Origin of the sequence: Pseudomonas sp. IzPS59 (assembly GCF_014863505.1) — a bacterium.
In the GTDB taxonomy this organism is placed as follows: domain Bacteria; phylum Pseudomonadota; class Gammaproteobacteria; order Pseudomonadales; family Pseudomonadaceae; genus Aquipseudomonas; species Aquipseudomonas kribbensis.
On sequence record NZ_CP062251.1, the window covers coordinates 2,464,178 to 2,925,550 of the forward strand.

Sequence of the window (461,373 nt, forward strand, 5' to 3'; positions counted from 1 at the left end):
CCAGTAGCGTGCAGTTGCTGTTCCTGGCGCCGCTCGACCGTCTGCGCGCCACGTTGCCGGCGCCGCTTGAGCCGCTGCGGGCGTTTCCCGGCTACGGGCTGGTGGCGCTGACGTTTTTCTCCTACTCGGTCTGCGACAACGACCCGTACGACGAAGTCTCCGTGGCGATTGTCGTGCGTCGCCCCGGCGCCCGTGGCTCCCACGTGCTGGAACTGATGGACGCCATGCGCCGTCGCAGCTTCACCGCCCATGTGCTGGCGCTGCCGGTGAACACCGAAATCGCCCGGGTGCGCGGCGTGCACGGCTATCAACTGCCCAAGTGGCGCGCCGACATCAACGTGAACATCGGCACCAGCGTCAGCGCTCGCATCGACGGGCCCAAGGGCCTGCCGGACCTGGTCCTGAAAGCGCCGCTGCCAACCCTGAAAAACGTTACGCCGCAATCGCGCATGAGCACCGCCACCATGATTCATCAGGTTGATGGTCTGTGGCATCAGAGCGTGGTGCAGAGCAACACACTATCCTTTGCCCAACGCCTGTTTCCGCGCGATGTGCAGCTGGATCGCAACGGCGGCCCGCTGAGCCAGTTGCTCGACGGCCTCGGGGCTTCGCGGATGCTGCGCCTGGACGTGATCAAGGACGCCCAGATCATGCTCAACCTGCCGGTGCCGCTGACGGCACAGCCATGACCGGTGGTCGCGGCGGCTGGTCGTCGGGGCAAAATGCGCTTAGCTGAAAGGGATAAGCCGAGGCGTGCACGGCATCGAATGCTGTCGCAACGCCCCTTCAGAACACCGTGAGTCTGAGGAAATCCCCGATGCTGACCTTGAACATCAATGGCAAGGATCAGGAGCTCGATGTCCCCGCGGACATGCCGTTGCTCTGGGTTCTGCGCGATGTCGCGCACCTGACCGGCACCAAGTTCGGTTGTGGCATGGCCCAGTGCGGGGCCTGCACCGTGCACGTCGATGGCGCGCCGCTGCGATCCTGCATCACGCCGGCCACCGCCGTCGCCCACGGCCAGAAAATCCTCACCATCGAAGGTCTTTCGACTGATGGTTCGCACCCGGTGCAACAGGCCTGGGCCGAGCTGGACGTGGTGCAGTGCGGCTACTGCCAGTCCGGGCAGATCATGTCCGCCGCCGCGTTGCTGGCGAAAATCCCCAAACCCACGGACAGCGACATCGATCAGGCGCTCTCCGGCAATATCTGCCGCTGCGGCACCTATCCAAGAATCCGCGCCGCGGTCAAACGTGCTGCCGACATCGGTTGAGCCAAGGGAGGTGAGCGATGAACAGTCCTGTATCCCGTCGCGGATTTCTCAAGGGCAGTGCGGTACTTGGCGGTGGTCTGGTGGTGGCGTTCGTGGTGCCCGGTGGCAACCGGTTTGCCACGGCGGCGGAAAATGAAGGCAAGGCCTTTGCGCCGAACGCGTTCCTGCGGATTGCGCCGGACAACAGCGTCACCGTGCTGCTCGGCCATTCGGAAATGGGCCAGGGCATCTGGACCGGCCTGACGATGTTGATCGCCGAAGAGCTGGACGCCGACTGGTCGAAAATCCGCGTCGAGCACTCGCCGGCCTCGGCTGCCGATTACGGCATGCCGGCGTTTGGCGGGATGCAGATCACCGGCGGTTCGACCTCTACCTGGATGGAGTTCGACCGTTACCGGCTCGCGGGCGCCACCGCGCGGCAGATGTTGATTGAGGCAGCAGCCAAGCGTTTCAACGTGGCACCCTCGACGATCCGCACCGAATCCGGCGTGGTGATTGCCGGTGACAATCGCGCCACCTACGGCGAACTGGCGGATGTCGCCGGACAGCTGCCGGTGCCGGATCCGAAGTCGATCACCTTCAAGGAAGCCAAGGACTGGAAAGTCATCGGCAAACCCACCAGGCGCCTCGATACCCCGGAGAAAATCACCGGCCGCGCGAAGTTCGGCATGGACGTGCAGTTCGACGGACTGATGACGGCGATGGTCGCGCGCGCCCCGGTGTTCGGCGCCACGGTGAAATCCTTCGAAGGCGCGCAGGCGCTGGCCGTTCCCGGCGTGCGCAAAGTGGTGCAGGTGCCCACAGGCGTGGCGGTGATTGCCGATCATTACTGGGCGGCGAAGCTCGGTCGTGATGCATTGAAAGTCGATTGGGATCTTGGCCCGCACGCGGATTTGAGTAGCGAAAAGCTGCTGGAGAGTTTTCGCAAACTCGCTGCTACACCGGGCATTTCCGCCAGTCAGGCCGGGGATGCCAAGGGCGGCTTTGGCAAGGCTGCGAAGAAAATCGATGTCGAGTACAGCGTGCCGTATCTGGCCCATGCGCCGATGGAGCCGCTCAATTGCACGGTGAAAATCAGCGCCGAGAAATGCGAGATCTGGACCGGCACCCAGTTTCAGACGCTGGACCAAATGATCGCCGGCAAGATCACCGGACTCAAACCCGAGCAGGTGGAAATCCACACCGAATTCCTCGGTGGCGGTTTCGGTCGCCGGGCCAACCCGACGTCGGACTTTGTCGCCGAAGCGGTGCAGGTGGCGAAGGCTGCTGCGATGCCGGTGAAAACCGTGTGGTCGCGGGAGGATGACATTCGCGGCGGGTATTACCGCTCGATGTTCCTGCATCAGGCGCGGATCGGCCTCGGCGCCGACGGCATGCCGCAAGCGTGGCAGCATGTGCTGGTCGGCCAGTCGATCATGGCCGGCACCATGCTGGAAAAAACCATGGTCAAGAACGGCGTCGACCAGACCTCGGTCGAGGGCGTGGCGGACAGTCCGTACATCCAGGGGCTGGCGGATCATCAGGTCGATCTGCATTCGCCGGCCACGGGGATCAACGTGCTGTGGCTGCGCTCGGTGGGCCACAGCCACACCGCGTTTGTCATGGAGTCGCTGATCGATGAAATGGCCACGGCGGCGGGCAAGGACCCGGTGGAGTACCGGCGAACGCTGCTCAAGGATCACGCCCGTCACCTTGGTGTGCTGAATCTGGCGGTGGAGAAGGCCAACTGGAAAGCGCCGCTGCCCGACGGTCATGCGCTGGGTGTGGCGGTGCACGAGTCATTCGGCAGCTATGTGGCGCAAGTTGCCGAGGTGTCTCAGGACAACCTGAAGATCCGCGTGCACCGGGTGGTCTGTGCGGTGGATTGCGGAATTGCGGTCAACCCGCAGAGCATCGCGGCGCAGATGGAGTCGTGCATCACGTTCGGCCTGGGCATGGCGCTGCACAGCAAGCTGACGCTCAAGGACGGTCAGGTCGTGCAGTCCAACTATCACGACTATCAAGTGCTGCGGCTGAACGAGATGCCGGTGGTCGAGGTGCATATCGTGCCGAGCACCGACAAGCCCGGCGGCATCGGCGAGGCCGGTGTGCCGCCAACGGCGCCGGCGGTGGCCAACGCGGTGTTCGCCCTGACCGGGCAGCGTCTGCGGGAACTGCCGCTGCAACTGTCGGGGGTGTGAGATGAAACGACATCTGTTGTTGGGCACGGTGATTCTGGTCGGTCTGGGCGGTTACGCATCGGATCTGTTCGCTGACGATCAGGAAGCCCTGAAGGCCTTTGGCACGGTGCAGAAAGTGTTCCAGAGTCCGCGTTGCCAGAACTGCCACATTCCCGGCGATTCGCCGTTGCAGTTCGACGCCGGCACGCCCCACGCAATGAATGTGGTGCGCGGCATGGATGGCAAGGGCGCCGCCGGTTTGCCTTGCGCCACCTGCCACGCCGAGAGCAATCCGCCGGCCAGTTACGGCCCCCACGCGCCACCGGGTGCGCCGCACTGGAGCCTGCCACCGGCCTCGCACAAGATGGCCTGGATCGGCCTGCCACCGGATCGTCTGTGCGCGATGATCAAGGACCGTAGCAGCAACGGCGACCGGGATTTCGCTGCGCTGATCAAGCACGTCAGCGATGACAAACTGGTGCTCTGGGGCTGGAATCCCGGAGCAGGGCGGCAACCGGTGCCGGTGCCCCACGACATCTTCGTCAGTCAGTTCAAGCTGTGGGCGGATGCGGGTGGGCCGTGCCCGGTGGCCGGTGGCTGAGAAGTTGAGTCATCGCCGAATCGGTCTACGCTAAAGACCACTGATGACAATGGAGTGTACTGATGCTGGTTCCAGGCAAACCCGCCAATGAGGCGGCTCGGGTTCAGGCGCTGTATGGATTGAACCTCCTCGATTCCGCCCCCGAAGAACGCTTCGACCGCCTGACCCGTCTGGCCAGGCGCCTGTTCAATGTACCGATTGCCCTGGTCACGCTGGTGGACAAGGAGCGGCAATGGTTCAAGTCCTGCGTGGGGCTGGACACTACCGAAACGCCACGTTCTGTTTCGTTTTGCGGCCACGCGATCCTCAAGGATGAACTGCTGCTGGTGCCCGATGCCCGCGAGGACGAGCGTTTTCACGACAATCCGTTGGTGACCGGCGATCCGAACATCCGCTTCTACGCCGGGTACCCGCTGACCGTGCCCAATGGCAACAAGATGGGCACTTTGTGCCTGATCGACACCAAACCCCGGGAACTCGACGACGAAGAACGCGAGTTGCTGCGCGATCTCGCCGGCATGGCCGAGCAGGAACTGATGGCCGTGCAGATGGCGAGCATGGACGAGCTGACGCTGCTGTCCAACCGCCGGGGCTTCAAGATGCTGGCCCAACATGCGCTGGACGCCTGCGCACGGATGGACAAACCGGCGACGCTGCTGTTTTTCGACCTCAACGATTTCAAGCAGATCAACGACCTTTACGGGCATGCCGAGGGTGACAGTGCGCTCAAGACCTTCGCCGATGTGTTGCGCATTGCCTTTCGCGAAAGCGACGTGGTCGGGCGCTTGGGCGGCGATGAATTCGTGGCGCTGCTGACCGGCTCCAGCCACATCGAAACCACGGCGATCATGGCGCGGCTCAAGGAGATCCTCGAGGAGCGCAATGCCACGTTGCATCGGGGTTATGCGATTCGCTTCAGTGTCGGTCAGATCGAATACGACCCGCGACGGCATGAGACCGTGGACAAGCTGCTGGCCGATGCGGATGGGGCGATGTATGCCCATAAGCAGGCCTTGAAGCGAATCTGACGCTTATTTGGCAAACAACTGCCCAATATCCTTGAACGCCTTGAACTCCAGCGCATTGCCGCACGGGTCGAACAGAAACATCGTCGCCTGTTCGCCCACCTGACCCTGAAAACGAATCCCCGGCTCGATCACAAATCGCGTGCCCAGCGATTTCAGACGCTCGGCCAAGGCGTGCCATTCCTCCATTCCGAGCACCACACCGAAATGCGGCACCGGCACGTCATGGCCGTCCACCGCGTTAGTGTGCGCCGCTTCCTGCGAAGCGTTCTTCGGCGCCAAGTGAATCACCAGTTGATGGCCGAAGAAGTTGAAATCGACCCAGTGCTCGCTTGAACGACCTTCTTCGAGACCGAACACTTCACGGTAAAAATGCCGGGCAGCGGCGAGGTCGTATACGGGAATGGCCAGATGGAAAGGGCTGAGCTGCATGGGAAGGCCTCGATCGACGGTTGGGTGACCTGAGTCTAGCGCTGTGTTTTTCATTTGTGGGAGCGAGCCTGCTCGCGATGACGGTATCAGGCGCACCGGGGGCGTGGATTGATACAACACTATCCATCAGCAGGCTGACTTCCACAGAAAAACTCGTTGTTAACGAAATCTCGGGCATAAAAAAGCCCGCCAATTGGCGGGCTTTTTATCGGCAGCGCGAAGATTACTCTTCGATGTTGCCCATGGCGGTGGTGTTGAAGCCGCCGTCCACGTAGGTGATTTCACCGCTGATGCCGGACGCCAGGTCCGAGCACAGGAAGGCGCCGACGTTGCCGACTTCTTCGATGGTGACGTTGCGACGCAGCGGGGTTTGCGCTTCGTTGGCGGCCAGCATCTTGCGGAAGCTCTTGATGCCGGAAGCGGCCAGAGTGCGGATCGGGCCGGCCGATACGCAGTTGACACGAGTGCCTTCCGGGCCCAGAGAACCGGCCAGGTAACGTACGCCGGCTTCCAGCGAAGCCTTGGCCATGCCCATGACGTTGTAGTTCGGCATGGTGCGCTCGGCGCCCAGGTAGGACAGGGTCAGCAGGCTGCCGTTGCGGCCTTTCATCATTTCGCGACCGGCCTTGGCCAGGGCGACGAAGCTGTAGGCGCTGATGTCGTGAGAGATGCGGTAGCCTTCACGGGTGGTGACTTCGGTGAAGTCGCCGTCCAGCTGGTCGCCTGGTGCGAAGCCTACGGAGTGCACGATGCAGTCCAGGCCGTCCCACTTCTTGCTCAGTTCTTCGAAGACCTTGGCGATTTCTTCATCGCTGGCCACGTCGCACGGGAAGCACAGCTCAGGGCTCGAACCCCAGCCCTGTGCGAACTCTTCGACGCGACCTTTCAGTTTTTCGTTCTGATAAGTGAAGGCAAGCTCAGCGCCCTCGCGATGCATGGCGGCAGCGATGCCGGATGCGATGGACAGCTTGCTGGCGACACCGACGATCAGTACGCGCTTACCGGCGAGAAAACCCATGTGTTGCTCCTCTTTCAGGTTATTGCGCAGTGGCTGGTGCCAGAAAAGCGGCTTCCAGCAACTGCTGTGTATACGGATGTTGGGGGGCGGCAAAAATACTTTGCGCGTCTCCCTGTTCGACCACTTGGCCATGCTTGACCACCATCAACTGGTGGCTCAGCGCTTTCACAACAGCCAGATCATGGCTGATGAACAAATACGTCAGGTTGTACTTGGCTTGCAGTGAACGCAACAGCTCCACCACTTGCCGCTGCACCGTCCGGTCGAGGGCCGAAGTCGGCTCGTCCAGCAGGATCAGCGCCGGTTTGAGCACCAAAGCCCGGGCAATGGCGATACGCTGCCGCTGCCCACCGGAAAATTCGTGGGGGTAGCGGTGCCGGGTTTCCGGATCCAGACCTACCTCCTTCAATGCCGCAATGATCGCCGCTTCCTGCTCGGCGGCGGTGCCCATCTTGTGAATCCGCAGGCCTTCGCCAACGATGTCGCTCACGCACATCCGCGGGCTCAGGCTGCCGAACGGGTCCTGGAACACCACCTGCATCTCCCGACGCAACGGGCGAACCTCGTTCTGCGTCAGGCAGTCTAGCTGCTTGCCCTCAAAACGGATCGCGCCTTTGCTGCCGATCAACCGCAAAATCGCCAGGCCCAGGGTGGATTTGCCGGAACCGCTTTCCCCCACGATCCCCAGAGTCTGACCCTGAGGCAGGCTGAAATTGATGCCGTCCACTGCCTTGACGTGATCCACCGTGCGCTTGAGCAGGCCTTTCTTGATCGGGAACCAGACTTTCAAGTCCTCGACCTGCAACAGCGGCGCGCCGATTTTATTGCTCGCCGGGCCTCCGCTGGGCTCCGCCGCCAGCAGCTCCCGAGTGTACGGATGCTGCGGAGAACGGAACAGCTCTGCGCACGATGCCTGTTCGACGATGCAACCGCGCTGCATGACACATACGCGATGCGCAATTCTTCGCACCAGGTTCAAATCGTGACTGATCAGTAGCAGCGCCATGCCCAATCGAGCCTGCAATTCCTTGAGCAGGTCGAGGATTTTCAGCTGAACGGTCACGTCCAGTGCGGTGGTCGGCTCGTCGGCAATCAGCAGTTCCGGCTCGTTGGCCAAGGCCATGGCGATCATCACCCGCTGGCGCTGGCCGCCGGACAACTCGTGGGGCAGGGCCTTGAGGCGCTTGTGCGGCTCGGGAATGCCGACCATTTCCAGCAGCTCCAGCGTGCGCTTGGTCGCGACCTTGCCGGTCAGGCCTTTGTGGATGCCGAGGATCTCGTTGATCTGTTTTTCGATGGAGTGCAGCGGGTTAAGCGAGGTCATCGGCTCCTGGAAGATCATCGCGATCCGGTTGCCACGGATGTGACGGATGGTCTTTTCGCTCAGTTCCAGCAGGTTCTGCCCGGAATAGGTGATGCTGCCGGCCGGATGCCGGGCCAGCGGGTAGGGCAGCAGGCGCAGGATCGAGTGCGCCGTCACCGACTTGCCCGAGCCGGATTCGCCCACCAGCGCCAGGGTCTCGCCACGCTTGATGTCGAAACTCACACCTTCGACCACCCGATGGGCGCGATCGCCCGTGCCAAACTCGACGGCGAGGTCGCGGATTTCGATCAGATTGTCCTGATTCATTTCACTTCCTCGGGTCGAAGGCATCGCGAGCGGACTCGCCGATAAACACCAGCAGGCTCAACATCAGCGCCAGCACCGCAAACGCGCTCATGCCCAGCCACGGCGCCTGCAGGTTGGATTTGCCCTGGGCCACCAGTTCACCCAGCGACGGACTGCCGGCCGGCAAGCCGAAGCCGAGGAAGTCCAGTGCGGTGAGGGTGCCGATGGCGCCAGTCAGGATGAACGGCATGAAGGTCATGGTCGAGACCATGGCGTTGGGCAGGATGTGGCGGAACATGATCGCGCCGTTCTGCATCCCCAGCGCCCGGGCCGCACGCACGTATTCGAGGTTGCGCCCGCGCAGGAACTCGGCGCGCACCACGTCCACCAGGCTCATCCACGAGAACAGCAGCATGATCCCCAGCAGCCACCAGAAATTCGGCTGGACGAAACTGGCGAGGATGATCAGCAGGTACAGCACCGGCAAACCCGACCAGATCTCCAGAAAGCGTTGGCCGGCCAGGTCGACCCAGCCGCCATAGAAGCCCTGCAACGCGCCGGCGATCACGCCGATGATCGAGCTGAGCACGGTCAACGTCAGGGCGAACAGCACGGAAATCCGGAAGCCGTAGATCACCCGCGCCAGCACATCGCGGCCCTGATCGTCAGTGCCCAGCAGGTTGACCGTCGACGGTGGGGCAGGGGCCGGGACTTTCAGGTCGTAGTTGATGCTCTGGTAACTGAACGGGATCGGCGCCCACAGCACCCACGCGTCCTTGGCCTTGAGCAGTTCCTGGATGTACGGGCTCTTGTAGTTGGCCTCCAGCGGGAATTCGCCGCCGAAGGTGGTTTCCGGATAGCGCTTGATCGCCGGGAAGTACCAGTTGTTGTCGTAGTGCACCACCAGCGGCTTGTCGTTGGCGATCAGTTCGGCGCCGAGGCTCAGGCCGAACAGGATCAGGAACAGCCACAACGACCACCAGCCACGCTTGTTGGCCTTGAACAGTTCGAAGCGCCGGCGGTTGAGCGGGGACAGGTTCATCTCAATGCTCCCGGCTGGCGAAGTCGATGCGCGGATCGACCAGGGTGTAGGTGAGGTCGCCGATCAGTTTCACCACCAGCCCCAGCAGGGTGAAGATGAACAGGGTGCCGAACACCACCGGGTAATCGCGGTTGATCGCCGCTTCGAAACTCATCAGGCCGAGGCCGTCGAGGGAGAAGATCACTTCCACCAGTAACGAGCCGGTGAAGAAGATCCCGATGAACGCCGACGGGAATCCGGCGATCACCAGCAGCATGGCGTTGCGGAATACGTGACCGTAAAGCACGCGATGGCGGGTCAGGCCCTTGGCTTTGGCCGTGACCACGTACTGCTTGTTGATCTCGTCGAGAAAGCTGTTCTTGGTCAGCAGGGTCATGGTCGCAAAGTTGCCTATCACCAGTGCCGTCACCGGCAGCGCCAGGTGCCAGAAGTAGTCGAGGACCTTGCCGCCCAGGCTCAACTCGTCAAAGTTGTTCGAGGTCAGGCCGCGTAGCGGAAACCAGTCCAGATAACTGCCGCCGGCAAACACAACGATCAGCAGAATCGCAAAGAGGAACGCCGGGATCGCATAACCGACGATGATCGCCGAACTGGTCCAGACGTCGAAGTGACTGCCATGCCGCGTGGCCTTGGCGATCCCCAGCGGGATCGACACCAGGTACATGATCAGCGTGCTCCACAGCCCCAGCGAGATCGACACCGGCATCTTTTCCTTGATCAGGTCGATGACCTTGGCGTCGCGGAAGAAGCTGTCGCCGAAGTCCAGCCGCGCATAGTTCTTGACCATGATCCACAGCCGTTCCGGCGCCGACTTGTCGAAACCGTACATATGCTCGATTTCCTTGATCAGCGCCGGGTCCAGACCTTGCGCGCCGCGATAGGCGGAGCCGGCCACCGACACTTCGGCGCCGCCGCCGGCGATGCGGCTGGTGGCGCCTTCGAAGCCCTCGAGCTTGGCGATCATCTGCTCCACCGGCCCGCCGGGCGCGGCCTGGATGATCACGAAGTTGATCAGCAGAATGCCGAACAGGGTCGGGATGATCAGCAACAGTCGCCGAAAAATATACGCCAGCATCTGATTACTCCGTGCCCACAGGGTCGGCTTGCAGTTGGGTTTGCACTTCTACCGCAGGTTTCGTGTCGGGCTTGACCCACCAGGTATTAATGCCGATGTCGTACTTGGGGGAGACTTTCGGATGGCCGATGTGGTTCCAGTAAGCCACGCGCCAGGTCTTGATGTGCCAGTTGGGGATCACGTAGTAACCCCATTGCAGCACGCGGTCCAGTGCCCGGGCGTGGGCCACCAGGCTTTTGCGCGAGTCGGCGTTGATCAGGCTCTCGACCAGATGATCGACGATCGGGTCTTTCAGGCCCATGGAGTTGCGGCTGCTCGGTTTGTCGGCGGCGGCACTCATCCAGAACTCCCGTTGTTCGTTGCCCGGTGAGTTGGATTGCGGGAAGCTGCCGACGATCATGTCGAAATCCCGCGAACGCACGCGGTTGACGTATTGCGAGACGTCGACGCGGCGGATCACCAGATCGATGCCAAGGTCGGCGAGGTTGCGCTTGAACGGCAGCAGCACCCGCTCGAATTCGGTCTGGGCCAGCAGGAACTCGATGACCACCGGTTTGCCGGTGGTGTCGACCATTTTGTCGTCGACGATCTTCCAGCCGGCCTCTTGCAGCAGTTGATAGGCTTCGCGTTGCTGCAGGCGGATCATGCCGCTGGCATCGGTTTTCGGGTTTTCGAAGGCTTCGCTGAACACCTGCGCCGGGAGCTGGCGGCGGAACGGGTCGAGAATCGCCAGTTGATCGGCGTCCGGCAGGCCGGTGGCGGCCATTTCCGAGTTTTCGAAGTAGCTGCGCGTACGCACGTAGGCGCTGTTGAACAGCTGCTTGTTGGTCCATTCGAAGTCGAGCAGCAGACCCAGCGCCTGACGCACACGAACGTCCTGGAACACCGGGCGGCGCAGGTTGAAGACGAAACCCTGCATGCCGGTCGGGTTGCCGTTGGGGATCAGTTCCTTGACCAGTCGGCCTTCGGTGACCGCGGGGATGTTGTAGGCGTTGGCCCAGTTCTTCGCGGTCATTTCCAGCCAGTAGTCGAACTGGCCGGCCTTCAGCGCTTCCAGGGCGACGGTGTTGTCGCGGTAGTAGTCGGTGGTCATCACATCGAAATTGTAGAAGCCGCGATTGACCGGCAGGTCCTTGCCCCAGTAATCCTTGACCCGCTCGTAACGTACCGAGCGCCCGGCCTTCACTTCGGCGACCTTGTACGGGCCGCTGCCCAGCGGGATTTCCAGATTGCCCTTGTTGAAATCGCGAGTGGCCCACCAGTGTTTCGGCAGCACCGGCAACTGGCCGAGGATCAGCGGCAGCTCGCGATTGTTGTTGTGCTTGAACTTGAACAGCACCGTCAGCGGGTCTTCGGCGACGGCCTCTTCGACGTCGCTGTAGTAACCGCGAAACATCGGCGAGCCTTCCTTCGTCAGGGTCTCGAAGCTGAACACCACGTCTTCGGCGCGCACCGGGTGACCGTCATGGAAGCGTGCTTCGGGGCGCAGGTAGAAACGCACCCAGCTGTTGTCCGGGGCCTTTTCGATCTTGCCGGCGATCAGGCCGTACTCGGTGAACGGCTCGTCGAGGCTGTGCCGGGTCAGGGTGTCGTAGATCTGCCCGACATCGTCCGCCGGCACGCCTTTGCTGATGAACGGGTTCAGGCTGTCGAAGCCGCCGAAACCGGCCTGACGGAAAACCCCGCCCTTGGGCGCATTGGGGTCGACGTAATCGAAATGCTTGAAATCGGCGGGGTATTTCGGCGGCTCGTTGTACAGGGTCACGGCGTGTTGCGGGGCGGCGCAGGCCAGCCCGGCGAACAACAGGCCGCAAGCCTGCACGAGCAGGGTGCGAACGGCGTTCATTGACCTTTCTCCGAAGATTTCAGCCACCACGCGCTCAGGCCCAGGGTGTAGGGCGGCGTGGTGACGAAGGCGAACCGGTTGCGGTACGCCAGACGGTGATAATTGAGGTACCAGTTGGGAATGCTGTAGTGCTGCCAGAGCAACACACGGTCCAGCGCCTTGCCGGCGGCGACCTGTTCATCGCGGGTGCGGGCGGCGAGCAATTGCTCGAGCAGATGGTCGACCACCGGGTTGGCGATGCCCGCGTAATTCTTGCTGCCTTTGACCCCGACCTGGCTGGAGTGGAAGTACTGCCACTGTTCCAGCCCCGGGCTGAGGGTCTGGTTGAGGGTCATGAGGATCATGTCGAAGTCGAACTGATCCAGGCGCTGCTTGTATTGCGCGCGATCCACCGTGCGCAGGCGCGCGTCGATGCCGATGCTGTTGAGGTTTTCAATGTACGGCTGGAGGATCCGCTCAAGGTTCGGGTTGACCAGCAGCAGTTCGAAGCTCAGCGGTTGGCCGGAAGTGTTCTGCAAGCGCTGGCCATTGAGCTTCCAGCCGGCCTCGGCCAGCAGTGCCAGGGCCTTGCGCATGGTTTCCCGGGGAATGCCGCGCCCGTCAGTCTTTGGTAGCGTGAACGGCTCGGTGAACAGCCGGGCGGGCAGTTGATCCTTGTAGGGCTTGAGCATCAGCCATTCGTGACCGACGGGCAGACCGCTGGCGCTGAATTCGCTGTTCGGGTAGTAGCTGGTGGTGCGTTGGTAGGCGTCGCTGAACAGCGCGCGGTTGGTCCACTCGAAGTCGAACATCAGGCCCAGGGCTTCGCGGGTCTTGACGTCCGCGAAGGTGGCTCGCCGGGTGTTCATGAACAGGCCCTGGCTCTGGGTCGGGATCTGGTGCGGGATCTGCGCCTTGATCACGTCGCCACGACGCACGGCCGGGAAGTTGTAGCCATTGGCCCAGTTCTTCGCCTGATGCTCGATATAGATGTCGAACTCGCCGGCCTTGAACGCTTCGAAGGCCACGTCGCTGTCGCGATAGAACTCGACTTCCATGCGATCGAAGTTGTATTTGCCGCGATTGACCGGCAAGTCCTTGCCCCAGTAATCCTTGACCCGTTCGAAAATCAGCTGTCGCCCCGGCGTCACCGAGGTGATGCGATAAGGCCCGCTGCCCAATGGCGGCTCGAAGGTGGTGGCCTTGAAGTCACGGCCCTTCCAGTAATGCTGGGGCAGCACCGGCAACTCGCCCAGGCGCAGGATCAGCAGCGGATTGCCCGAGCGCTTCATGATGAAGCGAATGCGCTGCGGGTTGAGGATGTCGACCCGCGACACTTCCTGAAGCGCCGTGCGGTACAGCGGATGACCTTCCTTGAGCAGCGTCCGATAGGAGAACGCCACGTCGTAGGCGGTGATCGGTGTGCCATCGTGGAAGCGCGCTTCCGGGCGCAGGTTGAACACCACCCAGCTGCGGTCCTCGCTGTACTCCACCGACTGGGCGATCAGGCCATAGCTGGAGGCCGGCTCGTCGCCGGACGGCGAATACTGGCCGGTGCCGACCATCAGCGGCTCGTTCAGCTCGTTGATGCCGTACTGCAGGAAATTCGGAGTGGTGACCGGGCTGGTGCCCTTGAAGGTGTAAGGATTGAGCGTATCGAAGGTGCCAAACGCCATCACCCGCAAGGTGCCGCCCTTGGGCGCTTGCGGGTTGACCCAGTCGAAGTGGGTAAATCTGGCCGGGTACTTGAGCGTGCCGAACTGCGCATAACCGTGACTTTCGGTGATCGTCGCGCTGACGGGGGAGCTCAAGGCCAGGCTGATCAGGAGCAGGAGGAGGGGACGCTTCAAGTCAGATCCGATCCAGGCGGCTTGGGCTTTGTGGGCCGTACAGTAACAGCTTGTATGGACAGGAAAAAGACAGGGGCTTAATGCGCGGTTAATTGCGGCAGTGGTCTGCATTGCCAGCAAAAAATGACAGGCAAAAAAAAGCCCCTGAAATTCAGGGGCTCTTTGTCAGTGCGGCTGGTAGACCGTGAGCATCTGCCCAGGCTTGAGCGCCTTGCCGGCGCCCGGGTTCCAGCGCTTGAGATGCTGCATCTCGACGTTGAAACGCTTGGCAACAACATACAGCGTGTCGCCGCGCTGGACCTTGTACTGGGTCTGCTGCTTGCTGTCGTCCTTGGCTTTGCTCTTGGTGTTGGCCGCGATCACGGTGTTGATGCGCCCGCCGGACTTGCCGGCCGGGGTGCGTTTGGTGGTGTCCTGCATGACCAGGGTCTGGCCGACCTTGAGGTTCTTGCCGGTCAGCTTGTTCCAGCGTTGCAGGTCCTTGACGTCGACCTTGTTGGCCTTGGCGATGGAGCCGAGGTTGTCGCCGCGCTTGACCCGGTACGCACGCTTGAGCTTCGCGACTTCGGTCGGGTCGGCGCCTTCGAAGACCGGCTTCAGCGAACGAGGGCTGATCAGTTCTTCAGGACGCATGGTCTGCAGGCTGGCGGTCAGCAATTGCGCCTTCGAGGTCGGCACCAGCAGGTGCTGCGGGCCGTCGATGGTGGTGCGCTGCTTGAACGCCGGGTTGAGCTGGAACAGCTCGTCTTCGTCGATGTTGGCCACGGCGGCGACCTTGGACAGGTCCATGCGCTGGTTGATTTCGACGACCTGGAAGTAAGGTTCGTTGGCGATCGGGTTGAGGTTGACCCCGTAGGCTTCCGGCGACAGTACCACTTGCGACAGTGCCAGCAGTTTCGGCACGTAGGCCTGGGTTTCTGCCGGCAGTGGCAGGTTCCAGTAGTCGGTCGGCAGGCCGAGCTTTTCGTTGCGTTCGATGGCACGGCTGACCGTGCCTTCGCCGGCATTGTAGGCCGCCAGGGCCAGCAGCCAGTCGCCGTTGAACATGTCGTGCAGGCGGGTCAGGTAGTCCATCGCTGCCGTGGTCGAGGCGGTGATGTCGCGACGGCCATCGTAGAAACGGGTCTGGCGCAGGTTGTAGTAACGCCCGGTGGAAGGGATGAATTGCCAGAGCCCCACCGCGTCGGCCCGGGAATAGGCCATCGGGTTGTAGGCGCTTTCAATCACTGGCAGCAGGGCCAGTTCCAGCGGCATGTTGCGTTCTTCGAGGCGCTCGACGATGTAATGAATGTAGAGGCTGCCGCGTTCGCCGGCGTTCTCGAGAAAGGAAGGGTTACTGGCGAACCACAGGCGCTGTTGCTCGATGCGCGGGTTCACGCCCAGGCCTTCCTGAAGCTGAAAACCACCGCGCATGCGTTCCCAGATGTCCTGGGGCACCTGCGGGCTGGGCTTCTCGGACAACCAGATCGGCTTCTGCTTGGCTCGCGCAGCAATGTTCGGCGTATGGGTCGCTTCAGTCTGCGGAGCATGGCTGGAACAGCCCGCCAGTGTGGCGGACACAGCCACCGCGATGGCTTGCGCCAGGCGGGTCAATGCGTCTGAATTGACGGACTTACGTATGGATGACGACATTGGCTGGAAGTAAGTTCCGGGCAAAAATGTCGGGCGATTCTAGAAAGCGCACCCCCTGCGGTCAACCATTCAGCGTTTTTGTACCAAGTGGTGAACGGCTTAGAACTTATCTTTCCAAGCCCGCAGAGCCGCAAAAACCTCACTCGGCGCCCGGTTTTGAGCGCCATTCCGTTCGTCCACTTTTTGTGTAACTAATGTTTCACTGGTACGCAGAAACGGGTTTGTGAGCTTTTCCAGTGCGATGGTCGAGGGCAGGGTCATGACCCCGTTTTGCCGTTGCTGGCTGACTTTTTCCAGACGGGTGGCAATGTCCGGGTTGCCCGGCTCCACCGCAGCGGCGAATTTCAGGTTGCTCAGGGTGTATTCGTGGGTGCAGTAGACCAGCGTGTCTTCCGGCAGGGCCGCCAGACGACCGAGCGAGTGGTGCATCTGCTCCGGCGTGCCTTCGAACAACCGGCCGCAACCGGCGGCGAACAGGGTGTCGCCGCAGAACAGCAGGCCGTGGTGGTAATAGGCGATATGCCCCAGGGTGTGGCCGGGAACGGCGTAGACATCGAAATCCCAGCCGAGCACGCGAACCTTGTCGTTGTCCTTGAGCGCGACGTCCCGCCCCGGAATGCTTTCGCTGGCCGGACCGTAGACAGTAGCGCCCGTAGCCTTTTTAAGCGTCTCGACACCGCCGACATGATCATGGTGATGATGAGTGATCAGAATGTCGCCCAGCACCCAGCCCGGATGCGCGGCAAGCCACGCCTGCACGGGGGCGGCATCGCCCGGGTCGACCACCGCGCAACGCTGGGTGGCATGATCCTGTAACAACCAGATGTAGTTGTCGGTGAAGGCGGGCAGGGCACTGATCTGTATCATCTTCGGATTCGCCAAGCGGGTAACATTGGCGCATCTTAGAGGTTCCTGGCGTGTTGGAGAATGCAATGATCGATAAAGCGTTCGCTCAGGCCGATCCTGACTGGCTTGCCCTGATCGGGGCGGCCCGTGAATGGCTGTCCGGTCCCCTCGGACAATTTCTGCTGGACGAAGAGCGGCGCATGCTCGAAGACGAGCTTGGCCGGTTCTTCGGCGGCTATCTGGTGCATTACGGCCCTTCTGCGGAAACACCGCCGTCGGCACCGCAGGTTCAGCGCAACGTGCGGCTCGGTGCGCCGTTGCCCGGTGTCGAGATCGTCTGCGAAGAGCAGGCCTGGCCGTTGAGCGAGCACGCCGCCGACGTGGTGGTGTTGCAGCACGGTCTGGATTTCTGCCTGTCGCCCCATGGCCTGCTGCGTGAAGCGGCCAGCAGCGTGCGCCCCGGCGGGCACCTGCTGATCGTCGGCATCAATCCCTGGAGCACCTGGGGCCTGCGCCATGTGTTCGCCCATGACGCATTGCACCAGGCCCGCTGCATCTCGCCGTCGCGGGTCGCCGACTGGCTCAACCTGCTGGGCTTCGCGCTGGAGAAACGCCGCTTCGGGTGCTATCGTCCGCCGCTCGCGTCACCCAAGTGGCAGGCCCGTCTGGCCGGCTGGGAACGCAAGGCCGGCGACTGGCAACTGGCGGGCGGCGGTTTCTATCTGTTGGTCGCGCGCAAGATCGTGGTCGGCCTGCGTCCGGTGCGCCAGGAGCGCCGCGAGCCGATGGGCAAGCTGATTCCGCTGCCGATGGCCAAGGTCAACCGGCGCCGCATCGAACCGTAAACCTTCTTTTATTGTGGCCGGGTCTGTCCCGGCCCGGGCCGTTGTCGATCCGTGATCGGCGGGGCCAGGCATTTTTCTGGATAGATTGGCATGAGCGAAAGCGTCGATAGCGTAGAACTGTTCACTGACGGCGCCTGCAAGGGCAACCCCGGCCCGGGCGGCTGGGGCGCCTTGCTGGTGTGCAAGGGCGTCGAAAAGGAACTGTGGGGCGGCGAAGCCAACACCACCAACAACCGCATGGAGCTGCTCGGCGCGATTCGCGGCCTCGAAGCCCTCAAGCGTCCTTGCGAAGTGCTGCTGGTGACCGACTCGCAATACGTGATGAAAGGCATCAACGAGTGGATGGCCAACTGGAAGAAGCGCGGCTGGAAAACTGCGGCCAAAGAGCCGGTCAAGAACGCCGATCTATGGAAGGAACTGGACGAGCAGGTCAACCGCCACAAGGTCACCTGGAAATGGGTTCGCGGCCACATCGGCCACCACGGCAACGAACGGGCCGACCAGTTGGCCAACCGTGGGGTGGATGAAGTGCGCGGCTACAAGCAGGACTGATCAGAGCATCAGAATGGCGCTTGCCAGTTGCAGATCCGTGGCGTGCAGCTCTGGCACCAGGCTGCGAATCCGCTGGAATGCCGCCTCCATCTGCGCGCCACGAATGTCTCCATCGCTGGCCACGAAGGCCGCCGCATCGTCCTTGGCAGCCAGCACGATCTTGTCGTCCTTGAACGACCCGCTGGTGCCTTTGCTGGAGCTGAGCGTCAGGCTCAGGGTGATGTCGGTGCTGATGACAAAACTGGTGGCGTGCGCTTCAGCCGTTAGAAGGCAGGCGCCGAGCAATAGAAACCGTGCGGTCTTCATGAGGTGTTCGAGTCCGTGAGAAACAGGCCGCGCACGCTAACAAGCCGGTTTGCCCCAGACTTTATGAACATTGCTAATGATTGTTAAAAACTGCATGAGCGCCGATCACCCGGCGGTGCGCGACTCGCGCCACCAGCGTGTTAACATCGCCGCTTTTGCACGATTGACCCGTTGAGAGCTGAACACTGATGGCCACCAGATCCGTTGTACTCGATACCGAAACCACCGGCATGCCGGTGACCGATGGTCACCGGATCATTGAAATCGGTTGCGTTGAGCTGATCGGTCGGCGCCTGACGGGGCGGCACTTTCACGTCTACCTGCAGCCGGATCGCGAAAGCGACGAAGGCGCGATCGGCGTCCACGGCATCACCAACGAATTCCTGGTCGGCAAGCCGCGTTTCGCCGAAGTGGCCGATGAGTTCTTCGAGTTCATCAACGGCGCGCAGCTGATCATCCATAACGCGGCGTTCGACGTTGGCTTCATCAACAACGAATTCGCCCTGATGGGTCAGCAGGATCGCGCGGACATCACGCAGCACTGCACGATCCTCGACACCCTGATGATGGCCCGGGAGCGTCACCCGGGTCAGCGCAACAGCCTCGATGCCTTGTGCAAACGCTACGGCGTCGACAACTCCGGCCGTGAGCTGCACGGCGCATTGCTCGACTCGGAGATTCTCGCCGACGTCTACCTGACCATGACCGGTGGCCAGACCAGCCTGTCCCTGGCCGGTAACGCCTCCGACGGTAACGGCACGGGCGAGGGCGCTGACAACTCCGCCACCGAAATCCGCCGTCTGCCGGCGGATCGCAAGCCGGGGCGGATCATTCGTGCCACCGAAGCCGAACTGGCCGAGCACCAGGTACGACTGGAGATCATCGCCAAATCCGCTGGCGCACCGGCGCTGTGGACGCAGTTGCTGGAAGCCGAAGCCCAGGCGTAAAACGCAAAGGATCGTCCGAAGGCGCTGGCCGCGTCCGGACGATCCTTTGTTTTTGGCAGTACTGACAACTGGCCACCCTCGCCACATCCGCTCCGACCCTCTACCCTGAGGACATTGGCAGATCACTCTCCGCCGCCTCAGGACACTGAGTCTCATGTACAAAGATCTGAAGTTCCCGGTGTTGATCGTCCACCGCGACATCAAGGCCGACACGGTTGCCGGCGAGCGCATTCGCGGCATTGCCCATGAGCTTGAGCAGGAAGGTTTCAGCATCGTTTCGGCCACGGACTACACCGAGGGCCGGCTGGTGGCGTCGACCCACCATGGTCTGGCGTGCATGTTGATTGCCGCCGAAGACGCCAGCACCAATTCCCATTTGTTACAGAACATGGCCGAACTGATCGGTCTGGCCCGGGTTCGGGCGCCGGATCTGCCGATTTTCGCCCTCGGCGAGCAGGTCACCCTGGAAAACGCCCCGGCCGATGCCATGGCCGAACTGAATCAGTTGCGCGGCATTCTCTACCTGTTCGAAGACACCGTACCGTTTCTGGCCCGACAGGTTGCACGGGCGGCGCGCAAGTATCTGGACGGGTTGTTGCCGCCGTTCTTCAAGGCCTTGGTGCAGCACACCGCTGACTCCAATTATTCCTGGCACACCCCGGGGCATGGCGGCGGGGTGGCGTATCACAAGAGCCCGGTGGGGCAGGCGTTTCACCAGTTTTTCGGCGAAAACACCCTGCGTTCGGACTTGTCGGTGTCGGTGCCGGAGCTGGGCTCGCTGCTCGATCACACCGGGCCGCTGGCCGAAGCGGAAGCGCGGGCAGCGCGCAATTTCGGCGCCGATCACACCTTTTTCGTGATCAATGGCACTTCGACCGCCAACAAGATCGTCTGGCATTCGATGGTCGGGCGCGATGATCTGGTGCTGGTGGATCGCAACTGCCACAAGTCGGTGTTGCACGCGATCATCATGACCGGCGCGATTCCGCTGTACCTGTGCCCGGAGCGCAACGAGCTGGGGATCATCGGCCCGATTCCGTTGAGTGAGTTCAGCCGCGAATCGATCCAGGCCAAGATCGATGCGAGTCCGCTGACCAAGGGTCGGGAGCCGAAAGTCAAACTCGCCGTGGTCACCAACTCCACTTACGACGGCCTCTGCTACAACGCCGAACTGATCAAGCAGAGCCTGGGCAACAGCGTCGAGGTCCTGCATTTCGACGAAGCCTGGTACGCCTACGCGGCGTTTCACGAATTCTTTGCCGGACGCTACGGCATGGCCACCTCGCGCAGTGCCGACAGCCCGCTGGTGTTCACCACCCATTCCACCCATAAATTATTGGCGGCATTCAGTCAGGCTTCGATGATTCATGTGCAGGACGGCGGCGCACGGCAACTGGATCGCGACCGTTTTAACGAAGCGTTCATGATGCATATCTCGACGTCGCCGCAGTACAGCATCATCGCTTCGCTGGACGTGGCCTCGGCCATGATGGAAGGCCCGGCCGGGCGTTCGCTGTTGCAGGAAACCTTCGATGAAGCCCTGAGCTTTCGCCGGGCGCTGGCCAATCTGCGGCAACACATCGACGCCAATGACTGGTGGTTTTCGATCTGGCAGCCGCCGGGTGTCGAGGGCATTGACCGGGTGCAGACCGAAGACTGGCTGCTGAAGCCCGAGGCGGACTGGCATGGCTTCGGCGAGGTCAGCGACGACTACGTGCTGCTCGATCCGATCAAGGTCACCCTGGTGATGCCCGGCCTGACCGCTGGCGGCGCGCTGAGCGACAAGGGCATTCCGGCGGCGGTGGTCAGTCGGTTTCTCTGGGAGCGCGGACTGGTGGTGGAGAAAACCGGGCTCTATTCGTTTCTGGTGCTGTTCTCCATGGGCATCACCAAGGGCAAGTGGAGCACGCTGCTGACCGAGCTTTTGGAGTTCAAGCGCAGCTACGACGCCAACGTCAGCCTCGACACCTGCCTGAAGTGTGTCGCCCAGGAAGACCCGGCGCGTTATCGCGGCATGGGCCTGCGCGATCTGTGCGACCAGCTCCATGCCTGTTACCGCAGCAACGCCACCGCAAGACACCTCAAACGCATGTACACCGTGCTGCCGGAAATCGCCATGAAACCGGCCCACGCCTACGATCAACTGGTGCGCGGCGAAGTCGAGGCGGTACCGATCGATGAGCTGGAGGGGCGGGTCGCCGCGGTGATGCTGGTGCCTTACCCGCCGGGAATTCCGTTAATCATGCCCGGCGAGCGTTTTACCGAATCCACTCGATCGATCATCGATTACCTGAAGTTTGCCCGCACGTTCGATGCGAGTTTTCCGGGTTTCGTGGTCGATGTGCACGGACTGCAACACGAAGACGAGGGCAATGGACGGCACTACACCGTCGATTGCGTCAAGGAATGAGGGCGTTTCCCAGTATGCAACCGGTCATGAATCCAAAATACCCCGGGCTGTCGGTGCGCGTTGCCGACGACGGCTTTGCCGCCTATATCTGGGGCAGCGATTTCAGTTTTGAGGTCGCCGCCTATGGCGCGGCCGAAATCGGCAAACCCGTCGCGCAGTGGGGCGTGACGCCGATCGTGCCGTACCGCAAGTGCTACGGCATCGACCCGGAAGAGTTCAGCAGTTTTCGCGATGCCGCCGACAGTGCGATTTTCATGGCGTATCTGGAGGACCAGCCGGTAGGGCATCTGGTGATCAGTACCAACTGGAATGGTTTTGCCCATATCGATGAGCTGGCGGTGCATGCGCCGGCGCGGCGCCATGGTGTGGCCAAGGCTTTGCTCGATGTTGCGCAGTTCTGGAGCCGCAAGAAAAAGCTGCCGGGGATCATGCTCGAGACCCAGAACAACAACCTCGGTGCCTGTCGCCTGTATGAGCGTTGCGGTTATGTGATCGGTGGCATCGACCATCTGCGTTATCGCGGTATCGACCCGAACACCGCCGAGGTGGCGTTGTTCTGGTATCGATTGTTCGATAATCCGCTGGAAAATCCGATCAGCTCGCCAGCATCGCCTCGGCTTGTTCCGTGACGATACCCAGCAATGTCTGGACTGCCGATGTCGGCGGCGCGTGCTTGAAGGTCAGTGCATAGAGGCTGACCGGCACTGCCGGTGACAACGGACAAGTATCGATCCCACTGGCCCGGGCACCCAGAGCAGTGAACGGGTCGACGATGGCTAGGCCTTCACCGGCCTCGACCATGCTGCGCATCATCTGATGGGTCTGCACCCGGGTGTGGATGCTCGGTGCCGGGCGCAAGGCCTGGAGTTTGTGCTCCAGCGCCGGACTCAACGGGTCCTGGCCTTCGAGGCCGACCATTGCCTGACCGGCCAGGTCCTGCAGCGAAATGTACTTCTGCTTCGGTTGCAGCCAGCCGTGAGGCGCGAGCAATTGCAGCTTGCCTTGGGCCAGCGGCTGGCAATGGATATCGGGATGTTCGGGATCGTGCAGGCTCAGTCCCAGATCGCTCTCGCGCAGCAACAGACTGCGAACGATGTGGCGGGTGGGTTCACTGAGCAGCGTGCAGGGCACGTCCGGCAGGCGTCGGCGCAATGCGGCGAGGCTTTGCGGCAGCAGCTGCTGGGCCAGCGGCGGGGTGCCGATGATTCGAAGGGGTGGGGCGAGGTATTGCTTGAGACTGCTGGCCAACCGTTGCACCGGTTCCAGCGCGTCATAGATGTGGGCGATTTCAACTTGCAGCGCACGGGCTTCGGCCGTGGCCTGAAGCCGCCCGCGCACGCTGGCGAACAGCATGAAACCCAACTGACTCTCGGCTTCGCGCAGTCGCTCCTCGACATCGTCCGCCGGCAATTGCAGCCATTCGGCGGCGGTGCCCACGTGACCCGTCTGTAAAAGCGCCTGTATCACCTCGATATGACGTAAACGCATGCGTGAAGTCCATGTCCGGCCGTTGGGGTCAGTGGCTGAATCCTACCCCAACTCGGCGCGGATGACTTCTGCTCATAACGATCGGTTATGAAGCGACAGTCGGCTCGGGTTCGCGAATCAACGTGATGCCCGACTGAACCAGCAGGAATTCGTTGTCGTCGATTTTATTGACCCGATCGCCAATCGCCAGTTTGTAGGTTGTAACAGGCTCCATGCCGGTGAAACCGTCTGCCGACGGGTTGGATTCCTGGAACTCATGCACGGAATAAACGCGGCCTTCCGCATCTCTTGCATGGAACTGACCGACGAGTACTGCTGCCATCTGCTTAGAACCTCTGGAGATAAAACGCTTGATTTGCGGCTTGGTAGACCGCTATCGAGCTTGGTAAGTTTTCCTACAGGAAAAAAATAATCCGGACGCGGGAAATATCCCTCGTCGTCTGGTGGAATCGTCGTTGGATCATCTATAACTACAGGCTCCTCCCACGGACAGTCGAGAGTCTTCCCATGAGCAATGTCTATAACGTCGCGGTAGTGGTCGGCAGCCTGCGTAAAGCATCGATCAATCGCAAGGTCGCACTGGCGCTGGCGGAACTGGCACCGGCCAACCTCAAGCTGAACATTGTGGAAATTGGCGATCTGCCACTCTATAACGAAGACATCGACGGCGATTCACCGCCGGCAGCCTACAGCACTTTTCGGCAAAAAGTGGCGTCATCCGACGCGGTGCTGTTTGTCACCCCGGAGTACAACCGCTCGGTACCGGCACCCTTGAAGAATGCGATTGACGTCGGCTCGCGGCCTTATGGCAAGAGTGTCTGGGGTGGCAAACCGGGCGCAGTGATCAGCGTTTCACCGGGTGCCATCGGCGGTTTCGGCGCCAACCAGCATTTGCGCCAGTCCTTCGTTTTCCTCAACGTGCCGTGCATGCAGCAGCCGGAGGCCTATCTTGGCGGCGCCGGTACGGCGTTCGATGAGTCGGGCAAGCTGAACGAGTCGGTCAAGCCGTTCCTGCAGAGCTTTATCAATGCCTATGGCGAGTGGGTAGCGCAGCACAAGAAGTGATCCACTGATTTTTCTGACAACATAACGAACCTGTGGGAGCTGACTCCCACAGGTTTTTTTGTGGTCTGATTCTTTCCCCTTTTATTGAAGGCTGTCGCGAATGCTCGCTGCGTCACTGATTTTCCTGCTGACCATTACCCTGGTGATCTGGCAACCCAAAGGCCTCGGGGTCGGCTGGAGTGCAACGCTCGGCGCCATTGTCGCGCTGCTTTTTGGCGTGGTGCACCTGAGTGATATTCCGCTGGTGTGGCAGATTATCTGGAACGCCACCGGCACTTTTGTGGCGCTGATCATCATCAGTCTGTTGCTCGACGAGGCCGGTTTCTTTGCCTGGGCCGCATTGCATGTGGCGCGGTGGGGGCGTGGCAGCGGGCGCAAGCTGTTCGCCTTCATGGTGTTGCTCGGTGCGCTGGTGTCGGCGTTGTTCGCCAATGACGGCGCAGCGCTGATCCTCACGCCCATCGTGATTTCCATGCTGCTGGCCCTGCGTTTTTCGCCGGCGGCGACCCTGGCGTTCGTCATGGGCGCGGGGTTCATCGCCGATACCGCGAGCCTGCCGCTGGTGGTGTCGAACCTGGTCAACATCGTTTCGGCCGACTTCTTTCACATTGGTTTCAATCGTTATGCGGCGGTGATGGTGCCGGTCAACTTCGTCAGCGTCGCGGCCACGCTGGCGGTGTTGTTGTGGTTCTTTCGCCGCGACATTCCGAAAGACTACGACCCTGAACAGCTTGAACACCCGGAGACGGCGATCCACGACAAAGCCACGTTCTACGCCGGCTGGGCGGTGTTGGTGATCCTGCTGGTGGGCTGTTTCGCCCTGGAGCCGCTGGGCATTCCGATCAGTGCGATCTCGGCCGTTTGCGCGGCGTTGTTGCTGGGCATCGCCGCCCGTGGGCACAAAATCTCCACGCGCAAAGTGATGAAAGAGGCGCCGTGGCAGATCGTGATTTTCTCCCTGGGCATGTATCTGGTGGTCTACGGACTGCGCAATGCCGGGCTCACGGATCATCTGGCCGGCTGGCTGGATGCCTTTGCCGGGTATGGCGTTTGGGGCGCGGCCATGGGCACCGGCGTGTTGACGGCGTTGTTGTCGTCGATCATGAACAATCTGCCGACGGTGCTGATCGGGCTGCTGTCGATCGATGCCAGTCAGGCGACCGGTGTGGTGAAAGAGGCGATGATCTACGCCAACGTGATCGGCAGCGACCTGGGGCCGAAGATCACCCCGATCGGCAGTCTGGCGACTCTGCTCTGGCTGCATGTGCTGGAGCGCAAGGACATCCGGATCGGCTGGGGGTATTACTTCAAGGTCGGGATTGTGCTGACGGTGCCGGTGTTGCTGGTGACATTGGCGGCTCTGGCGCTGCGATTGAGCGTCTAACTCTGCCCGGGCACGTTCGGCCACAGATCCGAAACCAGAAACAGCCGCTCGGCTTCTTCCCATTCGCCCCGGGCATTTTCGGTCAGGCGCACCATCAACTGCGCCGGGGCCAGCGGTTCGAGTTCATCGAGCCAGGCCCGCAACTGCTCGTGGCTCCAGGCCTGATCTGCCGGGTAGTGCGCCGGGGCCAGCCATGCGTGGCGGGGCAGGGGTTGCCAGCGTCCGGCCGGGCGCTGGGCGATAAACGCCGGCCAGTCCTTTTGATGCAGCCAGCTGCCGCGCAAATGCTGTGGATGGGCACCGCTCGGTGATTCCGATTGCCCGGGCCATGGATACAGCAGATAACCGCCCAGCCACAACTGTGCACTGAACGACTCGATATCCAGCGCCGCCAGGGCCTCGCGGCTTTCCGGGCGGGCGGAAATCGGTAACTGGTGTTCGCTCAGATGGGCCAGTTTGCGGTCCAGTCGATCATGACAACCGGGGCCGAGCCACGACGCCGGATCATGGCCGTCACCGTTCTGCGGGCCGAGGTAAAGCTTGATCGCCAGTTCCAGGTGATGCACGCCGTCACGGTCGCGCAGCAGCATGTCGAGTTCGCCAAGGGTGTGGCCTTCGCGGCGGATCGGCAGGTTGGCGGCGATCAGTTCGATCCCCGGCGCATGCTCCACGGCAAACTGCCACAGCCGCTCGTAATACAGGCCCAGGCGCCGGGTGCGAGCCTGGGACAGCCATTGCAGCAGACCGTAACTGTCCCGGTCGAGCCGGTGCAGCCAGTGCGCCAGCCGCTCAGGGTCATGCACCCAGTCGCTGCCGGCCAGCGGATGACGTTGCGGCCACGGCGTGGCGGCGAGCATCGGCGGGGCGAGGATCACCCACGCCAGATCGCGCACTTCCGGGTGGCGCAACTGATGGGGCAACTGGAGCAAATCGGGAAATAGGATCATCTTGCGAGCATAGCCTTAAACGCAGGCGCACTCTCGGGCTGAAAGGGTTTTGTCTATCCGGCGCTTTCGCCCATAATCGTCGTTTTCGCCGTCGCAGCCCCAGCAGGAGTCCCATGGAGCAATTTCGTAATATCGGCATCATCGGTCGCCTGGGCAGTTCCCAGGTGCTGGATACCGTCCGCCGACTGAAACGCTTTCTGCTCGATCGTCACCTGCATGTGATCCTCGAAGACACCATCGCCGAAGTCCTGCCCGGCCATGGCCTGCAAACCTCGTCGCGCAAGATGCTCGGCGAAGTCTGCGACATGGTCATCGTCGTCGGCGGTGACGGCAGCCTGCTCGGTGCGGCCCGGGCGCTGGCCAAGCACAACATTCCGGTGCTCGGGATCAACCGTGGCAGCCTCGGCTTTCTCACCGACATCCGCCCGGACGAGCTGGAAATCAAGGTCGCCGAAGTGCTCGACGGCCACTATCTAGTGGAAAACCGCTTCCTGCTGCAGGCCGAAGTCCGCCGCCACGCCGAGGCCATCGGCCAGGGCGATGCGCTGAACGATGTGGTGCTGCACCCGGGCAAATCGACGCGGATGATCGAGTTCGAGCTGTACATCGACGGCCAGTTCGTCTGCAGCCAGAAGGCCGACGGCCTGATCGTCGCCACGCCGACCGGCTCCACCGCGTACGCACTGTCCGCCGGCGGCCCGATCATGCATCCCAAGCTCGACGCTATTGTGATTGTGCCGATGTACCCCCATACCTTGTCGGGCAGACCGATCGTGGTCGATGGCAACAGTGAGCTGAAAATCGTCGTGTCCAAAGATATGCAGATCTACCCGCAGGTCTCCTGCGACGGGCAGAACCACTTTACCTGCGCGCCGGGCGACACCATCACCGTCAGCAAGAAAGCGCAGAAACTGCGGTTGATCCATCCGCTCGACCACAACTACTACGAGGTCTGCCGCACCAAACTCGGCTGGGGCAGCAAGCTGGGTGGTGGAGGCGACTGATGCTCGATCCCGCGCGCAGTTATGACCTGATCGGTGACGTGCACGGATGCGCCCTGACCCTGGAACACCTGCTGGACCGTCTCGGTTATCACAAGCAGGGCGGGGTCTGGCGGCATCCTTCGCGCATGGCCGTGTTCGTCGGCGACATCATCGACCGTGGCCCGCGGATCCGCGAGGCGCTGCACATCGTCCACGACATGGTCGAGGCCGGCCAGGCCTTGTGCATCATGGGCAACCACGAATTCAACGCACTGGGCTGGAGCACGCCGGCGCCACCTGGCAGCGGCAAGCAGTTCGTGCGCGAGCACACGCCGCGTCATGCCCGTTTGCTGCATGAAACCCTGACCCAGTTCGAAGACCATCCCGGTGACTGGCACGACTTCCAGCGCTGGTTCTATGAACTGCCGCTGTTTGTCGACGCCGGACGCTTCCGGGTCGTGCATGCCTGCTGGGATGCCGGACTGATCGAACCGTTGCGCGCGCTGTTCCCCGATGGCTGCATCGATGAGCACTTCCTTCAGGCGTCTGCCGTACCGGGCAGCTTCGCCTGCACCGTCTTCGATCGCCTGCTGCGCGGCACCGACATGCGCCTGCCGGATGGCCTGACCATGACCAGCGGCGACGGTCTGGTGCGTTCGTTCTTCCGCACCAAGTTCTGGGAAGACGACCCGCAGACCTACGGCGACATCGTGTTCCAGCCCGATGCACTGCCGGAGCCGGTGGCGCAGAAGCCGCTGACCTCCAGCGAAAAGAATTCCCTGCTGCGCTACGGCGTCGATGAGCCGTTGCTGTTCGTTGGCCACTACTGGCGCAGCGGCAAACCGGCGCCGATCCGCCCGAACCTCGCGTGCCTGGATTACAGCGCCGTGCTCTACGGCAAACTGGTGGCTTATCGTCTGGATCAGGAAACCCGCCTGGATCCGCATAAATTTGTCTGGGTCGATGTCGAGCGGCCGGAGGTGCTGCGATGACCTCGGCCCGCACACTTTGCTTTTTCAACCCGCAACTGGCTGTCACAAGGATTCACCATGGATGACACGACGCTGGATCAACTGGAGGCCGCGTTAAGCGCCTCACCGGGAAACGTCGCGCTGATCACGTTGTTGCTCAAGGCGTGCCTGGAGCGCGGTGAAGTCGAGCGCGGGCTCAAGCTGATTCCCGAAGAACTCGAACAACGGGCCGACTTCGAGTCGCTCAAGCCGGTGGCCGCGCAACTGTATCTGGCGGCCGGGCAGGCGCAGAAAGCCCTGTCCCTGGTCACGGGCGATGATCCTGCAGCGCAATTGTTGCGGGCGCGGGCCCTGGCGGATCTGGATCGTCCCAAGGAAGCCCAGGTCGAATACCGGGCGGCCATCAACGCCAATCCGTCGCTGGAAGACATGGCGTTGTGGCGCCGCTTGAACGTCTCCGTCACCGATTTCAGGGCCGGGGAAGGGCGCCCGAAACTTCGGGTGATTTCCAACGACGACACTGACCAGACAGAAGTCCGGCGCCTGCTGGTTCCCGAGGACAAGACCGTCACGTTCAACGATATCGGCGGTCTTGATGATCTGAAAAAGACCATCCACAAGAAAATCATCCTGCCGTACCAGAAACCCGGGCTGTTCGAGCGTTTTCGCAAGCGTGTCGGCGGTGGTGTGCTGTTGTACGGGCCACCAGGCTGCGGCAAGACCTTGCTGGCCCGGGCCACGGCCGGAGAGTGCAAGGCCAAGTTTTTCAACGTGGCGATTTCCGATGTGCTGGACATGTACATCGGCGAGTCCGAGCGCAAGCTCCACGCCCTGTTCGAGCAGGCGCGGGCCCAGGCGCCGGCGGTAATGTTCTTCGATGAAGTCGAGGCGCTGGGTGGCAAACGTTCCAATACCCGCGAATCGACCTCGTCGAAACTGGTCAGCACGTTCCTCTCGGAAATGGACGGCTTCGCCAAAAACAACCATGGCGTGCTGATCCTGGCCGCGACCAACGTGCCGTGGTCGGTGGATTCGGCGTTCCGCCGGCCCGGCCGGTTTGACCGGGTGCTGTTTGTGCCGCCACCGGATCGCGCGGCCCGGGAAAACATGCTGCAACTGATGGTCAAGGGCCGTCCGCTTGCAGCGGATATTGACTTCGCATTCCTGGCCAAACACACCTCGGGGTTCTCCGGGGCCGATCTCGGCGAACTGGTGGATACCGCCGCCGATGAAGCCATCGAAGAGTCGATCAGTGAAGGCGCTGAACAGCCGATCTGTGACCGCCATTTCAAGCAGGCCTTGAAAGATGTGCGCGCGACAACGCTGGAATGGCTGACCACGGCGCGCAATTACGCGCGCTACGCCAACGAAGGCAATCAGTACGACGAAGTGCTGGCCTTTCTCGACAAGCACGGCAAGGGGCGCTGATGGGAACCAAGAGTGTGTACCGGATCGAGGACGAACCCCGTCCGGGTGGCCTCGCCAGGTTTGCCGTGGCGCCGTTCTGGCCGCTGCTGGCCCTGATGATGGGCGGCCTGTGGCTGGGACTGCCGTGGTTTGTGCTGAATTCGATTGCGGTGGGCAGCCCGACGCGAATCCGTGAATGGACCTGGGTCGGCGTCGGCACGGCCGGCAGCGTGATCATCGGCCTGCTGTTGATCAGCCTGCTGAACAATGGCTACCTGACGACCCAGGCCGAGATTCAATACGCGCTACTGGTCCTGGTGGTGTGGAAACTCACCATCGGTTACGTGCTGTACACCCTGCAGAACTCCACGATTGAGCTGTATCAGTACTACGGTGGCGAGCTCAACCGCTTTGCACCCCTGGTCGCCCTCGGTGGCGCCTTTGTGCTCAAGGGCGTGGTGGTCAAACTGGTGCCTGCAACCCTTTGGTATCTGGTGGTGAGCTGATGAATACGTCCCAACTGTTGGAACTGGCTTACCAGCGTCTGCATGCCCATCACTATGACGGCGCCGTCGACAGCCTGCGCCAATTGCTCGCCGACGACCCCGAATGTGCGGAAGCGCACGCGTTGCTGGCGCTGTGCCTGATCAGCCTGCGGCGACTGCATGCGGCGCGGCATGAAGCCTCGATGGCGCTGGCACTGGATGCGTTGCTGCCGCTGGCGCATTACGCTGCCGCAATGGCCGACATGGGTGCCCGGCGGTTCAAGAGCGCCGAACAGCACCTGTTGCAACTGCTCGAACTGGAGCCGGACGAGCCGAGTTATTACCGCAGCCTCGCTGATCTGTTCCAGATCACCGGGCGCTTGAGCCAGAGCCAGGCGCTGCTGGAAAAGGCTCTCGAACTCGACCCGGATGGTGCAGCCAACCTGGTGGCCATGGCCGAATACCACAAGGCCTGCGGTCACTGGGAACAGGCCGAAGGTTTTGCCCGACAGGCGTTGCAGGCCGATCCCGGGCATACAGCAGCCGTGGTGGTGCTGGGCCATTTGCTGTTGCGCCAGGGCAATATCAACGGTGCGCGCGAACACGCGATCTGGGCCTTGCAGGAAAACGCCAACAACGTCGCGGCGCTGGGCCTGTTGACTGCCGTAAAAGCGCGCAGCAACCCGTTCATGGGGCTGTGGTGGCGCTTCAACAGCTGGATGACCGAGCGCAGCAACACCCGAGCCATTGTTCTGTTACTGGCCATGTTCGTGGTCTACCGGGTCACGGTCATCACCGTCACGGCACAGGGTTATCCCGCTGCCGCCGAGGTCATCGACTGGGTCTGGCTGGGCTTTGCCCTCTATACCTTCACTGCGCCGCAGATCTTCCGGCGGGCGCTGGAGAAGGAACTGACTCAGGTAAAACTTTCAAGGGAGTTCTAGGACGACGGGCGTGACGCCCGTCGATCCGCTCGCCCATCTGATGCCCGGCAGTGTGCCGGGGCATCGGCACCGTTAAACTAGCGACATTTTTTGGAGAGTGTTCAACATGTCGTCTTTTTCCGAACTGATCAAAAACATTACCCCCGACATTTACCAGAGCCTGAAACTGGCCGTGGAAATCGGCAAATGGTCCGACGGTGGCAAGCTCACCGCCGAACAGCGCGAGCTGTCGCTGCAGGCGATGATCGCCTGGGAAATCCAGAACCTGCCCGAAGAAGAGCGCACCGGTTACATGGGCCCGCAGGAGTGTGCGTCGAAGTCGATCGAAGTGCCGAACATCCTGTTCAAGTCGGACGCCATCCATTGATCGAGATTGGCCGCGGTGCAATCAGCAAAATGTCGGCGCGCCTGGACGGGCCGAACGTGCAATACGCGTTTCGTCTGGATGACGTCGAGGTGCCTGTCAACCCGTTGATCGGCACGACGGTGCGTCTGGAATACCTGGGGGCGATTCATTGCACCCATTGCGGACGCAAGACCAAGACCAGTTTCAGTCAGGGTTACTGCTACCCGTGCATGACCAAACTGGCCCAGTGCGACGTGTGCATCATGAGTCCGGAGCGCTGCCACTTCGACGCCGGCACCTGCCGGGAACCGGAGTGGGGCGAGAAGTTCTGCATGACCGACCACGTCGTGTACCTGGCCAATTCGTCGGGGATCAAGGTCGGCATCACCCGTGCGACTCAACTGCCGACCCGCTGGCTCGACCAGGGCGCCAGTCAGGCGTTGCCGATCATGCGCGTTTCCACGCGGCAGCAGTCCGGTTTCGTCGAAGACCTGTTCCGCAGTCAGGTGGCGGACAAGACCAACTGGCGCGCACTGCTCAAGGGCGATGCGGCGGCGGTGGATCTGGCCCAGGTGCGCGATCAGTTGTTCGACAGCTGCGCCGAAGGTTTGCAGGGCTTGCAGGAACGCTTCGGTCTGCAGGCGATTCAGCCGGTCACCGACGTCGAGCCGCTGGAAATCCGTTACCCGGTCGAGCAGTACCCGGCCAAGATCGTCAGCTTCAACCTGGACAAAAACCCGATTGCCGAAGGCACGCTGCTGGGGATCAAGGGCCAGTACCTGATCTTCGACACCGGCGTGATCAACATTCGCAAGTACACGGCCTATCAGCTCGCCGTGCATCAATAAGGACTTCAGCATGCGCACCGAACAACCGAAGATGATTTACCTGAAGGACTATCAGGCGCCCGAGTACCTGATCGATGAAACACACCTGACCTTCGAGTTGTTCGAGGACCACAGTCTGGTCCACGCGCAACTGGTGATGCGCCGCAACCCGGCCCGTGGCCCCGGCCTGCCGCCGCTGGTGCTCGATGGCCAGCAGCTGGAACTGCTCTCGGTGACCCTGGCCGACCAGGAACTGAGCGCCGCCGACTACCAGTTGACCGAGAATCACCTGACCCTGCAGCCGAAGAGCGAAACCTTCACGGTCGACACCAGCGTCAGGATCCACCCGGAAACCAACACCGCACTGGAAGGCCTGTACAAGTCCGGCACGATGTTCTGCACCCAGTGCGAGGCCGAAGGTTTCCGCAAGATCACCTATTACCTCGACCGCCCGGACGTGATGAGCAAGTTCACCACCACCGTGGTCGCCGAGCAGCACAGATATCCGGTGCTGTTGTCCAACGGCAACCCGATCGCCAGCGGTCCCGGCGAAGACGGCCGGCACTGGGCGACCTGGGAAGACCCGTTCATGAAACCGGCGTACCTGTTTGCGCTGGTGGCCGGTGACTTGTGGTGCGTTGAAGACTCTTTCACCACCATGACCAACCGCAACGTGGCGCTGCGCATTTATGTCGAGCCGGAAAACATCGACAAGTGCCAGCACGCCATGAACAGCCTGAAGAAGTCGATGCGCTGGGACGAAGAGGTCTACGGTCGCGAGTACGATCTGGACATCTTCATGATCGTCGCCGTGAACGACTTCAACATGGGTGCGATGGAGAACAAGGGCCTCAACATCTTCAACTCCAGCGCCGTGCTGGCCCGCGCCGAAACCGCCACCGACGCCGCGCACCAGCGGGTCGAGGCGATTGTCGCCCACGAATACTTCCACAACTGGTCGGGCAACCGCGTGACCTGCCGCGACTGGTTCCAGCTGTCGCTCAAGGAAGGCTTTACCGTGTTCCGCGACGCCGGGTTCTCTTCCGACATGAACTCGGCCACGGTCAAGCGCATTCAGGACGTGGCGTACCTGCGTACCCACCAGTTCGCCGAAGATGCCGGCCCGATGGCCCACGCCGTGCGCCCGGACAGCTTCATCGAGATTTCCAACTTCTACACTCTGACCGTGTACGAAAAGGGCTCGGAAGTGGTCGGCATGATCCACACCCTGCTGGGCGCCGAAGGCTTCCGCAAGGGCAGCGACCTGTACTTCGAACGCCACGACGGCCAGGCCGTGACCTGCGATGACTTCATCAAGGCCATGGAAGATGCCAACGGCGTCGATCTGACCCAGTTCAAACGCTGGTACAGCCAGGCAGGCACACCGCGTCTGGCGGTGAGTGAGTCTTACGATTCCGCCGCAAAAACCTACAGCCTGACCTTCCGCCAGAGCTGCCCGGAAACCCCGGACAAGGTTGAAAAGCTGCCGTTCGTGATCCCGGTGGAGCTGGGCCTGCTCGACAGCCAAGGCAACGAGATCGCCCTGCGTCTGGCCGGCGAAGCCGCTGCGCAAGGCACTACCCGAGTGATCTCGGTGACCGAAGCCGAACAGACCTTCACCTTCGTCGACATCGCCGAACAACCGCTGCCGTCCCTTCTGCGTGGCTTCTCGGCGCCGGTGAAACTGAGCTTCCCGTACAACCGCGATCAGTTGATGTTCCTGATGCAGCACGACAGCGACGGTTTCAACCGCTGGGATGCCGGCCAGCAACTGTCGGTGCAGGTGCTGCAAGAGTTGATCGGCCAACAGCAGAAGGGCGAAAGCCTGGTGCTCGATCCACGTCTGATTTCCGCTCTGCGCACTGTGCTGGCTGACCAGACGCTGGATCAGGCGATGGTCGCGGAAATGCTCTCGCTGCCGAGCGAAGCCTACCTGACCGAAATCAGCGAAACCGCCGACGTGGACGCGATCCACTCCGCTCGCGAATTCGCCCGTCAGCAACTGGCGGACAACCTGTTCGAGGCCCTGTGGCAGCGTTATCAGGCCAACCGCGAGCTGTCGAAAAAGACCCCGTACGTGGCCGAAGCCGAGCATTTCGCCCGTCGCGCGTTGCAGAACATCGCGCTGTCGTACCTGATGCTCAGCGGCAAGCCTGAAGTGCTGGCGGCAACGCTGGAGCAGTTCGACGCCTGCGACAACATGACCGAGCGCCTCACCGCGCTGGCGGTGCTGGTCAACTCGCCGTTCGAAGACGAGAAGGCCAAGGCCCTGGCCAGTTTCGCCGAGCACTTCAAGGACAATCCGCTGGTCATGGATCAGTGGTTCAGCGTGCAGGCCGGCAGCACTTTGCCGGGCGGTCTGGCACGGGTCAAAGCCCTGATGCAGCATCCGGCGTTCAACATCAAGAACCCGAACAAGGTGCGTGCGCTGGTCGGCGCATTTGCCGGGCAGAACCTGATCAACTTCCACGCGGCGGACGGTTCGGGCTATCGCTTCCTCGCGGACCTGGTGATCGAACTGAACGGCTTCAACCCGCAGATCGCTTCGCGCCAACTGGCACCGCTGACTCGCTGGCGCAAGTATGACGGTGCTCGTCAGGCGCTGATGAAGGCGGAGCTGGAGCGGATCCTCGCGTCCGGTCAGTTGTCCAGTGATGTGTATGAAGTGGTCAGCAAAAGCCTTGCCTGAAGCTGTTTCAGGGCAATAAAAAACGCCGCTCGATGAGCGGCGTTTTTGTGGGTGGATGAAAAACTATTGGCGCAAATCAAACCGGTCCAGATCCATCACCTTCGCCCACGCAGCAACGAAGTCGTTGACGAACTGCTCCTTGGCATCAGAACTGGCATACACCTCCGCCAGCGCCCGCAGTATCGCGTTGGAACCGAACACCAGATCGACCCGCGTTCCTGTCCATTTCACATTGCCGGTCTTGCGGTCGTGACCTTCGAACTCGTCCGCCGCCTTGGACGTCGGTTTCCATTCCACGCCCATGTCCAGCAGGTTGCGGAAGAAGTCGTTGGTCAGGGTGCCGGGCTTGTCGGTGAACACCCCGTGCTTCGTTTTACCGACGTTGGTGTCCAGTACACGCAGACCACCGACCAGCACGGTGAGCTCGGGTGCCGAAAGCGTCAGCAGTTGCGCCTTGTCGATCAGCAACGCTTCGGCCGGCACGCGATAGGTGCTGGCAGCGTAGTTGCGGAAGCCATCGGTGTGCGGTTCAAGGAAACCGAACGATTCGACGTCGGTCTGCTCCTGAGTCGCATCGGTACGGCCAGGCGAGAAGGGCACCGTGACCGAATGTCCGGCATTTTTCGCAGCCTGTTCGACCCCGGCATTACCGGCCAGCACGATCAGATCCGCCAGCGAGACTTTCTTGCCCGACGCCCCGGCGTTGAACTCGCTCTGAATGCTTTCGAGGGCTTTGAGCACCTTGTCCAGTTGTTCCGGCTGGTTGGCCTGCCAGAACCGTTGCGGTGCCAGGCGCAGGCGTCCGCCGTTGGCGCCGCCGCGTTTGTCTGAGCCACGGAAAGTCGAAGCGGCCGCCCAGGCGGTGGAGACCAGCTCCGAAACGGACAGCCCCGACGCCAGCACTTTGCCTTTCAACGCCCTGATATCGCTGTCGTCGATCAGCGGATGGCTGGCCTCGGGAATCGGGTCTTGCCACAGCAGTTCTTCCTGGGGCATTTCCGGACCGAGATAGCGCGATAGCGGGCCCATGTCCCGATGGATCAGTTTGTACCAGGCCCGGGCGAAGGCATCGGCCAGTTGATCGGGATTGGCCAGGAAGCGCCGCGAGATCTTCTCGTAGGCCGGGTCGAAACGCAGGGCCAGGTCAGAGGTGAGCATCGTCGGGTCGATGCGTTTGTTCGGGTCGTGAGCATGGGGAATGGTGCCGGCTCCGGCGCCGTTTTTCGGTTTCCACTGGTGGGCGCCGGCCGGGCTCTTGGTCAGTTCCCACTCGAAGCCGAACAGGTTTTCCAGGTAATTGTTGCTCCATTTGGTCGGGGTGGTGGTCCAGGTCACTTCCAGACCGCTGGTGATGGTGTCCGCACCTTTGCCACTACCGAAGCTGTTTTTCCAGCCCAGGCCCTGAAGCTCGAGGCCGGCAGCTTCCGGTTCCGGGCCGACGTTATCGGCCGGGCCGGCACCGTGGGTCTTGCCGAAGGCGTGGCCGCCAGCGATCAGGGCGACGGTTTCTTCGTCGTTCATGGCCATGCGGCCGAAGGTTTCACGAATGTCCCGGGCCGAGGCCACCGGGTCGGGATTGCCCTCGGGGCCTTCCGGGTTCACGTAGATCAGGCCCATCTGCACGGCGGCGAGCGGGTTTTCCAGATTGCGTTCACCCTGATTGGTGCGGCTCTGTTCATGGCCGTGCTCGGCAGGTTCGGCGACCAGGGTGCCGTCGCCCGGTTCCTGCATGGCTTCGGGGTGTTTACCGTAACGGGTGTCGCCACCCAGCCAGGTGTTTTCCGAACCCCAGTAGACGTCTTCGTCCGGCTCCCACACGTCGGGCCGTCCGCCGGAGAATCCGAAAGTCTTGAAGCCCATGGATTCCAGCGCGACGTTGCCGGTGAGGACGATCAGGTCGGCCCAGGAAATGTTGCGGCCATATTTCTGTTTGATCGGCCACAGCAGGCGCCGGGCCTTGTCGAGGCTGACGTTGTCCGGCCAGCTGTTGAGCGGGGCGAAGCGTTGCTGGCCGGAACCGGCGCCGCCACGGCCGTCAGCGGTGCGATAGGTGCCGGCGCTGTGCCAGGCCATGCGGATGAAGAGCGGGCCGTAGTGGCCGAAGTCGGCGGGCCACCAGTCCTGGGAGTCGGTCATCAGCGCCGTCAGATCGCGTTTCAGGGCCTGGAAATCCAGGCTCTTGAAGGCCTTGGCGTAGTCGAAGTCCTTGCCCAGCGGATCGGAGGCGGGCGAGTGCTGGCTCAGGATTTTCAGGTTCAGTTGATTCGGCCACCAATCGCGGTTCGTCGTGCCACCGCCGGCGGCGTGATTGAACGGGCATTTCGATTCATTTGCCATGTTCGGGTCCTTATCAGGTCTTCTGCGGCCGGCTCGTGCCGACTTCGGATTAGTAAGGCTAGACCCGACTGGGCAGGTCAGCTAATAGGCCGACTATTGGTGGCTGATAGGCAAAGTCTTTTACCGCTGTCTGTTCAGGATTTTTTCGAAGAAACGCAGGACGTGCTTGCGCAAGCGGCGATGCCGCGTGCTGAAAGACCCGTCCTTGAGCGGTTGTTGTAAACATCGGGCAAGAATCATGATGGCCATTGGAAATGTTATTGTATAACATAAAAATGATTTCATCTGATCGATATCACTGACATGTCCGTGTGGCAGTGGCATCGATCCCTTCCTTTCTGCCTTACGGAATACTAGAAATGTCAGCCCGTTTTCCCTCCTTCCCGCCAAGTCTGCTGGCCTCTGCGCTGCTGATCGCATCCCCCGCGTTCGCTGCCGAACCTCTCGAGCTGCAACCTCAAGTCATCACTGCCAATCCACTGGGCAGCCAGACCCTGGCTTCGCCCTCGACCGTATTGAGCGGCGATGACTTGACGCTGCAGCAAAAGGGCAGCCTCGGCGAAACCCTGAACAAGCAGCCGGGCGTGTCGTCGTCCTACTTCGGGCCGGGTGCCAGTCGCCCGATCATTCGCGGACAGGACGGCGATCGCATCCGCATCCTGCGCAACGGCGTCGGTGCGCTCGATGCCTCGTCGCTGTCCTACGACCACGCGGTGCCGCTGGACCCGATCAACGTTGACCGCATCGAAATCGTCCGTGGCCCGGCCGCGTTGCTGTATGGCGGCAGTGCTATCGGCGGAGTCGTGAATACCTTCGACAACCGCATCCCGACCGAAGCCATCGACGGCATCCACGGCGCCGGCGAGTTGCGCTATGGCGGCGCCGACACCACCCGCAGCAGCGCGGGCAAGCTCGAAGCCGGCAACGGTCAGTTCGCCTTGCACCTGGACGCCAGCGCTCGCGAGTTCAACGACCTGAAAATCCCCGGCTATGCCAAAAGCAGCCGCGAACGGGCGGGGGATGATGGCGATTCCAGCAAGCATCGACTGGCCAACAGCGACGGTCGTCAGGACGGCGGCGCGGTGGGCGGGTCGTACACCTGGGATGACGGTTACGCGGGGCTGTCGTACAGCAACTACGACTCCAACTACGGCTCACCAGCCGAAGACGACGTGCGGATTCGCATGCAGCAGGAGCACTACGCGTTCGCCTCGGAAATCCGCAACCTCCAAGGGCCGTTCAGCTCGGTCAAGTTCGACGCCGGTTACACCGATTACCAGCACCGTGAAATCGAGGATGGCGAGGTCGGCACCACGTTCAAGAACAAAGGCTATGAAGCGCGGATCGAGGCTCGACACCAGCCGTTGGGGCCGTTCAACGGGGTGATCGGCGCGCAGGTCAGTCGCAATGAATTTTCGGCGCTGGGCGAAGAAGCCTTCGTGCCGCACACCGATACCAATGCTGGAGCACTGTTCATTCTGGAAGAGCTGCAAGCCACGGATCGCCTGCTGTTCACCCTCGGCGGTCGCCTGGAACACACCACGGTCGACCCGGATGCCAAAGGCAACGAGCGCTTCGCCAATGCCGACCGCTCCAGCAGTTTCACCGCCGGCAGTCTGTCGTCCGGTGCGGTGTATACGCTGACGCCGGTCTGGTCGGTCGCCGCCACGCTGGGCTACACCGAGCGGGCACCGACGTTCTACGAGCTGTACGCCAACGGCGCCCACGTCGCCACCGGCACTTTCGAAGTCGGGGATGCGGGTCTGTCGAAAGAGAAAGCCGTCTCCAGCGATCTGGCATTGCGTTTCGACAATGGCACGCACAAGGGCAGCGTCGGCGTGTTCTACAGCCACTTCTCCAATTACATCGGTCTGCTCGGCACTGGTCGCACGCTTAATGATGAAGGTGAAGAGGACGCAGGCGGCATTCCCGAATACGCCTATTCCGGTGTTCGCGCACGCTTCAGCGGCATCGAAGCCCAGGATCGCTGGCAGCTCGGCGAGAGCGCCTACGGCAAGTTCGCGCTGGAATTGTCGGGCGATTACACCCGTGCCAAGAACCTCGACAACGGCCAGGATCTGCCGCGCATCGCGCCGCTGCGCTTGAATACCGGTTTGTTGTGGGAGCTGGATCGCTGGCAGGCGCGGATCGATGTGGAGCACGCCAGTTCCCAGCATCGGGTGCCGGACAATGAAAGCAGCACCGATGGCTACACCACGCTGGGTGCGAATGTGGGGTATCACTTCGACGTCGGCCAGAGCAAATGGCTGGCCTTCGTCAATGCCGAGAACCTGACCAACCAGACCGTGCGCTACGCCAGCTCGATCCTGCGCGACATTGCGCCGGCAGAAGGGCGAAGCATTCAGGTCGGCCTGCGCACTACCTTCTGATCGTCCCCGCGCCAGCGTCCCGCGAACCGCGTGACGCTGGCGTCGGCATCAGCTCGATTGAGCGGTGTCGTCTTCCGGGAGTTCTTCCCGCAGATCCTGTTGCCCCGGCAGTTCAGTGATCACGCTGAAATCCGTGACCTCAACCGCACCCAGTCCATATCCCAGCAAGTGGAACGAGAAGGCCTTGCGCGGTTGCGGGTTGTCGAAGCTGAAATCCATTTCCAGCGGCTGCTCCGCCGTGGCGACCATTTCCGATGGCAGGCCCAGTTGCACGTCCTGTTCGAACTCCTTGGCCTTGAGCTGGATGTACGCCGCCTGTTGTGGGTCCATCGAGCGCACGGTCAGGCGCACGCGAGTGTGTGAGCCCTTGGGCATTTCCAGGTATTGCGCGCCGATCAGGTTGTCGGCCCAGTCATCCTTGATCTGCGCTTGCAGCGGGATGACGTTGTCGCTGCCGAACTGATAGCGCTGGTTCAGCGGAGTGCGCAGCAGCGACAGGTCCAGTGCGTCGGCGCGGGCCGCAATCTGCCGGGCATTCTGGCCGCTGGCATTGCCCTTGAACGTGGCGCTTTCGGCGATGAAGCCTTCACTGGCGTAGGCGCGGCAGCGTCGCGGCATGTCGCATTCGGTGAGGATGCCGTGGCCGTCGTGGTAGCGCAGTTTGCCGTTGGTGAACGACATGATTTCGCGCCCGGTGTCGTAGTCACGAAACAGCGAGCGGCCGCTGAGTGCGGCGGGCACCGGCAGGTCAAAGTAGTCGAGGATCGATGCGCTCAAATCGACATGTCCGTAGACCCCGGCGTTCAGGTGCGGCAACTGGGCCTGCTCCGGTGCGAGGGTCAGGTTGAAACCCCAGGACGAGGCGAGCCGCACGCCATCGATGCCATGGGATTCGTCCGAGGTGATCACCACCAGCGTGTCTTTCAGCACGCCCTGACGCTCGAGGCCGCTGAGGAACTGGTCCAAAGCGTCGTCCAGATAACCGACGGCGGCCTGTTTCGGTGTGTCGTAGCGTTGCAGGTAGTCTTCCGGCGCGGAGTAGGGCTGATGGGTGCCGACGGTCAGCAGGGTCAGCATCCACGGTTTTTTCTGTTTTTTCAGTTGGCCGACGTAACCCAGTGCGCCTTCGAAGAAGGCCTTGTCGTCCTTGCCCCACGGGAATTCCAGGTAGTTGGCGTTGGTGAACCACTCCAGGCCATGGGTCGCATCGAAGCCGATGTGCGGCATGATCTTGTCTTTGGCCATGAAGCGCAGGCCGGCGCCTTGCAGGTAATGCGTGGTGAAACCGTGCTGGCGCAATTGGGCCGGCAGGCAGGCCTGGTTGCGTTCGTTCTGGGTCAGCATTTCCACGCCTTTGGGCGTGCCGTTGTTCAACTTGTCGTAATCGCCGCAAAGCATGGCGTACAGGCCGCGAATGGTCTGGTGCGTGTGCAATACGTAATCCGGCGTGTTCATGCCGCGCTCGGCCCAACGGCTGAGCTTGGGCATCAGGTCTTCCTGATAATGACTGCCGATGGCCTCGCGATTGGCGCGGATGTAGGCGCCGGGAATGCCTTCTACGGCAACGATCAGTACGTTGCGTGCCTGGCCTTTTGCTGCCAGTAACGAGTGGCCGTTCAAGTCGAGGTCAGTGAGCCCGGCCATCGAGGGGGGAGGTATTTCGCTGCCGCCTTCCAGCCATTCTTCGGCCTGCATCTGCGCGTCGGCGACCTGGGCGGCGAGCAATTGGTGAGGCAGGTTGTACAGGCGCCATGGGTCGGCGTCGCTCGGCGAAAGATTCTGTGCGCCCCAATGGGCGGCAAACAGCAACACCGGTGCCGACCACACGGCGCGGGGCAGGGCCGGCGCCAGCGTTCCTCGGTTTGCCCACTGCGTCGCCAGCCACAGCAACAGGCCCAGCAGCAATGCACCGGCCACTCCCGGATGGGCGAAACCGCCGCCGGTGGAGTTCTCGACGAATTGCGGGTCGATCAGGTAATGCAGATCCTGGGGATTGGGCAGGCGCCCGACCGCGCTGACCAGTTCCGCCGTCGCCACCGCCAGCAAACCCCAGAACACCAGCACCGGCAGGGCCAGCCACCACGGCCGACGATGCAACAGAACCACCAGCAGGCTGCCGATGGCCAGGTCCGACAAGTAGCCGAACAGGCTCGACCAGCCGAGTGCCGCACGCAGGCACACCGGCACGATCAGTACCAGAAAAACCAGAGAAAGAAGACGGGCGTCGGGGTGCCGAAGCCGTTGAAAAAGAGCGCTCACAAAAAAGACCTTCCAGCCATCAAACCGTCATAAAAGTGTGCGCGATGATACCAAGGGTGGGCTGTCTGATCGCCTTTTTAAACGCATGGCTGATCCGTTGTCGAACGCGTGTGCGATTTGGTCGAATTGCCTGAAGCCTTGACCTGCGTTCGTATCAGCGGGGAGGGAGGTGGTTTTCGGCCCCGGCGAAACAGGGGATTAATTGTTTCAGGCTGTTTATTGCGCCTTTGACACGTGTTACCTGACGCTATGAAGTCTGGTGGAAACGGCTAAGCGCTGGTCATCGAACGCCATGATGAAGGCCGCTCTTTATGGACAGGGTGATGGCCACTCAGTAGCATTCGCGCCTTCGGGATCTGCTTTATTCACGTGGTCCGGCGTGAATCCTCAAGGAATCGACATGCGTAAAAGTGCCAATGGTGACAATCCCACAGTGGTGACGCTGGTGAACGGTGAAATCCGCCGCGAAACCCACATCAGCTTCAGCTCGGCTTCGATCATCAATGGCGAGATTCGGGTCCAGTCTGTGGAAGGCAACCAGATCCAGGTGCAAATGCCGGGTATGGATGTCGCCTTGCGTTTTGATCTGGATGGCGTTCAGCAAGTGCCAAATATTGAACCTGAACCGATCGAAGACAAACAGACGCCTGCCGGCAAGTCCTTGTCGGTGTTCAACTGGAAGACGTTGCTGATCACCTTTTTCCTGTGGGTTTTTGTGGGTTTGTTTTCAGGCGCGCTGGGATTCTTCGTGGCCGCGGGTTATTTCGGTTACCAGTGGCGGCAGGTGGCCAAGCGCAAGAAGCTTCTGGCGAATGGGCCGTCAATGCAGTCAGCCTCCATTCATTCGCAAGATCGCGCTCAAGCCAATCCTTCAAAGCTATCCAGGCAGAACGTGCGGGATGCGTTGGCGCGCCATCGCTGAGTTCGATTGTCTGATGTACTGTCCATTACCGAAAATCCGGATGCCTTTCGCCACCATGTCGAATTGAAACTGGCCTGACACCCAGACGCAAACGGGGCGGCATGATCGTCGATCATGCCGCCCCGTTTGTTTTTTGAAGCCGTAACGCGGTCAGCCAGCGATCAATGCATCTTGCTGTGATCGTGGCCTTCCATGTTGGTCAGCGAGCGCACCGGCGCCTGGACTTCGATGGCCTGTTTTTCGCCCTTGGCGTTTTCCACGGTCAGGGTTAGCGGCACGGTGTCGCCTTCCTTCAGTTGACCGTTCAGGCCCATCAGCATCACGTGGTAGCCGTTCGGATCGAGCTTCACAGCCTTGCCGGCCGGCAGGTCGACCGAGTTGACCGGGCCCATGCTCATCACGTCGTTCTTCATGGTCATTTCATGAATCTGCACGTTCTTGGCCACCGGCGAGGCAACACTGAGCAGCTTGCTGTCGCTGTCGGCGGTGACGGTCATGAACGCGCCGCTGGCCGACTGGTTTGGCACGGTTGCACGGACCCAGGCGTCATCGACCCTGGTCTGCGCGGAAACCTGGAAGGCCAGGCCCAGCAGGGACAGGCCCAGTGCGGCACGTTTGATGTTGTTCAGGAAAGGGTTCATCAGCAGACCTCCATGACGGTTTGCAAATCTTCCGTACACTCTTGTGCAGAAAGCGATTGGGACAGACCCACGCGCAGGTTGCCGCGGGTGTCATAGACATAACTGGTAGACGTGTGCGACAGGGTGTAAGTGTCGCCGGCAGGGACTTTCTCGTAGAAAACGTCGAATTCCTTGGCGGTGGCCTTGGTTTCCTCGAGGGTGCCGTAGAGGGCGACGAAGCTCGGGTCGAAGGTCTTGACGTAGGCGTCGAGGATTTCGGGCGTGTCGCGTTCCGGGTCGAGGGTGATGAACACCACCTGCAGGATGTCGCCATCCTTGCCCATCAGCTTCTTGATTTTCGCCGCGCGGGCCAGGGTCGTCGGGCAGACGGCCGGGCACTGGGTGAAACCGAAGAAAATCATCGGCATCAAGCCACGAAAGCTCGACAGCGTCACGGTGTTGCCTTCGGTGTCCTTGAGCTTGAAGGTGCGTCCGAGGATCTTGTCGCTCAGATCCTTGCCGTACTTGTACGACAGTTGGCCACGGGTGTCGCAGCCGGCGAGCAGGCCCAGGCCGAGCACGCCCATTCCCGCAAGCACCTTGCGGCGAGTCAACAAAGCCGTCATCTAATACCGCCTTTTGCAGCCCGCCGGTCAGCAAGACAGGCGGGGGGTTAACCGTAAAAGCGGCGCATGATACCAAAATGAACCGGCAGGTCGGTTTTTGATCACCGACGGATGTCAGATCTGGCGACAAAAGGTGTAAGAAAACATGACCTGCGGTTATTGCGGCGACGGTTCGACCGGGCTCCAGCTACCGCCCAGTGCGGTGTACAGGTTCACTTGCGCCACCAGTTGCGCCAACCGGTCGGAGATCAGACCTTGCTGCGAACTGAACAGCGAACGCTGGGCATCGAGAAACGTCAGGCTGCTGTCGACACCGGTCCGGTAGCGGTGCTGCGCCATGTTGTAGTAGTCCTGAGTCGCCTGCACCAGATCGCGCTGGGCCTGTAGCTGTTGCTGATAGGTTTCCCGCGCGGCGAGACCGTCGGACACTTCCTGAAAGGCGGTCTGAATGGTCTTTTCGTATTCGGCGACCGTGATGTCCTTCTGCAGCTTCGCGTAATCGAGGCTGGCGCGCAGGCTGCCGGCGTTGAAGATCGGCAGGTTGATCTGCGGCTGGAAGGTCCAGGCGCCGGAGCCGCCCTTGAACAATCCCGACAGGTCCCGACTCGATGTGCCGGCATTGGCCGTCAGGCTGACACTGGGAAAAAACGCCGCCCGGGCTGCGCCGATATTGGCGTTGGCAGCTTTCAGCTTGTATTCGGCCTGGAGAATGTCCGGCCGGCGTTGCAGCAGATCCGACGGCAACCCGGCCGGTACTTGCGCCACCAGATCACTGGCCAGTGGTCGTGCCGGCAGAGTCTCCGGAACCGGCGCACCGACCAGCAAGGTCAGGCTGTTCAAGTCCTGGGCCACCTGGCGTTGATAGCGGGCAAGACTGGCACGGGTGCTGTCGACACTGGTCTGCGCCTGGATCTGGTCCAGCGCCGAAGATTTGCCGGCCTCGCGATTGCGGGTGGTCAGGCGCAGGCTTTGCTCGTCGGCGGCCAGGGTTTCCTGGGCCAGGGCCAGCAATTCCTGATCGGCGCGCCAGGTCAGGTAGGCATTGGCAACGTTGGCCACCAGGCTCAGTTGCGCGCTGCGGCGGGCTTCTTCGGTGGCCAGCCAGCTCATCAAGGCCTGCTCGCTGAGGCTGCGGACCCGGCCAAAGAAATCCAGTTCGTAGGCGCTGATGCCAAGGTTCGCCGAGTAGGTCGAGGTGATCGCCGCTTTGGTTTTGGTCACGCTGGCCGGCACCCGTTGCCGCAACTCATTGGCATTGGCTGAAACCGCCGGCAACAGATCGGCGCGTTGAATGCGGTATTGCGCCTGGAATGCTTCGACGTTCAGCGCGGCAACCCGCAAGTCACGGTTGTTGACCAGTGCGCTTTCAATCAATTGCTGCAACGCCGGGTCATTGAACAGCCCGCGCCAGTCCTCGACAGCGGTCGTGGTCTGGGTTGACGCAGGGTAGGCGGGGCCGTTTGGATACTGCGCCGCGTTGGGTGACGCCGGACGCTGGTAATCGGGAATCAGCGAGCAGCCGCCCATCAGCAACGCCATGGACAGCAGGGAGATCGGCAACCTGGACATCAAACAGCCTCGTTCACAAATAGGAGTGGGCGCGAAGGCCCGTGATGAGAAAACGCCGGATCAGGCCCCGGCCATCCATTTCGCCAGACCGTGACGCCCACTGACCCCGAGCTTGGCCGCCGCGCGCTTGAGGTAGGTCTCGATCGAGCTGTTCTTGACCCGCAACCGCTCGGCCATCTGCGGCACGGTGCCGCCGGTCAGCAGGCCCAGGCAGACTTCCTTCTCGCGCACGGACAGGGTGATGTCGCCCAGTGCCAGGCGCTCGTCGAACACCTGCTGCAACGGTGTCTGCTCCTGATCGGCCTGGAGTGGGCGCGGCTGTCTGGCGATGATTTGCCGACGGATCTGCGCGTGACGCTCGATCAACGGCAGCAGGGTATCGGACAGGCTTTTGAGAAACGACAGCTCCGGCAGGGAAAACACCCGGTGCGTGTGAGGGCGGCAGAACGAGATGACACAGCGGCGGTTGGAGGTGCGTGACACCAGATTGCACTGGTGGACGCTGTGGTGCGGGTGTCGTTGCTGCAGCGAGGCCTTGAGTTGAATCAGCAGCGAGTCATTCATCTCGATCATCTTCTGCAACAGCGGATGATCGTCCTGACATTGCAGCGGGTCCGGGGGCGGGAAGGTATCCGGCAAACCGGCGCTGCCCAGGGCCTTGATCTCGACCACGCTGGCCTCGCGCTCGTCGAGTGTCCATTCGCTGAGATCGACCCGGTTGACCGGCACCAGGGTGTCGACCAACTGAAACATGTTGGAGGCGAATCGTTCGTTCCCCGTACTGGCGATCAACTCGCCCAGTTGCCAGTAGAAGTGCGGGTTTTCCATGTTGCGAAGACTGCCGGTCAGATTCATATCCTTGTCATCCCTGATTTAAAGCCATTGCCGAATCATCTGCCGTGCATGCACCTGTGAAGCCGCCAACCCAGCGTTTCTCCTTGAAATCGATCTGGAGCGGGATTTAAGCCTATGCATTTGTCCTACGTCTGTAGGGGAAAACGGGGACACAAAGTGCCACTAATTCCGAAAAAATGGCGTCACGTTTCTGTCAGATCAATGTGTAAGGGCTCGTAGTTCGTGACTGTACGGTCTAGTGGGAACCCCGAAATCCGGGGCTCGGACCGCCGCGTCCCACATTTGCGAGGCGCTGGTCGGTAGCAGCGTGTGGCGATTGTCCTACAGGATTTTCAGCCATTTCTTTCCGAACTTTCGGGGGAATAACTGACTTGTCCGGGGCTGGCGCCCCTCGGGGCGGGGTAAAGAGGGGGGAGTTGTCCGGGTTTCACGTGTCATGCGGGTTTCGGGGCCGATGCTTGAATACGCGCCAAATCACATGAGACGGATCTTATGAACCAATTTGCTGCCGATGCGGCGGACGGTCTGTCCGCGATTTCCGAAGCCTTCCCGCTGACCGCTGCCCAGCGTGACATCTGGCTCGATCAACTGCGTCAGGGGGATTCGCCGGTGTACAACATCGGTGGTTATGTCGAGATGACCGGCGCCCTTGATCCTGAATTGATGCACGCGTCCCTTGAAGGCCTCGTGGCCCGGCATGACGCCCTGCGCACCAGTCTGCTGCTGGGTGCCGGTGAGCACGGTCTGCCGTTGCAGCGTTTTGCAACCTCGATGCCGGTGCCGATGCCGTTCCATGACTTCAGTGCCCATCCAGAGCCGGAGGCGGCGGCGCGCCGGTTGACTCAGGAGCGCATCGAACAGCCGTTCACGCTGGACGGCGGGCCGCTGTTCCGTTTCTGCCTGATCCGTCTCGATGATCGCTGCCATTGGTTTTCGCTCCAGGCCCATCACCTGATTGTCGATGGCTGGGGCTTTGGCGAAATGCTCAAGTCCCTCGACGAGATCTACAACGCCCTGGCGCTCGGGCAACAGCCGCCGGATTCGGCGCCGTCCTATATCGACTTCATTCATGACGACGCACGGTATTACGAGTCCGCCCGCTATGCGCGTGACCGTGCGTACTGGCTGGACAAATACCGGCATCTTCCCGAACCGCTGTTGTTGCCGCGCTATCAGGAACGCTTTGCCGGCGCGACGGCACCGACGCGGATTTTCTCGCAGGTCTTTCCGGCCCGCCTTCACGACCGCATGAAGCAGGTGGCCGCAGAGTACGGGGCTTCGGCGTTGCACTTTCTGCTGGCGGCGATGCATGCGTACTTCAGCCGCATTGGCCAGCGTGATGAATGGGTGGTGGGCTTGCCGTTGCTCAATCGTTCCGGGGCCCGTTTCAAGTCGACCCTGGGGCTGTTCACCCAGGTCAGCGCCGTGCGCATGGGGTTCGGGCGCGAGCTGGCGTTTGGTGCGCTGGTCAAGGCCGTTCGCGATGAGCTGAAACAGGATTTCCGCCATCAGCGTTTTCCCCTGAGTGAGATGAACCGTGCGCTGGGTCTGCTGCGCGAGGATCGATCACAGCTGTTCGAAGTGACCGTCTCCTACGAGCGGGACGCCCATGAATACCGGTACGGAGAAGCCCGGGGGCGGGTGGTCAAAGTGTCCAACCATGAAGAGGGCACGCCGCTGTCCGTGCACCTGTTGAGCAGCCGTGGCGACGAAGAGGACAGTTTGTACATGGTGTACAACGAGGCCTACTTTGACGCGGAAGAAATCGCGGCGCTGTGCGGCCGATTGCTGTGGGTGCTGGAGCAGGGGCTTGAAGATACTTCGCTGGCGGTGGGCGATTTCAGCCTGAACCTGCCGGCCGAGTCGGCGTTGCTGCAAGAGTGGAATGACACCCGCACTGATTACCCCGACGGGCTGACCATTCATCAGCGAATCGAAGCGCAAGCGGCGATGCGGCCGGATGCGGTGGCGGCAGAATCCCAGGGGCAACGGCTGACCTATGCCGAACTGAACCGAAAGGCCAACGCCCTGGCCCATCATTTGATCGGGCTCGGTGTGCGGCCCGATGACCGCGTGGCGCTGGTCGCCCGCCGAGGGCTGGACACCTTGGTCGCGTTGCTGGCAATCCTCAAGTCCGGCGCCGGTTATGTGCCGGTCGATCCGGCCCATCCTGCGGAACGTTTGAGCTATTTATTGAGCGACAGCGCGCCGGTCGTGGTCCTGACCCAGCGCAATCTGCGTGAACGTCTGCCGGTGCTGAACGTGCCGCTGATCGACATCGACTCGCGTTCCTGGCCGGTCAACGATCTCAACCCCGACGTCTCGGGCCTGACCACCGGGCATCTGGCCTACGTGATCTACACCTCCGGTTCTACCGGCCAGCCCAAAGGCGTGATGGTCGAACATCGGACCCTGTCGAATCTGGTGGACTGGCATTGCACGGCTTTCGACCTGGGCGCGGGTGGCCACACCTCGAGCCTGGCCGGCTTCGGCTTTGACGCCATGGCCTGGGAAGTCTGGCCCGCACTGTGTGCCGGCGCGACCCTGCACCTGGCGCCGTCCCGCGACGGTGGCGAAGACATCGACGCGCTGCTCGACTGGTGGCGCGCACAACCGCTGGACGTGAGTTTCCTGCCAACGCCGATTGCCGAGTACGCCTTCAGTCGCCACCTCGAACACCCGACCCTGCGCACGCTGCTGATCGGCGGTGATCGCCTGCGTCAGTTCAATCGCGAGCAGACCTTCGCGGTGATCAACAACTACGGCCCGACCGAAGCGACGGTGGTCGCCACCTCGGGTCGCATCGAACCGGGCCGGACGCTGCACATCGGCAAACCCGTCAGCAACGCCACGACCTATCTGCTGGATGACCGACAGCGACCGGTGCCGATTGGCGTGGCCGGTGAGCTCTACGTCGGTGGTGCCGGGGTGGCGCGGGGTTACTTCAACCGGCCGGAACTGACCGCCGAACGCTTTCTCGACGATCCGTTCAGCCGCCAGCCCAACGCGCGGATGTACCGCACCGGCGACCTCGCACGCTGGCGCCCTGACGGCACTATCGAATACCTGGGCCGCAACGACGATCAGGTGAAAATCCGTGGTGTGCGCATCGAGCCCGGCGAAATCGAAGCGGCGTTGAGCAGTCATGAGTCCGTGCGTGATGCGGTGGTGCAGGTGCGCGACGGGCAGTTGCTGGCCTGGTTCACCGAACACCAGCCGCTGGACATCACGCAATTGCATGCCCATCTGCAAACCCGTCTGCCCAGCGCGATGCTGCCATCGGCCTACGTGCGCTTGACGGCGTTGCCCCTGACCGCCAACGGCAAGCTGGATCGTCAGGCGTTGCCGGCTCCGGGGCCGGAGGCGTTGATCCGCCGCGAGTACGAGGCCCCGCAAGGCGACGTCGAAATCCTCCTGGCGCAGATCTGGGCCGAGGTGCTGCAAGTCGAAAAGGTCGGGCGTCACGATCACTTCTTCGAACTGGGCGGGCATTCGTTGCTGGCGGTCAACCTGATCGAACGCATGCGCCAGCTCGGCATGAGCAGCGACGTGCGCGTGCTGTTCGGCCAGCCGACCCTGGCGGCACTTGCCGCGTCGGTGGGCAGTGGTCGCGAAGTTGAAGTGCCGGCCAATCGCATTCCGCCGGGTTGCACGCAGATCACCCCGGAGCTGTTGCCGTTGGTCGAGCTGGATCAGGCCACCCTCGACAGAATCATCGCCACGGTGCCGGGCGGGGCGGCCAACGTGCAGGACATTTATCCGCTGGCGCCGTTGCAGGAAGGCATCCTCTATCACCACATCACCGCCGCCCAGGGTGATCCGTACCTGCTGCAATCGCAGCTGGCGTTCGACAGCGTCGAGCGGGTCGAGGCCTATGCGGCGGCGTTGCGTCAGGTCATGGCGCGGCACGATATCCTGCGCACTGCAGTGGTCTGGGAAGGGTTGACCACGCCAGTGCAGGTGGTCTGGCGCCAGGCTGAATTGCCGGTGCAGGAAATCATGCTCGACCCGGCCGAGGGCGATGTCCTCGCGCAATTGCACGAGCGCTTCGATGCCCGGCGTTATCGCATCGACGTCAGTCAGGCGCCGCTGATCCGGCTGATGTATGCCCGCGATCCGGCCCATGGGCGGATCGTGGCGATTCTGTTGTTCCATCACCTGGCGCTGGATCACATCGCCCTGGAAGTCTTGCGCCATGAAATGCGCGCCAACCTGCTGGGACAGGGCGAGCCGTTGCCGCCGGCGGTGCCGTATCGCAATTACGTGGCCCAGACCCGGCTCGGTGTCAGCGAGCAGGAACACGAAGCGTTTTTCCGCGAAATGCTCGCCGACATCGACGAGCCGACCCTGCCGTTCGGTTTGCAGGACGTGCAGGGCGATGGTCGCGGCATCGACGAAGCCGTGCGAACCCTTGCGCCTGAACTGGACCGCCGCTTGCGCCTGCAAGCGCGGCAGGCAGGCGTCAGCGTGGCCAGCCTGATTCACCTGGCCTGGGCGCAGGTGCTGGCAGCGACCTCGGGGCAGGAACGTGTGGTATTCGGCAGCGTGTTCATGGGCCGCATGCAGGGCGGCGAGGGCGCGGACCGGGCGCTCGGGGTGTTCATCAACACCCTGCCATTGCGGGTGGACATGGACCGGGGCGCGCGTGATGCCGTGTTGCTTACCCACGCCCGACTGACCGACCTGCTCGGGCACGAGCATGCATCGCTGGCGCTGGCCCAGCGTTGCAGCGGCGTCGCGTCGCCGGCACCGCTGTTCAGTGCGTTGCTCAACTATCGGCACACCGACCTTGAGGTGCAGGAATCGACGGCGGATCCGGCCTGGCAAGGCATCCAGACGCTGGAGAACGAAGAACGCACCAACTACCCACTGACCTTGAGCGTCGATGACCTGGGCAGCGCCTTGCAGATCACCACGCGAACCCTGGTCAGCATCGGCGCCCGGCGCATCGGCGACTACGTGCAAACCGCGTTGCAGGCGCTGGTCGATGCGCTGGAGCAGACACCGCAACAGCCGTTGAATCGCTTGTCGATCCTGCCGGCAGCGGAGCTTGAACAACTGCTGGTCGAGTTCAATGCCAGCGAAGTCGATTGCCCGGTCGATCAGCCGCTTCAGGTGTTGTTCGAGCAGCAAGCGCAACGCCGACCCGACGCCATCGCCTTGCAGGCTGGTGAACAACAGCTGACGTATCGCCAGTTGAATGAGCAGGCCAACCGCTTGGCGCATCATTTACGCGAGCACGGCGTGCAGCCCGATTCCCGGGTGGCGATCTGCGTCGAACGCAGCCTGGACCTGATAGTCGGCCTGCTCGGCATTCTCAAGGCGGGCGGCGCGTATGTGCCGCTGGATCCCGACTATCCGCTGGAACGCCTGCACTACATGTTGCAAGACAGCGCGCCAGTGGCGGTGCTGGTGCACGAAGCCACCCGCAATCTGCTGGCTGATCCGGGTGTGCCGGTCATCGATTTCGACCATTGCACCTGGCAGCACGCTTCCGCCGACAACCCGCACGTATCGGGTTTGAGTGCCGCGAATCTGGCCTACATGATCTACACCTCCGGCTCTACCGGCACGCCGAAGGGCGTGATGATCGAGCACCGAAGTGCCTGCAACATGGTGCACTGGGGTTCGCAGATCAGCCCGCCGACCGGGCACGGTGCGCTGTTGCAGAAGGCGCCGTTCAGCTTCGACAGTTCGGTGTGGGAGATCTTCTGGCCGCTGTGTTCAGGCCTGCGGCTGGTGCTGGCGCGTCCCGACGGCAACCGCGATTCGGCCTATGTGACCCAGGTGATTCGAGAACGGCAGATCACCGTGGTCAAGTTCGTACCGGCGCTGCTGCAACAGTTCATCGAGCAGGACGATGTCAGCCAGTGCACCAGCCTGACCGACGTGCTCAACGGTGGCGGTGAACTGACTGCCGCACTGGCCCGGCGCGTCCGCGAGCGCCTGCCATGGGTGCGTCTGCATAACGTCTACGGGCCGACCGAAACCACGGTCGACAGCACCGGCTGGACGCTTGAACCCGATCAATCGGTGCCAGAGGCCGTAGTGCCAATCGGCAAGGCCCTGAGCAACACCCGGCTCTATGTGCTGGATGCCCACGACCAACCGGTGCCATTCGGCGTCAGCGGTCACCTGCACATCGGCGGCGTCGGGGTCGCGCGGGGTTATCTGGGACTGCCGGACATGCAGGCCGAGCGCTTCATCGACAGCCCGTTCGTGGCCGGTGATCGCCTGTATCGCACCGGCGATCTGGTGTGCTACCGGGCGGACGGCAACCTCGAGTTCCTCGGGCGCAACGACTTCCAGGTCAAGCTGCGTGGCCTGCGTCTGGAGCCGGGGGAAATCGAGGCGCGGCTGATCGAGCATCCGGCCGTGCGTGAAGCCGTGGTGCTGGTGCGCGACGAGCGACTGGTGGCGTATTTCACCGTGCGCGATGGCTTCGACGCGCCACGTATCGAAAGCTTGCGTGCCCACGTGCTGGAGCGTTTGCCGGAGTACATGGCGCCGGGTGCCTACGTGAGGCTCGATGCGTTGCCCCTGACCCCCAACGACAAGGTCGACCGCAAGGCCTTGCCGGCACCGGGGGCGGAGGCAGTGCTCAGTCGTCGCTACGAGGCACCCGAAGGCGAAGTCGAAATCCGGCTGGCGCAGATCTGGGCCGAGGTGCTGCAACTGGAGCAGGTCGGGCGCAACGATCACTTCTTCGAACTCGGCGGGCATTCGTTGCTGGCGGTCAGTCTGGTGGCGCGCATGCGTCAGGCCGGGCTGCACGTCGATGCCCGCACGCTGTTCAGCCAGCCGACCCTGGCGGCGCTGGCGGCCCAGACTTCGGCGCAGGCCAGGCAGGTGGAAGTCCCGCAAACCACCATACCGACGCTCAACCGCAAACGCCGGCTCTGAGCCGACATCGGCGTCGATTCGCGGTTCCCGCGGATCGACGCCATGACTGGCCGGTCACGGGGCTTGTCCCCGCTTCCCATGTCAGACACCCAAGCCCCGATGTTTTAGCTTTTCCGGGCTGCGCGTGGCCGCACGGATTCGCCGCTGCGCGCTCCTTTTTTCCCGAATTTACAGCAGGTTACCCCCATGCAATTTCGCGAGCTGATGGCTGTTATTTCCACCCATGCGATCCGCCTTCAACAGGACGATGAAGACCTGGTCATTCTGGGCGACGACGATGCGCTGGACGACGCGCTTTGGGACAGCCTCGCCAAGCACAAGGCGCAGTTGCTGGAGCTGGTGGCGAGCCATGGCGGCGACTGGTCGAGTCCGGCGCTGCGCATCACCCCGGACATGCTGCCGCTGGTGCAACTGGATCAGCCGGCCATCGACCGTATCGTCGCCACCGTGCCGGGCGGCGTGGCGAATGTGCAGGACATCTATCCGCTGGCGCCGTTGCAGGAGGGCATGTTGTATCTGCACCTCGCCGCCGGCGAAGGCGATCTGTATGTGCAACAGGCGCAGTTCACGTTCGACAGTCACGAGCGCCTCGACGCGTTTGCCCAGGCCTTGCAATGGGTGATCGACCGTCACGACATTCTGCGCACCTCGTTTGTCTGGGAGCGCCTGGACGAACCGGTGCAAGTGGTCTGGCGCCAGGCGCCGCTGGCCTGCGAAGAGGTGCAGCTCGACACGTCCACCGATGTGTTCAGTCAGTTGCAGGCGCGTTACGACGCCCGTCACTTGCGCCTTGATCTGCAGCAGGCGCCGCTGCTGCGGCTGGTGTATGCGCGGGATCCGGCGCAGGGGCGGATCGTCGCGCTGCTGCTGTTCCATCACATGATCATCGACCACGTGGCGCTGGACGTGGTGCGCCGGGAAATCCAGGCCTGGCTGCAAGGGCAAAGCGAACACGTCGCGCCGGCGGTGCCGTTTCGCAATCACCTGGCTCGGGCGCGCATGGCGCTCGATGAGCAGGCCCACGAAACGTTCTTCCGCGAGATGCTCGGCGATATCGACGAGCCGACACTGCCGTGGGGGTTGCAGGATGTTCAGGGCGGCGGGCAGGATTTCGAAGACTCGCAACTGACGCTCAGCGACGCACTGAACCTGCGACTGCGCACGCAGGCGCGGCAACTCGGCGTGAGCGTGGCGAGCCTGATGCACCTGGCGCTGGCGCGGGTGTTGGGCCAGTTGTCCGGGCGCACCTCGGTGGTGTTCGGCACCGTGTTGCTGGGGCGCATGGAGGCGGGCGACGGCGGCGAGCAGGCACTGGGCATGTTCATCAACACCTTGCCGTTGCGGGTCGATGTCGGCGCGCAAAGCGTTCACGACGGCGTGCTCGCCACGCATCGTCGATTGAGCGCCTTGCTCGCCCATGAGCAGGCCTCGCTGGCACTGGCCCAGCGTTGCAGCGCGTTGAATGCGCAGACGCCGTTGTTCAGCGCCATGCTCAACTATCGCCACAGCGCTGTCGGTGATGTTGCCGCAGTGATCGAACTGGCCCCCGGCGTCCAGGTCCTGAGTGGCAAGGAACCGACCAACTATCCGCTGACCCTGAGCGTCGATGACCTGGGCAGTGGTTTCCGGCTGTCCGCCATCGCGCCGAGCGGCATCGGTGCCGAACGGGTCTGCGCCTATGTGCAAACTGCACTCGACGCCTTGCTCGATGCCCTGGAGCACTCGCCCGAGACGCTGATCAACCAGTTGCCGGTTTTGCCGGAGCAGGAGCGGCAGCAATTGCTGGTGGACTTCAATGACAGTCGCGTCGAGATCGATCTGCAACAGACAGTTCATGGCCTGTTCGAGGCTCAGGTTCAGCGCACGCCGCAAGCCATCGCGTTGCAGGCCGATGAGCTGTCACTGACGTACTTTGAGCTTAATGCCCGGGCCAATCGCCTGGCTCACCGCTTGCGTGAGCTGGGTGTCGGGCCGGATACGCCGGTGGCGATCTGCGTCGAACGCGGGCCTGAACTGGTGATCGGCCTGCTGGGCATCCTCAAGGCCGGCGGCGCTTATGTGCCGCTGGACCCGGCGTACCCGGCGGAACGTCTGAACTACATGCTCAAGGACAGCGCCCCGGTGGCGCTGCTGGCGCACGGCGCGACCCGGGCGCTGTTCGAGGCGGGCGGCGTGCCGTTGCTCGATTTCGATCAGGATCACTGGCAGGACTACCCCGATCAGAATCCTCAGGTGCCGGGCCTGAACGCTTCGAACCTGGCCTACGTGATCTACACCTCGGGCTCCACCGGCACGCCGAAAGGGGTGATGGTCGAGCATCGTGGCCTGGGCAATCTGCTGCACTGGGGCTCGCAGGTTTGCCCGCCCGTGTCGGACGGCGCCCTGTTGCAGAAAACCCCTTACAGTTTCGACGCTTCGGTCTGGGAGCTGTTCTGGCCGCTGACATCGGGTCTGCGTCTGGTACTGGCGCGCCCCGATGCGCACTTCGAACCGGCGTACTTGACGCACGTGGTGCGCGAGCAGCGCATCAGCGTGATCCAGTTCGTTCCGGCGCTGTTGCAACAGTTCCTCGACGTGGAAGACGTCAGCCAGTGCACCAGCCTCACGGATGTGTTCTGTGGCGGCGGCGAGCTGACGCCGGCGTTGGCCCGTCAGGTACGCGAGCGTCTGCCGCAGGTGCGCTTGCACAACGTCTACGGCCCGACCGAAACCACGGTCGACAGCACGGTGTGGACGCTGGATCCGTCGATGCCGGTGCCGGAGGCGCTGTTGCCCATCGGCCGGCCCGTCAGCAACACCCGTTTGTACATTCTCGATGAGCAGTTGCAACCGTTGCCGCTGGGCGTGGCCGGCGAGCTGTACATCGGTGGCGTGCAGGTGGCGCGTGGATACCTGAATCTTGCGTCGCTCACCGCCGAGCGTTTCCTCGATGATCCGTTCAGCGATCAGCCCAATGCGCGGCTGTACCGCACCGGTGACCTGTGCCGCTATCGGGTCGACGGCAACCTCGAATACCTCGGTCGCAACGACGATCAGGTGAAGATTCGCGGCTTGCGTATCGAGCTCGGGGAAATCCAGGCGCGGCTGATTCAACTCGACACCGTGCTCGCCGTCGAAGTGCTGGTGCGCGAAGACGTGGCCGGCGATCCACGGCTGGTGGCGTACTACAGCGGTGAGCCGCTGGACATTGGTGTACTGCGCAGCCATCTGCTGGAGCAGTTGCCGGATTACATGGTGCCGACGGCATTCGTCCATCTCGACGCCATGCCCCTGAGCCCCAACGGCAAACTTGATCGCAAGGCCTTGCCGGCCCCGGATCAAAGCGGCCAGTTGCTGCGTGGGTACGAGGCGCCGGTCGGCGAGGTGGAATGTCGTATCGCCGAAATCTGGCAGACCCTGCTGAACGTCGAGCAGGTCGGGCGCCATGACAATTTCTTCGAGCTGGGCGGCCATTCCTTGCTGGCGGTGAAACTGGTCGAGCGCATGCGCCAACAGGAAATGAGCTGCGATGTCCGGGTCCTGTTCGGTCGGCCTACCGTGGCAGGACTGGCGGCAACCCTGGGCGCGTCGTCCGGCGTTCAAGTACCGGTCAATCGCATCACCCCTGACTGCCAATACATCACGCCAGACATGTTGCCCCTGGCCTCACTTGATCAGGTCGGCATCGACCGGATCGTGGAAAGCGTCCCCGGTGGCGTCGCCAACGTGCAGGACATCTACGCCCTGGCGCCGTTGCAGGCGGGGATTCTGTATCACCACATGGCCGCGACTGCCGGTGATCCTTATGTGTTGCAGGCGCAGTTCGTGTTTGACGGGATCAAGTCGATCAAAGCGTTCGTCCGCGCCGTCAACGTGGTGATCGCGCGCCACGACATCCTGCGTTCCAGCGTGGTCTGGGAAGGCCTCGAAGAGCCGGTGCAAGTGGTCTGGCGGGCGGCGCCGCTGGCGCTTGAACGGGTGGATGACGAAGCACTGGAAGGCGACGTGCTGCAACAGATGCAGGCGCGTTTCGACCCGCGTCACTACCGTCTGAACCTGGGCCGCGCACCGATGATGCGCTTCGCCTACACCGAGGATTCGCAGCAACAACGTTGGGTCGGCATCCTGCTGATGCATCACCTGATGCTCGACCACACCGCGCTGGAAGTGCTGGTGAGCGAGATGAACAGCGTGCTGCACGGTCACGCCGCCGAGCTGGCGACCCCGGTGCAGTATCGCAACTACGTCGCGCAGGCACGGCTTGGCGCGGATGCCGAGGCGCATGAAGAATTTTTCCGCGACATGCTCGGCGACATCGACGAGCCGACCCTGGCGTTCGGTGTGCAGGACGTGCACGGCGACGGCAGCGCGGTGCTCGACAGCCAACTTACGCTGGACACCGCGCTGGCCTTGCGTCTGCGCGAGCAGGCACGGCGGCTCGGCATCAGCGTGGCGAGTCTGGCGCACCAGGCCTGGGCGCAGGTCCTGGCGCAGATCAGCGGCCGGGACGAAGTGGTGTTCGGCACGGTGCTGCTGGGCCGGATGCAGGGCGGCGAGGGCGCCGACCGGGCGCTGGGCCTGTTCATCAACACCTTGCCGCTGCGGGTCAGCGTGACCGCTACGGCGGTGCGCGACAGCGTGCTCGCCACCCATGAACGGCTGGCGCAATTGCTCTCCCATGAACAGGCGTCACTGGCGCTGGCCCAGCGTTGCAGCGGGGTTTCCGGCTCGTTGCCGCTGTTCGGCACGTTGCTCAACTATCGCCACAGCGCACCGCAGGCGGCGGGGCTGACGCTGGATGGCATTGAACTGCTCAGCTCCCGCGAGCGCAGCAACTATCCGCTGGTGGTCAGCGTCGATGACCTTGGCGAAGGTTTGCGTCTGAGTGTGCAAGCGGTACCGGGCATCGATGGGGCGCGGGTCTGCGAGTACATCAATATTGCCTTCGACAGTCTGGTGCAGGCGCTGGAGCAGACGCCGCTACGAGGCGTCGATCAGTTATCGATTTTGCCGCCGGAGGAACGGCGGGAATTGCTGGCCGGGTTCAATGCCACCCACCGGGATTACCCGTCGGGTTCGACGGTTCATGGCCTGTTCGAGCAGCAAGTGAAACGGCATCCGCAAGCCGTGGCGGCGGTGCATGGCAACACCGTGTTGACCTATGAAGAACTAGATCAACGGGCCAATCGCCTGGCCCATCACCTGATCGGGCAGGGCGTGCAACCGGGCGACCACGTGGCGATCCTGCTGCCGCGGTCGCTGGATCTGCTGGTCGCGCAACTGGGCATCGGCAAATGTGCGGCGGCTTATGTGCCGCTGGACATCAACGCGCCGGCCGAGCGTCAGGCGTTCATGGTTGAGGATTGTCGGGCGAAAGCGCTGCTGACCTTGAGCACCGAGTCAGTCGGCTACAGCGTGCGTCGGATCGACCTCGATGCGCTGAAACTCGACGCGCAACCGACGCACAATCCGGACCTGCCGCAGTCTTCGGAATCCGTGGCCTACATCATGTACACCTCCGGCTCCACCGGTACGCCGAAGGGTGTGATGGTGCCGCATCGGGCCATCGGGCGACTGGTGATCAACAACGGCTACGCCGATTTCAACCCACAGGATCGGGTGGCGTTCGCCTCCAACCCGGCATTCGACGCCAGCACCATGGATGTCTGGGGGCCGCTGCTCAACGGCGGGCGAGTGGTTGTGATCGATCACGACACCTTGCTTGATCCAAACGTGTTCGGGCAGGTCCTGGCGGCTTCAGGCGTCACGATCCTGTTCGTCACCACCGCGCTGTTCAACCAGTACGTGCAGCTGATTCCCGAAGCCCTCAAAGGCTTGCGCATCGTGCTGTGTGGCGGCGAACGCGCCGATCCTGCGGCTTTCCGCCGCTTGCTGGCCGAGGCGCCAAGCCTGCGCATCGTCCACTGCTACGGCCCGACCGAAACCACCACCTACGCCACAACCTTCGAAGTGCGCGAAGTGGCAGAAGATGCCGACAGCGTGCCGATTGGCGGCCCGATCTCCAACACCCAGGTCTACGTACTCGACGCCCGCCAGCAACCGGTGCCGATGGGCGTCACCGGCGAGCTGTACATCGGTGGCCAGGGCGTGGCGCTGGGTTATCTCAATCGCCCGGACCTGACCGCCGAAAAATTCCTGCAAGACCCGTTCGGCGATCAACCGGGTGCGTTGCTGTACCGCACCGGCGACCTCGCACGCTGGCTGGCACCGGGACAACTGGAGTGCATCGGTCGCAACGACGATCAGGTGAAAATCCGTGGTTTCCGTATCGAACTGGGAGAAATCGAAAACCGTCTGCTGAACTGCGAAGGGGTCAGGGAAGCCATCGTGCTGGCGCGTCAGGACGGCCAGGAGCCGCTGCGTCTGGTGGCGTATTTCACCGCCGAAGAGGGCGTGGACAGCGCCAGCCTGCGCGAACAATTGCAGGCGCGCCTGCCTGAATACATGGTGCCCTCGGCCTGGGTGCAGCTCGATGCGTTGCCGCTGAACAACAACGGCAAGGTCGACCGCAAAGCCTTGCCAATGCCGGATCCGGGCGCCTGGCTCAGCCAGGCATACGAAGCCCCGCAAGGCCCGGTGGAAACCGCGCTGGCGCAGATCTGGGCCGATGTTCTGAAGCTGGAAAAGGTCGGTCGTCACGACAACTTCTTCGAACTGGGCGGGCATTCATTGCTGGCCGTGAGCCTGATCGAACGCCTGCGCCGGATCGGCCTGAGCACCGACGTGCGGGTACTGTTCAGTCAACCAACCCTGGCTGCACTGGCTGCGGCGGTGGGTAGCGGACGCGAAATCGAAGTGCCGGTCAACCGCATTCCTGCTGATTGCACGCGCATCACCCCGGACCTGCTGAGCCTGACCGCACTGGACCAGGCCGGCATCGACCGGATCGTCGCCACGGTGCCGGGCGGCGCCGCCAACGTGCAGGACATCTATCCGCTGGCGCCGTTGCAGGAAGGCATCCTTTATCACCACTTGAGCGCGGAGCAGGGCGACCCGTACCTGCTGCAATCGAGGCTGGCCTTCGACAGTGTCGAGCGTCTGCGCACCTTCACCGATACCTTGCAGCAGGTCATCGCACGCCACGACATCCTGCGTACCAGCGTTGTCCACGAAGGCCTGGCGACGCCTCATCAAGTGGTGTGGCGCCACGCCGAACTGGTGGTACAGCATGTCGCGCTGGACGCGGCAAACGGCGACATCCTCGAGCAATTGCACGAGCGCTTCGACGCCCGTCACTACCGCCTCGACATCAGCCAGGGGCCGCTGCTGCGCATGGTATATGCCGAAGATCCGAAGCAGCAGCGTGTGGTGGCGATCCTGCTGTCTCATCACCTGATTCTCGATCACACCGCACTGGAAGTGATCGTCGATGAAATGCGCGGTGTGATGTTCGGTGAGATCGACCACCTTTCCGCGCCGATTCCCTATCGCAACTACGTGGCCCAGGCACGCCTGGGGCTCAGCGAGCAGGAACACGAAGCGTTTTTCCGCGAAATGCTTGGCGACATCGACGAGCCGACCCTGCCGTTGGGGCTGCGGGATGTGCAGGGCGACGGTCACGGCATCGAGGAAGCGCTGCAACCGGTAGCGGCCGAGCTCAATGTGCGTCTGCGTGAACAGGCGCGGCAACTGGGCGTGAGTGCCGCCAGCCTGATGCACCTGGCCTGGGCGCAAGTGCTGGGCGTGCTGTCGAACCGCCGCGATGTGGTGTTCGGCACGGTGATGATGGGACGGATGCAGGGCGGCGATGGTGCCGACCGGGCGCTGGGGGTGTTCATCAACACCTTGCCGCTGCGCATCGATGTCGGCGCCGGCGCGCGGGACGGGGTCAAGGCAACTCACGCACGACTGACCGCGTTGCTTGGACATGAACATGCCTCATTGGCGCTGGCCCAGCGTTGCAGTGGTGTTGCGGCGTCGTCGCCGCTGTTCAGTGCCTTGTTCAACTACCGTCACAGCGCACCCGCGCAACAGTCGCAGAACGGCCAGGGTATCTGGGAGGGCGTGCAGAAACTCGGTGGCGAAGAACGCACCAACTACCCGCTGACCCTGAGCGTGGACGATCTGGGTGAAGGGTTTGCCTTGTCGGTTCTGGCGGTGAGCCAGATCGGTGCGCAACGGATTTGCAGTTACATGCACACCGCGCTGGAACAACTGGTGCAGGCGCTGGAACAGACGCCGCAAAAACCGTTGAACCGCTTGCCGATCCTTTCGACCGCAGAACTGGAGCGTCTGGTCGAGGGCTTCAATCCCCCGGTCACGGCCTATCCCCGTGGCGCAACGATTCACGCAATGGTCGAGGCGCAGGCCGAGCGCAATCCGAATGCCCTCGCCGTGATTCAGGGCGCGCAACAGCTGACCTACGGGCAGCTCAATCAGCGCGCCAACCAACTGGCCCATCATTTGATCGGCCTCGGTGTGCAGCCGGACGACCGCGTCGCCATTTGCGTGCGTCGCGGCCCGCAGATGCTGGTGGGGCTGCTGGCGATTCTCAAGGCTGGCGCCGGTTATGTGCCGGTGGATCCGGCGCACCCGGCGGAGCGCATTGCCTACCTGTTGCAGGACAGCGATCCGGTGGCCGTGCTGGTCCAGGCCTCGACCCGGGATCTGCCGGGCATGATGCCGGTGATCGATCTGGACAGCGACGCCTGGCAACACCTGCCCGACAGCGACCCGCAACTGCCGTACCTGACCCCGGCAAATCTTGCGTACGTGATCTACACCTCGGGCTCCACCGGCCAGCCGAAAGGCGTGATGGTCGAACACGCGACTTTGGAAAACCTCGTGCACTGGCACGCTGAAGCCTTCGACCTGCACGCCGGCAGCCACACCGCCAGCGTTGCCGGGTTCGGTTTTGATGCGATGGCCTGGGAAGTCTGGCCGGCACTGTGCGTCGGCGCGACCCTGCATCTGCCGCCGGAATCGGTGAGCAATGAACACCTGGACGAATTGCTCGACTGGTGGCGGGCGCAGCCGTTGCAGGTGAGTTTCCTGCCGACGCCGGTGGCCGAATATGCCTTCAGCCGCGAGCTGCAACACCCGACCCTGCGCACCTTGCTGATCGGTGGCGACAAACTACGTCAGTTCAGCCGTGCGCAAAGCTTCGCGGTGATCAATAACTACGGCCCGACCGAAGCAACGGTGGTCGCGACGTCCGGCCCGGTGGAAGTCGGTCAGCCGCTGCACATTGGCCGGCCGATGGCCAACGCCCGCATCTATCTGCTCGACGATCAGCAGCGCCCTGTGCCGGTAGGTGTCACGGGCGAGTTGTACGTCGCAGGCACCGGCGTGGCCCGGGGTTACCTGAATCGTCCAGAAATGACCGCCGAACGCTTCCTCGCCGACCCGTTCAGCGACCAGCCGCAGGCGCGGATGTACCGCACCGGTGACCTCGCGCGCTGGCTGGCGGACGGCAACATCGAATACCTGGGCCGCAACGACGATCAGGTGAAACTGCGTGGCGTGCGGGTCGAACTGGGGGAAATCGAAGCCGCGCTGGCCAGCCATCCGACGGTGCAGGACGCCGTGGCGCTGGTGCGCGACGGGCAGTTGCTGGCGTGGTTCACCGAGCGTGCACCGGCCGATATCGAAGCCCTGCGCAATCATCTGCAAGGGCTTCTGCCGCAAGCCTTGATCCCGGCAGCTTACGTGCGACTCGACGCCTTGCCGCTGACCGCCAACGGCAAACTCGACCGCAAGGCCTTGCCGGAGCCGGATCAGAACGCCTGGCTCAGCCGCGAATACGAAGCCCCGCAAGGCCCGGTGGAAACCGCACTGGCGCAGATCTGGGCGGATGTCCTGAAGCTGGAAAAGGTCGGTCGTCACGACAACTTCTTCGAACTGGGCGGCCATTCGCTGCTGGCCGTCAGCCTGATCGAACGCCTGCGCCAGATCGGCCTGAACACCGACGTTCGCGTGCTGTTCAGCCAGCCAACCCTGGCTGCACTGGCCGCTGCGGTGGGCAGCGGTCGTGAGATCGAAGTACCGGCCAACCGCATTCCTGCTGATTGCACCCATATCACCCCGGACCTGCTGAGCCTGGCCGAACTGGATCAGCCGAGCATCGACCGCATCGTTGCCACGGTGCCCGGCGGCGCCGTGAATGTGCAGGACATTTATCCGCTGGCACCGTTGCAGGAAGGCATCCTTTATCACCACTTGAGCGCCGAACAGGGCGACCCGTACCTGCTGCAATCGCGGCTGGCCTTCGACAGCGTCGAACGTGTGGAAGCGTTCGCGGCGGCGCTGCGTCAGGTCATTGCCCGCCACGACATCCTGCGCACGGCGGTGATCTGGCAGGAACTGGCCGCGCCGATGCAGGTGGTGTGGCGTCATGCCGGACTGGCGGTGCAGGAAGTCGTGCTCGACCCTGCACAGGGCGACATTCTCGAGCAATTGCACGGGCGTTTCGATGCCCGTCACTACCGCCTCGACATCAGTCAGGCACCGTTGCTGCGGCTGGTGTATGCCCGTGATCCGGCTCACGATCGGGTGGTCGCGATGTTGCTGTTCCACCATGTCGTGATGGATCACACCGCGCTGGATGTGGTGCAGCACGAAATGCTCGCCTGCCTGCAAGGGCGCGAAGCCTCGCTGGGCGCGGCGGTGCCTTATCGTAATTACGTGGCGCAGGCGCGGCTGGGTGTCAGCGAGCAGGACCACGAAGCATTCTTCCGCGACATGCTCGGCGACATCGACGAGTCGACCTTGCCGTTCGGCTTGCAGGATGTGCAAGGCGACGGTCGCGACATCGAGGAAACGCAACAGGCCCTGACGGCTGCAACCGGCCAGCGTCTGCGCAGCCTGGCCCGGCAACTGGGCATCAGCGTGGCCAGCCTGTTCCACCTTGCGTGGGGTCAGGTGCTGGCAGCGACGTCCGGGCAGGATCGTGTGGTATTCGGCACGGTGCTGATGGGCCGGATGCAGGGCGGCGAGGGTGCCGACCGGGCGTTGGGGATGTTCATCAACACCTTGCCGCTGCGGGTCGATCTCGGTGGAACCCCCGTGCGCGAAGGGGCTCGGGCGACGCATGCACGTCTGAGCGCATTGCTCGGTCATGAGCACGCTTCGCTGGCGCTGGCCCAGCGTTGCAGTGGCGTGGCCGCGCCGTCGCCGCTGTTCAGTTCAATGCTCAACTACCGGCACAGCGCCGACGAGGCGCAACAACAAAGCGTCCGTCAGGCCTGGCAAGGCATCGAAACCCTGAGCAGCGAAGAACGCACCAACTATCCGCTGAGCCTGGGCGTCGATGATCTGGGCAACGGTTTTGTGCTCACCGCCATGACCCCGGCGAACATCGGTTCACAGCGCATCTGCGACTACATGCAGACCGCGCTGGAGAAACTGGCGGATGCCCTGGAACAGGCACCGGATCAGCCGCTGAATCGCTTGCCGATCCTCGACGGTGCAGAACGTCAGCAGGTGCTGTACGACCTTAACGCCACCGGCACCGCAGACAATCTGGAGCAAACCGTTCACGGGCTGTTCGAAGCGCGAGTACAACGCACGCCGCAAGCCATTGCGTTGCAGGCCGGTGAGCAGCGGCTGACCTACGCCGAACTCAACGCTCAAGCCAACCGTCTGGCCCATCACCTGCGCGAACTGGGAGTGGAGCCGGATTCGCGTGTAGCGATCTGCGTCGAGCGCGGGCTGGAACTGATGGTCGGTCTGCTCGGCATCCTCAAGGCGGGCGGTGCCTATGTGCCGCTGGACCCGGCGTACCCGGCGGAACGTCTGGATTACATGCTCAAGGACAGCGCCCCGGTGGCGGTGCTGGTGCATGGGGCGACTCGCGCATTGCTCGACGAGAGCTCCGCGCTGGTGATCGATCTGGATCAGGACCACTGGACATTCAACCCGCAGGACAATCCGCAAGTACCGAACCTGAGCGCTTCGAACCTGGCCTACGTGATCTACACCTCCGGCTCGACCGGTGCGCCGAAAGGCGTGATGGTCGAGCATCGTGGCGTCGGCAACCTGCTGCACTGGAGTTCGCTGCTGTGTCCTGTCGCGACGGACGGCGCGCTGTTGCAGAAGACTCCGTTCAGTTTCGATGCCTCGGTCTGGGAACTGTTCTGGCCTTTGAGCGCCGGGCTGCGGCTGGTGCTGGCGCGTCCTGACGGGCACCGCGAGCCGGCGTATCTGGCGCAGGTGATTCGCGAGCAGCGGATCAGCGTGATCCAGTTCGTGCCGGTGCTGTTGCAACAGTTCCTCGAGCAGGACGACGTCAGCCAGTGCAGCAGTCTCACCGATGTGTTCTGTGGCGGCGGCGACCTGACACCGGCGCTGGCGCGCCTTGTGCGTGAGCGTTTGCCGCAGGTGCGCTTGCACAACGTTTACGGCCCGACTGAAGCCACGGTCGACAGCACGGTGTGGACGTTGGAACCGTCGATGCCGGTGCCGGACAACGCCTTGCCGATCGGGCGGCCGATCAACAACACCCGTCTGTACGTACTCGATGCCGCCGAACAGCCGGTGCCGATGGGCGTCATCGGTCAGTTGTTCATTGGTGGTGCCGGGGTTGCGCGGGGCTATCTGGGCCTGCCGCAGTTGATGGCCGAACGGTTTATCCCGAGCCCGTTCGTGGCCGGCGATCGGCTGTACGCCACGGGCGACCTGGTGCGCTACCGCGCCGATGGTCAGCTCGAATTCATCGGGCGCAACGACTTCCAGGTCAAACTGCGTGGCCTGCGCCTTGAACCGGGTGAAATCGAAGCGCAACTGCTCAGCCATCCAGCCCTGCGTGAAACCGTGGTGCTGGTGCGTGAAGAACGTCTGGTGGCGTACTTCACCTGGCACGCCGAGGCCGGGCAGCCGGGGATCGAGGCGTTGCGCGAACACTTGCTCGCACGCCTGCCGGACTACATGGTGCCGTCGGCCTTCGTCGCGCTCGACAGCCTGCCACTGAGCCCCAACGGCAAGGTGGATCGCAAGGCGTTGCCGGCTCCCGGTGCCGAGTCGGTGCTGGTGCGCGAGTACGAGGCTCCGCTCGGCGAGACCGAAATCGCCCTGGCCCGATTGTGGGGTGAGGTGTTGAACGTCGAGCGGGTCGGGCGCCACGATCACTTCTTCGAACTGGGCGGACACTCGCTGCTGGCGGTGAGCCTGATCGAACGCATGCGCCAGATCGGCCTGAGCACCGATGTGCGGGTGCTGTTCAGTCAACCGACCCTGGCCGCGCTGGCTGCGGCCGTGGGCAGCGGTCGCGAAATCGAAGTGCCGGCCAATCGCATCGCCGCCGGTTGCACCCGCATCACTCCGCAGATGCTGACGCTGGTTTCGCTGGATCAAGCCGCCATCGACCGCGTGGTGTCCAGCGTGCCGGGTGGCGCCGCCAACGTGCAGGACATCTATCCGCTGGCACCGTTGCAGGAAGGCATTCTTTACCATCACTTGAGCGCGGGAGAGGGCGATCCCTACCTGCTGCAATCGCGTATCGCGTTCGACAGTCCTGAACGTGTGCAGCGTTTCAGCGCGGCGTTGCAACAGGTCATCGACCGCCATGACGTGCTGCGCACGGGCGTGGTGTGGGAAGGCTTGGGCGTGCCGGTGCAGGTCGTGTGGCGTCAGGCTGAACTGGTGGTGCAGGAGGTCATGCTCGATCCTGCGTCTGGCGACATTCTTGAGCAGCTGCATGCCCGATTCGATGCGCGGCATTACCGCCTCGACATCGCCCAGGCGCCGTTGCTGCGTCTGGTGTATGCCCGGGATCCGGCCCGTGGCCGGGTGGTGGCGATGCTGTTGTTCCATCACATTGTGCTCGACCACACCGCGCTGGAAGTGGTGCGCCACGAAATGCAGGCGTACCTGCGCGGGGCCGACGAACCGTTGCCGGCGGCGGTGCCGTATCGCAATTACGTGGCACAGGCGCGTCTGGGTGTCACGGAATCGGAGCACGAAGCGTTTTTCCGCGACATGCTCGGCGACATCGACGAGCCGACCCTGCCGTTCAGTCTGCGCGATGTGCGCGGCGACGGACGCGGCATCGAGGAAGTGCAGCAGGTACTCGACAGCGGCCTGAACCTGCGTCTGCGCAGTCAGGCGCGGCAGCTGGGCATCAGCGTGGCCAGCCTGTTCCACCTTGCCTGGGCCCAGGTACTGGCGGCGACCTCCGGGCAGGACAACGTGGTGTTCGGCACTGTACTGATGGGCCGGATGCAGGGGGGCCAGGGCGCCGACCGCGCACTGGGCATGTTCATCAACACCTTGCCGTTGCGGGTCGATCTGGGCGAGACCCCGGTGCGTGAAGCGGTCAAGGCGACGCATCAGCGTCTCACTGCGTTGCTGGGGCATGAGCATGCTTCGCTGGCACTGGCCCAGCGTTGCAGCGGGATCGCGGCGCCGTCGCCGTTGTTCAGCGCGATGCTTAACTATCGACACAGCCACGGCGCCGAGCATTCGGACAGCGTGATTCAGGCCTGGCAAGGCATCGAGACCCTGAGCAGTGAAGAACGCACCAACTACCCGCTGAGCCTGAACGTCGATGACCTGGGCAACGGTTTCTCGCTGATTGCCATGGTGCCGGCGGACATTGGCGCGCAGCGGATTTGCGGCTACATGCAGACGGCGTTGTTGGCGTTGGTGGAGGCGCTGGAACAGGCACCGACGCAGGCGATGAATCGCTTGCCGGTTCTTGAGGGGGCGGAGCGGCAGCGGCTGTTGTTCGACTTCAACGCGACCGATGTCGGTTATGACCTTCAGCAGAGCATCCATGGCTTGTTCGAGGCGCAGGTCTTGCGGTCGCCACAGGCTGTGGCGGTGCTTTCCGGTGAGCAGCGACTGAGTTATGCCGAGTTGAATCAGCGGGCCAACCGTTTGGCCCATCACTTGCGCAGCTTGGGCGTTGGTCCTGATGCGCGGGTAGCGATCTGCGTCGAGCGGGGGCTGGAGATGGTGGTCGGGCTGCTGGCGATTCTGAAGGCCGGCGGCGGTTATGTACCGCTGGATCCGGCCTATCCGTTGGAGCGTCTGGCTTACATGCTGGAAGACAGTGCGCCGTCGGCGGTGCTGGTGCAGGGTTCGACTCGCGGGTTGTTGGGTGAGGTGGCGGTGCCGGTGGTCGATCTGGATCACGACACCTGGCAATCGTTGTCGGCGGATAACCTTTCCGTCGATGGACTGACCCCGCAACATACGGCCTACGTGATCTACACCTCGGGCTCCACCGGTCAGCCAAAAGGCGTGATCAACGAGCATTCAGGTGTGGTCAACCGCTTGCTGTGGATGCAGGACGCTTATCGCCTGACGGCTGAAGATTCAGTGCTGCAAAAAACGCCATTCAGCTTCGACGTCTCGGTGTGGGAATTCTTCTGGCCACTGATGACTGGCGCCCGATTGGTCATGGCCCGTCCCGGCGGTCACAAGGATCCGCTGTACCTGAGCGAAGTGATCGAGCAAGAACGCATCACCACGCTGCACTTCGTACCGTCGATGCTCGACGTGTTCCTTGCCCATGGCGACACCGCGCGTTGCAACGGTTTGCGTCAGGTGATGTGCAGCGGCGAGGCCTTGCCGGGCAGTCTGGTGCGGCGCTTCAAGCAGCAATTGCCGGGCAGCGGATTGCACAACCTCTACGGCCCGACCGAAGCGGCGGTGGACGTCACGGCCTGGGATTGCTCTGGTCCGCTGGAGCAAACCCCGGACAACACGCCGATCGGCAAACCAATCGCCAACACCCGCATGTACATCCTCGATGCCCAGCAACAACCGGTGCCGCAAGGCGTGGTCGGCGAGTTGTACATCGGCGGCGTGCAGGTTGCTCGCGGTTACCTGAACCGTCCTGAACTCAGCGCCGAGCGTTTCCTTCAGGATCCATTCCAGCCAAACGGAAGGATGTACCGCACCGGCGACGTCGCCCGTTATCTGGCCGACGGCAACATCGAATACCTGGGCCGTAACGACGATCAGGTGAAGATCCGTGGCCTGCGTATCGAACTGGGTGAAATCCAGTCCCGCCTGACCGACATCGGCGGCGTGCAGGAGGCGGCGGTGCTGGCTCGCGAGGACGTGCCGGGGGACAAACGACTGGTGGCCTATTACACCGGCGCCCGGCTGGAAATCGACGTGCTGCGCGGTCACCTGCTGGAACACCTGCCGGATTACATGGTGCCGGCGGTGTTCGTGCACCTTGATGCATTGCCGCTGAGTCCGAACGGCAAGCTCGACCGCAAGGCCCTGCCGGTGCCGGATCAGGCTTCGGTCATCACTCGCGAATATGAAGCCCCGGTCGGCGAGGTGGAAATCCTGCTGGCCGGACTCTGGGCCGAACTGCTCAACGTGGAACGGGTAGGGCGCCACGACAACTTTTTTGAACTGGGCGGGCACTCATTGCTGGCGGTCAGTCTGATCGGCCGGTTACGTCAGGAAGGCATGGAAGCCGAGGTCAGGGCGTTGTTCGAACAACCGACCCTGGCCGGATACGCCGCAATTACGGAAAGAATGGAGATCGTCCTGTGAACGTGATCGAACTGTTGGCAACACTTAAAGCGAAAGACATCCAGTTGGCGGTCACCGACGACCAGTTGCGCGTTCAGGGCAACAAACAGGCGCTGAGCGATCCGGCGGTGCTGGCGCTGTTGCGCGAGCACAAACCGGCGCTGATCGAGCTGATCAAGGCCGGGCAATATTCAGCGACCAAGAGCGGTCAGGTCGACGTGCCGGCCAATGGCATTGCACCCGGCGCCACGCGCATCACACCGGCGATGCTGACCCTGGCCGAACTCGATCAGGCGACCATCGACCGTCTGGTGGACGACGTGCCGGGCGGCGCGGCCAACGTGCAAGACATCTACCCGCTGGCGCCGTTGCAGGAAGGCATTCTTTACCACCATGTCAGCGCAACGCAGGGTGATCCGTATGTGATGCAGGCGCATTTCGCCTTTGCCGATCGCGGGCGTTTGAACGCGTTCGTTGAGGCCTTGCAGGCCGTCATTGATCGCCACGACATCCTCCGTACGGCGGTGGTCTGGGAGGGGCTGGATACGCCGCAGCAAGTGGTCTGGCGGGAGGCCGGATTGCCGGTGGAAGAGATCGATGCCGAAGGCGATGCGCTGGCGTATTTACACGAACGTTTCGATGCCCGGGAATTCCGCATGGATGTAACCCGGGCGCCGATGATGCGCCTGGCCCATGCCTGGGATGAAGCCGGGCAGCGGGTGGTCGCGACTTTGCTGTTTCACCACATGGCGCTGGATCACTCGGCGCTCGACGTGGTGCGTCACGAGATGCGTGCGTTCCTCACGGGGCAGGGCAATCTGCTGGGGCGGCCGGTCGCGTTTCGGGATTACGTGGCGCAGGCACGGCTGGGTGTCAGCGAAACCGAGCACGAATCGTTCTTCCGCGACATGCTCGGTGACATCGACGAGCCGACCTTGCCGTTCGGTTTGCAGGATGTGCAGGGTGACGGCCACGGCATCACTGAACTGAGTGTGCCGGTTGAACCGGCCTTGGGCCAACGCCTGCGGGGGCAGGCGCGGCAGCTCGGGGTGAGTGCGGCCAGTCTGTTCCACCTGGCCTGGGCGCAGGTGCTGGCCACGCTTGCCGGCAAGCAACGCGTGGTGTTCGGCACGGTGCTGATGGGCCGTCTGCAAGGTGCCGAGGCTACCGACCGGGCGCTGGGCATTTTCATCAACACCTTGCCGGTGCGAGTAGACGTCAATGCTCAGAGCGTGCGCAGCGCCGTGCAGGCGACCCACGCACGCCTGACCACCTTGATGCGCCATGAACACGCGCCGCTGGCGCTGGCCCAGCGCTGCAGCAGCGTGGCCGCACCGACGCCGCTGTTCAGCGCCTTGCTCAATTATCGCCACAGCCATGGCGCCGCTTCGGCCAGCGCACAAACCCTGTCGGCATGGGAAGGCATCACTACCCTGCACTCGGAAGAACGCACCAACTATCCGCTGACCCTGAGTATCGACGACCTGGGCGACGCCTTCAGCCTGACCTTGCTCGCCACCACTGAAGTCGATCCGCAACGGGTATGCGATTACATGCTCGGCGCCCTGAACGGTCTGGTGTCTGCGCTGGAACAGGCGCCGGATTCACCGGTCAGCCAGGTGCCGATCCTCCCGGACACGGAGCGCGAGCAGATCCTGCGCGGCTTCAACGCCACCCGGGCCGATTATCCGCAAGGGCTGACGATTCATCAGCGTTTCGAGGCGCAAGTCATCGAACGACCGGAAGCGGTGGCGGCGGTGTTCCTCGGTGAGCAAGTGACCTACGCCGAGCTGAACCTGCACGCCAACGCACTGGCCCATCATCTGATCAGCCTGGGTGTTCGCCCTGATGATCGCGTGGCCATCGTCGCCCGCCGCGGGCTCGATACACTGGCGGGGCTGCTGGCGATTCTCAAGGCCGGGGCCGGTTATGTGCCGGTTGACCCGGCGCATCCGCCCGAACGCCTGAGCTACCTGCTCAGCGACAGTGCCCCTGCGGTGGTACTGACCCAGAGTGATCTGCGTGACCGGTTGCCGACGCTCGATGTCCCGGTGATCGACCTCGACCGCCGCACCTGGCCATTGAGCCTGGCCCTCGATCCGCAGGTGCCGGGCCTGACCACCGGGCATCTGGCCTACGTGATCTACACCTCGGGCTCCACCGGTCTGCCCAAGGGCGTGATGGTCGAACACCGCACCCTGTCCAACCTCGTCGACTGGCATTGCGGCGCGTTCGACCTGTGCGCCGGCCGCCACACCTCAAGCCTTGCCGGGTTCGGCTTCGACGCCATGGCCTGGGAAGTCTGGCCGGCCCTGTGTGCCGGCGCGACGCTGCACCTGGCCCCGACCCGCGACGGCAACGAAGACATCGACGCCTTGCTCGACTGGTGGCGCGCGCAACCGCTGGATGTGAGCTTCCTGCCGACCCCGGTGGCCGAATACGCCTTCAGTCAGAACCTCGAACACCCGACCTTGCGCACACTGCTGATCGGCGGGGATCGCCTGCGGCAGTTCAGCCGTCACCGGCATTTCGATGTGATCAACAATTACGGCCCGACCGAAACCACGGTGGTGGCGACCTCGGGCAAGGTCGAAGCCGGGCAGGCGTTGCACATCGGTCGGCCGGTGAGCAATGCCACGGTGTATCTGCTGGATGAGCAGCAACGTCCGGTGCCCATCGGCGTAGCGGGGGAGTTGTATGTCGGGGGCGCCGGGGTTGCCCGGGGTTATCTGAATCGTCCGGACCTGACGGCCGAGCGCTTTCTCGACGATCCGTTCAACGGCGGGCGCATGTACCGCACCGGTGACCTGGCGCGCTGGCAGGACGACGGCACCCTCGAATACCTGGGACGCAACGACGATCAGGTGAAGATTCGCGGCGTGCGCATCGAACTGGGCGAGATTGAAACCCGTCTCAACCAGCTCCCCGGCATTCAGGAAGCGGTGTTGCTGGCCCGTGAAGACGAACCCGGCCAGCCACGTCTGGTGGCCTATTACACCGAGCAGGCTCAGGTCGAACCGCAACCGGTGGCCGAGCTGCGTGCTTGCCTGCTGGCGCAGTTGCCAGAGTACATGGTGCCAGCGGCCTTCGTGCGACTGGACGCATTGCCGCTGACCGCCAACGGCAAGGTCGACCGCAAGGCCTTGCCGGCGCCGGATCGCGCGGCGTTGTTCACTCGCCAATACGAAGCACCGCACGGCGAGCTGGAAATCGCGCTGGCGCGGATCTGGGGCGAAGTGCTGCAGGTCGGGCAGGTCGGGCGCCGGGATCACTTCTTCGAGCTGGGTGGCCACTCGTTGCTGGCGATGCGCATGGTGTCCCAGGTGCGCCAACGTCTGGGCGTCGAGCTGGCGCTCAGTGAACTGTTTGCCAATGCCGAACTGGCCGCGGTCGCCGAAGTGCTGGCCCAGGCCGGACGCAGCTCGCAGCCGGCCATGTTGCCGGTGCCACGGGACGGCGCGCTGCCGCTGTCGTTCGCCCAGCAGCGGCTGTGGTTCCTGGCGCGGATGGAAGGGGTCAACACCGCCTACAACATCCCGCTGGGCCTGCGGTTGCGCGGTCATCTCGACGAGGCGGCGCTGCAACGGTCATTGGCGCGAATCATCGACCGCCACGAAACCCTGCGCAGCCGTTTTGTCCCGCACGACGAAGACGTGCAGGTGATGATTGCGCCGGTCGACAGCGGCGTGCTGCTGCGAGTCGAGGATCTGCGTCAGCATCCACACGCCGACGAAGCCATGCAGGCGTTGATCCGTGAACAGGCTTCGACCCCGTTCGACTTGCAGCACGATCCGTTGATTCGCGGATGTCTGCTGCGGCTGGCTGATGATCACCATGTGTTGCTGTTGACCCTGCACCACATCATTTCCGATGGCTGGTCGATGGGCGTGCTGACCCGTGAACTGATGGCGCTGTATCAAGCGTTCAGCCAGGGTGAGGCCGATCCGCTGCCGCCACTGGCGCTGCAATATGCCGACTACGCGATCTGGCAACGCCGCTGGTTGAGCGGCGAAGTGCTGCAGCGGCAGAGCGATTACTGGCAGCAGAATCTGGCTGGGGCCCCGACCTTGCTGGTGCTGCCGACCGACCGTCCGCGTCCGGCGCAGCAGGATTACACTGGCAACAGCGTCGAGTTCCGGTTGGACGAACCACTGAGCGCCGGCCTCAAGGCACTCAGCCAGCACCACGGCGTGACGATGTACATGACGATGGTGAGCGCCTGGGCGTTGTTGCTCAGTCGCTTGTCCGGCCAGTCGGACGTTGTGATCGGCTCGCCGGTTGCCAACCGTGGTCGCGCGGAAGTCGAAGGGCTGATCGGCCTGTTCATCAATACCCTAGCTTTGCGCATCGATACGTCCGGCGGGCTCAGCGTCGAGGCGCTGCTGGCCCGGGTGAAGTCGCTGACATTGCAGGCCCAGGCCCATCAGGACCTGCCGTTCGAGCAGGTGGTGGAAGTCACCCGGCCGGCGCGCAGCCTGTCCCACAGTCCGTTGTTCCAGACCACCCTGAGCTGGGAAAGCAGCTCAGGGCCGGCGCTGGAACTGGGGGAGATGGTGCTGGAAAGCGTGGGCGGTCCGGCGCGGTTTTCCAAGTTCGACCTGTCGCTGACGTTGGGCGAAACCCGCGACGGCATTCGCGGCGTGCTGGAATACGCCACGGCGTTGTTCGATGAATCGACGATCCAGCGTTATGTCGGCTACTTCAAGCAGTTGCTGCACGCGATGGTCGCCAACGATCAGGCGCAGCTGGAACAGCTCGAGATGGTTCAGGCCCACGAGCGTGAACAGTTGCTGGTTGCGTTCAACGACACGCACGCGGAGTTTGTAACTGGGCTGACCATTGCGCAGCGATTCGAAGCGCAAGTGATCGAGCGGCCCGCAGCGGTCGCGGCGGTCTGTCAGGGGCAGGCGTTGACCTTTGCCGAGCTGAACCGGCAGGCCAACACCTTGGCTCATCACCTGATCGGGCTGGGCGTTCGTCCTGATGATCGCGTGGCCATCGTCGCCCGACGCGGGCTGGATACGCTGGTGGGGCTGGTGGCCATTCTCAAGGCCGGGGCCGGTTATGTGCCGGTGGATCCGGCGCACCCGGCGGAGCGTCTGAACTATCTGCTGAGCGACAGTGCGCCGATGGCGGTGCTCTGTCTGAGTGATTTGCGTGAACGACTGCCGGCGCTGGACGTGCCGGTGATCGACCTCGATTTGCAGGCCTGGCCGGACACCGAGACAGACAATCCGCAGGTGCCGGGCCTGACCAGCGAACACCTGGCTTACGTCATCTATACCTCGGGCTCCACCGGTTTGCCCAAGGGCGTGATGGTCGAACACCACACCTTGAGCAACCTCGTCGACTGGCACTGCAAGGCATTCGATCTGTGCGCCGGTCGCCACACGTCGAGCCTCGCCGGATTCGGTTTCGACGCCATGGCCTGGGAAGTCTGGCCGGCCCTGTGCACCGGCGCGACCCTACATCTGGCGCCGGCCCGCGACGGTAGCGAAGACGTGGACGCCTTGCTCGACTGGTGGCGCGCGCAACCGCTGGACGTGAGCTTCCTGCCGACTCCGGTGGCCGAATACGCGTTCAGCCAGAACCTCGCACACCCGACCCTGCGCACACTGCTGATCGGCGGCGACCGTCTGCGTCAGTTCAATCGTCAGCAGTCGTTCGATGTGGTCAATAACTACGGCCCGACCGAGGCCACGGTGGTGGCCACCTCGGGCATCGTCGAGGCGGGGCAGGCGCTGCACATCGGTAAACCGATCGCCAACGCGACGGTGTACCTGCTCGATGAACAGCAGCGCCCGGTGCCGGTTGGCGTGGCCGGAGAGCTGTATGTGGGTGGCGCCGGTGTGGCTCGGGGTTACCTGAATCGTCCGGATTTGACTGAAGAGCGCTTCCTGCGCGACCCGTTCAACCACGGCCGGATGTATCGCACCGGCGATCTGGCGCGCTGGCGCGCCGACGGCTCCATCGAGTACCTGGGGCGCAACGACGATCAAGTGAAAATCCGTGGCGTGCGCGTCGAGCTGGGGGAAATCGAAACTCGCCTGAACCAGTTGCCGGGTATCCAGGAGGCTGTGCTGGTGGCCCGTGAAGACGAACCCGGGCAGGTGCGATTGGTGGCGTATTTCACTGAACAGATGCAGGGCGAAGCGCTGGCGGTGTCCGACCTGAGGGCGCATCTGCTCGGTCAACTGCCGGAATACATGGTGCCGGCGGCCTTCGTCAGACTCGACGCGCTGCCGCTGACCGCCAACGGCAAGGTCGACCGCAAGGCTTTGCCGGCGCCGGATCGCAGCGCCTTGTTCACCCGCGACTATCAGGCACCGCAAGGTGAACTGGAAACCACCCTGGCGCAGATCTGGGCCGAGGTGCTGCAGGTCGAGCAGGTCGGACGTCAGGATCATTTCTTTGAACTGGGCGGCCACTCGTTGCTGGCGATGCGCATGCTGTCTCAGGTTCGCCAGCGGCTGGGGGTGGAACTGACCCTCGCCGAGCTGTTCGCCAATGCCGAGCTCGCCGCTGTGGCCGAGGTGCTGGCCCAGGCCGGACGCTGCACGCAACCGGCGATCATGCCGGCGCCGCGTGACGGCACGCTGCCGTTGTCGTTTGCCCAGCAACGGTTGTGGTTCATGGCGCAACTGGAAGGCGCCAACACCGCCTACAACATTCCCCTCGGCCTGCGCCTGCGCGGTCGCCTCGACGAAGCGGCCCTGCAACGGGCATTGGCGCGGATCGTCGAACGTCACGAAACCCTGCGCAGCCGCTTCGCCCAGTTCAACGATGAAGCCCAGGTGCTGATCGCGCCGCCCGACAGCGCTGTGCTGCTGCGGGTCGAAGACTTGCGCCGGCACCCGCAGGCCGATGACGCCTTGCTCGCGCTGATTCAGGGTGAAGCCTCGGGGCCGTTCGATTTGCAGGATGATCCGCTGATTCGCGGGCGTCTGGTGCGACTGGCCGATGATCATCATGTGTTGTTGCTGACCCTGCACCACATCGTCTCCGATGGCTGGTCGATGGGCGTGTTGACCCGCGAGCTGATGGCGCTGTACCAGGCGTTCAGCCACGGCGAGGCCGATCCGCTGCCGCCACTGGCGTTGCAGTACAGCGACTACGCCGTGTGGCAGCGTCGCTGGTTGAGCGGCGAAGTCTTGCAGCGACAGAGCGACTACTGGCAGCAGACCCTGGCCGGTGCGCCGGCCTTGCTGATGCTGCCGACCGATCGTCCACGTCCGGTTTTGCAGGATTACGCTGGCAGCAGTGTCGACATCCGGTTGGATGAGCGTTTGAGCGCAGGCCTCAAGGCGCTGTGCCAACGCCACGGCGTGACGCCGTACATGGCGGTGATGAGCGCCTGGGCGATGTTGCTCGGTCGCTTGTCCGGGCAGTCGGATGTAGTGATCGGCTCGCCGGTCGCCAACCGTAACCGGGCGGAAATCGAAGGGTTGATCGGGTTGTTCGTCAACACGCTGGCCGTGCGCATCGACACTTCGGGCGCGCTCACCGTCGAGGCGTTGCTCGCCCGGGTCAAGGCCCGCACCCTTGAGGCGCAGGCCCATCAGGATCTGCCGTTCGAACAAGTGGTGGAAATCACCCGGCCGGTGCGCAGCCTGTCCCACAGCCCGTTGTTCCAGACACTGTTGAGCTGGGACAGCGGCAGCGGTGCGACCCTGGCTCTTGGTGACCTGACACTGGAAGGCGTGGCAGAGCCGAGTCACTTTGCCAAGTTCGACCTGTCGCTGACGTTGGGCGAGACCCAGGGCGTGATCCGGGGCTCACTGGAATACGCCACGGCGCTGTTCGATGAATCGACGATCCAGCGTTACGCCGGTTACTTGCAGCAGCTGTTGCAGGCCATGGTCGGCAATGATCAGGCGTTGCTGGAGCAGGTCGATGTGCTGGCGGAGGATGAGCGTCGGCATCTGCTGCACGGCTTCAATGCCACTGACGTTGATTACAATCTTCAGCAAAGCATTCACGGTCTGTTCGAGGCGCAGGTCTTGCGGTCGCCGCAGGCTGTGGCGGTGCTTTCCGGTGAGCAGCGACTGAGCTATGCCGAGCTGAATGCTCGGGCCAATCGCTTGGCCCATCACTTGCGCGATTTGGGTGTTGGCCCGGATGCACGAGTGGGGATCTGCGTCGAGCGCGGGCTGGAGATGGTGGTCGGGCTGCTGGCGATTCTGAAGGCCGGCGGCGGTTATGTGCCGCTGGATCCGGCGTATCCGCTGGAACGGCTGGCCTACATGCTGGAGGACAGCGCGCCGTCGGCGGTGCTGGTGCAGGGTTCGACCCGCTCGTTGCTGGGTGAAGTCGCGGTGCCGGTGGTCGATCTGGATCACGACACTTGGCAAGCGTTGTCGGCCGATAACTTGTCGGTCGATGGACTGACCCCACAACACACGGCTTACGTGATCTACACCTCCGGCTCCACCGGGCAGCCGAAAGGTGTGATCAACGAGCATTCCGGAGTGGTCAACCGACTGCTGTGGATGCAGGACGCCTATCGCCTGACGGCTGAAGATTCAGTGCTGCAGAAAACCCCGTTCAGCTTCGACGTGTCGGTGTGGGAATTCTTCTGGCCACTGATGACTGGCGCCCGCTTGGTCATGGCCCGTCCCGGCGGTCACAAGGATCCGCTGTACCTCAGCGAAGTAATCGAACGCGAACGCATCACCACATTGCACTTCGTGCCGTCGATGCTCGACGTGTTCCTGGCCCATGGCGACAGCGCACGTTGCCACGGTTTGCGCCAGGTGATGTGCAGCGGTGAAGCGTTGCCGGGCAGTCTGGTGCGGCGCTTCAAGCAGCAATTGCCGGGCAGCGGATTGCATAACCTCTACGGCCCGACCGAAGCGGCCGTGGACGTTACCGCGTGGGATTGCTCTGGTCCGCTGGAGCAAACGCCTGACAACACACCGATCGGCAAACCGATCGCCAACACCCGCATGTACATCCTCGACGCCCAGCAACAACCGGTGCCGCAAGGTGTGGTCGGCGAGTTGTACATCGGCGGCGTGCAGGTTGCTCGCGGTTACCTGAACCGCCCTGAACTCAGCGCCGAGCGTTTCCTCAAGGATCCATTCCAGCCAAGCGGACGCATGTACCGCACCGGCGACGTCGCCCGCTATCTCGCCGACGGCAACATCGAATACCTGGGCCGTAACGACGATCAGGTGAAGATCCGTGGCCTGCGCATCGAACTCGGGGAAATCCAGTCACGCCTGACCGACATCGGCGGCGTGCAGGAAGCGGCGGTGCTGGCTCGCGAGGATGTGCCGGGGGACAAACGTCTGGTGGCCTATTACACCGGCGTCCGACTGGAAATCGACGTGCTGCGCGGTCACCTGCTGGAGCACCTGCCGGATTACATGGTGCCGGCGGTGTTCGTGCACCTCGATGCGCTGCCGCTGAGTCCGAACGGCAAGCTCGACCGCAAGGCCTTGCCGGTGCCGGATCAGGCTTCGGTCATCACTCGCGAGTACGAAGCGCCGGTCGGCGAGGTGGAAATCCTGCTGGCCGGACTCTGGGCCGAACTGCTCAACGTGGAGCGGGTAGGGCGCCACGACAACTTCTTCGAGCTGGGCGGACATTCGCTGATGGCAGTCAATCTGGTGGCGCGGATGCGCCATGTCGGGCTGACGGCCGATGTGCGTGTGCTGTTCAGCCAGCCGACGCTCGCCGCTCTGGCCGCTACGGTCGGCGATGAGACGGAGGCCGAAATCCCGGCCAACCGGATTGCGCCGGACTGCAAACACATCACCCCTGACATGCTGCCACTGGTTGCACTGGATCAGCCCGCCATCGACCGCATCGTCGCCAGCATCCCCGGTGGCGCCGCGAACGTGCAGGACATTTACCCGCTGGCGCCGTTGCAGGCCGGCATCCTGTTCCATCACTTGTCGGCACCTCAGGGCGATCCGTATGTGTTGCAGGCGCAGTTCGCGTTTGCCGATGAATCCCGTCTGCGGGTGTTCGCCGAAGCCTTGCAGGCCGTGATCGAGCGCCACGACATCCTGCGCACGTCGCTGTTCTGGGACGGGCTGGAAGAACCGGTGCAAGTGGTCTGGCGTCAGGCGTCGCTGGTGTGTGAAACGGTGGAGCTGGACGAGAGTGAAACGGATGCATTGAGCCAGTTGCGCAGCCGGTTCGATACCCGGCACTACCGCATGGCCGTCACTCAGGCGCCGCTGATGCGCGTAGTGCACAGCTGGGACGCGGTCAATCGGCGCGTAGTGGCGCTGCTGCTGTTCCATCATCTGGTCATGGACCACATTGCGCTGGAGGTGCTGCGCCACGAGATGCAGTCGGTCCTGCTCGGCCAGGTGCGGCAGCTGGCCGAACCGGTGCCGTATCGCACCTATGTCGCCCGCACTCGCTCGGGGCTGAGCGAGGAGGAGCATGAGACGTTCTTCCGTGAAATGCTCGGCGATATCGACGAGCCGACCCTGCCGTATGGCCAGGGCAATGTCGCCGACGGTGGCAACGGGCATGCGCAGCGTCTGCTGAACACCGCGTTGAGTCAGCGGGTCAGGGCCAAGGCCAGGCGTCTGGGCATCAGCGCCGCCAGCCTGATGCACCTGGCCTGGGCCAGCGTGCTGGGGCAATTGTCGGGGCGTGAAAACGTGGTGTTCGGCACCGTGATGCTCGGCCGCTTGCACGGTGGTGAAGGTGCCGAACGGGCGCTGGGCGTGTTCATCAACACGCTGCCGCTGCGCATCGATCTGGACGGGCAAACGGTGAAAGAAGCCGCGTTGGCGACCCATCAGCGCTTGAACCGCTTGCTGCATCACGAACACGCGCCGCTGGCGCTGGTGCAACGCTGCAGCACCATGGCGCCGGGTGTGCCGCTGTTCAATGCCTTGTTCAATTACCGTCACAGTGGTGGCGGGGGCACGCCGTCCGACGAAGTCGTGGCGGCATGGCAGGGCATGCAGTTGCTCGATGCCGAAGAACACAGCAACTATCGCCTGAGCCTGAGCGTCGATGACCTGGGCGAAGACTTCAGCCTGACCGCGTTGACCATGGCCGGGATCGACGCCGGTCGGATCTGCGACTACATGGATCTTGCGGTCGAGAGCCTGTTGCAGGCGCTGGAGCGCACGCCGCAACTGGCCATCGACCAGTTGTCGATCCTGCCGCGGGATGAGCGGCGGCAATTGCTGGTCGAGTTCAACGCCACGCAGCGGGACTACCCGGCGACGTTGACGGTTCATCGTCTGTTCGAACAGCAGGTGACGAAGCATGCGCAAGCGGTGGCGGTGGTGCATGGCCGCGCGGCGTTGACTTATGAAGAGTTGAATCAACGGGCCAATCTCCTGGCCCATTACTTGATCGGACATGGCGTGCAACCGGGCGACCATGTGGCGATCCTGTTGCCGCGTTCGCTGGATCTGCTGGTCGCACAACTGGCCATCGGCAAATGTGCGGCGGCTTATGTGCCGCTGGACATCAATGCGCCGGCTGAACGTCAGGCGTTCATGGTTGAGGATTGCGGGGCGAAAGCGCTGCTGACCTTGAGCACTGAAACGACTGATTACGCTGTGCGCCGGATTGATCTGGATTTGCTGTCGTTGGACGCACAACCGGTTCACAACCCGGATTTGCCGCAGTCTTCCGAGTCCCTGGCCTACATCATGTACACCTCCGGTTCCACCGGCACACCGAAGGGTGTGATGGTGCCGCACCGGGCGATTGGCCGGTTGGTGATCAACAACGGCTATGCGGATTTCAACCCGCAGGATCGTGTGGCGTTCGCTTCCAACCCGGCGTTCGACGCCAGCACCATGGACGTCTGGGGGCCGCTGCTCAATGGCGGTCGAGTGGTAGTCATCGATCACGCGACCTTGCTTGATCCGCAAGCCTTCGGACGCGAACTGGCCAACACCGGTGCCACGATACTGTTTGTCACCACCGCGCTGTTCAACCAGTACGTGCAGTTGATCCCCGAAGCCCTCAAAGGCTTGCGCATCGTGCTGTGCGGTGGCGAACGTGCCGATCCGGCCGCGTTCCGCCGCTTGCTGGCCGAGGCGCCGGACCTGCGCATCGTCCACTGCTACGGCCCGACCGAAACCACCACTTACGCCACGACGTTCGAAGTGCGCGAAGTGGCAGAGGATGCCGACAGCGTGCCGATTGGCGGTCCGATTTCCAACACCCAGGTCTACGTGCTCGACGCCCGTCAGCAACCGGTGCCGATGGGTGTAACCGGCGAGCTGTACATCGGCGGCCAGGGCGTGGCGCTGGGCTATTTGAATCGCCCGGACCTGACCGCCGAAAAATTCCTGCAAGACCCGTTCGGCGATCAACCGGGCGCGTTGCTGTACCGCACCGGCGACCTCGCACGCTGGCTCGCACCGGGGCAACTGGAATGCATCGGCCGCAACGACGATCAGGTGAAAATCCGTGGTTTCCGTATCGAACTGGGGGAAATCGAAAACCGCCTGCTGAACTGCGAAGGGGTCAGGGAAGCCATCGTGCTGGCCCGTCAGGACGGCCAGGAACCGCTGCGTCTGGTGGCGTATTTCACAGCCGATGAGGGCGTCGACAGCACTGCTTTACGCAGCCAATTGCAGGCACGCCTGCCGGAATACATGGTGCCCTCGGCCTGGGTGCAGCTCGATGCGTTGCCGCTGAACAACAACGGCAAGGTGGATCGCAAGGCGTTGCCGGTCCCGGCGCAGGACGCGCTGCTCAGCCGCGCCTATGAGGCCCCGGCCAATCCGCTGGAAGAGACTTTGGCTCAGTTGTGGGCCGAGGTGTTGCAGGTCGAGCAGGTGGGTCGTCACGACAACTTCTTCGAACTGGGCGGGCACTCGTTGCTGGCGATTCGTCTGGTCAACCTGATGCAACAGAACGGCCTGGAGGTGACGCTGGCCGAGCTGTTCCAGCACGCCAGCATCGAGTCGCTCGGCACGTTGCTCAGCCAGCGTACTGGCGCAGAACAACAGGATGACGGGCTGGTCTTGGTGCGGGCCGGTGGGGCAGGCTCGCCGCTGTTCCTGATGCATGAGTTCAGCGGGATGGACGCGTACTTCCCGGCGCTGGGCTTGCACATCGAGGGAGATTTCCCGATCTACGGCCTGCCGGGCATCCCGTTCGGCCAGGCATCGCTGCGCACCATGGAATGCCTGGCGGCGCGCATGGTGGAGATCATCCGTACGGTGCAGCCGCACGGGCCTTATCGTCTGGCCGGCTGGTCGTTCGGCGGGGTGCTGGCTTATGAAGTGGCGATGCAGTTGCTCGGCATGGATGAGACGGTGGCGTTCGTCGGCCTGATCGATAGTTTCGTGCCGCGCCTGACCGATCAGGGCAAGGCGCGCTGGAGCGACGAGCATGCGCACAAGCGCCAGTTGCTGCAGCACTGCACGATGTACCGGGCCTCTCTTGGTGACGCGGGGCAAGCCGCACTGGCGCATCTGGCGCTGTTGCAGACCGAACTGGAACAGATCGACTTCCAGCCGCTGGTGCAACGCTGCCGGGACGAGCAATTGCTGCATCCGGAGATGGCCGCCGCCGCGCCGCAAGACCTCTGGCATTACCTCGACCGCGAGGTCGCCCACGGGCATGCGCTGGCGCATTACCGAATCAATCCATTGGGCTTGCCGCTTTACCTGTTCCGGGCGCAGGAGCATCCGACGGAGCTGTCTCGTCGTCACCCGACCCTGGGCTGGTCGGATGAAGTGCCGGCCACGCTGTTGCACTGCATCGATGTGCCGGGCGATCACCAGAGCATGATGCAGGCGCCGCATGTGCAGGTGCTTGGTCAGGCGCTCGGTCAGGCAGTTCAGGCCTCGGCAGTGATCGAATCCCGGGCGTATCAGCCGCTGTTGACGATCCAGACCGGTCACGCCGGGCACGCGCCGATTTTCTGTGTGCCGGGGGCCGGCGACAGTGTCACCGGGTTCATCCATCTGACCGAGGCGTTGGGGCCGGAGTGGCCGATTTACGGGCTGCAACCCCGGGGCCTCGACGGCGCCACCGTGCCGCACAGCCGGGTCGAGAGTGCCGCCACGTTTTACCTGCGGGCACTTGAGCAGTTGTATCCGCAAGGACCGGTGCATCTGATCGGGCACTCGTTCGGTGGCTGGGTGGCCTACGCCATGGCGGCGCAGTTGCAGGCGGCGGGGCGCGAGGTGGCGTCCCTGACCCTGATCGACAGCGAATCGCCGGGCGGCAACAGCGTCGTGGGCAAGCCTTACACCACGACGGCGGCGTTGTTGCGGCTGATCGAGTCGCTGCAACTGTCCAGCGGCAAGTCTTTGGGCATCGATGCACTGGCCTTCGCTGAGGCTGATGACGCTACGCAAATGCGCTTGCTGCATGACGGCATGGTGCATGCCGGCGTCCTGTCCGAACGCTCGTCAGCTGACGCGATGCAGGGCCCGGTGCGCACCTTCGCCACGGCGCTGCGCACGGTCTATCGACCGGCTCTGGCCTACACCGGGCCGGTGCGTCTGGCGCTGGTGGACGATCCGACACTGGACGCCTCGGGCAACCAGCGCGAACAGGCAGCGATGCTCGAAGGCTGGCAGCGCGAGGCCCGGGATCTGGCGGTGTGGTACGGCCCCGGCAACCACTTCACGATCCTCAAGGCGCCCAACGTCTTCAGTCTCGCGGCGTGGTGGCATGACGGGCTGACGGTGGCGGCGGGTCAAGTGTTGTCCTGATTGAAGTTTTTATCCTGGAACCCGGCCGCTGGCCGGGCTCAACCCTGAACGGAATTGTGGTCATTTATGGAACAGTCGAAGTTGCGCAAAGTCGGTCTGGGAATCGCGTTGACGCTGGTGGCCGGGTTGGTGCTCTACACGGTGCAGGCACCGGCCGAAGCACCGCAGTACCTGACCGCCACGGTTGAACGCGGTGACATTGAAAATGCGGTGCTGGCCACCGGATTGCTGGAAGGCATCAAGCAGGTGGACGTCGGTGCCCAGGTCTCGGGGCAGCTGAAGTCGCTGAAGGTCAAGGTCGGCGACAAGGTCAAGAAGGGCCAGTGGCTGGCGGAAATCGACCCGCTGGTGCTGCAGAACACCTTGCGTCAGGCGCAGGTCGACGAGGAAAACCTGCAGGCCCAGCGCCGGGCGACTCAGGCTCAGTTGCGCCAGACCAAGGCAATCTACGAGCGCTATCAGAATCTGCAGGAAGACGCCTCGATCTCGCGGCAGGATTTCGAAACCGCGCAATCCAACTACGAGGTGCAGCAGGCCAACCTGTTGTCGCTGGATGCGCAAATCAAGAGCGCGCATATCCAGATCGACACCGCCAAGGTCAATCTGGCCTACACGCGGATCGTCGCGCCCATCGACGGCGACGTGGTGGGTATCGTCACCCAGGAAGGCCAGACCGTGATCGCCAACCAACTGGCGCCGATCCTGCTGAAACTGGCGGACCTGGACACCATGACCGTCAAGGCTCAGGTGTCGGAGGCCGATGTCATTCATATCGCACCGGGGCAGGAGGTGTATTTCACCATTCTGGGTGAAGACAAGCGTTACTACGGCAAGCTGCGCGGCACTGACCCTGCGCCGCAGAACTTCCTTGAAGCGCCGCCTGCCGGCACGCCGAAACAGAACACGGCGGTGTTCTACAACGCGCTGTTCGAGGTGCCGAACCCGGATCATCGCCTGCGTATTTCCATGACGGCGCAGGTACGCGTGGTGCTCGACACCGCCAAGTCGGTGCTGACGATTCCGGTGGCGGCACTCGGTCCGCGCAACAACGACGGCAGCTTCCCGGTGCGGGTGCTGGACGCCAAGGGCCAGGCGCAGTCACGCAATGTGCAGACCGGGATCAACAACAACGTCAAGGTGCAGGTCAACGACGGTCTGGCCGAAGGCGACCGGGTGGTGATCGGTGATCCGGTGGCGAAAGTGGCAGGGGCATGAGCATGACCGAACCTCTGCTGCAACTGAGCGGCATCAGCCGCAGTTTCACCGCTGGCGACCGTGAATTTCTGGCGCTGAAGAATATCGACCTGACGATCCATGCCGGGGAAATGGTGGCGATCATCGGCGCTTCGGGCTCCGGCAAATCGACCCTGATGAACATCCTCGGCTGCCTCGACTACGCCACGGCCGGCAGCTACAAGATCAACGGCCGGGAAACCCGGGATCTGGACAATCAGGCGCTGGCGGAACTGCGTCGCGACTATTTCGGCTTCATCTTCCAGCGCTATCACTTGCTGCCGCATCTGAGCGCGATGCACAACGTCGAAATGCCGGCGATCTACGCCGGAACGCCAGAACCGCAGCGCCACGCCCGGGCCCGTGAGCTTTTGGCGCGCCTGGGGCTGGAAGGGCACCTGACGCACCGCCCCAGCCAGCTGTCGGGTGGCCAGCAGCAGCGGGTGAGTATCGCCCGGGCCTTGATGAACGGCGGTGAAGTGATCCTCGCCGACGAGCCCACCGGTGCCCTCGACACCACCAGCGGCAAGGAGGTGATGCGCATTCTGCTGGAGCTGCACGCCGCCGGGCACACGGTGATCCTGGTGACCCACGACCCCAAGGTCGCCGCCAACGCTGAACGCATCATCGAAGTCAGCGACGGCGAAATCCTCAGCGACCGCCGCAACGAGCGCGACACCACGGCACTGGCCAACGAAGACGCCGTGTCGCGTAAATCCAGTGCGGCACGACGTCTGGTGGCCAGCTTCGGCCTGTTCAAGGAAGCGTTCAACATGGCCTGGGTCGCGCTGATCTCCCATCGGATGCGCACCTTGCTGACCATGCTCGGGATCGTTATCGGTATCACCTCGGTGGTGTCGATCTCGGCCATCGGCGAGGGGGCCAAACGCTATGTACTCAAGGACATTCAGGCCATCGGCAGCAACACCATCGATATCTATTCCGGCACCAGTTTCGGCGACAGTCGCTCGGCGGCCATTGAAACCCTGGTGCCCGCCGACGTGACGGCACTCAATCAGCTCTACTACGTGGACAGCGCCACGCCGGTGGTCGGGCGCAATCTGTTGCTGCGTTACCGCAACATCGACCTCGATGCGCAGGTCAACGGCGTCAGCGATCTGTATTTCCAGGTGCGCGGTATCAAGATGGAGTCAGGCATCCCGTTCAGTGAAAGCGATGCCCGGCGTCAGGCGCAGGTGGTGGTGATCGATCACAACACCCGCCATCGTTTGTTCGGCGAGGGCGTCGATCCATTGGGGCAGGTGATCCTGATCGGCAATCTGCCGTGCACCGTGATCGGTGTGGCGGCGGAGAACAAGAACATCTTCTCGTCAAGCAAGTCGCTCAACGTCTGGGTGCCTTATGAAACCGCCGCCGGCCGGCTGTTGGGCCAGCGTTATCTGGACAGCATCAGTGTGCGGATCAAGGACGGTCAGCCGAGCAAGGTGGTGGAAGACAACGTCAACAAACTGATGCTGCAGCGCCACGGCACCAAGGACTTCTTCACCAACAACCTCGACAGTGTGATGCAGACCGTGCAGAAAACCAGCCGCTCACTGGCCTTGCTGCTGTCCCTGATTGCAGTGATTTCGCTGGTGGTGGGTGGTATCGGTGTGATGAACATCATGCTGGTGTCGGTCACTGAGCGTACCCGTGAGATCGGCATCCGCATGGCAGTCGGGGCGCGGCAGTCGGACATCCGCCAGCAGTTTCTGGTGGAGGCGGTGATGGTCTGCCTGCTCGGTGGCGCTATCGGTATTTCCCTGTCCTACGCCATCGGTCACCTGTTCTCGCTGTTCATCAAGGAATGGGAAATGGTGTTCTCGCTGACTTCAGTGCTGACTGCCGTGATTTGCTCGACCCTGATCGGCATCGTGTTCGGCTTTGTGCCGGCACGCAATGCGTCGCGGCTCGATCCGATCGAGGCGCTGGCCCGGGATTGATGAGGGCACGAAAAAACCGCCGTCCTTTGCAGGAGGGCGGTTTCATCAGAGGTGTGTGAGCCTTCAGGCGGCGTTCGAAGGGCCGCAGGCTGCCGAACAGTCCTTCGGCGAATACATCCAGCGCATCAGCGAGTGACGTCCGCTGATGCCCAGTTTGATGGCTGCGCGTTTGAGGTAGCTTTCCACGGTATTGACCTTAAGCTGCAACTGTTCGGCCAGTTCAGGCGCGGTGCGCCCGGCCAGCAGACCGACACACACTTCCATTTCGCGGTTCGACAGGCTCAGCCCCAATTGCTCCACCCGTTCGCAAAAGCGCAGGCGCAGGGTTTCCAGGCCCAGCAGGGTGGAATCCGATTGTTCCTGGGTTTGTCCTTGGGCGTCTGTGTTCGCCGGCTGCAAGGCGTTGATGTGTTTTTCCACCATCGGCAGCAGCACTGGGGAAATGTCCTGCAACAAGCTGCGCTCGTGAGCGGAGAAGCGTTTTGCCGGGCCGCAACGGTAGACCGAGATCACATAGCGATAGCCGTCCTTGCGCCGGGTCAGGTGCAATTGCGAGGCGTCGGTGACCGTCGAGGGTTCGGGAGTGGGCAAATCATTGGCACTCGGCAGGGTGCTCAGTTCGGAATACACCGTTTCAGCCGGCAGTGGCGCTTCCTTGATGCATTCGGGTTCGCCGCGCGGTTGCGTGCGTCCGACCGGTTCCACGCGCATCTGCCGGATATGCGTGGCGTCCACCGCCAGTTGGGTCAGGATCAAGTCATGCAGCATCCGTGGGAAATGTCGGCTGCCAGTGCTCGCGATGACCTTGCCAATGTGAGGAAACAGCTGTGAGTTCATGTCGTTCATCCATGAGTTGCAGTGTGGTACTCGTGTTCCTGAACCACCGGAAAACAGCTCCATGCCCGGCGACAGCGAATCAGGAAATTGGATCCTATCCTAGTACAACGTTTCAGCGACGGTTTAATGAAGGCGCTATTAGCTCATAACTGACGGTGAGGAGGATGTCGGGACGACAGATGTCAGAGAAATGCCTTACAGCTGAACAGGATCAATTTTATAAAAAATCCTACAAGTGACAGTTTTTAAGAACAAAAAAGCCCGTTTCAGCCGAAGCCAAAACGGGCTTTTCCCGCATCGACAACCGTTACTTCAGGTTGTCAAAGTGGTCTCGCAGGAACTCGTAAAAGCGAAACGCTTGAAACGATCTCCATACGAGGCTCAGCGTACGCAGCAAAAGCTTCATACGTTTTGGCCTCCAGGTCGGGGGCCAGACCTCCAGCGCACTTACCGGACCATGTTTGCCTTCGGACATGCACGTCAATGTTGTCCATGAGGCGGCCGGTTGAGATCCCTCCGAGCCATCTTCCGGCACGGGTGCAAAACCGTGTCGAAGGGCATGAAACCGTTATGGCTCCAGCCAAACCTCATGGACGCACTGACGAGTGAGCGTCGGCATATTAACCTGTCTTGTGACGTGATTCTGAGGGGCGTGGATAAAGCCTCAATGAGTTTTGTAATTCGTTGTTTCTGTCAGTATTCTCTCGGTCTGTTAAAACCTCGTCAGGGCTGACCTCGTCATGGCATGACGTCATTCAACACACTCAAAATAACGTTGCAACGAAAACCAAAGATTAATAGTATTCCCGCACGTCAGTGTTGTCCGTGAGACACCAGGCCCCAGCCGCAAACTGAGGCCTACCGAAAAACCGCCCCGCAAAGGTGGTTTTTTTTTCGCCCATCATTTGACTACCGCCAGCAATCCTATGCCTCGCTCACCAAGAGCAATGCAGCATCCACCAGCTCGATCCAGTGCCTGACCGGCGTGCGCCCCGCGCCGTCGAGGTGGGCCTGGCAGCCGATATTGGCGGTAGCGATGACATCCGGATGACCGCTTTCCAGTGCATTGAGTTTTTGGTCGCGCAATTGCCGGGCCAGCGCCGGTTGGGTTATCGAATAGGTGCCCGCCGAGCCGCAGCACAGATGGGCGTCCGGCACCGTCGTGAGGTTGAAGCCCAGTCGGGTCAGCACCGACTCCACCGCGCCGCCGAGTTTCTGTGCATGTTGCAAGGTGCAAGGGCAGTGGAAAGCCAGGCGCTGATCGGCATGAATTCCCAGGGACTCAAGCGGTTCTTCACGCAACACTTCCACCAGGTCCTTTGCCAGCGCACTCACTGTTTTCGCCTTCTCGGCATAGGCCGGGTCGGTGCACAGCAGGTGCCCATAATCCTTGATGAACGCACCACAGCCGCTGGCGGTCTGCACGATCGCTTCGGCGCCGTGCTCGATGGCCGGCCACCAGGCGTCGATGTTTTTGCGGGCCCGCTCAAGTCCTTTGGCCTGGGCATCGAGGTGATAGTCCACGGCGCCGCAGCAGCCGGCATTCAGCGCCGGAGTAATGCTGATCCCCAATCGATCCAGCACCCTTGCTGCCGCCGCGTTGGTGTTGGGCGACAGACCCGGTTGCACGCAGCCTTCGAGCATCAGCACCTTGCGGGCATGCCGCGCTACCGGACGGGGTGCGATTGCAGAGGTGCTGCGCGGCAGTTTTGCTTGCAAAGTCTCGGGCAACAGCGCGCGGAAGATCCGGCCAGCACCGAGCAGTCCCTTGAACAGAGAGGCATCGGGCGCCACTGCGCGCAAACCTCCGCGCAACAAGCGTTGGCCGATGGGGCGCGGTACGGCGGCATCCACCACGGCGCGGCCGATATCGAGCAGGTTGTGGTAATCCACCCCCGAGGGGCAGGTGGTTTCGCAATTGCGGCAGGACAGGCAACGATCCAGATGCAGTTGGGTTTTGCGGGTGACCTCGTTGCCTTCCAGCACTTGCTTGATCAGGTAGATGCGACCCCGTGGGCCGTCGAGTTCGTTGCCGAGCAACTGATAGGTCGGGCAGGTCGCGTTGCAGAAGCCGCAGTGCACGCAGGTGCGCAGGATGCTTTCGGCTTCTTCGGCGCGGGGCAGTTGTCGGGCCTTTTCGCTGAGAGTGGTTTGCATGGCTCAAAGCTCCGCGTACAGGCGACCGGGGTTGAAGATGCCCTGAGGGTCGAGTTGCTGCTTGAGGCGACGGTGATAGTGAAGGAGGGCAGATGGCAGCGGATGAAACGGCGCGTCGATCAAGCCATGGCTGTAGCAGGTAGCATGGCCGCCAACAGCCGAAACCACCTGGCGAATCAGTGCCGCCTCGGCCCCTGATTTGAGCCACCGCTGTGCGCCGCCCCAGTCAAGCATTTGTACACCGGCCAAGGCCAGCGGCGGGGTGTTGTTCGGCACCGACAGGCGCCACAGGGGCTGGTCCTCATCAAAAAAATCCAGGCGCTGTTCATTCAGATCTGCCCAATAAGTCCCATCGAGCATTTCGCCACCGAGACGATCACGGGCCGCCGCCACCGAGCCTTCGCCACCTTCCAGACGCAAGTGCAGACGCTGCCCATCGTGGCAGGCGGCGCTGATCGGCAACGGCTGCTGGCCCCATTCCGCCAGGCGCTGCAAGGCACGCTCGCTGTCCATTTCCAGGCTGATGCTCAGGCACTCACGGGGTTTGGGCAGGACTTTAAGCGAGACTTCGGTAATCACTCCCAGCGAACCGTAACTGCCGGTCATCAGCCGCGACAGGTCATAACCGGCGACGTTTTTCATGACTTCACCGCCAAAACGCAGGTGTTTGCCATGACCCGTGATGATCCGCGTACCCAGCACGAAATCCCGCACCGAGCCCGACCACGGGCGCCGCGGGCCGGACAGTCCGCTGGCGATCATCCCGCCCACCGTCGCGTCGTCGGCAAAGGCCGGTGGTTCGCACGGCAACATCTGTTGTGAAGCATCCAGCACCGCCAGCAGTTCGGCCAGTGGCGTACCGCAGCGTGCGGTGATCACCAGTTCCGTCGGATCGTAGCTGACGATGCCGCGATGAGTGCGAGTGTCGAGGATTTCCCCGGCAACGATCCGTCCCAGAAATGCCTTGCTGTTGGCGCCCTGAATCCGCAGGGGCGTGGCGTCCTGTAACGCCTGATTGACCTGATCGAGCAGCGCGACGCTGTCGTCGACATCCTTTTCTCGGACCATCAGAAACGCTCCAGCTCGGGGAAGGGCAATTGCCCGGCGTGAACATGCATGGCACCGAATTCGGCGCAGCGGTGCAACGTCGGGATGTTCTTGCCCGGATTGAGCAGGCCGCCGGGATCGAACGCCGCTTTGACGGCGTGAAACAGGGTCAGCTCATCGTTGTTGAACTGCGCGCACATCTGGTTGATTTTCTCCCGCCCCACGCCGTGCTCGCCGGTGATGCTGCCGCCGACCCTCACGCACAATTCGAGGATTTTTCCTCCCAGAGCTTCGGCGCGTTCCAGCTCGCCGGGCTGATTGGCGTCGAACAGGATCAACGGGTGCATGTTGCCGTCGCCGGCATGGAACACGTTCGCCACCCGCAGGCCATGTTCGGCGGACAACTGCGCAATGGCTTGCAGCACGCCGGGCAGTTCGCGGCGCGGGATGGTGCCGTCCATGCAGTAATAGTCCGGTGACAAGCGGCCTACGGCCGGAAAGGCATTCTTGCGACCGGCCCAGAAGCGCACGCGCTCGGCTTCGTCCCTGGCCTGGCGCACTTCGCTGGCGCCGGCGTTCTCAAGCACCTGGCGCACGCGGATGCAGTCATCGTGAACGTCGGCTTCGACGCCATCGAGCTCACAAAGCAAAATGGCTTCGGCGTCCACCGGGTAACCGGCGTGGATGAAATCCTCGGCGGCGCGTATCGCCAGGTTGTCCATCATTTCGAGGCCACCGGGAATGATGCCAGCGGCGATGATGTCGGCCACGGCGCGGCCGGCGTTTTCCACGGAATCGAATGCGGCCAGCAAGACTTTGGCGGTCTGCGGCTTGGGCAGCAGTTTGACCGTGACTTCGGTGATCACGCCCAGCAGGCCCTCGGAACCGGTGAACAGCGCCAGCAAGTCGAAGCCGGGTGAATCGAGCGCATCGGAGCCGAGCGTGAGGTGTTCGCCCTCGACGGTCAGGATCTCGACCTTGAGCAGGTTGTGCACGGTCAGGCCGTACTTGAGGCAATGCACGCCGCCGGCGTTTTCCGCGACATTGCCGCCGATGGAACAGGCGATCTGCGAGGAAGGATCCGGCGCGTAATACAGGCCGAACGGAGCGGCAGCCTGGGAAATCGCCAGATTGCGCACCCCGGGCTGAACCCGCGCGGTGCGGGCGGCCGGGTCGATGTGCAGAATATTGTTGAAGCGCGCCATCACCAGCAGCACGCCCTTTTCCAGCGGCAACGCGCCGCCGGACAACCCGGTGCCGGCACCCCGGGCCACCACCGGCACGTTCATCTCATGACAGGTGCGCAGGATGCCCTGCACCTCATCCAGATGCCGGGGCAGAACCACCAGTAGCGGCGTGGTGCGATAGGCGGACAAACCGTCGCATTCGTACGGGGCGAGATCCTCGTGCTGATGCAGGATTTCCAGTGCCGGCCACCGGGTTTGCAGCGCCTGCAACAGCGCGGCTTTATCGATGTCCGGCAGGGCGCCGTCGATCTGTTCGTCGTAGAGAATGTTCATGCGGGCGCCCCTTGGTTTTTGTTATCGGGTGCGAACTATCAGTCCAGATCGGCCGCCTCATGTCGTTCCGGCACCTGGCTCGCCTCATCGCCCCAGGTCCGGTTGACGCGCTGCCCACGAATGACCGCCGGCCGTTTGGCGATGTCCTCGGCCCAGCGTTGCACATGGGTGTATTCGTGCGCCGAGAGAAATTCGGCCGCGCCGTACACGTTGTTGCGCACCAGTTGCCCGTACCAAGGCCAGACCGCGATATCGGCAATGGTGTAGCGGTCGCCGGCAAGATAAGGGCTTTCGGCGAGGCGTCGGTCGAGCACATCCAGCTGACGCTTGGCCTCCATGGTGAAACGGTCGATCGGGTATTCGAGTTTCTCCGGCGCATAGGCATAAAAATGCCCGAAACCGCCGCCGAGGTAAGGCGCCGAGCCCATCTGCCAGAACAGCCAGTTCAGGGTTTCGGTGCGGCCGGCGAGGTCAGTGGGCAGGAAGGCGCCAAATTTTTCGGCAAGGTAAAGCAGGATCGAGCCCGACTCGAAAACCCGGATCGCCGGCTCCACGCTGCGGTCCAGCAGTGCCGGAATCTTGGAGTTCGGATTGATCTCGACAAAACCGCTGGAAAACTGATCCCCTTCGCCGATGCGGATCAGCCACGCGTCGTATTCGGCGCCGGCGTGACCCAGTGCCAGCAACTCTTCGAGCAGGATCGTGACCTTCACGCCGTTGGGCGTGGCCAGCGAGTACAGCTGCAACGGATGCTTGCCGACAGGCAGGGTCTTATCATGGGTCGGCCCGGCAATCGGGCGGTTGATGTTGGCGAACTGGCCGCCGGACGGAGCGCTGTGTTTCCAGACCTTGGGTGGTACGTAAGGCGTTTTGCTCATGAAACGAACCTCATCGTCAGCTGCTGAATGGGCGTGAGCCGGCGGAAAAAACCACCGGCTCCTGACGAACAGAACACCACAGAAGGGCGTTTGAATTCCACCCTGTTGTCCCATCAACTCTTTATATCGTTATTCGATTCGCGGGTGCTGCTGCACGAGGTGCTCGCGTTTGGCTTCCAGCTCGGCGATTTCGGCGTCGATGTCTTCGATCTTCTGTTCGATGTTGTCGTGATGTTCCTGCAGCAGCTCCTTGGCTTCCTCGATATCGGAAGCCGCAGGGGCTGCGCCGCGCAGCGGTTTGTTGGCGGTTTCTTTCATGGTCACACCGGTAATCAGCCCGATGACGGCGGTCACCATCAGGTAATAGGCCGGCATGTACAGGTTCTGGGTGCTTTCCACCAGCCAGGCGACGACGGTCGGCGTCACCCCGGCGATCAGCACCGAGACGTTGAAGGCACTGGCCAGTGCGCTGTAGCGGATGTGAGTCGGAAACATCGCCGGCAGCGTAGAGGCCATGACCCCAATGAAGAAGTTGAGCACCACGGCCAGTATCAGCAGGCCGGAAAAGATCAGGCCGATCTTGCCGCTGTTGATCAGCATGAACGCGGGAATGGCGAGGATGAACAGACCGATGCTGCCGAAGATGATGAAGGGACGACGGCCGATCTTGTCGCTGATGAAACCGATGGCAGGCTGCACGAACAACATGCCGACCATGATCGCGATGATGATCAGCACCCCGCGATTTTCGCTGTAGTGCAGGTTGTGCGACAGGTAACTCGGCATGTAGGTGAGCAGCATGTAGTAGGTGACGTTGGTGGCAGCCACCACGCCGATGCAGGTCATCAGGCTGCGCCAGTGTTTGGTCGCGACTTCCTTGAACGACACTTTCGGGCCGCCGGCCAGGCCTTCGCGGTCACCTTGTTCAAGCTTCTCGACATGCTGCTGGAACGCCGGGGTCTCTTCGAGCGCATGGCGCAGGTAAAGCCCGATCATGCCCAGCGGCAGGGCGAGGAAGAACGGCAGGCGCCAGCCCCATTCCTGGAACTTTTCTTCGCCGATGATCGCGGAAATCAGTACCACCACACCGGCGCCGAGAACGAAACCGGCGATGGAACCGAAGTCCAGCCAACTGCCAAGGAAACCGCGTTTGCGATCCGGCGCGTACTCAGCGACGAAGATCGAGGCGCCGGTGTATTCACCGCCCACCGAAAACCCTTGGGCCATTTTCGCCAGCAGCAGAAGGATCGGCGCCCAGATGCCGATCGAGGCATAGGACGGGATCAACCCGATGGCAAAGGTGCTGAGCGACATGATCACGATGGTCGCCGCGAGGACTTTCTGTCTTCCGTATTTGTCACCCAGCGCACCGAAGAACAGTCCGCCCAGCGGCCGGATCAGGAACGGCACCGAGAAGGTCGCCAGTGCCGCGATCATCTGTACGCCGGGATCGGCACCGGGGAAAAATACCTTGCCCAGCACATAGGCGACGAAGCCGTAGACGCCGAAGTCGAACCACTCCATCGCATTGCCCAGCGCGGCGGCCGTAATGGCTTTGCGCATCTTGGCGTCGTCGACAATGGTGATGTCTTTCAGTCCGATCGGGCTGACGCTTTCCTTTGATTCCATGGGATTCACTCTGCATCTGATCTGTCTTTGTGCAAACCGCGAGTCAGAGCGGTTTGCCGTGACCGATGCCATCTCTGTGATGGCACGGCTTCTTCCTGATCAGATACAAGTGGACACGAAAAAATTCACCACTGATTTGGTTTTTTGCCAATGGCCGGAATGTGACGCGATCCTGCGCGCAATTGCGCCGGACTCACGCCAAGTCGCTGCTTGAATGTACTGGTCATGTGCGCCTGGGAGTTGAAGCCGCAGGCGAGGGCGATTTCTGCCAGGCTGGCCTTCGAGTCACGCATCAGTGCCCGGGCCCGGGCCAGGCGGCGGTCGATCAGGTAACTGTGGGGGCTTTTGCCGGTCGCCTGCTTGAAGGCACGGATGAAATAGCCTTCGGACAGTTCCAGCAATTGCGCCATGGACTGGATACCGAGCGGACCGTTGAGGCCGGCGTCGATGAACTCATCGAGCAGGCGCAGGCGACGTCCGGTGATAGTGCCTTGAGGCAAGAGAATGTCTTTGCCTTCGGCGCGTTCCGCCAGTTCCAGGGCCCAGATTTCCCAGTCATCGTCCACCGAGGCCATCAGCATCGCGTTGCGCATTTGCGAGGCAAGACGAATGGCCTGTGGGTCGATGCGATTGTTGAACGCGTGCTCACCTGCCAGTGCGATGCCGTCGGTGCGGATCACGCGCAAATATTCACCGCCCATGGGCGATTCGGACATCACGTCACAGCCGGCAGGCACAAACGCCAGGCCATTGGGCATGGCATCGAAAGGGCGCACCCGGTCGCTGCCGATGGCGTGCACGCCGCGCTGGCTGTCGAAGGCGAAGCCGATCGCCGACTGGCTCGCCACATAACGGGTTGCGTAGGCGGCGCCGGGCAGCAATTCGATCGCCCACGGGCCGGCCTCGATACGACGGACCGGTTCCGGGTCGACGGCTGGCTGTTGGCGGTTTCGATGGCTCATGAACGCCATAGTAGTGAAGCGCGCAGACAAAAGTCAGGTCAGTTTTTTGAAAGCCGACGTGATGTGCCTGTGCCTAGACTGGGGCCAGGCACAAGGAGATTCCCATGCATTCACTCACTCGCGAAGACATCGAACAGGCTGCCCGCCAGGTTTACCAGGTCATGCCGGCCACCGCTCAATATCGCTGGCCGTTGCTGGCCGAGCGGCTGGGCTGCACGGTGTGGGTCAAGCACGAAAACCACACACCGACCGGTGCGTTCAAGGTACGCGGCGGCATTACCTTCATGCACTGGCTGCGCCGCGAACATCCCAACGTCAAAGGCATTGTCTCCGCGACGCGTGGCAATCACGGGCAGAGCCTGGCACTGGCAGCCAGTGCCGTCGGATTGAGGGCATTGATCGTGGTGCCGGAGGGCAATTCGCTGGAAAAGAACAACGCCATGCGCGGCTTTGGCGGCGAAGTGGTCGAGTACGGGCGTGATTTCGACGAGGCCCGTGAGGAAGCGGCACGTCTGGCGCTGGAACATGGGCTCTATCTGGTACCGCCATTCCACACCGAACTGGTCAAGGGCGTGGCGACCTATGCGCTGGAACTGTTCAGTGCGGCGCCGGATCTGCACACCGTCTATGTGCCGATCGGTTGCGGCTCGGGCATTTGTGGCGTGATCGCCGCCCGTGATGCGCTGGGTCTGGCTACTCAGGTGGTGGGAGTCGTCTCGACCGAAGCGGCCGCCGCAAAGCTGTCCTTCGAGGCGAAAACGATCTGCGAGACCGCTTCGGCCAATACCTTTGCCGACGGTCTGGCCGTGCGCAAACCGATTGCCGAAGCGTTCGATGTCTATGGGGTCGGCGCTGCACGAATCGTGTCCGTCAGCGAGGACGAAATCGCCGAAGCCATGCGCGTGTATTACACCGACACCCACAACCTCGCCGAAGGTGCCGGAGCAGCGGCACTCGCGGCGTTGATGCAGGAACGGGACAGGATGCAGGGCAAAAGGGTGGGGGTGATTCTGTCTGGAGGTAACATCGACCGGGCGGTGTATGCGCGGGTGATTGGCTGATAGACGACGGCTGGCGGCGGGGCGCCGCTTTTCCGCTTGTGATTCGTCCTGACTACCCCTTATAAGATCGGCTTTCACTTTCGATATAAAAAGGGTGTCACGCATGAGCAATGCCTGGAACGAAGGTTATTTCACGGACGAAGGCTACACCTACGGGTATAGCCGCGAGATCAATCCGGTTTTCCAGCGCTATTGTTTGTTGTTGCGGGGTTTCGCCACGCTGGAGAGCACCGACGGCCATCACTGCGAGCTGGGTTTTGGTCAGGGCGTTTCGATCAATATTCATGCGGCGGGTAATCCGGGCACCTACGTCGGTACGGATTTCCATCCGGGCCAGGCCGCGCATGCCATCGGGCTGGCGAACGATTGGGGCAGCGATGCGCGGCTGTATGACGACAGCTTCGAGCAACTGTTGGCCCGCCATGACCTGCCGCAGTTCGACAGCATCAGCCTGCACGGCATCTGGACCTGGGTCAGCCGTGACAATCACAAGCTGATCGTCGAGTTCGTCCGTCGTCATCTGAAGCCGGGCGGTCATGTGTACATCAGCTACAACTGCTTCCCGGGCTGGTCGCCCATGGCGCCGTTGCGCCAGTTGTTCAGCCTGCATGACCGCTTTGCCACACAGACTTCGGCACGCCCGGACCAGCGGATCGACGCCGCGCTGCAATTCTCCGAGGCGCTGCTGGCGGCCAATCCCAATTACGCCAATTCGGTGCCGGGGCTGGACGCCAAGCTCCAGAGCATCAAGGGTCAGAATCGTCAGTACGTCGCCCATGAATACTTCAACCGCGACTGGAACTGCATGTACTTCACCGACGTGGTCGATGCCCTGGCACCTGCCAAACTCGACTACGCCACCACCGCCGTGCCGCTGGACACGGTGGACCCGCTCAACCTGAGCGCCGAAGGCATGGACTTCCTGGAAGGCATCGAGCATCCGGTCATGCGCGAGCAGGCGCGCGATTACTTCGTCAACCAGAACTTCCGCCGGGACCTTTACGTGCGCGGCGCCAACCGGTTGTCCGCCAGTGAACACCGCGAGCGCATGCTCAGTACCCGATTCGTTTTGATGCAACTGGCAGACAGCGTAGCGGGCAGCGTCACCGGACCGGCAGGCTCCGCGACGTTGCAGGCGGATATTTATGGCCCGGTACTCGACGCGCTGGCGGATGATGCCTACGTACCGAAGACCTTGCGCCACTTGCTGGAAGCCTCGCCTGCATTGGGCTATGGCGATGTGGAGCAGGCCATCAACGTTCTGATCGGTATGGGCGCCGTTGCACCATGCCAGAGCGAAGCTGCCGAGAAACTGGCACAGGCGCGCTGTAACACCCTCAACCTGCAACTGTGCAGACGCTCGTTGTTCGACCACAAGATCCAGGTGCTGGCCAGCCCGGTCACCGGCGGGGGCGTAACGGTCAGCCGCTTCCAGCAGTTGTTCCTGATATCGATCAAACAAGGCAAGACCCGTCCGGCCGAGTGGGCATTGCTGGCGTGGGGCATCATTGGTGGTCAGGGTGAAGGTCTGCTGAAAAACGGCAAAGCGCTGACCACCGCCGAAGAAAACATTGCCGAGCTGACCGAACAGGCCGAGGCGTTTGCCGGGCAGTCGCTGGTCGTTCTCAAGGCCCTGAAAATCGCCTAGCGGCAAAAGTCTTTTGGGGTCCGGTTTTTTCATCGAACCGGCCGATCAGCGAACACTTCATCGAGGGCCAGACACGCCGTTGCTGCGCCTTCGATGGACTGCTTGTATCCTGCGCGGCCCGGGACATACGGTCGCTGTTGTGGCCCCGGTCCGACAACGGCCGTGACGGAAAACGGACTTTCCAAAAGGTACTGATGTGAAGCGTGATACCCACCTCGTGATGTTGTTGCTGTTGGTGATCGGCTGCTCCCTGGCGTCGCTGACCATCTGGAAGGTGCTGGGCTCTCGGGAGCGGGCGCTGGACGAGGTGAACGTCCACGGGTTGAACCTGACCCAGGCGCTCGCGACCTATTCTGAAGGCATCGTCCGGCAGAGCTCGCTGCTCTTGCTCGGGCTCGTCGAACGTCTGGAAACCGAGGGCAGCGGCCCCGCGCAGATCGAACGGTTGAATGCGCTGGTCAACCGTCAGCAGCCACTGATGCCGCAGCTCAGTGGCATCACCGTCTACGATAATCGCGGCCACTGGCTGATGTCCTCCAACCGACCGATTCCGGCCGGGGTCAACAGCAGTGACCGGGACTATTTCATCCATCACCGTGACGATCCATCCCGCGAGCCCTTCATCGGCCCGCCGATCCGTAGCCGCTCGAATCAGGAGTGGGTGATTACCGTCAGCCGCCGCTTCAATGACGCGCACGGTGAGTTCGCCGGTGTGGTGGCGGTCACCCTGGGGGTCGAGAACTTTCTGCGACTGTTCGGCAAGCTCGACGTGGGGCAGGAAGGCGCCATCGGTCTGTCCTATACCGACGGTACGCTGCTGGTGCGATATCCCTTTCGCGAACAGGACATGGGGCGCAATTTCTCCAAGTCGCCCATTTATGCGAAGTACCTGGTGGATCAGTCGGTGGGCACCGCGTCCTTCACGTCCAGTCTCGACGGGGTGGAACGGCTCTACGCGTTTCGCAAGAGTGAAAAGCTGCCGCTGATCACCACGGTCGCGCTCGGCAAGCGCGAAGCATTGGCGGCGTGGCGACTGGAGGCGCTGCTGTCGATCGTGGTGGTCGCATCGTTGCTGGGGCTCACTGGCGTGATCGGCTGGTTTCTCATTCGTGATATACGTCGGCGGACCCAGGTGGAAGGGGAGTTGCGGCTCACTCAACAGCAGTTGCTCGGATCAAACCGGCAGCTGGAATTGCTGGCGATGAAGGATGCGCTGACGGGCCTGGCCAATCGCCGCTGTTTCGATGAAACACTGGCCATGGAAGCGCGCCGGGCTCAGCGGGACGGGGCTTCGCTGGCCTTGCTGATGATCGATATCGACTACTTCAAGCTGTTCAACGATTCCCAGGGGCATGTTGCCGGCGACGCCTGCCTGCAACGGGTGGGGAAGGTGCTTGAGGCCTGTGTGCGGCGACCGTCGGATCTGGTGGCGCGCTATGGCGGGGAAGAGGTGGCGATCATCATGCCCGACACCGATGGCGAGGGGGCGGCAGTCGTGGCACAACTGATTCTGGAGCGGCTGACGCAGGAGCACATTGCTCATCCGGCGAGCCCGTTCGGTCGGGTGACGGTCAGTATCGGCGTCACCGCGGCGGCCGGGCCGCAACTGGCCGTGGTGCAAGCGCTGATCGAGACGGCAGATCAGGCGCTGTACCAGGCGAAGACCACAGGGCGAAACCGCATGGCAAGGAAAGCTCCCGGCGACAGCATTCCTTCAGCACAGCCAGTGTGAGCGGTGCTGAAGGAGCGGGTGTCGCGCCTTACCGAGAATCGGCAGTCATCACGCGTACTCGGGGTAGTCCACATACCCTTCGGCATTGCCACCGTAGACCGTGGCCGGATTCAGTGAATTCAGCGGCCAGTCATTGGCGATGCGCGCCGGCAAGTCCGGGTTGGCCATGAACGGACGACCGAAAGCCACGAAATCCGCCAGCCCCGAATCAAGCAACTGCGCACCGGATGCTGCGGTGTAACGCCCGGCGTAAATGATCGCGCCGCTGAAGGTGTCGCGCACTGCCTGACGGAACGTGAGCGGCATCGCCGGCGCATCGTCCCAGTCGGCTTCGGCGATGGACAGGTAGGCGATGCCCACGTCTTGCAGCACCTTGATTGCTTCGATGTAAGTGGTGTGCGGATCTTCCTCGACCATGCCCAGGTAGGTGCGCGCCTCGTCGGTGGTGGTGAACAGCGGGGCGAAACGCACACCGACTTTTTCACGCCCGATGCACTCGGCAACACCGGCCACCACTTCACGCAAAAAGCGCAGGCGATTGTGCAGCGAGCCGCCGTACTGATCGGTGCGCAGATTGCTGTGGGCCGAGATGAACTGGTTCACCAGATAACCATTGGCGCAGTGCAGTTCGATCCCGTCGAAACCTGCCTCCATGGCATTGCGTGCGGCCTGGATGTACAGCTGAACCAGTTCCTGCACTTCATCGGTAGTCAGTGCACGAGGGGCGGACGGCGGTACCAGGGCGCCGGCGCCGGGCGCGGTTTCGATGAACACGCTGACCCGGTCAGTGGCCACCGCAGAGGCCGAAACCGGTGCGGCACCGTCGGGTTGCAGGGCCGTGTGGGACACGCGCCCCACATGCCAGAGCTGGGCGAAGATCACGCCGTCCCGGGCATGGACAGCCTCGGTAACCTTGCGCCATCCGGCGATCTGCTCCGGGGTATGAATGCCCGGCGTCCACGCATAACCCTGGCCGCGCGGCTCGATCTGCGTGCCTTCCGTCACCAGCAGACCGGCGCCGGCGCGCTGCTGGTAATACTCGGCCATCAACGCGTTGGCGATGTTGCCCGGTTGTGTGCTGCGCTGGCGGGTGAGGGGCGGCAGCACGATGCGGTTTTTCAGGGTGTGACGACCCAAAGTGCCGGGTTTGAAGAAACTGCTGTGATTCATGGATGTGCCTTGAATTGGTGTTTATTAGACCAGTCGACTAGTAGTCGAGCCAAAAAAAGACGCCGTGCAATACGCGCACGGCGTCCGGGTGGATGACGGCTGAAAAGGTCAGCCGAGCAGGTTCAACAGTTTCTCGGCGACAGCGGCGGAACTGGCAGGGTTCTGGCCGGTGACCAGTTTCCCGTCAGTCACCACGTGCACCTGCCAGTCGGCGACTTTGGAATAACGGGCGCCGAGGCGCTGGAACTCGTCTTCGACCAGGAACGGCACCACATCCGTCAGACCGACCGCCGCTTCTTCGGAATTAGTGAAGCCGGTGACGTCACGATCCTTGACCAAGGCTTTGCCGTCGGCGCCGAGCACATGCCGCAGCACGCCGGGGGCGTGGCAGACGAAACCATGAGGCTTGTTGCTGCGGGCGAACGCTTCGATCAGGGCAATCGAATGCTTGTCCTCGGCCAGATCCCAGAGCGGACCGTGGCCACCTGGATAAAACACGGCATCGAAATCCTCGGCGCTGACATCGGCCAGGCGTCCGGTGTTCGCCAGCGCCTGTTGCGCTGCCGAATCCTTGCGGAAGCGGTCGGTTTCCGCGGTCTGGGCATCGGGTTCGTCGCTTTTCGGATCAAGCGGTGGCTGGCCGCCGGCGGGCGAGACCAGCGTGATGTCGGCGCCGGCGTCCTTGAAGGCGTAGTAGGGCGCGGCGAATTCTTCGAGCCAGAAACCGGTTTTCTTGCCGGTGTTGCCGAGCTGATCGTGGGAAGTCAGAACCATCAAGATTTTCATAGAGCACCTTGGTTGGGTCGGGTGTCGTGGCTGTGCGAGGGATTCGCACACGATCGACACCGGGGAAAGGGTTTGTCGGGGCGCAGCATAGATTCCAATTAGACCAGTCGTCTAGTAATTTTTTATCCGCATGTTTTTCATGGACCGGTGTGGCAAACTCCCGTTCCTTCGAGTTAAACGACTGGTCTATTGCCTGGTAATTTGCGCCCCGATGAAACCGACCTACGACGACACCCGCCAACACCTGCTCGACACCGGCCACCGGATGATGGCCGAGAAAGGCTTCACCAGTGTCGGCCTGAACGAGATCCTGCAAACCGCCGGTGTGCCCAAGGGCTCGTTCTATCACTACTTCAAATCCAAGGAACTGTACGGTCAGGCGCTGCTTGAGGATTACTTTGTCTGTTACCTGGCCGACATGGAGCGGCGCCTGACGCTGCCCGACCTGAATGCCCGCGAGCGGCTGATGGATTACTGGCAGGGCTGGCAGGATCGCTGCACGCTGGAAGGGCACGGCGACGAGTGTCTGGTGGTGAAGCTCAGTGCCGAGGTGGCCGATCTGTCCGAAGCCATGCGCCTGACCTTGCGTGATGGCGCTGAGCGCGTGGTGGCACGCATCACCACTTGCATCGAGCAGGGCCAGGCCGATCAATGCCTGCCCGATGGCGATGCCCGGCAACTGGCGGAAACCCTGTATCAGCTGTGGCTGGGGGCCAGTCTGTTGAACAAGTTGCAAAGGACGGGGCAGTCGCTGGACACGGCGATGGCGACCACCAAACGATTGTTGGACACCTGAGTTTCTGGCGCCTTCCTGCCCGTTAATGCGACGAAACATACTCCGAGGGCGTAGTCGGCGCAGGCAAGGCGTACGTCGCCTTCATCCACTCGATCTCCGCCTGCGGCGTTCTGCCAAAGAAGCGTTTGAACTCGCGACTGAATTGTGAGGCGCTTTCATAACCCACGTTGAACGCCGCTGCCGAAGCGGTCATGGCGTTGCGCAGCATCAACAGCCGCGCCTGATGCAAGCGTGTTGACTTCAGATATTGCATGGGTGAGGTGTCCGTCACGCCGCGAAAGTGCAGGTGAAAATTCGGCACGCTCATGCTGGCTTCGTGGGCGAGTTGCTCGACGTCCAGGCGCTCCTGATAGCAACTGTGGATCTTGCGGATCGCCCGGGTCACCTTGCCGAAATGCCCCTGTCGATTGAGCGCGGCACGCATCGATCCGCCTTGTTCGCCCGTCAGAATGCGGTAGTAGATTTCCCGCAGCAGCGATGGCCCCAGAATCTGCGCGTCCCCCGGAATGCTCATCGCTTCGAGAAAACGCAACGTCGAAGCACGGAGTTTGTCGTCCATCGGCGAAGCGTACATGCCCTTGGGTAACGCATCGCTCGGGCCGTGCAGGTCATCCACTTGCTGCATCAACTCGCTGGCCAACTGGAAGTCGAGGTGCATGTAGATCGCGAGCATGGGCTCGGCCTCGGTGGCATCGGTTTCCATGGTGAAGGGGATGGGCACGGACACCACCAGATAATGCTGGGCGTCGTAAACGTAGACGTCATCGCCCAGATAGCCACGTTTCCGACCCTGACAAAGAATCACGATGCCCGGGTCGTACAGCACCGGTGTGCGGGTCAGCGGCCGGTTCGAGCGCAGGAAACGCACGCCTTCAAGCGCACTGAGGTTGTAACCCTCAACCGGTGCGAGGGTTTCCATGAGCTGCACCATGCGCGAGGTGCCTGCGTCGGCCTGCTTCATTGCGTTCTCTCTATTGGCCGCTCAATGGTCGGTGGAGCGAGTCAACGCTTCCCACTGATCGATCTCGCTGGCGGCGTGTTCGAGCTTTTCACGCACCAGGCGCAACGCGTCACTGCCCAGGAGCAGGTGCGCCGGCGGTGACGGGCTGGCGATGATCTGCAACATCGCTTGAGCCGCTTTTTGCGGGTCGCCGAGCTGCTTGCCGCTCTTTTCTTCGCGGGCCTTGCGCACCGGATCGAAACTGGCGTCATAGTCGGCAATGCTGCGCGGTGTGCGCTGCATCGAGCGACCGGCCCAGTCGGTTCGAAATGAACCCGGCGCGACAGCGGTCACGAAGATATTGAAGGGCGCCAGCTCCTTGCTCAGCGTATCGGAGATGCCTTCGAGCGCAAACTTGCTGCCGCAGTAGTACGCGATGCCCGGCATCGTGATTGTGCCGCCCATCGAGGTGATATTGATGATGTGGCCCGCACGCCGCTTGCGAAAGAACGGCAGAAACGCCTTGATCACGGCAACCGAGCCGAACACGTTCACGTCGAACTGGCGGCGCATGTCTTCCAGCGGCGACTCTTCGAAAATGCCTTCGTGACCGTAACCGGCGTTGTTGATCAACACATCGACCGGGCCATGAGTCGCCTCAACTTCGGCAATGACGCCGTCGATCCGGTCGAAGTCCGTGACATCCAGCATCACCCCGTAAGCGTTATCCATGGAGAGTGATTGAAAGGCGTGCAAGTCGGTTTCCTTGCGCACGGTTCCGATGACACGGTGGCCGGCTGCGAGCGCTTCCCTGGCCAGCGCATGGCCGAAGCCGCTGCTGACGCCGGTAATGAAAAGGGTCTTGGTGGTGTTCATGACGGGCTCCGGTAAATGGGGTTTCAGCTCATGGTATCCATCGAGGAAACGCCCACCTATGTCGGTTTGTCTTTGAGCATTGCCTATTCCTATCAGCGATGCGAGATAACGCCCGATGAACTTTTTGCATGGCTCCGGGCATCCAAGCAGGAACAGACCCAACGCGCTGATAACAGCCAAGGACAGACGATGACCTTTCTAATTTTTCTGTTGGCCTGCGGTGCGGCAGCGAGCACCGGGATGATTTTCCAGCCGGGCCCATGGTACCAATCGCTGGTCAAACCACGCTTTACACCGCCCAACTGGGTGTTTCCCGTTGCCTGGACAACGATTTACCTGTTGCTTGCGTGGGTCGGTTATCGCCTGACCCTGACACCCGGCAGCGAAACGGTCCTTGCACTGTGGGCGGCGCAAATTGCGTTGAACACCTTGTGGACGCCGGTATTCTTCGGCGCCCATCGACTCTTCGCCGGCATGCTGATCATCACGCTGCTGTGGCTGGTGGTCGCCGCGATGGTGGTGTTGGCCTTGCGCCTGGACGTGATTACCGGATTGATCCTGTTCCCTTACCTGGCATGGCTGTGCGTCGCGGCGGCGTTGAATTTCTCCATCCTGCGCAACAACCGCAAATAAAAAGGACGCAATGAAGACATCAAAGGACTGGCCCGCCGACGAAAACGATTTGGCGCAATTGCGCGCCTTCAACAAGAAACTCGCCCGGCTGCCGCGCTTTCGCATCCGCAATCGCATCACGCCACGGGTGATCCAGTTGCTGCTGCGCCTCAGCCAACTGGGCGGCGCGAGAAAGTTGCGCAAGCACGGGCTCGAGGCCGAACGCAAAATGGTGGGCGTCGACGGCGCATCAGTGCCGGTGCGGATCATCCGACCCAAGACAAAACCTAAAGGCGTGGTGCTGGATTTTCATGGCGGCGGCTGGGTCATCGGCAATGCGCAAATGAACGATCACCTCAACATCGGCATGGTGAAAGCCTGCGACGTGGCCGTGGTCTCGGTCGATTATCGGCTGGTGGTCTCGACCCCGATTGAAGGCGTCATGCAAGACTGCCTCACAGCGGCCCGCTGGCTGCTGAGCGATGACTGCCACGAGTTTGCGAACCTGCCCGTCATCATCGTGGGCGAGTCCGCCGGCGGTCACCTAGCCGTCGCGACCCTGCTGCAACTCAAACAATGGCCGGACTTGTTTAAACGGGTGAGCGGGGCGCTGCTGTACTACGGCGTCTACGACCTGACCGGAACGCCCAGCGTACGCAACGCCGGGCCCGAGACCTTGCTGCTGGATGGGCCGGGGATGGTCGAGGCGCTGCAAATGCTCACGCCGGGATTGAGCGATGTAGAACGTCGGCAGCCGCCGTTGTCTCCGTTGTACGGCGACTTCACCGGGTTTCCGCCTGCGTTGATGTTTGCGGCGGAGCTGGATCCGCTAAGGGATGACACGCTTGAGTTGGCTGAGCGTTGGGGTAGGGCGGCGGACGTGGAGGTGCATCTGTTGCCGGAAACGGCGCATGGGGTGATTCATTTTCCGTTGGGGTTGGCGGGGAGGGTGGTTGGGTATGGTCGGGAGTGGGTTGGGGGGCGGGTCGATTTCGGTTGCTTATGAATGTCCGCTATCGGCCAGAAGCGGACGCTGATCACATGTCAGCTTCCATTCAAAACAGTAAGCCCGCTCCCGGCAGCTAAAGGAAAAAGCAGGCGATCATAACGCGCATTACGCAGTGGAGGTTCAAAATGTATATTGTAATAAGTTTTCCTATGTTTTAATTTTTTGAACAATGCAAGTATAAAGCCGAAAGACGTAGTGGGTAATCATCAGAAATCCAATTACAACTGCGACCGATACTCCGATTCCAAATATTTTTCCAACATGATCTTCAGCGAAGGTTAGGCCATAATACTTTGCTAGTGGCTGCATCAACTCTGGCGACAGCGTGGCAGACGCAATGATTCCAAAGATAATGGTAATTCGGCGCGTATAAGACTCCGATGCGATTTTCTCATCTAGTTCAAGTGCCTTTCGGATAGTATCAATTTTTTTATGTAGAAGCCTACAAACTGACACCAAGTGATCGCCGCGCTTGACCTCTTCCAAATATTGGGCTATCTCGCCGTACTTGTGCGCAGAAAGAAGAGATTCTTCAAAACTTAGGATCTTTAGCTCTAGTCGCGCCACATCAATTGCGGATTTGCACCTCTCCAAACCAAGCGAGGCATACGAATAATATATTCGAATGTAGTGTGATGTCTCGTTTAATACTTGTATGTCTGAGGTTAAATTATTAAAGGTATAGGACCTGCTATTTTCAATTGATGACTCTACTGCCGCTGAGGACAGCATCAGTGAAACCGCCTCGGAGTAGAAGCTGTTATAGTCATCGAAATTTCGCATATCGCTGTAATCTAAGGCTGTGTACAGCGAAGACTCCGCAAGATACACTCGACTCATGACACTATTCACTAGATGCTTATGCAAAGCCCAGTTCTCTGACGAGCTATTTTTTTGCCTGGAGTGTGAGCCAATATAAATAATGGGCTTTCCTATCCAGTGAGCACCGATAGAGTCCTCGTGGTATTGGCTCCCCAGCCAATTTATATGAGTTTTAACTATTCCATTCTTTAAGGCTCGAGCCACTACTGACAACAGATTTCTTGCTACATCCGTGAGTGTGAGCTGATCGGTATGGACTAGCTCATATACCTCTAGACTCTCATCAAGAAACTCTAATTTTTCGGGAGCATCCAATGATTTTTTTATCATGTCCTCGAATGTCCGCCGCTGTGAAATTCGCTCTCGTGTGGGCATTTGTGAAATTTGAGTTTCGGTGCTAGCTAAAAATAATTCCCTCTCGCACAAAGCAGAATTTATGTTGCGCTGCGATTTGTTAACCTCCTTATATATCACTTCATTCGTGGTTGCATCCTGAAACCCCAATATCGAGCTAAGAGATATGCTTAGAATTCCTCCGGCATAAACTCGTATGTAAGGAATAAATATTTCGTATTCTTCATCATCTTCGAATCTGATTGCTAGTGGGCGCATGAAAATTCGCGCACTTTCGGTCGGAAAGCCGAAAGCAGTATTAAACAATTTTTTGTCTGACAGGAGCAGATTAAACGCACTAAGCAACGAGTAAATATTTGAGTCTCCAGGATTGGCGCTCACAAAATCATTATGCCCGCGCACTGTCATACCTAGCCCAGAGATTGTAGTTTCGACGCCCAGCAAATGCGATCTAAGCCTGCCGTTTTCTTTGAAATAAATCCGATCTTGGCTATCTAGGGCGAAACTACAAAGTTTAGATGCGACAAGTAACTCACAGGTACCTGCGACATTTACTTCATCATGAACTTTCGATGAACATAAGAAAGTGGAATCTCCCGAGTAAGTGTCTTCACCTTTTGAATTACATTCTGATCCTGATTCTATATCTGAACAAGACGTTAACATTAACTGTATTCCTCTCAGCTAATTTTTTGGCCTGGGTGCGTCAAAACAATCTGTACCTGCTTAATAAGTATTATTTTTATTTCTACGTCAAGGTCTGAGTGAGATAAACGAGGGGTGGCCTGTGTAACGGATCGTGATCCTGCGGCGGCGAGGAGAGCACGCGGATTTAATCGAAAATCGAAAGGTTTGGGAACAATGGATCAAAGAAATGGGGGCGGATTTATTTTCGGAAAATAAATCCGTCCCCATTTGTTGCGCCATTTGTTGTCCCAATTTTTTAATAATCAGGGGCTACCCCCCTTTGAGGTATTTATCTATTAGCTCTTTGAGTGCTATTAGAGCTTGCTGATCGGTTAGCATTGTTTCTCCGGCGAAAGAGGCGACCCCTTTGTCGTAATCGGTATAGTCGCCAGATGCGTTTCAGAGACTTCTACGGTTTACAGGGACGACTTGCGATTTACCTTTGTTTGCATTTTTCAAGCTCGCTTTGACTTTTCAATGTCGTATCCAAGCCAAGTCGATACTTGCAATAATTAATAACCAGACTTCGCTCCGCCTCGCTTAGCTCACTCAATTTTTTGTCGTCTGATTCGTACGCGAAAATATTTTCAAATTTTATCTGAAATGTGGGGCTCTTTTTAATAAAGAATACTTTTTCCGGATAAGCGTCCTCCATTTTTTCGTAAAAACCTATATAAAGTATGGCGACAATCGTGGTTGATAATATGATTAGCAGCGATTTCATGATGAAGGCGGTCGCAAAAGTTTGGTTTTAATCCGAAGGTTTCTAACAAGCTCCATGCCAATATTACCAGGGCAAATTTTTCCTTCGCCGGCTTGCATGGGGAATTCACGGTGCCCACCTAATGTTGTCACCCTGAAAACGCTGGTCAGGGCCTGAATCAACGTCAGAAGGGTATCAATTTGTATGGCAGGAATTTTCTGGTCCATGTTGCCGTTGATGCTTTCGAGGGCTTGGCGAGCAAAAGCGACCATATCGCCACCCTCTTCGGCGGTTGTCAGGTTTTCTAGCAAAACGATACCAATCACACCTGTGTTGTAGTTATGTACGCTTGATCCCTTGAATCGTATGTCACGTCCTTCAAAGACCTTACCCGTACAATCGATGCCATAGTGATAGCCGATATCATCAAACTTAGCCTGATGCTCACTCTGAATCGCCCGCATTTGTCCTGCACCAGCACCGCAGCCTACACTTCGTCCTGCGTGGTGAAGGGCGATCATCGAGTAGTCCCAATCATCCACCATTTCACCTTTTGCTTTATGCGCTCCCCATGATGACCGCTCTACAAATTCGCACTTGTTTTTGCTGAGTAATCTGATGATCGCTTCTCTAGTGGCAGCTCTATCGTTGACGGTGATAGTCGTGGGAGCAACTGGCACACCTGGTTTGACTTCAGTCGCTTTTGCTTCAGTAGTAAATTGTTCAGCCATTCTGAGTCAGTCCGTTAATTCGTTAAGCATCCGAGCTGGAGAAGTGAAATCAATGCTCATAGAAATATTGGCATCTTTGACTGGAGTTTTGATCTTGGCTATCCCAGCGCTATCGGTAACACCTGTGATCTTTTGACCATTTACAGTGGCAGTGAAATTTCTTCCGACTAGAGGTTGGCCAGTCTCGCTATCAACGATGCTGAAAGTATGCCCATAGGTTTTCTGCAGTAGAAGCGGGAGTGGAGGCGTGAACGGTGCAGGAGTATGGGAGTCGCCGATGATCACCGTACCCGAGCCACCAATAACTACGTCGCCGTGTGTGCCGACGGTTCCCACCAGAGCGGCATTCTTGCCATTGATGAACACCGTCGTAGACACTGCCGAATCCAAAGCGCTGCCGCAGGTGCAAGTGTCGCCTTTCGTCGCAGCTGCGAGGCCGTCGAAAAACACATCGGAAGATCCGGACGCAATGGCTTTGGGCCCGTGCCCAGGCATAGGGCAACTGGTGGGGTCAGTTATGCGTGCAGCTGGCTTTGCCATGTATGACTTCCTGTCTACGATTTTTCCAAGGGCGACTGTATCAGAGTTGCGTCGAACAGTGGCTCAAGGCATTGCTCTGGTTGGCTATCGGCAACCGCTTTGAATCGACTCTGGTTAGGCAGACCTCGATGAGCGCCAGCTTTCGGCCAAAAGAGGACGTTCGACTTCTTCCGCTCACGACTTATAGCTTAAATTGGGCCTCGGGAATTAGGGGGCCAGGAGGCGAACGCATAGTATCGTTTAGCTATGAGTGCGAAGATGTACCGAAAGGTCCTAGGCGATTTTGGACCGCTATATGCAGAGAGCCCGAATCATCCGGTGCGAATGGCGATGTTGGTTGAAAAGTTAGCGCTGACCACTTCCGCATTTTTGAGGCCGAGACAAACATTTACCTGAGGCACACATGCTTTTGAGCACTATCGCCCTCTACATCGGTGCACCCATAGAGGAAGAATCTGAACGAGTAGTGCTTCGAGCTCTCCTGGCAATACTGGAGGAGCGTGCGGTTCCTGCAACGGTGTTTGCAAACCTGCACATAGGTGGTCGCCAACTCGACTTCGTTATAGGTACCGATCAGCTCACCTTGGTCCTTGAGGCGAAAGGGGTCTTGCACCCACTTCGTGGAGGTTACAACAGTGACTGGACCGCATTGACACGGCTTGGGCGATGGAAGCCCTATCGAAACGCCTATCTTCAGGCACTTCAGGCTAAGAACGTATTACGCGATGCCATGCGAGCACACGATCCCTTGTTGTCTGGGTACCCCGATGCCTGCGTGATGTTCACGCCCTCACTGCCTAACGGCTCTGATCTTCCTGCAAGCAATCACAAAGTAAGCCTCAATGATCTTGACGAACTCTCAGCGCTGATCGACCAGAATTCCACGCTCCGGTGGAGTCCTGACCGCTGGCATCATTTTGCTGAAATGCATGGCCTTCAGCGGATAACCAATGCAGAGAGCGCGTTCGACACGCATTTGCTCGACGCGGAACGATCTCTGCATCGTTATACGAGCGCGTTTGCGGCCACCTATGGGCCGATGGCCGCACGGTATGTGTCGGACATCTACGATCAGGACGGACAGGGCTGCGAGCTCGGTGACATTGAGGTCGCGCTATTGCGCGAGCGGTCGGACCTACTGATTCGCGGCCCTTCAGGTTGTGGAAAGACGTTGCTTTCCCTGTGCATTGCCAATCGCGTTGTTGCTGGAGGTATTGTCCCTGTCTTAATTGACTGCAAGTCCTTCAACGGACAGTTGGCTGCATCGCTAGACAGCGAAGCCGCACTGCTCGACCTACGATCCGCTGCTGCCCTGATTGCTGCTGCTCGGCGTATGTCCCGGCCGATTGCGGTGTTTGTCGATGGCTACAACGAGTGTCAGGAAACTAGTAGGGTTCAACTCACAAGGGCTCTTCGCGCTGCATCAGTCAAATACAACGCGCTGATTGTAATCACATCCCAGATCGACATTGAGCGACCCGATCTCCTGCAGCTTCGACATGTCAGCGTCGGGCGGCCTGGGAATGAGCTGAAGGCGAAAATTGCGAGTATCAACCCGTCCTCAGATGCATCCCTAATTCCGCTCCTTGAGGCGGCCACCACTGGTATCGAGGCGGACCTCGTTGGCCAGATAGGGCGCGAGATTCCGCAATCTTCGAGCAGGTTCGCGCTCTTCGACTATTTCGTGCGACGTAAGTTAGGTGACTCAGCCACCGAAGGCATACGCCTTCTTTGCGCAATAGCGAAGCGACTGGTGGATCGCATGACATACAGCTTGTCGATCAGAGAGGTGGATCGGCTCCTAGCAGAACTCGACCTACCGGCCTCTACGCTGCGGCAGGTTCATAGATCAGGCGTTCTAAACCTGCGGGGCGATCGTGTGAGCCTGTGCCACGAGATGTACCGTAGCGTTTTTGCTACCGAAGCTCTCGTTCGTCAGGCAGGTTTCGATGATGGTGCGATCCTGGCCGCCCTTACAGTGCCGAAATACGATGACTTACGTACATTTCTCATTGGTGCTATTGAAGACGAATCGCTGCTAGCGACGATCCTCAGCAAGGTGTCTGACAGCAAGTTATTGGAAGCATGTTTACTTGGTGAATGTGGCAGTGCGGCGCGCCTTCTCATCACAGATGTGGTAGCTGCTCTTCCGGCGCGACTCACTGAGGAGGCATCGCGGCTGAGGTTTGATATCTCTGCAGAACGTTTGTGGAAGGTGGCGATCAACCCTGACAGCCTAACCACTTGGTCAGATCGCGACTTTGCGCTTCTTTCAGTGCTTGCGGCCGGGATGGCAGAAGGACGCTGGATCAAGGAGGTACTCGGCGCTGTGAAGAGGATGGATACCACTCTCGCCGCAGAATTCCGGAGGCTGCATTCGGAAGCAGCGGAGAAAAAGATCAACATTCGCAGTGGCCTGTTCGCGGTCACGTACGTGTTCGTCTCAGAGCGTGTGGGGCTCACCCGTATAGCCTCGGACCTCCATAGTGGCGCTCTCACTTTGCGCAGAGCTAGCACTTCAACTTTGGCCGCATCACTGGAACTTGCATGGCGCGACGTCGCATCACCCGGGCAGCTTTACTTTATTTTAGCGCTATCACGCCTGGCATATGAGGTTCGGGATACCTTCGCCCAGTATGTGTTGCCGTATCTTCAGCAAGAGCGCTGGAAATCTCTTACCTATCATGTTCACCTCGACCTTCTCGATTACGCACACACCCTTCGTGAAGTCCCGGACCATATCCAACAAGGGTACGTCGAAGCACTCCAATATCTCCTGCCTGATCTGCATCCATGGTTAGCCCAGACAGCCATTGAGGCACTCAGCGGGCTGGGCGCTTTGCAAGAAGAGGAAGATCAGCACGTAGAGAGTGTTCGTCTACAAATACGCGAAATTCTGTCTTCGGAGTCCGCAGAAGCTCCCGGCGCAGCGTGGGGTTTCTACAACGCTCAATTCGACCACCCCTTCAGCAGCGCCTACATACAGGTATTTGAGGAATTGCCAGCCCAAGAGCAGCTATCATTGCTGCGTCTCGCATGCGAAGGAGCTGAAGGTGACGATTTCTTTCTTAGCTCCCTTATTGATGAGCTTGCACGGCAGGGAGATCGCCTTGCTATTCCCTACATCATGCGCTGGACTCAACTGCCATCGCAGCAGTCGAAGCTACCTCAACAAGCTATTGAAACGTTCATCGCTGCGTTCGTGGCGCTTGGCGCTCTTGCGAATGACCTACCCGCCGAAAACCTTCGATTCGGAGGGGAGCCTCGTGAGGATGCGCTTCTCGCATGTGGCGTTCTTTACCATTGGCTTCAGCGGCGAGACGCTAGCTTTGTGCTGGAGGAGTATCAGGCGGCATTGGCACTTGAGGTACTTCAGTCAAGCCCTGATGTAGCAGTAGGCGTTCTTTACACCATCTCCCGGTCTATCTCCGATTTCAAGGGACGCTCGGTTGAATTGGTACGTGCATTCCCCGATCAAACATTAGAGATGTGTCGTGCCGCGCTCCAGAGCCCTAGCATCCAGCCGGGCTATTTCGATGGGGCATTCTTTGCGGATCACGCCGAGGCACTGAGATTTGCCATCAACGTCATAGGTAAATATGGCTCTGTAGATGACCTAGTACGTCTTCGGTCGTTAGTTGACGATTCGCAATCCGCACTTACTGCCTTGAACGCGATAAAGTCGATCGAAGAGCGCAGGGAGTAAAATACTCATTGACGCAAGCATTTAATCTGACAGCGCCTAATTCCCTGTTTGTTCTACTTGCGGGACGCTTTCGTTCCCCAGAAATGTTCTGCGTCTGCTTTTGGCCGAAAGCGGTCGCTGACGAACAACCATAACCGCCCAGAAACGGCTAGGTAATAGAGCGCCCATCGACTACACGCTCAATACCTCATACCGCGACAGGCCTTATCAAAGAGATCAACGCTTTATTCCACGCACTGCATTCCGGCAATCCATTAACAAGTCATCCAGAAAGGGAGTGATTTCCCGCAATTCCATGAGGCCCCCTAGCTCTTCAGCAGCCGTTCTGATCGGCGACCAATCGTCGTGATCAAATATGAACCAGTCATCGCAGTGAAATGCAGCCCCGCTCAGGTCATTGCATAGTTCCCAGGTCGCCTGTAGCCGTGTTTTGATCTCTGTTGGCAACGCGCTGCCGCAGTTTGAAAGAGCGTCGTTTAACGGCAGTATCATTTCAGACCAGGCTTCGCATGCCGGACAGTACGGGATTGCGTTCCGCTGTGAATCCGCAGGCAGTGCCAGAAATTGCAGGGCCGGGATTACCTCGCACACGGCTAGCACTCGTTTGTACTCATCCTGACCGTACCACTCCCACAATGTCGTTGAAAAACCCATCATCAAACTCCAGAAAACCAATCCAGTCGAACGGTCTGCAACGGGGCTGCTCAACGCGCTCAGGCTGTTCTCGCTCAGATCGAACGATTGCTCAGGGTTGTGGATTCAACCAGTGGACTCAATTGGTCGCAATCGCGTATCTGAAGTTCTTCCAGTTTGCACCGCAGCAAGAAAAGGGGGGCGAGTTTATTTCGGAATCCGCCCTCATTTTTTTCCACCCGTTTAACCCTCCTAAAATACCCGTTTAAAAGACACCATCCGTAACGCCCTCAAGGCTACACAACCTTGCGTCATTGCCTACGACTACGCCAGAATCCGCCGGCTTGTGCGTCTGGGGCGCGGGTTTTATCGTTTCCGGGTCACTGAAAAACAGTGATCGGGTTTGGTAGCCCGGTTTACCTGTCGCATCGCAACACCAGTTTGCAGGGACTCTTTCGTCCTCTGTTTTATGGTGGCCATGCGTAGGGCGTCTTCGGGCGCGCCGGGTATCCAGGTGACCGGTCTACCAACCTCCGTATGGCCACCACCCTCGTTTGGTAGCGAGGTTGATGGCTCCACTTTCTCACCCTGGAGTTACATCAATGATCAAACCAACACCCAACCCACCCGAAACCGACCCGGTTTCCCCCTACCAATTCCCCGATTCCCGAACCCTCAACGAAGCCGCCGAGCGCGCACTCGACCATTACCTCACCCCGCAACAACGCATCATGGGCAGTCACTCAAAGCACGATCCCATGTTCCTGGCCAACCCGGCCTACAACAGCGAGTCCCTCCTGGCCAACGCCAGCGAATCCCTCGATTCCGCCAGTGAAATGCTCAGCAACTTCGCCGCGATCCTGGAGCCCGGCCACCGCAAAACGGCGCTGGGCATTGCGCAAGTGGTGATGGTCGCGGGGCTGGCGGTGAATCAGGCGTTGGATCATGTCGAGGTGAAGACGTGATCGGTTGATGGCTGTCGCTCAATAGTCGAAAAGAAAATGGCCGAGGTTGTCAGGTGTCACTGACGACCTCGGCCATTTTTCTTTTTTCCTGCACCTCTCAACGTTCTAGCAAAGGGGAGGTCTCGTCAGTCCGCGATATCTACACTTTCCCCACCACTTGCCGCGCATCCCGCCGCACCGCCTGCGGAGGCACGCCGAATCCTCGAATGAACGCTTCCCGCATATGGCGCCGATCGCGAAAACCGGATTCGCTGGCGACCACATCGAGGGAGTGTCGGCTTTGTTCGATCATCAATCGAGCGGCCTCCAGGCGCAGGCCTTCGATGGCTTTGGCGGGGGACTGTCCGGTTTCTGCGCTGAATATGCGGGTGAACTGGCGAGGGCTCAGGTGTGCCACGCTGGCCAGTTCTTCGACACTGAGCGGTCGGCTCAAATGCTGTCGTGCATAGTTCAGTGCGCTTTGGATGCGGTCGGATTTGGGTGCGAGGTCGAGCATTTCCGAGTGCTGCGACTGGCCGCCGGATCGGTGCTGGTGCATCACCAGTTTGTGCGCCACCGAGCGGGCGACGTCGGCGCCCAGGTCCTTTTCCACCATGCCGACGGCGAGGTCGAGGCCGGCGGTCATGCCCGCCGAAGTCCAGAAGGAGCCGTCGACGATATAGATGCGGTCGACGTCGACGCTGATTTCGGGATGACGTTTCTGCAAGGCCTGCGCGTAGGCCCAGTGGGTTGTGGCGCGGCGTCCGGTCAGCAGGCCGGCTTCGGCGAGGATGAAGCCGCCGGTGCAGATGCCGACGGTGCGCCGTGCCTGGTTGCCGGCCAGACGCACGAAGTCGAGCACAGCGGAGGCTGTGTCGGTTTTTTCCGGATCGTTGACCCCGACAACGATCCAGGTGTCGGCCAGTCCGGGCGCCTCGAGCGGGCGGGTTTCCATGGCCAGCCCCAGTGAGGAGCGCACCATGCCGCCGTCCGGCGAGAAGTTTTCGATGCTGTAGAAGGGCGCTTCGGCGATCTGATTGGCGAACTCGAAAACGGCTTGAGTCGCCAGGGAGAGCACCTGAAAACCGTCGGTGAGCAAGTAGCCGATGCGATGCATGGTGATTTCTCGGATGTCCTGAATCCATACCATATACGTCATTTGAGATATGGCCAAGCCGTCGCATCCTGTTCTCCAGTACTTCCCACAACCCTGGAGACTCGACATGACTCAATCCCGCCTCGGCACCGCCCTGATCACCGGCGCTTCGTCCGGCATCGGTGCCATTTACGCTGAACGCCTGGCCCTCCGTGGCCATGACCTGATCCTGGTCGCGCGAAATCGCGATCGCCTGAATGTCCTGGCCAAGCGCCTGAATGAAGAAACCGGCCGCCACGTTGAAGTTCTGGCTGCCGACCTGTCCGATCGGGCCGATCTGGCAAGGGTCGAAGATCGCCTCAAAACGGACGCCAATATTTCTCTGCTGGTGAACAATGCCGGGGTTGGCGCGACTCAGCCCTTGCTGGAATCGTACGTCGACAAGCTCGACGACTTGCTCACACTCAATGTGAATGTGCTGATGCGCCTGACTTACGCGGCCGTTCCAGGCTTTGTCGCCCGTGGCGGCGGCACGCTGATCAACATCGCCTCGATCGTGGCCATCGCCCCGGAGGTGTTGAACGGTGTTTATGGCGGCTCCAAGGCTTTCGTTCTGGCGTTCAGCCAATCCTTGCGTCACGAACTGGCGGACAAAAATGTCCGGGTCCAGGTGGTGCTGCCCGGCGCGACGGCCACCGAATTCTGGAGCGTGGCCGGGACACCGCTGGAGCATCTTCCGGAGGCGATTGTGATGCGAGCGGACGATATGGTGGACGCTTCGCTGTCCGGCCTCGACCAAGGCGAGTTCGTTACCATTCCGGCTCTTCCTGAAATCGCCGACTGGAATGCCTACGAGGCGGCGCGCCAGAAGCTGATGCCTGATCTGTCGCGCAGTGAGTCGGCTGCTCGCTATCGCGACTGACGTTCGACGCAGGCATCGATTTGCGAACGAAGGGGGCTACGAACATAGGCGCCGAAATTACCGGCTGAAGTTCTCACTCCGCACGCGTCAGGCTTGAACGACCGTGCAAAACTCCTATGATGCAAAGGGCCTGCGCCTGTGGCTTGCAACCGGCGAGGCCCCCTTCGTTTCCCAGTGAGATCGCCCCTCGTGGAGTCTATTCCAGACGCTTTGCATGAATCACTCATGACCCGGTTCGTGTTCGGGCCGTTTTGCGTCGTTCCAGGTAAAAGGCTGCTGACCAGAAACGAGGTGCCGGTGGAGATCGGCGGTCGGGCGCTGGATCTGCTGATTGCCCTGCTCGAGCAGCCGGGGCGGGTGCTGTCCAAATACGATTTGATCGAAAAGGTGTGGCCCGACAGCGTGGTCGCCGAAGGCAGTCTGCGCTTTCACATGACGGGCCTGCGGCGGATTCTCGGGGATGGCGAGGAGCACGCGCGTTATATCGCGACCCAGGTGGGTGTGGGTTATGCCTTTGTGGCGCCGCTGGAAAGGCAACTGTCCGGGGTTCAGCCGACGCCCATGGAGACCGGGCATCTCAGGGCCGCTTGCAGCCTGCCGCCGCGGGCGAAGTTGATCGGTCGTGAAACCGACCTGCAACTGGTCGTCGATCACCTGCAGCAGCCCAGGTTGTTCAGCCTCGTCGGTCCCGGTGGTGTCGGCAAGACCAGCCTCGCCATCGAGGTGGCGCATCGCATCGCCGCCCAGGGTTACGAACGCGTCTGCTTCGTCGACCTGGCCCAGGTGGAAGACAGCACGCTGGTGCCTTCAGCACTGGCCCGGTCGCTGGAAATCGCCGTACAGGCCGAAGATCCGATGTTCGTGTTGCTGGCGCATTTGCGCGAACAGCGGCTGATGCTGGTCATCGACAATTGCGAACACCTGATCGACGCCGTTTCGACCCTTCTGGAACAGATCAGCGACAGCGCGCCCGACGTGGGCATTCTGGCCACCAGTCGCGAGCCGTTGCGGGTGCGTGGCGAATACGTGCATTGGCTCAATCCGCTGGAGTTTCCTCGCGAGTCCCGGCACCTGTCCACTCAGGAGCTGCTGGCATTCGCAGCGATCAAACTGTTTGTCGAGCGCGCGTCGTCGAGCAACGCGGCGTTGCTGCTGGAGGCGGGTGGCGGGCAAATGATCGCGGACATCTGCCAGCGCCTGGAAGGCATGGCCCTGCCGATCGAACTGGCGGCGATGCGGGTCGCCAGCCACGGCCTGAAAGCCACGCACGCCTTGCTCGGCGAGCGGTTTTCACTGGGCTGGTCGGGGCGCCGGACGGCAGTACCGCGGCATCAGACGCTGCGTTCCATGCTCGACTGGAGTTACGACTTGTTATCGGCGCCGGAGCGTCTGGCGCTGGAGCGGTTGTCGGTGTTTGTCGGGCCGTTCTCTCAAGAGGCGGCGTCCCAGGTGGTTGCCGAGTCCCAGTCCGAAGGCCCTGCGGTGGCGGCGATCCTCGATGATCTGGTGTGCAAGGGGCTGGTCACGGTCGATCACAGTGATTCGACGGATTCCTATCGGCTGCTCGAGATGACACGCGCCTATGCCCGGGAAAAACTGGCGACCCGGGGTGACGCCGAAGTGAACTCGCTGGCCTTCAGGCATGCGGCGTATTACATGGATCTGCTGGGCCATCCCGGCACCTCGCCCGATGAGTTTTTCCGCAACTTTGCACGCCTTGCCAGTCAGTTGGGCAACGTACGCAGTGCGCTGGAGTGGAGCTTCGGGCCCCATGGCGATCCGGGCCTGGCGTTGCCCCTGGCAGCGGCGAGTGCACCTCTGTTCCTGCATTTTTCCTTGCTGGTCGAGTGCCGGACCTGGTGTGCCCGGGCCGTGGAACTGCTCGAACTGGGGTACTACGGCACGTCGACCGAAATGGAACTGCAGGCGGCGCTCGGGCTGGTGCTGATGTTCACTCAGGGCAACAGCGAAGCGGCCGAGAAGGCCTTGCTCCGGGCGCTGGACATCGCCGTTGCGCTGGCTGACCACGGCTCGCAGTTGAGGCTGCTTGGCCGCTTGCAGATTTTCTACGAACGCATTGGTGATTTCCCTTCGTCGCTGGCGTGGGCGGAGCAGGCAGCCGTGGTCGGCAACCTCCTGAATCAGCCGGCGGCCATCGCAATTGCTTCATCGCTGACCGGCATCTCCCATCATTTGCTGGGCGATCAGCGTCTGGCGCGGCAGGAGCTGGAGCGCTCGCTGCGCAACAGCTTGCCGTCCCATCCCAGCCACACCATCTACTACGGCTTCGATCACCGCAATCGCACCGGGCTGGCACTGGCCCGTTCGCTGTGGTTGCAGGGCTTTCCCGATCAGGCCCGACACTGGGCCGAGCTGATAGAAGCCGAAGCGTCGGCGCTGCAGCATCCGGTCACGTACTGCATCGCCATGGTCTGGATTCTGTGCATCTACATCTGGACCGGCGATCTGGAGAAGGCGGCCGCCAGCCTTGATCGGTTCAGTGCCGTGGCCGAGACCAATGCTTTGGGCCCCTATATTGCCGCCGCCCAAGGCTTGCGGGCGGCGATTGCGATCCGCGCCGAACAGCCCGGCGATGCGGTGCCGCTGCTGGAGGAAAGCCTGGCGCGGCTGCGTGGCATGCGCTACGAACTGCTTACGACATCGTTTGAAATCGCGCTGGCCGAGGGCCTGATTCTGGGCGGGCAACATGCGAAGGCGCTGGTGCTGGTCGACGGCACCATCGATCACTGTCGTCAGAGCGGCGACGCCTTTGCGTTACCGGAACTGCTGCGGATCAAGGCCGGAATTCTCAAGGAAATCAATGGCGAAAATATCCAGGCCATCACGACCCTGCTTGAGGCGTCCATCGCGCTGAGCCGCGATCAGGGGGCCTGGGCATGGGAGCTGAGGACTTCGATGGATTTGGCCAGGCTCTGGCTGGAACAGGGAAGGGCGGAGCAGGCCAAGGCGTTGCTCGGCGCGTGTCGCGAGCAGGTTTCCGAGGGCTTCGACACCCTTGACCTGCGCCGGCTGGAAAACCTCTGGCAAAGCCTTCGCGTCACGCGGGGGTGATCAGCGCCGCCATTTTCACCAGATCTGCCAGCGAGCGGGCTTTCATCTTGCGCATGACCTTGCCTCGGTGGGCCTTGACCGTGATCTCGCTGATCTCGAGGTCTGCGGCGATCAGTTTGTTCAGACGACCGCTGACCACTGCGGCCATGATTTCCTGTTCGCGGGGCGTCAGGGTCTTGTAGGCCTCAAGCACGGAACGCAGGGCTTTTTCACCTTCCAGAGCCGCACGGCTGCCTTCGAGCGCATCGCCCATGGCGGTCAGGAGCTCATCATCGTTGAACGGTTTGGTCAGAAACTCCACCGCACCGGCTTTCAAGGCTCGCACCGTGCGCGGAATGTCTCCGTACCCGGTGATGAAGATGATCGGCATGTTGTAGCGCTCGTCAGCCAGTGACGTCTGCAGATCCAGGCCGTTCAAGTCCGGCAGGTTGATATCCAGCACCAGACAACTGGGTACCCGCGCGCGGGGCTCGGCGAGAAAATCCTGCGCGGATTCGAAGAGTCGTGGCTGCCAGCCGGCGCATCGGATCATCAGCTCCAGCGACTCGCGCACGGAGACGTCGTCATCCACAACGAATACCACAGGCGTGACATCACTCATCGGCAATGCTCCGTGGCCGGGGGACACTGTGTGATTCGAGTTCAACATGTCGATTCCTTTTCTTTACCGCTTCGCGTTCAGTCGAGGGGCAGGGCAGCGCTCAGGGCCTTGATCAGTTGCGCTTCACTGAAAGGCTTGAACAGGCACTCCACCGCGCCGGTGTTCAACAGCTTTGCCTGTTGGCTGGCGTCGGCGTGAGCGGTGATGAAAATCACCGGGATGCGATAGCCGCGCCGCAGCAGTTCCTTGTGCAGATCCGGCCCGGACATACTTGGCATGGCCACATCGAGAATCAGGCAATCGGTCAGGCCGAGATAAGGCGACGCCAGAAACGCCTGCGCCGATGCGAACGCCTGGACAGCGAATCCGAACTCCCTGATCAGGTCAGGCAACGATTCACGAACCGACTCGTCATCATCGACAACCGATACGAGCAAGTACTTACCCATCAGTGATTCTCCATGACGCGATCACAGGCCTCGCGGTTGTCGGCATACGGGATTGAAAAGGCGAACGTCGCACCCGGGCCGTCGTTGGCAGAGGCCCGGAGTTGCCCGTCGTGGTGTTCGATAATGGAGCGACTGATCGACAGACCGACCCCCATGCCCGAGCTTTTGGTGGTGTAGAAGGCATTGAAAATCCGTTCCATGTCCTGTGGATCGACCCCGGTTCCGCTGTCCTTCACCGCCAGATAAACGCTCCGGTCTTGCTCCTGGCCGGTGCTGACGATCAAGTCTCTGGAGCGATCGGTGATGCTGCTCATGGCCTCGACGGCGTTCATGATCAGGTTGAGGATCACCTGTTGAAGCTGGACCCGGTCGCCCCTGACCGGCGGCAGGGCCTCGGCGAATCGAGGATGAAGCACCACGCCGTTGCGTTGCAGCTCGCCCAGCAGCATGGCGATGACTTCCCGTGCGGCGTCATTGAGGTCGACGTTTTCAATCGTGATGCTTTTTTTCGAGAACAACGCTCGCAAGCGGTTGATCACATCGGCGGCCCGATTGCCGTCGCGAATGGTGCGGCGTGCGGTTTCCAGGGCTCCGTCGACATTCGGCGGATCAGCTCCGAGCATCCGCAGGCAGGTGCTGGCGTTGGTGATGATGCCGGCCAGCGGCTGATTGACCTCATGGGCAATGGACGCGGTGACTGCGCCCAGGCTGGCGACTCTGGCCAGATGCGTCAGTTCGGAACGGGCCTTGGCCAGAAAGGCTTCCGCCTGTTTGCGGTCTTCGATGTCGGTGTTTTCGCCATACCAGCGCACGATCCGGCCCGCCTCGTCGCGCTGGGGCACGGCGCGGATCAGAAACCAGCGATAAATGCCGTCGAAGCGCTTCAGGCGGGCCTCGTACTCACCGGCATCGCCCGAGTGCAGAAGCGCCTGCCAGTAACCGCCCAGTCCGGGAGCGTCGTCGGGATGGATCGATGCCACCCAGCCATCGCCGCACGCCTCTTCAAGCGACATGCCGGTGTAATCGCACCACCGCCGGTTGACGAATCCGACACTGCCTTCGGGCGAAGCGCTCCAGACGAACCCGGGGACGGCATCGATGATGCCGCGCAGGCGTTCCTCCGAGCTGCTGACCTCCGCGAGAGCTTTGGCGATCAAGACCTTGTCCCGCCGGCGCTCATCGATATCGACCTGCAACACGCACCAGCGAGTGATGGTGCCTTCGCTGTTCCTGACCGGCAGGCCGCGCACATGAAACCAGCGATAGACACCATCGGCGCGCCGAATCCGATGCTCGATATCGTAGGGTGTGCCGGTGCTGACCGAATGCATCCACGCCGCGCTGACCGATGGCAGATCGTCCGGGTGCAGGGTGTCGCTGGCCTGCCAGTTTTTCAGTTCATCGAGGGGGATGCCGATGTAGTCCAGGATTTGCCGGTTGACCTGCTCCAGCTCACCGGACGGTGTCATGAAGGCGACCATGGCCGGAATGCTGTCGATGATCGAGTCGGCCTCAGGCATTGGCAGGCCCCTGTCATTGACGTGGCCTGGACCGTCTTCGATGACGCGCTCCCGCTCGTTCGCCATGTCGATTCTCATTGTGCAGTCACCGTTGAACAAAGATGCGCCTTCTGATGGCACTCGCCCATCATACTTTGGTGTCGCTTTCCGCGAATATCGGCCGCCGTCACGCATTGCGATGCGCATCACAGACCGCCCGGGGCTTTTGTAAGCCACTGTATCTACGGCCCCTCAAGCCACACAAGCATGCAAATGAGCCTGTTCGCGAAACTGCGCGGATACACCACCCGGCCACCCTTGGCGCTGGTTTCAACGTCTTCCGACGATTGAATGCAGACAACGTGACGTCCGCGCTCCTGCCACCCGAACGGCAGCAGGGCAGGTCGTCCCTGTGGCAGGGCAGAACACTAATGAAAGCAGTCGTGATCCAGGCCTTTGGCGGGCCCGAAGTCTTGACGGTGCAAGACATTCAACTGGCTGAACCGGGACCCGGACAAGTCCTGGTCAAGGTCATGGCGGCGGGTATCAATTTCATGGACACCGGTGTTCGTCGCGGCCTCGGCGCTGCCTGGGGGCTGCCGCTGACGCCGGGGGCGGAAGGCGCCGGTGTCGTTCTGGCCACCGGTCCGCAGGTGAAGGAATTCGCTGTCGGTGACCGCGTGGCCTGGCATTACGTGCCGGGCAGCTACGCCGAACAGGTGATCGCCCCGGTCAGCCAGTTGGTGCCGTTGCCGGACGAGATCGACTTCGCCACCGCCGCCAGCCTGATGATGCAGGGCCTGACCGCCAGCAATCTGGTGGACAAGGTGCATGCGATCCAGCCGGGCGATGTGGCATTCGTGCACGCGGCGGCGGGGGGCGTGGGGCTGATGTTGACCCAGTTGATCAAACTGCGGGGCGGCAAGGTCATTGGCCGGGTGTCCCAGGCCGACAAGTTGGAGGCGGTGCTCGCGGCCGGGGCTGACTACGTAGTGATCGGGCGCGCGCACAACATTGCCGGACAGGTCATGCGCCTGACGGAGGGGCAGCGAGTGAATGTGGTGTACGACGGCACCGGTGCGGAGGGCTTCGCCGAATCGTTGAGCCTGCTGGACCATTTCGGCACCCTGGCCTTGTACGGGCTGTTCATGGACCCGATCCCGCCGATCGATATCTTCAGCGTGCCGCGCAGTATCAAGCTGACGTATCCCTCGGTCATGCACTACGTGCGCAACCGCGAGCTCCTGCTGGAAAAGTCCCGGCAACTGTTTGCGTGGGTCAGCACCGGAAAACTGAAAACCTTCATCGGCCAGCGTTATTCACTGGACGGCGCGCAGCAGGCCCATCGCGATATCGAGTCGCGCAATACGACGGGCAAGCTGATCATTGTTCCTTAGTGCCACGCCAGATCAGCAGCGCTGCCAACAGCTGGCTGCCGGCGAAGAACGTGAATAGCTCTTGCGCGGTCCATCGGGCATCCAGCAGAAAACCGGCGACTATCGGCGAAATGATCGCCCCCAGGCGCCCCATCGCCAGCACCACGCCGACGCCGGTCGTACGGACTGACGTGCAGAACGCCTGAGGGGCCAGGACATACAGGGCGGCGACCGCACCGTTGAGCATCAGGCCAAGCGTGACGGCCACGAGCGCGGCCAGACCGGGCACGTGCGAGGCCGGCACCATCAGTGGCAGCAGGGCGGCGTTGAGCAGCAGGAAACCCGACGACAATCGCCGGCAGCCATACCGATTGGCCGCCAGTCCCAGCAACAGGGCGCCGAGCATGCCCCCCGACGCCAGCAGAACGCCGATCCGGGCGCCTTGCCGATCGGTAAAACCGTTGTGCACCAGAAGACTCGGGGTCCAGCTCATCACGAAATAAAAGCAGAACATCAACAGAAAGAGTGCCAGCGCCAGCGACGTGGTCTGTTGCCACTGCCCCGGCGAAAACGGTCGGCCGGCATTGTCTGGCGACGTTGGCGTGACAGGCCCGCGGCGTTCAAGTGCCAGAAATGACGGCGATTCTCGCAGCCAGAAGACGCCCGCCAACGCCGCCGCCAGCGTGATACAACCCCCCGCGAGAAAGACATACCGCCAGCCCATGAAATCATTCAATACGTGAGCCAGCACCCCGCCCAGGCTGGCGCCCATGGCGAAGGCGAGGGATTGCAACGCGATGGCCAGGTTGCGCCGCTGCGCGCTGGCGTGCTCGAACGTCAGCACGTTCGCCCCCACCAGCACCGCCCCCGTGCCGATGCCGGTCAACAGTCGCAAAAGCATCAATACGTGATGATTCTGGCTCCAGAACGACAGCAACATGCTCAGGCCGCCGAGCAGCAGGCCGGCGAGCAATAACGGCCTGCGCCCGAAGCGGTCGGCCCTGGGCGCGGCCAGCAGCGAACCGAGCGCCATCCCGACCAGGCTGGCGCTCAACAACAGGCCCGTTTGCGCACCGTTCAACGTCCACTCCGCTGATACCCGGCTGGCGGTGAAGGCCATGGCCATCACGTCCAGCCCGTCGATCACGTTGAACAGCATGCACAGCCCGATCACCCACCACTGCGAAGTGGTCGATGACGTGCCGCACGGGCGTTCGAGCGCTGTTTCCCCACGCATCCGCAATCCTTGTTCTGCCAGGTCATTCGAATGGGCCGGCTCGCCGAGCCGTATCCCCGCCGCATTTTGCCCGTTAACCGCTGCTGAATTCGAGCGCGATTTTGCGCCTCATACCAAGGTATCGACCGACACCATCGTGTAATCGCTGCGAGGGTGGCGGGGTGGTCTGATCCGATTGGCGATGCCTTTCGAATAATGACTACAAGGAGATCCAACATGGTTGCGGTTACGTGCGGTTCCACATGGCGCCATTGCCTGGCGTCAGCCATCAGAAGAGGGGCCCTGGGCCTTGCCGTGCTGGCAGGCAGCGGCGGCGCCTGGGCCACCGGCCCGACAACCGATCAGTCGCAAGCCATTCGCCCGTACCACGTTCATGTGGATGAAGCGAAATTGACTGATCTGCGCAAACGCATCGCCGACACCCGTTGGCCCGACAAGGAAACGGTCAACGACGTGTCCCAGGGCGTGCAACTGGCCCAGGTCGAGGCCCTGGTGAAGTACTGGGGCAGCGGTTATGACTGGCGCAAGGCAGAGGCGAAACTCAACGCCTTGCCGGAGTTCGTGACCACGATCGATGGCGTCGACATCCAGTTCATCCACGTGCGCTCACGCAACCCCAACGCGATGCCGCTGATCCTCACCCATGGCTGGCCGGGTTCGCAATTCGAGTTCCTCAAGACCATCGGCCCGCTGACCGATCCCGTGGCCTATGGCGGCAAGGCGGAGGATTCGTTCGACGTGGTGATTCCGTCGATTCCCGGTCACGGCTTTTCCGGCAAGCCGACCGAACTCGGCTGGGGCCCGGACCGGGTGGCGAAGGCCTGGGATGTGCTGATGAAACGCCTGGGTTACACCCACTATGTGTCTCAGGGGGGCGACCACGGTTCAGTGATCTCTGATGCGCTGGGCCGTCTGGCACCGCCCGGTTTGCTGGGCATTCACTTGAACATGCCCGCCACCGTGCCACCGGAACTGGTCAAGCCGATCAATGGCGGAGACCCCGCTCCGGCAGGGCTGAGCGGCCCGGAACTGACGGCGTTCAACTCGCTCAGCAAATTCTTCGGACGCAACGCGGCCTATGGCGCAATGATGGTGACTCGACCACAGACCATCGGTTATCTGCTGGCGGATTCGCCTGCCGGTACGGCGGCGTGGATGTATGAAAAATTCGCCGCCTGGACCGACAGCGACGGTCAGCCCGAGAAGGTGCTGAGCCGCGATGAAATGCTTGATGACATCAGCCTGTACTGGCTGACCGACAGCGGCGCCTCGTCCTCTCGTTTCTACTGGGAGAACAACAACAATAACTTCAGTGCCGCCGCGCAGAAGACCGCGGACATCAAGGTGCCGGTGGCGATCACCGTGTTCCCTCACGAAATCTATCGTGCCCCCAAGGTCTGGTCGCAGCGTGCCTATCCATCGCTCGCCTACTTCAGCGAAGTCGGCAAGGGCGGTCACTTCGCGGCATGGGAGCAACCGCAATTGTTCAGCGAAGAACTGCGCGAAGCCTTCCGGCCACTGCGCGCGGCTGCGCAGAAAACCGCGGCTCAGGCAGCGCGCTAGCCCTTCAATCGGCAATTCCTTCAACGCTAAGCCCTTCAACGCAAGCCCTTCAACCAAAGCCCGGAACCGCCGCCCGGCGGTTCACGAGGGAGACTCGGTATGACTGACCATAACGCTGTAACTCAATCCCGGCGCGTGCTCGCCGTTTCGATGCTGGCGATTGCGCTGGGCATCGCCTCGGCGTACGCCAGCGCCGCCGAAGTGCCCGCCGGCAAGATCGACGCAATTACCGCCGGCAGCAACGTTTCATTCGGCGCGCTGAAACACGTCAAGGCCGGACTGCTGGACGTGTCGTACGCGGAAACCGGCCCCGCCGATGGGCCGGTGGTGATCCTGCTGCACGGCTGGCCCTACGACATTCACAGCTACACCGACGTGGCCCCGGCACTGGCGCAGAAGGGCTATCGGGTGCTGATCCCCTATGCGCGCGGTTATGGCGATACGCGCTTTCTGTCGGCCAAAACCGTGCGCAACGGCCAGCCCTCGGCGCTGGCGAAGGATCTGATCGATTTCATGGACGCCTTGAACATCAAGCAGGCTGTGCTCGGCGGGTACGACTGGGGTGCACGCACCGCCGACATCGTCGCCGCGCTCTGGCCGGAACGGGTGAAAGCGCTGGTGGCAGTGAGCGGTTACCTGATCGGCAGCCAGGACGCCGGCAAGACCCCGTTGCCGCCGGCGGCGGAGTTGCAGTGGTGGTATCAGTTCTACTTTGCGACCGAGCGCGGCCGTCTGGGGTACGAGAAAAACACCCATGACTTCGCGAAACTGATCTGGCAATTGGCGTCGCCGAAATGGAACTTCGACGATGCGACCTACGACCGCAGCGCCGCCGCGTTGCAGAACCCGGATCACGTCGCCGTGTCGATCTTCAACTACCGCTGGCGTCTGGGGCTGATCAAAGGGGAACCGCAATACGATCCGCTGGAGAAAAAACTGGCGGCATTCCCCTCGATCGGCGTGCCGACCATCACCCTGGAAGGCGACGCCAATGGCGCACCGCATCCACCGGCCGAGGCCTACGCCAAACGCTTCACCGGCAAGTACGAATACCGCCTTGTCAGCGGCGGTATCGGTCATAACTTGCCGCAAGAAGCACCGCAGGCGTTCGCTCAGGCGGTGATCGATGCCGATCATCTCTGATTGCCGGCCTGAGGGGATCCGACGATGAAACTCAACCATTGGGCCGTGTTGCCGGCGGCCATTGCGCTCGCTGCGCTGGCCGCCACCGGTGTCGCGTTGGGCGAGGCCGATGACGGCGACGCCTCGCCGATCTACGGCGTGAAGCTGCCGAAAAACTATCGTCAGTGGGCGCTGATTGCCCCGGCCCAGGAAGCCGCACCGCTGGATGAATTGCGAGCGGTGCTAGGCAATGAACGGGCGATCAAGGCTTACCAGAGCAAGACGCTGCCGTTTCCCGACGGCACGGTGCTGGTCAAGCTGGCGTGGAAACGCGTGCAGTCCCCGGAGTTCGAACCCGCCTCGATTCCGGGGGCGGCCACCACCGTTCAGGTGATGGTCAAGGATTCGCGCAAATACGCCGCGACCGGTGGCTGGGGATTCGGCCGCTTCATCAACGGCAAACCCGCCGATGAAGCCCAGCACCAGACCTGTTTCGCCTGCCATCAGGCGCGGGTGCAGAACCACGATTTTGTCTTTACCCGATACGCCCCCTGATCCCGTCATACAAGGAGTTGTCACATGAAAAGAACATTGACTGCATTGACCCTCGCTGCCGGCCTGTGCCTGGGCGTGAGTGCTTTCGCTCAACCCGCCAAACCGACCGTGGTACTCGTGCACGGCGCGTTTGCCGACGCATCGAGCTGGAACGGCGTGGCGAAAATTCTCGAGAAGGATGGCTACACAGTGATCGCCGCCGCCAATCCGCTGCGCGGCGTCAAGAGCGATGGTGCGGCGGTATCTGCGTTGCTGAGCAGCATTCAGTCGCCAGTGGTGCTGGTCGGTCACTCCTATGGCGGCAACGTCATCAGTGAGGCGGCCAACGATCATGCCAATGTCAAAGCGCTGGTTTATGTCAGTGCCTTTGCGCCCGAAGCCGGTGAAACCGTTGCCGGACTCGCCGGCAAGTTTCCCGGCAGTACCCTCGGCCCGACACTGGCGCCACCCGTTGCGCTGACCGACGGCGGCAAGGACTTGTACATCCAGCAGAGCAGGTTTCACGATCAGTTCGCCGCCGATGTCCCGGCTGCACAAGCGGCACTGATGGCCGCGACCCAACGCCCGGTCACCGAAGCGGCGCTGAACGAGCAGGCCGGCACGCCTGCCTGGAAGCACATTCCGTCGTGGTACATCTATGGCGACAAGGACAAGAACATCCCGCCTCAGGCGATGGCGTTCATGGCCAAACGTGCCGATGCCAAGGCAGTCGAGGTGGTGAAGGGCGGCTCTCACGTGGTGATGGTGTCGAACCCGGCACCGGTGGCCCGATTGATTGAAAAAGCCGCTGCGGCCAACTGAAAGCCTGCGACGTGCCGAGGCGCGTCGCAGGTCTGTCACCTCCTGCTCAGGCAGCGGACACCTGTGGCGATGCCGCCGGTGCCAGTCTGAGCAGCGGGGTGATGCCGAGCATCAACAGCAGAACCGCGAACAGCAAGGTGTACGCCGGGCCATAGTGTCCGGTGTATTCGCGCAGGGCACCAAAAAACAACGGGCCGAGCGCGGCGATCAGGTAACCGATGAACAGCATGAACACCGTCCACAATCCGGCCTGTTCGCTGGTGCTGGCGTGATCCAGCGGCAAGGTCATGGCCACGGTGAAGCCCATGCCCAGCCCGATGGCTGCGAGCACCACATACAGCATCGGCCAGTACCCCGGCAGGAACGCCATGCCACCCAGCCCCAGCAGGGCCAGCAACGCCGACAACCCGAGCAGGCCGCGCCGGTCGTGGGCCTTGCCCGGAATCAGCCCCGCACCCACGCTGGCAACAGCGAACACCGCCGTAAAAATGCCCAGCAGAATGCCCGGGGAAACACTCGACGTGGCCGCTTCCACCGACGCAGGCGCCATCCAGGCGAAGAGGGCGTAAACCACGAATTGACCGGCACCGAAATTCAACGCGATCAGCCACGCCTGCGGATTGCCCCACGGCAGGCGCTTGCTCTGGTGCGACGGCGATTTCACCACTGGCGCCGGTGTCGCAAAACGCCGCGCCATCCACACCCAACTGGCGATGGCGGTGACACACAGCACGCTCCAGATCCCGGCGCCGACCCGCCAGTCCTGCGCCAGCTCGGCAATCGGCGCGCTGCACACTGCGGCGAGGGTCGCGCCCAGGCTCAGTCCGCCGGCATAGATGCCCATGAACAGTGCCGGCCGTTGCGCAAAGTGAGTCTTGATCCACGCGCCGGTCATTGCACCGGCGACCGCAATGCCGACACTGGCAAAAAATGTACTGCCGAGCAGGAAAAACGCATTCGGCGAGAGCGCCCGCAGCAAGGTCGAGGCCCCCAACAGCGTCAGTGCGACAACTACGCTGCGGTCGATCCCGAAGCGCCTGGCCAGGCTCGGAACCACCAGCGCGAACACGCCCATGCAGATGTCGGGGATCGAGGTCAGCAGCGCGGCCTGGGTGTAGCTCAACTGGAAGTGCTGCTGGATCAACAGCAGAATCGGTCCCACCGAAATGATCGGCGGCCGCAGGGCGATGGACAGGATCAGCAGGCCGATCACCGCCGTAATGGCCTGCTGGCTGCTGGAGAGATTGCGGGTGATTGCCATGGGAAAAGCCTCATTGATGAACAATGAGCGCAAGGCTAACAATGGGCCGGCCATGGCAAATGCCAGGGTTTGTCGTCAAAGTGACAATCCTGGCCTTACGACGATCAAGGGCTGATTTCAGGAGACTCCACGCGATGAGACAAGAGGTGCGCAAGGTCGTCGCCAGGCGTGAGTCCGCGCCGCGCAGCGAACGTTATCCCGACTATCAGGATGTGCCGCGGGTGATGACCGTGCTGGTGCGCGATCAGGCCACCGGCGAATACAACGAACCGCACGTGCATCGGCACGGGCAGTTGCTGTATGCCTCGAACGGCGTGATGCGGGTGGCCACCGAACGCGGGTTGTGGATCCTGCCGCCGAAGCGGGCATTATGGATTCCACCCGGGGTGATCCATGATCAGTTGATGCTGAGCGCGGTCAGGATGCGCTCGATCTACATCGAGCCGCAGGTCTGCGCAGGGCTGGGCGATCACTGCAAAGTGCTGGAGATCCCCGGACTGTTGCGCGAGTTGATTCTGGCCCTGGCCGACCAGCCGATCGAATACCCGCAGGAAGGGCGCAACGCGCACATCGTGGCGTTGATACTCAGTGAACTGCAGGCGGCGCGGACGTTGCCGATCGAAGTGCCGTGGCCGGTCGACAGGCGACTGGTCACGGTGTGCGAGGCGATTCTGCAGGACCCCGGACAAGACCATTCGATCGGCTATTGGGCAGACCGGGTCGGCGCCAGTTCGCGCACGCTGATTCGCCTGTTCGTCAATGAAACCGGCCTGAATTTCCGGCACTGGCTGCAGCAGGTGCGGCTGGCGACCGCCATCGACCGGCTCGACAAAGGGCAGTCCGTCGGGGTGATTGCCCGGGACCTGGGCTATGCCAGCCAAAGCGCCTTCAGCGCAATGTTCAGACGGATGATGGGCGAATCGCCCCGTGAGTTTCTCGTTCGCGATTAGGGCGTTTCGGCGATTCCGATACCTTCGTATTCTGTCGTCGAAGGGAGGCGGGTGTTATCAATGACGCTGCTGTTGCAGGTGCATTGAACGCCAACCCTCGTTCCGCGAGGAACCTTCGAAGAGTGAGAATCCTGATGCTTTTATACCTATCGACCTGGTCCGAAATCGCCCAATTCCTCGAACGCAGCCGCACCATCGTCATCCCGATCGGCTCCAACGAGCAGCACGGGCCGACCGGCCTGCTGGGCACCGACTGGATGTGCCCGGAGATCATCGCCCATGAAGCGCAGAAAAGTGCAGACATCCTGATCGCCCCGACTTTCAATATCGGCATGGCGCAACATCACCTCGGTTTCCCTGGCACCATTTCGCTCAGGCCCTCGACTTTCATCGCCGCCATCGCGGACTGGACCCGTTCGCTGGCCGCCCACGGCTTTGAAAAGATCTTTTTCCTCAATGGCCACGGCGGCAACATCGCCTCGATCGAAGCGGCGTTTTCGGAGCTGTACGCCGAGGCGAGTTTTGCCCGGCGCAAGGCCGGGTTCGCCCTGAAACTGTGCAACTGGTGGGATCTGGAAGGCGTGAATGAGCTGGCCCGTGAGCAGTTCCCGACCGGCCACGGCATTCATGCGACGCCTTCGGAAATCGCCGTGACTCAGTGGGCCTATCCCGATTCCATCAAGTCGGCCGACTACTCGCCGCAGATCGCCAACTGGGGCCCGATCCGCGAAGCCGCGGACTTCCGTGCCCGTCACCCCGATGGCCGCATGGGCTCGGACCCGGCCCAGGCTTCGCCGGAAAAGGGCCGGCAACTGGTGGAGATGGCGGCTCGCGGTCTGGTGCAGGAGGTGCAGGCCTTCAGCCGCGAATCATTGCCTGACTGACCCGTACAAACAACAACGCCCGGATAATCCGGGCGTTGTTGTTTCGGCTGCCTGCCAGCGTCTTTGCAGATCAGCCCAGTGCCTCGATGGCTTGCGCGACTCCTGCGCCGTACGCCGGATCTGCCCGGGTGCAGTGGTCGATGTGTCGTTGTTTCGACTCAGCGCTGGCGCCATGAATCGAGTGCGCGGTGTTATCGAACAGGGCCTGTTTCTGGGCCATGGTCATGGCCCGGAACAGCGCGCCGGGTTGCGAAAAACAGTCGTCGTCCTCGCGGTGATCCCAGTGCCCGGCGCTACCTTTGAGGGCCAGCGGTGGCTCGCTGAAATCCGGTTGTTCGACCCATTGGCCATGGCTGTTGGGCTCGTAGCCGAGGGTGCTGCCTGCGTTGGAATCGGTGCGCATCTGGCCGTCCCGGTGATAGCTGTGGACCGGGCAGCGTGGGGCGTTCACCGGGATTTGATGATGATTGACGCCCACGCGATAGCGCTGTGCATCGCCGTAGGAGAACAGGCGGGCCTGAAGCATCTTGTCCGGTGAGAAACTGATGCCGGGCACGACGTTGGCCGGGTTGAAGGCTGCCTGTTCGACGTCGGCGAAGTAGTTGTCGGGGTTGCGGTTAAGTTCAAGTACACCGACTTCGATCAACGGGTAATCCTTGTGGGGCCAGACCTTGGTCAGGTCGAAGGGATTGATCGGGTACGTCTCGGCGTCCAGCTCCGGCATCACTTGCACGTAGAGCTTCCATTGCGGGAAGCGGCCTTCCTCGATGCTGGTGTACAGGTCGCGCTGGGCACTTTCGCGATCATCGCCGATCAGTGTCGCGGCTTGCTGATCGGTCAGGTTCTCGATGCCTTGCTCGGTCTTCCAGGTGAATTTCACCCAGAATCGCTCGTTCGCCGGGCTGATGAAACTGAACGTATGGCTGCCGAAACCATGCATGTGGCGGTAGGTGCGCGGCAACCCGCGATCACTCATGACGATCGTCACCTGATGCAGCGCCTCGGGCAGCAACGTCCAGAAATCCCAGTTGTTGCGGGCGCTGCGCAGGTTGGTGCGCGGGTCGCGTTTGACCGCATGGTTGAGGTCGGGGAATTTCAGCGGATCGCGCAGAAAGAACACCGGCGTGTTGTTGCCCACCAGATCCCAGTTGCCTTGCTCGGTATAGAACTTGATGGCAAACCCGCGAATGTCACGTTCGGCATCGGCGGCACCACGCTCGCCGGCCACGGTGGAAAACCGGACGAAGATATCGGTGGTCTTGCCCACGCTCGAAAACAGTCTGGCCTTGGTATAGCGGCTGATGTCACGGGTGACGGTGAAGGTGCCGAACGCCCCCGAACCCTTGGCGTGCATGCGCCGTTCGGGAATGACCTCACGATCGAAATGCGCCAGCTTTTCCAGCAGCCATACGTCTTGCAACAGCACCGGGCCTCGCGGGCCGGCGGTCTGCGAGTTGTTGTTGTCCACCACTGGTGCGCCGGCGGCGGTCGTCAGCTTTTTCATGCGCTACTCCTGGCTTTTGTCGGTTTGCCGCCATCACATCAAAAGCCTTGGGAGCCCTCTATTGCACCATGGTGTCGCTGCATGGCCGCCAGGCAGGGCAGGCGTGTCTGGCGTGTCGGCGGCTGGCCGGTTCGGGAGCGGCAGATGGGGGATCAGGCGAGGGTGATGCTGACGTTGATGTTGCTGCGTGTGGCTTTGGAGTAGGGGCAATTCTGGTGCGCGGCTTCGATCAGTTGGCGTGCCACTTCCGGCTCGATCTCCGGCAATGACACGGCCAGGCGGGCCTGCAGGAAGAACCCGTGCTCTGCGTGTACGAGGTCGACTTGAGCCTCCACCTCGGCGTTTGCCGGGAAGCCGATCCTGCGAGCGTTGCAGGCGTGGCGCAGGGAGCCGAGAAAACAAGCCGACCAGCACACCGCGAACAACTGCTCGGGATTGGTTCCCGTCCCCGGTGCGCCCGGAGGGGAGAGCCTGAGATCAAGTCGACCATCGTGACTGCGTGCGGTCCCCTCACGGCCTCCCGTGGTGCGGGTCTGTGCGGTATAGAGCGTTTTTTCGATGTTGATCATGGGCATTCCCTGGTGAAGATTTCACTGCGTCGAAAGATCGATGCAGGCTGAGCGTGGGGTGTCGTGACGTTCTGCGGCAGACGCACCCGCTAGCGGCGTGGGGTGGTCCGGCGCTGTGATGCCCCGATGGCCCAGGTTGTCGAGCAACGTGGATCGTGCAATCTCGATGAGCCATGCCCGAAACGGAAAGCCGGGGTCATGCCGGGCCTGCTCGAGATAAAGGGTCTTGAAGGCTTGCTGGACGAGGCGGCCGGTGTCCTCGCGACTGATCCTTCCGGCCTGTACCTGGCCTTCGAAATAGGCGATGAGCAACGGTGTCACCGTCGCGAACAGTTGTTGGGATTCAGCCCTGTCATGCCTGACGGCGCCCGTGACCAAGGCATACAGTTCGTCGTTGCCGAGTCGGTCAGCCTCGCACAGGCAATGTTGGCGATAACCTTCAGCCATGATCGGATCCCTCGCAAAACCATCGTTCGACCGACCGCGACAACCCATGATGTCTGCAGGTTGCCTGACGTTCAGCGGTGAGCGTCAATCCTGCCCCCAGGACCTGATCGACTGCCAGTTATGCGTTGTTAGCGCTTGTTAGCGATGCCTGAATGATGTGTTTGAAGTGATGACTGCCTGGCTGTCAGGCCGGGGTCTTGGCGTGGTTTTCAGGCGGCGGATGCCTGAAGGACGGGCAGGTTTGCGCGGGCGCATTTATGACAACCCGATCGCTTGGCCATCATTCCGATGGCGTAGGAAACACCCGATATTTATTTCGCACTTTTCCTACATTTTGTTTGCCTCTCCAGCAAAAAACGTGGTTATTATCCGGCGGCGCTACGGGTCACAAACCCGGCGCCAGAAGATTGCCGTGTGTCTACAGACCCGGCAATCGCAGCCGATCGGGACCACCCTGGCGCTGTCACCCACCGCGCAGGTTGTTCCTCGTCGTTGACCCTCAAATGGAAGTCGAGGTTTCAATTGATCACGCGGTTTGCAATCGACGATGCAATGAGCAGGGCGACGGATGTCGTCAACGATTCTGTCATCTCCCCAGCTGCCTGCGCGGACCGCGCCGCGGTGTTCTTCGCCAGCCTTTCTCCCCCCGGTTTCCTGTGTGTGCCTGCGTGCGACGCGAGTCTGCATGCGCGTGCCGCGCCATCTTCCTGAATTCGAATGACCGAACCGGTACCTGATACCGGGGCCTGACTGGCGGGGCGCGTGCTGTCTCTGCCTGATCACAAAAATAATGCAGTCATGGACGGTAGCCTCCGATGCTCGACAACACTTCCTTGCGTGGGACGAATCCCGCGCAGCCCGACGTTTCATCCTCGATTCCGTTCGACACCGATCTGTGTGTGCACGGTCTGTTCGAAGCGCAGGTGCTGCGCAACCCCGAGGCCATTGCCGTGCGTTGGCAAGCAGAGGCGCTCAGCTACCGCGATCTCAATATCCGCGCCAATCGACTGGCCCATCACCTGCGTAGCCTCGGCGTCGGGCCGGATGTGCGGGTAGGGATTTGTCTTGAGCGTTCGCTGGAAATGCTGGTGGGTGTGCTCGCGGTGCTCAAGGCCGGAGGTGCCTACGTGCCGCTGGACCCGGCGTATCCGCAGGCGCGGCTGGCGCACATGCTGGCCGATAGCGCGCCAGCGGTGGTGCTGACCCACGGTCAGGCGCGGCATGTCCTGATGACTGCGCTCGAACAATCGACCACGGTGCTCGATCTGAGCGATTCAACACATTGGGCTTCGCAATCTCCGGAGAACCCCGATCCTTCCGCGACAGGCCTGACACCCCGACACCTCGCCTACGTGATCTACACCTCCGGCTCGACCGGCACCCCGAAAGGCGTGATGGTCGAGCATCGCGGGTTGATCGCCGTGAGCGCTGCCTGGGCGCAACTCTATGCCTTGGGTGAGCCGCTCAATCACCTGCAAATGGCCGGTTTTTCCTTCGACGTGTTCAGCGCCGATCTGATTCGAGCATTGGGGTTTGGCGGCACGCTGGTGCTGTGCCCCCGCGACACCTTGATGGATCCGCCGGCCCTGTATCGCCTGATGCGCGATGCGCAGATCGGTTTTGCCGACTTCGTCCCGGCGCTGCTCAATCCCTTGCTGGCGTGGGTCGAAGAGACCGGTCATGACTTGTCGTTCCTGCGCACCGTGGTCTGCGGCTCGGACATCTGGACTGCCCACAGCGCCCGGCAATTGCGCAGGCTGTGTGGTGAGCGGGTGCAGATCGTCCAGGCCTATGGCGTGACCGAAGCGAGCATCGACAGTACCTGTTTCGAGTTCACCGAAGGCAGTCAGGTCGACGCGGTGTTGCCCATCGGCCGTGCACTGCCCAATACCCGGATTTACCTGCTCGACGAACAAGGCGAGCCCGTTGCCGAGAGTGTCGCGGGTGAGTTGTACATCGGTGGCGTCGGCGTGGCGCGGGGTTATCTGAACCTGCCGCAATTGACTGCCGAGCGCTTCATCGACAACCCGTTCGTGGCGGGTGAGCGCTTGTACCGAACCGGAGATCTGGCGCGTTATCGGGTCGACGGCCAACTGGAATTCCTCGGCCGCAACGACTCCCAGGCCAAGTTGCGCGGGCTGCGTCTGGAGCTGGGGGAAATAGAAACCCGACTGGCAGACATTGCAGGCGTACGTGAAAGCGTGGTGTTGCTGCGCCAGGACGGACTCGGTGAACCTCGACTGGTCGCGTATTACTGCGAAAAACCGGGCACAACGCTGAGTCCGCGTTCACTGCGTGAACAGCTGCAAATCAGCCTGCCGGACTACATGGTGCCGACGGCATTTGTGCGTCTGGATGCGCTGCCGCTGACTGCCAACGGCAAGGTCGATCGGCCCGGTTTGCCTGCACCGGACGTCGAGGCATTTGATCAGCAGGACTACCAGGCGCCGCAGGGTTCTTTGGAAGCCGCGCTCGCCGCAATCTGGGCCGAGGTGCTCGGCGTCGAGCGAGTGGGGCGTGAGGATCAGTTCTTTGCTCTCGGCGGTCACTCGCTGCTGGTGATGCGTGTGCTGGCGCAGGTTCGCCATGCGCTGGGGCTGGAAGTCGCGCCTTCGACGTTGTTCGCCGCCCCCGTTTTGAAGCAGTTCGCCGAACGGCTGCAAGCCAGTCAGGCTGCGGCTCGTCCAGCCATCACGGCCCTTGAACGCTCGGGCGCGCAAACGTTGTCGTCTGCCCAGCAGCGTCTGTGGTTCCTGGCACAAATGGAGGGTGGCAACGCGGCGTATCACATGCCGCTGAACCTGCGCTTGCGTGGCTCACTGGACGTTCCGGCGCTCGAACGCAGCTTCAATCAACTGGTGGCGCGCCATGCTGCGCTGCGTACCACTTTCATTGCCGTTGAAGGGGAAGGGCGGCAGCAGGTTTCACCGCCCGCGCACAGCCTTCGACTGACCGTCACCGATCTGCAAGGGCCTAATGCTCAAGAGCGCCTCACCCGGTTGATCGACGAGGAGGGCGCCCGGCCGTTCGACCTGAGCCGTGGCCCGCTGATGCGCGTAAGTCTGGTTCGACTGGCAGCGGACGACCATGTGCTGATACTGACCCAGCACCACATCATCTCCGATGGCTGGTCGATGGGCGTGCTCACCCGCGAACTGGGGCAACTCTACGAAGCCGCGCTACAGGATCGCGACGATCCGCTGCCGGCATTGCCCGTGCAGTACGTGGATTACGCCGTGTGGCAGAAACAATGGCTGACCGGCGACGTGCTGGAACAGCAAAACCGCTATTGGCGCGAAACCCTCACGGGCGCGCCGGTGCTGCTGGAATTGCCGACGGATCACAAGCGTCCCCCCGTGCAGGATTATCTCGGCGGTTTTATCCCGCTGGTCTTCGACGAAGCTTTGACCACGCGCCTGAAAGCCCTGGGCATGCAACAAGGCACCACGCTGTTCATGACTTTGCTGGCCGGTTTTTCGCTGCTGTTGTCGCGCCTGTCGGGGCAGGACGATGTGGTGATCGGCGTGCCGTCGGCCAACCGTCCGCAGCAGGAACTGGAAGGGCTGATCGGTTTCTTCGTCAACACCCTGGCCCTGCGCATGACCCGGTCGGGTTCGCCGTCGGTGGCGCAATGGCTGCAACAGGCGCGGCGGGTGGCGCTGGGGGCTCAGGAGCATCAGGACCTGCCGTTCGAGCAGGTGGTGGAGTTGCTCAACCCGCCGCGCAGTCTGGCCCACAGTCCGCTGTTCCAGGTGCTGTTTGCCTGGGAGCAGGATCAGGATTCCGATCTGCTGCTGACCGGACTCGACGTCACGCCGGTCGAAACCAGTCATCACGTAGCCAAGTTCGATCTGCAACTGTCGCTCCACGAGCGTGACGGGCAGATCGTCGGTGGCCTGGAGTTCGCCTCGGGCCTGTTCGAGCGTGGCACCGTCGAGCAGTTCGGCGAGTACCTGCGCCGGGTGCTGACGCAGATGGTCGAGGACAGTGAGCAGTCGCTGGCGGGGATCAAGCTGCTGAGCGCCGAACAACACCAGCAGATCGTTCACGACTGGAACCGCACCGCGCGGGACACCGCGTCGCTGCCCGGTTGCGTGGCACGTTTCGAAACCCTCGCCCGGCAGGCGCCCGATGCCGTGGCGCTGCTCGCCGACCGTGAGCAACTGAGCTACGGTGAACTGAATCACGCCGCCAACCGTCTCGCGCATTACCTGATCGAACAGGGCGTCGGCCCCGAACATCGCGTCGGCCTGTGTCTGGAACGCTCACCGAAAATGGTCATTGGCCTGCTGGCAATCCTCAAGGCCGGCGCGGCGTATGTGCCGTTCGACCCGGCTTACCCGAGCGAACGTCTGGCGTTCATGTTCAGCGACGCCACGCCGACCTTGCTGTTGACGCAGTCGAGCCTGATGGCCGGGCTGCCGGCCAACGAGGCGAAGATCTGCTGCCTGGACACTGACGCATCGCAATGGGCTCAGCACCCGACGGATGATCCGCAAGTCACGGTGACCCCGGAACACCTCGGTTACGTGCTCTACACCTCCGGCTCCACCGGCCGCCCGAAAGGCGTCGCCCACAACCGCCGCGCGCTGGACAACCTGATCAACTGGCAACTCGATCAAGCGGCGGCACCGCAGCGCGTGCTGCAATTCGCCTCGCTGAACTTCGACGTTTCGTTCCAGGAAATCTGCAGCACCCTCTGCCAGGGCGGCAGCCTGCTGCTGATGACCGAAGACAGCCGCAAGGACCTTGCCGCGCTGCGCCCGACCCTGGTGGCCGAAGGCGTGCAGCGGGCGTTCCTGCCGTTCGCCGTGTTGCAGCAACTCGCCGGCCTGACCGAGGCCGATGCCCCGATGCCGGCCGGCGGTTGCGAAATCATCACCGCCGGTGAAGCCCTGCAAATCAATGACGAGCTGCGCGGTTTTGTCCGTGGACTGGGCGGCGCGCAGTTGCACAATCAATACGGGCCGACCGAAACCCATGTGGTCAGCCAGTTCAGCCTTGACTGCAACGAGGCCGAGTCCTGGCCGGACGCGCCGCCCATTGGCCGTCCCATCGCCAACGCGCGGCTTTACGTGCTGGATGAACACTTGAATCCGGTGCCGGTCGGCGTAGCGGGCGAGTTGTACATCGCTGGCGCGTGTCTGGCTCGTGGCTATCTGAACCGCCCGGACCTGACGGCCGAACGCTTCCTGCCGGACCCGTTCAGTGACGAGCCGGGCGCGCGGATGTACCGCAGCGGCGACCTCGCGAAGTTCCAGGCCGACGGCAACGTGCAGTACCTGGGACGCATCGACCAACAGGTGAAACTGCGCGGCTTCCGCATCGAGCTCGGCGAGATCGACAGCCTGTTGCAGCAACAACCCGGTGTGCAGGAAGCCGCCGTGTTGCTGCGTGAAGACGTGGCCGGGGACAAGCGTCTGGTGGCCTATGTGGTCGGCTCCGCGACCAGCGAATCCTTGCGTGCCGAACTGCAACGCCAGTTGCCCGAACACATGATCCCGAGTGCCTGGGTCCGGCTCTCGCAACTGCCGCTGACCCGCAACGGCAAGCTCGACCGACAGGCGCTGCCGGCACCGGAGCGCAGCGCCGGGGCGACCTACGAGGCGCCGCGCAACGACATCGAACGGCAAATGGCCGAGATCTGGGCTGAAGTGCTCAAGTGCGAGCGGGTCGGCATCCACGACAACTTCTTCGACCTTGGCGGCCATTCGCTGCTGGCGACGCGGATGATCTACGCGATCAACCAGCGCATGGGCGCGCAACTGTCCCTGAGCAGTCTGTTCCAGACTCCGGTGTTGAAGGATCTGGCAGCGCAGGTTTCGCGTGAAGAGCAGAGCGTTGAACCGGCGTTCATCCAGATCGAGCCGGATCGCGGCAATCGACATGAACCTTTCCCGCTGACCGATATCCAGCAGGCCTACTGGTTCGGTCGCGAGGCAACGGTCAGCCTCGGCGGCGTCAGTGCCCACGGCTACGAAGAACTGCGCATTCCCGGGTTCGACGCCGAGCGTTTCGAGCAAGCCCTGAATCGCATGATCCTGCGCCACGACATGCTGCGTGTGATCTTCCTCAGCGACGGCACGCAACAGGTGCTGGCGCAGGTGCCGACCTACCGCATGCCCCGCAGTGATCTGCGCGGTTTGCCCGCTGACGTGGCGCAACGGACGCTGGAAGCAACCCGCGAACGCCAGTCCCATCAGGTGCTGGACGCCAGTCGCTGGCCGCTGTTCGAGTTCAGCCTGTCGCTGCTCGATGACGGCATCACCCATTTGCACATCAGCCTCGATGCGCTGATTGTCGATGCGGCGAGCACGCAGATTCTCGCGCGCGAACTCATGGCATTCTACGTCGATCCGGCGCTGGAACTGGCCGAACCGGGCCTGACTTTCCGCGACTACTTATTGGCCGAACAGCAACTGCGCAACGGTCGCCGCTACGAGCAGGCGCTGGGCTACTGGCGCGAACGAGTGACTACTCTGGCCCCGGCGCCAGACCTGCCGCTGGTGCGCCAACCCGAGAGCATCGCCAACCCGCACTTCACCCGCCGTGACCGCGACATGTCGGCGGCGCAGTGGACGCAACTCAAAGCCTTGGCCAAGCAGTTTGCGGTGACACCGTCGGTGATGCTCCTGACCGCCTTCAGCGAAGTGTTGGCGCTGTGGAGCCGCACCCCGCGTTTCACCCTGAGCCTGCCGCTGTTCAATCGCATGCCGTTGCACCCGGATGTCGATGAAATCATCGGTGACTTCACCTCGCTGGTGCTGCTGGAAGTCGGCATCGACGGGGCACTGAGCTTCACCGACAAGGCCCGCGCCGTGCAGGCGCAGCTGTGGCGCGACATCGACCATTCGGTGGTCAGCGGCGTACGGGTGCTGCGCGAATTGTCCCAGGCCCGGGGCGTGCAGCAGACGGCGATGCCGATCGTGTTCAACAGCACGCTGTCGGAAGCGGCGCCGGAGCTGGCCGAATTCAACCTGGCCGATGCATTGAACGCCAGACACATGCACAGCATCACCCAGACCCCGCAGGTGTGGCTCGATCACACCTTGCTGGAGCTGGAAGGACGGCTGTTGTTCAACTGGGACAGCATCGACGAACTGTTCCCTCAAGGCATGATCGAGCAGATGTTTGTCGCCTATAACACGTTGCTCGACAGCCTCTGCGAGCCGGCGGCCTGGGGCGCCAACACGCCACAATTGCTGCCGCAGGCGCGGTTGCCGGCACCGGTCGACATTCAGCAAACGCTGCCATTGATGCACGAACTGTTCGAGCGTCAGGCCCTCGCCACACCGGATGCAATGGCGGTCATCGGCGCGCGACAACTGACTTACGCCCAGTTGCGTTTTGAGGCCCGACAACTCGGCGCCCGCCTGCAAGCGCAGGGCGTGCTGCCGAACCGCTTGGTGGCGGTGGTGATGGAGCGCGGCTGGGAGCAAGTGGTCGCAACGTTGGCGATTCTGTACGCCGGCGGCGCTTATCTGCCCATCGAACCGACTCAGCCGGCGGAACGGCTGCGGCATATTCTGGAGCGGGCCGAGGCGAGTCTGGCCCTGACCCAACCGGCGCTGCTCGACAAAATCGAATGGCCGGCGCAGGTCACGCCCATCGCCGTGACCGATGCAGTCTCAAACGACGCCTTGCCACTGCAACCGGTGCAGGTAAACGAAAACGACCTCGCTTACGTGATCTACACCTCCGGCTCCACCGGTCAGCCGAAGGGCGTGGTGATCGACCATCGCGGTGCGGTCAACACCTTGCTCGACATCAACCGCCGTTTTGCCGTCGGGCCGAATGATCGGGTGTTGGCGATCTCCTCGCTGAGTTTCGACCTGTCGGTCTATGACTTCTTCGGCACGCTGGCGGTGGGCGCGGCGGTGGTCATCCTCGACCCGCAACTGACCCTCGATCCGGCGCACTGGCTTGCATTGATCAAGCGTCATCAGGTCAGTCTGTGGAACTCGGTGCCGGCGCTGCTCGGCATGCTGGTCGAGTACGTGGAGGGCGAGGGCGGCGCGTTGCCCGCGAGCCTGCGGGTGGCGATGTTGTCGGGCGACTGGATTCCTCTGACCTTGCCTGAGCGGGTCTGGGCGTTGCAGCCGGACTTGCAACTGATCAGCCTCGGCGGCGCCACCGAAGCGTCGATCTGGTCGATCTATTATCCGGTGACGCACGTCGATCCGGACTGGCGCAGCATTCCCTACGGCAAGGCTCTCGACCATCAGCGCTTCTATGTGCTGGACGAAGCGCTGCAGGTCCGTCCGACCTGGGTTGCGGGTCAGCTGTACATCGGCGGCATAGGTCTGGCCAAGGGTTACTGGCGCGATGAAAAACTCAGCGCGGGCAGTTTTTTCGACCATCCACTGACTGGCGAACGGCTGTATCGCACCGGTGACCTGGGGCGCTTGCTGCCCGACGGCAACATCGAGTTCCTCGGTCGCGAAGACAATCAGGTCAAGGTCCAGGGCTATCGCATTGAGCTGGGCGAAATCGAAGCCGCGCTCAATCGCCATCCCGGCGTGCAGAGCGCGGTGGTGCGGATTCTTGGCAGCACGCTGGGTGAGAAACGTCTGGCGGGTTATGTGCTCAAGGCCGATCCGGCGTTGCAGGCCAGTGATTTCACCGACTACCTGACGGACAAGCTGCCGGCGTACATGATTCCGACGTCTTTCTCCTTCGTCGAAGCCTGGCCGTTGTCGTCCAACGGCAAGGTCGACAAGAAGCGCCTGCCGGAACCAGAGCAAATCGAGGAACAAGGGCCGGCGCTGGAAGTAGAGGGCCCGCAGGAACAGCGGCTGGTGGAAATCGTGCAGGGCGTGCTCAAGCGCGAATCCATTGCCGCCAATGCCAACCTGCTGAACCTCGGCGCAACGTCAATCGATATCGTCAGGATCAGCAACGCCTTGTCCGGCGCCTTGCAGTTCCGCCCGCATGTGGCCCAGTTGCTGGCCCAGCCGACGTTGCTGCATCTGCTGGGCATGTACCGCCAGAACCGGGCGCGTCAGGAATTGCTCGGCAACGTGCAGCAGACGTCGGAGACCCCGCAGGACATCATCGAAGATCCGCAGCAACGGGCGCAGTTCAAGGCTGAACAACGTGGTCGCCGTGAGTTTGCTCAAACCCTTCCGGCAGTGGCACTGGACTTGCCGCAAGACCCGGCCTTCGCAAGGCGTTTGAGTGATTACCGCTCGGTGCGCCAGTTCGGCGAGCAGCCAATTGCCACTCAAGCCTTCGCGCATGTATTGGCGGCTCTGGCCCAAGGGCAGCTCGACGGTGAAGTGAAATACCAGTTCCCTTCGGCGGGCGGGCTGTACCCGATTCAGGCCTACCTCTACGTCAAGCCGGATCGCGTGCTCGGCGTGCCCGGTGGCGCGTATTACTACGATCCTCGCCAGCATCGCTTGCTGGCACTTCAGAGCGGACTGCTCGACCCGGACACCTACGACTATTTCGTCAATCGTCCGGTGTACGAGAACGCCGCGTTCTCGCTGTTCTTTATCGCCGACATGGCCGCGATCCGCCCGCTGTATGGCGAGCGCAGCCGTGACTTCTGCCATATCGAAAGCGGCGCAATGGCCCAGTTGCTGAGCATGACCGCCGTCGAACAGGGCCTGGGTCTGTGCGGCATCGGCTCGGTCGAGGAGCAGCAACTGACGGCGCTGTTCGACCTCGGGCCGAATCATGAATTGATCTACTCGATGATCGGCGGCCTGCGCACGGCCGATGAACAACACCGCGCGCCGGTCGAGGCGTTTGCCATCGAGCCTGTGACCGCAAGCCTGGACGACGAAAACATGGAGGAGTTCGAAGTATGAATGCCGATCAATTGCTGGCGTTGTTCGCTCGCCATGGCGTGGTGCTCGAGGTGGACGGTGACAGGCTGCGCTGCAAGGCGCCGCGCGGGTTTCTCACCGAAGAACTGACCGCGGCGCTCAAGCTCCACAAGCAGGAGCTGATTGCCTTGCTCGGCGGCCAGGATGACACGGCGATTCCCCGGCGTGCCGACGGGAAAACGAACTGGCCGTTGTCGTTCTCGCAGCGGCAGCTGTGGTTTCTCGATCAGCTGGAACCCGGCAACCCGTTCTACAACGTGCCCACGGCGGTGACGCTGAAGGGGCGGCTGGACGTGGCGCTGCTGGAGCGGGCGTTGAACGAGCTGGTTGCCCGCCACGAAGTCCTGCGCACGACGTTTTGCAGCGTCGAGGGTGAGCCGCGTCAGGTGGTGCATCCGTCGATGCCGCTGTCGTTGTCGGTGACGGATCTGCGCCAGTTGCCTGCCTCAGAGCGCGAGCAGCAAGTGCGATTTGCCGTCGAACAGGACGCACGGGCGCCGTTCGATCTGGCCACCGGGCCGTTGCTGCGCGCGTCTTTGTTGCGTGTGGCGGACGACGAATACCTGTGGCTGTACAGCGTGCATCACATCATCGCCGACGGTTGGTCGATGGGCGTGATTCTGCAGGAAGTCGCGACGCTGTACGGCGATTATCAGCGTGGTGAGGCCTCGACTCTCGCGCCGTTGCCAGTGCAATACGCCGACTACGCCTGCTGGCAGCAACAGCGCGTCGGCGGTGCGGCGCTGGACGCGCAGCTCGATTACTGGCGTCGCACCCTGGACGACGCGCCGCTGTTGTCGACCCTGCCTGCCGACCGGCCGCGACCGTTGGTGCAGCGTTATGTCGGAGCCACGTTCAGTTCCTCTGTCGATGGCAGCACCCTACGCGAACTCACGGCGCTGGCCCGGCAGACCCAGGGCACGCTGTTCAACGTGCTGCTGGGCGCCTTGGCGGTGCTGTTGTGGCGCCACAGCGGCCAGCAGGATCTGTGCATCGGCACGCCGTTCGCCAACCGCAATCGCCCGGAAGTCGAGCCGCTGATCGGTCACTTCGTCAACACGCTGGTGCTGCGTCAGCGCCTCAATCCGCAGCAGACCTTCGCCGAACTGCTGCGCGACGTGCGTGGCCAGATGCTCGACGTCCACGCTCATCAGGACGTGCCGTTCGACCGCGTGGTCGAAGCCGTCAACCCGCAACGCGATCCGGGTCATTCGCCGCTGTTCCAGGTGATGCTGGTGCTGCAGAACACTCCGGGCAGCGGCGTACAGATGCCCGATCTGGAACTGACGCCGTACGGCACCAGCAGCGCCACGGCCAAGTTTGACCTGGCGTTTGAATGGGTCGAGCGGGAAGGGCGGCTGGACCTGTTGGTGGAATACAACACCGATCTTTATGACATCGCGACCATCGAACGCCTGAGCGGGCATTACCGTCATCTACTTGAGCAGATCGCCGCCGACGCCAAGCAACCGATCAATGCAATGCAGTTGATGAACGAGGCTGAGCGTCAGCGGGTGCTGGTCGACTTCAACCGCACAATGCCGCTGACGCAACCGGCGTCCTGCGTGCATCAACTGGTCGAAGCTCAGGTCGCTAGCAACCCTCAGGCCTGCGCAGTGGTGTTTGAAGGGGAGTCGCTGAGCTACGCCGAACTCAATGCCCGGGCCAACCGACTGGCGAGGCACTTGCGCACCTTGGGCGTCGGCCCGGACGTGCGCGTGGCGGTGTGCATCGAGCGTTCGCTGGAACTGCCGGTGGCGTTGCTGGCAGTGCTCAAGGCCGGTGGCGCGTATGTGCCGCTGGACCCCGATTATCCGCTGGGACGCCTGAGCCATATGCTTGGCGACAGCACGCCGGCGGTGCTGCTGACCCTCGGCTCGGCGCACGGGATTTTGCGTCAGGCCATACAAGGTTCGACCTGGGAAGCGCCGATTCTTGATCTCGAAAAAGATGCCGCGAGCTGGGCGTCGTTGCCCGCCGACAATCTCGATCCACGCAATGTCGGCGTCACCCCTGACCATCTCGCCTACGTGATCTACACCTCGGGCACCACCGGGTTGCCCAAGGGCGCGATGGTCGCCCACCGTGGCCTGAGCAATCTGTTGCTGTGGTGTTTGCAGGTCTGCGGCGAAGCGGGGGCGATGCTGCACAAAATCCCGTTCGGTTTCGATGCGTCGGCGTGGGAGACGTTCTGGCCGCTGGCAACCGGCGGGCGTCTGATCATTGCGAAGCCCGGTGGGCATTACGAACCGGCGTATCTGGCCCGCGAAGTACGGGAACAGCAGGTCACGGCGCTGGTGTTCGTGCCAGCGATGTTGCAGCTGTTTCTGGAAGTCGACGAGGTCAGCCAGTGTGCGTCGCTGACCGATGTATTCAGCGGCGGCGGTGAATTGCCGCCAGCCCTGGCCCGGCGCTTTCAGGAACGCTTGCCCCATGCGCGGCTGCACAACGTCTACGGCCCGACCGAAACCACGGTGATCAACAGCGTCTGGACCCTGGAGCCGGGCGTCGAGGTACCGGCCCGGCAACTGCCGATCGGCCGGCCGATTTCCAACAATCGTTTTTACGTACTCGATGACCGCGACGAGCCGGTGCCGGTGGGTGTCACCGGGCAATTGCACATTGGCGGCGTCGGCGTGGCCCGGGGGTATCTGGGGCTGGCGCAGCTCAGTGCCGAGCGCTTTATCGACAATCCGTTCGTGGCAGGCGATCGCCTCTATCGCAGCGGCGATCTGGCGCGCTATCGCCCGGACGGCCAACTGGAGTTTCTCGGGCGCAACGACTTCCAGGTCAAGTTGCGCGGCGTGCGTCTGGAACTGGGCGAGATCGAAGCCCGGCTCGAAGCGTTTCCCGGCATTCGCAGCGCCGTTGTGCTGATGGTCGGCGACGCGGCACAGGATCAGCGGCTGGTGGCGTGTTGCGTGGTCGCCGAGTCGATGGATGAAGCGGCGGTTCAGGCCCATCTGGCGACGACGCTGCCACGTGCGGTGGTCCCCGGCAGTTATCTGTGGCTCGACGCCTTGCCCCTGACCGCCAATGGTAAGGTCGACCGTGCTGCGCTGACAGCAATGGCGGACGAGGAAATGGTCAATCGTCAGGTCAACCTGAGCAGCCCGCGCGACCACATTGAACTGACGCTGTATCAAATCTGGAAACGTCTGCTGCTGGTGCCGCAGATCGGCATCCGCGACAACTTCTTCAACGTCGGCGGCACCTCCATCGCCGCGATCAAAATGGCCCATGAAATCAGCCAGGTGTTCGCGGTTGAGATGCCGGTGCGCGTGGTGCTCAGCTACCCGACCATCGAGGCGCTGGGCGGCTGGCTGCGGGTCGGGGCGAACCCGGCGGTGGCGCAGGGCAATCTGATCGAGTTCCGTCGCGGCACAGGGCAGCGCAACGTGGTGTGCATTCACCCGGCGGGCGGCACGGCGTTCTGTTACCTGTCGCTGGCCAAGGTGTTGCCGGACGAGGCCGGTGTTTACGGGGTGCAATCGCCGGGGCTGAATCCGGGGGAGAGCACCGAACCGACGGTTGAAGCGATGGCCGAAGCGTATCTGCGATTGATCGAACCGCTGACGACGCAACCGCTGATTCTCACCGGGCTGTCGTTCGGTGGTCTGGTGGCTTATGAAATGGCTCGGTTGCTGACGGCGGCCGGGCATCGTCAGGTGACGGTGGTGTTGCTCGATACCCAGGGCAGCGATGATCCGGGTTTCCGCGAGCAGATCGGCACCGTGGACATGGCCGAGTTCCGCGACAAACTGGTGCGCTTCAACGGCATGTACCCCGGCATCGAAGACGCGCAAGTCGAGCGCTATTTCCACATCTACAACCACAACCGTCTGGCCATGGCCGCCTATGAATGTGCGCCGCGCGCCGGGCGTGTGGTGCTGATCCAGGCGCGGGAGGATTTCAGCCGCCATCAGTTGCATGAACTGCGCGGCTTCTGGCGTCACCGCGCCGGCACCGGCTATCTGGCGAAACTGGTCAGCGGCGGGCACTGGGACATGCTTGAAAGCGCGGAAATCCATCGGGTCTCGCAGGTCATCCGGCAGGAGCTGCAACGCTTCGCCGCGCAGGAGGCGAAATGATGAGGGCATCCAATGACCTGACGTTGCTCGCACGCTTTGCGGGGCAAGTGCAGCGCAATCCGAAAGACCCGGCCGTCATCGACGGCTCGGTAACCCTGACTTACGCCGAACTGGCCAGCGCCAGCGAGCGCATCGCCCGAGGGCTGCTGGCACGCGGCGTCGAGCCCGGCCAGTCGCTGGCGTTGTGCATGCCACGTTGCTGGCAATGGTTGGCGGCGATGCTTGGCGCGTTGAAAATCGGCGCCGTGGTTGTGCCGCTGGACCGTGCCAGTCCGCTCAAGCGTCGGGAGTTGATGCTGGTGGATGCAGCGTGCGTGGGACTGATTACCCTGGACGAAGAATCTCAGTGGTCGCCTTCATTGTGGCAGTCCAGCGTCGAGGCCTTGCTCGACCAGCCGGACACTCCGCCGCAAGCGCTGACCGCAGAGTTCGCCGAAGTGATGTTCCTGTTCTACACCTCGGGCACCACCGGCATTCCGAAAGCCGTGGAAGTCGGCGAGCGTGGCTTGTTGCGTCTGGCGCACACCGACGGCTATATCGAAATTCGCCCGACCGACCGGTTCGCCTGCCTGTCCAACCCGGCGTTCGACGCGTGCAGTTTCGAACTGTGGGCGCCGCTGCTCAACGGCGGCTGCTGCGTGATGATCGCCGACGAGGACGTGCTGGATGCGCGCCGACTGGCCGAGGTGCTGGGGTGGACGCAGGTCGACAACCTGTTCATGACGGTGTCGCTGTTCAACACCTTGATTGCCGAGTGGCCGTCGTGCTTTTCCAGCGTGCGGCAGGTGCTGATCGGCGGCGAGCAGATCAGCGCAGCGGTGGTTCGTGCATGGTATCGGGCCAATCCAGAGAGCCTGTGCCGGATTCATAACGTCTACGGCCCCACCGAATGCACCACGTTTGCCCTGTGCTGGCCGATCAGCCGCGACTTTGCCGGTGACCTGGCGCCCATTGGCCGGGCGCTGCCGGATACCGGCGTGCAGGTGCTGGATGAACAGCAACGGCCGGTGCCGGCGGGAGAGGTAGGCGAGCTGTATCTGAGTGGCAGCGGTGTTGCCCGTGGCTACCGTAACCGGCCCGAAGAAACCGCCCGCCAGTTCGTCCGTTTGCCCGACCTCGACGGTGGCGCGCACGTCCATTACCGCACCGGCGATCTGGTGCGCTGCAACGCCGAAGGCTTGATTGAGTGTCTGGGTCGGGTCGACCGTCAGGTGAAGATTCGCGGCTTCCGCATCGAACCGGGGGAGGTGGAGCAACGGATCCTGGAGCATCCGGGCGTGACGCAGGTGTACGTCTGCACCCGGCGTCAGGCGGCGGAGGACCATCAGCTGCTGGCGTTCGTCGTTCCGCGCGGGGAGCTGGACTATCACGCCTTCGAAGCCCATTTGCGGGCGCAACTGGCGCCATACATGCGACCGCATCAGTTGTTCCTGCTGGAGCGCCTGCCGCTGACGGCCAATGGCAAGATCGATCGCGACAGCTTGCTGGGGCAACCGCTGAGTCCATGGCATCCAGCTTCCGTGGCCATGGAAAACGACAACGCTTCACCGGCGCTGGACTGGTTGCTGAGTCAGGCCCGTTCGCTGCTCGGCCAACCGGGCCTGAGTGCGCAGGACGACTGGCTGGGCAGTGGCGGCGATTCGCTCAAGGCCATGCGTCTGCGTTCGGCGATTCGTAACCGTTGGCAGCGCGAGATCCCCCTCGACACGTTGCTCAACGAGTCCTTCGCATCATTGGCCGGACAACTGCTGGGCGAGCGTGGCGATTCGATCTATCCACCTGCGCCCGGGATCAGTCGCGCCGCACGCTTGCAAGCCACTGCCGAACAGCGCCGCCTGTGGTTGTTGCAGCAACGTACGCCGACCTCGACCGCTTACAACGTGCCGCTGATTCTGCATCTGGCGGCCGGTGTCGAGGTCGCGGCACTGGGCGAGGCCGTGGACCGTCTGGTGACGCGACATCCCGGTTTGCGCACGGCATTCGCATCGGGTGCCGAGGGTCTTGATCAGGTGATCGCCGAGCAAGGTTCGGCCTGCCGCACCTTCGCCGTCGGGCACTTTACCGAGGACAACTGGCAGGCCTTCGCGGAGCTGGTGTTCGCCACGCCGTTCGACCTGAGCACGCCGAGCCTGTTTCAGGCGTGGCTGTTGCCGTTCGCCGATGGCAGCTGCCGGCTGCTGCTGAATCTGCATCACATCATCGTCGATGGCTGGTCGGTGAACCTGCTGTTCGACGACCTGAGGCAGCTTTACACCGACGTTGTGCAAGGTCGCGAAATCCCGGAATCGGTAGCCCATCTGACGACATTGGAATTTGGCCAGTGGCAGCGCCAATGGAGCGTCGATCCGCATTACCGTGACCAACGGCGAGCCCTGGCCGAGTTGCATCGTCGGCAGGAAGAACCGTCATCCGCGTTGATGCCGATGCGCCCGGTCAGCCCGGACGCGAGGTTGCACCGCGAACCCCTGGGCGCGGTGCGCAGTGCAGCCCTTGAACGGTTCTGCACGCAACAGCGACTGACCCGTTTCGAAGTGCTGTTCAGTGTCTTCGCCTGGAGTCTTTACGCTCTGACCGGATGCGAGCGACCCCGGATCGCCAGTCCGGTGGCCAACCGGCCATTGGCGGAGTTCGAAGACAGCGTCGGCATGTTTGCCAACACCGTGCTGATTCCCGCCGCCGTAAACCACGCAGCGACCCTGAGCGAACAGCTGCATCAACAGACCGCCACCGTGCGCGAGGTGCTGGCGCTGCAAGATGTGGCACTGGCGGATCTGGTCGAAGACCTGCGGCTGTCGTCGAGTACCGCGCTGTTCGATTTCATGTTCGTGCTGGAAAACACCGATTACGCCGCATTGGCCGACTCGTACCTGCGCGCGACCCTTGAGTTCAACGAACACCTGCAAGCCAAGTGCCCGCTGACCTTGTTGATGGTGGGCAGCGGCTCGCAGCTGGAGTGTTGGTGGGAATATCAGTGCAGCTATTTCGATGCCGGACAGATAAGCACGGTGAATGCATTGTTCCGCCGTGGTCTGGACCTGTTGCTGGAAAGCCCGGCGGCGACGCTCGACAGTCTGCTGGGGCCTTATCGACAGGGTCTGGCCCCGGCCAGTGAAGGGCCGAAGGGTGAACTGCCGTTCAACACCCTGGCGGACTGGTTCGAGCATCAGGTGCATTGCACGCCGGATGCGATTGCGTTGGTTCAAGGTCAGCGCCGCCTCACTTATGGCGAGCTGAATGGACTGGCTGACGCTCTGGCTGCTGATTTGATCGAGCATCATCCATTGCCTCTCGGTAGCGCGCCGCTGCATGTCGTGCTGTTTCTCGATGCCTCGGTTGAACACATCGTCGCGCTGCTGGCCCTGGCCAAACTCAACCTGACTGCCGTGCCGCTGGATCCCGCTTATCCGGTGGCGATCCAGCGTCAGGTATTGGAACAGGCACAACCTCATTGTGTGCTGTTCAGCGATACGACGGCGGCCGCGCTCGATGATCTGAATGCCGGACGATTCGCCACGCATCGGGTCGATCTGCACGTCGATGCCGAAGCGTTCGAGCGTCCACGCCACGCCGGTGAGCGACCGCTGTACACGCTGTTCACCTCCGGCTCGACCGGCACGCCCAAAGGTGTGCAAGTGTCGGAATGCACCCTGTGCAACCTGCTGCAATGGCAGCGCACGGAAGGGCAGTTGCCTGCGAAAGCGTTGACCTTGCAGTTCTCCATGCTGTCGTTCGACGTGTCGTTTCAGGAGATTTTCAGCACCCTGTGCGGGGGCGGCTGCTATCACCTGATCACGCCGCGCTGGCGTCAGGATGCCGAGGCGTTGCTGGATTACATGGTCGAGGCGCGGATCGAACGGTTGTTCCTGCCGTACGTGGCGTTGCAGCATCTGGCGCAAACCGCTGTGGCTCGGGGAATCTACCCGTCGGCATTGCGCGAAGTGATCACCGCCGGGGAGCAATTGCTCTGCACGGACGCGCTGCGCAACTGGTTCGGCGGCATGCCGCAGGCTTCGTTGTTCAATCACTACGGCCCGACCGAAACCCATGTGGTCAGTGCCTTGCGATTGCCTGCGGTGCCCCGTGACTGGCCGTTGCGTGCACCGATCGGTCACGCCGTCGGCAATGCCCGGTTGCTGTTGGTCGATGAGTTTGATCGCCCGGTGCCAATTGGCAGTCGCGGCTATCTGCTGGTGGCCGGGCCGATGGTTGCCCGATGCTATCTGGCTGATGCTGATCTGAATGCCAAGCGGTTTGTAGAGTTGCCAGAGGGCCGCTTGTTCTACCGCACCGGCGATCTGGCGTGGGCCGATGCTAAAGGCTGCCTGCATTACCTTGGACGTGACGACCAGCAGATCAAACTCAGCGGCCATCGTCTGGAGCTGGGGCAGATCGAAGCGGCGCTGATGCAGGTGCCGGAAGTGGTCAACGCGGTGGTGGCGGTTCAGGCTGATCCGCCGCGCCTGATCGCCTGGCTGCAACTCGACGGCGAGCCCGCGACGTCGCAACAGCTGGATCGTCAGGTCGCGCAACGGCTGCCGGCCCATGTGCGGATCGATGAATATCGCCGGATCGACGTCTGGCCACGGACTCCCAGCGGCAAGATCGACCGCAAGGCTTTGCCGGCTCTGGGCGAGGCGCTGGAGCGTCGCAGTACGCCGCAACCGGTTGTGCAATTGACCGCACTGGAGCGGCAACTGAGCGAGCTGTTCCGGGATGTGATCGGCCGTGACATCGAACCGGAACAGACCTTCTTCGAGGCCGGCGCCACCAGCCTCGGCCTGATGCGTTTGCATGGACGTTACGCCGAAGCGCTGCCGCACAAAGTGACGATGGCCGACCTGTTCGAACACGTCACGATTCGGCGTCTGGCGGCGCATCTGTCGACGGCTTCGGTGGCAGCAGTGGAGCGTGTCCGGCAAACCGATGCAGGTCACCAGCCGATGGCGATCATCGGCATGTCGGTCAATGTGGCCGGGGCGCGGAACCTGTCCGAGTTCTGGGCGATGGTGCAGGGTAACGAGCTGGGCATCGAACGCTTTGCCGCCGAAGAAGGTCTGGTCGGCGCCCGCAGCCAACTGGCCGGCATGCTCGATTTCGATCCCGAGTATTTCGGCATCAGCCGCCAGGAAGCGCGCCTGATGGACCCGCAACAGCGGCATCTGCTGATGGGCTGTGTGCAGGCTCTGCAACACGCGGCCATCGTCCCGTCAGCGGACGGTCCGCGCATCGGCCTGATCGCCAGTTGCGGTGAAACCACGTACTTCCAGCAGATGCTGCGCGACACCGCAGAAGGCGATCTGCCGGACGGCTTCCAGATGGCGCTGCATCACGACAAAGACTTTCTGGCGACCAAAGCTGCGTATCACCTGGACCTCAATGGCCCGGCCCTGAGCGTGCAGGCGGCGTGCGGCAGCTCGCTGATCGCCGTGCACATGGCCAGTTCGATGTTGCGTCAGGGCGACAGCGACGTGATGCTGGCTGCCGGTGTGCTCATCGACCCGACCCTGACCGATGGCTATCGTCATCGCTCGCAGCACATCTTTTCCGCCGATGGCCTGTGCCGCCCGTTCAGCGACGACGCCAGCGGGACCATCGGCGCCAGCGGTTATGGCGTGGTGGTGCTCAAGCCACTGGTCAGGGCGCGGGCGGATGGCGACCGGATCTACGCGTTACTCGAAGGCTCCGCACTGAACAACGATGGCCGGGCCAAGATGAGCTACACCGCGCCGTCGGTGGCCGGGCAGAGCGCGGTCATCAGCGACGCCTTGAATCGCGCCGGACTGACTGGTGCCGACATCGGCTACATCGAAGCCCATGGCACCGGCACTTTGCTGGGGGATCCGATCGAGGTCGCGGCATTGACCAAGGCCTTCGGCGAGGCGCCAGCCGGCAGTTGCGCGCTGGCCTCGGTGAAGAGCCAGATCGGCCATCTCGGCGCGGCGGCGGGGGTGGTCGGACTGATTCGCGCCAGTCTCGCGGTATTCCATGGCGTGCTACCGCCGAACCTCGGGTTTGGGCGGATCAATCCGCAGATCGATCTGGAGCATTCACCGTTCTACGTGCCGACCACGTCCCGACCATGGCCGGAAGGGCGGCGGCGCCTGGCGGGTATCAGCAGTTTCGGGATCGGTGGCACCAACGCTCATGTGATTGTCGGTGCAGCACCCAAGGCGCAGGAAGTGGCCGAGGAAACGCTGCCACTGCTGATGATCTCGGCCCACATCCGAGCGGAACTGCTGCGCGATATCGCGGTGATCCGCGAATACATGCAAACGCACCCGGAACAGCAGACCGCATTGCTGCGGCACTTGCAGTCAGGTCGCCGCCAACTGCGCTGGCGCTTTGCGATGGTCTGCCAGCCGGGTGATGAAATTCCCTTGCAGCCGACAGCGATCAAGGAAATCTCCCCGTCGGGTGCACAACTGATCGCCCGTGATCATTCAGCGCAGGTATTGCTTGAGGCCTGGTACGAAGGCGCCCATATCCAGTGGCCGCAGCACTCGGCACCGCCGCCGTGGAATTTGCAGCCGTCGTCTTTTGATCTCCAGACCTATCGGTTTCAACCTGCTGGCGAAATCGTTGCCCCCGTTTCGGCCGGCATCGAGCGGCAACCTCTGGCGCAGTGGTTTCATCAGCGGCAGTGGGGGCGTGTACAGCGCCTGAGTGTGAAGGCATCTGATGCCAAACGAGAAACGCTGATCCTTTGCAGCCATGAAGCACCCGGTGCGGCATTGCTGGAACATCTGCGAACGGTTTATCGACGCGTGGTTCAAGTCCGCACCGGCAATGGCTTCAAGCATCTCGGCGCAGATCGTTACGAACTGGATCCGCTGGACACCGAAGCCCTGAATCGTTTGCTCACCGAGGTCACAGAATCTGAAACCGGCGAACTCGACTGGCTGCACACCTTGCCGCTGGCGGTGTCAGGCGTGGTCAACGAGCAATCGCTGGATCTGGCGCAGTGGGCCTGTCTGGACACGATCAGTGCGCTGATGCAGGCCTGGGGGCAAATCGCACGGACGACTCGTCTGCGCCTGTGGCTGATGTCGTGGCAGGCGTGTCCGGTGGACGGCGAGGTCCGACGTCCCGAGTTGGCGGCACTGGCCGGGATCAGCGAAGTGGTGCCCCAGGAGTACCCGGTGCGATGCCACTGGCTGGACTGGCCGTCGTCGCACCTTGATGCGCAGGCCGCAGAGCTGGCGGCGCTGCTCGGCGATCCGGCCGCGTTGCCTCGGCGGATGGCGGTGCGCGACGGTTACCTGTGGCAGCCACGGTTGATCGCTCAGCCATTGCCGGGTCCGACCACGACTTCCAGCCTGCTGCCGGAGGACGGTACGTTTCTGGTGCTGGGTGGCACCGGCGGGATCGGTCGAACTCTTTGCGAACACCTGTTGCAGGCACCTGCGCGGCGTGTGGTGCTGCTCTCTCGTCAAGGTGAATTGCCTGCAGAACTCGCGGCCTACGCCTCGCGAATCGATTGCCTTCAGGCGGACATCGCGGACCTGTCGCGCTGGCCGCAGGTACTCGATCAACTGGCCCGACGCTACGGTCAACTGACCGGGGTGATTCATGCGGCGGGTGTCGGTGCCGGCAGTCTGATTCGCCATCGGGATGCCCGGCAGATGGCCGAGGCGATGGCCGCCAAGACTCGCGGCATGCTGGCGGTCGAAAGTCTGATTGAACGGCTTTCTCCGGGTTTCGTCCTGTATTGCTCGTCGATGTCGGCGTTGTTCGGCGGCGCGGGGCATCTGGACTATTCGGCAGCCAGCGGTGTGCTCGACGGTTTCGCGCATTATCGTCCAGCCACGGCCAATGCTTGCCTGCGTCTGGGGATCAACTGGGACATCTGGCGTGACGTCGGCATGGCCAGGACCAGCAACGGCGGGGATGCTGCGCATCAAGAGCATCTGACGGTCGGCTTGTCGGCTGAAGAGGGGTGTCGGGTGTTCGATCTGGCGATGGCGGCGCAGTTGCCGCAATTGCTGGTTTCCACCACCGGTATCGACACGGCGCGGCGTTTCTATCCGGTTCGCCATGGCGCCGTTGTCGCGCAGGTCGAAATGCCCAAGGGTGTGGATCTTTCCGAGCGCCTGCGTGAATGCCTGTGCAAATGGCTCGGCGTGGCTGAGCTTGAGGACGACGATTCGCTGTACGACCTGGGGGCGGATTCGCTGACCCTGCTGGACCTGATCGATGAACTGCAAGCGGCCACCGGCGAGGTGTTCCAGCTGTCGCAGTTCAGCCACAAGGTCAGCCTGCGCGAAGTGCTGGGGCTGGTGGCCGATTCTACGGCAGAGGCTTCAGATGACGCGCCGCACAGCTGGAACGACGCGGTGCGGATCGATCAGTGGCATGCCGGCGCCGGTCGTGAATGGCTGTATCTGATCCATCCGGTGGGCGGCGATGTTCAGGCCTATCGGGAACTGGTTTCAACTTTGCCAGCGGATCTGGGTGTCTGCGTGATCGCAGATCCTGCTTTGCGTGTGCCGGCGTTGCCGAACATCAGCATCGTCGAGCGGGCCCGGTGGTATCTGCAGGCGATCAAAGCCCACCTCCCGGACGGTTGCGCCTGGCGTCTGGCGGGTTGGTCGTTCGGGGCCTGGGTGGCGCAGGCGCTGTGTCTGCAAGCCCAGGCTGACGGATTCAGGCAACCGCAGTTGTACCTGATCGACCCGCCCGCGCCGGATGCCGGTGCGGAACTGGCCGGCATCGACGAGCGGACCATCGAACAGGTGTTCCAGCGAGAGTTCGCCCAGCTCTGGCCTGACGTCGAAGGGCAGGCGCTGTCCGAGGAACGTCAGGCTTATTTGCAACGGCTGACGGTGTGCTGTCGCAATAACATGGCCAGCATGGTCGATTTCCAGCCCCCTGCGTTGGTCGCCACACCTGTGTGGATGTTCATCGCCGGGCACGCCAACCCTTATGGACTGGGCAACGCCTGGAACATGAATGACTTGCAACGCAACTGGCAGGCCTTGCTGCCGCAGTTGCAGAGCTGGCAGCGACTGGACACCGACCACTACGGCATCGTGGCGGGCCCTTGGGCGCGGATGCTGGCCGAGGTCATTGGCACGGAGGGGCCGTCGAGATGAATGAGCCGATCTTGATGCCTCGGTGGTTGCCGACATTGACGCAGGTGCTGTGTGAAGACCAGCCCGAAGTCTTGCATCAGCGGATTCACGGGTTCGAGGACACGCTGTCGCTTCGTCCGATTCATCGTTGGCAAGCCGATGTTGTCGTGCCGATGTTGTGCGAGGCATTGCCGAAACATCGACAGGCGCTGCTCGCGCTGCAAAGCCTGCATCAACGGGCAGCCCTCGGTTTGTCCGGGCGTCAGGGCGAGTGGCGGGCCACCCTCAAACCGGTGTTGCTGGCGCTGTATCGTCAGGCCTATGCCTACGACGCGGCGTACGCCCAGGCCCATGCCAGTGCGATGACTTACGGCCTCGCGCCGACCAACACCGCGATGATCGCCGAGCACTTCGGCGATGCCGAGGCGTTCGCGGTGTATTACGCGCAACTGAATACCGAAGCCAGCGCCTCGGCGTTCGCTCAGGCCCATGCCGCCGCCAATGTTGAAATCTCGTCCCGGGCCTTCGCGGCTGACGACGCGGATGCGTATGCGCAGGTTTGCGCAGCGTCGGCGCGGGTTTATGTCTGGGCCTCTGCCCCGACCGACGAACAACGGCGTGTGCTGTTCAACCATCTTGCAGAAGGGCTGGTCCGGCACCTGCAGTCCCATCCAACAGGAGAAACGACATGAACGATGCACAGCAGCAATTCGATGTGGTGATCAACGCTCAGGGTCAGTATTCCCTGTGGCCGGCGGGCAAGCCGATGGCCAGCGGCTGGAGCGCGGCGGGGATGCGTGGCGAACGTCAGATCTGTCTGAATTACATCAATGAGCACTGGATCGACATGCGCCCGCGTTCTCTGCGCGAGCAGTCATCGGTGTCGTTTCAATAAGAAAGGTGAGGGAACATGGATCAGTTGGCACTCAAGGCAATCGAGCGCATCGCCGCAGAAAAGCGCGCACCGTATCAGCGCATCACGGTCGACCGGATCACGCCGATCATCGGTGCCGAAATCGGTGGCGTCGATCTTTCGCAGCCGCTGGAGGACGATCAGCTCGCGGAAATCCGTCGGGCCTTTCTGGAAAACCACGTGCTGGTGTTCCGCGATCAGCATCTGACGGTCGAGGAGCACAAGGCGTTTGGTCGGCTGTTCGGCGAATTGCGGGCGTTGCCGGTGGAAGACATCGATGGCGATGACCCGGAACTGGTGGTGATCCGCGCCAATGCGCAATCGCGCTATGTGGCCGGCGAAACCTGGCACACCGACGGCACGGCTGACCTGGCGCCGTCCATGGGGTCGATGCTGTACGTCAAGGAAACCCCGGCCATCGGCACGGGCGGCGATACGCTGTTCGCCAACATGCACCTGGCGATCGAAATGCTCTCGCCGACGATGCAGCAGTTTCTCGGCGAACTGACCGCGATTCACGACGGTGCAATTCCGTGGAAGGGTTATGAGGCGCCCGCCAACCTGCCAAAAACCGAACACCCGGTGGTGGTGCGTCATCCGGAAAACGGGCGCAAGTCGCTGTTCGTCAATTCCGGGTTCACGTCGCACATCGTGCAGTTGTCCGGGGGCGAAAGTCAGGTGCTGTTGAACATGCTGTTCGACCTGGTGGCCCGGGAGCCGTCCCTCAGTTGCCGGGTTCGCTGGGCGCCGAACACGCTGGTGTTCTGGGACAACCGCTGCACCCAGCATCATGCGATCTGGGATTATTTCCCGCATTCGCGTTATGGCGAGCGGGTGACGATTCTCGGCACGCAGCCCAAGGCTTGAAAACATCAGAGGGAGCCATGCGCTCCCTCTTTTTCTAAATGCCGCGACGAATCAGTTGCTCGACGATCAACTCACCGAACGCCAGATTGCCGTGCAGCGGATCATCCACTTCGCAGAACGCCTCACGCTGAAAACCCTGCTCATCGTTCGCTGCCTCGCGCACGTCGATCAACTCGACGCCAAGCCCTTGCAGGCGTTCGATCAGCAATGACTGCGCGGCCATGAACACGCGCGGGTCGGACAGCTCCGGCACCCGTTGCGGCGGCAGCACGGCGAACACCTTGAGGTTCAGCGCCAGAGCCTGTTCATAGAAGGCCAGGGCGGGGCGGGACAGGGTGTCGATGACCGCCTCGAACAACGGCCCGGCGAGAAAACCGTCGTCGAACTCACCGTGCGCATTCTGGTAGCAGCTCCAGTTTGGCGCGGTGGCCAGATAGTGCAGGCTCAGGCCGATCGTGCTCACCAGCGGCACGCCGACCTTCGCCAGTTGCGGCACTTCGAGCGTGTCGAGGGCCTGGCGGTACAGTCGATCCATTTCCGCATCCCGAAAGGCCACGTCATGACGGGTCAACTGGAAGAAGTCGACGGCGAAGTCCCGACCGGTTCCCAGCGGGCCGCCACCGAAAGGCAGCTCACGGGCCTGCGCCGCCTTGCCGATGACGCCGGCATGGGAGTCGCCCAGCAGCAGAAACCTAGGCGTAGTAATCGAGTACGGCGTCTTCACAGACAAGATCCTCGCTGGACACGCTGGTGGAGGTGGTCGGCGCCTGCACCGACTGGACGGCTTCAAGTCCGGCAAAGAATTGCTGCATCACGAACGCCACACCTTCTGGCGTGACTTCGCGCTGGTTGGGCTGGTAGAACGCGCCCTTGAACGGGGTGCCGGTGATGATTTCGTAGGACGGGAAATAGTCGACGTCGGGCAGGTCTTCACACAATTGCCCGGCGACGGCGCGCAGCACCGATTTGGAGTAGGTCGTGGCGCTCAGCACGTGTTGCCCGGTGGCGGTCGCCGTCAGGGGCACCGGTGAAACGGTGAGCAGCAGACGCAGTTGCGGGTTGATCGAACGCATCAGTTCCAGCGCCCGGACCATGTCGCCGTAAGTGTCCATGAAGCCGAAGTTGCAGAACCGGTGGAGCAGCGGATCGAAAGTGCCGCGCACGGTGCCGGGGCACACGGGATAGACCAGACCGGTCTCGCGATGTTGCCAGGCTTCGGTCAAACCGAGGGTGAACACAAACACCTTGGCCCGGCGCAGCGCTTCACGGATGGCGTCCAGGGTGGCCTCGCGCGAGTCGAACAACGCCTGCTCGCTGGCAAATCCGTCGGGCTCCACGGCGGGGCGGAACGGATCGAAGAAACGCCCGTCATGCACCCAGGTCTCATCCGGCGGAGCGCTCACGCCCAGCGCCCATTCAAGCCATTGGCACAACATCGCCGGGGTATACAGATTGCCGGTGCGGAACGAAAACACCCCGTAGTTGTGGGCTTTCCAGTCGGCCTCGGGCAACGCGTCCGGGGCGGGTTCCGCGTCCAGCCAGTGCATGCCGCGCTCAACCAGCGCGCGGCCGATGTGCTGGGCGAAACAGGAGCCGGCGGTGACGATGGCATCCTTGTTGCCGATCTCGAATTGCGGGGTCCACAGCTCACCGATGTCCGGCGCGGACTTGTCGGCGACGGCCGTACGCCAGAAAGCGCGGGGTGGCAGGCATTGATAGGGATTCACGACGAGAGGCCTCCTTGGCGAGTCGTTGAGCGCAAGGCTCAGCGGATTTGATAGTGGTAGATCAGATCGTCGAACCACCGATCACCGATCTGGTAGGCCTGCGGCACACGACGTGCGAACACAAAGCCGCATTTCTCCAGCACCTTGCAGGACGCGATATTGCCGTCGGTCACGGTCGATTCCAGCGAGTTCAGCCCGATGGCCGCGGCGTAGTCGATGATCGCCTTTCGCGACTCGGTGCCAAAGCCTTTGCCCTGATGCTCCGGCAACAGCAGGCATCCCACCTCGGCATGCCCCGGCGACAGAATGCGAAAACCGGTCACGCCCAGTTCGTGCCCGCTGGCCCTGTCGCTCACCACCAGGCACAGCCAGTGCTCCGACTGCGGCCCCCACGCCGGAAGCCGGTGCTCGAAGCCTTTGCGGACCTGTTCCTCGGCAATCTCGCCGAACACGTACTGCATGGTTTGTGGCTCGGAATGCAGCCTGAGAAACAGAGGCCAGTCCGACTCGACCATCGTGCGCAGGTCCAGTCGTTGCGTGGTGAGCTCGAGCATCCGCTGCTCCTTGCAAAGATGGAAAAGGGAGAGCGTTTTTTACTTGGTGTGGGGGGAAAGATCAATGAGCTGAAACGCTTGGCGGCTCAATGGTTTTACTGAGCCTGGGCATTCATTTTTTTAGCGATGATCGTGACGCCTTCGGTATAGCTGTAACCGTAGCCATAGCCGTACCCCCAACCGCCGCCCTCGGCCAGGTTTCCTGAGTTGTGTGCTTCTTTGTATTTGAATTCGTAGTTGTATGCACCGGAAAGGATCGGGAGGATGGATTGAACTTCGTAGCCTTCTTCGTTGAGTCGACTCACCGCTTGATTGATGTCCTCGTTCAAACGCTGGCCATCGATCTGTGAGTCGGACCAGCCAGTCTGCCGCCACTCGATGACCTTCTCCATCTCCTCTTTTTCGCCAAAAAGCCCTTTTTTCATCCGGCCTGTCGGGACTTTGACCTCCACGTTTTCGCCGATCGGGCAAAAGAAGGCTTTTACGTAAATCGCTTTGTTCATGAAATTCCTTTCCGCAAAAAACTCGGGCCTGAAGACCTTCGAAGATGATTGATATCCTTTTGATATCAAAAAGGCTACTTCATACGAGGTGATCTTGGAAAGGAATACCTGACAGGTTCAGCCCGCCAACGTCGCGTTATCGATCACGAACCGATACTTCACATCCCCCTTGAGCATCCGCTCATAAGACTCATTGATCTGATCCGCGCGAATCAGTTCGATGTCGGAAACGATGCCGTGTTCAGCACAGAAATCCAGCATCTCCTGAGTCTCTGGAATGCCGCCGATCATCGAGCCGGCGATGGTGCGGCGTTTCATGATCAGGTTGAACACGTTCGGCGATGGATGGGGCGAGGCGGGCGCGCCCACGAGAGTCAGTGCGCCGTCACGCTTGAGCAGCACCAGGAACGCGTCGAGATCGTGAGGGGCGGCGACGGTGTTGAGGATGAAGTCGAAGCTCTTGGTGTGCGCGGCCATTTCTTCGGGATTGCGCGAAACCACGACCTCATCGGCGCCCAGTGCTTTCGCTGCTTCGCGTTTGGATTCGGAAGTGGTGAACGCCACCACATGCGCGCCCATCGCATGGGCCAGTTTGATGCCCATGTGGCCCAGGCCACCGATGCCGACCACGCCGATTTTCTTGCCAGGCCCGGCGTTCCACTGACGCAGCGGCGAGTACGTGGTGATGCCCGCGCACAGCAGTGGTGCGACGGCGGCCAGTTGTGCTTCGGGGTGGCGGATGCGCAGCACGTAACGCTCATGCACCACGATGTTTTGCGAGTAGCCGCCGAGCGTCCAGCCGGGGGCGTCCGGGGTCGGGAAGTTGTAGGTGCCGATCATGCTGTCGCAGTAGTTTTCCAGGCCGGTTTCGCAGTCTTCACAGTGCTTGCAGCTGTCGACGATGCAACCGACGCCGACCAGATCGCCAACCTTGTATTCGGAAACGTGAGCGCCGACCGCCGAAACGCGGCCGACGATTTCGTGTCCCGGGACGCACGGGAACTGGGTGCCGGCCCACTCGGAGCGCACCTGGTGCAGGTCGGAATGGCAGATGCCGCAGAAGGCGATGTCGATCTGGACGTCATGGGCCGCAGGGGCGCGGCGATTGATCTGGATAGGCTCAAGGGGTTTGTCGCCCGCGTGGGCACCGTAGGCTTGTACAAGCATGGGAACGTCCTCGATGGATCTGTCGGACAGTCATCCTCCCGCTCCGAGCCCGCATTCCGTTAGTACATTTCTACTGAATTCTTGCCTGATCCTGTGCGTCAGCGCCGTGCAGAAAGCTGCTGCGGTGCCAGGAACGCATCGTGGAAGTAATTGCGCAAGGCCTGCATCGCCGGGCTGAATTCGCGCTCGCGGTGCCAGGCCAGGCCAACGCTCATCGGGGTCACCTTGTCGGTGATGGTCAGGGTCTCGATGCGCTTGCCTTCCAGCGACCAGGGGCGGTGCACCAGGTCCGAGAGAATCGCCACGCCGCTGCCATTGGCGACCATGCTGCGCACGGCTTCTACAGAACTGGTACGCACCCGCACGTTGGGTTGCTGGCGGGCGTTTTCCCAATAGCGCATGGCACTTTGTTCCGCTTCATCCACGGTCAGCAGGATGTAGGGTTCCAGTGCGACATCCGCAAGGCTCACGGCCGAGCGCTCACAGAGTGGATGGTGGCTGGGCAGCCACAGACGGCGTTCGGAGTTGAACAGGGTTTCCGAAACGATATCGGGGTGCGTCAGGTTCGCGGTAAGCACCACCGCCATATCGAATTTGCCTTCCAGCAATCCCTGTTCGATGGCCTGCCGCTCCTGCTCGTGGACTTCGATGGCGACGTCCGGGTGCCAGTGCTCCAGCCGTTGCAGATGATGCGGCAGAAAATAGCCGATCACCGTGTAGCTCGCGGCCAGGCGAATCAGGCCGCTGGCGCGGATGTCGGGTAGCGGGCTGTTCAGCGCGTCGTCGACGCTGCGCAAAATCACGTAGGCGCGGTTCAGGAAGTGCCGACCCGCATCCGTCAGGCTCATGCCTTGTGCCGAGCGCTGGAACAGCAACGTGCCGAGCATGCCTTCCAGTTCCTTGATCGCCGTGGTCACCGCCGACTGGGAAATATTCAAATGAATCGCTGCCTGGGATATCTGCCCGATCTCGGCGGTAGCAACGAAGTAGCGAACCTGACGCAAGGTCAACGACATGGGTGTTCCTGTTTTTTCAGGTATCTGTTTTTCAGAAGATACCCTATCTGTTAATAGATCTTCCCAAGGGGTTGGCGGGAATTTAACGTGGCCTGCATGAAGTCACAAGGGTCAGGAGCAAGGGTTATGCAGGCAGTAGATTTCAACTCGGACATGGGCGAAGGCTTCGGCCCGTGGACCATTGGCGATGGCGTCGACATCGAACTGATGGCGTTCATCAGTTCCGCCAACATCGCCACCGGTTTCCATGCCGGCGATCCCGGCACCATGCGTCGCACCGTCGAGCTGGCCAAGCGTCTGAAGGTCGGCATCGGCGCTCATCCGGGGTTTCGCGATCTGGTGGGGTTCGGGCGCCGACACATCAATGCACCGGCTCAGGAACTGGTCGACGACATCCTTTATCAACTGGGCGCACTGCGCGAACTGGCACGGGTGCAGGGCGTGACGCTGCAACACATCAAGCCTCACGGCGCGCTGTACATGCATCTGGCCCGGGACGAAGAAGCCGCGCGTCTGCTGGTGGAAAACCTGCAACGGCTGGAACCCGATCTGTTGCTGTATTGCATGCCCGATTCGGTCATCTGGCGTGTCGCCAAAGAACTCGGCCAACCGGTCGTTCGCGAATTCTATGCAGACCGCGAATACGACTTGAGCGGCTCCATCGTCTTCACCCGCAATGTTCGCGCCTACGATCCGGAATTTGTCGCCGCCCGTGTGTTGCGCGCTTGCCAGGAGGGCGTCGTGCGCACCGTCGAGGGTGAGGATCTGCCGATCGAGTTCGATTCCATCTGTCTGCACAGCGATACGCCGGGGGCTTTGGCGCTGGTCGAGGCTACCCGCAATGCGCTCGATGCCGCCGGGATCGAGGTGCGCCGACCCCGCTGAATAAAAACGAAACACCCGGCACACAGACGCCGGGGTTCAAACATTTTTTGCCTGCCTTTCTACAACTATTCCAAGAGGAACAGACATGGCCGAACACACTGTCATCACCCCGTTACCCGGGACTTTCTACCGAAAGGCCACGCCGGATTCGGCGAATTACGTCGAGGTCGGCGATCCTGTCAGCGTCGACACGGTGATTGGCCTGATCGAAGTCATGAAGCAGTTTTCCGAACTGACCGCCGGGACGGCGGGGCGCCTCAGTGCCTTTCAGGTTGAAGACGGTGATCCGGTGGAGCCGGGTCAGGTCGTCGCTACGCTTGATAGCGAGTGAGGGCGTGAACATGACTCAACCTATTCGTAAATTGCTGGTCGCCAACCGTGGCGAAATCGCCGTGCGCATCATCCGTGCGGCCAAGGCCCTGGGCATTCCCACCGTTGCCGCGTGCAGCGAGGCCGATATCGACTCTCAGGCCGCACGCCTGGCCGATGAAGTGCATCTACTGGGGCCGGCCCGTGCCGATAAAAGCTACCTGAACATCGAGGCGTTGCTGGGTGCCCTGCAAGCGACGGGTGCCAATGCGGTTCACCCTGGATATGGTTTTCTGTCCGAGAACGCCGGGTTTGCCGAAGCCGTGATTGCCAGCGGCGCGATTTTCGTCGGGCCGGACCCGGACACGATCCGGCGCATGGGCGACAAGGCCGAAGCGCGGCGCACCGCCCAGGCGGCAGGTGTTCCAGTGGTGCCGGGTTCGCCGGGCGAGCTGTTTGATGTCGAGTCGGCGCTTCGGGCGGCGGAATCGGTCGGTTACCCGTTGCTGATCAAAGCCTCGGCGGGCGGTGGCGGGCGGGGTATTCGTCTGGCAGAAAATGCCGCGCAATTGAGTGAAGAATTTCCCCGTTCGCAGCGCGAGGCGCAGGCCGCTTTCGGTAATGGTGCGGTGTATCTGGAGCGCTTTATCGGCAAGGCCCGGCACATCGAAGTACAGGTTCTGGGCGACGGGAAAAACGCCGTGCACCTGTTCGAGCGCGAGTGTTCGCTACAGCGCCGGCGTCAGAAAATCTTTGAAGAAGCACCGTCGCCCGTACTGAACGCGCAGCAGCGGGTGGCACTCTGCGCCAGCGCCGTACGCTTGACCGAATCCCTCGGCTACAAGGGAGCGGGCACGCTGGAGTACCTGTATGACGACGTCACCGGCGAGTTCTTTTTTATCGAGATGAACACCCGAATCCAGGTGGAGCACCCGGTCACCGAACTGGTCACCGGCATCGATCTGGTGCAGGCGATGCTGCGAATTGCCGGTGGTGAACCACTGGGCCTGAAACAGAGTGACATCCGTCTGAATGGCGCGGCCCTGCAAATGCGCTTGAATGCCGAAGACCCGGCCCGGGATTTTTTCCCAAGCCCCGGTCTGGTCGAGTCCTTGGCCTGGCCGCAAGGCGAAGGCGTTCGTGTGGACACCCACCTGTATGAAGGCTATCGGGTGCCACCGTACTATGACTCGCTGTTGGCCAAGCTCATTGTGCATGGGCCGGATCGCTCCACAGCCCTGGCGCGTGCCCGGACAGCGGTGGCGCAAACCGTGCTGACCGGCATGGCCAGCACCTTGTCGCTGCACGCTGAACTGTTGCAGCAACCGTGGTTGCAAACCGCCGACTTTCATACCGGGACGCTGGAGAACTGGCTGTCCGCACGCCGCAGCGGAGGTGAAGCATGAGTCGTCCGATCCGCTACAGCTTTGGTGCCGATGAGCATCTGTTTGCCGAAGTCAGTGAAAGCATGTCCCTCGAGGCGTTTTTCAAGGGCATGGCGGTTACCCGCGCCGTGGAGCGGTTGAAACTCGATGGCGTACTCGATGTGTGTCTGGCCAACGCATCCTTCCAGATCCGCTTCGATCCGGATCGAATTGCGCCGCAGGCCTTGCTCGAGGCGGTGCAGGGCGCCGAGGCAGAAGCCGTTGCCGAGCGCACATTGCAGACCCGGATCATTGACATTCCGGTGCTGTACAACGATCCGTGGACCCACGAAACGCTGATGCGTTTTCGCGACCGGCACCAGGACCCGAGCGCTACGGATCTGGAATACGCCGCGCGCATCAATGGCCTGGCGGATGTCGATGCGTTCATTGCGGCTCATAGCGGGGCGCCATGGTTTGTCTCGATGGTGGGGTTCGTCGCCGGTTTGCCCTTCATGTTCCAGATGGTCGAACGCGAACGTCAGTTGCAGGTGCCCAAGTACCTGCGTCCACGTACCGACACACCGAAACTGACACTCGGTCACGGTGGTTGCTTCGGTTGTATCTACTCGGTGCGCGGCGCCGGGGGCTATCAGATGTTCGGTGTCACACCGGCCCCCATCTACGACCCGCAGCAATCGCTGGCGTACCTGAAAGACCACATGGTGTTTTTCCGTCCGGGCGACATTGTGCAGTTCAAACCAATGGATCGTGCAGCGTATGACCAGGCCGTTGCAGAGGTGGAGGCCGGGCATTTCGATTTACGGATCCGGCCGGTGGAGTTTTCACTGGATGCGTTTCTCGCCGACCCGGTCGGCTATCCCGTGTCGCTGCAGGAGGTGCTGGCATGATCAAGGTACTCAAACCCGGTCTCGCCACGTCGGTTCAGGATCTGGGCCGCGAAGGTTACTACCACCTCGGCATCCCGCCGTCCGGCGCGCTCGATCAATATGCGCTGAGAGCGGCCAATCATCTGGTCGGCAACACGGCGGATTGCGCCGCACTGGAGTGTACGTTGCTGGGCCCTGAGCTGGCGTTTCAGCAAGACGCACTGGTCGCGGTGTGCGGCGCGCACATGGCACCTCGGCTCGATGGTGTGGAAATGCATCACGCCACCGCGTTCGCGGTGAAGGCCGGCCAGGTTCTGCGTTTCGATTTTCCCAAGGCCGGTGCCCGGGCTTATCTGGCGGTGGCAGGCGGAATCGATGTGCCGCTGGTGCTGGGCAGTCGATCGACTTATGCGCTCGGGGCGTTGGGCGGTTTTGCCGGACGCCGCTTGATCGCCGGAGACGAATTGCCGGTGGGCAAAGCCAGCGGTAGGGGGCGTGCCGGGGCCAGTCTGCCCATGGCGCTGCGCCAGTCACTGGGCGGGGAGATCACCCTGCGCGTGGTGGCGGGGCTTTATTACGATCGCCTGACCGACGCGGCAGCGAAGAGCTTTTTCGCCGAGCCGTGGACCGTCGGATCGGAAGCGGACCGCATCGGCTATCGCTTCAAGGGCGGCAGTGCGCTGGACTTCCAGCCGCGAGAGCAACCCTTTGGTGCAGGCTCCGACCCGTCGAACATCGTTGACAGCTGCTACCCGATCGGCTCGATTCAGGTACCTGCCGGCCTCGAACCCATCGTGCTGCATCGCGATGCCGTATCGGGTGGCGGTTACGCCATGATCGGCACCGTCATCAGTGCCGACCTGGATCTGATCGGCCAGATGCAGCCCAACCAGAAGGCTCGCTTTGTAGCGGTCAGCCTCGACGAGGCCCTGGACGCACGGCGTTCCTACAAGAAAAAACTCAGCTGCCTGAGCAAGCTTTTCCCTTCCTGACTCTGCCCGCCGCACCGCGCGGGCCCTGCCACACGCCAGGCCAACGCCGCACTTCGGTGCGGTGAAGGCTGCCCGCGCTTCAACCTTTGACTGGTTCTGGAGTACACGCATATGGCTGCTTTATCGCAATCGAGTCAAACCGGGCAAGATCCGGCCCATCATCCCGTATCCGCCGAAGCCCGCATGGGCCGACTGTCTCTGACCATGGCCTGGTGGGCCGTGTGCAGCGCCATGTTCTACATCGTGGTCGGCGCTTCGCTGGCCTTGTCTTTCGGCGCACGCAATGCGCTGATCGGGATGGTGTTGTCGGTGATCAGTTATGGGCTGATCAACAGCGTTCTCAGCCGTTTCGCCATGCGCAGCGGCTGGTCGGTCGCGTTGTTTTCAAGCGTGTTGTTCGGCCGGGCCGGGGCATGCCTGGCCACGTTGATTTTCTTTTCGACGGCGATTTACTACGCCGTGTTCGAAGGATCGGTGATCGCCGTGGCGCTCAATCACCTGTACCCGGAGCTGGTCTATCCACTGGCTGCCCTGCTGGTGGTGCTGTACAGCGTGCCGATGATTCTGGGTAGCGTGCAGCACTGGCTGGACAAGCTCAACGGTGTGTTGTTGCCGGTGTACCTGGGCGGTTTGCTGGTGGCGGTCGGGCTGTCGATCAGCCGTTATGGTTACCAGCCGCAATGGTTCGATTTCGGCCCGGCAACCCCCGCGACCTTCGGCTGGTGGGATTGCTTTGTGGCTTACATGGGTGTCTGGATCCTGATGCTGTTCACCTTCGACTACGCCCGTTTCGGCAAGCCGCAGGACGCTGAGTATCACGGGCGCTGGAACTTCGGCATGCCGTTTTATGCCGTGACTTTTCTGCTCAACGGCGCGGCAGGCATCTATCTGGTCAGCAGTATTCCGCATGAAGGCGCGTTGAACGAAGTCTCTGTGGTGATGGCAATTCTGCAGTTGATGGGGCTGTGGGGTCTGCTGTTCGTCTGGGCCACGCAAACCCGGATCAACACCGCCAACTACTATCTGGCGACCCTCAACATGCAGGCATTCTTCGGTCGTTTCGGTGTACGCGGTTCTTACCTGCGGTGGGCATTGGTGGTCGGGGTAATCGTGTACGGTTTGATGCTCGCTGACGTGTTTTCCTACTTGCTCAAGGCATTGGCGTATCAGGGCATTTTTGTGGTCGCCTGGGTCGGTGTGGCATTGGCGCAGATTGTCTATGGCAGCAATGACAAAGGTGCACTTGAACGCAGTCCGGCGTTCAATCCGGTCGGCCTGATGGCGTGGTTCGCCGCCACGGCACTGGGGTTGTTGCTGATGTGGACGGGCGGTGTTCCCGGCAGTTTTTCTGCACCGGCGACGGTGGTGCTCGCGTTCGGCTTGCAGGCCGGGCTTGCCTGTCGGCATCGGTGGGTAGGGCAGAGGGCAAGTTGAGAGGATCGGCGTTGGCCCGCTTGACTGCGGGCCAGCGTCGCGAGTTCATACTTATGTGATTCTGATATCAGTGCTATCCAATTAGTGCCGTTTATCAATCAATCGTCGAAGGGTAGTTTGCATCTCCATACCGTATTGATGGAAAGGAGGGTGCAAACGATGCGAACCACGATGAAGGCCGGCGTGCTGGCCGCGATGATCGGAATGTCGGGCGCTGAAGTCGAGGCGGCGGATTACCGGCAGAACCCGTTCACCTTGACCTACGGTGGCGCGATCACCCGCAACGAGCCGGGCAAGGTCAATATTTACCCGGTGACCTACACGCTCAATGGCCTGGCCATTTCCGCCAACGTCTACACCCCCGCGAACTACGATCCGGCCCGGCACTATCCAGCCGTTGTCGTCGCGCACCCCAATGGCGGGGTGAAAGAGCAGGTCGCAGGTCTTTATGCTCAGCGTCTGGCCGATCAGGGCTACATCACGATCACGGCGGACGCGGCCTATCAGGGCGCAAGCGGTGGCGAGCCGCGCAACATCGACAAACCGGCCAACCGCGTCGAAGACATTCACGGCATGGCCGACTTCATCGCCAGCTACCCGGGCGTCGACAGCGCCCATCTCGGCTTGCTCGGCATCTGCGGCGGTGGCGGCTATTCGTTGAAGGCCGCGCAGACCGACAAGCGCTTCCGCTCGATTGCCACGGTGAGCATGTTCAATTCCGGCCTGGTGCGCCGCAACGGGTATCAGGATTCGCAACTCGACACCATCCAGCAGCGCTTGCAGCAAGCCTCGGCCGCCCGTGCCCAAGAAGCTGCCGGCGGGGAAATCCAATACATCGGCGATGCCAAACTGACCGACGAGCAGATCGCCAAATTGCCGTTCGACCTGTACCGCCAGGGTTTCGAGTATTACGGCAAAACCCACGCGCATCCCAACTCGACTTTCCGTTACACCCTCAGCAGCCTGCTGGACCTGATGAGTTTTGACGCCACCGACCAGATCGAACTAATCGACAAGCCATTGCTGATGATCGCCGGCAGCAAGGCCGACAGCCTGTACATGTCGGAGCAAGCCTTCGCCAAGGCCACCGGGACGCAGGACAAGACGCTGTTCAAGATCGACGGCGCCACCCACATCGAAACTTATTGGGTGCCGGCCTACGTGGACGTCGCCATGCAACAGCTGACGGCGTTCTACGCCCGAACTCTCTGATTCGAAGGAAGCCATCACCATGAACAAAACCTTGTTGGGCCTCGCCATGTGCGCGGCCACCCCTTTTGCCAGCGCTGCCGAAGTCGCGGGCGGCGGCAGTGAGCCGTCGAGCGCGCAGCAGATCCGTCGTGCGGGGTCTCAGGCTTCATTCGTGGGGCCGGAAGATTATTTCTCCGGTCGGGTGCGCGTTGATCCGCTGTTCAACGACACGGGCGAAATCAATGCGTCCGGCGCCTACGTGACGTTCGAATCGGGCGCCCGGTCAGCGTGGCACACCCATCCCGCCGGACAGCGGCTGGTAGTGATTTCCGGTGTCGGGCAGACCCAGGAATGGGGCAAGCCTGTGCAGGACATTCATCCCGGCGATGTGATCGTCTGCCCGCCGGGCGTCAAGCATTGGCACGGTGCCGCACCGAACAGCACCATGACCCATCTGGCGGTGACCGGCTCGGTGAACGGCAAGAATGTGGAGTGGCTGGAAAAAGTTGCCGATGACCGGCCGCTGCTGCCGGCAGCACCGGCAGAAGCCACCGTTTCCGACGTGTTGTCCGCGAGGCAGCAGGCGATTGTGCCAATTGGCGCGGCCATGGCCAGCAGCAATATGCCGCGTCTCAACAGCGCTTTGAACGAAGGACTGGATGCCGGGCTGACCGTCAGCGAGGCAAAGGAAATCCTGGTGCAGTTGTATGCCTACGCCGGTTTTCCACGCAGCCTCAATGCGCTGGGCGAGTTGATGAAAGTGGTCGAAGCGCGCAAGCAACGGGGTATTCGCGATGAGTTGGGGCGCGAACCCGGTCACGCCGTGGCGACAGGCGACGCCTTGCTGGCTGTGGGCAAGGTCAATCAGACCCGTATCGCCGGAGCGCCGGTTCAGGGCCCGTTGTTCGACTTTGCGCCGGTGATCAACCAGTTTTTGCAGACGCACCTGTTCGGCGACATTTTCGAACGCGACAACCTGGACTGGCAAAGCCGCGAACTGGCCACGGTTTCAGCCCTGGCCGCTACGCCCGGGGCGGAATCGCAGTTGCGTTCGCATGTCGCGGCCAGCCTGCGGGTGGGCTTGAGTGCTGCACAATTGCGTCAGTTGACGCAGTTGCTGACCCGGCACGGAGAAGTCGAAGCGGCGGCGCGTGCCAGCGAAGCACTGGAAAAACACCTGTCCCAGCCCTGAGCAGCGTCAACCGCCATAGCGCAACGCATCGCGCAGCAAAGTGAAGGCGGGGGAGCTCTGGCGCCGGCTGGGGTAGTAGAGGTGATAGCCGGAAAACGGTTCGCACCAGTCGGCGAGCACCCGGATCAACCCGCCCTGCGCGACATGCTCCTGCACCAGGTCCTCCGGCATGTACGCCAGCCCCAGCCCCTGAAGCACGGACTGCAGGCGCATCGCGATGTTGTTGAACACCAGTTGCCCCTCGACTCGCACATTCAGGGTTTGCCCGTTCTTCTCGAACTCCCAGAGCAGCAGGCTGCCATGGGTCGGCATGCGCAGGGTGATGCAGTTGTGTTCCATGAGGTCGGGTGGAACCAGCGGTTTGCGGTGGCGGGCGAAGTAGGCCGGGGAGCCGACTACCGCCATGCGCATGTCCGGCCCGATGCGCATGGCGATCATGTCCTTGGCCACCTGTTCGCCCAGTCGCACACCGGCGTCGAAGCCTTCGGCGACGATGTCGGTCAGGCCGTAGTCGACGATGATCTCGATATTCAGGTCTGGGTTGTCGGGCATCAGCCGGGCGAGGGCGGGTTGCAGAATGGTGATCGCCGAATGCTCGCCAGCGGTGATGCGCAGTTTGCCGGCCGGTTTGTCGCGAAACTCGCTGAGCAAGGCCAGTTCGTGATCGATCTCCTCGAACCGCGGCGCGATCACGCGCAACAGATGCTCGCCAGCCTGGGTCGGGGAAACACTGCGCGTGGTGCGCGCGAGCAAGCGCACGCCCAGACGCTCCTCCAGTTGGCGCATCGCCCGGCTCAGGGCCGGTTGCGACATGCCCAGTTTCGCCGCCGCACGGGTGAAGCTGCGCTCTTGCGCCACCGCCGAAAAGATCGCAAGCAGGTCGTAGCTTTCAACGGACATTGATGCGCTCCTGTTATGAACTGCTGGCGATTATGCCATCAGCCATAACAATCGGCCGACTCTAAAAAACTGCGCGACGGCTCGGGTCAGGTGGATTTTTTACGCATTCTTTACGGTAGAGGATTGGGTTCGCATCGATACTGGCCGCGTTTTTTTGACCGCACCTGAGCCTTGTATTCCTGAAGGCCACGGTCCGCGTATTGCCCAAGGATGGCATGCCACTACTTCCCGCCGTTCGAGAGCCGCGACCCGTGAGTAAAACCAACGAAAACTCCCCAACCAAAACCTCGGGCGCAGCCATGTTGGTGGCCGCTGTCGGTGTGGTTTACGGGGATATCGGCACCAGCCCCCTCTACACCCTCAAAGAAGTGTTTTCCGGCCACTACGGCGTGCAGCTCAATCACGACGGTGTGCTGGGCATTCTGTCGCTGGTTTTCTGGTCGCTGATCTGGGTGGTCTCGATCAAGTACGTGCTGTTCATCCTGCGGGCCAACAACCAGGGTGAAGGCGGCATCATGGCGCTGACGGCACTGGCCCGTCGTGCGTCGGCGCCTTACCCGCACTTGAGCAAGGTGCTGGTATTGCTCGGACTGTTCGGTGCGGCGCTGTTCTACGGCGACAGCATGATCACCCCGGCGATCTCGGTGCTCTCGGCGGTAGAAGGGCTGGAGCTGGCGTTTGACGGCATCGAGCACTGGGTGGTGCCGCTGTCGGTGCTGGTGCTGGTGGCGCTGTTTCTGATCCAGAAACACGGCACGGCGCGGATCGGCATCCTGTTCGGCCCGGTCATGGTGCTGTGGTTCGTGGTGCTGGGCGCGCTCGGGGTCTACGGCATTGTGCAGCGCCCCGAGGTGTTGCAGGCGCTGAACCCGATCTGGGCGGTGCGCTTCTTTACGGCCCATCCGGGCATGGGCGTGGCGATTCTCGGCGCGGTCGTCCTGTCGTTGACCGGTGCAGAAGCCTTGTACGCCGACATGGGCCATTTCGGTCGCAAACCGATTGCCCGTGCCTGGTTCATGCTGGTCCTGCCCGGTCTGGTCATGAATTACTTTGGCCAGGGCGCGTTGATCCTCGGCAACCCGGAAGCGGTGCGTAACCCGTTCTATTTGCTGGCTCCCGAATGGGCGCTGCTGCCGATGGTCGCGCTGTCGACGCTGGCGACGATCATTGCTTCGCAAGCGGTGATTTCCGGTGCGTTCTCCCTGACGCGCCAGGCCATCCAGCTGGGCTACGTCCCGCGCATGTTCATCCAGCACACCTCGAGCCAGGAGCAGGGCCAGATCTACATCGGCACGGTCAACTGGGCGTTGATGGTCGGCGTGGTGCTGCTGGTGATCGGTTTCGAATCCTCCAGCGCCCTGGCTGCCGCGTATGGCGTGGCGGTGACGGGCACCATGTTGATTACCACGCTGCTGTCCGCCGCCGTGGTGTTGTTGCTGTGGAAGACGCCGCGCTGGCTGGCGATTCCGATGCTGTTCGGTTTTCTGTTGGTGGACAGCCTGTACTTCGCGGCCAACGCGCCGAAGATCCTGCAGGGCGGTGCGTTCCCGGTGATCGCCGGTATCGGTCTGTTCATCCTGATGACCACCTGGAAGCGCGGGCGCAAGATCATCGTCGAGCGACTGGATGAAACCGCGTTGCCGCTGCCGTTGTTCATCAGCAGCATCCGTGCGCAACCACCTCATCGCGTGCAGGGCACGGCAGTGTTCCTGACCGCACGGGCCGACGCGGTTCCCCACGCGCTGCTGCACAACCTGTTGCATAACCAGGTGCTGCATGAGCAGGTGGTGCTGTTGACCGTGGTGTCCGAAGACAGCCCGCGAGTGCCGGTGGATCGTCGCTTTGAAGTCGAGTCCTATGGCGACGGCTTCTTCCGGGTCAACCTGCATTTCGGTTTTACCGAGGAACCGGATGTGCCGTTGGCGCTGAGTCTTTGTCACTTGGCCGAACTGGATTTCAGCCCGATGCGCACCACGTACTTCCTGAGTCGTGAAACGGTGATCCCGACCAAACGCATCGGCATGGCCAAGTGGCGCGAGTACCTGTTCGCGTTCCTGCTCAAGAATGCCAACAGCAACCTGAAGTACTTCAAGTTGCCGTTGAACCGGGTGATCGAACTGGGGACGCAGGTCGAAATGTAGGGAACGGGAAGCGGCTCAGGGCTGCCCGATGCTGACGGTGACACACAGACCGCTGCGCTCGATGACGTCGGTAAACCCCAGATCAACCTTGAGCCCCGTGCGATCGGCAATCGCCTTGACGATGGACAGCCCCAGCCCCGAGCCCGACTCATCGGTGCCCAGGCTGCGGTAGAACGGATCGAAAACCCGCGCCTGTTCTTCCACGGCAATCCCGGGGCCCGTGTCGCTGACTTGCAAGACGACCGCCGCTTGCTCCCGCTTGACCGAGAGGTCGATGCGTCCGCCGGACGGGGTGTAGCGGATGGCGTTGTCCACCAGGTTGCGGATCAGGATCAGCAGGTCGGTTTCGTTGATGCTGACCTGCACGTCCTCGCTGCTCTCGACGCCGATATCGATATTCTTGCGGTCCGCCAGTGGCAACAGGTCTTCCAGAATCCGTCGGTAAATGTGCAGGACTGAAACACTGGTTGGTTCTGCATTTGAGCTCGACTGCGCGGCAGCCAGGCTCAGCAATTGATCGATCAGGTTCCGGCTGCGTTCTATGCCCCGGGACAACGGCAACAGACGTTCGCGGGCGGCGGCCGGCATTTCCGTGGCGGCCAGTCGTTCGGCCTGCAGGGACAGGGCGGTCATCGGCGAGCGCAGTTCATGGGCGGCATCGGCGACGAAACGCCGCTGGTTGTCCACGGACTGGGCGACGCGACCGAGTAAGCGATTGATGGCCACCACAAACGGCCGGATCTCGCTTGGCACATGGCTTTCGTCCACCGGGTGCAGGGCCTGTTCGTCGCGCTGATCGATGTCGGCCGAGAGCGTGGCAATCGGGCGGAACATTTTGCGTACCAGATCGCCCACCACCAGCAACAGCACCGGAAACAGAATCAGGAACGGCAGCAGACTGCGCCAGGCGCTTTCGCGGGCCTCCTTGTCGCGCACGCCGGTTTCCTGGGCGACGACGATGCGCTCGCCACGGGCGGTGGTTCTGACCAGCACGCGAAAGTCTTCGCCGGTCACCTTCAGGGTCGACAGGCCGTCGGGCAGTGTAGTGGGGAAGGGCAGCGGCAGCAGGGCGTCGTCGTTGCCGACCGCTTGGCTGCCGTCGGCCAGGTACTGCACGATGACCCGGGACTCTTCGTTGTCGTCGTCCACGGCCTGAGCGGCGGGGTAGTGCAGGGTCATTTGCTGGCGGTCGTACAGGGCCGCCACCTGGCGCAGGGTTTCGTCCTGCATTTCGTGGGCTTCGTCCAGCGCCGAGACGAACGCAAACGCCGCGGCCAGCAGTGCAACGAGCAGAATCGCCAGCGACAGGGTGACCGACAGCCGCAGTTGCACCGAATCCCTCAGGCGCCTTTTGAAACCATCCATCCCATTCCCCTGACGTTCTTGATGACGTGACTGCCCAGTTTGCGTCGCAGGGCGTGAATCAGAAACTCCACCGCGTTGCTTTCCACTTCATTGCCCCAGCCGTAGAGCCGGTCTTCCAGTTCGCTGCGCGAGAGAATCGCCCCCGGCCGGATCAACAGAGCCTGCAACAGGGCGAATTCGCGGCTGGACAATTGCACGTCCGGGTTGTCGGCGGTCGTGGCTTGCTTGGAGACCAGATCGAGGGATACCACGCCGTTGTCGAGCAAGGACAACGCAGTCCCGCCCTTGCGCCGCAGCACCGCGCGCATCCGCGCCAGCAGCTCGGCCATGTCGAAGGGCTTGAGCAGGTAATCGTCGGCGCCGCCATCGAGGCCGCGCAGGCGATCGTCGAGGCCGTCCCGGGCGGTGATGATCAGCAGCGGCACCGGGTTGTTGCGAGCACGAATGCTGTCGAGCACGTCCAGTCCGTCCTTGCCGGGCAGGCCGAGGTCCAGCAGCACCAGGTCGTAGTGCTGGGTGTCCAGGGTGGCCAGCGCGGTGAGGCCGTTTTTCACCCAGTCGGTGGCGTAGCTGGCGTCGTTCAGCGCACCCTGGATGGCATCGCCGATCATCGGATCGTCTTCCACCAGTAATATCCGCATGACCCGCTCTCCAAAAAAATAGCGCGACGGGCAGGGCCGTCGCGCTTGTATTGAAGCATCTGTGCAAAGGTTTGTCCGGCCCCGGATCAGGCGTTGCCCTTCAGCGAGTCGAAGGCTTTGAGCAACTCGTCCATCCGCGCCTTGCAGTCTTTCTGTTGCGGGGCGCTGGCGCGCAAGGTATCGAGCGAGCGGTCGATGGCCTTGTCCAGCATGTGCCAGTCGCCGGCGGCACGGGGTTTGATCCCGGCCTCGGCCGAGTCCCAGGCGGTTTCCAGATCCTTGATCCGGGCCTTGGCACCGGGCAGGTCGTTTTTGTCTACGAGGGCAGCGACGTCGGCCGCGATGTTGCGGAACTCGGACAGATCCCCCAGTTTGGAGGCGGCCTGGCCTTGTGTGCTGACGGCACCTGCAGCGGCGTTTGCAGCAGGCTTGTCCGCCGGTTTCGAGCAGCCGGCAGCGATGCTCAGCAGGCAGATGGACGAGACGATGGCGACGTGACGAATGATGTTTTGAATCTGGCGCATGATGATTCCTTGATGAAAGTCTGAAGGTTTACTGAGTGATTGCTTTGCGATTGCCGACGCTGATCTGCGCGACGGTGACCAGCAGGACGATGACGCACAGGAAGATCGCGCTGGTCCAGGTCGCGCCCATGCCGAGGCCGCCGTAGGTCTTGGCCTGGGTCAGCAGGTCGCCGAGGGAGGCGCCGAAGGGGCGGGTCAGGATGTAGGCGATCCAGAACGTCAGCACGGTGTTGGCACCCAGACGCCAGGCGATCAGGGTGGCCGCGATCAACGCGCCGAAGATCACTGCGCCGACGGTGAAGCCCAGGCCCAGCGCTTCAGTGGCCAGGTCGCCGGCGGCGGTGCCGAGGGCAAAGGTGCAGAGCACCGTGGCCCAATAGAACAGCTCCCGGCGCGGGGTGACGATTTCGCGGATCGACAGGCTGCGCTCGGTCCGGTACCAGATCAGGAAATTCACCACCAGCAACACAGAGAACACCGCCGTGCTGGTGTAGAGGCTGACGTCCAGCATGTCGGTCAGGATGTCGGTGATCTGCGTGCCGACGATGCTCACCAGCACCACGGTCAGCCAGTAGATCCACGGGGTGTAGGCCTTGGTACGCATTTGGGTGAACAGCGCGATGGCCAGCAGCGCGGCCATGCCGAGGCTGGTCGGGCCGGCGCCGAAACCGGCGTCTACGGCCAGAAAGTCGGCCCCGGTTTCACCCACGGTCGTGGACAGGATCTTGATCACCCAGAAGGACAGCGTCACTTCGGGCACTTTGTTGAGCCAGTCGGCTATGGCGGGTTTCATGGGTGGATGGCCTCTCCTGAGCAGCGCTGAATGTGCGCAGGAGAGAAGGTATCCAGTGAAACTTAGCTGAGCCTGAGGGGCAGGCGATTGTCAGCGCAGCGGCACGTAAATATCCGTTTGCCACTGCTCCTGCGGGGTCTCGGGACTGATGCTCAAGTACTCGAAAAACAGCGGGTGATCGCGCAATTCTTCGCCGCTGGCGGGCAGCCAGTCGCGGTAGACCGGGTAGATGGTTTCGCCGATGTGATCGGTGGAGCCTGTGTGACGCACCACGGCACAGCGGCCGGCAGGAATGCTCAGCTCGCGGACGTTGAATTCATTCGGTGCCACCGCTTCACGGATTTCGCCGCAGATCGCGAAATGAAAGTCCTCCGGCGGCGTCGTGTCAGGGTTGCCGTAAGGAATCCCGAAGGTGCGGCTCGATGTCACCGGCGACTGACCGCTCTGTTGGCGCCACTGGATGAAGCGTTGCACGCTTTGATTGACAAGGCCTGGTGGCCCACGGTGATCGAGCGCAGCGACCTGGACTCCGGGGAAGTCGACGATTCGTACCTGCATGGTAATGCTCCTTGAAAAGTGAGGTATGGCGAAGACCGTGTGCCAGACGCTCCAGTCCGGAGCCTTGCGAAATGCCCCCGGCGAAGTGCCGAAGGCTCGCTTGAATGCCCTGGAAAACGCTTCGGGACTTTCGAACCCCGCGTCGAGCGTGGCTTCCATCACCGAATGGTCGGGCAGGGTGCTCAAACGGTGCGCGGCACGGCGCAGACGCATCAACTGCACATAGCGCGAGACGGGCACACCGACGTATCCCGTAAACTGCCGGTGAAAGTGGAACTCGGAAAAGTTCGCCACCTGGCTCAGCGTTTTCACCGACAGATCGCCCTCAAGATTGGCGTCGATGTAGGCGAGTACGACGGTAAAGCGCTTCGCGTAGGCAGTTTGCGTCGGTGCGTCTGGCACGGAGTGAAGCTCCTGGAGTAACGGTCGGCCCTAGAATCGTCGAAAGCGGCGTACAGATACCTAGCCGGACTTGCTCAGGGTTTGACCTCTTCAGGCATTACATCCGAACGACCCTGCACGAATCAATCGCGCGCCTGAGCGACGATTGCAAAGTTGCCCGGGGCTTTCTCAAGCAACCCAAGGAATCTCACCAGATCCACCGTGCTGCCATCGACTTTCAAGTCTTTGGATGTGAGCGCGTCCTTGAACCCCGCCGTGCCGCCCAGCAGTTGCACGAAAAGATCCTTGGTGACGCTCAACGTGGCGTTGGCATTGCTGGCCGGTGCGCCCCGGCGATAGTGCAGCACGGCGTTCTCGATCCACAGTACGAACGATTCCTTCGTATCGGTCAGTTGCAGGTTGAAAGTCCAGTTCTTGCCGTCCGCCGCCGGTCCGTCGAGGCTCGCGGCCATGGCTTCGAGGAAGCGTTCGGTGGGTGTCTGCTTCATCAGCTCGATCAGGTCCGAGCGGCGCACGCCTTTTTCCGGCGGGCCGTTGCGCAGTTCCTGGGCGGCGGTCAGGTAGCTGTTGCGCCAGGTCGCCGATTCCGACTGATAGCCCAGCTGTTCATAGGCTCGGGCCAGCAGTTCCTTGGTGGCCTTGTCATTGGGCTGGTCGAGGACGGCTTGATCCAGCAACTCGGCGACCCAGCGGTATTCACCTTTGTCATAGGCCACGCGTGCGGCTTCGAGCACTTTGGCGCTGCCGCCCATCAACTCGACGTAGCGTCTGGCGGACTCTCTGGGAGGCAGCGGATTCAGATGTGCCGGGTTGCCATCGTAGGCGCCGAGGTACATCTGGTAGATCGCCTTGACGTTGTGTCGCACGTCGCCGTAATAGCCGCGGGTGCCGAAATACGAGGCCAGCGAGTCGGGCAACTGGATCTTCTCGGCGATCTCGTCGGGCGTGTAGCCGGCATTCATCAGGCGCACGGTCTGGTCGTGCATGTACTTGTAGACGTCGCGGTGCTTGGTGATGAATTCGCGGATGCGGTCGTTGCCCCAGACCGGCCAGTTGTGCTGGCCGAAATAGACTTCGGTGTCGCCCAGTTCATCGAGTGCGGCCTGGGCGTAGTCGGACCAGAGCAACGCGTCGCGGACCTTGGCGCCACGGATCGGCAACAGATTGTGCATGGTCTGCGCCAGCAGCTCGGCACCGCCGTAGGCCTTGCGTTCGGGGATGGAGAAAGTCAGCTCGGCCGGGGCCTCAGCGCCGGGAATGTTGTGGAACACGAAGGTCACGCCGTCGATTACCAGTTTCTGCGTCGGCTGATCGATGATCTGCGTCGGCGGCAGAATGCCGATGCTGCCGTAGGCGACGTTTTTGCCCAGCCCGGTATCCACCATGCCGGTTGCGCCCGGCGCCAGGTTCTTGCCGAACTGATACATCGAACGGCGCGACATCGCCGGCCCGGCCAAGACGTTTTCGCTGGTGGCTTCCTCCATGAAACCGACAGGAGCCACCACGGGAATCTTGCGCTCGGCCACTTCCGCGACCGAGGTAATGCCCAGTACGCCGCCGAAGTGGTCGGCGTGGTCATGGGTGAAAATGATGGCGGTCACGGGTTTGTCGCCCAGTTGCTCGCGAGCAAAGGCCAGGGCAGCGGCGGCGGTTTCCTTTGAGGTCAACGGGTCGACCACAATCCACCCGGCCTGGCCTTCGATCAGCGTCATGTTGGCGATGTCGAAGCCGCGCAACTGGTAAATGCCGTCGGTGACTTTGAACAAACCGATCTGGGCGTTGAGCATCGCATGGCGCCACAGGCTCGGATTGACGGTAGCGGGGGCCTTGCCTTCGACGAATCTGAACGCATCGAAATCGATCAGCACAGAACCGTCGGAGCCGAGGATCTGGCCGGTCGGCCGGGCGATGAGACCGCGCTGGGCGTCCTCCATGTCCCGAGTGTCGTTGAGGTCCAGGCCCTTGATTGAGGCTTCTATCACCGCCGCAGTGGCGGACGTCGCTTCGCCGCTGGCAACGCTGGGCGGTTTGTCACAGCCGGCGAGGGAAACCAGTGTCAGGGCGATCAGTGTGTGAAAGGTCGGTCTCATTCTTGTTGTTCTCCGAGGATCGATTCATCAGAGAGTAGGGACGCGGGCGCGATGTATCCAATGCATTGTTTACATCCAGGTAATGCGCGGCTAGCATCGGCCAAATGGATCTTAAACGACTGACACACCTGCTGGCCCTTGCCGATGAACGCCATTTCGGCCGCGCTGCCGAGCGCGTGCACCTCAGCCAGCCGGCCCTGAGCCGCAGCATCCAGGCGCTTGAAAGCGAAACCGGTCAGCGCCTGTTCGACCGGGACAGCGGCGATGTGCGCCCGACGCCGGCGGGGGAGTTTCTGATCGAGCGGGCGCGGCGTCTGCTGTTCGACGCACGCTCGCTGGAGCGGGATCTGGCGCTTTACGGCGATGGCCGGCTCGGCAGCCTCGCGTTCGGCGTCGGGCCGTTTCCGGCGGCGATGTTGATGCATCAGGTGGTGCCTCGGTTGCGCCGGGAATATCCGCAAGTCACCCTGCGGGTAGAGATCAACAACTGGCAGATTCTTGAAGCCCGTTTGCGGGATGAAGCGATCGAGTTCTTTGTCGCGGACATTCGCAATTTCTCGGCCGACACCGATCTGCTGATCCGCTCGCTGGGTCAGGCCTCGGCGGGGTTCTTCGTCCGGCCACAACACCCGTTGGCCGGACGCGCGGTGACGATGAGAGACCTGGAAAAGTACGGCATCGCCACGACGCGCCTGCCGGCCGTGGTGAAGGAAGAGACTGCGCATACCTTGGGCATTTCCGCTCGCCAGACCTTGCCGCTCGCGCTGGAGTGCGACGATGTGGCGTTGCTGAGGACGGTGGCCTGTTCGACCGATACCATCCTCGGCGTGATCCACGGCGCCGTGGCGGAAGACCTGCGCAGCGGCAACCTGATCGAATTGCAGGTCGTGGACCGGCCCGGATTGCATTCCGAAATCGGTGTCGTCAGCCTGCCCAACAGAAGCCTGTCACCGACCGCTCGCTGCGTGATCGACGCCATCGTCGACGAGATGGCGCAGCGCAACGTCTCGACCTGAGCGGCGCCCCGGTCGGCGGCCAAAACGCCAAAGCACAAGACTTCCCGCTCAAAAACCGGATAATGGCGGCCATTCTGTTCAGCTCGCTATTCTGGTAGTCCCCCATGGAAATCAAGGTCAACTTTCTCGACAACCTTCGACTTGAAGCCAAGTTCGACGACTTCACGGTGGTGGCCGACCAACCGATCCGCTACAAGGGCGATGGTTCGGCACCGGGTCCGTTCGACTACTTCCTGGCTTCGTCGGCGCTGTGTGCGGCGTACTTCGTGAAGCTGTATTGCGAAACCCGCAATATCCCGACCGATAACATCCGCCTGTCGCAGAACAACATCGTTGACCCGGAGAACCGCTACAACCAGATCTTCAAGATTCAGGTCGAGCTGCCGGCAGACATCTCCGACAAGGACCGCCAGGGCATCCTGCGCTCCATCGACCGCTGCACCGTGAAGAAGGTGGTGCAGGCCGGTCCCGAGTTCGTGATCGAAGAGGTGGAAAACCTCGACGCCGACGCCCAGGCACTGTTGATGCCGGGCGCGAACTCCAGCGCCAGCACCTACATTCCGGGTAAGGACCTGCCGCTGGAGCAGACCATCGCCAACATGTCGGGCATCCTCGCCGACCTCGGCATGAAGATCGAAATCGCTTCGTGGCGCAACATCGTGCCGAACGTGTGGTCGCTGCACATTCGCGATGCGCACTCGCCGATGTGCTTCACCAACGGCAAGGGCTCGACCAAGGAAGGCGCGCTGGCGTCGGCGCTGGGCGAGTTCATCGAGCGCCTGAACTGCAACTTCTTCTACAACGATCAGTTCTGGGGCCTGGACCTGGCCGATGCGCCGTTCGTGCACTACCCGGACGAGCGCTGGTTCAAGCCGGGCAGCAATGACGAGCTGCCGAACGAGATCCTTGATCCGTACTGCCTGAAGATCTACAACCGCGACGGCGAGCTGCGCGGTTCGCACCTGATCGACACCAACTCCGGCAACGAAGAGCGCGGCATCGTATCGCTGCCGTTCGTGCGTCAGTCGGACGGCGAGGTTGTGTACTTCCCGTCGAACCTGATCGAAAACCTGTACCTGAGCAACGGCATGAGCGCCGGCAACACCCTGGCCGAAGCCCAGGTGCAGTGCCTGTCGGAAATCTTCGAGCGTGCGGTGAAACGCGAAATCATCGAAGGCGAATTTGCTTTGCCGGACGTGCCGCAGGAAGTGCTGGCCAAATACCCGGCGATCATGGCCGGCATTCAAGGCCTGGAAGCCCAGGGCTTCCCGGTGCTGGTGAAGGATGCGTCGCTGGGCGGTGAATTCCCGGTGATGTGCGTCACGCTGATGAACCCGCGGACCGGCGGTGTGTTCGCCTCGTTTGGCGCACACCCGAGCTTCGAAGTGGCGCTGGAGCGCAGCCTGACCGAACTGCTGCAGGGCCGCAGCTTCGAAGGCCTGAACGATCTGCCGCAGCCGACCTTCGAAGCTCAGGCGGTCACCGAACCGAACAACTTCGTCGAGCACTTCATCGACTCCAGCGGCGTGGTGTCGTGGCGCTTCTTCAGCGCCCAGGCGGAATACGAATTTGTGGAGTGGGACTTCACCGGCCAGGGTGAAAATTCCAACGTCGAAGAGGCCGAAACCCTGTTCGGCATCCTCAAGGGCATGGGCAAGGAAGCGTACATGGCGGTCTACGAGCACATCGGCGCCACCGCTTGCCGCATCCTGGTGCCGGACTACTCGGAAATCTACCCGGTGGACGACCTTATCTGGGACAACACCAACAAGGCGCTGTTCTTCCGCGAAGACATCCTCAACCTGCATCGCTTGAACGAAGACGAACTCCAGTCGCTGGTCGAGCGTCTGGTCGAAAGCGAACTGGACGACTACACCGACATCACCACGCTGATCGGCATCGAGTTCGATGACAACACCGTGTGGGGTCAACTGACGATCCTGGAACTGAAACTGCTGATCTGGCTCGCCCTGGGACAAATCGAAGAAGCGAAAGAAGCAGTGGAAATGTTCCTCCAGTACAACGACAACACCGTCGAGCGCGGTCTGTTCTATCAGGCCGTCAACGGGGTGCTGGAGATGCAGCTGGACGAAGACCTGGAGCTGGCCGACTACGAAGCCAACTTCCGCCGCATGTTCGGCAACGAACGGATGGACGCGGCGATCGGCTCGGTGGACGGCAGCGTACGCTTCTATGGCTTGACGCCGACCAGCATGAAGCTCGAAGGCCTCGATCGCCATCTGCGACTGATCGACAGCTACAAGAAGCTGCACGCGGCCCGGGCCAGCGTGAAGACTTCGTAACGCTGACAGCAGCGACAAAAAAAGCACCTTCGGGTGCTTTTTTGTTGTCGGGTGGTGGGGCGGTCGCTGGCTCTGTTACGCGCGAGTGGGTTCCTGGTTCGTCCAGACGGCCAGTTCATAACCATCCGGATCAATGAAGTGGAAGCGGCGGCCACCGGGATTTTTTAATGGGGACAGATTTATTTTTTAAATAAATCTGTCCCCTTTTGAAAATACTTGCACCGTGATGCATCCATTTGCGCGACTGCTCCGTAAATTCATCACCCTCATTCGAAGGGTCGAAGAATTCAGGAGACACACCATGCACTCGCTCATCAAACGCATCGCCATCGCCTGCTTCACATTGCTCTGTCTTGGTACGGGATCGAGTTTTGCCGCCGATACCGTGATGGTCGGCGGTGCGGCCATGTACCCGAACAAGACCATCGTCGAAAACGCCGTCAACTCGAAGGACCACACCACCCTCGTTGCAGCGGTCAAGGCGGCGGGGCTGGTCGATACCCTCAACAGCAAGGGGCCGTTCACAGTCTTCGCGCCGACCAATGAGGCCTTCGCCAAATTGCCCGCCGGCACCGTCGATACGCTCGTCAAACCGGAGCACAAGGCCGACCTGACGACGATCCTCACCTATCACGTCGTAGCTGGCACTCACACGGCAAAACAGCTGATGGATGACGCCAAAATGCACGGCGGCAAAGTCATGCTCAAAACCGTTCAAGGCGAATCCCTGACCGTCCTGCTGCACGACGGCAAATTGTGGGTGGTGGACGCCAAAGGCGGAAAGGCTGCGATCACCATTGCGGACGTGATGCAGTCCAACGGTGTGATTCATGTAGTGGATACGGTGCTGATGCCGAAGTAGTCTTTTTAATGGGGACAGATTTATTTTTTAAATAAATCTGTCCCCATTTTCACATTTTCGCCAACAGAAAAGCACCTTCGGGTGCTTTTTTGTTTTTAAGATGGAGGCCTGTTAGAAGGAGCGCTGCAATGGATCTGAAGTTCAGTCACGTCGATGTTCTGGTCAACAACCTCGAGGAAGCCTGCGCCTACTATGCGCAGATCCTGCAAGCCAGAATCTCCAGAACCCTCGTCTGGGAGCGGGGTGGCCTGCACGTTCGCTACGCGGTTGCGCTGATCGGCCAGGAGCGTTTCATGCTGGTCCAGCCATTGGCGGGCAATCTCAAGGAACTGCTGGATTCCTCGGGGGAGGGGATGATCTACCGTCACTGCTATTCGACACCGGACATCGAGAAAGCCTACGACGAACTGGTGATCGCCGGCGTGCAGCCAGAAGACGAAAACGGCCAGCCACTGGAACGCGCCAACCTGCAGTCACCTTCTGGAGGGCGCATCATCTGGCTGCCCAAGCGCTTCGGGCATTTTTCTATCGAGATTCTGGAAGAGCAGACGCTTGAGGCGTTCATCGCGTCTGCGTTTGCCTGATTCTTTAATGGGGACAGATTTATTTTTAGAATAAATCTGTCCCCATTTGAGGTCTTGGAATTGGCCAGTGTGCCCTCATAACAAGGGTTACCTCCAACATCCCCGAAGGGAAGGACAGACCATGACCAGCCAAACCGAAACTGCCATCCTCGCCGGCGGCTGCTTCTGGGGTATGCAGGACCTGCTGCGGCGCTACCCCGGTGTCCTCAAGACGCGCGTCGGTTACACCGGCGGCGATGTGCCGAATGCGACCTACCGTAATCATGGCAACCACGCCGAGGCCATCGAGATCGTGTTCGACCCCGCTGTTATCAGCTATCGGCAGATCCTCGAGTTCTTCTTTCAGATACACGACCCGACCACGCCCAACCGTCAGGGCAATGATCTTGGTCCCAGCTATCGCTCGGCGATCTATTACCTCAGCGAACAGCAACGCGACGTCGCCGAAGACACCGCTGCCGATGTCGACGCTTCACGCCTGTGGCCTGGTCGAGTGGTGACCGAAATCGAACCGGCCGGGCCGTTCTGGGAAGCGGAGCCGGAGCACCAGGATTACCTGGAGCGTATTCCGAATGGCTACACCTGCCACTTCATTCGCCCGAACTGGAAGCTTCCGAAGCGCGCCTGAGGTTCCGTAGCGCCAGTGTGAAAGAGGGGAGCCGGTCTGTTCTCTGAAAAACGGACCGGTTCCCCCTTTTTTTGCCTTCAGTCCAGAAAGGTAGCTAAGCAAATTAGCTATATGTTAGTTTCGCGTCCTCACCACAACCCGCCGGGACTGACCCTACACATGACATCGCCTTCATCACCGTCCGATCCGTCCGAAGATCCCCGCAACCTGCAGATCGCCAGTGATGTCGTCGGCCAGCAGTTGCAACAGATCGCCATCCTCACGCGCAAGGCCGCCAGTGATTTGGGCGCGGTTCTGGGCATCAATCAGACCGATGTCGCGGCGCTGGAGCATCTGATCGCGGATGGACCTCTGCCGCCGACCGAGCTTGCTGTGCGCCTTTCCGTAACCACAGCAGGCATCACGCAGGTCATCGATCGACTGGAACGCGCCGGGCATGTGGTCCGCGAGCGGCAGCTCAATGACAAGCGCCGGGTGCTGGTGTGTCCGGTTCCGGAATCGGTGGCGCAGGCCTATCGGCATATCGCGCCGATGCTCAATGGCCTGAGCGCCGTGCTCGGAGCCCTCGATGGCGAGGATCGCGCCGTGGTTGAAGCCTTCCTGGGGCAAGTGATCGAGGTCTATCGCACCACGTTGCCGGGCAGCGCTGTGGCCACCTCTGAAAACCGGGACGCGTGATGAATCCCAAAAAAGTACTGGTGACCGGCGCAAGCATTGCCGGACCTGCGTTGGCCTATTGGCTGTCCCGGCAGGGTATGGACGTCACGGTGGTGGAGAGGGCGCCTGCGTTTCGTGATGGCGGACAGACGATTGACGTGCGGGGCGCCGGGCGTGAGGTCGTCCGGCGCATGGGCCTGGAAGATTTGATTCGGGCGCACACGACCCAGGAACAGGGCATCGCCTTCGTTGACCGGAACAACCGGACCAAGGCGTTTCTGGGCGTCGATGCGTTCGACGGTGAGGGGCCGATTGCCGAACTGGAGATCCTGCGGGGTGAGCTCGCCAAACTGCTCATCCAGCACAGCCAGGACCGTGTCCTGTACCGATTCGGCGATAGTGTTGAAGCCATGGAGGACGATGGCGAGCAGGTTCACGTTCGCTTCGAACAGGGTAGCGAGCAGGTTTACGATCTGGTGATCGTGGCGGAAGGGATTGGTTCGACGACCCGCAACCGGGTGTTCGGCAACGAGGTCCAGCGTCGTCCTCTCAATCTGTATACGGCTTACTTCACCGTGCCTCGACAGCCGAACGATGGCCAGGTCATGCGCTGGCACAACCTTCCGGGTGGTCGCTGTGTCTGCTTGCGGCCGGACAATCTGGGCACCACCCGCGCGTTTCTGTCTTTTCAGCAGGCGCCGTGTGGATACGAAAAACTCGCGCAGGACGAACAGAAATCCTTGCTCAGGCAAATATTCGCCGACGCCGGTTGGGAGACACCCCGCGTGCTGGCAGCACTGGAAGATGCCACCGACCTTTATCTGGACGCGGTGGGGCAGGTCAAAATGCCTCGTTGGTCCAAGGGGCGCATCGCGCTGGTCGGGGACGCGGCTTACTGCGCATCGCCCATCAGCGGCATGGGCACCAGCCTGGGCCTGTGCGGCGCCTATGTGCTGGCCGGTGAACTGGGGCGTCATGCCGACCATACCCAGGCGTTCGCGGCGTATGAAAAACGGATGCGGCCCTTCGTCGCCCAAGCGCAAAGCGTGCCCGGCTTCGCCCCCAGACTGGCCTCGCCGCATTCGCGCCTTGGCATCACCCTTGGCCACGCGGTGTTGAGACTGGCGAGTGCGCCGGGGCTCAAGCGCCTGTTCCGGAAGATCCTTTCGCCGAAGGCAGAAGCTATCGAATTGCCGGAGTATGGCGATCGGCAGTGATTCAATGGGGACTGATTCAATGGGGACAGATTTATTATCAAAAAATAAATCTGTCCCCATTTTGTTTAGAATTGCGCCGCCTGCAGTTCTGCAGGTTTGCCATGGAAAGCAGCCTGACGAACCTGCACCAGACAATCGGCTTCCACAAATTGAACAAGGACAAAGGCTCATGGGTATGAGAACGGCTGCGTTGGTTTTGTTGCTTGCAACGTCACTGACCGCCTGTGGAGGAAGCAAGGACAAGGCCAGGGAACTGGTCGATATCAGTGGCGCCTTCAAGGAGCATTACGATGAGGTGGTGGAAACCACAATGCGAGATTACTCGCCACGTTACATGGCGGTGATGGACGAAGAAATCCGCGAGGTTGTGGAAGACAAGGTTCCCTTCGACGAGATCAGAAACCTGCGGATCGATACCCTGGCGGCTCAATTGCAGCCGGATGAACTCAATGCGGCGATTCGTGCCCACGATAACCCCGCGCAGAGCAAAGATATTTTGAATAACACGCCTGAGGGCCGCGCCTTTCTGGACAAGATTTTCGACGCTGAAGACACCGTCGAAAATACCTTCCAGGCTCTGTTGAAGGAGCGTGAACCAGCCATCCTTGAAGCGCTGGACAAGATCAATAACAAGAGGCTGAATGGATAGGTGTCCTGACGCTCTACGCTTGAGATTCAATGGGGACAGATTTATTTCGAGAGGCAGCTTCTATCTCCAACGTCAGCGGGTCATAAAGCTACGAATCGCCTGAGTGGTTTCCACCGGCGCTTCTTCCATCAGCCAATGGCCCGCGCCGGCGATCACCACTTCGGTGACGTTGTCGGCGGCGTTGCGCATCACGATGGCTTCGTTGTTGCCGAAGGATTTCTCGCCACCGACGGCCAGGACCGGCATCGTCAGCCTGTTCTTTGACGACGCTTCGTTGTCCACCGCGTCCTGGCGAATGGCGCGGAACTGGGCGAAGGCCGCGTGCATCGCACCGGGGCGGGCGTAGAGTTTTGCGTAGTGCTGGCGGGTGGCTTCGTCGACTTTTTTCGGATTGCCGGCGAACTCGTTCCAGAACCGGTCCAGGTAGATGCGCTCACGGCCGGCGACCAGTCGCTCCATGTCCGGGCCTCCAAAATCGAAGTGCCAGAGCATCGGCGAACGCACGATGTCATTCCACGGCGCAATGCCCGGAACAGGCGCATCCATCACCACCAAGCGGTCGGTCTGTTGCGGATACCGCGAGGCATACGCGAACGCGACCATGGTGCCGATGTCGTGACCGATGACGACCGAATGTTCGATGCCCAGCGAGGCGAGTACGGCGCGGACGTCTCCCGCCTGGGTCTTCTTGTCATAGCCACTGTCGGGAATCGACGACAGCCCCATGCCGCGCAGATCAGGAATCACCACGGTGTGATCCTTCGCCAGATCGGTGGCGAGTGGCACCCACATGTCCCCGGTATCACCAAAACCATGCAACAGCACCACGGCCGGGCCCTTGCCGCCGATACGCGTGTGGATCTCCGCGCCGTCCACGGGAATGTCTTGGGTGCGGAAGGACGCGGGGAACGGTTTTACGTCAGCATGTGCCGGAGCACTCAGGGCCACCAGCAAGGAAGCGGTCAGCAAGGCTCGGATCATTACGGAGACTCCAGAGGAGGTAGTGGATGGAGCGTAGACCGCTTTTAGAACCCCGCCTTTTAGCGTTGAGTGTTTTGCACGGGAGTTTGCCTCTGGCTGACTTGAGGTGTGGTGCAAAGCCTGTCGAGAAAGGTCGAAACCTGCCGTTTGCCACGCAGATGCACTACCGGGATGTCTGGCTCGATTGATTGACGTACGTTATCGATACCCGGGCGGTAATCCCGGTCAAAGGTCCATACGAACTTCAGAAACGTCAGGAATTTTCTGTCGATTTTCTCTCTGCAGCCTGTCGCGAGATCCGGGCGAGGGCGGTTCATGATGCTGCGCCGAATTACGCGGGCGAAGCAGGTGAGTCGCGGCGTATCGAGCCAGATAATCAGGTCGGCACGGGGCAGGCGCAGGTCGAAGGTTCGCCGGGCATAGTTGCCTTCACACACCCATGAATCTGCTTTGATTGCTTCGCGGACCCGTGTGCGGAACTGCTCCGCGTCGGGCTCGACCCAGCCTGGTTCCCAGAACAAGGTGTCCAGGTGAACCACGGGAAGGTTCAGGCGCCGGCCTAGGGCGCGGGCGAGGGTGGATTTGCCGCTGCCGGCGTTGCCCAGAATCACAATCCGTTGCATGGGGACGTCCTGTCGAAAAAAGCCGGCAATTGTGCAGGCTCCGGGTGTTCAATCAAAGCGGATTCAGTCGTATTTCTTGCCTGACCCGTCGATATCAGGGAAGCTCCCGCGAATCTGTCTCGGGAAGTCGGCTGGACGATCGAATCGTTAGGGAAGCGTTGCATGGCGTTCAAGGTGTTGGTGGTCGGTGGGTATGGAAACTTCGGCAGCATCGTCTGCCGGCATCTGGCGTCGATGCCCGATGTTGATCTGGCGATCTCGGGTCGTGATCCGCACAAGTTGCTGCGCAAGGTCGAGGCGTTGCAAGCCGCTTCAGGAAAAACCTGCGTCAGTTGGTGCGGCGATGCCATGGGGCCAGGGTTTCAGTCTGCATTGGACTCGATGGGCATTGAGCTGGTCATCCACACCGGAGGCCCGTTTCAGGGGCAGTCCTATGCTGTTGCCGAAAGCTGCATCGAGGCCGGTGTGAGCTATTGCGATCTGTCCGACTGCCGAACCTTCGTCAACGGTATTGCTGTACTCGATGCGCGCGCGAAAGCGGCGGGCGTGGCGATTCTCAGTGGTTGCAGTTCAGTGCCGACCCTGTCTTCGGCCATCATCGATCAGCAGCGGTATCGCTTCCAGCGTATCGACTCGATCGAGCATGGCATTTCCTCTTCCGCGAAGATGCCGGGGCTGTCTACTGTCGAAGGTGTGCTTGCCTACGCGGGCAAGCCGATCAAGCAGCTCAAGGATGGCCGGGTTCACGAGGTGCCGGGCTGGCAGGATTTGACGCTGCGCAAGATGCCGCACCTGGGCACCCGCTTGCTGGCCAACGTCGACGTGCCGGACATGGACATTTTCGCCGGTCGTTACGGTGCCCGGACCTTGAGCTTCAAGGCGGGTGCAGGTTTGAAACTTGGTGGTGTCGCAAATGCCTTGTTCGCCCAGGCCCAGAAGATCGGGCTGATTCGGGATCATGCGCCCTGGGCTGCGCGACTGCATCGCCTTGGCACCTGGTTCGAGCGACTCGGCGACGGCAAAAGCGCGATGTACATCGACGTGCAAGGTCTCGGGGTTGAAGGACAACCGCTGTCCATGACCGCTCAGCTGACGGCGTGGAACGACAAGGGCCCGGAAATCCCGAGCTGCGCCGCTGTTGCCCTGGCCACCAAAATGGCCCAAGGCTATGTGCCTGAACCCGGCGCCCGGCCTTGCGTGGGCGAAATCACCGTCGACGAATACATGGCCGCGATCAACGACCCTGAAAATCTGAGCCTGTCCGTGCGTTTCTCTGACGGGCAGCGCTGACCATGCTTTACCTGTATCTCAAGTACATTCATGTGATCGCCGCGGTTTTCCTGTTCGGGTTCGGCATGGGGTCTTACCTTTACCTGATCGCCGCCAGCCGCACCGCCAACCCTCAGGTGATCGCTCTCGTGGCGAAAATGGTCGTGCGCTTCGACGCCTGGATCACTACCCCGGCAGGCTTCATTCAGATCGCATCGGGCTATGGGCTGATCAAGCTGGCCGGCCTGCCGTTGACCACGGAATGGGTGCTGACGTCGTTGATCATCTTTCTTTGTGTGGGATCGCTCTGGCTGCCGGTGCTGGTGCTTCAGAAGCGCCTGTACGTGATGGCTTCGAGTGCGAACGAGACCGGAGGAGGGCTCGCGGACGAGTTCCGGTCGGTGTACCAGAAATGGTTCTGGATGGGGGTGGCCGGTTTTCTGGGGATGTTCGTGATCGTCTTGATGATGGTGACGAAGATGACGCCCGTGCAGGTGCTAGGCCTCTTGCTGTAGCGAAGCCTTCAGAAAGCGTTGTTCATGATCGGGGTCAGGCAGAAGACAGGTGTCATATTGTCCAAACAGCCGATAACGATTCCGTGCAATACGATCGTAGGCCCAGTTCCGAAGCCCGCGCGGAAAAATACGCAAGCATTGCAATGGACGCCAGCGGGCGGGCAGTTGGGCAACTACTTCGAAAAAGGCGTCGGAGCGCTCCCAATAGTGTCGGTCGCGGATGACCGCCATGGTGTCGAACTGATCGAGGGGTAAATCTGCCCAGGCGAGCAGCGCCTGCCCTTCGGGAGACTGCACCGCTGCCAGCCGGACTCGCTGATGGCGGTCATGGCGAATCAGGAATTTCGCCCAGCCATTGCACAACTTGCAGACGCCATCGAACAACACCACCGTCTCGCCGGGTTTCAGCAGGGGAGCCGGTGACGGGCGAATCCGGGAAACGGGCATAGACATCGGTCCATAGAGGCCTGGTTTCCCGGATCATATCCTTAAACAGTCACGACAATCTTTCCGACCTGCTGGTTGGCTTCAAGAAAGCGATGCGCCTCTTGAATGTCCTCGAGGGCGAACGTCTTCGCGATGATCGGTTGCAACGCTCCCGATGCGAGACCGTCGGAAATGAAGGTCTTGGCTCGGGCCAGAGCCGCTGGATCCGCGACGACCTCCGCGTAGAGGTAGCCCTTGAGGGTCAGGCATTTGCCCAGCACGGTGAACAGCGGGAACGGCGTAGGCTCTGGGCTCAAGGCACCGTACTCAAGCAGAATGCCGCCTCTGGCCATGCTCTGGGTGAGCTGTTCGAACCCGGGGCCGCCGATCGGATCGAACACCACGCGTGCGCCCCGGCCATCGGTCAGGGCCATGACGGCGGCGACGATATCCTCTTCATCGCTGACGATGACGTGCGCGGCGCCGGCATCCAGCAAGGCTTGCTTCTTGGTGCGGGTGCGGGTCACGGCAATCGAAGTCGCGCCGACCATTCGGGCAATCTGGAAGGCCGCCAGGCCGACGCTGCTGGAGGCGGCAGTGACCAGCACAAAATCATTCTTCGTCAGTTTGGCCTGTTCGACGAGCGCGCCCCACGCGGTGACGTATTGCATCCAGGAAGCGGCGGCCTGTTCGAAGGACAGGTTCGACGGGTGTTTTACCGTCAGCTCGGCGGGTACGTTGGCCAGTTCGCCGTAGGTGCCCCATTTGGCGATGTCCAGCGGCGGAATCAGGCTGACCGCATCGCCGACCTTGAACTCGCTGACGCCGGCACCGACGGCAGCCACCACCCCGGCCGCTTCATAACCGAGGCGGCTGGGAAATTGCGCTTCCTGCAGATAGGCGTGATTGCGGAACATGACCTCGGCCCGATTCAGTCCGAAGGCCTTGACCTCGATTTGCACCTCGCCGGATGCCGGCGCCGGTACATCGACCGATTCCAGTTTCAAAACGCTTGCGTCGCCGTATTCATGAATCCTGACAATGCGTGCCATGGTTACCTCTTCTGTGATCAATGAGGCCGGTGTGGCCGGCCTTAGTTCGAGTAAAAAAAACGCGCCTGTTGCCGTTGTGCGCGTCGTTTCCATGGCCGCCAATTTAGGCTTTGGCCCCGGTCGGATAAAGACCTACGATAGCGCAACACTAGAAACGCAGGGTTTCCAATGGATCGCCTCACATTGATGGCCGTCTTCGTCAAAGCGGTGGAACTTGGCTCCTTCAGCGCGGTGGCCGATGAGCTTAATCTGTCCCCGCAACTGGTCGGCAAACAGGTCAAGATGCTCGAGCAGCATCTGGGTGTCTCGCTGCTCAATCGCACGACCCGCAAACAGAGCCTGACCGACTTCGGCCGCACGTTCTATCAACGGGCGAAGCTGATCCTGGCCGACATGGACGCCGCCGAAGAAATGGCCGCGATGACCCGAGGCGTGCCCAGTGGCCGACTCAGAATCAACGCACCGGTCACCTTTGGCGTCAGCACGCTGGCGCCTCGACTGCTGGAGTACATGGTCAGGTATCCGCAGGTGTCGGTGGATCTGACCTTGTCCAATGAACTCGTTGACCTGCTGGAGGGCGGGTATGACGTGGTGTTTCGAATCGGTGAACTGTCTGACAGCGGTCTTAAGGCATTACCGCTCAAACCCTATCAAATGGTTTTGTGTGCAGCGCCTGCCTATCTGGCCAGGCGTCCACCGATTACGACTCCGCTGGATTTGCAGGAACATGAATGCCTGGCGTTCGCCTATTCCGACGGTCGTTCCCACATTCGCCTCGAAGGGCCGGACGGTTGCATCGACGTGCCGATTAAAAGCAGATTGACGATCAATCAGGCCGACCCGTTGCTGTCGGCAGCGGTGGCCGGGCTGGGTGTGGTGCTGTTGCCGTTGGAGCTGGTCAAGGATGCGCTGAGAAGTGGAACGCTGGTCGGACTGCTGCCGGGTTACAGCGTCCCGGTCTCCCCGATGAATCTTCTGTACGCACCGGACCCTCGGTTGACGCCCAAGCTGCGAAGCTTCGTGGATTTTGCGAGGGCTGTGTTTGGGGCGGGTGCGTGAAAGGGCAGCGAAGCGTGATCAGCTTCCATCGTTCAATTCATTCCGAGCCTGTCAGCAAACCCGGATCGAACGAAGTATTGGCGATCGTTGCCACGTCGGGTTCAGCTTCCCATTCCACGGTGTCACCTGCGATTTCGCGCACGATCCACTGCTGTGGCGCGGTCCACGAGAGTTCGATGTAAGGGCCGCTGAGCGCCTTGCTTGCAATCAACAGCGCGATCTCATCGGCCGGGCCCGGGCACATGCCACCGACGGCCATGGGCACGCGTTCGCCTATCAGACGGGTGAGCAGGCACAGTCGCTCGGCGTGGGAATTGAAGGGAACTCGATGCTCTGCGCCTGCGTTATCCGTCATTTGCAGATAGCCCGACTCGTCCGCTGTCGAATGGATGAGTGCGAGATGAAAGGGTGCCTGGCCCTGGCCTTTTGCATAACGTGATTTGATGACTGCGATTTCCTGAATTGGCGGGTTTGAACGTGTCGGGACACTGGTCAATCCGGATTTGATTTGTCTGCCGCACCGCACCTTGTCATCCAGTCCCAGTTCAGAAAACCTCCGGTGAACGCCAGCAGTTCCTGATCGATCTGGTCGACGGTTGCATTTATCCCGGCTTGGGCCAGATCGTAGGCATCATCGAAGTAGCCGCACAGGGCAAGAGCCTCCGTAAAACTGTCATTGTCCCTCGCCCAGACTTGATACATCCCTTCAGCCAGCGCTCTGGCGAAGCCAGGATTGTCGAGAAGCATTTTGTGCGCGTCGGCCAGAATGTAAGGCAGTAGCTCTGCGGTGGTCCTGGCGGGACGTGCGATTCGTAATAATTGATTCGCGGTGTCGAAACGATTTGATTCGCCCATCAGTGCGAGCTCTATCAGCTCATAGGCAGGGTTCGTCTGGTCCCGGATCTGCGCATCCGCCCACTGCACGATGTCCGGGACGTCAAGTGTACGGAGTTCCAACGCGAGCTTCAGGTAGGCGACTTGTTCGCTCAAGGGCACATCGGATGCAGAAACTGTCATGCGGTTCTCAAATGTTCAGGCGTAGGGTCAGAGTGTTTAACAGGCAAATGATGGGTACGATGCAGATCCATCCCCAACTTCAGGCGTGTTGTTGCGACGCAACCCATTGCTCCCTGGTCAACCCGTAACACTTGCACCAGGCCGGTGTCGTGGACAGCGTCAGCTCGGCATCATACAAGTGCACTGCACCGATCTTCATGGCGGCTTTCTGCGAGCGGATGTTCGACGGGGCGATATGGAGATAGACCGTGTCGTACGCCTTGAAGGCGTGTTCCAGCATCAGTTGCTTCAGTTCGCGATTGGTCTCGCCACCCCATTTCGCTCGGACCAGGAAGGTATACCCGATGGCGATACTGTCCGGCAGGTCGGGTGGTGTGTAGTAACTCGACATGCCCAAGATCAGCCCCGTATCGATATCAATGACGACCAGGGTTTTGCTGGTGGCCAGCCGCGCGGCGAAGTACGTTTCGAATACCGGCCGCTCATGGCGGTCGCTGGCGGGGTGGCCTGCCCAGATTTGCGGGTCCGAGGCCGCCAGAAACAGGCCTTCAAAATCGTTTTCGGTCAGAGGCCTGAGCCTCAGCGTGCTCCCGCATAAAACGGGTTGGCAGTCGAAGTCGCGCACTTGAATGGGTTCCTTTCCAGTTGAATCGTGGGAAGGGAACCAGTCTAGAGTCACGGATCCTCAAGAAAAGATCCAATGCGCCTGATATTGATGGAGCCATCGCGCTCAATCTTGATATCTACGGTTTCGACGCTTGAATCGCTGCTTCAAGCAAAGGCCCCGTGATCAGCCGTGCCTTGTAATCGCTGACGAAATAATTGATTCGATTGGCCAGGTACTGAATGGACAGCCAACCCAGGCCGTGGTGATCGCGCAACTCATCGTCGTTGAGTTTGATCAGAGCGTCATAACTCACAAAAGACGCTTCGCAATTGACGAGCAGATACAGCGATCCGTCTTTAGCCCGCAGAAGGTCCCAGTAGCTGTCGTTCAAGTGATAGGTTGCCGGTGTGAGCTCAAGCAGCTTCATGTGCGTTCCTTGTTAGCGCTGATGGGGCGGCCCCTTTCTTATCGCTAGCTGCAGCTTTTTCCTGATGTTTCCCCACGTGGTTTTTCCATGGGAAGTACTCTACAAAAACCGTGCGATTGACTTCCCCGGATTCACCCACCTGAAACCCGGCCATTTGTTGCAGGTCGAGTTGCAGGCACTGATCCGCAAGTGCCTTTTGTAACGCGGGATCCGGGTGAAAGGACTCTGGACGGGAATAGCTTTTCTCAAGCGTCACATCGCAACGCGCAATCTGGCCTTTCGCGTTAGCCGTGAATTCAAAACGGGCTATGCCGAACGCGTTGATTGAGTGCCCGGCCAGCAAGTTGTCCCAGAAAAAGCGGCTTGCAAGACCAGCCTTCCGGTGTCCCAGGTCGTAATCGGAAATGGATGAAACATCGTCCTGGGCGATCAATGGCGCGATGATCTCAAGGGAGCCATCGACCGGGCTCTGGAGACCTTCCGGGATGGTTGACCAGATCTTGCTCCAGCACACATCGGTGACCAGATTGGCGAAGTCGGCTGGGGAATCCGGCTCAGTTGACCGCGCCTCGCAGAGCAATACGTCACCTTGCCGGCTGAGCTTCATCCGCAACTTAACGCTGCCTCGCAGGCCTTCGCTATTCGCCAGAAACACTTTCTCGGCCAAGGTGTTACGTAAAACCCTGATATAGCGCCTTGCCTCCATCGCGTTGATTTCTTTTGAAGTCATATACGTTGGAGCGGACTTGCCACCACTGTCCATCCAGGCATTGATTCGCTGGTCAGTGGTCAGTTGGTGACAGCCAGAAAGGGAAGCCAGGCCTGTCAGGAAAAGCAGCGGCGAGATCAGCCGACAATCGATCCATGATTTCAATGTATTGCTGATCACTCATCTGTTCCTTGAAAAAACGAGGCGCCATTCTGCCTTGAAGCCAGACCGCCGTACATTTGCAATGCACATCTCGATTGATCGCAAGAATCAAACCGGACTCGGCCGCAGTTCGTGCACCAGATCAATCAGCGCACGCAACCGAGCCGGCACGAAGCGATGGCCCGAGTAGTAAAGCCTTAATCCGCCAAACGACGGACACCACGGCATCAGCACCGGCACCAGTGCGCCGCTGGCCAGCTCTTCCTGGATGAACCACTCGGAAATGAAACCGATGCCCAGGCCCAGCACCACGGCCTGTTTGATCGCCAGCAATTCGTTGAACACGAAGCGCGTCGGCAGATCCATCTGCAATTTCTCGCCGTCGCGTTCCAGCTCCCAGTGATAGAGACCGCCGTGGGCCATGCGCATGCCGATGCTCTGGTGGGTGAGCAGATCCCGTGGGTGTTCGGGCACGCCGTGGCGTTCGAGGTACTCCGGCGTTGCCACCATGAGCATCCGGATGTCGCCTGACAGCGCCACCGCAATCATGTCTTGCGGCACGGACTCTGCCAGGCGGATCCCGGCGTCGAAGCCCCCGGCGACGATGTCGACCATGCTGGCCTCACTGACGACGTCGATGCGCACGTCGGGATATCGTCGGGCGTACTGATTGAGCAGCGGCTCCAGCAGCAGATACGCCGCGCCGTGCGGTGCGTTGATGCGCAGTGTGCCGCTGGGTTCGTCGAGACCGACGCTGGCCTCTTCGCCGGCACTCTTGATCTGCGCCAGGGCCGGGGCGATGCGCTCCACATAGCGCTGCCCGATATCGGTGAGGGCAACGCTGCGTGTGGAGCGATTGAACAGACGCACCTTCAGGCGCGCTTCGAGGCCGGCCACCGCGCTGCTCACCGCCGTGGTGGACATGCCCAGTTCCTGTGCCGCGCCACGAAAACTGTTGCGCCGGGCGACGGCCAGTACCACTTCCAGTTCGGTCATTCCAGTTCTGTGCATGGATTGTCCTGAAAATAGGGATGCTTCATCAGTCAAAGGATAGCTTATCGGAACAATCAACCCTTCTTAGACTTCGCTTCATCGAGGCTCGCTTCAAGCGGGTCAATCTCAGCGAGGAGTTGCCATGCAGCGCATTGAACACATCTACATCAACGGCGAGTACGTTCTCCCACATGGTCAGGAGTGGTTCGACCTCCATAACCCGAGCACCGAAGAAGTCATCGGTCAGGTTCGACTGGGCGATGCACTTGACGCCCAGCGCGCCATCGCCGCCGCCAAGGCTGCGTTCCCGGCCTGGTCCCGTACCACGCGCGAGGAGCGTATTGCCGCCCTGCAACGCATGCACAAGGCCGTGGCGGCCAGAGAGGAAGAATTGCTGGAAGCCATCCTTGAGGAGTACGGCTCGCCTGCGGTTCGCGGGCGCTGGATGGCGACGTACCCGGCAGATGTGATTGCGCAAGCGATCGAGGCGCTGGAGGCGTTTGACTTCGAAGAGCAGGCCGGCATGGCCAAGGTCATTCTGACGCCCGTGGGCGTGACCGGGCTGATCACGCCGTGGAACAGCAATGCCGGCTTCATCTGCAACAAACTGGCTACCGCACTGGCGGCAGGTTGCACTGCCGTCATCAAGCCCAGCGAGATGAGCGCGTTGCAGACGCAGGTCGTGATCCGGGCGTTGCACGAAGCAGGGCTGCCACCGGGGGTCTTCAACATCGTCAACGGGCGGGGTGACGTGGTTGGGGAGGAGATCGCCCGGCATCCAGACGTGGCCAAGATCTCGTTCACGGGGTCGTCCGCGGTCGGTCAGCATCTGGTCAGAACCGGTGCCGATACTCTAAAGCGCGTGACCCTGGAACTCGGCGGCAAGTCACCGACCGTAGTACTCGATGATGCGGATTTCGAGGCGGTCATGCCGCTGGCACTGCACGCCGGATTTCTCAACAGCGGCCAGGCCTGCATCGCGGGCACTCGCATTCTTGTCCCGCGTTCACGGCTCGCGGAGTTCGAGCAGGTCGCGAAGGAGGGCGTCGCACAGTTTCAATCGGGCGATCCACGCAACGCCGACACCGATATCGGCCCGATGGTCAGCCAGAAACAATGGGAGCGGGTGCAGCGTTATATCCGTATCGGCCAGGAGGAGGGCGCTAGGTTGCTGGCGGGTGGCGAAGGTCGACCTGAAGGCCTGCACGCCGGATGGTTCGTCAAACCCACGATCTTCACCGATGCCAACAATCAGATGCGTATCGCGCGAGAAGAAATCTTCGGGCCAGTGCTGACGATCATCCCTTACGAAGACGACGCCGATGCGATCCGCATTGCCAACGATACGGACTATGGGCTGAGCGCCCTGGTGCTGGGCCAGAACTCCGAACGTTGTGTGAACGTCGCCCGTCAGATCGATTCGGGACGCGTGCTCATCAACACTCTGGCCCACGAACCGCGCGCTCCTTTTGGTGGATTCAAACACTCGGGGCTGGGGCGCGAAATGGGCAAGTGGGGGATGAGTGCGTATCTGGAGCCGAAGACGTTGATCGCGGAGGCTCCGAAACCTGTTCGCGAAGACTGACCGATATCTCTATCACGCAGACTCATCCGCCGAGCACCAACGATTGCGCCCCAGCCGCTTCGCCTGATACAGGCAGGTATCCGCCGACTTCAGCAGCATGGCTGGCGTCACCGCGTCGTCAACCGGGTGACGGGTCGCAATGCCGGCGCTGGCCGTGACGTACCCGAGGGGATGCCCGGAGTGTTCCAGTTCCAGCGAGCGGATGGCTTGCAGGATGTCCTCGGCGACCTGGATGGCGCCGGCGTTTTCGGTGTTGGGCAGCAGCACGGTGAATTCTTCGCCACCGTAGCGCACGGCGAGGTCACCGGGGCGTTTGACCGCTTGCTGGATCGCGCGTCCGACGGCGTTGAGGCAGTCGTCGCCGGCGGCGTGGCCGTAGCGGTCGTTGTAGCGTTTGAAGTGGTCGACATCGAGCATGATCAACGACAGCGACGAACCCTGGCGCCGGGCCAGGCGAATCTCGTCCGCCAGCGCATTGTCCAGGCGCCGACGGTTGCCAAGGCCGGTGAGGCTGTCGGTCAGTGCCATGTCGCGCATGGCCTGGTGGGCGGAACGGATTTCCCGTTCCATCGCAATCCGCTGGCGCAACTGGCTCAGTACGATCAGTCCGAAACCGGCGAGGACCAGAATCAGGAAAATCAGCACGAAGCCGTTTTTCAGCAAGTCCCGACGCCAGGGTGCAGTGATGGAGTCCTTCGACAGGCCGGCTTCGACCACCAGCGGATAGGTGGTCAGGGCGCGATAGCCATACAGGCGCTCGGTGTCATCGACCACCGCCCGGATCTGGGCAATGCCTTCGTTGGAGGCGGGCAGGTAGGTCTTGAAGATTTCGCTGTTCGCCAGGCTTTTGCCCACCACGGAGGCGATGAAAGGGCGGCGAACCAGAATCGTGCCGTCACGCATGGCCAGCACCAGCGCGCCTTTGTCATCGATCCGGAAATCGCCGTAATAGTCGACGAAGTAACTGACCTTGACCGTCCCCAGCAGCACGCCGGCGAACGAGCCATCGGGGTTGTTCAAGCGGCGGGAGATGGGAATGATCAGGTCATGGGTGGAGCGGCTCTCGACCACCTGGCCGATGCGCACTTGCCGATCCTCATGGGTGCGGTGGTACTCGAAATAATCGCGGTCGGCATTGTTGGCCATTTCCGGGGTGACTTCTTTGTCGGTCACGATCCAGTGGCCGTCCGGGCCGTAGATGAACAGGCCGTGCAACTGCGGCATGATTTTCGATTGCTGCACCAGCAGCTTGTGAATGCGCGGGACATCGAGGTTCTGCAGACCGTCACCTTCGACGCGCTCGGCCAGCCCGGCGGTGACCACATCGACCTGCCGAATCGTGTCCTCGGCGTGCTGGGCCGTGGCGCGGGCCAGGTTGGTCACCGAATCGCGCGCGGATGCAAAGACCGAGCGATAGTCACGCCACGTCCGCCAGCTCTCGACCGCCAGAAACGCCACGACCACCACCAGCATGAAGCTGACGGTCAGCCGAAAGGTCGAACCGGCCTTCATCGCTTTGCCGGCGGGGCGTCGCGTGTCGTTCGCCGTGGGCGCTTGTGTGTTGCGTCCGAGCATCAACTTTTCCCTGGATGTCGTTCTGAACGTATTGCTGGCGAACATTATGACAAGGATCGGCGGGAAGGTCGGGACCGCTGTGCGATTGAGCCCCGGATTGAGTGGATTGTCTCGTTTGGGTTGACGGTAAAACGCTTTGCAGGTGATTTATCGCTTTCAGGCGAGTCATTAATCTGTGCCCATCTTGAACGCAAGCGAACTTCCACAACTAAAAAGGGATTCAACATGAGCACTGCAACCTACAACCGCCTGAACAAAGACGACGCCGTGGTTCTGCTGGTCGATCACCAGACCGGTCTGATTTCGCTGGTCCAGGACTTCTCGCCGAACGAGTTCAAGAACAACGTGCTGGCACTGGCCGACCTAGCCAAATTCTTCGAGCTGCCGACCATTCTCACCACCAGTTTCGAGCAAGGCCCGAACGGCCCGCTGGTGCCGGAACTCAAGGAAATGTTCCCGGATGCGCCGTACATTGCCCGCCCGGGCCAGATCAACGCCTGGGACAACGAAGACTTCGTCAAGGCCATCAAGGCCACCGGCCGCAAGCAGATCATCATTGCCGGTGTCGTGACCGACGTGTGCGTGGCGTTCCCGACCTTGTCGGCACTGGCGGAAGGGTTTGACGTGTTCGTGGTGACCGATGCTTCCGGCACTTTCAACACCACCGTGCAACAGGCCGCATGGAACCGCATGACCCAGGCCGGTGCACAGATGATGAACTGGTTCTCCGTGGCCTGTGAGCTGCACCGCGACTGGCGCAACGATATTGAAGGGCTGGGCAATCTGCTGTCGCAGCGGATTCCCAACTATCGCAATTTGATGAATGGGTATGCGGCGCTCACGGCACACCAGAAATAATCCTTCGCGGACAAGAGAAAGCCTGCCCTGAAAAGCAGGCTTTCGTCGTTCATATCGCAATCAAAAAGGCGTCAGTGCCCAGTTCGTCAGAAAATGATGGCATTGCGCCATTTATCTCGCTGATTGTCTTGTGACAGAGCCTTGCGCTCAGGCAGAATCCGCGGCTTCAGTTTCAGGGAAGACCCCCATGATTGCTTCATTGCAGAGCGCAGCTGCGCAAATTCGCCAGGCCGTTCGTGTGGCCACCGAGGGCCTGGTGGGGCGTGAACAGTTGGCCGAGCTGATTGTCCTCGCCGCTGTCGCCCAGGAGCACATTCTGGTGGTCGGGCCGCCGGGCACAGCCAAGAGTGCGGTGGTGCGGCGAGTGGCGCAATCGATGGGGGGGCGCTATTTCGAATACCTGTTGGGCCGCTTCACCGAGCCCTCGGAGCTGTTCGGTGCGGTGGACCTGAAAAAGCTGCGCGAAGGCACGGTAGAAACCGACGTGACCGGCATGCTTCCCGAGGCCGACATCGTGTTTCTGGACGAAGTTTTTCTGGGTTCCACAGCCATTCTCAATACGCTGCTGGGCGTGCTCAACGAACGACGCTTTCGTCGCGGCCACACCCAGATTCAGTGCCCGCTGCGAGTCTGTGTCGGCGCCGCGAACGGACTGCCGGATGACGAAGCGCTGGCTGCGTTCGGTGACCGATTCCTGCTGCACCTGTTTGTCGAGTCAGTACCGGACAATCAACTGGAGGCCATGCTGGCCGGTGGTTGGCAGTCCGAGCAGCGACCGGTTCAGCAACTACTGGGTTTGAGCCAGTTGGACACCCTCGGTCAGGCGCTCAAAAATGTTGATCTCACCCAGGTTCGCCCCGCATTGGCCCAGGCCATTCGCCGTTTGCGTGAGGCCGGCATTCAGTTGTCGGACCGCCGTATCGTCAAATCCCAGCGGTTGATTGCCGCCGCCGCTTTGCTCGGTGGACGTCTGCAAGCCAGCGAAGCGGACCTGTGGCCTTTGTTGTATGTGCTGCCGACCAAAGAAACCCAGCAGCATGGCCGTGAGGTTTTGCGGGAGATCTTCGCGCAGTCCAGCAACAGTCATCTGTTCAGTGCCGTGGAGGAGGCGACCTTGCAGCCGATGTCGCGGCTCAATCGCCTGCTGGAAACGGCGCAGGACTATCTGACGCGCGCCGAGCCGCCATCGAGCCCTCTGCTTGAAGGATTGCTGCGCGAGATCGACGCCAATTTCGACAGCCAGACCATGCCGGCACAATTGCAGGACGTCCGTGGGCAAATGACCCGCCTGATGACGACCGCCGTATGAGTGTCTCGGCCAGGGCCTGGGCCTGGCGTCCACGGTCGTCGCCTGTCGAACCGCAAGCTGCTGTGGCCTGGGGTGATGCCGCGCGACACCTGCATGCCCGATTGCGGTTGATGCCTGTCGAGCAGGCATCACGCCTGCAAGCCACCGCCAATCGCGACATGCTGATGGTTTCGGGAGCGGCCGATGATCTGCCCTGGGTCGACGGCGTGGCATATGCCGCAACGGATGCCCGTGCACCGGGACTCTGGCTTCCCACGCGTTGGGAGCCCGAGGTGCCAATCGATCTGTTGGGACAGGCGTTGTTCAACGCTTTTTCACGTGCGCCGCTGTTGCTCTGGCGCGATCCAACGGTGGTGATTCCCCTTGATCGACAACTGCCGGTGACGGCGCAGCATCTGCAGAAAATCGATGCTTATTGGGCAGGACGCTGATGCAGTTACCCGATTCCTTGCACCCTTGGCGCCAATGGCTGGAATGGTTTGCCCCGGAGCAGATGCCACTGTTCGGCGACCTGCTGGGTCGTCTCGACCCGATCCTTGGCCCATTGCGCGGTCAGCATCAGGGCGGTGTGCCCGAGCCTGATGGCCTGGGTGATTTGCAACGCCGTGGTCCTTATGAGCGTCTGTTGTCCAGCGAGTGGCTGCTGGCAGACGAAGTGCCTGAAGAATTCATGCGTCGCGTGGCTGTTGGGGAGCACCTGTTTCTCGCCCCGCAATACCGCTCCCGGCAGGCCAATCGGCTGATTGTCGTTTTGTTTGACGCCGGCCCCTTGCAGTTGGGGGCCGCGCGCCTGGTGCATCTTGCCTTGCTGATCCTGCTGGCACGCCGCGCCCAAGAGGCCGGTGCAGAGTTACGCTGGGGAATCCTGCAAGAGGCGCCTCGTCTCCATGAACTCGACACTTCGGCGCAACTCAAGCGTCTGCTCAGTGCTCGCACCTATCACACGGTGAGTGACGCGCATTGGCAGGCCTGGTGCGCGTGGCTCGCCGAGCAGCCGGATCAGGCCGGTGAATGCTGGGTCGTCGGCCAGCGTCTACCCAGGACCGACAGTCAGTCTTGTACTCACCGGGTTCAGATACATCGCAGCCTCGAAGGGCAGAGCCTGTCCTTCGAATTACAGGGTGTGACAACCCGACGGGTGTCGCTGCCGATTCCCGAAGAAGGTTCGGCCGTGCGGCTGCTCAGCGGTCAGTTCGAAGCTGAAGTGGTGGCAGCAGCACCGGCAGTCAAGGGCACAGTTCCCCGGGTCGCCCTCAACCTGCCGCCGGTCATCTCCAGTGCCGGTACCCATGTAGCGCTCAAGTTGCTCGATGAAGATGGCATGGTGGTGATAAAGCTGCCGACAGAGCACCAGAAAAAATCGCTGCAAGTGCGCCGCAACCTTTGGAGCTCCGGGCGTGTGCCGCTGGTTGCAACCTTTTCGGGCCGCAACCTCGGCGCGGTGTTGAGCCAGCACGACTGGCTCTGGTTCTGGAAAGTGCCCGGCTTGAGAGCTGTGGAGAAGCCCCCTCGCGAGCAACTGCAATTACCGCCTGGTACCGCCAGACTGCTGCCTGTCGTCTGGCTGAACGGTGGTCGAACCGGCCGCCTGTTCTTGCTGGATACCCAAGGACATCTGGCGTATTGGGAGGCCGCCAGCGGAGAGTCTGCGCCCCGGTCGCCACCCGCGAAAACCCGGCGCTGGGCCGACAACGTGCTGGGTCTGGCCAAGGTCGCCAATGAGACGATGGCGTATGTACGGAGTGACGGCGGTCGGTTGTATGCCCATTCGGTTGGCACCGAAGGCGCTGCATCGTGCGGCCATGTGATCGGCAATGCCGAAGGCGTGAGCCAGGTGCTGTTTGCCGCCAGTCGACTGTGGCACCGGTCCTTCGGTGGTTGTGCGTTGCTCTCGGTCGATAATGGCAAACAGCGTTGGCAGATCATTTCGGCGACAGGTTGCTCGATGCCATCCGAACGAGTCGATCTGGCCCATGGCTGGAAGGGTCTTGGATTGTTGCGTCAGTACAGGGGGGACCCGTACTCGCTGGTCTTGATCGGCCCTGATCAGCAAACCGTTGCTCTGCATAGCGAAGGACAGCAGCGTGTCCTGTTCACCGCTGCCAGTGACATTGTCAAAATCAGCTTCTGCCCCATGAGTGGCCTGGTTGCAGCACTGACCAGCGCACGTGAGTTGCTGGTCTACTCGGTTCCCCAGCGTACCCTGCGCCTGCAGATTTTCTGCAACCAGGTGGCGGCAAAACACAAGGAAGGCGCCGATGCTTGAGCATGACGCAGCATTGATCCGCCGTCCGGTGTTGACCGGGCATCAACAGATTGAAGGGCTTTGGTTTCCTGCCGAACGCTTTGACGAATCCGAGCGTGCGCGCCAGATACTCGATCACTGGCAGACCGGTGCACGAGCCTGCCGCTTCGACGATGGCGACTTGTTGCGTTTTCGTCAGCCGGTATCGGTCCAGTGTGATGCGCTGGTCGGATGGCCGCTGATCCGTCAGGGCCACACCTTGTGTTCTGCGCCACTGACCCCGCAAGAGGTGGCCCGTCTGCCTGCCGCCGATGTCTGGCTGGTGCGCGGCAGCCACGTCAGCGCTCTGCAATTGCGCGATGCAATAACGCTCGCACCGGGTGAGTGGATCGACGTCGGTACTTACACCCTGCTGGACACATTTGATTGCAGCAGCGCATTGCCGGAGCCGGCACCTGAACCTCGTGCGGTTCCTACCGATGTACGGGAAATTCTTGGAGGCGCGCTGGGGCCGGTCAGCCCCGAGCGCGAAGGGGTGATGCGAGCGCTGCTGGAACGCCCGCGCACGGCCGCCAAAAGCCAGCCCGACCAACCCGTAAAACCCTCGAACAGTGCCTGGAAAAGTACTGAAGTGCCGTCATGGCCGTGGCTGAAGCTCGGCGTGACCTTTCTGGTGCTGGTGGCGTTGTTCTGGATGGCGACGCAGGGCCAGAGCAATGGCTTGCCTCCGACGCCGGTGGCCCCGGAGCACTCGGCACCCTCTGATATCGGCGCAGTGGTGCTGGGAACGGTGATCGGCTCGGTACTGTTCACCCTGTTGTTGATGGGCGTACGCAAACTTCTGCGGCCGGTGGAGCCCATATTGCCGGGGGCTGCGCGTTCTTCTCGAGCATCGACGCCGCCACCGACGAAACCACCGATCGCACCGCGCGCCAGACCCGTCAGGCACAAAACCGCAGTCTGGCGTCGCTTGCTGACCCGCCTGACGCAACACTCGCGTCTGTCGGCGCTGTATGGCCGACGTCAGGCCGACTATATGCGCCGGATGCTCGCGATGTTCGAGAATGGCGATCTGGAGGAAGCGCTGCGCCACGCCATTCCATTGGGCGGCGGGCAAGACAGCGTCGAGCAGGCGTTCGGCACCCCGCAGCGTCGTCAGGAGCTGGCAATCAGTCAGAACCAGGGACCGAGTCGTTCGATGCTGTTCGAAGAGGACCTGGAGTCCCACCTGCGGAAAATCTACCGACAGACGTTTGAGCGTCTGGATCGCGAGTTGCGAATCGAAGAGGCGGTGTTTGTCCTCGCCGAACTGCTGAAGGATCGTCAGGAAGCCCTCGATTATCTGGAAAAACACGGTCGTCAGCAGCAGGCCGCCGATCTTGCACTCGCATGGGATATGCCGGCGGCCATGATCGTGCGTCTGCTGAGTCTGGCAGGCAACTGGGAGCGAGCATTACAGGTCGCCCGTCGCGACGATGCCTTCGCTGATGCCGTGCTGATGCTTCAGGAAAAATGGCCGGCAAATGCCGATGCCTTGCGCCTGGAGTGGGCCAAGGCCTTGGTCGAAAAGGGTCTGTGGCTGCAAGCCGTGGAGGTTATCTGGAGTCTGCCTGCCGAGCGTGAGCAGGCCACGCAATGGTTGCTCAATGCCGAAGCTGCCGGAGGACGGCTGGCGATGGGTGCACTGGTCAAGCGGGCCGTGTTGCTGCCCGACACCCTGGTGGCGTACGGGGCATGGATCGAGCAATTGCGGGACGATCCTCAGCGCTCCGCCGAGCGTGCCGCGCTGGCCGAGGCGTTGTTGCAGCAGAAGTCGGAGACCAATGCACTGGCATGGCTCGCCGGCGCCACGGTGCACGCCATCATCGCCGATCAGGCCTGTGACCACGGGCGGTTGACCCGGGATCAGTTGAAGGCGCTGATCAAAATGAGCAAGGACAAACTGCTGCAAGCCGACCTGCCGGAGCAAGCGCTGCCGCGTGCCGCCCGTGTGCCGCTGGAGCGTGTTGCCTCGGCTCTGGAGTGGGAGGCGCCGGATCGGGGCAATTTGCCCATTTTCGATGCGGTGCCGCTGGAGGATGCACGTTATCTGGTGGCCCTCGGGGAGGCCGGAGCGCTGGTCATCGATGCTGCCGGCAAAACCCTTTTCCATTTCCCGATACCGGCGCAGGCGATCGTCCTGGCCCATGGTCGGCAGGTAGCGCTTGCACTGGCGCGGCGCGATAACGTCTGGCGCATCAGCAAACTGGATCTGGTGAACGGCACCGTCAAGGACCTGGGTGTATTGATGCTCGACGTTTTTGCCCGATCATTCGATGGTACGGCGTGGACCATCGGTCGAGGCCAGCAGTTGCGAGTGGTTGACGTTGATCGCGGGTTTGAAACCCTCTGGCAGGTCAGTGATTTGCCGGGTCATATCGTGCGCCTTGAAACGGATGAACAGAACGAATGTCTGTGGCTGTCCGATCCGGAACAGGGTAGCCAGCTTTGGTGTTACCGCCTGCCCGCACGACGTCTGCTGAGTCGGGAGCCAATGCCGGCGATGATTTATCAGAATGGCTTCCAGCTGGTTGATGCCAGCGGTGAAGTCACGGAATTCATGCTTCAGCACAAGGTGGAAGAAGATCCGGTACTCGTTCTGGAACAGCGCAACAGTCGTAAAAACTACCGGCTGCCAGGTTATGTGGATGCGTTTGCTTATGACCCCGTCCTGAGTGTTTATCTCTGCGAGCGTTGGCTGTTGATCGGTTATGGAGCTGCAGGCGACTCAACTCACTGGCAATTCAATCACCGGCAAAGCGATCGCATCTGCGCGACGTTGCAATGGCCGGCGCAAAGCCTGCAAGTGCGTCGCCTAGGAGCCGACTGGTTGCTCTTCGACCGCCAGGGCCGCTTGAGCCATATCAATGTGGATGAGGCCAGCCAGCGCAATATTTCTCTCAATTGATGTCCCGAGCCGAGCAGCGAGTGTCCTATCTGGCTGAACAAAACAAGACTGCTCCTTCTCCATATTTGTATGGATGAACGAGTGGTATCTTGCGGCAACAAAATCCTTGAGACCGAGCTTCACATCTTTTCATTGCTAGCCGACAATGCGCGCTCTGTTCCGGGGTAGTTCAGCGGTAGAACACTCGGCTCTTAACCGGGTGGGCGCTGGTTCGAATCCAGCCCCCGGACCCAATACAACGCAGGGTCGCAAGGAAGTATGTCCAGGCACGATAGTGAATCGGATGCGTTTGTCGGGATAAACGACGGTTATGCGCACTTTCAACTATCTCGAGCGCTGACCGCCGCACGAGAAAACGACGCTGACCCACAAAAGCTTGATCGGATCGAACGTTGGCGACAGGTGGTCGGGCATCTCGTGCAGGGCAGCGCGCTGTATGGTTCACGCACACCGTTTGCGGATTTACCCGAATGGGTCACGTTGGAGGTGGCCACTGGCGGCTTTGCCACTGGCAAGCTTCTGGCCGGTGGCGAGTTAACGCTTTATGAGCGCCGGTTGGCTGCATTGATCCCCGGCATTCGCGTCGGGTTTGAACGACTTGATTTGAATACCTGGCACCTTTCAGATGAGGGCATTGGGTCGCTTCAAGCGTGTCTGGCGAAAGGGAATTATCAAATCGATGTGCCGGAAGAGGCTGCGCTGCTGACAGTTGTCTGGTTTCTGAAGCACCAGCGCATCGAGGAAGCACGAACGCTGATCGAGCGGATTGCACCTTTTTTCGAGCGGCTGCGTTTCTTTCCGACAGTCACTGACAATCAGCCGCTCTCGATGGCCGAAGTTGAGGTTTTCAATGTCGGTTACATCAGGCCGCGCCTTTCCAAATCAACTGCGCAACCGCTTCTGGCCGTTCAAAAGCACGTTGTCGAAAACAGTTTGCCTCTCTACGACGCAGCCATCTCGCTTTTCCTTCTGACCTACCAGGAAAGCTGGCCTTGCAGGTATTACCCTGAGGGTTGGTTCGAACGTGCAATTGCGCTTGGCGCACAGTTTGATAAGACATTTAAGTCTGATTCCCGCAGTGCTGGCTCCTCCATGAACCGGGTGGTGGAGTTGCATGCATTGCTCAAACAGTGCTCTTCTGATCCGGCATCGCTGACGGGGCGTCAAGTGGGACGTATCCGGAAGATTGTCGATGACTTTCTGGCCAAGCATGGCCATCCAGAATCCGAAGCACACTCCAAAAAGCGAGCAAGGCAACGTGATCACGTGAAAGCGTCGGCACATCATCTGATTGCCAAGGCTGTCTCCGCGCGTCTGGCGAATTATCCAGACTCTGAAGGTATCTCTGATTTTTCCCCTCTGTTGGAACCCATCACCAATGAGGAAGCGAACCTGCATGCATTAATGGCTGGAGACGCCGTTCCTCCCTCGGTTCGTCGACGCCTCGAACGCTGTCGCAAGGGAACCGTCGCGGAGTTGATTGACCAGAGAGTGATTACATCCGGAGATACGGTGGCGCGAGTACTGCCGGCCATGACGGCGGAAATCTGTAGTGCGGGATATCGAGACGCAACGCTGAGGACATTGTCTGTCGCTACTTACCGTGCTTTCAGGCGTCGACGCTCTTTGTTGCTATTGGATATGCAACGTCAGGTGAAAATCGGAGATATTCCGTGGGTGTCTGCGCTTGAAAGTGAGTATGAAGCGAACGCATCTGCGGTCGAAGGCGCCAAACAGACCCTGATCGAAGCGTCAGCACTGACGCTATGGGCGTTTCCACAAGCCATTATTCCAAACAAACTGCTTCAAGAATTTTCGTCCCTGGTTGAAGCGGCGAAGCTGGATCTTCCAATCGTGGAGGAAGTCGCGGCAGACATTTTCATGGGCGCTTTCTCAAGTAAATTCGTGAAGTCCGCCAGACAATCAGCCTGTATGTTGACTGGATCGCTTTACGCCCGATATTACGATATCGATACGGATCAGTTGGCAAACCTTCCCGACCCGCCGAAATCGAGGCGCACCAAATCGTATTGGCAACGTTCGACAAAGAACAGCGATGCGCTGGCCCGACTGTGCGCGCAGCGTGCAAATGTCGATATCGGTACTCGGCATCCTGCAACCAACGGCACCATTATCGAGCAGCAACAGATCGTGACAACACAGAACCTGGCAACGTTGTTTGGTGTGTTGGGACTGAGAGAGGTGTTACATGATCGCCTAAGTGCAATGGCTCAGTCATGCTTCGAATGGGTTTGCCGTCGCCAGCAAATTCAGATTCAGTTTTATCACGGACGTTTGGTCATGTTGAAAAATACGGCATATGCCTGGCGTCAGATGATGTTCTATTTGTCGATGCTGGATCCGGTTCAGTTGCAGGGTGCACTCAAGATAATTGAAATGCATTTTGCGGCCCAATCCAGTGAGTTTCGGGAAAGGTTTCTACCGGCCATGATCGGGTTGCGTATAGCAGCGTCCGGGCATCCGTTGACTGAGAGTCGCCAGAAGCGCGAAGGCGGGAAGGTGTTTCTCGGATGGACCACTGAACGACACTGGCTAATGCCTTCCTGAAAATTTTTCGCCAAGCGAAAGGCCTGCCCTCAAAAGCAGGCCTTTCGCTTTTTCAGAAACGATCCAGCCTGTAAGGCTCGACACTCGGCAGCTCCTCACCCCGAGTCGCAGCCAGCGGCGAAACCATCCGCTCAACCATCTCCGCCGTCACCGCCGCCTGCGTCAGCCCCAAATGCTGATGCCCGAACGCGAGCAGCACCTTGCCGTCGTTTGTCTGATCAATGACCGGCAACGAGTCCGGCAGCGAAGGCCGAAACCCCATCCACGGTGTGGCCGCCTCAACACTCAACTCCTCACGGAACAACCCCTTGCTCAACCGATGTAACTGCCAGGCCCGCGCCATGGTCGGCGGTGCTTCAAGTCCGGCGAACTCGACGGTGCCCGCCAGGCGCAGGCCTTCGGACATCGGCGTCATGATGAACTTGCGTTCCAGTGACGTGACAGGGAAGGGCAGCCGGTTGTGTTCCTGCGGCAGCATCAGGTGATAACCACGCTCGGTGTCCAGCGGTACTTTCCTGCCGGTCAACGCTGTCGTCAGCCTGGCCGAGTGAGCACCGCAGGCGATCAGTACTCGACGGGCATTCAGGCTGCCGGTTCCGGTGTTGAGCGAAACGCCCTGTGCATTCAGTTGCCCGCCCTCGACCCGTTGCCTCACAAACTGCACACCGCTGGCCTTGGCGGCGCTGACCAGTTCGCACACTACCCGGTACGGATCGATGAAGTGCCCGGTGCTCGGGAAAAACAATCCGCCCTGCAGGTGTTCGCTCAGTTGCGGCGCGCTGTCACGCACCGCAGCTGCCTGCCAGAAGTCGACCGGGACCTGTTGCTGATGCAAGCGCGCCTGCAACGCTTCAATGGCCGGACGCGAGTCGGGCCGTTCGAACACCAGCAGCGAACCTTCCACCTTCAGCAGATCAGGTCGCTGGATGTCACCGAGCAACCGGTGCCAGGCCTCCAGCGAACTCTCATTGAGCGCTCGCAGACCTGCCACGGTGCGCTGGAACGGCGCCGAGCGCAGATTCAGCAACAGGCGAGTGAACCAGGGCAGGGCGCAGGGCAGGTATTTCCAGTCCAGGCGCAGTGGCCCCATCGGGTCCATGAGCATGGCCGGCAAGCGCTTGAGGATCGACAGGTCGGCAATCGGAAACACCTGCTCGGTGGCCAGGTGCCCGGCATTGCCGAACGATGCGCCGTGGCCGGGTTCCTGCGGGTCGATCACGACCACCTGCAAACCCTGTCGCGCCAGACGCAGGGCGCAGGCAACGCCGATGATGCCGGCGCCGACCACGGCGATGTCATGGGTGATGTTCGACATGGTTTCAGGCTTCCCTCTGGCCATCGAGCAGACGTCGCAGTGCCAGTGGATTGGCCTGTTTGAGCGCGGTGGGCAGCAATGCGTCGGGGAAATCCTGATAGCAGACCGGGCGCAGGAAACGCAGGATCGCCGCCGTGCCGACCGACGTGGTGCGCGGATCGGACGTGGCCGGAAACGGCCCGCCATGCACCATCGCATCACAGACTTCCACACCGGTCGGCCAGCCGTTGACCAGCAAGCGTCCGGCCTTGCGTTCCAGGGTCGGCAGCAGTGAACGGGCCTGATCCAGATCCGCGTCATCCAGATGCAGGGTGACGGTCAGTTGACCTTCCAGCTGTTCGAGCACCTGACGGACCTCTTCGTGGCCGGCACACTGCACGATCAGCGACGCCGCGCCAAAGGCTTCGGCTTGCAGTGCGTGATCGGCAAGAAAATCCGCAGCATCGGCGACAAAGACATGGGCCTGCCCCTGGTTCGAAGCTGTTCCTCTCTGCCCGACTGCGGCAAGGCGTGCACGCGGATTTTCCGCCAGTGCATTCACGCTGGATTCGTAGACATTGAAGATGCCGGGCGTGAGCATGGTCTGGGCCGGGCTGCGCTGGATGAGCTCGGCGGCGGCGCCAATGAAAGTGTCCAGCGCCGGTCCCTTGAGGGCGATCACCAGGCCGGGATTGGTGCAGAACTGCCCGGCGCCCAGCGTGAGCGAGGTAACAAATCCTTCGGCCAGCGCTTGCGAGCGATTGCGCAGCGCAGCGGGAAACAGCAGCACCGGGTTGATCGAGCTCATTTCCGCATACACCGGAATCGGTTCGGAGCGAGCCTGAGCCGCTTTGATCAACGCGAGTCCGCCGCTGCGCGAACCAGTGAAACCGACGGCTTTGATGCGTGGATCGCTGACCAAGGCAATGCCGACTTCACGCCCGGAACCGTACAGCAACGAGAACACGCCCTCAGGCATCCCGCACGCCTTGACGGCCCGCGCTACCGCGCGGCCAACCAGTTCGCTGGTGCCGGGATGGGCGCCGTGGGCCTTGACGATTACCGGGCAACCGGCGGCCAGTGCCGAAGCGGTATCGCCGCCGGCGACGGAGAAAGCGAGGGGGAAATTGCTTGCACCGAACACCGCCACCGGCCCCAGCGCAATCTGGCGCTGACGCAGGTCCGAGCGCGGCAGCGGCTGGCGCTGAGGTTGGGCGCTGTCGATCCGCACATCCAGCCATTCGCCGGCGCGTACGGTACGAGCGAACAATCGCAATTGTTGGCAGGTACGTCCACGCTCGCCCAGCAGACGAGGGCGCGGCAGGCCGGTTTCGGCCATGGCGCGGTCGATCAACTCATCGCCGAGGGCTTCAATCTCGTGGGCGATGGTTTCGATGAATTCGGCGCGTGCGTCCAGCGCGGTTTCGCGGTAGCGGTCGAACGCGGCCCAGGCCAGCGCGCAAGCCTGTTCGACGTGCTCGGCGGAGCCGCCAGCGTAAGCGGGCTCCAGCAGCGCGTCGGTGGCCGGGTTGATCCCCTGAATGACCTCGCGATTGCCCGAGAGGTTTTGCTGACCGATCAGCAGTTTGCCCGTAAGAGACATGGCATGTTCCTGAAAAGAAAGAAGGCCCGCCGCCGGTAATCACGGCGGGCTGAAACGAGGCTGCGGGTCAGGCGAAGTTCTGTTCCGCCGACCAGTTTTCGTACCAGTGACGGAACAGCGCGTACTGGGCTTCCGCGTAGCGACGTTGCGAGTCGCTGAGGACGTCGGTCTCGTTGAAATGCAGGGTGTATTCCTTGTCGCCGTTGAGCACCATCAGGTGTTTGTAATACAGCACCAGATCCGTGCCTTCATCGAAGGACGACAGCACCGCCAGCGCCGATTCCAGTTCCCGGGCCTGACGTCGGGCCTTGGCATCCCCCTTGGCCGCTTGCTTGCTCAGGGCTACCAGTTGCAGCACTTCGCGGGGCAGGGCGTTGCCGATGCCGGTGATCGCGCCGGTGGCGTTGCAGTTGACGAAACCGTGCACCACTTGAGTGTCGACACCGACCATCAAGGTCACGTCATCGTCCTTGGAGGTGATATTTTCAGCGGCGTAGCGCAGGTCCGCACCGCCGCCGAATTCCTTGAAGCCGATCAGGTTCGGGTACTCGCGGCGCAGTTCGAAGAACAGGTCGGCGCGGGTCGCGAAACCGTAGTAAGGGCTGTTGTAGATCACTGCCGGCAGGTTCGGCGCGGCCTGCAGAATCGCGGCGAAGTGCGCCTTCTGCGCGGCGAGCGAAGAGCCACGGGACAGCACCCGTGGAATCACCATCAAACCCTGAGCGCCGACTTTGGCCGCATGGGCCGCATGGGACACCGCTTCACGGGTGTTGATGGCGCCAGTACCGACGATGGTCGGAATCCCGGCAGCCACCAGTCGCGCCACGCCGTCCTGACGCTCGGCTTCGGTGAGCAGCGGCCAGTCACCCATGGAGCCGCAATACACGACAGCGCTCATGCCGATATCGATCAGCTCGCGACCCTTGGCCACCAACGCATCGAAGTCCGGTTTGCGTGCGGCGGTGCACGGGGTCATCAGGGCGGGCATGCAGCCGGTGAAGATGTTGTCGCTCATTATTGTTCTCCTTGGAACGGTCATTCAGATAGGTTTGAAAATCAGCGCAGCGGCTCAGATGCCCCACGCGAAGGGATCGTCTTCGTCGATCAGCAGCGTGCTGTCGGCGGTCATGTAGGCACGGCCGGTGATGAACGGGCGCACGCGTTCACCTTCCCGTTCGAAGCGGCCTTCGAACTGGCTGCCGGTGATGCTGGCCTGCACCCAGCGCTCGCCGGGCGCGAGTTTTTCGTCGGCGGCGAGGCAAGCGAGTTTGGCGCTGGTGCCGGTGCCGCACGGCGAGCGGTCGTAGGCTTTGCCGGGGCACATGACGAAGTTGCGGCTGTCGGCATGATCGTCATCGGCGAACAGTTCGACGTGGTCGATGATCGCGCCGTCCTCGCCATGTATGCCTTGGTCTTCGAGGGCCTTGAGCATTTTCCAGGTGAAGTCGGTCAGGGTTTCGACGTTGTCCATCGTCAACGTCTGGCCGTGCTCCGACACCAGGAAAAACCAGTTGCCGCCGTAGGCGATGTCGCCGAGAAAGCGGCCATACCCAGGCACTTCCACGGCCACTTTTTTGCGCAATCGATAAGCCGGCACGTTGCCCAGGGTCACGGCGCCGTCCTCATGCAACGTCGCGCTGACCGGACCGACCGGCGTGTCGATCTTGTGCACGCCCGGGGCGATCAACCCCAGATGCTGCAAGGAGGCGATCAGGCCGATGGTGCCGTGGCCGCACATGCCGAGATAGCCGGCGTTGTTGAAGAAGATCACCCCGCAGGTGGCGTCCGGCGACACCGGCTCGCAATACAGCGCGCCCACCAGCACATCGTTGCCGCGCGGTTCCAGCAGGCAGGCCCGGCGCCAGCGGTCGTGCTGGGTGCGCAAGGCATCGCGCTTTTCGGCCATGGTGTTGCCGGGCAGATCGGGGAAACCCTTCATCACCAGGCGCGTGGGTTCACCGCCGGTGTGGGAATCAATGACGTGTACGCGTTTCATGTTCGTGTCCCTTCAAGAGGTTTCAATAAGCGCCGGCAGCGCGCGGGTTGGCAGCGGAGGCCGGGGATGTCGAAGCGACCTCGCTTTCATCGTCTTCGGACTCCAGGCGCAGCAGATGCGCCGGTACGCCAGTGGCGGCGCCCCAGTAATAAATGCCGGTGGCGAAAGCGGCGACGACCAGCGTGTCGAAAGGGTGGGCGAGGATGCCCAGACCACCGAAGGTGCCGAGTTTCGACAGGACGATGGTCACGGCGTAGAAGGCGATCAGCCACGCGGATGAGCGCACTTGATGGGCAAGGCTCAGGTGGCGGGTCGGTACGAAACGACCACACAGCAGGTACACGACAAACATCAGGATTTGCAGGCCGAGCAGCCAGGAGACGGTGTCCCACCCGGACCAGTAGACGATCAGTGCGGCGATGATGAACGACACCGGCCCCAGCACGCCCATGCACTTGACCCGGAACGGGCGCGGCATGTCGGGTGCATTGCGACGCAGCGCGGCGACGGTCACCGGGGCTACGGCGTAGCTCAACACCAGTGCGGCGGACACCACGTTGATCAACGCTTCCCAGGACGGGAACGGCAGGGTCCAGAACACCGACAGGGCAAAGGTCAACCACAGTGCCGGGCGCGGGATGCCGGATTTCTCATCGATGCGGGTGAACACCTTGAAGAAGGTGCCGGTCTGCGCCCAGCCGTAGATCACCCGAGGCGTGGCGTTCATGTAGATGTTGCCGCAACCGCTGGGCGAGATCACCGCGTCGGCCACCACCAGATAGGCCAGCCAGCCCACGCCGAGCGCCAGAGCGATGTCGCGATATGGCAGGGCGAACTCCTTGGAAACCCCGGCCCAGCCATTGGCGAGCAGTTCAGTCGGGATGCCGCCGAGGAACGCCGTTTGCAACAGCACGTAGATTGCGGTGGACAGCAGCACCGACAGGATCAGTGCGATCGGGATGGTGCGCTGCGGATTTTTCACTTCGCTGGCCACCGAGATGATCGGGGTCAGGCCGAGGTAGGCGAAGATCACGCCGCCAGCGGAAACGGCCATCTCGATGCCCGAGAGCCCGAAGGGTGCGAAGCCCTGAACCTGAAAGTTCTCCGGTTTGAAGAAGGTGAACAGCACACCGATCACCAGCAGCGGCACGATGAACTTGAACACGCTCACCAGGTTGTTGGCCTTGGCGAAGGTCTTCACGCTGCGGTAGTTGAGCAGGAAGAACACGCAGAGCAGACCGAACTGCACCAGCCAGCCCAGCACCGTCGGATCACCGCTGCCGGCTTTGGTCAGGCCGGGAAACCACGCCGCCGCATATTGGCGCGAGGCAACCACTTCGATCGCCACCAGACTGGAAAACGCGATCAGCGTGATAAAGCCCATCAGATAACCGAGCAACGGCCCGTGGCTGTAGACCGGGTAGCGCACCACACCGCCGGCCCGGGGCAGCGCAGCGCCGAGTTCGCAGTAAACGATGCCCAGCAACAACACGGCGAAACCGCCCAGCAGCCAGGAAAAAATCCCCGCCGGCCCGGCAATCGCGGAGACGTGACTGGCTGCGAAAAGCCATCCCGAACCGAAGATCGCTCCGAGCCCGATAAACGTGAGGTCGATCAATGAAAGCTGTTTTTTGAACTTGCCTTGGCCTGACATGGCGTCGCCTTCTTGTGAGTTATTGGATAGGCAGGTGTATGTCACTGGGACGGGCCAACATTGAACTCATCGGCCGCCGCGTGATTGATGTTTTGCGCAAGCCTGGATGACGAAATCAGCACAATTGCGCCGAACGACGGCAGGCCTCGACAGGCCGTGGGCGTTGCTGCACTCTGCACGCGAACGCCGTATGGCGGGCCGTTGGCCGATTCAGCCGCGAAGGAAGACACCGACGATGCAGAACGCATTTGCGCGCCTGTGCGAGGGCGATGAACACAATCGCCCCCAGACCCTCGAAGCCTTGGTGGCAGGCGTTGCCGCGCTGTTGCCGATGCTGGACGTGATCCCGAATGCAGTGATTTTCATCAAGGATCCGGACGCGCGTTACGTCCTGGCCAACCGCACACTGGTGCAGCGCTGCGGGTTGAAAGACCTGAAACCGTTGCTCGGAAAAACCAGCGCGCAGGTATTCCCGGCGCAACTGGGACCGGGCTACACCGAGCAGGATCGCCGGGTGCTGGAAGAGGGATGGGTGCTGGAGGATCAGCTGGAATTGCATCTGTACGGCAGTCGCGAACCGGGCTGGTGCCTGACCCACAAGCGACCGTTGTACAACCGCGATGGCGCGATCATTGGTCTGGCTGGGATTTCGGTGGATCTGCAATCGGCCAGCGAGACGCACCCGGCGTTCGAGCGTCTGGCTGCCGTCGACGAGCACATTCGAACGCATTTCAATCGCCGGGTGACGCTGGGCGAGCTGACGCGGATCGCCGGTATTTCCGTGGCGCAACTGGAGCGTTACTGCAAGCGCGTGTTCCACCTGACGCCCCGGCAGATGATCCAGAAGGTACGGCTGGAACATGCCCATCGCTTGCTGCACACCGACCTGCCGATCACCGAAGTCGCCCTGCAGTGCGGCTACACCGACCACAGCGCCTTCACTCGCCAATTCAAGGCCTCGACCGGTTTCACGCCGCGTCAGTACCGGCAGGCGACGGAGCAATGAACGGTTCCCGGGTCATTGCGGATAAACTGAGCCCGTCAGTCCCAAGTTGCGCAGGTAAAACGAGATGAACCGGATACAGATACGCCATTGCGCGTATTTTCTTTGCGCGATCATGCTGACGTCGACGACAGGCTGCTCCAGCAAGGCTCGTTATGCGACCGTGGGCGATCGCTGCTACGCCAAAGCGGTGCCGACGATGGGCGAGGGTGGCCTGGCCTGGGGACAGACCCTGGGCCAGGCACAGAAAAAATCCATGGATAACTGCATGCGCTACGCCGGCCGCTCCGGCGGTACGCCCGGTACCTGCCAGGTGGTGTTGGCCAAGTGCAAGTGAATACCCAGTCATACCGGTATATCTGATTTCACATAAGCAACATGCTTCTCACGACATGGGCGAGGCCGGCGCGAATCTCTAGCATGGATTTCGCACTCGTCGTCCGCAGGCCAACAACACATCCAACAGCCTGCGGATGCGCACCCCTTCGGTGCCTTTTCCACGTCAAGGAGAACTCACATGTCCACGGCCGCAATAGCCTGCCAGTCCGTTACCTGGAATCCGATCACCAAGAGCAGCACCTTCACCGCACAAGACCGCGAGACGCTCAGCAAGCACTGGCACCCCGTCGCATTTTCGGCAGACGTGACCGACAAACCCTATGCCGTCACGCTGCTGGATGAGCCGGTCGTGCTCTACCGCGCCGGCGGGAAACTGAACGCCGCCCGGGACATCTGCAGTCATCGCGGTGCGCCACTGAGCAAGGGTTGGGTGAAGGGCGAAAACATCATCTGCCCGTATCACGGCCTGCACTTCGGCACTGATGGTCGCTGTACGCGCATCCCGTCGGAGCCCAATGCCAACCTCACCGAGCGCCATCGCATCCAGATGTACTCGACCCGCGAGGACTTCGGGATGATCTGGGTGCTGATGTCGGGAACGAATGCGCCGTTCGCTGAAATGCCGTCCTGGGCCGATGACAGCTTCCAGCGCATCCTGCCGCCGTCCATCGACATTGCGGCTTCTGCCGGCCGGCAGGTGGAAGGTTTTATCGATGTCGCGCACTTTGCGTGGATTCACCACGAGGCTTTTGCCGAGCGCGACAACCCGGTGGTGCCGACCTACAAGGCCGAGGTCACGCCGTACGGGGTTCATGCCGAGTACATCAGCAACGTCAGCAATTTCCCCAAGAGCCTGCAACATCGCGCGCCGGAGGGCTTTCTGTGGAACCGCACCTTCGATGTCTTCGCGCCGTTCACTGCACGCCTGACTGTCAACTTTCCCGAGCCGGAACACCGGTTAGTGATTCTGAATGCGGCCAGCCCGATCTCGGCGCGCAAGACCCGCATGTTTTGCGCCATTACCCGCAACTTCGACAAGGAGATGCCGCTGGAGGACGTCTACGCGTTCAACCAGCAAGTCTTCGAAGAAGATCGCGACATCGTCGAACTGTGCCGCCCGGAAGACTTACCGCTGGATCTTTCGCTGGAAATCCACATTCCCGCCGACCGTTCGTCCACTGCCTACCGTCGCGCCTTGAGTGCGCTCGGCCTGGGGCGCGCCTTCACCAGCTGATTCAACCGCTGCGTATCGATTGACTGGAGGATCGACCATGTTCAAGTGGGAATGTCTTGTGTGCGGCTTCATTTACGACGAAGCCGTGGGAATGCCTGAGCACGATATCCCGGCGGGAACCCGCTGGGAGGACGTGCCGGAGAGCTGGTATTGCCCGGAGTGCGGGGTAGGGAAGGCTGACTTTCAGATGATTCAGGTTGGGCAGAGTGCAGAGCCGAACTCCGTGCCGGAGCAATCCGACCCGGTGATCATTCTGGGTTCGGGGCTGGCCGGCTACACCGTGGCGCGCGAGCTGCGCAAGCTGGATAGCGACATGCCAATCCTGATCGTCACCCGCGACGGCGGCGAGTTTTACTCGAAACCGGCGCTGTCCAACGCTTTCCAGACCGGACGCCTGCCGGAGCAACTGGTGACCTTCAGCGCCGAGCAGATGGCGGCGCAACTGCAAGCGCAGATCAGGACACGTACTTCGATTGAACGGATCGACACCGATGCCCGGTCGATCTACATCGACGGCCAGCCACTTCGCTACCGCGCACTGGTGCTGGCGCTCGGGGCCGATGCGCGTCGCCCCGCGCTGGAGGGTGACGGGGTGGACGCGATCATCACGGTGAACGATCTGGAAGATTACCGGCGCCTGCGTCAGCAGATCAGCGCTGATAGCCGGATCGCCATTCTGGGCGGCGGGCTGATCGGCTGCGAGTTCGCCAATGATTTGCGGCATGCGAGTCATGAAGTGTGGGTTGTCGACCGGGCCACCTGGCCGTTGAGTCGCCTGCTGCCTGCAGAGGCCGGAGAGGAAATGGCCAATGCGCTGGCGTCGATCGGCGTACGCCTGGCGCTTGGCAATGCGCCCGTTGCGGTTAACCGCGCGGGTAAAGGGTATGCGTTGCAACTGGCCGATGGCCGCGTGCTGGAAGCGGATTATGTGTTGAGTGCCATTGGCCTCGAACCCCGTGTCGATCTGGCGCGGGCGGCGGGTATTCGGGTTGCCGGCGGTATTGTCACTGACGCTTTTCTGCGTGCAAGCGCCGACAACGTGTATGCCTTGGGTGATTGCGCGCAAGTCCATGATCTGGTGCTGCCCTATGTGATGCCGATCATGTTGCAAGCCCGGGCACTGGCCCAGACCCTGGCAGGGCAGCCTACGCCGGTCGCCTATCCCGCCATGCCGGTGACGATCAAGACCAGTGTCTTGCCGACCATTGTGGCGTCGCCGATGAACCCCGAGGGAGAGTGGTCGACCGAGTGGGTGGGACGCTGCGACAAGGGCATTGCTCACGTGAAATCCATTTACCTGGATCAGCAGAGCCAGATACAGGGATTTGTCCTGATGGGCGGTGCGACCCATGAAAAAGCCGAGCTTCTGAAAAGGTTGCCGGACTGGCGGTAGCACAGCCTGGAACCCTCGCATGGACGCGAAAATGAATAGCGCTATATCATCTGATATATAGCGCTATGTAAAACTGACCATCGGAAAAGAGGTTGCTGTGTCCAACGCTTTGCCCAACTGCGATGTCCAACTGATCCGCACGCTCTACACGCTGCTGACAGAGTGCAGCGTGTCGCGCACGGCCGAGCTGCTCGGGCAGACCCAACCGGCAATCAGTGTCGCGTTGCGCAGGCTGCGCGAGTTGACCGGCGATCAGTTGCTGGTGCGCAGCGGCAGCCGGATGGTGCTGACCGCGCACGGTCTCACCTTGATCGAGCCCGTTTCGCAAGCGCTGAACGGTATCGAGCAGATACTGCACCCGGTCGACCTGTTCGATCCCGCCACCACCCGACAGACCTTTCGCATCAGCACGCCGGATTACCTGAGTGTGTTTTTCGTGCCGGCCATCATCGAGCGTTTTTATGCGCAGGCGCCGTTCGCCACGCTGGAGCTCAAGCACCTGCAAGCCGAGGGCGGCTACTCCCGTGGGCTGGAGGACGGTTTTCTCGATCTGGTGATCGGCAATTGGCGAACGCCGGCCGAGCATCTTCATCTGCAACCCTTGTGCGACGACGACCTGGTTTGTCTGATACGCGAGGAGCATCCGATTTCACGGGGTGGGCTGACCCCGGAAGCCTACGCGGAAGCGGATCACCTGGCAGTGATGACACACAATGCGTCCGGGCAGGGCACGATTGGCGCCGAACTGGCGAAAAGCGGCCTGGTCCGGCGCGTGAAAACGACCTTGCCGTACTTCTGCATTGCGCCTTACGTGCTGGTCAAATCGAACCTGGTGTTCACCACCACACGTTCGTTTGCCAAGCACTACACCGAATTGCTGCCGCTGCGGATCGAGCCGTTTCCGGTACCGGCGCAGCCCTTGCGCTACTACCAGTTGTGGCATGCGCGCAAACATCGTTCGCAAGCGTCGAAGTGGCTGCGCAGTGTAGTATTGGCCGCCGCCAGGGCGATTGCCTCCGAGCCCTTGATGCCGGTGAGTCAGGATCGCGGGCTCTAGAGGGTGAAGACCCGCTTACCGGGCGCGCTTCAATGACTGCGAAAGGGCCTGTTTGGCGATCAGTGAGGCAACGTCCTTGGCACCGTAGCAGCGAAATTTGACGCTGTACGCGTCGGTGTCGAGACGGACGATCTTCGTCACGAAACCACCCTCGACGGTGACCTTGCGGATCGATGTCATGGGCAGTTCGACGTCCAGTGTCCCGTCCTGAGCCATACGGTTCATGGCATTGGCGTTCAAGTGAACAGCGTTCTGGGTCACGGTCACTTTTCCGCCTACCCACAACCCGCCATAGTGATTTCTGAACCCTTCGAGCACGCCGGCCAGCACGCCGACATTGCCGCTGCCGACGACCTCGTAGAACTCGCCCACATCCTCATAGTTCACTTCGGCGTCGGTCACCAGAAAATTGGCCATCTTCGACTTCAATACTGTTTCGGCCATCCCTGCATCTCCTTTGTTTGATTACAGTCCAGAAACTCAGCCGCCTGTTTACCTGACAAAAAACAAAATCGCCATGTGTTTACTTCGTTCATTCATACGTCGCAGTTCTCACTGCCCGTAACTGTCTGTCTGGAGTTCTCTCGATGCCTTCGCTTAAAACCCTGCCCGCTGCACTGCTGGGGCTGGCCCTTGCCTGTCCGGTCGAAGCCGAGTCTCAGGGCATGGAGTTGGGGCAGGTGTTGATCGGGGCTGAAGATCAGAGTGGCGAAGACCTTTCGCTGGAGGAGGCCAAGTCCCGGTTGGCGCAGGTACCCGGTGGTACCAACGTGGTCGATATGCGCGCTCCGTTGCAGGGGCGGGTGGCGAGCAATCAGGATGTACTCGCTTATCAGCCTGGGGTGTATGCCCAGTCAGCGGGCAACGAAGGGGTGAAAATCTCGATTCGCGGCTCGGGCATCAATCGGGCTCCCGGTGCTCACGCGTCGGGGCTATACACGATGCTCGACGGTCTGCCGCTGACCGGTCCCGGCGGTACGCCTTATGAATTGCTGGAACCACTGTGGCTTGACCATGTTGAAGTGCTGCGCGGTGCCAACGGTTTCGACCGCGGCGCGCTGGCCCTCGGCGGAGCGGTCGATTACGTCAGCCACACGGGCTACAACGCGCCTCGGTTGAATGTGCGCTACGTCATGGGCAGCCACGGTTATGCGCAACGGCAAGTCAGCTCGGGCCAGGTGCTCGGCGATTTCGATTACTACCTGTCGATGACCGACGCGCACTCCGACGGTTATCAGGATCACACCGCGAGCAAGAGCCAGGGCGTGATCGCCAATTTCGGTTATCGCTTCAGTCCGAATCTGGAAACCCGTTTCTACATCCGTCACCGCGAGACCGACAACGATCTCGCCGGGCGGGTGACCAAACACTCCATCGAACATGATCCGCGCGCGGCCAACCCGGCCTACGTGACGCGCAACGACAGCCGCGATCAACCCGGCAGCACTTTCATCGGCAACAAGACCACGTATTACATCGACGACGATTCGAGCATTCAGACCGGTCTGGTTTATCACGACTACCCGATGGATCTGCGTGAAGGCCCGAACCGCTTGAAGGTCGCGTACACCGATGTCAGCGGCACGTTCGACTACAAGCGCCGCGACACCCTCTGGGGTCTCGAAAGCCGCAGCACCGTTGGCCTGCGGGTGACCAAACACCTGCCTAACGACGGCGCCACTGAGTTGGTTCGGATTCCAAGCGGCAACACCGCCGGTTACGCGCCGGGCACGCACATGCGCAACTTCACTTATCAAGGCTCGGACACCGTTCTGCACTTTGGCAATGATCTGGAGATCGCCAACGACCTGTGGCTGACCACGGGCCTTGCCGCGATCTACACCCGCCGCGAAAGTGCCGTGACTTACCCCGACGGAGGCGGCAAGACCAGCCTCGGCGATTGGGACTACGCGCCACGTCTGGGCCTGCGTTATCAGGTGACGCCGGACCTGCAACTGTTCGGCAACCTCAGCCGCTCGGTCGAAGCGCCGCATCCGTGGTCATTGATCTACAGCTCCAACGTACGGTTCCCGGCCGGTAGCGGCGCGGCCACCGGCACCCAGCGTGATCCGGTCAAACTGCAGAACCAGACCGCAACCACGCTGGAGCTCGGCGGCCGTGGCGACAGCGCGCTCGGCGAATGGAGCCTCGCGTGGTATTACGCCCAGGTGCGCCACGAATTGCTTTCGGTGTTGCCGGATGCCAACGCGACTACGCCGTACGAACTCAACGCCAGCCCGACCGTGCACCAAGGTATTGAAGCCAGCCTCAACAGCCATCTGTGGTCAGCGAACGACGGCGGCAGGTTGAGCCTGCGTCAGGCTTACACATTCAGCGACTTCCACTACCGCGATGACGACCGCTTCGGCGACAACCGCCTGCCGGGCCTGCCGATGCATTACTACCAGGGCGAACTGCGCTACGACTTCCCGCAGGGCTTCTTCGCCGCCGTCAACACGCAACTGGTGTCGAAAGTCGCGGTGGATTACGCCAACAGCTACTACGCCGACCCTTACGCCACCTTCGGCGCGACCCTGGGTTACAACGCACCCAAGGGCGACTGGCAGACCTGGCTGGACATGCGCAACCTGACCGACAAACATTACGCCGCTACCGTTACGCCGGGCTACGACGATAAAGGGCTGGACGCCGCACGTTCCACGCCGGGCGAAGGCATGGCGATGTATGTCGGGGTGTCGTGGAATCTGCTCTGAGGCTGGTGCTTGAGTGTCAAACCCTATCGATCAGTTATCTCTGGTGCATGGAACCAAAAAATGAAATTGCGATTCTCGTGGGAAGAAGCATTCGACGACTTGTTTCCGCACTGTAGTTCAAACGTCGTGAAGGACGATGGTGGGAGCCCTTTGTCTTGCATCCTGACCGATGATGGGGGCTGCGGGCACATACACTCGCTGGAGTGGATAGACGTGGGTTTGGCACGGATCAAATCGGTGAAGGAGTCAAAGGTCGAATTCGATCGCTGGGGGCGTGAAGATTGGGGATCAGAGTTTTCAAAGGACTGCGTAAAAATCTATTTCCTGATGGAAGACGATTATTGTGAATTTCTAAGTCTGGAAGCCTTTGAAAAAGCCTTGATGGCATGGCGGGATTTTATTGTGTTGCCACCCGATAAAGAGGCGACACGAGAGCTGGACATTTGAGCCTGGCCGGCGATCAGGAAAGCGCCCAGTCCATCCGGCAATTGCGTATCAAAACTGGTTTCGCTTGCCTGAGGTTTTGACCCGTCACCCACCAGCTTCGGCATCCCTGCCTTTGCGATCTGACGGGGCAACCCTCAAACAATGTCATCGATCAGAATATGGCGCTGCCCGCGACTGCATTGCTCGATCCGCGCCTCGACCTTGTAGACCGTGCGCAGCATCGGCTCGGTGATCACCTCATGGCTCGGCCCGCTGCCATGGGCCGTACCGCCGGCAATCACCAGCACCTGATCGGCAAAGCGCAGCGCCTGGTTCAGGTCGTGGATGGCGATGAACACGATCACTTCTCGTCGGCGCGCCAGGGCTTTCATGAAGTTCAACACCTGCACCTGCCGGTGCATGTCGAGTGCGCTGGTGGGTTCGTCCATCAGCAGGATTTCCGGCTCGCGCACCAGGGTCTGGGCGATTGACACCAACTGTTGCTGGCCGCCGCTCAGTTCACCCAGGTTTCGGAATGACAGTCCGGTGATCCCGAGCGCATCGAGAATCTCGTCCACCAGTTGCAACTCATCGTCGTGAACCGACCAGTTTGGCGTCAGTTGCTTGCGCGCCAGCAGCACCGATTCGTACACCGTCAGCCGCGCGCTGGCGTTCAGGCCTTGCGGCATGTAACTGATGCCTTGGGTGCCTTTTTTCGAGCCTTCCAGAATCACTTCGCCCGGACCGTCGATCAGCCCGGCCATGCGTTTGAACAACGTCGATTTGCCCGCCGCATTGGGTCCGACCACCGCCACGACCTGGCCGCCGGTAAACGTCGCGGTGTTCACACCGGAAATGATCTCGCGCTGGCCGTAACCGGCCCCGAGGTTTTCGAGCCGCAGCTTCACCATGAGTTTTTCTTCCCGTTGAGAATCAGAGAAATGAAGAACGGCACGCCGATCAGCGACGTGACGACGCCAATAGGGAATATCGCCCCCGGGATCAGGGTCTTGCTGACCACCGAACTGGCGGACAGGATCAGCGCACCGGTCAACAACGAGGCCGGCAGGAAAAACCGCTGATCCTCGCCGATCAGCATTCGCGCGATGTGCGGCCCGACCAGCCCGATAAAACCGATGGTGCCGACAAACGCCACCGGAAACGAAGCGAGCAGGCTGACCATGATCAGCGTCTGAAAACGCAGGCTGCGCACGTTGATGCCGAAGCTGGCAGCCTTGTCATCCCCCAGGCGCAGGGCTGTCATTGCCCACGCGCGTTTGGCGAAGATCGGCAGGGTGATGAGGATCACCACGCAGATCACCCCGAGCTTGGGCCAGGTGGCTTTGGTCAGGCTGCCCATGGTCCAGAACACCACGGCCGCCACGGCCTGTTCGGTGGCGAAGAACTGCACCAGCGCCAGCAGCGCATTGAAGGTAAACACCAGGGCGATGCCGAGCAGCACGATGGTTTCGGCCGTGACGCCGCGACGCATGCTCATGAAGTGGATCAACAGTGCTGAAAGCATCGCCATGATGAACGCGTTGAGCGGCACCATGTATTGCGCCGCCAGAGGAAACAGCGCCACGCCGAAGGCCAGCCCCAGCGCCGCGCCGAAACCGGCCGCTGCAGAAATGCCCAGGGTGAAAGGGCTGGCGAGCGGGTTGTTGAGGATGGTCTGCATCTGCGCCCCGGCCAGTGAAAGCGCTGCGCCGACAGCGACCGCCATCAACGCCACCGGCAGACGGATGTCCCACATCACCACCCGAACCTGCGCCGAAGCTGTATCCGGCGAGAACAGCGCTTCGAGCACTTCACCAAGGCTGTATTTTGCCGGGCCGAGGGCCAGGTCGAGCAGGACGCTGAAGATCAGCAGCACGGCCAGCCCGAGCAGGATCAGCCGTTTACGCAGCACCAGCCGCCGGTAGGTGACGCTCTGCACGATCGGTGCTTCGCCCAGCGAACTCATGGTTTGGCCTCGTTTTTTTGCAGACTGACGAAATAGCCCGGCTCATAGGGCACTGGCAGAAACCGCTCATGCAACTCGCGAAACGCGGCATCCGGATCAAGATCGGCGAACAGTTCCGGGTGGAACCATTTGGCCAATTGCTGAATGGCCACGAACTGATAAGGGCTGTTGTAGAACTGATGCCAGATCGCATGAAACGCCTGAGTGTTCTGCGCTTTGATGCCGGCGTAGGCCGGGCGCTGGGTGTACCAGGCCAGTTTACGTCGGGCTTCGGCCAGGTCCGCGCCCGGGCCGACACCGACCCAATGACCGCCCGGTGCAAAGGCTTCCCAGTCGGCGCTGGTCACCACGACGTGGTCGGGGTTGGCGACGATCACTTGCTCGGGGTTCAGTTGCCCGAACGTACTCGGAATGATCCGACGGGCGATGTTGTTGCCGCCGGCCATGTCGACGAACAGGCCGAAGTTCTCGTTGCCGAAACTCAGGCAGCAGTCATCGGTGTAGCCACCGATGCGTTCGATGAACACGCTGGGGCGGGCCGGGTGGTGCTTCTCGATCACGTCGGTGACGCGGTGGATCTGCTGATTACGAAAGTCGATGAAGGCTTCGGCGCGTTCTTCCTTGCCGAACAGCTTGCCGAACAGGCGCATGGTCGGCTCGGTGTTCTGCATGGGGTTGTTGCGAAAATCGACGTACACCACCGGGATACCGAGGGCGTCGAGTTTCTCGATGTAGCGTGCATCTTCGGTCGCGTGCTGGGCTTCGATGTTGAGGATGATCACGTCAGGCTTTTGCGAAATTGCCTGCTCGATGTCGAAGGTGCCGCTCTCGAACCCGCCGAAGGTCGGGACTTTCGCGATGTCGGGGAATTTGCGCAGGTAGGCGTTATAGGTGTCCGGGTCGGACTGGATCAGGTCCTTGCGCCAGCCGACGATGCGTTCGATGGGGTTCTGCGTGTCCAGCGCGGCCACCAGATACAACTGGCGACCTTCACCCAGGATCACTCGACGGACCGGCAGGTGAACCTTGACCGTGCGGCCCTGCAAATCAGTCACGGTGCCCAGTGCCGGATCCGGTTCGGCAGCCTGTGCGCTGCCTGGCATCAGAGAAAAAATCGACAGACCCAGCAGCCCGGCGAACAACAGGGCGGTGAAGGTCTGGTGGCGGCGAAAAACATTAACCATGGTGTATGCCTTTGCAAAAGCCGGATCGGGCCACGACGCCAGGCGCCGCACCGGGCCGGACGTTTCAGAAATCGACAGTGGCCGAGAGCAACAAGGTCCGAGGTGCACCTTGAGAGAATGCGCCGTAAGACGCGACGCCCGACCAGTATTCGCGGTCGAACACGTTCTGCACGGTGGCCCGGAAAGTGGTCGGCCGTTCGGCGATGCGCGTGGCGTAGCGGGCGCCGACATCGAAGCGGGTCCAGTCATCCAGTTTCTGCGTGTTGGCCTGGTCGACGTACTGGCTGCCGGTGTAGATGGCGCCGCTGGTCAATGTCAGGCCTTCGACTTGAGGGACGTCCCATTCGGCCCAGAGGTTGGCCTGCACCTCTGGCACCCCCACGGGCTTGTTGCCGCGATTGGCGGCAACGCTGGTTCGGGTCAGCTCTCCGTCGAGCAGCGTCACGCCACCGAGCAGGCGAGTGCCCGGAGTGACTTCGCCTGCCATGTTCAGCTCCACCCCGCGGTTGCGTTGCTCGCCCTGGACCGAAAACACGCCCGAGGCCAGTTCACCGCTGGGTTTCTGTAACTGGAACAGGGCCAGGGTGGACATGAAGCTGCCGTAGTCGAGCTTGACCCCAAGCTCCCGCTGCCGGGAAACGTAGGGAGAAAAGATCTCGCCGGCATTCGAAGCGGCGGAAGGCGCGATGTCACCCTTGCTCAGGCCCTCGACGTAGTTGTAGTAGAACGCGACGTGATCCCAGGGTTTGACCACAACCCCGTACAGCGGCGTGGATCTGCTCTTGTCGTAGGAGGTGGTGACGAAGCCGGCCGCGTTGTAGTTGTCCGATTTGATGTTCTGCTGGCGCAACCCGACCGTGACTTGCACGCGTTCGTCGAGCACCGACAGGGTGTCGGCAAGGGCCACGCCCGACAGTTCGCTTTGCGAGACTTTGGGTGTATCGGGTTTGGCGATTGCAGGTTTCGGGCGGTCGATCGGGTGGTAGATGTTGGACAGGATCGCCGGGCCGGAAATGATGCCCCGCGCCAGCTCATCGCGATAGCGGGTGACTTGCAGGGCCGTGCTGTGGCTGATCGGCCCGGTGTTGAACCGCAGCCGCGCTCCGGCATCGACGGTGTAGCGCTGGACTTCGAACTTGTAATAACCGGGGATCGAAGAGGTGTCGCCCGCGCCGTTGATGATGGTCGGTGTCTGGTCGGACATGCGCGCGACATCCGACCGTCCACCACCGGCGTGGGCGAACAGCGTCAGGTTGTCGTTGAGGTCGTACTCGCCTCCGAGCAACGCCGATTTGTCCCGGGTATCCGACCAGCCCCATTCCTGACTGACGCTGGTGCGTCCGTTGGCCGCCGAAGGAATGTCCACACCGGGGGCGATCAGAAATGGTCGGGAAGCGGCGTCGAATGATTCTTTCTGGTTGATCAGGTCCAGGGTGGTGCGCAGGCGCTCGCCCTGATAGTCGAGGGAAATCGCGCCGATGCCGACTTCTCTCGATTGCTTGTCGATGGCCGTTTCACCTTGCTGGACGCTGCCATTGATTCGCACGCCGAACCGGCGCTCTTCGCCAAATCGGCGGCTGACATCGAGGTGGCTGCCTACTTGTGTGTTCAAGGCGTAATTGGCGGTAAAGCGGGTCAGGTCTTCGTCCAGCGAACGTTTGGGCACCACATTGATCACGCCGCCGACGCCACTGTTGGGCGACATGCCGTAGAGCAGGGCGGCGGGGCCTTTGACCAGTTCGATGCGTTCGGCGTATTCGGTGAACACCCGGTAGTTGGAGGCCACGCCGTACACACCGTCGAACGCCAGTTCACCGAGGTTGCCTTCGCCGACGGGAAAACCACGGATGAAGAACGAATCGACAATGCCGCCGGCCTGTCCCGTGGAGCGCACCGAAGAGTCGCGCTCGAGCAAGTCTCCGACTGTGACCGCCTGTTGGTCCTTGATCAGCGTCGAGGTGTAGCTGCTGACGCTGAACGGGGCGTCCATCGCATCGCGGTTGCCCAGAATACCGAGGCGTCCGCCCCGAGCGGCCTGACCGCCCGGGAGCACCGATGGCAAGCTGTCGGTGCGCTGGTCGACGCCTTCGACCGTGGTGTCCGACAACGTGACCCGGCGCACCACCAGCGTCCAGGTGCCGTCGCTGCGGGCGACCATTTCCAGCCCGCTGCCTTCCAGCAGCCGGGACACCGCTTCCTGAATCGAGTAGCTGCCGGATAATCCCGGGCTGACAAGCCCTTCGGTGATCGACGGCTGAAACGACAGGGCAATCCCGGCGTCGACGGCAAAACTCGACAGCGTCACGCCAAGCGGCCCCGGAGCGATGTTGTAGGCTCGAACGGTGACCGCGTCCAGTTGCGCCGGCTCGGCAGCCAAAGCGAACGCACCGCCAGCCAGGCCCAGCGCAACGCTCAGCAACACACTGCGGATAACGGGCTTTAGTGGCAGACGATCCGGAGACAAGGGTCGTGCAACGAGCATGAAGGGATGACCCTATGGACGAGGTGGAATGGTTGTTCCTTTCATTGCCAGCCGAGATCAAAAAAAGTATCACCTGTGCGGTGATTTTTTTGCTCAGGCGGGTGAGAGCGTCACCCAGTAACCGCTCAAGTGTCCGGAAACGTGCACGGGATAGGTCTGCGCCAGCATGTTCAGCGAGCGCTGGGTATCGCTGATGGGAAAGGCTCCGGAAATGCGCAAGTCGGCAATGGCCGGGTCACAACGCACGAAACCCCGGCGATAGCGCGCCAGTTCGACGACGAAATCCGCCAGGCGCATCTTGTCGGCCATCAGCATGCCCTGGGTCCAGGCGCCGACGTTGCGATCGGTCGGGTTCAGTGAGCCAAAGGCCTGTGATGAAAAGTCGGTGCGTTGCCCTGCGTTGACGATGATCGGCGCGTGCTGAGGGTTGTCGGCCAATTCGACCTGGACGGCGCCTTCGAGGACCGCGAGCTGGGTGCGCGGCTGCCATTCACGAACGGTGAAGCGCGTGCCCAGCGCCTGCATCCGGCCCTGCCGGGTGCTGACCAGAAAGGGCCGAGGCTGCGCGGCGGTGTCCGGCGCGGTCTGCACGAGGATTTCGCCTTCGCGCAGATTGATGAGTCGCTGCCGGGTGTCGAACAGGACGTCGATGGCCGTGTCGGTGTTCAGGGTGATGTGCGAGCCGTCGGCCAGGGTCAGTTCGCGGCGCTGGCCGACGGCGGTGTGGTAATCGGCGGACCATTGCTGCGATTGCGCCAGTTTCCAGCTGCCCCAACCGGCGGGCACCGCTGCGAGCAGCAAGGCCAGTTTGCCGAGGGCTGCGCGGCGTTCCGGGTTGCTCGGGCGATCCAGCGCCGACATCGCCAGCGCCGGTGGCAGGCCGCCAAACTTGCTTTGCAGCAATTGGGCGCGAGCCCACGCCCGATTGCGCTCGGGGCTGCTGACTTTCCAGTATTCCCATTCCGCACGCTCGGTTTCACTGAGGTCGTTTTCGCTCAGGCGCATCAGCCACTCGGCGGCTTCTTCGAGGATTTTCGGATCGAGCGGCGGTTCATTGCGACGCGTGAGCATTCATTCCACCAGCATCAGGCACTGCACGAAAGCCTGTTTCATGTAGCGCTTGACGGTGATCAGCGAGACGTCCAGCTGCTCGGCGATGTCGGCGTATTTCAAGCCGCCGATCTGCGACAGCAGGAACGCGCGTTTGACCAGCGGCGGGAGGGTGTCGAGCATGGCGTCGATTTCGTGCAGGGTTTCCAGCACCACGAAGCGCAGCTCGGGCGAGGGCACTTCCGGCGCCGGCAAATGCGCGAGGGCATCGAGGTAGGCGCGTTCCAGTGCCTTGCGCTGATACCAGTTGATCAGAATGCCTTTGGCCACGCAGCTCAGGTAAGCCCGGGGTTGTTCGATGGCCGTGACCTGGGAGGCGAGGATCCGGGTGAAGGTGTCCTGCGCCAGATCCGCCGCATCCATGGCGTTACCCAGTTTTTTCTTCAGCGTGTTGTACAGCCAGCCGTGATGGCCGCTGTACAGCGCTTCGATCACGCGCAGATGGTTGTCGTTGTTCGCGGGAAGGGTTTCGCTCATGGCTGCAGTGTTTTGCAATTGAGAAGTATTCCCAATGCTAGTGTACAAAGAGCCCGTGACGCAAGCGCGAATCAGCATCCGTTTTCAGCTGCGGGGCATTCTCAACAACGCGTTTACCATGGCGTCGATTTCGGCCTCGGTGTTGTAGGCGTGCAGCGATGCGCGGCTGACTTCCAGCAGGTCCCGCTGCTGCATGTCGAGCATCGTCGAGCGGAAGGTCGAGGTGGTGACGTTGATGCGTTTTTCCTGGCCGGCCAGCCACTCCTTGACGTGCGCCGCGCTGGCGTTCTGGCAGGTGAAGGTGACGATGCCCGACTTGATGGCGCCCATGTCCTGCGGCGTAACTCCGGGCACATCGGCCAGACGATTGCGCAGGTGCGCCGACAATTGTTGAATGCGCTGCCACATGGGCTCGATGCCTTGCGCCATGGCGTAACGGGTCGCCGCGCCCATGCCCAGTTTCGCCGCGACGTTGCATTCCCAGTTTTCGAAGCGTCGGGCATCGCCGCGAATTTTGAAGGTGTCCGGGGTCAGCAATGAAGCCGAGTGCAGGTCGAGAAACGCCGGCTCAAGGTTTTCGCACAAAGTTTTCTCGACATAGAGAAACCCCATGCCCCGTGGGCCGCGAAGGTATTTTCGGCTGGTGGCAGCGAGCATATGGCAGCCGATTTTCTGTACATCGATCGGCATCTGTCCGACGCCCTGACAGGCATCCAGCAGAAACAGAACTCCGGCGGCACGGGCGAGGGCGCCGATCTGTTCGATGGGCTGCACCGGGCCGCCATTGGTAGCGATCACCGGCAGCGACACCAGGGCAACCCGATCATCGCCGAGCATGTCCCGCAGCGCTGGCAATGACACCTGGCCCTGTTCATCGTTGGGAATGACCCTGATCTCGATCCCGCGCTGCTGCTTGAGTTGCAGATAGGGAATGTAGTTGCCGGCGTATTCGGTGGTCGATGTCAGCACCACATCGCCGGGCCGCAGCGGCAATGAATAGAAAGCCATGTCCCAGGCGCGGGTCGCATTCTCGATCACCGCGATTTCTTCGGGGCGGGCGTTGATCAGTCGGCCGATGTCTTCATAGACATTTTCCACTTCAACGGATTGCTGCCCGGCGGCCTCGTATCCACCGATCCGGGCTTCAAGTTGCAGATGACGGGTCATCACCTCGATCACCGGGTCAGGCATCAGCGCCGCACCGGCATTGTTGAAGTGAATCAGTTGCCCGACACCCGATGTGTCGGCGCGCAGTTGTTCAATGTTCAATGCAAACTCCTTGATCAGTCGCCCGGCGGGATCTGGCTCGGTTGCATGACCATGGGCCGATAGCGCAACGCAACGATGGGAATCAGCGCGAGGATGTAGGCGAGGCAGACAAACAGGTAGGTGTACTGCAAACCATAGACCTGGCTCAGCAGCCCGCCGGCCGAGATGCCGGCGATGGACGCAAATTGTGCAGTGCTTTGGGCAATGCCCAGCACGTAGCCCTGACGCGAGCTGTCGGCAGTCTTGGAGATCAGGGCCATCAGCACCGGCGTCGTGGCGCCCAGCAAGACGCCCCAGATGAAGTAGACGCCGACGAACACGATCGGATTGCGCGTGATGCCGGCCAGTGCCGTGAGCGCAATGCAACCAATGACAACGTAAGTGATGCGTTGCAAGGTGTCCTGCTGGCTACGGTGCTCGAAGTAACGCGACCACGCGGTTGCCGACAGAATGAAGCCCAGCGCCAGCAAGCCATAACACAGCCCGACCACCGAATTGCTGACCTCGAACACCGAGCTGACATACAGCGAGAACGACGTCTGCGGCAGCATCCGTGCCAGCAGCAAGATACCCATGACACCCAGCAGCGACAGCAGGGGCGTGCCTTGCCAGACGCTGGTTTTGTGGCTGACTGGTGCTTCTTTATCGGCAACCGGTGCTTTCTTAACTGGCGGCACGTCCGGCAATGTCACGGCCGCGACCACGGTGCAGATCGCGCACAACACCGCCGCGATCATGTTGATCCAGAAGAACGTCGCGTAATCGAGGATCAACCCACCGACCACCGCACCGAGCAACGAGCCGACATTGGTGGAAATCTGCAGGATCGCGAACAGCCGCGCCCGTCGCGAAGGCGCTTCGATGCTCACGCCGTACGCCTGGGCCGGGGCGATGTAGCCGGCGAAGGCGCCTTGCAGGAAGCGCAGGATCAGGATCACCCAGATGTCACTGCACAGGGCCAGCCCAAGCTGGGTCAATGACAGGCCGGCGAGGGCGCGGATCATCATCAACTTGTGGCCGTAACGGTCACCGATACGGCCCCAGAATGCACTGGTCAGAATAATGCCCAGCATCGGCCCGACGTACACGGCGATGCTGGCGAAGCTGAAGAGCGAGTCTGACGAGGTCAGCCCACGCAGGTGGACGGGCCAGAACGGCCCGCTCATTTCCATCGCACCCATCGAAATGAGCTGGATCGCGAACAGAAGATAAATCAGGACTCTTACGCGCGAACCCGCGATGGCACCTGCATGGGTCATGGGTCAGCCTCGGTTATTGAACGACATTGAGCGGGTTGGTCAGCGTGTGCTGAATCCGGTAGTTGGAGTACTGCATCATGTGCATGCGCAACAACGAACGGGTCGGCCACGGATCATTGAGGAAGGCCTTGCGTTCGACTTCCCACAGATCCGGCGCGACACGCTCGCGCACCGCGGTAAAAGCCTGCTCGGTCTCTTCACGCAGAATCTCCCACATCCGGTTGTTGTCCAGCGCGTACTCCTTGGTCAGCCACAGCGCCATTTCATGCAGGTGCGTGAGGAACGCCGCGTCCAGCACGAACATGCGCACCGGCTCGATATCGCCTTCGAACACCGTTGGCAGAATGCCCGGCTGCACGTGGGGTTGCAGGGTGTAGCCGCGTCCCTCCAGCAATGGAGCGTAGGTCCTGCCGTCGCCGAAATCACGGATCAGCAGACTACGTGCTTTGCCATCCGGGGAAAACAGCACCATCGTGTTCTGCTGATGCGCCTCGAGACCGATGCCGTACATCAAGTAGATCGCCACCACCGGGTGGGTGACCACTTTGGCGTACTGGCGGAACCACTCTTCAATCTGAGCGGTATTGGCCCGAACGCCATCGCGCTCGATCAACTCGGTGAACAGCGGGCGACCACTGCCCGGCAAGCGAGTGAACAGCGACGCCACGGTGATCGGCAGACACTCATCGGTACGCTCGAACGCTTGCTGACTGGCACGGAACACCACCGACAGATGCCGGCCGGGGTGGTCATCCTGGGTGATCGCGTTCTTGTAGCGCACACCGATTTCTTCCGGGAAGATTTCCAGGCGCTGCCCGAAACCGTTTTCGACCTCGAGGATTTTCGTGATGACCGTGCTGATACGTGGCCCCATGTGGATCGACTTGGCCTGCAGGCTGCGCAGCTCGCTGGTCATCCACACGGCAATCGGCAACTTGATCAGCGGCGCGCTCTCCTTGAGCACCGGCATCATCGTGCGGTACGACATGGTCGGCAGGGTCTGGATGTCCGGGCCGTCGGTGATCAGGATGCCTTCTGCGATTTCCGCCGCGAAATTTTTCAGCACGTAAGCCTGCAAATGCCAGGAGTGTATCGGCAGTGGCAACCACTCGGATTCGTCGAGGCCCTTGTCGTTGAGCGACGCTTTCCATTGCTCCCATTGAGTCGGGAAGTTGCTGGCGAACCAGGTGTGGTAGTCGGTGACGTGGGGCATGCTTTCGCTTTTCGCCATGTCGGCCCGCAGCGCGGCAATGCGCAGCGGCACCTGGGCGTTGAATTCCGGCGACAGTTGCTCGACTTCTTCGTCGCTCAGGCCCGGGCGGGCTTTCCAGGTCGGATAGTACGGGTGACCTTCCAGCGAACCCCACTGGTCGAGGAGGATTGCGGCGTCCTTGGTGCTGGCGTGCTGGCGCAGGTAATCGGTCAGGCTGTCGAGGCCTTGTTCCCGGGCGGCGGCGGCCAGGCGTGCGTTCCATTGCTGACGATGCTGACGGGCGTGGGCGTCGTTCATCAGGCTGTTTTCCATGTCCGACTTGAGCCCGGCGATGCCTTCATCGGTGGGCTCGAAATCGAAGCTGTCGCGCAGCACATCCAGCAAATCGTGATGGGTGTGAATCACCTGGCGTACGCCTTCATCGGTCACCAGAACCACATCGCCGTCATTGACCACAGTGTCGGCCGGGCCCTTGGCGATGTTGGAAAAGAACACATGGGAGCGGCCGTCTTTCAGCGCGTAGGTGGCTTCGTTGCCGGCCTCGGAGAAACGCAGCCCCGAGCGATCCAGAATGTTTTCGGCAAACAGGCAACGGATCATCCGTCGCAGGGCGTTCTTGCGGGAGTAGGCGATGAGTGTCTTGAAATCATCCATATCAGCTATCTGCTCGTCGAGAAATTAATGAAATGTTGAATCCGCTCACGCCGTGCGCGGCCAATGGCGGGGGAAGTAGTCGAGCGCCGAGTCGCGCAAACCCTGCATGTAGGAAACGCTCCATTGCAGGACTTCTTCGATGTAGGGGACTTTCAGTTCGAAACGCCGGGCCATTTCCACCAGCAGCACCAGGCCGTAGGCGACGTCTTCGTTGAAGGCACGGCTTTCGCGCTCGATCACGTAGCCGGCGCGGTTGTCGTCGGCCGGAATCATCGGGGCGAGGATGTCGTTGTAGGCCTGGTTGGTGCGCAGGATCGACAACATGCTGCTCTGATCGCGGATCTGCTCGCCGTAGGCCTCGACGATTTCCTGCTTGAGGGATTTGACCGACGACAGATCGATGCCCATGCGCTGGCTGATCACGTTGCACAGTTCCTGGCTTTCCTGATCCATGCGTTCCAGAAAATAGGCGCCCAGTTCGGGGCACTCGGTCCACCAGCACATGCGCTGCGGGAAGATCTTGCGATGCCACTGGCCGTAGGGACCGATCAACCCGTAAATCACCGAGCTGTGCATGATCGGATTGCCCGGTGTCAGGGTGATCTCCAGGTAGTGGTCGAGCATCGTCACGCAGGGGCCGTACAGCGTCGTGAGGATGTCCTCCAGGTGCTGCCGTGATTGCGCTGATTCCCGGTCGTGCATCGCGACATACAGCTGGCTCTTGCCGCCGCCCATCTTCACCGACACGCCCGGCTTCAGATCGAACGCGGTGTGTGGCACATCCTTCATGCCCCAGATCACTACGTTCGAATGGTCACCCAGCGTGGCTTCCGCCAGCCAGTCGAAGCCGCAGAATCCCGGAATCGCGCCGACGTACACCGGTTTGCTCGCGCTCAAATGCGGCGCGATGGCTTGCAGGGTTTGCGGTCGAGCGTGGGCCGGTACGGTGATGATCACGATGTCGGCGTCGGCCACCACGACGCTGGCGTCGGTGCTGACCAGGTCCGGTCGCGCGCTCAGCGTCGAGCCGTCCGGCATCAGCGCCTGCATCGGCAGGTTGGCGAGGTGTCTATCGACCACCTCCTTATTGTTGGTGAGCATCGAGACCTGAACGTTAGGCAACTGCTTGAACAGGATGGCGTTCAGATGCCCAGTCCGGCCTGCGCCGCAGATAGCGACTTTCAGCGGTTTCATACAGAGACTTTCCTGTGTGGGAGACGTGTCAGGCGACGCTCAATTGCAGGGGAGTGGCGTCGGATTCGAGCCAGCGGGTCTTGCCCAGCCAGTTATCCAGTTGTGGTGCTACGCCCGGGTCCAGCAGGTCCCGCTCTTCCAGCCATTTGTCGTCGAACACGGTGTGCAGGTATTTTTCGCCGCCGTCGGCAATCGGCACCACGACATTGCCGGTCAACGTGCCTTTGTGAATCAGCTCCAGCGCCTTGTAGATCGCACCGCCGGTCGAGCCGCCGACCAGCAGGGCCAGATTGCGCGCGATGTAGCGGGCGGTTTCGAAGGCTTGGGAATCGGTGACTTGCAAGCCCAGATCGATACAGCTGTAGTCGAGCACCAGGCCGACGGTGTCGCCGGCGGGAGTACCGGTTCCCGACTGGTAATACGGATAGCCGGGATGACCGAAGACAATGGAGCCGGCCGGCTCGACGGCGACGGTGACGATGTCCGGGTTGTGCAGTTTCAGGCCCCGTGCGATGCCGGTCATCGAGCCGCCGGTGCCGACGCAACCGACGTACGCGCCAATGTGGCCACCGGCCTGGGCGATGGTTTCACGGACGAAATCGCTGTAGCCGCCGGCGTTGGCCGCGTTGTCGGACTGGTTCATGAACACTGCGCCGGGGATCTGCGAGGCCAGTTCGGCAGCCAGCCGCTGACGCTCGACCACAGCCACTTCGTCTTCCCGATAGGTTCCGGCGACAAAGCGAATCTCGGCACCGAGTGCCTTCATCACCGCAATCTTGTCTTGCGCCGCATGGTGATCGACCACGGCAATGAAATGCAGATCGAACTCCACAGCCGCCATGGCCAGGCCGATGCCGGTATTGCCGGAGGATGATTCAACGACTACGCCACCGGGTTTCAACTTTCCGGACTTGAGCGCCGCTAAAACCATGTTTCGCGCCATACGGTCTTTAATACTGCCGCCGGGGTTGTTCTTCTCTATCTTGAGCAAAAGCCGGGCGTTGGTATCCGGAACATCGATGCCCAACATTGGTGTATTGCCAATAAGATCCGAAACTTTATTCAGTATCATCTGGACGTCTTCCCTTAATAGTCAGGTGTGAATGCGTAGTTACCTTCCGTACAACATGTCGCCATCAGTCGCCGTGGCAGCGGGTGGCGATGAAATTCATTTTCCAGCAAGTCCATCTGATAGCCGGCGGTGTTGGCGTAGATCAATAAATCGCCGGTTTTTGGCGATGTATCGAAGTTGATAAGGCGGTGAGTGATCACATCATCGTCCAGGCAACTATGGCCGGCGATGTAGGCTTGCATCGGAACAGGTTTTGATTCTTTCGATGTAATAAGGATTGGATCGACAAGATATTCAGAGGAGAACCAGGTTTCACACGCGCTGAAACTGCTGCCTTCGGCAAAGATCACAACTTTGTTGTCCGCCAGTTGTTTGGTTCGGGTGATGCGGAATACTGAAATGGCTGCTTGATCCACCAGGCTTCGGCCCGGCTCCAGTGCCAGTTTTATATTCTGGCTCTTCAAGTAACCGGCAATGGTTTTTTCCGAGGAGTGATCCGACTCCAGGAATAACTCCAGCCACTGGCAAGCGGTCAAACTGCTTCCGTAAGGGTAATAAGCGTCGGGAACTCGACGGTTCTGATAATGACCCGGATTGTTGTCGTTCTGCAGAAAACTGTTGTAATCCTGCGGGTCGACATAGCGCATCGGCAGGCCTCCACCGATGTCGATCATGACCGGGTCGAGGCCCATTTCCCTTGCTGCATCGATGAAGCCGGTGACTTCACGGAAAGCCTGTACCCGGGTTTCGTAGCCGTAGCCGCCGAGGTGGAAATGGAAGCCTTCGAAGTGGAACGACTCACGCTGTTCGACCAGGTATTGAAGGCACTGAAACAAACCCTCGGCGCCCATTCCGAAGCGGCTCGCCGGGCAACTTGTCGGTCTGTAACGCAGCAGAATCCGGGCTTTGGCCGGTGGTTGCGAAGTGTCGAGCAACGCCTTGAGATGGCTGAACTCTTCCAGTGAGTCCACACAAATCAGCGATCCGCCTTGCAACAGTGCGCTATGAAACGCTGCCGTTTTGGCCGGCCCGGTCGCACACAAATGTTCCGCCGGCGTTCCGGCGCGCAGTGCAGCTTGCAGCTCAAACAGGCTCGACACGTCGGTGCCGATGCCCGAAGCCGATGCGGCAGCAAGCAGGCATTGCGACTTGTTGGCTTTTGCTCCGTAGAAAATCGCGTAGTCAACGTCGTGTCGTTTCAACACCGATTGCAGCGCCTGAACGTTGGCCTCAAATGCATGTGGCCATACCAGATTCAGCGGGGAACCATGTTGGTTAACGAGTTCAACAAGTTTTTCCGGAGAATGTTTAAGTAGATTGTCGATAACAGGGTCGATTAACGGTTTCAGCACTTTTGGATATTGAGCTTCTGTTGTTTCTTTAGTTGGCGGCGCAATTAATTCAGGCATAGAAAACCTCTGGCGTCGATAATCGCCATATGCAGGTCGACAACTAATCGTTATCGATTTTTGTGTTCTTGCTGTTCGTCAGATACGAGTGTTTAAAGAGGTGGAGGCGGATGACAGATCCACTCTGCAAATAAACACGGGGTATGTTCTTTCATAAAATTTTCACAAAACTGTTTCATGAGAACCCCACTCCTTAAGGTTCAGGCAGGCAAGGAGAAGGCCAATGAGTGGTGGCCTTGTCTCTTTTGAAGTGCCATTACCTGACATGTAAATGACATCATTGCGCCGAACTTTTCGTGAACAAAATTTCAGGTCTCGATTTGAATTCTGACCCTGTCAGCGGCTCGAACAATATTGCGAACAGGAACGATTATCAAGTAAGGTTTTCAAATATTTTTGAATGAACACACACAACAGGGGAGTGCGAAGCCGTTTGTTCGCATGCTCAAGTAAGCGCTCGCGTGTTGATTTTAAAAACCGTCAACGCCTTGTTATTCAAGGTGTTGACGGTTGATTCAAGACACCGGGATTCAACCCGTTTTTTCCTCTGTAACAGGTGTTCGAATTTTTTTGAAAACCCACGACTGAAGCACGCTCAGGAGAGTCCCGATGACTGTTCGTCACAGCACCAACGCCACGCTTCCCATCAGCTACCTGTTCGTTCCCGGTAACCGGCCGGAGCGCTTTTCCAAAGCGGTCGAGGCCGGGCCGGACGCGATCATTCTCGACCTCGAAGACGCCGTTCATCCGAACAGCAAAGCCGTGGCCCGGGCGTCGATCTGGGCCTGGCAGCAGAGCACGCCCGAAACCGTTTGCCAGCGTTACATCCGCCTGAACAGCGTCGGCAGTTCGCTGTTTCGCCAGGACATGACCTGGCTGGGCGACATGCGCTACCCCGAGCGCTGCGCAGGGATTTTCCTGCCCAAGGCCGAGTGCCCCGAGAGCCTGTCCCGCGTGGTCGAGCGTCTGCTGGAGTGGAACCCCGACCTGCAAATCGTCGCCATCATCGAGACCGCCAAGGGCTTGCATCAGGTCGAGGCGATTGCCGCGATTCCCGGCCTGGCGCGGCTGGCATTCGGCTCGCTGGATTTCTCCCTGGACATCGACTGCAGCCAGATTCCCGAAGCGTTTCTGTTCGCCCGCAATCGCATCGTGCTGGCGTCGCGGGTTGCCGGATTGCCGGCGCCGATCGATGGTGTCACCCCGGCCATCAGCGACATGGCACTGGTCGAGCGCGACTCGCGTTATGCCCGGTCGCTGGGGTTCGGCGCCAAGTTGTGTATCCATCCGTCGCAAATCGCCACGGTGCAGAAAGCCTACCTGCCCAGCGCCCGCCAACTGGCGTGGGCTGATCGGGTCCTGACCGCCGTGGCCGGGGGCAGTCATGCGGTGCAGGTGGACGGCGAAATGGTCGATCTGCCGCTCATCGAACAGGCGCAACGCTTGCGGGACATGGCCAGCCAGTACGCGCTGGTCGCCAATGCGGATGCCTGCTGAAACGGGGGACGAATCATGGGACATGGTTACCAGATTGCCCTGCGTCCACTGTGCGACGTGCGGCAATCCGAACAGGTCGATCCGCTCAACGTGCAACGGCTGCGCGAGGCGATCATCCAGGCCGGGCACTGGCTGGAGCCGATCATCGTCGAGCGCTCCCGGGGCATCGTGATGGACGGCAATCACCGGTTCAACGCAGCGCGGGCATTGGGGTTGAAACGGGTGCCGTGCATCCAGCTCGATTACGCCGATCCGCGTGTCTGTGTACGGCATTGGCAAACCGGGCAGGCGTTCGAGGTGGCGCGGATTTTCACCACCATCGAGCGCGGCGAACTGTTCCCGTACAAGACTACCCGGCACGCGTTCGATCCCGCGCTGCCGGTGGTCTCCATTCCGCTGCAATGCCTGTACGACTGACCTGTGTCGGAGGGTGGGCTTCTCCCGCCCATCCTCCGCGCAAACCGATCGCCAAAAAAATTCCGACGGCGCTGATACTTTTTCGATTGCTGGCTGGCAAATAGGAGTCATTACCATTTTCAGCCATTCGAGAAGGACCCCATCGTCATGTCTGTTGCACGTCGACCTTGCAGTGAACGCGCGTTAACCCTGGCTATTCGCACCGCCATGCTGAGTTCTATTCTGGCCGCAGGAAGCGCCACTGTCTGGGCAGCAGACCCCAAGCAACCCGAGCAACAGGACACCGTTACCACGGAAGGCCTGACGCTGGACACCACCAACGTCAACGCCAGTTACAACGGCGCGACCGCCTTGCCGGAAGTGCTCGCCGGTGGCCAGGTCGCCCGGGGCGCGCGGCTGGGGATGATGGGCAACAAGGACGTGATGGACACACCGTTCAGCGTGACCAGCTACACCGCCAAAACCCTCGCCGACCTGCAAACGGTGACCGTGGCCGACGCACTGGAGCGCGACCCTTCGGTGCGTTCCACCGGGCAGACCGGCGGGATCGTCGACTCGTTTTTCATTCGCGGATTTGCGATCGGCGAGGGCAACCTCGGCGAACTGGCCTACGACGGTGTGTACGGCGTGGCCCCCAACTACCGGGTATTCACCGAATACGCCGAACGCGTTGAAGTGCTCAAAGGGCCGGGCGCGCTGATGTACGGGATTTCGCCAAACAGCGGCGTCGGCGGCGTGATCAACATCGTGCCCAAACGGCCGCTGGACGAAGATCTGACCCGCTTCACCGGCACTTACGCGTCCGACTCGCAAGTTGGCGGGCATCTGGACGTCAGCCGGCGTTTCGGCAGCGAGAACCAGTTCGGCATCCGTTTCAACGGCAGCACCCAGGGCGGCGATACCGCGATCGACAATCAGGAGCGTGCGCTGGACATCGGTGCCATCGCCCTCGATTACAAGGGCGAACGGCTGCGCCTGAACCTGGATTACATCAGCCAGAAAGAGAGCTTCGACGCGGCCTCGCGACCGTTCACCATCGCGCCGGGCGTGAAGGTTCCATCGGCGCCGAACGGCCGCACCAACCTGCCGCAGGACTGGGGCTGGTCGGACACCAAGGAGCAGTCGGCATTGCTCGGCGGCGAGTACGACCTCAACGACAACCTGACCGTGTTCGCCCACGCCGGCGGCGGTCGCTCCGACGTCAAGCGCATGTCCGACCAGGTGCCGCGAATCCTCAACGACGCCGGCGACACCAGCAATATTCCCGGCTACTACAAGTTCAACGTCGATCGTTCAACGGCTGATGTGGGGATGCGCGCGCTGTTCGCCACCGGTCCGGTCACTCACACCACCACGATCATGGCGACCCGTTATCAGGACGAGCTGTCCCGTGGCATCAACAACGGCACGGAAATCCGCTCGAACATCTACCACCCGGTGGACGTGCCCAAGCAGTACATCAACTCGCCGAAGGTGCTGCGCATTTCCGAATCGGAACTGTCCGGCGTCGCGCTGACCGACACCCTGGGTTTTCTCGATGACCGGATTCAACTGACCCTCGGCGTGCGCCGTCAGGACATTGAGTCGCGTAACTACAGCGCATCCGGTTCGGTCAGTTCCCGTTACGACGACAGCGCCACCACACCGCTGGCGGGCGTGGTGGTCAAACCGTGGGAAGACGTCTCGCTGTATTACAACTATGTCGAAGGTCTGAGCAAAGGCGACATCGCTCCCGGCACGGCAGCCAACTCCGGTGAAACCTTCGCACCCTACAAATCCAAGCAGCATGAAATCGGTGTGAAGTACGAGCACGGCACTTTCATGACTACCCTGGCGCTGTTCCAGATTGAGAAACCGAGCGGCGAAATCGGCGCCGGCAACGTGTTCTCGGTGCAGGCCGAGCAGCGTAACCGTGGCGTCGAGTTGAGCATGTTCGGCGAAGTGGCGCCGGGCACTCGCCTGATGGGCGGCGTGACCTTGCTCGACGGCGAACTGACGGATTCGGCCACCGCCGCCAACCGTGGCAACAAACCGGTGGGCGTGCCGGATGTGCAGGCCAACCTCTGGGCCGAGTGGGATACCCCGTGGGTCGAAGGTTTCACCCTGACCGGCGGCGCGATCTACACCGACAGCCAATACGTCAATCAGGCCAACACTCAGGAGCTGCCATCCTGGACCCGCATCGACGCCGGCGCCCGTTACGCCACCAAAATCGAAGGTCGGCCAACGACATTCCGCGCCACGGTGCAGAACGTGTTTGATCGTGAGTACTGGTCGGGCGTTGCGTCCTACGGCGCGTTCTCCCCGGGTTATCCACGCACGTTGCAGTTGTCGGCGACCGTCGACTTCTGATCGGGGGGTGCACTTGATGGCGGGGCTGTCGAGTGCGTCTTCTTCTATATATAGCTACGCACAGCGGCTGATCATAAAAAGGAGCATTCGAATGTTAACCAGCCCGGCATCGACGTCCTCTGGCAAGCAATCGCAGTTCTCATTGGCGAAAGGTCAGCGGGCCTTCGATTTCGAGCGCAGCACCAATGAGCACATCCGTGAACTGCTGCATTATTACGGGCTGCGCACCAGCCTGATCCGGATCAAGGTGATCGATGCCTTGCTGGTTGCCGCACGGGAAGGACGCGCCGTTGGCGGGCGGGGAGTGCACGGATATCTGCAGGCGTTTGTCAGCGGTATTCAGTTCGTCAGCGTGAGGGAAGTGCTCAAGCGTTTGTGCGAGGAGGGCGTTATCGTGTTTCAGCCGGACAAGAGTTATCGGTTTACCGGTGAAGCGTTCTCGCTGCTCGAGCAGCATGCTGGCCGGTGACATTCGGTTGTGTTCAGCCAGATCAAGACCATCTGTTTAGCAGCAGGTGGTTTTGTCGTTTTGGGGATTGATCGGACCGTTATCTATGTACGGTTTCCCTGTTTCAGTGGAGCCGATCGAAATTACTGAGCTGCGCAAAAAGTTGCGCAGTTGTCCGTAATAAAACCACGGTCAAAACCCCGGCAGGCCTTGCCGATCAAGGCCTCCAGCCAAGTGCGCAAGAAGTTGCACAGTACTGCGCAACTTCTTGCGCACTTTTTCGCTGTTTCCTACAGCAAAGAATGGAAAATTCTCACGCGAGATTCGTAAGCCCTTGATGGGTAATGGCCATGTAATGGCTGGCATGACTTTTGATTCCTCCTTTGTCGCCTGGACAGGCAATCACGCCGTCCGGTCCTGTCTTTTGAGCAAGGAGCACACCCCATGGCAACACCCGCGTACATGTCGGTTACCGGCGAAAAACAAGGCCTGATCACTGCCGGCGCCTTCACTGCCGACTCCGTTGGCAACACCTTTCAGGAAGGCCACGAAGACCAGGTCATGGTTCAGGCTTTCACCCACGACGTGATCATCCCGCGTGACCCGCAATCCGGTCAGCCAACCGGTCAGCGCGTGCACAAGCCAGTTGTGATCACCAAGGTCTACGACAAGGCTTCGCCGCTGCTGCAAGCGGCTCTGACCTCCGGCGAGCGCATGAGCGAAATCGTTATCCAGTGGTACCGCACTTCGGCTCAAGGTACCCAAGAGCACTACTACACCACCAAACTGGAAGACGCGATCATCGTCGCCATCAACAACAAAATGCACAACTGCCAGGATCCAGGCAACGCGCACTTCACCCACCTGGAAGAAGTGCAGTTCACCTACCGCAAAATCACCTGGACCCACGAAGTATCCGGTACTTCGGGTTCCGATGACTGGCGTGCTCCAGTCGTTTAATCGCGACTGATGTTTGTATCGCCTCGGCCGGTTTTTTCGGTCGAGGTACCTTTACAACTCAATGATTTTTCGACGTCAGATCCTTACCGATCTGGCGTGTGTTGCAGCACTGCGCGAGGGACAAGGGAATGTTCTCACCTGCCAACCAGCCTCATTTCAACCTGACCATCGATGGCGCGGACAGCGATTTCCAGGTGCTGTCGTTCACCGGCCGGGAAGCCCTCAACACGCCCTTCGAATTCGAGCTGGAACTGGTCAGCGAAAAGGCCTCGATCAACCTCGAAAGCCTGCTGCACAAACTGGCGTTTCTTCAGCTGTCGCCGAGCGGCACCGGGATTCACGGGCTGATCTACAGCATCGCCCAAGGCGAAGCGGGCAAACGCCTGACCCGCTACAAGATCTCCCTGCGCCCGCAGCTTTCCTACCTCGCGCACCGCTTCAATCAGCGCATCTTCCAGCAGATGACCGTGCAGCAAATCATTAGCAAGGTGCTGGAAGAACACGGCATCCTCGCCAGCGATTACCACTTCCAGCTGAGCGCGATCTATCCCGAGCGCATCTACTGCACGCAGTACGACGAATCGGACCTGCACTTCGTCCAGCGCCTGTGCGAAGAGGAGGGGATTCACTACCACTTCCAGCACACGTCCAGCGGCCACAAACTGACCTTCGGCGATGATCAGACGGTGTTCCCGAAACTCGCGCCCGTGGCCTACCAGCAGGACTCCGGGCTGGTGGCGGACAAACCGGTGGTCAAGCGTTTCGGCCTGCGCCTGGCCACGCGCACCAGCCGCACCACGCGGCGCGATTACGACTTCGTCAAACCGAAGATCGAACTGGAAAGCGACGCCAAAAGCAGTGCCCAACCGGACCTGGAAGACTACGATTACCCGGGCCGATTCGTGGACCGCGAACGTGGCAAGCACCTGGCCAACCGCAACCTCGAACGCCACCGCAGCGACTATCGCCTGGCCGAGGGCAACAGCGACCAGCCGATTCTGGTCACGGGCCATTTTCTGGCCCTGACCGACCACGCCAACCCGACGTGGAACGACCTGTGGCTGCTCACCGAAATCTTCCACGAAGGCAAGCAGCCGCAAGTGCTGGAAGAGTCGGTCACCAGTGACACCACCGACGACAAGGACGATTTCCATCAGGGCTATCGCAACCGCTTCAACGCCATCCCCTGGGACGTGCCGTACCGTCCGCCGCTGGATCACCCGAAGCCCAAGGTCCTTGGCTCGCAAAGCGCCGTGGTCACAGGTCCCGAGGGCGAAGAAATCTTCTGCGACCAGTACGGCCGGGTGAAGGTGCAGTTCTTCTGGGACCGCGAAGGCCAGCACGACGACAAGACCACCTGCTGGATGCGCGTGGCCTCCAGTTGGGCCGCCGAAACCTTTGGCTCAATCAACATTCCGCGGGTCGGCATGGAAGTGCTGATCACCTTCCTCGAAGGCGATCCCGACCAGCCGCTGATCACCGGTTGCCTGTACCACGGCGCCAACCTGCCGCCGTACAAACTGCCGGACTTCAAGACCCTGGCCACGGTCAAGAGCAAGGAGTACAAGGGCAGCCGCGCCAACGAACTGCGCATCGACGACACCACCAGCGAAATCAGCATCGCGCTGCGCAGTGACCACGGTGCGAGTGCGATCAACCTCGGTTACCTGACCCACCCGCGCCCGAGCGGCGGCCAGCCTCGGGGTGAAGGTTTTGAGTTAAGAACCGACCGCCACGGCGCGGTGCGTGCCGGTGCCGGCCTGTTGATCACCACCGAACCGCGCCCGAACGAATCCAAACACCACAAGGACCTGCCGGAAACCGCCGAACGCCTGGCCACGGCCAGTGATCAACAGGACGGTTTCGCCACGCAGGCCAAAGAGCTTCAGGCTCAAGAGGCCGGTGATCAGGACGACGTGGCCAAGGCCTTGCACGCCCAGCACCAAGGCGTACTCGGCTCGGGACCTGCAAACCTCACCGCCAACGAATTTCCCGAATTCACCGAGCCGCATCTGGTGCTCGCCAGTCCGGCCGGCATCGCCCTGACCACACCGCGCTCCAGCCACATCGCCACCGGCGAACACCTGGCGCTGAGCAGCACCGGGCACACCAGTTTTTCCATCGGCAAACGCCTGCTGGCCAGTGCCAGTCGCGGCATGCGCCTGTTCGTGCAGAGCATGGGCTGGCGACTGGTGGCGGCCTCCGGCGACATCGACGTCAAGGCGCTGAAGGACAGCATCAACCTGCTGGCCAAACTCAACATCACCGCCAACGCCGACCGGATCACCATCACCGCCAAGACCGAACTGGTGATCCAGGGCGGCGGCAGCGCCACGACCTACAACGCCGGCGGCATCACCCACGCCACTAGCGGCCCGTACACCGCGCATGCGGCGAACTTCGCCTACACCGGCGCCAAAAGTCTGGCCGGTGTGTTCCCGGAACCGCCGAAACCGGGCAAGGGCAACCTCGAATTGTTCAACCAGTACGCCGGGCGTCAGGGCATCAAGGACGGCGATTACGAAGTCATCGATGCCTTGGGCAAGAGCATCAAGGGCAAGCTCGATGCGAAGGGCTTCGCCAGTGTTGCCGGCGCCGCACCGGGGCCGGCGCGCGTGCTGTTCGGCAAGGATCCGGCGGACACCTGGAGTGAAGGCAGCTACATCGGCAAGCCGGAATGGCCGTTGAATCCGCCGGGTGCCGAAGACGTGCCGAGTCAGGTGCAGGCGATGGTGGCGCAGGCGTTGCCGAGCAAGAACTGGGACATGTTGGAGAAGGGCAAGGAATTGGCACAGACAGGGATGGGTGCGATGCAAACGGCGCAGCAGGTGAAAGGTGTGATGCAGGGCGGGGCGGCAGGGTTGCCGAAGCTGGCGAGTGCGGCGATGCCGAGTGCGTCGGGGATTCTCGGGGCGGCGAGCAAGGCGGGCAAGTTGCCAACGCTTCCGGCTCCAGCCCTGCCAAAAACTTCTATTAAAACCCCGGGCCTGCCGGCGGGTGAGATGCTGTCATGACCACTGAAACTGCTGTTGTGAAACGTGAACCTCAAGTTGCGATCGTTCCACTCAATACCGTTGACATCAAGGATGTAGGACGTGGCGCTGCGGTTTTTGACGCATGGCTGCAATCGATCAGTGGTGGTGTGGTTACTTTGGATCGCATCAAGAATGTCGCGGGGGCCTTGCCTGTCATCGGTAACATCATGGCACTGGTCGATGCCTTGGGTGACATTGTAACTCTGGCCAAAAGCAAGCAACGTGAAGTGCTCGACTGGGTCAGTCTGGGCATCAACTTGATCGGTGTGCTGCCGGCACCGCCGACAATGGCTGCAGCTCGTATGAGTTTGCGCCCGACGCTGTTCCTTGTACGTCAGGAGTTACGCAATAGCGCCAAAATGCTGTTGGGTGATTCGATGATCGAGGTGTTGGTCGGGCATTTGAACGCCACAATTGTTGGTACCATCGATGACTTTGTAAAGCAGGCCCAACCCAAGCTTGCGGGTATTCTCAACGATGCGGGCGAACTGGGTCAGAGTGCAATTACCGAAATCGCCAAAGGTCTGGAGACAACGGTCAATGGCAATCTCAACGCTAAGGGTGATGTTCAGGCAGCCAGACAAAAGTTGAGCGCCGCAGGCGATCAGTTGCTCAATGATCCGAAAGCTGCGATCAGTAATATTTTTGGTGCAGCATTCAGTGCCTATAAAGCAGCTGGAAAAGGCGTAGCCAATAGTGCGGCGAAGAACCTTCTTCCGGAGCAAGCCAGGCAGTTAGTGATCAAACACACCACTTCGTTAAAAGCGCTGGGTCCAGAGTTGCGAAGCCAGCTGAGTAAATTGGCCGACCCTGGCACACGGCATTCAATCGGTTGGTTGATTCAGGTATTGAGCGGCGCTGTCACCAGTTTTCGCAAACGTCGTGGACACGGGCAAAGTGCAGTCCTCAAGCCAAATGCAACCACCCAAGCCAAGCATAAGGCCGGCGAAGGTCGTCTTGAAGCCAGCAGTCGTCAGGCACCGGCATCAGCGAATTGCAACAGCTGCAAAAACGGCGTCAAGGCAGGTACCGGAAACAGTATCAGCTTCGCTTTGGGGTCAGAAAGCCTCAGCCATGTTGACTTTCGTTTGCCTGGACCGTTTTCGATCGAGTGGGTGCGTACCTATAGTTCACGACTCGACGCTTACGATCAAGGTGAAATGGGCGCTCGGTGGATCACTGAATTTACGACGCGTCTGGACTGTGTCGACGAGGGGTTGCAGTTCCACGATATAGACGGCCGTAGTCATTTCTTCCCTTTACCGAAAGTCGGACAGTTTCATTACGACGCGATAGAAAACATCACGCTGGTTCGAGTAGATGAAACTGAGCTGCTGATATGCCGTGGCTTCGAGCGACGAGAGTCCTATGTTCGAAGTGGACAGCGTTATCTGTTGAGTGGCGTTGTCTTGCGTAGCGGTGCGGGTATCAAACTGCATTATGAGCACCGCCATGGGGACACGCCTGTGCTGTCCGACCTGATGACATATCAGGGCGATGTTACGAATGTCCTCACGCATATCGGCACAATGATGGATGAGCACGGGCGCCTTGCGGGGTTCTGGGAAATTTGCGAGGGTCAACCAGAGCGTCAACTGTGTGCGTATCAATACGACACCAACGGTGACCTCATTTTGGCTCAAGATGAGAATGGCGCAGTCTGGAATTATCAGTATCAACACCATCTGATCACACGCTATACGGATCGAACCGAACGAGGCATGAACATCGAGTGGCTTGGCCAGGGACCCGATGCCAAGGCCATTCGGGAATGGGCGGATGATGGCAGCTTCGACACCCGACTGGAATGGGACGAAAACATTCGTCTGACTTACGTGACCGATGCCCACGGAAACGAGACCTGGCACTACTACGACATCCTTGGCTACACCTATCGTATTCGTCACCCCGATGAGCGTTCCGAGTGGCTGTTCCGGGATGACGCAAAAAACCTGATCAGGCACGTGCATGCCAATGGCAGCACAGATCGTTATAGCTACGATGAGCGAGGTAATCTCCTCGAACATATTCGAGCCGACAACAGCGAAGTGCATTTCGCTTACGACGATCAAGACCTGTTGACCAAGATCAGTGATGCCGAGGGCGGACAATGGCAACACGGCTTTGATGATCAAGGCAATCTCGTCGAGACCACCGACCCGCTAGGGAACAAGACCGAGTACGCCTACAACGCGGCGGGCGTACCAGTCGCTATCAAAGATGCCAACGGAAACGAAAAAACCCTTGAATATAATGACCTTGGACAATTGGTCAAATACACCGACTGCTCTGGCAAGAAGAGTGCCTGGGAATACAACTCGCGTGGGCAGATGGTTTGTTTCACGGACGCCTGCGGTGAAAGCACTGAATACGAATACCGTGCAGGCCAGTTGGTACTGATCAGACATCCAGACGGTACCGAAGAGCGATTCGATCGTGACGCAGAAGGCCGGTTACTTGCGCATACCGATGGCCTCGCCCATTGCACTACCTGGCGTTACAGCACCGCAGGTCTGGTGATTGAACGAGTTGACGCAACTGAACAGATCCTGCGTTACAGCTGGGACACGTTGGGTCGGTTGACCGGGCTGGAAAACGAGAATGGTCGCTCCACGGTATTTCGATATGATTCGCTTGGACGTCTGTTGGCTGAAACAGGCGTCGATGGTCGTACCTCTCACTATCAGTACGATCTCGAAACCGGGCGTCTGGCACGCATCATCGACGGCGAGCGAATAGTTTCATTCAGCTATGACCCGATGGGGCGAGTGACAGGGCGTCAAGCCAGCCAGGGGGACCAGGTACAAAGTGAGGCATTCGCCTACGATGGTAACGGCAAGATGGTGTTGGCCGAAAACGCCGATAGCCGCCTGCAGTTCTTTCATGACCCAGCCGGCAATCTTCAGCGCGAGCACCATCACTATCTTACATTGGAAAAACCAGCCGTCGCCGTCTGGCGGCACGACTACGATGCGTTGAATCAACGTGTTGCGACCCTTCGTCCCGACGGGCATCGTGTCAGCTGGCTGACTTATGGCAGTGGTCACCTGTTGGGTATGCGGCTTGATGATCACGAGCTGGTCAACTATGAGCGCGACGACATGCATCGAGAGGTGGCTCGCCATCAGGGCAACCGCCTGGTGCAATCGCAAAAGTGGGATCCGTTGGGGCGCCTGCAGGAGCAGTTGATCGGTCGGAGCGATGACAAAGCGACCCTGCTCAAACGTGATTATCATTATGACGCTGCGGCGCAACTTTCCGGCATCAATGATTCGCGTCGCGGTGCTCACACCTATCTCTACGATCCTGTCGGGCGGTTGCTCAGCGCGATGACTCGCCATGGTGAGGAAACTTTCGCGTTCGATCCGGCGGGCAATCTGTTGGAGAACAAAGCCACAGAAATGCGCGGGCCGCTGGATCTGACCCCACAGCACAACAAACTGGCCGACAATGTGTTGCAGGAGTACGCCGGCACTCATTTCGAGTATGACAATCGTGGCAACATGATTCAGCGCTGGAAAAGCGACAATCGCAGCCAGATGAAATGGGACCTGTTTGATCGCCTCGTGCATTTCGAAGATAACCGCCTTGCGGTGGACTTTGCTTATGACGCGCTGGGCAGGCGCCTTTACAAAAAATCCGTTGCACACTTCAAACGCCGGCCGGAGGCGGGTTCTCAGTGGAATCGCAATGAATATTGTCGCGTACAGCGTGAACAGGGTTGCGGTTTTACGCTCTATGGCTGGGACGGTGATAATTTGGCCTGGGAGAGCAGCCCGGATGAAATGGATGGAACACCCGGTCGGACGATTCACTACGTTTTTGAACCCCAATCCTATGTTCCTCTGGCGCAGGCAGTACGTCATGTATCGATAAACCTGTCTGAAGTGCCTGAGTTCAATGGTGAATACAGTCTGGAAAATGACCCGGTCTGGAACAACGAATCCATCGCGACACCGTTTGATACGTTGGCCTGGTACCAATGCGATCATTTAGGAACACCACAGGAGCTGACGGATGCTCAGGGACAGATTGCCTGGAGTGCGCAGTACAAGGTTTGGGGCGTTGCCACGGAACAGCGTTCAGAATGGGCCCGACAACATGGGATCAAGAACCCGATAAGATTCCAGGGTCAGTATCATGATCATGAGACCGGTCTGCATTTAAATCGCTATCGATATTATGAACCCGAAACAGGACGCTTCATCAGTAAGGATCCTATTGGCCTCGCCGGTGGCTTGAACCTGTATCAATACGTGCTCAATCCATTGACTTGGGTTGATCCGCTGGGTCTCTCGGCCTCTTCGGATCTACCTCGCATGAAGGGAACGAGCACCCGTCGCGCAGGAAGTACATTGACCAATGCCGGTTTCACAAAAACCAACGATAATGGCATCAATCAGAAGTGGAAGCATCCCGATGGGTCAGAGGTCAGGGTTCATAAATACGGGAACCAGAATCCTTGCCCTTACAAGTCAGGCAATAACGCGCATATACATAAAGAAGACCCCTCCGGCAATCAGCTGGACGATCGTGGGTCGGTATCCACCGACCCAAACAAAACACACATCGGCATGCGCAACCCTGCCGACCTACCGACTGTTCGACACAGGCCCCACGGATCATGAGTTATGAATACAAGGTGGTGTTCGACGACACCACCTCTGCCAGCAAGGTAATGAAGGAAATAGAGGACAGCGATGCATGCGTTCGCGCGCAACAGCCTGGCGACCTCTACCTGAAAGATCAGTCGCTCAACAGCAGTGCTGATTATGACGCTCGAGTGATCTATGAAAGTGAGAGCGTTCTGTGGCTTCAGGTCAATTTCAAATCATTGAGCCTGTACCAAACCATGCTCTCGGCGTTGGGCGACAGCGACTATAGATGTCTTGAGGATGGTGATGACGATGAAGAGGTGCCGCTCAAGGAAGCATTTCGCATCAAGGGCAATGCTTGAAGAACGCTTGAGTTTCTGAATTGTGCGTCAGTGCAAATAGACAGGCCATGGTCAAAGGAATGACAACATGAAAGACGCAATCCGCCTCGGCGACTACACCACCCACGGTGGCAAGGTGCTCGAAGCCTTCTCCCGGACCGATCTCAACGGCAAGCCGATTGCCGGGGTCGGCCACATGGTCAGTTGCCCATTGTGCAAAGGGGTTTTCCCGATTGCCGAGGGCAGCAGCACCTACACCGTCGATGGCGTGCCCATCGCGCTCGACGGCATGAAAACCGCCTGCGGTGCAGCGTTGATCGCCAGTGGACCCAAAGGGGCCGTGGTCAGTTGAATCCATATCTGTGCATTGATTGCCATCTCCCATGAAGCGGCCTTTTCGGCGCGTCGTTTGAACAAAACACGCTTCAACCAAAACAAGCTTCACCTCAAAAAGAGCTCAAAACTCTCCACCATTTAAAGGAATAAATATGAAAACCGCTTCTTTGATTCTCGCCATGGCAGCCGCGTTTGGCACCCACTCGCTCGCCCACGCCGAAGGGCAAGACGCCGCCACCCTGAAAGGGATTTACGACAACGGTCGCAACATGTCAGGCCTGATCAAAAGCTGTGTCGACAAGGGATTCCTGAAAGCGGACAGCACCGAGAACGCCAACAAGATGGCTGCATTCGTTGGCAACATGCCGGGTGATTTCGACAAGCGTGACGGCGACAAGAACGAACAGTCTGGCCGTAAAGGCGAAGTGTTCACGGATGGGGAATACAAGAGCCTGGAAAGCAACCTGCCGCCGAACCTCACGCTCAAACAATGGTGCGAACAAGCGGATCAGGGCATGCGCGAAGGGCTGAAGCGCGTCGGTCTGTAGCCGTCAGCCGATTCAGGACCGACTGCAACGGCAAGTCGATTGCCGCAGTCGGTCTTCAGGTCAGTTGAGCCCCCGATAGACAGGCCTAAGCTAATGCAAAAAAGATATTTGTTCGGAGTTTTATATATCGTTTAGTTTTGTTTCACAGACGAATCAAAAGCATCAAACCGACAGACCCCCGATTGCCATGACGGCACACGCTGAATCGATCACAGGCTCTTCAGGTTTGATTCACACGGGAGTGAATCATGCCGCATACCTTGGACATCACCGCATTACCAACCCTTGATCTGTCGCAGCTCGACGGTACCTCGCAGCAGCGCCAGGCTTTTCTCGATGACCTGCGCCACGCCGCCCGAGATGTGGGTTTTTTCTATCTGACCGGCCATGGCATCGACGCCAACCTGCTCAATCAAGTTCAAGACCACGCACGCCAATTCTTCGCTTTGCCCGATAGCGAGAAAACCGCCGTCGGCATGATCAATTCGCCGCATTTTCGCGGTTACAACCGCGCCGCTTCCGAGATCACTCGCGGCCAGCCGGATCAACGTGAACAGTTTGATCTGGGCGCCGAGCGTGAGGTCTTGCCGCTGACGGCCGACAGTCCGCTGTGGGCGCGTCTGCAAGGTCCGAATCAATGGCCGCAGGCGTTGCCGCAACTCAAACCGTTGCTGCTCGACTGGCAGCAAGCGATGACCCATATGTCGCTGCGTCTGCTGCGTGCTTTTGCCCAGGCACTCGCGCTGCCGGAGAACGCCTTCGACCGGTTGTACGGTGACAAACCCAACGAACACATCAAGCTGATGCGCTATCCGGGGCAGTCCTCGACGGCGAGTAATCAGGGCGTCGGCGCGCACAAGGATTCGGGTTTCCTCAGTTTCCTGCTGCAAGACCGGCACGCCGGCCTGCAAGTGGAGATCGAAGAGGGGCGCTGGATCGACGCCTTGCCACGGGACAACACCCTGGTGGTCAACATCGGCGAGTTGCTGGAACTGGCAACCAACGGTTACCTGCGCGCCACGGTACATCGGGTGGTCTCGCCGCCGGCGGGGAGTGAGCGCTTGTCCATCGCGTTTTTCCTTGGCGCGCAACTCGACGCGGTGGTGCCGCTGTACCCGCTGCCGGCGGTGTTGCTGCGCGAAGCGCGAGGTCCGGCGAGCGATCCGCTCAATCCGCTGTTCCGCGATGTCGGCTGGAATTACCTCAAGGGCCGGCTGCGTTCGCACCCTGATGTGGCGCGTCGCTTCTATGCCGACGCCTTGCTGCCCGAAACAGCGGCTCGCAAGACCGCCAACGCCTGATCCATCACTCGCTAAAGGATTCTCCTCATGTTGAAAACAGCAGGTTTGACCCTGGCCGTCCTCGGCGCACTGGTGACTTCATTTGGCGCTCAAGCGCTGGAGCCATTGCGCGTTGCGGCCGACCCGGTGCCCCACGCGCAGATCCTCGCGTACATCCAGAAGCTTGATCCGCAACTGAACCTCAAGGTGATCGAAATCCCTCAAGGCGTGAACTCCAACGAGCTGCTGGTACACGGCGATGTGGACGCCAACTACTTCCAGCATCTGCCGTACCTGCAATCCCAGGAAAAGGCCCTCGGCGAGAAACTTGCGGTGGCCGCGACGGTGCATATCGAGCCGTTGGGCATTTACTCCCATCGCCACAAAACCTTCGCCCAGATGCCGGACAAAGGCACCGTCGCCGTACCGAACAACGTCACCAACCTCAGCCGTGCGCTGTACCTGTTGCAGGACAACGGCCTGATCAAGCTCAAGCCCGGTTTCAATGACCCGGCAGCCGATCAGGCAACGCCCAAGGACATCGCCGAAAACCCGAAACACTTGAAGATCCTCGAAATCGAATCGCCGCAACTGCCCCGCGCGCTGGACGACGTCGACCTGGCGGTGATCAACGGCAACTATGCGCTGGAAGCCGGGCTGGTACCGGCCAGGGATGCGCTCGGTCTGGAGAAGGCCGAACACAACCCGTACGCCAATATTCTGGTGACCACGCCGAAACTGGAGAACGATCCGCGCATCCAGCAACTGGCCAGGGACCTGACTTCGCCGCAAGTGGCCAAGTACATCGCCGAGAGCTTCAAGGGCTCGGTGATCCCGGTGGCGGATGCCAAGCCATGATCGTCGTCGAGCGGTTGAGCAAGACCTATCCGTCAGCATCGACCCCGGCGCTGGACCGGGTATCGCTGAGCATTCCCGATGGCGCGATCTACGGGATTCTCGGGCGCAGCGGCGCGGGCAAGTCGACGCTGCTGCGCTGCCTCAATCTGCTCGAACGTCCGGACGCCGGGCGGATTCTGCTGGACGGCGAAGACCTCACGGCACTGTCCGATCAGGAACTGCGTCGGCAGCGCCAGCGCATCGGCATGATCTTTCAGGGCTTCAATCTGCTGCATTCGCGCAACGTGTTCGACAACGTCGCGGTGCCGCTGGAAATCGCCAAAGTTGCCAGACCACAGCGTCATGAACGGGTTCGGGAACTGCTGGATCTGGTGGGCCTGAGCGACAAGGCTGAAGCCTTTCCTTCGCAACTTTCGGGTGGACAAAAGCAGCGGGTCGGGATTGCCCGGGCCCTGGCGGCGCGGCCGGCGTATCTGTTGTCGGATGAAGCCACCAGCGCGCTCGATCCGGAAACCACCGCTTCGATTCTGGAGCTGCTGCGCGACATCAATCGTCAGCTCGGACTGACCATCGTGCTGATCACTCATGAACTGGACGTGGTGCATTCGATCTGCGATCACGCCGCGTCCATGGCCAACGGAAGGCTGGTGGAGGCGGGCCCGGTCGCCAGATTACTGGCAACTCCGGATTCCGCGCTCGGTGCCTCTCTGCGGCCCAGTTGCGGATTGCCGCTGGGGCACGACGCGCCCGGTTTGAGTTTTCTACGGCAATACGGCGTACGGGCGGCCCACTCATGAACCGCGTGATCGACTGGAATGAAATCCTGCAACTGGTGCTCAACGCCACCGGCGAAACCCTGTACATGGTGCTGCTCGCCGGGCTGTTCACACTGTTGATCGGCCTGCCGCTGGGGGTGTTGCTGTTCATCAGCCGCCGTCAGGGTTTGTACCCGTTGCCCCGGATCAATCAGGCACTGGGCGCGATCATCAACCTTGGTCGCTCGCTGCCGTTCGTGGTGATGCTGATTGCCCTGATCCCGCTGACCCGTCTGGTGGTGGGCACCACATTGGGCAGTACCGCCGCCGTGGTGCCGATCACCATCGGCGCCTTTCCGTTTTTTGCGCGGATCGTCGAGAACGCCCTGGACGAAGTGGAAAAGGGCCGGATCGAAGCGATCCTCGCCATGGGCGGTGACATCCGCCACGTGATTTTCAAAGTGCTGCTGCCCGAAGCGCTGCCGGCCTTGTTGGCGGGCGTCACCCTGACGCTGGTGATGCTGATCGGTTTTTCCTCCATGGCCGGGGTTATCGGTGGCGGCGGACTGGGCGATCTGGCCATCCGTTATGGCTATCAGCGGTTCAACAATGAAGTGATGGTCGCCACTGTGGTGGTGCTGGTCATTCTCGTCCAGGGTGTGCAGAGCCTGGGTGATCGGCTGGTTCGTTCGCTGGCTCACCGACGTTAAGGAATCTTATGAGTGCACCTGTCGCCGTGGCCTCCGAGCCGCTGATTCGTGTCCGTGAGCTGAGCAAGACCTTCGGCTCGAACCGTGCGCTGGATCGGGTCAGCCTGGAGATTTTTCCCGCCGAAGTGGTGGCGTTGCTCGGCGCCAACGGCGCGGGCAAGTCAACGTTGGTTAAGATCCTCGCCGGTAGCCAGTCGGCCGACAGCGGCGAGATTCAGGTGGACGGTCAGCCTCGGCAATTCAACTCGCCGCTGTCCGCTCGGCGGGTCGGGATCGTCGCGGTTCATCAGCAGATCAACGAGGGCATCGCACCCGGTTTGAGCGTGGCGGAAAACCTGCTGCTCGACGAGTTGTGCCGCCCGGACGGCGACTTCTGGCTCAACCGCAAACGCCTGCTGGAACGTGCCGCGAGCATTGCCGCCGGCCTCGGGCTGGAGTTGCCGCTGGAGCAACCAATCGAACATTTGGGCCAGGCCGAACGGCAACTGGTGGTGCTGGCCCGCGCCTTCGCTCTGCAGCCACGGTTGCTGATTCTCGATGAGCCCACGGCGGCGCTGTCGGACGCCGAAGCACAACGCTTGTTCGGTCTGATCGACACGCTGCGCAGCCGGGGCGTGGCGATCATTTATATCTCCCATCGTCTGTCGGATCTGCAACGAGTGGCGGATCGCGCCATCGTCCTGCGTGACGGGCAACTGGCCGGCGAATTCAGTTCGCGGCAACTGCCTCAAGCGCTGGAAGCCATGCTCGGCCAGGCGCTGAAGGCGCATGTCTACACGCCGCGAGCCGCAGGGCGCGAAGTGCTGAAGCTGCGCGAAGTGAAACTGCTGCCACGCACGCAAGCGTTTGACCTGACCCTGCACGAAGGTGAAGTGGTGGTGCTGACCGGATTGCTCGGCGCCGGCAAGAGCGAGATCGCCGAAGTGCTGTTCGGTCTGCGCAAACCCTTGTCCGGGTCATTGCAACTGGACGGCGCCGACTGGCAGCCGGGCTCGCCGCGTCAGGCGATCCAGAGCGGCGTGTTCTTCGCCGCCGAAGACCGGGCCAGCCAATCGCTGGTGCCGGATTTTTCATTGCGCCGAACCCTGACCCTGCCGTTTCTCGAACGCTTCACCCGTGGTGGTTTCATCCGCAATCGTGCCGAAGCGGCAGCGGTGGAGGCGCAGGTCGCGGCGCTGGGGATCAAGACTGCCGGCATCGATGTGCCGATGAGCGCGCTGTCCGGCGGCAATCAACAGAAAGTCGTGCTCGGTCGCTGGCTGCTTGGCGAGGGCAGGGTGCTGATCCTCGACGAGCCGTTTCAGGGCGTAGACGTACGTGCCCGACGCGAGATCGGCCAGCTGTTGCGCAACAGCGCCGATGGCCGCGCCACGCTGGTGATCTGTGCGGATGTCGATGAAGCCCTGGAGATCGCCGACCGGATACTGCTGGTACGCGATCACGCGGTGGTCGCCGAGTACCCGCGTGCCGGTCTGGATCGCGCCGTTCTGGTCGCTGCGCTGGCCGGTGTCGATCCGCAGAATTCTTTTGTTCAAGCCGCGCCAAGGAGTAGAGCGAGTGCCTGATTCGAGTTCCCTGTTGTCATCCGCGCCGGCGACGTCCGAGCGCTTCGTGCAGGCGCTGATTCGCTACGGCCTGCTGTGGGTGCTGGCATTGATCGTGGTGTTTTTCAGTGTGGCGGAGCCGGCGTTTCTGCGGGTCGGCAACCTGTTCAGCATCTTGCAGTCGGTGTCGATTGTCGCGTTGTTGGCGTTGGGCGTGACCCTGACCATGGCTGTCGGCGGGTTGGATCTGTCGATCGGCGCGGTGGCCGCCATGAGCCTGATGATCGCCAGTTACGTGATGGTGGTGCTCGGTTGGGGCGCGCTGCCGGCGGTGCTGATCAGTCTGGCGGGCGGCGCGTTGGTCGGGCTGCTCAACGGCTGGCTGATCGTGAAGATGCGCGTGCCGGACATTCTCGCGACGCTGGGCAGCATGTTTCTGGTGATCGGCGTGCAACTGATTCCCACGGGCGGGCGCTCGATTGCGGTGGGCATGACCCTGCCCAATGGCGATGAAACCGAAGGCTCGTTCAGTGCGCTGTTTCTTGCGCTTGGACGTGGACGGCTGTGGGACGTGGTGCCGGTTCCGGTGTTGATCACGGCGGTTGTCGCGCTGGCGGTGTGGCTGTTTCTCGAACGTACGCGCATCGGCCGGTTGTTCTATGCGATTGGCGGCAACGAGCAGGCGGCGCGCCTGGCCGGTGCGCCGGTGCAGCGCTTCAAGTTGCTCGCTTACGTGTTTTCGGCGCTGCTGGCCTCGCTCGGTGGAGTGTTGCTGGCGGCGCGGTTGGGGCGCGGCGATGTCAGCTCCGGCAACGGTCTGGTGCTGGATGCGCTCGGCGCTGCGCTGATCGGTTTTGCCGTGCTCGGGGCGAAGAAGCCCAACGCGTTCGGCACGCTGGTCGGTGCGCTGCTGGTGGCGTCGTTGCTCAACGGCCTGACCATGCTCAACGCACCGTATTACGCACAGGATTTCGTCAAGGGACTGGTGCTGGTGCTGGCCCTGATGTTCACCTTCGGCCTCGCGCATCGGGCGCGCTGAGCCGGTTCATTGATGCTTCAAGGAAAGATCCATGCACGGTTCAATCAAGCAGTTCGCACGTCATTGCCTCACCGGTGCCTTGCTATCGGCACTGGCGCTGAATGCCCAGGCCAAAGCCTTGCCGGGGGCGCCGGCACCGTTCGATAAAGGTCAGGTACAAATTGCGCTGGTGGGGTATCTGTTTTCCGGGGATTTCCCTGAAGCCTACCTGCGCGGCGTCGAGAAACAGACCGAAGCGCTGGGCGCCAACCTGCGGGTATTCGATGCCCGGCAACAGGCGGCCAGCCAGGGCGAGATGATCGATCAGGCGGCCGACCTTGGCGTTGACGGGATCATCGTGCAACTGGGTCTGGCCGAAACCCTCAAGGGGCCGATTGACCGGGCTCTTGCCAAAGGCATCAAGGTCGTCGCGTTCGACGTCGATCTGAACACGCCGCAGGTGACTCAAGTCGAGCAGGACCACCACGCACTGGCGCGTCTGGCACTCGATCAAGCGGTGAAGGACAACGGCACCCGCTTCGACGCCGGGTACGTTTACATCAGCGGTTTCACACCGATGGAGCGTCGCGACGAGATCTGGAGCCAGGTCAAAAAGAGTAATCCGGGGATCATCGAGAAGGCGCGGTTCGGCACGCTCAATCCGCCAATTGCCAACTCCGTGGCCGATCAGGCCAGCGCCGTGCTGCGGGCCAATCCGGGGATCAGCGTGATCTTCGCGCCGTTCGACGAGTTCGCCAAAGGCGCGAAGATCGCCGTCGATGAGGCGGGCCTGAGCAGCAAGGTGAAGATCTACAGCGCCGACATTTCCACCGCCGACATTCAAATCATGAAGGAACCCGACAGCGCCTGGGCGGCGACGGCGGCGGTCAATCCGCAAGTGGCCGGCGCGATCAGCGTGCGCAGCCTGGCGCTGCTGATCGCCGGCGAGAATCCGGGGCACAAGGTGCTGGTGCCGCCGACCCTGATTACCCGCCAGCAGTTGCTGGATCTGGATGTGAAAAACGTCCGCGATCTGGGACAGAAACTGCCGTCCTTCGGTGATACCGCCAACGTCGCGCGGGCGCCGTGGATTCCTGTGGCGAACTGAAAATCCCAACCCCCAAAAAACTACAGCAGACATATGCCGTGCACTGACTGACGACTCCTTTTTTGTCGGCAGCGGACGGGTATTAGCTGCGATAAAAGGAGCTGTCACATGGTTCACCGTTCCCGTTCATTACTGGCTGTCGCTGTTGTCAGTGCGATCTGGCAACTTCCTGCGCAGGCCGAGGGCACTTCCACCCACGTTGACGATGACACACGGCTGGGCACCGTGCTGGTCACCGGCACCCGAGGCACGGCGCGCACAGTACTGGATTCGCCAGTGCCGGTGGATGTGCTGACCGCCGAAGACCTCAAGTCCGCCGGTGCCGCCGACGGCGAACTGGGGGCGGCGTTGCAGACGCTGTTGCCGTCGTTCAGCCTGCCACGCCAGTCCAACTCCGGCGGCGCCGACCATGTGCGTGCCGCGCAACTGCGGGGTATGAGCCCGGACCAGGTGCTGGTGTTGGTCAACGGCAAGCGCCGGCACACCTCGGCGGTGGTCAACGACTCGTCGAAAATCGGTCGCGGCACGGCACCGGTGGACTTCAACTCGATCCCGATCAGCGCCATCAAACGCATCGAAGTGCTGCGTGACGGCGCCGGTGCGCAGTACGGTTCCGACGCGATTGCCGGGGTGATCAACATCATCCTCGACGATGCCCTGGAGGGCGGTGAAATCTCCACCAGTTATGGCGCCTACCACACCCATCAGGACGCCATCGACCGCACCACCACCGATGGCCAGAACAGTGTGACCACCGCCAAGATCGGCACCCGGCTGGGCGAGGAGGGCGGGTTCATTCGTGGCGGTACCGAGTACAAGAATCGCAATCCGACCAACCGCGCCGGCTTCGACGGTTTTGCCGACACGCCGGGCCAGCGTAACTACGTGATGGGCGATGGCCTGGCGCGGGACGTGAACCTGTGGTTCAACAGTGAGTTGCCGCTCGCCGGCGGCAAGGCCTACAGCTTCGGTACCTACAACCAGCGCCATACAACCGGCGCCGAGTTCTACCGTTATCCGTCGGAGCAGCCGCAGTTCTATCCCAACGGCTACCTGCCGCAATCCCTGGGCGACAACACCGACATATCCGCCACTGCCGGTTTCAAAGGCCTGATCGGCGACGACTGGGATTTCGACAGCAGCCTGACCCATGGCCGTAACCGCTTCGAATCGGCTACCCGCCGCACCCTCAACGTCAGCCTCGGTGCGGACTCGCCGACCCGTTTTGACACCGGCGATTACGAGCTGCGCCAGACCACGGCCAACCTGGATTTCAGTCGCGAACTGCGCCTCGGCGGCCGCTCGTTCGTGCTGGCGCTGGGCGGCGAATATCGCTACGAAAATTACCTGACGTTCGCCGGTGACGAGGCTTCTTACATAGGCTCCGGGGCTGACGGCGCCAACGGTTTGCGCCCGAGCGAAGAATCGGATCTGGATCGCAACGTGTTCGGCACTTACGCCGAATTGTCCGGTGATCTCACCGACCGTTTCTTCGTCGACGCCGCCACCCGCTGGGAGCATTACGACGATGCCGGCAGCAAACTCACCGGCAAGCTCAGTGGTCGCTACAAATTGACCGAGCAGTGGGCGGTGCGGGGCGCGGTATCGAACAACTTCCGTGCACCTTCGCTGGCGCAGAGCGGTTTCCAGAACACCACCAGCAACTTCGGCGAGGGCGGCACGCTCACCGACATTCGTGTGCTGTCGGTCAATGATCCGATTGCCCGGGCACTGGGGGCGCAGAAGCTCGATCCGGAAACCTCGAACAACTACAGCCTCGGCCTGACCTTCCAGCTGAACGATCGCTTCGATGCGTCGCTCGATGTGTTCCGCATCGACGTCAAGGATCGCATCACGCTGTCCCAGCGCATCGGCAGCGATGCCCTGGAAAGCTATATCAACGACAACTTCGGCGTGCCGGGCGTGCACGACGTCAACTTCTTCACCAATGCCGCCGACACCAGCACCCACGGTGCGGAACTGGTGCTCAACTACCATCAGCCGTTCTACGAAGGGCAACTGGGCCTGACCACCGCGTACACTTACAACCACACCAAGGTCACCAGCACCAAGGGCACGCCGTCGCAGCTGACTGCGCTGGGGATCGGCAACGATGCGCTGGTGGGCGTCGAGGAAACCAACACCCTGACCGATGCGGCACCCAAGGATCGTTTTGTGTTTTCCGCCAACTGGGTCAGCGAACACTGGGGTTTGCTCGGCCGTCTGACCCGTCAGGGCGAGACCACCCGGGTGTTCGATTTCGGCGATTCGCAGCCCGAGCAAACCTATGGCGCGGTGTGGCAGCTGGATGCCGAGGTGACCTACAAATTCACCCCGAAATTCAACATTGCCCTGGGCGGCAACAACTTGACCGACAACTACCCGGAGCGCTCCGGCTCGGCCATCAACTACGGCGGCAATCTGCCGTACGACGTGCTTTCGCCGATCGGCACCAACGGCGCTTACTACTACGCTCGCGCCACTTACGGCTTCTGAGATTTGCCGCCATGGATGGCGGACCCTCTGCAGGATCACGCATGAGTAAAACCAACGGCCCTCAACGCCATTTGCCGGTATTCCAGGCGTTGCTGATCACATTGGGCATGGTCATCACCACCGATATTCTCAAAACCGCGCCGACCGTTGCCTTGAACGTCGGGCCGGAACATTTCTATTGGGTCTGGGTCCTCGGCGGATTGGCGTCGATGGCCGGGGCCTTGTGCTTTGCCGAAATGGCCACCGCGTTTCCGCACCCGGGCGGTGACTATCATTTCCTGCGCACAGCGTATGGCGAGCGCATGGGTTTCTTGTTCGCCTGGTCGCGTTTTTCAGTGATGCACACCGGGTGGATCGCGTTGTCAGCGTTCATGTTTGCCGATTACTTCAACGCGGTTTTTCCGCTGGGACAGTACGGCTCGGGGTTGTTTGCCGGCGCGATCATTGCGGCATTGGTGCTGCTGAATCTGACGGGCAAGCACATCGGCTTCATCACCCAGACCGTGCTGGTCGGGCTGCTTGCCGTGGGCTTCCTGAGCATTGCCTGCGCTGGCGTGTGGCTAGTGTGGCAAGGCGTCGAGCCGCTTGCGCCGAGTGCGCCGGTCACGCCTGAACATACGGGAGCGGCAGGATTTTCCGCCGCGATGATCTTCGTGTTTCTGGCCTTCGGCGGCTGGAGCGATGCGGCGACGTTGTCCGCCGAAGTGCGCGATGGCCGACGGGGAATCTTCATCGCCATGCTCGGCGCGCTGACGGTGTTGATGGCGATCTATCTGGCGCTGAACTGGGCGTTCGTCCGAGGGCTGGGGTTCGAAGGGCTGGCGGCGAGCAATGCGCCCGCCGTGGAGTTATTGAATCGCGCTTTCGGTGCGCCGGGGGTGATGCTGATCCTGCTGATGGTCGGCATCGCCGCCATCGCCACCATCAATTCCACGCTGCTGGTCGGCGCCCGCACGACCTACGCCGCCGCTCGGGACGTGCCGCAACTGCGTCGCTTCGGCGAGTGGGACGAGCGCGATGGCGTCCCGCGCAAGGCCTTGCTGGCCGAAGGCGCCGTGGCGTTGCTGCTGGTGTTGTTCGGCAGTTTTACCCAGAGTGGCTTCAACACGATGGTTGAGTATCTGACGCCGGTGTACTGGTTGTTCCTGAGTTTGAGCAGTCTGGCGTTGATTATTCTGCGGCGGCGATTTCCCGAAGTGCCGCGGCCGGTCAGGGTGCCGCTTTATCCGATTTTGCCGCTGCTGTTTTTCGGGTTGTGTGTGTACATGTTGTATTCCAGCGTGACGGTGGTGGGGTTAGGGGCTTTTTTGGGGATCGGGGTTTTGCTGGTCGGGGCGCTGGTGCTGGCGGGGTTGAGCCGCCTGGTGTCGACACCTCGGCAAGCTCTGCAGCAGACAGCGGATTAGAACGATACCTGGGCTGGTTGCGACAAACGCAACACCGACAAATCCCCCGTAACCCGCTTGTAAGCCAGACGAATCGCCTCAATGTCGCGCTCACGTTTCGGGCTGCCTTCGTGCAGGATCACAATCACCTTGGTCGCCAGTCGCTCAGGCACTTTCGCGTCATGGTCCTTCCACTGCCCGTAGGCGTCCAGCACGGTGAAACCGTCCGGGAACCGCGACGTCACTTCCTGATCGAGAAACTCGCGCCAGCGCGCCGGGCTCACCACACCTTCCTTGCCTTCGATCGACCCCACCGAGAAATACAACTCGGTGCGCACCCACTGCGCCTGGGCCGGGCGCGTGGCATCGCCTTGCAGAGTTGAACTGGCGGGATCTTTGGTATGTACGGAGGAAGGAGGAGGCGTGGCACAACCGCTGATTGCCAGAAACAGTGCAGCCACCAACAGGCTTTTTTGCATGGAACGTCCTTTTTTATGAGTTGAGTGCAGACGAGAGCCATCATAAGGGGCATCAGTAATAGCGATAAAAGATTAAAAAATGGCCGTCTGCTTGATTTACGGAATAAGGAGATCAGCGAGAAAACCATGAAACTGCGTTTTCTCCGGGCACAAAAAAGGCGCATGAGCGATTAACTCATGCGCCTTTCATTCATTTGCTGGCGTTCAACACAATCCGATACCGCGCCTTGCCACTGCGCAGATGATCGACGGCTTCATTGACCTTGCTCATCGGAAATTCCTCGACCTGCGGCAGGATCTGATGCCGCGCGCAGAACTCCAGCATGGTCGCCGCCGTGGCAGGCGAACCTACCGGTGAGGCGGACAGGGACTTTTGCTGAGGGATGAGATTGAACACATGCACCGGAATCGCATCGGGCACGATGCCGACGAAGTGCAGCCGGCCTTTGCCGCGCAGGGTGGCGAGCATGGCCGTCCAGTCGAGATTGGCGTTGGCGGTGATCAGCAGGAAATCCAGAGTCCCGGCAATCGCCTTCAGCGCATCGCTGTCGGTGGAAGCGACGACCTTGTGCGCGCCCAGGCGTTTGGCTTCGTCCTGTTTGCTCAGTGACGAGGTGAACGCCGTGACGTCGCAGCCCCACGCATTGAGAAAGCGCAGCGCCAGGTGACCGAGGCCGCCGATGCCCACCACGCCGACCCGGTCGGTCGGCTTGATGTCGAACTCCACCAGCGGGTTGAACACCGTGGAACCGGCGCAGAACAACGGGCCGGCGAGGGCGGGGTCGAGGTTGTCCGGGAGTTTCAGCGCCCAGGCCCAGTGAGTGCGCAGCCGATCGGCGAAACCACCGTGGCTGCCGATGATCGTGGGTTTGGCGGTGGCGCAAAGGTGATGGGAGCCGCCGATACAGGAAGAGCAATGCATGCAGCTGCCCTTGTACCAGCCGATGCCCACCCGCTGGCCGACTTCCAAACCCCGAACCTGCGGGCCCGCGCGGACGATGCGGCCAACCACTTCGTGGCCGGGGATGAACGGGTATTGGCTGATGCCCCAATCGTTGTCGATCAGCGACTGGTCGGAGTGACAGACGCCGCAATATTCCACGGCGACTTCGACTTCTTCATCCCCGAGCGGGCCGGGATCGTAACTGTAACGCTCCAGCGGAGCGCCGGCCGAGGTGGCGGCCCATCCGGTAAACGTCGTCGGTTCGGTGTTATTGCTCACAGGACACCTCCAGGTCTGGCGCTGCGGGCGCAGCCTGAAGAGTCTAGCGGGTCATCGCGTATGCGCGAGCCAGGTGTCCAGCACGCGCCGGTCGAGTTCTTCCCAGTCCGCCATGCCCAGCACCCGCGTGGTGTTGAGGCCGCGCAGATAACCACGCAACTGATTGGCCACGGCCCGCACCGACTCCGAATCGTCCGCCGGCTGGCCCAGCACGGTTTCGTATTCGACGAGGTATTCGGCCACCCGGTCGCGGAATTCGGGCAGGACGGCATCGCGGATCAAATCAAAGGTTCGCACGGAAAATCCTCATTTGTTTTCGTTGTGATCGAGTGTGCAGCAGTCTGCACGCTGCGCAACTATTGGTTCAAGTAATAGTGACCATCAAGAAACGCAAGTTCTGCTTTGCGGCCGACAGGCGGAAAATCGCCTCCATCGAAACGCAGCTCAAGGAATTTGCGCGATGAAGACTCTGACCCGACTGGCTTTGGTCGCCCTGCTGATGGGCGGGGTAGCCACCACTGCACCGACTTACGCAGCCGACGCCGGTACGTGCCATTTTCTTCCCATCGGCGGCGCCAGCAGCGGACTGCAGCACTCGCAAACCGTGGGTGTGCTGTACAGCGAAAATACGCTGGAGAACCAGCAATACCTGGAGCGCTACCACGACGTGGCGGTGAACGGTGCCAAGGATGCGCTCGATGCGCGAATCCGTGAGGCCTTCGTCAACAGCTCCGATCCGGAACTGGCCATCGACTGGTTGATGAGCTCGCTGCAACAGCAGTTTCTCTCGGTGACGGTCTACGACAGCCTGGATCAACTGGTGCAGGCCCATCCCGACGTGGTGGTGATGCTCGACACCCACAACCGTCTGCTGACCCAGCGCAACAGCCAGGTCGAAGCGCGCTTCGCCGCACGCTTCTACGACGCCAACCTGCAATACATCGGCAAGGCCGAAGGTGCGGTGGAAAAGCAGATGTCTTCGGTGTGGGTCCACAACAAGGCAGCGCCCGAGATTGCAGCGCAGATTGAACAGCAACGGGATCTGCAATTCAGCGCCCTGAAGCAGTTCGATGACTCGCTCAAGGCCCTGGTGAGTGCTGGCTGAACACCCAAATCAAAAATCGCAAAGGCAGCGCCTGTGACGCTGAACGTTGCTTGAGAACCGAATCGTTTATTTTCAGGATTTTATCCATGCGTGCCTTTTTTATCCCTGCCATGGCTTCTGCCAGTTTGCTGCTGACCGCTTGCGCCTCCGCGCCGAATGACCCGACGCTGACTTTGCAGACTCACAAGACACCGGCCCAGTACGCCGAATGCGTCGTGCCGAAACTGCAGAACAGTGCGATGAACCCGACCGTCTCCCAGACCCAGCGCAGCTACCGGATCGTGGTGCCGAGCAAAGTGTCGGCGGACAACGTGCTGGAAGCCTACAAGGCGCAGGACGGCGGCAAGGTGTTCTTGTACGAGCGCCACCTGTTGGCGTCGAGTTTCATGCCGTCGAGTTTTGAACGGGCTGCCCAGGAGTGCCTGTAACGCCTGACGGTCAGCGCTTTTGACGATGCTCCTTTGGTTGGCCGCAACCAACCAATTCCTTTGCCCCGCATCTGGCGGGGCTTTTTTTGCCCGTCGTTTGACGCAGCAGACGCTACGCTGGATAGCGGGCAGGGTTTTCGGGAGAACAAGGATATGAAGAAGGACAGCGGTGGCGCGGCGACCGAGAATCCCTCGGCGCTGATCGACGCCAGAATCAATGAACTGAACGACTGGCGCGGCCAGAAACTGGCCGAGATCCGCGCGATCATTCACAAGGCGGATCCTGAGGTCGTCGAGGAGTGGAAGTGGCGGGGCGTTCCGGTCTGGTCACACAACGGCATCATCTGCACCGGAGAGACCTACAAGGCCGTGGTGAAAATGACCTTCGCCAAGGGCGCAGCGCTGGAGGATCCGTCGGGACTGTTCAACGCCAGTCTCGAAGGCAATACCCGGCGGGCGATTGACGTTCACGAAGACGACAAAATAGATGCAACGGCACTGAAAGCGCTGGTGCGTTCGGCGATTACGTTGAATTCGAAAAAATGATTTGCCGTTGAGGCAGAGATGAAGCGGAGGAGGGTGAAACGAGGAAAAAATGGCAGGGGCGGCTGGATTCGAACCAACGCATGGCAGGATCAAAACCTGCTGCCTTACCGCTTGGCGACGCCCCTGTAGCTATTGTGTTCAGTCCCGGGAGGACCTCTGCAACAGTGGGCGGCACTTTACCAGCGCTCTTGCGATCTGGGAACCCCTGAAGCAAATAAATTTCATGGAAAACAGCTACTTATTTCCCGGACGGTGTCGCCGGTCAGGTTTTTCGGGCTTTTCAGCGAACGCGGTCAAAGCCGGCGCGACCGCTGTAGCCCGAAAACCTGGCAAAGACCTGCCTCGACGAACCGATCAGTTGCCGTCTGCAACCTTGCGTTCAATTTCGTCGACCTTGCGTTGCAACTCCTCGGCGTCCTGCTCCTTGGTGCGGGTCGACGAGGGCGTGATGACCTCATCCACGCCGCGGGTATCGTCGTCCTGGTCCTCAAGATCGCGTTTCACCACATTGACCGGTTTGCCGGACGTATCAGTGGGCGGGGCTTTGCTGTCGTTGTTCATGGCGCTGACCTCCGTTGGCTTAAACGTTGGATGCAGCGCCATGGCGTGAGTTCGGGATTTTTCGCGGTGAGCGGTCGGACGGTAACCGGCTCAGCTCAACGTACTCGGCGCCACCCCCAGCAACCCTGTCAACGTGTTCATGATCGCCTGCTGACGGGCCCGGTCCGTCTGGTGTCTGGCCTCGGCGGCGGCGACGTCGGCGTGGCAGTGCGGGCAGATCGATTCATGTGGATGGATGTATTGCAGGCAACTGCGGCATAACGCGAGTTGCACCGGAATGCGTCCTTCCTCCGGCGATTTCTGGCCCTGATTGATCCACGCCAGTTTGATCACCTGGCCGCTGTCGCTGACGCTGCTGACTGGCTCGCCGGTGTCGATACGTTCGGTGATCAGGTCGAAACGGCCGACGGCGAAGGAGCGTTGCGCGGCGTCTTCGAGCTTGACGATGCGCTCGCGCAGTCCGCGCTTTTGCAGTTCCAGGGTGCGGTAATGGCAGTAAGGATTGTTGCCGGGTTTGCCCAGCAATGAGTGGGATGTCCAGGTGCAACCGCCCCGGCAGACATCGTTGTAGTAGCAGCTGCGGCAGTAGCCCCACAGATCGTCGACCGAGCGCAGACGGCCGAAGTGGATGCCTTCGCTGTAGTGCCAGATGTCGTGCAGGCTCATGTTGCGCACGTTGCCGCCGGAGAAGCCGACGGTCGCCAGTGACGGGCAGCCTTTCACCGTGCCGTCGGCTTCGAGCGCCAGCACGGTCTGACCGGCCGCGCAGCCGCTCCAGTGCACGCGCTCGTCACCGAAGCCGCGCCACAAATGTTCGTAAGGGCCGTAATAGCCGATGTTGTTGCCGACGTTCATCAGCAGGCCGCGATCCACGCCCTCGCGGTACAGCCGTGCGAGCAGCGGCATCACTTCCAGCAATTGATAGGGTTGCAACAGCAGTTCCGGGTGATCCACGGCATTGCCCATGGCCACTGTGATCTGGATCTGCCAGTGGGTGGCGCCGAGTTCGATGATGGTGTCCATCAACTCTGGCAAGTCTGGCAATGTGGCTGCGCCGATCTGGGTATTGACGCTCACCGCCAGCCCGGACGCCTTGGCCCGGCGCAGGGTATCGACCGCCTTGTCGAACGAACCGGGCACGTTGCGCACCTTGTCGTGCAACGGCGCGAGCCCATCCAGAGAAATCCCGACTCCGTTGAGTCCTGCATCGACCGCAGCCTGCATCTTCGCCGGCGTCAGGTTGCGTCCGCCGGTCTGGATCGCGCAGTACATGCCGTGGTCGTGGATGGCCTGGATCAGTTGCGTCCAGTCCTTGCGCAAATAGGCTTCGCCGCCGATCAGGGTGATCTCGCGGGTGCCGAGGGCAGCGAGGGAATCGATCACGTCGAGGCATTCACGGGTGTTCAGTTCATCGGGGCGTCGATGCCCCGCGCGCGAGCCGCAATGCAGGCATTTGAGGTCGCAGGCCAGGGTGATTTCCCAGACCACGTGCACCGGCACGTAGCGTTTGAGATCGGTGTCACTGAGGTAGCGGGCAGGGCGGATGTCTGTCATGGGAGATCCTTGCGCACGGTCCTGTGCGCGGCACGATTGGACTGACCTTGAAATCCGGCAAGACGCCGGGCGCGAAGGATCGCGCCCGGCGTATGCGGTTTAGCGTGCTTCCAGTCGGGCAATCTCCGCGTTCAGTTGCTCAAGGGCACTGCGCAATGCGCCTTCGTGGGCCAATTGCTGCTCACCCTGTTGCACGGCGGTCTTGAGCTGTGCCAGATCCCCGCTGGTCTGGGCCTGTTGCACGGCAACGGCGTACAGCGGCACATGTGGATGCGGCACCGGTTGCGGCTCCACGGTTTGAGCCTGATGCACCGCGACGTGTTTTACGACGTGCCATTGGCCTTGCTCTTCGTAGCGGTAGTCGGCAAAACCGCTGGCCCAGTCACCGCCGAGAATGCCTTTGAGATGGAAGGTCTGGGCGATCTGGCTGAGCGGGCCGCTCGGGCTGCCGGCCAGGTTGAGGATGATGTGGTTCTCGACCGCCGAGGTTAGCTTGACCTGGCTGTAGTCGCCCCAGACCTGAGCCCGAAAATTGACGGTAGGCCAGGTAGCCTGAAATACACTGGCCACGCCGCTGACTTTCTTGCTGACGGTGTTGACCAGCAGATCCAGGGTCAAGACAGGTGCGCCGAGTAAATCGTTTCTGACAATGAGGCGGGTATGGAAAAGTCCGATCGACATGATGCTGCTTCCTTGAATGATGATGGAGTCCAGTGGCCGATCAGCGACTTTGCAGGCGGCTGAGTTCGTTTTTTGCGGTATCCAGCGCGATCCGCAATTGCGGTAGCTGCTCCAGTTGTTGCTTGGCCAGTGCGGCCAGGCTTTTCATCTGGGCCAGGTCGCCGGCGGCGATGGCGCTCTGGATGGGGGCGGCGTACAGCGGCATGATCGGACGGTGTGGCTGGATCACGGGGCCGGGATGGAAAGGCTGAAAGGCTTTAGATGGCACCGACTCGACCAGATGTGCCGGGGCATTGGTGACTTCGATCCATTGAGAACCGTTGTAGTACTCGTAATTGGCGACACCTTCTCTCCAGTCAGTACCGACTACCAGCCGGATCTTGAAGTTGACGATGGAGTTGGAGCCTGGACCACCATGATTGCCCTGGGCGGTGATCAGGATCTTGCTGACACCAGGAGACATGACTGTGAGATAGGTGTACTCACCCCATACATCGGAATGCAGGTCGAGCGGCGGATTGACGGCTTGGGTGATGGTGGCATTGCCGTTGACTTGCTCCTGAGGCGTTGAAACCAGGAGGTTGAGTACCAGGCTTGGTGCGCCAGGCAGCCCGGTGCTGATCCGGTAGCTCACCGGAAACAGACCGACGTTTTGTTGCGAAACAGAACCAGACATGTGAATTGCCTCCATTGCAATGTGGTTGATGGCCTTAGTGTTTTTCCAGACGGGAAACTTCTTTGGCCAGTTTTTCGTACGCGGTTTGCAGCTCCTTCGCTTCCGGCTTCGTTGAATCGCGCTGCTTCAACAAAGTCTTCATCTGTTGCAGATCGCCGCCCGTGATGGCGCTCTGGATGGCGACGCCGTAAGGCGGCATGTTGTGTTTTGAGCCAGTCATATCGAGGGTTTCCTCGTGGTGGTTGCCGAACATCCCCTTCAGGCGAGGGGCGTCTTTCCTGACAGGCAGGCGACAGCCAGCGGCAGGAATCACTGGCGACAGTGGTGCCTGGCGAGGTGAAGGCCTGATCCGTCCGGATCCGTCAAATCGTGGTGACTGAAGGGGCGCCGATGCGACGCCGCGGGCGTCAGCCGAAACCGTCCGGTCTGCTGTCCGGCCTGCTGTTCTGAGTCGGGAGGCGCGTCTGCCGTGGCAGAGGGCAAGAGAAGTTCGCCTGTACGTTGGTCATCTTTCTGTCCTTGATAGAAAGCAACGAAACACAGGGATAGGTTGTTCACTCATCAAGAGTGCATTAACCCGCAAGCACAAAAACCATCCCTGATTTTTCTTCCAGTGCTGCTGATGGCGTTCGTCGAGAGACGTTTGCCAAGTGGCCAGCATATCGCCAGCCACGCAACCCTAGCCCTGTTTGTGGGGGGCTGCCAGAAAAAGCGCCGAACGGTCATGGCCGCTGCTATCCTGCGCGAATCATGAAGCAGGCAGTGGATGAGCGCGCTGTATGAACACGAATCGTGACCAGTTTCCCTTGCCCGAAGACCTCAAGGTATTCCTGACGGTCATCCGCAAGAACAGCTTTGCCAGCGCCGCCGATGAGTTGGGCTATTCGCCGGCCTACGTCAGCAAACGCATCGCGGTGCTCGAAAGGACGCTCTCGACAAAACTGTTGCACCGTACCACCCGGCGCATCGCCCTGACCGACGATGGCGAGCGGGTACGGGTCTGGGCGGAAAAGCTGCTGGGGGACTTCGATGATTTCCTCGGCGAGATGGCCCAGGCCCGGCACCAGCCAGCCGGGTCGCTGCACATTTGCAGCAGCTTCGGTTTCGGCCGCAATCACGTCGCACCGGCGATCAGCCAACTGGCCCGTACCTGCCCGAAGCTCGACATCCGCCTGGACGTATTTGACCGCGTTGTCGACCTGGTGGGCGAGGGCTTCGACCTGGAAATCCTCGTCGGCGATGACCTGCCGGGCCAGCACCTGGCGCGCAAACTGGTCAGCAACCGGCGGGTGCTCTGCGCCACGCCGGACTACCTTGAGCGCCGGGGCACGCCGCAAACCCTTGACGACCTGCAAGACCACGATTGCCTGGTGCTGAAGGAACGCAACAATGCGTTCGGCATCTGGGAACTCACCAAGGACGGGCAGCAGGAATCGGTGCGGGTCAGCGGCCCGCTGTCCTCCAACAGTGGCGAAATCGTCATGGAGTGGGCCTTGAGCGGCGGCGGGATTCTGTTGCGCTCGATGTGGGACGTCAAACCGATGCTCGAACAGGGGCGGTTGGTGCAGGTGCTGGCGGATTACACCCAGAGTGCCAACGTCTGGGCGGTGTACCCGACGCGGCTCAGCGAGTCGGCCAAGCTGCGGGTCTGCGTGGAGTTTCTCGAAGAGTATTTCCGCGACTTGTCCGTCGAATGAAAAAACCGGGTGATTCAGTGAGCCACCCGGTTTTTTGTGTTCAGCCCAGCCAGGGATTTTCTGCCAGATGTCGCGCTTCAAACGCACGAATTTGTTCGGCCCGTTGCAGCGTCGTGCCGATGGCGTCCAGCCCCAGCAACAGTGACTGTTTGCGCAACTCATCAATCTCGAAAGCGATCCGTGTTCCGTCTGCCAGTTCGATGGTCTGCTCGGGCAAGTTCACGCGGATATGCGCGGTCGCCGGAACGCTGATGACTTCGGCGATTTGCTTGAGCTGTCCGGCATCGAGCTGAATCGCCAACACGCCGTTGCGCTGACAGTTGTCGTAGAAGATCCCGGCAAACGTGGTGCCGATCAGCGCCCGGATCCCGACCTGCTTCAAGCCCCAAACCGCATGCTCACGGCTGGAACCGCAGCCGAAATTCGGTCCAGTCACCAGAAACGCCGCGTCCTGCCAGGCGGGCTGATTGAGCACGAACTCGGGATTGGGCGCACCCGAGGCCAGAAAACGCAGATCGAAGAACAGCCCCCGATCCAGCCCCTGACGATCGATGCCCTTGAGGAACTGCTTGGGCATGATCACGTCGGTGTCGATGTTGGCCGCCAGAAACGGCGCGGCGCTGCCGCTGATGGTGGTGAACGGTTGCATGGCTCAAACTCCCGGCGCGAAGGCGCGAACGTCAGTCAAATGTCCGGTGATGGCGGCTGCGGCGACCATCGCCGGGCTCATCAGATGAGTGCGCGCACCGGCGCCTTGACGACCTTCGAAGTTGCGATTGGTGCTGGACGCGCAGCGATCCCCCGGCGCGAGCACGTCGTCGTTCATCGCCAGGCACATCGAGCAGCCCGATTGCCGCCATTCGAAACCGGCGTCGCGAAAGATCTGCGCCAGCCCTTCGTCTTCCGCCTGATCGCGCACCTGCGTCGAGCCGGGCACGATCATCGCCCGCACGTGGGGCGCCACGTGCTTGCCGCGCACCACGCGGGCAACGTCACGCAAGTCTTCGATCCGCGCATTGGTGCAGGAGCCGATGAAGGCGTGACTGATCACCACTTCGCTCAGCGGCGTGCCGGGTGTCAGGCCCATGTAATCGAGGGCGCGTTGCAGACCCTGACGCAGAATCGGGTCGGGCTGGCTGGCCGGGTCCGGCACTCGTCCGCCGACCGGAGCGGCCTGATCCGGGCTGGTGCCCCAGGTGACCATCGGTTCCACAGCCGAGATATCAAGGCTGACTTCACTGTCGAACACCGCGCCATGGTCGCTGTGCAGGCCTTTCCAGCGCTCGACCGCTTGCTCCCAGAGTTCGCCTTTCGGCGCACGCGGCTTGAGTTGCAGATAGGCGAAGACCTTGTCGTCCGGCGCCATGAACGCCCCACGGGCGCCGGCCTCCACGGCCATGTTGCAGATGGTCATGCGTGCTTCGACGCTGAGGTCGCTGATCGCCGGGCCGGTGAATTCGATGGCATAACCGGTGGCTCCCGAAGCACCGATCTGCTCGATCAGCGCCATGATGATGTCTTTCGACGTGACGCCCGCACCAAGCTCCCCGTTCACCGTCACCCGCATGGTTTTCAGGCGCTTATAGACCAGGGTCTGCGTCGCCAGCAGGTGCTCGATTTCCGAGGTGCCGATGCCGAAACCGAAGGCGCCCAGCGCACCGTAAGTGGTGGTGTGGCTGTCACCGGCCGCCACCACCATGCCCGGCAAAATGAAACCCTGTTCCGGCGCCACGACGTGTTCGATGCCCTGGCGCTTGTCCAGCACATCGAACAGCTCGATGCCGAAGTCGCGGCAATTCTCTTCGAAATACGACACCTGCCGCGCACCGCCGGCGTCGGGCATGGTCGCGATGCGCATCGGCGCCGTGGGGTTCACATGATCGACCACCGCCAACGTGGCCGCCGGGCGCCAGACCTCGCGTCCTGCGTCGCGCAATCCGCTGAAAGCCTGGGGGCTGGTGTATTCGTTGGCGACCTGGCGGTCGATGTAAAGCAGCACGTGGCCCTGATCGTCGAGATCGCAGACGGTGTGGCTGTCGATGTGTTTCTGGTACAGGGTTCTCGGGCTGGGCATGGTGTTGGCTCTTTTCTGTCAGTGCAAAAACAACGTACGGACAGAGTCATTGATCGCCGAAACGGCATCAAGAGCGCTTCGGTGATGCCATAGGACACGAAATGTGAACAGTCAAAGCATCAGCGGCGATTGAAATTACTGCTTTGGCGTGCGAGCAGCATCGCCGCTATCTCCTGCAATCAGCAAACGCTTCAGTAGTTCTCGCTCGTCTGCACTTGGAACCACCCCTCGGGTTTCGCCCTCCAGAACGACAACACCATCCTCGTTGGTCAAGGTGACGACTGCCGTCGCGCGTCCTTTGCTATCTAATTCCGTGATCAGCCAAACGCATGTCACCGTGTCTCCCGGATAAACCGGACGCTTGAAATTAAAAGTCATCGACGCCGCCAGCCAGCCGATCTGACCACCAATTTCAGTAACCAGGCTGGCCGTCAGCAACCCATGCGAGACGGGCGCCTTGAAGTGACGAGCCTGAGCGAAGCGCTGGTCGAAATGCACGGGATTGTAGTCGCGGGAAATCTGCGCAAAACGCAGGATGTCTTCGACCGAGAAGCAGCGGGAGAGGGTGAACCGGTCGCCGATTTTCAGACCGTCGGCCGAGTGTTGCCTGAAACTTTTCATCGATGGTTTTTATCCTGTGCACGATCAAGAGGAAATGCATGCTCGGGCCCCGGAAACCTCCCCGTTTGCACATCGTCGGCGAAGTCGCGGGCCGCGCCGAGCAGCACACCGCGAAGATCGGCGTATTGCTTGACGAATCTGGGCAGGTGCCCGGTTCTCAACCCCGCCATGTCCTGCCAGACCAACACTTGAGCATCGCAGCCCACGCCAGCGCCGATGCCAACGGCGGTATGGAAACATTGTTTCGGCGTGGCCTGATATGAACCGAACGGGAGGTCGGCGATCACCAGAGGTCTGCGCGTCGTCCGGCTGACGGCACGCACCAGAGGGAGCAACTCATCAACCGTCATAGGCAATGTCGACTCATGGCCGAAGACGTTGTTGGAGGCCGAGTCACCCACCAGCAAAACGGGAATTGCGGCCTCTTCGAAGATGCTCGCGGCGTACATGTCGTAGGCCGTGAGCATCGCCCATTTCTGGCCGAGCACCTTCATTTGCTGAAGATGAGGAATGCGAACGCGTGAGTGCAGGTTCTGGTTGTTGCCATAGGGCGAGGTTGTGTCACTCATGGTTGTGCCTTTTGTGAGCGTCATTTTCAGGTGGGTATCTGTTCTGCCAGCAGAAACGCTGCGATCAACACCATGATTGCGCCAGAAAGGCGACTGACGAATCGCGCAGCCACGGGACGTGCCTGTAGAACAGAACGCGAGCCGAATCCGACCAACAGGTAAATCACCCCACAGCTGAAAGCGTGTAAAAGCCCCAGCGCCATGATCTGTATCGGCACCGGCCATGCCGCTGTCGGGTCGGTAAATTGCGGCAGCAGGGCCAGGAACAAAAGAAAGACCTTGGGATTGAGGCCGCTGACGCAGGCACCCTTGATCGTCCAGCGTGACCAGGAACCCGACGTCTGATTCTCTGCCGCTTCGGGCGTGGAAGGATTGCGCAACATGTTGATGCCCAGCCACAGCAGATAAAGGCTGCCGGCGATCGTCAGTATCGAGAGGGCGAGGGGATTGCTCGCCACCAGCCCTCCGACACCGGCCGCCACTACCAGCGTTGCAAGCAAATGCCCGATCAGTAATCCCGCCACGGCGGGCAGCACGACACGGCCAACCAGACCCGCCGAAATGGCGTATGCCCAGTCTGCACCGGGGGTGATTACGAACAGAAACGAAACCGCCCAGAAGGCGGCGAACAGACTCAGGGACATCTTTTATCTCGTAAACAGTGGGCTTTTGGCGTGCAACGTTCACGAAAAAGAATATTGGAATCGGGCTAGAATCTTTTCCCAAATATTCCAGCAGTGGCAGTGTGATGTGGGAGAAAAGCGTTAATGGACAGAATTGATCAGAAGATTCTTGCCGAGCTGCAAGCCGACGGTCGTCTGTCGATCACAGAACTGGCTGATCGGGTCGGGCTCAGCCTGTCTCCTTGCCATCGTCGGGTTCGGGCGCTCGAAGAGAGCGGGGTGATCATCGGCTATCGCGCGCAACTGGCGCCGGGCGCGCTGGGGCTGAACTTTTCGGCGATGGTGTTTGTGACGCTGCGCGAGGGCAATCGCCAGGCGGTTGAGGCGTTTGAAGACGCAGTGACGCAGATCCCGCAAATCGTCGAAGCGCAACGACTGTTCGGTGAGCCCGACTACTTGCTGCATATCGTCGCGCGGGATCTGCCGGCCTTTCAGCAGCTCTATGACGAGCGCTTGTCGACCTTGCCCAATGTCCAGCGACTGACTTCTACGCTGGTGATGAAACGGGTGATTCAGGATCGTTCGCTACCGCTTTGAACGACAGAGAACGGTTACTCGGTGGCGTCAAAGGCCTTGTGGTAGCTGACGACACCGATTGGCAACTCCCCACCAAACGCCAACGCCTGAAAGTACTCCGCCGGAATCCCCGGCAACTCCAGACCCGCATGGGCCTTGAAGCCGAAACGACCGTAATAGCCCGGATCGCCAAGCACCACGCAGCCAACGCCGCCGATGCGCTGCAACTCCGCCAGCGAGTCTTTCATCAGCGCCGAGCCGATGCCTTGCTGCTGGCGGGTCGGGCACACGGAGATCGGGCCCAGGCCATACCAGCCTTGAGTGCCGGAGGAAATCGTTACAGGTGAAATGGCCACATGGCCAACCACCGTGTCGTTCTCGACGGCCACCAGCGAAACGCTTAGCTGACCGGCGCGGCGCAAGGCGTTGACGATGAATTGTTCGGTGTGGCTGGAGTGTTCTTCGTGCTGGAACGCGGCCTCGGTGATTCGGGCGATGGCGTCGATGTCTTCGGGGCGTTCGTTGCGGACGGTGATGTTTGTATTCATGCGTTCTCGGGTATCCCGGTCGATCAGGGTCCGAAGGGTTTCGAACAGCGGATCGGCGTTGGTGTATTGCTTGCCGTAGGCCAGGTTGAAGCCATAGTCGAAGTCTGGCGGATTCTTCCCTTGAGTGTGTTGTAAAAGTGTTTCCAGCTTGTCCAGTGCCTTCACGGCTTTGGCTTCGGGAGAACCGGCGTTTTCGTAGTCGTCCCAGAGCGCGAGGATTTCGCTTCTCAGCGCGTCGTCCAGAGAGCGGGTGAGCAGCAGCAAGTCATTGCGCTCCTGTTCGCCCTTGTCGGGAAAACCGGCTTGATCGACCGCCGGAATGTCACCGTTGATGGCCTCGCCGAGGTCGTGGATGACGCACATCTTCAGGACTTTCAGCATGTCGAGCCCGGCGAGGTCGTCGGCGAACACGATCGCCATCAGGCACAGACGCCAGCTGTGTTCGGCGGTGCTTTCGCTGCGACCGGAGGACGTGTGCGCGCTTCTGAGGACGTCCTTGAGCCGTTCCGCTTCGCGCAGGAAGTCGAGGCGTCCCTTGATTTTTTCGAGGTTCATACGGTGGCCGAAGTAAAGAGAGCAGGGCTCAAAGCCTAGGCCCGGCCTCGATCATCGTCCACGCATAAAATATGCGGCGGGTGGCCTACAGCGTTTCCACCAGCCGTGCGGCGGTGCCGTCGGAGAGGGCGATCCGCGTCCAGCGGCAGAGACTCGGCTGGATCGGCACGAGGGCGGAGTCATTGCTGCCCGTCAGAAATTCCAATGCTGCCGGCGCCTGGACTTCTCGCCATCCGGTGTCATCCAGCAGGGATTCCTTGTGCTGGATTTCCGCCGTCGCAAAGCGCCACAGCGATTGCCCCAGCAGATCGCTCAGTGGACTGCTGAACTGCGCGGCGCGGGCCCGGGAGCAGGCCAGCAGGCGATGGGTCAGGTCGCAGACAAGATGAACCGGCCGCGCACTTTCCGTCACCAGTCGTGCGAGGGCCTGATCGGCGGCGCTGTCGAGGCGCGCCGCGAGCAACGTTTCGAGTTGTCGGTGTGCGTCCGGGTCCATCGCCTGCACGCCGCTTTCCCAGCGGGAAATCGTCGACTGGGTCACCTTGAACAACTCGGCGGCATGGCTCTGCTTGACGCGGTGCAGCACACGCCAGCGGCGCAGGGCGATGCCGGGGAGACTGGGCTTGAGCAAGGTGTCGGGCATGGCGAAGGATCGCAAAAGGAATGCGGGCCGACAGTCTGAAGACTGACGGCCCGTGCTGCAAATCGACGCGATATCAGGTCATTCCGGCACCCTGGCAATCACCTTGATCTCGAACTGAAAGCCATACAGCCACGTCACGCCGACCGCCGTAATGGTCGGATGCGGCGCCTCGCCCCAGAACTCCGGCACCACTTCCCAGATGGTTTCGAAGGTCGATTGCGGGTCGACCATGAACACCGTCACGTCCACAACATCATCGAAACTGCCGCCGGCTGCGCCGAGAATCGCGTTGAGGTTGGTGAAAGCCCGTCGCACCTGTTGCTTGAGATCCGGTTCCGGCGAGCCGTCCTCAAGGCTGCCGACTTGCCCTGAGACAAACAGAAAACCGTTGGATCGAACGGCCGGCGAATAGCGATTGCGCTCGTACAAGGCATGACGTCCGGGCGGAAAAACCACGTCGCGTTTTGGCTGGGCGTGGGTCATGGGGTGTCTCCTTCAATGGGTTGAAAACCTGCGATGGAGAAACTTTAGGGGCTTGCGCCGACACGATAAACGCGCAACCTTGGCGTTCACTGTTTGGGATAGCCAAACAATCGAGCCGCCATTAGAGGTTGGATATGGACCGTTTTGACGCGATGCAGGCCTTCGCCCGGGTGGTGGAGGCGGGCAGTTTCACCAAGGCCGCCGAAACCCTGCACATGAGCAAGACCACCGTGACTCATCTGGTGCAGCAACTGGAGGCGCGCCTGCGGGTCAAGTTGCTCAACCGCACCACGCGCAAGGTCAACGTCACCGCTGACGGTGCGATTTACTATGGGCGGGTGGTCAGGTTGCTGGCGGACCTGGACGATGCTGAAACCGGCATTAGCCAGGCTTCGGCTGCACCCCGCGGGCGGCTGCGGGTGGATGTGCCGAGCCCGCTGGCGCGCCTGATCCTGATACCGGCGTTGCCGGATTTTCACCGGCGTTATCCGGACATTCAGATCGACATGGGCGTCAGTGATCGCATCGTCGACATCATCGATGAAAACGTGGACTGCGTGGTGCGCGGCGGCGAGTTGCTGGATCAGTCGCTGATGGCCCGTCGGGTTGCCGATCTGCAATTGGGAGTATTTGCCGCGCCGAGCTATCTGGCGCGCGCCGGAACGCCTGAGCATCCCGGGGAACTGGAAGACACGCAGCATCGGGTGGTGGGATTTCTCTGGGCGCGCACCGGCAAACCGGTGCCTTACGCCCTGCGCAACGCCAATGAGTCTCTCCTGATCAAGGGCCGGCACGTGCTGGCGGTCGATGATGGCAACGCCTATCTGGCGGCGGGCCTGGCCGGTCTGGGCGTGCTTTGGCTGCCTCGCTACATGTCGGCTGAACATGAGGCCCGAGGCGAGCTGGTGGCGCTGTTCAAAGATTGGGATCTTGAGCCGATGCCGCTGTACGTCGCGTATCCGCCGAACCGGCATATCAGCCAAAAGCTGCGGGTATTTATCGATTGGATCGTGGACTTGATGGCCGAGCATGCCAATGGCCCGGAACTTGCTCGCCGCGCTCCCGGACTGTCAAATAAATAGCGAATAACGGCAATCACAACAGTCGACAGTCTGGATGCACCGCTATTCACACATGGAGCGTCACCCGCAATGAATATGTACATCGATATTGTCGGCGCGTGCAATTTGAGCTGCCCTTCGTGTCCGATGGGTAACTCGGAAAACGTCAACTTCAAGAAAGCCATGCAAGTTGACATGTTCAGGAAGATCGTCGAGAAGGCCCGAAGCGAAGGGGTCGAGTCGATTTTTCTTTATAACTGGACCGAGCCGTTGATCCACCCGCGAATCGGCGAGTTTGTCGAAATCATCAACGCCGCCGGTTTACAGAGCGGTATTAGTTCCAATTTGAATCTGGCCAAAAACATGGAGACGGCGATGCTCGCCAATCCATGGTTCTTCCGTATCTCGCTGTCCGGGTTTTATCAGCAGACGTACGAACAGGGACACGTGGGCGGTGACATCGAAGTCGTCAAGGCCAACATGATCAAACTGCATGAACTCAAGCAGCAACATGGCTTGAACACGCGGATCGAGGTCTATTACCACCGCTACCTGGACAACATGGAAGAAGAAGGGCTGATGCGCGAATTCAGCCAGCGTCTGGGCTTCGAGTTCTCGACCGGCTACTCAGTGATGATGCCGCTGGAGAAAACACTGGCGCTGATCGAGCGCGATCCGTCGGTGACCGATACCGATCGCGAGACGCTGCAACGACTCGCGCTGCCGCCCTACGACGACCTGGTCAATCTGGTCCGCCAGTACCCGCAACAGGCCTGCACGCTCAAGGATGACTGGCTGGTGCTCGACTGCAATGGCAACACCATCCTGTGTTGTTCCATTTTCAATCAGACCGAATATCAGGTCGGCAAATATCTCGACATGCCGCTGGCGCAATTGACCGAACGCAAGTCCACTCAGTCGAACTGCATCGACATGTGCAATCGCTGCGCGAACAACGGATTGCACATCTACTCGGCGCACTCCAATCGGGGCCCGCTGGAGAGTCACGCCGTCAACCGGATTATCGATTTCCAGCGACGCACGATCATGGGCGTGCCAACCGACAGCGACAAGTTGGGGCGCAATGGCGAAGTCAGTGCCGAGAACTTCGACGAAGCGCAATACCTGCATATGAACCAGGACGTCAAAAACGCGATTTCCACCGGGGCGTTCACCAGCGGTTATCAGCATTACGTCCTGTTCGGTCGGCTGGAAGGCCGGCTCGGCGCAGGTCATTTCACGACGGTCTGAGCCTGCAGGTCGGGTTCTGCCAGTTGAGCTGACAGCCACTGACTGAAGCATCGCGCCATCGGGTCGTTCTCGCTGTCGCGATGGGTCAGCATCGCCCAGTTCGGGCCGCGAATGGTTTGCTCCACCAGTGGCTGCAACAGTCCGTTTTCCAGTGACTGGCGGCTGAGCAATCGGCTGACCAGCGCAATCCCGAGACCTGAACACGCCGCGTCCAGCAGCAGGCCGGGATCAGAGAAGTTCAAGCCCTGATCCTGCTGCCCTATATCGATTCCAGCTTCCACCGCCCAATGGCTCCAGTCCATTTCCCGCTCGCCGTGCAGTGTCGTGCGCTGCGCGGCAGGTTGCGCCAACACGCTCGGATGGCACGCGGGATAGAGGCGGTCGGCATGCAGAACCTTGAAGCTGCACTCAGCCTGAGAACTGATGTCGTCGCGCACCGCGATATCAATGGTTTGTGTCGCCATGTCCGGCACTTCATCGGTGCTGTAAATCCACAGATCGACCTGCGGGTACTGTTGTCGGAAATCCCCCAGACGCGGCAGCAACCAGTGCCGGGCAAACGCCGGCGTGGTGTTGAGCACCAGTTGATTGGGTTTCTGGTATTGCCCCAGCCGGCGGATGCCCACCGACAGTTGCTGCAACATCGCCTGAGTGGTGCTGAGCAGATCGTGGCCGGCGTCGGTCAGGGCGACGCTACGTCCGCTGCGGAAAAACAGCGGCTGCTCCAGGTACGCCTCAAGGCTGCGGATTTGCTGGCTGATGGCCGACTGCGTAAGGCTCAGTTCCTCGGCGGCCTTGTGAAAACTGCCCAGCCTTGCGGCGGCTTCGAAGCCGCGCAACGAGCTGAGGGGTGGCCAGTGTTTCAGCATGATCGATAAGTTCCTCTAATCAGTTTTCCGCTAAATCCATCGTTTGTTTGCCCTTCAGGCCGCCATTAGCATGCACGTCAACGCCGCCAAGGCTGTTTTCATTGAACACAATGGCTTAACTCAAAGGGCTTTTTACCATGCAGCAGAACAAAAACAACAACAGCGGTTGGATGATGCCGGCAGAGTGGGTGACGCACGCCGCGACCTGGATGGTCTGGCCCCACAACAAGGCCCTGTGGGAGTCGGGCTGGCGCGTGACCCTGCCGCTGGTGCAGGAAGATTTCGCTCGCGTCGCCAACGCCATCGCCCGGTTCGAACCGGTGAAAATGGTCGTCGATCCGTCGGCCATCGCCAGCGCCAAAGCCTTGTGCGGGCCGAACATCGAACTGATTCCGCTGGCGGTCAACGACAGCTGGTGCCGCGACTCCGGCCCGAGCTTCGTGGTTCATCCCGAGCAAGGTCTGGCCGGGGTGAGCTGGCGCTTCAACGCCTGGGGCGGCAAGTCGGCCCACGATCTGGACGAAAGCCTGGCCCGCCGCGTGCTCAATCACCTGGGCGGCGAGTGCTTCGGCACGGCGCTGAGCAACGAGGGCGGCGCAATCCATGTGGACGGCGAGGGTACACTGATCACCACCGAATCGGTGCTGCTCAACCCTAACCGCAACCCCGGCGTGAGCAAGGCCGAGATGGAAGAAATCTTCAGTCGCCTGCTCGGCGTGAAGAAAACCATCTGGCTGCCGGGGGATCCGGATTACGTCACCGGCGACATGACCGATGGGCACGTCGATGGCGTCTGCGCCTTCGCCCGTCCCGGCGTGTTGCTGGTGGATGCCACTCACGATCGCAGCTCCGTGTACGCCGAAGTCGTGCGGGAAAACCGCCGCGCACTGGAACTGGCCACCGACGCCCGGGGCCGCCAATTCGAGCTGATCGAGCTGTATGAAGCCACCGACGCCGTGGACACCGAAGCCGAAGTGTTCTGCGCCTCGTACACCAATTTCTACATCGCCAACGGCGCGATCATCATGCCGGCGTACGGCATCGAGGCCGACCATGTCGCGGCAGAAACCCTGGCCAAGGCGTTCCCGGGCCGCGAAGTGGTGCCGGTGCAGATCAACCACCTGGCCCATGGCGGCGGCGGTGTGCACTGCATCACCCAGCAACAGCCAGCCTGGCCGGTGGAGGGTTGATCGATGACGATGCTCAAAGTCGCCACCACCCAGATGCCGTGCACCTGGGATCTTAAAAGCAACCTCGACCGCGCCGAGCAACTGGTGCGTGAAGCGGCGGCGCAGGGCGCGCAAGTAATCCTGTTGCAGGAGCTGTTCGCCACGCCGTATTTCTGCATCGAGCAGAGCCACCATCACATGGGGCTGGCCGAGGAATACCGCGACAGTCAGGTGCTGTCGCGCTTCGCCGCACTGGCCCGTGAACTTGGCGTGGTGCTGCCGCTGAGCTGGTACGAAAAGGCCGGCAATGCCTACTTCAATTCCCTGAGCGTGGCCGATGCCGACGGGCGCCTGCTGGGCGTGTATCGCAAGACCCACATCCCCAACGCCATCGGCTATCAGGAGAAGGAATATTTCAGCCCCGGCGACACCGGTTTCAAAGTCTGGGACACCGCCTTCGGCCGCCTCGGCGTGGGCATCTGCTGGGATCAGTGGTTCCCGGAAACCGCCCGCTGCCTGGCGTTGATGGGCGCCGAAGTGTTGTTGTACCCGACCGCCATCGGCTCGGAACCGGGCTGCGCGGATCTGGACTCGCGGGACCACTGGCAGATGACCATGCGCGGCCACGCCGCTGCCAACCTGCTGCCGGTGATCGCTTCCAACCGTGTTGGCCGCGAAGTGGCGGGTACCGATGCGACGCTGCAAATGAATTTCTACGGCTCGTCGTTCATCTGCAACCACAAGGGAAAAATGCTCGCCGAGGCCGACCGCGCCAGCACCGGCGTGCTGGTGCAAAGCCTGGATCTGGCAGCCATGCGTGAAGAGCGCCTGAGCTGGGGCATCTACCGCGACCGCCGTCCGGAAATGTACGGCGCGTTGTTGAGTCAGGACGGCCGTCACCTTCACGCCCGCTGGAATCCTCAAGGAGTCTGATATGCACACCTCACACAAGTGGTTGCTGGGCGCCCTGGGCCTGGCGCTGGCCGGTTTGATGCCGGCCGTGCACGCCGAAGACAAGACACTGCGGTTGTACAACTGGGCGGATTATTTCGCCGAAGACACTCTGAGCAAGTTCACCGCCGAAACCGGGATCAAGGTGATCTACGACGTGATGGACGGCAGCGAAACCCTGGAGGCCAAAATGCTCTCCGGCGGCAGCGGCTACGACCTGATCTTCCCCGGCGACACCGTGGCCGAACGTCTGATGCGCGCCGGCAGCCTGTTGCCGCTGGACCCTTCGAAAGTCACGGCGATGAATGACATCGAACCGGGCCTGCAAAAACTGCGCAGCCATTACGAGCATTCGAACAAGGCCACGGTGCCTTATACCTGGGGCACCATCGGCCTGACTTACAACGCCGAGCAGGTCAAACAACGCATGTCCGACGCCCCGGTCAACAGCCTCGACATGTTGTTCAAACCGGAACTGGCCGCGAAGTTCGCCGATTGCGGGATTTCGATGATTGACTCGCCGGACGAAGTGCTGGCGGTGGTGCTCAATTATCTGGGCCGTGATCCGCGCAGCGCCAAGCCTGCGGACCTGGCGGCAGCCAGTGACTTGCTGATGAAGCTTCGGCCGTACATACGCAAGTTCCAGTCGCAACCGGTGACCGATCTGGTCAACGGCAACCTGTGCCTGTCCCTCGGCTACAGCGGCGACATGACCCAGGCCCAGCGCACCTCGGACAGCGCCGGCAAGAAGACCCGCTTCCAGTACCGCGTGCCTCGCGAAGGCACCACGGTGTGGATGGACACCATGGCCATTCCGGTGGATGCCAAACATCCGGAATACGCCTATGACTTCATCAACTTCGTGATGCGCCCGGAGAACATGGCCGCGATCAGCAATTTCACCGGTTACCCGACCTCCAACGCCAAGGCCCGGCCAAACGTGGATGAGGCCATGCGCAACAACCCGGACATCTACCTCGACGAAGCGACCTATGCTCGTCTGATACCGGGCAAGGATATTCCCCAGGCCGACATGCGCGCCCGCATGCGCACCTGGACCAAGTTCAAGACCGCCACTGCAAAGTGATTTTTCCGGGCCGCCTCGGCGGCCCCTTACACATCAGGAACGTACACATGCCCACTCGTCGCGAGTTCATCAAACAGGTTTCAGTCGCCGCCGGCGTAGGCGCTGCCGTCATGGGCCTCGGCCTGTCCCCGGCGCGGGTTCTGGCGGCCAGCGAAGGTCGCTGGTTCATGCCCGACGAGGGCGACAAACACGAACGTGCCTACATGGCGTTCGGCGCGCAGGACGCGATCTGGGAAGACTTCACCGAAGACGTCCAGGAAGCCCTGGGCCGCATCGCCCGCGCCATCTCCCGCTATGAACCGCTGACCATCTACTGCCGCAGCGGCGAACGCAGCCTGGCCGAAGAGATTTGCGGCACGTCCAACATCACCTACCAGATCACCAACCTCGACGACATCTGGATGCGTGACATCAGCGCCAACTTCGTCATCGATGACAAAAGCGGCCTCGGTGCGGTTGACTTCAATTTCAGTGGCTGGGGCAACAAGCAACAGCACTCCAAAGACGCGAAAATCGCCCAACGAGTGGCGCAAGACGCACAAGCGACCTACATCCGCAGCGAACTGGTGGGCGAGGGCGGCGGCATCGAAGTCGATGGCCACGGCACCGGGATCATGACCGAAAGCTGCTGGGTCAACGCCAACCGCAACCCCGGCTGGAGCAAGGCCGACGTCGAGGCGGAACTGAAGGCACGCCTGGGCCTGCGCAAGATCATCTGGCTGCCGGGCATCAAGGGCAAGGACATCACCGATGCCCACGTCGATTTCTACGCGCGCTTCGTCAAGCCCGGCGTAGTGATCGCCAACCTCGACACCGACCCGCAATCCTACGATCACAAGGTCACGCTGGCGCATCTGGAAATCCTGAAGAAGGTCACCGATGCCGACGGTCGTCCGTTGCAGATCCACACCGTGTCGCCACCGCTGAAACCGCGCAAGACCAAGTTCAACAAGAACAACGACGACTTCGCGGCCGGTTACATCAACTACTTCGTCATCAACGGCGCGGTCATCGCCCCGGAGTTTGGCGACAAGGACGCCGACAAGAAGGCCTTCGACCTGCTCAAACAGCTCTACCCGAACCGCGACGTGGTGCAGATCAACATCGACGCCATTGCGGCCGGTGGTGGCGGAATTCACTGCGTGACCAGCCACCAGCCGGCGTGAGGCCGTTCGTCAGCGAAACCGTTGGGGAAGCGCTTCGGCAAAGGGATAGAAGTCAAACCAGGGTCTGGCTTCGTCGATCACCTGGCTGAAAGACGGGCGCTGCACCAGCCGCTCGAAATAAGCGCTGAGGCGAGGGCGGTCGGCGCCAAACGGCACCAGCGTACTGGCGTAGAACAGGGCCGGGCTGGCGGAGCAATCGGCCATGCTGTAGTCCGGGCTGGCGATCCACGGGTGGGTCGCCAACTGGTTCTCCAGCATGTCGTAGGCGGTGTTCAGCAAGGTGCGCTGGCTGCTCAGGTCGGCGTTTGTGCTGTGGATGCGGTCGGCGACGATTTGCGACATCGGCGTCATCACGTAGTTGTCGAAAACCCGGTCCCAGAGGCGAACCTGCAATGCTGTGTCCCAATCCTCGGGGATCAAGCGGCCCGCTCCAGCGTGATAGCGGTCCAGATATTCGATGATCACGCTCGACTCCGGCACGTTGCGCTGGCGGGCACGGTCCTGCAGCACCGGGAATTTGACCAGTGGCCACAGCGCCCGCAACTCGGCCCGTTCGGCTTCGCTGGACAGGTCGATCAGGCGTTTTTCGAAGGCGACGCCGTGTTCGTACAGGGCAATCAGGGCTTTGTGGCAGTAGGACGACAACGGATGGTAGTAGAGGGTCAAGTCCATGGTTCAACGCCTCGCGTTGGTGGTTGTAGGCATTACACAGGTATAGCCCGCCTGCGCACGGCCACGCATTTGATTTCCACCAGCAGCCCCGGATGGGCCAGTTCGCTGACGCCGATGCAGGTCCAGGCGCAGAAGCCTTTGGGGAACAGGCGGTTCTTCACTTCGCGAAACACCGGCATGTGCTGGCTCATGTCGACGTGATAAGTGGTCATCTCCACCACATCGTCGAAGGTGCAGCCGCCGGCCTTCAGCACTTCATCGAGGTTTTCCCAGGCACGGATGAATTGCTGCTCGGGGTCTTCGATGACTGTCAGATCTGCCGTGCGGCCGACCTGACCGGCGCAATAAAGCGTGTCGCCGACCAGCACCGCCGGAGCGTAACCGGCGCGTTCGACGATGGGCTTCATGGATTCGGGGATGATGATTTTGCGATCAGGCATGGTGTTTTCCTTCAGCGTTGCATTTCAGCGGCCGTGGGCATTCGCCGCCAACTGTTCGGTATCCACCCGCACAAACACCGAATCACCCACCGCCGTCAGCACATCCCCGGCGTACACCTCACAGATCACCCGGCTCTTGCGCCCGACTTCTCCTTCGACTTTTGCCTTCAACGTCAGCGGCACGCCCATCGGCGTCGGCTTGATGAATTTGATGCCGAGGTTGCCGGTGACGCAGTTGATGCGCGGCAGGCTCTCGGCTTCACGCCCTTCGGCGCGGTAGTGGTAAGCCATCGCCGTCCAGTTGGAATGGCAGTCCACCAGCATCGCGATCAAACCGCCGTAGACCAGCTCCGGCCAGCCGCAGTATTTGGCCTCGGGCACATGCTCGGCCATGACGTGTACGCCGTCCTCGTGCCAGAAGCTCTTGATGTGCAAACCGTGCGGGTTGCTGCTGCCGCAGCCGAAGCAGACGCCGTCGGGGGCGGCGGTGTCTTGCAGGGAGGTGTCGAGAGGGGACATGCCGGGGTCATCCTTAAACTGTTAGCCGAACCGGGCCGAATCTTAACCTTGAACGACGTCAGATCAACAACCCCAACGTATCGAACAACTCGACATCCTCCGGCCTCGCCGAGCGTGCACGACGGCGGATCACTTGCAGCAGGCAATCGACAAAACACTGCGCCGCCGCGCCCAGCGGGGCGTTGCGCGGGGTGACGATGCCGATGACATCGTTGGCGAAGGTCTCGGCCAGATCGAGCCGGGCCACGCGTTCGCGGTAGCCGGGCACTGTCAGCATCGGTTCGGGAAAGTAGCTGAGCATGTCGGTCTGCTCGATCAGCGACAGCGTCAGTTGTGGCGAGTGGGCGCGGTGGATGTGTTGCAGGTCGATCTGCGCACCGTGTTGCCAGAACAGCTCGGTCATCAAGCCTTCGTGGCTGGCGTCGGGGTAATTGACCACCCAGTCCTGATCGAGCAGTTGGTGAATGGAACTGGCCTTGCGCAGCGGATGATCGTGACGGGCGACCACTGCCATGCGGTAGGAAAAGATCGGTTCGCTGACGAACTCCGGGCGCGGCAGCAGCGACGAGACCAGGCCCACCGCGAACTCCATGGTGCCGTCGCGCAGTTTTGGCAGGGCCACGGCCATCAAGCCTTCGAAGATTTCCAGGCGCACTTGCGGCATGCGCTGGCGGAACAGGGTGACGACTTCCGGCAACAGGGTCATGCCCATCCACGGCGAGATGCCCAGGCGCAACTGGCCCTGGGCCTGATCGCTCAGGTGCGTGAGCTCCAGTTGTGCGCGTTCGAGCTGACTGAGCATCTGCCGCGCATGCTGCAGCAGCGATTGACCGTAAGCGGTCAGCACCACGCCGCTGGCATTGCGCACCAGCAGCGGCAATTGCAGGTGTTCTTCCAGTTCACGCAGGGCCTTGGCCACGGCGGTCTGCGAAACCCCCAGTTGCCGCGCTGCCGCACGAATGCTGCCGCAGTCGGCAATCATCACCAACGCCCGCAGTTGATGCAGCTTCATCCCTTTCTCCCGTTGTGACGGTGTAAACCCACGGTTTTCAGCCCCCGTTTTTTGCGACTGCCGCGGCATTCGGCAAGTCATTAGGATCGCAGGGTATCAGTCGAACACCCGAAAACGCCCCCATAAAAACAAGGAACCTGCTGATGACCGACCTGCCTGCACTGCCCGGTATCCGTGCGCTCGAAGAAGAAATGATCGCGCTGCGCCAACACATTCACGCCTACCCGGAACTGAGCTTCGAAGAGTTCGCCACCGGCGATCTGGTGGCGGGCAAGCTGAGCGAGTGGGGCTATGAGGTGCATCGCGGGCTGGGCGGAACAGGCGTGGTCGGCCTGCTGCGCCAGGGCAGTGGCGGCAAGATGATCGGCCTGCGCGCCGACATGGACGCGCTGCCGATCATCGAGCAGACCGGGCTGCCGTATTCGAGTCGCCACGAAGGCGTAATGCACGCCTGCGGACATGACGGGCACACGGCGATGCTGCTGGCGGCGGCGCGTTATCTGGCCGAAAGCCGCGACTTCGACGGTTCGCTGGTGGTGATCTTCCAGCCCGCAGAAGAGGGTGACGGCGGTGCGCAACGCATGCTCGATGACGGCTTGTTCGAGCTGTTCCCGTGCGACGCGGTGTTCGCCATGCACAACATGCCGGGGTTGCCGGTGGGCAAGCTGGGTTTCCTCGAAGGCCCGTTCATGGCCTCCACCGACACGGTGACGATTCGCGTTGACGGTGTGGGCGGCCACGGCGCGATGCCGCACAGGGCGGTGGATCCGGTGCTGGCGGGATCCGCAATCGTCATGGCGTTACAGAGCATCGTCTCGCGCACTGTCGATCCGCTCGACACGGCGGTGGTGACGGTGGGGGCCTTTCATGCCGGGATCGCCGCCAACGTGATTCCCGATCACGCCGAGTTGCAGTTGAGCGTGCGTGCGCTCAAGGCTTCGGTGCGTGACGAATTGATCGAGCGCATCACCCGCATCGCCCAGGCCCAGGCCAGCGGTTTCGGGGCGCGGGCGACGGTGGATGTAGACGAAGCGCAACGCTTCCCGGCGCTGTTCAATGATGAGGCCAAGACTGTTTTTGCGCGGCAGGTGGCGATCGATTGGGTGGGCGAGGAAGGGTTGATCCCGAACATGAAACCGCTGACCGGCAGCGAAGATTTCGCGGTCATGCTGCAACGCTGCCCCGGCTGTTATCTGCTGATCGGCAATGGCGACGGGGAGGGCGGCTGCATGGTGCATAACCCCGGTTACGACTTCAACGACGACTGCCTGGCGACCGGCGCCAGCTACTGGGTGCGACTGGTGGAAGCCTTTTTGGCCTGATCCGCTTCGACAATTTCAGGAGTTCGCCCCATGTCCACTGCCATTTCCAGCGCGGCTACCGCCGCAAACGCAACGCGCAAACCCATCGGTGCGCGGGCGATTGCCGCGATCACCATTGGCTCCGGCCTCGAGTTCTATGATTTTTCCGTCTACAGCTTTTTCGCCACACTCATCGGCCGGCAGTTTTTCCCGGTAGAGAGCACGCTGGGGCAATTGCTGCTGTCACTGGCCACGTTCGGCGTCGGCTTCGGCATGCGTCCGATCGGCGGGATCGTGCTCGGTGCCTACGCCGACCGGGTCGGGCGCAAACCGGCGATGATGCTCACGCTGTGGCTGATGGCGCTCGGTTCGCTGCTGTTTGCCATCGCCCCCACCTATGCGCAGATCGGCCTCGCCGCGCCGGTGCTGATTGTGCTGGCGCGACTGATTCAAGGGTTTGCGATGGGCGGTGAAGTGGGGGCCTCCACGGCGATGCTGATGGAATACGCCGACGACAAAAACCGTGGTTTCTACGGGAGCTGGCAGCTGTTCAGCCAGGGCTTGAGCTTCATGTTCGGCGCACTGGTGGCGCTGGGGTTGAGTTCGACGTTGTCGGCCGAATCCCTCGAAAGCTGGGGCTGGCGACTGCCGTTCGTGCTGGGGATGCTGGTGATTCCAGTGGGGCTGTATATCCGTCGTCACCTCGATGAAACCGCCGAGCAGGAACCACCGGGTGATGGCGCCACCTCCGGCCTGCGCCTGATTTTCCGGGACTATCGCAAAGTCCTGCTGACCGGCGTATTGCTGGTGATCGGCAGCACGGCGTCCAGCTACATCGTGCTCGATTACATGACCAACTACACCGTCAGCGTGCTGCACCTGCCGATGACCATGGGCACCACGGCTGCGTGTCTGGGTGCGCTGGTGCAGATCAGTCTGTCGATCTGGGCCGGTCGTTTGAGTGACCGCATCGGCCGTCGCCGCACCATCGCGCTTGGCTGCATCCCGATGCTGTTGCTGATCTATCCGGCGTTCATGTTGATGAACCGCTTTCCGACCCTGGGCACGTTGTTGGGTGTTTCGATGGTCACCACGTTGTTTCTGGTGCTGATCACCGTGCCGACGCTGGTGCTGGTGACGGAGATGTTCCCCCGCAAGATTCGCGCGTCGGGACTGTCGATCATCTATTGCCTGGGTGTGTCGGTGTTTGGTGGCTTCGCCCAGTTTTTCGCCACCGGGCTGATCGGTCTGACCGGCAACAACAACGCGCCTGCGCTGTATGTGATGACGTGTCTGTGCCTGACCCTGGCGGGGCTGGCGATGGTGCGGGAGACCGCAGGCAGGCCGCTGGAGTGAGCGGCCCGGGCGCGGCGCACTAGTTGCGCTGCGCCAGGTTGCGTTGAAACTCTTCGAAGCTGCACGGCAGCGTCGTGGCTTTGCGTTTTTTCGACTTGTCGTGCTCGTCGGGCAATTGATCGCTCAACTCCCAGACCTCAAGCATCTTTGCGTACTCGAAGGCGTGGCGCGGGCTGCTCTGAATCCATTGCTGGAAGGCCTGGCGTTCGTCAGGCGTGCAGGTTTCGTCTTGCAGACGCAGGCACCAGTGCGCCGCCTGATTGAGGATTTCATCGTCGGCGTCTTGAGGGCTTTGGAGGTTCATTGACTGCTTCCAGGATGGCCGGAGAGGGCACTTTACCCTGCCTCTTGCAAAAAAAACGTCAAAGTTCGACAGGGATTTAGCCTGCCTGACGGACAGAATGCGCGCCCGCCGGACAGATCGCGCCGCCATTTACGCTTTTCGCAGATTTGCCATATTCAGTCACATTTCGTTGTAGATAGTGGGCAGCCCAACCGGTTTCCAATGAGGCTGCATCGTGTTTCCACGTCTTCTGTGTTCGCTGTCCGTGTTGAGTCTGTCCATTGCCGCCGCCCACGCGGCCGACCTTGATACCCCGCGCCTGCAGGGCATCGACAACTTCCGCGATGTCGCCGGTATCACCACGGCCTACTCGACGACCCATGACGGCACGATGCGCGCCGGTGTGTTCTACCGCTCCAATGCGCTGACGCCGACGGCGTCGGATCTTGCGACCCTCAACGGTCTGGGGATCAAGGCCGTTTTTGACCTGCGCACCCCCAGCGAAATCGCGGCCACGCCAGACACCATGATCAGCGGCGCGACCTACCAGAACATCGACATCATCGGCGCCACCACCTCGGGTGCGAACATCACCACGGTCTCGTTCAAGAGCGCGGCCGATGCGATTGCGATGATGCAGGAGACCAACCGTGCCTTTGTCAGCGACGCCGGCATGCGCGGTCAGCTGGGCGTGCTGTTCAACGAACTGGCCGGCGTCGACGGCGCCGCACTGTTCCATTGCACCGCCGGCAAGGACCGCACCGGCTGGACCGCCGCCGTGCTGCAAAGCATCGCCGGGGTCGACAACGCGACGATCATGAGCAACTACCTGGCGACCAACGACTACACCGCCGCCCGTGTGGCCAAGACCCTGGCGATGATGCCGCCGAGCATGGCCGCGGTCTACGCGCCGCTGTTGGGCGTGGAAGCGAGTTACCTGCAGGCGGGCCTGGATCAGGTGACCGCGCAATACGGCAGCATGGACAACTACCTCAAACAGGGCCTGGGTCTGTCCCAGGAAACCATCTACGTGCTGCGCGGCAAAATGGTCGAGTACAACAGCCTGCCGGGTCAGGCCGGGCTGATCGGCAACGCCGCCGCCGGCGCGCAACTGTTGCAGGAACTGCAGAACAGCAAACTCTCGGGCACCTACAGCGCCTACAACTACTACCTGCAATCGGCTATCGATGCCGGCACCCTTGGCGGTGTCGAGTCCACGGTCGGCGGTCAGGTGCACGCCGATGCGGCCAGTTACCTGCTGCGTCAGAACGCGATGATCGAGCAGGCTGCCGCGCCGTTTGCAAGCGGCACTGACCTCAAAGTCGGTCAATACCGCTTGTGGAGCACCGCGCTCGCCGGTTACCTCGGCACCGACGGTTCGGCCCATGCGCAAAGCAGCAACGAACACAGCCAGGGCCTGATGGTCGGCGTCACCCAGCGTTTCTCCGAGCAACTCAGTGCGCGCGGCGGAATCGGTTACAGCAAAGGCACCGTCGGCGGGGCGGGCGGCGAGGCTGATACCGACTTCACCTTCCTCAACCTTGGCGCCCGTTATGGCTTTACCAGTATGGAGCGTGGTTTGTTTGCCGATGCCAGCCTCAGCGCCGGTTACGTCGATTACGACAGCAAGCGCGATCTCGGCGGCGGTCTCGGTTCGGCGAAGGGCGACACCCACGGCAACCTCAGCGGCGCCACGCTGGCACTGGGTTATCGCCTGCCGATGAACGAGATGGTTCTGGAGCCGAGCCTCGGCGTGCGCGTCAGCCGTCTCGACTTGTCGGGGTTCCAGGAAAAGGGCAGCGAACTGGCCCTCGACGTCGACGACATCCAGCAAACCCGTCGCAGCGCGGTGGCCAATCTCGACGTCTCGTTCGCCCCGATGCCCATGGGCGCGTGGCAACTGGTGCCGGGTGTGCGGGTCGGCTACGAACGTGTGCTCGGCGATCATCAGGTCGACAGCGAAGGGCATCTGCTGGGGCTGGATATCGAACAACGCGCGGCGTTCGACAACCGCGATCAGTTCAGCGGCGGCGTCAACCTGATGGCCAACCTCGGCGCGCTGAGCCTGGGTGCCGAAGTCGGTGCCAGCGGTGGCGGCGACAGCCACGGTTTCAGTGGCGGGCTCAAGGCCAGTTATCAGTTCTGATCAATTTGAAGGTGAAGAAAAAGGACTGCCTCAGCGCAGTCCTTTTCGCATTTCTGCGGGGCTCACGCCGTAGGCATCCTGAAAGTATTGGCAGAACCGGCCGACGTTGCTGAATCCGTATTGCAGGGCCACGTCGGTCACCGATGACGATGGGCCTCGCTTCAGCGCTTCGCAGGCACGCTCCAGCCTGACCTGGCGCTGGTACGCCACAATCGAAGTCCCGACGAACCGCCGGAAGCCTTCCTGCAAGGCCCGCAGGCTGACGTTCACCAGCCCCGCCAGATCCGTCCCGCTGACCAGTTGTTCGGGATGCGCCTGAATGTACTCGATGGCCTGTTTCACATGCCGAGGGGCAATCTGCGCCTCGGGTCGACGCAAGGCTTCGCTGAAGTTATGCGGCCAGGCTTCCAGCACCGCGTCCACCAGCATCTCCCGCAGGCGCGATGGCATCAGCGAACCGGCGTTCAGCAACAGGTCGAATTCGGTGCCGGTGGCCAGATCGATCAATGCGCGAATGCCCTGAAACGCCGGGCTATTCAGATCCACCCTCGGCTCGAAATGCAGCTTGTGCACGATCGGTCGACCCAGCAGTGACGACAGCCGTTCGGTGAGCGCCGCGCGGCTGATCGACATGCCGTGCTGGGCGTGATTGTCGACGAAACGCATCGAGCGCAGATCCGCTTTGTCGATGGCCAGCCCGATGTGCGGCATGCCGAGCGATTCGGTCGAGTCGTTGAAAATGATCTTGCCGGCGGTGGGGATCACGAAGGTGATTTCATCGTAGGGCTCGGGGAACGCCACGGTGAAATCACCCCGGTAATGCATGCGGCGGAAACTGACCCCGTCGTGCCGTCCGTAGACGCCGCCGATGATGATGTTCTTGGGCGGCGGCGGTGTATCGCCATAACGATTGCCGAACATGCGGGAGAACAACGCGCCGAAGTCGTCGCAGGACATATCGGCGGATCTGAGGATGATGGTCTGGCGCGTCGGGCTTGAGTACACCGGGAAGGTCACCTTGGCAGTCGGGGCAAAGAGGCGCGAGGACGTTAGCAACCGAGAATGACAGCGACATGACACAAACGGATTACGCCGCTTGCCAGTGCGCCTTCAGGAAATCGATGAACACCTTCACCTTGCGTGTATTGCGCCTATGGGCCTGATACAGCACGTAGATCCAAGGCCCGAAGGCGCTGGGTTCACGCCAGTATTCGGGCATCAATTCCACCAGTTCGCCCCGGGCGAGATACGGCGCGGCGCTCCACTGCGGGAGAAATTGCAGGCCCTGGCCGTCGAGCAGGCAGGCCAGCAGGAAATCGTAATTGTCACTGGCGATGCGCGGGGTGGGCTGGGTCATGCGCACGCGTCGCTCGCCCTGTTTGACCCACCAGAAATGCCGGTTGAGCAGCGGGTGACGGAAGATCAGCCAGTCGTGCTGGTGATAGTTGTCCAGTGACACATCGCTGCCCTTGCGCGCCAGATAGGTCGGGCTGGCGCAGAGCTGCACGCGGTTTTCCACCAGTGGCTGGGCGATCACTCCCGGCAGGTCGATCGGCCCGTCACGCAGCGCCAGGTCATAGCTGCCATCCACCGGGTCGTCGTAGTTGTCGCTCAGATCCACTTCCAGATTCACCTGCGGGTGCTCGTTCAGAAAGCGGCAGCACACCTGATTGAGAAAGGCCGGGGCGAAGGAGGGCGGGGCGATGATGCGTAACTCACCGCGCAATTCGTGTTTGAGCTGTTCGACGCCTTCGCTGGCCAGTTGCAGTTGCAACAGCGCCTGACGCGCGCCTTCCAGATAGATCCGCCCGGCCTCGGTCAGCGCCATGCGTCGAGTGGTGCGGTCGAACAAGCGGCTGCCGAGTTCCTCCTCCAGTTGCGCCACGGCCTTGGTCAGGGCCGACGGCGTGTTGCCGAGCACCTCGGCGGCACGGCTGAAATTACCGTGCTCGGCGGTGGCGACGAACATGGTCAGGGCGCTCATTTTGTCCATTGATCTATTCCTGATGGGCACAGAAGTTGTGCGTGAGACGGCATTCAGTTATCCGGCGGGCTTGGCTAATCTGGCCTCAGCCTAACAAAAATAACGAGAACGCTCATGAAGCAGCTCCTGACCCTGATGGTGTCGTCCGCACTGGCCTGTGCCTCGCTGGAAAGTCTGGCGGCCACCGACCTGATTCTGCACAACGCGAAAATCTACACCGCCGAACCCGGCCAGCCGTTGCAGCAGGCCGTCGCCATCGAAGGTGACAAGGTCGTCGCGGTCGGTTCGGATGCGCAGGTGCTGCGCCTCAAGACCGCCGACACCCGGCTGATCGATCTGGGCGGCAAAGTGGTGATGCCCGGTTTCATCGACTCTCACTCGCACACCCTCAAGGGCGGCTTGCAGATGCTGCAGGCCAATCTCGACGGGCAGATGTTGCCGCTCGATGAACTGGAATCGCGCTTGCGCCAATGGCGTGAGGACGGCAAGGCCCGGCGCGGCGAATTCCTCAGTGTCGGCGGATTGCCCTCGACTTACTGGAACCAGACCGACGCGCTGGAGCAGCGTTTCAATCAGGGCGAGTGGGCCGGTCAGCCGTTGTTGCTGCTGGGTTGGGACCTGCACACCGGCTGGGCCAATCAGGCGATGCTCAAACGCGCCGGCATCGATGCGGCGCGCATCCAGGCGCTCAAACCCGAAGAGAAAGACACCCTCGGTCATCACCCGGACGGGCAACCAAACGGCTTTATGGTGGATGCCGGGCTTTATCCCGTTCAGGCCCTGTTGCCGCCGCCGACCGATGAAGCGCTGCTGGCGGGCGGTCGCGCCGCACTGGATTACTACAAAAGCCTCGGGATTACCGGGTGGATGGACCCGCTGGCCAACGAACTGCCCGGCGCCGACGTGAAAAACGACTCGCTGGGTGTGCTGCCGACGTACAAGACGCTTTCGGAAAACGGCGAGCTTACTGCCCACGTCGCGGCACTGTTGATGGCGGATTCGAAGGCTACGCCAGCGGATCTCGATGAACTGGACAAAGTCCGCCAGCAGTTCCTCGGCGTGCACAACCTGACGCTGCCGGGCATCAAAGTGTTCGCCGACGGCGTGGCCGAATCGCCCGCGCAGAGTGCGGCGATGCTGGAGCCTTACAAAAACTCGAAGAAGTCCGGCGAGCTGCTGATCGATCCGGCGCACTTTGGCGAACTGGTCAGCGCCGCCGACGCCCGTGGCTGGCTGGTGCACATCCACGCCATCGGCGACCGCGCGGTGCGCGAATCCCTCAACGGCATCGAACAGGCGCGCAAGGATCGCCAGAGCGGCATTGCCCATTCGATCACCCATTTGCAGATGGTCAACCCGAAAGAATTCGCCCGGTTCAAGGCATTGAACGTCATCGCCTCGATGCAGATGTACTGGGCCAGCGCCGATGAATCGAGCATGGATCTGGTCAAGCCCTACGTCAGCGCCATGGCCTTCATGTACACCTATCCGGCGCGCTCGCTGCTCAAGCAGGGCGCCATCATCGCCGGCGCCAGCGACTGGCCGATCACCACACCGGAACCGTGGAAAGCCATTTACCAGGCCGTCAGCCGCAAGGGCCCGAAAGGCGTGCTCAACGCCGCCGAAGACATCGACCGCCAGGTCATGTTCCAGGCCTACACCCTCAATGCCGCCAAGGTCCTGCGCCTGGAAGACAGCATCGGCTCACTCAAACCCGGCAAACAGGCCGACCTGATCGTGCTCGACCGCGATGTGTTCACGGTCGCCCCCGAAGCCCTGCGCGACACCCAGGTGCTCAACACCTTCTTCGCCGGCCGCGAAATCTATCGCCGTCAGCCGTAAGCCGCACTCCGATTACAACGCCAAAAAGGAAAACCTTTCGTGAACCTTCATTGCTTCGTCACCGACACCCGTAACCCGCAAACCCGTGGGCACCAGATCGGTGACGGGTTCAGCGCGCAGATTCGCCAGACTGTTGCGCTGTACCTCGACTTCTTCAATCAACTCGACATTCCGCCGCAGCAAGTGCGCGCCATCGGCGAAGCCAGCCTGAAAGCCCTGGAAGACTGGAGCCCGGCACTGGCCGAGGAAATCGTCGCCATGGCCGAAGGCGCGGATCTGCCGCTGTGGCAACTCGCGGCCCTGAATGCCCGCACCGAAATCCTTGCGGTCATGCCCTCGAATGAAGGCGAATGCTCGACGGCGGTCTTCGCGCCCCATGGCCCTCAGGCGCCGAAAACCATCCAGACCTGGGACTGGCACGACACGCTGGTGCCCAACGGCCTGATCCTGCAGCTGACCACCGACGCCGGGATGACCGTCAAGCTGTTCACCGAATTCGGCATGCTCGGCAAGATCGGCGTAAACAGCGCCGGGCTCGGGCTGCACTTCAACATCCTTCACCATGCCAGCGACAATGGCAGCGGCGGGGTGCCGGTGCACGCGATTGCGCGGCGGATTCTGGAGCAGGCCCGCAGTGTCGATGAGGCCGTCGAACTGGCGCGTTCGGCGCGGGTCAGTGCGTCCACAGTGCTGACGGTGTTCGCTCGCGAAGACTCGAAAATCCGCGCCTGCAGCATCGAGATGTCACCTGCCGCCACCGCCGTGGTGCTGCCGGACGCCGAAGGCTGGATCACTCATACCAACCATTTCCTCGACCCGGAGCTGAGTGCTGGCGAACGCACGCCGGACGCCTCGACCACCTACGCGCGCATCGATCACGTCAACGCCTTGCTGACCGGCATGGCCGAAGGCGACCTCGTGCGCCGGGCCGATGCCATGTGCGGCGCGGCCGGCGAGGAAGCACCGATCTGCTTCCATCCCGACCTGAGCATGCCGGCCACCGAGCGCTGGGAAACCTTGCTGACCATCGGCATCGACACTGAACAATGCGTGCTCGAATTTGCCGCCGGCAACCCGAAGCAGCTGGCGTGCAACGGTTACCAGCGCTTCTGAAACCCTTGCAGCAACGCCCCGAAAAACAACAACAAGAGGAGCACCCCACATGGCCAGTCACCCTGCACGCACGGCGGGTTCACCGTCGGCGCTGAGAACCTTCTTCGTCTCCGGCATGGGCACCGCCCTGGAGTTCTATGACTTCGTGATCTACGGCACCGCCGCCGCGCTGGTATTCCCCAAGGTGTTTTTCCCGCAGATGGACCCGCTCACCGCGACGCTCGTAGCCTTCGGTGCGTTCGGCGCGGGGTTCTTCGCCCGGCCGTTGGGCGGCATGGTGTTCGGGCATTACGGCGACAAACTCGGTCGGCAGAAAATGCTGGTGATCACGCTGCTGTTGATGGGGCTTAGTACCTTTCTGATCGGCTGCCTGCCGGGTTACGCAACAATCGGCGCGGGTGCGCCGGCGTTGCTGGTGCTGTTGCGGCTGGTGCAGGGATTTGCCGCCGGGGGCGAGTGGGGCGGGGCCGCGTTGTTCGGCATCGAATCGGCGCCCGTGGGGCGTCGAGGGTTGTGGGGCAGCTTCACCAGCATGGGTATCGGCATTGGCGGGATTCTCGGCTCGGCCGTGTTTGCCGTGGTCAGCGTGGCGGCGAACGATGACCTTGCCGGGTTTGCCTGGCGCATTCCGTTCTGGCTGGGTGGCGTGCTGGTGCTGGTCGGGCTGTATGCGCGGTTGCAGAAACCGGCGCAGTCGCTGGGCGAGTCAAAGGGACACGGGCGCATGCCGCTGATTGAAGCGTTGCGTGCACGACCTCGGGCCATGCTGCTGTGCACCGGCATCGCGTTTGGCTACGTGACCATCGCCTACATCGGCAGCACGTTCTTTCTGTCCTACGCCACGCAACTGGGCTACGGCAGCACCGATGCACTGATTTTCGACATCGCCTTATCGGTTGCCATCGTCATCACTGCGCCTTTGTTTGCCTTGCTCTCCGACCGTATAGGCCGGCGCAAGGTGATGATTCTCGGCGCGTTCATCATGGCGGCCGGGTTCTTCGTGTTCTTCCCGTTGGTGGGGCTGAAAAGCCTGTTGGTGTCGACGTTCGCCTACATCGTGATCGGGGCGTTCATGGGCGCGACGCAGGGGCCGATCCCGGCGTTTCTCGCCGAGCAGTTTCCACGGGACATGCGTTATTCGGGGATGTCGGCGGCGTACCAGATCGGTGCCGCGCTGGGAGGCGGGACGGCATCGAGTGCGGCCACGGCCATTCTCATTGCCAACAATCACGACGCGTTTGGCGTTGCGGTGTACGGGGCGGTGGCGTTGGGGATCGTGGCGGTGTGCTCGTTCTTCCTCAGGGAAACCGCGCACTTGAGTCTGGAACAAATCGACGCGCCATCGGGCAGCGCGCCGACCTCTGCACCAGTGCCGGGGCGTCTGCAGACACCCTGACACCGGCATTTGGGATCAAGCCGAAAGGTGTTCGTAGAGGATCGTCGCGCCGACGATCATCAACACCACGCCACCGACGATTTCCGCACGTTTGCCGACCACGGTACCCAGCACCCGACCGAGCATCACGCCAAGGGTGACCATGGTCATGGTCGCCAGGCCAATGGCGGCTGCGGCCACCCAGATGTTCACATCGACAAACGCCAGGCCGACGCCGACGGCCAGGGCGTCGATGCTGGTGGCCACGGCGGTAACGGCGAGGATGAAGAACGAGTGCTGCCCCGGTTTTTCCTCTTCGGCTTCCTCGTGCTTGAGGCCGTTGTAGATCATGTGCAAACCGAGTGCGACCAGCAGGGTGAAGGCGATCCAGTGGTCCCAGCTTTCCACCCAGCGGGTGGCGGCCTGGCCGATGAACCAGCCGATGACCGGGGTGATCGCTTCGATGACACCAAAGATCAGACCGGTGCGCAGGGCTTCGGTGATGCGAGGTTTGTGCAGGCTGGAGCCTTTGCCGATGGCGGCCGCGAAGGCATCCGTGGACATGGCGAGTGCGAGGAAGATCAGGGAAACAGGATTCACGGGCAATACTTCCAGTCGGGCCATGAGTCAACGACACAACCACACGCCCGACTTTCGGCATGGATGTGTCGTCGGTCTCACCAACCCGAAGGTGTTCGCACCACGGCATGTTGCCGAATATGTTGATACGAACGCTTCCGAGGGGCTCGGAAGCAGGTTACTCCCCAACGAAGGCCCGGATCATAGGCAGGCAAACATGAAAATTTCGTTAAATGCCCGGCGCAGGTTCGGTTGACCCCGCAGGGATTCGCAGCTCGGCGCACAGCCCGCCCTGAGGCCGGTTGTACAGCTGCAAGGTGCTGCCGATCTTGCTCACGATCATTTGCACGATGGCCAGTCCGAGACCCGCGCCATTGGCGTGACCCTCGCTGTAGAAGCGTTCGAACAACCGCGCATATTGCTGCTCATCGATGCCGGGGCCGGCATCTTCGACGCTGATCGACACCGAACCGCAGGCCTGTGGCTGCACCTGAACCCGCACCTCGCTGCCGGGCGGGGCGAAGTTCAGCGCATTGGTTACCAGATTTTGCAGAGCGATGGCCAACGCCACCGGATCGGTATCGACCGGGCAGTGATGATCGCTGTCGAGGATCAGTTCGACGTCTTTTTCCAGGGCCAGCGGCGTCAGTTCAGCCAGTTCCTCGCGCACCAGCGCGGTCAGTTCGACGCGGGCGTTTTGCGGAGATGCCAGACGCGGTTCGATGCGCGCCATGGTCAGCAATTGGCTGGCGATGCGCGTGGCGCGGTCCACGGCGCTGACCAGAAACTCCAGCGCTTCCTCGCGTTGTTGCGGGGTGTTGGCCAATTGCGCGTTCTGCGCATGAATCCGCAGGATCGCCAGCGGCGTGCGCAACTCATGGGCGGCGTCGGCGATAAAGCGTCGTTCCCGGGCCAGCAGGTTGTCGATCTGTTGCAGCAGGCGGTTGAGCGCGGTCTGCATCGGCTCCAGATCCTGGGGCAGGGGGCTCAGGTGCAGCGGTTTCAGGGTGTCGGTGTCGCGGCCGCGAATCGATTGGGCCATGGCGCGCAATGGCTGCAAGCCCCAGCCGATGGCCAGCCAGATCAGGATGGTCAGCAGCGGCACGCCGATCAGGCTTGGCCACAGGGTATGTCCGACGATGCGGGTGATCAGGTCCTGGCGGATGTCATCGCGCTCGCCGACCCAGATCAGCAAGCCTTGTCGCGGGTCCTGGAGCAGGAAGGCGCACCAGTCGCGACCGTTTTCCATCAGGTCATGGGCGCCGAGGGTGGCGGGTGGTGCATCCAGAATCGGCGCTTCGGCGGAGCGCATCAGCAACTGGCCGTCGTTGCGCCAGACCTGAAAGGTCAGGCGTGTTTCGTAAGGGTGAGCAGCTTCGCCATCGCCGTCACCGTCTCGGCTCATCGCCTCGTCGAAGGCCTGATGCAGGCGCTCCCAATCGTTGTCGCCGGGTGCGCGCTGGGCCAGCACGCCTTGCAGCAGGCGGGCGCTTTGCGCCAGTTGGGCGTCGTAGATTTCTTCGATCTCGTGGTGGCTGTAGCGCAACACCGCCCAGCTGATCAGCACATCGCCGAGTAGAACCAGAAACAGCACCGGCAGCAGAATCCGCGCGCGAATCGAGTTCATGGCTTGAGCTCCACGACGTAACCCACACCGCGCACGGTGCGGATCAGCTCGGCGGAAAGCTTCTTGCGCAGGTTGTGGATCAGCACTTCCAGGGTATTGCTTTCGACCCGTTCCTGCCAGCCGTACAAGGTGCGCGACAGGCGTTCGCGGGTGACGACTTTGCCGGGGCGGGCCATCAGTTGATGCAACAGTTGATACTCCATCGGCGTCACCACCACCGTGCTGCCGCGCCAGGTGACTTGCTGGCTGATCGGGTCGAGGCAGACGCCGGCGTGTTCCAGCACCGGTTGCGCACGGCCCTGACTGCGCCGCAGCAAGGCACGGATGCGTGCCTTGAGCTCGTCGACATCGAATGGCTTGACCAGATAATCGTCAGCGCCAGCGTCCAGCCCGGCGATGCGTTCGGCGGTGCCGTCGCGGGCGGTGAGGATCAGCACCGGCAAATCATGCTGGCTGGCGCGCAATTGTTGCAGCAGCGCCAGGCCATCGAGCCTTGGCAGGCCGAGGTCGAGCAGCAACAGATCGAAGCTTTCGCTGCGCAATGCGTGCAGCGCACTGACGCCATCCTGCAACCAGTCGAGGGTGTAGCCCTCGTTGCTCAGGGCGACGCGGATGCCCTGGCCGAGGGCGCGGTCATCTTCGACCAGAAGTAGGCGCATGGCATTTTCTCTGTGGGAAATCGGGCGCGTGTCCGGCGGCATCATGCCGCTCGCCTTGCTGCCGTGGCAGCCCCTGAACCGGCGAAGATGTTACGACTCGTTGCCAACTAAGCTTTCGTTAAGCTTGGTTTTGCACAGTGAGGCCTTTCCCATCCAGCGAGAGTGCTTCCATGCGCAAACTTGTGCTGTTGTCCCTGATTGTCGCCAGCCCCCTGGCCGTCGCCGGCCCGCAATGCACCACGGCCGAACGTTCGCAGTGGCAGGACCAGAAAGCGTTTCAGGAACAGCTGAAATCCCAGGGCTACGAAATCAGCAAGTTCAAGGTCACCGACGGCAACTGCTACGAGATCTACGGCTTCGACAAAGACAAGCGCAAGGTCGAGATCTACCACGACCCGGTCAGCGGCAAAGCGGTGAAAACCGAGATCAAGGGCTGATGCCACGGGACTCCCTGCGCCTGTGGGACCCGGTGGTGCGGGTGTTTCACCTGTCCATCGCCGGGGTCTTTGCCGCCAACTACTTCTTCAATGAAGCCGGTGACGACTGGCATGTCTGGCTCGGTTATTACGCCATGGGCTGGCTGCTGGTGCGTCTGGTGTGGGGATTCGTCGGGCCGCGCAGTGCGCGCTGGTCGGACTTCTGGCCGACGCCGTCACGGTTGGCGGCCCATGCCCGGTCGCTGATCGCCGGGCGGCCCGAGCATCGTCTCGGGCATTCGCCGATTGGCGCGCTGGTGATGATCTTGATGCTGCTGGCGATGCTGACCATCGGCCTGAGCGGCTGGGCCATGGAAGAAATCGATGCCCTGTGGGGCGCCGACTGGCCGCTGCAAGTCCACGAAACCGCCGCCGACGCCTTGCTGGCGCTGGTTATCGTGCACATCGCGGCGGCGCTGTTTGAGAGTGTTCAAGTGCGCGACAACCTGCCGTTGTCGATGCTCACCGGGCGCCGGCGTCGTCTGCCGGACGATCCGGGCCCGTGACAGGGATGTCCTTTCGATGGTTTGCCATCTCGTAACTGCCATGAGCTGCCTATGCGTGCCTTGTCCTTTCGTTTGAAATTCATCGTCGCCGCGCTTGCGGTGAGCCTGGTTTTTATCGCGGCCTGGCGCAGTCACCCGGAGCATGTGCTGGCGCCGTTCGCGGTTGAAACGCCTGTTGCCCAGGCTTCGGCGAATGCGGCCGAGCCGATGTACAGCAGCCGTTTCGTGTCCTCGGAACTGGATGATTTTGTGCATTCGTCTTCGGTCACCGCGTTGCCCGGCGGCGACCTGATGGCCGTGTGGTTCGCCGGCTCCCGCGAAGGCGCCGCCGACGTGCAGATCCGCACCGCGCGCTACAACGCCAAAACGGCGGAGTGGGGCGCCGAACAGGTGCTGGCCACCCGCGAATCCACCGTCGCCGGCACGCAGCGCTACATCCGCAAACTCGGCAACCCGGTGATCGCCCTCGCGCCGGACCAGCGTTTGTGGATGTTCTACGTGTCGGTGTCCGTCGGCGGCTGGGCCACCAGCGCGATCAACGTGATGGTTTCCGATGACCTGGGGCGCAACTGGACGGCGCCGCGACAGCTGATCACCTCGCCGTTCTTCAACATCAGCACCCTGGTGCGCGCCGCGCCGGTGTTCCATGCCGATGGTTCGATTGGCCTGCCGGTGTACCACGAGTTCATGGGCAAGTTCGCCGAGTACCTGTACCTGAGCGCGGACGGCGCGGTGATCGACAAATTCCGCATCAGCCGGGGCAAGCATTCGCTGCAACCGACCATCGTGCCGCAGGACGAGCGCCGCGCCGTGGCGATGTTGCGTTATGCCGGTGAAACCCATCACAAGGTGCTGGCCAGTCGCACCGTGGACGCCGGGCAGACCTGGAGCGAACCCTATCCGCTGGAACCGGCCAACCCCAACTCGTCGCTGGCGGCGGTGGGCACCGCCGATGACGGTTTGCTGGTGGCGCTCAATGACCTGCGCGACGGTCGCTTCAAGCTCAGCCTGTACGGCACCGATGCCAATCTCAACGACTGGCGCAACGTGATCGAACTCGACCAGTCCCCCGATCCCCTCGGCCAGCCGTTTTCGCCCGAGGCCTACAAGGCAATCATCGGCGAAGGCTTTCGGGCATCGAGCGGCGCGCAGCGTTTGCCGCTGGAGCAACGCTTCCTGAGCAACCTCGACTACCGCGTGTGCAAGCCCGAAGGCTGTGAATTCGAGTACGAATACCCTTACTTCAGCCGTGGCAGCGATGGCCTGTATCACCTGGTTTATTCCTGGAACAACACCTTCATCAAACATATCAGCTTCAACGATGCCTGGCTGGCGGAGCGTCTGTGATGCTGTTTCTCTGGCAAGCCCATTTGAGTTTCATCCTGCTCGGTTTTGTTACGCTGGGTTCCTTTCAATTTACCCAGCGCTGGCGTCCGTGGCTGTTGCCGGCGCTGGCGCTGGTCAGCTTCATTCCGCTGGGCGGCCTGCCGCTGGCGGCGTATGTGCGCAGCTTCACCGATGACCTGGCGATTACCACGCTGGTGTTTCTGGGCTGGGCCGCGTTGTTGCGCCTTGGTGTGGTTCCTCAACTGAAACCGCTGACACGGGGCCAGATTCTGGGGCTGTTCGTGGTGCTGACGGCGCTGTTGTACCCGGCGACGATGGGCCTGACCTATGTCGATCCTTACCGGTGGGGCTTCAATCCGCGGCCGATGATTGTGCTTATCGGGCTGGCGACTTTGGCGCTGCTTTGGCTGCGCAACATGCTCGGCGTCGCGATGCTGGCACTGGCCACGTTGGCATTCGCGCTGCGCCTCAAGCCTTCCGAAAACTATTGGGATTACCTGATCGACCCTTTGCTGGCGGGTTATTGCCTGATCGCCGGATTTGGACTTTGCATTAAGGCCGCGTGGCAATTTCTGCCATCTCAACGAACAACACAGAGGTAAACGATGGGGTGGTTGCAATCGCGTCGCCTGCGCTATGGCGTGGGCGCGACAGGTTTGGCGTTTCTGCAGTTTGCCTTGCTGCGGCTGGTGTTCTTGATCGGGTTCTCCGGGGTGGATACCGCGCAGTTCTTTGCCGACCCGCAATGGCTGCAAACCCTGGGCATCGGCTTTCGTTTCGACCTGAGGCTGGCGCTGTTGCTGGTGCTGCCATTGGCGGTGCTGGCGTGGCTGCCGCGCTGGAATCTGACCACGGTGCCGCTATTGCGCGGCGTGGCCCGGGTTTATCTGTTGCTGGCATTGGGGCTGATCGGTCTGGTGTACATCATCGACTTCGGCCATTACGCCTACCTCGGCGTGCGGATCAACGCCACGGTGCTGCGTTATCTGGAGGATGCGCAGATCTCGCAGCAGATGGTTTGGGAAACCTATCCGGTATTCTGGATTGCGTTGGGCTGGCTCGCGGTTCTGGCGCTGTGGTTCTACGGTTTTGTGCGCCTTGAACGATTGACGCTGGCCCGCGAGCCACGGGTTATTCGCCGCAGGTCAGTCGCCATAGGCGCGGGACTCGGGTTGGTGGTCGTGCTGCTGGCGTTGTTGGGCCGGGTCGACAAGCTCAACCTGGAAAACCCGGTGCCATTGCGCTGGAGTGATGCGTTCTTCTCCGGCAACGGGCAGATCGCCGCCGTGGGCCTGAATCCGGTGCTGTTCCTCTATGACACGCTGAAGGCCGGGCAGGCGCAGTTCGACGAGGCGCAGGTGCGGGCGCATTACCCGGTGATTTCCAGATATCTGGGTGTGGATCGGCCGGATGTGCAAAGCCTGGCGTTCGAACGCCGGCAATCCGTGCAGCCTTATAGCGTTGCGGGTGAGCGGGCGCCGAACGTGATGTTCGTCATGCTCGAATCCCTGGGCACCAGCGCTGTGGGCGCCTACGGCAACCCGTTGAACCCGACGCCTAACCTTGACCGCTTGGCGAACGAGAGCTGGTTCTTCAAACACTTCTACGTCCCGGTCACGGGCACCGCGAAAACCGTGTGGGCAAGCATCACCGGCGTTCCGGACGTCACCCGGCAGGAGACCGCTACCCGCCATCCGCTAATCACCAACCAGCACACGCTGATCAACGCCTTCACCGACTACCAGAAGCTCTACATGATTGGCGGCAACGCCGGTTGGGCCAACATCAATGCGCTGATCCAGCAAAGCATCGACGGTGTGCGCCTCTACGAAGAGCGCGACTGGCGTTCGCCACGGGTGGATGTGTGGGGGATTTCCGATCTGGACCTGTTCAAGGAAGGCGATGAGATTCTGCGCGCACTGCCCAGGGACAAACCGTTCTTCGCCTACGTGCAAACCTCCGGCAATCACCGGCCGTTCACGATCCCGAAAGACAACGACGGATTCGAGGTCAGCAACCTGTCGCTGGAGCAGGTGCAAAACGCCGGCTCACGCAGCGTCGAGCAATACAACGCGGTGCGGCTGCTGGACTTCAACATCGGTCGCCTGATGGAACTGGCCAAGGCCGGCGGCTACTACGACAACACGATTTTCGTGTTCTTCGGCGACCACAACACGCGTATCAGCCGCATCCCGCACATGCCGCCGGCCTTCGAACAACTGGGGCTGGAAAGCAACCATGTGCCGATGCTGATTCATGCGCCGGGGCTGCTCAAACCCAAGGTGATTGAAGAGGCGGTGGGGCTCGCAGATCTGCTGCCGACGGTGGCGGGCATGGCCGGCGTGGCTTTCGACAACCGCGCCATGGGCCGCGACCTGCAGCAACCGGCGCCCGAAGGCGAGCGGGTGGTGCCGCTGGTGTTGCGCGAGGGGACATTTCCGCTGATCGGCGGGGTGACCAAGGATCACTTGCTGCAGATGCAACACGACGGCAGTGCACCGACGTTGCATGACCTGAAATCGGCGACACCGCTGGAAAACGTCGCCGAGGCGCATCCCGAGGAGTTTCAACGACTGGTCGAGCTGACGCGGGGACTGCACGAAAGCGCACGGCTGATGCTGTATCGCAACGTGCGTTGACGGCCCTCTCTCGATGAAAGAGGGCCGCCACGGTTTCAGGTGTGGTGGATGTCGCGATCCTTGGTTTCCGGCATGAAGAAAATACCGAGAATCGCCGTCATCACCGCGATGACAATCGGGTACCACAAGCCGTAGTAGATATCCCCGGTGGCCGCGACCATCGCAAACGCCACGGTCGGCAGGAACCCGCCGAACCAGCCGTTGCCGATGTGGTAGGGCAGCGACATCGAGGTGTAGCGGATGCGCGCCGGGAACAGCTCGACCAGCCACGCCGCAATCGGGCCGTAGACCATGGTCACGTAGATCACCAGCACGGTCAGCAGGAGCAGCACCATCGGGTAATTGGTCTTGGCCGGGTCGGCTTTTTCCGGGTAACCGGCTTCTTTCAGCGCGGTGCCGAGGCTGGCGGTGAAGGCGTCGTTGCGGGTCTTGAAGTCGGCGGCCGGCAGGGCGGTGCCTTCGAAACTTTCGATGACCTTGTCGCCAATGCGCACCTGGGCCACGGTGCCCGGTTCCGCCACCACGTTTTCGTAAGGGATCGCCCGTTTGGCCAGGATGGTTTTCGCCAGATCGCACGAACTGGTGAATTTGGCCTTGCCCACCGGGTCGAACTGGAACGAACACTGATCAGGGCTGGCGACCACTTTGACCGGGTTCTTTTCCTGGGCGATGAACACGTCGGGGTTACCGTACTGGGTCAGCGCGTGGAAGATCGGGAAGTAGGTCACCGCCGCCAGAATGCACCCGGCCATGATGATGCCCTTGCGCCCGATGCGGTCGGACAGGCTGCCGAAAATCACGAAGAACGGCGTGCCGATCAGCAGCGAGCCGGCGATCAGCAGGTTGGCAGTCTGCGGGTCGATCTTCAAGGTTTGCAGCAGGAAAAACAGCGCATAGAACTGCCCGGTGTACCAGACCACCGCTTGCCCGGCGGTGCCGCCGAGCAGGGCCATGATCACGATTTTCAGGTTGTCCCAACGGGCGAAGGATTCGGTCAGCGGCGCTTTCGACGCCTTGCCTTCGGCCTTCATCTTCATGAACACCGGTGACTCGTTCAGTTGTAGACGGATGTACACCGACACCGCCAGCAGCAGGATCGACAGCAGGAACGGAATCCGCCAGCCCCAGGCCTCGAACGCCTCGGTACCCAGCGCGGTGCGGCAGGCCAGAATCACCAGCAGCGACAGAAACAGCCCCAGCGTCGCCGTGGTCTGAATCCACGAAGTGAAATACCCGCGTTTGCCCTTCGGTGCATGCTCGGCCACATAAGTCGCCGCGCCGCCGTATTCACCGCCCAGCGCCAGACCTTGCAGCAGTCGCAGGGTAATCAGAATGATCGGCGCCGCGACCCCGATGGTCGCGTAACCGGGCAGGAACCCCACAATCGCCGTCGACACACCCATGATCACAATCGTGATCAGAAACGTGTGCTTGCGCCCGATCATGTCACCCAACCGCCCGAACACCACCGCCCCAAACGGCCGCACTGCAAAACCGGCGGCGAAGGCGAGCAGGGCGAAGATGAAGGAGGTGGTCTCGTTGACCCCGGCAAAGAAGTGCTTGGCGATGATCGCGGCGAGCGAGCCGTAGAGGTAAAAGTCGTACCACTCGAAGACCGTGCCGAGGGACGAAGCGAAGATGACCTTGCGCTCCTCCTTGCTGACACTGTGGTGCGGGTGCGGCGCACTGCCGGTGGACATGCTGTCGAGTACGGCCATGGGGGTTCTCCGTCGTGCTTGTTGTTATAGGCCGGAGCACTTCATGAACGTCGCGTACCCGAGGCCTTTGGCTGGTGCTGGTGCAGGTGGTTCGTGGAGCGTGCACAGACTCTCGACCTCGCGGGAGGGCGGGGTTTCTTTGAGCATAATTGGGATTGGGGGGATATCCAGTGGTGGCGGTGGGTGGGGGACAGTGACGGAGATGGATTGGTTGGTTCGGGGAGGGGGTGAGTTAAATGAGTCTGCGTCCGTGGTTTTTATAGTTATTCAGAACTTTGGTTGTTCTGAATATGTATTAAAAACTGTAATTTCTATCAGGTGTGGTTGTGGATTTTTGTGTTGATACTTTGCTTGTGGGTGCGCAGAAAATAAATCTGTCCCCTTTGATTGCCCTTTGATTGTCCCCTTTGATTTTTTGGAAATGAAAACTACAAAGTCACATTGAATGCCGCACATAACTACTCAAGGACTTTATCATGGCGACCTCACTACATAGAGAAACCTCCAAATTTTCCAATTTTTTTTCAACACCCATTCTATTGAAAGCATACTGCATTGCTAGTCTTCTACTATTTGGCGAACTTTCCTACGGAGATAAATGTGAAGATGCCTGGAATGCTAGCTCGGCCCACAATTCTTGCTACCTGAATACTCCAATAACCACTGCCCAGCCAGCGGACCCTAGTCGTGGTGATATTTACTGTGTCGTCAACGTAAAATGCCTAACAGGCAATACAGTTCCGATGGACCCAGATAATTTGAAATCCCGTGAAATTAAAGAGAAAAAAGATAGCATCAGAAACATACTGCCTGACACACTAAAATACATGAATAACTGCAATGGAACGCTGGAGCGCATTTGCGAGTAGAACAAGAGCAATTAACGGAGGATGAAGACTCTGATGGAGTAATCATTGACGACAAAGATTAATCAGGAACCTGGATTTAAGAGGCGAATTTATTTAATTCGATTATTCCGCAGAAAATAAATCTGTCCCCTTTGATTTTTCCTTTGATTTTTTTGATCTTTTGATTTTTACATCGTATGGCGTGAGGAGAATGATCATGGCGCGTGAAGAAGGAAAAAGATATTCAAAATGCATTTTTTCTGGTTATAAAAGCCAGCAAGAGCTTGAAGAATATTTATCGAGAAACTATCCGCAGGTGCCTGCGGAGATAGTAAAAGCTAAAGGTCCGGATGATTTTGCGGTTTATTTTGAAGATCCTAGCGGAGAGCTGTTTACCATCATGATAGGAGTTGAAAAAATTCAGCAAAACTATAAAACCCTTCAAGATATTATTGCAATATTAGGAATGGACGAGCTAAGTGAGGAGGATAAGTTGCAGATCCCAAGAGCCAGAAACACAATTAAACTTGCAGGTTATGTACTGCAAGAGGTAGAAGTGGCTGTTGGCGCAGGTCGCACCAAAGAAATAAAGATTGACGACGTTATAGAAAAAGTGCTTCGAGAAAATCCATCTAATATAGAGCCGATTTTTTACTGATTTTTTTGCATTGAATCAAAAGGGGACAGATTTATTTAATCATTTAATCGTCCCCTTTTGATGTTAGGCACTTTTTTCTGGCCGTCCTCGCTCTCTGAATTGAATGCGTCTCCCGGTGATTTTCTCGATTTCGTCGACGAATCTCGTGTTTCCAGTCAGTTGGCTCCGCTGAAGTGCACCCCTTATGAGTTGCAATTCATTGGTGGGTGTCGCCATCTCAATAAACGATTTATAGCGTTCACGCCGTTTGGCATCCGTAGGTCCTAACTCCAGAAAGCAGGGATCTTTGTCCAGCCATGTGGATTCAGAGAAATCGCTCAGGCGCAGGGCGAAACTCGACCAGTGATAGTCTTCTGCACGCGCCACCATGTGGGCTCGCACGGGGTTCAACTCGATGTAGCGACTGCAAGCCAATAGATAAGTGTCGGATTGAACAACGCTGGATTTGTAGCGACTTTCCCACAGCGTCCCGGTCCTCCCCTCAACCTTGTTGCGATACCGCGTCATCCGCCCGGCGAGGGCTTTCATGAGTTGTCCAAGGCTGGATGTTGACTCCCCTGGGGCGAGCAGCAAGTGCACATGATTGGTCATCAGGCAGTAGGCATAAACTTTTATACCCAATGCTTCCTTGAGCTCGCGCAGGTCAGAGAGATAGCGCTCGAAATCCGCTGGCTCTGCGAAAACGACCTGCCTGTTGTGGCCGCGCTGCACGATGTGGTGCGGGTAGTGGGGTAGCACGATGCGTCCCGTTCTGGGCATGGGTCTTCCTACGTCCTTGTGTTGACGGATGAAGATTAGAAGGTGGCGAGGTTGAGGCAGGCAGAATGTGTCAGAGAATGTATCCGCTCGGGTTGAGGGGATTAAATAAGACTGTGTCCGTTGCCTCTTATGGTTATTTAGAATTTTTGTTGTTCTGAATAAATATTAAAAACTGTCATTTCTATCAGGTGTGGTTTTTGGTGTTTGTGTTGATACTTTGCTTGTGGGTGCGCAGAAAATAAATCTGTCCCCTTTTGTTCCGGTCCCCTTTTGTTCCGTGTCCTATTTGGTTTTTTGATTTTTATTCTTTTTTTTGTTGTCTGTTGGAGGTCGAGGTCGTGAAAAAACTATTATTGATAAATCTCCCGCCAGAAACATTGCTAACAGATTCTCATCTTCAAGCCAAATTAAGAGGGATTGGTATTAAATTTGATGCTATTCAGATTGATAGATCAAAATCAAAGGCCTTGGTTTACGTGAATAATACCGAACCGCTAAAGGGGATTTTGGGATATACCGAGGATGAAGTAGTCTCGTCGGATTTTTTGGAGCCGACCTCGGTTTTATTTGATCATGGTGGTCAATAATCAAAAAAACGAAAAACCAAAAGGGGACAGATTTATTTAATCGTCCCCTTTTGATTTTGAGTGGTAGCGGCGACTAACCTCGCCAGTGTGATTTATTCCGTCGGAACGACTTTATCCAACACCCGATTCACCGCCAGTTCCGCCAGCATCACCACCTGCGCAATACCCTGCGCAGTCTTGCGGTGAGGACCCTGGAGCAGGTCTGCGAAGTTGTGCAGCATGACGTTGGCCGAACCGAGGGTTTCGACGGCGTCGACCAGCAGGGATTCGTTGTTGCTGGCCGGGTTGGTCTGGTAGAGGCGGTTGGGGGTATAGGGTGCGGCCATCATGTGGGCTGTCATCGGGCCGAGGTGGTAGTCGAGGGCGCGGTTGGCGGCTTCGTTGAATCTCTTGGAGTCAGGGCATTCGTAGGGGGACGTTGGATCGGTGATGCTGGCCGGTTCGGTGACCGGGGGATTTGGAGTTGCTTTGAACATTGAGTCTTCCTTCTATCAGTAGAGCTGCAACCATCTCGCTACTAAACGAAGGGGGTGGCAGCTGTGCGCAAGTTAGTAGACCGGCAGAAGACTCAAACCCGGCGCATCCGAAGATGCCATGCGCACAGCCACCATCAAGACCAGGCGGACGCCTGATTGAATACGCTTGTGCAAACCGTAAGTCTTCTAAGCCGGGCTACTAAACCCGATCACTGCGAATCAGTGACCCGATCCAAGTTACCGGCCGACACCAGGGCGCACAAGCCGGCGGATTCTGGCGTAGCCGTAGGCTCTGGCGCAAGGATTTGTGGGCAATTGCGCGTAACTCCAGGTGTCTCTAAACACACGTATCGAAACCTGTTTATCGGCCCACAGCACACACTGAAATATCCGTCAGAATCCACCCCGAAAACCGCCATGGCTTCAAACCCGCCGCCGTGTCTGTAAACTGGCCGCCCGAAACGGCGCGCGATGGCGCCGTCCTCACTGCCAGCGAAGGACTTTCCCATGGCCAACCAGGACATCACCTACACCCCGGATCCGGATGCAGACTCGATCTCTTCGGACGTGACCGAATTCAACGGCATCCTGATGTCGACCCAGATTCCGACCCGCGCCGACGGCAGCCTGGAACTGGGCGACGTCAGCGCGCAAAGCGAATGCACGTTGCAGGCGCTGAAAGTGGCGCTGGAAAAGGCCGGCAGCTCGATGGACCGCGTGTTGCACCTGACCATTTACCTGACCGACATGGCTGATCGCGCTGCGTTCAACGAGGTGTACAAGCGCTTCTTCGCCAAACCTTGGCCGGTGCGCGCGGCGGTGGGCGTGGCGGCGCTGGCGGTTGAAGGGATGAAGGTGGAAGTGACTGCGATGGCCGCCAAGGCCTGACTTCAGCCCTGCTGAAAACCCTGTGGGAGCGGGCTTGCCCGCGATGGCGTCGTGTCAGCCAATACACCTCTAGCTGATATACCGCTATCGCTGGCAAGCCAGCTCCCACAGGGATTGCGATGCTCCCGCAATTGTCGGCAGCTGCCACCCGGCAGCACAGGCGTGCCGGCCACGCGTTTCGCGGCTACAATGCGCGCCTCGACCGTGACAGCCTGACTAAAAAAACATATGTCCTTGCCCAAACATCACCTGGAACTGCTCAGCCCCGCCCGTGACGTGGCCATCGCCCGCGAGGCCATCCTGCATGGCGCCGACGCGGTGTACATCGGCGGCCCGAGCTTCGGTGCGCGCCACAACGCGTGCAACGAGGTGAGCGAAATCGCCGAACTGGTGGAATTTGCCCGTCGCTATCACGCGCGCATCTTCACCACCATCAACACCATCCTGCACGACAACGAACTGGAGCCGGCGCGCAAGCTGATCCATCAGTTGTACGACGCCGGCGTCGATGCGCTGATCGTCCAGGACCTGGGCGTGATGGAGCTGGACATTCCACCCATCGAGCTGCACGCCAGCACCCAGACCGACATCCGCACCCTTGAGCGGGCCAAGTTCCTCGATCAGGCCGGTTTCTCGCAACTGGTACTGGCCCGTGAACTGAACCTCAAGGAAATCCGCGCGATCGCCGATGAAACCGATGCCGCCATCGAGTTCTTCATCCACGGCGCGTTGTGCGTGGCGTTTTCCGGTCAGTGCAACATTTCCCACGCGCAGACCGGGCGCAGCGCCAACCGGGGCGACTGCTCCCAGGCCTGCCGTCTGCCGTACACCCTGAAAGACGAAAAGGGTGGCGTGATCGCCTACGAAAAACACCTGCTGTCGATGAAGGACAACAACCAGAGCGCCAACATCCGCGCACTGGTCGAGGCCGGTGTGCGTTCGTTCAAGATCGAAGGTCGCTACAAGGACATGGGCTATGTGAAGAACATCACCGCCTATTACCGCCAGCGCCTCGACGACGTGCTCAATGACCGCCCGGACCTGGCCCGCGCCTCCAGCGGCCGCACCGCGCATTTCTTCATGCCGGACCCGGAAAAGACCTTCCACCGTGGCAGCACCGACTACTTCGTCAGCGAGCGCAAGATCGACATCGGCGCGTTCGATTCGCCGACCTTCACCGGTCTGGCGGTGGGCACGGTCGAGAAAGTCGGCAAGCGTGACATGCAGGTCATCACCCACGAGCCGCTGTCCAACGGCGACGGCCTCAACGTGCTGGTCAAGCGCGAAGTGGTGGGTTTCCGCGCCAACATCGCCGAAGCCAAGGGCGAGTTCGAGGAAGAAGGCGAGAAGCGCTACCGCTACCGCGTCGAGCCGAACGAAATGCCGGAAGGCCTGTACAAGCTGCGCCCGAACCACCCGCTGAACCGCAACCTCGACCACAACTGGCAGCAGGCCTTGCTCAAGACTTCTGCCGAGCGTCGTATCGGTGTGAGCTGGCTGGCGAAGCTGCGTGAAGAGCGTCTGGAACTGACCGTGACCAGCGAAGAGGGCATCAGCGCCAGCGTTGCGCTGGACGGCCCGTTCGGCGTCGCCAACAAACCGGAACAGGCGCTGGAGACCTTGCACGACCTGCTCGGCCAGCTCGGCACCACCGAGTACCACGCGACCTCGATCAAACTGGATGCGCCGCAAGCGTTCTTCATTCCGAACTCGCAGCTCAAGTCGTTGCGCCGTGAAGTGATCGAAGCGCTGACCGCCGCCCGTGTTGCCGCCCACCCGCGGGGTTCGCGCAAGGCCGAGACCACGCCACCGCCGGTGTACCCGGAAGCTCACCTGTCGTTCCTGGCCAACGTGTACAACCAGAAGGCCCGCGACTTCTACCACCGTCACGGCGTGAAGCTGATCGACGCGGCGTACGAGGCCCACGAAGAGGCGGGCGAAGTGCCGGTGATGATCACCAAGCACTGCCTGCGGTTCTCCTTCAACCTGTGCCCGAAACAGGCCAAAGGCGTGACCGGCGTGAAGACCAAAGTCGCGCCGATGCAGCTGATCCACGGCGATGAAGTGCTGACCCTGAAGTTCGACTGCAAACCGTGCGAAATGCACGTGATCGGCAAGATGAAGGGCCACATCCTGAATCTGCCGCAGCCGGGCAGTGTGGTGGGGCATATCAGCCCTGAGGATCTGATGAAAACGATCCCGCGCGCGCCGCACTGATTAGCAGGCAATAAAAAACCGGTGACGAAAGTCACCGGTTTTTTTATGCCTGCCAGAAACTCAACTGGCTTCGTAGCGCGATGCCGTTGGCGGCGCCGCTTCGCCACTCAACGCATCGACCATCGGCGGGTGCTCCTGCGCGGCCTGACGCAAATCTTCGGTCACCCGCAGCTCTGCGCCGGTCGGCGAGAACGTCGCTGCCGCCGCAAACGGCGCCGGGTTGGCCGGCACCGGACGTTTACCGCGACGCCAGAAGAAGAACGTCACCATGGCCAGGTTGACCAGGGCGAAAGCCCAGAACAAGCCGGTTTCGCCATGGGCGTTCATCGCCGGCGAGATCAGCAGCGGGCTCATCGCCGAGCCCAGCGAGTTGATCAGCAGCATGCCCTGAATCATCGGCACCAGGGTTTCAACCGGCGCACGGTCGGCAGCGTGGCTGACGGCGACCGGGTACAGCGCGAACACGCCGCCGCCCAGCAGGAACAGCATTGCCGCGAGCATGGCCGAGGACAACGGCACCAGCACGATCACCAGCGACAGCACGGTGCACGCGGCGCACAGCACGGTCAGCACTTGCAGACGATCCTTGCGGTCGGACCAGCGCCCGACCGGGTATTGCAGCAGCATCGCGCCGAGGACTGTCCAGGCCATCATGCTGCCGACTTCGCCGACGTTCAGGCCGATGCGTTGCAGGTACAGCGGCAGCAGGGTGTAGATCGCGGCGATGGTGACGCCGGAGCCGAAGCAGCCGACCAGACCGGTGGGCGATACGCCTAGCAATGCCCTAGGCTTTAGCGGTTCGACCTGTTCCAGCAACGGCGAAACGCGCGGCAGGATCACGATCGGCAGCACCGACAGGGTCGCGAGCATGCCGGCGACCATGAACGGCGCGGTGTCGCCGAGCCCGGTGATTTTCCCCAAAAATGCCTGACCCAGCACGCCGGCACCATAGAGAACGATCATGTACAGCGCCAGCAGACGCCCGCGAATCTTCGCGTCACCGGCCAGCAGCAGCCAGCTCTCGATCACCAGAAACACACCGACCGTGGCCCAGCCGTTGATCAGCCGCAGTACGACCCAGCCCCAGGTGTCATAAAACAACCCTTGCAGCAGGATGGTCGCGGCGATCAGCGAGGCGAAGCTGCTGTAGGCACGGATATGGCCGATGCGCAGGATCAGCCGGTCGTTGAAGATCGCGCCCAGGGTCAGGCCGATGAAATAGGCCGAGGACACGATGCCGATCATCGTCGCCGATTCGCCGGCCGCGCCCAGGCGCAAGGTGGTCAAAGAAGACAGAAAGCCGTTGCCCAAGGCAACAATGAATAGCCCGAGCAGGGGCGCCAGCGCCATGGCCAGCAAACGCGGTGTCATAAAAACCTCAAGTGATCGAACAGCGGAACGTGCGCCTCTGCGCATGCGAGTGCCAAGCCGAAGTGTGTTGAAGACAAACGACCGCCGAACGGGCAGGACGATTGAGCCAGGCTGACTTCGTGAAAGTCGCCGGCTGTTCAAACCTGAGGGTTGTCATGGCTGCGGGCAGGCGCCGGTCGGGCGACTGCAAGAGGAGGCGCGATTTTAAGCCTTGTGCGGCGTTTGCCAAGGTGCCGGGCCTGCGACGTTGGGACGCAGGCCGAATCGATAACCCCAGCGCATTCATTGCCCGGATGAAAAGTTGCTGTATCGATCCGGTTTCCCTCGTTAGCCTGTGCGGTCGAATCGCGATATTGATCCAGAGGCAATGATGCGGATAAGAGGCGAGCGTGCCGCCACGGCGTGCGGGTTGTTGGCGATTGTGTTGTGGAGCACCGCCGCCGGGTTGATCAGGGGCGTCAGTGAACATTTCGGCCCTCTGGGCGGGGCGGCGATGATTTACACCCTGGGGGCGATCCTGCTGGTGATGTTTCTCGGGCGGCCGCGTCTTCGTTCCACGTCAACACTCTATCTCCTGCTCGGCAGTGGGTTGTTCGTTGCCTATGAGGTGTGCCTGTCTTTGGCGCTGGGTTTTGCCAGTGACCGGCAACAGTCCATCGAACTGGGCGTGGTCAATTACCTGTGGCCGTGTCTGACCGTGGTGCTGGCGATCTTCATGAACGGGCAGAAGACCCGCTGGTTCATCGTTCCCGGCAGTGCGCTCGCGCTGTTTGGCATTCTCTGGGTGGTCAGCGGCCAGGGCCTGTCGCTGCCGGGGATCATCGCCAACGTCAATTCCAACCCGCTGAGTTACAGCCTGGCGCTGGCTTGTGCGATCACGTTTGCGCTGTATTGCAACGTCACGCGCCGCTACGCCAACGGGCAGAGTCTGGTGGTGCTGTTTTTCGTGCTGACGGCCATTGTGCTGTGGGTGAAGTGGGGCTTCAGCAATGAACATATTTCCACCTTCACCCTGGGCAACTCCCTGGAACTGATCGCTACCGGCATCGCCATGGCCGGCGGTTATGCGCTGTGGAACATCGGCATCCTGCGCGGCAATCTGACCTTGCTGGCCACCGCGTCCTACGGCGCACCGGTCCTGTCGTCGGCGTTCGCCGCGCTGTGGCTGGGGGTCAGTTTGCAGATGCAGTTCTGGCAGGGCGCGGTGCTGGTGACCGTGGGGTCGTTGATCTGTTGGCAGGCGACGCGGCAACGCCAGATCTCCTGAAAAAAACCGGCGCTGCCGCGAATGCCAATCAGCCTACGGACTTCAACGGAACCGGCCCCTTGAGCCGGTCCATCATCGTGGCGCAGTACCAGTCATCGAACTGGCAGACGCCGGTTTCCGCCGTTTCCGAGTACGGCCCCGGTTCATAGGACGGGGACGTCACGCCGCGCTGGGTGCCTTCGACCAGTGTGCGGTCCTGATCGTTGGTGGCGACCCAGACTCTGGTCAGGCGATCGAGGTCGTAGTCCACGCCTTCCACTGCGGTGTCGGGCACCAGCCATTTGGTGGTGACCATGGTTTGCGTGGCGCTGATCGGCAACACCCGGAAGCTCAGCGCGTGGTCGCCGAGGAAGTGGTTCCAGGTGGACGGGTAGTGGAAATAGAGCAGGGCGCCGATGTCCGGCTCGGCGGTCTTGTCCAGACGCCCGTTCACCGCAGGCTTGCCGTCCATGGTGTAGCTGACGGCCCCGGACGACAGCGGAATGCGGGTCATGCGGTACTGGCCGTTGATGTCCATCACCAGACGGCTTGGCAACCCGGCCTTCTCGCAGGTGTTCCAGTAGGCCGTCAGGTGCGGATCATCCTCGCCGCCGGCGCCGCCCACGGACGGGTTGTCGACGTAGGATTTCAGCAGTTCGGGGTGGGAGCCGTCGCAGTGGTAGCACTCGCGGTTGTTCTCGAATACGAGTTTCCAGTTACCGTTTTCGATGATGGTCGACTCGAACGCCACTTTGCAGTGGTCCAGATAATGCGGGGCAATGAACGGGCTGACGGCCTTGCGAAAGCCTTCGAAGTCCGGTGCCCGGGTGGCGACACAGATATAGATGTAGCTGTGCACGATCTCGCAATGCACGGACTTGAGGTTGTATTGGGTCTTGTCGAAATCCTGGCCCATGTTGCCGGCGAACAGCAGGTTGCCGTCCAGCTCGTAGGTCCACTTGTGATAGGGGCAGACCATCTTCGCGACCTTGCCGTGCTCGTGTTCGCAGATCTTGGCGCCGCGATGGCGGCAGGCGTTGTGAAACGCGCGGACTTCACCGTCCTTGCCACGCACCACGGCGACCGGGTAATCGCCGATCTGCAGGGTGAAGTACTGGCCGGGTTTGGAAATTTCGAAGGTGTGCCCGGCGAAGATCCAGTCCCTGTGCCAGATCTGTTCAAGGTCCTGGCGGTAGACGTTTTCATCCTGGTAGAGGGCGCCCGGCAACGAGTGCCAGGGTTTGCGCTGGGCGATCAGGTCAGCCACGGTGTCTTTATTGTTCATTGTTATCCTCGTCATGCGCGTAGGGCCGGAACGGGTTCCAGCCTATCTGTGCCAGGAAAGCCGTCACAAACGACATTTCCTGCGGGCAATCGATGCGTTGAGGTTATGGGTGAGCCCGTTCGAAGATCGGCTCAAGCGTGGCGATGGCCGACGCAGACTGGCCCAGATTGCGAATCGCCTGTTTCACCGCGAGGCTGCGTTCGTGGCCGAGGCTTGAAGCGAACAGGTCGAACTTCTGCTCCAGTTCTTCCCGGCTCAGGGCCGTTTCGGGATCGCCCCGTGCGGCGGTGATCGGGCTGACGAGCACGTTGCCGTTTTTCAGCGTGACGGAAACCCGCGAGAGGATTTCATTGGGAAACCGTGCGGAAATATCGGCGGCTTCGACGATCTCGATGCGTGCGCTCAAGGCGCGAATGTCGGCGGCGTGGATGGATTCTCCGGTGACTTCGTCCGGCCCGAGTTTGCCCCTGACGATCAGCGCCGCCAGCGGGAACGCCAGAGCGTATTGCGCCTGATCGGCGTCCGCCGGGGTGTGGCCTTGCAGGCACATCGACTCGTAGAAGGTCTCGACGCGGATGGTCTCGATCACCTCGGCGTCGAGCCCAGGATGATCCTGTTGCAGTTGAAGCATCGCGGTCAGCGCCGGTTGTGCCCAGCGGCACACCGGCCAGGGTTTGAAATACTGGCTGTCGATTTCCCAGCGCTGTCCGAGGTCGAGCCAGTGTTCGGCCACCGAAGCGTCCTCGACGGTTTCCGCCGGCGCGCCGGTCACGCCTTCCCTGGCCATCAACAGTGCATTCAATCCGACAAAAGCGCCGCTGCCGTGGGCGTCGCGCAACATGGTCGGAAACGCGATCAGGCGCATCATCGGGCAACGGGCGCTGAAGTACTCGGCGATGCCCAGGGCGTGGCGAAAGGTCGGCTCGTCAAAACCCAGCAACCGGGCGCCGGCGCAGACCACGCCAATCGCCGAAAAGCCGCCGGACGCGTGATAGGTCGGGGAAGTCGCCATCAGCGCCGTTCCGGCGCGCAGCCCGGTTTCATAACCGAGGCACAGCGCGCTCAACAGCTCATGCCCGCTGACGTGCTTGCCTTGGTGATGCAGCGCGTCGGCGAGGGCGAGGAGGGCCGGCACCACGGTCGCGCCGGCGTGCCCCTTGGATCGGAAATGGCCTTCATGGGCATCGAGGCTGTCGGCGGAAAAGCCGCCGGCCCAACCCGCGCCCAGCAGGCTCACACGCTGACCGTCGAACAGCAGACGACTGCCGTACTCGCCGGCGGGGTAGTGGGCAACGGCAAAACGGCGCAGCGCCACACTGGTGCCGTTGGACGCGGCACCGGCCATGACGCCGACGATATCCAGCAGGCTGTTCTGCAGGATCTCCCGGGTCTTGGCCGGGGCCTGGAGGAAATCAAAATCGCGGCAGAATTCGTAGAGTGACATTCAACAATTCCTTCCTGTGAGGGGAGCCGGCCAGATCCCGGCCGGCGCCGCTCCACAATGAGTCAGGAAGGTTGTGCGGCTCCAACGACATTTTCGTCGGGCAATTGATAACCAAATCGATGGCTAGCGCCGGGGAAACTTCGACAGGATCCACTCGCGAAACCGCCGTAGTGCGTCTTCGTTGTCGGCGTTCTCGCGGCAGCTCAGGTAGTGCCAGCTGTTGCGCAGTTGCACTTCCTGTTCGATCGGGCGCACCAGCAAGCCGCGCTGCAACAGCGGCGCAACCAGGTGATTCCAGCCCAGCGCGATGCCCTGATGGGTCAGCACCATGCTGATCAGCAGGTTGTAGTCGTTGGCGTTGAAGATCTGCGGACTGGTCGCCGGGCGGTCGTCGATGTCGATGGACTGAAACGCCAGCCACACGCCCCAGTCGACATGCTCGGCGACTTGCGAGCGACCATAGGGGCTGAGGTTGAGCAGGGCCGAATCACGCACGCCTTCGATGGTGGCGATTTCCGGGTGCTGCTCCAGATACTGCGGCGTGCACACCGGGTAGATCAGGTCATGGCACAGCGGATAGCTGCGATAGCCTTCGCGGATGCGCGAAATCTTGGTGATGAACACGTCGGGCTGCACGCCCGGTTCCATGGTCAGGAAGTTCTGGGTGGTAATCAGGTTCAGCTCGATGCCTTCGCTCTGGGCGAAGAACTCCGGCAGGTGATTCGACAGCCACAGCGCCGAGAACGCCGGGGAGCAGCAGATGGTCAGCACCTTCTTGACCGACTGACTGCTGCGGATGCGCTCGGCGGCCTGGGCGATGTTCACGAACGACAGCTGGGCGGCGTCGAAAAATAGCGCACCCGCCGACGTGAGTTCAACGGCACGCCCGACGCGGGTGAACAACTGCGCGCCAAGGTAGCTTTCCAGTTCGCGGATCTGCCGGCTGATGGCGGCCTGGGAAACGCACAATGCTTCGGCGGCACGGGTGAAACTCTGGTACTTGGCGGCGGCGACAAATGCCTTTACGGCCCGCAAGGACGGCATCTTCAGCAAGATGGTGTCTGGGTCGACATGCTTGGTCATTTGTACGGCCTCCTCACGATACGGCTCCCGGGCGAAGCGCGACGAGGGTAGCCCAAGCCTGCGCGCAGGGATACGCCGGCGTCGCTGCAAGGATAGTCGCGGTCGCTGGCAGGCGATGCCGGCTGCCAGCGGCGGATGCCGGCGTGATCGATAACCCGACGTTATCAACATGCCCCTGTAAATGTCGTTGGATTAAGCAGGGGGATGCTAATAAATTTGAAACGTCCCTCGTTCCTGGGGTCCCAAAAATAATAAAAGGAAACCCGTCGTGACGACTTATAACTATTACCGCTGCCGCTCTAAAACCGTTTCGCTCGATTGCATATTGTTTGAATTCGAATATGCACAACGCGATGGAGGCAAGGTATGACTCGCTCCGACGAAATAATCTGCGTCAAGAATGTTTATAAAGTCTTCGGCACTCAGCCAGCACTGGCCATGAAGTTGATCGAAGAGGGCGCCTCTAAAGCCGAAGTCTTCAAAAAGACCGGCCAGGCCATCGGTGTGTTCGATGCCAACTTCTCGGTCAAGCGCGGCGAGATCTTTGTCATCATGGGGTTGTCCGGCTCGGGCAAGTCGACCATGGTCCGACTGTTCAATCGCCTGATCGAACCGACCTCCGGCAGCATCTTTCTGAATGGCCGGGAAATCACCGGCCTGGGCGACAAGGACCTGTTGCAGGTGCGCCGCAAAGACATGGGCATGGTCTTCCAGTCCTTTGCCCTGATGCCGCACATGAGCGTCATCGACAACGTCAGCTTCGGCCTGGAAATCAGCGGTGTCAGCGAAAAGGAACGCTACTGCCGGGCCATGGGCGCCCTTGAGCAGGTCGGGCTTTCCGGTCAGGAAATGTGCTTCCCTCACCAGCTTTCCGGCGGCATGCAACAGCGGGTCGGCCTGGCCCGGGCGCTGGCCAACGACCCGGCCATCCTGCTGATGGACGAAGCGTTCTCCGCGCTCGATCCGATGATCCGCAGCGAGATGCAGGGCGAGTTGATCAAGCTTCAGGCCGAGCAGGATCGCACCATCATTTTCATCTCCCACGACATTGAAGAAGCCGTGCGCATCGGCCATCGCATCGCGATCATGGAGGGCGGGCGCGTGGTGCAGATCGGCACGCCCCGCGAGCTGCTGTGCAACCCGGTGAACCAATATGTCCGGGACTTCTTCAACGGTTTCGATACCAGCCGGATATTGCGCGCCGGCGATATCGCACAAGCCGATTCCGGCATTGTTTATGAGCCGGGTCGTCAAACTCCGATAAAGGCTGACGCTTCCTTGCGCGAGATCTTTCATCTGGTTGCCGCTTCATCTACGCCAATGCCGGTAGTTGATGAAGTTGGACTTTATAAAGGGTCGATCTCGCAAGGGCATCTATTAAGTTGCCTGGGCAATAGCTGAGATCCTGATTTAAAAAAAAAGAATGGTCACGCAGTCCGCAAGTGCGAGGTAGTGTCATGTCCGACTTTAACTTTCTGGATCCCTTCCAGAGTTTGAATATTCCTCTGGGATCGTGGGTTGAAACCGCCCTTAAATATCTGGTGCATAACTTCCGGGATGTCTTCCGCTCGATTCGCTGGCCGGTCGATCAGGTGCTCGACGGCGTCCAGTGGGGGCTGCTTTCGCTGCCGCCGACGGTGTTCATCATCATTGCCGGGCTGGTCAGCTGGCAGATCGGCGGCAAACGCATCGCGATCTTCAGTGTGGCGACCCTGACCGGGCTCGGGCTGATCGGCGTGTGGAACGACGCGATGGTCACCCTGGCGCTGGTGCTGACCTCGCTGTTGTTCTGCGCGGTGATCGGCATTCCGCTGGGCATCCTCTGTGCCCGCAGCGACCGCACGGAAATGATCATCCGCCCGGTGCTGGACGCCATGCAGACCCTGCCGGCGTTCGTGTACCTGGTGCCGGTGGTGATGCTGTTCGGCATCGGCAATGTGCCCGGTGTGATCGTCACGATCATCTTCTCCGTCGCGCCGCTGGTGCGTCTGACCAACCTCGGCATCCGTCAGGTGCCGGCGGACAAGGTCGAGGCGGCGCGGGCTTTTGGCTGCACACCGATGCAGATGCTGATGAAGGTTCAACTGCCGCTGGCCGCCCCGACCATGATGGCCGGCTTGAACCAGACGCTGATGTTGTCGCTGTCGATGGTGGTGGTCGCTTCGATGATTTCGGTCGGCGGGCTGGGGCTGATGGTGCTCAGCGGCATCGGTCGCCTCGACATGGGCCTGGCCAGCGTCGGCGGAGCAGGGCTGGTGTTGCTGGCGGTGTTCCTCGATCGCCTGACCCAGGCCATGGGTGAACGCAGCAGCGATCTGGCCACCGGACAGCGCTGGTATGAGAGCGGGCCGGTCGGCCTGGTCATGAAGTTGAAGAAAAAGAAGAACGTTGCTCGTGCGGTCATTAACTGAACCTTTCTGCTCACCGATTAAAACTCCAAAGCGTGGTGAAACATGAAACTGGCAAATCTCAAGAAAAGCGTCGTGGCGGGTGTGGTTGCTTGCGTATTGGGCACGGTGCTGTGTTCGGCGGCCTATGCGGCCGATGCCAACAAGCCCGGCGCCGGTGTGTCGATCACGCCGATTTTCCCGACCATCGCCGAAGAGCGCTTTCGCGGCGAAGTGGTGATCGCCGGGCTCAAGGAGCTGGGCTACGACGTCAAACAGCCGAAGGAAACCGACTACCCGGCGATGTTCCTCGCGCTGTCCTACGGCGATGCGGATTTCACCGTGCATGAGTGGGAGCACCTGCACGAAGCGTTTTATGAAAAGGCCGGCGGCGATGACGTGATGGTCAAGGTCGGGCAGATCATGAAGGGCGTGCTGCAGGGTTACCTGATCGACAAGAAAACCGCAGACGCCTATCACATCAAGGATCTGTCGGACCTGAAGAAACCGGAGATCGCCAAGCTGTTCGACAGCAACGGCGACGGCAAGGCCGATCTGACCGGTTGCAACCCGGGCTGGGGCTGCGAAGTGATGGTCGAACACCACATGAAGGCTTACGGTCTGGAACCGACCGTCGTCGACAATCGCGGCTCGTATTTCGCCTTGATGGCCGACACCATCGCCCGCTACCAGCAAGGCAAACCGGTGCTGTTCTTCACCTGGGTACCGCAGTGGATTTCCAGCGTGCTGGTCGAAGGGCGCGACGTGGTCTGGCTGCCGGTGCCTTACACCGATCTGCCTGACGGCAAGGAAAGCAAGGACACCTTCTACGAAGGCAAGAACCTCGGTTTCCCGGTGGACACGATCAATGCCGTCATGAACAAGGAGTTCGCCGAGAAGAACCCGGTGGCCCGCAAGTTCCTCTCCGAAGTCAGCATCAGCACCGCCGACGAAAGTGCGCAGAACCTGAAGATGCAGAACGGCGAAAAGTCCCTGGCCGACATCAAGCGCCACGCTGCCGAGTGGATCAAGGCCCACCAGCAAAGTTACGACGGCTGGCTGAGCGATGCGCGGGCGGCGGCCAAGTAAGCGGTTGTTCGTTAGTTCGAGTGGCGGTTATTCCGTGGCGTAAAGCCGTCATTCAAACGCATTCATTTACGCAACTTTGATGGCTGTTTTCATTCAACGCGATTCCGCGCGTTCGCTTCGTGTCGGGTTCGATTTGTCATTTCAACAATAAACGGTTCAACACTATGAAAGTCAGTTCGCTGCCCGCCGATGATGACAGCTGTGGCTGGTTCCACCTGAGCCGGCCGCGCAGCCCCGAGCCTGGCCATCGCGGCCACCGTTCGGCGCGTTGGGTGGTCGTCGGCGCCGGCTTCACCGGGCTGGCGGCGGCACGCCAGCTCGCGCTGAACTTCCCCGACGATGAAGTGGTGCTGATCGAGGCGCAGGAGGTGGGATTGGGGCCGTCCGGTCGCAATGCCGGTTTCGCGATAGATCTGCCCCACGACATCGGGGCCGAGGACTATATCGGTGATATCGACCTGGCCAGGATCAGTCTGAAGCTGAACCTGGAAGGCCAGTCGATCCTGCGCAATCTGGTCGATCAGTTCGGTATCGATTGCCAGATGAAAGCCTGCGGCAAGTATCAGGCCGCCGTGGAAGAACGCGGGATCGCGGTGCTGGAAGCTTATCGCCGGGGGCTCGACAAGCTCGGTCAGCCGTATCAGATGATCGAGGCCGAAGAACTGCCCGAGCATCTGGGCACCCGTTTCTATCGCAAGGCGTTGTTCACCCCCGGTGCGGTGCTGGTTCAGCCGTCGGCGCTGGTGAAGGGCCTGGCGGACAGTCTGCCGGCGAATGTCACCCTGTACGAACGCACGCCGATTCTGGAAGTGGAATACGGCGCCAAAACCTTGCTCAAGCACGCTCACGGCAGCATCACCGCCGACAAACTGATCCTCGCCAACAACTCGTTCGGCATGCGCTTCGGTTTTCTGCAGGGCCGCATGTTGCCGATCTACACCTACGCCAGCATCACCCGCTCGTTGACCGATGAAGAGCAGGCGCGTCTGGGCGGCAAACCGTTCTGGGGCGCGATTCCCGCCGATCCGTTCGGCACCACGGTGCGGCGCACCCCCGACAACCGATTGCTGATCCGCAACAGTTTCAGCTTCAACCCCGATGGCCGCAGCAACAGCAAATACAACGAGCGCTTCGTGCACCGGCACCGCGCTTCGTTCGATCAGCGCTTCCCGATGCTGCCGGGGGTGCAGTTCGAATACACCTGGGGCGGGGCGCTGGCCATGTCGAGGAACCACAACGGCTTCTTCGGCGAACTGGCGCCGAACGTTTACGGCGCGCTCGGCTGCAATGGCTTGGGTGTCACCCGTGGCACGGTCACCGGCAAGTTGTTGGCCGACTGGCTGGCCGGGCAGCGCGACGGCTTGATCGATTTCCTGTTGCAGGCCCCGGGGCCGACGGGCAACCCACCCGAACCGTTTCTGTCGCTGGGCGTGAACATGAACCTGAAGTGGGGGCAATACCGCGCCGGCCGCGAAAGTTGAACGCTCATCGCCCGACCTGCGCGATGAGCTGAAGTAACGATGCACTGAATACAAGGACAAGAAATGAACAACGTTGCTGTATCAATCGAGGACGTACCGCTCAATGGTTTTCATCGTCTGTTGACGATCCGTTCGGCCGGTGGCTCCTTTGTCGACGGGTATGTTCTGAGCATCATCGGCGTGGCGCTGGTGCACATGTCCAGGTCTCTGGCGCTGGACGATTTCTGGGAAGGCATGATCGCCGCCTCGGCGCTGATCGGCATTTTCTTCGGCGGTTTTCTCGGCGGCTGGCTGACCGATGTGTTGGGGCGCAAGCGTCTGCTGTTTGTCGGGCCGACCCTGTTCATCGTGGCGTCGCTGGCGCAACTGTGGGTCGATTCGGCGTTGGCGCTGTTTGTGCTGCGGCTGCTGCTGGGAGTGGCGGTCGGCATCGAGTACCCGGTGGCAACCTCGCTGCTGGTCGAGTTCATGCCGCGCAAGTATCGCGGCCCGCGTCTGGCGACGCTGACCATCATGTGGTTCGCCGGGGCGGCGATGGCGTATGTGGTGGGCGAGCTGATGTTCAAGCTGTGGGGCTCCGATGCCTGGCGGCTGGTGCTGGCCAGCGCGGCGGTCATCGGCGCGATGCTGTTTCTGGTGCGCATCGGCACACCCGAATCGCCGCGCTGGCTGTTGAGCAAGGGCCGCGCCGCAGAAGCCGAGGCGATCATCAAACAGGTCTACGGCAACGACTTCTCCCTGGCCAATCTTCCCGAGCACCGGGTGGGCGAGAAGCTGACGATCTTCAACCTGCTTCACTCCGGCTACGGCAAACGCATGCTGTTTGTCGTGGTGTTCTGGACCTGCTCGGTGGTGCCGCTGTTCGCCGTGTATGCCTTTGCGCCGAAGGTGCTGGCCGCGCTGAACCTGCAGGGCGACTGGTCCTCCCTGGGCTCGGTGACGATTACCTTGTTCTTTGTCATCGGCTGCGTGATTTCGACCCGGATCATCAACCGTGTCGGCCGACGCAATCTGCTGATCTACAGCTTTCTCTGCTCCGGCCTTGCGCTGCTGGGGCTGGCGGTCGGACACGCCGGGCCCAATGCGCTGGTGCTCGCGTTCTTTGCCGTTTACGCCTTGTTCATCGGCGGCGCCCAGGTGCTGACGCTGGTGTACCCCAATGAACTGTTTCCCACGGAAATCCGCGCCTTCGCGGTCGGCGTCGGCACCTCACTGTCGCGTATCGGCGCGGCGGCGGGGACCTATCTGGTGCCGGTTTCCCTGAGCACGCTGGGCATCGCCCAGACCATGTACATCGCGGCGGCCGTCACCCTGGTCGGCCTGGTGCTGTCGTGGGTGCTCGCACCGGAAACCCGCTCGCTCAACCTGCAACAGGCAGCCTCGCTGAATTGAACCTTGCCCGGGCCGTAGCGGCGTCGGGCCAACGAATCGAACACTGTAATCACTGGAGAAAACCCTATGAACTTTGACGGCATCTTTACCCCTGCCATTACGCCTTTGTCCGCCAATGGCCAGATCGATTACTCGGCCTTCGACGAGGTGCTCGAGTATCTGATCGAGTCGCGGGTTCACGGCATCGTCATCGGTGGTTCGACCGGCGAGTACTACGCCCACACCACCGCTGAGAGGCTGAAAGTGGCCGAGCGCGCCAGGGAGGTGATCAATGGCCGCATTCCGCTGGTGATCGGCACGGGCGGGATTCGCACCGAAGATGCGGTGGCCTTCGCCGAGCATGCCAAGTCGATTGAAGCCGACGCGATTCTGGTGGGCTCGCCGCCGTATGCCTTGCCGACGCAAAAGGAGATCGCCGCCCACGTGCTGGCCGTGGACAAGGCCGCCGGCCTGCCGATCATGCTCTACAACTACCCGGCGCGGATGGGCGTAGCGATGGGCCCTGAATTCTTCGAGGCGATTGCCGGCTGCAAGAACATCGTCGCGATCAAGGAAAGCTCCGGCGACACCGCCCAGTTGCATCGTCTGGCGCATTCGCATCCTTCGATCCAGCTGTCCTGCGGCTGGGACGACATGGCCCTGGAGTTCTTCGCCTGGGGTGCGCGCAGCTGGGTCTGTGCCGGTTCGAACTTCATTCCGGCCGAGCACATCGCGCTGTACGAAGCCTGCGTTCTGGAGAAGAACTTCGACAAGGGCCGGCGGATCATGTCGGCGCTGTTACCGCTGATGGATGTGCTGGAGAGCGGCAAGTTCGTTCAGTCGATCAAGCACGGCAGCGACCTGGTCGGCCTGCGTGCCGGCGGCGTGCGCAAGCCGATGCAGCCGCTGGAAGCGTCCGAGAAGGAAGTGCTGGAAAGCGTGATCAAAACCCTGAAGCAGAATGTGGCGCGCATCGTCGCGGAGGTTTGAAATGGCCGATCTTCTGAGTCAAGCGCAATACCGCGAACTGGCGGCGAAGCTTGAATTTCGCAATCAGGCGTTCATCAACGGCGAGTTTCGCAGCGCGCTGTCCGGCAAGACGTTCACCACGACCAACCCGGCGACTGAAGCGGTGTTGACCGAAATCGCAGCGTGCGGTGCACAGGACGTGGACGTCGCTGTCGCCGCCGCCAAGGCTGCGTTCGAGGACGGGCGCTGGCAAGGGCTGGCGCCGTCGGCGCGTAAATCGGTGTTGCTGCGGTTCGCTCAATTGCTGGAAGACCATGCCCATGAACTGGCGGTGCTGGAAAGCCTGGACAGCGGCAAACCGATCCGCGAATGCCAGAACATCGACGTGCCTGAGACGATCCATACCCTGCGCTGGCACGCCGAACTGATCGACAAGATCTACGACTCGACCGCACCGACCGGTAACGGCGCGGTGACCATGGTGGTGCGCGAGCCGATCGGCGTGGTCGGCCTGGTGTTGCCGTGGAATTTCCCGCTGCTGATGCTCGCATGGAAGATCGGCCCGTCGCTGGCCGCTGGTTGCTCGATTGTGGTCAAACCGGCCAAGGAAACCACCCTGAGCACCCTGCGCGTGGCCGAACTGGCGCATCAGGCCGGGATTCCGGCCGGTGTGTTCAACGTGGTGCCCGGCGGTGGCAAGGAGGCGGGCGAACCGCTGGGCCGTCATCCGGACGTCGCGATGGTCAGCTTCACCGGGTCCACCGACACCGGGCGGTTGTTCCTCAAGTACTCCAGTGAGTCCAACCTGAAACGCATCGTGCTGGAATGCGGCGGCAAGAACCCGGCGGTGGTGATGAACGACGTCGAAGACGTCGATCTGGTCGCCCAACACGTGGTCAACGGCGCGTTCTGGAACATGGGGGAAAACTGCTCGGCTTCGTCGCGGCTGATCGTGCACACCGACATCAAGGACCAATTGCTCCAGCGCGTGCAGGTGCATTTGGCCGACTGGAAAATGGGCGATCCACTGGACCCGGAAAACCGTCTGGGCTCGATGATCAGCAAGGCGCATTTCGAGAAGGTCCGTTCGTACCTCGACCATGCCCGGGAGGAAAACCTGTCGATGCTGGCGGGGGGCAACACGGCCGACAACATTTTCGTCGAGCCGACCATCGTCGATGGCGTCAGCCGTGACAGTCGTCTGTTCCAGGAAGAAATCTTCGGCCCGGTGCTGAGCGTGACCACGTTCACTTCGGTTGACGAAGCGATCAGCCTGGCCAACGACACGGCTTATGGTCTGGCGGCCTCGGCCTACACCGGCAGCCTGCGCCATGCGCTGAAACTCTCGCGGGGGATCCGCGCCGGTATCGTCACCGTGAACTGCTTCGGCGAGGGCGATGCTTCGACGCCTTTCGGCGGCTACAAGGAATCGGGTTTCGGTGGGCGTGACAAGTCGATCTGGGCCCATGACCAGTACACCGAGCTGAAAACCATCTGGATCGACGCGTCCTGATTCATCGCGGTTTTTTGCAGGTCACTTTCGCCCCGACCGGCACGTTTGTACCGGTCGGGGCGAATTGCATTCATTCCCGAGTATTTTGCCGCCCCGGCGGTTAGCATGGCGGCATAACAAGTAACTGATGGACCGCATCTTGATCGAACGACGTCAATTCAGCGGTGGCATGAAGGGCAAGAACCTTCGCTACCTGAACGAGCCTTCCTCCGGGGCGGGGCGCATGACCCGCACGGGGTTCGTGCTGCTGGAGCATTTTTCCCTGCCAGCCTTTACCCAGGCACTGGACACCCTTGTCACTGCCAATCTGCTGCGCCCCGGTCTGTTCTCTACACGCACCTTCGGCTTGAGCGACGGCGAAGTGATCAGCGATCTGGGGCTGGTGATCCGCCCGGATTCACGGCTTGAGGCGAGCGTGTTGCAGGAACTGGACTTGCTGGTGATCTGCGGCGGTTACCGCACGGAATTGAAGGCCAGCGACGAGTTCATCGGCCTGCTGAAAATGGCCGCCGAGGCTGGCGTGCTGTTGGCCGGATTGTGGAACGGTTCATGGTTTCTGGGGCGGGCAGGGGTGCTGGAAGGGTATCGCTGTGCGATTCACCCGGAGCATCGGCCGGCGCTGGCGGAAATCTCCAAGGCCACCCAGGTCAGCAGCGAGCCTTACGTGATTGATCGCGACCGGTTGACGGCGTCGAGTCCTTCCGGGGCATTCCACATGGCGCTGGACTGGATCAAGGGGCTGCACGACAAGGCGCTGGTCGAGGGCATCGAAGACATTCTGGCGTTCGAGGAGTCGCGCTACCGGCGGATCAAACCCACCGAAAACATCAGTGTCAGCGCGCCGTTGCGCGAAGTGGTGAAGCTGATGGACGCCAACCTCGAAGAGCCGCTGGAACTGGAACAACTGGCGGTGTACGCCGGGCGTTCCCGGCGTCAGCTGGAGCGGCTGTTCAAGGAACAACTGGGCACCACACCGCAGCGTTATTACATGGAACTGCGCATCACCGAGGCCCGGCGTCTGCTGCAACACACCGAGCTGTCCCAGGTGGATGTGCTGGTGGCTTGCGGATTCGTCTCGCCGAGCCATTTCAGCAAGTGCTACAGCGCCTATTTCGGTTATCGGCCGTCCAAGGAAAAACGGCTCGTCAAATGACGAGCCGTTTTCAGGTACATCTTCAGAGGTGATCGGCGTCGATGATCGCCTTGGCGAAGGTTTGCGGACTTTCCTGTGGCAGGTTGTGGCCGATGCCGCCGTTGATCAGACGGAACTCGTACTTGCCGGTGAAGCGTTTGGCGTAATCCTCGGGTGCCGGGTGTGGCGCGCCGTTGGCATCGCCTTCCAGGGTGATGGTCGGGACGCTGATCGACGGTGCGGTGGCGAGTTTCTGCTCCAGCGCCTCGTACTGACTTTCACCCTGCACCAGGCCCAGGCGCCAGCGGTAGTTGAACACGGTGATGGCGACGTGATCGGGGTTTTCCAGGGCCTTGGCGCTGCGGTCAAACGTGGCGTCGTCCAGCGCCCATTTCGGTGAGGCCGTCTGCCAGATCAGCTTGGCGAAATCATGGGTGTTCTTGGCGTAACCGGCGGCACCACGGTCGGTGGCGAAGTAGAACTGATACCACCATTGCAGCTCGGCCTTGGGCGGCAGCGGGTTCTTGCCGGCGGCCTGATTGCCGATCAGGTAACCGCTGACCGACACCAGGGCTTTCACTCGCTCCGGCCACAGCGCCGAGACGATGTCCGCCGAACGCGCGCCCCAATCGTAGCCGCCGAGCACGGCAGTTTTGATCTTCAGCGCATCCATGAAATCAATCACGTCACTGGCGAGCGCCGCTGGCTGACCGTTGCGTACGGTCTTATCGGAAAGGAAATGCGTATCGCCATAACCCCGGGCGTACGGCATCAGCACGCGATAACCCTTGGCCGCCAGAATCGGTGCGACTTCATCGTAGCTGTGAATGTCGTAGGGCCAGCCGTGCAGCAGAATCACCGCCGGGCCATCGGCCGGGCCGGTTTCGGCGTAGGCCACGTCCAGCACACCGGCCTTCACATGTTTCAACGGGCCGAAGGGCAGGTCGGCCTTCACGCTGGCGGCTACGGTCTTGACCGGTTCGGGCGCCGCCGACTGAGCGTTGGCGAACGTGCCGAATTGCATCAGGGCGGTGGCGAGGATCGACAGGCCCAGCAGGCGACGACGGATGTTGCCGGTAGCGGTGGTGTGCAGTGCATGCTTCATGGTCAGGCTCCTTTGCAATCGACGGGGACGGGGTTCTGGGTGAACCCTTCTGAACTGGAGCCCAGTAAAACCTGCAGGTGTATCCGTGCTGTTTCGGTTTTGCTCCCGAGTTAAGGGCGTGTGTATCCGCAGGCATTGCGTACACAGTGCGATACAAATCCGCCGTCCATTAAAAAGCCCCGAATGATCGGGGCCTGTTGTGTCGCGCTTTTGGCAGATTCAGGCCTGGGTTACGTGCTTCGGTCCGGCCAGGGCCCAGGCGATCAGTCCCAGTAACGGTACAAACACGATCAGTACGATCCAGACGCCCTTGTTGCTCGATTTTCCTTCGCTCTTGCGTACCCGGTTGATTGCCCACAGTTCCACGAGCAAAAGAATGATGGCCAGCACGATCCACGTGGTTTCGATTTGCATGAGCTACCTCCTGATGGTCATTCGGTTAGGCGGGCGGTGAAACCGAGGGTTCATTTAATTTGCGCCAGGCCTGCGCCGGTCAACCTGCACAAATCTTCTAAACGCATCGACGTGAAGCGCGGTAACGTAGCGGCTGAACCCATTTTCCGGAGCCTTTGCGTGGATAAACGCAACTGGATCGACCTGTCCCAGGATGCCGAAACCGGCATCGAGTCGATCCGTGCCCATTTCCAGGGCCATGCTTACGATCCGCACTGGCATGACAGTTTTCTGGTGGGCGTCACCGAGCAAGGGGTTCAGCAGTTCGATTGTCGACGGGTGCGGCATTTCAGTACGCCGGGCAAGATCTTCATGCTGGAGCCGGGGGAGATCCACGACGGGCATGCGCCCACCGAGGAAGGCTTTACCTACTCCATGCTCTATCTCGATCCGCACTGGCTGGAGCGAGAGTTGCTGGCGCTGTTCGAGCAGGCGCCGGACAACAGTCAGCTCGGATTCGCCGACACCCTGAGCCAGGACCCGCGTCTGGCCACTTCCATCAATCAAGCCTTTCAGGCCCTGCATCACGGCGACCTGCGCATCGTCCGGCAGAGTGCTGTCGACCACTTGCTGGGGGCTTTGACGTCCCACCTCGACTGGCGCAAGCGTCAGGCGTTCGATCCACGCTTGCCGCGCGTGGCGCAGGTGGCGCGGGACTACCTGCATGCCCATGCCTTCGAAGACATCGGGCTGGATGATCTGGCCCGGGCCTGCGGGGTTGACCGCTTTCGGCTGACCCGGGCCTTCAAGTCGGCCTTCGGGCTGGCGCCACACGGTTACTTGATCCAGTTGCGACTGGCTCGGGCCCGGCAATTGCTGGCACGAGGCGAAACGCCTGCCGATGTTGCCAGTGCGCTGGGGTTTGCCGATCAAAGTCACTTAGGTCGCTGGTTTCGCCGCGCCTATCACCTCACGCCGGCGGACTACCGCAAGCGTTGCTCAAACCTTCCAGACTGAACCCCGTGTAACGTCGGAATTCCTAATGGAGACGTGGGCGATATGTGGGATGCTATGAAGGAAGCTCGCTTGCCTGGTGACGGACATCAGGGGAGTTCCATGGATAAAACGCCCCGAACCCATTCAACGTTGTATGAAGTTCATGGGGGGGCAGTGAGGTTGTTGCAGTGAGTCAGTTGATCAGTGAAATCAGAACGAAGTGGGAATTCGATGATGGTCTGCTCTTTGAGAGTTTTTGCCGCTGGGACGGGACCTCTACCAGCTTCGAAGATACAAAAAAAAATATGCTATATGCACTAGAACACCCAGTCGTACGTTTTGAGCAATACCTAGTTCTTGAACATGGCGTTGAAGTACGCCTTCCAATCAGTGAGACACCCTATTTTCTTGAAGATAGAACAGGGGTTTTGGTGGTTTTCAATGAAGAGCCTTCAAAATTTAGCACGCCTGAGTTTCCCTGGTTTTTTAACTATCCTGATAATGCGGCCATCTACAATGCTGATGGCTCTTTGCGTTTTCAACTGCGCTCTCATGGTATCGGAAGCTATATAGGGGCAGTGCACCACACAACGACGCCCGAGAACCCAAATGCGTTAGGTGTTTTAGTGGGTTCATTGGGGCATGATCCGGAATGGGTATATCTGGTTGACCCTGATAATCCGAAATTGATATCTACGGGGAAGTGGGTTCGATATTAGTTGTGAGGACGTTTGAGAATTATCTGATCTTCCTTGGCATCTAGCGGAGGTGGCGCAAGACGCAAGGTTCAAGGCTGGAGTACTCCGGCATCATGTTTGCAAAGGGTGCATTAATGGCTGCTTACGATTTGTACGGTGTCAAAAATTTGAGTGTTTCAGCCGCCAGGTTGAAAGTTGAGGAAAGTCTCAAACTTTCCCTTGAAAGACGCGAAAGCACCTATCACGGCGGTGAATATTATTTCTTTGGAAATAAAGAGTCAGAGCACCTCACGCTGAAAAACAATATTGACCCTTTCGACGGCGAGGCAGTGGAAGAGGAGTTTTCCGAATATCCGGTTTTGTTATATGTAGACAGCATCGAGCGTGCGGAAGAGATCGCAGAGAGGTTGGCGAAGGAGTTTTTCCTGCTCATACGTGAGCTGCTGGATTAGGTTCTATTTCGCGCCGAAGACTCCCTCAATTACTGCTCAAACCTTCCAGACTGAACGTCTCGCAACCGCGACCATGGACTCCTGTTCTGATCCGGAGTCCATCCCATGGAATCGTTGTTGCCCTTTCTGCTGTTTTCCTTCGTCGCCTCGATCACCCCGGGGCCGACCAATATTCTGGTGATGAGTCACAGTTCACGGCGCGGGATGGTGGCTACGCTGCCGATCATCTTCGGCGCCTGCGTGTCGGCGGCACTGGTGGTGCTGGTGGTCGGGCTCGGTGTTGGCGAAACGCTGCTGCGTTATCCCCGTGTGCAGCAGGCGATGGCCTGGGCCGGGGTGCTGTGGCTGAGCTGGCTGGCGTGGCAGATCTTCCGCAGTACGCCGCCGTCCCTTGACCCGGCAACGGCGGGTGAAGAGGGAATTGGTGTTTATGGCGCCGCCGGCCTGCAACTGATCAATCCCAAGGTGTGGATGATGGCGGTGGCGGTGGTGAGCGTGTTTGGCGGAAATGGCGATGAACAGATGCGAATGCTGTTGCTGGCCTTTGTGTTTCTGCTGGTCTGCCTGCCGTGCATGACGGCGTGGGCGGTGCTGGGTGTGGGCAGCGCGCGGTTCTTTGGATCGCCACGGGCATTCAGGCGCATGAATGCAGGGCTGGCGTTTTTGTTGTTGCTGTCGGCGTGGTTGACGGTGTTGGTGTGATCGTCGCGCTTGGTCATTTAAATTTGAAATACACGACGTTGCCCTCCAGAATCGCGCCCCGATCCGGCCAGTGGTGCCGGACGCTCGACGTAAAAGGGGTTGCGGTTGAACGAACAGACATTGTCCATGCGCCTGGAGCGTGTCGCTGCGCACGTACCCGCTGGTGCGCGCCTGGCCGATATCGGCTCGGATCACGGCTACCTGCCGGTGGCGTTGATGCGCCGTGGTGCAATCGAGGCTGCGGTGGCGGGGGAGATGGCGTTGACGCCGTTTCGTTCAGCCGAGCGCACTGTGCGTGAGAACGATCTGGGTGAGCAGATCACCGTGCGCCTTGCCAATGGCTTGATGGCTGTCGAACCGACCGACGGGATCAATGCGATTACGATGTGTGGCATGGGCGGTGAGACCATCCGCGACATTCTCGAAGCCGGCAAGGCACGTCTCAGCGGCCGCGAACGCCTGATCCTGCAACCCAACGGCGGCGAGCAACCGCTGCGCCAATGGCTGATGGACAACGACTACCGGATCCATTGCGAAGAAGTCCTGCGGGAAAATCGCTTCGACTACGAAATCATCGTAGCCGAGCGTGGTGAGCCGGTGATTTACTCCGCCGAAGAACTGTACTTCGGGCCGCTGCAATTGCAGGAACGCAGCCCGGCGTTTGTCAGCAAATGGCGGCACCGGTTGCGGCACAAGCAGCAGACTCTGACGCACTTCGGTCGCGCGCGACATGCGGTGCCCGAAGAGAAGGTGCAGGACCTGACCCGGCAGGTGCGGTGGATCACCGAAGTGCTCGCTTGAACCCGACTCAGGGCTGATATCATTCAACAACTTTCAAGCAGGGCAAGACACCATGAACCGCCAAAAGAAACTGCAACAACTCTTCAAGGAAAAATCCAGAAAGGCCAACGCCAAACTGGCACCGAAAAGCAACAAGCCCAAGTACATCAGCAAGGCTGACCGCTTGAAGATGGAAGCTGAAGCCAGCCAGCAGCCAAGCCTTTCCACTGAAGAGTGATGCAGGTTCACCCGGCAGATATAACCCGCATTGGCTAAAAGCAGGCTAAAAGGGGACAGATTTATTTTCAGAATATAAATCAGGCTAAAAGGGGACAGATTTATTTTCAGAATATAAATCTGTCCCCTTTAAAGCACTATGGCGGAGGGTTACCGGCCTTTTTACCGACAAAGCCCATTTCAATCGGCGTCTTTATGTAAAACACCGAGATGTCTTCCGCCTCAAGCTGTTTGAACAATCGCTCAGTCTCCTCCTCGGTAATCGCCATGCGAATCTCGGTCGGCTGATCCGCCAATTCGAAAAAATGCGACGAATGCAGCCGGCCGGTGTGGCCGAATCCCTCGATGCCGGTGGAAAGGGTCGCGCCGCGCAGGCCCAGTTCCTTTGCCAGATCAACAATCCAGTCACCGAGCATCTTTCCTTGATGGCGGCGGTTTTGTTGAGTGAAGAAAATCACCAGAAAACCTTTCATTTCGGTCTCCTTAACGCGTGCCAATCAATTGATAGGACAACAGCCCCGCCGCAGTCATTGCGAGCGAGCCGACGACGTGTACCGAAATCGAGCCGAGTGCCCAGAGCAGCCGTCCTTCCTGAATCAAAGCAACCGTTTCGGCCGAGAATGTAGAAAAGGTCGTCAGCCCGCCACAGAAACCCGTGATGATCAGCAGCCGCCACTCGGGGCTCAGCGAAGGGGAGGCAGCAAGGAATGCGATAGCCAGGCCGATGATGTAGCCACCGACCATGTTGGCGACCACGGTGCCCGGAGGAATCGCGGGGAACAGCGCGTTGAGTTTCATGCCCAGAAGCCAGCGCAACCAGGCGCCCAGTGATGCACCCACGGCAATGACCAGCAGTGATTTCACCATGTCGGGCCCACCTCTTCAGACCGTTGCGGCCAAACAGGTTGCGGTAGGGAATAGCAAAAAACAGCGGATTGAATATCGGGAATCATGATCCTGTCCTGGAGTGGGGGGACAGGGGAGCAGACACACCTACGCACCCTGTCCAGGGTTCACGTAGGCATCATCAGCACGAGGCGGTTTGAGGCAGCGCAAAAGCAGCGCAAAAGGGGACAGATCTATTTTCAGAAAATAAATCTGTCCCCTTTTGTTTGATGTGCTTTTGTGTGCGCTATTCCAACTCGAGGGTCTTGATGACGGCTTCGCCTTCGGTGCCGCCCGGCCAGCAAAGATCGACGGTGATCGAATCACTGTTCTTCACATGGAAAATCGCGAAATTCTTGTCTTCCGAATGGCTGAACAGGTGCTCGAACTGGACATTATCATTACCACTGAGCGTACCGGATTTGGCTATTCCGGCAGAGACAGCCTGCCCGGCGGGCATTCGCGAAATCGCACTTGAGGTGATCTGGTAAACGTTGGCCTGGCGATAGATTTTGTGTTGCAACCTGAAGGCGGCAGCACAATGAACATCGCCGCTTAAAAACACCAGGGTCCGGCCCTCGGCATCGAAGGCGGCAAATATTTTTTCCAGCAGAAGGTTTCTTTCAACATGGTTGGAGGGATGATCCCATTCATCCATGAAGTCGTCCTTGAGGCTGTTAATCAAGGACCCTGCCGTCAATACGATGGATCGCCAGTGAACGACTGGAACGGAACTGACCACAAACACGATTTTTGATTTTTTGACGGGGGGCGTATCCAGCCAACCTAGAAAGCGGGCAACCTGATCATCTCCAAGAAGTCTGTTCTGGGCTCTTTCAACATCATGATGCCCACGCAGGTCGAGTACATAGAATGGGGTTGTTCCCTTTGTGAAGTTATAGTCCCAGACGCATTTTTCGGGCGTTTTCAATAACGACCTGACAATGTTGGTAGGAGGATTGTGACTGTGGCCATATTCAAAATAGGCTGTTCTTGCTGCATTCCACATTGAGTCTATAAGTTGCTGGTCAATGTCGGGGTCGTCTTTCTTGAAGTACCTTGAAAGAATTTCCAGACGTTCCTTGTTGGTTCGCGATCCCCAGCCATCCATGATTTCATGGTCATCCCAAATCATGTATTGAGGCGTTTTCGAAAAGATCTCCTGCATCTGAGGGAAATTCCAGTACACACGGTAATACCAGCGGTAGAGGCTCAGAAGGTAAGCATCAAGGCCCGCAGTGAGCAGTTTTCCGTCTTTTGTAAAAGCCGCGATCAGATCGTCCTTGTTGTTCTGCAGCCATTCCCAGATGTCCGGAAAGTATTTGTTTTCCTGGCAGTCCACATAGACTTGATCGCCACCGCCAATGACGAATCTGACTTTCGCGTTATTGGCCCGGCTGAGAAACAATGGCCACGCACCATTGCTGTTATTGGCGTTGAACGGGTCATGGCAGCTATAGAATCCGAAGCTGAAATCGGGCATGGATTGCGCCATGGTGGTAAAGGAGTAGACCTTTTGATACCCGATCTCTGTTCTGCGCCACATACTTTTGGACGCTGGCTTCTGACTCATCAAGTAATAGTAGTAGGTGGTGTTCGGTTTCAGATTGGCTATGTCGAAGGTGTTGGTCAGGTCTGAGTCTTCACTGAACTTGTACGACATTATGTTTTTCGGGTCGCACCCCTGACCTTTGAGAAACAACTCAATGGTTTTGCCATCAAGCGTAAACAGGTCCCCGACCAACGCCTTTTCGGACCAGACCAGCGTCCATTCTCCCGCCATATAGACGCGAATCCAGATTCGGGCACTGTCAGTGCTCACATGACCGACGACGCTGGCAGTGCCAAGTTTATTCACGTCGTATTCGTTGTTCCGCGGATCGACCAAGGCCATGACTTTCTCCATTTTCACTTGGGTTGTCAGGGGAACTGGAGTTCTGATCGAACACGGCCAACAGCAAACTTCTGACGAATCCCCATGAGGTGAACGATGTGACTATAGATGGTATCGGGCCATTGGGCTGAAGGGCCTCAACTGCCCCCCAAAAGGGGACAGATCTATTTTCAGAAAATAAATCTGTCCCCTTTTGGGTGTCGTCCCCTTTTGGGTGTCCCCTTTTGGGGGGGATGCATTGAACAGGTTCAACCGCTTCGGGTTTCCCCGAGTATCCGGGCTGCGTCCCGCGAGGGGGGCAAGCCGAATACCCGTGCGTAGTCACGGCTGAACTGTGTAGCGCTTTCATACCCGACTTCGAACGCCGCCTGGGTGACATTCCTGGTACTTGCCACCATCAGCGTTCGGGCTTGCAGCAGTCGAACCCGCTTTTGATATTGCAATGGGCTCAGCGCCGTAACGGCTTTGAAGTGTCGGTGGAAGGCTGACACGCTCATTGACGCAAGCCGAGCCAGATCGTCCACCCGGATCGGTTCGGCAAAGTCCTGTCGTATGTGCGCAATGGCAAGATTGACGCGTGCCATTGCGCTGTCGGGGGCGGCGATGTCACGCAGCATCCAGCCATGGGGGCCTTGCAGGACACGGTACAGAATCTCCCGCTCGTAGACCGGTGCCAGTGCCGCGATTTCTTCAGGTTTTCCCATCAGGCGTAGCATGCGCACCCAGGCATCCATCAAGGGCGGGGTGACAGCCGCCACCGAAAAACCGGTGTCCTGTTCATGTTGGCCGACTGGTTTGGGCAGATCAGCCAGCAGCGTCGTCAAGACAACCGGATCAAGCGTCAGACTGACCGCCAGGTACGGCTCACCGGCAGGAGAGGGGTGGACCTGGCCGACCGCCGGCAGGTCGATGGACATGACAAAGTAGGTCGCCGGGTCGTAATGCAGCGTACGGTCGGCGATGGTCATGGTTTTGCTGCCTTGCAGAATCAGGTTGATCATCGGTTGGTAAACCGCCGCCAGCAAATGCTCGGGGATTTCGCCCTGAACCATGGCGACACGCGGAATACCCGTTTCCGTGCGGCGGTTTTCGGCGTGTCGGGCCAGGGTACGAAGTTCTGTCAGTTGGCTGTTCATGCCGAGCATCTGACCCCACGCGAATACATCCACGCAAGCAAAAAGCAGAAACAGGCAGGTTTCGAAGAGGAATGGCTGCGCTCGCCGCCCGCCCGATGGCTACTGTGGTGACTCACCTCAAACGACATTGGAGTAGCGCATGAGCGTTATCGTTATTACCGGCGGCAGCCGTGGCATCGGCGCCAGTGCGGCCGAGCAGTGTGCTCGGCGCGGTATGGGCGTCATCCTGACTTACCAACGCAATGCCGACGCGGCAGCCTCTGTTGTCCGGGGTATCCAGGCCTCGGGCGGCACCGTCGTGGCGATTCAACTGGACGTTGCCGACGTCAGCCAGTTCGACGATTTCCGCCAGAAGGTAGCGCACGCACTACAGGCCACCTGGGGTGTGGAAAGACTGTCCGGGCTGGTCAACAACGCCGGCCACGGCTTGTTCAATTCGCTGGAAACGGTGACCGAGGCGCAGTTCGACGGTTTATTGAACACCCACCTCAAGGGCCCGTTTTTTCTCACACAAACCCTGCTGCCGCTAATGGAGGAGGGCGCCAGTATCGTCAATCTGACCAGTGCGACCACCCGTGTCGCAACAGCGGGCGTGGCGCCATATGCCGCCGCCAAGGGCGGGCTTGAGGTCCTGACGCGTTACATGGCCAAGGAGTTCGCGGATCGCCGGATTCGGGCCAACGCGGTTTCGCCAGGCGCGATACGCACTGAATTGGGCGGTGGCTTGAATGATGAGTTCGAGGCCTTGCTGGCCTCGCAAACGGCGCTCGGCCGGGTGGGCGAGCCGCAGGACGTCGCTCGCGTCATTTCCCTGTTGCTGAGCGAAGAGAGCGGCTGGATCAACGCTCAGTCCATTGAAGTCGCGGGCGGCTATTTCATCTGAACCGATCATTGAACGCGAGGCAGCACCATGCTTGATCATATTTTTCTGTCAGTCAGCGATATCCAGCGCTCCATTGATTTCTATACGGCTGTATTGACCCCGCTTGGCATCACCGCCAGGCTCGATTACGACGGCAAGGATGGCCCGCCGGGGCATCCCGACCTGAAAGGTTTCGGTGCCCATGGCCGGATGTTTTTCTGGTTGCGCGCAGGTGTGGTAGAGGGGCGGGCAGTGCATGTAGGTTTTGTCGCCAGCAGCAAGGCCGAGGTTGACGCGGCTTACGCGGTGGCCATTGAACGGGGTGCTGTCGACAACGGCCCGCCGGGCGCACGCTTGCATTACGACCCCGACTATTACGCGGCCAACGTCCTCGATCCGGACGGTTACAGCCTGGAATTCGTCTACAAAAAATGGCAGCACGCCCAATGAGTAAGTTAATGATCTACGGCGCGACGGGTTACACCGGGCGCATGGCGGCCGAGCACGCTCGGTCGTTGGGCCTCGATGTCGTCATCGCCGGCCGGACAGCAGAAAAACTCCAATCCCTCGCGGCGCAGCTGGACGTGCCTTATCGAGTGTTCGCTGCGGATGCCGTCGCAGCAGAGTCACTGGGGGGCATTGCAGTACTGTTGAACTTTGCAGGGCCGTTCGCGCAGACGGCGGACATTTTCATGCAGGCGTGTATCAAGGCCGGGGTGGACTATCTGGATATCACCGCAGAGATCAATGTCTATCGGCGGGCCGAGCAACTAGGCGCCGAAGCCGCGAAGGCCGGTGTCATGTTGCTGCCTGGCGTCGGCTGGGATGTGGTGCCGACCGATTGCCTGGCGATGCATGTCGCTCGACGCGTACAGGAACCGCGTTCACTGAAGATCGCCCTGCAAGTGGCCGGCTCCATGTCTCGCGGGTCGGCTTTGAGTGTCGGTGAAATCGTTGGTGCGGGCCTGCTGGCCAGTGTCGACGGACAACTGGTCGCCACGCCCGATGCCGAGCCCCGCCAATTCGATTTCGGCGACGGGCCGGTGGTCTGCGTACCGCTATCGTTCGGCGACCTGGTCACCGGTTGGCACTCCACCGGCATTCCCGACATCGCCATGTATGTGCACATCAGTGGCGACGCGTTTCCCGAGGGCGATCTGTCGCTGTTGCCGGACGGCCCCAGCGCCGAACAGCGTGAGGCTCATCGCGCCCGTGCGGTGGCCGAAGTCTCTGGCGTCAACGGCAGTGCCGCGCGGTCGGTCATTGAAACGGTCAACGGCTATACCTACACACCGTTGGTGGCCGTGGAGGCTGCTCGTCGAGTGTTGGCGGGGGAACGACGGCCAGGTTTTGAAACACCGGCTCGGGTATTCGGCATCGAGTTTGCCCGGAGCATTGCAGGAACAACCGTGACTGACTTCTAAAACCATCGGGACGACGAGCCGCCTTTCCATCAGGTACTCGGCGGCTTCGCCAACTCAATCCCCGCCGCCCCCAGCCGCTTGAGAATCTCGAACAACAGATCACTCTTGGTCTTGCCGACAATCCTCGGGCTGTCGACGTAACCGGTCACGGTCAACGTGATGCCATCGGGTGAAAGTTTGCTGAACCGCACGAAAGGCGCCGGTTTGCCGAGGATGGTTTCGTGCTCTTTGTAGGTGTCGAGCAGCAGGCCTTTGACCTGTTCAGGGTCGATGTCCAGCGGGAACATCAGCTCCAGCGTCGCCACGCCCTGGGCGCTGCCGCCGAGGGTGACATTGCGCAGGTTCTGCGAGATCAGTTGCGAGTTGGGCACGATCACGATGGAGCGGTCGCTGAGCTGGATCTCGGTGGCGCGCACGTTGATCCGGCGGATGTCGCCCTCGACGCCGCTGATGCTGATCAGGTCGCCCACTTTGACCGGGCGTTCGGTGAGCAGGATCAGCCCCGAGACGAAGTTCTTCACGATCTCCTGCAGACCGAAACCGATGCCCACCGACAGCGCGCTGACGATCCACGCCAGATTGGTCCACTGCACGCCCAGCGACGACAGCGTCAGCAGAATCACCACCGCGTAGCCGATGTTGGAAAACAGCGTGCTGAGCGACGCGCACATGCCCGGGTCCATGTCGGTCTTGGGCAGGAACTCGTTGTCGAGCCAGCGGCGCAGGGCACGGATCAGGTATATACCGATCAGCAGGGCGAGTATGGCGTTGAGCAAATGCCCGGGAACGATGTTCAGTTTGCGCAGGCCGGCACCGCCGAGAATGGTGCCGATGCTGTTGGCCAATTGACCCAGCGTGGTGCCGATGCCGCCCACGAACAGCGTGATCACTGCCAGCAACAGCAACGCCGCCCGGCCCACGCCGGCCAGCAGGGTCGAGGCCTGTTCGAGGCGTCGGTCGCCGACGCCCAGCAGTTGCTTCAAGGCCTTGCCGCTGGAATGGCGGGGCGAGAAGACGTATTCGCAGCTGTCCTTGAGCAACTGCATCAACAGGTAGAAACCGGACAGCACGATAAACGCCCACACCAGTTCATAGGTGATGAACCGCGCCAGCGATACGTAGCCTGTCAGCAACGCACCGAGGGAAATGACCATCGCCAGCGTGGTCACGGTGTAAATCACCCCGGCCAGGGTGTTGCCCGTCACCTGCGCATCCCCGGCCGCCGCCAGCGCCTTGCGCACCTTGCCGACGCGCATCAGCAGCACGGTGACGATGGCCAATACCACCAGCGCGATGACGCCGCGGCCGGTGATCACGATCTGGCTGCTCATGCCGGACGAGTTGCCGACCTGCACCGCCGTTACCAGCACCAGCAGCGTCGCGGCGAGGACTCTCGCGAAAGGCTTGAGCGTGAGCGCCACCGGTTCGGCAATCGCCGGCAACCGCCACGACGGGTGCTCGGTGGACAGCAAGGCGCGGCTCAGGCTGGTGATCATCACGCAGGCGTACACGACTTTCTGGAATTCGTCGGAAAACGTCGCCAGCATTGGCGGCAGCGGCACATGCCGGGTGCAGGCGTAATACAGCAGTTCCAGGGCAATCGCAGTGGTCGCCAGTGTCGCCAGCGCCGAGGCGAAAGCCAGCGAACTGCGGCGCAAGCGGCCTTCGGGCATGCGATGAATGCATACCCACGCCAGCCAGCGGTCGGCAAGCCGTCGACCCAGGGTCCAGACCAGGAACGACAACACCACCAGCACGCTGGTGTAGAGCCGTTGCCCCGGTTGCCAGGCCTCGGTGCCGGTTTCCTTGATCTGGTCGACGAACATCTGCAGGCGTTGGCGATCGGCAGGATCGGGATCGACTATCGGTGACCAGAAATCAGGGCTGAGCACGCTGTCGGTGCGCAGGGTGAGTTCGCTTTCCAGCAACGTGCGGCGAATGCCGGCGATCTGGGTGATCAGGTCGGTGGCGTTCTGCTTGAGCGTGGCCAGATTCTTCAGCGCAGTATCGACTTTGTTCTTCTGCTCGATCAGCGCTGCTCGCTGCGCGGCGATATCGGCCTGTTCGGCGGCCACCGCTTCCGTCGGTGCCGCGCCCAGCACGCCCAGTTGTACGGTCAGTTGTGCCTGCTGCGGCAGCAGCGAAGCCGATAGCCGATCGATGTCCAGAATGAACGTCTGCACCCGATCCTGGGGGCCTTCGAGCTGGTTGTAATTGTTGGCGGACGAGATCTGCTGCTTCAGGCCATCGAGGCGTTGTTGCAGGGCTTGCAGATCATTCTGGGTGACACCGGGGAGCGGGGCACCGCTGTCGGTCGAGGGCGACAAATCTGCGGCCGACACCATGGCCAGCCCCGGGACAAGCAGGATCAGGGCGACGAACATCAATGACTTCAATGCGTTGCGCATGGGACTGGCGATTCCGGTTGAACACACAATCAATGAGGTTAGGTGATCGTTCGAGCGCTGCATGAATTTCCGTTGCTAATCCTGGCTTAATGCTCATCCGCTGATATCGCCGGCATCCGATTGTGAATCCCGTTTCTCGCAACTAGACTTCCGGCCATGAAACGCTACCTGCGGTTTTGTCTCGTCTTCCTGATCAGCCTGGCGCTTCCCCTCAGCGGGATGGCGGGCGTGCAGGCACCGACAGAACCCTGCCCGATGCAAGCCATGGGTATGGCGATGATGGACGGCATGGGCATGGATTGCTGCAAGGACATGAAAAGCCCCACCGATCACGGCGCGCCTTGCAAGCCGGGCCAGGAGTGCAAGACTGGCGGCCTGCTGCAAGTCGCGATCCTCAAGCCGCCCGTCACCGTGTTCAGCCCCGTTGCGCATTCTTTCTTCAGTGATTCCCTGCCCGTAGCGACCCCGACCGGGGTCTGGCGACCGCCCCGCGTCTGATTCCTGTCTCCCTTGAAAACTCATTCCGCCCCGGCGGAGTGGATTGGCTGTGCGCGTGTTTTACGCCGCGCACAGCGGACGATCACAGGAATCGTAAACATGACATTCAAGTGCACAGGTTGGCCCGTCGTGGTCGGCCTCGCAGCAAGCGTGCTCGCGTGGCCGGGTTTCGCCGCCGCGCTGACACTCGATGAAGCGCTGCGGCTGGCGGAAACCAATGCGCCGTCGCTGAACGCTCAAGATGCAAAAATTCAGGCCGCCAGCAGCGCCGCCATCCCGGCGGGGGAGTTGCCCGATCCGAAACTGGTGCTGGGCGTGCAGAGCTATCCCGTGGGTGGCCCGGACCGCTACAGCCTCGACAAGGACTTCATGACCATGCAAATGGTCGGCTGGCGCCAGGACATGCCCAACGGCGACAAGCGCAAGGCGCGTATCGAAGTCGCCGAGGCGGGCATCGAGCGCGCGGCGGCGGAACGTCGCGTCGAACGTCTGAAAGTCCGTCAGGCCACCGCGCTGGCGTGGATCGGCAGCTATTCGGTGGAGCGCAAACAGGCGCTGCTTCAGGACTTCTACAAGGAAAACCGCCTGCTGAGCGATACCGTGCGGGCGCAGATTGCCGGTGACCGGGCGCAACCTGCGGACGCCGTGACGCCGAAGCAGGAAGCCGCCCGACTGGCCGAGCAAGAAGACAACCTGACGCTGGAACGCGCCCAGGCTCGCGCGGCGCTCAAGCGCTGGATCGGCACCGCTGCCAACGACAAGCCCGAAGGCAGCCTGCCGCAATGGTCGGTCGAACCCGCCACCTTCAATCATCAACTGCAACACCATCCCGAACTGGCCGCGTTTGCGCCCATGGCCCGCGAAGCGCAGGCGAAGGTGCAGGAAGCGGTGTCCGAGAAAAAGTCCGACTGGAGCTGGGAAGTGGATTACCAGCACCGTGGCCGCGAGTTCGGCGACATGGTCAGCGTGCAGTTTTCCTGGGATCTGCCGCTGTTTCCCGAATCGCGGCAGAACCCGAAGATCGCTGCCCGCCAGGCCGAGCTCAGCCAGATCGAGGCTGAGCGCGAAGCCCTGTCCCGGGAGCACACCGAACAACTGGAAAACGAGCTGGCCGACTACGCGCGCCTCGACCGGGCGGTGCTGCGCAACCAGCAAAGCCTGGTGCCGCTGGCCAAAGAAAAGGTCGAGTTGAGCCTGGCCAGTTATCGCGCCGGCAAGGGCGATCTGAACGCCGTGGTCAGCGCCCGCCGCGAACTCATCGAGGCGCGCCTCAAACAGATCGACGTGGAAGAACAGCGCGCACTGACCGTTGCGCGTCTGCATTTCGCTTACGGGGAGAGCAGCCTGTGAACGGACCAAATTTTCATGGCCTGTGTCTGGCCGGCCTCGTACTTGCTGTGGGTGTGGCTGCTGGTTACGGCGTGGCTTATCAGCACATGTCTGGCGTAACCGACGTGCCAGCGGAGCAGGGCGCCGAACCCAAGGCCCTGTACTGGTACGACCCGATGTACCCGCAGCAGAAGTTCGACAAACCGGGCAAGTCGCCCTTCATGGACATGCAACTGGTGCCGCGATACGCCAGCGAAGGCGCAGGCAATGCGACGGTCAGCATTGATCCGGGCCTGACCCAGAATCTGGGGCTGCGCACGGCAACGGTTGCGCGCGGGCGGTTTTCCTCCAGCCTCGACGTGACCGGTGTGCTGGCCTTCAACGAGCGCGACGTGGCGGTGATCCAGACCCGCACCAGCGGTTTTGTCGAACGGGTCTACGCCCGGGCACCGGGGGATGTGCTGGCGGCGGGGGCGCCGTTGGCGGACATTCTCGTACCGGACTGGGCGGCAGCGCAGACCGAGTTTCTGGCCCTCAAGCGCAGCGGTGACCGCGAACTGATCGCAGCGGCGCGCCAGCGTTTGCAACTGACCGGCATGCCATCGAGCCTGATTGCCCAGGTGGATCGCAGCGGCAAGGTTCAGCCGAACCTCACCGTCACCAGCCCGGTGGCCGGCGTGGTGCAGGAGCTCAACGTGCGCACCGGCATGACCGTGGCGAGCGGCGAGACGCTGGCGCGGGTCAACGGGCTGGGCAGTGTCTGGCTCGCCGTGGCGGTGCCGGAAGCGCAGACCGGCTCCATCGCCGAAGGCCAATCCATCGAAGCTCGGTTGCCGGCATTTCCCGGCACCGTGTTCAACGGCAAGGTCAGTGCAATCCTGCCGGACACCAATTCAGACAGCCGCACCTTGCGCGTGCGGGTCGAACTGGCCAACGCCGAGGGGCGCTTGCGTCCGGGGATGACGGCGCAGGTCCGGTTGAACCATTCGACCGGGCAGGACAGCCTGTGGGTGCCGAGCGAAGCGGTGATCCGCACCGGCAAGCGGGCCTTGGTCATGCTGGCCGAGGACACGGGACACTATCGCCCGGTGGAGGTGCGGCTCGGTCAGGAGAGCGACGGCAAAACGGTGATTCTCAAAGGCCTGGAAGAAGGCCAGAAGGTCGTGACTTCCGGCCAGTTCCTGCTCGATTCCGAGGCCAGTCTGAAGGGCATCGTCGCTGCGCCGCTTGAGACGGACGAGCAAGCCTCGGGGAGTCAGCCATGATTGCCGCGCTGATTCGCTGGTCCGTGGCCAACCGTTTTCTGGTGCTGTTGGCGACGCTGTTCATCACCGGTTGGGGTGTGTGGTCGGTGCAAAGCACGCCGATCGATGCACTGCCGGATTTGTCCGATGTGCAGGTGATCATCCGCACGCCGTACCCCGGACAGGCGCCGCAGATTGTCGAGAACCAGGTGACCTACCCGCTGACCACCACCATGCTCTCGGTGCCGGGGGCGAAAACCGTGCGCGGTTATTCGTTTTTCGGTGACAGCTTCGTGTACGTGCTGTTCGAGGACGGCACCGATCAATACTGGGCGCGCTCGCGGGTGCTGGAATACCTGAGCCAGATCCAGAGTCGTCTGCCGGCCAGTGCCAAGCCGGCGTTGGGCCCGGATGCCACCGGGGTCGGCTGGATCTATCAGTACGCGCTGGTGGACCGCAGCGGCCAGCATGATCTGGCGCAGTTGCGCGCGTTGCAGGACTGGTTCCTCAAGTTCGAGCTCAAGACCCTGCCCAACGTCGCCGAAGTCGCCACCCTCGGCGGCATGGTCAAGCAGTATCAGGTGCAGCCCGATCCGGTAAAACTGGCCAGCCTCGGCATCACCCTGGGGCAAGTGCGCGAAGCCATCGGCAATGCCAATCAGGAGACGGGTGGCGCGGTGCTGGAAATGGCCGAGACCGAGTTCATCGTGCGCGCGTCCGGCTACCTGAAAACCCTCGATGATTTCCGCGCGATCCCGCTCAAACTCGGCGCTGGCGGGGTGCCGGTGACCCTGGGCGATGTCGCCACAGTCCAGACCGGACCGGACATGCGCCGGGGCATTACCGAACTGGACGGCCAGGGCGAGACCGTCGGTGGCGTGGTGGTCTTGCGCAGCGGCAAGAACGCCCGGGAGACCATCGCGGCGGTCAAGGCCAAGCTCGAAGACATGAAAAGCAGCCTGCCGCCCGGTGTTGAAATCGTCACCACCTACGACCGCAGCAAACTCATCGATCGCGCCGTGGACAACCTCAGCCACAAACTGCTCGAAGAGTTCATCGTTGTGGCGCTGGTGTGCGGGATCTTCCTCTGGCATCTGCGCTCGTCGCTGGTGGCGATCATCTCGTTGCCGGTGGGTGTGCTGATTGCGTTCATCGTCATGCGCCATCAGGGGCTGAACGCCAACATCATGTCACTGGGCGGGATTGCCATCGCCATTGGTGCGATGGTCGATGCCGCCGTGGTAATGATCGAGAACGCGCACAAGAAAATCGAAGCGTGGCACGCCGCCAACCCGGGGCAGGAGCTCAAGGGCGAACGTCACTGGCAGGTGATGACCGACGCGGCGGCGGAGGTCGGGCCGGCGCTGTTCTTCTGCCTGTTGATCATCACGCTGTCGTTCATCCCGGTGTTTACCTTGCAGGCTCAGGAAGGACGGTTGTTCGGCCCGTTGGCGTTCACCAAGACCTACGCCATGGCGGCGGCAGCGGGGTTGTCGGTGACGCTGGTGCCGGTGTTGATGGGCTACTGGATTCGCGGGCGGATTCCGGATGAGCGCCACAATCCGCTCAACCGTTGGCTGATCCGGATCTACCAGCCGGCGCTGGATGCGGTGTTGCGTCGACCGAAGTTCACGCTGGTGATGGCGCTGCTGGTGTTCATCAGTGCAGCGTGGCCGGTCTCGCGGCTCGGTGGCGAGTTTCTGCCGCCGCTGGACGAGGGCGATCTGCTGTACATGCCGTCGGCCCTGCCGGGTTTGTCAGCGCAAAAAGCCGCGCAATTGCTGCAGCAGACCGACCTCCTGATCAAGACCGTACCCGAGGTCGAGCATGTGTTCGGCAAGGCCGGTCGCGCCGAAACCGCCACCGATCCGGCACCGCTGGAGATGTTCGAAACCACGATCCAGTTCAAGCCCCACGAGCAATGGCGTCCGGGAATGACCCCGGAAAAACTCGTGGAAGAACTGGATCGCGTGGTGAAGGTGCCTGGCCTGACCAACATCTGGATTCCACCGATCCGCAACCGCATCGACATGCTCGCCACCGGGATCAAAAGTCCCATCGGCGTAAAGGTCGCCGGCAACGACCTGGCCCAGATCGATGCGGTGACCCAGGCCGTCGAGCGTGTTGCCAAAGACGTGCCCGGCGTCAGTTCGGCGCTGGCCGAGCGCCTGACCGGTGGCCGCTACATCGACGTCGATATCGATCGGAACGCGGCGGGCCGCTACGGGCTGAACATCAGTGATGTGCAATCCATCGTCGCGGGGGCCATCGGCGGCGAGAATGTCGGGGAAACCATTGAGGGACTGGCACGTTTCCCGATCAACATCCGTTACCCGCGAGAGTGGCGCGATTCGCCCGGCGCCCTGGAGCAACTGCCGATCTACACGCCTTCGGGCAGTCAGGTCACCCTCGGCATGCTGGCGAAAATCCGTGTCACGGACGGCCCGCCGATGCTCAAGAGTGAAAACGCCCGACCGTCCGGCTGGGTGTACATCGACGTGCGCGGTCGCGACATCGCGTCGGTGGTGGGTGACTTGCGTCGAGCGGTCAGCGAGCAGGTGAAACTGCAGCCGGGCATGAGCCTGAGTTACTCGGGGCAGTTCGAGTTTCTCGAACGGGCCAACGCTCGCCTGAAACTCGTGGTTCCGGCCACGCTGCTGATCATCTTCGTGCTGCTCTACCTGACCTTCGCCCGTTTCGACGAAGCGCTGCTGATCATGGCCACGCTTCCGTTCGCCCTGAGTGGCGGCGCGTGGTTTCTCTACCTGCTGGGCTACAACCTGTCGGTGGCCACCGGGGTCGGGTTCATTGCACTGGCCGGGGTGTCCGCCGAGTTCGGCGTGATCATGCTGCTCTACCTGAAAAATGCCTGGGCCGAACGCGAAGACGGCGGCGACCGCACCGAGCGCGGGCTGGTCGCGGCGATTCGCGAAGGCGCCGTGCAGCGCGTACGCCCCAAAGCCATGACCGTGGCCGTGATCATCGCCGGCCTGTTGCCAATCCTGCTGGGCAGCGGCACCGGTAGCGAAGTCATGAGCCGCATCGCCGCGCCCATGGTCGGCGGCATGGTCACGGCGCCGTTGTTGTCCCTGTTTGTCATTCCGGCGGCGTATCGACTGATGCGCAGTCGTCACTTGTCCGTTGAAACCCTCCCACCTGAAGGAAAAACCTCATGAAACTGATCCCGATCTCTGTTGCCGGCACGCTGGTTGCGTTCGCTTTTACTGTGCAGGCAGAAGACATGCCCGGCATGAAGATGGACGACATGCAGGGCATGCAGATGCAGGCCGCCACGCAACAGAAAACGGCCGCGAATGCCGAGGGCACGATCAAGGCCATCGATGCAGCGAAGCACACCGTGACCATCGCACATGGCGCCGTAGCGTCGTTGCAGTGGCCGCCGATGACCATGGGCTTCGCCGCGACTCAGGAACAACTGGCCGGGTTGGCGGTGGGTGACCAGGTTAAGTTTTCGTTCCGGATGGAGGGCAGCAAGGCGACCATCGTGTCGATCAACAAGTAAGCGTGTGACGTAAAAAGCCGGCGCGAACCATCGCGCCGGCTTTTTATTCGGGTTTTCAGATCGAGCGCTGCTTGACCCGTTGCATCAATTCCTCCGCCGACTCCTTGCGCTCCGAGTAGCGATCCACCAGATCCGGACGATCACGCAGCAACAGCGTGAACTTCACCAGTTCCTCCATCACATCCACCACCCGATCGTACAGCGCCGAAGGTTTCATGCGGTTGCCTTCATCGAATTCGAGATAGGCCTTCGGCACCGAGGACTGATTGGGGATGGTGAACATGCGCATCCAGCGGCCCAGAACGCGCAGTTGATTGACCACGTTGAACGATTGCGAACCGCCGCAGACCTGCATCACTGCAAGGGTCTTGCCCTGGGTCGGGCGCACGGCGCCAAGCGCCAGCGGCACCCAGTCGATCTGCGCCTTGAACACCGCTGACATCGCACCGTGACGTTCGGGCGAGCACCAGACCTGGCCTTCGGACCATTGCATCAGCGCAAGCAGTTCCTGGACTTTCGGGTGATCACCAGGCGCATCGTCCGGTAACGGCAGGCCCGACGGATTGAAGATCCGCGTTTCGGCACCGAAGTGCTCCAGCAGTCGGGCGGCTTCTTCCACCAGCAAGCGGCTGAACGAGCGTGGGCGGGTCGAGCCGTAGAGCAGCAGGATTCGTGGCTTGTGGAGGCCATCGTTACGGGCGATTTTTTGAATCAGTGAAGGGTCGAGATTGGGCAAGTCGGTCATGACGGCTCCGGTCAAAGCAGGCTGATGCGGTCGAGCTCGCGCTTGAGGGCATCGCGATCAAGTTGGGCGAAGGGCAGGGCGAGAAAGGCCCGGCAGCGGGTTTCGATCCGGGCCAGGGTGGCGTGGAAGGCTGCATTGATAGCGGTCTCATCGCCATGCACTTCCGACGGATCCTCCAGTCCCCAATGGGCTTTCAGGGCCGGGCCGAAGTACACCGGGCAGGCTTCGCCGGCGGCCTTGTCGCACACGGTGATGACAATGTCCGGCGGAGTGTCTTCGAAGGCGTCGTTGCCCTTGCTGCTCAAGCCGGCGATGGAAATGCCGGCCTCCTGCAACGTGGTCAGGCTGCGCGGCAGCACCTGGCCTTTGGGGAAGCTGCCGGCACTGACCGCCTCGAAACCTTGCGGCGCCAGGTGATTGAACATCGCTTCGGACAGAATGCTGCGGCAACTGTTGGCGGTGCACATGAATAGAACGCGCATGATCGGTCCTCAGCAGCAGGCGGATGTATTGAGCGGGCGATCGCCCATGGCGGCGAGTCGCGCGCTGTTTTCTTCCAGCCAGGCGGTGTTGGCATTCAGGGTGGTCTGCAACATCTCGCGTACCCATTCCGGTAACTGCGGATTCAGTCGGTAATACACCCACTGGCCCTGACGGCGATCCAGCAGCAGGCCGCAGGTGCGTAACTGCGCCAGATGACGGGAGATTTTCGGCTGGCTGTCGTCGAGGGCGCAGACCAGCTCGCAGACGCACAACTCGCCTTCACGGGTGATCAGCAGCGTGGCCCGGGCGCGGGTTTCGTCGGCGAGGCATTTGAAAACGGTGGCGGGGGTGAGCATGAACGTGCCCTTGATACATATGGGGTTTCGAATATACGGATATCCATATGTATAGGGCAAGCGCTTGAGTCGAGGAAACTGCACGCGTCGATAGAAGGCGTTGGGCGGCTTACCGCTTGCTGAAGGCCAGCCGCGCGGCAAACAGCACGAAAATCACCCCGGTGGTGCGATCCATCCAGCGAATCACCTTCTCCCGGCGCAGAAATCCCGACAGCGGCTGCGTCGCGCCGATCAGCACCAGCGACCAGATCAATCCCAGCACCACATGAATGCTCACCAGCCCGAATGTCCACGGCACCAGCGGCTGCCCTTGCGGTATGAACTGGGGCAGGAATGATACATAGAAAATCCCCACCTTGGGATTGAGCACATTGCCCAGCATGCCTTTCAAGAACCAGTTGCCTCCCGGCTTGCCGTTGGCTTCGGCGGCTGCCAGCGAGCGGCGAGGGCGCAGCAGCATGTTCAACCCGAGCCACGCCAGATACGCCGCGCCGCAATACTTCAACAGGTTGTAGGCCAGCTCCGACAGCGCAATCAACGCCCCTAGCCCAAACGCCACCGCCGCGCCCCACAGCAGGCAACCGGCGTTGATGCCCAACGCAGCACGCAAGGCCTGTTGCTTGCCTTCGACGGTGGCGGTGCGCAGGACCAGCGCGGTGTCGAGGCCGGGGGTCAGGGTCAGCAGCGTGGCGGCGAGGGTGAAAGCGAGGAGGTTGTCGGCGATGGACATGGCGCGAGGGTTCCCTGTTCTGGATGGGGGAACGGTAGCGGTTTCAGGTGGGAGGATCCAGCAGTGAAACGAGGCGGGGCTCGATAGCGTCTGGCTGTATCTCCAGGATCGCCAGCGTGACCGGCAGTTTGAAGCGACGAGGGCCTGCGCTGCCCGGGTTGACGTAGAGACGGTCACTACGCCATTCGATAAGCGGTTTGTGGGAGTGGCCGGTAATGATGAGTTTTACGCCCGGGTCGAGATCGCCGGGAACGTCGGTGATGTCGTGGACGAGCAGGGTTTGCCAGCCGTTGAGGGTGAACGTCAGCAGGTCGGGGATCTCGTTGGCCCAGGAGCTGTTCAGATCATTGTTGCCGCGCACGGCATGGACGGGGGCGATTTCGGCGAGCCGGGCGAGTATGTCCGGGTTACCGATGTCGCCGGCGTGGATGATCTGATCGCAACCTTGCAGCGCGGCGAGGGCTCCAGGGCGCAGGAGGTTGTGGGTGTCGGAGATGAGGCCGATCTTCATGCGGAACTCCGGGTGGGCAGCAGGATGCTGGTTCCCCCCGTCAGGTCGGGGGGGCACTTCGTACTGTCCAGTATTGCTGGCTCTGGCCTGTTCACGTCCACAGGCAACATTCGACGTTCACACTTTTCACTCATTCTGGACGTTGTGAACCGGTCACAAGCCTGAGACGCTGGCGTGACGCTTACCAAAAGGACATACGGACATGAGCACGCCAAAAATCTTGATCACGGGGGCTTCGGGCCAGATCGGCAGGGCTTTCTGGACCGCACGAGAAGATAAATCCGATTTGCGTCTGGCCGATATAGACGTAACAACACTTCCGGACTCGGCACAACGTTTCTCTCTCGACATCAGGGATCAGGCCAGTTGTCTCGAGGCCTGCGAAGGCATTGACACCGTGATCCATCTCGCTGCCGATCCGAACCCGGACGCCGACTTCACATCTTCCCTGCTGCCTGTGAATATTATCGGCACTTACAACATGCTGTTCGCCGCCAAAGCGCAAGGCTGCAAGCGCTTCATATTCGCGAGCAGTGCCCAGGCGATTGAGGGGTATCCGAAAGACGTCCAGATCCATGAATGGATAGCACCTAAACCGGGCAACCTTTACGGGGTCAGCAAAGCGTTTGGCGAAGCGCTGGCCTCGATGTATGCAAACGATGGGCAAATGACAACGATCGCGGTCTGTATTGCGAACGTAGCCAGATTTCACGCCGGAGAAACCCACAGCCCGCGGGACGTGGCCGCGTTTATCAGCTACAGGGATGTTGTAGCGTTACTGGAACGATGCGTCGAGGCCGATCTGAGCGGGTTCCATGTTGTTCATGGTGTTTCGGATAACCGCTACAAACGGCTTTCAATTGATCAGACCAGAAAAGCTATTGGGTATGCGCCCCTTGATGATTCATTCAAGATTCAGGAAGGGCGGGCTTGATCTGATTGGGGGCGGTATTTTACGGGGCACCTGAGTGAGTCAGGAACGCCCTGCGGACGCGGCAGGAGTGGAAGGGGACTGATTTATTATTTGAATAAATATATCAGTCCCCTTTTTCGTTGTCCCCTTTTTCGTTTCTTTTTCGTTTTCCTTTTTTTTTGTCCCCTTTTATTAGAAAAATATATCAATTAGTGTGCGACTGATAATTATGAGGAAGCATGAAATTACTCATATTCCGAATATGGCGGAGTCAACCCCGCAGCGTAGTATGCGTTGTTGACTTTTATCTTTGCTTTTAGAATATCTAAGCGGAACTGGAGAATGTTATCGTCGGAGGGAAGGGGGCTCTTTTTAAGCTCCTTGTCCAAAATGCTTTGAGATATTTCTAGCTGGGCACTTGAAGTTATTATCTCTTGAGTCTGCCCCCTCTTGGCCGATTCAGCAGCGTCTGCGGTTTTTTTTCTGGCCTCGGGCAATTGATCTTCCACGGTTTTACCTAGATCTCCTGCGGAGGTACTAATTACTTTTGCCAGAGCGACTCCAAATTTATTTGCTTCTCTGGTATGGCTAATGCTGCCTACCGTAGAGATATATCCTGCTTGAGGATAGTCCGCTTTCTGATCGTCACCAAAGCAAGATCGCGGTCCGTTTTTAGAAGTGTATTCTTTGCAAATGTCTTTGGCCCATATAATTCTTCTGGTTTTCAAATCATCGCTTTTTTCTGCAGTCGACAAAGTTTCGATAAGCTTGTCCCTCTCAGGTCGCTGTAATTCCCATCCAGAGCAAAGTGGATCTGCGCTTGATGCTTTAAGTGACTTGCAGTAGCTTATTAAGTTGTCTCGAGCGCCGTTCACCGAGTACACGCTTACTACATCTTTTTTGTATTCGAAATCGTTTGTGATGCCTCCATTGTTAATGTATGAAATGGCCTCGGCACGATCTTTTCCTTTCTTCGCTTGTGCAGTCTGTATTGCACTGACATCGTTTAGCTGAGGAGCGGCAAATGAATCGCTAGTGAGGAAGGTTAGCCGCGGGTCATTGGCTTTTAACTCATACCCTTTCGTAACGTCTGCAAAAGATATAGTGACTGAGCCAAAATTTTGTTCCGCATACTTTGACTTCAATGTTATTTGTAGGTCTACACGCCTGTTTTTTGTCCAAAAGCTGGAGTCCTCAAACTCCTTGATATTTGCATATACTGGTCTAAAGCGGAGAAATTTTTTGTCAATTGGGTCTTGTTCAAGCTTCAGCTCGAAATACATTTGATCGTTTGGCTTCATAGCTCCAAGACTTCGGGCTCCATCCAGAATGCTGAAATCACTTGCACTATAGATACCTTTACGAATTATAAGGCAGTTTTTATTTGAGACAATTTCCCCGAGCGGAGTAACTTTGTAAAATTTAGAGTAAACAGGCTGTGATGCTCTGATGACGGTACTTGTGTCGGCGGATGCCTTTATAGCCGCGCCAACTGCATCTACGGCAGCCTCTGCCGCCTTTGGTATGAGTATAGCGGCTACAGCTACACCAAAGGATTGAGCAGTGCCTTCTTTTTCTTCAGCAGGGCATGACTCATCCCACGTCGCCACGGTCTGCGCCGGCTCTGCACCTAGACAGGTATTAGCAAGCGACAAGGCAATAAAAAAAGTAGTGCTGATTGATATAGAGTGATTCATAGGTCGTCCCCTATTGATAGGCTTTATTCAACTGGCATACCAACTATCTGAATATTTCCAATCTCTTGCTCCTTGCGATTTTTATAATATTGACTAACCTATAGTATCAATGTGCCTTTACGTCAAGGTGTTTTCTAGGAGGGCTCATGGTCAGTAAGCACACCCAAAACTGCCTGGAAATTGCGTCTGCACTAGCAAGGAGTTATCCAGCCTCTATTGGCGTAGATTATGGGTACGTCTATAAGAAAGGGAAAAGATTAAAAAAATTTGGAATTCGCTTCCATGTACCAAATAAAATATCATCAGACAGGTTGTTAAAGGATCACGTCTTGCCAAGGAGTATAAACGGCGTCAGGTGTGACGTTATAGAGCGCATATATTACCCGCACGGCAACAGCTATGATGTTCTGAATCCATTACTGTCTGGAGCACTAATAGGTAACTTGCTTAGGCAAACCTCTGGTACCCTTGGCTTTTTTGCCAAGGATAACTTAGGCCGCATAGGCTTGGTTAGCAATTGGCATGTCTTGGAGGGCAGCTTAGCTTGGAAGAATGAGACAATTCAGCAACCAAGAAGTGCCAGAAATGTTGCAACTACCGTGTCAATGCTAGAGCCAGTGACCGGTTACGATTTTGGATTTGCTGTACTGGATGACGGAATCTCATGCTCTAGTGAAATATTAAATCTTGGGTTTTCTATTGTCGGTGTTGAACAACCAAAGGCTGGAATACTGGTTGTTAAATATGGTGCTGCAACAAAAGAAACGCGTGGAGTTATTGAGGCCTATCCAAGCAAGGATCTTCCAATGGTATATCCAGATCTGAACAATCAAACTTACTTTCTCAAGGCTTTTTGCATTACACCCGTACCCGGTGGCGAGCAGAGAATTAGTGGTCAAGGCGATTCAGGGAGTGTTTGGATAAACCCCGCAACACGTAACCTTGTTGGGCTTCATGTGGGCGGTCTTAAAGGTCGGTCAGAAGTGGCAATTGCTCATTCAGTTGTTGATGTTCTCGATAAGTTACAATTGGAATTATTTATTCAGTGAGAGCGTGGGCGCCGTAGATGGCTGGGGGAAGAGTCATGACATACTCGCTCAAGGATGTTTTTATTGAGGGAAGAGACTGAATTATTATTTGAAAAATATATCAGCCCCCTTTTTGGGAACGTTTCGGAGCGAGTGACGGTTCACCACCAAGATGGAGCGTGCGGTGTTACCTTGAAATCAAGGACCTCCAGGCCAACGAGTAGAGAGCCATCCTTAATCAAAATAACGCCTTCGTGCGATATGACGCTTGCAACCCACTCGGCTTGTGAGGGGTGATAAACGCACAAGCTGTCGCACTCGTCGATAAAGTCGACTTCATTAAGGGCAATAGCTCTAATCAAATCATCGGTTATTGGCAGTCGCTGAGTGCATCTGCCGGCAATATGACCGGCATAAGTTGTTACCGGTATAGCATTGACAGAGGTGGGGGAGTTGACGCGATAGCCAATTACATTATCGACCCTTGACTCTGGATAAAGCCAAATCACCAGTTCAAGTCGCGTCTGATTCGAGAGTTTGGAAAGCAATAGAATTTGCCTGTCAAAGCGGGTCTCTGTGATGAAAAGCGTCGCATCAATGTTGGCTTCCATTTTCCGGGCCCCCCTACTCAGCCAATGTGTCGAGCGTAGACTACAACTAGGGCGAAAGGGCGAAACAGAGCATCAAAGCTCAATCGCCCACGTCTGACTCACCAGCTCCTTCCCAAAGCTGAATATCGGCTCCTCCTCCACCAACTCAAACCCCGCCCGCTGATACAACTTGCGGGCATCAACCAGATTGCTGGTCGTCCACAGAATCATCTTTTTGTACCCGACATCCCGGGCAAACCTCAGGCATTCCTCGACGAGTCGATTGCCGATCCCCAGCCCCCGAGCGCTGGCGTCCACAAACAGCATGCGCAGTTTTGCCGTGGTTGCGTCGTGCCGGATGACAAATACTGACCCGACAACCTTGCCGTCCTTTTCCGCAATCCAGCAGCGTTCGCTGGCAGGGTCGAACTCGCGCAGGTATTTGGCGACGATTTCGGCGACCAGCGCTTCGAACTCCCGGTTCCAGCCGTATTCGCGGGTGTAGATGACGGTTTGTTGCTGCACCACCAGGCCCATGTCGCCGGGTTGTGGGTCTCGCAGCAGGTAGGCGGGTTGCTTGCCGCCCTCGAGCAGGGTCTGGATCTGCTTCATGGACTCGATCAATTGCAGCTGCTGCGGCTCGGCCATGCGTTCGAGCAGGGTGATGACTTCCTGCCGGGAGGCCTGTTCCAGCGGGGCGAGGATTTCGCGGCCGAGGTCGGTGATGTGCAACAGACTGGCGCGGGCGTCGGTGGCGGAAGGGACCTTCTGGATCAGGCCTTTTTTGTCGAAGCCGCTGATGATCCGGCTCATGTAACCCGCGTCCAGGCTCAGCATCTGGCGCAGGTCGGCGCTGGTCAGATCGCCGCCGGAGGCCAGTTCGTAGAGGATACGCAGCTCGGTCAGCGAGTAGTCGCTTTGCAGCAGGTGTTCCTGCAGAACGCCGATCTGGTGGGTGTAGAAGCGGTTGAATTGCCGGACGATGTCGGCTCGATCGATCAGTGGGGTCGCGGACATGGCATGTGCTCGAATAGTTGCCTTGAGCAACTATATAGTTGCCGTAGGCAATCAAGTCAAATGAATTGTCCAGCGTTCCTCAGGGCAAACTCTGCCGGGTCGAACCGTTCGCTGGTGTCCATTCGAATGTTTCTGAGAACCACCGTTTCCGAGTGTGATGCGTAGAGCGTTTCCGAAAAATAAGTGATCAGCAGCGTGCGACGGCGGGCTCCGGTGGCGTTCAGGCTGCCGGCGTGAATGAGATCGGCATCGAAAATCAGGATATCGCTTGCATTGCCCGTCAGTTGCACGGATCGGGACTCGTCAGTGAAATCGAATGGCGGCTCGCCGAGTGCAGGGCGATGGCTGCCGGGGACGATGCGGGTGGCGCCGTTCTCCGGGCCGTAATCGTCGAGATATACCAGCGCGACAGCGGTGTCGCCGGGGCGTTGCGCCGACAAGTCGCGGTGCAACTGCTGGTGGCCGCCACCGGCAAGCGGTTCACGGCCCTCTACCTGTGAAAGAAAGAAGCGTTCGCCGATCAATTCGCCTGCTACGGCCAGCAATGGTGGCAACCGGCACACAGCCTGAACGGTCGGGTCAGTGTCCAGCAGCGAATGGCGCCAATCGATGCCACGAGGCACGGGCCATTCGCTTGAGGGCTTTACGCCGGCGTCGAAGGTGTTCCGAAGCCCGCTCAGCCATGCAGCCGGGATTGCCTGGCGCAGCAGGGCATAACCGTTTTGGTGAAGTTGCCTAGCGCAGGGCGTAGACCCAGGCATCCATTGCCGTCCCGTCATCCAGAGTCACCTTGGTCAGAACCCGCTGATACTCGGCCCCTTCAAACTCATCAAGTGCCGCCCAGTGCTGCTGGAAGTTTTCGGAGGAGAACACAAAGCCTTCAATGACGTCGCCATCTTCAGCAATCACCAGCCCGGGAAATCCCATCGCCGCACCCCAGCCGGCGTGCGACAGACGCCCCTTCAACGAAGCGGCCTGCCAGGTGCCGCCGATGTTGAGCATCACATGCTCGTTCGGACGGCCAGGCCCCAGAGTTCCATAAACGAAGAGACGTTCCACGATTGCTCCTGATGGTCAAAAGGGAGGAATCCTGACGTATCACGAATGCACAGGCAACAGCGTCATCAGTTGGGCAGTGACCGGTTCAGAAACCCGTCGATCAATGCCACAACCTGTTGCTGGATCGCCTCACGCGAACGGCCGCCACCATCCCCGCAAATGATGCCGTCGCCTGGCGAGTCTTCTTCAAGCAACTCCACGGTGCCGGATTTGCAAGATGCCACGAAGCTGAAATGGCTGGCGTCGCTGATCTCGACATACTGCGACGATGCCGAAGGCAGGCGCTGGGCGAGATTGGCCGACTCCAGTTGAGCGGGCAGCTCCTCGGACGGCACGCCAGCGCCAATCACCAGTGTCGGAACCGGCAACGCAGCGAGGCTTGCATCGGTCATCCCCCGTGACAGGCCCAGGTCCAGTGACACGATGGCGCTGACGCGTTTGTCGCTCAAGTCCGCGCTCATCCGGCTTTTTGATTCTGGCGTGTCGGCGACGTTGATTGTCTTGTAGACGGAGCAGCTGGCCAGTTTTTGATGGTCTGCGCAGTCCTTCGCGAAGCGTTCGGGATCGAACCGTGAACCAGCGATTTCGAGGGCAGTCCAGCCGCCGAGTGAATGGCCGGCTACCGCAATTCGACGCATCGAAACGGCACCCAGTTGCTCGGGCTTAGCGGTGACCGCATCAATGACGCGGCTGATGTCGACAGGTCGTTGCCACAACTGTGCAGCGGCTTGGGGACTGCGGTCATGCGTCGTGGTGCCGGGATGGTTGACCGCCGCCACGATGTAACCCTGCCGGGCCAAAGCGGTGGCCAGCCACGCCTGGTTGCTCCAGTTCCCTCGATAACCATGGGAGAGCACTAGTAATGGGTGCTCACCGGCAGTCGGTGGCGCATCGCGCACGGCGGACGTCCCGACGAACACGATATCGTCGGCAATCAATTGCGGGGTGGCGGTGGTTTTGGCGGGATACCAGACGACCATTTCCAGCGGACGGTCGTTGTGCGCGTCCGGCAGTGTAGAGGTCCGGAAGCCGATGGGGTTTTCGTCAGCGTTTGCGCTGGCCGAAAAACAGATCAATAGCAGTATTCCGAAGGTCTTTTTCATTGTTTTGTCTTCCTTGAACAGAACAAGCAATTGTGGGAGGCACAGAGGGTCAAGTGGCGAGGTAGGGTTTCACCGATTCCTCAAGAAGCTCTACCAGCTCAGGATTCATGTACTGATAGTCATCCGGAATATCCAGCGAGTGAATCCGCTTGTGCTCCAGCAGCCGGGCGTATTCGGCCCGCAGACGATTCAGGTGTTTGGTTTCCATCACAAAAATGAAATCGGCCCAGCGAATATCCGCCGGGCCGATGGTTTTGCGTGCATTGGGGCTGGTGCCCGCTGAACGAACATTGAAGCCGGGACGACGGCGCCAAACTTCTTCAGCCGTCGGGCTGCGCCATTGGTTACGACTGCAAATGAACAGTAGATTCATCACTCTTGATCCAGCAGTTGGCGGGTGGAGCGAATGGGATAGCTCATGCCGAGTTGGCGAGCCCTGACCAGCTTGGTGGACCGGATGTACATCAACTTCCAGTTCTTTTCCGGCTTGAAAGTTTGCGGGCGAACCGCTTTGTCACTGCCGTGTTTACGGGCCTGGCTACGTCTCCAGGCGCGGGTTCTGTTCATGTTCTTTCCTCGTGAATACCGGGTTCAGCAGCCGCGGTAATACGAGTTGGGCGTATGGTAAACGCGAATCGGGAGTACCGAAAGCTGCGCGCATTGAAAATCGTCATAAGCCGCCATCATTGGCAGGCGGTTGGGGTTCTCACCAGGATCTCCTCAAACGCCTTTCTGCCGGAGGCAGAAAAAATAAATCTGTCCCCATTTAAAATCCCGAGGCACTGAGCTGCTGTGCCAACTCCAGCACCACCCGGCCACTGCCTGGCGTTGGCAACAGATGCGTAAACGGAATATCGATCATCCGGCCCTCGCGCACGGCTCGCAGGGTCGACAGCACCGGATCCTGCATCAGCAACTGACGCTTGCGACTGGCTGGCGACCATTGCGCATCGGCCAGCAGGATCACGTCGGGGTCACTGGCGAGCAGGGTTTCGCGGCTGACGGTCACACGGTATTGGTCGATGTCGGCGAACAGGTTTCGCGCGCCGGCGGCGGCGAGCAATGTGGTGACGAATCCGCGTCCGCCTTCGCTGTCCAGGCCTATGACTTCGCTGTCGAGATAGAACACGGACCGCGGTTTTCCCGAGCCCGTTAAGGCCTTGGCAGTGTTCAGGTCGGCGTCCAATGCGTTGCGTAACTCTGTGGCGCGTTGCTGTTTGTGCAGCAAGGCGCCGAGGGTCAAGAGGTCGTTGCGAATGTGTTCAAAGTAATCCCGCGAGTGCCCGTTGCAGGCCGACTCCAGCAGATACGAAGCCACGCCGTTGCGCCCCAGTCCGCTGCGTGACGTCACGCCATTGCCGAACGCCGTCGCAAATCCACCGACCACCAGATCCGGTTTCTGCGCATACAACACTTCGCTGGAAGGATAGAGGTGTGAAATCACTGGCGCTCCGAAGTACTCGGTCTGAGGCACGCCGGTATCATCCAGATAGGCCACACCCGCCAGCGCCGAGCCTGCGCCCAACGCCAAGACCAGATCGGCTGCATGCTGATTGAGCGCAACAATCCGCGACGGTGGCGATGCCGGCAGGTGCCAGGTCTCGCCACAATTGCGGTAGTCATCTGCCATAGCCGGAGAAGCGCAAAGCAGGGCACCGGCCAGAAAGAACAGCCTTCTCACAAGCGCTCCTTGATCAGCAGATCCTCGACCACTTCACCGCCCACCAGATGCACTTCGACCAGTCGCTGCGCATCGGCGTGGCTGCGTACGCCATACCAGCAGGTCTCCGGATACACCGTCATGACCGGCCCCAGATTGCACGGGAACTGACAGTGCGTGCGGGTCAGCAAAACCCCGCCCGGTGTCTCGATCCGGTCATGGGCCAGCAAGTGCCGGCGCAGGGTTTTCCATAGCTGCAAGGCGCCGCGCTGGGTGCAGCGCGGGCCGGTGCAGAGGAACACGTGGCGCGCATGCTCGGGAACGTGCGACCAGTCCGGGTGCGAATCGACGCCGTCGGTGGTGATGATGTCAGCCATCAGAAACGGTACGTGTAGCGCACTTCGGAGGTGAACGGCCGTCCGAGGTTGTCGACGTTGTTCGAGCGGCTGGTGACGTAATCGCGGTCGAACAGGTTTTCCACCAGCAGGCTCAACCGGTGTTGGTGGGCACCGTCGAGATAGCGATAAGCGTCGGCGTCCACCACCGAGTAGTGGCCGTACTCGACCTGTTTCGAGCTGATCACATCGCGGATATAGCGGATCGCACCGCCGGCGCCCCACATCCGGTCAACCGACTCGTAACCGATGCGCGAACGGGCGAAGAAGCTCGGTACGTCGTTGATCGTCACTCCCGCGCGGGATTCGGTCAGGTTACGGGTCATGTCCGCCTGCAGGCTCCATTGCTCGTTGAGTGCCAGTTTCGCGTCCGCCTCGAAACCACGCATCTGGATCCGCCCCTGACCGTTGACCCAGTGGATGTCATCAAGGGTAATCAGGTCATCGATCTTGCGTTTGAACAGGGTGACGCTGGCACTGAACTCACGGTCGATCAGCAAGCCTTTGTAATCGAGGCCGAGTTCGGCGTTGCGGCTTTTCTCCGGTTTCAGGTTACGGTTGCCCAGTTCATCGCCCGGTTCGTTGACGAACAGTTGCTCGGCATTCGGCAGTTTGTAGGCCGTGCCGTACTGGCCACGAACAGACCAGTTTTCATTGAGGTCGTACAGCGAAGTGAGCATGCCGACCGTGGCGCTGTCGCCGCCGCTCATGGCTTCGTGGCGGATACCGATGCTCGGGTGCCAGTCGGGCAGGGCATCGATCTTCGGACGCAACTGGGTGTAGAACGCGTGGGCTTCAGCCTTGTCATTGTCGATGATCAACACATCGTCCTGGCCCTTGAACCACTGGTTGTCCGTGCCGAACACCAGCACATGGCCGCCGGGCAACTCGGCCTTGCCTTCGGCCTGCACGCCCCAGTCGGTGAAGCCCCAGTAGTCGTTGTGGTTGATGGTTCGGGTGCCGCCATCGGCGGTGTTGTTGATGCGCGTGTAGCGGGTGTCCCAGTCGTTGATGTGGCCTTTGACGAAGTAGCTAAGGCGTTCGTTGACGTTCTGTTCGAAGGTGGCCGTGGCGATCTGCTGGATGCGGTCGTTGGTGGTCTTGTGGTTGTCCACCGGGCGAGCGAAGTCGAGGTTGGCGTCGGCGTATTGGTAGAACAGTTCCAGGCGCGCGTCATCGGCAAAGGACTGAATCGCCTTGGCGCCGAAGGTGGTGACTTCGTAGGCGCGCTTCTTTTCGCTGTCGTTCTTGATGTCGCGATTGCGAAACGGCTGATAGCCGTCCGAAACGTTATGGCTGACGTAGGCCAGCAGGCCCAGGTCGCCGAAGCCGTTGGTGAAGATGTTTTCGACCCGCGCATCCTCGGTGGTGCCGCCGAACGTATCCACGCCCATGTTCACTTCGCCGGAGGCTTTGCGGCTCTGCGGGCTGCGGGTGACGATGTTGATCACGCCGGACACGGCCTGGGTGCCGAACAGCAGACTCTGCCCGCCCTTGAGCACTTCGATGCGTTCGATGGCGTTGGCCGGCAGGGTGTCCAGGTACAGGCCGCCGTATAGGCGATTGTTCAGGCGCACACCGTCGAGCAGGATCAGCGTGTCATCGTTGCGTCCGCCCAGCAGGGAATAGGTGCCGTAGTCGAACGGGCCGTTTTTCGGCGCGACGTACAGGCCGGGAATGAACATCTGCATCACGCGGCTGACATCGGCGCTGGGGCCGGCGCGTTCGATCTGCTCGCGGGTGACGATCTCGACCTTGCTGCCGAACTGCGCCATGTCGGCGACGGTGGTGGACTCCACGGACGGCGCGGAAACGATTTGCTGAGTGAGTTCAAGCGGCGTGTCGTCCGCCAGCAGCAGGGGGCTGAACAGACAGCCAAGCAACAGGGATGGAGCCGGAGTGTTGAAAGGTTTGATCATCGTCTTCTCGAAAGGATCTTCGCAGAAGAGCATGCAGGAGAAGGCATCGCGCACACGCCGACACCGGCCCATGCCCGCCCACCGCAGGAGTTTGCCAAACAGCATTTCAGGCCGGTCTCCGGGCTCGCGCGTCTGGACGCTTTCACCTTCCCATGGCCGTCTGGCCACAGTGGTGTGTCGAAAGCATCACGCGCCTACCGTTGCGGGGGCAGCACCGGACTGGTTCGAAACGAACGCACCGGTTTCCCGTTTCACCCCATGCACGGCGGCATGGGACACCTGAAACAGGGCGGCATCTGAACACTCGGATGGGCGATCGTCAACTTGCCGGATCAAGCCTCTTGCGTGTTCTGTTGAACGAAACGCTCGATCAACCACCGCGCCGCAGGGCCTGGTGGCACATCGGTGCGGTAGATGGCGTCGAAGGTGTATTGCCCGCTGGTGTATTCCGGCAGGTCCAGTTGCACCAGTCGGCCGCTGTCCAGGTCTTCCTGGATCATCGGCCGGGGCATGTTGCCCCAGCCGATGCCTTCGCGCAGCAGCATGTGCTTGGCGCCCAGGTCCGCCAGGCGCCAGGTGCGGTTGCTGAGTACGGCGAAATCCTTGTCCTTGGTCAGCACCGAGCGATCCGACAGTACCAGTTGCGTATGCTCGCGCCCGGCACCCGGAACATTGCCTTCGGCGATCGCCAAAGGATGATTCGGCGCCGCCACCGGAATCAGCTCGACGCTGCCGATGCCGATTCTTTCGATGCCGTTGATGCCGTCGTTCATCGGCCCGCTGACGCCAACCACCGCGCCGCGATTGATCACCCGTTCAGTCACGGCGCCAAGCGCTTCCATGTGCAGATGCAGGGCAACGGTGGGGAATTCTTCGCGAAAGGATTTCAGCGCATCCACCACGCGCTCGGCCGGTAGCATTACGTCGAGTACCACATGCACTTCGGCCTCCAGTCCCTGCAGCAGGCCTTTTACCTTGGCGCGCAAGCCATGCACGCCGTTGGCGATGGTCCGGGCCTCTGCCAACACGGTGCGGCCGGCGTCGGTGAGTTGCGGCTTGCGGGTGGTTTCACGGTCGAAGAGGGTGACGCCCAGTTGCATCTCAAGATTGGCAATCGAGTAGCTGATCACCGAAGTCGCCCGGTGAAGCTTGCGCGCTGCCGCGGCAAAGCTGCCGACTTCCACGACGGTCAGAAAGACCCGCAATTGATCGAGTGTCGGTGTGCCTGGGTCGGAGATCATGTCGGTGTCCTCGAGTCGCCATGGAGGCCTTTACTGGGCGAACAGCTTACCTATTTTTTCGAACGTAACGATCTAAATTAGTCGGCTATTCAGATGAGCTGTCGAGGCGCAACATTTCTTCATCCGGACGGTTCAAGTCGAACCGGACCCCATTGAAGGAAATTCTCCCATGGCTACTTCTGCAAACATCGCTCAAGCAACTTCTGTACAGAACGCTTCCGACACCAAACAAGCCTCGGCCGCCTTGATCGGTCGCGTCTTGCTCAGCGTGATTTTCATCCTCTCCGGTTTCTCCAAACTCGCCGCGCCGGCCATGATGATCGGCTACATCGGCTCGGTAGGGCTGCCGCTGCCGCAAGTGGCGTTGGCGCTGGCAATCATCGTCGAAATCGGTGGCGGCCTGGCGCTGATCGCCGGCTACCGCACCCGCACCGTCGCCGCTGTGCTGGCCGCATTCAGCGTGGTCACCGCACTGGCCTTCCACAATGCGCTGGCTGACCAGAACCAGTTCATCCACTTCTTCAAGAACATCGCCATGGCCGGCGGCCTGCTGCAAGTCGTGGCCTTCGGTGCCGGTCGCTTCAGCCTCGACGCCCGTCGCCGCTGAAATCCGAGCGCCGCGAGGGACAGGTTCCCTCGCGGCGCTTTGCCGTTTGTTGGCCGCTCCCCGCATCAGAATCGAGTAATCATCATGACCGTTCAGCAACACCTCTCCGGCTACACCCGCGAACCTGTCACTCACCGCATTCTGCGCTACCGCACCAGCGGCAGCGGACACGGCTCGATCGTGCGGCTGATGAGCCCTTCGGATCTGGGCCAGTTGATCAAACCCTTCGTGTTCCTCGACCTGTTCGAAGGCGAGGCCTCGTTCATTCACAACATGCCGATGCACCCGCATTCGGGGATCGCCACCGTGACGGTGATTACCGAAGGCAACCTGCGGTTCGAGGATGGCGGATCGGGCAAGGGCATGATCGATTACGGCGGTGTCGAGTGGATGCGCGCGGGCGGCGGGGTGTGGCACGGCAAGGAAATGTCGGTGGGCACATCGCAGCGGATTCAGGGCTTTCAACTGTGGGTGGCTTTGCCGCCGGAGCTGGAGAACGCCAGTGTCGACAGCCAGTATCTGGAGTCCGCCGCGATGCCCGAAGTGGGGCCGGCGCGGGTGATTCTCGGTGTCCATCAAGGCGTGCAAAGCCCGGTTCGGGCGCCTGCCGGTATCAATTATCTGCTGGTCACGCTGAATGCCGGTGAAACCTGGACTTACACTCCACCAGAAGGGCATGAGTCATTATGGCTGAGCGTCAGCCGTGGATTGCTGGCGACACCGGATCTGGTCAGCGCGGGCGAAATGGCGGTCTTCGAACCGGGTAACGGTGCCGTTACTCTGAAGGCCTTGCGCGATGGCACGGTATTCGTGATCGGCTCGGCGCAACCTCATCCTCATGAGCTGGCGCTGGGAAACTACTCCGTGCACACCAACCCGCAGGCCCTGCGAGAGGGCGAAGCGAAGATCGCGGAAATCGGCGCGCGGTTGCGCGAGTATCTCAAGCAGGCGGATGGGGTGGGGGCGGTGCCGGTGTTCAAGTAGTCCAATAAAAAGTCGTTTGATGATGCGTACGCTACGGCTATAACTGTCGACAACATGGGTGGCAGAGGCTTTTATGGCGGGCGAAAAACTTGAAGACATCCTGACCGAAGGTCTGTCCGTAGTGTTCTGCGGGATCAATCCCGGTCTGTTGGCGGCGGAGCAGGGACATCACTTTGCCGGGCGGAGCAATCGGTTCTGGCGCACGTTGCATCTGGCCGGATTCACAACCCATGAGGTCAGTCCGGAAAACGATCGCTCGATCCTGCATTACCACTGCGGGCTGACTGCCGTGGTGGAAAGGCCGACGGCACGGGCGGATCAACTGACGGCGCAGGAATTCACCGCAGCGGCGGGGGACTTCGAGCGCAAGATCAAACGCTATGCGCCGCGCTATGTGGCGTTTCTCGGCAAGGCTGCCTATGCCGGATTGTCAGGGAAAAAAACGCTTGAATGGGGCGCACAGGACACGACATTCGGCGGGGCAAACGTGTGGATTCTGCCCAACCCCAGCGGTCGCAATCTGGCGTTCAATCAGGACCAACTGGTGACAGCGTATCGGCAGCTTTATATGGCATCCAGCGAAACCAGGTAAGCGCGAAACATGTCCGCCATCGCCTCCGCACGTGCCGTGATTTCCTCGTCGGTGCGCGGGCTCAGTGAAAAGTCCTTCCCGACCGAACTGAGCGTAGCCAGGATCAGATCGCAGGCTTGTGTGCGACTGGATTCACTGGCCTGTGGCAGCAACTCAGCCATGAATACCTCAAAGGTACGCTTGCCCGCCGCTCGTACTTCATGGGCCTCCGGTGCATCGCGATACAGCGGTGCCGCGTCGTTCAACGCGCCACGCATCTGCGCTTCCTCGCACTCCGAACGGATAAACGCATGCATCAGCGTGCGTAGACGATCCAGTGGCGGTGTTTCCTGATTTTCCAGAATCCGCTGCAGCATTGTCGTGGTCTGCACCCACTCATCACTCTGCAACCGGAACAGGATCGCAGCCTTGTTCGGGAAGTACTGATACAGCGAGCCCACGCTCACCCCAGCCTTCTCGGCAACTCGCGCCGTGGTGAATCGGGCCGCGCCTTCCTTGGCCAAAACCTGAATAGCCGCCTGCAGAATCGCCGAAACCAATTCGGCGGAGCGTGCCTGCTGCGGCTGTTTGCGTGAGGAAATACGGGCAATCTGGCGGTCGGTCATGGTCGGCTCAGGCGTGAAAAGGGAATGCGAATAGCGAAGCGGGCCATTCGCTCGCATCATTTAAACGCGACGAATCATTCGCATTCTAGCCCTCAACTGACGGATAACCATCATGACAGCATTGACCACAGAACCTCTTGCAACCCTGATCGAACGCCTCTACACCCAGGCCAGCGCCGCCACCAGTCCGGTTTTGGATTGCGTATCCAATGAAGAACGCGAACGCCTGATGCACAGCAAAACCGAGTACCGCGAGCTATATGGCATGCTCAAGGACCTGTGGCTGCCTGTCTCCCGCGACACCGGAAAACTGCTGTACATGCTTGCACGCAGCAGCAAGGCCAAAGCCATCATCGAATTCGGCACTTCTTTCGGCCTGTCCACTTTGCATCTGGCCGCGGCCCTGCGGGACAACGGCGGCGGTGTGCTGATCGGCAGTGAATTCGAACCGTCGAAAATCGAACTGGCGCGACATCACTTCGTTGAAGGGGGCGTCAGTGATCTGATTGAAATCCGCGAAGGTGATGCGCTGATGACCTTGGCGAGCAATCTGCCGGAAACGGTCGATCTGTTGCTGCTCGATGGCGCCAAAGCGTTATATGGCGACGTGCTGAAACTGGTGGAAAAGCGCCTGCGGCCCGGTGCGTTGGTGATCGCCGACAACACCGATTACTGCCCGGAATATCTGGCGCATGTGCGTTCGCCGCAGAATGGTTATCTCAGCGTGCCATTCGCCGATGACATTGAAGTGTCGATGCGGTTGGCTTGAGGACGGTCGCTGTTGGCGACTCCCGATAGGCTGCGAGGGTGCGTTTTGCTTCGGAAGCGGACCTTCGAGGCATTTTCGGGTGTGATCCCCATGCGCGCGACAGGATTCGTCTATCGTCTTGAAGATCAACACATGGCCAGGATCAGGGAACTGAATCGTCAGGAAGACCTCAACATCATCTGGAAGCGAATATCGTGGCGGGCGTCAGCTACCACCAAACCAGTTATAGCCCTGGTCTTCCCAATAACCCCCGGGATAAGTATTGGTGACGAAAATCGCCTGAATGTGTTTCGGGTTCTTGTAGCCCAGTTTGGTGGGCATGCGCAGCTTCATCGGGAAGCCATATTCACGCGGCAGGACGGTGCCGTCGTAGGTCAGGGTTAGCAGCGTCTGCGCGTGCAACGCCGTGGCCATGTCGATGCTGGTGTAGTAATCGTCGGCGCATTTGAAACCGACGTACTTGGCGTCTGTGTCGGCGCCTACGCGCTTGAGGAAGTCACTGAAACGTATGCCACCCCAACGGCCGATGGCGCTCCAGCCCTCGACGCAAATGTGCCGGGTGATCTGATCGATCTGGGCCATGGCCCGCAGTTCTTCCAGTTTCCAGCTGCGCTTGTCGGCCACCATGCCGGTGACTTCCAGTCGGTAGCTGTCTTCATCTACGGCGGGCGCTTCGTCGATGCCGTAATAAGCATTGAAGGGAAACGGCCGGGTAATCATCGATTCGGAGTAGGTGGGAGCCATGGCGTTCGGGTTGAACAGCCAGCCCTGCACCCTGTCGTTGAAGCGCGACATGGAGGACAGCGCTGTATCAACGCTTTCGTTATCCGAGATATTGCAGCCGGACAGCATGGCCACTGCGCCCAACGTCAGGCTGCGCAACAGGAAAGTGCGGCGAGAGCTGTCTTCTATCCGAGAGGCAAGCACTTTGCGGGCGTCCTTCAGGATGGACGACTCATCCAGCTCAGGCCTTTGCACTCGCTTGCTCATAGGCGCTCCTTGTGGCCGACAATCATCGCCCACAGCGTTTTGGGAACGAGCGCGACCATCACCAGATGCACCACGAAGAACGTCACCAACAAAGACATCGCAATGAAATGCACATGCCGGGCACTGTCGTAGCCGCCCAACAGTTCACGCAGTAGCGGAAACTGAACGGACTTCCACAACACCAGTCCGGAAATCACCAGCACGGTAATGTCGAGCATCACGAACAAGTAAGCGACGCGCTGTACCTGGTTGTAATGGCTGACTTCGGCATGCCCCAACCGTCCCCGCAGCGCAGACCACAGATCCTGAAAAAAACCTTTGATGGATAACGGGAAAAAACGTCGCGACAGACGACCACTCAATACATTGGTCATCAAGTAGAGAAGGCCGACCACAACCAGCATCCACATGGCCGCGAAGTGCCATTGCAACGCGCCGCCCAGCCAGCCGCCCAAGGTGATCGAATCAGGAAAGTTGAAACCATAAAGCGGGGAAGCGTTGTAGATGCGCCAGCCGCTGGTGACCATGACCAGCACCGCCAAAGCATTCAGCCAATGCGTCAGCCTCAACCACCGGGGATGGCTGTTCCTGGGACGCAGGTGGACGGTATGAGTCGCTTCAGGTGCAGTTGGCATAGAGAGCTCCGGGTTCGAATAACGTCGTAACCCAAGATCAAGTGTAGCCCCCCCATTCAGCGCTCAAAACATTCCGCCGGGCGCGGTCGTCGGCCAGCTATGCTTTTCAGGTCTGGGCAGCATTTCGGTCAGGTATGCCATGCCAACAGTCAAAACTGCGCTTGTGCTTGCCGGGGGCGGGAGTCTGGGCGCGGTTCAGGTCGGGATGTTGCAGGCGCTGTTAGAGGCCGAGGTCGCTTTCGACCTGGTGATTGGCGCTTCAGTCGGCGCCATCAACGGCGCCTACTTTGCCGCCAGACCCAACGCCAAAGGCGTGGCCGAGCTTGCGGGCTTCTGGCGCGGCTTGCGCCAGTCCGATGTGTTTCCGTTCTCGGTACTCGACACGCTGAAGGGCATCCTCAATCGTCGTGGGCACTTGCTGAGTGCTTCTGCGCTGCACCGTTTAGTGCGCCGATCACTGCCGGTCGATTTGATCGAAGAGACCGAACTGCCGCTTTATATCGTCACCACCAATCTACTGAACGGTGCTGAAGAGCTTTTATCCAGCGGTAATGCTGAACAGGCATTAATGGCCAGCGCTGCGATTCCGCTGGTGTTTCCCAACGTACAAGTCGGCGCGAAGTTCCTGGTTGATGGCGGAGTCTCCAGTAACACGCCGATCGCCAGTGCAGTTGCATTGGGCGCATCGCGAGTTGTCGTTCTGCCCACCGGATTTGGTTGTGCTTGCCCGTGTCCACCGAGCGGGCTGGTCGCATTAGCCTTGCACACGCTCAACTTGATGAGCATGCGTCAACTGGTGCGCGACATTGAACTGTATAGCGTGCGCGCGGCTATCCATGTTGTGCCGCCGTTATGTCCGCTGGACGCTTCAGTGTTCGACTTCAATCAGACGGATCAACTTCTGCAACGGGCATATCAATCAACCCAGGCGTGGATTGAGGCAGGCGGATTGATCCATGTAGGAATACCCGATTCCTTGCGGGCTCATACTCATCATTTTGACGACGAGTGAACTTGGTAAATGGCCAACACTTTCTGACGGGGAGTGCGGGAGCGTACTCCTCGATAGTCCTCGTCGTGGGCCAGGCTCAAGTGCCAATCAGAATGCCGTGGTGTGTCCCAGCCAACATCCTGCAATAAAATTGTACATTTTCGTATTCTTGTACAAGAATTCATCCCCTCTCTTTTTGAAAGCCGTTCTGTGGATCAAATCTACGCAGTCATCGGGCTTTTTCGCCCCCATCAACTGGAACTTGATTGATGAATACGACTCGCCGATTGTGCCTCGTCCTGGGCGACCAATTATCCTTCGACCTTGCCTCTTTGCAGGCGCTGGATCAAGAGCGCGATATGGTGCTCTTGGTCGAGGTGATGGAAGAGGCCAGTCATGTTCCTCATCATCCGCAAAAGATCGTCCTGATTTTCAGCGCTATGCGTCACTTCGCAGAAGCGTTGCAGCAGAGGGGAATCAGGGTGCAGTACGTAACGCTCAATGATCCGGAGAACACTGGATCCGTGCCGAGCGAATTACACCGCTGGCACTCACGCCTAAAGCCGGATGAACTGCACATCACGGAGTGCGGTGACTGGCGATTGGAGCATTCAATCAGGGACTGCGGCTTGGCAATCAAGTGGCATTCCGATCGTCGTTTTCTTTGCACACGTGCCGATTTCTCCCACTGGGCGCAGGGCAAAAAACAGCTGCGCATGGAGTTCTTTTATCGAGAGATGCGCCGCAGGAACAGATTGTTACTCAATGGCGACGGCAGCCCGGTCGGAGGAGCCTGGAACTTTGATGCGGAAAACCGCAAAGCCTTGCCCAAAGGTGTCAGGCCGCCTGCGCCAGCCCGTTTTACACCAGACGCAATCACCGAGGATGTGCTTGCGTTAGTTGCCAAACACTTCTCCAGTCACTATGGCGCCCTCGACACGTTCGACTATCCGGTAACCCACGCCGAGGCTCAGAGCCTGTGGGATTACTTTCTCGATTGGGGCTTGGCAGCCTTCGGCGACTATCAAGACGCCATGGCCAGCGATGAGCCGTTTCTGTTTCATGCTCGTATAAGCGCGGCACTTAATATCGGCTTACTGGATCTTCGCCAGCTTTGCAGCGATGTGGAATCTGCGTATTGGTCCGGCAGCATTGCACTCAACGCCGCCGAAGGCTTCATTCGACAACTGATCGGCTGGCGTGAGTATGTCCGAGGTGTCTACTGGCTGAAGATGCCTGACTATGCCCATGGAAATGCCTTCGGTAATACGCGAGCGCTTCCAGAGTTCTACTGGACAGGCAAAACGCAGATGAACTGCATGCGCCAGGCTATCGGCCAAAGCCTGGAACATGCCTATGCTCACCACATCCAGCGACTGATGGTGACCGGCAACTTCGCACTGCTCGCCGGTATCGCACCGAGTGAAATATGTGAGTGGTATCTGGCTATCTACATGGACGCCTTCGACTGGGTGGAACTACCCAATACGCTGGGCATGGTCATGCACGCCGATGGCGGCTATCTAGGTTCCAAACCCTATTGTGCGAGCGGCCAATACATCAAGCGCATGTCCGACTATTGCCGTGGCTGCGCCTATAAAGTGAGCGAAAGCACTACAGACGATGCTTGCCCTTTCAACTCGCTTTACTGGCACTTTCTAATGCGTCACGGTGACCGACTGCGTGGCAATCAACGCATGAGCATGATCTACAAAAACCTCGACCGCATGCCTGAATCCAAACAACAGGCGCTTTGGCAACGCGGCGAGTGGTTGCTTAACCAATTGGACGATGGTGAGTCGTTTTGAAAAAAAGCGAACTACCCGGCAAAACCTGAGCGACCTGCGGCCTTTCATTCACGTGGAGGAAGAAATGGGCTCGCTGCTCGGATGACGTGCGCTACTGCTCAGGACATTTGAAACTCCAGGAATAGACCTTCATGTCTTTGACCTCTTCCCCGACAGTCGCCACGCCCAGGCAGACGCCATTCCTGACGTAGTTGAAAGTGCAGAATTGAAGACCAACCGTGCATGACTCGACTTCAGTGAAGCCTTTTCTCTGAAGGATGTTTTCGACCCCGTATTCACCTGTGTAGGTCGGGTTCGGTATCCAGCCATTTTTGATCAAGGCCTTTCGGGCGTTTACAAAGGGTATGTGTTCTTTGATCGGAACGTCGGCCGAACGGGATAGGGGACTGATGCAGCAGAGTAGGCTGATGAGGAGTAGTTTTAGCTTCATTTGACGATGCTGCCAGAGCCGATGTTGTGCTTATGTGTCGTAGCCCAGATGTGTTCTTTCTGTAGTGATCTGGAGGCATTTTCCGGTGTGATCCCCCATGCGCGCGACAGGATTCGTCTATCGTCTAAAAAATCAACACATGGCCAGGATCAGGGAGCTGATCATGAATCGTCAGGAAGACCTCAACATCATCTGGAAGCGAATATTCTGGATTTTCATAGCGCTGTTAGTGCTGGCGATTGCCGTCACTTACAGTCTGCCCGACTACAAAGTACCCTTTATCGTTTGTATCGCCGGGAATATCGGGGGCTATGTAGGGTTTCACCGACGACTTTCAATACTCACTGAAGACGAAATCGAAAACCTTTCCCGATCATGGTTCGCTCTGATCCTGCCTTCGTTCATCGGCGGGATTCTGGCGGGGCTGTTGTATCTCTTGTTCCTTTCCGGCGTTATCCGAGGCGATTTGTTTCCGGTGATCGTGCCGGACGACGATCCCCAATGCTTGAAGCAAATCTTCAACGATATTTTTTGCCAGCATGCGGAGGGATATGCGGCCTACGCCAAGTTGCTGTTCTGGTCATTCGTGGCAGGCTTCAATCAGGACTACGTCGTTGACCTGATTGAAAACATAAAAGGTTCCGACAAAAAGGCTGATGGAGGCTAGCACCCGGCTCAGTGCTGTTTTTTTGAAATGACATCGCTCATGTACTGATTCAAATCGCGAAAATCGCTGACGCTCCAGGCGTGTGGCGGGATCTTTACACCATTTTCGCGCAAGGTTTTTGGAATCAGGTCGCCGTTCGGGCGAAGGATGATCGAAGACACGATCACGCCCGGGTAATCACTCAGTCGTTTCTTGAAGGCGACTGTTGTGAGGTCTGGTGTCGGAGGAGTGCTTTTATTGGCCAGCGGGCCGGTTCCTTTGATATCGGGCCCGTGGCACACGGCGCATCGTTGAACGTAGAGGTTTTTTCCGTTGCTGTTATCGGCGAAGGCGGGTGCTGTTTGAGTGATGAACAAAGTGGCCAGTAAAGCCGTGAACGATGTTTTCATTTTTATAGGTCGATATTGATGAATTTTGACGATGAAACGCATCGTGCGCTTCTGAAGATGATGCGAGTGACGGACAGCTACCCGACGCTGTAATGAATGAGCGCAAAAAGGGGACTGATTTATTATCAGCGCAAAAAGGGGACTGATTTATTATCTGAAAATCAGTCCCCTTTGATGCGTTTATTCCGACTCACTCAGCACGTTGCACCCCGAACAGAACGGGAACCGCATCCAGAAAATGAAACAACTCGGGCACCTTGGTGTTCAAGCTTCGCGAACCATCATCTTCCTCACTGATTGCGAAGTTGCCACTTTCGAGCTGATCAACCAGCCATTCCATAAACGCAGCAACGGAGCTGGCCACAACGTATTTATCGTCTTCGTCACTGCCAAAGTTGATGACCTGACCCACGGTTCCACGCACGCCTGGGTCCAGATCCACTCCGAGATGGTTGCCACCGTAGTCGTAGGCGAAAGGAATCCAGTATCGGTTGGCGTACAGCGCCTGGACAGCGTCGGGAGTTCCTGAAGTGCAGAACGCGCTCGTCTCAGTCATTTCTTCAGGCGACCACCCATCGATAATGTCTTTCCAGGACTCCCAATTCTCTCTGGCCTTTGCCAGCGACAGAAACTCAAGACCATAGAAAAGGCCTGAATTCGTAGCACCGCGTTGCCCGTCATGCCACCTGTAGAGATCCTTCAGGCTTTCTGGAAAAGGCCTGCCAACCAGGTTCTCGAACTCGCTGATTGCGGCATCCGAACATCCCGGAGCCAAATCTTCACGTATTTCAGGAATATTGGCTTCCAACCATCTTTCAAGTCGTTCCATCACTGCTTTCATTGAAGCTTTCCCAGCCTGAAAACGTGCACGCTAACGTAGCTTGCGGTTTTGTGAAAGACCGGAACATCCATCGGGTGCCTGGGCATACTTTCCTTGAAACTGGTGAACCCTTTTGTTGAAGAGCAAATAGTGAGCGCCGCACGCCAGAAATACCGCAGCAGCAATCAAGAATGCGCTCAAGTAGATATTGCTCTCCACGATTTCTATGGCAGTGCCGAGAGAGCTCTGAGCGGCAATGACGCATACGATCGCCAGAATATTGCAAGCAACCACACTTCCGTAAAAAGCAAAAAGCGAAACAGTCAATGAAAATGCGACATGACCCAGGTTGTCAGGTGCAGGCCCAAACAGGAATGGCCATACAGAATATGCGACATATAACGTGATAATGAGCGCAAGAAAGGCGGGTGGTTTTTTCATGTCTGGATTAGCTTTCGTCCAAGTTGAATGCTGGTGGAAAAAGCCGAAATGCTACCCATGTTTTTAGCCGCTGTCGTTATCTGTCGAGGCTGCTTCCCCAGCATTTGCCGACGTTGAGTGTGCGCTTTTGCCAACTCAAACAGTCAGCAAACATCCAAAAACAATGACGAGATTGGCCTGCAGAGAAACAAATCAAAGCCTTGTTCGCGCCGCATCACACCGCGTTTATCCCGCGTCAACTGATCGCACGTTGACACTATAAAGCCATCTCCTATCGTTCTTCGCAGACCGCATCCAGGGACCGGATGAGCCGGACAGCCTTTGTGGGCGCGGTCGTTAATGCGATCTCAACTACAAGGAGCATCAATATGTCCAGTGCGACCCAAACCATTGATGTGCTAGTCAACATCGATGTGGATTATCTGCTCGCTCATCCCAAGAACGTAGGTGGCGCCATTTCCATGCTGGTGACGCGCGATGCCGTCGACAGCCACGCCAGCGGCGACACCGGTGAAGGCGGCAGCGAATTGTGGATCGACGTCAGGCCCGGCGACAACATCCGCTGGCGCGCCACCACACTGTCGCGCAACTTCGACCGCATTGCTGTGATCAAGGACATCGAGAGCGGCGACCCTCACCAAGGCGGCGATTACAAGGGCACCATGACGAAACCGATACACTTCAACGTCCCCGGTGTGGTGCTCTATTTGAACAACGCCGGTGTCGGCGGTATTTCGAAAACCGACGTGATCTACACTCTGTGGCAAGCCACCGCTCAGAATCCAGGGAAACTCTGGTACAAAATCACCTTCGCGCTGTACGACCGCGACATGAACCAGATCGGCTCGGACAACACTTGGGACCCCTACATCACCGTCAATAACCAATAACTGAACAACCAAAAGCCCGGCCAGATACTCTTCGTCAGTGACGAAGGGTTCTGACCGGGCTTTTTCATTGACTTTCGTCAGTCTCGTTCAGGGAATGTTGGGGCGCGTAATGCTTGAATAGTCCCCGCCGTGGGCTAGGCTCAAATTCAACTTCCCGGGATGCAGGAACCCAACTCCAGCGTTACCGGAGATTCAGATTCTGGCCAAAAAGAACAACTTCACTAAAGGGTTACCGATGGATCGATTTGATGCCCCGCTTGTTGTAGAGCGCACTTGGCGGGCAGGCATGTTGAAAGGATTGATTGCAAGAAATCCATGCCTGAGCATTTTCTTCATGACACTGGCCGTGTTCATGGTGTTGCAGTACAAACCTGCTGTCCTCAACTACACAACACGCTTTGTCGACTTTGCCGAGTACATGTTGCTGCACGGCGTCACGCTGTTTCCCATTGCCGACGACCTCAAGCCTTATCCCGACTACACGGTCCTCAATACCTTGTTGGTCTATCTGGTTTCCTTGCCGTTCGGCCGTGTTTCCATACTTTCAATGGGCCTGCCTTCCTGCATTGCCGCGTCCCTGATGCTGGTGTTCATCTATAGGCTCGGGGCCTTGCACAGTAAGAAGTGGGGCGCATACGGCGTACTTTTCAGCTTGTTGACCTGGGCCTTTCTGGACGGTGTGAACTCACTGGCACTGGATATCTATCCGGCCCTCTTTACGTTGATCTGCTTCTATGTGGCCTATTCGGCCGAGTTGAAAAAGGACCCGCGTCGCCTGGTGTTCCTGTTCGTCGCGTTGGCGCTGGGCTTTGCGTTTCGTGGGCCTATCGGATTGATCGGGCCCGCCTGTGTCATCGGGGCTTACTACTTCCTGAGCCGGCAATGGCGCATCTTGCTGCTGTTTTCATTTCTCTCGGGCCTGATTCTGGCCGCCGGGGTCGTGCTGCTGGCATGGGCAGCCTATCTGCAAGGGGGACAACCGTTTCTGGAAGAAGTGTTGAACATGCAGGGCATTGGACGCTTCGGCTCCGATCACGCGCCGCGCTATTACTTCTATTTCTCCGCAGGCCTGTTTACCTACGGCTTCACGGTGTTTTACGCCATCAACGTGATTCTGAAGAAGTACAAACTGTTCTTCCGCTCGACCCGGGATAAAGACATAGACCTGCTGCTTTATCTAACCGGTTGGCTGTTGGTGCTGCTGGTGCTGTTCACAATCCCGAGCTCCAAGAAAGCACGTTACATCCTGGCAATTACCCCGGCTATTTCACTGCTGGCCGCGTACCTCTTTGTCAGCAAGGAAGCCGCCTTCGTACGCGCCAAAAACGGCCTGCTGAAGTTCTGCCTGAAGTTGCCAATGCTGGGGTTGGGGATGCTGATGTCGGTGCTGGTCTACAACAACTTTTCCGAAATTCCGTTGCAGCCTAACTACCTGGGCGCTGGCCTGGGGTTGTTTGCGCTGTTGAGCTTCTACCACACCAGACGCGAGTACTTCTCCGAACATCCTTATCGCGAGTTCATGACGCTGTCGTTTGGGGTAGGGGCGTTCTTGATTCTGGATATGTTTTTCTTCAATCCCATCACTTATCACCTGGAACTGATGATCGAGCCCACGCCGAAGTTCTTGCCGTATTGGTTTTGGTAAACGGCAGTAGAAGCAGCCATCGACTGCTTCTACAGCAACTGACCGTTTACGCCACTTCGACAGCGCCTGATTCAGTGTCGACTGGGCTCAGAGCCGGACCGTGGGCGAAATCAGAGCAGCAGGGGAATTTTTCGGTTGGCAGGACGTTGGTGAAGGGGGAAGGCTGCCAGCTATGGAACGCGTCCAGAATAGTTATGGAACACATCCAGATGTCCGCAGAATTTCTGGTACGCCAGAAACGACAAAGCCCTGAATAATCAGGGCTTTGAAGTACTAAATATGGCGGAGGCGATGGGATTCGAACTCATGGACCTGTTACAGTCGACGGTTTTCAAGACCGTTGCCTTAAACCACTCGGCCACACCTCCGTTGCGTTGCGGGCGCCATAATACCTGAATGAAACACACTGTCAAACTCTGTGCATGGCTTGTTACAGAGCGTCTGTTATCATCTTTGCGACTGAACGTTTCAAACCAACAGGAGTGTCGCCATGCGCGAACAGGATTACGCAGTTCACAACAGCGTGCAGGCTGAGCAGCTAGAGGTTAGCCGCGTCCTGCGCAACACATACGGCTTGCTGGCGCTCACCCTCGCTTTCAGCGGTGTGATGGCTTTCGTGGCCCAGCAGATGCGCGTCGGCTACCCGAATATTTTCGTGGTGCTGATCGGTTTCTACGGCTTGTTCTTCCTCACCAACAAACTCCGTGATTCGGCCTGGGGCCTGGTGTCCGCGTTTGCCCTGACCGGTTTCATGGGTTTCCTGCTCGGCCCTATCCTCAACCGTTACCTGGGCATGCAGGGCGGTGCTGAAGTGGTCAGCTCCGCGTTCGCGATGACTGCTCTGGTGTTCGGTGGCCTGTCGGCCTACGTGCTGATCACCCGCAAGGACATGAGCTTCCTCGGTGGCTTCATCACCGCCGGTTTCTTCGTGTTGCTGGGTGCGACGCTGGCGAGCATGTTCTTCCAGATCAGCGGCCTGCAACTGGCGATCAGCGCAGGTTTCGTACTGTTCTCGTCGGTCTGCATCCTGTTCCAGACCAGCGCCATCATCCACGGCGGCGAGCGCAACTACATCATGGCGACCATCAGCCTGTATGTATCGATCTACAACCTGTTCATCAGCCTGTTGCAGATCTTCGGCATCATGAGCCGCGACGACTGATTGCTACACCGCTATAAACAAGAAACCCGCGAGAGCGGGTTTTTTGTTGTCTGCAAAAACGTGATCAGTTGATGACCATGCTGCCATCGGCGTGCTGCTTGTAAATCGTGTAGGGCAGCAGAAGCGTATCCAGCACTCCGGAAACAGCTCCGTCAACCACCAGCCCAAGGGACGGGTTCTTGTAGTTGAACGCATCGACGTCATCCGGTTTTTCGGCGTGCAGCATGCAGAAGTCGTACGTCACGCCGCTGTAGATGCGCGGTACGGCGCCGCAGTAGGTTTTGTTTGCCTTCAACTGATCGACGTTCGTTTTATCGCTGAGCGCCACGGTCTGTATGGTCCCGCAACCCGCCAGCATCGATGCCGCCAGTATCACTGCCTGAATTTTCATGCCGCGAATCCTTCGCTCGAAAAAACTCAATCTACGCCGCTCACGCCATCGGCGGCAATCGTCGTTTGACCGGGGTTTTCTTGACGATAGCCGTATTGGTCTCGGCCAGGGTATTGAGACGGTCGAGCAGGGTGTCGAGCTGCTCCATCGACCGCACATGCAAGCGAGCGATGAAACAGTCCTCGCCGGTGACCTTGTCACACTCGGTGAACTCGGGAATCGACAGGATCTGCCGTTCTACTTCCTGCAACTGACCCGGCAATGGCCGCACGCGGACGATGGCCTGCAACTGGTAGCCGAAGCACTTCGGGTCGATCTCCACGGTATAGCCCTTGAGCACGCCGCGTTCTTCCAGTCGGCGCAAGCGCTCAGCCACGCTGGGTGAAGACAACCCGCTGATCTGCGCCAGGGCCTTGAGCGAACGTCGGGAGTCTTCCATCAAGGCCCCGATCAGGATCTGGTCGATATCGTCGGTCATACAAATAACTCCCGCATTAGGCGAACAACGCAAACCACCCTTGATAAAAAAGGCGGAAATCGAGTTTAGCCTGCTTTTTGCGCTGGAGAAGCCCCGGTCTCGCTTGGCATACTTTTGCCACACATTAAGGAGATTGATGATGGACAAAACAATCCGTCGCGGCTCATTCGAAATGACCGCTGCCATGCTGATATCCGGGACGATCGGCTGGTTTGTGCTGGTGTCCGGGCAACCGGTGCTGGACGTGGTGTTCTGGCGCTGCGTATTCGGCGCCGGGACGTTATTGCTGATTTGCGCCGCTTTCGGCTTCTTGCGTCCGGGCATTCTGACCCGCACCACGTTCCTGCTGGCCGTGCTCAGCGGTGTGGCGATTGTCGGCAACTGGGTGCTGCTGTTCGCCTCCTATTCACGGGCCTCGATTGCCATCGGTACGGCGGTGTACAACGTGCAGCCGTTCATGCTGGTGGGATTGGCGGCGCTGTTTCTGGGCGAGAAGATCACCTTGCAAAAGCTGTTCTGGCTGGCGATTTCGTTTATGGGAATGTTGGCCATCGTCAGTGCCCACGGTGGGCAGGGCGAGGGCGGCAATGATTACCTGATGGGCATCGCACTGGCACTGGGGGCGGCATTTCTGTACGCCATCGCCGCGTTGATCATCAAGCGACTGACTGGCACGCCGCCACACCTGATCGCGCTGATCCAGGTCTGCACTGGTGTGTTGCTGCTGGCACCGTTCGCCCACTTGAACGCGCTGCCACAGGCGCCGAGTGCCTGGGCCAGCCTGGTGACGCTGGGCATCGTCCACACCGGTCTGATGTACGTGTTGCTCTACGGCGCGATCCAGAAACTGCCGACGGCACTGACCGGCGCACTGTCGTTCATCTACCCGATTGCTGCGATTTTCGTCGACTGGTTTGCCTTCGGCCATCAACTGCAGACCCTGCAATGGATCGGTGTGGCGGCAATCCTGCTGGCCGCCGCCGGCATGCAACAGGGCTGGGGCTTCAAGTCGCGGCGTCTGGCCGCGCAGTAAACCTCAGATGTTCCAGCGCGGCGCAGTCTTCGCCAGGCGCTGGCGCATCTCGCCGATATTGGCCGCCAGTTGCCGGGTCAACAAACGGTAGCCGTCCAACGGGCTGTAGACCGGCGTGTCGAGGCTGGCGTCCGGCAACTCCACCGGGCGTCCCAATCGACCGGACGCACCGGTTTTCAACGCCCGGGCCATGCCGATCAATTGCACGCGAATATGCCGGTGCTCGGCCTTGAGCGCCGCTTGCAGGTGCGCCATCGCGTCGGGGTCGTTGGCGTCCGGGCGGATGTTGCCGAGAATTTCCAGGGTGCTGATGCACATGCGCAGGTTGCGCTGAATGGCGTCCAGTTCGGTCATCGAGACTTTGACTTCCTTGGACACCGACGGCATCAGCGAACGCAATTGCACCATCACCGCGTTCAGCCGGCTCATCAACTTCAAGTGTTCGTCGGCAGTCACTGGCTGGCCGCCGATGATCCGCCCATACACCGTGGCGCAATCGCGCAGCGCATCGGCCAGGTTGTAGCGCCACGAGTACACCGCATACAGCGGCAGGGCGAAGGAAAAGGCCAGGGCCAGGGCGATACCGATCAGGATATCGACCCCGCGCCACAGCCCGTCGGTGATCGGGTTGTCGCCATGTCCGGCGACGATGAAAACCGTGATGGCGGAGAGCAGGGCGGTATAGCCACCCTTGCCGATGGCGTGATACGAGAAGAATCCGCACACCACCGCCATTGCAAAATAGGTCAGCCACGGCAGGCCGAGCCAGGCCTGTTGCGCCACCAGCAACAGACCGACGCCGGCACCGATCAAGGTGCCGGTGGCGCGCTCGGCGGCTTTCTTGCCGATGTTGCCGTGGTGCTGCAAACCGCCGATCACCACCAGCATGGTCACCGACGCCCACTCGCCGTGGGGCAGGTTGATGCCGGTGGTCAGCAGGATTGTCGCGAGCAGTCCCAGTGCTACCCGCATCGCATGAATCAGCCGCGCATGCCGGTAGCGACGGTACGGGTCCAGCAGCGGCCGCAGGATCCGCCGCAACAGCGGCGGCCAGCGGTGAGGGCTGAAAGTGCTCAGCGGTGATTCCTCCTCAGAAGATGTAGTCGGTGGCGATGAAATTCGAATCGCGCCCGCGAATGATTTCGCTGATCAGATCCTTGTTGGGTTCCTGGAACTTGGTCGCCACCAGCGTACGGATCGAAAACACCCGCAGCGCATCGTGTACCGACAGCGTGCCCTCGGCGGAGTTCTTGCGACCGTTGAACGGGTAGGTGTCCGGGCCGCGCTGGCACTGGGCATTGAGGTTGATCCGCCCGACCTGGTTGGCGAAGGTATCGACCAATCGGCCGACCGCCACCGGGTTGGTGCCGAAGATGCTCAGTTGCTGGCCGAAGTCCGACTCCAGCACGTAGTCGATCACGGTATCAAGGTGACGGTACGGCACGATTGGCACTACCGGGCCGAATTGCTCTTCCTGATACACGCGCATCTGCGGCGTCACCGGGTACAGCACCGCCGGATAGAAGAACGATTCCCGCGACTCGCCGCCATTCGGGTTGACCACCTGGGCGCCCTTGCTTTGCGCATCGGCCACCAGGCCGTGCAAGTAATCGACTTTGCCCGACTCCGGCAGCGGCGTCAGCGACACGCCGCTGTCCCACGGCATGCCCGGTTTGAGGCTGGCCAGTTTGGCGTTGAATTTCTCGATGAAGCTTTCGACCACGTCTTCATGCACGAACAGGATTTTCAACGCAGTGCAGCGCTGGCCGTTGAACGACAGGGAGCCGGTGACGGCTTCGCTGACGGCATTGTCCAGATCCACCTCCGGCAGAACGATGCCGGGGTTCTTCGCATCCAGCCCCAGTGCGGCGCGCAAACGGTGTGGTTTCGGGTGCAGTTTCTTCAGGTCGCTGGCGGCCTTGTTGGTGCCGATGAAGGCGAAGATGTCGATCTTGCCGCTGGCCATCAGCGCACTGACGGTCTCGCGGCCGCTGCCGTAGATCACGTTGATGACGCCGGTCGGGAAGCTGTCGCGGAACGCTTCGAGCAGCGGCCGGATCAGCAGCACACCGAGTTTGGCCGGTTTGAACACCACGGTGTTGCCCATGATCAACGCTGGAATCAGCGTGGTGAACGTCTCATTCAGCGGATAGTTGTAAGGGCCCATGCACAGCGCCACGCCAAGTGGTACGCGACGGATCTGGCCGAGGGTGTCCTGTTCCAGTTCGAAGCGGCTGGAGCGGCGGTCGAGTTCTTTCAGCGCGTTGATGGTGTCGACGATGTAGTCGCAGGTGCGGTCGAACTCTTTTTCCGAGTCCTTGAGGTTCTTGCCGATCTCCCACATCAGCAGTTTCACCACGGCGTCGCGCTGCTGGCGCATGCGCCCGAGGAAGGCTTCGACGTGCTGGATACGTTCGGCCACGCGCATGGTCGGCCACAGGCCCTGGCCGCGGTCATAGGCGCGCACGGCGGCGTCGAGGGCGGTGAGGGCGGTGTCGGCGTCCAGCAGCGGCGTGCTGCCGAGGATCACTTGTTCATCGCCGTTTTCGCCATGCAGATAGACCGGGCTGCGCACGGTGGCGAGGGGGCCGTCCCAGCGGCGCAACTGGCCATCAACCAGGTATTCGCGTTGTTCGACCTGACCGTCGAGGCGGTATTTTTCCGGGATGTCGCTGACAGAAGGGAACAGATTGCCAAGGATGTTTGCTGTGGTCATGTCGCTACCCTGCTTGCCAATTGAAAAGTCTGTACAGGTTATACGCCTGAACGCGCTGCAATTTAAACCCGCAAATGTCACGCGAATGTCACGCAAAGGCGCAGGGCAGAGGGCTCAGCAAAATATCCGCCGTTTAGCCGATGTCGAACTGCGTCCTGGCTGTCCCCGGATGCCCCCTTCGCTGGCCCGCAATGCCCTCAACGCGCTGGCATCGCTGCCTTAAGGTGTGATCACAACAATAACTGGCACCCCACGCGAGGATCGTTATGCGGGCATCCCGAATCATGTTGCCGCTGATGCTGGCCGCTGCACTGGCCGGCTGTGGCGAAGACCCCAAACCCCCGGCCAGCACCAACAACACTATTCCCAAAGACCCGGCGCTGGCGCAGATCTACGCCAACAGTTGCCAACTCTGCCACGCCAACCCCGCCGCGAATGCGCCGCTGACCGGTGACCGCAAGGCCTGGGAACCGCGCATCCAGCAGGGCGCGGACACGCTGCTCGACCACGCCATCAACGGCTACAACGGTATGCCGCCGATGGGCCAGTGCGTCGAATGCTCGGAAGAACAATTCCTCCAGTTGATCGGCTTCATGGCCGATCAGCCGCTGCCACAATAAGGGTGCGCGCATGACGATGGATCTGACTCGACGTCAGCTGTTGCAACGGGCAAGCATCGTCGGCGCTTTCAGTGCGCTGGCGACGAATCCGGCCTTGGGCCAATTGATGCGCGCACCCCGGTTGATCCCGTGGCGCAACTGGTCAGGCGGCCAGAGTTGCCTGCCGGCGGCGCGAGTGGCGCCAAAGAACCTGGATGAACTGACGGCAGTGATCCAGGAGGCACCGGGCAAGATCCGTCCGGTCGGCTCGGCGCATTCCTTCAGCGCACTGGTGCCCACCGACGGCACGTTGCTGTCGCTCAGCTACTTCAATGGCCTGCTCGATCACGACCCGAAAACCCTGCAAGCGGAGTTCGCCGCCGGCACGCCGATGTCACGTATGGGCACACCGCTCAAAGACATCGGCCAAGCCCTGCAAAACATGGCCGACATCGACTACCAGACCCTCGCCGGGGCGATTTCCACATCCACCCACGGTACCGGCAAAACCTTCCAATCCTATTCCGCCCACGTCTGCGGCATGCAACTGGTGACCGCCAGCGGTGAGGTGCTGGACTGCGACAGCCAGCGTCATCCCGACGTGTTCAACGCTGCCCGCGTTTCCTTGGGTGCACTGGGTGTAGCGACCAAAATCCGCCTGCAAAACCGCCCGGCCTATCGCCTGCGCGAACGCCAGTGGATCGCCAAGACCGAAGAACTGCTGGAAGACATCGACAAGAACACATCGGAAAACCAGCACTGGGAAATGCTCGTCGTCACCCATTCCGACTACGCCCTGTCGATCGCCCTCAACGAGACCACCGACCCGGCCACGCCGCCGATTCCGCCTGAAGAGGAGGGCGGCAATGAGTTCGTGACCCTGATCGAGAAGATCGACAAATACGGCAGCGATTTCCCGGGTCTGCGCAGTTCGCTGCTCAACAGCCTGCGGCATCTGGCGAGTTTCGATGACCGGGTGGGTGACTCGTTCGACATCTACGCCAACGTGCGCACCGTGCGTTTCAACGAAATGGAATATTCGGTGCCCGCCGAACATGGCCCGGCGTGCCTGCGCGAGATTCTCAAGCTGATCCGCGACAAGGACCTGCGCACCTGGTTTCCCATCGAATATCGCTACGTGAAGGCCGACGACATTCCTTTGAGCATGTTCGAAGGTCGCGACAGCTGTTCGATCTCGGTCCACCAGCATTACCAAATGGACCATCACAACTTCTTCGCAGCCGTCGAGCCGATTTTCTGGAAGTACAACGGCCGCCCGCACTGGGGCAAGTTGCACACGCTCAATGCCCGGACCTTGCAGACGTTGTACCCGCGCTGGCAGGAATTCATTCAGGTACGCCAGGCGCTGGACCCGAGCGGCAAGTTTCTCAACGGGCATCTGTCGTCGATTCTGGGGGTGAGCTGATGGCCGTCAATCGACGCAATTTTGTGCTTGGCACCTTGGGTGTCGGCGCCTTGCTGGTGGGAGTTGGGGCGTGGCTCAGACCGGGGGATCGCGGCGGGCCCTACAGTGAATATTTCCGGGCGCTGAATAACGAGCTCAAGACCAAAGGACCGATGCGCCCGGTGTTGTTGATCGATCTGGATCGCCTCGACCACAACATCGACGTGGTGATGGGGTCGGTGAAACGCAGCGGCAAACACCTGCGCCTGGTGGAGAAATCGCTGCCGTCGCCGGGGCTGCTCAGCTACATCGGCCAACGGGCCGGGACGCAGCGACTGATGTCGTTTCATCAGCCGTTTCTCAATCACGATGCGCAGGTCTATCCGCAGTCCGACATTCTGCTCGGCAAGCCCTTGCCGGTGCGCTCGGCGGACCTGTTCTACCAGACCCACAAAGGCCCGTTCGACCCGGCGAAGCAACTGCAATGGCTGATCGACAACCCCGAACGTTTGCAGCAATACCTCGCGCTGGCCCAAGGCTTGGGTACGCGGATGCGGATCAACATCGAACTGGACGTCGGCCTGCACCGGGGCGGCGTCAGTGATCTGAACGTGCTCGGGCAGATGCTCGCGCTGATCGCCGCCAACCCGCAGCACCTGGAATTCGCCGGCTTCATGGGTTACGACCCGTTCGTGGGCATGGGCGTGCCGGGGATTCTCGGTTCACCCGAGGAATTGTTCGCCAAAGTGATGGTGATTTATCAGCGCTGCGTCGACTTCACCCGTCAGCAATACCCGGCCCTGTGGCATGACGGCTTGTGCCTGAACACTGCCGGAAGTCCAAGTTATCGCATGCACGAAAACGAAAGCCTGAGCAGTGAAGTCTCGGTCGGCACGGCGATGCTCAAGCCGACGCACTACGATCTGCCGTCTTTGGTGGAGCATGTACCTGCCACGTACATCGCCACCCCGGTGTTGAAAAGCACCGGGGCGGTGAACATCCCGGCGCTGGACGACAAGTCGAAACTGTTTTCGTGGTGGGACGCCAACCAGCGCCAGACTTTCTTCATCTACGGCGGCAACTGGATGGCCGAGTTCGAGTCGCCGCCGGGGCTGCAGAGCAATGGTGTTTACGGGCGTAGTTCGAATCAGGAGATGGTCAATGGCTCGAATGCCGTGGGATTGACCGTGGAGGATCAAGTCTTTCTGCGGCCGACGCAGACCGAAGCGGTGTTGCTGCAGTTTGGTGATTTGCTGGCGGTGCGTGGCGGCAAGATCGTCGATGCCTGGCCGGTTTATTCCTGAATTCAGATTTCCATCAATCACCCTAAAACCCTGTGGGAGCTGGCTTGCCAGCGATTGCGTCGGGTCAGCAATCCATTTATTTGCTGACAGACCGCAATCGCTGGCAAGCCAGCTCCCACAGTATTTGTGGTGTTTGCAAAACCTTCAGCAAATTCTGTAATGAAGCTTTTATGACAAAAGTTCGGTAGCACATCGCCAGTCCGGTCATGCCTATGTAACGCGCTTGAGGGGCCCAACAGGGCGCTTTTCACAAGCCGAGGCGGGACGCCGGGAGTGAGGCAATGGGGACTATGGAACGCTACTCGAAAGTGGGCATGCAGGAACTCGATCAACGCCTGTCGAAGATCGTCGAAGCCGCGCGCAAGAAGCCGGTTTCGGTGTATCGCTACGGTGCGCCGTGGGTCTGGATCGTGTCGCAGGATGACTGGCAGGGTGCCTTGAAAGAGGTCTCCAGCTACATTCCGCCGGGTCATTCGCTGGTGCTGCTGCGCCCGCAGATCGACGACCTGTTCGACGCCCACGCCGATCTCCTGCACGAGCTCAATGCCCAGCCCGGCATGCTGATCCCGGCGCAAACGGTCATGCATATCCTGCTCCTGCAACTGTTGTATTCGGTGCCGAGCGAGCAGCAGTTGTTCGAACAACTCAATTACAACCTGCTGTTCCGCTGGTTCGTCGGCCTGGGCCTGAACCAGAAAGTCTGGAGCTACAACGTCCTCAGTCGCGACATCGCCACGCTGCTCAATGAGCCCCGTGCGGTGCTGCTCATTCAGAAAATCATTGGCGAAGTGTTCTGCGGTGCCTTGCTGCAAATGCCCGAGTTCTCCTTGAACTTCGCGCTGCTGCACACCTGGCTCGGCAAGCACGCCTGCGCCCCGCACGTCAGCAACTGACGGCGGCCAGCAACCGACGCAATACACAGGGCGCCGAGACGCCAACAGGTCATCGCGAATTTCAGGGGGTAGTGTGGAGCAGATTTTCACGTCACGGCTGGCGCTGTGGGGCTGGCTGCTGGTGACGGCCGGCGTGCAGCCGGCGTTCGCCGAGGAGGCCGCAAACGCAGGTGCGCAGCGTCTGGTGGACGTCAACGAATACTTCGTGCGCGGCAACACCGTGCTCGATGCCCGGGCCATCGAAGAAGCGGTGTACCCGTTCCTCGGCCCGCAAAAAGCCCTGAGCGACATCGAAGGTGCGCGGGACGCCTTGCAGAAGGTCTATCAGGAGCGTGGCTACCAATCGGTGTTCGTCGAGCTGCCGGAGCAAGCGGTGGCCGACGGCATCGTCTACCTGCAAGTCAGCGAAACCAAGGTTGGCCGGGTGCGGGTGGTCGGCGCCAAACACTATTCGCCGCTGGACATCCGCGACAACGTCCCGGCGCTGAAGGAAGGCGAGGTGCCGGACTTCGCCAAGGTCCAGGGCGAACTGGCGCAACTCAACAAGACCCCGGGCCGCCAGGTGATGCCGCTGGTGCGCGAAGGTCAGCGCCCGGGCACCATGGACGTGGATTTGCAGGTCGAGGACCAGAATCCGTGGACCGCCAGCGTGGGTCTGAACAACGACTACAGCGCCGACACCGAAAAGCTGCGCGCCGTCACCAGCCTCGGTTACAACAACCTCTGGCAGCTCGGCCACAGCATCAACCTGACCTACTTCACCGCACCGCAGGACACCGACAACGCCAAGGTCTGGTCCGGCTCCTACACCGCGCCGCTGACCGACCGCTGGAGCGTGCAGTTCTCCGGTTACCAGTCCGACAGCAACGTCGCCACCATCGGCGGCAGCAATGTGCTCGGCAAGGGCCATTCCTACGGCGTGTCGGCGATTTACACCATCCCGTCCAGTGGCAGTTGGTCGAACTCGCTGTCGGCCGGCATCGACTTCAAGGACTTCGACGAACGCCTGACCCTGTCCGGCGAGAGCGACAAGGTGCCGCTGAAATACGCGCCGTTCACCTTCGCCTACAACGGCTATCGCTACACCGAAAAGAGCCAGCTCGGCCTCGGCCTGAGCCTGGTCGCCGCCACCCGCAGCATTTTCGGCTACGGCAGCTCCGACGAAGAATTCGACTACAAGCGCTACCGCGCCAAGCCGAGTTTCGCCGTGCTGAAGGGCGATACCAGTTTCACCTGGACCTTCGACAACGACTGGCAGAGCGCGAGCAAAGCCGCGTTCCAACTGGCATCGGGGCCACTGGTTTCCAACGAACAATTCTCTGCCGGCGGCGCGACTTCGGTACGCGGTTATCTGGCCGCCGAGCGCACCGGCGATGACGGCGTATTGCTCAGCCAGGAAGTCCGCACACCGTCCCTGGCCAGGTACGCCGGCACCTGGATGCAGGACTGGCGTTTCTACGCCTTCGCCGAAGGCGCGCAACTGTACCTGCGCGACGAACTGCCGGACCAGGACGCCAGTTACGCCCTGGCCAGTGTCGGCCTAGGCACCCGCGCCAGCCTGAGCAAATGGCTGTCCGGCAGCGTCGACTGGGGCTACCCGCTACTCGAAGGGCCGAACACCTCGAAACAGGAATCGCGCCTGCACTTCAACCTACAGGCCACTTTCTAACAAGGAGCACTTTCCATGCAGCGCCTATTCCTTTCGTTGTTGATCTGCCTGGGCTTCGTGCTCCCGGCCACGGCTCAGGCCTGGTGGCAGGACGACTGGCACTACCGCAAACAGATCGCCGTCGATACCACGCCACAAGGCGCCGGGATCAATCAGGCCCTCGGCCGCACCGCGCTGCTGGTGCGCCTGCACACCGGCAACTTCACCTTTGACGGCGTGAAAGAGGATGGCTCGGACCTGCGCTTTGTCGCGGCCGATGACAAGACCGTGCTCAACCACCAGATCGAAAGCTTCGACGCACTGATGGGCATGGCGCTGATCTGGGTCGATGTGCCGAATGTCGAGGGCGGCCAACGTCAGGACATCTGGATGTACTACGGCAATCAGAAGGCCCCGGCCACCGGCAACGGCCAACTGACCTTCGATCCGAATTACACCGCGCTCTATCATTTCGACGGCGCCACCGGCACTCCGGCGAAAGACACCACCGCCTACGGCAACACCGCGCAGAGCGCCACCGGCGCCGCGATTGACGGCGTAGTAGGGCGGGCCTTGCAGTTCAGCGGTCAGCCATTGCTGCTGCCGGCCAGTCCGTCGTTGCAGCACAACGCCGGCAGCGCGTTCACCTTCAGCGCCTGGCTGCGACTGGATCAGGCCAATGGCGAGCAACTGATCCTCGCTCGCCGCGAAGGCACCAACAGCCTGCTGGTCGGTGTGAACCAAGGCGTACCGTTCGTGGAAATCGATGGCCAGCGCGCCGTGGCCACGCAACCGCTGAATCCGGGTCAATGGCAACACGTCGCACTGACCGCGGAAGGTTCGAAAGTGACGCTGTACATCAACGGTCGCGAAGGTGCGACGCTGGCTCAAGCGATGCCGGCGTTCAACTCGGTCATGGCCATCGGCGCCGACCTGCACGAAGGTCCTTTCCAGCCGTTCGTAGGCGCCATCGACGAACTGCGTCTGTCGAAAGTCGCCCGTCCTGCACCGCTGTTGCTGGCCGACGCTACTTCCCAGGGCGCCGAGTCGAAACTGGTGGCTTACGGCGTCGATGAAGAACAGTCCGGCTTCGGTTTCGGCAGCCTCGGTTTCCTGCTCAACGCCGTGCCGGTAGACGCCTGGGTGATCATCGCGGTGCTGGTGCTGATGATGTTCCAGTCGTGGATCATCATGCTGCGCAAGAACCGCACCCTGAGCCGCGTCACCGCCGCCAACGAAGACTTCCGCGTGCAATTCGCCAAGGTCGGCACTCGCCTGGAAATGTTCGCCGACGACGCACAACTCGCCCAGCGTCTGCAGCATTCGCCGCTGTGGCGCCTGTACCAGGTGGCGGTGAAAGAGATTCGCACCCGCCGCGAGCAGGGCGCCGATACCTCGTCCGTCTCCGCTGCAACCATCGAGGCCATCCGCTGCTCCATGGACGGCGTGCGCACCCGGGAAAACCAGCAACTGAGTTCGAAACTCTCGACCCTGTCCAACGCCATCGCCGGAGGCCCGTACATCGGTCTGCTCGGCACTGTGCTGGGGATCATGGTGGTGTTCCTCGGCACCGCCATGGCCGGTGACGTCAACATCAACGCCATCGCGCCGGGTATGGCTGCAGCCTTGCTCGCCACCGCCATGGGCCTGTTCGTCGCGATCCCGGCGCTGTTTGGCTACAACCGCCTGATCACCCGCAACAAGGAAGTCAGTGCCGACATGCGCGTGTTCGTCGACGAGTTCATCACCCGTCTGGCGGAGATGCACGGCGAAGGTCAGTCCAGTGAAGCGGCGCATCAGCGCGGTCATCACGCCAACCACTCCGTACCGGCCTGAGGAGCACTGACATGGCGTCCGTAAATGCCTCCCACGACGATGATGAAGATGCCGCAGTAGACAGCATCAACATCACGCCACTGGTGGACGTGCTGATGGTGGTGCTGGTGATGTTCATCCTCACCGCCACCGCGCAGGTCTCCGGGATCCAGATCAACCTGCCCAAGGCCAGCGCCGCGGTGTCGCTGTCCGAGGCCAAGACCAAGGCGATTTCGGTCAACGACGGCGGCCAGGTGTTCCTCGACGCCTACCCGGTGACTCTGCCGGAGCTGGAAGAACGCCTGCGCATCGAGAAAGCGCAGAACCCGGACTTCCCGGTGATTGTGCGCGGCGACGCCACGGTGCAGTACCAGAAGGTCATCGAAGTGCTGGATCTGTTGCGCCGGCTCGAACTGTCCCAGGTCGGTCTCGTCACCGGCAAACCGACGCAGGGCTGAGTCATGACTGCACAGATGCCAATCGAACCGCTGCCGGTGAAGAAGTCGCCAGTGCGCTACGTGAAGTGGGGTGCCGGGCTGATCCTCGGCGTACTCGCCGCGTGGTTCCTGTGGCAGTGGGCCAACGACATGAGCGGCATTCGCCGGGAAGCGCCGAAGGTGCCGACGATCATTCCGTTGCCGCCACCGCCACCTCCGCCGCCGGAAAAACCGCCGGAGCCGGAAACCCCGGTGGAAGAAAAAGTCGTCGAGCCGGAGCCGACGCCCGAGCCACAGGAAGTGAAACCCGAGGAAGAAGCGCCGCCATCGCCGGCGGACGACCTGGCCAACCCGATGCAAATGGACGGCGACGCCCAGAGCGGCAACGACGCCTTCAACATCGGCGCGGGCAAGGGCGGCGGCATGGCCGGCGCCGGTGGTGGGCGCGTGGGCAACGGCACCTACAGCCAGTTCCTCGCGTTCACCTTCCAGAAGCTGCTGAGGGAGAACCCGGACCTGCGCAACCTTGCGTTTTCGCTGCAGGCCGATGTGTGGCTTAGCGGCGTCGGCGAGATCACCCGGGTCGAACTGGTCAAGTCCAGCGGCAACCCCGAGATCGATACGCAGGTGTTGGCCGCGTTGCGTAACGCGCCCCATCTGAGCGAACGGCCACCGGCCTCCATCACCTTGCCTGTGCGCATGTCCCTGCAAGGGCGGCGTCCGGGTTAACCGAATTCATAAAGCTGTATGAAAAGGAGTTGTGTGCAGATGATTTCCAACGTGAATCGATTGTCCCTGGCGGTCGGCATGGTCATCGCGACCCTGGTCGGTCAGGCCGCGGCAGCGCCTGCGCCCTCGGAGAACGCCACGATCAATCTGATCCGCTTGCTGGTCGAGCAGGGCATTCTGAAACAGGACAAGGCTGACGCACTGATCGCCCAGGCCCAGAACGAAGCGGCCCAGGCCAAGCAGGCTGCGGCGTCTACCGCTGTGGCAGCCGGGCCGGTCGCAGCACCGGGCGATGTGCGGGTGCAATACGTGCCGGCCGCGGTGCGCGACCAGATCCGTGATCAGGTCAAGGCCGAGGTCATGGCCACCGCCAAGCAGGAAAACTGGGCCGCGCCCAACACCTTCCCGGACTGGGCGTCGCGCATCAGCTTCGACGGCGATATTCGCCTGCGCGACGAATCGCGCTACTACTCGGGAAGCAACAGCAACGAGATCGTCGACTTCGCCCGGCTCAACAACAACGGCCCGTACGACGTGAACCCCAACAGCAGCACCGCGTTGCCGCCGCTGCTCAACACCCGTGAAGACCGCACCAACCTGTTCCGCCTGCGCGCCCGGCTGGGCATGAAAGCGGTGATTTCGCCGGAATGGACTGCCGGTATCCGCATCGGCACCGGCTCGGACAACAACCCGGTGTCGACCACCCAGAGCCTTGGCGGCGGTTTTGCCAAAAAGGACATCTGGCTCGATCAGGGTTACCTGACCTGGAAGCCGTCGGATGAATTGACCCTGACCGGTGGCCGCTTCGCCAACCCGTTCATGTCCACCGACATGCTGTATTCCAACGACCTGAACTTCGACGGTGTGGCGGCGATCTTCGACCACAAGCTCAGCCGCGACTGGGGCGTGTTCGGCACCGTCGGCGCGTTCCCGGTGGATTACACCAGCGACACCACCACCAGCAATGGCTTCGACAAGGAAGAAAGCGACAACAAATGGCTGTACGGCGCGCAGGTCGGCGCCAAGTGGGCGATCAACAGCAACAACCGCTTGAAAGGTGCGCTGGCTTACTACCGCTTCGAAGACATTCAGGGCCAGCGCTCCAGCCCTTGCGAGCCATGGGCCGGCGCGCCGGGTTGCGACAGCGACGGCACCCGCGCGGCGTTCATGCAGAAGGGCAACAGCGTATTCCTGCTGCGCGACATCACGCCGAACCCGCTCAACCCGAGCACCACGCCACAGCCGCAATTCGTCGGCCTGGCTTCGGAGTTCAACCTGCTGGACCTGAACCTGGTCTGGGACGCCGACCTGCCTGCCGACTTCAAACTGCGCAGCCAGGGCAACTACATCCACAACCTCGGCTATGACGAAGGCGACATGCGCAAGCGTGCGGCCGGGCAACTGGTCAACAACCTCGACAGCAGCGGCAACATCGAAAGCGGCGCCAATGCGTGGATGGTGCAGTTCACCCTCGGCAACGCGCTGGACCTGAAGAAGCAGGGCGACTGGAACCTGTTCGCCGGCTACAAGTACATCCAGCCGGATGCCTTGCCGGACGGCTTCAACGACTCGTCGTTCCACCTCGGCGGCACCAACGCCAAGGGTTACATCCTCGGGGGCAACTACGGTCTGGCGAAGAACGTCTACGCCACCGGCCGCTGGATGAGCACCGAAGCGGTGTATGGCGCGCCGTTCGACATCGACGTCTTGCAGCTCGAGATCAACACGCGCTTCTAAGGCGCCGGGAGAGGGTTATGAACGCGCGATTTTTAGTGTTGGGTCTGGGCTTGATAGTCGCCAGCGGGGCCAGCGCCGAAGGCATGGAGGAACGCCTGCGCACGCAATTGCGCAGCACCACCCAGCAGTTGCAAACCCTGCAAAGCCAACAGGCCCAGGCCAGCGCCGCGCAACTGGCGGCGCAGAACGAAGCCAAGGCAGCGCAGGCGCAAATCAAGCAATTGACTGCCGAGCTGGCCAAGGCCAAAGGCCTCGCCGAGCAACTGGCCGGGCAGCAGCAGAGCCTGCACAGCCAGGCCCAGGCGCAGGTGGCGGCCAGCAACGAGCAGACCGGCAAATTCAAGAAGGCCTATGACGAGCTGTTGGTCATGGCCCGTGCCAAAGAGGCAGAACGGTCTAAGCTTCAAGCGCAATTGGCCGAACGTGACACACAAGTGCAGCAATGTTCGGTCAAGAATCAGCAAATGTACGGCGTGGCCAAGCAGATCCTCACCGCCTACGAAAACATCGATGTGGCCGAGGTGATGAAGATCCGCCAGCCCTTCGCCGGCAGCGCCCGGGTCAAGTTCGATGAACTGGCTCAGGGCTTCGGCGATGACCTGTACAAGACACAATTCGATGCGCCGCAAGCCGCGATCGCGCACTGATTAAAAGACTCATAGACAAGGAAGAAGTAATGACTCAATTGATCTCCCACGTATCCCCGAAATCCCTGACCGAAGTGCTGCAAGCCGCCGGTTATCGCGTCAACCAGACCGAACAGAACGGTATCGTCCAGTTGCTCAGCGCCAGTCAGGGCATCGGTTACGCGGTGCGTTTCGGCAACCCGGCGGTAGTGGAGCAGGGCAGCTACGTCGACTTCACCTTCAGTTGCGCACTGCGCGTACAGGGTGAGCTGCCGGCGGGTGTGGCCGAGCAGTGGAACGCGACCCGTCGGTTTGCCCGGTTGTCGTTGCAGGGCGAGTTTCTGGTGATGGAAATGGATGTGGTGGTGGCCGCTGGCGTCAGCGGCGATTACCTGCGCGGCAATCTGGAACTGTGGGATCGCCTGTTGCAGGAGTTCATCGTGTACCTGCGTGATTTCACCCAGAACACCGCTGCCGCCCAGACTCCAAAGGTTGAGCAAGAGGAAGTCGCGCTGTGACGAAACCTGCCATGGTGATCAGCGCCGCTGCGGTGGCGCTGTTGGTGGTGGCCGTGGCGCTGGTGGTGCGGCCGGGCAATGACCCGGTCGCCGCCCAGCAACCGGCGCCGGTTGTGGGCGCCAGTGCCGGGCCGGCGGTGGCGCGGCTGGGCAATCAGCAGGTCTCGCCGGAGGAGTTGCAGGCGTTGCTGGCGGCTGTTCCGCCGCAGACCCGCGAGCAACTGCGTGGTAATCGAGAGGCGCTGGAGCGCTGGATTCGTTCACGCCTGGCCGAAAAAGCCGTGCTGGAACAGGCCGATGCCCAAGGCTGGGCGCAGCGTCCGGACGTGGTGCGGCAAACCCGCGCCGCCACTGAGCAGATCGTGTTCCGCGACTATTTGCAGTCGGTGAGCAAAGTGCCGGTGGATTACCCGAGCGCCGCCGAGTTGCAGCAGGCCTATGACGCGGGCAAGGCCAACTGGCAGACGCCGGCGTTGTATCGGGTGAGCCAGATTTTCCTCGGGGTGAATGAACCGCAGAATCTTGAGGCGGTGCGCAAGCAGGCGGTGGATCTGAGCAAGAAAGCCCAGGCAACACCGGCGGAGTTTGCGGCAATGGCCAAGGAGTTTTCCCAGGATCGCCTGACTGCTGAACGCGGCGGCGACACTGGCCTGCAACCCTTGCAGCAATTGGTGCCGGAAGTGCGTGGCGCGGTGGCGCGACTCAAGGTCGGCGCGGTGTCCGATCCCGTGCAAAGCAGCGCAGGTTTCCACGTGATCAAACTCACCGAACAACAACCGGCCCGCACTGCGACCCTCGACGAACTGCGTGACCAACTAACCCAGGCCTTGCGGGCCCAGCGCCAGGAACAGATCGCACAGGCGTATCTGGACGGCATGCTCATTACCGCGACGCTGAGCATCGACGGGGCCGAACTTAACAAGGTGCTGGAGGAAAAACTGTAATTCAGACTCACCGCAGCTCCCACAAGAGATGTGTGCAAAGGCAAACAACAAAGATCGACAGGGAGTCATCGATGTCATTCACCGAACCCGCAGGACGACAGGGCAGCCCCGATTTTCGCTGGCCGCAGGAAAAGGCCGAACCCTGGCTGGCGCAGGTTGCGAAGATCGAGGGCGAAATCGCGCAATACTTTCTGGTCAGCGCCCGTTGCGGCTGCTTCATGCAGGCCGCCCGCAGCCTCAACGTGCGCTCGACCCTGCTGCGCAAACAACTGGCGCAGCTTGAACAGCAACTGCAATGCGCGCTGTTCAGCTTTCAGGGCAGTGCCCTGACGCTGACCCGCGAAGGCCAGCAATTGCAGGCGCAACTGGTGGCCCTGGCCCACGAACGCAAACTCCCGGTGATCGAACAACCCTTGATCAGGCTGGCCGTCGCCGAATCGATCCTGCACGACATCCTCGGCCGCGACCTCATTGCACTGCTGCGTCGCAACGCCAGCGTGCGCCTCGAGATCATCGCCCTCGACAGCGAACTGGCCCTGCGCGCGGTCAGTGCCGACATCGTGCTGTGGCTCGCCCACGGCGACACCCCGCATCCCGGCCCGACCTTCGCCACCAGCGAACCGCAACGTCTGGCGCAACTGGAATATCAGCCGCACATCGCCAAACGCTATTCGCGCGTGACTGCACGACCGGAAAGCCCGGACGACCTCGCCGATTTCATGCTGGTGCAATGGCAGCATGATCGGCAGATCGACAGCTTCCGGCCCTGGAACAATCTCGTCGAACAGCGCTTGGCCGGGGTGGTGCAGATGCAGTCTTATGAGCTGATGCTGGAGATGATCCGGTGCAGCGCGTGCATTGGTTTGCTGCCGATGTATATGAGCCGATTTGATCGCGGGTTGGTGGCGTTGCCGGGGTTGTTTGACGAGGCGATGCGGTTGCAGGCGTGGTTGGCGGTTAATTCCGCATCGTGGGATGTGGCTGAAGTGCAGACGTTGGTTGAGTTGATTCAGCGGACGTTCAATGAACGACAGGAGTGGTTTGAATAACCGCTTAAAAAGGACGGACTTAATTTAATAAATCCGTCCCCTTTTGCTCCTTTCCTTTTCCCTTTTTCTGTAATCGTTAAATAAATCCGTCGAACTTTCGTTTTTATGATAAGCGTACAGCTTGCACTGCACCAAGATAGGAAGCTACAAAGGCTCTCTTGCCGTTGGAAGTAATGACGAAGCCGATGGGGGTTTTCCATGGAAAAGTTGTTTGGTATATGATTTTTTCAGTCGACATTTCAAGTGTGGAAATTTCTCTCATGCCAAGAATGTAAAGATATCGGCCTGAAGGGTCGAAGCGAAGCTGAACTACAAAAGTTAGCGGTGCGATATTTATGGTCCGTTTTTTTGAATAGCTCTTCGCGTCGTATACATCTATGTTTGAACCGGCCCCGGCTACGAAAATATTTTTTTCATCGGGGTCAAGTATCACTGAGCGGATGCCGTATGAAGTCGATATGGTTTTTATAATCGATAAATTAGCAGTGCTTATCACCCAAGCTGAGACAGAACGTTGGTATTGGTTGTTGAATGCGTAGATAAGACTATTGTCCTTAGAGATTGTCGATATTTTAGAAATGTTTGTTGTTTTTGCCACGTTTGGAATCGCTAAGGACTTCTCAATCCTCATTGTTGTGGTATTGAATTTCCAGATTTTACCGTGATAGACGGTATTTGGAGGAGGGGTGTGTTCGAAAGTGCCGATGTAAATAAATTTCGTGTCACTGCTGATTAACATTTGGGAGGGGCTGGTATTACTTGGGAAAGCGCTACTGCTAGATACTACCTTCCCAGTGATCGGATCAAATACTTCGATAATGTTTACGGATTTACCTCCAGTGGCCAGGCCCACAAAATACAAATACACCCCATCATGACTAATGCCCATTTCCATTCTGCGAGTTCTAACTCCTAGATCGACACTACTGATTATTTTTAGCGTTGAAGTTTCGATGGCGTAAAAATGAGAGAAAGCTAATACATATACAGTTTTTCCGTCTGGGCTGATCTTTACATCTGCCAGATGGTCGTTTATTGGAATAATTCCTTCTTCTTCCTTCTCTGTAATATCTAGTCGCGCACTAACCTCTTCCCTGCCACTGGAGGCCGTCATTGAAAACACCCCTTGCACAGATCCCGCCGTTACCCCACTGACCGTGACCTTCCCGTCAGCCCCCGTGGTGAAATCCTTCCTACTCGTCCCATCGGTAAACGTAGTCCCCTGTGGCAACGTGATGGTCACTGTGTGTCCAGCAGCCGGTTGTCCCGCTTGAGTGACAAGCAATTCAATCCCCGTTACCTGTCCACCTGCCGGCGCGGTGTAAGGGGCATTGAGAAACGCCAGTACGACTGACGCCGCAGTAATGACGGTGTAAACCTGATCCGCAAACTTCGTCGCCGTCGCAAAGTTGTTGCTCTTGTCCTCCGATACCCAGAACTCCATCCGCAAACTGGAGCCATCGGCCAGTTGGGACAGAAAACTGGCCGGCAGAGGTTTGGGCCAGAAGCCCTGGCTGACCCAGGTCGCATTGACCTGACTGGCACCGCCATTCCAGATCTGCAAGGTGACGGTCGAGCCGTCGGGTTTCTGTCCGGTCAGTTTGAGCCAGACCTGCTGCCCCACCGCGATTGCCGTCCATATCAGGCCTTGAATCGTGGCGTCTTTTCCGTTCAGTGCTGGAACGTCGAGAATCTTGCCCGGTTCCCCCTGCACGATGATCGGCGGGTTATACACTTTCTGATTGGCGGTAATGGTGATGGAAGTCGTCGGCGACACATTGCTGTTGGTCAGTTGATCGATCACCCTGGCACTCACCGGATGAGTGCCATCACCGATCTGCTGAAGGTCAGTGGTGGTCAGGGTATAGCTGATCGGGTTGGCAGGATGGACATAGGGAATGGTTTTGCTCCACGTCCCCATGGTCAGCGTCCCCTCGTCATATTCGCGCGGATAGCTGCGCGTTAAAGTGAACGTGGCCGGCTGCCCCGGGCCAATGCTGGGCGGATGGCTGACCGTGATACCGGAGACCGGGTTATTGAACAGCACGTTCAGTATCGGATCGGATTTATCTTTATTACCGCTGCCGACCCGGGTGACTTCGTAGTACAGGGTATTGAGGCCATTCTTCAACACCCCCCAAGGCAACTTCAAAAAAATGCGGTCGTTCTCTTCGCCCGGATTGATAGGCTTGATCACAGATGTCGCCTGGCTGTTGACCCACAGCCTTACGGAGTCACCTGCTTGAGAGGGAGTGGAAAACAACATGAACGGGTCGATCACCATGGAGAGTTGGGTTGATGGCGAATAAATGCTTTCGGAAATGCCGAGATGGTAGGCCCCTGGCGGTTGCAGGTTTTCTTCAGCGCCCGGGATGGCCATCGGATACAGCTGGAGCAAGGCGCTGATTTGTGTCGAATTGACGTTGATGCTCATGTTGCTCTCCTGGCGTACGGTGGGAAGCCATCTTCGGGGTGAGGTTCATGACACCGCGAAAGCAGAGCATCGTCACCTGTCAGATCTGACAGGTGAGTTGGGTTTCATGACGAATGGTCATCGGCGAACGGTTTTCCTGCAGAAACAAAAACGGCCCCGCGAAGGGGCCGTTTCGGTTTCAGCACTCAGGGCCGCGGCTCTGCCGCCACATCCTGGTTATCCAGCACCCGATTTACCGCCAGTTCCGCCAGCATGATCAGTTGCCCGATGCCCAGCAGCACATGCCGCTGCGGCGCATCGATCATTCCGGCAAAGTCGCTGGCCATGGTTTTGGCCGAGGTCAGGGTTTCGCATGCGTCGGCCAGCAGTTCTTCATTGGGGATGCCGGGGGCGATGAGGTAGCGGGTGTTGGGTTTGAGCAGCGGTTTTCTGGGGTGGAACGGATTGAGGTAGTGATCGAGGGCGCGGTCGGCGGCTTCGTGGAATTTCTTGGAATCGAGGGTTTCGTAGGGCGAGGTCGGGTCGGTTTCGGGTGGGTTTGGCGTTGGTTTGATCATGGTGAAGCTCCTTGAGAGATGGAGCCGTCATCCATCGCTGCTAAACGAATGAGGTGGCGGCTGTACGCGGGTTAGCAGACCAGGCTCAAGGATCCCGGCGCACCGAAGTGCCCCACGCAAGCCGCCATAAAACAGAAATGGCGAAACCAGCGTGCCTTGAAAATTAACCGGGCTGCTAAACCCGATCGCTGATTCATCAGCGACCCGGAAACGATAGAGCCGGCCCCCAAGGCACACAAGCCGGCGGATTCTGGCGGATGCGTAGGCAATGGCGCAAGGCGTTGTGGCTTGCCGGAAGTTTCGGTCAACGGTTTTAAACAGTCATGGCGAATCCGTGAAGAAGCGGTTTACAGTGACTGGCCACGCACTGATCCAGGAGGGATCGTTCATGCCTGTGATTAAATAAATCCGTCCCCATTGTTTAGTTCCCATTGTTTATTTTGACTTGAAACCGGCTAATGGGTGTTTTCTCATTTTTCTTTTTTCATACACGCACCAAGGCAAACGCTTTGTATTTGTCACTTCGGCCATAGCCGATGCTTGTGCTGCCTACAACTAAGCTGGGAAGCAGGCTGAAATGAGCTATATAAACCCCTCCAGCCTGCATGTCGTTGTGGAAGACATAGCGCCCAGTGCTTAGGCCCGAGGCATTGTCGAATATGGTTAATATATTCGTATAGTTTTTCTCAAATATTCCATGCAAGTTTAGTCGGTAAAACTCCGACGCCACCATACCACCAACACCACTGATCCATACTCTAGCCTCGGAGGGAGTAAGTGGTGAGTTGTTGACCAGATGACGAAACGTCATTACTTGTGAATCAATGGAATAGGAGGCTGAGTCTTTGTTTTTATCGGTAACTGTAATTGTGACAACGCCAGGTTTGTGCGCTGTAACCTTCCCGCTCTCAGTGACGGAAACGATACTTGAATTGCTTGATATATAGTTAAAAGGAGGAACCCCGCCTGTAGCTGTTCGAATTGATGTTCCAATCTCCCTCTGGGGCCACCCATAGTTTTGGATGATCCTGTTTCCAGCGAGAAGCATTAAGGATTTATCAATGGTCAGTCGTGGTGTCACCGTCAGATTACGCACATTCGAATAGGTATTGTTCGGGTGATACAGCGATTTGGCATACAGGCGTCGTGCGCCCGACGGTACCGTGATCGACAGTACCCATTTTCGTGTCGTCGGGTCAGCCGTTGCCTTGCCCTTCGGCACTGCACTTGGGCCGCTGCCATCATAGATTTCGACCTGCCGCCCAGGACTTGCCTCGCCTTGGAGTGTCAGCGAGGTGCTGTTTGTAGTGCCTCCTTGCGGAACATCGTTGCCGTTCTCATCAAGGACGAAATTTAGCTTCGGAACGATAAGCGGCCGGTTGGCAGTGATGACGATAGAACTCGTCGCCGACACATTGCTGTTGGTCAGTTGATCGATCACCCTGGCACTCACCGGATGAGTGCCATCACCGATCTGCTGAAGGTCAGTGGTGGTCAGGGTATAGCTGATCGGGTTGGCAGGATGGACATAGGAAATGGTTTTGCTCCACGTCCCCATGGTCAGCGTCCCCTCGTCATATTCGCGCGGATAGCTGCGCGTTAAAGTGAACGTGGCCGGCTGCCCCGGGCCAATGCTGGGCGGATGGCTGACCGTGATACCGGAGACCGGGTTATTGAACAGCACGTTCAGTATCGGATCGGATTTATCTTTATTACCGCTGCCGACCCGGGTGACTTCGTAGTACAGGGTATTGAGGCCATTCTTCAACACCCCCCAAGGCAACTTCAAAAAAATGCGGTCGTTCTCTTCGCCCGGATTGATAGGCTTGATCACAGATGTCGCCTGGCTGTTGACCCACAGCCTTACGGAGTCACCTGCTTGAGAGGGAGTGGAAAACAACATGAACGGGTCGATCACCATGGAGAGTTGGGTTGATGGCGAATAAATGCTTTCGGAAATGCCGAGATGGTAGGCCCCTGGCGGTTGCAGGTTTTCTTCAGCGCCCGGGATGGCCATCGGATACAGCTGGAGCAAGGCGCTGATTTGTGTCGAATTGACGTTGATGCTCATGTTGCTCTCCTGGCGTACGGTGGGAAGCCATCTTCGGGGTGAGGTTCATGACACCGCGAAAGCAGAGCATCGTCACCTGTCAGATCTGACAGGTGAGTTGGGTTTCATGACGAATGGTCATCGGCGAACGGTTTTCCTGCAGACGCAAAACGGCCCCGTAAAGGGGCCGTTTCAGTTTCAGCATTCAGGGCCGGGGCTCTGCTGCCACATCCAGATTATCCAGCACCCGATTTACCGCCAGTTCCGCCAGCATGATCAGTTGCCCGATGCCCAGCAGCACATGCCGCTGCGGCGCATCGATCATCCCGGCGAAATCGCTGGCCATGGTTTTGGCCGAGGTCAGGGTTTCGCAGGCATCGGCCAGCAGTTCTTCATTGGGGATGCCGGGGGCGATGAGATAGCGGGCGTTGGGTTTGAGCAGCGGTTTTCTGGGGTGGAACGGATTGAGGTAGTGATCGAGGGCGCGGTCGGCGGCTTTGTGGAATTTCTTGGAATCGAGGGTTTCGTAGGGCGAGGTCGGGTCGGTTTCGGGTGGGTTTGGCGTTGGTTTGATCATGATTGAATCTCCAGAGTCATGGAGCCGCCACGATTCGCTGCGATACGAAGGGGTGGCAGCTATACGCGGGTCGCAGACCGGGACTCTAGAACCGGCAGACCCGAGGGTCTCCCACGTACAGCCGCCATAAAACTGGAGGGTGTTGTGCGTCCAGAGATCGCGGGCTGCGAGACCCGATCGCTGATTCATCAGCGATCCGAAAACGATAGAGCCCGCCCCCAAGGCACACAAGCCGGCGGATTCTGGCGGATGCGTAGGCAATGGCGCAAGGCGTTGTGGCTTGCCGGAAGTTTCGGTCAACGGTTTTAAACAGTCATGGCGAATCCGTGAAGAAGCGGTTTACAGTGACCGGCCACGCACTGATCCAGGAGGGATCGTTCATGCCTGAGCACAACCCCGCCATTCACCTCGAACGCTTCAGCGAACCCCACGTTGAAGGCGTCACCGCGCTTTACAACGACCCGGCCGTGACCCGGCAGGTGTTGCAGATGCCGTTTCAGTCTGCCGAGATCTGGCGCCAGCGGCTAATGCCCGAAAACGAACGGATGGTGAAACTGGTGGCGCTGCATCAGGGTGCGGTGATTGGGCATCTCGGGCTGGAGGCTTTTGCGCGGATTCGTCGCAGCCATGCCGGCAGCGTCGGCATGGCCGTTGCGGTGGCGTGGCAGGGCAAGGGCGTCGGTTCGAAGCTGTTGGCGGCGGCGCTGGACGTGGCGGACAACTGGATGAGCCTGCACCGGGTCGAGCTTTCGGTGTACGCCGACAACGAGGCGGCCATCGGTCTCTACCGCAAGTTCGGCTTCGAAACCGAAGGCCTGTTCCGTGATTACGCCGTGCGTGACGGGCAATGGGTCGACACCCTGAGCATGGCGCGTCTGCGCAAACGCTGACCTTTAGTCAGTCCATGGCCGAAGTGGCGAGCGTGCAGGCAAATGACTTGCACGGTCGTCTTCGGCATCTGCCATGCTCAAAGTCCGCAGCACCGCTCCTTGAAGGAACACCGCAATGGACGACGTACAGCAGTTGGGCGAAATGCTTCGCCACTATGCCGACAGCGAAGCGCACAAGAAGCAATTGTTCGAGACGCAGTCAGCGACCTGGGCCACACGGATCACTGAGTTGTTCGGGCAGATCCAGCAATGGCTGGAGCCGGTGCAGGCGCCGGGTTTGCTGGAGGTGAATCGCGAGGCGTATGTGGCGTTCGGGCCGAGCATTCCGGTTGAGACGTCAACCTTCAAGACTGAGAAGCTGAGCATCGTGATTGCCGGCAAACCGGTGGAGTTTGTGCCGGATGTGATGGGCAGTGGCGGGCAGATTTCGCTGGCGGTGATGGGGTTGACGGCGGCGCGGTACGGGAGTGTTTCGTTGGTGGGGTTGCCCACTGGTGATTGGCAGTGGCGTAAGACTAATGGGTTAAAGGATCCGGATACGTTTGTGTTTGATGCGAATTTTCTGGCTCAGCAACTGCAGAGCCTGATCCCGCGCGATCGCACCTAGGGCCAAATCGATCCCACACCCAGTGTGGGATCGATCATCGGGTGCAATTACATTTCGAGATTGACCCACCCCGACTTCGCCACCTCCGGCGCCACCGCTTTCACAGTCTTGCCGGTAGCCAACTCAACCCGCCGCGCCACCTCCGGATCATCCGCAAACGGCGTCAGGCTCGCATCATCCAGGCTTTCAGCCGTTTCATGGCGCAAGCAATACTCCACCGACAGCCACAAAAACAGCACGCCCAACACATTCAAAAAAAACTCGAACATGATCGGCTCCCTTGATCAGGCGATCTGCGCTTCACGATGGGCAATCGCAACGTCCGCGACCCGCACCGTGCGCCATACGTTGTAGGCCATCAGCAACATGCCCGTCAGGAAAAACACCCCGCCGGCAAACCGTACGACAAACCCCGGATGACTGGCCTGCAGCGCTTCGACAAACGAATAAGTCAGCGTGCCGTCCTCGTTGATCGCCCGCCACATCAGGCCCTGGGTAATCCCGTTGACCCACATCGAAGCGATGTACAGCACGGTGCCGATGGTTGCCAGCCAGAAGTGCAGGTTGATCAGCGGCGTGCTGTGCATCCGTTCGCGTCCGAAGACTTTGGGCACCATGTGATAGGTCGCGCCGAAGGTGATCATCGCCACCCAGCCGAGGGCGCCGGCATGTACGTGGCCGATGGTCCAGTCGGTGTAGTGGGAGAGGGCGTTGACGGTCTTGATTGCCATCATCGGGCCTTCGAAGGTCGACATGCCGTAGAACGCCAGCGACAGAACGAGGAAGCGCAGAATCGGGTCGGTGCGCAACTGATGCCAGGCACCCGACAGCGTCATCATCCCGTTGATCATCCCGCCCCAGCTCGGCGCCAGCAGGATCAGCGACATCGCCATGCCCAGCGACTGCGCCCAGTCCGGCAGTGCGGTGTAGTGCAAGTGGTGCGGACCGGCCCAGATGTACAGGGTGATCAGCGCCCAGAAGTGCACGATCGACAACCGGTACGAATACACCGGCCGATTGACCTGCTTGGGCACGAAGTAATACATCATCCCGAGGAAGCCGGTAGTCAGAAAGAACCCCACTGCGTTATGCCCGTACCACCACTGCACCATGGCGTCGGTTGCGCCGGAATACACCGGGTAGGACTTGAACCAGTCCACCGGGATCGACAGGTGATTGACCACGTGCAGCATGGCGATCACCAGGATGAACGCGCCGAAGAACCAGTTGCCGACGTAGATATGTTTGGTCTTGCGTTGCACCACCGTGGTGAAGAACACGATGGCGTACGCGACCCAGACCACCGCCATCCACACCGCGCCGGAGAATTCGATCTCGGCATATTCCTTGGTGGTGGTGTAGCCCATCGGCAGGGTGACCAGCATGATCACGATCACCGATTGCCAGCCCCAGAAAGTGAACGCGGCGAGTTTGTCCGAGTACAGCCGCACCTGGCAGGTCCGCTGCACCGCGTAGTAGCTGGCGGCGAACTGCGCGCTGCCGGCGAAACCGAAAATCACCAGGCTGGTGTGTAACGGTCGCAAGCGGCCGAAGGTGGTCCATGGCAAGTCCAGATTCATGTCCGGCCATACCAGTTGCGAGGCGATCCATACCCCCATCGCCATGCCCACGACACCCCAGAAAACAGTCGCGATGACGAATTGGCGGACGACCTTGTAGTTATAAGCCTGTCCGATTGTTGCTGTGCTCATGGTCAATTCTTCCACGGTCAAAGTCTTGCCAGGCCACCCGGTCTGGCACGAGCTGCACTGTAGAAACCCCGCCAGAAACAAAACAGGCTCAGGAATTGTTCATTTATGCGGATCAGATCGAAGCGCTGCCTGCGGCCATCTGCCGCGCCCTGATACGGTTTTTATGCGTTCAGGTGAATCTGTAACGGGCTGCGCTGCAACGTCATAGTGCCTTCAGGAATCTGTGGGAACGAGGCATCTAGAGATTGCGCGATCTGGCGCAATCTCTAGATGCCTCGTTCCCACAGGAGTTGTGCTGAGTGCTGATGAGGTAGCCGATGTATCAATACGACGATTACGACCGGGCGCTGGTGTTCGAGCGCGTTGCGCAGTTTCGCGATCAGGTCGAGCGCTTCATGGGCGGGGAGTTGAGCGAAGAAGAGTTTCTGCCGCTGCGCCTGCAGAACGGCCTGTACATGCAAAAGCACGCCTACATGCTTCGGGTGGCGATTCCCTACGGCACATTGAGCGCCGAACAAATGCGCACACTGGCGAGCATCGCCAGTGACTATGACCGTGGCTACGGCCACTTCACCACGCGGCAGAACATGCAGTTCAACTGGATCGAACTGCGTGAAGTGCCGGACATCCTCGAACGTCTGGCGCAGGTCAACATGCATGCGATCCAGACCTCGGGCAACTGCGTGCGCAACATCACCACCGAAGCCTTCGCCGGAGTCGCGGCGGACGAGTTGATCGACCCGCGTCCGCTGGCGGAGATCCTGCGGCAATGGTCGACGATCAACCCGGAATTCCTGTTCCTGCCGCGCAAGTTCAAGATCGCCATCTGCTCGGCGAAGCAGGATCGCGCGGCGATCATGATGCACGACATCGGCCTCTACCTTTACCCCGGTCGTGACGGGCAAATGCTGCTGCGAGTGATCGTCGGCGGCGGTCTGGGGCGCACGCCGATCCTTGGTCTGCAGATCCGCGACGGCTTGCCGTGGCAGCATTTGCTGTCCTACGTTGAGGCGGTGCTGCGGGTCTACAATCGCCACGGTCGGCGGGACAACAAGTACAAGGCGCGGATCAAGATTCTGGTCAAGGCGCTGGGCATCGAAGCGTTCGCCAAGGAAGTCGAAGAGGAATGGCAGCACATCAAGGACGGGCCGGCGCAACTGACCGAGGATGAATACCTGCGGGTCGCCAACGCCTTTGTGCCGCCGAGCTACCGCACGCTGGCCGGCACCGATCTGGATTTCGGCACGCACCTGGCCGACAACCCGGCGTTCGCCCGCTGGGTCGCGCGCAACGTGCAGCCGCACAAGGTGCCGGGCTACACCAGCGCGGTGTTATCGACCAAACCGGGCGTTGCGGCGGCACCGGGGGATGTCACCGGTTTGCAGATGCTGGCGGTGGCCGACTGGTCCGAGCGTTTCGGTTTCGGCGAAATCCGCATCGCCCATGAGCAGAACATCGTCCTGCCGGACGTGCCCAAATCCGAGCTTTATGCGTTGTGGCAACTGGCGAAAGAGCAAGGCCTGGGCGCCGCCAACGTCGGCCTGCTGACCGACATCATTGCCTGCCCCGGCGGTGATTTCTGTGCGCTGGCCAACGCCAAGTCGATCCCGATTGCCCAGGCGATTCAGGCGCGTTTCGACAACCTCGATTACCTGCATGATCTGGGCGACATCAGCCTGAACATCTCCGGCTGCATGAACGCCTGCGGCCATCACCACATCGGCAACATCGGGATCCTCGGCGTCGATAAAAACGGCAGCGAGTGGTACCAGATCACCCTCGGCGGGGCGCAGGGCAAAAACAGCGCGCTGGGCAAAGTCATCGGCCCGTCGTTCAGCGCCGCCGAGGTTCCGCAGGTGATCGAGCGAATCATCGGCACCTTCGTGCGCTATCGCGAGGCTGAAGAACTGTTCGTCGATACCGTGGCACGCATCGGCCTGGAGCCGTTCAAGGAACGGGTCTACCCGAAAGTGCTGGAGGTGCCGGCATGAATAATCTGCTGCGGATGGAGGAGAGCGGGGCGCAGATTGTGCTCGACGATCCGTGGACGTTGATCCGTTCACCTGAAACAGCGCCCGGTTCCGGGATGCTGATTCTGCCGCTGGCCCACTGGCTCGAATCACCCTCTACCCACGCAGTCTGGTTGGGCCCGGATGATAGCGTCGAAAGCCTGCTGCCATGGCTGACCTCGCTGCCGTTGATCGCCCTCGACTTTCCGAGCTTTCGCGATGGCCGCGCCTACAGCCAGGCCTATCTGCTGCGCAGCCGCTTCGGCTGGAAAGGCGAATTACGGGCCATTGGCGATGTGCTGCGCGACCAGCTCAGCCACATGCGCCAGTGCGGTTTCGACAGCTTCGCTGTGCGCGAGGACAAATCCGCCGAGGATGCGCTCAAGGGGCTGGCCGGGATGAGCGTGTTGTACGGGCGCTCGGTGATCGAGCCGCGGCCATTGTTTCGGCGCAGGTGATGCAGGGGAAACCCTTAGAACCCTGATGAATCGGGGATTTTTCCTTGGGTCGATGCTGGCCTTTTGGTAGAGTCCCCGTCGCCAGCGGGTTTTCGGCTGGACGACGGAACGAAGAAGGGAGTCTGATCAGTGGGTCCGGGCAAAAAGATTCTGGGCCTCACCGCGTTGCTTTTGATGCTGACGCTGTGGGCCGGTTACATCTACGTATTCAACGAAAACCGTGGCGGTCAGCTCGGTGGAGTCGGCGAAAGCACCGCGTGGTGCGGCACGCCGCCGTCCTCGGATGCGGCGCTGCTGGGCAAGGATCAACTGACCTTGCGCATCACCAACAACCTGCGCGGCGAGTTCATGCTCAGCGGTGCGGTGGTGGTCTCCGAGCGCACCTTCAACCGCTATGATCTGGGCCGCAACGAACTGCGTCTGCGCCTGGAACCGTTGCAGTGGTCCTACGGCGTCACGCCGATCTTTCTTGAGCAGGTGAAGGTTCTGCCCTTGAGCCGCAACCTCGCCTCGACCGACAAAAGCGCCTTTGCCCAGCTCGAATCGCGCCCGATTGGCGTTCAGGGCCGCGTCACCGAGTTCCCTTTCGACACCTATCGCTACGGCTACAAACCGGTGCTGTATTACGTCAAGGGCAACGAGCGCGTCGACCTGCGCTTCAAGAACATCACCACGCTGATGGAAATGTCCAACACCTTCACGCCGATCCAGAAGTACAACCGCGCCGACTACATCAACGAGAAAAACGTGAAGGTCCGCGACGAGGACTACAAAGCCTACGGCCACCACGAGTGCGCGTTCAGCGTCGAGCGCAAAGGCGCGTTCAAGGTTGTGGTGCTGTTGATGTTGCTGGTGCTGTGCCTGCCATTGCTGCTGGTGTTCTACCGCGACGAGCCGGGGATCGACTTCCTCGCTACCCTGGTGGGGATCGGAGTGGTGCGCACGGTGCTGGTGGGGCCGGTGCAGGATTTCCAGCTGTACAACATCGACTTCCTGTTTGGCGCGGCGCTGCTGCTGGTGGGCACGGTGTCGCTGATCAAGGCGATGCGGCTTCACAGTCGGCGGGAGATGGCGCTGCGCAGCGGGGAGACGTCGACCTGGTGAATATGATCTGAATCGGGTTCTATCGTGCTTCAGTCCGGGGCGGGGTTCATTTCCCGTCCGGCAAGCGCAAAGCCTGTGGTTTTAGCTATACCTGTAACTCCCCGATGCAATAAATCAGGCCTTCTGACAGGAGTTACAGCATGAAGCTAGCCCTAATGATGAGCACCCTGTGCATTGCCACGCTTGGCGTGGTGGGTTGCTCCAGCAAGACCGTCGCTCCGGATGAGTATTCAGGTTTCCTCAAGGACTACAGCCAACTCAAGGAGGCCAAGTCACCGTCCGGTGCCGAGGTGATGCGCTGGGTCGATCCCAAACTCGATATCAACAAGTTCACCAGCGTCTATATCGAACCGACCCAGTTGTATCCCAAGCCTCAGCCAACGGTAAAAATCCCGCAACAGACCCTCAACGGCATCACGGCTTACTATGATCAGGCGCTCAAGCGTGAAGTGGGCAAATCCCTGCCGTTGGCCGCCGGGCCCGGCCCGGGCGTGATCGTCGTGCGCGCGGCCATCACCGCCGTCAGCAGCAAGACCGAAGGCCTGCATGCCTATGAAGTGATCCCGATTGCCCTGGTGGCGGCAGCGGTCACGACCGCCAGCGGCAGTCGCGATCAGGAAACCACCCTGGCCACCGAAGCGGTGTTCCTCGATGGCGGCAACAACAAGGTGGTGGCGCAGGTCGTGCGCAAGGGCACCGGGAAACCTCTGGAAAACGACTCTCAGGTCATGAAGGCCGATGACGTGAAAGCCGTGATCGATGGTTGGGCGTCGGACATGCACCAGTCTTATCTGAAAATGAAGTCAAAATAAGGTGAGCCTGATGGCCTCCACGGCGTGAGTCGTGGAGGCCGGTTTGCGAGAACGGGGCTGTCAGTGCTTTTTGGCCTGTTCGCGAATCCGCTCTTCCTGTTCGCGCAGTTCCGGGGTGAACTCGGCGCCAAAGTCTTCCGGGCAGAATATCTGACGAATCTCGATCTCGGCCTCGGTGCCCGGCATTGGATTGGGGCAGCGCTTGACCCACTCGATGGCTTCTTCCTTCGACTTCACGTCCCAGATCCAGTAACCGGCGATCAGTTCCTTGGTTTCGGCGAACGGGCCGTCGATCACGCTGCGTTTTTCGCCGCTGAAACGTACCCGGGCGCCTTTGCTGCTCGGGTGCAGGCCATCGGCGGACACCAGGATGCCGGCCCTGGACAGTTCTTCGTTGTAGTTGCCCATGTCGGTCAGCAACTGTTCGCTGGGCATCACGCCGGCTTCGGAATCCTGGCTGGCTTTGACAATGATCATGAAGCGCATGGTGTTTCTCCGTGGGAAATGGGGGGATTCACTGCTTTGTCGAACGGCCAGGGCTTGAATCGACAGCTCGTTAAAGAAAAGATGCAGAACCGCGTTTTAACAAGCATCGCCTTCATACGGAATGTGTCCGCCATGCCCACCCTGGAACTTACCACGCTGATCCCTGATCGCACCCCGAAAGAAGTGCTCGATTTCTGTCTGGAGGGCGTCAATTTCCCGAAGATCTTTCCCGAACGCGTGACGCCACTGGGGGATATCGATCTGAACAACCTGCGCATCGAAGCCGGCCGGCAATTTCGTTTCCGGCACTGGATGTTCAACCTGATTCCGTCGAACTGGACGGTGACGATCCGCGAAGTCGGCGACACCCATTTTGTCGATGAAATGCTCAAGGGGCCGTTGCGTGCCTTTCGTCATGAACATCGGGTGGCAGCGGGCGAGGGCGGTACGCTGTACACCGACCGCGTGACGTATTCGGCGATTGGCGGGGCGTTCAGCGAAGGACTGCTGGTGAACGGTTACATGCGCCGCATCTTCGAGGCCCGGCATCGCAACATGCTGCAATTGCTGAAGTAATGCTCAAGGTTGTATCCAATCTTGAACGATGGCACATGACAATTTCAGTTCAGGCATAGGTCGTCGGACAATTTCGTGGTTAACTTCCGCCTCTTGCATGCTTTCCCAACAACGTTAAGAAGGACTCCGTTCATGGCTCAAGTCACTCTCAAAGGCAACCCGGTTCAAGTCAACGGCCAACTGCCACAAGCCGGTTCCAAGGCGCCAGCCTTTTCCCTGGTAGCCGGCAATCTGTCCGACGTCACCCTGAAAGACTTCGCCGGCAAGCGCAAAGTGCTGAACATCTTCCCAAGCGTCGACACCCCGACCTGCGCCACTTCCGTGCGCAAGTTCAACGCTCAGGCCAACGAACTGGCCAACACCGTAGTGCTGTGCATCTCGGCTGACCTGCCATTCGCCCAGGCCCGTTTCTGCGGCGCTGAAGGCCTGGAAAACGTACAGAACCTGTCGACCCTGCGTGGCGCCGAATTCATTCAGAACTACGGCGTGGCCATCGCTGACGGCCCGCTGAAAGGCCTGACTGCCCGTGCGGTGGTTGTTCTGGACGAAAACGACAACGTCCTGCACAGCGAACTGGTCAAGGAAATTGCAGAAGAGCCTAACTATGAAGCGGCATTGTCCGTTCTGAAATAAGCGCTTTTACAATTGTTAACGGCCTGGCCCTGTCCAGGCCGTTTTCATTTGTGTATCAGTGTTTTGGCTCACACCTTGAAACGTAAGTTGAAGGTAAATTGCCGGTAAAGCTGCTTTGCTTTACCCCCACCAGTGCTTATCGTTCAGCCTCCCGTAAAAGAAGCCCACGCGCCCAATGGTTAATCAATCCATGCAATCGTCTTCCCGAAACTCCCGTCGCTGGCTGCTGAGCCTGCTTGTCCTGCTGGTCATCGCCGGCCTGTGCTGGAAATTCTGGCCTGCCGGATCGACCCACAAGGAGGGCGGCGAGAAAGCCGCGGCCGGTCATACCGGTCGTTCGGGGATGATGCGTCCGGGCTTCGGCGGGGCGGCAGGTCCGATCCCGGTGCGCGTGGCGCCGGCGGTGACGGGTGACTTCCCGCTGTACTACAAGGCGCTCGGCACGGTGACGGCGCTCAACACGATCAACGTGCGCAGCCGGGTCGGCGGCGAACTGGTGAAGATCTATTTTGAAGAAGGGCAGATGGTCAAGGCCGGCGACCTGCTGGCGGAGATCGACCCGCGCCCGTACCAGAACGCCTTGCTTCAGGCTGAAGGCACCTTGCTGCAGAATCAGGCACAGCTGAAAAATGCTCAGGTCGATGTCGAGCGCTATCGCGGTCTGTATAAAGAGGACAGCATCGCCAAGCAGACCCTGGACACCGCCGAAGCACAGGTCGGTCAGTTTCTCGGCACCGTGAAGACCAACCAGGCGGCGGTCAACGACGCCAAGCTCAACCTTGAATTCACCAAGATCCGCGCACCGATTGCCGGTCGCGTTGGTCTGCGTCAGCTCGACGTCGGCAACCTTGTAGCCGCGAACGACACCACCTTCCTCGCCGTCATCACCCAGACCCAACCGATCAGCGTGGTCTTCACGCTGCCGGAAAACACCCTTGAAACCGTACTGGCCCGCTACCACAGCGGCGCCAGGCTGCCGGCCGAAGCCTGGGACCGTGGCGACACGAAAATTCAAGCCACGGGCGTGCTGCAAAGCCTCGACAACCAGATCGACGTGACCACCGGCACCCTGAAGTTCAAGGCGCGCTACGAAAACCGCGATCAGTCGCTGTTCCCCAACCAGTTCGTCAACGTCCACTTGCTGGCCGACACCCTCAAGGGTGTGGTGCTGGCGCCGTCGGCAGCGATTCAGTTCGGCACCAACGGCACCTTCGTCTACGCGCTGGACGGCGACAAGAAAGTCACCATCCGCCAGTTGAAGATCGGCGCCAGCGACGGCCAGAACACCGTGATCACCGAAGGCCTGGCCGCCGGCGACCGCGTGGTGCTGGAAGGCACCGACCGCTTGAAGGAAGGCAGTGAAGTGGAAGTGGTCAACGACAGTCAGGATGTACCGACCACGCCGACCGGGCACCTGCAAGGCAAGTCCGCCGCCAGCGCACCTGACGCTGCCGTCACCGACAAGGCCAAGAAGGGCGCATGAACATTTCGCGTCTGTTCATCCTCCGCCCGGTCGCCACCACGCTGAGCATGCTGGCCATCGTGCTGGCCGGCCTGATTGCCTATCGCCTGCTGCCGGTTTCGGCCTTGCCGCAGGTTGATTACCCGACCATCCGCGTCATGACCTTGTACCCGGGCGCCAGTCCGGACGTAATGACCAGCGCCGTCACCGCGCCGCTCGAACGCCAGTTCGGGCAGATGCCGGGCCTGACGCAAATGGCTTCGACCAGTTCCGGCGGGGCCTCGGTGCTGACCCTGCGTTTCAGCCTCGACATCAACATGGACGTCGCCGAGCAGCAAGTGCAGGCCGCGATCAACGCCGCGACCAACCTGCTGCCGACCGATTTGCCGGCGCCGCCGGTGTATAACAAGGTCAACCCGGCGGACACCCCGGTGCTGACCCTGGCCATCACCTCCAAAACCATGCTGCTGCCCAAGCTCAACGATCTGGTCGATACGCGCATGGCGCAGAAAATCGCCCAGATCAGCGGCGTCGGCATGGTCAGCATCGCCGGCGGTCAGCGTCAGGCGGTGCGGATCAAGGTCAACCCGGAGGCACTGGCGGCCAACGGCCTGAACCTGTCGGATGTGCGCACGCTGATCGGTGCGTCCAACGTCAACCAGCCCAAGGGTAACTTCGACGGCCCGACGCGGGTGTCGATGCTCGATGCCAACGACCAGCTGACGTCGCCCAAGGACTACGCTAACCTGATCCTGGCCTACAAGAACGGCGCGCCGCTGCGGCTCAAGGATGTCGCGCAGATCGTCGACGGCGCCGAGAACGAGCGTCTGGCGGCGTGGGCCAACCAGAATCAGGCAGTGTTGCTGAACATCCAGCGTCAGCCGGGCGCCAACGTGATCGAGGTGGTCGACCGGATCAAGGCGCTGCTGCCGAGCATCACCGACAACCTGCCGGCCGGCCTTGAAGTGACCGTGCTGACCGACCGCACCCAGACCATCCGCGCCTCGGTCACTGACGTGCAGCACGAACTGCTGATCGCCATCGCGCTGGTGGTGATGGTGACGTTCCTGTTCCTGCGTCGGGCCAGTGCGACCATCATTCCATCCGTGGCCGTGCCGCTGTCGCTGATCGGTACGTTCGGCGTGATGTACCTGGCCGGGTTCTCGGTCAACAACCTGACACTGATGGCACTGACCATCGCCACCGGTTTCGTGGTCGACGATGCGATCGTGATGCTGGAGAACATTGCCCGTTTCATCGAGGAAGGCGACAGCCCGATGCAGGCTGCGCTCAAGGGCGCGAAGCAGATCGGCTTTACCCTGATTTCCCTGACCTTGTCGCTGATTGCGGTACTGATTCCGCTGCTGTTCATGGCCGATGTGGTGGGGCGGCTGTTCCGCGAGTTCGCCATCACCCTGGCGGTGGCGATCCTGATTTCCCTGGTGGTCTCGCTGACCCTGACGCCGATGATGTGCGCGCGTCTGCTCAAACGTGAGCCAGAAGAACATGAACAGGGCCGTTTCTACCGGGCCAGTGGCGCGTTCATCGACTGGATGATCGCTGCCTACGGGCGCAAGTTGCAGTGGGTGCTCAAGCACCAGCCGCTGACCCTGCTGGTGGCCATCGGTACCCTGGCGCTGACCGTGTTCCTTTATATGGTGGTGCCCAAGGGCTTCTTCCCGGTACAGGACACCGGGGTGATCCAGGGCATTTCCGAAGCGCCGCAGTCGATTTCCTTTGCCGCCATGGGCGAGCGTCAGCAGGCGTTGGCCAAGGTGATTCTCGAAGACCCGGCGGTGGAAAGCCTGTCGTCCTACATCGGCGTCGACGGCGACAACGCCACGCTCAACAGCGGTCGCCTGCTGATCAACCTCAAGCCTCACGGTCAGCGTGATCTGACGGCCGCCGAGGTAATCACTCGTCTGCAACCGCAACTGGACAAACTGGTGGGCATCCGTCTGTTCATGCAGCCGGTGCAGGACCTGACTATCGAAGACCGTGTCAGCCGCACCCAGTACCAGTTCAGCATGTCGTCCCCGGACGCCGAACTGCTCAGCCTGTGGAGCGGACGTCTGGTCGAGGCACTGGCCCAGCGTCCCGAGCTGACCGACGTTGCCAGTGATTTGCAGGACAAGGGCCTGCAGGTGTTCCTGGTGATCGACCGTGACGCGGCTTCACGCCTTGGTGTGTCGGTGGCGAACATTACCGATGCGCTGTACGACGCCTTTGGCCAGCGGCAGATCTCGACTATCTACACCCAGGCCAGCCAGTACCGCGTGGTGCTGCAGGCACAGGCCGGGGAGAAGATTGGCCCGCAGGCGCTGGATCAGATTCACGTCAAGACCACCGATGGCGGTCAGGTGCGGTTGTCGAGCCTTGCCCATGTCGAGGAGCGTCAGGCGCAACTGGCGATCACCCACATCGGCCAGTTCCCGGCGGTGATGATGTCCTTCAACCTGGCCCACGGCGTGGCGCTGGGGCATGCGGTGGACATCATCGAGCAGGTGCAGAAGGACATCGGCATGCCGATCGGTGTGCAGACCCAGTTCCAGGGTGCGGCCGAAGCCTTCCAGGCTTCGCTTTCGAGCACCTTGCTGCTGATCCTGGCGGCGGTGGTGACCATGTACATCGTGCTCGGCGTGCTTTACGAGAGCTACATCCATCCGATCACCATTCTCTCGACCCTGCCGTCGGCGGCGGTCGGCGCCTTGCTGGCGCTGCTGCTCAGCGGCAATGACCTGGGCATGATCGCGATCATCGGCATCATCCTGCTGATCGGTATCGTCAAGAAGAACGCGATCATGATGATCGACTTCGCCCTTGACGCCGAGCGCAACCAGGGCATGGCGCCGGAACAGGCGATCTATCAGGCAGCGTTGTTGCGCTTCCGGCCGATCCTGATGACCACGCTGGCCGCGCTGTTCGGTGCGGTGCCGCTGATGCTGGCCACCGGTTCCGGTGCTGAGTTGCGTCAGCCTCTGGGTCTGGTGATGGTCGGCGGATTGCTGCTGAGCCAGATCCTGACGCTGTTCACCACGCCGGTGATCTACCTGTACTTCGACCGCCTCGGTCGGCGCTGGGGCCGTGCGCCTTCGGCCGTGGAGCCGGTAGAGCAGCCATGAACCTGTCCGGTCCTTTCATCAAGCGCCCGGTGGCGACCATGCTCCTAAGCCTGGCGATCATGCTGCTGGGCGGTGTGAGCTTCGGCCTGCTGCCGGTGTCGCCGCTGCCACAAATGGATTTCCCGGTGATCGTGGTCCAGGCGAGCCTGCCCGGTGCCAGTCCGGAAGTCATGGCCTCGACCGTCGCGACGCCGCTGGAGCGCTCGTTCGGCGCCATCGCCGGCGTCAACACCATGAGCAGCCGCTCCAGCCAGGGTTCGACCCGGGTCATTCTGCAATTCGACCTCGACCGCGACATCAACGGTGCGGCGCGGGAAGTGCAGGCAGCGATCAACGCTTCGCGCAACCTGTTGCCGAGCGGGATGCGCAGCATGCCGACCTACAAGAAGGTCAACCCGTCGCAAGCGCCGATCATGGTGTTGTCGCTGACCTCGGATGTGCTGGAAAAAGGCCAGCTCTACGATCTGGCCTCGACCATCCTGTCCCAGAGCCTGTCCCAGGTGCAGGGCGTGGGCGAAGTGCAGATCGGCGGCAGCTCCCTGCCGGCGGTGCGCATCGAACTCGAACCCCAGGCGCTGAACCAGTACGGCGTGGCGCTGGACGATGTGCGCAAGACCATTGCCGGCGCCAACGTGCGCCGACCGAAAGGCTCGGTCGAGGACGATCAGCGTCTGTGGCAGATCCAGGCCAACGACCAGCTGGAGAAAGCCAAGGACTATGAATCGCTGATCATCCATTACAACGGCGGTGCAGCCCTGCGTCTGAAGGACGTGGCCAAGGTCACCGACGGCGTGGAAGACCGTTACAACAGCGGTTTCTTCAATGACGACGCGGCGGTGCTGCTGGTGATCAACCGTCAGGCCGGCGCCAACATCATCGAGACGGTCAACGAGATCAAGGCGCAGTTGCCGGCGTTGCAGGCGGTGCTCCCGGCCAGCGTGAAGCTGAATCTGGCGATGGATCGTTCGCCGGTGATCAAGGCCACGCTGCACGAAGCAGAGATGACCCTGCTGATCGCCGTGGCGCTGGTGATCCTGGTGGTGTTCCTGTTCCTCGGCAATTTCCGTGCTTCGCTGATCCCTACCCTGGCGGTGCCTGTGTCACTGGTCGGCACCTTTGCGGTGATGTACCTCTACGGCTTCTCGCTGAACAATCTGTCGCTGATGGCGCTGATTCTGGCCACCGGGCTGGTGGTGGATGACGCCATCGTGGTGCTGGAGAACATTTCCCGGCACATCGACGAAGGTGTCAAACCGATGAAGGCCGCGTATCTCGGGGCCAAGGAAGTCGGATTCACCTTGCTCTCGATGAACGTGTCGCTGGTGGCGGTGTTCCTGTCGATCCTGTTCATGGGCGGGATCATCGAGAGCCTGTTCCGTGAATTCTCCATCACCCTGGCCGCAGCCATCGTGGTGTCGCTGGTGGTTTCCCTGACCCTGACGCCGATGCTCTGCGCCCGCTGGCTCAAGCCGCACACGCCGGGCCAGGAAAACCGCCTGCAACGCTGGAGCCGTCGCACCAACGACTGGATGGTCGGCAAGTACGCCACCAGCCTTGATTGGGTGTTGCGTCACAGACGCCTGACATTGCTGAGCCTGATCATCACGGTCGGTGTCAACGTCGCGCTGTACGTGGTGGTGCCGAAGACGTTCATGCCGCAACAGGACACCGGCCAGTTGATCGGTTTCGTGCGCGGTGACGACGGTCTGTCGTTCAGCGTGATGCAGCCAAAGATGGAAACTTTCCGCCGTGCCGTGCTCAAGGACGAGGCGGTCGAGAGTGTCGCCGGGTTCATTGGCGGTAACAACGGCACCAACAACGCCTTCATGCTGGTGCGCCTGAAGCCGATCAAGGAGCGCAATATCTCGGCGCAGAAAGTCATCGAGCGTCTGCGCAAGGAAATGCCCAAGGTGCCCGGCGCGCAATTGATGCTGATGGCCGACCAGGACCTGCAATTCGGCGGCGGTCGTGAGCAGACCACCTCGCAGTACAGCTACATCCTGCAAAGCGGTGACCTGGGTGCCTTGCGCGAGTGGTACCCGAAAGTGGTCACCGCATTGCGGGCCTTACCGGAACTGACGGCCATCGACGCCCGTGAAGGGCGGGGTGCGCAGCAGGTGACGCTGATCGTCGACCGCGATCAGGCCAAGCGCCTGGGCGTGGACATGAACATGGTCACCGCCGTGCTTAACAACGCCTACAGCCAGCGGCAGATTTCGACGATCTACGACAGCCTCAACCAGTATCAGGTGGTGATGGAGGTCAATCCGAAATACGCCCAGGACCCGGTCACTCTCAATCAGGTGCAGGTGATCACGGCCGATGGTGCGCGAATTCCGCTGTCGACCATCGCTCACTATGAAAGCAGCCTGGAAGACGACCGGGTCAGCCACGAAGGCCAGTTCGCTTCCGAAAGCATTTCCTTTGACATGGCCGAAGGCGTGACGGTGGAGAAGGGCAGCGCGGCCATCGAGCGGGCGATTGCCAAGGTCGGCCTGCCGGAAGACGTGATCGCGAAAATGGCCGGCACCGCCGACGCCTTCGCGGCCACCCAGAAGAGCCAGCCGTTCATGATCCTCGGCGCGCTGCTGGCGGTGTATCTGGTGCTGGGCGTGCTGTATGAAAGCTACATTCACCCGCTGACGATTCTGTCGACACTGCCGTCGGCCGGGGTCGGTGCGTTGCTGTCGATCTATGTGCTGGGCGGCGAATTCAGCCTGATCTCGCTGCTCGGGCTGTTCCTGTTGATCGGTGTGGTGAAGAAGAACGCGATCCTGATGATCGACCTCGCGCTGCAACTGGAGCGTCATCAGGGCATGGCGCCGCTGGAGTCGATTCGCAGTGCCTGCCTGCAACGTCTGCGGCCGATCCTGATGACCACGCTGGCAGCGATCCTCGGCGCCTTGCCGTTGTTGCTGAGCCGGGCCGAAGGCGCGGAAATGCGCCAGCCGCTGGGCCTGACCATCATCGGCGGGCTGATCTTCAGCCAGATCCTGACCCTTTACACCACACCTGTGGTTTACCTCTATCTCGACAAGGCCCGCCATCGCTTCAACAAATGGCGTGGCGTACGTACCGATGCCGCACTGGAAACTCCGCTATGAATGACCGTTCGCTTATCCAACTGGCCAGTGTTCGCGGCTCGCGTCTGCTGAGCCTGTCGCTGTGTGTGGCGATGCTCAGTGCGTGCGCCGTCGGCCCGGACTACCAGCGCCCGCAGACCGCCGAAGTCGCCCAATACAAGGAGGCCGAAGGCTGGCGTCAGGCCAGTCCGGCCGACTCTCTGGCCCGTGGCGCCTGGTGGGAACTGTACGGCGACCGTCAGCTCAACGAGTTAATCGAGAAACTAAACAGTTCCAACCAGACCGTCGCCCAGTCCGAGGCGCAGTATCGTCAGGCCCAGGCTTTGGTGCGCGATGCCCGTGGAGCGTTTTACCCGACGCTCGACCTGAGCCTGGGCAAGACCCGCTCCAGCCAGGGCACCGGCAGCAGCAGTTCGAGCCTGAGCAGTTCTTCCAGCGGTATTCGTGACACCTACAACGCCCAGTTGGGTGTGAGCTGGGAAGCCGATGTCTGGGGCAAACTGCGTCGTGGCCTGGAAGCCAACGAGGCCAGCGCCCAGGCCAGTTTCGCCGATCTGGCGGCAATGCGCCTGAGCCAGCAATCGGAGCTGGTGCAGAACTACCTGCAATTGCGCGTGATCGATCAGCAGAAGCGTTTGCTCGAGTCGACGGTGGAGGCTTACGAGCGTTCGCTGAAAATGACCCAGAACCAGTACAACGCCGGGATTTCCGGGCGTGATGCGGTGGCGCAGGCACAGACGCAGCTCAAATCCACCCAGGGCGATCTGGTGGACCTGATCTGGCAGCGGGCACAGTTCGAAAACGCCATCGCGGTGCTCACCGGCCAGCCGCCGGCACAGTTCAAGATTGCTGAAACCCAGGACATCCCGAAGCTGCCGCAAATACCGTTGAGCCTGCCATCGCAACTGCTGGAACGGCGCCCGGACATCGCCTCGGCAGAACGCTCGGTCATCGCAGCGAACGCCAACATCGGCGTTGCCAAGGCTGCGTATTACCCGGATTTCAGCCTGAGCATGAGCGGCGGCTACAGCAGCAGTACTTCGCGGGATCTGATCAGCCTGCCGAACCGTTTCTGGTCGGTGGGGCCGAAAATGAGCCTGCCGCTGTTCGACGGCGGCCGTCGCTCGGCGGAGGTCGATCGCACCGAAGCGAAGTACGACGAAACCGTGGCCAAGTACCGGCAGACCGTACTCGACGGCTTCCGCGAGGTGGAAAACTACCTGGTGCAGTTGAAGGTGTACGAGGACGAAGCGGCGGTGCGTCAGGAAGCGCTGGATGCGGCGCGGGACTCCCTGCGTCTGACCCAGAACCAGTACAAGGCCGGGCTGATTGCCTACATCGACGTGGTAGTGGTGCAGGCGACAGCGCTGAGCAACGAGCGCACCGTGCTCAACATCCTGCAAAGTCGATTGATTGCCAGCGTGCAATTGATTGCGGCGCTGGGCGGTGGCTGGGGCGGGCAACTGGAAACCAGCCAGAATCCCTGACGCTGAATTCCCACGCAAAGCGTGGGAACGATCAGTGGCGTGACTGCCGGTCTAGAGCCTTGTCGAACGATCAAACAAGCGTTTCATCGGCTTGATGGCCATTTGATTACTTTGTCAGTGCGTTCTTCTGTGCAATCAGTACAATCGGCGCATTTGGCCCCACCGAGAACGGAAGCAGTACGGCGGGGTGGTCACGAGAATTCCCATGCTCATCGGTAGTTATTCCTTCACGCTGGTTTTCATTTCGCTGTGTGTGGCGATCCTCGCGTCTTACACCGCGCTCGACCTCACCGGGCGCATCGCCACCGCCAAGGGTCGTGCCGTGCATTTATGGACGGCCGGCGGCGCCTTTGCCATGGGGGTTGGCGTCTGGTCGATGCACTTCATCGGCATGCTGGCCTTCAAACTGCCGATCAGCCTCGGTTACGACATTTCAATCACGGCGCTCTCATTGCTGATCGCTGTGCTGTCCTGCGGTTTTGCCCTGTGGCTGGTCAGCCAGCCGAAACTGCCGGCCTGGCAACTGGCCTTCGGTGCCTTGATCATGGGCGCCGGCATCAGCGCCATGCATTACACCGGCATGGCCGCGATGCGCATGCAGCCGGGCATCGATTACGACCCGACCCTGTTTGGCGCTTCGCTGTTGATCGCGGTTGGCGCTTCGGCGGCGGCATTGTGGATCGCTTTTCGCCTGCGTCAGCAATCGCCTTATGTGCGCCTGTTCCGTGCCGGCGCTGCCATCGTCATGGGGATCGCGATTGTCGGCATGCACTACACCGGCATGGCGGCGGCGCGGTTTCCCGACGGCAGTTTCTGCGGTGCGGCACTCAGCGGTCTGAACGGCAATGGCCTGGACAACCTGGTGCTGATCACCACGCTGGCGGTGCTGACCATTGCGCTGCTGACTTCGATTCTCGATGCCCGCCTCGAAGCGCGAACCGCCGATCTGGCCCATTCACTGACCGTGGCCAACCGTGAACTCACCCAACTGGCCCTGCATGACACGTTGACCGGCCTGCCGAACCGCATGTTGCTGGACGACCGGATCAATCAGGCGATGAAAAAGGTCAACGAGCAGGGCGGCTGTTTTGCGCTGATGTTCATCGATCTGGACGGCTTCAAACCGGTCAACGATGCGTTCGGTCACCACATGGGTGATCAGTTGCTGCGTGAAGTGGCGGTGCGTCTGCGCGAAGATCTACGCAGCCTCGACACGTTGGCGCGGATTGGCGGCGATGAATTCGTGCTGCTGGTGCGTTTGAGCGAGCCCGACGATGCGCTGGGCCTGGCGGCGCGTCAGGTCGGTTTGATCGCGCAGTCGTTCCGGGTGGCTGAGCATGAGCTGCAGATCTCTGCCAGCGTCGGCATCGCGGTATATCCGGGCAACGGCCAGAACGCCCAGGAACTGCTGATGAATGCCGATGCGGCGATGTACCACGCCAAGGGCGGCGGCAAGAACGGCTACAGCTTCTTCGACGCCTCGATGAACAGCAACGCCCGCAAGCAACTGCAACTGTTGCAGGACCTGCGCGCGGCGCTCGAACACAATCAGTTCAGCCTGCATTACCAGCCCAAATTCCATGCCGCCGATGGTCGTCCGGTCGGTGCCGAAGCGCTGCTGCGCTGGGAGCACCCGCTCCACGGCATGCTGATGCCGGACAAGTTCATCGACCTGGCGGAGAAAACCGGTCTGATCATTCCGATCGGCGAATGGGTGCTCAACGAAGCCTGCCGGCAGATGCGCGAATGGTATGTGTTGGGTTACACCGACTGGCGCATCGCGGTGAACCTCTCGGCGTTGCAGTTCTGTCACACCGGTCTGGTGCGCAGCGTGGCCAAGGCCTTGGCCACGCACCACTTGCCGGCCAACAGCCTGACCCTGGAAATCACCGAAACCACCGCCATGAGCGACGCCGACGCAAGCATGACGGTGCTGCAGGAACTGTCCGACATGGGCGTCGACCTGTCCATCGACGACTTCGGCACCGGCTATTCGAGCCTGATGTACCTCAAGCGCCTGCCGGCCAACGAGCTGAAGATCGATCGCGGTTTCGTCCGTGATCTGGAACACGACAGCGATGACGCGGCGATTGTCTCGGCGATTGTCGCGCTGGGTCAGGCACTGGGCCTGCGCATTGTCGCCGAAGGCGTGGAGACCGGCGTGCAGCAGGACTTCCTGACGCAACTGGGCTGCGATTCGCTGCAAGGTTATCTGCTGGGCCATCCGATGCCGGCCGATCGCTTCCTGCAGGATATCGAGCGCGGCAAACAATTGGCGGCGAGCTGAACGGCTGACGCAGGCCATGCAAAACCCCGCAATGACGGTTATTCTTGCCCCGACTGTTACGTGTGCATTGGGGGAAGGCCAGCATGGACAAAGTCATTGTGATCACCGGCGGCGGGCGCGGAATCGGGGCCGCGACTGCGTTGTTGGCTGCCGAGCAAGGCTATCGGATCTGCATCAATTATCAGTCTGACGAACAGGCGGCCCATCACGTACTCGACCAGGTACGTGAGCGCGGCGCCACCGCCATTGCCGTTCGCGCCGACGTCAGCATTGAAGACGAAGTGATCGGCCTGTTTCACCGGGTCGACACCGAACTGGGCCGGGTCACCGCACTGGTGAACAACGCCGGCACCGTCGGGCACAAATCGCGGGTCGACGAAATGTCCGAATTCCGTATCCTCAAAATCATGAAAACCAACGTCCTGGCGCCGATCCTCTGCGCCAAGCACGCGATCCTGCGCATGTCGCCCAAGCACGGCGGGCAGGGTGGCAGCATCGTCAACGTGTCTTCGGTCGCCGCGCGTCTTGGCTCGCCGAACGAGTACGTCGACTACGCCGCGTCCAAGGGTGCCCTCGATACGTTCACCATCGGTCTGTCCAAGGAAGTGGCGGGCGAGGGGATCCGGGTCAACGCGGTGCGTCCGGGGTACATCTACACCGATTTTCACGCCCTGAGCGGCGATCCGGACCGGGTCAGCAAGCTTGAGTCGGCGATTCCGATGGCCCGTGGCGGGCGACCGGATGAAGTGGCGGAAGCGATTGTGTGGTTGCTGTCGGACAAGGCTTCGTATGCGACCGGGACTTTTGTCGATCTTGGCGGCGGGCGTTAGTCAAGGTTCGTTCCCACGCGTTGCGTGGGAACGATCGCATCAAAACGACCGCACAATCCGCCCCAACGTCTCCATCGCCTTTTCCGAAGCCTCGGTCCACGGGCTGCCGTAGTTCAAACGGATGCAATTCCTGAAACGCTGGGTCGGTGAGAAGATCGGCCCCGGCGCAATGCTGATGCCCTGCGCCAGCGCCATCTGAAACAACTTCAACGAATCCATCTGCGGTGGCAGTTCCAGCCACAGGAAATAGCCGCCCGCCGGTTGGCTCACGCGGGTCTGCGCCGGGAAGTAGCGGGCGATGGCCGCGAGCATCGCGCTTTGCTGTTCTTCGAGGGCGTAGCGCAGTTTGCGCAGGTGACGGTCGTAGCCGCCGTGCTGCAGGTAATCGGCAATGGCCGCCTGGGCCGGCATCGAGGCGCACAGCGAGGTCATCAGTTTGAGGCGTTCGATCTTCTGCGCGTAGCGCCCGGCGGCGACCCAGCCGATGCGGTAGCCGGGGGCTAGGCTTTTGGCGAACGAACCGCAATGCATCACCAGACCTTCAGTGTCGAAGGCCTTGGCCGGTTTCGGCGCCTGCTGGCCGTAATAGAGTTCGGCGTAGACGTCGTCCTCGATCAGCGGCACCTGATGGCGTTTGAGCAATTCCACCAGTTCCTGTTTCTTGGTTTCGGGCATGGTCGCGCCCATCGGGTTCTGGAAACTGGTCATGCACCAGCAGGCCTTGATCGGGTGCCGCTCCAGGGTCTGGGCGAGCACGCCGAGGTCGATGCCGTCGCGTGGATGCACCGGAATTTCCACAGCCTTGAGCTTCAGCCGCTCCAGTACCTGCAGGCTGGCGTAGAACGCCGGGGCCTCGATGGCCACCAGGTCGCCGGGTTCGGTCACCGCTTGCAGGCACAGGTTCAGCGCTTCGAGGGCGCCGTTGGTGATCAGCAGTTCTTCCATCGGCAGCATCAGCCCGCCGACCATGTAGCGCAGGGCGATCTGGCGACGCAGTTGCGGGTTGCCCGGCGACATGTCGGTGACCACCATGCGCGGGTCCATCTCCCGGGCGGCGCTGGCCAGCGAGCGTGACAGGCGTTGCAGCGGGAACAGTTCCGGGCTGGGGAATGCCGAGCCGAACGGCACGGTGCTCGGGTCCTTGATCGATTCCAGCACCGAGAACACCAGTTCGCTGACGTCGACCTTGGTGGACTCATTGACCTGACTGCTGATCACCGGCTCCGAGAACGGGCTCGGGGCGTGGGTGTTGACGAAGTAACCGGAGCGCGGCCGGGCGCGGATCAGGCCGCGACGTTCCAGCAGGTAATAGGCCTGGAACACCGTGGACGGGCTGACGCCATAGGTCTGGCTCGCGTAGCGCACCGACGGCACCCGCTGGCCGGGGCCGAGGACGCCGGAGCGAATCAGTTCAGCGATGTCGTCGGCGAATTTTTCGTAGCGTTTCATCGGGGGCCTTGGTGCGTGGTGTTTGGTATTTGTGTGGTGGGTCAGTGACATCAGCCCCTCATCGGAGCGCCGCCCGCCTATCCCTCTCCCGGAGGGAGAGGGGACTGATTGCGGGATGCTTCAGAGTTACATCGACCTGAACGTGTTGCAGTGAATCCATAATCGACTCGGTTTTTCAGGTCGATGTATAACGCCAGACATCGCGGTCGGTTCCCTCTCCCTCCGGGAGAGGGTTAGGGTGAGGGGCAATCGCGCTAACACACCACAACCTCCGAAACCGCCGCCATCTTAAAGCCTCACCGATTCATCGGCGCAACAAACCGGCTCTTCGCCACGCTATAAATCTCTGGCTCATCACTGTCGGCAATCTTGAAGCTCAAGGTTTGCGAGCTGCTGGCCGGGCGTTCCGTGGTCATGGCCACCGACACCGGCACATCGACGATCTCGCCCGGGGCCAGGCTCAGCTCGGTCTTGCCTTGCAGCTGGAAGCCGTCGCCGTCCACCAGCGTCAGGTTGTAGTCCTGGCGCTGCTGGGTCTTGTTGATGACTTTGAGGGTGTAGATGTTTTCGATCTGGCCCTGTCCGTTCTCGCGGAACAGGCCACGGTCCTTGGTCACGTCCAGCGACACCATCGGCCGCTCGACCAACGCCAGGGCGAGAGCGCCGATCATCACCACCAGTACCGCGACGTAACCAATCAACCTCGGACGCAGCAGATGCGTCTTGCCACCCTGCAATTCGCGCTCGGAGGTGTAACGGATCAGGCCCCGCGCATAGTTCATCTTGTCCATGATTGAATCGCAGGCGTCGATGCACGCCGCGCAGCCGATGCATTCCATTTGCAGGCCGTCGCGGATGTCGATGCCGGTCGGGCAGACCTGCACGCACAACTGGCAGTCGATGCAATCGCCGAGGCCGGCTTCGGCGGGTTTTACCTCGCGTTTGCGCGGGCCACGGTTTTCGCCTCGGGCCGCGTCGTAGGAAATGGCCAGGGTGTCCTTATCGAACATCACACTCTGGAACCGCGCATACGGGCACATGTGCATGCACACGGCTTCGCGCAGCCAGCCGGCATTGATGTAGGTGGCGGCGGTGAAGAACAGCACCCAGAACAGGCTGACGCCGCCGATCTGCAGGGTCAGCAGTTCTTCAGCCAGCGGGCGGATCGGGGTGAAGTAGCCGACGAAGGTCAGGCCGGTCAGCACGCTGATAGCCAGCCACAACGTGTGCTTGGCCGCACGCCGGGCCAGTTTGTTCAGGCTCCACGGCGCCGCTTGCAGTTTGATCCGCTGGTTGCGTTCACCCTCGGTGATCTTCTCGCACCACATGAAGATCCACGTCCAAGAACTCTGTGGGCAGGTGTAGCCGCACCAGACCCGACCGGCGAACACGGTAATGGCGAACAGGCCGAACGCGGCAATGATCAGCAGCGCCGACAGCAGAATGAAATCCTGCGGCCAGAAGGTCGCGCCAAAGATGTGGAATTTGCTTTCGGAAAGGTCCCACAGCACCGCCTGACGCCCGCCCCAGTTCAGCCACACCGTGCCGAAAAACAGCAGGAACAGAAACCCCGCGCCGCTCATGCGCAAGGTGCGGAACAGGCCGGTGAAGCTGCGGGTGAAAATCTGGTTGTCGCTGGTGGCGTGTTTCGCCTTCATTGGGCGCGCCGGTACTTTTTTTATCTGGGGAGATGCTTCTACGGTTCGGACGGGGATTCGTTCGCTCATGGTCGTTCGCTCATCAGCCTCCATCAGGCCAGTGAACTATGAGCGCCGATCTGTTTGCATAACAGACTCAGGTATTTCAATAAAAAGCGTATCAGATGGGTTTTGCGCCCGGCCCTGCGACAACTTGAAGCAGTTGGCGGAGCGGGGCGCAGACGCCTATCCCGGACGGCTGCGCGGGATATTGACCGGGGTCAGTCAAATCACCGAATCACTGTCGGTGGCCTTGAGGTGTTTGCGTCCGTCGGTGGCGCCTGCGACGGTCAGGGCATCGGCTTCGGCCTCGGTGATGTAAATGCGCCGACCTTCGATTTCCACGGCCGACATCGATTTCTCGCTGTCGGTGATGACCGTCAGGTCGCCGCACAGGCGAATCTGTTCACCGTTTTCGGTGGCGAAAAAACAGGTCTGGTTTTCGATGCGCACGGTCATGGGGCTGTCCTTTTTTCCAAGGGGTGTTGAAAGGTTAGGGCGCGGCCCCGGGGGATCGTTCTGTGCAACCGATTAATGGTCGCTGCTGTCCACCGTCCATGACCCCTTCACAAGGACTGCACGATGAACGCCTGGTGGCATGAAGTGTGGGAAACCCTGCAAGCGGAATTCGCCGATATCGGCGATGCATCGCAGCTGACGCGGATCACCGTGCGCCTGTTGATGGCGGCGGTACTGGGCGGGATTCTGGGATTCGAGCGTGAGCACAAGGGCAAGGCTGCCGGGGTGCGAACGCACATGCTGGTGGCCCTCGGCGCGGCGCTGTTCGTGCTGGTGCCGCAGTTGTCCGGATCACAGGCCGACGCGATGAGCCGGGTGGTGCAGGGGGTGATCGCCGGTATCGGTTTTCTTGGCGCCGGCACCATTCTCAAGAATCACGAAGGTGACGAAGGTCACGTCAAAGGCCTGACCACCGCTGCCGGTCTGTGGATGACTGCCGCCATCGGCGTCGCGGCCGGTCTGGGCCGCGAAGCGACGGCGTTGCTCAGCACGTTACTGGCACTGGGCATATTCAGTGTGATGCCAAGGATCGTGAGGCTCTTCGAGAAAGATCACGACGAACCTCATTGATCAGACAATCACCGGCGGCATGGTCGACGGTGGCTCTTCCTTGGGCGGCGGCGTGGTGCCCGGTGGCTCCTGTTCCGGGATCGGTTGCGGCTCGGTTTCGGGCAGCACCGGTTTGTCGATGTTCGGATCGGGCGTTTCAGCGGGGATCGGAATCGTCATCAGATGAACCTCCGTGTGGCACATGGCGTGAGAAGTGCTTAAGTGGGTTGACCACTTCTGCGCGAAATCGATCCGATTTTGTGGCGGGGCAAATCCCTGTGAACTTTTGTCGCCGAGGTTCGCTCGGAACCTGAGAGCGTTCATGGTCGGGCACAGGTCTGGCCGTGAGTATCGAACAGGCAAACGAGCGTCCTTGGGGCGTTAAGGAGAGATGCTCAATGACTGCTGAAAAACCCTCCGAACAGAGCTACAACCCGCACATCCCGCTGTCGCAGGCGTTGCTGTTGCCGCGCATCGTCATTGAAAACACCCGGCCGACCCTTGATGGCGGGCAGTTTGCCGTCAAGGCGGTGGTCGGGCGCGAGATCGTGGTCACCAGCAAGATCTTCGCCGACGGCCACGACAAACTGGCGGTACGCATCCGCTGGCGCGAAGAGGGCGAGGAAGTCTGGCGAAGCGAAGTCATGACCGATCAGGGCAACAATGGCTGGGAAGGCCGGTTCCGGCCCCAGCGCATGGGCCGCTATCTGTACCTGATCGAAGCCTGGATCGACCAGTTCGCCAGTTTTCAGTACGAACTGGAGAAAAAACACTTGGCCGCCGTCCCCATCAGCCTTGAGCTGCAAGAAGGCCGCACGATGGTGCAACAAGCGGCCGAACGCAGCGAAGGCCAACTCAGCGAACGGCTGGCGGCGTTGCACCATGAATTGTCCGGCCTGCTCGAAACCGAGCAGGTCGCGTTGTTTCTGCACCCGCAAAGTGCGCAGTTGATGGCCGAGGCCGATCACCGCCCGTATCTGAGCATCAGCCCGGAATTTCCGCTGGATGTTGAACGGGAACTGGCGGAGTTCGCCAGTTGGTACGAGCTGTTTCCCCGCTCGATCACCGACGATCCCGCCCGTCACGGCACCTTCAACGATGTGCACTCGCGGTTGCCGATGATTCAGGACATGGGCTTCGACGTGTTGTATTTCACGCCGATCCACCCGATTGGCCGCAGCCATCGCAAGGGCCGCAATAATTCCCTGACTGCAGGGCCGGACGATCCTGGCAGCCCTTACGCAATTGGCAGCGAGGAGGGCGGGCACGAAGCGATTCATTCGCAGCTCGGCACCCGCGAGGATTTTCGTCGGCTGGTGGCGGCAGCCGCTGACCATGGACTGGAGATCGCCCTCGATTTTGCCATCCAGTGTTCCCAGGATCATCCATGGCTCAAGCAGCATCCGGGCTGGTTCAACTGGCGGCCGGACGGCACGATCAAATACGCGGAAAACCCGCCGAAGAAATACCAGGACATCGTCAACGTCGACTTCTATGCGCCGGAAGCGATTCCGAGCCTGTGGGTCGAACTGCGTGACATCGTCGTCGGCTGGGTCGAAGAGGGTGTGAAGATCTTCCGTGTCGACAACCCGCACACCAAACCGCTGCCGTTCTGGCAATGGCTGATTGCCGATGTGCGCACGTTGCACCCAGAGGTGATCTTCCTCGCCGAGGCGTTCACCACCCCGGCGATGATGGCGCGGCTGGGCAAGGTCGGTTACACCCAGAGCTACACCTATTTCACCTGGCGCAACACCAAGGCTGAACTGGCGAGCTACTTCAGCGAACTCAACGAATCGCCCTGGCGCGAGTGCTACCGGCCGAATTTCTTCGTCAACACGCCGGACATCAACCCGGCGTTCCTGCATCAATCGGGGCGCCCGGGATTTCTCATCCGGGCGGCGCTGGCGACCATGGGCTCGGGCCTGTGGGGCATGTATTCGGGGTTCGAGCTGTGCGAATCGGCGCCGGTGCCGGGCAAGGAGGAATACCTCGATTCCGAGAAGTACGAGATCCGCGTCCGCGACTTCAACCAGCCCGGCAACATCATTGCCGAGATCGCCCAGCTCAACCGCATTCGCCGGCAGAACCCGGCGCTGCACAGTCATCTGGGCCTGAAAATCTACAACGCCTGGAACGACAACATTCTGTACTTCGGCAAGCGCAGCGCCGATGGCAGCAATTTCATTCTGGTGGCCGTCAGCCTCGATCCGCATCACCCGCAGGAGGCGAATTTCGAACTGCCGCTGTGGGAAATGGGCCTGCCGGACGACGCCACCACCCACGGCGAAGACCTGATGAACGGCCATCGCTGGGACTGGCACGGCAAGTACCAGTTCATGCGGATCGACCCGGCTTATCAGCCGTTCGGGATCTGGCGGATCACCGCTGCCTGATACGGGCCGACGCATTCATGCATTGAACAGGAGTTTCACATGGCGAAGAAACCCAAGTCAGCCACCTTCATCAAGGACCCGCTCTGGTACAAGGACGCGGTGATCTATCAGGTTCACGTCAAATCCTTTTTCGATTCCAACAACGACGGGATCGGCGACTTTCCCGGCCTGATCGCCAAGCTCGATTACATCGCCGAACTGGGCGTCAACACCATCTGGCTGCTGCCGTTCTACCCGTCGCCACGGCGCGATGACGGTTATGACATCGCCGAGTACCGTGGCGTACACAGCGATTACGGGACCATGGCCGACGCCAAACGCTTCATCGCCGAAGCGCACAAGCGCGGTTTGCGGGTCATTACCGAGTTGGTCATCAACCACACCTCGGATCAGCACCCGTGGTTCCAGCGGGCACGCAAGGCCAAGCCCGGTTCGGCGGCCCGCGACTTTTATGTGTGGTCGGATGACGACCAGAAATACGACGGTACGCGGATCATTTTCCTCGACACCGAAAAGTCCAACTGGACCTGGGACCCGGTGGCCGGTCAGTACTTCTGGCACCGTTTCTATTCGCACCAGCCGGACCTGAATTTCGATAACCCGCAAGTCATGAAAGCCGTGCTGTCGGTGATGCGCTACTGGCTGGACATGGGCATTGACGGCCTGCGGCTGGATGCCATTCCGTACCTGATCGAGCGCGACGGCACCAACAACGAAAACCTGCCGGAGACCCACGACGTCCTCAAGCAGATCCGCGCCGAAATCGACGCCAACTACCCGGATCGCATGCTGCTGGCCGAGGCCAACCAATGGCCGGAAGACACCCAGTTGTACTTCGGTGACACCGACGCCGAGGGCGTCAATGGCGACGAATGTCACATGGCGTTCCACTTCCCGCTGATGCCGCGCATGTACATGGCGCTGGCCCAGGAAGATCGCTTCCCGATCACTGACATCCTGCGCCAGACCCCGGAGATTCCGGCCAATTGCCAATGGGCGATCTTCCTGCGCAACCACGATGAATTGACGCTGGAGATGGTCACCGACAAGGAGCGCGACTATCTCTGGAATTACTACGCCGCCGACCGTCGCGCGCGGATCAACCTTGGCATCCGCCGGCGTCTGGCGCCGCTGATGGAGCGCGACCGCCGGCGCATCGAACTGCTCAACAGTCTGCTGCTGTCTATGCCCGGCACGCCGACCCTGTATTACGGCGATGAAATCGGCATGGGCGACAACATCTATCTGGGCGACCGCGATGGCGTGCGCACGCCGATGCAATGGTCGATCGACCGTAACGGCGGCTTCTCCCGGGCCGATCCGGCCAGTCTGGTGCTGCCGCCGATCATGGACCCGCAGTACGGCTTTCAGTCGGTCAACGTCGAAACCCAGGCCGGCGATCCGCATTCGCTGCTGAACTGGACCCGTCGCCTGCTGACTGTGCGCAAGCAATCCAAGGCGTTCGGTCGCGGCACCCTGAAAATGCTTTCGCCGGCCAACCGCCGCGTGCTGGCCTACACCCGCGAATACACCGGGCCGGACGGCAAGCACGAAATCATCCTCTGTGTGGCCAACGTTTCGCGCAGTGCCCAGGCGGTGGAACTGGACCTGTCGGCCTACGTCGGCATGGTGCCGGTGGAGATGCTCGGCGGTAATGCCTTTCCGCCCATTGGTCAGCTCAACTTTCTGCTGACGCTGGCGCCTTACGGCTTTTACTGGTTCGGCCTCGCGGCGGAAAACCAGATGCCGAGCTGGCATGTCGAGCCGGCGCAGAGCCTGCCGGATTTCACCACGCTGGTGTTGAAAAAACGCATGGAAGAACTGCTCGAAGCGCCGTCCCGGGCCACCCTCGAACAGGGCATCCTGCCGAACTGGCTGCAGAACCGCCGCTGGTTCGCCGGCAAGGATGCGGCCATCGAGCACGTTCGACTGGCCTATGGCGTGCGTTTTGGCGACGCGCAGCATCCGGTGTTGCTCAGCGAGATCGAAGTCAGCAGCGGTGGGCAGACCAGTCGTTATCAATTGCCGTTCGGGTTTATCTCGGAAGATCAGGTCGGGCCCGCGTTGCCGCAGCAACTGGCGTTGTCCCGTGTGCGTCGGGTCCGTCAGGTCGGTCTGATTACCGATGCGTTCAGCCTCGAAGCGTTTATCCGTGCGGTTTTACAAGGCATGCAAAGTGGCACGGTGCTGGACTCCAGCGATGGCGAAATCCGTTTCGAGGCCACGCCGCAGCTGGAAAGCCTGGGACTCGGTAGCGAGTCGGAAGTGCGTTATCTGTCGGCCGAGCAATCCAACAGTTCGGTGGTGATCGGCAACAGTCTGGTGCTTAAGCTGATCCGTAAAGTCGCGTCCGGCGTACACCCGGAACTGGAGATGAGCGCTTACCTGACCGCCGCCGGATTTGCCAATATCTCCCCGCTGCTCGGTTTGGTGATTCGCCGCGACGGGCAGGGCGAAGACAATCTGCTGATGATTGCCCAGGGCTATTTGAGCAACCAGGGCGACGCTTGGGAATGGACGCAAAACAACCTTGAGCGGGCGTTGCGCGATGAGCTGGCGGACGCCGTGTCCGAACAGTCGCAGCACTACAACGCCCTCGGCGAACTGAAGGATTTTGCCGGCATGCTGGGGCAGCGACTGGGGGAAATGCATCAGGTGCTGGCAACGCCCACCGACAACCCGGACTTCGCGCCACAGGTCAGCTCGGCCAAGGATGCGCAGGCCACCGGCAAGGACGTGGGCGCTCAGGTCGAGCATGCGCTGAAGCTGCTCAAACAGCATCAGGGCGAACTCGATGCGGCGGATCAGAAGCTTGTGAGTCGTCTGCTCGACCACAAGAAAACCATCCTCGCCCATGTGCAGGAACTGGCGAAGAAATCCGCCGGTGGCTTGCGCATTCGGGTGCACGGCGACCTGCATCTGGGGCAGGTGCTGGTGATCAAGGGCGATGCGTACCTGATCGATTTCGAAGGCGAACCGGCGCGGCCACTGTCCGAGCGTCGTGGCAAGCACAGCCCGTACAAGGATGTCAGCGGTGTGCTGCGTTCCTTCGATTACGCCGCGGCGATGACCATTAACGTGCACAACGTCGACAACAGTCCCGAGGCCGAAGCGGCGCGTCGGCGAGTGGCCGAGCGTTATCTGCGTGAGGCCCGCGAGGCATTTGTCGAGGCATATCAGCGAGCGGCAGCTAGTCTTGATCATGCCTGGCAGGATCCTGAAGGTGCCGACGCCGCACTGGCGTTGTTCGGTCTGGAGAAAGCGGCCTACGAAGTGGCCTATGAAGCCGAAAATCGCCCCACCTGGCTGCCCGTGCCGTTGCACGGTCTGTATGGGTTATTGACGGGGCTGGAACCCTTTTCCGATTTTGGTGGAGAGTAGTCATGAGTTTCTCGAACAAGGAACAGGGTCAGGTCAAAGAGCGTTTGCTGCCCGGGGCCAGGGACATCGATGCCCTGGTGCGCGCAGAACATCAGGACCCGTTTTCCATTCTCGGGCCCCACGGCGATGGTGCCGGCGGGCAGTTCATCCGGGCGTATCTGCCCGGCGCATTGAGCGTCTCGGTGCTGGACAAGGACAGCGGCGAAGAGCGCGGCCCGCTGGAGGCGACCGAGACGCCGGGGCTGTTTGTCGGGCATTTCGAATCGGCGCGGCCTTATCTGTTGCGTACGCGTTGGGCCGGTGGCGAGCAGGTCGCGGAAGATCCCTACAGCTTTGGCCAGTTGCTCGGTGAAATGGATCTGTATCTGTTCGCCGAAGGCAATCACCGCGACCTCAGCAGCTGCCTCGGTGCGCAGCTGAAAACCGTCGATGGCGTCGACGGCGTACGTTTCGCCGTGTGGGCGCCGAATGCCCGGCGGGTGTCGGTGGTGGGCGATTTCAACGTCTGGGACGGGCGCCGGCATCCGATGCGGCTGCGCCATCCGTCCGGGGTCTGGGAGCTGTTCATTCCGCGCCTGCAGGCGGGCGATCTGTACAAATACGAAATCCTCGGCGCCCACGGCATCCTGCCGCTCAAGGCCGACCCGATGGCCCTGGCCACCAGCCTGCCGCCGGACACTGCGTCCAAAGTCGCCTCACCGTTGCAGATCGACTGGCAGGATCAGGACTGGATGACCGGCCGCCGCGAGCGCCAGCAACACAATGTGCCGCTGTCGATCTATGAGCTGCATGCCGGCTCCTGGCAATGCGAATTGGACGATCTCGGTGAAGTGGCCCGTCAGTACACCTGGCCGGAATTGGCCGAGCGACTGATTCCCTACGTCAAGGAGCTGGGCTTCACCCACATCGAACTGATGCCGATCATGGAGCACCCGTTCGGTGGCTCCTGGGGTTACCAGTTGCTGTCGCAGTTTGCTCCGAGTGCGCGTTATGGCACGCCGAATGAATTCGCGGCGTTCGTCAACGCCTGCCATCAGGCCGATATCGGGGTGATTCTCGACTGGGTGCCGGCGCACTTTCCAACCGATACCCATGGCTTGGCGCAATTCGACGGTACGGCGCTGTACGAATACGGCAACCCGCTGGAAGGCTTCCATCAGGACTGGGACACGCTGATCTACAACTTGGGACGCACCGAAGTGCACGGCTACATGCTGGCGTCGGCGTTGCACTGGTTGAAGCATTTCCATGTTGACGGGCTGCGGGTCGATGCGGTGGCGTCGATGCTCTATCGCGACTATTCGCGCAAGGCCGGGGAGTGGGTGCCCAATCGCCATGGCGGACGGGAGAATCTGGAGGCCATCGACTTTCTTCGTCACCTGAATGATGTGGTGGCGCTGGAAGCACCGGGCGCGCTGGTGATCGCCGAGGAATCCACGGCGTGGCCGGGCGTCAGTCAAAGCACCCAGCAGGGTGGCCTCGGCTTTGCCTACAAATGGAACATGGGCTGGATGCACGATTCGCTGCATTACATCCAGCAGGATCCGGTGTACCGCGCCCATCATCACAACGAGTTGAGCTTTGGCCTGGTGTACGCTTGGTCCGAGCGCTTCATCCTGCCGATTTCCCACGACGAAGTGGTGCACGGCAAGCATTCGCTGATCGACAAGATGCCCGGCGACCGCTGGCAGAAGTTCGCCAACCTGCGGGCCTATCTGAGCTTCATGTGGACCCATCCGGGCAAGAAGCTGCTGTTCATGGGCTGCGAGTTCGGCCAGTGGCGCGAGTGGAATCACGATCAGCAACTGGACTGGTATCTGCTGCAGTATTCCGAGCACAAAGGCGTACAGAAACTGGTTGGCGATCTGAATCGGTTGTACCGCGAAGAGCCGGCGCTGCACGAGCAGGACGATGCACCGCAGGGGTTCCAGTGGTTGATCGGTGACGATGCGATCAACAGCGTCTATGCGTGGCTGCGCTGGAGCAAGGAGGGGGCGCCGGTGCTGGTGGTGGCCAACTTCACACCTGTGCCGCGTCAGTCGTACCGGGTGGGCGTGCCGTTTGCCGGACGCTGGAAGGAGCTGCTCAACAGTGATGCCGACACCTATGCCGGTTCCAACTATGGCAACGGCGGCGGGGCGTTCACCGAAGACGTGGCCAGTCACGGTCAGGCGTTGTCGCTGGAGCTGAATCTGCCGCCGCTGGCGGTGTTGGTCCTCAAGCCCGAGGGTTGATGATAAACCTGCGGGAGCAAACGGCTTGCTCCCGCAGGAGCGTGCTTACCAGCGCATCCGCACCCCGAGACTGCCGATCAACCCGTTCAGATCATTGTCATCCACATCACTGCTGTAGTCGGCGCTCACGTACAGGCTCACTGACGGCGTGACCTTCGCCACCAGACCCAGACCGAGTTCCACCGTCGACGACTTGCGGCTGCTGCTGATCTTGTCCACCTGATCGAGCGTCACCGCGTTGCCGGTGTACACCGTGTGCCACAGGTTGGTGCGTACGTAGGGCTCGACCGGCAGACCGCTCAGGTCGTAACTGCCTTTGAGTCGGGCACCGACCCGGCCGCTCCAGGACGAAATGTCGGTCGATGAAGCATTGCCCGAGCCTGCATAAGGCGTGTCGAGGGTGATGCGCTGATTGATCAATTGTGCCTGAGGCTCGACTACCCAGTTTTCGCTCAGGCCGATCGGGAAGCCGCCTTCCACCGAGAGGGTCATAGCGCTGCCTTCCGTGGCCAGGCGCGCGCCCTGTTCATTGCGGCTGAAACCACTGACCCGGCCGCCGCTGGCCGACAGATCCACGTGCCAGCCTGCGGAACCCGTGAGGCTGTAATAGGCGCCAAGGCTCTGGCCCTGCAGATTGAGGGTGTCGCTGGTCGGGTCGGCGAGCGCGCGGTTTACGATCAGGCCGCTGCCGTTGCCCTGGATCTGATTCAGGCCGCCGATCAGGCCGATGCGTTGGGTCTGGCCGCCGCTGCCATGCAAGGTCAGCACGGCCGGCCCTTTGACTTCCCCCGAGCCGGGCACCGCAAACCCGGTGCCAAGGATGTCGCTCTGTGCCAGGCGAGAGGGCTGCCCGTAAAGCTGATCCCAGTCCGAGGGGGCGAGATCCTCGGTGAGCAAATGCGTGCCGCGCAGGTCCGGACGCGGGCTCAGGCGTTGCGGATCGGGCGTGATGACGGTCGCGGGCAGCGTCATGATCGGCACGTCCTGGCGATACCAGGGCGTAGTCTCATCCGCCACAGGACCCGCCTGCGCCTCCATGGATGAGCAGAGCAAGATAGAACTTGAAACGGTGCAAAAGGTGATTTTGATCTCGTGGGGGGTGAGTGAGGTTTTCATGAAGGTCTACCTTGCTATCGCATGCGGTATCTCGCCTTGGCGTCTCTCCTACCCCGAACGAGGGGCGACCGAATGGAGCGAGGCGAACCTGGGGCAGCCCGTTTCACGAGTGTCCGAAGGCGCGCCCCGAGTAGTGATTCCGGGGGTAGTAAGGTAGAGCTAAGAAGACCGCTGACATTGCGTCAAGAAATTGGACGATGAGCGGTATGGCTAAATCAGAGATCACAAGCGTTTGTTTTTCTGCACATATCTAAGTTGTTGTTTGCAGGGGTAAACACGCCTTTAACCGCGAGACAGAGCGTTTGCTTAGCCTGCTATCGGCCTGCCAACTGATGCGATTGCCTCTGTTTCCTGCCAGGCCACGTAGCTCATTACTGTCAATATTGCTACTGCGGTCGGCGCTGGCGTAAACACTCACTGCGCAGTCGAACTACAAATGCACTTCGACCGCCAACGGCAGATGATCCGACAGATGGGTCCAGGGTTTGCTGCCAAGAATCTGCGGGTCATGACTGCTGGCATTGCGCAGGTAGACCCGGTCCAGCCGCAGCAGCGGAAAGCGAGCAGGGTAGGTCTTGGCAGGCCGCCCGTGATGGCGCTCGAACGCTTCGTGCAGGTAGTCGCGACGGGCGAGGGCGAGGTTGCCTTGCATCTGCCAGTCATTGAAGTCCCCGGCGATGATCACCGGCGCATCGTCCGGCAGGGATTCAAGCAACTGGCAGAGCAGCTGCAACTGCAATTGCCGGTGGCTTTCCAGCAGGCTCAGGTGCACGCAGATCGCGTGCACCTCGGCATGCCCCGGCACATCCAGTACACAATGCAGCAGGCCCCGTCGTTCGGGGCCGGTGATCGAGACGTCGAGGTTGCGGAACTCGCGGATCGGGTACTTCGACAGCAGCGCATTGCCGTGGTGGCCGTCGGGGTAGACGGCGTTGCGCCCGTAGGCGAAATCGCTCCACATGCTGTCGGCGAGAAACTCGTATTGCGAGGTTTGCGGCCACTCGTTGTAGCGGTTCGAGTGCCGTTCGTGTTCGCCCACCACTTCCTGAAGAAACACCAGATCGGCGCTGGTGCTGCGTACCGCTTCACGCAGCTCCGGGAGGATGAAACGCCGATTGAGTGCGGTGAAACCCTTGTGTGTATTGACCGTCAACACCCGCAGGCGATGAATGGCGGACACGTCGATGGCATGACGCTTGGGATCGCTGGACACGGTCGCTCCTATGAATCATGACTGCCTCTTCTTGCGACTGATCCGGGCGCGGGCAGTTCACATTGAGTGACTGCCCGCGCCCGCCCATCAGTCAACGAAGACAATTTCATAAGGCAGACGCATGCGCTCCAGAATAGCCTTGGGCAACAGCGGTGCAATGCCGATGGCCGGCTCGCCGTTCAACTGGCTGGCGTAGGCGTGCGTGGCGTGGCTCTTGCGTGCGACGGTCCAGGTGTCGAGGCGCAGTTTGCGGGCGCGGTGCCACGGGATCTGTGCCTGATCACGTTCCGGCCAGTGCCAGGCCCAGACCGGCACATCGTGGTACGTGGCGCCGGCCTGTCGGGCGGCTTTGGCGCTGGCCCGGCCGACCACTTCATGATCGGCGCTGCCGTCCTCGCTCCAGGTGCTGAACACCACGTCACCGGGGCGCAGGTAGCGGGAAATGAATTCCGTCAGCTGGGTTTCCTGATCGAGCAGGGCATTGTCGGTGAAACCGCCGCGCACCCATTTCAGGCTGTGCATCGGCAGGCCCAGACGGCGCAGGGCCTCAACGCTTTCCTGGGGGCGGAACACGCTCAGGCGTTTTTCTGACCACTGGCGGGAGCCGGGGTGACTGGCACTGCCATCGGTGATCGAGAGCAATTGCAGGGGATGGCCGAGGGCCGACAACAGCTGCAGCAGGCCGCCGCAGGTCACCACTTCATCCCCGGGATGGGGCGCAATGACCACCGCACGGGCGCCGGGCGGCACGAGACTGTGGGTGTTGATGACCGGAATATTGTCGAGTTGCGCGGCGCTGTTCCATATTTGCGCCGGCAGGCCGCTTTCGTTGAGAGATAACGGTTTCATGAGGCAGGACGTCCTTGTTGTGTCTGGCCTTCAGTCGCACACGACCACGCGTGATTGACCCCTGAAGACTGGTTGATTACCCGGCAGCGCTCCGAACCCTGGATTGCCGCGATGCAGAGTATTGCTCAAGAAGGACAGTTCGTCGCGTTACAGATCAATCTGCTCCGCTTTTTTTTATTCAGTCTGTGCCAAGTGTCGCAGATAGTCGCCAAAACCACCGCGCGCGCGACTGTCCAGGCGTGCGCTGGTAATGACCTGCGGGCGATGGCTCCAGGCGATGCTGGCGCCGCATCGCTCCAGTTGCCGGACCAGTTGCACATCCTCATCACAGGGCAACGGCTCGAACCCGCCGGCGCGGACGTAGGCTTGCGCACTGACACCCAGATTGGCGCCATGGATGTGCCGGTGACCTTCGCAGGCCTGGTAATCACGGTGATAGCGAATCTGCGCCGCTTCATCGAACGACTCATGCCAGCGTTCGACCGTCACCGTGCCGCACACGGCATCCATGCCCAGCCCCAGTTGTGCCACCAGCCAGTCTTCGGCGACGCGGCTGTCGGCGTCCGAGCAGGAAATCCAGCGTGCACCTCGCTCAAGCAGTTGCTGCGCACCGATGGCCCGTGCCTGGCCGACGTTGCGCGCTTCGATGCTCAAAACCTGCACCGGATACTGGCTGACGATGTGCGCCGAACGATCGGTGCAACTGTCGAGCACCACCAGGATTTCCACCGGCTCACCGGCCAGCATCGGATGCCCGCCAGCCCGCAATGCAGCGTGCAGACAGTCATCGAGCCAGTCTTCTTCGTTGTGGGCTGGAATCAGGATGCCAATCATCGCAAACCCTCCAGTGCGGCCACCGAGCGGGGCTCGCGACTCCAGACTTCGAGCAGGAAATCCGCTTCCTGATGCAGAACCAGTCGCGGCAGGTGCAAGTTCTCATGGATCAGGTCGTGAACCTGACGGGCATTGAGCGGGCAACCTTCGATTGGCGGCCGCCAGTGACAGGCAAGAAATTGCCCGTCTGCCGTCAGTGAATCGCTGATGCGGTGGATGACCTCTGTCAGATCCTGTCGATCGATGTAGTAGCCGATTTCGCTGAAGACGATCAGGTCGAATTTTTCCTCAGGCCAGTCGCCAGGCAGACGTCCGTGACGCACCTCGGTGTGGTCGAACAGGCTCAGTCGGGTACGCGCCAGATTGACCGCAGCGGTAGACGTGTCGCAGCACACCAGTCGATCGCAGCGCTCGGCCAGTGCCGCACTCAGTTCACCGTTGGCGCATCCGGGTTCGAAGATTGCCCGGTAGTGCGGGCGGGGCAGGGCCGCCAGGGTCACGAGGCGCTTGCGCTGCTCGTACCAGCGCTGGCGGAATCCCCAGGGGTCGTTATTGCCCGCGAACAGGCCTTCGAAGTAGCGATTCTCGACACTCACAGGAAGACCACCTCGAACGGTTGCAGCAGTCGATCGATGACATAGGGCGCGAGCACCGGTGGCAGGCCCGCGTCGGGATCGCCTTCCAGCTGGCTGGCAAACGCATGCACCGCATGACGCTTGCGCGCGACCTGCGCCGGGCTGAGCAGAATCTTGCGCGCCCGCTCCCAAGGCACGATGGCGTCTTCCGGGGTTGCCCAGTGCCAGGTCCAGACCGGCAGTTCGTGGCAAATCGCACCGACGCGCCGGGCCGCTTCGATGCTGGCGCGGCCGACGGCTTCGTGGTCGCTGTGGCCGTCCTCGCGCCAGGTGGTGAAGATAACGTCGTCGGGTTGCAGGTAGTGGATCAGGTATTCGCACAGCATTGACTCACGCGCGGCGACTTGCGTGTCGGGGAAGCCGCCGCGCAACCATTGCAACTGGTGCATGGGCAGGCCGAGGCGACGCAGGGCTTCTGCGGATTCCTGCGGGCGCACCACGCTCAGCCGCTCCACCGGCCAGCGATCCGAGCCTGGGTGACTGGCGCTGCCATCCGTGACCGAAATCAGTTGAAGTGTGCGCCCCGCCGCAGCGAGCAACTGCAGCAATCCGCCGCTTCCCAGTACCTCGTCGTCCGGGTGAGGGGCTATCACAACGGCCCTCGATCCCGGCGGAACCAGGTCGAGGATGTCGATGCTGTCCACCGCCGCCAGATGACGTGAACCCTGCCATTCATGCAAGGAGGTTCCCTCGCCGACAATCGGGTTGCGTTTCATAGCGCCCAGCACCCCGGTGGTTGTTGTGCAATCAGTTGGCCCAGTGCCGCCAGATCCCGTTCGGCGTGGCTCTGGCGCAGGTAAACCGGCAGGTCGGCCGCCAGACGGGCAAAGTGCGGATCCTTGCAGAACGGCCCGGCCCCGAGTGCCCGTCCGGTCTCGCGGATGACCTGCTCGGCTGCATCCTCGACCACGGCGCGAACGCGGCGGGCCAGCAGTTCGGCGTCGGCTCCGGGATCGCTGTCGATGTCCAGAGCGCTGACACGCAGCACTTGAGCGGCCGCGTGCAAGGCGCTGTCGACGGCGCCGAGACTGGCCAGAGCGTGAGGCTCTTCATGTCGTGCACACTGCTGGCGCAAGCGCTCGGCGATCTCTTTCGCGGCGCCGTACCAGCACGCGGCGATCCCGATCCCGCCGTGCCAGAAACCCGGACGTTGCAGGTAGTCGCCAGGGTCGCCGATCGCCTGAGCCTCCACATCATCGAACAGCACCTCGACGCTGCCGGTGGTGGCCATGCCGACGGCTTGCCAGCCCTGATCGGTCACGCTCACCCCCGGTTGATCGAGCGCCACGGCCACCAGTTGCTGGCGGTCCTCTTCATCCCACGCCGTGAGCAGGGCATGAGTAAGCACCGCAGCCCCGGAGCACCAGGCCTTGCGCCCGTTCAGTCGCACCAGTTGCCCCGAACGGCTGACCCGGACCCGCGCCTGCGGTGGTTCGGCCGCCCACATGCCCCACGTACTGTCGGGTGTCGGTGTGCCGCCGAGCTGCTCGATGATCGCCAAGGCATCGGTATGACCTTCGTAGAGTTTGCACAAACCCAGATCATGGCCGCCGACTTCGGACAGTCGTTGCCAGCGCTCCAGCGTGCGACCGCTGCCGGGCAACGGCAGACGATCCAGGCCCGCCTCGACCATTTCCCGCAGGCACCGCCCCAGCGCTGCGCTATCCCGGTAGTCCGGCGTGTGACGCGAGAAATAGTCCGAAAGATCCATCTCAGTCTTCCTCGTCGCGTTGCAGCTCGAACAACAGCAGCGAGCGTCCGGTGACCGAATATTGATGGCCGAAATCGAAGCGCTCCTGACCCCGGATCGACGGTTGGTTGGTGTCGACCATGCAGGTCCAGAAACTGCCTTCAGGCACTTCCGGCAGTGTGAAGTTGACGATGTCGTGATGGGCGTTGACCACCAGCAGCAACGTCGCGTCGGCGCCCTTGCGGCGGATGCCGGTTTCCTGGGCGCGGCCGTCGAGCAGCATGCCCAGGCAGCGATTGTGCGCATCGTGCCAGTGCTCGGTGGTCATCTCTGTGGCGTCCGGTGCCAGCCAGGTCACGTCCTTGACCCCGATGTCTTCGTTGTATTCGCCCACCAGAAACCGCCCGCGACGCAGGATCGGATAGGTCAGCCGCAGCTTGATCAGGCGTTTGACGAATTTCAGCAGCGCCTTGCCGTCCTCGCTCAGGTCCCAGTTGACCCAGCCGATCTCGCTGTCCTGGCAATAGGCGTTGTTGTTGCCGTCCTGGGTGCGGGCGAACTCGTCACCGGCCACCAGCATCGGCGTGCCCTGGGCCAGCAGCAGGGTGGCGAAGAAGTTACGCATCTGCCGATGACGCAGCGCATTGATTTCCGGATCGTCGGTGGGGCCTTCTACGCCGTGGTTCCACGACAGGTTGTTGTTGCTGCCGTCCTGATTGTTTTCGTCGTTGGCCTCGTTGTGCTTGTCGTTGTAGGACACCAGATCGTTGAGGGTGAAACCGTCGTGGGCGGTGACGAAGTTCACCGACGAATAAGGGCGTCGGCCACGCTGGTTGAACATCTCGCCGGAAGCGGTCATGCGGCTGGCGAAGTCGGCGAGCTGGCCGTCATCGCCTTTCCAGAACGCACGCACGGTGTCGCGGAACTTGTCGTTCCATTCGACCCAGCCCGGCGGAAAGTTACCGACCTGATAACCACCGGGCCCGCAGTCCCAGGGTTCGGCGATCAGTTTTACCTGACGCAGCACCGGGTCCTGACGGCAGGCGACAAGGAAGCTGTGGCGTTCGTCGAAACCGTCGTGATAGCGCCCGAGGATGGTCGCCAGATCGAAGCGGAAACCGTCGACGTGCATTTCGCTGGCCCAGTAGCGCAACGAGTCGGTGACCATCTGCAACACGCACGGGTGACTCAGATCCAGGGTGTTGCCGGTGCCGGAATCGTTGATGTAGAAGCGCTTGTCGTCCGGCATCAGTCGATAGTACGAGGCGTTGTCGATCCCGCGCATCGACAGGGTCGGGCCTTGTTCGTTGCCTTCGGCGGTGTGGTTGTAGACCACGTCGAGGATCACTTCGAGATTGGCTTCGTGCAGGTGCGCGACCATCTCCTTGAACTCGGCGATCTTGCCGCTGGCCAGGTAACGCGGGTCCGGGGCGAAGAAGGCGATGCTGTTGTAGCCCCAGTAATTGGTCATGCCCTTGTGCAGCAGGTGCTGGTCGTTGACGAAGGCATGGATCGGCAGCAGCTCCACGGTCGACACACCCAATTTGCGGATGTGTTCCAGCACATCGTCGACCATCAGCCCGGCAAACGTGCCGCGCACGTTATCCGGCACGGCGGGGTGACGCATGCTGATCCCGCGCACGTGGGTTTCATAAATGATGGTTTTGTCCCACGGCACGCTGACACGGTGGTCGTTGCCCCAGGTGTGCGCCGGGTCGATGACCTTGCATTTGGGTACGAAGGGCGCGCTGTCGCGCTCATCGAAACTGAGGTCGGCATCCGGGTGGCCGATGGTGTAGCCGAACAGCGCCTCGGACCATTTCAACTGGCCGACCAATTGCTTGGCGTAGGGGTCAATCAGCAGTTTGTTGTGGTTGAATCGGTGGCCGTTGGCCGGATCGTAGGGACCGTAGACCCGGTAGCCATAAATCAGCCCCGGATGGGCGTCGGGCAAATAGCCGTGGAAAATCTCGTCGGTATATTCCGGCAGTTCGATGCGTTCGAGTTCGACTTCGCCGCCATCGTCGAAGATGCACAGTTCGACGCGGGTTGCGTTGGCGGAAAACAGCGCAAAGTTCACCCCCAACCCATCCCAGGTGGCACCGAGCGGAAAGGGCAGACCCTCGCGGATTCGCGTGGGTTCGGCGTGTGCGGCGGGCTCGGCTTTCTTTGGACGGGTCATGATTGCTCCTGCAAATCGGGGTGGGCATTTTTAAAGGGCGAGTGAACCCGTTGTGGCGAGCGAACCCGCCACACGGTCATTCAGTTCAATGGTTGGAAAAGCCTCAGATGGCCGGGGGCTTGCGCGGCGCGCGGGGCTTTTTCTCGGCGGCTTTTTCGCCCGGGGGAATCACTTTGGCAGCGCTGGCTGGCTTGGCTTTTGCCGTTGTGGCTTTGGGCTTGGCCGCCGTTGCCTTGGGGGCAGAGGCCTTGGGGCTCGCCGTTTTGCCAGCGGCCGCCTTCGGCGATTTCTTCGGAGCCAGTGCCTCGGCTTCGGCCAGTTTGCGCGCCATCTCCCAGTGGCGTGATTCCTGACCCTCGGGCTTACCTTCCGATTCCCAGATCTGATAGGCGAATTCGCGGATGCGTTTATCGTCGGTACTCATCGCAATGCTCCTGAACTGAACTCATGCTTCTAGAAGTGTTGGATAAACAGATTGACCGGGAAATCCCCCAGCGCAGCGCTGACTTTCAGCTCCCTGTTTTTTGTGACTGCGGTGCTTGAAAAAAGTCCCTTCAGATTTTCGTCGGAGGCGGCGAACGGTAATTCCACCCGTGTATCGCCCCAGCGCAGCGCATCGACCTGCGGGACGGCACCGTTTTCCAGCAGGATCGCGCAACGGATCGGCACGATGACGATGGCCCGTTTCCCCTCGTGCTCGCGGACAAACGCGAGTACGTTGTGTGCCTGGCTGCCCAGCACCTCCAAGGCCTGGTACGAACCTCGGCGGAACAGCTCGGTGTGCTCGGCGCGCAGGTTCAGTACCTGCGTGAGCAACGCCTGCTTGATGCGCCCGTCGCGCCAGTTCGACAGCAGTTCCGCTACGGGCGCGGGTTTCACGGATTGCTCTCGCAAGTCGTAGTCCACCGGCCGGCGGTTGTCCGGATCCACCAGGCTGAAATCCCAGTACTCGTTGCCCTGATACAGATCCGGCACCCCCGGCACCGTCATGTGCAGCAAGGTTTGCGCCAGACTGTTGAGGGCGCCGGCAGCAGCGATGCTGTTGACGCTTTTGGCCAGCGCCCCGCGCAGCAGTTCACCTTCGGGCGCCAGCAACAGTTGCTCGGTGAATGATTGCGCGGCGTTTTCATAGGTTTCGTTTGGCGCACCCCAACTGCTTTGCAACTTGGCTTCGCGCAGGGCTTTCTGCTGCCATTGCCAGATGCGTCTGGCGTAGTCGGCGAATCCGGCCTGATCGTCGTTGTGCAACTCCAGCGGCCAACTGCCGAGCAACGCTTGATAGAGGATCAATTCGTCCGCTGACGACGGCAACTGGTCGTCATGGCGCAGCGGCCGGGCGAGGGCACGCCACAGCTCGACCTGTTCGGCGTACCAGTGGCTGCGCTCGCTGAGCACGGCCAGCCGCGCACGGGTGTCTTCGCCGCGTTTGTGATCGTGTGTGGCGGTGGCCAGCAGGTTGTCGGGGAATGTCGCCAGACGTTGCTGGTTTGCCGCATGAAAATCGCTGACCGGGGCGCTGAACTGTTCGGTGTTGTAGCCCACGTCATTGCGCGACAGCAGCACCGCCGAGCGATACAGCGCTGTGTCTTCCACGGCTTTGGCGGCGGCCGGCGAGGTGAGTTGCTGAAAGCGTACGCAGGCGTGGCGCAGGATCTTGCGCGAACGCCCACGAGGTTTGCGCCGCCAGGGCTGGCCGCCGAGCCAGCCGGCCACGGACTCGAGCACCGGCCAGTCGCTTTCGCTCAGTGTCTGCCGCGCACCTTCCATGGCCTGCTGGAAAAACACCTCGTCCTGCGCCGAGCGGCCCATCGCGCTGATGTAGGTTCGATAAACCGGGAAGTGCACGATCAACGCCTGCAACACCCGGCGGATCGAGCCGAGCGTGAGGTCGCGGGTCATCAGGTCGTCCCGCGCCACTTGCAGCAACGCCTGTGCAACGCTTTCGCAATCGCTGGCCAGCGAACCGTTGAGAATCTGCTGACGCGCCAGCCGTGCCTCTTCGATAAACGCGGCGGGGCGCTCGGTGCGGCGTTGCCACAAGTCGCCGAGCACATGCTCGCCGGCCGGGTCGTGTTGCAGCAGCGACAGCTGATTCATGAACTCGTAACCGGTGCTGCCATCCACCGCCCAGTCGGTGCGCAGGGTTTCGCCTTCGCCGAGAATCTTCTCGACGTAGATCGGCAAGTGTCGCCCCGGTGCCAGAAAGTCGAGGCGCCGCCGCAGCTTGCGGCAGTAACCCCGTGGGTCGGCGAGGCCGTCGATGTGGTCGATGCGCAAGCCGTCGATCAGGCCTTCTTCGATCAACTGGAAAATCTTGCCGTGGGTCGCTTCGAACACCGCTGGCCGCTCGACCCGTAGACCGCCGAGTTCGTTGATGTCGAAGAAGCGTCGCCAGTTGATGTCGTCCGCTGCGGTGCGCCAACTGGCCAGGCGATAGCTTTGCCGTTCCAGCAGTTGATGCAGGCGCTGGAAGCCGTCTTCAGTCTTCGAGTCGTAGTGCGTCAGGTTGCGCTGGATGGTTTGCAGGATGTGCGGGTCGCTTGCCAGTTGTTGCAGTTCTTCCTTGAGCGGGATCGCCAGCGAGCGGGCGTCGGTCTGGTAGCTGAGGCTGCTGAAGCGATCGGCCAGTGATTTGAGTGCTTCGTTCACCGGCTCGTCGGCTTTCAGCAGTTCGCCGTAATCCCCGGGGCAGATCGGGAAGTGATGCTCGTAATGCTCGACGTGGAAGGTGCCGGCCCCGGCGTTGAACACCAGCGGCAGCGTGCCGTCCTGCAATGCAATGCCGTAATCGCTGCCAAGAAAGGGCAGCAACAACTGGCCTTCCATCAACGGATCGGGCGAGTGCCATTGAATGTCGAAAAACTCGCCATAAGGACTGAGCCGGCCCCATTCCAGCAGGTCGAGCCACCACGGGTTGTCACCACCGCCGACCGCCATATGGTTGGAGACGATGTCGAGGATCAGCCCCATGCCGTGTTCGCGCAGAGCCGCGACCAGCCGGCGCAAGGCTGGTTCGCCACCGAGTTCCGGGTTGACCCGGGTCGGGTCGACCACGTCGTAGCCGTGCATGGAGCCGGCGCGGGCGGCGAGCAGCGGAGAGGCATAAACATGGCTGATACCGAGCCGGACAAAGTACGCCACCAACGGCACTGCCTCATCGAGGGTGAAACCCTTGTGAAACTGCAGACGCACCGTGGCGCGCAAGGTCAGGTTTTGCACTGCACTCATTGGTCACGCTCGGCGGCCTGAAGGCGGGCGCAGGCGAGCAGTTCCAGACGCCGCGCGGCATCGACGCCATCCAGCAATGTGTCACTGGTGCCCGGCAGTCGCCGCGACCAGTTCGGATGGGTGTCGATGGTGCCGGGCAGGTTGGCCTGTTCGTCCAGGCCCAGCGCGTCCTCCAGCGGCAGCAACACCAGCGGCGCGCGGGTGTGGCCAAGGAAACGGACGCTGGCGTCGACCACCTGATCGGCCTCGTGGGATTCCTCGCGAAAGTTCTGCGGATCCTGGCTCAGGGCATTGCGCAAACCGTCGCGCTCACGCTCGCGATAGCGGCGCCAATCGATTTCGCCGTTGGCGTCGATCAGCCCGAGTCGCGCATTCCAGTCGATATCCCGGCCATGCCACCAGCCGTTGAGGGTCGGCAGATCGTGGGTGCTGGTGGTGGCCAAAGCGTTGTCCGGCCAGTCGAGGATCGGCTTGAACCAGGTGTTGTCCTGTTCGAACAACAGCACGCGCATCCCGAGCATGGCCCGGGCGACCAGTTTTTCCCGCAGCCCGTCGGGCACGGTGCCGAGGTCTTCGCCCAGCACGATCGCTTGATGGCGGTGGGATTCGAGGGTCAGCAGACGCAGCAGGTCGTCCACCGGGTAATACAGGTACGCGCCGTCCGCCGGCGCTGCGCCGTTGGGAATCACCCACAGCCGTTGCAGGCCCATGACATGGTCAATACGCAGACCGCCGGCGTGGGCGAAATTGGCGCGCAGCATGTCGATGAACGCCCGAAAGCCATTGCGTACCAGACCTTCCGGGGAGAACGCCGAGATGCCCCAGCCCTGACCGGAACGATTGAGAATGTCCGGTGGCGCACCGACCGTCAGTGACGCCAGCAATTCGTCCTGAAAACTCCAGGCCTGACTGCCGGCACCGTCGGCACCCACCGCCAGATCGGCGATCAGGCCGATGCCCATGCCGGCGCTGCGGGCGGCGTTTTGCGCGCGCTCAAGACAGCGGTGAATCAACCACTGGCAAAACGCGAAGTAGCCGATGCGTTCGGCGTATTCCTCGGCAAACGCACTGAGAGCAGCGCCGCGCGGGTCGTGCCAATGTTCGGGCCATTCGCGCCAGTCGAGGTTTTCGCCACGGGCGGCACGCATTTCCTGGATGGCTTCGAAGCGGCAGTGATTCTCCAGCGCTTCGCCGCCCGCGTCGCGGTAGCTGGAGAAATCCGCCTGCAACGGATGCTCGCCACGGATGAAACCTTCGTACAGCGCTTGCAGGAGTTTTTGCTTGGCGTCGGCGGCGCTGGGCCAGTCGATCAGTTTCAGGTTTTCCAGTTGCTCGAACTGATCGGCCAGCCCGGCAGCGTCGATTGCATCACGCAGGGCGCGCTCGCCGAGAATGGTCCCCGGCGCGGCATACAAGGAATTGAGAAACAGGCGGCTGGACGGTGAATAAGGGCTGTAGCGTCCGGTATCGGCGCTGAACATTGCGTGCAGTGGACTGATCGCC

Annotated in this window: 372 protein-coding genes, 3 tRNA genes, 3 pseudogenes and 1 riboswitch (2 of these 379 only partly in view); of the genes and pseudogenes, 198 read left to right on the forward strand and 180 right to left on the reverse strand. The window is 60.8% G+C overall.

The genetic code is table 11. The features are described from left to right. The 5 genes from IF189_RS11195 to IF189_RS11215 form a co-directional block, all read left to right on the forward strand. Nucleotides 1-689 carry the 3' portion of an acetoacetate decarboxylase family protein gene (locus IF189_RS11195; RefSeq protein ID WP_192553293.1) on the forward strand. 211 nt of this gene lie to the left of the window's left edge, so only the last 689 of its 900 coding nucleotides appear in the window; its start codon lies off the left edge, out of view; it ends in the stop codon at nucleotides 687-689. 128 nt (nucleotides 690-817) lie between these two features. Beyond that, nucleotides 818-1,273, forward strand: coding sequence for a (2Fe-2S)-binding protein (locus tag IF189_RS11200; protein ID WP_085708608.1), 456 nt, complete (start codon nucleotides 818-820; stop codon nucleotides 1,271-1,273). Nucleotides 1,274-1,290: 17 nt separating this feature from the next. Further along, a complete protein-coding gene (locus IF189_RS11205) occupies nucleotides 1,291-3,453 on the forward strand; it encodes a xanthine dehydrogenase family protein molybdopterin-binding subunit (protein ID WP_192553294.1) in 2,163 nt (720 codons plus the stop codon). Nucleotide 3,454: 1 nt separating this feature from the next. Then, nucleotides 3,455-4,033: a hypothetical protein gene (locus tag IF189_RS11210; protein ID WP_134827264.1), complete on the forward strand. Its 579-nt coding sequence runs from the start codon at nucleotides 3,455-3,457 to the stop codon at nucleotides 4,031-4,033. Nucleotides 4,034-4,095: 62 nt separating this feature from the next. Continuing rightward, entirely contained in the window at nucleotides 4,096-5,061 is a 966-nt protein-coding gene (locus tag IF189_RS11215; RefSeq protein WP_192553295.1) for a sensor domain-containing diguanylate cyclase, read from the forward strand. 3 nt (nucleotides 5,062-5,064) lie between these two features. On the opposite strand, the gene IF189_RS11220 is transcribed toward IF189_RS11215, so the two are convergent. The 9 genes from IF189_RS11220 to gloB all read right to left on the reverse strand — a co-directional run bounded on the left by IF189_RS11220 (nucleotide 5,065) and on the right by gloB (nucleotide 16,408). After that, nucleotides 5,065-5,490, reverse strand: coding sequence for a VOC family protein (locus IF189_RS11220; RefSeq protein ID WP_192553296.1), 426 nt, complete (start codon nucleotides 5,488-5,490; stop codon nucleotides 5,065-5,067). 223 nt (nucleotides 5,491-5,713) lie between these two features. Beyond that, nucleotides 5,714-6,508 (reverse strand): enoyl-ACP reductase FabI, encoded by a 795-nt coding sequence (fabI, locus tag IF189_RS11225; RefSeq protein WP_085698845.1) that lies wholly within the window; start codon nucleotides 6,506-6,508, stop codon nucleotides 5,714-5,716. Between the two features lie 19 nt (nucleotides 6,509-6,527). Continuing rightward, on the reverse strand, nucleotides 6,528-8,138 hold the full coding sequence (locus IF189_RS11230; protein WP_134827261.1) for an ABC transporter ATP-binding protein: 1,611 nt from the start codon (nucleotides 8,136-8,138) through the stop codon (nucleotides 6,528-6,530). Nucleotide 8,139: 1 nt separating this feature from the next. Further along, nucleotides 8,140-9,159, reverse strand: coding sequence for an ABC transporter permease (locus IF189_RS11235; protein ID WP_085708601.1), 1,020 nt, complete (start codon nucleotides 9,157-9,159; stop codon nucleotides 8,140-8,142). Between the two features lies 1 nt (nucleotide 9,160). Then, nucleotides 9,161-10,234: a microcin C ABC transporter permease YejB gene (locus tag IF189_RS11240; protein WP_085708600.1), complete on the reverse strand. Its 1,074-nt coding sequence runs from the start codon at nucleotides 10,232-10,234 to the stop codon at nucleotides 9,161-9,163. 4 nt (nucleotides 10,235-10,238) lie between these two features. Continuing rightward, on the reverse strand, nucleotides 10,239-12,080 hold the full coding sequence (locus tag IF189_RS11245; protein ID WP_192553297.1) for an extracellular solute-binding protein: 1,842 nt from the start codon (nucleotides 12,078-12,080) through the stop codon (nucleotides 10,239-10,241). Then, nucleotides 12,077-13,909, reverse strand: a complete 1,833-nt coding sequence (locus tag IF189_RS11250) for an extracellular solute-binding protein (RefSeq protein ID WP_134827258.1) — start codon at nucleotides 13,907-13,909, stop codon at nucleotides 12,077-12,079. Before IF189_RS11250 ends, IF189_RS11245 begins: the two co-directional genes overlap by 4 nt. A gap of 165 nt (nucleotides 13,910-14,074) precedes the next feature. After that, nucleotides 14,075-15,541 carry a transglycosylase SLT domain-containing protein gene (locus IF189_RS11255; RefSeq protein WP_114882287.1) on the reverse strand — a complete coding sequence of 489 codons (1,467 nt, stop codon included), beginning with the start codon at nucleotides 15,539-15,541 and terminating at the stop codon, nucleotides 14,075-14,077. Nucleotides 15,542-15,640: 99 nt separating this feature from the next. Further along, the gene (gene gloB / locus IF189_RS11260; RefSeq protein ID WP_134827257.1) at nucleotides 15,641-16,408 is read right to left on the reverse strand and encodes a hydroxyacylglutathione hydrolase; all 768 of its coding nucleotides are present in this window, start codon (nucleotides 16,406-16,408) and stop codon (nucleotides 15,641-15,643) included. A gap of 65 nt (nucleotides 16,409-16,473) precedes the next feature. Between gloB and IF189_RS11265 the strand changes: the two genes are divergently transcribed. Both IF189_RS11265 and rnhA read left to right on the forward strand, forming a co-directional pair. Beyond that, nucleotides 16,474-17,232: a methyltransferase domain-containing protein gene (locus IF189_RS11265; RefSeq protein WP_085708596.1), complete on the forward strand. Its 759-nt coding sequence runs from the start codon at nucleotides 16,474-16,476 to the stop codon at nucleotides 17,230-17,232. A 90-nt stretch (nucleotides 17,233-17,322) separates the two neighbouring features. Next, nucleotides 17,323-17,784 carry a ribonuclease HI gene (gene rnhA, locus IF189_RS11270; protein ID WP_039770807.1) on the forward strand — a complete coding sequence of 154 codons (462 nt, stop codon included), beginning with the start codon at nucleotides 17,323-17,325 and terminating at the stop codon, nucleotides 17,782-17,784. Here rnhA and IF189_RS11275 read toward each other — a convergent pair whose 3' ends face one another. Continuing rightward, the gene (locus tag IF189_RS11275) at nucleotides 17,785-18,090 is read right to left on the reverse strand and encodes a DUF2388 domain-containing protein (protein ID WP_192553298.1); all 306 of its coding nucleotides are present in this window, start codon (nucleotides 18,088-18,090) and stop codon (nucleotides 17,785-17,787) included. 188 nt (nucleotides 18,091-18,278) lie between these two features. Here IF189_RS11275 and dnaQ point away from each other — a divergent pair, with 188 nt between their 5' ends. The 3 genes from dnaQ to IF189_RS11290 all read left to right on the forward strand — a co-directional run bounded on the left by dnaQ (nucleotide 18,279) and on the right by IF189_RS11290 (nucleotide 22,076). Beyond that, nucleotides 18,279-19,037, forward strand: a complete 759-nt coding sequence (gene dnaQ, locus IF189_RS11280) for a DNA polymerase III subunit epsilon (protein WP_085708594.1) — start codon at nucleotides 18,279-18,281, stop codon at nucleotides 19,035-19,037. 154 nt (nucleotides 19,038-19,191) lie between these two features. Continuing rightward, nucleotides 19,192-21,447, forward strand: a complete 2,256-nt coding sequence (locus IF189_RS11285; RefSeq protein ID WP_134827255.1) for an Orn/Lys/Arg decarboxylase N-terminal domain-containing protein — start codon at nucleotides 19,192-19,194, stop codon at nucleotides 21,445-21,447. A gap of 14 nt (nucleotides 21,448-21,461) precedes the next feature. Next, entirely contained in the window at nucleotides 21,462-22,076 is a 615-nt protein-coding gene (locus tag IF189_RS11290) for a GNAT family N-acetyltransferase (protein ID WP_085708592.1), read from the forward strand. Here IF189_RS11290 and IF189_RS11295 read toward each other — a convergent pair. After that, nucleotides 22,042-22,935, reverse strand: coding sequence for a LysR family transcriptional regulator (locus IF189_RS11295; protein WP_192553299.1), 894 nt, complete (start codon nucleotides 22,933-22,935; stop codon nucleotides 22,042-22,044). The two genes, IF189_RS11290 and IF189_RS11295, sit on opposite strands and share 35 nt — an antisense overlap. Before the next feature lie 85 nt (nucleotides 22,936-23,020). Beyond that, nucleotides 23,021-23,257: a hypothetical protein gene (locus IF189_RS11300; protein ID WP_085708590.1), complete on the reverse strand. Its 237-nt coding sequence runs from the start codon at nucleotides 23,255-23,257 to the stop codon at nucleotides 23,021-23,023. A 185-nt stretch (nucleotides 23,258-23,442) separates the two neighbouring features. Here IF189_RS11300 and IF189_RS11305 point away from each other — a divergent pair, with 185 nt between their 5' ends. Together IF189_RS11305 and IF189_RS11310 are read left to right on the forward strand one after the other, a co-directional pair. Continuing rightward, a complete protein-coding gene (locus tag IF189_RS11305) occupies nucleotides 23,443-24,000 on the forward strand; it encodes an NADPH-dependent FMN reductase (protein ID WP_114882292.1) in 558 nt (185 codons plus the stop codon). A 100-nt stretch (nucleotides 24,001-24,100) separates the two neighbouring features. Beyond that, on the forward strand, nucleotides 24,101-25,384 hold the full coding sequence (locus tag IF189_RS11310; protein ID WP_114882293.1) for an arsenic transporter: 1,284 nt from the start codon (nucleotides 24,101-24,103) through the stop codon (nucleotides 25,382-25,384). Here the strand turns inward: IF189_RS11310 and IF189_RS11315 are convergent. Continuing rightward, nucleotides 25,381-26,331 carry a DUF1853 family protein gene (locus tag IF189_RS11315; protein WP_192553300.1) on the reverse strand — a complete coding sequence of 317 codons (951 nt, stop codon included), beginning with the start codon at nucleotides 26,329-26,331 and terminating at the stop codon, nucleotides 25,381-25,383. The genes IF189_RS11310 and IF189_RS11315 overlap by 4 nt on opposite strands. A 113-nt stretch (nucleotides 26,332-26,444) precedes the next feature. Here IF189_RS11315 and IF189_RS11320 point away from each other — a divergent pair, with 113 nt between their 5' ends. From IF189_RS11320 to pepN, 8 genes are all read left to right on the forward strand, one after another. Beyond that, nucleotides 26,445-27,335, forward strand: a complete 891-nt coding sequence (locus IF189_RS11320; RefSeq protein ID WP_011333623.1) for an NAD(+) kinase — start codon at nucleotides 26,445-26,447, stop codon at nucleotides 27,333-27,335. Beyond that, a complete protein-coding gene (locus IF189_RS11325; RefSeq protein WP_371856526.1) occupies nucleotides 27,332-28,306 on the forward strand; it encodes a metallophosphoesterase in 975 nt (324 codons plus the stop codon). Before IF189_RS11320 ends, IF189_RS11325 begins: the two co-directional genes overlap by 4 nt. Before the next feature lie 57 nt (nucleotides 28,307-28,363). Further along, on the forward strand, nucleotides 28,364-29,713 hold the full coding sequence (locus IF189_RS11330; RefSeq protein ID WP_134827252.1) for an ATP-binding protein: 1,350 nt from the start codon (nucleotides 28,364-28,366) through the stop codon (nucleotides 29,711-29,713). After that, on the forward strand, nucleotides 29,713-30,198 hold the full coding sequence (locus IF189_RS11335) for a hypothetical protein (protein WP_134827251.1): 486 nt from the start codon (nucleotides 29,713-29,715) through the stop codon (nucleotides 30,196-30,198). Before IF189_RS11330 ends, IF189_RS11335 begins: the two co-directional genes overlap by 1 nt. After that, nucleotides 30,198-31,121: a tetratricopeptide repeat protein gene (locus IF189_RS11340; protein WP_134827250.1), complete on the forward strand. Its 924-nt coding sequence runs from the start codon at nucleotides 30,198-30,200 to the stop codon at nucleotides 31,119-31,121. The genes IF189_RS11335 and IF189_RS11340 overlap by 1 nt, the downstream gene beginning before the upstream one ends. A 106-nt stretch (nucleotides 31,122-31,227) precedes the next feature. Then, nucleotides 31,228-31,488, forward strand: coding sequence for a YeaC family protein (locus tag IF189_RS11345; RefSeq protein ID WP_114882298.1), 261 nt, complete (start codon nucleotides 31,228-31,230; stop codon nucleotides 31,486-31,488). Then, the gene (locus IF189_RS11350; RefSeq protein WP_192553301.1) at nucleotides 31,485-32,315 is read left to right on the forward strand and encodes a DUF2797 domain-containing protein; all 831 of its coding nucleotides are present in this window, start codon (nucleotides 31,485-31,487) and stop codon (nucleotides 32,313-32,315) included. The genes IF189_RS11345 and IF189_RS11350 overlap by 4 nt, the downstream gene beginning before the upstream one ends. A gap of 10 nt (nucleotides 32,316-32,325) precedes the next feature. Continuing rightward, a complete protein-coding gene (pepN, locus tag IF189_RS11355; protein ID WP_192553302.1) occupies nucleotides 32,326-34,983 on the forward strand; it encodes an aminopeptidase N in 2,658 nt (885 codons plus the stop codon). A 63-nt stretch (nucleotides 34,984-35,046) separates the two neighbouring features. Here the strand turns inward: pepN and katG are convergent, their stop codons facing one another. Continuing rightward, nucleotides 35,047-37,320 (reverse strand): catalase/peroxidase HPI, encoded by a 2,274-nt coding sequence (gene katG / locus IF189_RS11360; RefSeq protein WP_192553303.1) that lies wholly within the window; start codon nucleotides 37,318-37,320, stop codon nucleotides 35,047-35,049. A gap of 359 nt (nucleotides 37,321-37,679) precedes the next feature. Here katG and IF189_RS11365 point away from each other — a divergent pair, with 359 nt between their 5' ends. Beyond that, entirely contained in the window at nucleotides 37,680-39,710 is a 2,031-nt protein-coding gene (locus IF189_RS11365; RefSeq protein WP_134827247.1) for a TonB-dependent receptor, read from the forward strand. 48 nt (nucleotides 39,711-39,758) lie between these two features. Here the strand turns inward: IF189_RS11365 and IF189_RS11370 are convergent, their stop codons facing one another. Beyond that, nucleotides 39,759-41,969 (reverse strand): LTA synthase family protein, encoded by a 2,211-nt coding sequence (locus IF189_RS11370; protein ID WP_134827246.1) that lies wholly within the window; start codon nucleotides 41,967-41,969, stop codon nucleotides 39,759-39,761. A gap of 400 nt (nucleotides 41,970-42,369) precedes the next feature. Here IF189_RS11370 and IF189_RS11375 point away from each other — a divergent pair, with 400 nt between their 5' ends. Then, nucleotides 42,370-42,891, forward strand: coding sequence for a hypothetical protein (locus tag IF189_RS11375; RefSeq protein WP_192553304.1), 522 nt, complete (start codon nucleotides 42,370-42,372; stop codon nucleotides 42,889-42,891). A gap of 161 nt (nucleotides 42,892-43,052) precedes the next feature. Here IF189_RS11375 and IF189_RS11380 read toward each other — a convergent pair whose 3' ends face one another. From IF189_RS11380 to IF189_RS11395, 4 genes are all read right to left on the reverse strand, one after another. Then, complete coding sequence (locus IF189_RS11380; RefSeq protein WP_192553305.1) at nucleotides 43,053-43,532, reverse strand: copper chaperone PCu(A)C; 480 nt, start codon at nucleotides 43,530-43,532, stop codon at nucleotides 43,053-43,055. Beyond that, nucleotides 43,532-44,137 (reverse strand): SCO family protein, encoded by a 606-nt coding sequence (locus IF189_RS11385; RefSeq protein WP_119426602.1) that lies wholly within the window; start codon nucleotides 44,135-44,137, stop codon nucleotides 43,532-43,534. Before IF189_RS11385 ends, IF189_RS11380 begins: the two co-directional genes overlap by 1 nt. A 156-nt stretch (nucleotides 44,138-44,293) precedes the next feature. Further along, on the reverse strand, nucleotides 44,294-45,706 hold the full coding sequence (gene adeC / locus IF189_RS11390) for an AdeC/AdeK/OprM family multidrug efflux complex outer membrane factor (RefSeq protein WP_192553306.1): 1,413 nt from the start codon (nucleotides 45,704-45,706) through the stop codon (nucleotides 44,294-44,296). Between the two features lie 60 nt (nucleotides 45,707-45,766). Continuing rightward, on the reverse strand, nucleotides 45,767-46,561 hold the full coding sequence (locus IF189_RS11395; RefSeq protein ID WP_085708573.1) for a helix-turn-helix transcriptional regulator: 795 nt from the start codon (nucleotides 46,559-46,561) through the stop codon (nucleotides 45,767-45,769). Nucleotides 46,562-47,053: 492 nt separating this feature from the next. Here IF189_RS11395 and IF189_RS11400 point away from each other — a divergent pair, with 492 nt between their 5' ends. From IF189_RS11400 to IF189_RS11420, 5 genes are all read left to right on the forward strand, one after another. Then, on the forward strand, nucleotides 47,054-53,464 hold the full coding sequence (locus IF189_RS11400; protein ID WP_192553307.1) for a non-ribosomal peptide synthetase: 6,411 nt from the start codon (nucleotides 47,054-47,056) through the stop codon (nucleotides 53,462-53,464). Nucleotides 53,465-53,650: 186 nt separating this feature from the next. Further along, the gene (locus tag IF189_RS11405) at nucleotides 53,651-69,919 is read left to right on the forward strand and encodes a non-ribosomal peptide synthetase (RefSeq protein WP_192553308.1); all 16,269 of its coding nucleotides are present in this window, start codon (nucleotides 53,651-53,653) and stop codon (nucleotides 69,917-69,919) included. Continuing rightward, entirely contained in the window at nucleotides 69,916-84,564 is a 14,649-nt protein-coding gene (locus IF189_RS11410) for a non-ribosomal peptide synthetase (RefSeq protein ID WP_192553309.1), read from the forward strand. The genes IF189_RS11405 and IF189_RS11410 overlap by 4 nt, the downstream gene beginning before the upstream one ends. A 66-nt stretch (nucleotides 84,565-84,630) precedes the next feature. Further along, complete coding sequence (gene macA, locus IF189_RS11415; RefSeq protein WP_192553310.1) at nucleotides 84,631-85,779, forward strand: macrolide transporter subunit MacA; 1,149 nt, start codon at nucleotides 84,631-84,633, stop codon at nucleotides 85,777-85,779. A 2-nt stretch (nucleotides 85,780-85,781) separates the two neighbouring features. Continuing rightward, nucleotides 85,782-87,740: a MacB family efflux pump subunit gene (locus IF189_RS11420; RefSeq protein WP_134827237.1), complete on the forward strand. Its 1,959-nt coding sequence runs from the start codon at nucleotides 85,782-85,784 to the stop codon at nucleotides 87,738-87,740. Nucleotides 87,741-87,803: 63 nt separating this feature from the next. Here the strand turns inward: IF189_RS11420 and IF189_RS11425 are convergent, their stop codons facing one another. From IF189_RS11425 to IF189_RS11455, 7 genes are all read right to left on the reverse strand, one after another. After that, nucleotides 87,804-88,577, reverse strand: a complete 774-nt coding sequence (locus IF189_RS11425; protein ID WP_192553311.1) for a helix-turn-helix transcriptional regulator — start codon at nucleotides 88,575-88,577, stop codon at nucleotides 87,804-87,806. A gap of 924 nt (nucleotides 88,578-89,501) precedes the next feature. Further along, nucleotides 89,502-90,734: a glycolate oxidase subunit GlcF gene (gene glcF, locus IF189_RS11430; RefSeq protein ID WP_134827235.1), complete on the reverse strand. Its 1,233-nt coding sequence runs from the start codon at nucleotides 90,732-90,734 to the stop codon at nucleotides 89,502-89,504. Nucleotides 90,735-90,737: 3 nt separating this feature from the next. Further along, nucleotides 90,738-91,802, reverse strand: a complete 1,065-nt coding sequence (gene glcE, locus IF189_RS11435; RefSeq protein WP_192553312.1) for a glycolate oxidase subunit GlcE — start codon at nucleotides 91,800-91,802, stop codon at nucleotides 90,738-90,740. Further along, nucleotides 91,802-93,301 carry a glycolate oxidase subunit GlcD gene (gene glcD, locus IF189_RS11440; protein WP_192553313.1) on the reverse strand — a complete coding sequence of 500 codons (1,500 nt, stop codon included), beginning with the start codon at nucleotides 93,299-93,301 and terminating at the stop codon, nucleotides 91,802-91,804. Before glcD ends, glcE begins: the two co-directional genes overlap by 1 nt. 38 nt (nucleotides 93,302-93,339) lie before the next feature. Further along, nucleotides 93,340-94,179: a glutathione-dependent disulfide-bond oxidoreductase gene (gene yghU / locus IF189_RS11445; protein WP_192553314.1), complete on the reverse strand. Its 840-nt coding sequence runs from the start codon at nucleotides 94,177-94,179 to the stop codon at nucleotides 93,340-93,342. 129 nt (nucleotides 94,180-94,308) lie between these two features. Beyond that, nucleotides 94,309-95,808 (reverse strand): glycine betaine/L-proline transporter ProP, encoded by a 1,500-nt coding sequence (proP, locus tag IF189_RS11450; RefSeq protein WP_114882313.1) that lies wholly within the window; start codon nucleotides 95,806-95,808, stop codon nucleotides 94,309-94,311. Nucleotides 95,809-95,933: 125 nt separating this feature from the next. Further along, nucleotides 95,934-96,779: a helix-turn-helix transcriptional regulator gene (locus tag IF189_RS11455; RefSeq protein ID WP_192553568.1), complete on the reverse strand. Its 846-nt coding sequence runs from the start codon at nucleotides 96,777-96,779 to the stop codon at nucleotides 95,934-95,936. A gap of 95 nt (nucleotides 96,780-96,874) precedes the next feature. On the opposite strand from IF189_RS11455, the gene IF189_RS11460 reads away from it, so the two are divergent. The 3 genes from IF189_RS11460 to IF189_RS11470 all read left to right on the forward strand — a co-directional run bounded on the left by IF189_RS11460 (nucleotide 96,875) and on the right by IF189_RS11470 (nucleotide 101,211). Next, entirely contained in the window at nucleotides 96,875-97,831 is a 957-nt protein-coding gene (locus tag IF189_RS11460; RefSeq protein WP_134827231.1) for a threonine dehydratase, read from the forward strand. A gap of 103 nt (nucleotides 97,832-97,934) precedes the next feature. Beyond that, on the forward strand, nucleotides 97,935-99,479 hold the full coding sequence (locus IF189_RS11465; protein ID WP_192553315.1) for a class I SAM-dependent methyltransferase: 1,545 nt from the start codon (nucleotides 97,935-97,937) through the stop codon (nucleotides 99,477-99,479). A gap of 196 nt (nucleotides 99,480-99,675) precedes the next feature. Further along, nucleotides 99,676-101,211, forward strand: coding sequence for a diguanylate cyclase (locus IF189_RS11470; protein WP_192553316.1), 1,536 nt, complete (start codon nucleotides 99,676-99,678; stop codon nucleotides 101,209-101,211). 48 nt (nucleotides 101,212-101,259) lie between these two features. Here IF189_RS11470 and IF189_RS11475 read toward each other — a convergent pair whose 3' ends face one another. Both IF189_RS11475 and IF189_RS11480 read right to left on the reverse strand, forming a co-directional pair. Continuing rightward, the gene (locus IF189_RS11475; RefSeq protein ID WP_192553317.1) at nucleotides 101,260-102,381 is read right to left on the reverse strand and encodes an alkene reductase; all 1,122 of its coding nucleotides are present in this window, start codon (nucleotides 102,379-102,381) and stop codon (nucleotides 101,260-101,262) included. A gap of 108 nt (nucleotides 102,382-102,489) precedes the next feature. Next, nucleotides 102,490-103,167: a type 1 glutamine amidotransferase domain-containing protein gene (locus IF189_RS11480; RefSeq protein ID WP_192553318.1), complete on the reverse strand. Its 678-nt coding sequence runs from the start codon at nucleotides 103,165-103,167 to the stop codon at nucleotides 102,490-102,492. Between the two features lie 211 nt (nucleotides 103,168-103,378). Here IF189_RS11480 and IF189_RS11485 point away from each other — a divergent pair, with 211 nt between their 5' ends. Next, nucleotides 103,379-103,963, forward strand: coding sequence for a TetR/AcrR family transcriptional regulator (locus IF189_RS11485; protein WP_192553319.1), 585 nt, complete (start codon nucleotides 103,379-103,381; stop codon nucleotides 103,961-103,963). Between the two features lie 22 nt (nucleotides 103,964-103,985). On the opposite strand, the gene IF189_RS11490 is transcribed toward IF189_RS11485, so the two are convergent. Together IF189_RS11490 and IF189_RS11495 are read right to left on the reverse strand one after the other, a co-directional pair. Then, the gene (locus IF189_RS11490; RefSeq protein WP_192553320.1) at nucleotides 103,986-104,924 is read right to left on the reverse strand and encodes an AraC family transcriptional regulator; all 939 of its coding nucleotides are present in this window, start codon (nucleotides 104,922-104,924) and stop codon (nucleotides 103,986-103,988) included. Nucleotides 104,925-104,945: 21 nt separating this feature from the next. Further along, nucleotides 104,946-105,779 carry an oxidoreductase gene (locus IF189_RS11495; protein ID WP_192553321.1) on the reverse strand — a complete coding sequence of 278 codons (834 nt, stop codon included), beginning with the start codon at nucleotides 105,777-105,779 and terminating at the stop codon, nucleotides 104,946-104,948. Between the two features lie 189 nt (nucleotides 105,780-105,968). Between IF189_RS11495 and tspO the strand changes: the two genes are divergently transcribed. Next, nucleotides 105,969-106,412, forward strand: coding sequence for a tryptophan-rich sensory protein TspO (gene tspO, locus IF189_RS11500; protein ID WP_192553322.1), 444 nt, complete (start codon nucleotides 105,969-105,971; stop codon nucleotides 106,410-106,412). A gap of 10 nt (nucleotides 106,413-106,422) precedes the next feature. After that, on the forward strand, nucleotides 106,423-107,397 hold the full coding sequence (locus IF189_RS11505; protein ID WP_192553323.1) for an alpha/beta hydrolase: 975 nt from the start codon (nucleotides 106,423-106,425) through the stop codon (nucleotides 107,395-107,397). 150 nt (nucleotides 107,398-107,547) lie between these two features. On the opposite strand, the gene IF189_RS11510 is transcribed toward IF189_RS11505, so the two are convergent. The 4 genes from IF189_RS11510 to IF189_RS11520 all read right to left on the reverse strand — a co-directional run bounded on the left by IF189_RS11510 (nucleotide 107,548) and on the right by IF189_RS11520 (nucleotide 111,237). After that, complete coding sequence (locus tag IF189_RS11510; RefSeq protein ID WP_192553324.1) at nucleotides 107,548-109,242, reverse strand: hypothetical protein; 1,695 nt, start codon at nucleotides 109,240-109,242, stop codon at nucleotides 107,548-107,550. Between the two features lie 457 nt (nucleotides 109,243-109,699). Continuing rightward, complete coding sequence (locus IF189_RS29125; protein ID WP_225739957.1) at nucleotides 109,700-109,987, reverse strand: hypothetical protein; 288 nt, start codon at nucleotides 109,985-109,987, stop codon at nucleotides 109,700-109,702. Next, nucleotides 109,984-110,697, reverse strand: a complete 714-nt coding sequence (locus IF189_RS11515) for a peptidoglycan recognition family protein (protein ID WP_192553325.1) — start codon at nucleotides 110,695-110,697, stop codon at nucleotides 109,984-109,986. Before IF189_RS11515 ends, IF189_RS29125 begins: the two co-directional genes overlap by 4 nt. A 6-nt stretch (nucleotides 110,698-110,703) precedes the next feature. Beyond that, nucleotides 110,704-111,237 carry a PAAR domain-containing protein gene (locus tag IF189_RS11520; RefSeq protein ID WP_192553326.1) on the reverse strand — a complete coding sequence of 178 codons (534 nt, stop codon included), beginning with the start codon at nucleotides 111,235-111,237 and terminating at the stop codon, nucleotides 110,704-110,706. Nucleotides 111,238-111,640: 403 nt separating this feature from the next. On the opposite strand from IF189_RS11520, the gene IF189_RS11525 reads away from it, so the two are divergent. Beyond that, nucleotides 111,641-114,943 (forward strand): NERD domain-containing protein, encoded by a 3,303-nt coding sequence (locus IF189_RS11525; RefSeq protein WP_192553327.1) that lies wholly within the window; start codon nucleotides 111,641-111,643, stop codon nucleotides 114,941-114,943. 216 nt (nucleotides 114,944-115,159) lie between these two features. On the opposite strand, the gene IF189_RS11530 is transcribed toward IF189_RS11525, so the two are convergent. After that, nucleotides 115,160-115,600, reverse strand: a complete 441-nt coding sequence (locus IF189_RS11530) for a hypothetical protein (protein WP_225739958.1) — start codon at nucleotides 115,598-115,600, stop codon at nucleotides 115,160-115,162. A gap of 578 nt (nucleotides 115,601-116,178) precedes the next feature. Here IF189_RS11530 and IF189_RS11535 point away from each other — a divergent pair. Continuing rightward, entirely contained in the window at nucleotides 116,179-116,541 is a 363-nt protein-coding gene (locus IF189_RS11535) for a DUF6124 family protein (protein WP_192553329.1), read from the forward strand. Between the two features lie 139 nt (nucleotides 116,542-116,680). Here IF189_RS11535 and IF189_RS11540 read toward each other — a convergent pair whose 3' ends face one another. Further along, on the reverse strand, nucleotides 116,681-117,637 hold the full coding sequence (locus tag IF189_RS11540; RefSeq protein WP_192553569.1) for a GlxA family transcriptional regulator: 957 nt from the start codon (nucleotides 117,635-117,637) through the stop codon (nucleotides 116,681-116,683). Nucleotides 117,638-117,743: 106 nt separating this feature from the next. Here IF189_RS11540 and IF189_RS11545 point away from each other — a divergent pair, with 106 nt between their 5' ends. Both IF189_RS11545 and IF189_RS11550 read left to right on the forward strand, forming a co-directional pair. Then, nucleotides 117,744-118,538, forward strand: coding sequence for an SDR family NAD(P)-dependent oxidoreductase (locus tag IF189_RS11545; RefSeq protein ID WP_192553330.1), 795 nt, complete (start codon nucleotides 117,744-117,746; stop codon nucleotides 118,536-118,538). A gap of 189 nt (nucleotides 118,539-118,727) precedes the next feature. Beyond that, entirely contained in the window at nucleotides 118,728-121,610 is a 2,883-nt protein-coding gene (locus tag IF189_RS11550) for an ATP-binding protein (RefSeq protein ID WP_192553331.1), read from the forward strand. On the opposite strand, the gene IF189_RS11555 is transcribed toward IF189_RS11550, so the two are convergent. From IF189_RS11555 to IF189_RS11565, 3 genes are all read right to left on the reverse strand, one after another. After that, entirely contained in the window at nucleotides 121,597-122,211 is a 615-nt protein-coding gene (locus IF189_RS11555; RefSeq protein WP_134827209.1) for a response regulator transcription factor, read from the reverse strand. The genes IF189_RS11550 and IF189_RS11555 overlap by 14 nt on opposite strands. A 77-nt stretch (nucleotides 122,212-122,288) precedes the next feature. Next, nucleotides 122,289-122,660 carry a response regulator gene (locus IF189_RS11560; RefSeq protein WP_192553332.1) on the reverse strand — a complete coding sequence of 124 codons (372 nt, stop codon included), beginning with the start codon at nucleotides 122,658-122,660 and terminating at the stop codon, nucleotides 122,289-122,291. Further along, nucleotides 122,660-124,246, reverse strand: coding sequence for a PAS domain-containing sensor histidine kinase (locus IF189_RS11565; RefSeq protein ID WP_225739959.1), 1,587 nt, complete (start codon nucleotides 124,244-124,246; stop codon nucleotides 122,660-122,662). Before IF189_RS11565 ends, IF189_RS11560 begins: the two co-directional genes overlap by 1 nt. 344 nt (nucleotides 124,247-124,590) lie before the next feature. On the opposite strand from IF189_RS11565, the gene IF189_RS11570 reads away from it, so the two are divergent. Beyond that, nucleotides 124,591-125,556 carry a quinone oxidoreductase family protein gene (locus tag IF189_RS11570; protein ID WP_192553334.1) on the forward strand — a complete coding sequence of 322 codons (966 nt, stop codon included), beginning with the start codon at nucleotides 124,591-124,593 and terminating at the stop codon, nucleotides 125,554-125,556. Here the strand turns inward: IF189_RS11570 and IF189_RS11575 are convergent. Continuing rightward, nucleotides 125,543-126,772 (reverse strand): MFS transporter, encoded by a 1,230-nt coding sequence (locus IF189_RS11575; RefSeq protein ID WP_192553335.1) that lies wholly within the window; start codon nucleotides 126,770-126,772, stop codon nucleotides 125,543-125,545. The two genes, IF189_RS11570 and IF189_RS11575, sit on opposite strands and share 14 nt — an antisense overlap. Nucleotides 126,773-126,988: 216 nt before the next feature. Here IF189_RS11575 and IF189_RS11580 point away from each other — a divergent pair, with 216 nt between their 5' ends. The 4 genes from IF189_RS11580 (at nucleotide 126,989) to IF189_RS11595 (ending at nucleotide 130,813) form a co-directional block, all read left to right on the forward strand. Next, nucleotides 126,989-128,335 carry an epoxide hydrolase family protein gene (locus tag IF189_RS11580; protein WP_192553336.1) on the forward strand — a complete coding sequence of 449 codons (1,347 nt, stop codon included), beginning with the start codon at nucleotides 126,989-126,991 and terminating at the stop codon, nucleotides 128,333-128,335. A 99-nt stretch (nucleotides 128,336-128,434) separates the two neighbouring features. Then, nucleotides 128,435-129,478, forward strand: a complete 1,044-nt coding sequence (locus IF189_RS11585) for an alpha/beta fold hydrolase (protein ID WP_192553337.1) — start codon at nucleotides 128,435-128,437, stop codon at nucleotides 129,476-129,478. A gap of 24 nt (nucleotides 129,479-129,502) precedes the next feature. Beyond that, the gene (locus IF189_RS11590; RefSeq protein ID WP_192553338.1) at nucleotides 129,503-130,012 is read left to right on the forward strand and encodes a cytochrome P460 family protein; all 510 of its coding nucleotides are present in this window, start codon (nucleotides 129,503-129,505) and stop codon (nucleotides 130,010-130,012) included. 24 nt (nucleotides 130,013-130,036) lie between these two features. Beyond that, a complete protein-coding gene (locus IF189_RS11595; protein WP_192553339.1) occupies nucleotides 130,037-130,813 on the forward strand; it encodes an alpha/beta fold hydrolase in 777 nt (258 codons plus the stop codon). Nucleotides 130,814-130,859: 46 nt separating this feature from the next. Here IF189_RS11595 and IF189_RS11600 read toward each other — a convergent pair whose 3' ends face one another. Continuing rightward, complete coding sequence (locus IF189_RS11600) at nucleotides 130,860-132,074, reverse strand: CynX/NimT family MFS transporter (RefSeq protein ID WP_192553340.1); 1,215 nt, start codon at nucleotides 132,072-132,074, stop codon at nucleotides 130,860-130,862. A 134-nt stretch (nucleotides 132,075-132,208) separates the two neighbouring features. Between IF189_RS11600 and IF189_RS11605 the strand changes: the two genes are divergently transcribed. Together IF189_RS11605 and IF189_RS11610 are read left to right on the forward strand one after the other, a co-directional pair. Continuing rightward, a complete protein-coding gene (locus IF189_RS11605) occupies nucleotides 132,209-133,024 on the forward strand; it encodes an AraC family transcriptional regulator (RefSeq protein WP_192553341.1) in 816 nt (271 codons plus the stop codon). A 134-nt stretch (nucleotides 133,025-133,158) separates the two neighbouring features. Then, nucleotides 133,159-133,908 carry a creatininase family protein gene (locus IF189_RS11610; RefSeq protein WP_011333687.1) on the forward strand — a complete coding sequence of 250 codons (750 nt, stop codon included), beginning with the start codon at nucleotides 133,159-133,161 and terminating at the stop codon, nucleotides 133,906-133,908. 70 nt (nucleotides 133,909-133,978) lie between these two features. Here the strand turns inward: IF189_RS11610 and IF189_RS11615 are convergent, their stop codons facing one another. The 3 genes from IF189_RS11615 to IF189_RS11625 all read right to left on the reverse strand — a co-directional run bounded on the left by IF189_RS11615 (nucleotide 133,979) and on the right by IF189_RS11625 (nucleotide 136,428). Next, nucleotides 133,979-135,412, reverse strand: coding sequence for a catalase (locus IF189_RS11615; protein ID WP_134827199.1), 1,434 nt, complete (start codon nucleotides 135,410-135,412; stop codon nucleotides 133,979-133,981). Nucleotides 135,413-135,564: 152 nt separating this feature from the next. After that, nucleotides 135,565-135,981 carry an organic hydroperoxide resistance protein gene (locus tag IF189_RS11620; protein WP_134827198.1) on the reverse strand — a complete coding sequence of 139 codons (417 nt, stop codon included), beginning with the start codon at nucleotides 135,979-135,981 and terminating at the stop codon, nucleotides 135,565-135,567. Nucleotides 135,982-136,002: 21 nt separating this feature from the next. Continuing rightward, on the reverse strand, nucleotides 136,003-136,428 hold the full coding sequence (locus IF189_RS11625) for a hypothetical protein (RefSeq protein ID WP_085733942.1): 426 nt from the start codon (nucleotides 136,426-136,428) through the stop codon (nucleotides 136,003-136,005). Nucleotides 136,429-137,243: 815 nt separating this feature from the next. On the opposite strand from IF189_RS11625, the gene IF189_RS11630 reads away from it, so the two are divergent. Genes IF189_RS11630 through IF189_RS11655 form a run of 6 tightly spaced genes read left to right on the forward strand, consistent with a single transcriptional unit; the run spans nucleotide 137,244 to nucleotide 161,203 of the window. Beyond that, nucleotides 137,244-146,243, forward strand: a complete 9,000-nt coding sequence (locus tag IF189_RS11630; RefSeq protein WP_192553342.1) for a non-ribosomal peptide synthetase — start codon at nucleotides 137,244-137,246, stop codon at nucleotides 146,241-146,243. Beyond that, nucleotides 146,240-150,352: a non-ribosomal peptide synthetase gene (locus IF189_RS11635; RefSeq protein WP_192553343.1), complete on the forward strand. Its 4,113-nt coding sequence runs from the start codon at nucleotides 146,240-146,242 to the stop codon at nucleotides 150,350-150,352. The genes IF189_RS11630 and IF189_RS11635 overlap by 4 nt, the downstream gene beginning before the upstream one ends. Further along, the gene (locus IF189_RS11640; RefSeq protein ID WP_192553344.1) at nucleotides 150,349-159,444 is read left to right on the forward strand and encodes a non-ribosomal peptide synthetase; all 9,096 of its coding nucleotides are present in this window, start codon (nucleotides 150,349-150,351) and stop codon (nucleotides 159,442-159,444) included. Before IF189_RS11635 ends, IF189_RS11640 begins: the two co-directional genes overlap by 4 nt. Then, complete coding sequence (locus IF189_RS11645) at nucleotides 159,441-160,115, forward strand: hypothetical protein (protein ID WP_192553345.1); 675 nt, start codon at nucleotides 159,441-159,443, stop codon at nucleotides 160,113-160,115. Before IF189_RS11640 ends, IF189_RS11645 begins: the two co-directional genes overlap by 4 nt. Further along, nucleotides 160,112-160,318, forward strand: a complete 207-nt coding sequence (locus IF189_RS11650) for an MbtH family protein (RefSeq protein WP_134827193.1) — start codon at nucleotides 160,112-160,114, stop codon at nucleotides 160,316-160,318. Before IF189_RS11645 ends, IF189_RS11650 begins: the two co-directional genes overlap by 4 nt. Before the next feature lie 15 nt (nucleotides 160,319-160,333). After that, nucleotides 160,334-161,203 (forward strand): TauD/TfdA dioxygenase family protein, encoded by an 870-nt coding sequence (locus IF189_RS11655; RefSeq protein ID WP_192553346.1) that lies wholly within the window; start codon nucleotides 160,334-160,336, stop codon nucleotides 161,201-161,203. Between the two features lie 34 nt (nucleotides 161,204-161,237). Here IF189_RS11655 and IF189_RS11660 read toward each other — a convergent pair whose 3' ends face one another. From IF189_RS11660 to IF189_RS11685, 6 genes are all read right to left on the reverse strand, one after another. Continuing rightward, entirely contained in the window at nucleotides 161,238-161,927 is a 690-nt protein-coding gene (locus IF189_RS11660) for a hypothetical protein (protein WP_134827191.1), read from the reverse strand. Further along, on the reverse strand, nucleotides 161,896-162,930 hold the full coding sequence (locus IF189_RS11665) for a GSCFA domain-containing protein (protein ID WP_192553347.1): 1,035 nt from the start codon (nucleotides 162,928-162,930) through the stop codon (nucleotides 161,896-161,898). The genes IF189_RS11660 and IF189_RS11665 overlap by 32 nt, the downstream gene beginning before the upstream one ends. Before the next feature lie 38 nt (nucleotides 162,931-162,968). Next, on the reverse strand, nucleotides 162,969-163,484 hold the full coding sequence (locus IF189_RS11670) for a GNAT family N-acetyltransferase (RefSeq protein WP_192553348.1): 516 nt from the start codon (nucleotides 163,482-163,484) through the stop codon (nucleotides 162,969-162,971). A gap of 95 nt (nucleotides 163,485-163,579) precedes the next feature. Next, nucleotides 163,580-163,987 (reverse strand): hypothetical protein, encoded by a 408-nt coding sequence (locus tag IF189_RS11675; RefSeq protein WP_192553349.1) that lies wholly within the window; start codon nucleotides 163,985-163,987, stop codon nucleotides 163,580-163,582. A gap of 117 nt (nucleotides 163,988-164,104) precedes the next feature. After that, complete coding sequence (locus tag IF189_RS11680) at nucleotides 164,105-165,154, reverse strand: NAD(P)-dependent alcohol dehydrogenase (protein ID WP_096820620.1); 1,050 nt, start codon at nucleotides 165,152-165,154, stop codon at nucleotides 164,105-164,107. Nucleotides 165,155-165,252: 98 nt separating this feature from the next. Further along, nucleotides 165,253-166,170, reverse strand: a complete 918-nt coding sequence (locus tag IF189_RS11685; RefSeq protein ID WP_085708517.1) for a LysR family transcriptional regulator — start codon at nucleotides 166,168-166,170, stop codon at nucleotides 165,253-165,255. A 126-nt stretch (nucleotides 166,171-166,296) separates the two neighbouring features. Between IF189_RS11685 and IF189_RS11690 the strand changes: the two genes are divergently transcribed. From IF189_RS11690 to IF189_RS11725, 8 genes are all read left to right on the forward strand, one after another. Further along, nucleotides 166,297-167,055, forward strand: a complete 759-nt coding sequence (locus tag IF189_RS11690; RefSeq protein WP_134827187.1) for a 5-oxoprolinase subunit PxpA — start codon at nucleotides 166,297-166,299, stop codon at nucleotides 167,053-167,055. An 85-nt stretch (nucleotides 167,056-167,140) separates the two neighbouring features. After that, on the forward strand, nucleotides 167,141-167,386 hold the full coding sequence (locus IF189_RS11695) for an acetyl-CoA carboxylase (protein WP_134827186.1): 246 nt from the start codon (nucleotides 167,141-167,143) through the stop codon (nucleotides 167,384-167,386). A gap of 10 nt (nucleotides 167,387-167,396) precedes the next feature. Continuing rightward, complete coding sequence (locus IF189_RS11700) at nucleotides 167,397-168,770, forward strand: acetyl-CoA carboxylase biotin carboxylase subunit (protein ID WP_192553350.1); 1,374 nt, start codon at nucleotides 167,397-167,399, stop codon at nucleotides 168,768-168,770. Then, nucleotides 168,767-169,639: a 5-oxoprolinase subunit B family protein gene (locus IF189_RS11705; protein WP_192553351.1), complete on the forward strand. Its 873-nt coding sequence runs from the start codon at nucleotides 168,767-168,769 to the stop codon at nucleotides 169,637-169,639. The genes IF189_RS11700 and IF189_RS11705 overlap by 4 nt, the downstream gene beginning before the upstream one ends. After that, nucleotides 169,636-170,610 carry a biotin-dependent carboxyltransferase family protein gene (locus tag IF189_RS11710; protein WP_192553352.1) on the forward strand — a complete coding sequence of 325 codons (975 nt, stop codon included), beginning with the start codon at nucleotides 169,636-169,638 and terminating at the stop codon, nucleotides 170,608-170,610. The genes IF189_RS11705 and IF189_RS11710 overlap by 4 nt, the downstream gene beginning before the upstream one ends. Before the next feature lie 183 nt (nucleotides 170,611-170,793). Next, nucleotides 170,794-172,044 (forward strand): purine-cytosine permease family protein, encoded by a 1,251-nt coding sequence (locus IF189_RS11715; RefSeq protein WP_225739960.1) that lies wholly within the window; start codon nucleotides 170,794-170,796, stop codon nucleotides 172,042-172,044. 159 nt (nucleotides 172,045-172,203) lie between these two features. Next, on the forward strand, nucleotides 172,204-173,256 hold the full coding sequence (locus IF189_RS11720) for an alpha/beta hydrolase (RefSeq protein ID WP_192553354.1): 1,053 nt from the start codon (nucleotides 172,204-172,206) through the stop codon (nucleotides 173,254-173,256). Between the two features lie 19 nt (nucleotides 173,257-173,275). Next, complete coding sequence (locus tag IF189_RS11725; RefSeq protein ID WP_134827180.1) at nucleotides 173,276-174,427, forward strand: cupin domain-containing carboxymuconolactone decarboxylase family protein; 1,152 nt, start codon at nucleotides 173,276-173,278, stop codon at nucleotides 174,425-174,427. 6 nt (nucleotides 174,428-174,433) lie between these two features. On the opposite strand, the gene IF189_RS11730 is transcribed toward IF189_RS11725, so the two are convergent. Next, the gene (locus tag IF189_RS11730) at nucleotides 174,434-175,327 is read right to left on the reverse strand and encodes a LysR family transcriptional regulator (protein ID WP_134827179.1); all 894 of its coding nucleotides are present in this window, start codon (nucleotides 175,325-175,327) and stop codon (nucleotides 174,434-174,436) included. A 299-nt stretch (nucleotides 175,328-175,626) separates the two neighbouring features. Here IF189_RS11730 and IF189_RS11735 point away from each other — a divergent pair, with 299 nt between their 5' ends. Continuing rightward, nucleotides 175,627-177,468: a potassium transporter Kup gene (locus IF189_RS11735; RefSeq protein ID WP_192553570.1), complete on the forward strand. Its 1,842-nt coding sequence runs from the start codon at nucleotides 175,627-175,629 to the stop codon at nucleotides 177,466-177,468. A gap of 15 nt (nucleotides 177,469-177,483) precedes the next feature. Here the strand turns inward: IF189_RS11735 and IF189_RS11740 are convergent, their stop codons facing one another. The 6 genes from IF189_RS11740 to IF189_RS11765 all read right to left on the reverse strand — a co-directional run bounded on the left by IF189_RS11740 (nucleotide 177,484) and on the right by IF189_RS11765 (nucleotide 183,841). Then, nucleotides 177,484-178,833 carry an ATP-binding protein gene (locus IF189_RS11740; protein WP_192553355.1) on the reverse strand — a complete coding sequence of 450 codons (1,350 nt, stop codon included), beginning with the start codon at nucleotides 178,831-178,833 and terminating at the stop codon, nucleotides 177,484-177,486. Then, nucleotides 178,809-179,474, reverse strand: a complete 666-nt coding sequence (locus IF189_RS11745; protein ID WP_114882371.1) for a response regulator — start codon at nucleotides 179,472-179,474, stop codon at nucleotides 178,809-178,811. The genes IF189_RS11740 and IF189_RS11745 overlap by 25 nt, the downstream gene beginning before the upstream one ends. An 86-nt stretch (nucleotides 179,475-179,560) precedes the next feature. After that, entirely contained in the window at nucleotides 179,561-179,998 is a 438-nt protein-coding gene (locus tag IF189_RS11750) for a hypothetical protein (RefSeq protein ID WP_085708504.1), read from the reverse strand. 28 nt (nucleotides 179,999-180,026) lie between these two features. Then, nucleotides 180,027-180,791 carry a hypothetical protein gene (locus tag IF189_RS11755; RefSeq protein WP_114882372.1) on the reverse strand — a complete coding sequence of 255 codons (765 nt, stop codon included), beginning with the start codon at nucleotides 180,789-180,791 and terminating at the stop codon, nucleotides 180,027-180,029. Nucleotides 180,792-180,881: 90 nt separating this feature from the next. After that, nucleotides 180,882-181,751, reverse strand: a complete 870-nt coding sequence (locus tag IF189_RS11760) for an AraC family transcriptional regulator (RefSeq protein WP_114882373.1) — start codon at nucleotides 181,749-181,751, stop codon at nucleotides 180,882-180,884. Nucleotides 181,752-181,873: 122 nt separating this feature from the next. Further along, nucleotides 181,874-183,841, reverse strand: coding sequence for an alkyl/aryl-sulfatase (locus IF189_RS11765; RefSeq protein WP_134827176.1), 1,968 nt, complete (start codon nucleotides 183,839-183,841; stop codon nucleotides 181,874-181,876). Between the two features lie 104 nt (nucleotides 183,842-183,945). On the opposite strand from IF189_RS11765, the gene IF189_RS11770 reads away from it, so the two are divergent. Both IF189_RS11770 and IF189_RS11775 read left to right on the forward strand, forming a co-directional pair. Further along, the gene (locus IF189_RS11770; protein WP_192553356.1) at nucleotides 183,946-184,857 is read left to right on the forward strand and encodes a LysR family transcriptional regulator; all 912 of its coding nucleotides are present in this window, start codon (nucleotides 183,946-183,948) and stop codon (nucleotides 184,855-184,857) included. A 104-nt stretch (nucleotides 184,858-184,961) separates the two neighbouring features. Beyond that, on the forward strand, nucleotides 184,962-187,160 hold the full coding sequence (locus tag IF189_RS11775; protein ID WP_192553357.1) for an OsmC domain/YcaO domain-containing protein: 2,199 nt from the start codon (nucleotides 184,962-184,964) through the stop codon (nucleotides 187,158-187,160). Nucleotides 187,161-187,235: 75 nt separating this feature from the next. On the opposite strand, the pseudogene IF189_RS29130 reads toward IF189_RS11775, so the two are convergent. Then, a pseudogene (locus IF189_RS29130) lies at nucleotides 187,236-187,322 on the reverse strand (VOC family protein); the annotation flags it as partial. Nucleotides 187,323-187,461: 139 nt separating this feature from the next. On the opposite strand from IF189_RS29130, the gene IF189_RS11780 reads away from it, so the two are divergent. From IF189_RS11780 to IF189_RS11805, 6 genes are all read left to right on the forward strand, one after another. Then, a complete protein-coding gene (locus tag IF189_RS11780; RefSeq protein ID WP_134827173.1) occupies nucleotides 187,462-188,022 on the forward strand; it encodes a fasciclin domain-containing protein in 561 nt (186 codons plus the stop codon). A gap of 128 nt (nucleotides 188,023-188,150) precedes the next feature. Next, a complete protein-coding gene (locus tag IF189_RS11785) occupies nucleotides 188,151-188,606 on the forward strand; it encodes a VOC family protein (protein ID WP_192553358.1) in 456 nt (151 codons plus the stop codon). A gap of 121 nt (nucleotides 188,607-188,727) precedes the next feature. Continuing rightward, nucleotides 188,728-189,234 (forward strand): peptide-methionine (S)-S-oxide reductase MsrA, encoded by a 507-nt coding sequence (gene msrA / locus IF189_RS11790; RefSeq protein WP_134827171.1) that lies wholly within the window; start codon nucleotides 188,728-188,730, stop codon nucleotides 189,232-189,234. A gap of 159 nt (nucleotides 189,235-189,393) precedes the next feature. Then, nucleotides 189,394-189,912 (forward strand): MarR family winged helix-turn-helix transcriptional regulator, encoded by a 519-nt coding sequence (locus IF189_RS11795; RefSeq protein WP_192553359.1) that lies wholly within the window; start codon nucleotides 189,394-189,396, stop codon nucleotides 189,910-189,912. After that, nucleotides 189,912-191,108 carry an FAD-dependent monooxygenase gene (locus tag IF189_RS11800; protein WP_192553360.1) on the forward strand — a complete coding sequence of 399 codons (1,197 nt, stop codon included), beginning with the start codon at nucleotides 189,912-189,914 and terminating at the stop codon, nucleotides 191,106-191,108. Before IF189_RS11795 ends, IF189_RS11800 begins: the two co-directional genes overlap by 1 nt. Next, nucleotides 191,092-191,757 carry a hypothetical protein gene (locus IF189_RS11805; protein ID WP_192553361.1) on the forward strand — a complete coding sequence of 222 codons (666 nt, stop codon included), beginning with the start codon at nucleotides 191,092-191,094 and terminating at the stop codon, nucleotides 191,755-191,757. The genes IF189_RS11800 and IF189_RS11805 overlap by 17 nt, the downstream gene beginning before the upstream one ends. Before the next feature lie 72 nt (nucleotides 191,758-191,829). Here the strand turns inward: IF189_RS11805 and IF189_RS11810 are convergent, their stop codons facing one another. Together IF189_RS11810 and IF189_RS11815 are read right to left on the reverse strand one after the other, a co-directional pair. After that, nucleotides 191,830-192,738, reverse strand: coding sequence for an alpha/beta fold hydrolase (locus IF189_RS11810; protein ID WP_192553362.1), 909 nt, complete (start codon nucleotides 192,736-192,738; stop codon nucleotides 191,830-191,832). Between the two features lie 59 nt (nucleotides 192,739-192,797). Further along, on the reverse strand, nucleotides 192,798-193,361 hold the full coding sequence (locus tag IF189_RS11815) for an AAA family ATPase (RefSeq protein ID WP_192553363.1): 564 nt from the start codon (nucleotides 193,359-193,361) through the stop codon (nucleotides 192,798-192,800). A gap of 162 nt (nucleotides 193,362-193,523) precedes the next feature. Here IF189_RS11815 and IF189_RS11820 point away from each other — a divergent pair, with 162 nt between their 5' ends. Together IF189_RS11820 and IF189_RS11825 are read left to right on the forward strand one after the other, a co-directional pair. Continuing rightward, nucleotides 193,524-194,651: a saccharopine dehydrogenase NADP-binding domain-containing protein gene (locus IF189_RS11820; RefSeq protein WP_192553364.1), complete on the forward strand. Its 1,128-nt coding sequence runs from the start codon at nucleotides 193,524-193,526 to the stop codon at nucleotides 194,649-194,651. A gap of 2 nt (nucleotides 194,652-194,653) precedes the next feature. Next, on the forward strand, nucleotides 194,654-195,145 hold the full coding sequence (locus IF189_RS11825; RefSeq protein ID WP_192553365.1) for a DUF2269 family protein: 492 nt from the start codon (nucleotides 194,654-194,656) through the stop codon (nucleotides 195,143-195,145). Here IF189_RS11825 and IF189_RS11830 read toward each other — a convergent pair. Both IF189_RS11830 and IF189_RS11835 read right to left on the reverse strand, forming a co-directional pair. Further along, nucleotides 195,128-195,592, reverse strand: coding sequence for a thiol-disulfide oxidoreductase DCC family protein (locus IF189_RS11830; protein WP_192553366.1), 465 nt, complete (start codon nucleotides 195,590-195,592; stop codon nucleotides 195,128-195,130). The two genes, IF189_RS11825 and IF189_RS11830, sit on opposite strands and share 18 nt — an antisense overlap. A 41-nt stretch (nucleotides 195,593-195,633) precedes the next feature. Next, nucleotides 195,634-196,623, reverse strand: coding sequence for a zinc-dependent alcohol dehydrogenase family protein (locus IF189_RS11835; protein ID WP_192553367.1), 990 nt, complete (start codon nucleotides 196,621-196,623; stop codon nucleotides 195,634-195,636). 168 nt (nucleotides 196,624-196,791) lie between these two features. Between IF189_RS11835 and IF189_RS11840 the strand changes: the two genes are divergently transcribed. Beyond that, nucleotides 196,792-197,682 (forward strand): LysR family transcriptional regulator, encoded by an 891-nt coding sequence (locus IF189_RS11840; RefSeq protein WP_134827164.1) that lies wholly within the window; start codon nucleotides 196,792-196,794, stop codon nucleotides 197,680-197,682. A 37-nt stretch (nucleotides 197,683-197,719) separates the two neighbouring features. Here the strand turns inward: IF189_RS11840 and IF189_RS11845 are convergent, their stop codons facing one another. The 6 genes from IF189_RS11845 to IF189_RS11870 all read right to left on the reverse strand — a co-directional run bounded on the left by IF189_RS11845 (nucleotide 197,720) and on the right by IF189_RS11870 (nucleotide 201,615). Next, nucleotides 197,720-198,037, reverse strand: a complete 318-nt coding sequence (locus IF189_RS11845; protein ID WP_225739961.1) for a hypothetical protein — start codon at nucleotides 198,035-198,037, stop codon at nucleotides 197,720-197,722. A 137-nt stretch (nucleotides 198,038-198,174) separates the two neighbouring features. Then, nucleotides 198,175-198,699, reverse strand: coding sequence for a hypothetical protein (locus IF189_RS11850; RefSeq protein ID WP_192553368.1), 525 nt, complete (start codon nucleotides 198,697-198,699; stop codon nucleotides 198,175-198,177). A 79-nt stretch (nucleotides 198,700-198,778) separates the two neighbouring features. Further along, entirely contained in the window at nucleotides 198,779-199,324 is a 546-nt protein-coding gene (locus tag IF189_RS11855; protein ID WP_192553369.1) for a GNAT family N-acetyltransferase, read from the reverse strand. Between the two features lie 118 nt (nucleotides 199,325-199,442). Beyond that, complete coding sequence (locus IF189_RS11860) at nucleotides 199,443-199,733, reverse strand: hypothetical protein (protein ID WP_134827162.1); 291 nt, start codon at nucleotides 199,731-199,733, stop codon at nucleotides 199,443-199,445. Further along, nucleotides 199,720-200,622: a hypothetical protein gene (locus IF189_RS11865; RefSeq protein ID WP_134827161.1), complete on the reverse strand. Its 903-nt coding sequence runs from the start codon at nucleotides 200,620-200,622 to the stop codon at nucleotides 199,720-199,722. The genes IF189_RS11860 and IF189_RS11865 overlap by 14 nt, the downstream gene beginning before the upstream one ends. A 90-nt stretch (nucleotides 200,623-200,712) precedes the next feature. After that, nucleotides 200,713-201,615 (reverse strand): LysR family transcriptional regulator, encoded by a 903-nt coding sequence (locus IF189_RS11870; protein WP_167748767.1) that lies wholly within the window; start codon nucleotides 201,613-201,615, stop codon nucleotides 200,713-200,715. 124 nt (nucleotides 201,616-201,739) lie between these two features. Here IF189_RS11870 and IF189_RS11875 point away from each other — a divergent pair, with 124 nt between their 5' ends. Further along, complete coding sequence (locus tag IF189_RS11875; RefSeq protein WP_192553370.1) at nucleotides 201,740-203,182, forward strand: aldehyde dehydrogenase family protein; 1,443 nt, start codon at nucleotides 201,740-201,742, stop codon at nucleotides 203,180-203,182. Nucleotides 203,183-203,194: 12 nt separating this feature from the next. Here IF189_RS11875 and IF189_RS11880 read toward each other — a convergent pair whose 3' ends face one another. Next, on the reverse strand, nucleotides 203,195-204,757 hold the full coding sequence (locus tag IF189_RS11880) for a sensor domain-containing diguanylate cyclase (RefSeq protein ID WP_134827159.1): 1,563 nt from the start codon (nucleotides 204,755-204,757) through the stop codon (nucleotides 203,195-203,197). Nucleotides 204,758-204,982: 225 nt separating this feature from the next. Between IF189_RS11880 and ycaC the strand changes: the two genes are divergently transcribed. From ycaC to IF189_RS11915, 7 genes are all read left to right on the forward strand, one after another. Further along, nucleotides 204,983-205,615: an isochorismate family cysteine hydrolase YcaC gene (gene ycaC, locus IF189_RS11885; protein ID WP_065261269.1), complete on the forward strand. Its 633-nt coding sequence runs from the start codon at nucleotides 204,983-204,985 to the stop codon at nucleotides 205,613-205,615. 187 nt (nucleotides 205,616-205,802) lie between these two features. Continuing rightward, nucleotides 205,803-206,924 (forward strand): AAA family ATPase, encoded by a 1,122-nt coding sequence (locus IF189_RS11890; protein ID WP_134827158.1) that lies wholly within the window; start codon nucleotides 205,803-205,805, stop codon nucleotides 206,922-206,924. Continuing rightward, on the forward strand, nucleotides 206,921-207,355 hold the full coding sequence (locus IF189_RS11895; protein WP_134827157.1) for a hypothetical protein: 435 nt from the start codon (nucleotides 206,921-206,923) through the stop codon (nucleotides 207,353-207,355). The genes IF189_RS11890 and IF189_RS11895 overlap by 4 nt, the downstream gene beginning before the upstream one ends. Then, nucleotides 207,355-209,190, forward strand: coding sequence for a hypothetical protein (locus IF189_RS11900; protein WP_192553371.1), 1,836 nt, complete (start codon nucleotides 207,355-207,357; stop codon nucleotides 209,188-209,190). The genes IF189_RS11895 and IF189_RS11900 overlap by 1 nt, the downstream gene beginning before the upstream one ends. Then, nucleotides 209,183-212,116 (forward strand): bpX6 domain-containing protein, encoded by a 2,934-nt coding sequence (locus tag IF189_RS11905; protein WP_192553372.1) that lies wholly within the window; start codon nucleotides 209,183-209,185, stop codon nucleotides 212,114-212,116. The genes IF189_RS11900 and IF189_RS11905 overlap by 8 nt, the downstream gene beginning before the upstream one ends. 158 nt (nucleotides 212,117-212,274) lie before the next feature. Further along, nucleotides 212,275-212,349: transfer RNA gene (locus tag IF189_RS11910), tRNA-Lys, on the forward strand. 25 nt (nucleotides 212,350-212,374) lie between these two features. After that, on the forward strand, nucleotides 212,375-214,684 hold the full coding sequence (locus tag IF189_RS11915; RefSeq protein WP_192553373.1) for a hypothetical protein: 2,310 nt from the start codon (nucleotides 212,375-212,377) through the stop codon (nucleotides 214,682-214,684). A gap of 52 nt (nucleotides 214,685-214,736) precedes the next feature. Here the strand turns inward: IF189_RS11915 and IF189_RS11920 are convergent, their stop codons facing one another. From IF189_RS11920 to IF189_RS11940, 5 genes are all read right to left on the reverse strand, one after another. After that, complete coding sequence (locus tag IF189_RS11920; RefSeq protein ID WP_192553374.1) at nucleotides 214,737-215,999, reverse strand: NAD(P)/FAD-dependent oxidoreductase; 1,263 nt, start codon at nucleotides 215,997-215,999, stop codon at nucleotides 214,737-214,739. 4 nt (nucleotides 216,000-216,003) lie between these two features. After that, a complete protein-coding gene (locus IF189_RS11925; protein ID WP_192553375.1) occupies nucleotides 216,004-217,581 on the reverse strand; it encodes an aldehyde dehydrogenase (NADP(+)) in 1,578 nt (525 codons plus the stop codon). A 67-nt stretch (nucleotides 217,582-217,648) separates the two neighbouring features. After that, nucleotides 217,649-218,596 carry a dihydrodipicolinate synthase family protein gene (locus IF189_RS11930; protein WP_134827152.1) on the reverse strand — a complete coding sequence of 316 codons (948 nt, stop codon included), beginning with the start codon at nucleotides 218,594-218,596 and terminating at the stop codon, nucleotides 217,649-217,651. 54 nt (nucleotides 218,597-218,650) lie between these two features. After that, entirely contained in the window at nucleotides 218,651-219,577 is a 927-nt protein-coding gene (locus IF189_RS11935) for a 4-hydroxyproline epimerase (RefSeq protein ID WP_192553376.1), read from the reverse strand. 22 nt (nucleotides 219,578-219,599) lie between these two features. Further along, nucleotides 219,600-221,231, reverse strand: a complete 1,632-nt coding sequence (locus IF189_RS11940) for an APC family permease (RefSeq protein ID WP_192553377.1) — start codon at nucleotides 221,229-221,231, stop codon at nucleotides 219,600-219,602. A gap of 235 nt (nucleotides 221,232-221,466) precedes the next feature. Between IF189_RS11940 and IF189_RS11950 the strand changes: the two genes are divergently transcribed. The 5 genes from IF189_RS11950 to IF189_RS11970 all read left to right on the forward strand — a co-directional run bounded on the left by IF189_RS11950 (nucleotide 221,467) and on the right by IF189_RS11970 (nucleotide 226,257). Beyond that, nucleotides 221,467-222,237: an AraC family transcriptional regulator gene (locus IF189_RS11950; protein WP_085733987.1), complete on the forward strand. Its 771-nt coding sequence runs from the start codon at nucleotides 221,467-221,469 to the stop codon at nucleotides 222,235-222,237. A 64-nt stretch (nucleotides 222,238-222,301) separates the two neighbouring features. Beyond that, nucleotides 222,302-222,571 (forward strand): hypothetical protein, encoded by a 270-nt coding sequence (locus IF189_RS11955; RefSeq protein WP_134827148.1) that lies wholly within the window; start codon nucleotides 222,302-222,304, stop codon nucleotides 222,569-222,571. Between the two features lie 180 nt (nucleotides 222,572-222,751). Further along, nucleotides 222,752-223,807, forward strand: coding sequence for a Rieske 2Fe-2S domain-containing protein (locus IF189_RS11960; protein ID WP_134827147.1), 1,056 nt, complete (start codon nucleotides 222,752-222,754; stop codon nucleotides 223,805-223,807). Nucleotides 223,808-223,844: 37 nt separating this feature from the next. Further along, nucleotides 223,845-225,200, forward strand: coding sequence for an FAD-dependent oxidoreductase (locus IF189_RS11965; protein ID WP_134827146.1), 1,356 nt, complete (start codon nucleotides 223,845-223,847; stop codon nucleotides 225,198-225,200). A gap of 97 nt (nucleotides 225,201-225,297) precedes the next feature. Beyond that, nucleotides 225,298-226,257, forward strand: coding sequence for a LysR family transcriptional regulator (locus IF189_RS11970; protein WP_134827145.1), 960 nt, complete (start codon nucleotides 225,298-225,300; stop codon nucleotides 226,255-226,257). A gap of 15 nt (nucleotides 226,258-226,272) precedes the next feature. Here IF189_RS11970 and IF189_RS11975 read toward each other — a convergent pair whose 3' ends face one another. After that, nucleotides 226,273-226,701 carry a hypothetical protein gene (locus tag IF189_RS11975; RefSeq protein ID WP_134827144.1) on the reverse strand — a complete coding sequence of 143 codons (429 nt, stop codon included), beginning with the start codon at nucleotides 226,699-226,701 and terminating at the stop codon, nucleotides 226,273-226,275. Between the two features lie 143 nt (nucleotides 226,702-226,844). On the opposite strand from IF189_RS11975, the gene IF189_RS11980 reads away from it, so the two are divergent. Together IF189_RS11980 and IF189_RS11985 are read left to right on the forward strand one after the other, a co-directional pair. After that, nucleotides 226,845-228,971, forward strand: coding sequence for a TonB-dependent receptor family protein (locus tag IF189_RS11980; RefSeq protein WP_134827143.1), 2,127 nt, complete (start codon nucleotides 226,845-226,847; stop codon nucleotides 228,969-228,971). A gap of 60 nt (nucleotides 228,972-229,031) precedes the next feature. Further along, nucleotides 229,032-229,418, forward strand: a complete 387-nt coding sequence (locus tag IF189_RS11985; RefSeq protein ID WP_085708465.1) for a hypothetical protein — start codon at nucleotides 229,032-229,034, stop codon at nucleotides 229,416-229,418. 134 nt (nucleotides 229,419-229,552) lie between these two features. On the opposite strand, the gene IF189_RS11990 is transcribed toward IF189_RS11985, so the two are convergent. The 12 genes from IF189_RS11990 to IF189_RS12045 all read right to left on the reverse strand — a co-directional run bounded on the left by IF189_RS11990 (nucleotide 229,553) and on the right by IF189_RS12045 (nucleotide 244,686). After that, complete coding sequence (locus tag IF189_RS11990) at nucleotides 229,553-230,308, reverse strand: ABC transporter ATP-binding protein (protein ID WP_134827142.1); 756 nt, start codon at nucleotides 230,306-230,308, stop codon at nucleotides 229,553-229,555. Beyond that, a complete protein-coding gene (locus IF189_RS11995; RefSeq protein ID WP_192553379.1) occupies nucleotides 230,302-231,363 on the reverse strand; it encodes a FecCD family ABC transporter permease in 1,062 nt (353 codons plus the stop codon). The genes IF189_RS11990 and IF189_RS11995 overlap by 7 nt, the downstream gene beginning before the upstream one ends. After that, complete coding sequence (locus tag IF189_RS12000; protein ID WP_192553380.1) at nucleotides 231,360-232,547, reverse strand: ABC transporter substrate-binding protein; 1,188 nt, start codon at nucleotides 232,545-232,547, stop codon at nucleotides 231,360-231,362. Before IF189_RS12000 ends, IF189_RS11995 begins: the two co-directional genes overlap by 4 nt. A gap of 64 nt (nucleotides 232,548-232,611) precedes the next feature. Beyond that, a complete protein-coding gene (locus IF189_RS12005; protein WP_192553381.1) occupies nucleotides 232,612-235,029 on the reverse strand; it encodes a TonB-dependent receptor in 2,418 nt (805 codons plus the stop codon). A 93-nt stretch (nucleotides 235,030-235,122) separates the two neighbouring features. Then, the gene (locus tag IF189_RS12010) at nucleotides 235,123-236,100 is read right to left on the reverse strand and encodes a FecR domain-containing protein (protein ID WP_134827138.1); all 978 of its coding nucleotides are present in this window, start codon (nucleotides 236,098-236,100) and stop codon (nucleotides 235,123-235,125) included. Next, nucleotides 236,101-236,616 (reverse strand): sigma-70 family RNA polymerase sigma factor, encoded by a 516-nt coding sequence (locus tag IF189_RS12015; RefSeq protein ID WP_085708459.1) that lies wholly within the window; start codon nucleotides 236,614-236,616, stop codon nucleotides 236,101-236,103. Nucleotides 236,617-236,700: 84 nt separating this feature from the next. Further along, on the reverse strand, nucleotides 236,701-237,885 hold the full coding sequence (locus tag IF189_RS12020; RefSeq protein WP_192553382.1) for an aminotransferase class V-fold PLP-dependent enzyme: 1,185 nt from the start codon (nucleotides 237,883-237,885) through the stop codon (nucleotides 236,701-236,703). Nucleotides 237,886-237,899: 14 nt separating this feature from the next. After that, nucleotides 237,900-239,144 (reverse strand): MFS transporter, encoded by a 1,245-nt coding sequence (locus IF189_RS12025; protein WP_134827136.1) that lies wholly within the window; start codon nucleotides 239,142-239,144, stop codon nucleotides 237,900-237,902. Between the two features lie 13 nt (nucleotides 239,145-239,157). Next, nucleotides 239,158-241,011 (reverse strand): IucA/IucC family protein, encoded by a 1,854-nt coding sequence (locus IF189_RS12030; RefSeq protein WP_134827135.1) that lies wholly within the window; start codon nucleotides 241,009-241,011, stop codon nucleotides 239,158-239,160. Nucleotides 241,012-241,056: 45 nt separating this feature from the next. Next, a complete protein-coding gene (locus IF189_RS12035; protein WP_192553383.1) occupies nucleotides 241,057-242,205 on the reverse strand; it encodes an NAD/NADP-dependent octopine/nopaline dehydrogenase family protein in 1,149 nt (382 codons plus the stop codon). Between the two features lie 28 nt (nucleotides 242,206-242,233). Then, the gene (locus tag IF189_RS12040; protein ID WP_248739115.1) at nucleotides 242,234-243,235 is read right to left on the reverse strand and encodes a cysteine synthase family protein; all 1,002 of its coding nucleotides are present in this window, start codon (nucleotides 243,233-243,235) and stop codon (nucleotides 242,234-242,236) included. A gap of 56 nt (nucleotides 243,236-243,291) precedes the next feature. Next, on the reverse strand, nucleotides 243,292-244,686 hold the full coding sequence (locus IF189_RS12045) for a Y4yA family PLP-dependent enzyme (protein ID WP_192553385.1): 1,395 nt from the start codon (nucleotides 244,684-244,686) through the stop codon (nucleotides 243,292-243,294). 609 nt (nucleotides 244,687-245,295) lie between these two features. Here IF189_RS12045 and IF189_RS12050 point away from each other — a divergent pair. The 19 genes from IF189_RS12050 (at nucleotide 245,296) to IF189_RS12140 (ending at nucleotide 270,390) form a co-directional block, all read left to right on the forward strand. Beyond that, nucleotides 245,296-246,183 (forward strand): HpcH/HpaI aldolase/citrate lyase family protein, encoded by an 888-nt coding sequence (locus IF189_RS12050; protein WP_134827131.1) that lies wholly within the window; start codon nucleotides 245,296-245,298, stop codon nucleotides 246,181-246,183. 15 nt (nucleotides 246,184-246,198) lie between these two features. Further along, nucleotides 246,199-246,600: a ParB N-terminal domain-containing protein gene (locus IF189_RS12055; RefSeq protein ID WP_134827130.1), complete on the forward strand. Its 402-nt coding sequence runs from the start codon at nucleotides 246,199-246,201 to the stop codon at nucleotides 246,598-246,600. A 147-nt stretch (nucleotides 246,601-246,747) separates the two neighbouring features. Then, the gene (locus IF189_RS12060; RefSeq protein WP_134827129.1) at nucleotides 246,748-248,952 is read left to right on the forward strand and encodes a TonB-dependent receptor; all 2,205 of its coding nucleotides are present in this window, start codon (nucleotides 246,748-246,750) and stop codon (nucleotides 248,950-248,952) included. Nucleotides 248,953-249,043: 91 nt separating this feature from the next. Then, complete coding sequence (locus tag IF189_RS12065; protein WP_134827128.1) at nucleotides 249,044-249,421, forward strand: fe2+ zn2+ uptake regulation protein; 378 nt, start codon at nucleotides 249,044-249,046, stop codon at nucleotides 249,419-249,421. Between the two features lie 423 nt (nucleotides 249,422-249,844). Next, nucleotides 249,845-250,360, forward strand: a complete 516-nt coding sequence (locus IF189_RS12070) for an Hcp family type VI secretion system effector (protein WP_008084998.1) — start codon at nucleotides 249,845-249,847, stop codon at nucleotides 250,358-250,360. 128 nt (nucleotides 250,361-250,488) lie between these two features. Continuing rightward, nucleotides 250,489-253,374, forward strand: coding sequence for a type VI secretion system tip protein VgrG (locus IF189_RS12075; protein ID WP_192552041.1), 2,886 nt, complete (start codon nucleotides 250,489-250,491; stop codon nucleotides 253,372-253,374). Then, entirely contained in the window at nucleotides 253,371-258,023 is a 4,653-nt protein-coding gene (locus IF189_RS12080; RefSeq protein ID WP_134826547.1) for an RHS repeat-associated core domain-containing protein, read from the forward strand. Before IF189_RS12075 ends, IF189_RS12080 begins: the two co-directional genes overlap by 4 nt. Then, nucleotides 258,020-258,352, forward strand: coding sequence for a hypothetical protein (locus IF189_RS12085; RefSeq protein ID WP_134826548.1), 333 nt, complete (start codon nucleotides 258,020-258,022; stop codon nucleotides 258,350-258,352). The genes IF189_RS12080 and IF189_RS12085 overlap by 4 nt, the downstream gene beginning before the upstream one ends. Before the next feature lie 67 nt (nucleotides 258,353-258,419). After that, entirely contained in the window at nucleotides 258,420-258,683 is a 264-nt protein-coding gene (locus tag IF189_RS12090; RefSeq protein WP_134826549.1) for a PAAR domain-containing protein, read from the forward strand. A 136-nt stretch (nucleotides 258,684-258,819) separates the two neighbouring features. After that, nucleotides 258,820-259,215: a hypothetical protein gene (locus tag IF189_RS12095; RefSeq protein WP_114882430.1), complete on the forward strand. Its 396-nt coding sequence runs from the start codon at nucleotides 258,820-258,822 to the stop codon at nucleotides 259,213-259,215. A 248-nt stretch (nucleotides 259,216-259,463) separates the two neighbouring features. After that, the gene (locus IF189_RS12100; RefSeq protein WP_192553386.1) at nucleotides 259,464-260,516 is read left to right on the forward strand and encodes an isopenicillin N synthase family dioxygenase; all 1,053 of its coding nucleotides are present in this window, start codon (nucleotides 259,464-259,466) and stop codon (nucleotides 260,514-260,516) included. 27 nt (nucleotides 260,517-260,543) lie between these two features. Next, nucleotides 260,544-261,353: a MetQ/NlpA family ABC transporter substrate-binding protein gene (locus IF189_RS12105; protein WP_192553387.1), complete on the forward strand. Its 810-nt coding sequence runs from the start codon at nucleotides 260,544-260,546 to the stop codon at nucleotides 261,351-261,353. Beyond that, nucleotides 261,350-262,150 carry a methionine ABC transporter ATP-binding protein gene (locus tag IF189_RS12110; RefSeq protein ID WP_192553388.1) on the forward strand — a complete coding sequence of 267 codons (801 nt, stop codon included), beginning with the start codon at nucleotides 261,350-261,352 and terminating at the stop codon, nucleotides 262,148-262,150. Before IF189_RS12105 ends, IF189_RS12110 begins: the two co-directional genes overlap by 4 nt. Continuing rightward, nucleotides 262,147-262,818: a methionine ABC transporter permease gene (locus IF189_RS12115; protein ID WP_085733994.1), complete on the forward strand. Its 672-nt coding sequence runs from the start codon at nucleotides 262,147-262,149 to the stop codon at nucleotides 262,816-262,818. Before IF189_RS12110 ends, IF189_RS12115 begins: the two co-directional genes overlap by 4 nt. 8 nt (nucleotides 262,819-262,826) lie before the next feature. Next, nucleotides 262,827-264,383 carry a sugar ABC transporter ATP-binding protein gene (locus IF189_RS12120; RefSeq protein ID WP_134826553.1) on the forward strand — a complete coding sequence of 519 codons (1,557 nt, stop codon included), beginning with the start codon at nucleotides 262,827-262,829 and terminating at the stop codon, nucleotides 264,381-264,383. Continuing rightward, nucleotides 264,376-265,401, forward strand: a complete 1,026-nt coding sequence (locus IF189_RS12125; protein WP_134826554.1) for an ABC transporter permease — start codon at nucleotides 264,376-264,378, stop codon at nucleotides 265,399-265,401. The genes IF189_RS12120 and IF189_RS12125 overlap by 8 nt, the downstream gene beginning before the upstream one ends. 31 nt (nucleotides 265,402-265,432) lie before the next feature. After that, nucleotides 265,433-266,488 carry a substrate-binding domain-containing protein gene (locus IF189_RS12130; RefSeq protein ID WP_134826555.1) on the forward strand — a complete coding sequence of 352 codons (1,056 nt, stop codon included), beginning with the start codon at nucleotides 265,433-265,435 and terminating at the stop codon, nucleotides 266,486-266,488. Between the two features lie 108 nt (nucleotides 266,489-266,596). Further along, nucleotides 266,597-268,984: a TonB-dependent receptor plug domain-containing protein gene (locus tag IF189_RS12135; RefSeq protein ID WP_192553389.1), complete on the forward strand. Its 2,388-nt coding sequence runs from the start codon at nucleotides 266,597-266,599 to the stop codon at nucleotides 268,982-268,984. 41 nt (nucleotides 268,985-269,025) lie between these two features. Beyond that, complete coding sequence (locus IF189_RS12140) at nucleotides 269,026-270,390, forward strand: APC family permease (RefSeq protein ID WP_192553390.1); 1,365 nt, start codon at nucleotides 269,026-269,028, stop codon at nucleotides 270,388-270,390. Here the strand turns inward: IF189_RS12140 and IF189_RS12145 are convergent. From IF189_RS12145 to IF189_RS12155, 3 genes are all read right to left on the reverse strand, one after another. Beyond that, nucleotides 270,387-270,848, reverse strand: coding sequence for a DUF3574 domain-containing protein (locus tag IF189_RS12145; protein WP_192553391.1), 462 nt, complete (start codon nucleotides 270,846-270,848; stop codon nucleotides 270,387-270,389). The two genes, IF189_RS12140 and IF189_RS12145, sit on opposite strands and share 4 nt — an antisense overlap. Nucleotides 270,849-271,038: 190 nt before the next feature. Beyond that, a complete protein-coding gene (gene ahr / locus IF189_RS12150) occupies nucleotides 271,039-272,070 on the reverse strand; it encodes an NADPH-dependent aldehyde reductase Ahr (RefSeq protein WP_192553392.1) in 1,032 nt (343 codons plus the stop codon). A 51-nt stretch (nucleotides 272,071-272,121) separates the two neighbouring features. Next, the gene (locus IF189_RS12155) at nucleotides 272,122-272,367 is read right to left on the reverse strand and encodes a hypothetical protein (RefSeq protein ID WP_085708437.1); all 246 of its coding nucleotides are present in this window, start codon (nucleotides 272,365-272,367) and stop codon (nucleotides 272,122-272,124) included. A gap of 163 nt (nucleotides 272,368-272,530) precedes the next feature. Between IF189_RS12155 and IF189_RS12160 the strand changes: the two genes are divergently transcribed. The 3 genes from IF189_RS12160 (at nucleotide 272,531) to IF189_RS12170 (ending at nucleotide 274,149) form a co-directional block, all read left to right on the forward strand. Beyond that, nucleotides 272,531-273,175, forward strand: a complete 645-nt coding sequence (locus IF189_RS12160; protein WP_134826560.1) for an ATPase — start codon at nucleotides 272,531-272,533, stop codon at nucleotides 273,173-273,175. An 86-nt stretch (nucleotides 273,176-273,261) separates the two neighbouring features. Beyond that, nucleotides 273,262-273,603: a hypothetical protein gene (locus IF189_RS12165; RefSeq protein ID WP_134826561.1), complete on the forward strand. Its 342-nt coding sequence runs from the start codon at nucleotides 273,262-273,264 to the stop codon at nucleotides 273,601-273,603. A 153-nt stretch (nucleotides 273,604-273,756) separates the two neighbouring features. Next, nucleotides 273,757-274,149: a DUF1801 domain-containing protein gene (locus IF189_RS12170; protein WP_134826562.1), complete on the forward strand. Its 393-nt coding sequence runs from the start codon at nucleotides 273,757-273,759 to the stop codon at nucleotides 274,147-274,149. Between the two features lie 50 nt (nucleotides 274,150-274,199). Here the strand turns inward: IF189_RS12170 and IF189_RS12175 are convergent. The 6 genes from IF189_RS12175 to IF189_RS12200 all read right to left on the reverse strand — a co-directional run bounded on the left by IF189_RS12175 (nucleotide 274,200) and on the right by IF189_RS12200 (nucleotide 277,841). After that, nucleotides 274,200-274,274: transfer RNA gene (locus IF189_RS12175), tRNA-Gln, on the reverse strand. 229 nt (nucleotides 274,275-274,503) lie between these two features. Further along, nucleotides 274,504-274,710, reverse strand: a complete 207-nt coding sequence (locus IF189_RS12180; protein WP_192553393.1) for a hypothetical protein — start codon at nucleotides 274,708-274,710, stop codon at nucleotides 274,504-274,506. A 90-nt stretch (nucleotides 274,711-274,800) separates the two neighbouring features. Then, the gene (locus IF189_RS12185) at nucleotides 274,801-276,264 is read right to left on the reverse strand and encodes a GDL motif peptide-associated radical SAM/SPASM maturase (protein ID WP_134826564.1); all 1,464 of its coding nucleotides are present in this window, start codon (nucleotides 276,262-276,264) and stop codon (nucleotides 274,801-274,803) included. 99 nt (nucleotides 276,265-276,363) lie between these two features. Further along, on the reverse strand, nucleotides 276,364-276,945 hold the full coding sequence (locus IF189_RS12190; RefSeq protein ID WP_119429119.1) for a DUF1842 domain-containing protein: 582 nt from the start codon (nucleotides 276,943-276,945) through the stop codon (nucleotides 276,364-276,366). 40 nt (nucleotides 276,946-276,985) lie between these two features. Further along, nucleotides 276,986-277,621, reverse strand: coding sequence for a DUF1842 domain-containing protein (locus IF189_RS12195; RefSeq protein WP_134826565.1), 636 nt, complete (start codon nucleotides 277,619-277,621; stop codon nucleotides 276,986-276,988). A 34-nt stretch (nucleotides 277,622-277,655) separates the two neighbouring features. Next, nucleotides 277,656-277,841 (reverse strand): DUF1843 domain-containing protein, encoded by a 186-nt coding sequence (locus IF189_RS12200; RefSeq protein ID WP_085708738.1) that lies wholly within the window; start codon nucleotides 277,839-277,841, stop codon nucleotides 277,656-277,658. A 559-nt stretch (nucleotides 277,842-278,400) separates the two neighbouring features. Between IF189_RS12200 and IF189_RS12205 the strand changes: the two genes are divergently transcribed. Continuing rightward, nucleotides 278,401-279,318 (forward strand): LysR substrate-binding domain-containing protein, encoded by a 918-nt coding sequence (locus IF189_RS12205; protein WP_192553394.1) that lies wholly within the window; start codon nucleotides 278,401-278,403, stop codon nucleotides 279,316-279,318. Between the two features lie 40 nt (nucleotides 279,319-279,358). Here IF189_RS12205 and leuD read toward each other — a convergent pair whose 3' ends face one another. The 5 genes from leuD to IF189_RS12230 all read right to left on the reverse strand — a co-directional run bounded on the left by leuD (nucleotide 279,359) and on the right by IF189_RS12230 (nucleotide 283,226). After that, the gene (gene leuD / locus IF189_RS12210; RefSeq protein ID WP_134826567.1) at nucleotides 279,359-279,967 is read right to left on the reverse strand and encodes a 3-isopropylmalate dehydratase small subunit; all 609 of its coding nucleotides are present in this window, start codon (nucleotides 279,965-279,967) and stop codon (nucleotides 279,359-279,361) included. A 3-nt stretch (nucleotides 279,968-279,970) separates the two neighbouring features. Further along, a complete protein-coding gene (gene leuC, locus IF189_RS12215) occupies nucleotides 279,971-281,392 on the reverse strand; it encodes a 3-isopropylmalate dehydratase large subunit (RefSeq protein WP_134826568.1) in 1,422 nt (473 codons plus the stop codon). A gap of 135 nt (nucleotides 281,393-281,527) precedes the next feature. After that, complete coding sequence (locus IF189_RS12220; RefSeq protein ID WP_134826569.1) at nucleotides 281,528-282,013, reverse strand: MaoC family dehydratase; 486 nt, start codon at nucleotides 282,011-282,013, stop codon at nucleotides 281,528-281,530. Beyond that, complete coding sequence (locus IF189_RS12225; RefSeq protein WP_192553395.1) at nucleotides 282,010-282,582, reverse strand: 3-methyl-2-oxobutanoate hydroxymethyltransferase; 573 nt, start codon at nucleotides 282,580-282,582, stop codon at nucleotides 282,010-282,012. Before IF189_RS12225 ends, IF189_RS12220 begins: the two co-directional genes overlap by 4 nt. Nucleotides 282,583-282,608: 26 nt before the next feature. Next, nucleotides 282,609-283,226: a LysE family translocator gene (locus IF189_RS12230; protein ID WP_134826571.1), complete on the reverse strand. Its 618-nt coding sequence runs from the start codon at nucleotides 283,224-283,226 to the stop codon at nucleotides 282,609-282,611. A gap of 123 nt (nucleotides 283,227-283,349) precedes the next feature. On the opposite strand from IF189_RS12230, the gene IF189_RS12235 reads away from it, so the two are divergent. Beyond that, nucleotides 283,350-283,802, forward strand: coding sequence for an Lrp/AsnC family transcriptional regulator (locus tag IF189_RS12235; protein WP_134826572.1), 453 nt, complete (start codon nucleotides 283,350-283,352; stop codon nucleotides 283,800-283,802). Between the two features lie 14 nt (nucleotides 283,803-283,816). Here IF189_RS12235 and IF189_RS28990 read toward each other — a convergent pair whose 3' ends face one another. The 4 genes and pseudogenes from IF189_RS28990 to IF189_RS12250 form a co-directional block, all read right to left on the reverse strand. After that, nucleotides 283,817-284,329, reverse strand: coding sequence for a GNAT family N-acetyltransferase (locus IF189_RS28990; protein WP_240789135.1), 513 nt, complete (start codon nucleotides 284,327-284,329; stop codon nucleotides 283,817-283,819). Then, nucleotides 284,327-284,884 (reverse strand): annotated as a pseudogene (locus tag IF189_RS28995) (HD domain-containing protein); the annotation flags it as partial. The pseudogene IF189_RS28995 and the gene IF189_RS28990, both read right to left, overlap by 3 nt. Nucleotides 284,885-284,969: 85 nt before the next feature. Beyond that, nucleotides 284,970-285,527 (reverse strand): helix-turn-helix domain-containing protein, encoded by a 558-nt coding sequence (locus IF189_RS12245; protein WP_134826574.1) that lies wholly within the window; start codon nucleotides 285,525-285,527, stop codon nucleotides 284,970-284,972. 78 nt (nucleotides 285,528-285,605) lie between these two features. Then, nucleotides 285,606-286,010 carry a RidA family protein gene (locus tag IF189_RS12250; RefSeq protein ID WP_192553396.1) on the reverse strand — a complete coding sequence of 135 codons (405 nt, stop codon included), beginning with the start codon at nucleotides 286,008-286,010 and terminating at the stop codon, nucleotides 285,606-285,608. 134 nt (nucleotides 286,011-286,144) lie between these two features. Between IF189_RS12250 and IF189_RS12255 the strand changes: the two genes are divergently transcribed. Beyond that, nucleotides 286,145-287,092 carry a LysR family transcriptional regulator gene (locus tag IF189_RS12255; protein WP_192553397.1) on the forward strand — a complete coding sequence of 316 codons (948 nt, stop codon included), beginning with the start codon at nucleotides 286,145-286,147 and terminating at the stop codon, nucleotides 287,090-287,092. Nucleotides 287,093-287,161: 69 nt separating this feature from the next. Further along, complete coding sequence (locus tag IF189_RS12260; protein WP_134826577.1) at nucleotides 287,162-288,322, forward strand: radical SAM protein; 1,161 nt, start codon at nucleotides 287,162-287,164, stop codon at nucleotides 288,320-288,322. Here IF189_RS12260 and IF189_RS12265 read toward each other — a convergent pair. Further along, nucleotides 288,304-289,191 carry a LysR substrate-binding domain-containing protein gene (locus tag IF189_RS12265; protein ID WP_134826578.1) on the reverse strand — a complete coding sequence of 296 codons (888 nt, stop codon included), beginning with the start codon at nucleotides 289,189-289,191 and terminating at the stop codon, nucleotides 288,304-288,306. The genes IF189_RS12260 and IF189_RS12265 overlap by 19 nt on opposite strands. A gap of 137 nt (nucleotides 289,192-289,328) precedes the next feature. On the opposite strand from IF189_RS12265, the gene IF189_RS12270 reads away from it, so the two are divergent. The 4 genes from IF189_RS12270 to IF189_RS12285 are packed head-to-tail and all read left to right on the forward strand — an operon-like array spanning nucleotide 289,329 to nucleotide 293,564. Further along, nucleotides 289,329-290,381, forward strand: a complete 1,053-nt coding sequence (locus IF189_RS12270) for an agmatine/peptidylarginine deiminase (protein ID WP_192553398.1) — start codon at nucleotides 289,329-289,331, stop codon at nucleotides 290,379-290,381. A gap of 3 nt (nucleotides 290,382-290,384) precedes the next feature. Beyond that, nucleotides 290,385-291,293, forward strand: a complete 909-nt coding sequence (gene aguB / locus IF189_RS12275) for an N-carbamoylputrescine amidase (RefSeq protein WP_192553399.1) — start codon at nucleotides 290,385-290,387, stop codon at nucleotides 291,291-291,293. A gap of 1 nt (nucleotide 291,294) precedes the next feature. Beyond that, complete coding sequence (locus tag IF189_RS12280) at nucleotides 291,295-292,398, forward strand: extracellular solute-binding protein (protein WP_192553400.1); 1,104 nt, start codon at nucleotides 291,295-291,297, stop codon at nucleotides 292,396-292,398. Nucleotides 292,399-292,445: 47 nt separating this feature from the next. Further along, entirely contained in the window at nucleotides 292,446-293,564 is a 1,119-nt protein-coding gene (locus tag IF189_RS12285) for an agmatine/peptidylarginine deiminase (protein ID WP_134826581.1), read from the forward strand. A gap of 9 nt (nucleotides 293,565-293,573) precedes the next feature. Here the strand turns inward: IF189_RS12285 and IF189_RS12290 are convergent, their stop codons facing one another. Genes IF189_RS12290 through IF189_RS12305 form a run of 4 tightly spaced genes read right to left on the reverse strand, consistent with a single transcriptional unit; the run spans nucleotide 293,574 to nucleotide 296,207 of the window. Continuing rightward, on the reverse strand, nucleotides 293,574-294,236 hold the full coding sequence (locus tag IF189_RS12290; RefSeq protein ID WP_192553401.1) for a glutathione S-transferase family protein: 663 nt from the start codon (nucleotides 294,234-294,236) through the stop codon (nucleotides 293,574-293,576). 32 nt (nucleotides 294,237-294,268) lie between these two features. Continuing rightward, nucleotides 294,269-294,676: a RidA family protein gene (locus IF189_RS12295; RefSeq protein WP_134826583.1), complete on the reverse strand. Its 408-nt coding sequence runs from the start codon at nucleotides 294,674-294,676 to the stop codon at nucleotides 294,269-294,271. Nucleotides 294,677-294,700: 24 nt separating this feature from the next. After that, a complete protein-coding gene (locus IF189_RS12300; RefSeq protein ID WP_119429103.1) occupies nucleotides 294,701-295,195 on the reverse strand; it encodes a PaaI family thioesterase in 495 nt (164 codons plus the stop codon). A 58-nt stretch (nucleotides 295,196-295,253) separates the two neighbouring features. Beyond that, complete coding sequence (locus tag IF189_RS12305) at nucleotides 295,254-296,207, reverse strand: LysR family transcriptional regulator (protein WP_114882477.1); 954 nt, start codon at nucleotides 296,205-296,207, stop codon at nucleotides 295,254-295,256. 143 nt (nucleotides 296,208-296,350) lie between these two features. Between IF189_RS12305 and IF189_RS12310 the strand changes: the two genes are divergently transcribed. Next, nucleotides 296,351-297,529, forward strand: a complete 1,179-nt coding sequence (locus IF189_RS12310) for a M20 aminoacylase family protein (protein ID WP_192553402.1) — start codon at nucleotides 296,351-296,353, stop codon at nucleotides 297,527-297,529. A gap of 30 nt (nucleotides 297,530-297,559) precedes the next feature. Continuing rightward, on the forward strand, nucleotides 297,560-298,864 hold the full coding sequence (locus tag IF189_RS12315) for an MFS transporter (protein ID WP_192553403.1): 1,305 nt from the start codon (nucleotides 297,560-297,562) through the stop codon (nucleotides 298,862-298,864). Nucleotides 298,865-298,883: 19 nt separating this feature from the next. On the opposite strand, the gene IF189_RS12320 is transcribed toward IF189_RS12315, so the two are convergent. After that, entirely contained in the window at nucleotides 298,884-299,168 is a 285-nt protein-coding gene (locus IF189_RS12320) for a FecR/PupR family sigma factor regulator (protein ID WP_085708409.1), read from the reverse strand. 214 nt (nucleotides 299,169-299,382) lie between these two features. Between IF189_RS12320 and IF189_RS12325 the strand changes: the two genes are divergently transcribed. Then, nucleotides 299,383-301,293, forward strand: a complete 1,911-nt coding sequence (locus IF189_RS12325; protein WP_134826586.1) for a tyrosine-protein phosphatase — start codon at nucleotides 299,383-299,385, stop codon at nucleotides 301,291-301,293. 30 nt (nucleotides 301,294-301,323) lie between these two features. Here IF189_RS12325 and IF189_RS12330 read toward each other — a convergent pair whose 3' ends face one another. Continuing rightward, the gene (locus IF189_RS12330) at nucleotides 301,324-302,298 is read right to left on the reverse strand and encodes a helix-turn-helix transcriptional regulator (RefSeq protein WP_192553404.1); all 975 of its coding nucleotides are present in this window, start codon (nucleotides 302,296-302,298) and stop codon (nucleotides 301,324-301,326) included. Nucleotides 302,299-302,380: 82 nt separating this feature from the next. After that, nucleotides 302,381-303,286, reverse strand: coding sequence for a LysR family transcriptional regulator (locus IF189_RS12335; RefSeq protein WP_192553405.1), 906 nt, complete (start codon nucleotides 303,284-303,286; stop codon nucleotides 302,381-302,383). Nucleotides 303,287-303,391: 105 nt separating this feature from the next. Between IF189_RS12335 and IF189_RS12340 the strand changes: the two genes are divergently transcribed. From IF189_RS12340 to IF189_RS12350, 3 genes are read left to right on the forward strand one after another with little or no spacing between them, the layout of a single operon-like run. Continuing rightward, the gene (locus tag IF189_RS12340; RefSeq protein WP_134826588.1) at nucleotides 303,392-305,119 is read left to right on the forward strand and encodes an amidohydrolase; all 1,728 of its coding nucleotides are present in this window, start codon (nucleotides 303,392-303,394) and stop codon (nucleotides 305,117-305,119) included. Nucleotides 305,120-305,158: 39 nt separating this feature from the next. Then, nucleotides 305,159-306,232: a C45 family autoproteolytic acyltransferase/hydolase gene (locus tag IF189_RS12345; RefSeq protein ID WP_192553406.1), complete on the forward strand. Its 1,074-nt coding sequence runs from the start codon at nucleotides 305,159-305,161 to the stop codon at nucleotides 306,230-306,232. Between the two features lie 49 nt (nucleotides 306,233-306,281). Continuing rightward, nucleotides 306,282-307,628: an MFS transporter gene (locus IF189_RS12350; RefSeq protein ID WP_134826590.1), complete on the forward strand. Its 1,347-nt coding sequence runs from the start codon at nucleotides 306,282-306,284 to the stop codon at nucleotides 307,626-307,628. Nucleotides 307,629-307,643: 15 nt separating this feature from the next. Here IF189_RS12350 and mntP read toward each other — a convergent pair whose 3' ends face one another. The 3 genes from mntP to IF189_RS12365 all read right to left on the reverse strand — a co-directional run bounded on the left by mntP (nucleotide 307,644) and on the right by IF189_RS12365 (nucleotide 310,472). Then, a complete protein-coding gene (mntP, locus tag IF189_RS12355) occupies nucleotides 307,644-308,207 on the reverse strand; it encodes a manganese efflux pump MntP (protein ID WP_134826591.1) in 564 nt (187 codons plus the stop codon). A gap of 208 nt (nucleotides 308,208-308,415) precedes the next feature. Then, entirely contained in the window at nucleotides 308,416-309,813 is a 1,398-nt protein-coding gene (locus IF189_RS12360; RefSeq protein WP_134826592.1) for an ATP-binding protein, read from the reverse strand. After that, nucleotides 309,810-310,472, reverse strand: coding sequence for a response regulator (locus IF189_RS12365; protein WP_119429240.1), 663 nt, complete (start codon nucleotides 310,470-310,472; stop codon nucleotides 309,810-309,812). The genes IF189_RS12360 and IF189_RS12365 overlap by 4 nt, the downstream gene beginning before the upstream one ends. Nucleotides 310,473-310,642: 170 nt before the next feature. Between IF189_RS12365 and IF189_RS12370 the strand changes: the two genes are divergently transcribed. The 5 genes from IF189_RS12370 to IF189_RS12390 are packed head-to-tail and all read left to right on the forward strand — an operon-like array spanning nucleotide 310,643 to nucleotide 315,440. After that, nucleotides 310,643-310,909: a PepSY domain-containing protein gene (locus IF189_RS12370; RefSeq protein ID WP_114882494.1), complete on the forward strand. Its 267-nt coding sequence runs from the start codon at nucleotides 310,643-310,645 to the stop codon at nucleotides 310,907-310,909. Further along, the gene (locus tag IF189_RS12375) at nucleotides 310,909-311,454 is read left to right on the forward strand and encodes a cytochrome b/b6 domain-containing protein (RefSeq protein ID WP_192553407.1); all 546 of its coding nucleotides are present in this window, start codon (nucleotides 310,909-310,911) and stop codon (nucleotides 311,452-311,454) included. Before IF189_RS12370 ends, IF189_RS12375 begins: the two co-directional genes overlap by 1 nt. A 51-nt stretch (nucleotides 311,455-311,505) precedes the next feature. Next, complete coding sequence (locus IF189_RS12380) at nucleotides 311,506-312,801, forward strand: sialidase family protein (RefSeq protein ID WP_192553408.1); 1,296 nt, start codon at nucleotides 311,506-311,508, stop codon at nucleotides 312,799-312,801. Next, nucleotides 312,801-313,403, forward strand: a complete 603-nt coding sequence (locus tag IF189_RS12385) for a hypothetical protein (protein ID WP_192553409.1) — start codon at nucleotides 312,801-312,803, stop codon at nucleotides 313,401-313,403. The genes IF189_RS12380 and IF189_RS12385 overlap by 1 nt, the downstream gene beginning before the upstream one ends. A 3-nt stretch (nucleotides 313,404-313,406) precedes the next feature. Next, on the forward strand, nucleotides 313,407-315,440 hold the full coding sequence (locus tag IF189_RS12390; protein WP_192553410.1) for an LTA synthase family protein: 2,034 nt from the start codon (nucleotides 313,407-313,409) through the stop codon (nucleotides 315,438-315,440). A gap of 35 nt (nucleotides 315,441-315,475) precedes the next feature. On the opposite strand, the gene IF189_RS12395 is transcribed toward IF189_RS12390, so the two are convergent. Continuing rightward, nucleotides 315,476-317,158 carry an MFS transporter gene (locus tag IF189_RS12395; protein WP_134826597.1) on the reverse strand — a complete coding sequence of 561 codons (1,683 nt, stop codon included), beginning with the start codon at nucleotides 317,156-317,158 and terminating at the stop codon, nucleotides 315,476-315,478. Nucleotides 317,159-318,223: 1,065 nt separating this feature from the next. On the opposite strand from IF189_RS12395, the gene IF189_RS29135 reads away from it, so the two are divergent. After that, nucleotides 318,224-318,664: a hypothetical protein gene (locus IF189_RS29135; RefSeq protein ID WP_134826598.1), complete on the forward strand. Its 441-nt coding sequence runs from the start codon at nucleotides 318,224-318,226 to the stop codon at nucleotides 318,662-318,664. A gap of 63 nt (nucleotides 318,665-318,727) precedes the next feature. Here the strand turns inward: IF189_RS29135 and IF189_RS12405 are convergent, their stop codons facing one another. Beyond that, a complete protein-coding gene (locus IF189_RS12405; protein WP_134826599.1) occupies nucleotides 318,728-319,423 on the reverse strand; it encodes a transposase in 696 nt (231 codons plus the stop codon). A gap of 338 nt (nucleotides 319,424-319,761) precedes the next feature. Here IF189_RS12405 and IF189_RS12410 point away from each other — a divergent pair, with 338 nt between their 5' ends. Beyond that, nucleotides 319,762-320,010, forward strand: a complete 249-nt coding sequence (locus IF189_RS12410) for a hypothetical protein (RefSeq protein ID WP_192553623.1) — start codon at nucleotides 319,762-319,764, stop codon at nucleotides 320,008-320,010. Nucleotides 320,011-320,102: 92 nt separating this feature from the next. Here IF189_RS12410 and IF189_RS12415 read toward each other — a convergent pair whose 3' ends face one another. Further along, entirely contained in the window at nucleotides 320,103-320,486 is a 384-nt protein-coding gene (locus IF189_RS12415) for a DUF6124 family protein (RefSeq protein WP_134826600.1), read from the reverse strand. Nucleotides 320,487-320,993: 507 nt separating this feature from the next. On the opposite strand from IF189_RS12415, the gene IF189_RS12420 reads away from it, so the two are divergent. Both IF189_RS12420 and IF189_RS12425 read left to right on the forward strand, forming a co-directional pair. After that, entirely contained in the window at nucleotides 320,994-321,374 is a 381-nt protein-coding gene (locus IF189_RS12420; RefSeq protein WP_192553411.1) for a RidA family protein, read from the forward strand. A gap of 228 nt (nucleotides 321,375-321,602) precedes the next feature. Beyond that, a complete protein-coding gene (locus IF189_RS12425; protein WP_114882511.1) occupies nucleotides 321,603-323,591 on the forward strand; it encodes a peptidase U32 family protein in 1,989 nt (662 codons plus the stop codon). A gap of 60 nt (nucleotides 323,592-323,651) precedes the next feature. Here the strand turns inward: IF189_RS12425 and IF189_RS12430 are convergent, their stop codons facing one another. Beyond that, nucleotides 323,652-324,962, reverse strand: a complete 1,311-nt coding sequence (locus IF189_RS12430) for an MFS transporter (protein WP_085708385.1) — start codon at nucleotides 324,960-324,962, stop codon at nucleotides 323,652-323,654. Nucleotides 324,963-325,329: 367 nt separating this feature from the next. Here IF189_RS12430 and yddG point away from each other — a divergent pair, with 367 nt between their 5' ends. Continuing rightward, complete coding sequence (yddG, locus tag IF189_RS12435) at nucleotides 325,330-326,229, forward strand: aromatic amino acid DMT transporter YddG (protein ID WP_318780491.1); 900 nt, start codon at nucleotides 325,330-325,332, stop codon at nucleotides 326,227-326,229. Nucleotides 326,230-326,257: 28 nt separating this feature from the next. Here yddG and IF189_RS12440 read toward each other — a convergent pair whose 3' ends face one another. From IF189_RS12440 to IF189_RS12450, 3 genes are all read right to left on the reverse strand, one after another. After that, on the reverse strand, nucleotides 326,258-327,493 hold the full coding sequence (locus IF189_RS12440) for an aromatic ring-hydroxylating oxygenase subunit alpha (RefSeq protein ID WP_192553412.1): 1,236 nt from the start codon (nucleotides 327,491-327,493) through the stop codon (nucleotides 326,258-326,260). 103 nt (nucleotides 327,494-327,596) lie between these two features. Continuing rightward, nucleotides 327,597-328,937 (reverse strand): MmgE/PrpD family protein, encoded by a 1,341-nt coding sequence (locus tag IF189_RS12445; protein ID WP_192553413.1) that lies wholly within the window; start codon nucleotides 328,935-328,937, stop codon nucleotides 327,597-327,599. 123 nt (nucleotides 328,938-329,060) lie between these two features. Continuing rightward, the gene (locus tag IF189_RS12450; RefSeq protein ID WP_114882519.1) at nucleotides 329,061-330,020 is read right to left on the reverse strand and encodes a LysR family transcriptional regulator; all 960 of its coding nucleotides are present in this window, start codon (nucleotides 330,018-330,020) and stop codon (nucleotides 329,061-329,063) included. A gap of 366 nt (nucleotides 330,021-330,386) precedes the next feature. Here IF189_RS12450 and IF189_RS12455 point away from each other — a divergent pair, with 366 nt between their 5' ends. From IF189_RS12455 to IF189_RS12490, 8 genes are all read left to right on the forward strand, one after another. Next, the gene (locus IF189_RS12455) at nucleotides 330,387-331,421 is read left to right on the forward strand and encodes a quaternary amine ABC transporter ATP-binding protein (protein ID WP_192553414.1); all 1,035 of its coding nucleotides are present in this window, start codon (nucleotides 330,387-330,389) and stop codon (nucleotides 331,419-331,421) included. Nucleotides 331,422-331,477: 56 nt separating this feature from the next. Beyond that, nucleotides 331,478-332,431: a glycine betaine/L-proline ABC transporter permease ProW gene (gene proW, locus IF189_RS12460; protein WP_192553415.1), complete on the forward strand. Its 954-nt coding sequence runs from the start codon at nucleotides 331,478-331,480 to the stop codon at nucleotides 332,429-332,431. A gap of 42 nt (nucleotides 332,432-332,473) precedes the next feature. Beyond that, on the forward strand, nucleotides 332,474-333,496 hold the full coding sequence (proX, locus tag IF189_RS12465; protein ID WP_192553416.1) for a glycine betaine/L-proline ABC transporter substrate-binding protein ProX: 1,023 nt from the start codon (nucleotides 332,474-332,476) through the stop codon (nucleotides 333,494-333,496). A gap of 164 nt (nucleotides 333,497-333,660) precedes the next feature. Continuing rightward, on the forward strand, nucleotides 333,661-334,977 hold the full coding sequence (locus IF189_RS12470) for an NAD(P)/FAD-dependent oxidoreductase (protein WP_192553417.1): 1,317 nt from the start codon (nucleotides 333,661-333,663) through the stop codon (nucleotides 334,975-334,977). Nucleotides 334,978-335,040: 63 nt separating this feature from the next. Further along, nucleotides 335,041-336,369 (forward strand): MFS transporter, encoded by a 1,329-nt coding sequence (locus IF189_RS12475; RefSeq protein WP_134826606.1) that lies wholly within the window; start codon nucleotides 335,041-335,043, stop codon nucleotides 336,367-336,369. Between the two features lie 66 nt (nucleotides 336,370-336,435). Continuing rightward, nucleotides 336,436-337,338, forward strand: a complete 903-nt coding sequence (locus tag IF189_RS12480) for a dihydrodipicolinate synthase family protein (RefSeq protein ID WP_192553418.1) — start codon at nucleotides 336,436-336,438, stop codon at nucleotides 337,336-337,338. 1 nt (nucleotide 337,339) lies between these two features. Continuing rightward, on the forward strand, nucleotides 337,340-338,830 hold the full coding sequence (locus tag IF189_RS12485) for an aldehyde dehydrogenase (protein WP_192553419.1): 1,491 nt from the start codon (nucleotides 337,340-337,342) through the stop codon (nucleotides 338,828-338,830). A 127-nt stretch (nucleotides 338,831-338,957) separates the two neighbouring features. Beyond that, nucleotides 338,958-339,983: a GlxA family transcriptional regulator gene (locus tag IF189_RS12490; protein WP_119429088.1), complete on the forward strand. Its 1,026-nt coding sequence runs from the start codon at nucleotides 338,958-338,960 to the stop codon at nucleotides 339,981-339,983. A gap of 22 nt (nucleotides 339,984-340,005) precedes the next feature. Here the strand turns inward: IF189_RS12490 and IF189_RS12495 are convergent, their stop codons facing one another. Together IF189_RS12495 and IF189_RS12500 are read right to left on the reverse strand one after the other, a co-directional pair. After that, on the reverse strand, nucleotides 340,006-341,067 hold the full coding sequence (locus IF189_RS12495; protein WP_192553420.1) for an alpha/beta fold hydrolase: 1,062 nt from the start codon (nucleotides 341,065-341,067) through the stop codon (nucleotides 340,006-340,008). 219 nt (nucleotides 341,068-341,286) lie between these two features. Continuing rightward, nucleotides 341,287-341,481, reverse strand: coding sequence for a PLDc N-terminal domain-containing protein (locus tag IF189_RS12500; protein ID WP_119429086.1), 195 nt, complete (start codon nucleotides 341,479-341,481; stop codon nucleotides 341,287-341,289). A gap of 159 nt (nucleotides 341,482-341,640) precedes the next feature. Between IF189_RS12500 and IF189_RS12505 the strand changes: the two genes are divergently transcribed. The 6 genes from IF189_RS12505 to IF189_RS12530 all read left to right on the forward strand — a co-directional run bounded on the left by IF189_RS12505 (nucleotide 341,641) and on the right by IF189_RS12530 (nucleotide 345,326). Then, on the forward strand, nucleotides 341,641-342,477 hold the full coding sequence (locus IF189_RS12505) for an AraC family transcriptional regulator (RefSeq protein ID WP_192553421.1): 837 nt from the start codon (nucleotides 341,641-341,643) through the stop codon (nucleotides 342,475-342,477). Nucleotides 342,478-342,644: 167 nt separating this feature from the next. Beyond that, nucleotides 342,645-343,175, forward strand: a complete 531-nt coding sequence (locus IF189_RS12510; protein WP_134826611.1) for a hypothetical protein — start codon at nucleotides 342,645-342,647, stop codon at nucleotides 343,173-343,175. Between the two features lie 113 nt (nucleotides 343,176-343,288). Continuing rightward, nucleotides 343,289-343,606 carry a hypothetical protein gene (locus IF189_RS12515; RefSeq protein ID WP_134826612.1) on the forward strand — a complete coding sequence of 106 codons (318 nt, stop codon included), beginning with the start codon at nucleotides 343,289-343,291 and terminating at the stop codon, nucleotides 343,604-343,606. 105 nt (nucleotides 343,607-343,711) lie between these two features. Further along, the gene (locus IF189_RS12520; protein WP_192553422.1) at nucleotides 343,712-344,308 is read left to right on the forward strand and encodes a LysE family translocator; all 597 of its coding nucleotides are present in this window, start codon (nucleotides 343,712-343,714) and stop codon (nucleotides 344,306-344,308) included. A gap of 105 nt (nucleotides 344,309-344,413) precedes the next feature. Then, nucleotides 344,414-345,109 carry a tRNA (adenine(22)-N(1))-methyltransferase gene (locus IF189_RS12525; protein ID WP_192553423.1) on the forward strand — a complete coding sequence of 232 codons (696 nt, stop codon included), beginning with the start codon at nucleotides 344,414-344,416 and terminating at the stop codon, nucleotides 345,107-345,109. Between the two features lie 52 nt (nucleotides 345,110-345,161). Then, nucleotides 345,162-345,326, forward strand: a complete 165-nt coding sequence (locus IF189_RS12530) for a DUF2986 domain-containing protein (RefSeq protein ID WP_134826615.1) — start codon at nucleotides 345,162-345,164, stop codon at nucleotides 345,324-345,326. A gap of 136 nt (nucleotides 345,327-345,462) precedes the next feature. On the opposite strand, the gene IF189_RS12535 is transcribed toward IF189_RS12530, so the two are convergent. The 4 genes from IF189_RS12535 to IF189_RS12550 all read right to left on the reverse strand — a co-directional run bounded on the left by IF189_RS12535 (nucleotide 345,463) and on the right by IF189_RS12550 (nucleotide 349,240). Beyond that, nucleotides 345,463-345,798 carry a DUF190 domain-containing protein gene (locus IF189_RS12535; RefSeq protein ID WP_134826616.1) on the reverse strand — a complete coding sequence of 112 codons (336 nt, stop codon included), beginning with the start codon at nucleotides 345,796-345,798 and terminating at the stop codon, nucleotides 345,463-345,465. Between the two features lie 10 nt (nucleotides 345,799-345,808). Then, complete coding sequence (gene crcB, locus IF189_RS12540; protein ID WP_134826617.1) at nucleotides 345,809-346,192, reverse strand: fluoride efflux transporter CrcB; 384 nt, start codon at nucleotides 346,190-346,192, stop codon at nucleotides 345,809-345,811. 265 nt (nucleotides 346,193-346,457) lie between these two features. Continuing rightward, nucleotides 346,458-348,104 (reverse strand): alkaline phosphatase D family protein, encoded by a 1,647-nt coding sequence (locus IF189_RS12545; protein WP_192553424.1) that lies wholly within the window; start codon nucleotides 348,102-348,104, stop codon nucleotides 346,458-346,460. Between the two features lie 248 nt (nucleotides 348,105-348,352). Next, a complete protein-coding gene (locus tag IF189_RS12550) occupies nucleotides 348,353-349,240 on the reverse strand; it encodes an AraC family transcriptional regulator (RefSeq protein ID WP_192553425.1) in 888 nt (295 codons plus the stop codon). A gap of 139 nt (nucleotides 349,241-349,379) precedes the next feature. On the opposite strand from IF189_RS12550, the gene IF189_RS12555 reads away from it, so the two are divergent. From IF189_RS12555 to IF189_RS12565, 3 genes are read left to right on the forward strand one after another with little or no spacing between them, the layout of a single operon-like run. After that, nucleotides 349,380-350,123, forward strand: coding sequence for an SDR family NAD(P)-dependent oxidoreductase (locus IF189_RS12555; RefSeq protein WP_192553426.1), 744 nt, complete (start codon nucleotides 349,380-349,382; stop codon nucleotides 350,121-350,123). A gap of 27 nt (nucleotides 350,124-350,150) precedes the next feature. Then, the gene (locus tag IF189_RS12560) at nucleotides 350,151-350,552 is read left to right on the forward strand and encodes a VOC family protein (RefSeq protein ID WP_114882545.1); all 402 of its coding nucleotides are present in this window, start codon (nucleotides 350,151-350,153) and stop codon (nucleotides 350,550-350,552) included. Beyond that, the gene (locus tag IF189_RS12565; protein WP_192553427.1) at nucleotides 350,549-351,526 is read left to right on the forward strand and encodes a saccharopine dehydrogenase family protein; all 978 of its coding nucleotides are present in this window, start codon (nucleotides 350,549-350,551) and stop codon (nucleotides 351,524-351,526) included. Before IF189_RS12560 ends, IF189_RS12565 begins: the two co-directional genes overlap by 4 nt. Before the next feature lie 29 nt (nucleotides 351,527-351,555). On the opposite strand, the gene IF189_RS12570 is transcribed toward IF189_RS12565, so the two are convergent. Beyond that, nucleotides 351,556-353,934, reverse strand: coding sequence for a DUF3772 domain-containing protein (locus IF189_RS12570; RefSeq protein ID WP_192553428.1), 2,379 nt, complete (start codon nucleotides 353,932-353,934; stop codon nucleotides 351,556-351,558). A gap of 156 nt (nucleotides 353,935-354,090) precedes the next feature. On the opposite strand from IF189_RS12570, the gene IF189_RS12575 reads away from it, so the two are divergent. From IF189_RS12575 to IF189_RS12595, 5 genes are all read left to right on the forward strand, one after another. After that, entirely contained in the window at nucleotides 354,091-354,432 is a 342-nt protein-coding gene (locus IF189_RS12575; RefSeq protein ID WP_134826623.1) for a hypothetical protein, read from the forward strand. Nucleotides 354,433-354,531: 99 nt separating this feature from the next. Beyond that, entirely contained in the window at nucleotides 354,532-355,782 is a 1,251-nt protein-coding gene (locus tag IF189_RS12580) for a TolC family protein (RefSeq protein ID WP_192553429.1), read from the forward strand. Then, nucleotides 355,779-357,026: an efflux RND transporter periplasmic adaptor subunit gene (locus tag IF189_RS12585; protein ID WP_134826625.1), complete on the forward strand. Its 1,248-nt coding sequence runs from the start codon at nucleotides 355,779-355,781 to the stop codon at nucleotides 357,024-357,026. Before IF189_RS12580 ends, IF189_RS12585 begins: the two co-directional genes overlap by 4 nt. Next, on the forward strand, nucleotides 357,023-360,181 hold the full coding sequence (locus IF189_RS12590; RefSeq protein ID WP_192553430.1) for an efflux RND transporter permease subunit: 3,159 nt from the start codon (nucleotides 357,023-357,025) through the stop codon (nucleotides 360,179-360,181). Before IF189_RS12585 ends, IF189_RS12590 begins: the two co-directional genes overlap by 4 nt. Then, nucleotides 360,178-360,528: a copper-binding protein gene (locus IF189_RS12595; protein ID WP_134826627.1), complete on the forward strand. Its 351-nt coding sequence runs from the start codon at nucleotides 360,178-360,180 to the stop codon at nucleotides 360,526-360,528. The genes IF189_RS12590 and IF189_RS12595 overlap by 4 nt, the downstream gene beginning before the upstream one ends. Nucleotides 360,529-360,583: 55 nt before the next feature. On the opposite strand, the gene arsH is transcribed toward IF189_RS12595, so the two are convergent. The 5 genes from arsH to IF189_RS12620 all read right to left on the reverse strand — a co-directional run bounded on the left by arsH (nucleotide 360,584) and on the right by IF189_RS12620 (nucleotide 363,353). Continuing rightward, the gene (gene arsH, locus IF189_RS12600) at nucleotides 360,584-361,273 is read right to left on the reverse strand and encodes an arsenical resistance protein ArsH (RefSeq protein ID WP_134826628.1); all 690 of its coding nucleotides are present in this window, start codon (nucleotides 361,271-361,273) and stop codon (nucleotides 360,584-360,586) included. An 11-nt stretch (nucleotides 361,274-361,284) separates the two neighbouring features. After that, nucleotides 361,285-361,755, reverse strand: coding sequence for an arsenate reductase ArsC (locus IF189_RS12605; RefSeq protein ID WP_134826629.1), 471 nt, complete (start codon nucleotides 361,753-361,755; stop codon nucleotides 361,285-361,287). A gap of 9 nt (nucleotides 361,756-361,764) precedes the next feature. Then, a complete protein-coding gene (locus IF189_RS12610; protein WP_134826630.1) occupies nucleotides 361,765-362,112 on the reverse strand; it encodes a metalloregulator ArsR/SmtB family transcription factor in 348 nt (115 codons plus the stop codon). Between the two features lie 109 nt (nucleotides 362,113-362,221). Continuing rightward, nucleotides 362,222-362,842 carry a LysE family translocator gene (locus tag IF189_RS12615; RefSeq protein WP_192553431.1) on the reverse strand — a complete coding sequence of 207 codons (621 nt, stop codon included), beginning with the start codon at nucleotides 362,840-362,842 and terminating at the stop codon, nucleotides 362,222-362,224. Between the two features lie 43 nt (nucleotides 362,843-362,885). After that, nucleotides 362,886-363,353, reverse strand: a complete 468-nt coding sequence (locus tag IF189_RS12620) for a metallophosphoesterase family protein (RefSeq protein ID WP_134826632.1) — start codon at nucleotides 363,351-363,353, stop codon at nucleotides 362,886-362,888. Nucleotides 363,354-363,555: 202 nt separating this feature from the next. On the opposite strand from IF189_RS12620, the gene IF189_RS12625 reads away from it, so the two are divergent. After that, nucleotides 363,556-364,287 carry an NAD-dependent epimerase/dehydratase family protein gene (locus IF189_RS12625; RefSeq protein WP_192553432.1) on the forward strand — a complete coding sequence of 244 codons (732 nt, stop codon included), beginning with the start codon at nucleotides 363,556-363,558 and terminating at the stop codon, nucleotides 364,285-364,287. A 224-nt stretch (nucleotides 364,288-364,511) separates the two neighbouring features. Here the strand turns inward: IF189_RS12625 and IF189_RS12630 are convergent, their stop codons facing one another. Then, nucleotides 364,512-365,963 (reverse strand): hypothetical protein, encoded by a 1,452-nt coding sequence (locus IF189_RS12630; protein ID WP_134826634.1) that lies wholly within the window; start codon nucleotides 365,961-365,963, stop codon nucleotides 364,512-364,514. Between the two features lie 146 nt (nucleotides 365,964-366,109). Between IF189_RS12630 and IF189_RS12635 the strand changes: the two genes are divergently transcribed. Then, nucleotides 366,110-367,012 (forward strand): hypothetical protein, encoded by a 903-nt coding sequence (locus IF189_RS12635; RefSeq protein WP_134826635.1) that lies wholly within the window; start codon nucleotides 366,110-366,112, stop codon nucleotides 367,010-367,012. 140 nt (nucleotides 367,013-367,152) lie between these two features. Here IF189_RS12635 and IF189_RS12640 read toward each other — a convergent pair whose 3' ends face one another. The 11 genes from IF189_RS12640 to IF189_RS12690 form a co-directional block, all read right to left on the reverse strand. Further along, nucleotides 367,153-367,602: a hypothetical protein gene (locus IF189_RS12640; protein ID WP_134826636.1), complete on the reverse strand. Its 450-nt coding sequence runs from the start codon at nucleotides 367,600-367,602 to the stop codon at nucleotides 367,153-367,155. A gap of 72 nt (nucleotides 367,603-367,674) precedes the next feature. After that, nucleotides 367,675-368,598: a helix-turn-helix domain-containing GNAT family N-acetyltransferase gene (locus tag IF189_RS12645; RefSeq protein WP_192553433.1), complete on the reverse strand. Its 924-nt coding sequence runs from the start codon at nucleotides 368,596-368,598 to the stop codon at nucleotides 367,675-367,677. A gap of 56 nt (nucleotides 368,599-368,654) precedes the next feature. Beyond that, complete coding sequence (locus tag IF189_RS12650) at nucleotides 368,655-369,359, reverse strand: phytanoyl-CoA dioxygenase family protein (protein WP_192553573.1); 705 nt, start codon at nucleotides 369,357-369,359, stop codon at nucleotides 368,655-368,657. Next, on the reverse strand, nucleotides 369,334-369,657 hold the full coding sequence (locus IF189_RS12655) for a gamma-glutamylcyclotransferase (protein WP_192553434.1): 324 nt from the start codon (nucleotides 369,655-369,657) through the stop codon (nucleotides 369,334-369,336). Before IF189_RS12655 ends, IF189_RS12650 begins: the two co-directional genes overlap by 26 nt. Nucleotides 369,658-369,722: 65 nt before the next feature. Then, nucleotides 369,723-370,760, reverse strand: coding sequence for an alpha/beta hydrolase family protein (locus tag IF189_RS12660; RefSeq protein WP_192553435.1), 1,038 nt, complete (start codon nucleotides 370,758-370,760; stop codon nucleotides 369,723-369,725). Between the two features lie 49 nt (nucleotides 370,761-370,809). Then, the gene (locus IF189_RS12665; RefSeq protein WP_134826641.1) at nucleotides 370,810-371,136 is read right to left on the reverse strand and encodes a low molecular weight protein tyrosine phosphatase family protein; all 327 of its coding nucleotides are present in this window, start codon (nucleotides 371,134-371,136) and stop codon (nucleotides 370,810-370,812) included. Further along, entirely contained in the window at nucleotides 371,133-371,327 is a 195-nt protein-coding gene (locus IF189_RS12670; protein ID WP_134826642.1) for a hypothetical protein, read from the reverse strand. Before IF189_RS12670 ends, IF189_RS12665 begins: the two co-directional genes overlap by 4 nt. 199 nt (nucleotides 371,328-371,526) lie before the next feature. After that, complete coding sequence (locus IF189_RS12675; protein ID WP_413038527.1) at nucleotides 371,527-372,390, reverse strand: ABC transporter substrate-binding protein; 864 nt, start codon at nucleotides 372,388-372,390, stop codon at nucleotides 371,527-371,529. 47 nt (nucleotides 372,391-372,437) lie between these two features. Further along, nucleotides 372,438-372,797: a (2Fe-2S) ferredoxin domain-containing protein gene (locus tag IF189_RS12680; RefSeq protein WP_134826643.1), complete on the reverse strand. Its 360-nt coding sequence runs from the start codon at nucleotides 372,795-372,797 to the stop codon at nucleotides 372,438-372,440. After that, nucleotides 372,797-374,734 carry a TonB-dependent receptor plug domain-containing protein gene (locus IF189_RS12685; protein WP_192553437.1) on the reverse strand — a complete coding sequence of 646 codons (1,938 nt, stop codon included), beginning with the start codon at nucleotides 374,732-374,734 and terminating at the stop codon, nucleotides 372,797-372,799. Before IF189_RS12685 ends, IF189_RS12680 begins: the two co-directional genes overlap by 1 nt. Nucleotides 374,735-374,825: 91 nt before the next feature. Beyond that, a riboswitch (cobalamin riboswitch) is annotated at nucleotides 374,826-375,032 on the reverse strand. Nucleotides 375,033-375,066: 34 nt separating this feature from the next. Beyond that, nucleotides 375,067-375,975 carry a LysR family transcriptional regulator gene (locus IF189_RS12690; protein ID WP_192553438.1) on the reverse strand — a complete coding sequence of 303 codons (909 nt, stop codon included), beginning with the start codon at nucleotides 375,973-375,975 and terminating at the stop codon, nucleotides 375,067-375,069. Between the two features lie 169 nt (nucleotides 375,976-376,144). On the opposite strand from IF189_RS12690, the gene IF189_RS12695 reads away from it, so the two are divergent. The 3 genes from IF189_RS12695 (at nucleotide 376,145) to mug (ending at nucleotide 378,158) form a co-directional block, all read left to right on the forward strand. Further along, nucleotides 376,145-376,582 carry a DoxX family protein gene (locus IF189_RS12695; RefSeq protein ID WP_134826646.1) on the forward strand — a complete coding sequence of 146 codons (438 nt, stop codon included), beginning with the start codon at nucleotides 376,145-376,147 and terminating at the stop codon, nucleotides 376,580-376,582. Nucleotides 376,583-376,666: 84 nt separating this feature from the next. Then, nucleotides 376,667-377,566: a pirin family protein gene (locus IF189_RS12700; protein ID WP_134826647.1), complete on the forward strand. Its 900-nt coding sequence runs from the start codon at nucleotides 376,667-376,669 to the stop codon at nucleotides 377,564-377,566. Nucleotides 377,567-377,639: 73 nt separating this feature from the next. Continuing rightward, nucleotides 377,640-378,158 (forward strand): G/U mismatch-specific DNA glycosylase, encoded by a 519-nt coding sequence (mug, locus tag IF189_RS12705; protein WP_192553439.1) that lies wholly within the window; start codon nucleotides 377,640-377,642, stop codon nucleotides 378,156-378,158. Here mug and IF189_RS12710 read toward each other — a convergent pair. Further along, nucleotides 378,131-378,763 carry a TetR family transcriptional regulator gene (locus tag IF189_RS12710; RefSeq protein ID WP_134826649.1) on the reverse strand — a complete coding sequence of 211 codons (633 nt, stop codon included), beginning with the start codon at nucleotides 378,761-378,763 and terminating at the stop codon, nucleotides 378,131-378,133. The genes mug and IF189_RS12710 overlap by 28 nt on opposite strands. Before the next feature lie 112 nt (nucleotides 378,764-378,875). Between IF189_RS12710 and IF189_RS12715 the strand changes: the two genes are divergently transcribed. After that, complete coding sequence (locus IF189_RS12715) at nucleotides 378,876-379,532, forward strand: O-methyltransferase (RefSeq protein ID WP_134826650.1); 657 nt, start codon at nucleotides 378,876-378,878, stop codon at nucleotides 379,530-379,532. A 204-nt stretch (nucleotides 379,533-379,736) separates the two neighbouring features. Here IF189_RS12715 and IF189_RS12720 read toward each other — a convergent pair whose 3' ends face one another. Both IF189_RS12720 and IF189_RS12725 read right to left on the reverse strand, forming a co-directional pair. Further along, entirely contained in the window at nucleotides 379,737-380,522 is a 786-nt protein-coding gene (locus IF189_RS12720; RefSeq protein ID WP_134826651.1) for a molybdopterin-dependent oxidoreductase, read from the reverse strand. Next, nucleotides 380,519-381,157, reverse strand: coding sequence for a cytochrome b/b6 domain-containing protein (locus IF189_RS12725; RefSeq protein ID WP_192553440.1), 639 nt, complete (start codon nucleotides 381,155-381,157; stop codon nucleotides 380,519-380,521). The genes IF189_RS12720 and IF189_RS12725 overlap by 4 nt, the downstream gene beginning before the upstream one ends. Nucleotides 381,158-381,296: 139 nt before the next feature. On the opposite strand from IF189_RS12725, the gene IF189_RS12730 reads away from it, so the two are divergent. The 4 genes and pseudogenes from IF189_RS12730 to IF189_RS12745 all read left to right on the forward strand — a co-directional run bounded on the left by IF189_RS12730 (nucleotide 381,297) and on the right by IF189_RS12745 (nucleotide 385,053). Beyond that, nucleotides 381,297-382,169, forward strand: coding sequence for a patatin-like phospholipase family protein (locus tag IF189_RS12730; RefSeq protein WP_192553441.1), 873 nt, complete (start codon nucleotides 381,297-381,299; stop codon nucleotides 382,167-382,169). A gap of 248 nt (nucleotides 382,170-382,417) precedes the next feature. Next, nucleotides 382,418-383,956 (forward strand): cryptochrome/photolyase family protein, encoded by a 1,539-nt coding sequence (locus tag IF189_RS12735; RefSeq protein WP_192553442.1) that lies wholly within the window; start codon nucleotides 382,418-382,420, stop codon nucleotides 383,954-383,956. Continuing rightward, nucleotides 383,953-384,081: pseudogene (locus tag IF189_RS12740) on the forward strand (DUF2256 domain-containing protein). The gene IF189_RS12735 and the pseudogene IF189_RS12740 overlap by 4 nt, the downstream one beginning before the upstream one ends. Nucleotides 384,082-384,549: 468 nt before the next feature. Further along, nucleotides 384,550-385,053: a hypothetical protein gene (locus IF189_RS12745; protein ID WP_085708735.1), complete on the forward strand. Its 504-nt coding sequence runs from the start codon at nucleotides 384,550-384,552 to the stop codon at nucleotides 385,051-385,053. 8 nt (nucleotides 385,054-385,061) lie between these two features. On the opposite strand, the gene IF189_RS12750 is transcribed toward IF189_RS12745, so the two are convergent. The 3 genes from IF189_RS12750 to IF189_RS12760 all read right to left on the reverse strand — a co-directional run bounded on the left by IF189_RS12750 (nucleotide 385,062) and on the right by IF189_RS12760 (nucleotide 386,703). Continuing rightward, on the reverse strand, nucleotides 385,062-385,442 hold the full coding sequence (locus IF189_RS12750) for a c-type cytochrome (RefSeq protein ID WP_134826756.1): 381 nt from the start codon (nucleotides 385,440-385,442) through the stop codon (nucleotides 385,062-385,064). Nucleotides 385,443-385,632: 190 nt separating this feature from the next. Further along, a complete protein-coding gene (locus tag IF189_RS12755; protein WP_192553443.1) occupies nucleotides 385,633-386,283 on the reverse strand; it encodes an SMI1/KNR4 family protein in 651 nt (216 codons plus the stop codon). A 30-nt stretch (nucleotides 386,284-386,313) separates the two neighbouring features. Next, nucleotides 386,314-386,703 carry a hypothetical protein gene (locus IF189_RS12760; RefSeq protein WP_192553444.1) on the reverse strand — a complete coding sequence of 130 codons (390 nt, stop codon included), beginning with the start codon at nucleotides 386,701-386,703 and terminating at the stop codon, nucleotides 386,314-386,316. Between the two features lie 368 nt (nucleotides 386,704-387,071). On the opposite strand from IF189_RS12760, the gene IF189_RS12765 reads away from it, so the two are divergent. Together IF189_RS12765 and IF189_RS12770 are read left to right on the forward strand one after the other, a co-directional pair. Then, complete coding sequence (locus IF189_RS12765; protein ID WP_134826658.1) at nucleotides 387,072-387,593, forward strand: AidA/PixA family protein; 522 nt, start codon at nucleotides 387,072-387,074, stop codon at nucleotides 387,591-387,593. Between the two features lie 334 nt (nucleotides 387,594-387,927). Beyond that, a complete protein-coding gene (locus tag IF189_RS12770; RefSeq protein ID WP_134826757.1) occupies nucleotides 387,928-389,238 on the forward strand; it encodes an ArnT family glycosyltransferase in 1,311 nt (436 codons plus the stop codon). 280 nt (nucleotides 389,239-389,518) lie between these two features. On the opposite strand, the gene IF189_RS12775 is transcribed toward IF189_RS12770, so the two are convergent. After that, nucleotides 389,519-389,606, reverse strand: a tRNA-Ser gene (locus tag IF189_RS12775). A gap of 122 nt (nucleotides 389,607-389,728) precedes the next feature. Here IF189_RS12775 and IF189_RS12780 point away from each other — a divergent pair. Continuing rightward, nucleotides 389,729-390,400 carry a Bax inhibitor-1/YccA family protein gene (locus IF189_RS12780; RefSeq protein ID WP_027613775.1) on the forward strand — a complete coding sequence of 224 codons (672 nt, stop codon included), beginning with the start codon at nucleotides 389,729-389,731 and terminating at the stop codon, nucleotides 390,398-390,400. 64 nt (nucleotides 390,401-390,464) lie between these two features. Here IF189_RS12780 and IF189_RS12785 read toward each other — a convergent pair whose 3' ends face one another. Beyond that, a complete protein-coding gene (locus IF189_RS12785; RefSeq protein WP_134826659.1) occupies nucleotides 390,465-390,791 on the reverse strand; it encodes a YceK/YidQ family lipoprotein in 327 nt (108 codons plus the stop codon). A gap of 40 nt (nucleotides 390,792-390,831) precedes the next feature. Beyond that, nucleotides 390,832-391,269 carry an Lrp/AsnC family transcriptional regulator gene (locus IF189_RS12790; protein ID WP_064381847.1) on the reverse strand — a complete coding sequence of 146 codons (438 nt, stop codon included), beginning with the start codon at nucleotides 391,267-391,269 and terminating at the stop codon, nucleotides 390,832-390,834. Nucleotides 391,270-391,408: 139 nt separating this feature from the next. Between IF189_RS12790 and IF189_RS12795 the strand changes: the two genes are divergently transcribed. Further along, on the forward strand, nucleotides 391,409-392,302 hold the full coding sequence (locus tag IF189_RS12795; RefSeq protein WP_134826660.1) for a DMT family transporter: 894 nt from the start codon (nucleotides 391,409-391,411) through the stop codon (nucleotides 392,300-392,302). A gap of 3 nt (nucleotides 392,303-392,305) precedes the next feature. Here the strand turns inward: IF189_RS12795 and IF189_RS12800 are convergent, their stop codons facing one another. Further along, nucleotides 392,306-393,346, reverse strand: coding sequence for an FUSC family protein (locus IF189_RS12800; RefSeq protein WP_225739978.1), 1,041 nt, complete (start codon nucleotides 393,344-393,346; stop codon nucleotides 392,306-392,308). A gap of 46 nt (nucleotides 393,347-393,392) precedes the next feature. After that, nucleotides 393,393-395,018: an NADP-dependent glyceraldehyde-3-phosphate dehydrogenase gene (locus tag IF189_RS12805; RefSeq protein ID WP_134826661.1), complete on the reverse strand. Its 1,626-nt coding sequence runs from the start codon at nucleotides 395,016-395,018 to the stop codon at nucleotides 393,393-393,395. A 266-nt stretch (nucleotides 395,019-395,284) separates the two neighbouring features. Between IF189_RS12805 and IF189_RS12810 the strand changes: the two genes are divergently transcribed. From IF189_RS12810 to IF189_RS12870, 13 genes are all read left to right on the forward strand, one after another. Further along, complete coding sequence (locus tag IF189_RS12810; RefSeq protein ID WP_134826662.1) at nucleotides 395,285-395,638, forward strand: c-type cytochrome; 354 nt, start codon at nucleotides 395,285-395,287, stop codon at nucleotides 395,636-395,638. Nucleotides 395,639-395,714: 76 nt separating this feature from the next. Further along, complete coding sequence (locus IF189_RS12815; RefSeq protein WP_192553574.1) at nucleotides 395,715-397,043, forward strand: D-arabinono-1,4-lactone oxidase; 1,329 nt, start codon at nucleotides 395,715-395,717, stop codon at nucleotides 397,041-397,043. After that, nucleotides 397,043-398,326: a DSD1 family PLP-dependent enzyme gene (locus IF189_RS12820; RefSeq protein WP_225739963.1), complete on the forward strand. Its 1,284-nt coding sequence runs from the start codon at nucleotides 397,043-397,045 to the stop codon at nucleotides 398,324-398,326. The genes IF189_RS12815 and IF189_RS12820 overlap by 1 nt, the downstream gene beginning before the upstream one ends. 281 nt (nucleotides 398,327-398,607) lie before the next feature. Next, on the forward strand, nucleotides 398,608-399,219 hold the full coding sequence (locus tag IF189_RS12825; protein ID WP_114882629.1) for a transposase: 612 nt from the start codon (nucleotides 398,608-398,610) through the stop codon (nucleotides 399,217-399,219). A 73-nt stretch (nucleotides 399,220-399,292) separates the two neighbouring features. Next, on the forward strand, nucleotides 399,293-400,888 hold the full coding sequence (locus IF189_RS12830) for a ShlB/FhaC/HecB family hemolysin secretion/activation protein (protein ID WP_134826665.1): 1,596 nt from the start codon (nucleotides 399,293-399,295) through the stop codon (nucleotides 400,886-400,888). A gap of 15 nt (nucleotides 400,889-400,903) precedes the next feature. Next, a complete protein-coding gene (locus tag IF189_RS12835) occupies nucleotides 400,904-402,703 on the forward strand; it encodes a DUF2341 domain-containing protein (protein WP_192553445.1) in 1,800 nt (599 codons plus the stop codon). An 11-nt stretch (nucleotides 402,704-402,714) separates the two neighbouring features. Further along, nucleotides 402,715-403,140: an ExbD/TolR family protein gene (locus tag IF189_RS12840; RefSeq protein ID WP_007955109.1), complete on the forward strand. Its 426-nt coding sequence runs from the start codon at nucleotides 402,715-402,717 to the stop codon at nucleotides 403,138-403,140. Nucleotides 403,141-403,143: 3 nt separating this feature from the next. Further along, a complete protein-coding gene (locus IF189_RS12845; RefSeq protein WP_134826668.1) occupies nucleotides 403,144-403,848 on the forward strand; it encodes an energy transducer TonB in 705 nt (234 codons plus the stop codon). Nucleotides 403,849-403,887: 39 nt separating this feature from the next. Further along, nucleotides 403,888-405,585: a putative porin gene (locus tag IF189_RS12850; protein WP_134826669.1), complete on the forward strand. Its 1,698-nt coding sequence runs from the start codon at nucleotides 403,888-403,890 to the stop codon at nucleotides 405,583-405,585. Nucleotides 405,586-405,602: 17 nt separating this feature from the next. After that, on the forward strand, nucleotides 405,603-406,232 hold the full coding sequence (locus IF189_RS12855; protein ID WP_134826670.1) for a DNA repair protein: 630 nt from the start codon (nucleotides 405,603-405,605) through the stop codon (nucleotides 406,230-406,232). A gap of 29 nt (nucleotides 406,233-406,261) precedes the next feature. Then, entirely contained in the window at nucleotides 406,262-406,729 is a 468-nt protein-coding gene (locus IF189_RS12860) for a YbjN domain-containing protein (protein ID WP_134826671.1), read from the forward strand. Nucleotides 406,730-406,740: 11 nt separating this feature from the next. Further along, nucleotides 406,741-407,673, forward strand: coding sequence for a peptidylprolyl isomerase (locus tag IF189_RS12865; protein WP_413038528.1), 933 nt, complete (start codon nucleotides 406,741-406,743; stop codon nucleotides 407,671-407,673). 71 nt (nucleotides 407,674-407,744) lie between these two features. Beyond that, on the forward strand, nucleotides 407,745-408,722 hold the full coding sequence (locus IF189_RS12870; RefSeq protein ID WP_134826673.1) for a LysR family transcriptional regulator: 978 nt from the start codon (nucleotides 407,745-407,747) through the stop codon (nucleotides 408,720-408,722). A 103-nt stretch (nucleotides 408,723-408,825) separates the two neighbouring features. On the opposite strand, the gene IF189_RS12875 is transcribed toward IF189_RS12870, so the two are convergent. From IF189_RS12875 to IF189_RS12890, 4 genes are all read right to left on the reverse strand, one after another. Beyond that, on the reverse strand, nucleotides 408,826-411,156 hold the full coding sequence (locus IF189_RS12875) for a YncE family protein (protein ID WP_192553447.1): 2,331 nt from the start codon (nucleotides 411,154-411,156) through the stop codon (nucleotides 408,826-408,828). 185 nt (nucleotides 411,157-411,341) lie between these two features. Then, nucleotides 411,342-411,713, reverse strand: coding sequence for a DUF6124 family protein (locus IF189_RS12880; protein ID WP_192553448.1), 372 nt, complete (start codon nucleotides 411,711-411,713; stop codon nucleotides 411,342-411,344). A gap of 484 nt (nucleotides 411,714-412,197) precedes the next feature. Continuing rightward, a complete protein-coding gene (locus IF189_RS12885; RefSeq protein ID WP_192553449.1) occupies nucleotides 412,198-413,784 on the reverse strand; it encodes an Ig-like domain-containing protein in 1,587 nt (528 codons plus the stop codon). A 184-nt stretch (nucleotides 413,785-413,968) separates the two neighbouring features. Further along, the gene (locus IF189_RS12890) at nucleotides 413,969-414,340 is read right to left on the reverse strand and encodes a DUF6124 family protein (RefSeq protein ID WP_192553450.1); all 372 of its coding nucleotides are present in this window, start codon (nucleotides 414,338-414,340) and stop codon (nucleotides 413,969-413,971) included. A 380-nt stretch (nucleotides 414,341-414,720) separates the two neighbouring features. Between IF189_RS12890 and IF189_RS12895 the strand changes: the two genes are divergently transcribed. Then, nucleotides 414,721-415,230: a GNAT family N-acetyltransferase gene (locus IF189_RS12895; RefSeq protein WP_134826676.1), complete on the forward strand. Its 510-nt coding sequence runs from the start codon at nucleotides 414,721-414,723 to the stop codon at nucleotides 415,228-415,230. Nucleotides 415,231-415,345: 115 nt separating this feature from the next. After that, entirely contained in the window at nucleotides 415,346-415,837 is a 492-nt protein-coding gene (locus tag IF189_RS12900) for a hypothetical protein (protein ID WP_134826677.1), read from the forward strand. Nucleotides 415,838-415,884: 47 nt separating this feature from the next. Here IF189_RS12900 and IF189_RS12905 read toward each other — a convergent pair whose 3' ends face one another. Both IF189_RS12905 and ccoN read right to left on the reverse strand, forming a co-directional pair. Continuing rightward, complete coding sequence (locus IF189_RS12905) at nucleotides 415,885-416,106, reverse strand: cbb3-type cytochrome c oxidase subunit 3 (protein ID WP_134826678.1); 222 nt, start codon at nucleotides 416,104-416,106, stop codon at nucleotides 415,885-415,887. Nucleotides 416,107-416,121: 15 nt separating this feature from the next. Further along, nucleotides 416,122-417,549: a cytochrome-c oxidase, cbb3-type subunit I gene (gene ccoN / locus IF189_RS12910; RefSeq protein WP_134826679.1), complete on the reverse strand. Its 1,428-nt coding sequence runs from the start codon at nucleotides 417,547-417,549 to the stop codon at nucleotides 416,122-416,124. 317 nt (nucleotides 417,550-417,866) lie between these two features. Here ccoN and IF189_RS12915 point away from each other — a divergent pair, with 317 nt between their 5' ends. The 4 genes from IF189_RS12915 (at nucleotide 417,867) to IF189_RS12930 (ending at nucleotide 421,932) form a co-directional block, all read left to right on the forward strand. Then, on the forward strand, nucleotides 417,867-419,540 hold the full coding sequence (locus tag IF189_RS12915) for a nitrite/sulfite reductase (RefSeq protein WP_134826680.1): 1,674 nt from the start codon (nucleotides 417,867-417,869) through the stop codon (nucleotides 419,538-419,540). Next, a complete protein-coding gene (locus IF189_RS12920; protein ID WP_134826681.1) occupies nucleotides 419,537-420,016 on the forward strand; it encodes a DUF934 domain-containing protein in 480 nt (159 codons plus the stop codon). Before IF189_RS12915 ends, IF189_RS12920 begins: the two co-directional genes overlap by 4 nt. Nucleotides 420,017-420,145: 129 nt before the next feature. After that, on the forward strand, nucleotides 420,146-421,120 hold the full coding sequence (locus tag IF189_RS12925) for a hypothetical protein (RefSeq protein WP_192553451.1): 975 nt from the start codon (nucleotides 420,146-420,148) through the stop codon (nucleotides 421,118-421,120). A gap of 140 nt (nucleotides 421,121-421,260) precedes the next feature. After that, complete coding sequence (locus IF189_RS12930; protein ID WP_134826682.1) at nucleotides 421,261-421,932, forward strand: DUF3313 domain-containing protein; 672 nt, start codon at nucleotides 421,261-421,263, stop codon at nucleotides 421,930-421,932. 60 nt (nucleotides 421,933-421,992) lie between these two features. Here the strand turns inward: IF189_RS12930 and IF189_RS12935 are convergent, their stop codons facing one another. Beyond that, entirely contained in the window at nucleotides 421,993-422,418 is a 426-nt protein-coding gene (locus IF189_RS12935) for a YciI family protein (protein WP_134826683.1), read from the reverse strand. A gap of 132 nt (nucleotides 422,419-422,550) precedes the next feature. On the opposite strand from IF189_RS12935, the gene IF189_RS12940 reads away from it, so the two are divergent. The 8 genes from IF189_RS12940 to IF189_RS12975 all read left to right on the forward strand — a co-directional run bounded on the left by IF189_RS12940 (nucleotide 422,551) and on the right by IF189_RS12975 (nucleotide 435,898). Further along, the gene (locus IF189_RS12940; protein WP_134826684.1) at nucleotides 422,551-422,994 is read left to right on the forward strand and encodes a polyketide cyclase; all 444 of its coding nucleotides are present in this window, start codon (nucleotides 422,551-422,553) and stop codon (nucleotides 422,992-422,994) included. A gap of 132 nt (nucleotides 422,995-423,126) precedes the next feature. Beyond that, nucleotides 423,127-423,627: a thiol peroxidase gene (gene tpx / locus IF189_RS12945; RefSeq protein ID WP_102621372.1), complete on the forward strand. Its 501-nt coding sequence runs from the start codon at nucleotides 423,127-423,129 to the stop codon at nucleotides 423,625-423,627. Nucleotides 423,628-423,802: 175 nt separating this feature from the next. Next, on the forward strand, nucleotides 423,803-425,110 hold the full coding sequence (locus IF189_RS12950) for an MdtA/MuxA family multidrug efflux RND transporter periplasmic adaptor subunit (RefSeq protein WP_192553452.1): 1,308 nt from the start codon (nucleotides 423,803-423,805) through the stop codon (nucleotides 425,108-425,110). Then, the gene (locus IF189_RS12955; protein WP_085708229.1) at nucleotides 425,107-428,211 is read left to right on the forward strand and encodes an MdtB/MuxB family multidrug efflux RND transporter permease subunit; all 3,105 of its coding nucleotides are present in this window, start codon (nucleotides 425,107-425,109) and stop codon (nucleotides 428,209-428,211) included. Before IF189_RS12950 ends, IF189_RS12955 begins: the two co-directional genes overlap by 4 nt. Further along, entirely contained in the window at nucleotides 428,208-431,315 is a 3,108-nt protein-coding gene (locus IF189_RS12960; RefSeq protein ID WP_134826686.1) for an efflux RND transporter permease subunit, read from the forward strand. The genes IF189_RS12955 and IF189_RS12960 overlap by 4 nt, the downstream gene beginning before the upstream one ends. Further along, entirely contained in the window at nucleotides 431,312-432,781 is a 1,470-nt protein-coding gene (locus tag IF189_RS12965) for an efflux transporter outer membrane subunit (protein WP_192553453.1), read from the forward strand. The genes IF189_RS12960 and IF189_RS12965 overlap by 4 nt, the downstream gene beginning before the upstream one ends. A gap of 205 nt (nucleotides 432,782-432,986) precedes the next feature. Next, nucleotides 432,987-435,068, forward strand: a complete 2,082-nt coding sequence (locus IF189_RS12970) for a putative bifunctional diguanylate cyclase/phosphodiesterase (RefSeq protein ID WP_192553454.1) — start codon at nucleotides 432,987-432,989, stop codon at nucleotides 435,066-435,068. Between the two features lie 83 nt (nucleotides 435,069-435,151). Further along, nucleotides 435,152-435,898 (forward strand): SDR family oxidoreductase, encoded by a 747-nt coding sequence (locus IF189_RS12975; protein ID WP_085708225.1) that lies wholly within the window; start codon nucleotides 435,152-435,154, stop codon nucleotides 435,896-435,898. Between the two features lie 39 nt (nucleotides 435,899-435,937). Here the strand turns inward: IF189_RS12975 and mapR are convergent, their stop codons facing one another. The 3 genes from mapR to IF189_RS12990 all read right to left on the reverse strand — a co-directional run bounded on the left by mapR (nucleotide 435,938) and on the right by IF189_RS12990 (nucleotide 439,503). After that, nucleotides 435,938-437,347: a GntR family transcriptional regulator MpaR gene (gene mapR, locus IF189_RS12980; protein WP_085708224.1), complete on the reverse strand. Its 1,410-nt coding sequence runs from the start codon at nucleotides 437,345-437,347 to the stop codon at nucleotides 435,938-435,940. Between the two features lie 296 nt (nucleotides 437,348-437,643). After that, nucleotides 437,644-439,074 carry a cytochrome c oxidase accessory protein CcoG gene (gene ccoG / locus IF189_RS12985; RefSeq protein ID WP_192553455.1) on the reverse strand — a complete coding sequence of 477 codons (1,431 nt, stop codon included), beginning with the start codon at nucleotides 439,072-439,074 and terminating at the stop codon, nucleotides 437,644-437,646. A gap of 195 nt (nucleotides 439,075-439,269) precedes the next feature. After that, entirely contained in the window at nucleotides 439,270-439,503 is a 234-nt protein-coding gene (locus IF189_RS12990; protein ID WP_192553456.1) for a DUF3203 family protein, read from the reverse strand. Between the two features lie 123 nt (nucleotides 439,504-439,626). Between IF189_RS12990 and IF189_RS12995 the strand changes: the two genes are divergently transcribed. Beyond that, nucleotides 439,627-440,133 (forward strand): MgtC/SapB family protein, encoded by a 507-nt coding sequence (locus IF189_RS12995; RefSeq protein WP_192553457.1) that lies wholly within the window; start codon nucleotides 439,627-439,629, stop codon nucleotides 440,131-440,133. Here IF189_RS12995 and IF189_RS13000 read toward each other — a convergent pair whose 3' ends face one another. Beyond that, entirely contained in the window at nucleotides 440,134-440,292 is a 159-nt protein-coding gene (locus IF189_RS13000; protein WP_167443771.1) for a hypothetical protein, read from the reverse strand. Between the two features lie 218 nt (nucleotides 440,293-440,510). Here IF189_RS13000 and IF189_RS13005 point away from each other — a divergent pair, with 218 nt between their 5' ends. The 3 genes from IF189_RS13005 to glgB are packed head-to-tail and all read left to right on the forward strand — an operon-like array spanning nucleotide 440,511 to nucleotide 448,123. Then, nucleotides 440,511-442,508 (forward strand): alpha-1,4-glucan--maltose-1-phosphate maltosyltransferase, encoded by a 1,998-nt coding sequence (locus tag IF189_RS13005; RefSeq protein WP_192553458.1) that lies wholly within the window; start codon nucleotides 440,511-440,513, stop codon nucleotides 442,506-442,508. A gap of 39 nt (nucleotides 442,509-442,547) precedes the next feature. After that, nucleotides 442,548-445,889 carry a maltose alpha-D-glucosyltransferase gene (treS, locus tag IF189_RS13010; protein ID WP_192553459.1) on the forward strand — a complete coding sequence of 1,114 codons (3,342 nt, stop codon included), beginning with the start codon at nucleotides 442,548-442,550 and terminating at the stop codon, nucleotides 445,887-445,889. Between the two features lie 2 nt (nucleotides 445,890-445,891). Beyond that, complete coding sequence (gene glgB, locus IF189_RS13015) at nucleotides 445,892-448,123, forward strand: 1,4-alpha-glucan branching protein GlgB (RefSeq protein ID WP_192553460.1); 2,232 nt, start codon at nucleotides 445,892-445,894, stop codon at nucleotides 448,121-448,123. Between the two features lie 45 nt (nucleotides 448,124-448,168). On the opposite strand, the gene IF189_RS13020 is transcribed toward glgB, so the two are convergent. From IF189_RS13020 to malQ, 11 genes are all read right to left on the reverse strand, one after another. Next, nucleotides 448,169-449,239, reverse strand: coding sequence for an autotransporter outer membrane beta-barrel domain-containing protein (locus tag IF189_RS13020; RefSeq protein WP_134826693.1), 1,071 nt, complete (start codon nucleotides 449,237-449,239; stop codon nucleotides 448,169-448,171). A 430-nt stretch (nucleotides 449,240-449,669) separates the two neighbouring features. Then, nucleotides 449,670-450,452, reverse strand: a complete 783-nt coding sequence (locus IF189_RS13025; RefSeq protein WP_134826694.1) for an endonuclease/exonuclease/phosphatase family protein — start codon at nucleotides 450,450-450,452, stop codon at nucleotides 449,670-449,672. A gap of 87 nt (nucleotides 450,453-450,539) precedes the next feature. Further along, nucleotides 450,540-451,301, reverse strand: a complete 762-nt coding sequence (locus IF189_RS13030; protein WP_192553461.1) for a PIG-L deacetylase family protein — start codon at nucleotides 451,299-451,301, stop codon at nucleotides 450,540-450,542. Between the two features lie 174 nt (nucleotides 451,302-451,475). Further along, a complete protein-coding gene (locus IF189_RS13035; protein ID WP_134826696.1) occupies nucleotides 451,476-452,135 on the reverse strand; it encodes a glycosyltransferase in 660 nt (219 codons plus the stop codon). Further along, nucleotides 452,132-452,731 (reverse strand): SAM-dependent methyltransferase, encoded by a 600-nt coding sequence (locus tag IF189_RS13040; protein WP_134826697.1) that lies wholly within the window; start codon nucleotides 452,729-452,731, stop codon nucleotides 452,132-452,134. Before IF189_RS13040 ends, IF189_RS13035 begins: the two co-directional genes overlap by 4 nt. Continuing rightward, on the reverse strand, nucleotides 452,728-453,486 hold the full coding sequence (locus tag IF189_RS13045; protein ID WP_134826698.1) for a PIG-L deacetylase family protein: 759 nt from the start codon (nucleotides 453,484-453,486) through the stop codon (nucleotides 452,728-452,730). Before IF189_RS13045 ends, IF189_RS13040 begins: the two co-directional genes overlap by 4 nt. Next, complete coding sequence (locus tag IF189_RS13050; protein ID WP_134826699.1) at nucleotides 453,483-454,481, reverse strand: acyl-CoA dehydrogenase family protein; 999 nt, start codon at nucleotides 454,479-454,481, stop codon at nucleotides 453,483-453,485. Before IF189_RS13050 ends, IF189_RS13045 begins: the two co-directional genes overlap by 4 nt. A gap of 1 nt (nucleotide 454,482) precedes the next feature. Further along, the gene (glgX, locus tag IF189_RS13055) at nucleotides 454,483-456,642 is read right to left on the reverse strand and encodes a glycogen debranching protein GlgX (RefSeq protein WP_134826700.1); all 2,160 of its coding nucleotides are present in this window, start codon (nucleotides 456,640-456,642) and stop codon (nucleotides 454,483-454,485) included. Nucleotides 456,643-456,745: 103 nt separating this feature from the next. After that, entirely contained in the window at nucleotides 456,746-457,066 is a 321-nt protein-coding gene (locus IF189_RS13060) for a DUF2934 domain-containing protein (RefSeq protein ID WP_192553462.1), read from the reverse strand. Between the two features lie 29 nt (nucleotides 457,067-457,095). After that, nucleotides 457,096-459,870: a malto-oligosyltrehalose synthase gene (locus tag IF189_RS13065; RefSeq protein WP_192553463.1), complete on the reverse strand. Its 2,775-nt coding sequence runs from the start codon at nucleotides 459,868-459,870 to the stop codon at nucleotides 457,096-457,098. After that, nucleotides 459,867-461,373: the 3' portion of a 4-alpha-glucanotransferase gene (gene malQ, locus IF189_RS13070; protein ID WP_134826703.1), read on the reverse strand. Its footprint extends 572 nt past the window's final position; only the last 1,507 of its 2,079 coding nucleotides appear in the window; its start codon lies off the right edge, out of view; the stop codon is at nucleotides 459,867-459,869. The genes IF189_RS13065 and malQ overlap by 4 nt, the downstream gene beginning before the upstream one ends.

Bases quoted from the DNA above. Each gene is read 5' to 3' on its own strand.
- IF189_RS11200 (WP_085708608.1), top strand. From the start codon at position 818: ATGCTGACCTTGAACATCAATGGCAAGGATCAGGAGCTCGATGTCCCC.
- IF189_RS11205 (WP_192553294.1), top strand. From the start codon at position 1,291: ATGAACAGTCCTGTATCCCGTCGCGGATTTCTCAAGGGCAGTGCGGTA.
- IF189_RS11210 (WP_134827264.1), top strand. From the start codon at position 3,455: ATGAAACGACATCTGTTGTTGGGCACGGTGATTCTGGTCGGTCTGGGC.
- IF189_RS11215 (WP_192553295.1), top strand. From the start codon at position 4,096: ATGCTGGTTCCAGGCAAACCCGCCAATGAGGCGGCTCGGGTTCAGGCG.
- IF189_RS11220 (WP_192553296.1), bottom strand. From the start codon at position 5,490: ATGCAGCTCAGCCCTTTCCATCTGGCCATTCCCGTATACGACCTCGCC.
- fabI (WP_085698845.1), bottom strand. From the start codon at position 6,508: ATGGGTTTTCTCGCCGGTAAGCGCGTACTGATCGTCGGTGTCGCCAGC.
- IF189_RS11230 (WP_134827261.1), bottom strand. From the start codon at position 8,138: ATGAATCAGGACAATCTGATCGAAATCCGCGACCTCGCCGTCGAGTTT.
- IF189_RS11235 (WP_085708601.1), bottom strand. From the start codon at position 9,159: ATGAACCTGTCCCCGCTCAACCGCCGGCGCTTCGAACTGTTCAAGGCC.
- IF189_RS11240 (WP_085708600.1), bottom strand. From the start codon at position 10,234: ATGCTGGCGTATATTTTTCGGCGACTGTTGCTGATCATCCCGACCCTG.
- IF189_RS11245 (WP_192553297.1), bottom strand. From the start codon at position 12,080: ATGAACGCCGTTCGCACCCTGCTCGTGCAGGCTTGCGGCCTGTTGTTC.
- IF189_RS11255 (WP_114882287.1), bottom strand. From the start codon at position 15,541: ATGTCGTCATCCATACGTAAGTCCGTCAATTCAGACGCATTGACCCGC.
- gloB (WP_134827257.1), bottom strand. From the start codon at position 16,408: ATGATACAGATCAGTGCCCTGCCCGCCTTCACCGACAACTACATCTGG.
- IF189_RS11265 (WP_085708596.1), top strand. From the start codon at position 16,474: ATGATCGATAAAGCGTTCGCTCAGGCCGATCCTGACTGGCTTGCCCTG.
- rnhA (WP_039770807.1), top strand. From the start codon at position 17,323: ATGAGCGAAAGCGTCGATAGCGTAGAACTGTTCACTGACGGCGCCTGC.
- IF189_RS11275 (WP_192553298.1), bottom strand. From the start codon at position 18,090: ATGAAGACCGCACGGTTTCTATTGCTCGGCGCCTGCCTTCTAACGGCT.
- dnaQ (WP_085708594.1), top strand. From the start codon at position 18,279: ATGGCCACCAGATCCGTTGTACTCGATACCGAAACCACCGGCATGCCG.
- IF189_RS11285 (WP_134827255.1), top strand. From the start codon at position 19,192: ATGTACAAAGATCTGAAGTTCCCGGTGTTGATCGTCCACCGCGACATC.
- IF189_RS11290 (WP_085708592.1), top strand. From the start codon at position 21,462: ATGCAACCGGTCATGAATCCAAAATACCCCGGGCTGTCGGTGCGCGTT.
- IF189_RS11295 (WP_192553299.1), bottom strand. From the start codon at position 22,935: ATGCGTTTACGTCATATCGAGGTGATACAGGCGCTTTTACAGACGGGT.
- IF189_RS11300 (WP_085708590.1), bottom strand. From the start codon at position 23,257: ATGGCAGCAGTACTCGTCGGTCAGTTCCATGCAAGAGATGCGGAAGGC.
- IF189_RS11305 (WP_114882292.1), top strand. From the start codon at position 23,443: ATGAGCAATGTCTATAACGTCGCGGTAGTGGTCGGCAGCCTGCGTAAA.
- IF189_RS11310 (WP_114882293.1), top strand. From the start codon at position 24,101: ATGCTCGCTGCGTCACTGATTTTCCTGCTGACCATTACCCTGGTGATC.
- IF189_RS11315 (WP_192553300.1), bottom strand. From the start codon at position 26,331: ATGATCCTATTTCCCGATTTGCTCCAGTTGCCCCATCAGTTGCGCCAC.
- IF189_RS11320 (WP_011333623.1), top strand. From the start codon at position 26,445: ATGGAGCAATTTCGTAATATCGGCATCATCGGTCGCCTGGGCAGTTCC.
- IF189_RS11330 (WP_134827252.1), top strand. From the start codon at position 28,364: ATGGATGACACGACGCTGGATCAACTGGAGGCCGCGTTAAGCGCCTCA.
- IF189_RS11335 (WP_134827251.1), top strand. From the start codon at position 29,713: ATGGGAACCAAGAGTGTGTACCGGATCGAGGACGAACCCCGTCCGGGT.
- IF189_RS11340 (WP_134827250.1), top strand. From the start codon at position 30,198: ATGAATACGTCCCAACTGTTGGAACTGGCTTACCAGCGTCTGCATGCC.
- IF189_RS11345 (WP_114882298.1), top strand. From the start codon at position 31,228: ATGTCGTCTTTTTCCGAACTGATCAAAAACATTACCCCCGACATTTAC.
- pepN (WP_192553302.1), top strand. From the start codon at position 32,326: ATGCGCACCGAACAACCGAAGATGATTTACCTGAAGGACTATCAGGCG.
- katG (WP_192553303.1), bottom strand. From the start codon at position 37,320: ATGGCAAATGAATCGAAATGCCCGTTCAATCACGCCGCCGGCGGTGGC.
- IF189_RS11365 (WP_134827247.1), top strand. From the start codon at position 37,680: ATGTCAGCCCGTTTTCCCTCCTTCCCGCCAAGTCTGCTGGCCTCTGCG.
- IF189_RS11375 (WP_192553304.1), top strand. From the start codon at position 42,370: ATGCGTAAAAGTGCCAATGGTGACAATCCCACAGTGGTGACGCTGGTG.
- IF189_RS11380 (WP_192553305.1), bottom strand. From the start codon at position 43,532: ATGAACCCTTTCCTGAACAACATCAAACGTGCCGCACTGGGCCTGTCC.
- IF189_RS11385 (WP_119426602.1), bottom strand. From the start codon at position 44,137: ATGACGGCTTTGTTGACTCGCCGCAAGGTGCTTGCGGGAATGGGCGTG.
- adeC (WP_192553306.1), bottom strand. From the start codon at position 45,706: ATGTCCAGGTTGCCGATCTCCCTGCTGTCCATGGCGTTGCTGATGGGC.
- IF189_RS11395 (WP_085708573.1), bottom strand. From the start codon at position 46,561: ATGAATCTGACCGGCAGTCTTCGCAACATGGAAAACCCGCACTTCTAC.
- IF189_RS11400 (WP_192553307.1), top strand. From the start codon at position 47,054: ATGAACCAATTTGCTGCCGATGCGGCGGACGGTCTGTCCGCGATTTCC.
- IF189_RS11405 (WP_192553308.1), top strand. From the start codon at position 53,651: ATGCAATTTCGCGAGCTGATGGCTGTTATTTCCACCCATGCGATCCGC.
- macA (WP_192553310.1), top strand. From the start codon at position 84,631: ATGGAACAGTCGAAGTTGCGCAAAGTCGGTCTGGGAATCGCGTTGACG.
- IF189_RS11420 (WP_134827237.1), top strand. From the start codon at position 85,782: ATGACCGAACCTCTGCTGCAACTGAGCGGCATCAGCCGCAGTTTCACC.
- IF189_RS11425 (WP_192553311.1), bottom strand. From the start codon at position 88,577: ATGAACTCACAGCTGTTTCCTCACATTGGCAAGGTCATCGCGAGCACT.
- glcF (WP_134827235.1), bottom strand. From the start codon at position 90,734: ATGCAAACCACTCTCAGCGAAAAGGCCCGACAACTGCCCCGCGCCGAA.
- glcE (WP_192553312.1), bottom strand. From the start codon at position 91,802: ATGGTCCGAGAAAAGGATGTCGACGACAGCGTCGCGCTGCTCGATCAG.
- glcD (WP_192553313.1), bottom strand. From the start codon at position 93,301: ATGAACATTCTCTACGACGAACAGATCGACGGCGCCCTGCCGGACATC.
- yghU (WP_192553314.1), bottom strand. From the start codon at position 94,179: ATGAGCAAAACGCCTTACGTACCACCCAAGGTCTGGAAACACAGCGCT.
- proP (WP_114882313.1), bottom strand. From the start codon at position 95,808: ATGGAATCAAAGGAAAGCGTCAGCCCGATCGGACTGAAAGACATCACC.
- IF189_RS11455 (WP_192553568.1), bottom strand. From the start codon at position 96,779: ATGGCGTTCATGAGCCATCGAAACCGCCAACAGCCAGCCGTCGACCCG.
- IF189_RS11460 (WP_134827231.1), top strand. From the start codon at position 96,875: ATGCATTCACTCACTCGCGAAGACATCGAACAGGCTGCCCGCCAGGTT.
- IF189_RS11465 (WP_192553315.1), top strand. From the start codon at position 97,935: ATGAGCAATGCCTGGAACGAAGGTTATTTCACGGACGAAGGCTACACC.
- IF189_RS11475 (WP_192553317.1), bottom strand. From the start codon at position 102,381: ATGAATCACAGCAGTTTCTTCAAACCCGGCACTTTGGGTCGTCACACC.
- IF189_RS11480 (WP_192553318.1), bottom strand. From the start codon at position 103,167: ATGAAAATCTTGATGGTTCTGACTTCCCACGATCAGCTCGGCAACACC.
- IF189_RS11485 (WP_192553319.1), top strand. From the start codon at position 103,379: ATGAAACCGACCTACGACGACACCCGCCAACACCTGCTCGACACCGGC.
- IF189_RS11490 (WP_192553320.1), bottom strand. From the start codon at position 104,924: ATGAAGCAGGCCGACGCAGGCACCTCGCGCATGGTGCAGCTCATGGAA.
- IF189_RS11495 (WP_192553321.1), bottom strand. From the start codon at position 105,779: ATGAACACCACCAAGACCCTTTTCATTACCGGCGTCAGCAGCGGCTTC.
- tspO (WP_192553322.1), top strand. From the start codon at position 105,969: ATGACCTTTCTAATTTTTCTGTTGGCCTGCGGTGCGGCAGCGAGCACC.
- IF189_RS11505 (WP_192553323.1), top strand. From the start codon at position 106,423: ATGAAGACATCAAAGGACTGGCCCGCCGACGAAAACGATTTGGCGCAA.
- IF189_RS11510 (WP_192553324.1), bottom strand. From the start codon at position 109,242: ATGTTAACGTCTTGTTCAGATATAGAATCAGGATCAGAATGTAATTCA.
- IF189_RS29125 (WP_225739957.1), bottom strand. From the start codon at position 109,987: ATGAAATCGCTGCTAATCATATTATCAACCACGATTGTCGCCATACTT.
- IF189_RS11515 (WP_192553325.1), bottom strand. From the start codon at position 110,697: ATGGCTGAACAATTTACTACTGAAGCAAAAGCGACTGAAGTCAAACCA.
- IF189_RS11520 (WP_192553326.1), bottom strand. From the start codon at position 111,237: ATGGCAAAGCCAGCTGCACGCATAACTGACCCCACCAGTTGCCCTATG.
- IF189_RS11525 (WP_192553327.1), top strand. From the start codon at position 111,641: ATGCTTTTGAGCACTATCGCCCTCTACATCGGTGCACCCATAGAGGAA.
- IF189_RS11530 (WP_225739958.1), bottom strand. From the start codon at position 115,600: ATGATGGGTTTTTCAACGACATTGTGGGAGTGGTACGGTCAGGATGAG.
- IF189_RS11535 (WP_192553329.1), top strand. From the start codon at position 116,179: ATGATCAAACCAACACCCAACCCACCCGAAACCGACCCGGTTTCCCCC.
- IF189_RS11540 (WP_192553569.1), bottom strand. From the start codon at position 117,637: ATGCATCGCATCGGCTACTTGCTCACCGACGGTTTTCAGGTGCTCTCC.
- IF189_RS11545 (WP_192553330.1), top strand. From the start codon at position 117,744: ATGACTCAATCCCGCCTCGGCACCGCCCTGATCACCGGCGCTTCGTCC.
- IF189_RS11555 (WP_134827209.1), bottom strand. From the start codon at position 122,211: ATGAGTGATGTCACGCCTGTGGTATTCGTTGTGGATGACGACGTCTCC.
- IF189_RS11560 (WP_192553332.1), bottom strand. From the start codon at position 122,660: ATGGGTAAGTACTTGCTCGTATCGGTTGTCGATGATGACGAGTCGGTT.
- IF189_RS11565 (WP_225739959.1), bottom strand. From the start codon at position 124,246: ATGGCGAACGAGCGGGAGCGCGTCATCGAAGACGGTCCAGGCCACGTC.
- IF189_RS11570 (WP_192553334.1), top strand. From the start codon at position 124,591: ATGAAAGCAGTCGTGATCCAGGCCTTTGGCGGGCCCGAAGTCTTGACG.
- IF189_RS11575 (WP_192553335.1), bottom strand. From the start codon at position 126,772: ATGCGTGGGGAAACAGCGCTCGAACGCCCGTGCGGCACGTCATCGACC.
- IF189_RS11580 (WP_192553336.1), top strand. From the start codon at position 126,989: ATGGTTGCGGTTACGTGCGGTTCCACATGGCGCCATTGCCTGGCGTCA.
- IF189_RS11585 (WP_192553337.1), top strand. From the start codon at position 128,435: ATGACTGACCATAACGCTGTAACTCAATCCCGGCGCGTGCTCGCCGTT.
- IF189_RS11590 (WP_192553338.1), top strand. From the start codon at position 129,503: ATGAAACTCAACCATTGGGCCGTGTTGCCGGCGGCCATTGCGCTCGCT.
- IF189_RS11595 (WP_192553339.1), top strand. From the start codon at position 130,037: ATGAAAAGAACATTGACTGCATTGACCCTCGCTGCCGGCCTGTGCCTG.
- IF189_RS11600 (WP_192553340.1), bottom strand. From the start codon at position 132,074: ATGGCAATCACCCGCAATCTCTCCAGCAGCCAGCAGGCCATTACGGCG.
- IF189_RS11605 (WP_192553341.1), top strand. From the start codon at position 132,209: ATGAGACAAGAGGTGCGCAAGGTCGTCGCCAGGCGTGAGTCCGCGCCG.
- IF189_RS11610 (WP_011333687.1), top strand. From the start codon at position 133,159: ATGCTTTTATACCTATCGACCTGGTCCGAAATCGCCCAATTCCTCGAA.
- IF189_RS11615 (WP_134827199.1), bottom strand. From the start codon at position 135,412: ATGAAAAAGCTGACGACCGCCGCCGGCGCACCAGTGGTGGACAACAAC.
- IF189_RS11620 (WP_134827198.1), bottom strand. From the start codon at position 135,981: ATGATCAACATCGAAAAAACGCTCTATACCGCACAGACCCGCACCACG.
- IF189_RS11625 (WP_085733942.1), bottom strand. From the start codon at position 136,428: ATGGCTGAAGGTTATCGCCAACATTGCCTGTGCGAGGCTGACCGACTC.
- IF189_RS11630 (WP_192553342.1), top strand. From the start codon at position 137,244: ATGCTCGACAACACTTCCTTGCGTGGGACGAATCCCGCGCAGCCCGAC.
- IF189_RS11635 (WP_192553343.1), top strand. From the start codon at position 146,240: ATGAATGCCGATCAATTGCTGGCGTTGTTCGCTCGCCATGGCGTGGTG.
- IF189_RS11640 (WP_192553344.1), top strand. From the start codon at position 150,349: ATGATGAGGGCATCCAATGACCTGACGTTGCTCGCACGCTTTGCGGGG.
- IF189_RS11645 (WP_192553345.1), top strand. From the start codon at position 159,441: ATGAATGAGCCGATCTTGATGCCTCGGTGGTTGCCGACATTGACGCAG.
- IF189_RS11650 (WP_134827193.1), top strand. From the start codon at position 160,112: ATGAACGATGCACAGCAGCAATTCGATGTGGTGATCAACGCTCAGGGT.
- IF189_RS11655 (WP_192553346.1), top strand. From the start codon at position 160,334: ATGGATCAGTTGGCACTCAAGGCAATCGAGCGCATCGCCGCAGAAAAG.
- IF189_RS11670 (WP_192553348.1), bottom strand. From the start codon at position 163,484: ATGCTCGAGCTCACCACGCAACGACTGGACCTGCGCACGATGGTCGAG.
- IF189_RS11675 (WP_192553349.1), bottom strand. From the start codon at position 163,987: ATGAACAAAGCGATTTACGTAAAAGCCTTCTTTTGCCCGATCGGCGAA.
- IF189_RS11680 (WP_096820620.1), bottom strand. From the start codon at position 165,154: ATGCTTGTACAAGCCTACGGTGCCCACGCGGGCGACAAACCCCTTGAG.
- IF189_RS11685 (WP_085708517.1), bottom strand. From the start codon at position 166,170: ATGTCGTTGACCTTGCGTCAGGTTCGCTACTTCGTTGCTACCGCCGAG.
- IF189_RS11690 (WP_134827187.1), top strand. From the start codon at position 166,297: ATGCAGGCAGTAGATTTCAACTCGGACATGGGCGAAGGCTTCGGCCCG.
- IF189_RS11695 (WP_134827186.1), top strand. From the start codon at position 167,141: ATGGCCGAACACACTGTCATCACCCCGTTACCCGGGACTTTCTACCGA.
- IF189_RS11700 (WP_192553350.1), top strand. From the start codon at position 167,397: ATGACTCAACCTATTCGTAAATTGCTGGTCGCCAACCGTGGCGAAATC.
- IF189_RS11705 (WP_192553351.1), top strand. From the start codon at position 168,767: ATGAGTCGTCCGATCCGCTACAGCTTTGGTGCCGATGAGCATCTGTTT.
- IF189_RS11710 (WP_192553352.1), top strand. From the start codon at position 169,636: ATGATCAAGGTACTCAAACCCGGTCTCGCCACGTCGGTTCAGGATCTG.
- IF189_RS11715 (WP_225739960.1), top strand. From the start codon at position 170,794: ATGGGCCGACTGTCTCTGACCATGGCCTGGTGGGCCGTGTGCAGCGCC.
- IF189_RS11720 (WP_192553354.1), top strand. From the start codon at position 172,204: ATGCGAACCACGATGAAGGCCGGCGTGCTGGCCGCGATGATCGGAATG.
- IF189_RS11725 (WP_134827180.1), top strand. From the start codon at position 173,276: ATGAACAAAACCTTGTTGGGCCTCGCCATGTGCGCGGCCACCCCTTTT.
- IF189_RS11730 (WP_134827179.1), bottom strand. From the start codon at position 175,327: ATGTCCGTTGAAAGCTACGACCTGCTTGCGATCTTTTCGGCGGTGGCG.
- IF189_RS11735 (WP_192553570.1), top strand. From the start codon at position 175,627: ATGTTGGTGGCCGCTGTCGGTGTGGTTTACGGGGATATCGGCACCAGC.
- IF189_RS11740 (WP_192553355.1), bottom strand. From the start codon at position 178,833: ATGGATGGTTTCAAAAGGCGCCTGAGGGATTCGGTGCAACTGCGGCTG.
- IF189_RS11745 (WP_114882371.1), bottom strand. From the start codon at position 179,474: ATGCGGATATTACTGGTGGAAGACGATCCGATGATCGGCGATGCCATC.
- IF189_RS11750 (WP_085708504.1), bottom strand. From the start codon at position 179,998: ATGCGCCAGATTCAAAACATCATTCGTCACGTCGCCATCGTCTCGTCC.
- IF189_RS11755 (WP_114882372.1), bottom strand. From the start codon at position 180,791: ATGAAACCCGCCATAGCCGACTGGCTCAACAAAGTGCCCGAAGTGACG.
- IF189_RS11765 (WP_134827176.1), bottom strand. From the start codon at position 183,841: ATGAGACCGACCTTTCACACACTGATCGCCCTGACACTGGTTTCCCTC.
- IF189_RS11770 (WP_192553356.1), top strand. From the start codon at position 183,946: ATGGATCTTAAACGACTGACACACCTGCTGGCCCTTGCCGATGAACGC.
- IF189_RS11775 (WP_192553357.1), top strand. From the start codon at position 184,962: ATGGAAATCAAGGTCAACTTTCTCGACAACCTTCGACTTGAAGCCAAG.
- IF189_RS11780 (WP_134827173.1), top strand. From the start codon at position 187,462: ATGCACTCGCTCATCAAACGCATCGCCATCGCCTGCTTCACATTGCTC.
- IF189_RS11785 (WP_192553358.1), top strand. From the start codon at position 188,151: ATGGATCTGAAGTTCAGTCACGTCGATGTTCTGGTCAACAACCTCGAG.
- msrA (WP_134827171.1), top strand. From the start codon at position 188,728: ATGACCAGCCAAACCGAAACTGCCATCCTCGCCGGCGGCTGCTTCTGG.
- IF189_RS11795 (WP_192553359.1), top strand. From the start codon at position 189,394: ATGACATCGCCTTCATCACCGTCCGATCCGTCCGAAGATCCCCGCAAC.
- IF189_RS11800 (WP_192553360.1), top strand. From the start codon at position 189,912: ATGAATCCCAAAAAAGTACTGGTGACCGGCGCAAGCATTGCCGGACCT.
- IF189_RS11805 (WP_192553361.1), top strand. From the start codon at position 191,092: ATGGCGATCGGCAGTGATTCAATGGGGACTGATTCAATGGGGACAGAT.
- IF189_RS11810 (WP_192553362.1), bottom strand. From the start codon at position 192,738: ATGATCCGAGCCTTGCTGACCGCTTCCTTGCTGGTGGCCCTGAGTGCT.
- IF189_RS11815 (WP_192553363.1), bottom strand. From the start codon at position 193,361: ATGCAACGGATTGTGATTCTGGGCAACGCCGGCAGCGGCAAATCCACC.
- IF189_RS11820 (WP_192553364.1), top strand. From the start codon at position 193,524: ATGGCGTTCAAGGTGTTGGTGGTCGGTGGGTATGGAAACTTCGGCAGC.
- IF189_RS11825 (WP_192553365.1), top strand. From the start codon at position 194,654: ATGCTTTACCTGTATCTCAAGTACATTCATGTGATCGCCGCGGTTTTC.
- IF189_RS11830 (WP_192553366.1), bottom strand. From the start codon at position 195,592: ATGCCCGTTTCCCGGATTCGCCCGTCACCGGCTCCCCTGCTGAAACCC.
- IF189_RS11835 (WP_192553367.1), bottom strand. From the start codon at position 196,623: ATGGCACGCATTGTCAGGATTCATGAATACGGCGACGCAAGCGTTTTG.
- IF189_RS11840 (WP_134827164.1), top strand. From the start codon at position 196,792: ATGGATCGCCTCACATTGATGGCCGTCTTCGTCAAAGCGGTGGAACTT.
- IF189_RS11845 (WP_225739961.1), bottom strand. From the start codon at position 198,037: ATGACGGATAACGCAGGCGCAGAGCATCGAGTTCCCTTCAATTCCCAC.
- IF189_RS11850 (WP_192553368.1), bottom strand. From the start codon at position 198,699: ATGACAGTTTCTGCATCCGATGTGCCCTTGAGCGAACAAGTCGCCTAC.
- IF189_RS11860 (WP_134827162.1), bottom strand. From the start codon at position 199,733: ATGAAGCTGCTTGAGCTCACACCGGCAACCTATCACTTGAACGACAGC.
- IF189_RS11870 (WP_167748767.1), bottom strand. From the start codon at position 201,615: ATGCACAGAACTGGAATGACCGAACTGGAAGTGGTACTGGCCGTCGCC.
- IF189_RS11875 (WP_192553370.1), top strand. From the start codon at position 201,740: ATGCAGCGCATTGAACACATCTACATCAACGGCGAGTACGTTCTCCCA.
- IF189_RS11880 (WP_134827159.1), bottom strand. From the start codon at position 204,757: ATGCTCGGACGCAACACACAAGCGCCCACGGCGAACGACACGCGACGC.
- ycaC (WP_065261269.1), top strand. From the start codon at position 204,983: ATGAGCACTGCAACCTACAACCGCCTGAACAAAGACGACGCCGTGGTT.
- IF189_RS11890 (WP_134827158.1), top strand. From the start codon at position 205,803: ATGATTGCTTCATTGCAGAGCGCAGCTGCGCAAATTCGCCAGGCCGTT.
- IF189_RS11895 (WP_134827157.1), top strand. From the start codon at position 206,921: ATGAGTGTCTCGGCCAGGGCCTGGGCCTGGCGTCCACGGTCGTCGCCT.
- IF189_RS11900 (WP_192553371.1), top strand. From the start codon at position 207,355: ATGCAGTTACCCGATTCCTTGCACCCTTGGCGCCAATGGCTGGAATGG.
- IF189_RS11905 (WP_192553372.1), top strand. From the start codon at position 209,183: ATGCTTGAGCATGACGCAGCATTGATCCGCCGTCCGGTGTTGACCGGG.
- IF189_RS11915 (WP_192553373.1), top strand. From the start codon at position 212,375: ATGTCCAGGCACGATAGTGAATCGGATGCGTTTGTCGGGATAAACGAC.
- IF189_RS11920 (WP_192553374.1), bottom strand. From the start codon at position 215,999: ATGTCGAACATCACCCATGACATCGCCGTGGTCGGCGCCGGCATCATC.
- IF189_RS11925 (WP_192553375.1), bottom strand. From the start codon at position 217,581: ATGTCTCTTACGGGCAAACTGCTGATCGGTCAGCAAAACCTCTCGGGC.
- IF189_RS11930 (WP_134827152.1), bottom strand. From the start codon at position 218,596: ATGAGCGACAACATCTTCACCGGCTGCATGCCCGCCCTGATGACCCCG.
- IF189_RS11935 (WP_192553376.1), bottom strand. From the start codon at position 219,577: ATGAAACGCGTACACGTCATTGATTCCCACACCGGCGGTGAACCCACG.
- IF189_RS11940 (WP_192553377.1), bottom strand. From the start codon at position 221,231: ATGTCAGGCCAAGGCAAGTTCAAAAAACAGCTTTCATTGATCGACCTC.
- IF189_RS11950 (WP_085733987.1), top strand. From the start codon at position 221,467: ATGCAGAACGCATTTGCGCGCCTGTGCGAGGGCGATGAACACAATCGC.
- IF189_RS11955 (WP_134827148.1), top strand. From the start codon at position 222,302: ATGAACCGGATACAGATACGCCATTGCGCGTATTTTCTTTGCGCGATC.
- IF189_RS11960 (WP_134827147.1), top strand. From the start codon at position 222,752: ATGTCCACGGCCGCAATAGCCTGCCAGTCCGTTACCTGGAATCCGATC.
- IF189_RS11965 (WP_134827146.1), top strand. From the start codon at position 223,845: ATGTTCAAGTGGGAATGTCTTGTGTGCGGCTTCATTTACGACGAAGCC.
- IF189_RS11975 (WP_134827144.1), bottom strand. From the start codon at position 226,701: ATGGCCGAAACAGTATTGAAGTCGAAGATGGCCAATTTTCTGGTGACC.
- IF189_RS11980 (WP_134827143.1), top strand. From the start codon at position 226,845: ATGCCTTCGCTTAAAACCCTGCCCGCTGCACTGCTGGGGCTGGCCCTT.
- IF189_RS11985 (WP_085708465.1), top strand. From the start codon at position 229,032: ATGAAATTGCGATTCTCGTGGGAAGAAGCATTCGACGACTTGTTTCCG.
- IF189_RS11990 (WP_134827142.1), bottom strand. From the start codon at position 230,308: ATGGTGAAGCTGCGGCTCGAAAACCTCGGGGCCGGTTACGGCCAGCGC.
- IF189_RS11995 (WP_192553379.1), bottom strand. From the start codon at position 231,363: ATGAGTTCGCTGGGCGAAGCACCGATCGTGCAGAGCGTCACCTACCGG.
- IF189_RS12000 (WP_192553380.1), bottom strand. From the start codon at position 232,547: ATGGTTAATGTTTTTCGCCGCCACCAGACCTTCACCGCCCTGTTGTTC.
- IF189_RS12005 (WP_192553381.1), bottom strand. From the start codon at position 235,029: ATGCTCGTTGCACGACCCTTGTCTCCGGATCGTCTGCCACTAAAGCCC.
- IF189_RS12010 (WP_134827138.1), bottom strand. From the start codon at position 236,100: ATGCTCACGCGTCGCAATGAACCGCCGCTCGATCCGAAAATCCTCGAA.
- IF189_RS12015 (WP_085708459.1), bottom strand. From the start codon at position 236,616: ATGAGCGAAACCCTTCCCGCGAACAACGACAACCATCTGCGCGTGATC.
- IF189_RS12025 (WP_134827136.1), bottom strand. From the start codon at position 239,144: ATGACCCATGCAGGTGCCATCGCGGGTTCGCGCGTAAGAGTCCTGATT.
- IF189_RS12030 (WP_134827135.1), bottom strand. From the start codon at position 241,011: ATGGATGATTTCAAGACACTCATCGCCTACTCCCGCAAGAACGCCCTG.
- IF189_RS12035 (WP_192553383.1), bottom strand. From the start codon at position 242,205: ATGAAACCGCTGAAAGTCGCTATCTGCGGCGCAGGCCGGACTGGGCAT.
- IF189_RS12040 (WP_248739115.1), bottom strand. From the start codon at position 243,235: ATGTTGGGCATCGATGTTCCGGATACCAACGCCCGGCTTTTGCTCAAG.
- IF189_RS12045 (WP_192553385.1), bottom strand. From the start codon at position 244,686: ATGCCTGAATTAATTGCGCCGCCAACTAAAGAAACAACAGAAGCTCAA.
- IF189_RS12050 (WP_134827131.1), top strand. From the start codon at position 245,296: ATGACTGTTCGTCACAGCACCAACGCCACGCTTCCCATCAGCTACCTG.
- IF189_RS12055 (WP_134827130.1), top strand. From the start codon at position 246,199: ATGGGACATGGTTACCAGATTGCCCTGCGTCCACTGTGCGACGTGCGG.
- IF189_RS12060 (WP_134827129.1), top strand. From the start codon at position 246,748: ATGTCTGTTGCACGTCGACCTTGCAGTGAACGCGCGTTAACCCTGGCT.
- IF189_RS12065 (WP_134827128.1), top strand. From the start codon at position 249,044: ATGTTAACCAGCCCGGCATCGACGTCCTCTGGCAAGCAATCGCAGTTC.
- IF189_RS12070 (WP_008084998.1), top strand. From the start codon at position 249,845: ATGGCAACACCCGCGTACATGTCGGTTACCGGCGAAAAACAAGGCCTG.
- IF189_RS12075 (WP_192552041.1), top strand. From the start codon at position 250,489: ATGTTCTCACCTGCCAACCAGCCTCATTTCAACCTGACCATCGATGGC.
- IF189_RS12080 (WP_134826547.1), top strand. From the start codon at position 253,371: ATGACCACTGAAACTGCTGTTGTGAAACGTGAACCTCAAGTTGCGATC.
- IF189_RS12085 (WP_134826548.1), top strand. From the start codon at position 258,020: ATGAGTTATGAATACAAGGTGGTGTTCGACGACACCACCTCTGCCAGC.
- IF189_RS12090 (WP_134826549.1), top strand. From the start codon at position 258,420: ATGAAAGACGCAATCCGCCTCGGCGACTACACCACCCACGGTGGCAAG.
- IF189_RS12095 (WP_114882430.1), top strand. From the start codon at position 258,820: ATGAAAACCGCTTCTTTGATTCTCGCCATGGCAGCCGCGTTTGGCACC.
- IF189_RS12100 (WP_192553386.1), top strand. From the start codon at position 259,464: ATGCCGCATACCTTGGACATCACCGCATTACCAACCCTTGATCTGTCG.
- IF189_RS12105 (WP_192553387.1), top strand. From the start codon at position 260,544: ATGTTGAAAACAGCAGGTTTGACCCTGGCCGTCCTCGGCGCACTGGTG.
- IF189_RS12110 (WP_192553388.1), top strand. From the start codon at position 261,350: ATGATCGTCGTCGAGCGGTTGAGCAAGACCTATCCGTCAGCATCGACC.
- IF189_RS12115 (WP_085733994.1), top strand. From the start codon at position 262,147: ATGAACCGCGTGATCGACTGGAATGAAATCCTGCAACTGGTGCTCAAC.
- IF189_RS12120 (WP_134826553.1), top strand. From the start codon at position 262,827: ATGAGTGCACCTGTCGCCGTGGCCTCCGAGCCGCTGATTCGTGTCCGT.
- IF189_RS12130 (WP_134826555.1), top strand. From the start codon at position 265,433: ATGCACGGTTCAATCAAGCAGTTCGCACGTCATTGCCTCACCGGTGCC.
- IF189_RS12135 (WP_192553389.1), top strand. From the start codon at position 266,597: ATGGTTCACCGTTCCCGTTCATTACTGGCTGTCGCTGTTGTCAGTGCG.
- IF189_RS12140 (WP_192553390.1), top strand. From the start codon at position 269,026: ATGAGTAAAACCAACGGCCCTCAACGCCATTTGCCGGTATTCCAGGCG.
- IF189_RS12145 (WP_192553391.1), bottom strand. From the start codon at position 270,848: ATGCAAAAAAGCCTGTTGGTGGCTGCACTGTTTCTGGCAATCAGCGGT.
- IF189_RS12160 (WP_134826560.1), top strand. From the start codon at position 272,531: ATGAAGACTCTGACCCGACTGGCTTTGGTCGCCCTGCTGATGGGCGGG.
- IF189_RS12165 (WP_134826561.1), top strand. From the start codon at position 273,262: ATGCGTGCCTTTTTTATCCCTGCCATGGCTTCTGCCAGTTTGCTGCTG.
- IF189_RS12170 (WP_134826562.1), top strand. From the start codon at position 273,757: ATGAAGAAGGACAGCGGTGGCGCGGCGACCGAGAATCCCTCGGCGCTG.
- IF189_RS12180 (WP_192553393.1), bottom strand. From the start codon at position 274,710: ATGAACAACGACAGCAAAGCCCCGCCCACTGATACGTCCGGCAAACCG.
- IF189_RS12185 (WP_134826564.1), bottom strand. From the start codon at position 276,264: ATGACAGACATCCGCCCTGCCCGCTACCTCAGTGACACCGATCTCAAA.
- IF189_RS12190 (WP_119429119.1), bottom strand. From the start codon at position 276,945: ATGTCGATCGGACTTTTCCATACCCGCCTCATTGTCAGAAACGATTTA.
- IF189_RS12195 (WP_134826565.1), bottom strand. From the start codon at position 277,621: ATGTCTGGTTCTGTTTCGCAACAAAACGTCGGTCTGTTTCCGGTGAGC.
- IF189_RS12200 (WP_085708738.1), bottom strand. From the start codon at position 277,841: ATGACTGGCTCAAAACACAACATGCCGCCTTACGGCGTCGCCATCCAG.
- IF189_RS12205 (WP_192553394.1), top strand. From the start codon at position 278,401: ATGAACACGAATCGTGACCAGTTTCCCTTGCCCGAAGACCTCAAGGTA.
- leuD (WP_134826567.1), bottom strand. From the start codon at position 279,967: ATGCAACCGTTCACCACCATCAGCGGCAGCGCCGCGCCGTTTCTGGCG.
- leuC (WP_134826568.1), bottom strand. From the start codon at position 281,392: ATGCCCAGCCCGAGAACCCTGTACCAGAAACACATCGACAGCCACACC.
- IF189_RS12220 (WP_134826569.1), bottom strand. From the start codon at position 282,013: ATGAAAAGTTTCAGGCAACACTCGGCCGACGGTCTGAAAATCGGCGAC.
- IF189_RS12225 (WP_192553395.1), bottom strand. From the start codon at position 282,582: ATGAGTGACACAACCTCGCCCTATGGCAACAACCAGAACCTGCACTCA.
- IF189_RS12230 (WP_134826571.1), bottom strand. From the start codon at position 283,226: ATGTCCCTGAGTCTGTTCGCCGCCTTCTGGGCGGTTTCGTTTCTGTTC.
- IF189_RS12235 (WP_134826572.1), top strand. From the start codon at position 283,350: ATGGACAGAATTGATCAGAAGATTCTTGCCGAGCTGCAAGCCGACGGT.
- IF189_RS28990 (WP_240789135.1), bottom strand. From the start codon at position 284,329: ATGAATACAAACATCACCGTCCGCAACGAACGCCCCGAAGACATCGAC.
- IF189_RS12245 (WP_134826574.1), bottom strand. From the start codon at position 285,527: ATGCCCGACACCTTGCTCAAGCCCAGTCTCCCCGGCATCGCCCTGCGC.
- IF189_RS12250 (WP_192553396.1), bottom strand. From the start codon at position 286,010: ATGACCCACGCCCAGCCAAAACGCGACGTGGTTTTTCCGCCCGGACGT.
- IF189_RS12255 (WP_192553397.1), top strand. From the start codon at position 286,145: ATGGACCGTTTTGACGCGATGCAGGCCTTCGCCCGGGTGGTGGAGGCG.
- IF189_RS12260 (WP_134826577.1), top strand. From the start codon at position 287,162: ATGAATATGTACATCGATATTGTCGGCGCGTGCAATTTGAGCTGCCCT.
- IF189_RS12265 (WP_134826578.1), bottom strand. From the start codon at position 289,191: ATGCTGAAACACTGGCCACCCCTCAGCTCGTTGCGCGGCTTCGAAGCC.
- IF189_RS12270 (WP_192553398.1), top strand. From the start codon at position 289,329: ATGCAGCAGAACAAAAACAACAACAGCGGTTGGATGATGCCGGCAGAG.
- aguB (WP_192553399.1), top strand. From the start codon at position 290,385: ATGACGATGCTCAAAGTCGCCACCACCCAGATGCCGTGCACCTGGGAT.
- IF189_RS12280 (WP_192553400.1), top strand. From the start codon at position 291,295: ATGCACACCTCACACAAGTGGTTGCTGGGCGCCCTGGGCCTGGCGCTG.
- IF189_RS12285 (WP_134826581.1), top strand. From the start codon at position 292,446: ATGCCCACTCGTCGCGAGTTCATCAAACAGGTTTCAGTCGCCGCCGGC.
- IF189_RS12290 (WP_192553401.1), bottom strand. From the start codon at position 294,236: ATGGACTTGACCCTCTACTACCATCCGTTGTCGTCCTACTGCCACAAA.
- IF189_RS12295 (WP_134826583.1), bottom strand. From the start codon at position 294,676: ATGCCTGATCGCAAAATCATCATCCCCGAATCCATGAAGCCCATCGTC.
- IF189_RS12300 (WP_119429103.1), bottom strand. From the start codon at position 295,195: ATGTCCCCTCTCGACACCTCCCTGCAAGACACCGCCGCCCCCGACGGC.
- IF189_RS12305 (WP_114882477.1), bottom strand. From the start codon at position 296,207: ATGAAGCTGCATCAACTGCGGGCGTTGGTGATGATTGCCGACTGCGGC.
- IF189_RS12310 (WP_192553402.1), top strand. From the start codon at position 296,351: ATGACCGACCTGCCTGCACTGCCCGGTATCCGTGCGCTCGAAGAAGAA.
- IF189_RS12315 (WP_192553403.1), top strand. From the start codon at position 297,560: ATGTCCACTGCCATTTCCAGCGCGGCTACCGCCGCAAACGCAACGCGC.
- IF189_RS12320 (WP_085708409.1), bottom strand. From the start codon at position 299,168: ATGAACCTCCAAAGCCCTCAAGACGCCGACGATGAAATCCTCAATCAG.
- IF189_RS12335 (WP_192553405.1), bottom strand. From the start codon at position 303,286: ATGGACAAAATGAGCGCCCTGACCATGTTCGTCGCCACCGCCGAGCAC.
- IF189_RS12340 (WP_134826588.1), top strand. From the start codon at position 303,392: ATGAAGCAGCTCCTGACCCTGATGGTGTCGTCCGCACTGGCCTGTGCC.
- IF189_RS12350 (WP_134826590.1), top strand. From the start codon at position 306,282: ATGGCCAGTCACCCTGCACGCACGGCGGGTTCACCGTCGGCGCTGAGA.
- IF189_RS12360 (WP_134826592.1), bottom strand. From the start codon at position 309,813: ATGAACTCGATTCGCGCGCGGATTCTGCTGCCGGTGCTGTTTCTGGTT.
- IF189_RS12365 (WP_119429240.1), bottom strand. From the start codon at position 310,472: ATGCGCCTACTTCTGGTCGAAGATGACCGCGCCCTCGGCCAGGGCATC.
- IF189_RS12370 (WP_114882494.1), top strand. From the start codon at position 310,643: ATGCGCAAACTTGTGCTGTTGTCCCTGATTGTCGCCAGCCCCCTGGCC.
- IF189_RS12375 (WP_192553407.1), top strand. From the start codon at position 310,909: ATGCCACGGGACTCCCTGCGCCTGTGGGACCCGGTGGTGCGGGTGTTT.
- IF189_RS12380 (WP_192553408.1), top strand. From the start codon at position 311,506: ATGCGTGCCTTGTCCTTTCGTTTGAAATTCATCGTCGCCGCGCTTGCG.
- IF189_RS12385 (WP_192553409.1), top strand. From the start codon at position 312,801: ATGCTGTTTCTCTGGCAAGCCCATTTGAGTTTCATCCTGCTCGGTTTT.
- IF189_RS12390 (WP_192553410.1), top strand. From the start codon at position 313,407: ATGGGGTGGTTGCAATCGCGTCGCCTGCGCTATGGCGTGGGCGCGACA.
- IF189_RS12395 (WP_134826597.1), bottom strand. From the start codon at position 317,158: ATGGCCGTACTCGACAGCATGTCCACCGGCAGTGCGCCGCACCCGCAC.
- IF189_RS29135 (WP_134826598.1), top strand. From the start codon at position 318,224: ATGGCGCGTGAAGAAGGAAAAAGATATTCAAAATGCATTTTTTCTGGT.
- IF189_RS12405 (WP_134826599.1), bottom strand. From the start codon at position 319,423: ATGCCCAGAACGGGACGCATCGTGCTACCCCACTACCCGCACCACATC.
- IF189_RS12415 (WP_134826600.1), bottom strand. From the start codon at position 320,486: ATGTTCAAAGCAACTCCAAATCCCCCGGTCACCGAACCGGCCAGCATC.
- IF189_RS12420 (WP_192553411.1), top strand. From the start codon at position 320,994: ATGGCCAACCAGGACATCACCTACACCCCGGATCCGGATGCAGACTCG.
- IF189_RS12425 (WP_114882511.1), top strand. From the start codon at position 321,603: ATGTCCTTGCCCAAACATCACCTGGAACTGCTCAGCCCCGCCCGTGAC.
- IF189_RS12430 (WP_085708385.1), bottom strand. From the start codon at position 324,962: ATGACACCGCGTTTGCTGGCCATGGCGCTGGCGCCCCTGCTCGGGCTA.
- yddG (WP_318780491.1), top strand. From the start codon at position 325,330: ATGATGCGGATAAGAGGCGAGCGTGCCGCCACGGCGTGCGGGTTGTTG.
- IF189_RS12440 (WP_192553412.1), bottom strand. From the start codon at position 327,493: ATGAACAATAAAGACACCGTGGCTGACCTGATCGCCCAGCGCAAACCC.
- IF189_RS12445 (WP_192553413.1), bottom strand. From the start codon at position 328,937: ATGTCACTCTACGAATTCTGCCGCGATTTTGATTTCCTCCAGGCCCCG.
- IF189_RS12450 (WP_114882519.1), bottom strand. From the start codon at position 330,020: ATGACCAAGCATGTCGACCCAGACACCATCTTGCTGAAGATGCCGTCC.
- IF189_RS12455 (WP_192553414.1), top strand. From the start codon at position 330,387: ATGACTCGCTCCGACGAAATAATCTGCGTCAAGAATGTTTATAAAGTC.
- proW (WP_192553415.1), top strand. From the start codon at position 331,478: ATGTCCGACTTTAACTTTCTGGATCCCTTCCAGAGTTTGAATATTCCT.
- proX (WP_192553416.1), top strand. From the start codon at position 332,474: ATGAAACTGGCAAATCTCAAGAAAAGCGTCGTGGCGGGTGTGGTTGCT.
- IF189_RS12470 (WP_192553417.1), top strand. From the start codon at position 333,661: ATGAAAGTCAGTTCGCTGCCCGCCGATGATGACAGCTGTGGCTGGTTC.
- IF189_RS12475 (WP_134826606.1), top strand. From the start codon at position 335,041: ATGAACAACGTTGCTGTATCAATCGAGGACGTACCGCTCAATGGTTTT.
- IF189_RS12480 (WP_192553418.1), top strand. From the start codon at position 336,436: ATGAACTTTGACGGCATCTTTACCCCTGCCATTACGCCTTTGTCCGCC.
- IF189_RS12485 (WP_192553419.1), top strand. From the start codon at position 337,340: ATGGCCGATCTTCTGAGTCAAGCGCAATACCGCGAACTGGCGGCGAAG.
- IF189_RS12490 (WP_119429088.1), top strand. From the start codon at position 338,958: ATGGACCGCATCTTGATCGAACGACGTCAATTCAGCGGTGGCATGAAG.
- IF189_RS12495 (WP_192553420.1), bottom strand. From the start codon at position 341,067: ATGAAGCATGCACTGCACACCACCGCTACCGGCAACATCCGTCGTCGC.
- IF189_RS12500 (WP_119429086.1), bottom strand. From the start codon at position 341,481: ATGCAAATCGAAACCACGTGGATCGTGCTGGCCATCATTCTTTTGCTC.
- IF189_RS12515 (WP_134826612.1), top strand. From the start codon at position 343,289: ATGGCTGCTTACGATTTGTACGGTGTCAAAAATTTGAGTGTTTCAGCC.
- IF189_RS12520 (WP_192553422.1), top strand. From the start codon at position 343,712: ATGGAATCGTTGTTGCCCTTTCTGCTGTTTTCCTTCGTCGCCTCGATC.
- IF189_RS12530 (WP_134826615.1), top strand. From the start codon at position 345,162: ATGAACCGCCAAAAGAAACTGCAACAACTCTTCAAGGAAAAATCCAGA.
- IF189_RS12535 (WP_134826616.1), bottom strand. From the start codon at position 345,798: ATGAAAGGTTTTCTGGTGATTTTCTTCACTCAACAAAACCGCCGCCAT.
- crcB (WP_134826617.1), bottom strand. From the start codon at position 346,192: ATGGTGAAATCACTGCTGGTCATTGCCGTGGGTGCATCACTGGGCGCC.
- IF189_RS12545 (WP_192553424.1), bottom strand. From the start codon at position 348,104: ATGGCCTTGGTCGATCCGCGGAACAACGAATACGACGTGAATAAACTT.
- IF189_RS12550 (WP_192553425.1), bottom strand. From the start codon at position 349,240: ATGAACAGCCAACTGACAGAACTTCGTACCCTGGCCCGACACGCCGAA.
- IF189_RS12555 (WP_192553426.1), top strand. From the start codon at position 349,380: ATGAGCGTTATCGTTATTACCGGCGGCAGCCGTGGCATCGGCGCCAGT.
- IF189_RS12560 (WP_114882545.1), top strand. From the start codon at position 350,151: ATGCTTGATCATATTTTTCTGTCAGTCAGCGATATCCAGCGCTCCATT.
- IF189_RS12565 (WP_192553427.1), top strand. From the start codon at position 350,549: ATGAGTAAGTTAATGATCTACGGCGCGACGGGTTACACCGGGCGCATG.
- IF189_RS12570 (WP_192553428.1), bottom strand. From the start codon at position 353,934: ATGCGCAACGCATTGAAGTCATTGATGTTCGTCGCCCTGATCCTGCTT.
- IF189_RS12575 (WP_134826623.1), top strand. From the start codon at position 354,091: ATGAAACGCTACCTGCGGTTTTGTCTCGTCTTCCTGATCAGCCTGGCG.
- IF189_RS12580 (WP_192553429.1), top strand. From the start codon at position 354,532: ATGACATTCAAGTGCACAGGTTGGCCCGTCGTGGTCGGCCTCGCAGCA.
- IF189_RS12590 (WP_192553430.1), top strand. From the start codon at position 357,023: ATGATTGCCGCGCTGATTCGCTGGTCCGTGGCCAACCGTTTTCTGGTG.
- IF189_RS12595 (WP_134826627.1), top strand. From the start codon at position 360,178: ATGAAACTGATCCCGATCTCTGTTGCCGGCACGCTGGTTGCGTTCGCT.
- arsH (WP_134826628.1), bottom strand. From the start codon at position 361,273: ATGACCGACTTGCCCAATCTCGACCCTTCACTGATTCAAAAAATCGCC.
- IF189_RS12605 (WP_134826629.1), bottom strand. From the start codon at position 361,755: ATGCGCGTTCTATTCATGTGCACCGCCAACAGTTGCCGCAGCATTCTG.
- IF189_RS12610 (WP_134826630.1), bottom strand. From the start codon at position 362,112: ATGCTCACCCCCGCCACCGTTTTCAAATGCCTCGCCGACGAAACCCGC.
- IF189_RS12615 (WP_192553431.1), bottom strand. From the start codon at position 362,842: ATGTCCATCGCCGACAACCTCCTCGCTTTCACCCTCGCCGCCACGCTG.
- IF189_RS12620 (WP_134826632.1), bottom strand. From the start codon at position 363,353: ATGAAGATCGGCCTCATCTCCGACACCCACAACCTCCTGCGCCCTGGA.
- IF189_RS12625 (WP_192553432.1), top strand. From the start codon at position 363,556: ATGAGCACGCCAAAAATCTTGATCACGGGGGCTTCGGGCCAGATCGGC.
- IF189_RS12630 (WP_134826634.1), bottom strand. From the start codon at position 365,963: ATGAATCACTCTATATCAATCAGCACTACTTTTTTTATTGCCTTGTCG.
- IF189_RS12635 (WP_134826635.1), top strand. From the start codon at position 366,110: ATGGTCAGTAAGCACACCCAAAACTGCCTGGAAATTGCGTCTGCACTA.
- IF189_RS12640 (WP_134826636.1), bottom strand. From the start codon at position 367,602: ATGGAAGCCAACATTGATGCGACGCTTTTCATCACAGAGACCCGCTTT.
- IF189_RS12645 (WP_192553433.1), bottom strand. From the start codon at position 368,598: ATGTCCGCGACCCCACTGATCGATCGAGCCGACATCGTCCGGCAATTC.
- IF189_RS12650 (WP_192553573.1), bottom strand. From the start codon at position 369,359: ATGCCTGGGTCTACGCCCTGCGCTAGGCAACTTCACCAAAACGGTTAT.
- IF189_RS12660 (WP_192553435.1), bottom strand. From the start codon at position 370,760: ATGAAAAAGACCTTCGGAATACTGCTATTGATCTGTTTTTCGGCCAGC.
- IF189_RS12670 (WP_134826642.1), bottom strand. From the start codon at position 371,327: ATGAACAGAACCCGCGCCTGGAGACGTAGCCAGGCCCGTAAACACGGC.
- IF189_RS12675 (WP_413038527.1), bottom strand. From the start codon at position 372,390: ATGGCAGATGACTACCGCAATTGTGGCGAGACCTGGCACCTGCCGGCA.
- IF189_RS12680 (WP_134826643.1), bottom strand. From the start codon at position 372,797: ATGGCTGACATCATCACCACCGACGGCGTCGATTCGCACCCGGACTGG.
- IF189_RS12685 (WP_192553437.1), bottom strand. From the start codon at position 374,734: ATGATCAAACCTTTCAACACTCCGGCTCCATCCCTGTTGCTTGGCTGT.
- IF189_RS12690 (WP_192553438.1), bottom strand. From the start codon at position 375,975: ATGATCTCCGACCCAGGCACACCGACACTCGATCAATTGCGGGTCTTT.
- IF189_RS12695 (WP_134826646.1), top strand. From the start codon at position 376,145: ATGGCTACTTCTGCAAACATCGCTCAAGCAACTTCTGTACAGAACGCT.
- IF189_RS12700 (WP_134826647.1), top strand. From the start codon at position 376,667: ATGACCGTTCAGCAACACCTCTCCGGCTACACCCGCGAACCTGTCACT.
- mug (WP_192553439.1), top strand. From the start codon at position 377,640: ATGGCGGGCGAAAAACTTGAAGACATCCTGACCGAAGGTCTGTCCGTA.
- IF189_RS12710 (WP_134826649.1), bottom strand. From the start codon at position 378,763: ATGACCGACCGCCAGATTGCCCGTATTTCCTCACGCAAACAGCCGCAG.
- IF189_RS12715 (WP_134826650.1), top strand. From the start codon at position 378,876: ATGACAGCATTGACCACAGAACCTCTTGCAACCCTGATCGAACGCCTC.
- IF189_RS12720 (WP_134826651.1), bottom strand. From the start codon at position 380,522: ATGAGCAAGCGAGTGCAAAGGCCTGAGCTGGATGAGTCGTCCATCCTG.
- IF189_RS12725 (WP_192553440.1), bottom strand. From the start codon at position 381,157: ATGCCAACTGCACCTGAAGCGACTCATACCGTCCACCTGCGTCCCAGG.
- IF189_RS12730 (WP_192553441.1), top strand. From the start codon at position 381,297: ATGCCAACAGTCAAAACTGCGCTTGTGCTTGCCGGGGGCGGGAGTCTG.
- IF189_RS12735 (WP_192553442.1), top strand. From the start codon at position 382,418: ATGAATACGACTCGCCGATTGTGCCTCGTCCTGGGCGACCAATTATCC.
- IF189_RS12745 (WP_085708735.1), top strand. From the start codon at position 384,550: ATGAATCGTCAGGAAGACCTCAACATCATCTGGAAGCGAATATTCTGG.
- IF189_RS12750 (WP_134826756.1), bottom strand. From the start codon at position 385,442: ATGAAAACATCGTTCACGGCTTTACTGGCCACTTTGTTCATCACTCAA.
- IF189_RS12755 (WP_192553443.1), bottom strand. From the start codon at position 386,283: ATGAAAGCAGTGATGGAACGACTTGAAAGATGGTTGGAAGCCAATATT.
- IF189_RS12760 (WP_192553444.1), bottom strand. From the start codon at position 386,703: ATGAAAAAACCACCCGCCTTTCTTGCGCTCATTATCACGTTATATGTC.
- IF189_RS12765 (WP_134826658.1), top strand. From the start codon at position 387,072: ATGTCCAGTGCGACCCAAACCATTGATGTGCTAGTCAACATCGATGTG.
- IF189_RS12770 (WP_134826757.1), top strand. From the start codon at position 387,928: ATGACACTGGCCGTGTTCATGGTGTTGCAGTACAAACCTGCTGTCCTC.
- IF189_RS12780 (WP_027613775.1), top strand. From the start codon at position 389,729: ATGCGCGAACAGGATTACGCAGTTCACAACAGCGTGCAGGCTGAGCAG.
- IF189_RS12785 (WP_134826659.1), bottom strand. From the start codon at position 390,791: ATGAAAATTCAGGCAGTGATACTGGCGGCATCGATGCTGGCGGGTTGC.
- IF189_RS12790 (WP_064381847.1), bottom strand. From the start codon at position 391,269: ATGACCGACGATATCGACCAGATCCTGATCGGGGCCTTGATGGAAGAC.
- IF189_RS12795 (WP_134826660.1), top strand. From the start codon at position 391,409: ATGGACAAAACAATCCGTCGCGGCTCATTCGAAATGACCGCTGCCATG.
- IF189_RS12805 (WP_134826661.1), bottom strand. From the start codon at position 395,018: ATGACCACAGCAAACATCCTTGGCAATCTGTTCCCTTCTGTCAGCGAC.
- IF189_RS12810 (WP_134826662.1), top strand. From the start codon at position 395,285: ATGCGGGCATCCCGAATCATGTTGCCGCTGATGCTGGCCGCTGCACTG.
- IF189_RS12820 (WP_225739963.1), top strand. From the start codon at position 397,043: ATGGCCGTCAATCGACGCAATTTTGTGCTTGGCACCTTGGGTGTCGGC.
- IF189_RS12825 (WP_114882629.1), top strand. From the start codon at position 398,608: ATGGGGACTATGGAACGCTACTCGAAAGTGGGCATGCAGGAACTCGAT.
- IF189_RS12835 (WP_192553445.1), top strand. From the start codon at position 400,904: ATGCAGCGCCTATTCCTTTCGTTGTTGATCTGCCTGGGCTTCGTGCTC.
- IF189_RS12840 (WP_007955109.1), top strand. From the start codon at position 402,715: ATGGCGTCCGTAAATGCCTCCCACGACGATGATGAAGATGCCGCAGTA.
- IF189_RS12845 (WP_134826668.1), top strand. From the start codon at position 403,144: ATGACTGCACAGATGCCAATCGAACCGCTGCCGGTGAAGAAGTCGCCA.
- IF189_RS12850 (WP_134826669.1), top strand. From the start codon at position 403,888: ATGATTTCCAACGTGAATCGATTGTCCCTGGCGGTCGGCATGGTCATC.
- IF189_RS12855 (WP_134826670.1), top strand. From the start codon at position 405,603: ATGAACGCGCGATTTTTAGTGTTGGGTCTGGGCTTGATAGTCGCCAGC.
- IF189_RS12860 (WP_134826671.1), top strand. From the start codon at position 406,262: ATGACTCAATTGATCTCCCACGTATCCCCGAAATCCCTGACCGAAGTG.
- IF189_RS12865 (WP_413038528.1), top strand. From the start codon at position 406,741: ATGGTGATCAGCGCCGCTGCGGTGGCGCTGTTGGTGGTGGCCGTGGCG.
- IF189_RS12870 (WP_134826673.1), top strand. From the start codon at position 407,745: ATGTCATTCACCGAACCCGCAGGACGACAGGGCAGCCCCGATTTTCGC.
- IF189_RS12875 (WP_192553447.1), bottom strand. From the start codon at position 411,156: ATGAGCATCAACGTCAATTCGACACAAATCAGCGCCTTGCTCCAGCTG.
- IF189_RS12880 (WP_192553448.1), bottom strand. From the start codon at position 411,713: ATGATCAAACCAACGCCAAACCCACCCGAAACCGACCCGACCTCGCCC.
- IF189_RS12885 (WP_192553449.1), bottom strand. From the start codon at position 413,784: ATGAGCATCAACGTCAATTCGACACAAATCAGCGCCTTGCTCCAGCTG.
- IF189_RS12890 (WP_192553450.1), bottom strand. From the start codon at position 414,340: ATGATCAAACCAACGCCAAACCCACCCGAAACCGACCCGACCTCGCCC.
- IF189_RS12895 (WP_134826676.1), top strand. From the start codon at position 414,721: ATGCCTGAGCACAACCCCGCCATTCACCTCGAACGCTTCAGCGAACCC.
- IF189_RS12900 (WP_134826677.1), top strand. From the start codon at position 415,346: ATGGACGACGTACAGCAGTTGGGCGAAATGCTTCGCCACTATGCCGAC.
- IF189_RS12905 (WP_134826678.1), bottom strand. From the start codon at position 416,106: ATGTTCGAGTTTTTTTTGAATGTGTTGGGCGTGCTGTTTTTGTGGCTG.
- ccoN (WP_134826679.1), bottom strand. From the start codon at position 417,549: ATGAGCACAGCAACAATCGGACAGGCTTATAACTACAAGGTCGTCCGC.
- IF189_RS12915 (WP_134826680.1), top strand. From the start codon at position 417,867: ATGTATCAATACGACGATTACGACCGGGCGCTGGTGTTCGAGCGCGTT.
- IF189_RS12920 (WP_134826681.1), top strand. From the start codon at position 419,537: ATGAATAATCTGCTGCGGATGGAGGAGAGCGGGGCGCAGATTGTGCTC.
- IF189_RS12930 (WP_134826682.1), top strand. From the start codon at position 421,261: ATGAAGCTAGCCCTAATGATGAGCACCCTGTGCATTGCCACGCTTGGC.
- IF189_RS12935 (WP_134826683.1), bottom strand. From the start codon at position 422,418: ATGCGCTTCATGATCATTGTCAAAGCCAGCCAGGATTCCGAAGCCGGC.
- IF189_RS12940 (WP_134826684.1), top strand. From the start codon at position 422,551: ATGCCCACCCTGGAACTTACCACGCTGATCCCTGATCGCACCCCGAAA.
- tpx (WP_102621372.1), top strand. From the start codon at position 423,127: ATGGCTCAAGTCACTCTCAAAGGCAACCCGGTTCAAGTCAACGGCCAA.
- IF189_RS12950 (WP_192553452.1), top strand. From the start codon at position 423,803: ATGGTTAATCAATCCATGCAATCGTCTTCCCGAAACTCCCGTCGCTGG.
- IF189_RS12955 (WP_085708229.1), top strand. From the start codon at position 425,107: ATGAACATTTCGCGTCTGTTCATCCTCCGCCCGGTCGCCACCACGCTG.
- IF189_RS12960 (WP_134826686.1), top strand. From the start codon at position 428,208: ATGAACCTGTCCGGTCCTTTCATCAAGCGCCCGGTGGCGACCATGCTC.
- IF189_RS12965 (WP_192553453.1), top strand. From the start codon at position 431,312: ATGAATGACCGTTCGCTTATCCAACTGGCCAGTGTTCGCGGCTCGCGT.
- IF189_RS12970 (WP_192553454.1), top strand. From the start codon at position 432,987: ATGCTCATCGGTAGTTATTCCTTCACGCTGGTTTTCATTTCGCTGTGT.
- IF189_RS12975 (WP_085708225.1), top strand. From the start codon at position 435,152: ATGGACAAAGTCATTGTGATCACCGGCGGCGGGCGCGGAATCGGGGCC.
- mapR (WP_085708224.1), bottom strand. From the start codon at position 437,347: ATGAAACGCTACGAAAAATTCGCCGACGACATCGCTGAACTGATTCGC.
- ccoG (WP_192553455.1), bottom strand. From the start codon at position 439,074: ATGAGCGAACGAATCCCCGTCCGAACCGTAGAAGCATCTCCCCAGATA.
- IF189_RS12990 (WP_192553456.1), bottom strand. From the start codon at position 439,503: ATGACCGTGCGCATCGAAAACCAGACCTGTTTTTTCGCCACCGAAAAC.
- IF189_RS12995 (WP_192553457.1), top strand. From the start codon at position 439,627: ATGAACGCCTGGTGGCATGAAGTGTGGGAAACCCTGCAAGCGGAATTC.
- IF189_RS13000 (WP_167443771.1), bottom strand. From the start codon at position 440,292: ATGACGATTCCGATCCCCGCTGAAACGCCCGATCCGAACATCGACAAA.
- IF189_RS13005 (WP_192553458.1), top strand. From the start codon at position 440,511: ATGACTGCTGAAAAACCCTCCGAACAGAGCTACAACCCGCACATCCCG.
- treS (WP_192553459.1), top strand. From the start codon at position 442,548: ATGGCGAAGAAACCCAAGTCAGCCACCTTCATCAAGGACCCGCTCTGG.
- glgB (WP_192553460.1), top strand. From the start codon at position 445,892: ATGAGTTTCTCGAACAAGGAACAGGGTCAGGTCAAAGAGCGTTTGCTG.
- IF189_RS13020 (WP_134826693.1), bottom strand. From the start codon at position 449,239: ATGAAAACCTCACTCACCCCCCACGAGATCAAAATCACCTTTTGCACC.
- IF189_RS13030 (WP_192553461.1), bottom strand. From the start codon at position 451,301: ATGAAACCGTTATCTCTCAACGAAAGCGGCCTGCCGGCGCAAATATGG.
- IF189_RS13035 (WP_134826696.1), bottom strand. From the start codon at position 452,135: ATGATTGGCATCCTGATTCCAGCCCACAACGAAGAAGACTGGCTCGAT.
- IF189_RS13045 (WP_134826698.1), bottom strand. From the start codon at position 453,486: ATGAAACGCAACCCGATTGTCGGCGAGGGAACCTCCTTGCATGAATGG.
- IF189_RS13050 (WP_134826699.1), bottom strand. From the start codon at position 454,481: ATGGATCTTTCGGACTATTTCTCGCGTCACACGCCGGACTACCGGGAT.
- glgX (WP_134826700.1), bottom strand. From the start codon at position 456,642: ATGACCCGTCCAAAGAAAGCCGAGCCCGCCGCACACGCCGAACCCACG.
- IF189_RS13060 (WP_192553462.1), bottom strand. From the start codon at position 457,066: ATGAGTACCGACGATAAACGCATCCGCGAATTCGCCTATCAGATCTGG.
- IF189_RS13065 (WP_192553463.1), bottom strand. From the start codon at position 459,870: ATGAGTGCAGTGCAAAACCTGACCTTGCGCGCCACGGTGCGTCTGCAG.